Annotated in this window: 380 protein-coding genes, 5 tRNA genes, 3 rRNA genes, 1 other RNA gene, 4 pseudogenes and 2 riboswitches (1 of these 395 cut by a window edge); of the genes and pseudogenes, 199 read left to right on the forward strand and 194 right to left on the reverse strand. The window is 40.4% G+C overall.

The genetic code is table 11. The features are described 5' to 3' along the window. From MNY66_RS00500 to MNY66_RS00550, 11 genes are all read left to right on the forward strand, one after another. Window positions 1-1,676 carry the 3' portion of a fimbria/pilus outer membrane usher protein gene (locus tag MNY66_RS00500; protein WP_241501225.1) on the forward strand. 802 nt of this gene lie to the left of the window's left edge, so only the last 1,676 of its 2,478 coding nucleotides appear in the window; its start codon lies off the left edge, out of view; its stop codon occupies window positions 1,674-1,676. A gap of 14 nt (window positions 1,677-1,690) precedes the next feature. Beyond that, a complete protein-coding gene (locus MNY66_RS00505) occupies window positions 1,691-2,224 on the forward strand; it encodes a fimbrial protein (protein WP_047256542.1) in 534 nt (177 codons plus the stop codon). After that, window positions 2,217-2,732: a fimbrial protein gene (locus MNY66_RS00510; protein ID WP_047256541.1), complete on the forward strand. Its 516-nt coding sequence runs from the start codon at window positions 2,217-2,219 to the stop codon at window positions 2,730-2,732. Before MNY66_RS00505 ends, MNY66_RS00510 begins: the two co-directional genes overlap by 8 nt. After that, on the forward strand, window positions 2,725-3,375 hold the full coding sequence (locus tag MNY66_RS00515) for a fimbrial biogenesis chaperone (protein WP_047256540.1): 651 nt from the start codon (window positions 2,725-2,727) through the stop codon (window positions 3,373-3,375). Before MNY66_RS00510 ends, MNY66_RS00515 begins: the two co-directional genes overlap by 8 nt. A gap of 89 nt (window positions 3,376-3,464) precedes the next feature. After that, the gene (locus MNY66_RS00520) at window positions 3,465-4,538 is read left to right on the forward strand and encodes a type 1 fimbrial protein (protein WP_241501226.1); all 1,074 of its coding nucleotides are present in this window, start codon (window positions 3,465-3,467) and stop codon (window positions 4,536-4,538) included. Between the two features lie 948 nt (window positions 4,539-5,486). Beyond that, window positions 5,487-5,681, forward strand: a complete 195-nt coding sequence (locus tag MNY66_RS00525; protein ID WP_241501227.1) for a helix-turn-helix domain-containing protein — start codon at window positions 5,487-5,489, stop codon at window positions 5,679-5,681. Between the two features lie 212 nt (window positions 5,682-5,893). Further along, window positions 5,894-6,529, forward strand: a complete 636-nt coding sequence (ecpA, locus tag MNY66_RS00530; RefSeq protein WP_047255977.1) for a common pilus major fimbrillin subunit EcpA — start codon at window positions 5,894-5,896, stop codon at window positions 6,527-6,529. A 94-nt stretch (window positions 6,530-6,623) separates the two neighbouring features. Further along, window positions 6,624-7,307, forward strand: coding sequence for an EcpB family pilus assembly chaperone (locus MNY66_RS00535; protein ID WP_047255978.1), 684 nt, complete (start codon window positions 6,624-6,626; stop codon window positions 7,305-7,307). Window positions 7,308-7,326: 19 nt separating this feature from the next. Continuing rightward, on the forward strand, window positions 7,327-9,822 hold the full coding sequence (locus tag MNY66_RS00540) for a TcfC E-set like domain-containing protein (RefSeq protein WP_047255979.1): 2,496 nt from the start codon (window positions 7,327-7,329) through the stop codon (window positions 9,820-9,822). 13 nt (window positions 9,823-9,835) lie between these two features. Beyond that, window positions 9,836-11,443 (forward strand): hypothetical protein, encoded by a 1,608-nt coding sequence (locus tag MNY66_RS00545; protein ID WP_047255980.1) that lies wholly within the window; start codon window positions 9,836-9,838, stop codon window positions 11,441-11,443. 95 nt (window positions 11,444-11,538) lie between these two features. Further along, window positions 11,539-12,213 (forward strand): fimbrial protein, encoded by a 675-nt coding sequence (locus tag MNY66_RS00550; protein WP_241501229.1) that lies wholly within the window; start codon window positions 11,539-11,541, stop codon window positions 12,211-12,213. 159 nt (window positions 12,214-12,372) lie between these two features. Here the strand turns inward: MNY66_RS00550 and MNY66_RS00555 are convergent, their stop codons facing one another. The 7 genes from MNY66_RS00555 to MNY66_RS00585 all read right to left on the reverse strand — a co-directional run bounded on the left by MNY66_RS00555 (window position 12,373) and on the right by MNY66_RS00585 (window position 18,796). Then, complete coding sequence (locus MNY66_RS00555) at window positions 12,373-12,651, reverse strand: helix-turn-helix domain-containing protein (RefSeq protein WP_241501230.1); 279 nt, start codon at window positions 12,649-12,651, stop codon at window positions 12,373-12,375. A 67-nt stretch (window positions 12,652-12,718) separates the two neighbouring features. Beyond that, a complete protein-coding gene (locus MNY66_RS00560; RefSeq protein ID WP_241501231.1) occupies window positions 12,719-13,237 on the reverse strand; it encodes a fimbrial protein in 519 nt (172 codons plus the stop codon). Window positions 13,238-13,287: 50 nt separating this feature from the next. Continuing rightward, window positions 13,288-13,848 carry a fimbrial protein gene (locus MNY66_RS00565; RefSeq protein WP_241501232.1) on the reverse strand — a complete coding sequence of 187 codons (561 nt, stop codon included), beginning with the start codon at window positions 13,846-13,848 and terminating at the stop codon, window positions 13,288-13,290. A gap of 14 nt (window positions 13,849-13,862) precedes the next feature. Next, window positions 13,863-14,954 carry a fimbrial protein gene (locus MNY66_RS00570; RefSeq protein WP_241501233.1) on the reverse strand — a complete coding sequence of 364 codons (1,092 nt, stop codon included), beginning with the start codon at window positions 14,952-14,954 and terminating at the stop codon, window positions 13,863-13,865. Window positions 14,955-14,969: 15 nt separating this feature from the next. Further along, complete coding sequence (locus MNY66_RS00575) at window positions 14,970-17,516, reverse strand: fimbria/pilus outer membrane usher protein (RefSeq protein ID WP_241501234.1); 2,547 nt, start codon at window positions 17,514-17,516, stop codon at window positions 14,970-14,972. Window positions 17,517-17,523: 7 nt separating this feature from the next. Continuing rightward, window positions 17,524-18,210 (reverse strand): fimbrial biogenesis chaperone, encoded by a 687-nt coding sequence (locus tag MNY66_RS00580; protein ID WP_241501235.1) that lies wholly within the window; start codon window positions 18,208-18,210, stop codon window positions 17,524-17,526. Window positions 18,211-18,271: 61 nt separating this feature from the next. Then, on the reverse strand, window positions 18,272-18,796 hold the full coding sequence (locus MNY66_RS00585) for a fimbrial protein (protein ID WP_241501236.1): 525 nt from the start codon (window positions 18,794-18,796) through the stop codon (window positions 18,272-18,274). A 571-nt stretch (window positions 18,797-19,367) separates the two neighbouring features. Between MNY66_RS00585 and MNY66_RS00590 the strand changes: the two genes are divergently transcribed. The 7 genes from MNY66_RS00590 to MNY66_RS00620 all read left to right on the forward strand — a co-directional run bounded on the left by MNY66_RS00590 (window position 19,368) and on the right by MNY66_RS00620 (window position 29,992). Next, complete coding sequence (locus tag MNY66_RS00590) at window positions 19,368-21,380, forward strand: hypothetical protein (RefSeq protein ID WP_241501237.1); 2,013 nt, start codon at window positions 19,368-19,370, stop codon at window positions 21,378-21,380. 96 nt (window positions 21,381-21,476) lie between these two features. Continuing rightward, a complete protein-coding gene (locus MNY66_RS00595) occupies window positions 21,477-22,754 on the forward strand; it encodes a hypothetical protein (RefSeq protein WP_047257179.1) in 1,278 nt (425 codons plus the stop codon). Window positions 22,755-23,189: 435 nt separating this feature from the next. Then, window positions 23,190-23,453: a SemiSWEET family transporter gene (locus MNY66_RS00600; RefSeq protein ID WP_156171070.1), complete on the forward strand. Its 264-nt coding sequence runs from the start codon at window positions 23,190-23,192 to the stop codon at window positions 23,451-23,453. Window positions 23,454-24,274: 821 nt separating this feature from the next. Continuing rightward, complete coding sequence (gene gnd, locus MNY66_RS00605; RefSeq protein ID WP_047257181.1) at window positions 24,275-25,318, forward strand: phosphogluconate dehydrogenase (NAD(+)-dependent, decarboxylating); 1,044 nt, start codon at window positions 24,275-24,277, stop codon at window positions 25,316-25,318. Between the two features lie 2 nt (window positions 25,319-25,320). After that, window positions 25,321-26,748 carry a glucose-6-phosphate dehydrogenase gene (zwf, locus tag MNY66_RS00610; RefSeq protein ID WP_047257182.1) on the forward strand — a complete coding sequence of 476 codons (1,428 nt, stop codon included), beginning with the start codon at window positions 25,321-25,323 and terminating at the stop codon, window positions 26,746-26,748. 524 nt (window positions 26,749-27,272) lie between these two features. Then, a complete protein-coding gene (emrA, locus tag MNY66_RS00615) occupies window positions 27,273-28,445 on the forward strand; it encodes a multidrug efflux MFS transporter periplasmic adaptor subunit EmrA (protein WP_047257183.1) in 1,173 nt (390 codons plus the stop codon). 17 nt (window positions 28,446-28,462) lie between these two features. Further along, on the forward strand, window positions 28,463-29,992 hold the full coding sequence (locus MNY66_RS00620) for a DHA2 family efflux MFS transporter permease subunit (protein WP_047257184.1): 1,530 nt from the start codon (window positions 28,463-28,465) through the stop codon (window positions 29,990-29,992). Between the two features lie 84 nt (window positions 29,993-30,076). Here the strand turns inward: MNY66_RS00620 and MNY66_RS00625 are convergent, their stop codons facing one another. From MNY66_RS00625 to MNY66_RS00640, 4 genes are all read right to left on the reverse strand, one after another. Beyond that, a complete protein-coding gene (locus tag MNY66_RS00625) occupies window positions 30,077-31,144 on the reverse strand; it encodes a fimbrial protein (RefSeq protein ID WP_047257185.1) in 1,068 nt (355 codons plus the stop codon). Then, a complete protein-coding gene (locus MNY66_RS00630) occupies window positions 31,144-33,600 on the reverse strand; it encodes a fimbria/pilus outer membrane usher protein (RefSeq protein ID WP_241501238.1) in 2,457 nt (818 codons plus the stop codon). Before MNY66_RS00630 ends, MNY66_RS00625 begins: the two co-directional genes overlap by 1 nt. A gap of 17 nt (window positions 33,601-33,617) precedes the next feature. Then, window positions 33,618-34,319, reverse strand: a complete 702-nt coding sequence (locus MNY66_RS00635; RefSeq protein WP_241501239.1) for a fimbrial biogenesis chaperone — start codon at window positions 34,317-34,319, stop codon at window positions 33,618-33,620. A 72-nt stretch (window positions 34,320-34,391) separates the two neighbouring features. Beyond that, window positions 34,392-34,973, reverse strand: coding sequence for a fimbrial protein (locus MNY66_RS00640; protein ID WP_047257188.1), 582 nt, complete (start codon window positions 34,971-34,973; stop codon window positions 34,392-34,394). A gap of 1,506 nt (window positions 34,974-36,479) precedes the next feature. Between MNY66_RS00640 and alr the strand changes: the two genes are divergently transcribed. Next, window positions 36,480-37,703, forward strand: a complete 1,224-nt coding sequence (alr, locus tag MNY66_RS00645) for an alanine racemase (protein ID WP_241501240.1) — start codon at window positions 36,480-36,482, stop codon at window positions 37,701-37,703. 108 nt (window positions 37,704-37,811) lie between these two features. Here alr and phrB read toward each other — a convergent pair whose 3' ends face one another. Together phrB and proP are read right to left on the reverse strand one after the other, a co-directional pair. After that, a complete protein-coding gene (gene phrB, locus MNY66_RS00650) occupies window positions 37,812-39,266 on the reverse strand; it encodes a deoxyribodipyrimidine photo-lyase (RefSeq protein WP_241501241.1) in 1,455 nt (484 codons plus the stop codon). Between the two features lie 27 nt (window positions 39,267-39,293). Next, window positions 39,294-40,796 (reverse strand): glycine betaine/L-proline transporter ProP, encoded by a 1,503-nt coding sequence (proP, locus tag MNY66_RS00655; RefSeq protein ID WP_047255961.1) that lies wholly within the window; start codon window positions 40,794-40,796, stop codon window positions 39,294-39,296. A 1,090-nt stretch (window positions 40,797-41,886) separates the two neighbouring features. Here proP and MNY66_RS00660 point away from each other — a divergent pair. Further along, window positions 41,887-42,858 (forward strand): LysR substrate-binding domain-containing protein, encoded by a 972-nt coding sequence (locus MNY66_RS00660; RefSeq protein WP_047255962.1) that lies wholly within the window; start codon window positions 41,887-41,889, stop codon window positions 42,856-42,858. Window positions 42,859-42,932: 74 nt separating this feature from the next. Here the strand turns inward: MNY66_RS00660 and MNY66_RS00665 are convergent, their stop codons facing one another. The 3 genes from MNY66_RS00665 to MNY66_RS00675 are packed head-to-tail and all read right to left on the reverse strand — an operon-like array spanning window position 42,933 to window position 45,378. Continuing rightward, the gene (locus tag MNY66_RS00665; protein WP_047255963.1) at window positions 42,933-44,111 is read right to left on the reverse strand and encodes a M20 metallopeptidase family protein; all 1,179 of its coding nucleotides are present in this window, start codon (window positions 44,109-44,111) and stop codon (window positions 42,933-42,935) included. Further along, window positions 44,111-44,560: a hypothetical protein gene (locus MNY66_RS00670; protein ID WP_047255964.1), complete on the reverse strand. Its 450-nt coding sequence runs from the start codon at window positions 44,558-44,560 to the stop codon at window positions 44,111-44,113. Before MNY66_RS00670 ends, MNY66_RS00665 begins: the two co-directional genes overlap by 1 nt. Further along, window positions 44,557-45,378 carry a DUF3100 domain-containing protein gene (locus MNY66_RS00675; protein WP_047255965.1) on the reverse strand — a complete coding sequence of 274 codons (822 nt, stop codon included), beginning with the start codon at window positions 45,376-45,378 and terminating at the stop codon, window positions 44,557-44,559. Before MNY66_RS00675 ends, MNY66_RS00670 begins: the two co-directional genes overlap by 4 nt. A 618-nt stretch (window positions 45,379-45,996) precedes the next feature. Here MNY66_RS00675 and poxB point away from each other — a divergent pair. Next, window positions 45,997-47,721: a ubiquinone-dependent pyruvate dehydrogenase gene (poxB, locus tag MNY66_RS00680; RefSeq protein ID WP_047255966.1), complete on the forward strand. Its 1,725-nt coding sequence runs from the start codon at window positions 45,997-45,999 to the stop codon at window positions 47,719-47,721. Window positions 47,722-47,803: 82 nt separating this feature from the next. On the opposite strand, the gene catB is transcribed toward poxB, so the two are convergent. After that, complete coding sequence (gene catB / locus MNY66_RS00685; RefSeq protein WP_047255974.1) at window positions 47,804-48,436, reverse strand: type B chloramphenicol O-acetyltransferase; 633 nt, start codon at window positions 48,434-48,436, stop codon at window positions 47,804-47,806. A 218-nt stretch (window positions 48,437-48,654) separates the two neighbouring features. Here catB and MNY66_RS00690 point away from each other — a divergent pair, with 218 nt between their 5' ends. Next, complete coding sequence (locus MNY66_RS00690) at window positions 48,655-49,029, forward strand: DUF488 domain-containing protein (protein WP_047255975.1); 375 nt, start codon at window positions 48,655-48,657, stop codon at window positions 49,027-49,029. A gap of 142 nt (window positions 49,030-49,171) precedes the next feature. On the opposite strand, the gene glpD is transcribed toward MNY66_RS00690, so the two are convergent. The 6 genes from glpD to MNY66_RS00720 all read right to left on the reverse strand — a co-directional run bounded on the left by glpD (window position 49,172) and on the right by MNY66_RS00720 (window position 54,692). Then, on the reverse strand, window positions 49,172-50,677 hold the full coding sequence (gene glpD, locus MNY66_RS00695; protein WP_241501242.1) for a glycerol-3-phosphate dehydrogenase: 1,506 nt from the start codon (window positions 50,675-50,677) through the stop codon (window positions 49,172-49,174). A 312-nt stretch (window positions 50,678-50,989) separates the two neighbouring features. After that, window positions 50,990-51,748, reverse strand: a complete 759-nt coding sequence (locus MNY66_RS00700; RefSeq protein WP_047255968.1) for a DeoR/GlpR family transcriptional regulator — start codon at window positions 51,746-51,748, stop codon at window positions 50,990-50,992. A 29-nt stretch (window positions 51,749-51,777) separates the two neighbouring features. Next, the gene (glpG, locus tag MNY66_RS00705; protein ID WP_047255969.1) at window positions 51,778-52,623 is read right to left on the reverse strand and encodes a rhomboid family intramembrane serine protease GlpG; all 846 of its coding nucleotides are present in this window, start codon (window positions 52,621-52,623) and stop codon (window positions 51,778-51,780) included. A gap of 17 nt (window positions 52,624-52,640) precedes the next feature. After that, window positions 52,641-52,964: a thiosulfate sulfurtransferase GlpE gene (gene glpE / locus MNY66_RS00710; protein ID WP_047255970.1), complete on the reverse strand. Its 324-nt coding sequence runs from the start codon at window positions 52,962-52,964 to the stop codon at window positions 52,641-52,643. A 394-nt stretch (window positions 52,965-53,358) separates the two neighbouring features. Further along, window positions 53,359-53,937, reverse strand: a complete 579-nt coding sequence (gene nfuA / locus MNY66_RS00715; RefSeq protein ID WP_047255976.1) for a Fe-S biogenesis protein NfuA — start codon at window positions 53,935-53,937, stop codon at window positions 53,359-53,361. A gap of 71 nt (window positions 53,938-54,008) precedes the next feature. Further along, on the reverse strand, window positions 54,009-54,692 hold the full coding sequence (locus MNY66_RS00720; protein ID WP_241501243.1) for a DNA utilization protein GntX: 684 nt from the start codon (window positions 54,690-54,692) through the stop codon (window positions 54,009-54,011). Between the two features lie 34 nt (window positions 54,693-54,726). On the opposite strand from MNY66_RS00720, the gene bioH reads away from it, so the two are divergent. Then, a complete protein-coding gene (gene bioH / locus MNY66_RS00725; RefSeq protein WP_241501244.1) occupies window positions 54,727-55,530 on the forward strand; it encodes a pimeloyl-ACP methyl ester esterase BioH in 804 nt (267 codons plus the stop codon). 110 nt (window positions 55,531-55,640) lie between these two features. Here bioH and MNY66_RS00730 read toward each other — a convergent pair whose 3' ends face one another. The 3 genes and pseudogenes from MNY66_RS00730 to MNY66_RS00735 form a co-directional block, all read right to left on the reverse strand. Beyond that, window positions 55,641-57,920, reverse strand: coding sequence for a calcium-binding protein (locus MNY66_RS00730; RefSeq protein ID WP_241501245.1), 2,280 nt, complete (start codon window positions 57,918-57,920; stop codon window positions 55,641-55,643). A 189-nt stretch (window positions 57,921-58,109) separates the two neighbouring features. Further along, window positions 58,110-58,454, reverse strand: a pseudogene (locus MNY66_RS17985) (hypothetical protein); the annotation flags it as partial. Next, window positions 58,349-58,585, reverse strand: coding sequence for a hypothetical protein (locus MNY66_RS00735; RefSeq protein WP_241501896.1), 237 nt, complete (start codon window positions 58,583-58,585; stop codon window positions 58,349-58,351). The gene MNY66_RS00735 and the pseudogene MNY66_RS17985, both read right to left, overlap by 106 nt. Here MNY66_RS00735 and MNY66_RS00740 point away from each other — a divergent pair. Beyond that, window positions 58,550-59,247, forward strand: a protein-coding gene (locus MNY66_RS00740; RefSeq protein ID WP_104872948.1) for an IS1 family transposase whose coding sequence is annotated in 2 segments (ribosomal slippage) — window positions 58,550-58,799 and window positions 58,799-59,247 — 699 coding nt in all. Because the reading frame shifts where the segments join, the coding sequence is not laid out codon by codon here. The genes MNY66_RS00735 and MNY66_RS00740 overlap by 36 nt on opposite strands. Here the strand turns inward: MNY66_RS00740 and MNY66_RS00745 are convergent. The 5 genes from MNY66_RS00745 to MNY66_RS00765 all read right to left on the reverse strand — a co-directional run bounded on the left by MNY66_RS00745 (window position 59,219) and on the right by MNY66_RS00765 (window position 69,748). Next, window positions 59,219-63,811, reverse strand: a complete 4,593-nt coding sequence (locus MNY66_RS00745) for a hypothetical protein (RefSeq protein WP_241501246.1) — start codon at window positions 63,809-63,811, stop codon at window positions 59,219-59,221. The genes MNY66_RS00740 and MNY66_RS00745 overlap by 29 nt on opposite strands. A 297-nt stretch (window positions 63,812-64,108) precedes the next feature. Further along, the gene (locus tag MNY66_RS00750) at window positions 64,109-64,345 is read right to left on the reverse strand and encodes a FeoC-like transcriptional regulator (RefSeq protein ID WP_047254625.1); all 237 of its coding nucleotides are present in this window, start codon (window positions 64,343-64,345) and stop codon (window positions 64,109-64,111) included. Between the two features lie 9 nt (window positions 64,346-64,354). Then, a complete protein-coding gene (gene feoB, locus MNY66_RS00755) occupies window positions 64,355-66,679 on the reverse strand; it encodes a Fe(2+) transporter permease subunit FeoB (protein WP_047254626.1) in 2,325 nt (774 codons plus the stop codon). Window positions 66,680-66,750: 71 nt separating this feature from the next. After that, window positions 66,751-66,978: a ferrous iron transporter A gene (feoA, locus tag MNY66_RS00760; RefSeq protein WP_047254627.1), complete on the reverse strand. Its 228-nt coding sequence runs from the start codon at window positions 66,976-66,978 to the stop codon at window positions 66,751-66,753. Between the two features lie 400 nt (window positions 66,979-67,378). Next, entirely contained in the window at window positions 67,379-69,748 is a 2,370-nt protein-coding gene (locus MNY66_RS00765; protein WP_241501247.1) for a Tex family protein, read from the reverse strand. A 218-nt stretch (window positions 69,749-69,966) separates the two neighbouring features. Here MNY66_RS00765 and greB point away from each other — a divergent pair, with 218 nt between their 5' ends. From greB to hemN, 15 genes are all read left to right on the forward strand, one after another. Continuing rightward, on the forward strand, window positions 69,967-70,452 hold the full coding sequence (gene greB / locus MNY66_RS00770; protein WP_047254629.1) for a transcription elongation factor GreB: 486 nt from the start codon (window positions 69,967-69,969) through the stop codon (window positions 70,450-70,452). Between the two features lie 130 nt (window positions 70,453-70,582). Next, window positions 70,583-71,302: an osmolarity response regulator transcription factor OmpR gene (gene ompR, locus MNY66_RS00775; protein WP_036948456.1), complete on the forward strand. Its 720-nt coding sequence runs from the start codon at window positions 70,583-70,585 to the stop codon at window positions 71,300-71,302. Beyond that, window positions 71,299-72,630 carry a two-component system sensor histidine kinase EnvZ gene (envZ, locus tag MNY66_RS00780; RefSeq protein ID WP_047254630.1) on the forward strand — a complete coding sequence of 444 codons (1,332 nt, stop codon included), beginning with the start codon at window positions 71,299-71,301 and terminating at the stop codon, window positions 72,628-72,630. Before ompR ends, envZ begins: the two co-directional genes overlap by 4 nt. Before the next feature lie 309 nt (window positions 72,631-72,939). Further along, window positions 72,940-73,980, forward strand: a complete 1,041-nt coding sequence (gene pstS / locus MNY66_RS00785; RefSeq protein ID WP_047254631.1) for a phosphate ABC transporter substrate-binding protein PstS — start codon at window positions 72,940-72,942, stop codon at window positions 73,978-73,980. 126 nt (window positions 73,981-74,106) lie between these two features. Then, on the forward strand, window positions 74,107-75,063 hold the full coding sequence (gene pstC, locus MNY66_RS00790) for a phosphate ABC transporter permease PstC (RefSeq protein ID WP_047254632.1): 957 nt from the start codon (window positions 74,107-74,109) through the stop codon (window positions 75,061-75,063). Beyond that, window positions 75,050-75,946 (forward strand): phosphate ABC transporter permease PstA, encoded by an 897-nt coding sequence (gene pstA / locus MNY66_RS00795; RefSeq protein ID WP_134473603.1) that lies wholly within the window; start codon window positions 75,050-75,052, stop codon window positions 75,944-75,946. The genes pstC and pstA overlap by 14 nt, the downstream gene beginning before the upstream one ends. 121 nt (window positions 75,947-76,067) lie before the next feature. Continuing rightward, a complete protein-coding gene (gene pstB, locus MNY66_RS00800; RefSeq protein WP_047254634.1) occupies window positions 76,068-76,841 on the forward strand; it encodes a phosphate ABC transporter ATP-binding protein PstB in 774 nt (257 codons plus the stop codon). A 14-nt stretch (window positions 76,842-76,855) separates the two neighbouring features. Then, window positions 76,856-77,620 carry a phosphate signaling complex protein PhoU gene (phoU, locus tag MNY66_RS00805; RefSeq protein WP_047254635.1) on the forward strand — a complete coding sequence of 255 codons (765 nt, stop codon included), beginning with the start codon at window positions 76,856-76,858 and terminating at the stop codon, window positions 77,618-77,620. A gap of 208 nt (window positions 77,621-77,828) precedes the next feature. Beyond that, window positions 77,829-79,532 carry a kdo(2)-lipid A phosphoethanolamine 7''-transferase gene (gene eptB / locus MNY66_RS00810; RefSeq protein ID WP_047254636.1) on the forward strand — a complete coding sequence of 568 codons (1,704 nt, stop codon included), beginning with the start codon at window positions 77,829-77,831 and terminating at the stop codon, window positions 79,530-79,532. A gap of 191 nt (window positions 79,533-79,723) precedes the next feature. Further along, window positions 79,724-80,563 carry an ABC transporter substrate-binding protein gene (locus tag MNY66_RS00815; protein ID WP_047254637.1) on the forward strand — a complete coding sequence of 280 codons (840 nt, stop codon included), beginning with the start codon at window positions 79,724-79,726 and terminating at the stop codon, window positions 80,561-80,563. An 87-nt stretch (window positions 80,564-80,650) separates the two neighbouring features. Beyond that, the gene (locus tag MNY66_RS00820; RefSeq protein WP_241501248.1) at window positions 80,651-81,403 is read left to right on the forward strand and encodes an amino acid ABC transporter permease; all 753 of its coding nucleotides are present in this window, start codon (window positions 80,651-80,653) and stop codon (window positions 81,401-81,403) included. After that, window positions 81,404-82,156, forward strand: coding sequence for an amino acid ABC transporter permease (locus MNY66_RS00825; RefSeq protein ID WP_241501249.1), 753 nt, complete (start codon window positions 81,404-81,406; stop codon window positions 82,154-82,156). 278 nt (window positions 82,157-82,434) lie between these two features. After that, window positions 82,435-83,769: an NCS2 family permease gene (locus MNY66_RS00830; RefSeq protein ID WP_047254640.1), complete on the forward strand. Its 1,335-nt coding sequence runs from the start codon at window positions 82,435-82,437 to the stop codon at window positions 83,767-83,769. Between the two features lie 359 nt (window positions 83,770-84,128). Continuing rightward, window positions 84,129-84,626 carry a Der GTPase-activating protein YihI gene (gene yihI, locus MNY66_RS00835; RefSeq protein ID WP_047254641.1) on the forward strand — a complete coding sequence of 166 codons (498 nt, stop codon included), beginning with the start codon at window positions 84,129-84,131 and terminating at the stop codon, window positions 84,624-84,626. Between the two features lie 266 nt (window positions 84,627-84,892). After that, window positions 84,893-86,266 (forward strand): oxygen-independent coproporphyrinogen III oxidase, encoded by a 1,374-nt coding sequence (gene hemN / locus MNY66_RS00840; RefSeq protein WP_241501250.1) that lies wholly within the window; start codon window positions 84,893-84,895, stop codon window positions 86,264-86,266. A 140-nt stretch (window positions 86,267-86,406) separates the two neighbouring features. Here hemN and glnG read toward each other — a convergent pair whose 3' ends face one another. The 5 genes from glnG to MNY66_RS00865 form a co-directional block, all read right to left on the reverse strand. After that, a complete protein-coding gene (gene glnG, locus MNY66_RS00845) occupies window positions 86,407-87,852 on the reverse strand; it encodes a nitrogen regulation protein NR(I) (RefSeq protein WP_241501251.1) in 1,446 nt (481 codons plus the stop codon). Window positions 87,853-87,860: 8 nt separating this feature from the next. After that, a complete protein-coding gene (glnL, locus tag MNY66_RS00850; protein ID WP_047254644.1) occupies window positions 87,861-88,910 on the reverse strand; it encodes a nitrogen regulation protein NR(II) in 1,050 nt (349 codons plus the stop codon). Between the two features lie 199 nt (window positions 88,911-89,109). Next, window positions 89,110-90,519 (reverse strand): glutamate--ammonia ligase, encoded by a 1,410-nt coding sequence (gene glnA / locus MNY66_RS00855; RefSeq protein ID WP_047254645.1) that lies wholly within the window; start codon window positions 90,517-90,519, stop codon window positions 89,110-89,112. Window positions 90,520-91,036: 517 nt separating this feature from the next. Then, window positions 91,037-91,348: a DUF2798 domain-containing protein gene (locus MNY66_RS00860; protein WP_047254646.1), complete on the reverse strand. Its 312-nt coding sequence runs from the start codon at window positions 91,346-91,348 to the stop codon at window positions 91,037-91,039. A gap of 104 nt (window positions 91,349-91,452) precedes the next feature. After that, on the reverse strand, window positions 91,453-92,094 hold the full coding sequence (locus MNY66_RS00865) for a PadR family transcriptional regulator (RefSeq protein ID WP_231636991.1): 642 nt from the start codon (window positions 92,092-92,094) through the stop codon (window positions 91,453-91,455). Between the two features lie 427 nt (window positions 92,095-92,521). Between MNY66_RS00865 and typA the strand changes: the two genes are divergently transcribed. The 4 genes from typA to fabY all read left to right on the forward strand — a co-directional run bounded on the left by typA (window position 92,522) and on the right by fabY (window position 96,735). Then, entirely contained in the window at window positions 92,522-94,348 is a 1,827-nt protein-coding gene (gene typA, locus MNY66_RS00870; protein ID WP_047254647.1) for a ribosome-dependent GTPase TypA, read from the forward strand. Between the two features lie 296 nt (window positions 94,349-94,644). Further along, the gene (gene yihX / locus MNY66_RS00875) at window positions 94,645-95,259 is read left to right on the forward strand and encodes a glucose-1-phosphatase (RefSeq protein ID WP_047254648.1); all 615 of its coding nucleotides are present in this window, start codon (window positions 94,645-94,647) and stop codon (window positions 95,257-95,259) included. 94 nt (window positions 95,260-95,353) lie between these two features. Continuing rightward, window positions 95,354-95,791 carry a D-aminoacyl-tRNA deacylase gene (dtd, locus tag MNY66_RS00880; protein ID WP_047254649.1) on the forward strand — a complete coding sequence of 146 codons (438 nt, stop codon included), beginning with the start codon at window positions 95,354-95,356 and terminating at the stop codon, window positions 95,789-95,791. A gap of 26 nt (window positions 95,792-95,817) precedes the next feature. Further along, window positions 95,818-96,735 carry a fatty acid biosynthesis protein FabY gene (gene fabY / locus MNY66_RS00885; RefSeq protein ID WP_047254650.1) on the forward strand — a complete coding sequence of 306 codons (918 nt, stop codon included), beginning with the start codon at window positions 95,818-95,820 and terminating at the stop codon, window positions 96,733-96,735. Between the two features lie 120 nt (window positions 96,736-96,855). On the opposite strand, the gene MNY66_RS00890 is transcribed toward fabY, so the two are convergent. Next, window positions 96,856-98,661 carry an AsmA family protein gene (locus MNY66_RS00890; RefSeq protein ID WP_241501252.1) on the reverse strand — a complete coding sequence of 602 codons (1,806 nt, stop codon included), beginning with the start codon at window positions 98,659-98,661 and terminating at the stop codon, window positions 96,856-96,858. A gap of 316 nt (window positions 98,662-98,977) precedes the next feature. Beyond that, on the reverse strand, window positions 98,978-100,369 hold the full coding sequence (locus tag MNY66_RS00895) for a uracil-xanthine permease family protein (RefSeq protein ID WP_241501253.1): 1,392 nt from the start codon (window positions 100,367-100,369) through the stop codon (window positions 98,978-98,980). A gap of 359 nt (window positions 100,370-100,728) precedes the next feature. Between MNY66_RS00895 and gltS the strand changes: the two genes are divergently transcribed. Further along, window positions 100,729-101,943, forward strand: a complete 1,215-nt coding sequence (gene gltS / locus MNY66_RS00900) for a sodium/glutamate symporter (protein ID WP_047254652.1) — start codon at window positions 100,729-100,731, stop codon at window positions 101,941-101,943. A 1,218-nt stretch (window positions 101,944-103,161) separates the two neighbouring features. On the opposite strand, the gene recG is transcribed toward gltS, so the two are convergent. The 5 genes from recG to gmk all read right to left on the reverse strand — a co-directional run bounded on the left by recG (window position 103,162) and on the right by gmk (window position 109,218). Beyond that, a complete protein-coding gene (gene recG, locus MNY66_RS00905; protein WP_241501254.1) occupies window positions 103,162-105,243 on the reverse strand; it encodes an ATP-dependent DNA helicase RecG in 2,082 nt (693 codons plus the stop codon). 3 nt (window positions 105,244-105,246) lie between these two features. Beyond that, window positions 105,247-105,966 carry a tRNA (guanosine(18)-2'-O)-methyltransferase TrmH gene (gene trmH / locus MNY66_RS00910; protein ID WP_047254654.1) on the reverse strand — a complete coding sequence of 240 codons (720 nt, stop codon included), beginning with the start codon at window positions 105,964-105,966 and terminating at the stop codon, window positions 105,247-105,249. A 126-nt stretch (window positions 105,967-106,092) separates the two neighbouring features. Then, a complete protein-coding gene (spoT, locus tag MNY66_RS00915) occupies window positions 106,093-108,243 on the reverse strand; it encodes a bifunctional GTP diphosphokinase/guanosine-3',5'-bis pyrophosphate 3'-pyrophosphohydrolase (protein WP_047254655.1) in 2,151 nt (716 codons plus the stop codon). Window positions 108,244-108,262: 19 nt separating this feature from the next. Further along, the gene (gene rpoZ, locus MNY66_RS00920) at window positions 108,263-108,538 is read right to left on the reverse strand and encodes a DNA-directed RNA polymerase subunit omega (RefSeq protein ID WP_047254656.1); all 276 of its coding nucleotides are present in this window, start codon (window positions 108,536-108,538) and stop codon (window positions 108,263-108,265) included. Window positions 108,539-108,594: 56 nt separating this feature from the next. Continuing rightward, complete coding sequence (gene gmk, locus MNY66_RS00925) at window positions 108,595-109,218, reverse strand: guanylate kinase (RefSeq protein WP_047254657.1); 624 nt, start codon at window positions 109,216-109,218, stop codon at window positions 108,595-108,597. A gap of 431 nt (window positions 109,219-109,649) precedes the next feature. Here gmk and ligB point away from each other — a divergent pair, with 431 nt between their 5' ends. Beyond that, on the forward strand, window positions 109,650-111,479 hold the full coding sequence (gene ligB, locus MNY66_RS00930; protein ID WP_241501255.1) for an NAD-dependent DNA ligase LigB: 1,830 nt from the start codon (window positions 109,650-109,652) through the stop codon (window positions 111,477-111,479). Between the two features lie 53 nt (window positions 111,480-111,532). Here the strand turns inward: ligB and MNY66_RS00935 are convergent, their stop codons facing one another. Then, window positions 111,533-112,147, reverse strand: coding sequence for a trimeric intracellular cation channel family protein (locus tag MNY66_RS00935; RefSeq protein WP_047254658.1), 615 nt, complete (start codon window positions 112,145-112,147; stop codon window positions 111,533-111,535). 156 nt (window positions 112,148-112,303) lie between these two features. Here MNY66_RS00935 and MNY66_RS00940 point away from each other — a divergent pair, with 156 nt between their 5' ends. Then, window positions 112,304-113,626: a YidR family protein gene (locus MNY66_RS00940; RefSeq protein ID WP_241501256.1), complete on the forward strand. Its 1,323-nt coding sequence runs from the start codon at window positions 112,304-112,306 to the stop codon at window positions 113,624-113,626. A 186-nt stretch (window positions 113,627-113,812) separates the two neighbouring features. Then, window positions 113,813-114,058 carry a DUF5339 domain-containing protein gene (locus tag MNY66_RS00945; RefSeq protein ID WP_241501257.1) on the forward strand — a complete coding sequence of 82 codons (246 nt, stop codon included), beginning with the start codon at window positions 113,813-113,815 and terminating at the stop codon, window positions 114,056-114,058. A gap of 98 nt (window positions 114,059-114,156) precedes the next feature. On the opposite strand, the gene MNY66_RS00950 is transcribed toward MNY66_RS00945, so the two are convergent. Beyond that, window positions 114,157-114,474: a YceK/YidQ family lipoprotein gene (locus MNY66_RS00950; protein ID WP_047254661.1), complete on the reverse strand. Its 318-nt coding sequence runs from the start codon at window positions 114,472-114,474 to the stop codon at window positions 114,157-114,159. A 429-nt stretch (window positions 114,475-114,903) separates the two neighbouring features. Between MNY66_RS00950 and MNY66_RS00955 the strand changes: the two genes are divergently transcribed. Continuing rightward, window positions 114,904-116,562 carry a putative transporter gene (locus MNY66_RS00955; RefSeq protein WP_047254662.1) on the forward strand — a complete coding sequence of 553 codons (1,659 nt, stop codon included), beginning with the start codon at window positions 114,904-114,906 and terminating at the stop codon, window positions 116,560-116,562. Between the two features lie 314 nt (window positions 116,563-116,876). Here the strand turns inward: MNY66_RS00955 and MNY66_RS00960 are convergent, their stop codons facing one another. Together MNY66_RS00960 and MNY66_RS00965 are read right to left on the reverse strand one after the other, a co-directional pair. Then, entirely contained in the window at window positions 116,877-118,130 is a 1,254-nt protein-coding gene (locus tag MNY66_RS00960) for a valine--pyruvate transaminase (protein ID WP_047254663.1), read from the reverse strand. A gap of 276 nt (window positions 118,131-118,406) precedes the next feature. Continuing rightward, window positions 118,407-118,973, reverse strand: a complete 567-nt coding sequence (locus tag MNY66_RS00965; protein WP_241501258.1) for a DNA-3-methyladenine glycosylase I — start codon at window positions 118,971-118,973, stop codon at window positions 118,407-118,409. A 189-nt stretch (window positions 118,974-119,162) separates the two neighbouring features. Between MNY66_RS00965 and glyQ the strand changes: the two genes are divergently transcribed. The 11 genes from glyQ to MNY66_RS01020 all read left to right on the forward strand — a co-directional run bounded on the left by glyQ (window position 119,163) and on the right by MNY66_RS01020 (window position 133,548). After that, window positions 119,163-120,071, forward strand: a complete 909-nt coding sequence (gene glyQ / locus MNY66_RS00970) for a glycine--tRNA ligase subunit alpha (protein ID WP_047254665.1) — start codon at window positions 119,163-119,165, stop codon at window positions 120,069-120,071. Between the two features lie 9 nt (window positions 120,072-120,080). Next, the gene (gene glyS / locus MNY66_RS00975; protein WP_047254666.1) at window positions 120,081-122,150 is read left to right on the forward strand and encodes a glycine--tRNA ligase subunit beta; all 2,070 of its coding nucleotides are present in this window, start codon (window positions 120,081-120,083) and stop codon (window positions 122,148-122,150) included. 376 nt (window positions 122,151-122,526) lie between these two features. Next, window positions 122,527-122,603: transfer RNA gene (locus MNY66_RS00980), tRNA-Pro, on the forward strand. A gap of 433 nt (window positions 122,604-123,036) precedes the next feature. Next, entirely contained in the window at window positions 123,037-124,701 is a 1,665-nt protein-coding gene (locus tag MNY66_RS00985; RefSeq protein ID WP_047255355.1) for a ShlB/FhaC/HecB family hemolysin secretion/activation protein, read from the forward strand. Window positions 124,702-125,262: 561 nt separating this feature from the next. Next, window positions 125,263-126,873 (forward strand): dipeptide ABC transporter periplasmic-binding protein DppA, encoded by a 1,611-nt coding sequence (dppA, locus tag MNY66_RS00990; protein ID WP_047255354.1) that lies wholly within the window; start codon window positions 125,263-125,265, stop codon window positions 126,871-126,873. A 168-nt stretch (window positions 126,874-127,041) separates the two neighbouring features. Continuing rightward, entirely contained in the window at window positions 127,042-128,061 is a 1,020-nt protein-coding gene (gene dppB / locus MNY66_RS00995) for a dipeptide ABC transporter permease DppB (protein ID WP_047255353.1), read from the forward strand. Window positions 128,062-128,072: 11 nt separating this feature from the next. Continuing rightward, complete coding sequence (dppC, locus tag MNY66_RS01000) at window positions 128,073-128,975, forward strand: dipeptide ABC transporter permease DppC (RefSeq protein WP_053907394.1); 903 nt, start codon at window positions 128,073-128,075, stop codon at window positions 128,973-128,975. 12 nt (window positions 128,976-128,987) lie between these two features. Beyond that, window positions 128,988-129,968: a dipeptide ABC transporter ATP-binding protein gene (gene dppD / locus MNY66_RS01005; protein WP_047255351.1), complete on the forward strand. Its 981-nt coding sequence runs from the start codon at window positions 128,988-128,990 to the stop codon at window positions 129,966-129,968. Beyond that, window positions 129,965-130,975 (forward strand): dipeptide ABC transporter ATP-binding subunit DppF, encoded by a 1,011-nt coding sequence (dppF, locus tag MNY66_RS01010; protein ID WP_047255350.1) that lies wholly within the window; start codon window positions 129,965-129,967, stop codon window positions 130,973-130,975. Before dppD ends, dppF begins: the two co-directional genes overlap by 4 nt. Before the next feature lie 193 nt (window positions 130,976-131,168). Beyond that, a complete protein-coding gene (locus MNY66_RS01015; RefSeq protein WP_241501259.1) occupies window positions 131,169-131,882 on the forward strand; it encodes a HAMP domain-containing protein in 714 nt (237 codons plus the stop codon). Window positions 131,883-132,057: 175 nt separating this feature from the next. Further along, on the forward strand, window positions 132,058-133,548 hold the full coding sequence (locus MNY66_RS01020; protein ID WP_241501260.1) for a M16 family metallopeptidase: 1,491 nt from the start codon (window positions 132,058-132,060) through the stop codon (window positions 133,546-133,548). Window positions 133,549-133,660: 112 nt separating this feature from the next. Here the strand turns inward: MNY66_RS01020 and MNY66_RS01025 are convergent, their stop codons facing one another. The 4 genes from MNY66_RS01025 to MNY66_RS01040 all read right to left on the reverse strand — a co-directional run bounded on the left by MNY66_RS01025 (window position 133,661) and on the right by MNY66_RS01040 (window position 136,633). Beyond that, the gene (locus MNY66_RS01025; RefSeq protein WP_241501261.1) at window positions 133,661-134,668 is read right to left on the reverse strand and encodes a serine hydrolase domain-containing protein; all 1,008 of its coding nucleotides are present in this window, start codon (window positions 134,666-134,668) and stop codon (window positions 133,661-133,663) included. After that, window positions 134,665-134,877: a 2-hydroxymuconate tautomerase family protein gene (locus tag MNY66_RS01030; protein WP_047255347.1), complete on the reverse strand. Its 213-nt coding sequence runs from the start codon at window positions 134,875-134,877 to the stop codon at window positions 134,665-134,667. The genes MNY66_RS01025 and MNY66_RS01030 overlap by 4 nt, the downstream gene beginning before the upstream one ends. A gap of 102 nt (window positions 134,878-134,979) precedes the next feature. Beyond that, window positions 134,980-135,975: an inner membrane protein YhjD gene (yhjD, locus tag MNY66_RS01035; protein ID WP_047255346.1), complete on the reverse strand. Its 996-nt coding sequence runs from the start codon at window positions 135,973-135,975 to the stop codon at window positions 134,980-134,982. Between the two features lie 253 nt (window positions 135,976-136,228). Continuing rightward, complete coding sequence (locus MNY66_RS01040) at window positions 136,229-136,633, reverse strand: DUF1090 domain-containing protein (RefSeq protein WP_047255345.1); 405 nt, start codon at window positions 136,631-136,633, stop codon at window positions 136,229-136,231. A 475-nt stretch (window positions 136,634-137,108) separates the two neighbouring features. Between MNY66_RS01040 and MNY66_RS01045 the strand changes: the two genes are divergently transcribed. Further along, window positions 137,109-137,954 carry a 23S rRNA (adenine(2030)-N(6))-methyltransferase RlmJ gene (locus MNY66_RS01045; protein ID WP_047255344.1) on the forward strand — a complete coding sequence of 282 codons (846 nt, stop codon included), beginning with the start codon at window positions 137,109-137,111 and terminating at the stop codon, window positions 137,952-137,954. 166 nt (window positions 137,955-138,120) lie between these two features. Continuing rightward, window positions 138,121-139,473, forward strand: a complete 1,353-nt coding sequence (gorA, locus tag MNY66_RS01050; protein WP_241501262.1) for a glutathione-disulfide reductase — start codon at window positions 138,121-138,123, stop codon at window positions 139,471-139,473. A 153-nt stretch (window positions 139,474-139,626) separates the two neighbouring features. Here gorA and mobB read toward each other — a convergent pair whose 3' ends face one another. Both mobB and mobA read right to left on the reverse strand, forming a co-directional pair. Beyond that, a complete protein-coding gene (gene mobB / locus MNY66_RS01055; RefSeq protein WP_418298633.1) occupies window positions 139,627-140,178 on the reverse strand; it encodes a molybdopterin-guanine dinucleotide biosynthesis protein MobB in 552 nt (183 codons plus the stop codon). A 21-nt stretch (window positions 140,179-140,199) separates the two neighbouring features. Next, on the reverse strand, window positions 140,200-140,808 hold the full coding sequence (mobA, locus tag MNY66_RS01060) for a molybdenum cofactor guanylyltransferase MobA (protein WP_241501264.1): 609 nt from the start codon (window positions 140,806-140,808) through the stop codon (window positions 140,200-140,202). Window positions 140,809-141,115: 307 nt separating this feature from the next. On the opposite strand from mobA, the gene MNY66_RS01065 reads away from it, so the two are divergent. The 6 genes from MNY66_RS01065 to spfP all read left to right on the forward strand — a co-directional run bounded on the left by MNY66_RS01065 (window position 141,116) and on the right by spfP (window position 147,484). Further along, on the forward strand, window positions 141,116-141,385 hold the full coding sequence (locus MNY66_RS01065; protein WP_047255341.1) for a YihD family protein: 270 nt from the start codon (window positions 141,116-141,118) through the stop codon (window positions 141,383-141,385). A gap of 76 nt (window positions 141,386-141,461) precedes the next feature. After that, window positions 141,462-142,388 carry a serine/threonine protein kinase gene (locus MNY66_RS01070; RefSeq protein ID WP_241501851.1) on the forward strand — a complete coding sequence of 309 codons (927 nt, stop codon included), beginning with the start codon at window positions 141,462-141,464 and terminating at the stop codon, window positions 142,386-142,388. Between the two features lie 34 nt (window positions 142,389-142,422). Next, complete coding sequence (gene dsbA / locus MNY66_RS01075) at window positions 142,423-143,055, forward strand: thiol:disulfide interchange protein DsbA (RefSeq protein WP_241501265.1); 633 nt, start codon at window positions 142,423-142,425, stop codon at window positions 143,053-143,055. 342 nt (window positions 143,056-143,397) lie between these two features. Continuing rightward, window positions 143,398-146,205, forward strand: coding sequence for a DNA polymerase I (gene polA, locus MNY66_RS01080; RefSeq protein ID WP_241501266.1), 2,808 nt, complete (start codon window positions 143,398-143,400; stop codon window positions 146,203-146,205). Between the two features lie 256 nt (window positions 146,206-146,461). Then, window positions 146,462-146,815, forward strand: a complete 354-nt coding sequence (locus tag MNY66_RS01085; RefSeq protein ID WP_156170985.1) for a hypothetical protein — start codon at window positions 146,462-146,464, stop codon at window positions 146,813-146,815. 621 nt (window positions 146,816-147,436) lie between these two features. Further along, entirely contained in the window at window positions 147,437-147,484 is a 48-nt protein-coding gene (gene spfP, locus MNY66_RS18160; RefSeq protein ID WP_438361642.1) for a small protein SpfP, read from the forward strand. A 136-nt stretch (window positions 147,485-147,620) separates the two neighbouring features. Here spfP and yihA read toward each other — a convergent pair whose 3' ends face one another. Continuing rightward, a complete protein-coding gene (gene yihA, locus MNY66_RS01090) occupies window positions 147,621-148,235 on the reverse strand; it encodes a ribosome biogenesis GTP-binding protein YihA/YsxC (RefSeq protein ID WP_047255336.1) in 615 nt (204 codons plus the stop codon). A gap of 307 nt (window positions 148,236-148,542) precedes the next feature. Here yihA and ppiA point away from each other — a divergent pair, with 307 nt between their 5' ends. From ppiA to argD, 3 genes are all read left to right on the forward strand, one after another. Then, window positions 148,543-149,115, forward strand: coding sequence for a peptidylprolyl isomerase A (ppiA, locus tag MNY66_RS01095; RefSeq protein WP_047255335.1), 573 nt, complete (start codon window positions 148,543-148,545; stop codon window positions 149,113-149,115). A gap of 462 nt (window positions 149,116-149,577) precedes the next feature. Beyond that, on the forward strand, window positions 149,578-150,153 hold the full coding sequence (locus MNY66_RS01100; protein WP_047255334.1) for an aminodeoxychorismate synthase component II: 576 nt from the start codon (window positions 149,578-149,580) through the stop codon (window positions 150,151-150,153). A gap of 253 nt (window positions 150,154-150,406) precedes the next feature. Continuing rightward, complete coding sequence (gene argD / locus MNY66_RS01105; protein ID WP_047255333.1) at window positions 150,407-151,636, forward strand: bifunctional acetylornithine/succinyldiaminopimelate transaminase; 1,230 nt, start codon at window positions 150,407-150,409, stop codon at window positions 151,634-151,636. A gap of 109 nt (window positions 151,637-151,745) precedes the next feature. On the opposite strand, the gene MNY66_RS17925 is transcribed toward argD, so the two are convergent. Together MNY66_RS17925 and crp are read right to left on the reverse strand one after the other, a co-directional pair. Beyond that, window positions 151,746-151,874 (reverse strand): hypothetical protein, encoded by a 129-nt coding sequence (locus tag MNY66_RS17925; RefSeq protein WP_269430890.1) that lies wholly within the window; start codon window positions 151,872-151,874, stop codon window positions 151,746-151,748. A 9-nt stretch (window positions 151,875-151,883) separates the two neighbouring features. Then, window positions 151,884-152,516 carry a cAMP-activated global transcriptional regulator CRP gene (gene crp, locus MNY66_RS01110; RefSeq protein ID WP_047255332.1) on the reverse strand — a complete coding sequence of 211 codons (633 nt, stop codon included), beginning with the start codon at window positions 152,514-152,516 and terminating at the stop codon, window positions 151,884-151,886. A 316-nt stretch (window positions 152,517-152,832) separates the two neighbouring features. Here crp and MNY66_RS01115 point away from each other — a divergent pair, with 316 nt between their 5' ends. After that, window positions 152,833-153,240, forward strand: coding sequence for an OsmC family protein (locus tag MNY66_RS01115; protein WP_047255331.1), 408 nt, complete (start codon window positions 152,833-152,835; stop codon window positions 153,238-153,240). Window positions 153,241-153,337: 97 nt separating this feature from the next. Here MNY66_RS01115 and MNY66_RS01120 read toward each other — a convergent pair whose 3' ends face one another. The 3 genes from MNY66_RS01120 to MNY66_RS01130 form a co-directional block, all read right to left on the reverse strand. Further along, window positions 153,338-154,201, reverse strand: a complete 864-nt coding sequence (locus tag MNY66_RS01120; protein WP_047255330.1) for a phosphoribulokinase — start codon at window positions 154,199-154,201, stop codon at window positions 153,338-153,340. 83 nt (window positions 154,202-154,284) lie between these two features. Continuing rightward, window positions 154,285-154,503, reverse strand: a complete 219-nt coding sequence (locus tag MNY66_RS01125; protein ID WP_047255329.1) for a YheU family protein — start codon at window positions 154,501-154,503, stop codon at window positions 154,285-154,287. 2 nt (window positions 154,504-154,505) lie between these two features. Next, window positions 154,506-155,483, reverse strand: a complete 978-nt coding sequence (locus tag MNY66_RS01130) for a hydrolase (protein WP_047255328.1) — start codon at window positions 155,481-155,483, stop codon at window positions 154,506-154,508. Window positions 155,484-155,789: 306 nt separating this feature from the next. On the opposite strand from MNY66_RS01130, the gene MNY66_RS01135 reads away from it, so the two are divergent. After that, window positions 155,790-156,395 carry a LysE family translocator gene (locus tag MNY66_RS01135; protein WP_241501267.1) on the forward strand — a complete coding sequence of 202 codons (606 nt, stop codon included), beginning with the start codon at window positions 155,790-155,792 and terminating at the stop codon, window positions 156,393-156,395. A gap of 54 nt (window positions 156,396-156,449) precedes the next feature. Here the strand turns inward: MNY66_RS01135 and murP are convergent, their stop codons facing one another. Continuing rightward, on the reverse strand, window positions 156,450-157,916 hold the full coding sequence (murP, locus tag MNY66_RS01140) for a PTS N-acetylmuramic acid transporter subunit IIBC (RefSeq protein ID WP_241501268.1): 1,467 nt from the start codon (window positions 157,914-157,916) through the stop codon (window positions 156,450-156,452). A 31-nt stretch (window positions 157,917-157,947) separates the two neighbouring features. After that, window positions 157,948-158,856, reverse strand: a complete 909-nt coding sequence (gene murQ, locus MNY66_RS01145) for an N-acetylmuramic acid 6-phosphate etherase (RefSeq protein WP_047255324.1) — start codon at window positions 158,854-158,856, stop codon at window positions 157,948-157,950. 228 nt (window positions 158,857-159,084) lie between these two features. Here murQ and MNY66_RS01150 point away from each other — a divergent pair, with 228 nt between their 5' ends. Continuing rightward, window positions 159,085-159,945 carry a MurR/RpiR family transcriptional regulator gene (locus MNY66_RS01150; protein WP_047255323.1) on the forward strand — a complete coding sequence of 287 codons (861 nt, stop codon included), beginning with the start codon at window positions 159,085-159,087 and terminating at the stop codon, window positions 159,943-159,945. Between the two features lie 132 nt (window positions 159,946-160,077). Here MNY66_RS01150 and MNY66_RS01155 read toward each other — a convergent pair whose 3' ends face one another. Beyond that, entirely contained in the window at window positions 160,078-162,018 is a 1,941-nt protein-coding gene (locus tag MNY66_RS01155) for an ABC transporter ATP-binding protein (RefSeq protein ID WP_241501269.1), read from the reverse strand. Window positions 162,019-162,284: 266 nt separating this feature from the next. On the opposite strand from MNY66_RS01155, the gene kefG reads away from it, so the two are divergent. The 4 genes from kefG (at window position 162,285) to slyD (ending at window position 165,554) form a co-directional block, all read left to right on the forward strand. After that, window positions 162,285-162,839, forward strand: coding sequence for a glutathione-regulated potassium-efflux system ancillary protein KefG (gene kefG, locus MNY66_RS01160; RefSeq protein WP_047255321.1), 555 nt, complete (start codon window positions 162,285-162,287; stop codon window positions 162,837-162,839). Further along, a complete protein-coding gene (gene kefB, locus MNY66_RS01165; protein ID WP_047255320.1) occupies window positions 162,839-164,644 on the forward strand; it encodes a glutathione-regulated potassium-efflux system protein KefB in 1,806 nt (601 codons plus the stop codon). Before kefG ends, kefB begins: the two co-directional genes overlap by 1 nt. 14 nt (window positions 164,645-164,658) lie before the next feature. Beyond that, window positions 164,659-164,862: a YheV family putative zinc ribbon protein gene (locus tag MNY66_RS01170; protein WP_047255319.1), complete on the forward strand. Its 204-nt coding sequence runs from the start codon at window positions 164,659-164,661 to the stop codon at window positions 164,860-164,862. Window positions 164,863-164,951: 89 nt separating this feature from the next. Beyond that, window positions 164,952-165,554: a peptidylprolyl isomerase gene (slyD, locus tag MNY66_RS01175; RefSeq protein ID WP_047255318.1), complete on the forward strand. Its 603-nt coding sequence runs from the start codon at window positions 164,952-164,954 to the stop codon at window positions 165,552-165,554. A 204-nt stretch (window positions 165,555-165,758) separates the two neighbouring features. Here slyD and MNY66_RS01180 read toward each other — a convergent pair whose 3' ends face one another. Beyond that, window positions 165,759-165,977 (reverse strand): SlyX family protein, encoded by a 219-nt coding sequence (locus tag MNY66_RS01180; protein ID WP_047255317.1) that lies wholly within the window; start codon window positions 165,975-165,977, stop codon window positions 165,759-165,761. A 453-nt stretch (window positions 165,978-166,430) separates the two neighbouring features. On the opposite strand from MNY66_RS01180, the gene fkpA reads away from it, so the two are divergent. The 17 genes from fkpA to rpoC all read left to right on the forward strand — a co-directional run bounded on the left by fkpA (window position 166,431) and on the right by rpoC (window position 186,957). Beyond that, a complete protein-coding gene (gene fkpA / locus MNY66_RS01185) occupies window positions 166,431-167,183 on the forward strand; it encodes an FKBP-type peptidyl-prolyl cis-trans isomerase (RefSeq protein ID WP_047255316.1) in 753 nt (250 codons plus the stop codon). Between the two features lie 710 nt (window positions 167,184-167,893). Next, on the forward strand, window positions 167,894-168,598 hold the full coding sequence (locus tag MNY66_RS01190) for a helix-turn-helix transcriptional regulator (protein WP_047255315.1): 705 nt from the start codon (window positions 167,894-167,896) through the stop codon (window positions 168,596-168,598). Between the two features lie 14 nt (window positions 168,599-168,612). After that, the gene (gene tusD, locus MNY66_RS01195) at window positions 168,613-168,999 is read left to right on the forward strand and encodes a sulfurtransferase complex subunit TusD (protein ID WP_231637007.1); all 387 of its coding nucleotides are present in this window, start codon (window positions 168,613-168,615) and stop codon (window positions 168,997-168,999) included. An 8-nt stretch (window positions 169,000-169,007) separates the two neighbouring features. After that, complete coding sequence (gene tusC, locus MNY66_RS01200) at window positions 169,008-169,367, forward strand: sulfurtransferase complex subunit TusC (protein WP_047255313.1); 360 nt, start codon at window positions 169,008-169,010, stop codon at window positions 169,365-169,367. 25 nt (window positions 169,368-169,392) lie between these two features. Then, window positions 169,393-169,680, forward strand: coding sequence for a sulfurtransferase complex subunit TusB (gene tusB, locus MNY66_RS01205; protein ID WP_241501270.1), 288 nt, complete (start codon window positions 169,393-169,395; stop codon window positions 169,678-169,680). A gap of 136 nt (window positions 169,681-169,816) precedes the next feature. Beyond that, window positions 169,817-170,191 carry a 30S ribosomal protein S12 gene (rpsL, locus tag MNY66_RS01210; protein WP_047255311.1) on the forward strand — a complete coding sequence of 125 codons (375 nt, stop codon included), beginning with the start codon at window positions 169,817-169,819 and terminating at the stop codon, window positions 170,189-170,191. A 96-nt stretch (window positions 170,192-170,287) separates the two neighbouring features. Continuing rightward, window positions 170,288-170,758 (forward strand): 30S ribosomal protein S7, encoded by a 471-nt coding sequence (gene rpsG, locus MNY66_RS01215; protein ID WP_047255310.1) that lies wholly within the window; start codon window positions 170,288-170,290, stop codon window positions 170,756-170,758. Between the two features lie 78 nt (window positions 170,759-170,836). Further along, on the forward strand, window positions 170,837-172,954 hold the full coding sequence (fusA, locus tag MNY66_RS01220; RefSeq protein ID WP_047255309.1) for an elongation factor G: 2,118 nt from the start codon (window positions 170,837-170,839) through the stop codon (window positions 172,952-172,954). Between the two features lie 76 nt (window positions 172,955-173,030). Beyond that, complete coding sequence (gene tuf, locus MNY66_RS01225) at window positions 173,031-174,215, forward strand: elongation factor Tu (RefSeq protein ID WP_241501149.1); 1,185 nt, start codon at window positions 173,031-173,033, stop codon at window positions 174,213-174,215. 547 nt (window positions 174,216-174,762) lie between these two features. Then, complete coding sequence (gene secE, locus MNY66_RS01230; protein WP_047254792.1) at window positions 174,763-175,149, forward strand: preprotein translocase subunit SecE; 387 nt, start codon at window positions 174,763-174,765, stop codon at window positions 175,147-175,149. Between the two features lies 1 nt (window position 175,150). Continuing rightward, a complete protein-coding gene (gene nusG / locus MNY66_RS01235; protein ID WP_047254793.1) occupies window positions 175,151-175,696 on the forward strand; it encodes a transcription termination/antitermination protein NusG in 546 nt (181 codons plus the stop codon). A 152-nt stretch (window positions 175,697-175,848) separates the two neighbouring features. After that, entirely contained in the window at window positions 175,849-176,277 is a 429-nt protein-coding gene (gene rplK / locus MNY66_RS01240; protein ID WP_047254794.1) for a 50S ribosomal protein L11, read from the forward strand. A 3-nt stretch (window positions 176,278-176,280) separates the two neighbouring features. Next, entirely contained in the window at window positions 176,281-176,982 is a 702-nt protein-coding gene (gene rplA, locus MNY66_RS01245; RefSeq protein WP_047254795.1) for a 50S ribosomal protein L1, read from the forward strand. 331 nt (window positions 176,983-177,313) lie between these two features. Beyond that, window positions 177,314-177,811: a 50S ribosomal protein L10 gene (gene rplJ / locus MNY66_RS01250; RefSeq protein ID WP_047254796.1), complete on the forward strand. Its 498-nt coding sequence runs from the start codon at window positions 177,314-177,316 to the stop codon at window positions 177,809-177,811. A gap of 63 nt (window positions 177,812-177,874) precedes the next feature. After that, the gene (gene rplL / locus MNY66_RS01255; RefSeq protein ID WP_047254797.1) at window positions 177,875-178,240 is read left to right on the forward strand and encodes a 50S ribosomal protein L7/L12; all 366 of its coding nucleotides are present in this window, start codon (window positions 177,875-177,877) and stop codon (window positions 178,238-178,240) included. A gap of 344 nt (window positions 178,241-178,584) precedes the next feature. After that, a complete protein-coding gene (rpoB, locus tag MNY66_RS01260; protein WP_047254798.1) occupies window positions 178,585-182,613 on the forward strand; it encodes a DNA-directed RNA polymerase subunit beta in 4,029 nt (1,342 codons plus the stop codon). Between the two features lie 123 nt (window positions 182,614-182,736). Beyond that, entirely contained in the window at window positions 182,737-186,957 is a 4,221-nt protein-coding gene (gene rpoC, locus MNY66_RS01265; RefSeq protein WP_047254799.1) for a DNA-directed RNA polymerase subunit beta', read from the forward strand. A 164-nt stretch (window positions 186,958-187,121) separates the two neighbouring features. Here the strand turns inward: rpoC and MNY66_RS01270 are convergent, their stop codons facing one another. The 15 genes and pseudogenes from MNY66_RS01270 to MNY66_RS01340 all read right to left on the reverse strand — a co-directional run. Then, window positions 187,122-188,864, reverse strand: coding sequence for a nitrilase-related carbon-nitrogen hydrolase (locus MNY66_RS01270; RefSeq protein WP_241501271.1), 1,743 nt, complete (start codon window positions 188,862-188,864; stop codon window positions 187,122-187,124). Between the two features lie 277 nt (window positions 188,865-189,141). Continuing rightward, window positions 189,142-190,398 carry a formyl-CoA transferase gene (frc, locus tag MNY66_RS01275; protein WP_241501272.1) on the reverse strand — a complete coding sequence of 419 codons (1,257 nt, stop codon included), beginning with the start codon at window positions 190,396-190,398 and terminating at the stop codon, window positions 189,142-189,144. A gap of 132 nt (window positions 190,399-190,530) precedes the next feature. Then, window positions 190,531-191,481 (reverse strand): transporter YfdV, encoded by a 951-nt coding sequence (gene yfdV / locus MNY66_RS01280; protein ID WP_156170966.1) that lies wholly within the window; start codon window positions 191,479-191,481, stop codon window positions 190,531-190,533. A gap of 227 nt (window positions 191,482-191,708) precedes the next feature. Next, on the reverse strand, window positions 191,709-193,406 hold the full coding sequence (oxc, locus tag MNY66_RS01285) for an oxalyl-CoA decarboxylase (RefSeq protein WP_047254803.1): 1,698 nt from the start codon (window positions 193,404-193,406) through the stop codon (window positions 191,709-191,711). 122 nt (window positions 193,407-193,528) lie between these two features. Next, window positions 193,529-194,779: a formyl-CoA transferase gene (frc, locus tag MNY66_RS01290; RefSeq protein WP_047254804.1), complete on the reverse strand. Its 1,251-nt coding sequence runs from the start codon at window positions 194,777-194,779 to the stop codon at window positions 193,529-193,531. Window positions 194,780-195,321: 542 nt separating this feature from the next. Beyond that, window positions 195,322-196,968 (reverse strand): NAD-dependent malic enzyme, encoded by a 1,647-nt coding sequence (locus MNY66_RS01295; RefSeq protein WP_047254805.1) that lies wholly within the window; start codon window positions 196,966-196,968, stop codon window positions 195,322-195,324. Window positions 196,969-197,471: 503 nt separating this feature from the next. Then, the gene (locus MNY66_RS01300) at window positions 197,472-198,134 is read right to left on the reverse strand and encodes a hypothetical protein (protein WP_241501273.1); all 663 of its coding nucleotides are present in this window, start codon (window positions 198,132-198,134) and stop codon (window positions 197,472-197,474) included. Window positions 198,135-198,255: 121 nt separating this feature from the next. Continuing rightward, window positions 198,256-199,377, reverse strand: coding sequence for a 2-iminoacetate synthase ThiH (gene thiH / locus MNY66_RS01305; protein ID WP_047255414.1), 1,122 nt, complete (start codon window positions 199,375-199,377; stop codon window positions 198,256-198,258). Further along, entirely contained in the window at window positions 199,374-200,159 is a 786-nt protein-coding gene (locus MNY66_RS01310; protein ID WP_241501274.1) for a thiazole synthase, read from the reverse strand. The genes thiH and MNY66_RS01310 overlap by 4 nt, the downstream gene beginning before the upstream one ends. Window positions 200,160-200,161: 2 nt before the next feature. Further along, window positions 200,162-200,362: a sulfur carrier protein ThiS gene (gene thiS, locus MNY66_RS01315; protein WP_047255416.1), complete on the reverse strand. Its 201-nt coding sequence runs from the start codon at window positions 200,360-200,362 to the stop codon at window positions 200,162-200,164. Then, on the reverse strand, window positions 200,350-201,108 hold the full coding sequence (locus MNY66_RS01320) for a HesA/MoeB/ThiF family protein (RefSeq protein ID WP_241501275.1): 759 nt from the start codon (window positions 201,106-201,108) through the stop codon (window positions 200,350-200,352). Before MNY66_RS01320 ends, thiS begins: the two co-directional genes overlap by 13 nt. Further along, on the reverse strand, window positions 201,108-201,767 hold the full coding sequence (gene thiE, locus MNY66_RS01325) for a thiamine phosphate synthase (RefSeq protein ID WP_241501276.1): 660 nt from the start codon (window positions 201,765-201,767) through the stop codon (window positions 201,108-201,110). The genes MNY66_RS01320 and thiE overlap by 1 nt, the downstream gene beginning before the upstream one ends. Beyond that, complete coding sequence (thiC, locus tag MNY66_RS01330) at window positions 201,751-203,730, reverse strand: phosphomethylpyrimidine synthase ThiC (protein ID WP_241501277.1); 1,980 nt, start codon at window positions 203,728-203,730, stop codon at window positions 201,751-201,753. The genes thiE and thiC overlap by 17 nt, the downstream gene beginning before the upstream one ends. A 198-nt stretch (window positions 203,731-203,928) precedes the next feature. Next, window positions 203,929-204,042: riboswitch (TPP riboswitch) on the reverse strand. 100 nt (window positions 204,043-204,142) lie between these two features. Further along, a complete protein-coding gene (locus MNY66_RS01335) occupies window positions 204,143-204,805 on the reverse strand; it encodes an HAD family hydrolase (RefSeq protein ID WP_053907450.1) in 663 nt (220 codons plus the stop codon). Window positions 204,806-204,857: 52 nt separating this feature from the next. After that, window positions 204,858-205,493, reverse strand: a pseudogene (locus tag MNY66_RS01340) (ABC transporter ATP-binding protein); the annotation flags it as partial. Window positions 205,494-205,758: 265 nt separating this feature from the next. Between MNY66_RS01340 and nudC the strand changes: the two are divergent. From nudC to MNY66_RS01370, 6 genes are all read left to right on the forward strand, one after another. Next, window positions 205,759-206,535: an NAD(+) diphosphatase gene (gene nudC, locus MNY66_RS01345; RefSeq protein WP_047255421.1), complete on the forward strand. Its 777-nt coding sequence runs from the start codon at window positions 205,759-205,761 to the stop codon at window positions 206,533-206,535. Between the two features lie 131 nt (window positions 206,536-206,666). Beyond that, window positions 206,667-207,731, forward strand: a complete 1,065-nt coding sequence (gene hemE, locus MNY66_RS01350) for a uroporphyrinogen decarboxylase (protein WP_047255422.1) — start codon at window positions 206,667-206,669, stop codon at window positions 207,729-207,731. Window positions 207,732-208,576: 845 nt separating this feature from the next. Continuing rightward, window positions 208,577-209,248 carry a deoxyribonuclease V gene (gene nfi / locus MNY66_RS01355; protein ID WP_047255423.1) on the forward strand — a complete coding sequence of 224 codons (672 nt, stop codon included), beginning with the start codon at window positions 208,577-208,579 and terminating at the stop codon, window positions 209,246-209,248. Window positions 209,249-209,322: 74 nt separating this feature from the next. Continuing rightward, entirely contained in the window at window positions 209,323-209,910 is a 588-nt protein-coding gene (locus tag MNY66_RS01360; protein WP_047255424.1) for a YjaG family protein, read from the forward strand. 198 nt (window positions 209,911-210,108) lie between these two features. Continuing rightward, on the forward strand, window positions 210,109-210,387 hold the full coding sequence (locus MNY66_RS01365; protein WP_047255425.1) for an HU family DNA-binding protein: 279 nt from the start codon (window positions 210,109-210,111) through the stop codon (window positions 210,385-210,387). Window positions 210,388-210,422: 35 nt separating this feature from the next. After that, window positions 210,423-211,112, forward strand: a complete 690-nt coding sequence (locus tag MNY66_RS01370) for a DUF1481 domain-containing protein (protein ID WP_241501278.1) — start codon at window positions 210,423-210,425, stop codon at window positions 211,110-211,112. Between the two features lie 38 nt (window positions 211,113-211,150). Here MNY66_RS01370 and purD read toward each other — a convergent pair whose 3' ends face one another. Further along, window positions 211,151-212,434 carry a phosphoribosylamine--glycine ligase gene (gene purD, locus MNY66_RS01375; protein ID WP_241501279.1) on the reverse strand — a complete coding sequence of 428 codons (1,284 nt, stop codon included), beginning with the start codon at window positions 212,432-212,434 and terminating at the stop codon, window positions 211,151-211,153. Between the two features lie 18 nt (window positions 212,435-212,452). Continuing rightward, on the reverse strand, window positions 212,453-214,042 hold the full coding sequence (gene purH, locus MNY66_RS01380) for a bifunctional phosphoribosylaminoimidazolecarboxamide formyltransferase/IMP cyclohydrolase (protein WP_241501280.1): 1,590 nt from the start codon (window positions 214,040-214,042) through the stop codon (window positions 212,453-212,455). Between the two features lie 814 nt (window positions 214,043-214,856). On the opposite strand from purH, the gene MNY66_RS01385 reads away from it, so the two are divergent. The 10 genes from MNY66_RS01385 to MNY66_RS01430 all read left to right on the forward strand — a co-directional run bounded on the left by MNY66_RS01385 (window position 214,857) and on the right by MNY66_RS01430 (window position 229,729). Beyond that, window positions 214,857-216,399 (forward strand): 16S ribosomal RNA (locus MNY66_RS01385). Between the two features lie 72 nt (window positions 216,400-216,471). Continuing rightward, window positions 216,472-216,548 (forward strand) — tRNA-Ile (locus MNY66_RS01390). Window positions 216,549-216,675: 127 nt separating this feature from the next. Then, window positions 216,676-216,751 (forward strand) — tRNA-Ala (locus tag MNY66_RS01395). A gap of 199 nt (window positions 216,752-216,950) precedes the next feature. Next, window positions 216,951-219,858: ribosomal RNA gene (locus tag MNY66_RS01400) — 23S ribosomal RNA — on the forward strand. 174 nt (window positions 219,859-220,032) lie between these two features. Continuing rightward, window positions 220,033-220,148, forward strand: a 5S ribosomal RNA gene (rrf, locus tag MNY66_RS01405). Together the 16S, 23S and 5S rRNA genes with 2 tRNA genes alongside form the textbook arrangement of a ribosomal RNA operon. Before the next feature lie 2,028 nt (window positions 220,149-222,176). Beyond that, a complete protein-coding gene (gene metA / locus MNY66_RS01410; protein ID WP_047254748.1) occupies window positions 222,177-223,106 on the forward strand; it encodes a homoserine O-acetyltransferase MetA in 930 nt (309 codons plus the stop codon). Between the two features lie 355 nt (window positions 223,107-223,461). Beyond that, a complete protein-coding gene (gene aceB / locus MNY66_RS01415) occupies window positions 223,462-225,060 on the forward strand; it encodes a malate synthase A (RefSeq protein ID WP_241501281.1) in 1,599 nt (532 codons plus the stop codon). 54 nt (window positions 225,061-225,114) lie between these two features. Next, window positions 225,115-226,422, forward strand: a complete 1,308-nt coding sequence (gene aceA, locus MNY66_RS01420) for an isocitrate lyase (RefSeq protein ID WP_241501282.1) — start codon at window positions 225,115-225,117, stop codon at window positions 226,420-226,422. Between the two features lie 103 nt (window positions 226,423-226,525). Further along, window positions 226,526-228,253, forward strand: coding sequence for a bifunctional isocitrate dehydrogenase kinase/phosphatase (gene aceK / locus MNY66_RS01425; protein ID WP_241501283.1), 1,728 nt, complete (start codon window positions 226,526-226,528; stop codon window positions 228,251-228,253). Between the two features lie 367 nt (window positions 228,254-228,620). Continuing rightward, window positions 228,621-229,729, forward strand: a protein-coding gene (locus tag MNY66_RS01430) for an IS3 family transposase (RefSeq protein WP_420915494.1) whose coding sequence is annotated in 2 segments (ribosomal slippage) — window positions 228,621-228,873 and window positions 228,873-229,729 — 1,110 coding nt in all. Because the reading frame shifts where the segments join, the coding sequence is not laid out codon by codon here. A gap of 906 nt (window positions 229,730-230,635) precedes the next feature. Here the strand turns inward: MNY66_RS01430 and MNY66_RS01435 are convergent. The 15 genes from MNY66_RS01435 to MNY66_RS01505 form a co-directional block, all read right to left on the reverse strand. Further along, window positions 230,636-233,944 carry a DEAD/DEAH box helicase gene (locus MNY66_RS01435; RefSeq protein ID WP_241501285.1) on the reverse strand — a complete coding sequence of 1,103 codons (3,309 nt, stop codon included), beginning with the start codon at window positions 233,942-233,944 and terminating at the stop codon, window positions 230,636-230,638. A gap of 30 nt (window positions 233,945-233,974) precedes the next feature. Next, on the reverse strand, window positions 233,975-235,798 hold the full coding sequence (locus MNY66_RS01440) for a phospholipase D family protein (protein WP_241501286.1): 1,824 nt from the start codon (window positions 235,796-235,798) through the stop codon (window positions 233,975-233,977). After that, window positions 235,782-237,035: a DUF6361 family protein gene (locus MNY66_RS01445; RefSeq protein ID WP_241501287.1), complete on the reverse strand. Its 1,254-nt coding sequence runs from the start codon at window positions 237,033-237,035 to the stop codon at window positions 235,782-235,784. The genes MNY66_RS01440 and MNY66_RS01445 overlap by 17 nt, the downstream gene beginning before the upstream one ends. 341 nt (window positions 237,036-237,376) lie before the next feature. After that, complete coding sequence (locus MNY66_RS01450) at window positions 237,377-237,829, reverse strand: hypothetical protein (RefSeq protein ID WP_241501288.1); 453 nt, start codon at window positions 237,827-237,829, stop codon at window positions 237,377-237,379. Between the two features lie 754 nt (window positions 237,830-238,583). Next, the gene (locus MNY66_RS01455; protein ID WP_241501289.1) at window positions 238,584-239,072 is read right to left on the reverse strand and encodes a hypothetical protein; all 489 of its coding nucleotides are present in this window, start codon (window positions 239,070-239,072) and stop codon (window positions 238,584-238,586) included. A gap of 15 nt (window positions 239,073-239,087) precedes the next feature. Further along, the gene (locus tag MNY66_RS01460; protein WP_241501290.1) at window positions 239,088-239,780 is read right to left on the reverse strand and encodes a hypothetical protein; all 693 of its coding nucleotides are present in this window, start codon (window positions 239,778-239,780) and stop codon (window positions 239,088-239,090) included. An 11-nt stretch (window positions 239,781-239,791) separates the two neighbouring features. Beyond that, complete coding sequence (locus tag MNY66_RS01465) at window positions 239,792-241,345, reverse strand: formylglycine-generating enzyme family protein (RefSeq protein WP_241501291.1); 1,554 nt, start codon at window positions 241,343-241,345, stop codon at window positions 239,792-239,794. After that, a complete protein-coding gene (locus MNY66_RS01470) occupies window positions 241,335-242,564 on the reverse strand; it encodes an ABC transporter permease (protein WP_241501292.1) in 1,230 nt (409 codons plus the stop codon). The genes MNY66_RS01465 and MNY66_RS01470 overlap by 11 nt, the downstream gene beginning before the upstream one ends. Further along, window positions 242,545-243,240, reverse strand: a complete 696-nt coding sequence (locus tag MNY66_RS01475; RefSeq protein ID WP_241501293.1) for an ABC transporter ATP-binding protein — start codon at window positions 243,238-243,240, stop codon at window positions 242,545-242,547. The genes MNY66_RS01470 and MNY66_RS01475 overlap by 20 nt, the downstream gene beginning before the upstream one ends. Further along, a complete protein-coding gene (locus MNY66_RS01480) occupies window positions 243,241-245,262 on the reverse strand; it encodes a vWA domain-containing protein (RefSeq protein WP_241501294.1) in 2,022 nt (673 codons plus the stop codon). It lies immediately after the preceding gene. Between the two features lie 9 nt (window positions 245,263-245,271). Then, window positions 245,272-246,291, reverse strand: coding sequence for a hypothetical protein (locus tag MNY66_RS01485; RefSeq protein ID WP_241501295.1), 1,020 nt, complete (start codon window positions 246,289-246,291; stop codon window positions 245,272-245,274). Window positions 246,292-246,294: 3 nt separating this feature from the next. Further along, window positions 246,295-249,000 carry a putative virulence factor gene (locus MNY66_RS01490; RefSeq protein ID WP_241501296.1) on the reverse strand — a complete coding sequence of 902 codons (2,706 nt, stop codon included), beginning with the start codon at window positions 248,998-249,000 and terminating at the stop codon, window positions 246,295-246,297. A 5-nt stretch (window positions 249,001-249,005) separates the two neighbouring features. Beyond that, window positions 249,006-251,999 carry a virulence factor SrfB gene (locus tag MNY66_RS01495; protein WP_241501297.1) on the reverse strand — a complete coding sequence of 998 codons (2,994 nt, stop codon included), beginning with the start codon at window positions 251,997-251,999 and terminating at the stop codon, window positions 249,006-249,008. Between the two features lie 4 nt (window positions 252,000-252,003). Further along, window positions 252,004-253,455, reverse strand: coding sequence for an SrfA family protein (locus MNY66_RS01500; RefSeq protein WP_241501298.1), 1,452 nt, complete (start codon window positions 253,453-253,455; stop codon window positions 252,004-252,006). A 936-nt stretch (window positions 253,456-254,391) separates the two neighbouring features. Continuing rightward, complete coding sequence (locus MNY66_RS01505; RefSeq protein ID WP_241501299.1) at window positions 254,392-255,819, reverse strand: vWA domain-containing protein; 1,428 nt, start codon at window positions 255,817-255,819, stop codon at window positions 254,392-254,394. A gap of 457 nt (window positions 255,820-256,276) precedes the next feature. Between MNY66_RS01505 and kduD the strand changes: the two genes are divergently transcribed. Both kduD and MNY66_RS01515 read left to right on the forward strand, forming a co-directional pair. Beyond that, window positions 256,277-257,038: a 2-dehydro-3-deoxy-D-gluconate 5-dehydrogenase KduD gene (gene kduD / locus MNY66_RS01510; RefSeq protein ID WP_047254753.1), complete on the forward strand. Its 762-nt coding sequence runs from the start codon at window positions 256,277-256,279 to the stop codon at window positions 257,036-257,038. A gap of 80 nt (window positions 257,039-257,118) precedes the next feature. Further along, window positions 257,119-257,757 carry an RpiB/LacA/LacB family sugar-phosphate isomerase gene (locus tag MNY66_RS01515; RefSeq protein ID WP_047254754.1) on the forward strand — a complete coding sequence of 213 codons (639 nt, stop codon included), beginning with the start codon at window positions 257,119-257,121 and terminating at the stop codon, window positions 257,755-257,757. 321 nt (window positions 257,758-258,078) lie between these two features. Here MNY66_RS01515 and MNY66_RS01520 read toward each other — a convergent pair whose 3' ends face one another. The 11 genes and pseudogenes from MNY66_RS01520 to MNY66_RS01565 form a co-directional block, all read right to left on the reverse strand. Then, on the reverse strand, window positions 258,079-260,766 hold the full coding sequence (locus MNY66_RS01520) for an autotransporter domain-containing protein (RefSeq protein WP_241501300.1): 2,688 nt from the start codon (window positions 260,764-260,766) through the stop codon (window positions 258,079-258,081). 14 nt (window positions 260,767-260,780) lie between these two features. Then, on the reverse strand, window positions 260,781-263,177 hold the full coding sequence (locus MNY66_RS01525; RefSeq protein ID WP_241501301.1) for a polysaccharide lyase 8 family protein: 2,397 nt from the start codon (window positions 263,175-263,177) through the stop codon (window positions 260,781-260,783). Between the two features lie 13 nt (window positions 263,178-263,190). Next, a complete protein-coding gene (locus tag MNY66_RS01530; protein WP_047254757.1) occupies window positions 263,191-264,198 on the reverse strand; it encodes a hypothetical protein in 1,008 nt (335 codons plus the stop codon). A gap of 264 nt (window positions 264,199-264,462) precedes the next feature. After that, entirely contained in the window at window positions 264,463-265,512 is a 1,050-nt protein-coding gene (locus tag MNY66_RS01535; protein WP_047254758.1) for a glycoside hydrolase family 88 protein, read from the reverse strand. Between the two features lie 3 nt (window positions 265,513-265,515). After that, complete coding sequence (agaF, locus tag MNY66_RS01540; RefSeq protein ID WP_241501302.1) at window positions 265,516-265,950, reverse strand: PTS galactosamine/N-acetylgalactosamine transporter subunit IIA; 435 nt, start codon at window positions 265,948-265,950, stop codon at window positions 265,516-265,518. Window positions 265,951-265,960: 10 nt separating this feature from the next. Further along, window positions 265,961-266,830, reverse strand: a complete 870-nt coding sequence (locus MNY66_RS01545) for a PTS system mannose/fructose/sorbose family transporter subunit IID (protein WP_047254760.1) — start codon at window positions 266,828-266,830, stop codon at window positions 265,961-265,963. After that, complete coding sequence (gene agaW / locus MNY66_RS01550; protein ID WP_047254761.1) at window positions 266,820-267,584, reverse strand: PTS N-acetylgalactosamine transporter subunit IIC; 765 nt, start codon at window positions 267,582-267,584, stop codon at window positions 266,820-266,822. The genes MNY66_RS01545 and agaW overlap by 11 nt, the downstream gene beginning before the upstream one ends. Before the next feature lie 20 nt (window positions 267,585-267,604). Beyond that, complete coding sequence (locus tag MNY66_RS01555) at window positions 267,605-268,084, reverse strand: PTS sugar transporter subunit IIB (protein ID WP_197075979.1); 480 nt, start codon at window positions 268,082-268,084, stop codon at window positions 267,605-267,607. Between the two features lie 52 nt (window positions 268,085-268,136). After that, on the reverse strand, window positions 268,137-268,982 hold the full coding sequence (locus tag MNY66_RS01560; RefSeq protein WP_047254770.1) for a DeoR family transcriptional regulator: 846 nt from the start codon (window positions 268,980-268,982) through the stop codon (window positions 268,137-268,139). A 1,013-nt stretch (window positions 268,983-269,995) separates the two neighbouring features. After that, a pseudogene (locus MNY66_RS17990) lies at window positions 269,996-270,091 on the reverse strand (Tat proofreading chaperone DmsD); the annotation flags it as partial. 311 nt (window positions 270,092-270,402) lie between these two features. Beyond that, window positions 270,403-270,615 (reverse strand): SymE family type I addiction module toxin, encoded by a 213-nt coding sequence (locus MNY66_RS01565; protein ID WP_047254763.1) that lies wholly within the window; start codon window positions 270,613-270,615, stop codon window positions 270,403-270,405. A 428-nt stretch (window positions 270,616-271,043) separates the two neighbouring features. Here MNY66_RS01565 and MNY66_RS01570 point away from each other — a divergent pair, with 428 nt between their 5' ends. From MNY66_RS01570 to potD, 16 genes are all read left to right on the forward strand, one after another. Next, window positions 271,044-272,330 carry a nicotinamide mononucleotide deamidase-related protein YfaY gene (locus tag MNY66_RS01570; protein ID WP_047254764.1) on the forward strand — a complete coding sequence of 429 codons (1,287 nt, stop codon included), beginning with the start codon at window positions 271,044-271,046 and terminating at the stop codon, window positions 272,328-272,330. Window positions 272,331-273,014: 684 nt separating this feature from the next. After that, window positions 273,015-273,974, forward strand: coding sequence for a siderophore ABC transporter substrate-binding protein (locus MNY66_RS01575; RefSeq protein WP_241501303.1), 960 nt, complete (start codon window positions 273,015-273,017; stop codon window positions 273,972-273,974). Window positions 273,975-273,984: 10 nt separating this feature from the next. Further along, window positions 273,985-274,947 carry an ABC transporter permease gene (locus tag MNY66_RS01580; protein ID WP_241501304.1) on the forward strand — a complete coding sequence of 321 codons (963 nt, stop codon included), beginning with the start codon at window positions 273,985-273,987 and terminating at the stop codon, window positions 274,945-274,947. After that, window positions 274,934-275,917: an iron chelate uptake ABC transporter family permease subunit gene (locus MNY66_RS01585; RefSeq protein WP_047254767.1), complete on the forward strand. Its 984-nt coding sequence runs from the start codon at window positions 274,934-274,936 to the stop codon at window positions 275,915-275,917. The genes MNY66_RS01580 and MNY66_RS01585 overlap by 14 nt, the downstream gene beginning before the upstream one ends. A gap of 1 nt (window position 275,918) precedes the next feature. Beyond that, complete coding sequence (locus MNY66_RS01590; protein WP_047254768.1) at window positions 275,919-276,674, forward strand: iron ABC transporter ATP-binding protein; 756 nt, start codon at window positions 275,919-275,921, stop codon at window positions 276,672-276,674. Window positions 276,675-277,046: 372 nt separating this feature from the next. Then, the gene (locus MNY66_RS01595) at window positions 277,047-278,282 is read left to right on the forward strand and encodes an aromatic amino acid transport family protein (RefSeq protein ID WP_241501305.1); all 1,236 of its coding nucleotides are present in this window, start codon (window positions 277,047-277,049) and stop codon (window positions 278,280-278,282) included. 1,466 nt (window positions 278,283-279,748) lie between these two features. Next, window positions 279,749-280,021, forward strand: coding sequence for a helix-turn-helix domain-containing protein (locus MNY66_RS01600; RefSeq protein WP_241501306.1), 273 nt, complete (start codon window positions 279,749-279,751; stop codon window positions 280,019-280,021). Between the two features lie 123 nt (window positions 280,022-280,144). Further along, window positions 280,145-280,714: a fimbrial protein gene (locus MNY66_RS01605; RefSeq protein ID WP_241501307.1), complete on the forward strand. Its 570-nt coding sequence runs from the start codon at window positions 280,145-280,147 to the stop codon at window positions 280,712-280,714. Window positions 280,715-280,797: 83 nt separating this feature from the next. After that, window positions 280,798-283,293 carry a fimbria/pilus outer membrane usher protein gene (locus MNY66_RS01610; RefSeq protein ID WP_241501308.1) on the forward strand — a complete coding sequence of 832 codons (2,496 nt, stop codon included), beginning with the start codon at window positions 280,798-280,800 and terminating at the stop codon, window positions 283,291-283,293. Between the two features lie 11 nt (window positions 283,294-283,304). Beyond that, window positions 283,305-284,033 (forward strand): fimbrial biogenesis chaperone, encoded by a 729-nt coding sequence (locus MNY66_RS01615; protein WP_241501309.1) that lies wholly within the window; start codon window positions 283,305-283,307, stop codon window positions 284,031-284,033. Between the two features lie 11 nt (window positions 284,034-284,044). Continuing rightward, the gene (locus MNY66_RS01620; protein WP_231637024.1) at window positions 284,045-284,596 is read left to right on the forward strand and encodes a fimbrial protein; all 552 of its coding nucleotides are present in this window, start codon (window positions 284,045-284,047) and stop codon (window positions 284,594-284,596) included. 15 nt (window positions 284,597-284,611) lie between these two features. Then, window positions 284,612-285,577, forward strand: coding sequence for a fimbrial protein (locus MNY66_RS01625; protein ID WP_047255985.1), 966 nt, complete (start codon window positions 284,612-284,614; stop codon window positions 285,575-285,577). A gap of 723 nt (window positions 285,578-286,300) precedes the next feature. Then, window positions 286,301-287,410, forward strand: a complete 1,110-nt coding sequence (gene potA / locus MNY66_RS01630; RefSeq protein ID WP_241501310.1) for a spermidine/putrescine ABC transporter ATP-binding protein PotA — start codon at window positions 286,301-286,303, stop codon at window positions 287,408-287,410. Next, entirely contained in the window at window positions 287,400-288,260 is an 861-nt protein-coding gene (potB, locus tag MNY66_RS01635; RefSeq protein WP_241501311.1) for a spermidine/putrescine ABC transporter permease PotB, read from the forward strand. The genes potA and potB overlap by 11 nt, the downstream gene beginning before the upstream one ends. Next, entirely contained in the window at window positions 288,257-289,036 is a 780-nt protein-coding gene (gene potC, locus MNY66_RS01640; protein ID WP_047255988.1) for a spermidine/putrescine ABC transporter permease PotC, read from the forward strand. The genes potB and potC overlap by 4 nt, the downstream gene beginning before the upstream one ends. Before the next feature lie 132 nt (window positions 289,037-289,168). Beyond that, the gene (potD, locus tag MNY66_RS01645) at window positions 289,169-290,221 is read left to right on the forward strand and encodes a spermidine/putrescine ABC transporter substrate-binding protein PotD (protein ID WP_047255989.1); all 1,053 of its coding nucleotides are present in this window, start codon (window positions 289,169-289,171) and stop codon (window positions 290,219-290,221) included. A 164-nt stretch (window positions 290,222-290,385) separates the two neighbouring features. On the opposite strand, the gene MNY66_RS01650 is transcribed toward potD, so the two are convergent. From MNY66_RS01650 to MNY66_RS01725, 16 genes are all read right to left on the reverse strand, one after another. Next, the gene (locus MNY66_RS01650) at window positions 290,386-290,712 is read right to left on the reverse strand and encodes a DMT family transporter (RefSeq protein ID WP_047255990.1); all 327 of its coding nucleotides are present in this window, start codon (window positions 290,710-290,712) and stop codon (window positions 290,386-290,388) included. A gap of 16 nt (window positions 290,713-290,728) precedes the next feature. Further along, on the reverse strand, window positions 290,729-291,151 hold the full coding sequence (locus MNY66_RS01655) for a DMT family transporter (RefSeq protein WP_053907047.1): 423 nt from the start codon (window positions 291,149-291,151) through the stop codon (window positions 290,729-290,731). An 88-nt stretch (window positions 291,152-291,239) separates the two neighbouring features. After that, on the reverse strand, window positions 291,240-291,974 hold the full coding sequence (locus MNY66_RS01660; protein WP_241501312.1) for a hypothetical protein: 735 nt from the start codon (window positions 291,972-291,974) through the stop codon (window positions 291,240-291,242). 15 nt (window positions 291,975-291,989) lie between these two features. Next, entirely contained in the window at window positions 291,990-292,634 is a 645-nt protein-coding gene (locus MNY66_RS01665; RefSeq protein ID WP_241501313.1) for a phosphate propanoyltransferase, read from the reverse strand. Beyond that, window positions 292,631-293,086 carry a BMC domain-containing protein gene (locus MNY66_RS01670; RefSeq protein ID WP_241501314.1) on the reverse strand — a complete coding sequence of 152 codons (456 nt, stop codon included), beginning with the start codon at window positions 293,084-293,086 and terminating at the stop codon, window positions 292,631-292,633. The genes MNY66_RS01665 and MNY66_RS01670 overlap by 4 nt, the downstream gene beginning before the upstream one ends. Before the next feature lie 13 nt (window positions 293,087-293,099). After that, window positions 293,100-294,050, reverse strand: a complete 951-nt coding sequence (gene cutD / locus MNY66_RS01675) for a choline TMA-lyase-activating enzyme (RefSeq protein ID WP_241501315.1) — start codon at window positions 294,048-294,050, stop codon at window positions 293,100-293,102. Window positions 294,051-294,147: 97 nt separating this feature from the next. Continuing rightward, window positions 294,148-297,582, reverse strand: a complete 3,435-nt coding sequence (cutC, locus tag MNY66_RS01680) for a choline trimethylamine-lyase (protein WP_241501316.1) — start codon at window positions 297,580-297,582, stop codon at window positions 294,148-294,150. An 87-nt stretch (window positions 297,583-297,669) separates the two neighbouring features. After that, a complete protein-coding gene (locus MNY66_RS01685; RefSeq protein ID WP_241501317.1) occupies window positions 297,670-298,818 on the reverse strand; it encodes a 1-propanol dehydrogenase PduQ in 1,149 nt (382 codons plus the stop codon). Then, window positions 298,811-299,089, reverse strand: a complete 279-nt coding sequence (locus MNY66_RS01690; protein ID WP_047255998.1) for a EutN/CcmL family microcompartment protein — start codon at window positions 299,087-299,089, stop codon at window positions 298,811-298,813. The genes MNY66_RS01685 and MNY66_RS01690 overlap by 8 nt, the downstream gene beginning before the upstream one ends. 52 nt (window positions 299,090-299,141) lie before the next feature. After that, window positions 299,142-300,779, reverse strand: a complete 1,638-nt coding sequence (locus MNY66_RS01695) for an acetaldehyde dehydrogenase (acetylating) (protein ID WP_047255999.1) — start codon at window positions 300,777-300,779, stop codon at window positions 299,142-299,144. 86 nt (window positions 300,780-300,865) lie between these two features. Further along, window positions 300,866-301,144: a BMC domain-containing protein gene (locus tag MNY66_RS01700; RefSeq protein WP_047256000.1), complete on the reverse strand. Its 279-nt coding sequence runs from the start codon at window positions 301,142-301,144 to the stop codon at window positions 300,866-300,868. 13 nt (window positions 301,145-301,157) lie between these two features. After that, window positions 301,158-301,442, reverse strand: a complete 285-nt coding sequence (locus tag MNY66_RS01705) for a BMC domain-containing protein (RefSeq protein WP_047256001.1) — start codon at window positions 301,440-301,442, stop codon at window positions 301,158-301,160. 20 nt (window positions 301,443-301,462) lie between these two features. Next, the gene (locus tag MNY66_RS01710) at window positions 301,463-301,741 is read right to left on the reverse strand and encodes a BMC domain-containing protein (protein WP_004249182.1); all 279 of its coding nucleotides are present in this window, start codon (window positions 301,739-301,741) and stop codon (window positions 301,463-301,465) included. A gap of 693 nt (window positions 301,742-302,434) precedes the next feature. Beyond that, window positions 302,435-302,953, reverse strand: coding sequence for a FidL-like protein (locus tag MNY66_RS01715; RefSeq protein ID WP_047256002.1), 519 nt, complete (start codon window positions 302,951-302,953; stop codon window positions 302,435-302,437). Continuing rightward, window positions 302,950-303,816, reverse strand: coding sequence for a transcriptional regulator (locus tag MNY66_RS01720; RefSeq protein WP_241501318.1), 867 nt, complete (start codon window positions 303,814-303,816; stop codon window positions 302,950-302,952). Before MNY66_RS01720 ends, MNY66_RS01715 begins: the two co-directional genes overlap by 4 nt. A 549-nt stretch (window positions 303,817-304,365) precedes the next feature. Beyond that, the gene (locus tag MNY66_RS01725; RefSeq protein WP_047256004.1) at window positions 304,366-304,941 is read right to left on the reverse strand and encodes a 4Fe-4S dicluster domain-containing protein; all 576 of its coding nucleotides are present in this window, start codon (window positions 304,939-304,941) and stop codon (window positions 304,366-304,368) included. A 239-nt stretch (window positions 304,942-305,180) separates the two neighbouring features. On the opposite strand from MNY66_RS01725, the gene MNY66_RS01730 reads away from it, so the two are divergent. The 9 genes from MNY66_RS01730 (at window position 305,181) to MNY66_RS01770 (ending at window position 317,903) form a co-directional block, all read left to right on the forward strand. Beyond that, a complete protein-coding gene (locus tag MNY66_RS01730; RefSeq protein ID WP_047256005.1) occupies window positions 305,181-306,104 on the forward strand; it encodes a LysR family transcriptional regulator in 924 nt (307 codons plus the stop codon). Window positions 306,105-306,502: 398 nt separating this feature from the next. After that, complete coding sequence (locus tag MNY66_RS01735; RefSeq protein ID WP_047256006.1) at window positions 306,503-308,083, forward strand: L-lactate permease; 1,581 nt, start codon at window positions 306,503-306,505, stop codon at window positions 308,081-308,083. Window positions 308,084-308,171: 88 nt separating this feature from the next. After that, entirely contained in the window at window positions 308,172-309,314 is a 1,143-nt protein-coding gene (lldD, locus tag MNY66_RS01740; protein ID WP_047256007.1) for an FMN-dependent L-lactate dehydrogenase LldD, read from the forward strand. Window positions 309,315-310,037: 723 nt separating this feature from the next. Then, the gene (gene mdlC, locus MNY66_RS01745) at window positions 310,038-311,660 is read left to right on the forward strand and encodes a benzoylformate decarboxylase (protein WP_241501319.1); all 1,623 of its coding nucleotides are present in this window, start codon (window positions 310,038-310,040) and stop codon (window positions 311,658-311,660) included. Window positions 311,661-311,736: 76 nt separating this feature from the next. After that, on the forward strand, window positions 311,737-312,678 hold the full coding sequence (locus MNY66_RS01750; protein WP_047256290.1) for an AEC family transporter: 942 nt from the start codon (window positions 311,737-311,739) through the stop codon (window positions 312,676-312,678). Between the two features lie 530 nt (window positions 312,679-313,208). Beyond that, window positions 313,209-313,490 (forward strand): YtcA family lipoprotein, encoded by a 282-nt coding sequence (locus MNY66_RS01755; RefSeq protein ID WP_047256289.1) that lies wholly within the window; start codon window positions 313,209-313,211, stop codon window positions 313,488-313,490. A 3-nt stretch (window positions 313,491-313,493) separates the two neighbouring features. Further along, the gene (mdtN, locus tag MNY66_RS01760; RefSeq protein WP_047256288.1) at window positions 313,494-314,534 is read left to right on the forward strand and encodes a multidrug transporter subunit MdtN; all 1,041 of its coding nucleotides are present in this window, start codon (window positions 313,494-313,496) and stop codon (window positions 314,532-314,534) included. Then, window positions 314,521-316,410 carry an FUSC family protein gene (locus tag MNY66_RS01765; protein WP_047256287.1) on the forward strand — a complete coding sequence of 630 codons (1,890 nt, stop codon included), beginning with the start codon at window positions 314,521-314,523 and terminating at the stop codon, window positions 316,408-316,410. The genes mdtN and MNY66_RS01765 overlap by 14 nt, the downstream gene beginning before the upstream one ends. Then, window positions 316,407-317,903 (forward strand): TolC family protein, encoded by a 1,497-nt coding sequence (locus MNY66_RS01770; RefSeq protein WP_047256286.1) that lies wholly within the window; start codon window positions 316,407-316,409, stop codon window positions 317,901-317,903. The genes MNY66_RS01765 and MNY66_RS01770 overlap by 4 nt, the downstream gene beginning before the upstream one ends. A gap of 71 nt (window positions 317,904-317,974) precedes the next feature. Here the strand turns inward: MNY66_RS01770 and MNY66_RS01775 are convergent, their stop codons facing one another. Next, window positions 317,975-318,991 carry a linear amide C-N hydrolase gene (locus MNY66_RS01775; RefSeq protein WP_052956395.1) on the reverse strand — a complete coding sequence of 339 codons (1,017 nt, stop codon included), beginning with the start codon at window positions 318,989-318,991 and terminating at the stop codon, window positions 317,975-317,977. A gap of 752 nt (window positions 318,992-319,743) precedes the next feature. Here MNY66_RS01775 and MNY66_RS01780 point away from each other — a divergent pair. Further along, window positions 319,744-320,241 (forward strand): hypothetical protein, encoded by a 498-nt coding sequence (locus MNY66_RS01780; RefSeq protein ID WP_241501320.1) that lies wholly within the window; start codon window positions 319,744-319,746, stop codon window positions 320,239-320,241. Window positions 320,242-320,764: 523 nt separating this feature from the next. Here the strand turns inward: MNY66_RS01780 and MNY66_RS01785 are convergent. The 5 genes from MNY66_RS01785 to aspA form a co-directional block, all read right to left on the reverse strand. Then, window positions 320,765-320,840: transfer RNA gene (locus tag MNY66_RS01785), tRNA-Phe, on the reverse strand. A 125-nt stretch (window positions 320,841-320,965) separates the two neighbouring features. Continuing rightward, on the reverse strand, window positions 320,966-321,538 hold the full coding sequence (dicD, locus tag MNY66_RS01790; protein WP_420029596.1) for a division control transcriptional repressor DicD: 573 nt from the start codon (window positions 321,536-321,538) through the stop codon (window positions 320,966-320,968). Between the two features lie 2 nt (window positions 321,539-321,540). After that, window positions 321,541-323,280 carry a protein-disulfide reductase DsbD gene (locus tag MNY66_RS01795; protein ID WP_241501852.1) on the reverse strand — a complete coding sequence of 580 codons (1,740 nt, stop codon included), beginning with the start codon at window positions 323,278-323,280 and terminating at the stop codon, window positions 321,541-321,543. 369 nt (window positions 323,281-323,649) lie between these two features. Then, a complete protein-coding gene (locus tag MNY66_RS01800) occupies window positions 323,650-324,972 on the reverse strand; it encodes an anaerobic C4-dicarboxylate transporter (protein ID WP_047256283.1) in 1,323 nt (440 codons plus the stop codon). Window positions 324,973-325,114: 142 nt separating this feature from the next. Beyond that, complete coding sequence (aspA, locus tag MNY66_RS01805; protein ID WP_047256282.1) at window positions 325,115-326,539, reverse strand: aspartate ammonia-lyase; 1,425 nt, start codon at window positions 326,537-326,539, stop codon at window positions 325,115-325,117. 398 nt (window positions 326,540-326,937) lie between these two features. Here aspA and MNY66_RS01810 point away from each other — a divergent pair, with 398 nt between their 5' ends. The 4 genes from MNY66_RS01810 (at window position 326,938) to MNY66_RS01825 (ending at window position 330,516) form a co-directional block, all read left to right on the forward strand. Then, window positions 326,938-327,468, forward strand: coding sequence for an FxsA family protein (locus tag MNY66_RS01810; RefSeq protein WP_047256281.1), 531 nt, complete (start codon window positions 326,938-326,940; stop codon window positions 327,466-327,468). Window positions 327,469-327,628: 160 nt separating this feature from the next. Next, window positions 327,629-327,922: a co-chaperone GroES gene (locus MNY66_RS01815; RefSeq protein ID WP_047256280.1), complete on the forward strand. Its 294-nt coding sequence runs from the start codon at window positions 327,629-327,631 to the stop codon at window positions 327,920-327,922. A gap of 59 nt (window positions 327,923-327,981) precedes the next feature. Then, on the forward strand, window positions 327,982-329,625 hold the full coding sequence (gene groL, locus MNY66_RS01820; RefSeq protein ID WP_047256279.1) for a chaperonin GroEL: 1,644 nt from the start codon (window positions 327,982-327,984) through the stop codon (window positions 329,623-329,625). A 546-nt stretch (window positions 329,626-330,171) separates the two neighbouring features. Continuing rightward, window positions 330,172-330,516, forward strand: a complete 345-nt coding sequence (locus MNY66_RS01825) for a DUF4156 domain-containing protein (protein ID WP_047256278.1) — start codon at window positions 330,172-330,174, stop codon at window positions 330,514-330,516. A 51-nt stretch (window positions 330,517-330,567) separates the two neighbouring features. Here the strand turns inward: MNY66_RS01825 and epmB are convergent, their stop codons facing one another. Then, window positions 330,568-331,596 (reverse strand): EF-P beta-lysylation protein EpmB, encoded by a 1,029-nt coding sequence (gene epmB, locus MNY66_RS01830; RefSeq protein WP_047256277.1) that lies wholly within the window; start codon window positions 331,594-331,596, stop codon window positions 330,568-330,570. 42 nt (window positions 331,597-331,638) lie between these two features. Here epmB and efp point away from each other — a divergent pair, with 42 nt between their 5' ends. After that, window positions 331,639-332,205 carry an elongation factor P gene (gene efp / locus MNY66_RS01835; protein WP_047256276.1) on the forward strand — a complete coding sequence of 189 codons (567 nt, stop codon included), beginning with the start codon at window positions 331,639-331,641 and terminating at the stop codon, window positions 332,203-332,205. A 150-nt stretch (window positions 332,206-332,355) separates the two neighbouring features. On the opposite strand, the gene MNY66_RS01840 is transcribed toward efp, so the two are convergent. The 6 genes from MNY66_RS01840 to frdA form a co-directional block, all read right to left on the reverse strand. After that, complete coding sequence (locus MNY66_RS01840; RefSeq protein ID WP_047256275.1) at window positions 332,356-332,553, reverse strand: YbdD/YjiX family protein; 198 nt, start codon at window positions 332,551-332,553, stop codon at window positions 332,356-332,358. 200 nt (window positions 332,554-332,753) lie between these two features. Then, window positions 332,754-333,677, reverse strand: a complete 924-nt coding sequence (locus tag MNY66_RS01845; RefSeq protein ID WP_241501322.1) for an EamA family transporter — start codon at window positions 333,675-333,677, stop codon at window positions 332,754-332,756. Window positions 333,678-334,097: 420 nt separating this feature from the next. Next, the gene (gene frdD / locus MNY66_RS01850) at window positions 334,098-334,451 is read right to left on the reverse strand and encodes a fumarate reductase subunit FrdD (RefSeq protein ID WP_047256273.1); all 354 of its coding nucleotides are present in this window, start codon (window positions 334,449-334,451) and stop codon (window positions 334,098-334,100) included. A 15-nt stretch (window positions 334,452-334,466) separates the two neighbouring features. Beyond that, entirely contained in the window at window positions 334,467-334,859 is a 393-nt protein-coding gene (gene frdC / locus MNY66_RS01855) for a fumarate reductase subunit FrdC (RefSeq protein ID WP_047256272.1), read from the reverse strand. A gap of 14 nt (window positions 334,860-334,873) precedes the next feature. Further along, window positions 334,874-335,608: a succinate dehydrogenase/fumarate reductase iron-sulfur subunit gene (locus tag MNY66_RS01860; RefSeq protein ID WP_047256271.1), complete on the reverse strand. Its 735-nt coding sequence runs from the start codon at window positions 335,606-335,608 to the stop codon at window positions 334,874-334,876. After that, window positions 335,601-337,397, reverse strand: a complete 1,797-nt coding sequence (gene frdA, locus MNY66_RS01865) for a fumarate reductase (quinol) flavoprotein subunit (RefSeq protein WP_047256270.1) — start codon at window positions 337,395-337,397, stop codon at window positions 335,601-335,603. Before frdA ends, MNY66_RS01860 begins: the two co-directional genes overlap by 8 nt. A gap of 705 nt (window positions 337,398-338,102) precedes the next feature. Here frdA and epmA point away from each other — a divergent pair. Next, on the forward strand, window positions 338,103-339,080 hold the full coding sequence (gene epmA, locus MNY66_RS01870) for an elongation factor P--(R)-beta-lysine ligase (RefSeq protein WP_047256269.1): 978 nt from the start codon (window positions 338,103-338,105) through the stop codon (window positions 339,078-339,080). 103 nt (window positions 339,081-339,183) lie between these two features. On the opposite strand, the gene glpQ is transcribed toward epmA, so the two are convergent. Further along, window positions 339,184-340,251: a glycerophosphodiester phosphodiesterase gene (gene glpQ / locus MNY66_RS01875; protein ID WP_047256268.1), complete on the reverse strand. Its 1,068-nt coding sequence runs from the start codon at window positions 340,249-340,251 to the stop codon at window positions 339,184-339,186. Between the two features lie 167 nt (window positions 340,252-340,418). After that, the gene (glpT, locus tag MNY66_RS01880; protein WP_047256267.1) at window positions 340,419-341,768 is read right to left on the reverse strand and encodes a glycerol-3-phosphate transporter; all 1,350 of its coding nucleotides are present in this window, start codon (window positions 341,766-341,768) and stop codon (window positions 340,419-340,421) included. Window positions 341,769-342,173: 405 nt separating this feature from the next. Here glpT and glpA point away from each other — a divergent pair, with 405 nt between their 5' ends. From glpA to glpC, 3 genes are read left to right on the forward strand one after another with little or no spacing between them, the layout of a single operon-like run. Beyond that, window positions 342,174-343,832, forward strand: a complete 1,659-nt coding sequence (gene glpA, locus MNY66_RS01885) for an anaerobic glycerol-3-phosphate dehydrogenase subunit A (protein ID WP_241501323.1) — start codon at window positions 342,174-342,176, stop codon at window positions 343,830-343,832. Continuing rightward, entirely contained in the window at window positions 343,822-345,123 is a 1,302-nt protein-coding gene (glpB, locus tag MNY66_RS01890) for a glycerol-3-phosphate dehydrogenase subunit GlpB (RefSeq protein ID WP_047256265.1), read from the forward strand. Before glpA ends, glpB begins: the two co-directional genes overlap by 11 nt. Continuing rightward, on the forward strand, window positions 345,120-346,313 hold the full coding sequence (gene glpC / locus MNY66_RS01895; protein WP_047256264.1) for an anaerobic glycerol-3-phosphate dehydrogenase subunit GlpC: 1,194 nt from the start codon (window positions 345,120-345,122) through the stop codon (window positions 346,311-346,313). Before glpB ends, glpC begins: the two co-directional genes overlap by 4 nt. A 151-nt stretch (window positions 346,314-346,464) precedes the next feature. Here the strand turns inward: glpC and dhaL are convergent, their stop codons facing one another. From dhaL to MNY66_RS01910, 3 genes are all read right to left on the reverse strand, one after another. Beyond that, entirely contained in the window at window positions 346,465-347,118 is a 654-nt protein-coding gene (gene dhaL / locus MNY66_RS01900; RefSeq protein ID WP_241501324.1) for a dihydroxyacetone kinase subunit DhaL, read from the reverse strand. 96 nt (window positions 347,119-347,214) lie between these two features. Next, the gene (dhaK, locus tag MNY66_RS01905; protein WP_241501325.1) at window positions 347,215-348,285 is read right to left on the reverse strand and encodes a dihydroxyacetone kinase subunit DhaK; all 1,071 of its coding nucleotides are present in this window, start codon (window positions 348,283-348,285) and stop codon (window positions 347,215-347,217) included. A gap of 321 nt (window positions 348,286-348,606) precedes the next feature. Beyond that, the gene (locus tag MNY66_RS01910; RefSeq protein ID WP_047256261.1) at window positions 348,607-349,275 is read right to left on the reverse strand and encodes a 7-cyano-7-deazaguanine/7-aminomethyl-7-deazaguanine transporter; all 669 of its coding nucleotides are present in this window, start codon (window positions 349,273-349,275) and stop codon (window positions 348,607-348,609) included. Between the two features lie 246 nt (window positions 349,276-349,521). Here MNY66_RS01910 and tusA point away from each other — a divergent pair, with 246 nt between their 5' ends. Beyond that, complete coding sequence (tusA, locus tag MNY66_RS01915) at window positions 349,522-349,776, forward strand: sulfurtransferase TusA (protein WP_047256260.1); 255 nt, start codon at window positions 349,522-349,524, stop codon at window positions 349,774-349,776. A gap of 150 nt (window positions 349,777-349,926) precedes the next feature. On the opposite strand, the gene MNY66_RS01920 is transcribed toward tusA, so the two are convergent. Together MNY66_RS01920 and MNY66_RS01925 are read right to left on the reverse strand one after the other, a co-directional pair. Further along, window positions 349,927-352,278 (reverse strand): zinc/cadmium/mercury/lead-transporting ATPase, encoded by a 2,352-nt coding sequence (locus tag MNY66_RS01920; protein ID WP_047256259.1) that lies wholly within the window; start codon window positions 352,276-352,278, stop codon window positions 349,927-349,929. A gap of 156 nt (window positions 352,279-352,434) precedes the next feature. Continuing rightward, window positions 352,435-353,064 carry a lysoplasmalogenase gene (locus MNY66_RS01925; RefSeq protein ID WP_053907005.1) on the reverse strand — a complete coding sequence of 210 codons (630 nt, stop codon included), beginning with the start codon at window positions 353,062-353,064 and terminating at the stop codon, window positions 352,435-352,437. Between the two features lie 270 nt (window positions 353,065-353,334). Between MNY66_RS01925 and MNY66_RS01930 the strand changes: the two genes are divergently transcribed. Beyond that, on the forward strand, window positions 353,335-353,706 hold the full coding sequence (locus MNY66_RS01930; protein WP_047256257.1) for a DUF2500 domain-containing protein: 372 nt from the start codon (window positions 353,335-353,337) through the stop codon (window positions 353,704-353,706). A 33-nt stretch (window positions 353,707-353,739) separates the two neighbouring features. Here MNY66_RS01930 and MNY66_RS01935 read toward each other — a convergent pair whose 3' ends face one another. Together MNY66_RS01935 and rsmD are read right to left on the reverse strand one after the other, a co-directional pair. After that, entirely contained in the window at window positions 353,740-354,030 is a 291-nt protein-coding gene (locus tag MNY66_RS01935) for a DUF1145 family protein (RefSeq protein ID WP_047256256.1), read from the reverse strand. An 11-nt stretch (window positions 354,031-354,041) separates the two neighbouring features. Beyond that, a complete protein-coding gene (gene rsmD, locus MNY66_RS01940; RefSeq protein ID WP_047256255.1) occupies window positions 354,042-354,623 on the reverse strand; it encodes a 16S rRNA (guanine(966)-N(2))-methyltransferase in 582 nt (193 codons plus the stop codon). Window positions 354,624-356,509: 1,886 nt separating this feature from the next. On the opposite strand from rsmD, the gene ftsY reads away from it, so the two are divergent. The 4 genes from ftsY to rpoH all read left to right on the forward strand — a co-directional run bounded on the left by ftsY (window position 356,510) and on the right by rpoH (window position 361,116). After that, window positions 356,510-358,120: a signal recognition particle-docking protein FtsY gene (ftsY, locus tag MNY66_RS18165; RefSeq protein WP_479497717.1), complete on the forward strand. Its 1,611-nt coding sequence runs from the start codon at window positions 356,510-356,512 to the stop codon at window positions 358,118-358,120. A gap of 6 nt (window positions 358,121-358,126) precedes the next feature. Continuing rightward, on the forward strand, window positions 358,127-358,792 hold the full coding sequence (gene ftsE / locus MNY66_RS01950) for a cell division ATP-binding protein FtsE (protein WP_047255257.1): 666 nt from the start codon (window positions 358,127-358,129) through the stop codon (window positions 358,790-358,792). After that, on the forward strand, window positions 358,785-359,762 hold the full coding sequence (gene ftsX, locus MNY66_RS01955; protein WP_047255256.1) for a permease-like cell division protein FtsX: 978 nt from the start codon (window positions 358,785-358,787) through the stop codon (window positions 359,760-359,762). The genes ftsE and ftsX overlap by 8 nt, the downstream gene beginning before the upstream one ends. A gap of 487 nt (window positions 359,763-360,249) precedes the next feature. Next, a complete protein-coding gene (rpoH, locus tag MNY66_RS01960) occupies window positions 360,250-361,116 on the forward strand; it encodes an RNA polymerase sigma factor RpoH (RefSeq protein ID WP_047255255.1) in 867 nt (288 codons plus the stop codon). 110 nt (window positions 361,117-361,226) lie between these two features. On the opposite strand, the gene MNY66_RS01965 is transcribed toward rpoH, so the two are convergent. From MNY66_RS01965 to MNY66_RS01975, 3 genes and pseudogenes are all read right to left on the reverse strand, one after another. Continuing rightward, on the reverse strand, window positions 361,227-361,616 hold the full coding sequence (locus tag MNY66_RS01965; RefSeq protein ID WP_047255267.1) for a VOC family protein: 390 nt from the start codon (window positions 361,614-361,616) through the stop codon (window positions 361,227-361,229). Window positions 361,617-361,718: 102 nt separating this feature from the next. Continuing rightward, window positions 361,719-362,036 (reverse strand): annotated as a pseudogene (gene panM / locus MNY66_RS01970) (aspartate 1-decarboxylase autocleavage activator PanM); the annotation flags it as partial. A 176-nt stretch (window positions 362,037-362,212) separates the two neighbouring features. Next, window positions 362,213-362,908 carry a DUF3592 domain-containing protein gene (locus MNY66_RS01975; RefSeq protein WP_241501326.1) on the reverse strand — a complete coding sequence of 232 codons (696 nt, stop codon included), beginning with the start codon at window positions 362,906-362,908 and terminating at the stop codon, window positions 362,213-362,215. Between the two features lie 383 nt (window positions 362,909-363,291). Between MNY66_RS01975 and MNY66_RS01980 the strand changes: the two genes are divergently transcribed. Beyond that, on the forward strand, window positions 363,292-364,305 hold the full coding sequence (locus MNY66_RS01980; protein ID WP_047255253.1) for a DUF481 domain-containing protein: 1,014 nt from the start codon (window positions 363,292-363,294) through the stop codon (window positions 364,303-364,305). Window positions 364,306-364,473: 168 nt separating this feature from the next. Here MNY66_RS01980 and fis read toward each other — a convergent pair whose 3' ends face one another. From fis to acuI, 9 genes are all read right to left on the reverse strand, one after another. Beyond that, entirely contained in the window at window positions 364,474-364,770 is a 297-nt protein-coding gene (gene fis / locus MNY66_RS01985) for a DNA-binding transcriptional regulator Fis (protein WP_010847912.1), read from the reverse strand. Window positions 364,771-364,784: 14 nt separating this feature from the next. After that, a complete protein-coding gene (dusB, locus tag MNY66_RS01990; RefSeq protein WP_047255252.1) occupies window positions 364,785-365,762 on the reverse strand; it encodes a tRNA dihydrouridine synthase DusB in 978 nt (325 codons plus the stop codon). Window positions 365,763-366,080: 318 nt separating this feature from the next. Next, window positions 366,081-366,965: a 50S ribosomal protein L11 methyltransferase gene (prmA, locus tag MNY66_RS01995; protein ID WP_047255251.1), complete on the reverse strand. Its 885-nt coding sequence runs from the start codon at window positions 366,963-366,965 to the stop codon at window positions 366,081-366,083. Between the two features lie 11 nt (window positions 366,966-366,976). Further along, the gene (gene panF / locus MNY66_RS02000; RefSeq protein WP_241501327.1) at window positions 366,977-368,443 is read right to left on the reverse strand and encodes a sodium/pantothenate symporter; all 1,467 of its coding nucleotides are present in this window, start codon (window positions 368,441-368,443) and stop codon (window positions 366,977-366,979) included. Next, complete coding sequence (locus MNY66_RS02005) at window positions 368,433-368,675, reverse strand: YhdT family protein (RefSeq protein ID WP_047255249.1); 243 nt, start codon at window positions 368,673-368,675, stop codon at window positions 368,433-368,435. The genes panF and MNY66_RS02005 overlap by 11 nt, the downstream gene beginning before the upstream one ends. A gap of 213 nt (window positions 368,676-368,888) precedes the next feature. Then, window positions 368,889-370,235, reverse strand: a complete 1,347-nt coding sequence (gene accC / locus MNY66_RS02010) for an acetyl-CoA carboxylase biotin carboxylase subunit (RefSeq protein ID WP_047255248.1) — start codon at window positions 370,233-370,235, stop codon at window positions 368,889-368,891. A 12-nt stretch (window positions 370,236-370,247) separates the two neighbouring features. Next, window positions 370,248-370,721: an acetyl-CoA carboxylase biotin carboxyl carrier protein gene (gene accB, locus MNY66_RS02015; RefSeq protein WP_047255247.1), complete on the reverse strand. Its 474-nt coding sequence runs from the start codon at window positions 370,719-370,721 to the stop codon at window positions 370,248-370,250. An 18-nt stretch (window positions 370,722-370,739) separates the two neighbouring features. Further along, entirely contained in the window at window positions 370,740-371,204 is a 465-nt protein-coding gene (gene aroQ, locus MNY66_RS02020; RefSeq protein ID WP_047255246.1) for a type II 3-dehydroquinate dehydratase, read from the reverse strand. A gap of 229 nt (window positions 371,205-371,433) precedes the next feature. Further along, entirely contained in the window at window positions 371,434-372,414 is a 981-nt protein-coding gene (acuI, locus tag MNY66_RS02025; protein ID WP_241501328.1) for an acrylyl-CoA reductase (NADPH), read from the reverse strand. 661 nt (window positions 372,415-373,075) lie between these two features. Here acuI and mreB point away from each other — a divergent pair. The 10 genes from mreB to MNY66_RS02075 all read left to right on the forward strand — a co-directional run bounded on the left by mreB (window position 373,076) and on the right by MNY66_RS02075 (window position 385,091). Continuing rightward, window positions 373,076-374,119 (forward strand): rod shape-determining protein MreB, encoded by a 1,044-nt coding sequence (mreB, locus tag MNY66_RS02030; RefSeq protein WP_047255244.1) that lies wholly within the window; start codon window positions 373,076-373,078, stop codon window positions 374,117-374,119. Between the two features lie 107 nt (window positions 374,120-374,226). Beyond that, on the forward strand, window positions 374,227-375,195 hold the full coding sequence (gene mreC, locus MNY66_RS02035) for a rod shape-determining protein MreC (RefSeq protein ID WP_241501329.1): 969 nt from the start codon (window positions 374,227-374,229) through the stop codon (window positions 375,193-375,195). 53 nt (window positions 375,196-375,248) lie between these two features. Continuing rightward, window positions 375,249-375,737: a rod shape-determining protein MreD gene (mreD, locus tag MNY66_RS02040; protein ID WP_047255242.1), complete on the forward strand. Its 489-nt coding sequence runs from the start codon at window positions 375,249-375,251 to the stop codon at window positions 375,735-375,737. Window positions 375,738-375,799: 62 nt separating this feature from the next. Beyond that, window positions 375,800-376,384 carry a Maf family protein gene (locus MNY66_RS02045; protein WP_047255241.1) on the forward strand — a complete coding sequence of 195 codons (585 nt, stop codon included), beginning with the start codon at window positions 375,800-375,802 and terminating at the stop codon, window positions 376,382-376,384. Next, the gene (gene rng, locus MNY66_RS02050; protein ID WP_047255240.1) at window positions 376,384-377,853 is read left to right on the forward strand and encodes a ribonuclease G; all 1,470 of its coding nucleotides are present in this window, start codon (window positions 376,384-376,386) and stop codon (window positions 377,851-377,853) included. The genes MNY66_RS02045 and rng overlap by 1 nt, the downstream gene beginning before the upstream one ends. A gap of 186 nt (window positions 377,854-378,039) precedes the next feature. Beyond that, window positions 378,040-381,876 (forward strand): AsmA2 domain-containing protein YhdP, encoded by a 3,837-nt coding sequence (gene yhdP, locus MNY66_RS02055; RefSeq protein ID WP_241501330.1) that lies wholly within the window; start codon window positions 378,040-378,042, stop codon window positions 381,874-381,876. Then, window positions 381,876-382,733, forward strand: coding sequence for a deaminated glutathione amidase (nit1, locus tag MNY66_RS02060; protein ID WP_241501331.1), 858 nt, complete (start codon window positions 381,876-381,878; stop codon window positions 382,731-382,733). Before yhdP ends, nit1 begins: the two co-directional genes overlap by 1 nt. 5 nt (window positions 382,734-382,738) lie before the next feature. Continuing rightward, window positions 382,739-384,184, forward strand: a complete 1,446-nt coding sequence (gene tldD, locus MNY66_RS02065; RefSeq protein WP_241501332.1) for a metalloprotease TldD — start codon at window positions 382,739-382,741, stop codon at window positions 384,182-384,184. A 132-nt stretch (window positions 384,185-384,316) separates the two neighbouring features. Beyond that, on the forward strand, window positions 384,317-384,805 hold the full coding sequence (locus MNY66_RS02070) for a ribonuclease domain-containing protein (protein ID WP_047255237.1): 489 nt from the start codon (window positions 384,317-384,319) through the stop codon (window positions 384,803-384,805). Between the two features lie 7 nt (window positions 384,806-384,812). Continuing rightward, window positions 384,813-385,091, forward strand: a complete 279-nt coding sequence (locus MNY66_RS02075) for a barstar family protein (protein WP_241501333.1) — start codon at window positions 384,813-384,815, stop codon at window positions 385,089-385,091. A 170-nt stretch (window positions 385,092-385,261) separates the two neighbouring features. Here the strand turns inward: MNY66_RS02075 and yjgA are convergent, their stop codons facing one another. After that, window positions 385,262-385,804, reverse strand: coding sequence for a ribosome biogenesis factor YjgA (gene yjgA, locus MNY66_RS02080; RefSeq protein WP_241501334.1), 543 nt, complete (start codon window positions 385,802-385,804; stop codon window positions 385,262-385,264). Between the two features lie 428 nt (window positions 385,805-386,232). Between yjgA and pmbA the strand changes: the two genes are divergently transcribed. After that, window positions 386,233-387,573, forward strand: a complete 1,341-nt coding sequence (gene pmbA / locus MNY66_RS02085) for a metalloprotease PmbA (RefSeq protein WP_241501335.1) — start codon at window positions 386,233-386,235, stop codon at window positions 387,571-387,573. 81 nt (window positions 387,574-387,654) lie between these two features. Here the strand turns inward: pmbA and rnk are convergent, their stop codons facing one another. From rnk to kdsD, 11 genes are all read right to left on the reverse strand, one after another. Next, entirely contained in the window at window positions 387,655-388,065 is a 411-nt protein-coding gene (gene rnk / locus MNY66_RS02090; protein ID WP_047255233.1) for a nucleoside diphosphate kinase regulator, read from the reverse strand. Window positions 388,066-388,283: 218 nt separating this feature from the next. Further along, window positions 388,284-388,556 (reverse strand): PTS phosphocarrier protein NPr, encoded by a 273-nt coding sequence (gene npr, locus MNY66_RS02095; protein WP_241501336.1) that lies wholly within the window; start codon window positions 388,554-388,556, stop codon window positions 388,284-388,286. Continuing rightward, the gene (gene rapZ / locus MNY66_RS02100) at window positions 388,556-389,407 is read right to left on the reverse strand and encodes an RNase adapter RapZ (RefSeq protein ID WP_047255231.1); all 852 of its coding nucleotides are present in this window, start codon (window positions 389,405-389,407) and stop codon (window positions 388,556-388,558) included. The genes npr and rapZ overlap by 1 nt, the downstream gene beginning before the upstream one ends. Before the next feature lie 48 nt (window positions 389,408-389,455). Continuing rightward, on the reverse strand, window positions 389,456-389,923 hold the full coding sequence (ptsN, locus tag MNY66_RS02105) for a PTS IIA-like nitrogen regulatory protein PtsN (RefSeq protein WP_047255230.1): 468 nt from the start codon (window positions 389,921-389,923) through the stop codon (window positions 389,456-389,458). Window positions 389,924-390,026: 103 nt separating this feature from the next. Then, complete coding sequence (hpf, locus tag MNY66_RS02110; protein WP_241501337.1) at window positions 390,027-390,314, reverse strand: ribosome hibernation promoting factor; 288 nt, start codon at window positions 390,312-390,314, stop codon at window positions 390,027-390,029. Window positions 390,315-390,337: 23 nt separating this feature from the next. Further along, window positions 390,338-391,780 (reverse strand): RNA polymerase factor sigma-54, encoded by a 1,443-nt coding sequence (gene rpoN / locus MNY66_RS02115; RefSeq protein ID WP_241501338.1) that lies wholly within the window; start codon window positions 391,778-391,780, stop codon window positions 390,338-390,340. A 45-nt stretch (window positions 391,781-391,825) separates the two neighbouring features. Then, window positions 391,826-392,551 carry an LPS export ABC transporter ATP-binding protein gene (lptB, locus tag MNY66_RS02120; RefSeq protein ID WP_047255227.1) on the reverse strand — a complete coding sequence of 242 codons (726 nt, stop codon included), beginning with the start codon at window positions 392,549-392,551 and terminating at the stop codon, window positions 391,826-391,828. Window positions 392,552-392,557: 6 nt separating this feature from the next. Then, window positions 392,558-393,103 carry a lipopolysaccharide ABC transporter substrate-binding protein LptA gene (lptA, locus tag MNY66_RS02125; protein ID WP_047255226.1) on the reverse strand — a complete coding sequence of 182 codons (546 nt, stop codon included), beginning with the start codon at window positions 393,101-393,103 and terminating at the stop codon, window positions 392,558-392,560. A gap of 11 nt (window positions 393,104-393,114) precedes the next feature. After that, on the reverse strand, window positions 393,115-393,678 hold the full coding sequence (lptC, locus tag MNY66_RS02130; protein WP_047255225.1) for an LPS export ABC transporter periplasmic protein LptC: 564 nt from the start codon (window positions 393,676-393,678) through the stop codon (window positions 393,115-393,117). Window positions 393,679-393,694: 16 nt separating this feature from the next. Next, window positions 393,695-394,258 carry a 3-deoxy-manno-octulosonate-8-phosphatase KdsC gene (kdsC, locus tag MNY66_RS02135; RefSeq protein WP_047255224.1) on the reverse strand — a complete coding sequence of 188 codons (564 nt, stop codon included), beginning with the start codon at window positions 394,256-394,258 and terminating at the stop codon, window positions 393,695-393,697. Window positions 394,259-394,362: 104 nt separating this feature from the next. Then, a complete protein-coding gene (gene kdsD, locus MNY66_RS02140; protein WP_047255223.1) occupies window positions 394,363-395,331 on the reverse strand; it encodes an arabinose-5-phosphate isomerase KdsD in 969 nt (322 codons plus the stop codon). 537 nt (window positions 395,332-395,868) lie between these two features. On the opposite strand from kdsD, the gene mlaF reads away from it, so the two are divergent. From mlaF to murA, 7 genes are all read left to right on the forward strand, one after another. Continuing rightward, window positions 395,869-396,672: a phospholipid ABC transporter ATP-binding protein MlaF gene (gene mlaF / locus MNY66_RS02145; RefSeq protein WP_047255222.1), complete on the forward strand. Its 804-nt coding sequence runs from the start codon at window positions 395,869-395,871 to the stop codon at window positions 396,670-396,672. Between the two features lie 5 nt (window positions 396,673-396,677). Further along, window positions 396,678-397,460, forward strand: coding sequence for a lipid asymmetry maintenance ABC transporter permease subunit MlaE (gene mlaE / locus MNY66_RS02150; RefSeq protein ID WP_053906974.1), 783 nt, complete (start codon window positions 396,678-396,680; stop codon window positions 397,458-397,460). A gap of 3 nt (window positions 397,461-397,463) precedes the next feature. Beyond that, window positions 397,464-397,958, forward strand: a complete 495-nt coding sequence (gene mlaD, locus MNY66_RS02155; protein ID WP_047255220.1) for an outer membrane lipid asymmetry maintenance protein MlaD — start codon at window positions 397,464-397,466, stop codon at window positions 397,956-397,958. Window positions 397,959-398,044: 86 nt separating this feature from the next. Further along, on the forward strand, window positions 398,045-398,674 hold the full coding sequence (gene mlaC / locus MNY66_RS02160; protein ID WP_047255219.1) for a phospholipid-binding protein MlaC: 630 nt from the start codon (window positions 398,045-398,047) through the stop codon (window positions 398,672-398,674). 1 nt (window position 398,675) lies between these two features. Beyond that, window positions 398,676-398,978: a lipid asymmetry maintenance protein MlaB gene (gene mlaB / locus MNY66_RS02165; RefSeq protein ID WP_047255218.1), complete on the forward strand. Its 303-nt coding sequence runs from the start codon at window positions 398,676-398,678 to the stop codon at window positions 398,976-398,978. 344 nt (window positions 398,979-399,322) lie between these two features. Beyond that, window positions 399,323-399,577: a BolA family iron metabolism protein IbaG gene (ibaG, locus tag MNY66_RS02170; RefSeq protein WP_047255217.1), complete on the forward strand. Its 255-nt coding sequence runs from the start codon at window positions 399,323-399,325 to the stop codon at window positions 399,575-399,577. Between the two features lie 127 nt (window positions 399,578-399,704). Continuing rightward, the gene (gene murA, locus MNY66_RS02175) at window positions 399,705-400,970 is read left to right on the forward strand and encodes a UDP-N-acetylglucosamine 1-carboxyvinyltransferase (RefSeq protein ID WP_047255216.1); all 1,266 of its coding nucleotides are present in this window, start codon (window positions 399,705-399,707) and stop codon (window positions 400,968-400,970) included. A 111-nt stretch (window positions 400,971-401,081) separates the two neighbouring features. Here murA and degS read toward each other — a convergent pair whose 3' ends face one another. The 3 genes from degS to zapG all read right to left on the reverse strand — a co-directional run bounded on the left by degS (window position 401,082) and on the right by zapG (window position 404,323). Continuing rightward, entirely contained in the window at window positions 401,082-402,143 is a 1,062-nt protein-coding gene (gene degS, locus MNY66_RS02180) for an outer membrane-stress sensor serine endopeptidase DegS (protein WP_047255265.1), read from the reverse strand. A 122-nt stretch (window positions 402,144-402,265) separates the two neighbouring features. Next, window positions 402,266-403,648 (reverse strand): Do family serine endopeptidase, encoded by a 1,383-nt coding sequence (locus tag MNY66_RS02185; RefSeq protein ID WP_047255215.1) that lies wholly within the window; start codon window positions 403,646-403,648, stop codon window positions 402,266-402,268. 270 nt (window positions 403,649-403,918) lie between these two features. After that, window positions 403,919-404,323, reverse strand: coding sequence for a Z-ring associated protein ZapG (gene zapG / locus MNY66_RS02190; RefSeq protein ID WP_047255214.1), 405 nt, complete (start codon window positions 404,321-404,323; stop codon window positions 403,919-403,921). 431 nt (window positions 404,324-404,754) lie between these two features. Here zapG and zapE point away from each other — a divergent pair, with 431 nt between their 5' ends. The 5 genes from zapE (at window position 404,755) to sspB (ending at window position 408,659) form a co-directional block, all read left to right on the forward strand. Further along, complete coding sequence (gene zapE / locus MNY66_RS02195; RefSeq protein ID WP_241501339.1) at window positions 404,755-405,885, forward strand: cell division protein ZapE; 1,131 nt, start codon at window positions 404,755-404,757, stop codon at window positions 405,883-405,885. A 357-nt stretch (window positions 405,886-406,242) separates the two neighbouring features. Next, the gene (gene rplM, locus MNY66_RS02200) at window positions 406,243-406,671 is read left to right on the forward strand and encodes a 50S ribosomal protein L13 (RefSeq protein WP_047255212.1); all 429 of its coding nucleotides are present in this window, start codon (window positions 406,243-406,245) and stop codon (window positions 406,669-406,671) included. Window positions 406,672-406,686: 15 nt separating this feature from the next. Next, a complete protein-coding gene (gene rpsI, locus MNY66_RS02205) occupies window positions 406,687-407,079 on the forward strand; it encodes a 30S ribosomal protein S9 (protein ID WP_047255211.1) in 393 nt (130 codons plus the stop codon). A 400-nt stretch (window positions 407,080-407,479) separates the two neighbouring features. Further along, window positions 407,480-408,121 carry a stringent starvation protein SspA gene (gene sspA, locus MNY66_RS02210; RefSeq protein ID WP_047255210.1) on the forward strand — a complete coding sequence of 214 codons (642 nt, stop codon included), beginning with the start codon at window positions 407,480-407,482 and terminating at the stop codon, window positions 408,119-408,121. A 7-nt stretch (window positions 408,122-408,128) separates the two neighbouring features. Then, entirely contained in the window at window positions 408,129-408,659 is a 531-nt protein-coding gene (gene sspB / locus MNY66_RS02215) for a ClpXP protease specificity-enhancing factor (protein WP_241501854.1), read from the forward strand. A 150-nt stretch (window positions 408,660-408,809) separates the two neighbouring features. Here sspB and MNY66_RS02220 read toward each other — a convergent pair whose 3' ends face one another. Together MNY66_RS02220 and gltB are read right to left on the reverse strand one after the other, a co-directional pair. After that, window positions 408,810-410,228: an FAD-dependent oxidoreductase gene (locus MNY66_RS02220; protein WP_241501340.1), complete on the reverse strand. Its 1,419-nt coding sequence runs from the start codon at window positions 410,226-410,228 to the stop codon at window positions 408,810-408,812. A gap of 9 nt (window positions 410,229-410,237) precedes the next feature. Beyond that, window positions 410,238-414,695 (reverse strand): glutamate synthase large subunit, encoded by a 4,458-nt coding sequence (gltB, locus tag MNY66_RS02225; RefSeq protein ID WP_241501341.1) that lies wholly within the window; start codon window positions 414,693-414,695, stop codon window positions 410,238-410,240. A 767-nt stretch (window positions 414,696-415,462) separates the two neighbouring features. Here gltB and arcB point away from each other — a divergent pair. The 3 genes from arcB (at window position 415,463) to mtgA (ending at window position 419,405) form a co-directional block, all read left to right on the forward strand. Next, the gene (gene arcB, locus MNY66_RS02230; RefSeq protein ID WP_047255207.1) at window positions 415,463-417,808 is read left to right on the forward strand and encodes an aerobic respiration two-component sensor histidine kinase ArcB; all 2,346 of its coding nucleotides are present in this window, start codon (window positions 415,463-415,465) and stop codon (window positions 417,806-417,808) included. Window positions 417,809-418,027: 219 nt separating this feature from the next. Next, window positions 418,028-418,678 (forward strand): isoprenoid biosynthesis glyoxalase ElbB, encoded by a 651-nt coding sequence (elbB, locus tag MNY66_RS02235; protein ID WP_241501342.1) that lies wholly within the window; start codon window positions 418,028-418,030, stop codon window positions 418,676-418,678. A 10-nt stretch (window positions 418,679-418,688) separates the two neighbouring features. Then, on the forward strand, window positions 418,689-419,405 hold the full coding sequence (mtgA, locus tag MNY66_RS02240; protein ID WP_241501343.1) for a monofunctional biosynthetic peptidoglycan transglycosylase: 717 nt from the start codon (window positions 418,689-418,691) through the stop codon (window positions 419,403-419,405). Window positions 419,406-419,581: 176 nt separating this feature from the next. Here mtgA and dolP read toward each other — a convergent pair whose 3' ends face one another. From dolP to MNY66_RS02260, 4 genes are read right to left on the reverse strand one after another with little or no spacing between them, the layout of a single operon-like run. Beyond that, entirely contained in the window at window positions 419,582-420,157 is a 576-nt protein-coding gene (dolP, locus tag MNY66_RS02245) for a division/outer membrane stress-associated lipid-binding lipoprotein (RefSeq protein ID WP_047255204.1), read from the reverse strand. A gap of 11 nt (window positions 420,158-420,168) precedes the next feature. Then, window positions 420,169-420,759 (reverse strand): DnaA initiator-associating protein DiaA, encoded by a 591-nt coding sequence (gene diaA / locus MNY66_RS02250; RefSeq protein ID WP_047255203.1) that lies wholly within the window; start codon window positions 420,757-420,759, stop codon window positions 420,169-420,171. A 21-nt stretch (window positions 420,760-420,780) separates the two neighbouring features. Next, window positions 420,781-421,161, reverse strand: a complete 381-nt coding sequence (locus tag MNY66_RS02255) for a YraN family protein (protein WP_047255202.1) — start codon at window positions 421,159-421,161, stop codon at window positions 420,781-420,783. Between the two features lie 33 nt (window positions 421,162-421,194). Continuing rightward, window positions 421,195-422,955: a penicillin-binding protein activator gene (locus MNY66_RS02260; RefSeq protein WP_241501344.1), complete on the reverse strand. Its 1,761-nt coding sequence runs from the start codon at window positions 422,953-422,955 to the stop codon at window positions 421,195-421,197. A gap of 60 nt (window positions 422,956-423,015) precedes the next feature. On the opposite strand from MNY66_RS02260, the gene rsmI reads away from it, so the two are divergent. Together rsmI and rnpB are read left to right on the forward strand one after the other, a co-directional pair. Beyond that, on the forward strand, window positions 423,016-423,888 hold the full coding sequence (rsmI, locus tag MNY66_RS02265) for a 16S rRNA (cytidine(1402)-2'-O)-methyltransferase (protein WP_241501345.1): 873 nt from the start codon (window positions 423,016-423,018) through the stop codon (window positions 423,886-423,888). A gap of 68 nt (window positions 423,889-423,956) precedes the next feature. Next, window positions 423,957-424,329: RNase P RNA component class A (gene rnpB, locus MNY66_RS02270), an RNA gene on the forward strand. Between the two features lie 45 nt (window positions 424,330-424,374). Here rnpB and MNY66_RS02275 read toward each other — a convergent pair. Beyond that, entirely contained in the window at window positions 424,375-425,073 is a 699-nt protein-coding gene (locus MNY66_RS02275) for a pirin family protein (protein ID WP_047255199.1), read from the reverse strand. Between the two features lie 108 nt (window positions 425,074-425,181). Between MNY66_RS02275 and MNY66_RS02280 the strand changes: the two genes are divergently transcribed. Further along, window positions 425,182-426,078, forward strand: a complete 897-nt coding sequence (locus MNY66_RS02280) for a LysR family transcriptional regulator (RefSeq protein ID WP_047255198.1) — start codon at window positions 425,182-425,184, stop codon at window positions 426,076-426,078. 104 nt (window positions 426,079-426,182) lie between these two features. On the opposite strand, the gene MNY66_RS02285 is transcribed toward MNY66_RS02280, so the two are convergent. The 5 genes from MNY66_RS02285 to MNY66_RS02305 all read right to left on the reverse strand — a co-directional run bounded on the left by MNY66_RS02285 (window position 426,183) and on the right by MNY66_RS02305 (window position 428,990). After that, entirely contained in the window at window positions 426,183-426,578 is a 396-nt protein-coding gene (locus MNY66_RS02285) for a DoxX family protein (protein WP_241501346.1), read from the reverse strand. A 362-nt stretch (window positions 426,579-426,940) separates the two neighbouring features. Next, window positions 426,941-427,237: a YqjK-like family protein gene (locus MNY66_RS02290; RefSeq protein ID WP_047255196.1), complete on the reverse strand. Its 297-nt coding sequence runs from the start codon at window positions 427,235-427,237 to the stop codon at window positions 426,941-426,943. After that, window positions 427,227-427,640, reverse strand: coding sequence for a phage holin family protein (locus MNY66_RS02295; protein ID WP_047255195.1), 414 nt, complete (start codon window positions 427,638-427,640; stop codon window positions 427,227-427,229). The genes MNY66_RS02290 and MNY66_RS02295 overlap by 11 nt, the downstream gene beginning before the upstream one ends. Window positions 427,641-427,642: 2 nt before the next feature. Beyond that, window positions 427,643-427,948 (reverse strand): ElaB/YgaM/YqjD family protein, encoded by a 306-nt coding sequence (locus tag MNY66_RS02300; protein WP_047255194.1) that lies wholly within the window; start codon window positions 427,946-427,948, stop codon window positions 427,643-427,645. A gap of 373 nt (window positions 427,949-428,321) precedes the next feature. After that, window positions 428,322-428,990, reverse strand: a complete 669-nt coding sequence (locus MNY66_RS02305; protein WP_047255193.1) for a DedA family protein — start codon at window positions 428,988-428,990, stop codon at window positions 428,322-428,324. A 618-nt stretch (window positions 428,991-429,608) separates the two neighbouring features. Between MNY66_RS02305 and MNY66_RS02310 the strand changes: the two genes are divergently transcribed. Continuing rightward, window positions 429,609-430,565: a TerC family protein gene (locus MNY66_RS02310; RefSeq protein WP_241501347.1), complete on the forward strand. Its 957-nt coding sequence runs from the start codon at window positions 429,609-429,611 to the stop codon at window positions 430,563-430,565. Window positions 430,566-430,655: 90 nt separating this feature from the next. Here the strand turns inward: MNY66_RS02310 and MNY66_RS02315 are convergent, their stop codons facing one another. Continuing rightward, a complete protein-coding gene (locus MNY66_RS02315; RefSeq protein WP_241501348.1) occupies window positions 430,656-432,674 on the reverse strand; it encodes an NADPH-dependent 2,4-dienoyl-CoA reductase in 2,019 nt (672 codons plus the stop codon). Window positions 432,675-432,947: 273 nt separating this feature from the next. Here MNY66_RS02315 and MNY66_RS02320 point away from each other — a divergent pair, with 273 nt between their 5' ends. The 8 genes from MNY66_RS02320 (at window position 432,948) to MNY66_RS02355 (ending at window position 440,070) form a co-directional block, all read left to right on the forward strand. Continuing rightward, complete coding sequence (locus MNY66_RS02320) at window positions 432,948-433,544, forward strand: GNAT family N-acetyltransferase (protein WP_241501349.1); 597 nt, start codon at window positions 432,948-432,950, stop codon at window positions 433,542-433,544. 195 nt (window positions 433,545-433,739) lie between these two features. Beyond that, window positions 433,740-433,816 (forward strand) — tRNA-Ile (locus MNY66_RS02325). A gap of 515 nt (window positions 433,817-434,331) precedes the next feature. Next, a complete protein-coding gene (locus tag MNY66_RS02330) occupies window positions 434,332-435,030 on the forward strand; it encodes an N-acetylmannosamine-6-phosphate 2-epimerase (RefSeq protein ID WP_047255190.1) in 699 nt (232 codons plus the stop codon). Further along, window positions 435,027-435,893, forward strand: a complete 867-nt coding sequence (nanK, locus tag MNY66_RS02335) for an N-acetylmannosamine kinase (protein WP_241501350.1) — start codon at window positions 435,027-435,029, stop codon at window positions 435,891-435,893. The genes MNY66_RS02330 and nanK overlap by 4 nt, the downstream gene beginning before the upstream one ends. A gap of 53 nt (window positions 435,894-435,946) precedes the next feature. Further along, window positions 435,947-437,437 (forward strand): sodium:solute symporter family protein, encoded by a 1,491-nt coding sequence (locus tag MNY66_RS02340; RefSeq protein ID WP_047255188.1) that lies wholly within the window; start codon window positions 435,947-435,949, stop codon window positions 437,435-437,437. Between the two features lie 13 nt (window positions 437,438-437,450). Next, window positions 437,451-437,924 (forward strand): N-acetylneuraminate anomerase, encoded by a 474-nt coding sequence (gene nanQ / locus MNY66_RS02345; protein WP_047255187.1) that lies wholly within the window; start codon window positions 437,451-437,453, stop codon window positions 437,922-437,924. Between the two features lie 195 nt (window positions 437,925-438,119). Further along, window positions 438,120-439,007, forward strand: a complete 888-nt coding sequence (locus MNY66_RS02350) for a MurR/RpiR family transcriptional regulator (protein WP_241501351.1) — start codon at window positions 438,120-438,122, stop codon at window positions 439,005-439,007. 172 nt (window positions 439,008-439,179) lie between these two features. Beyond that, window positions 439,180-440,070, forward strand: coding sequence for a dihydrodipicolinate synthase family protein (locus tag MNY66_RS02355; protein ID WP_047255185.1), 891 nt, complete (start codon window positions 439,180-439,182; stop codon window positions 440,068-440,070). A gap of 321 nt (window positions 440,071-440,391) precedes the next feature. On the opposite strand, the gene rpoD is transcribed toward MNY66_RS02355, so the two are convergent. The 3 genes from rpoD to rpsU all read right to left on the reverse strand — a co-directional run bounded on the left by rpoD (window position 440,392) and on the right by rpsU (window position 444,511). Then, window positions 440,392-442,242 carry an RNA polymerase sigma factor RpoD gene (rpoD, locus tag MNY66_RS02360; protein ID WP_047255184.1) on the reverse strand — a complete coding sequence of 617 codons (1,851 nt, stop codon included), beginning with the start codon at window positions 442,240-442,242 and terminating at the stop codon, window positions 440,392-440,394. Between the two features lie 183 nt (window positions 442,243-442,425). Beyond that, a complete protein-coding gene (gene dnaG / locus MNY66_RS02365) occupies window positions 442,426-444,171 on the reverse strand; it encodes a DNA primase (RefSeq protein ID WP_047255183.1) in 1,746 nt (581 codons plus the stop codon). A 124-nt stretch (window positions 444,172-444,295) separates the two neighbouring features. Then, window positions 444,296-444,511, reverse strand: coding sequence for a 30S ribosomal protein S21 (gene rpsU / locus MNY66_RS02370; protein WP_047255182.1), 216 nt, complete (start codon window positions 444,509-444,511; stop codon window positions 444,296-444,298). A gap of 352 nt (window positions 444,512-444,863) precedes the next feature. On the opposite strand from rpsU, the gene tsaD reads away from it, so the two are divergent. Continuing rightward, the gene (gene tsaD / locus MNY66_RS02375) at window positions 444,864-445,904 is read left to right on the forward strand and encodes a tRNA (adenosine(37)-N6)-threonylcarbamoyltransferase complex transferase subunit TsaD (protein WP_241501855.1); all 1,041 of its coding nucleotides are present in this window, start codon (window positions 444,864-444,866) and stop codon (window positions 445,902-445,904) included. A 214-nt stretch (window positions 445,905-446,118) separates the two neighbouring features. Here tsaD and plsY read toward each other — a convergent pair whose 3' ends face one another. Next, complete coding sequence (plsY, locus tag MNY66_RS02380) at window positions 446,119-446,775, reverse strand: glycerol-3-phosphate 1-O-acyltransferase PlsY (protein ID WP_047255181.1); 657 nt, start codon at window positions 446,773-446,775, stop codon at window positions 446,119-446,121. Between the two features lie 104 nt (window positions 446,776-446,879). On the opposite strand from plsY, the gene folB reads away from it, so the two are divergent. Further along, a complete protein-coding gene (folB, locus tag MNY66_RS02385; RefSeq protein WP_072057323.1) occupies window positions 446,880-447,233 on the forward strand; it encodes a bifunctional dihydroneopterin aldolase/7,8-dihydroneopterin epimerase in 354 nt (117 codons plus the stop codon). Window positions 447,234-447,412: 179 nt separating this feature from the next. Here folB and MNY66_RS02390 read toward each other — a convergent pair whose 3' ends face one another. Beyond that, window positions 447,413-448,663 carry a multifunctional CCA addition/repair protein gene (locus MNY66_RS02390; RefSeq protein WP_241501352.1) on the reverse strand — a complete coding sequence of 417 codons (1,251 nt, stop codon included), beginning with the start codon at window positions 448,661-448,663 and terminating at the stop codon, window positions 447,413-447,415. A 7-nt stretch (window positions 448,664-448,670) separates the two neighbouring features. Further along, window positions 448,671-449,288 (reverse strand): TIGR04211 family SH3 domain-containing protein, encoded by a 618-nt coding sequence (locus MNY66_RS02395; RefSeq protein WP_047255178.1) that lies wholly within the window; start codon window positions 449,286-449,288, stop codon window positions 448,671-448,673. Between the two features lie 256 nt (window positions 449,289-449,544). Between MNY66_RS02395 and MNY66_RS02400 the strand changes: the two genes are divergently transcribed. The 3 genes from MNY66_RS02400 (at window position 449,545) to hldE (ending at window position 454,985) form a co-directional block, all read left to right on the forward strand. After that, complete coding sequence (locus tag MNY66_RS02400; protein WP_053906942.1) at window positions 449,545-450,498, forward strand: CYTH domain-containing protein; 954 nt, start codon at window positions 449,545-449,547, stop codon at window positions 450,496-450,498. Between the two features lie 34 nt (window positions 450,499-450,532). Beyond that, the gene (gene glnE / locus MNY66_RS02405; protein ID WP_241501353.1) at window positions 450,533-453,409 is read left to right on the forward strand and encodes a bifunctional [glutamate--ammonia ligase]-adenylyl-L-tyrosine phosphorylase/[glutamate--ammonia-ligase] adenylyltransferase; all 2,877 of its coding nucleotides are present in this window, start codon (window positions 450,533-450,535) and stop codon (window positions 453,407-453,409) included. A 148-nt stretch (window positions 453,410-453,557) separates the two neighbouring features. Then, window positions 453,558-454,985 carry a bifunctional D-glycero-beta-D-manno-heptose-7-phosphate kinase/D-glycero-beta-D-manno-heptose 1-phosphate adenylyltransferase HldE gene (gene hldE, locus MNY66_RS02410; RefSeq protein WP_053906940.1) on the forward strand — a complete coding sequence of 476 codons (1,428 nt, stop codon included), beginning with the start codon at window positions 453,558-453,560 and terminating at the stop codon, window positions 454,983-454,985. A 107-nt stretch (window positions 454,986-455,092) separates the two neighbouring features. On the opposite strand, the gene ubiK is transcribed toward hldE, so the two are convergent. Beyond that, window positions 455,093-455,380: a ubiquinone biosynthesis accessory factor UbiK gene (ubiK, locus tag MNY66_RS02415; protein WP_047255174.1), complete on the reverse strand. Its 288-nt coding sequence runs from the start codon at window positions 455,378-455,380 to the stop codon at window positions 455,093-455,095. Between the two features lie 221 nt (window positions 455,381-455,601). Beyond that, window positions 455,602-455,785: riboswitch (FMN riboswitch) on the forward strand. A gap of 159 nt (window positions 455,786-455,944) precedes the next feature. On the opposite strand from ubiK, the gene ribB reads away from it, so the two are divergent. Both ribB and ygiD read left to right on the forward strand, forming a co-directional pair. After that, window positions 455,945-456,598 (forward strand): 3,4-dihydroxy-2-butanone-4-phosphate synthase, encoded by a 654-nt coding sequence (ribB, locus tag MNY66_RS02420; RefSeq protein WP_047255173.1) that lies wholly within the window; start codon window positions 455,945-455,947, stop codon window positions 456,596-456,598. A gap of 196 nt (window positions 456,599-456,794) precedes the next feature. Then, window positions 456,795-457,595 carry a 4,5-DOPA-extradiol-dioxygenase gene (gene ygiD, locus MNY66_RS02425; RefSeq protein WP_231637002.1) on the forward strand — a complete coding sequence of 267 codons (801 nt, stop codon included), beginning with the start codon at window positions 456,795-456,797 and terminating at the stop codon, window positions 457,593-457,595. 94 nt (window positions 457,596-457,689) lie between these two features. Here the strand turns inward: ygiD and MNY66_RS02430 are convergent, their stop codons facing one another. The 3 genes from MNY66_RS02430 to rluF form a co-directional block, all read right to left on the reverse strand. Next, window positions 457,690-458,850: a glutathionylspermidine synthase family protein gene (locus MNY66_RS02430; RefSeq protein ID WP_047255172.1), complete on the reverse strand. Its 1,161-nt coding sequence runs from the start codon at window positions 458,848-458,850 to the stop codon at window positions 457,690-457,692. Between the two features lie 5 nt (window positions 458,851-458,855). After that, window positions 458,856-459,560, reverse strand: a complete 705-nt coding sequence (locus tag MNY66_RS02435; protein ID WP_053906937.1) for a DUF1190 family protein — start codon at window positions 459,558-459,560, stop codon at window positions 458,856-458,858. Window positions 459,561-460,297: 737 nt separating this feature from the next. Further along, the gene (gene rluF, locus MNY66_RS02440; protein WP_241501354.1) at window positions 460,298-461,179 is read right to left on the reverse strand and encodes a 23S rRNA pseudouridine(2604) synthase RluF; all 882 of its coding nucleotides are present in this window, start codon (window positions 461,177-461,179) and stop codon (window positions 460,298-460,300) included. Window positions 461,180-461,373: the final 194 nt, after the last annotated feature.

Below are 461,373 nucleotides of genomic sequence, written 5' to 3' on the forward strand. Positions count from 1 at the left end.
ATAGTGATAGAGGCTATAGTCCTTCAATTAAAGGAATAGCTGATTCAAAATCTAAGCTTACAATAAAACAAAATAATAATATTATTTATCAAACTTATATTAATCCGGGGCCTTATGATATTAATAATTTAAATTCAGTAGGTACTAGTGGTGATTATGAAGTAGAATTAACAACATCCGATGGTATAGTAAAAAAGTATATTGTACCTTATGCTTCATTACCTAATTTACTTAGAACAGGTAAATTCAATTATTCAATAACAGCAGGTAAATTGGATCTAAATGTAGCCAAAAATAAAAATTTTATTCAAAGTACAATTGCTATTGGTGTACCATTATTAGAATCAACTATTTTTACTGGTACACAACTTTCAGCTGACTATAAATCAGCCGCTTTAGGTATTGGTAAAGATTTAGGTTTATTGGGTGCTTTATCTGTGGATGCTACTCATGCTAAAGCTGAAATTAATAATAAAATACAATCTGGTGAATCTTATAGAATACTTTATTCTAAATCATTTAGCGATATAGGAACTAATGTCCAATTAACAGGGTATCGCTATTCAACATCAGATTACTATTCATTAAGTGAAGCTAGTTATAGAAATAATCTTATAAATAATGATTCAAATTATTTGTATCAAGGTCGTAGAAAAGATAGTTTCCAGATAAATCTTTCACAAAATTTAAATGATTATGGGCAAGTTTATATTTGGGGTAATCTAAATTCTTATTGGGGACAAAAAGAAAAATCTAAAAACATTCAAATTGGTTGGAATAAAACAATTAAACAATTAAATAACGTTATTGTTTCCGCTAGTTATAATAAAAATAATAGTCGAGGTATTAATGATGATGCGCTATATCTATCTTTAAGCTTACCAATATCTAATGGAATGAATAATAATTTAATGTATTTATCTAATAGTACTAGCTATAATAACTCTAGTTATAACAATTTAACAAGTCTATCAGGTAATTTATTAGATAATAAATTAGACTATAATGTCTATCAAGTAGTCAATAAAAATGAAAATAACACCAATATAAATTTAAATTATAAAGCTAATTTTATAAACTTAAATGCAGGAACTAATTACACATCAAACTCAAAACAAATTAACTACGGTGCAAGTGGTGGCATTCTATTTCACCAAGATGGTATTGTTTTTGCTAGAGAGGCTTATGATACAGCGATATTAGTTGAAGCTAAAGGTGCTACCGGTGCAAAAATAAATAAATCAGGAGGAGATATTATTATTAATAATAGTGGATATGCATTAATACCTTATGCGACGCCTTATCATTATAATGATGTTGAACTTGATCCCTCAACATTTGGAAATAACTATGATATTGAAAATAAAGTTTTAAAAATATCACCAACTCGAGGTGCTATTAGTAAAGTTATTTTTGATGTTAAAAAAGGATATAATTTTTTAGTAACAGTGAGACATAAAGATGAACTTATTAAATTTGGTTCATTAGTTAATAACAATGATGATAAAACTATATCTATCGCAAATGATGATGGCTCTGTTTATTTAACGGGCGTTAAAAATAAATCAAATTATAGTGTAAGTTGGGGGGATGGAATTACCTGTAATTTCTCAATTAACTATGATGAAAATGAAGCGTTAAATACCGTTAATAAAAGAGATGTTAATTGTTTATAAAATTTGGAATAATGATGAAAGTAACAAATAACTATATATTTTTAATTATTATTTTTTTTTGTATATCGGTAAATGCTGCAGATGTTCAAGTTCAAATTAATGGTGCGATTTTAGATCAAAGTTGCAATATCAAAAGTACGGATCTAACTAAGAATGTTGTCTTTGATGATTTAAATCCGAGCAATTTTCCTTCTTTAGGCTCAGTGAGTAATGTACAGGAAGTTAATATTGAATTGGAAAATTGCACAGGAAATATAGATAAAATGTATTATATATTTTCTGGTGATGAGGATTCATCGGATCCTAGCTTACTTAAAATTATAGGACAAGCAGGTTCTTCATCTGAAGATTTAGCAAGTGGTATTGCAATACAAATACTTGACACAAATAAGAAGGCTATAGCATTAAATAAAAATCAAAGTTTAAATCAAATAATAACAGATAAAATATATAGTTTTAAATTTTATTTACGCTATAAATCAACTAATTCAACAGTTACGCCAGGAGATGCATCATCATTACTTTATTTGGACTTCTACTATGAATAAAATTTTTTTGCTCTATATACTTTCATTATTATCATTTAACTTGTACGCTGATCAAGCGAAGATTAATATAACAGCAAAAGTACTGACGACGACTTGTTCTATTTCAAGCGGCTCTACTGATTTTATTGTGAATATGAAAAACTCTAATCTACGAGGGCAACCAGTAGGTGTTCCTTTTGGTAAAGCACCATTTTCTATTACTCTTGATAACTGTCCTGAAAGTATTAATCTTGCTCATATTACATTTAGAGGTGAATCAGACCCTGTTATGTCTAATCTGTTAAAAATCTCAGATGATGAAGATGCGAGTGCTACAGGAATTGCAATTGCTTTATATGATGATAAAGAAAATATTATTGATATTTCAAAAAATAATACAGATTTTATTATAAAACATGATATAGATAATTATATTTTTAATTTTTCAGCGGCATATATAAAAACAAGTGAAATGACATCTTCTGGTAAGGTTGTTGCTGTTGCCTATTTTGATATTAATTATGAATAAATATTTATTTTATTTACTTATATTGTTTTTTCTACCTGTATGTTCATTTGCAGGTCCATCGGTTATCGGTACTCGATTTTTTTTCTCTCCAGAAACTAGAGGTATAAATGTTAAAGTAATTAATGATGATGAGAGTGATTATCTTATTAAAACATCTGTAAATAATAATGATTTTATTATATCTCCTCCTTTATTTATATTACCTAAAAATACAAGTAATATTATCACGATCATTCCTGGTGACTCTCTTAAACAAAACAAAGATGAAATATATAAGTTGGTTATTACAGCAATACCAAAGTCAGAGAAGAACAGTATAAATAATATCGTATCTTTAGCTACAAGATCTCATTTTAATATTATTTATCAACACAAAAAACATGATAACGATGATTTCAATAAAATCATCCTGACTAAGAACTCCAATGGGAAATATCAATTAGAAAATAACTCTGATAATGTTTTTTATATTGAGCTATCAACTAATGAAGATTTTAAATCCAATAAAAGAAAATTATTATCCACCAATGACAATTTAGAAGTTAAAGAATGTAAATCTAATGAAAAGTGTCACGTATGGATTAAAGTTTTAGCTGGTAATGATGCTATTATAAAAAAAATATATTTATCTTCTGATAGATAAATATATTTTTAGTAAATGAAATCACATTAATACGTATCCTAACTTTAACACTAAAAGATCAAACCTGATTTCTGCTGAAGAGGCTATTTATGAAGTTGATTATAAAATATTGTATTCTTTTGATTACTCTTTTTTCCGATATTTCTACGGCATGGTCTATTCCCAATACGGAAGTAGTACATCGTTGGGGGAGTTCGGTCATAAAAGTTACCGGCCCTGCAGATGGTACTATGAACCAATATCGCAAAGTTTTTGCTGTAAATGGTGGTGGCGCACTTCGTGCATGTAATAATCGTTCTCTTAATTATAGTTTATCAAAAGTTTTATATGAACCAATAGCTATACCGGCAGGTGAGTTGATTTTTACTGGGGGGGGAGGAGAGCTTTTCGAAACTGGTGTTAAAGGATTAATTATGTTGATGCAGATGGGGGCTGCTTCAGGGATAACAGCGACTGGCATGAATGCCACACCGTTACCTTCAAAGTCATTAGTTGTATGGTCAGGATGGCAACCTAATTCAAGTCGACTTAATGGATTTACATGGTTACCTACCATCACCATGGTTAAAGGCAAAGATAGAATAGAACCAGGTACCGTTATACCACGTCAATCTTTATATACATTAACTTGTTTTGACCCGAATGGTGTAGCTAGAGAAATAAACACAATAGTATTGGAGGAAATTACGGTTGAATCAACGGTAACAACCTGTGCTCCTGACGCTAATATCAGAACTATTAATATGGAGGGGGTTCCAATCGCAAACATTGAAAATGCAAGCTCTTCAACTTTAATAGCGACGAAACAACAAACATTTGGCCTTAAATGTGACCCAAATATTCAATTAAAGTATTCAATCGTTGATTTAAATGATCCTACAAATAGGACAACAACATCCACGTTAACTGATGATTCGACGGCAAGTGGAGTTGGCTACACAATTACCGCAGCTAATGGTACAAGATTACCATTTGGCCCTGATGGCTCCGCCCAAGGTATTCCTGATCAAACTAAATATTCTATAGGTGTCGCAGGAAACGCAGAAGGCAAAAATAATCCAATGTCACTTACATTAGGCTTTAGTTATGTGCGCAAACCCGAAGAAATAATAAAAACAGGGGCAGCTAAATCATTAATTGGTATAACTTATTCATACCAATGAGCTATGTCGTGGCCAATAAAATTTGGCCACGGTTTTAGAGTTATTCCCGTATCATTCTTCTGATTTGGTTGTTCGTGCTTTAAAAATTTTCGTCAAAGAAAGCAATTACTTTATCTCTTGATAATCACTGGTGTGTGAAGTTGACAAGCAGTGATTTTTTGTTGCAAAGAAAAAGTAACAACGCTGGCTTTGATGCATTTGGTCGCCTCTATTCAAACGAATTATTGCGCATACTTTTGAACGTCAAAACAAGCATATTTTTTGTCAACTATTAGTATTGCTCAGACTGTTTAATATCGCTTTTAGTGCACTTATTAGTTGAATTCAAGATGTGTAGATTAATAGAAGATTTTTATTAATAGCGATAGGAATTAAATTTATTTTTATGATTAATCTAGATGTTTTCTATAATTGTAAGGTGAATGGTAATAATTTAATTGTGTTATTACGACTTTCTTATGTTTATATCAACACAGACCAAGAATTATTTTTAATATCAATAGCGAATGTTCTTAAAAGATAACTTTATAATATATTTTATTTGTTAATCTCAGTACTCATAATAAGGGTGTGGGTTGTTTTTTATAAAATATAGTCGATCGTAAATTGTAATAAAGTGTAATATTAAATGTATTTAATTTTATTTTAGAAATAGTTTGTTCATATTTATAAGATTATCCTAAGTTTTAATTAAATTATTTTAAATGCTTGTTTCTTTTATTTGTTTAATATATTTATCAAGCAGTTAATTATATATCGTTAAACGCGGTTACTCTTTTGGTGGGTTTTTTTGTTGAGCATAACGATCAATAGCCTTTGTTTAATAGCTTTAATCTATCAAATTAACTAAATTCGATCGATATAAACGTTTTTACTCTTATTTCAATATATCTATTATGAATACCAATTAAACGAACAACTAATTATTTTTATATTGGAGTGCAAATAATGAAATCTAATATAATTAGTAGTCGAGTAGGTGCTTTTTTACGAATAGCTCGTAAAGAAAAGAAAATGACAGGAAAACAATTAGCATTATTAATGAATATTAGCCAGCAACAAATCTCACGGTATGAAATAGGAATAACTTCAATTACATTGGATCAATTAGAAAAACTATTAATAGTTCTAGATAAGAAATAGAGTGATGTAATAAAATTTATTGAAGAAAGTATTATTTCAAAAGAAAAATAAATAATCACTTCTCACAATCTAATTTCCATTAAATAATTTAATGGAAATTAACAAATAATAGTTTGATTGTTTGTTGATTATGTTTTGTAAAAAACACATTTAAAGTGTTTTTTACATTATGTAATTAATTTTTAGTCATAGATATTAATAGAGAGAATAATATGTTAAATAAAAAAATGATTTCTGTTGTCTTGTCAACAATTATAGCGGCCTCTTTTGCTACAGTTGCTAATGCAGAAACGCGTACTGCTCAAGCAACAGCTACATGGCAAGCAACAGCAATTAAAGATACTACAAGTATGCTAGTTGTCACGCCATTAAAAAGCTTAACCTTTAATTATGCTGAAGGTCAAAAGAATTTTAACCAACAAAATGGTGCTTTTGATATTGCTATTCAAGGTCAATCAGGCGCAACTGATTTTAAATTAGCATCAAAAATTATTTCTAATACATTAGCAAGAACAACAGACGATTCTAAATTAACAGTTGGTGTTAAATGGAATGGTGAAGATTTAAATAAAAATACAGATACCGTATTAATTGATACATCAGCAGGCTTAACTTCTGGTTTAGATAATTTAGCGGCTGATGGTATCTATAATGGTACTGAGCGTGCAACTGATCGCGGCGAATTTACTTTTGTAATTGCAAGTGCAGAATTAGCTGGTTCACCAACAGATTTTAAAGCATTGCCTGATGGTGTATGGGATGGTGATGTTAAAGTTCAGTTCACTGCAACTTGGGACGGTGATTTTACCCCTGCTACTCCTGAAACTCCTGAAACTCCAGCAGCATAATTAATTATCCCTCTATTAGATAATTGAATATTACGATAAAGATACTATAGGGAAATAATATCTTTATCGTTATTTTATTTAGAGACTGATTACTATGAAAAAAATAATTTCAGCATTAATACTATTATCAATATTACCCATAAAAAGTAGTTTGGCTGTAAATGTTGGAAATATTACTGAGATAATATCTTCAGATAGAGATACATTAGCAAAAGAAATTGAAAATACTGTAAATACAGCAAGATTAGTTAATTTAACTATTGAGAAAATAGATTCACCTCTAGAGAATGGAAAGATTATCTCTGTTAATGATCCCAACGAAATATTATCTACACCGGCCAATTTAATTCTTCCTGGTAATGCAAAGGATGTATTTAAAATTATTTATCAAGGTCCAAAGGATGATAAAGAACGGTATTATCGTTTAAATTGGAGAGATGATCCTATTGGTGAAAATGGGGTTACACAAAGTGCGAAGTCAGCATCAGCAACAACTTCAGCAACAATTAGTACCATCCTTGTTGTAGCTCCAAGAATTGAAAAATTTAATTATAAATATATTAATTCTCAAGTGTCTAATGTTGGAAACAGTTCATTTCGTGTTGTAGCATCAGGTCCATGCTTACCTGAAAAAAAAGAATACGGTGTTGACGGTATTTGCCGTGAGCGTTATTACCTTATGCCTCATTTAGCCGTTAAATTACAATTTGTCGATATTACAAATAAAAAATCTAGCGTAGGTATTTGGCATAAAGGAGAGTTCATTATTGTCAAATAATTAAGAATGGACTTTAATCATGCGTAAGAGTGTTATTGCTTTATCAATATTAAGTATTATTTTTTCAAATACGATTAATGCCAATGAAATGAAAAGCATTAAAATTGGTGGATATGTTATTCCTCCTGCATTTGTAAATGCATTGGAAGAAGGCATGTCTATACCAGTTTTCTTACGATTAAGTGACGATGCTAAAAAAAATCAGAGTGAAGGCAAAATTGCTGATGCAGTTATTGTAATTGATCAAGATAAAATTAAGTTATCGAGTATTCACTTTATTGACAGTACACAGGGACCTAAATTAAAAGATTTAATAGTTGATAAACTAGAAAATACACAAAATGTATATTTTGATGAAAATAATAGTATCATTATTGATAGTGATGCATTACTTCAACTCAATATTTCATCATTTAATCTATCATTAGATGTAGATAAATCCGCTTTTGTGCCTAAAGAACATTCAAGACAATCTGTATTAGGTCGTTCTTCAGTTAATTCACTTTCAGCTGTAGCGAATTATGATTTAGGGGTGTTTCAAAGCAAAGTAAAAAATGCAAAAAACTCATCTAGTAGTTATTTTAATTTAGATACTTTATTTGCTATAGCAGAGAATCATTTTAATGTGAATGCTTCGGCATATAGTATTGGAAAATCCAATTCTAATGTTGAACTTTATCGGGCTATGTATGAGCGTGATTTTAATGGATTACGCTTTGTGGTTGGTTTGATGAGCACATGGAATTTACAGTCAATTGCTAGTTTAACCGCACTTAGTAGTAGCAAAATTTATGCAGCTTCAATTGGGAATAACTCTTCTAGTATTATTAATAATAAACAACAATCATTAACGCCAATTTATGCTTTTTTAAATAGCCCAGGTGAAGTTCGTATTTATCGCCAAGGAAAATTATTAAATATTCAAAATTTCCCAATGGGTAATTATGAAGTTGACACTAGTATTCTACCGTATGGTATTTACGAAGTAACGATTGAGACAGTTGTAGATGGTAAAATTGTCACAACTCAGAATCAAACTATTAATAAATCTTTTGGAGCCATAGCCGGTAACTTTGATAAATTAAATTGGGAAATTTATGGTGGCTATGTGGACTTCGATAAGAAGAATTATGTAAGAGGCGATAATTCACATGGTCGAACACCAGATAAAAGTTATTTAGCAGGAGCTTCTTTTGCTTATAATTTTCCTGTTTTATCTGGGATCCGGTTTCAAATGTCAAATTATGGATTTGATAAATTTCTTGTCCAAGAAACTAGTCTCAATGCATCTATTAATGATTATTTATCTGTTTCTTGGCAGGGCTTGTTGGAGAATCATGGTAGCTATCGTAATATCGGGACTATATCCATTAGTATTCCTGAAGGATATGGCTCACTGTGGGCATCAAGAGAAAAGACTGTTATTAAGGGTGATTTACCACTTTATGATGCGGATAGCTATTCTTATGGTGGAACGTTTAATTTAGATAAGATTATTGATCGCGCAGGTTCATTTACTATTAGTAATACGAAAGACCGTCGTATTGGTAGCGATTCAATTAACTATGAATATGCGAATACATTATTTTCCGGACGTTATGGTGTTGTTGGATTAAGAGCAGGTGTGCAGCGTTATCACTATGATAATCAAAATAGCACTAATGAAAAATATATTAACTTTGATTTCTCTTTACCACTTTCTACATGGTTAAGCTCAGGTATCTCTTCTACTAATGGAAACCTTAAAGCTAATATTTATGCCAATAAGAATTTTGAGAATTCAGCAATCACTAATGCAGGGCTTTCTGTTTCTAAATTAGTACATGATAAAGATAACGGAGAATCAGATTTTTCAACGCTGGGCTATGCTTCTTATGATATGAAATATAACTCAGGTACAGTGACAATTAATCGCCCGGATAATAATCGCCTTAATGGTAACTTAACATCACGAGGCTCTATTGCTTATAGCGACGGTATGATTACGCCAAGTGGGCAGCAAGGTAAATCGGGAGTTATTATTAATTCTGATATTAAAGGCAGCGGAAGCATGGTCGCTAAGGTTAATGGACAGAATTATTCAATTAGTGGAAAAAATACATTTATTCCATTACCACCATACTCAAATTATGAAATTCAATTAATGAATAGTGGTCAGTCGTCAGACAGTTTTGATATTGTCTCGGGTCGAAATAAATCTGTCGTATTGTACCCGGGAAATATTGCACTTTATCAACCAGAAGTTAGGCAGTTGGTAACTGTATTTGGCCGACTAAAATCACCAGAAGGTGAATATATAAAATATGCATCAATTAGAAATCATATTGGCCGTACAAAAACAGACCAAAATGGTGAGTTTTCGATGGATGTAGATGTCCGTTATCCAGTGATATCGTTATTACAAGACGATCAACGGACGATTTGTGAAGCAGATTTAAACCTTCAAGGTGCACGCGGTGCTTTATGGGTAGGCGAAGTAACATGTGAGCCTCAAGAAGCATTTGCAAAAAGATAATAGGGCTTATTTTATGAGAAGAATTTTACCTCTTACATTAACGATATGTGTCTTCATTAATTATTTTATTAGTTTTAGCGCTCAAGGAACAAATGTAACTAATAGCTACGTTTTTATTGAAAATAATGTAGATAACGAATTCTTCATTACACCAAGAACAACAGATCCTCGTTTTTCTGGATCAAATAAGTATACTCGGTATGCTAGTTCTTCACAGCTTAGTCTCGGCTATATGGGGTATGTTAATACATCAATTCAAGCTAATCAGAATATAGATATTTGGCTAGAAAATTCACAAATTGACAAACCATTTACAGGGAATCGGTGTATGAGAGGCTATTGTTTAGATAATAGTGGTTACTGGCCTGCTCAATATATTGGAAAAGATGGTGCTTATAAAATAAGACAAAGTAATATTAATGGCGAATCTTACTATGCACGAGGAATATTCAGTGATTCTGCATATCAATATTTTCTTCAATTACCCGTAGGAGTTTCAGAGACCTATAGCTATAGATCCTGTATGACTAATATTGATTATGATCCAAGTAAAGGTGAATCTTGTCGCAGTGTTGGTGGTAATATTATAGCCTCTCATGAATTTAATATAACAAAATCAGGACATATAAAGTTAACATCAACAGGTGCCTTACAAGAAATTTTTATTGATACTAATGGTAATCCAAATATAGGCTTAGGATCTCAATTTTGCCGTATCGGGATTATATCAAATCAAAATGGTATTATCTGCCAAGTTATTGACCATGAAACAAAAGGCGATATATTTGCTAACATTAGATTAGGATTAACAATAAATAGAACATTAATACCGTTTACTCCTGCAGCTAATACAATACTAATTGGCCCGGACGATGGTAGTAATAGTTGGTATAATTATAATACTACATATCCAGCAAATTATTATGTTAAAAGTACGAATAACCATGTTTCTATATTCTTATCAAATACATTTTTAAAACGATTAATTACATCAGGTGTTGACTTTACTAATAGTCAAGAATTTTTCACTTTTTCGTTTACAAATACTGCTGTGCCTCAATCTGGATATTATGAATTTACACCATCAAATACGCTCATAATAAAACCTCGAGATTATGGAATTAGTATTATTCCGGCCGATTTTAATCCCAATCAGTCTAAAACTGGAAAAGTCGGGAGTAATGAACCATCAATTGAGTTTAATTATATTGTGACGACAAGTGGACCTAGACAAGCAGATTCGATAACAGCTAAAGTTGATGGACCAATAGTAACTTTAAAAGGCCAACCTTTTTGTCTCTTTAGCTCAGATGATGACCAAATTAAAGTACCATTTTCCGCTTATCTTAGATTCACGAATAGCGATGGAACAAAAGGGTTACATAGAGCCAGTTGTGACGGTAATGAAATTTCCTTGAAAAATGCCTTATGGGAAGCAACTCCATGGGATAAGCCTAATGAAGATATGGGTACTTTTTATAGAATGAATTTAGATTTATCATTTCCGATGGATGACTCGTACTCATTGTTTAGCTTAGATGGTGTCGATTGGTTAGGTACTGTCTCTGCAAGTGGATTGGTGACCGTAAAAGCAATTTGGACGGGGCCTGATATTCAATAAGTTTAATCATAAGATGCTTAAGCTATTTGTTGATCTTCAAGTAGCTATATTTATTAAAATAATACTTTCTTAAACTTGATCTTGAAGATTTAAATATGAAATTAAAGCTATTAATTAAAGCTCTATCATTAATATCATTTTTTTTACTATATAATAATTCTTATGCATTATATATTAACTCCGATATTTCTTCAATGGAATCCACCCAGCAATTTTATTCTAAACCATATATTAATAATACAACGAAAACTAATTTATATAACTTTAACGTTTATAAAATTGATAGGCCTGGTAACAATGAGAGTGGAGAACCGGTTGAGAATGGTGAAATTATATTTACACCACTCAAGAAAATCTTATTGCCGGGTGAGCAAGAATTTTTTAAAATTTTCTATCGAGGAAAAGAAGATGATAAAGAGCGTTACTATAAAATAACTATTAGTGAAACACCACTTGAAATGCAACATGATGAAGCTAAAAAGAAGAAGTCATTATTTTATCCTACCGTTAGTCTAGAAACATATTTTGTCGTAAGGCCTAAAAATGCTAACTTCCAGTATGTTCTCAATGAAAAGGATGGAATACTAAAAAACACAGGGAATACTTATTTTAGGGTACTATTACATGAAAATTGTCAGGAAGATATTGATGTAGAGCCTTATGTACTGTATTTACTACCTAACCAAGTTTTTAAACACGAACGTTTAAAAAAGAAAAGTAATAAGTATATTGTAATTTTCGATAAATATTATTCAATAGGTAATTGTTGATAGTTTTATTATTTATCTTTAATTATATATAGGTAATTAAAAAAATATCAACCATGCTCTAAAAAATAAAGCTTTAGTATAAGAGTATGGTTGATAGATCTAACTATATTAATATTAGTTAAATTAATGGAATAATGATTTTTTAGTTAAATGGACGATTTACTTATTCATTGAATATATAATGAAATTATCGAGCTTATCGATATGTAAAAAAAAATCTTCTTCTAAAAAATGTGCGGCTGGAATATTAAAAATAACAGATAACTGTAATAAAAAGACTACTGTTATTTTTACCGTTCCAAGTTCGTACCTTGACATTTGTTGCTGACTTATTCCTATTTTAGCGGCTAGCTCATTCATTGACATATTGTTTTTTCTTCTTTCTCGTCGTATTGCTTGACCTATATAAACATTAATATTACTAGCGAAATCACACATTAATTTTTCTCCAAGATAAAATAGCCATAGCAGTGTTTTATAGATATTGTTCTATAGTATTAATGGCTTATTTATAGATAATATTGAAATCGGTAACTCCATTAGCATGACCAGATATAGGTACTTCAGTGGTATTTCTATAACGAGCTGAGAAATTTAATATATTTTGATGCTGTTTAACTTCTTGAGCAATGGTAAATTTTCCATTTAAGGAAATATGTTCACCGTTATAATCAAGTAGTTCAATTGCAACATTTTTAGCTGAGCCAGTTCCCATTAATGAAATGAGTTCAGGAGCATGGATATCACCTTCACCAGTAAATAATATTGCTAAAATAGGTGAAGATTCTATGGAACAATCCTCTAAAATAATTTGGAATGGTTTTGGTATTGACACCCCTCCATTAATTAATTTAGCAACAGCAATTTGACCTAAGTTTATTATTTGATTTTTGCTTTCTGTAGCAACAACACAAGGGCTATTGATGATATCACCATTAAAATAAACAGTTCCATCTTTTGCTTGTATTAATGTCGAGCAGCTAACAAATAAGCTAAATAAAAGAAAAAATATTTTATTTTTCATTACTGTTTTCCTTAACAATATATATAGTCAATAGACTAAACAAGTTGTGATTATGAAAACTCAAAATCTATTGTCATGGCAGCTTCTGCTAATCCTTGTTTAATCATATTTTCTTTTCTAATATAATAAGCGAAAAAATTTAAGATTAGAGTTAATTTGGGACCACTCCATTCAACAGAAGGTGAATCTGTCGTATAAATATTTTCCTCACCGGGTATTATTGGGCTGTGTGTATTTGGATTATCTGAAATTCCATTATAAATAACGAGCCCAAAGCCTTCAGTGTGTTCATCTCCTTTATTAAGAGAAAATATATTATTATCTGTAGGATATGCTTCACCATTAAAAATCAATGAAGTTTTAAATATTCCAATACAGTTAATTAGCTGTATTTGAAAATCAATAGGAGGTGAAGTACTATTAATTTCTGGAAACTCACTCGCTTTATAGTCACCAAGTTTTACAGTGCCACCTTCACCAATAAAATCTATTTCACATTCACCAGGAGTAATTCGTCCTATAAAATTAATATCGCCGCTAACATTAGCATATGTAACAGTGGCATATTGAATTAAGAATAGGCTAATAAAAAAATAAAGAATTCTTTTCATGATTAATAGTCCAATTAGTCAATAGTTAGTAATAAAGTGGCTGTGCCTGAATAATCGGCAGGTGATAAATTGTTACCTGATGTTCTTGTTGGATATGAACGTAAATTAATAGTAGTTTCATTTTGTTCGTTTAAATTAACTTTAATATTACTATTTTCATTTGAAGGTTCTAAAATATTATTATCTTCGTCAGTGATAACTATGCCTAAATTATTAATAGGCTTGTTAGTTTCATTATTAATAGTTGCAATTGAGTTAGGTTTATTAGCGTTTGTTTCTGCGGTCAATCTCATATTTATTTTAATATTTTCATTTATATTCTCACATTTTATATCAACAGGTATATTTACAGATTTCCAGTCTTCAGGCTGCTCTCCTATATTTTTAAACGCATTCGCAGGAACATCCCCCAGATCAATGGTTAAAGGCGTCTTTATTTCGCATGAGGTAGGTAATGATATCGTACCAGTAAGATTAATATCATAAACTTTATAATTTCTTGCATGAGCAGCAACACCAAAATAAACTTCTGCAACAAATTGATTAATCGTTATTTCACCAGTAGCTCCTGGTAATAAGTATAATTTAATTCGCATTTTAGATGTCGTTGCGGCTGGGACAAATATATTTTGTTCAGGCTGGGACTCTTGGCAAATTTTCATTGTTCCCGATGTTGGAATATCCATGCTCATTAAATTACCAGTTAAATAAGTGGTTGAAGAGCCTGGTGCGTTAGCATAACCCAGAGTTACTAATCCTGAAAAATTCACAAATGGGCTATTTGTTTGTAATAAAATTTCGCCTGACGATGCTTTTACTGGCGAATTTATCGCTGGTTGGCTGATTGGATGTATTTCTGTGTATATAGTTTTAAGATATCCATTAGAATTTTGATTTTCAACACAATTACAACGTACATTAATAACATTAGCCGCATTATTTACTTGCTCAATTTCTTGTTCCGGATTATTGATTGCGGCAAAGTCAAAAACCCAATTTGATGGGGTATAGGTTTCAGTACATTGATAATCAAGCAGATCATTATCTGCGAATGAATATGATGATATCAATACTGAAAATAAGACAGTTATTAAAGAAAATTTCATATTAATCCTATAAAGTTAAAGACATTCACCAGATAATTGAATGATTCCGCCAATACTATTCTTGCTAGTTTCTTTAAGGTCGTCAGCTGTTAAATTTTTGAATTTGGCAATACAAAAATCATTATCACCCCATTGAGCTTTAATGTTTTCTAATTTATCAATTCCATTTAAATAAACATCATTGTTATCACCGACCATAGATTCAACAATATTATTATTGTTAATATATACCGCCGATCCAAAAGGAATTTTTGATTTGTTATTTCTATCTAGTTTAATTAAAAATCGATATCCAATTGATGTGGCAAACTTGGCTTTTACTATCGCCCCCTTGGTTGGAATAACAGTTACAGCAGTCTCATCTAAATCTATATTATCGCCAAGGGTGGTAGCATCTAGCATAATTCTATTTTTTCTATATGGACTTGAATAGGGCAATAAAGCATACCCACGATAATCAGTCGATACACCGGTATTATTTTTAACTCGAGCATGTGCTGCACCAGGTGCAGAAACTAGTACAGAAGTCGTATAAAATGGTTGAGATAAAGTGAGTCCATCCTCATGAGCAATAATGGCACCTCTGATACCATAGCTTAAGGTATTATTATCTTTAGAATAGCTGTATCCAATATTTGATATATTATAAGTGCCTTTATAATTTAAGTTTGTACTACCACCTAGATTGCGACTATTATTATTATAATATTGCTGAATACGATAGGAGAGGTTATTATCCTCTAATAATGTTCCATTTACGCCAATATTTGTATTATAGCTATTATTACTACTGTTATTATAGCTAGCTGTCATCCACATTTTTTTATCTAACAAATCCAATGGAATTGAGGCGGTCAAGCTAATATTATTATCACTTTTTTTATTAGATAAACTTTTTTCATGTCCATAAGACATATTATATGAGATGCCTTTAATCGATGTGTTATAGCCGACTTGTATTCTTTGTGTCGATTCATTATTCCAAAAACTGCGATGAATATAGCTTGTATAGAATGAACCGTATTGATTTAAACTTTGAGAAACAGATAATTGAAATTGACTTTTTTTATGGTATCTATTTGAAAAAAGATATCCTTGTTCATCAGTTTGATTATTATTTGGATATATTGAATTATGTTCATTAAATGTATAGAAATTACTGGTGCTATAACGATATCCCATTAAGCTAAAATGAGTACCTACCTCAGAAAATGATTTAGAATATAAGAAGCGTAGCGATTGTCCTTGTTTTGATTTCTCATCATTAAATTTTGAATTTGATGATGTTATATCGATAGAAGCTCCACCAAATGATTTTAAATTTTTACCAATACCGAAACTAACAGCCTGATAATCACCAGATAATTGACTACCACCATATAATGTTAATCCATCGGATAAACCGTATAACAATGAAAATTGAGAGAAGTAGGGTTGTTCTTCTTGATTATTATTCTCATATTTTCCGACTACTGCCGTATAATTTAAACGTCCTTCACGTTGTAATAGAGGAACGGTTGCATAAGGTTGTATAAAACGTGTTTCAGTTCCATCTTCTTCTTTTATTGTTACAATTAAATCGCCACTTCCAGAGGATGAGTAGAGGTCATTTATAACGAATTCACCAGGTGTAACTGTCTTCTCATAAATAATATTATTATTCTGTCTTACAGTAATTAATGCATTCGTTTTTGCAAAACCTCGAATTGTGGGGGCGAATCCACGTTGGCTTTCAGGATACATTTCATCATCAGAAACCCATTTAATACCTCGGAAATTAACACTATCAAAAATACCATCAGAAACGTTAGTATCACCAATAAATATTCTTGATTTTATTGAGGATATACCACGTTCTACATAGTTAGATATATTATTCCATTGTTGATTACTATTATTATTTCTCCAAGTAGAATTATTTTTAAATCGCCATGGCCCTGCATTTATACCGGTTTGTAGATTCAAAAATTGATTATTATTATTATATTTTGAGTTAACCGATTTTTGTCCAGAAAATTGATAATTTAGTGTTAATGCATTGATACCATCATCCCAAAGCTCGGGAGATACAAATCCTCGTGCTTGGTTATTGAGTGATGATTGTGGAAAAGATAAAAATAGCTGTAATTTTTCGATAGAAAAATCGAAAGAAGCTCCAGGATATTCATCATGAAACAATATACATTGTGGATTATCGGCTAACTGTTCATTTTTATTTTTTTTGCTGGGTAGAATCCCTAATTCACTGAGTTGTTTTTGTGTAAAGCAGGGAAACAAAATATCTTTATTATTAATATTTATTTTTTTAAATTTAACATCTGTTGATTGCTCAGTTTTTTCTTTATTAAGATAAAGATCTACATTATAAACTCCTTCAGGTTGCAATTCATCATTATTATCAAATTGAGATAAACTAGAAATTATATTGTCATCTATACCTTCTAAAAAACTAGGGTTAATATTTGCATCAGAATATATGGAATGAGTAATTAATAACGTCAGAATTGATATTCTATTCAAATTTAATGTATGAGGTAATAGTTTCTTATTTATTGATGACATAATATTCTCATTTTATCGAGGTAGTTATTTGTTCACTTTTACTTCCAAGATCGTTAACTATTTTAAATGCTAAGTTGTCACCTGTTTTTATCTTTATTGATGTATTTTCTGATGAGAATGCAAGGATCATCGTTGAGAACGAGTTTTTATTATTGTTTATTAATAGGTTATCAATGGTTATATTATAAGGTGAATTATTTTCTATAGATAAAAATCCATTACTTTCTTTCCATATGATTTTTTTAGCACTTTCAAAAGGAGTTCCCGATAACCCCTTAGGACGATAAAAAAGTTTTAATTTTGTTTTTATGGCTATTTGTAAGCCATTCTGTAAACCATTTTTTGGAATTGGAGGTATAGCTTTCATATTTAACCAAAATACAGTTTCTCTATCCTGAGGTAATGCGGTTTTATTTATAATTCTCACCATGTTTTCTTTGTTAGCATTAAGTTTAAATAATGGTGGTGTTAATATAAAATCATCAACTTTTTTTCCAGCAACATCCTCAATCCAAGATTGAATTATATAATAATTTTCTATGCCTCTATTTGAGATCGAGATTGCAGCTTCTTTTTTATCAGCATTATAGATAATTCGTGTTGTACTAACAGCAATTCCGCCTTGGCTATTTGCATAGACCGAAAAAAATAATAATAATGATAAAAATGGCATACAAAAATATTTTAATTTCATAGTTATTGTTTCCAATGGAAATTTCTTACTGAGTGTTTTTTACTCAGTAAGAAATTAAATATTATTTATATGTTAGATTAAAATCAGCTGTACCATTAGCATGACCGATCTCAACATTTTCACCGATCTTTTTATATTGAGCAGCGAAATTTAGGATATTTTGATTAGCTACTAAATTTTCTTTTGTAAAAGTTTCTGTATTTAAAGCAATAGCTGAGCCCGTTTCATCTAGTAATTGAATACCGACTTTCTTAGCTGAACCAGCACCGCTGAGAGTAATTAATTCAGGCGCTTCTTCAGCTCCCTCTCCTGTGAAACCAACTTCAACAGATAGTCCTGCATCCGCGGTAATATCACATTCTTCAAGAATAATTTGGAATGGAACTGGAGTAGATACTGTATCCTTTAGTAATGATGCTCTTTTTACTTGTCCTAATCTTACTAATTGATCCTGACTTTCTGGATTCACAACGCATGGACTATCAACAATATCCCCAACAAAGCGGATAGTGCCATCTTTTGCAAATACATTTGTACAAAATAGTGTTGTTGTAATAATAGTTGCGGCAATAACAGTCTTTTTCATAAATTATCTCTATAAGTAAATTAAAATTAATTGGCGTACTTCTTCCTTTTGATAATAAATATCAATGAGCACTAAATTGAATCCATTCATTAATTGGTATGGCATTCTATTACCAAATATTAGTAAAAGAAAAATATTGTAACGTCGTTTACTCCCATTTAAGATAAATTAAGAGTGTTGAACCACATTATGCTTTTCAAGTAATATAAAAAACTAGGGTGTTTGTAAGGGAGGGTGAAAAAACTATTAATTTTTATTGCAAATAATGTTGCATTATTGTGATGATTCAGGCTGGAGATAAAACAGGAGGCTCAAAGAGGTAACTGATTGAAAATGGTTGTTTTAAAAAGATTACTATCAAATAGTATCAGTTTATATTATTAATAATTTTATATGTTGCTATTTAAATTAAAATATTAACTATCGTAAAGTAATATAATCTATTTTATTTTTTTATTTATTATTGAATCCTTAGTTAATTAAATAACATTTTATTTATTATTTAATTTGGTTTTTTTCTGTTTTTGCTCTAGAGTAAATAATTAATGAATAAAGTTAACAAGGAGGTTTAATGTATAATCATCAACAGGACCCATCCCCAGAAGTAACCTTTGATTTTGATTCATGTCAGCAAGTATTTAATATACAACGAGATGAATTAAATAATAATGTGGTTATATCTGCTGAGGTTATAATAAAAGGAATAATTTCTCATTCAGGTATACCTATAGAAGAACCTACCAATGTTATTAATATGACTGTAACTTTAGGAGGGGAGTTTGATATTGGTATAGAGCTTAAAAACTTTAATTTAGATATTCCAGAATCAGGTGATAGCTTAATTATTGAAAGTGTGGACTTTCCTAATAACCCATTGATAGCTGGATTTATTTGTGAAAGTGGTGAAAATAATTATGATCTTTATTTTAATGTGTTTATTAATGCAATGCCAACGTATTGTTATGTGGGAAAAATAAATTTCGATATAGTGAATGTTAATGTAATATCATTAGTTATTAAAGATGAAATAGCGATTGTTTGTTTGGAGTATTTTAATCCACTGTGTATGAAAGCTTTTTTATCAATTGGTGAAGATAAAAATAATTTAATTCCAATTGACATAAAATATATTGGGAAGGCAAGTGAGGATACTCCATTAGAATATTGGTATCGTTACTTAGGCAATGTAAATTTATCAATAGAAAATATTTGTGGTTATGATAAAACATTATCTATTATAATTGTATATAATGAAGATATTAATGGTTCATTAGTATGTAATCCATGGGAAGAAAAGGAATTTAAAAGTGAAGAGATTATTGAGGGGAATTGTTTATCCCCTGAATATGGAGATGAAGGACTATATAAATTAAATGAATTAGATAACCGACAGTATAATTGTAGTGCCATCCATACACATAAATCAGCTTATATTATCTCTTCTTCTTCAGTTTACATCTCAGGAAAACATCATGCTAATTTAAGTATGATTACGCCTAACGGTGCAATTATTACTGTATTCGAAATTCAAGATACCAATACAGGTGATCATTATGATATCGATTTAGTTGCATTACAGGTACCTGAAGACAATGATGATTTTGTTGCAGTCTGGTCCTCAGGGACAACTGCTGCAAGGAAAATTTTTGCTCAGCGTTTTCATCCTGTACTCAATAGTATTCAGCCTATTGGAATGCCTATTTTAATTTCAGGAAATGATGCAGTTTCAGTAGCCCCTCGAATATCTTTTAATAAAGAGACTAACAAAATTGCCATAATTTGGGTATCTGTTACAAATAAAAAAATCTGGTTAAAATTATTCACACCTATATTAAATGATGCAAGTGCTCCCTCTGAATTTATCGGACAATTTATAAATCAATATTTTTCATCTTCCTTATATATGCATGATGACAATAATCAAACAGGTTATGCATTAGATATTGTTATTATATCTGGAGATCAGGATGAATATAGTAAAGATAAGTTTTTTATTGCATTAAAATCAACAGATACATTAATAAAAATGTTTCTATTACAGTCTGTTAGAGAGTCAAGTATATTAAATTTATTAGATATAAAACCTTTTAATACATTCTTTGATTTTGAGGATAATAAAATTGCACATTTTGATATGGAATATGATGCTAAAAAAAATAAATTGATGTTTGTTTATGGAAAATATACCGATGATGATATTTATGGCGTAGAGATACCTATTTTTAGTCATAATCTACAAAAAGCGACGCCTCGAAAATTAAATATTGAAGCATATGATAGTTATCGCCCTAGAATATCAAGATCACCAAAATATCATTTAGGAAATGGAGAGTATGAATATCGTTATTTGGTTGCGTGGGAATCTCAATTATATGGTATTTATTATAATATATTTTCTGATCTATTTATTCCTCAAGGTGCGGAGGATGAAATACAGCATGATGATAATGATACAGATAAAGCACAACCAATAATAACTGATAATAAAATAGTTATTATTATGGAAGCACGTAAATTTAATGGTTCGGCAGTTCAAGGGACACGTTCAATTCTTTTTTCTATTAAGAATAGAATAATCCCTTAATATTTCATTAATATATAATGGGAGGTTAAAGCTTTTGATAATGGTAAGAATAAATAAAATATTTCATTCAATCTAATCTAAATAAAGGACTTATTTATGGCTATTAACACTAATTTTCCTGCTGGACTTAATATTTTATCAAATACAAATAATAGAGCAAGTAACTGTACATCAATAAAAACATTAGCTTCTGGTTTCTTAGTTAGCTCATTTACTGAATATGTAGGTGGAAAATATACAGCTAATTTAAAAGCTCTATCACCTTCGGGGGCAATTATTCCAAGTATTATTATTCCTGATATTCGTCCTGGTGATCACTTTGATATTGATTTAGCTGAAATTTCAGGTACAGATGACTTTATTGCTGTTTGGTCATCAGGAACTACCTCAACTCGTCGAATTATTGGTCAGCGGTATAATATATCACAAAGTGGGCTCTCAACAGTTGGTGGTCAAATTGATATTAGTGGTACTAGTGTTGTCTCTGTTGCTCCTCGTATTTGTTATAATATAACTACGAAAAAACTCTTAGTAATTTGGGTTTCTGTAACTAATAAAACCATTTGGCTGAAATTATTAAATGAAGACTTGTCCGATGCGAGTCAGCAGGTTGCTGCGACGGGTGAATTAATGAGCCAATATTTTAATCTATCGTTAAACATGCATGATAATAATGTTCATACTGGTTATGCAGTCGATATTGCATTAACTACAGGATATGATACTCCAGCATTACCTGGAATTAATAGCCGTGAACGTTTCTTTATTACACTCAAAGGATCTAGAACATTAGTAAGATTGTTTTATCTTAATTCATATAAATCTTCAACTAAAGATTCAAAATTAGAACTTAATGAAGTTATTTTACCCTTTGATTTTGAGGATAAAGAAGTCGAACATTTTGATATGGAATATGATGCAGTTAAAGATAAATTAATGATTGTTTATGGTAAATATAATGATGATGATATTTATGGATTAGAAATATTATTATTTAGCCAACCTAAAAGCGTATCATTGCTAACAGAGAATACATTAGAATTAAGAAATATTCCTAAAAAATTAAATATTGAAGCTTATGATAGCTATAGACCTCGTATTAAAAGAACTAATTCTGAAAATATTAATACAGGCTCTTATGAATATATCGTCGCATGGGAAACACAAAGATTCGGTATTTATTTTAATCGTTTCTCACATGAATTTATTCCACAAGGTGCTGAATTAGAAATCCAGCATGATGATAGTGATACCGATAAAGCACAAATTGTTATTTCAGATAATCAATTTGTCATTGTGATGGAGGCGCATAAATTTCATGGTTCACCAGTACAAAACACACGAGCTATTTTATTTAACACAACCAATTTTTAATCTTAGATTAATAATTTAAATTTTATTTTAATTTTCATCAAATATATATAATTTCTAATATATAGACGTTAAATCTGTAGGCTAAAAATTTTATTGTGGGTTTTTATACCCACAATAAAATAATCACATGTCCTCTAACAATAATTATTGATTGTTATAATTAACTTCGTTCTAAGTTATTTTTTACTAACTGATATTTAGTAGATATATAGCATTATTTAAAAATTAAGTAATAACAATTAGTCTATTTAATTAGATCTTAATGCTAACAATAAAAATTATTAAAAGCTAAAATTTGTTATGTCTGATAGACATTACATTAAAAATATTATACTTTCATTACTGATATTTTTTTGTACTGTAAGATAATGAGTTGGATTTTTAGTTTTCGATTGGATAACCAGTAATATTATAAATATTATCTTGGAGGATCAGGTGTCATCAACTAATGCACCGAAGTATGTAAGTTATATTGGCTGGATAGCAACATTTACTGCATTTTGTATGTATGTATCCTATATTCCTCAGATTATGGATAATCTTGATGGCAATAAAACCAATCCGTTACAGCCAGCAGCTGCGGCGATTAACTGTATATTGTGGGTATGGTATGGGCTCAAAGTAAAAGATTTGCCTGTTGCTGTAGCAAATGCGCCCGGTGTGATTTTTGGTATTATTGCCTGTTTAACCGCATTTTAATAATCATCATTTGAAATTAAAATCAGTGAAACAAGGCCCGTGGATTATTTGTTATTCTATATTATCTACTGGTTTTGTAAGCTGTTATTTGATTTATTTTTTGATTCTATTATTCAACAATGCAGTAAAATATTATTTACAATTATTGGATAATGATTAGCATGTAGAATCCAATCATAGTAACCCTTTTGCGATAGCTTCAATTCTATTTTTATTTTAACTTTTGTTTAGACTTCTTGCCAAGCAAATAAGAATAATTCTTAATTGTATCTGGCTATTTATTCTACTATTTAGGTTAGGCTTTATTGATTTTTTCGTTTATCTGAGTCTACTAAGACTGCATTTCATCTCCTCATTTCCAAAATTCTCATCGGACTAATGGAAGGCTATAGGCATATAGCTAAATATAAAAAATCAATCTAATGTCAAGACACAAATAGATAATCTTTTTAAGATTTTGTTACACTCAATGTAAATTAATTATTTGTTTTTAATATTAATGTAATAAATTTATAATGATTTCATACCTGAAGGTTTTAATTGAATTTATTCTTTGAGTAATTTTATTTCTTGGTATAAGTTTAATGTAGATATTAAATCCACCATCATAAAATGAGCAATTAAATAATTAATTTCATGGTGAGGATTATTTTAAATATTAAGTGCTCTAGATAAAAATAAGCTATGAGCTTAGCTAGAAAGATTGACTCTCATTATGCGGTGCTGTTTTTTATAATTCTAAATTCTGTTATTTCCAGCGCATTTTGGTGATCAATCTACCGATTCAACTTTGGGTAGTATCAGATTTTGGAAAATAATATATGAATCAATCATCAGTATGTCAGCAATTAGGTTTTATTGGCTTAGGGCGTATGGGCGCAGCAATGGTTCGACGTATTAATAATGCCGGTGTGGAATGTGTTGTCTACGATCATAATCCAGAGATTTGTCAGCAATTGCCGGATAGTGTTATTTTTAATAATTCGCTTCAAGAACTGGTAGATAATATGCCTACACCTCGACATATTTGGCTAATGTTACCCGCCGCCGTCGTCGATTCGGTCATTACTCAGTTATTGCCACTATTAAGTGCGGGTGATACGTTAATTGATGGTGGGAATTCACATTTTACTTTAGATATTCAACGTGCTAATCAATTGAGATCTAAGGGAATTGATTATATGGATGTCGGGGTCAGTGGTGGTGTTTGGGGTGAAGAGCGTGGATATTGTCAGATGATTGGTGGCCCTAAAAATCGTTATCAATATTTAGAGCCTGTTTTTCGTGCACTGGCACCGGGGATTGAAGCGGCGCCAAGAACCGAAGGAAATACCGGGGAAGCCTCTCCTGCCGAGCAAGGATATCTTTATTGCGGCCCTAATGGCGCAGGACATTTTGTAAAAATGGTGCATAACGGGATTGAATACGGGCTGATGGCTGCTTATGCCGAAGGGCTAAGTATTCTTAAACATGCTGATTTAGGTTTGCAAGCGGTAGATGCAGATGCGGAAACCGCACCACTTGAGCATCCAGAGCATTATCAATATCAATTACCGGTTAATGAAATCAGTGAGTTATGGCGTCGTGGTAGCGTTGTTGGATCATGGCTATTAGATTTAATTGCCACTGAAATGCATCATTCGCCAGATTTAGAAAATTATGCTGGCCGTGTCTCCGATTCAGGTGAAGGCCGTTGGACATCCACGGCTGCGATTGATTTGGGCGTTCCTGCTCCAGTATTAACGACTGCGCTATATTCACGTTTTGCTTCGCGTGATAATGATTTATTTGCTGATCGAGTTCAATCAGCCATGCGCCATGCTTTTGGTGGTCATCAAGAAAAATCCACGCAGTCGCAGGAGTAATTATGGCTAATTTATCTTTAATGATCTTAGGCGCTAGCGGCGATTTAACTAAACGCTTGCTGATGCCTTCGTTGTTTCGCTTGCACAAATTGGGCTTGATCCCAAAATTGAATATTATTGGATATTCCATTGATAAATGGGATAGAGATGCGTTTCTTAAACATATTCATGATGCGTTGCAGCAGTTTATTCCTGGATTTAATGAGGCTGATTGGGCATCTTTTAGTCCGCATCTTGATTTTATCAGCGGCGAGTTATCCGCTAAAGATTTGCAACAAGCCCAAGAAAAACTTTCGCCCTCGGCATTATTTTATTTAGCGCTACCGCCAACCCTATTTGGGCAAGCGGCTCAAGCGATTGGTGAAGCTGGGCTGGCTGAACAAACAGACGATAATTGGCGTCGTTTATTGATTGAGAAACCTTTTGGAACGGATTTAGCTTCTGCAGAAGTGCTACGTACACAAGTTCATACGCATTGGGATGAATCGCAGGTTTATCGTATTGATCACTTTTTAGGCAAAGAAGCGACCCAGAATTTAATGATTTTCCGTTTTGCAAACCGAGTGTTGGCACCAGTATGGAATGCAGAACATATTGAACAGGTTCAGATTAGTTACGCTGAAACATTGGGGGTAGAAAATCGTGCAGTATATTACGATCGCTCCGGTGCAATGCGCGATATGTTACAAAATCATTTGATGCAGTTGCTTACCTTAACCGCAATTGAACCGTTAGGACGTTGGGATGGTGAAATACTGCGTGATCATAAAGTCGAAGTGCTGAAATCGATTCGTCCAACGGAGAATATGCAGATCGATACTTGGGCTGTTCGTGGGCAATATTGTGCCGGCCAGATAGATGATAATTCAGTGGCTGATTATTGTAATGAGCCGGGGGTTCCGATTGATACCAATACTGAAACATTTGCGGCTCTGCGATTAGAGATAGATAACTGGCGTTGGAAAGGAGTGCCATTTTATTTACGCAGTGGCAAGCGGTTAGCTAATAATTATGCAGAAATTGCCGTGCAATTTCGAGCACCAGCAGGTGCGCTTCCTGGGGATATATCGGTCGAAAACAATTGGCTGGTATTCCGCCTTAGCCCAGAAATGGGAATGGATATGCATATGACGGCTAAGCTTCCCGGTATGAATTTACAAACTCATAATATTGTCCTTTCGGCACCATATACCCAGCCTGGGCAATATGAGGTTTCAGCTTATGAGCAATTATTAATTGATGCCCTTAATGGTGATCGAGCTCATTTCTTGCGTTTTGATGAAGTCGAGTGGGCATGGCGCATTATTGACCCGGCGTTAAAAGCTTGGGAACAGGGTATGCCAGATTTATATAAAGCGGGAAGTGAAGGGCCAGAGAGCCAGCATCGAATTATGCGCTCAGGACATCATTGGCGTTCGTTATTAGGATAAAAAACAATAATTCTACTGAGGTAGATGTTTGAATAACGTTAGGAGTCGGCATTTTTTGTCGACTTTAACGTTATATTATCTTTTAGGTATATTCAATAGTGGATTAAATAGCCATTATGGTCAAAAACTATTTGAATATACTAGATTGCATGTAGATGTAAAAATTCAATTAAAATAATGTTAATTACTGAACTGTTATTCCAAGTTTATATGAAAGGTAGATCTATTGTTATCTATATATATTTAAACAAGTAATATATTTATTTTATTAACGCTATATCATTACCGATATTTTATTAAAATCAGGTTATTTAATATTATATTGGTAAATTGAATTTATCCATCTTAATGTGAATGTGTTTTTTTGCTAATCAATAATAGATTGGTTTAATTTGTCTTTCTGTCTTTATATTATTTTTGATTCTAGATTAATATTTATAAATAAAATCGTTGTTGATTTATTGCATTTCCTCCGTGAAGATAGCCGTATAAATTTATAGGTGAAAATATTTTAAAGGGTCATTATGGATCTCAATACTAACTCGACCGCTGATAATCAAAATAAGAAAAATGAGAAACGTAGGAAGTTTTGGTTAGTACTTGCGTCAATCATTTTTATTTTATTATTTCTCGCCTATGGCGTTTATTGGTTTATGGTTTTACGTTTTCAAGAATATACCGATGATGCCTATGTTTCTGGCGTTCAAGTACCGATTATTGCACAGACTAATGGTAATGTGACGCAGATTAATTATGAAAATACCGATTTAGTAAAGGCGGGGGATGTTTTAGTTATTTTAGATAAGACTAATGCTCAATTATCGTATGAGCAGGCAAAACATGAGTTAGCCAATGCAGTGCGCCAAACGCAAGAGCGTTATATTAATAACGATGAATATAAAGCTGAAATCCGTAAAAATGAAATTTCATTATCTCAGGCACAAAAAGATTATCAGCGTCGTGCGACTTTGGGGCAAAAAGGAACAATTTCCAAAGAAGATTTACAGCATGCTAAAGAAGCCGTACAGCTTGCTCAGGCTGCATTAGATATTTCGATTCAACAATATAACGCGAATCAGGCATTGCTTCGTAATACCCCATTAAAAAATCAGCCTGCGATTCAACAGGCCGCAGATAACGTTCGTAATGCATGGATTGCTTTGCAGCGTACCGAAATCCGCAGCCCAATGAGTGGATTTGTTTCTCGACGCAATGTACAAATTGGCTCTGAAGTGAGTCCACAAAGCTCATTAATGGCAATTGTGCCAACTCAGCCAGTTTGGGTAGATGCTAATTTTAAAGAAACACAACTCGCCAATGTTAGAATTGGCCAGCCGGTGAGTATGACCAGTGATTTTTATGGTAGCGATGTGGTATATCACGGAACAGTTGTCGGTTTAGATATGGGAACCGGTAGCGCATTTTCTTTATTACCCGCCCAAAATGCGACGGGTAACTGGATAAAAGTGGTGCAGCGATTGCCTGTACGAGTGGAGCTAGACCCTGAACAAGTGGCTAAATATCCATTACGCATTGGTTTATCGATGAATGCCACTATTGATATAAAAAATCAAGAGGGTCCGGTATTAGCGCAAGTTCAGCGTACAACGCCAGTTTTTGAAAGTGATGTATTAATTCTGGATTTATCCCCAGTTAATAATGTTATCGATAATATTATTAATAACAACTCAAACTAACCTGAAAAGGAGCTAGTGTGGCTGCTATTCAAGCACTTAAGGGTGGCAAGTTGGTTTGGGCGACTATCGCTTTATCCTTGGCGACCTTCATGCAGGTACTGGATTCAACGATAGCTAACGTAGCAATACCAACCATTGCCGGCGATCTTGGTGTTTCTGTAACGCAGGGCACCTGGGTGATAACTTCCTTTGGCGTCTCTAATGCGATTTCGATTGCTATCAGTGGTTACTTGGCTAAGCGATTTGGCGAGGTTCGGGTATTTCTATGGGCAACGGCCTTATTTACCGTATTCTCTTTTACTTGTGGCGTTTCTGATAGCTTAGAAATGTTGATTATTTTCCGCGTGTTACAAGGCGCGGTTGCAGGGCCGGTGATCCCTCTTTCTCAAAGTTTAATTTTACGTTGCTATCCACCTAAAATGCAGAATATGGCATTAGCTCTATGGTCGATGACTATTATTCTGGCACCGGTTTTTGGTCCTATTTTTGGCGGCTATATTAGCGATAATTTCCATTGGGGATGGATCTTCTTTATGAATATCCCGCTTGGTATCTTTGTGGTACTGGTCGGCGGTTATATTTTAAAAGGTATGGAATCGACAGTTACTAAAGTACCATTTAATGTGATTGGATTAGCATTATTGTCGGTTGGTGTCGGTTGTTTACAGGTGCTGTTAGATAAAGGGAAAGAATTGGGTTGGCTGGCCTCAAATGAGATTATTATCTTAGCGATAATTTCAGTTATTGCCTTGGTTTTCTTGGTTATTTGGGAATTGACTGATAAAAATCCAATCGTTGACTTGGCGTTATTTAAATCGAGAAATTTCACCATTGGTACGATTTCCGTCAGTTTAGCCTATATGGCTTATTTCGGCGCAATAGTGTTATTGCCGCAGTTATTACAGGAAGTTTACGGTTATACCGCGACTTGGGCCGGTTTAGCGCTCGCGCCTATTGGGCTATTACCGGTATTACTTTCGGCGCCGGTAGCTAAAATTTCTGATTATGTTGATATCCGCTGGATTGTTACTTGTAGCTTCGTTTTTTATGCTATTTGTTTTTATTGGCGGGCATATACTTTTGAGCCAGATATGGGCTTTATGTCGGTTGTCTGGCCGCAATTAGTCCAAGGAATGGCGGTTGCATGCTTCTTTATGCCATTGACCACATTGACATTATCAGGTTTACCACCAGAGAAATTTGCGGCGGCATCCAGCTTATCTAATTTTTTCCGTACCTTAGCTGGCTCGATAGGAACGTCGATTACCACAACATTATGGAGCGATAGAGAATCACTACATCACAGTCAACTAACTGAATCTATTACTAATTATAACCCTGAGTCGATAGACATGTATCGAGAACTGGCTGCTAAGGGGATGAGCACGGAGCAATCCTCGACGTATATTGCACAACAGATAACGAGCCAGGGATTAATTATTGCAGCTAATGAGATTTTTTGGCTATGTGGTGGTGTATTTATTTTGCTAATTGTGACTGTTTGGTTTGCTAAGCCACCTTTTGGTAGTGCCGCAAATAAAAAATAGTCCTTTAATACAACCTAATTTTGTTATTAATACGAAGAAGGTCCGTCCAGTTAAAATTAACTGGGCGGATTTATGAATAATGAATTAAAAATAGTCTAAATTAACAATAGCTGTTGTATTTAACTGGCCCGCAGATAATTTATTTTTATTATAAACTTGATAATAAGCTTGTAGATTTAAAGAAAAATTATTTTCTAATTTATCGCCTTCTTTTTTATTCACTAATAGCGTGGCCTTTTCTTGCTGTCCTTGTTGTGAACTAAAAACTACAGCATTGTTTAAATAACTTAAACCAATCCCTACGCCTTTTGCTGCTTGATGACTAGGATCGATCATGATTTTTTTATCATTAGTTAAATGAGCGCTACTTAAATAGGCTTTAATCGGATTAGAAGTCTTATTGTTTAAGGTAAATGAACAGTTGAAATCTAACGAAAAAGGAGTAATTCCTGTTTTATTGTCACTCAATAATGTGGTGCGATTAATTTCGGGTAGAGTCACGGTTGTGCCTGCATTAGTAAATTTACATGTCGTTTCTTTATTGTTAAATTTAATTACTACGGACTGAGAGAAAAGATCGCCATTATGTATAGGCCATCTAAAGGTGGTAATAAAAACCCATAAATCTTTAAGAAATCGAGTGAATACTTTTATATCACTATCATCTGTTGCGATAATTAAATTATTAATTAGAGCCTGGTTGTTGCCATGCGCATCATATATATTTGATGGATTAACCCATCCATCATATGCACTAATTTTTATGATAAATTCTGTATTTAATTGGTTTGCATTGTATGTGTTAGCTTCTTTATTTAAAATTATTTCACGTTTTGAAATATCTAACACTTTAATTTCTAGTATGTTTTTATTATTTAATTTTAAATAAATATTTCGGTCTAAATATTTAGATTCTAACCCTGAAATATTAACAATCTTATTTTGCTTAAATAATCCTGCATAATCGCAATAAATAGAGCCGTTATATAGTGTTTGATAGGTTTCTGTGACTGAATTATTTAAATATAATTTATCGCTGACGTCGATAATTATTTGAGGCGCCTCGCTAAAAGTATTGTTGCAACTAGCTTGTACCAATAATGGACAACCAAGAGTGAAACATAAAGCAAGAAACAGATGTAAGGATTTCATTAATGTTGCTCTTCGAGGCAAATATTATGGGGATCATCCATAATTAATTCTGGATGACTAATCGTACATTTTGTTTGCGTTTCTTTATTGATACTAATAAACAGCTGTTCCGGAAGTTTATCGGCTTTAATGAATATGGTACTACCTTGGCCGACGTAGCCTAAAATTTGATTATTCTTATCGGTAACTTCCGTTCCAAAAGGCAGCGGCTTACCATTATCACGATAAGCTCTAAAAATATAATTATGACGTTTATCTGTTTTAAACTCGATATAAGTTATGGCTCCCGCATAGGGAACGACATCTTTAATATTTCCGATTAGTTCAGCAGAATCTTCCTCTAAATTAGAAGAGTCTAACATTACCGCATTTTTACGGTACGCTGATAAATAAGGGACTAATGCAATACCGTTATTATTGGTCGTCATAGTTTTATCGCCATTAATTGCTGCATTTTTAACCCCTGGTGCATCGATAATCGCAAAGGTTTCGCCTAATTGATTACTGGTTAGAATACCACCGCTAAAGGCAACTAAACTTCCACTAGCTCCTAGTCCCAATTGTTGATATTGGTCTGAATGGCTATAGCTTGAATTTAACGTCGCAATCTGTGTTTTATACGATAAACTACTATTTAATGTCGTATTTCCTGCATGTTGATGCGCAAAGTTTAGATTATAATTGAGTTGATGATGATCCCCTACAGTGCTACTTATACCAATATTACTATTATTATATTGACCATCATTAAAGCCCACGTTAGTCGTCATATAAGCTTGTTGCTCAAATAAAGAGAAGGGGAATGAGAGATTCAAATAATAGCGCTGTTCAGGTTTAGTGCTTTCTTGGGAATTATCGCTGTGACTAATTCGGCTAGCTGTAATTGAGTAATTTATCTTTTGCCAATTATTGTTATAGCCCAGTTGAAACTCTTGGCTATTATTGCTCTCTCCCCAGTAATCACGTACTGTACCGGAAACAAAAATAGAACCAAGATTTTGACCGAGATTTTGATTCATGTTGATATTAAAGGTATTTTTTTGATGAGAGTAATGACCAGCATAATTACCTTCTTGAACCCAATTATGCAAAGCAATACTATCACTCAGAGTTAAATAATCCTTAGTTGAATATCGATATGCTGCTAATGAAAAGTTAGTGCCACTCTGATTAAAGTATCGACTATAGGCTATTTTATAACTTTGACCTTTTTTATTTTTAATTTCTGAGAATCGGCTTTCTGCATGGGTTATATCAATCGATAAGGCTCCAACAGGTAAATTAAAGCCTCCACCGAGTAGCACTGAATAATAGTCTTTACTAACAATGGCTCCATTATAACCGGTCAGTAGATTATTAATTCCGTATTGATAACTTGCTTGAATAAAGTTAGGTCTATTTTTGCTATTATCTATTCTGGCTTCGCCAGCAGTAAATTCATATTTGCTCATTCCTTCTTTCAGCATATTGGGTACAGCTGAAAAGGGCACAATAAAGCGATTTATACTACCGTTAGCCTCTTTAACCTCAACATTTAAATCACCACCAGAACCTGTAGGTAGCAGATCTTTAATTGTAAAGGGACCCGGTGGTACACTAGTTTGAAAAATAAGAATATTATCCTGATAAATATCAATTACTGCATTTGACTGTGCAACGCCATGAACTGTCGGAGAAAACCCTTGATAGGCATCGGGATACATTCTTAAATCTGTTTTTAAGCTAATACCGCGGAAAAAAATAGAATCAAAGGATTCACTATTGGTATAACTATCGCCGGCACGTAATTCAGAATTTATTGAGGGAATACCTTTTTGTACATAACGATTATTGTTATGCCACTGACCAGCATTCTGATTATTATAGTTATATATTGATTGATCTCTGAACTGCCAACCGAATAAATTAATTCCACTATTTAAAGATATATAGGCGCTATCATTATTATTGCGTGAGCCGTTTTGTTTATTTTGGCTATGAAAGTAATTACTATTATAGGAAACAAAAGCTCCTGAGATACCTTGATCCCAATAATCAGGGGATATATAGCCGTTCATATGCTGTATTAGATAGGCTTGGGGAATATTAATATTTAACTTAAAACTGGCAACATCAAGCTGGTAACTCCCATCGTGTAAGAAAGATTTTAGTGGAAGATACTGCTCTTTATTAGCAATTTCGTTATCGACCTCAATCCCTAAATTTTCAATATCGTTTGAAGATATTAATACATTATGATTATTATCGACTAATTGAACGGGAATACGTCCTCTCCAATCGTTATTAACATAGATATCGAGTTCATATTTACCGTCTGCCATCAGGGTATTTTGTTCAAAACGAGACAAATCTGCTTTCGCCGATTCCCCAGAAAGGAAATCCATATTAAAGCTAGCGGCTAGAGCGGATGACTCTAAACAGAGAATAGCTAGAGGTAAATATGTGATTTTTTTCATTATTGTTTGAGTTAGAATTAATCGACAGATATATTGAGATCTTCAGTTGCACCGTAATCATTAACAATAGTTAATATGGCGATTTTATTCTGACTATTAAATGGTTTTTTTAATGATAAATTAAATTGAGAATAAGGCGCTATCATCGTTCCTTCTTCTAATAAATTAGGCGTATTTTTATTTTCTTTTAAGGCTAAAACATTTAAATAATAAGGTGTATTGTTATTAATTGTTGCTTGGTGGCTATTAAGTAACAATTTAGTATGCACTGCTAATTTTTCAATCGAAAAAGGTAGATTCTGTGGCCGATAAAAGAGTTTGATCCGCGAGCGAATAGCAATTTGCATCATGTTTTTATCCTGCACCGTTTCATCAATTGGCGGAATATCTAATATATTTAAATAAAAGAGAGATTCTTTATCTTTGGCCAAAGATTGACCGATAAATTTAATCCGTAATTGTTGCCCGCTATTAGCTTCAACTTTGACAACTGGCGGTGTCAGTATAAAAGGTACTTTTGCCGTTTCAGGTGTAGATTCAGGATTACCATCATCTAACCATGCCTGAACTAGCGCAGGTTGAGTCCCCGTATTCTGTAATTGTGCGGTAATTTCTTTACTTCCCTCAGGATAAATAATACGAGTCGAATGAATAATAATATTTGCCTGTGTATAGAATGAGAAAAGTGAGAATAGACATAATGCGAGGATTTTTTTCATGATGTTTTATGGCTTAGATGAAATAGATAAATTAGAGATCCGGGTAATAATAAATTACCCGGAAATAGGATATTACATATATGACAAGCTATAAGTTACCATGGTTGTAATTTTACCTGCATCTGCTGCTGCTGCGCTTGGTTTATAATATTGAGCATAAAAACGAACTGGAGTTACACCCTTAGTGCTTGCAGTAATATCACTAACTGCAAATGCTTTATGTAAATTTATTGGATTACTCTCACCTTGCTTAACAATTGCTATACCGATATTTTTGACGTTACCATTGGCATCTTTTTCATTGCTTTGCAGGAATTGACCTGTGCTATCAATTTTATTTGATGAAAAATTAATATTTAATGCTTTAGAGCCTGCATCTAGACTTTCGCTATTAGAGAAGCTGCAGTTAGAGAATTCTAATGAGAATGCCTCTTTACCATCTTCAATTAAACCTTGTGATTTTGCTTGTTCTACAGTAATTGGTGCTAATGCGATAGTTAAATCGTTTGAATTACCACCATTAATAGTACAAGTTGTATCAGTGATCATTCCTTGAAAGTTAATCACACCACCAGAGGCTTTATCTGCGGCTAATACGGGTGAAACAGCGAATATTAATGCAACAGTTGCAGATAAAACTAATTTATTATTCATTTTCTTCTCCGAGAAGATATATATTTATTACCGGTGTAAATATGCTGTCTGGTATTTACTTAATACATAAGTGAGTCTGTATTAATTAAATCCAGTTTAAGTTTATTAAGATTATTTGTTTTTTAGATGCTAATAATTAGAAAGTGTCTGTGTGAATTTTTATCTCGATTAAAGTTAGCTTTTGGGGTTCAAGATAGAAAGAAATAAATTCTTACTGGTTTGAGTGAGGTTTATTATACGCATAATAAACCTTTTAAATAGGGGGATATATTATTAAAAATTAAATATTGATCTAGATTAAGAAAACATATCACAGATAAAGTAAACTAGACTAAATATGTACCTTATAAACATTTTAATTTGTCATTGTGGGAATTTTAAGGTTTTAATATACAAATGTTCATTATTCTACGTGTTACAAGCTTGTAAACTCCAGTCAAACAAAATATGTTACAGACAATATATAATATAAATATCATATAGTTAAATATATTATACCTAATATGATAATCGGTGAATAAATTCGCACTAGTTAATGTTGATAATGATTATCACTATTAATTTGCCTCTTATTGAAATAAATAACCTTTAAGTTAATAAAAACCATTGTTTTATTTTAATTGTTAAAATTAGTTATTCAATTTAATTTATTATTTAGTAATAATTTATTAACAATTTTCTGAGTGGGGAATGAAAGATTGAATATATTTTAGAGTAAAAGATCGACAATAAATTATTTTACTTATTACAGTGATAGATATTTTCTATTTTTACTTAATCAGCAATAGCCACATTTAAATAATGGGTAATATTATAGTTAATTTAATTGTGTTGAATGTATTGATTATTAAGCAAGTATTGTACTTAATCATATTTTTAATCTTTAGATTTTAAAACTGATCATATTGGCTAAATCGAATATAATAATCAGATATATAGCCAATGAATTAAAAATTATCAGTGACTTTATTCTGACTAACAAATTTGGTTGTTTTTGTCTATCTTCAGCCCAAATTTTCCAAATAAATCCTGATTTATAATTGTTCGATTCAGTGAGATCGTACATTACAGTGGTTGTTTCTGCACCCATGGCCCTATATAAATAAAATCGACTTGCAGAATAACGTTCATTTTATAGCTCCAGTAATGTGAGATGAAAGAACAATAAAAATGACTTTAGTAATAGAAATTACAATAAGTAATTATCTAATATTATTCTGAAAAATATTTATCTTTGGTCGAATATATTGCCTTTTGGTTGTTTATATAGAGATTGATTTTACTTTTTTTATCTAAAATAAACGGATTAACTATATCAAATAGCGCAGGTTATTATTGAGGTTTAATAAAATACCGATATCACGTAGACTGGTGATCAGTTAGGTTTTTATCTTTGTTTATAATGCCTTACATATTGTGACATAGATTTGTTTATGCTGCATTCACCTGTTTAATCATAAAATAATTGATTAACGTATACCTCTCACGATTATTTAAGGAAATAAGATGGCTTCTCGTTTTCGCTATCTTGCATTATTGCCTTTATTAACCATTTCGGCTTGTCAACAGCCGGTTAATTATACTGTACCTGTAATTAAAGAAGCACAAATACAGCCTGCTGTAGTTAATAATTCATGGATTGAAATATCTCGCAGCGCTCTCGACTTTAATATTAAAAAAGTACAGTCACTATTAGCGAATAAGTCTTCGCTATGTGCGATCCTCAAAGGTGATGCTTATGGGCATGACCTTTCATTAGTGACACCAATGATGATTGAGAATAATGTCGAATGTATCGGTGTGACGAATAACCAAGAGTTTAAAACCGTTCGTGATTTAGGTTTCAAAGGTCGTTTAGTTCGTGTGCGTAATGCCACTGAATTAGAGATGAGCCAAGCGACAAATTATCAGGTTGAAGAACTGATTGGTAATTTGCAGATGGCACAGACGCTGGACGCCATTGCTGCACAGCAAAATAAAACCCTGCCTATTCATTTGGCGCTGAATTCAGGGGGGATGTCGCGTAATGGACTGGATGTGAGTGAGGCGACTGGTTTAAATGAAGCGCGAGCGATTTCACAGTTACCGCACTTAAAAATTGTCGGCATTATGTCGCATTATCCTGAAGAAGATCCTGATAATGTCAGAGTTTCTCTCGCACGCTTTAATCAACAATCGAAGCAAGTATTAGCCGTTACTGGGTTAGCCCGAAAAGATGTTACCTTGCATATTGCAAATACTTTTGCCACGCTGACAGTGCCTGAATCTTGGCTCGATATGGTTCGAGTTGGTGGAATATTTTACGGTGATACGATAGCCAGTGATGATTATCAGCGTGTGATGACGTTTAAATCTAATATTGCGGCGATTAATCATTACCCGCAGGGAAATACCGTCGGTTATGATCGCACTTATATACTGAAGCGAGATTCGGTATTAGCTAATATTCCACTGGGGTATGCGGATGGCTATCGCCGTGTATTTAGCAATACAGGGCATGCATTGATCAATGGGCAGCGGGTTCCGGTATTAGGAAAGACCTCGATGAATACAGTTATGGTTGATGTTACTGATTTAAAACAGGTTAATCCGGGCGATGAAGTAGTATTTTTCGGTAAGCAAGGTGATGCTGAAATTACGGCAACTGAGGTCGAGGATATCAGTGGAGCATTATTTACTGAGATGTCTATTCTGTGGGGGGCGACGAATAAACGCATCTTAGTTGATTAGCGATTAATAGTAAATGCGGGTTATTTTACAGAAAGTTAATAACTCGCATTATATAGTTAGCATAAAATACCAAGCTAAATTCTTACAAAAAATAGCATAAATGATAGATTAATTTTCATCATGAAATTGTTGATTTTTTGCTCGCTCAAAGGCTTCTAGGGTTATTTTACGCGCCTCACTATGATCGACGATAGGCTGCGGATAATCGAGAATAACCTTCTGGCTATCAGCCCATTCATGAGGAGTATGAATATATTTATCGGGCACACGCTGTAATTCGGGGATCCACTGGCGAATAAATTTACCTTGGGGATCAAATTTTTTTCCTTGCGTCGTCGGGTTAAAGATACGGAACCATGGCGATGCATCGGTACCTGTCGATGCTGACCACTGCCAGCCGCCATTATTGGCCGCAAAATTACCATCAATCAACTGACGCATAAAATATTCTTCGCCTTCTCGCCAATTAATTAATAAATCTTTGACCAAGAAACTAGCGCTGATCATGCGTAAACGATTATGCATCCAGCCTGTAGTATTCATTTGGCGCATAGCAGCATCGACAATCGGATAACCCGTTTTTCCCTGTTGCCAAGCGAGTAAATGCGTAGAGTCAGATGACCACGCCAGATTTTTTGTCCATGCAATGAAGGGCTTATTGCGGCATAAATCGGGAAAAGCGACGATTAAATGGTGGTAAAACTCCCGCCAAATAAGCTCATTTAGCCAACTAAAGGCATCACCGTCAGATGAATCAAAGGTATTTGGATTCTCGAGCAATAGACGATTAATGCATTGACGTGGAGACAGTACTCCAATAGCTAAGTAGGCGGATAAACGGCTAGTACCTTCGACGGAAGGAATATCGCGTTGTTGGGCATACTGCTTAACGTTTTGCTGACAAAAATGGCGTAATTTTTGTAATGCTGCTTTTTCGCCAGCTGGATAATTCGAGCCTAAATCAATATTCTGATGAGCAAATAAAGGTTTATCCGATTCAAGATTAAGGGGTTCACCGCGCGGTGTTGGGGCCGGATAGGATGAATATCCATGCTGCTGCAATTGAGGCAAAAATGCGCGCCTAAAGGGAGTATAAACCTGATACATTTCGCCTTTTTGATTACGCACAGCTCCCGGTGGTAATAACAGAAAATCATCAAATGCTTCAATAACTAATTGATGGTAATGCTGTTGCAACCATTGATCTCTGAGCTGTTCATTGAGTTCATATTGGCGATTAAAAAATAGAGTTGAGATATTTTGTTGCTGACAAAATTGCACCAGCCAATCAGTCGAAGCCTTAAAATCTGTGCTGGTATGACACACTAAAGGGATACCTAGCGTGGCTAATTTGTATCGCAGTGCAGATAAATTTTGATGGATAAAACTGATTTGTCGTTCGGCAAGATGATGTGCTTGCCATTGTGCCGGGGTGGCAATAAAAATGGCAAGCACTTCGGCGTCAGGATCAGTACAGGCAGCGGTCAGTGCCTTATTATCGGTCACTCGAAGATCGTGGCGGAACCACACCAGATGACGTTTTTTAGCGGTTGGTTCTGCCATTATCACTCCTATACTGTTATTACATGATTAATCCAGTTTTGGATGTTGATCAATCAATGTCTGACGTTTTTTCTCAAGTTCAGTGATTTGTTCATTAATATCTTCAACTTTCTGTTCGATATTATCAAAATGTTCACTCAATATCTCTTTGGCTTCAGCTCTATCTGATGCGGCTGGTGTTGCACCTTTGAGTGGTTTATTGGCTGTTTCAGGCATTTTAATCCCTGTCCATAGACCCACTAACGCGATGACCATCAGATAAAATGCTGGAGTGTATAGGTTTTGAGTTGATTCAACTAACCATGCAGCGACGGTTGGTGTTGCACCAGCAACCAATACTGAGATATTAAAAGCGATAGCTAATGCACTATAACGGATTTGGGTCGGGAAAATTGATGGCAAAATCGATGCCATAACCCCAGTAAAACAGTTTAGTAATACCGCTAAAATTAATAATCCAACAAAGATTAAGCCTACAGAGCCGCTATTAATCAGCATAAACGAAGGATAAGCTAAGAATAACAAGCCGATACTTCCTATCAGAACAAATGGACGACGTCCAATTTTATCACTTGCTAAACCGATTAGAGGCTGAACAAATAGCATCCCAAGCATAATAGCAATGATGATTAATACACCATGATCAGCTGAATAGTTCAGGTTATGTGACAAGTAACTTGGCATATAGGTTAGCAACATATAGTAAGTTACGTTAGTTGCGATAACCAAGCCGACACAGGTTAACAGACTTTTCCAGTGTTTGATGGCGACTTCACGGAACGAGATTTTTGGTGGATTCTGAATATTTTCTTTATCTTGTTTGGCTAAAGCTTCAACATGTTGTTGGAAGGCTGGTGTTTCTTCCAACGCATGACGCAGGTAAAGACCAATAACCCCCAAAGGCAATGCTAAGAAGAATGGAATTCTCCATCCCCATTCATGAAAGTTTTCTTCACCGACAATGCTTGAAATTAAAACGACGACGCCCGCACCAAGTACGAAGCCGGCAATCGAACCGAAGTCAAGCCAGCTTCCCATAAATCCACGTTTACGGTCTGGAGAATATTCAGCAACAAAGATAGCTGCCCCGGAGTATTCACCCCCGACAGAGAATCCTTGGGCTAATTTTGCCAGTAATAATAGAATAGGTGCCCAGATACCGATAGTGGCATAGCCGGGGATCAAACCAATACAGAAGGTACTGACAGACATAATTATAATGGTGACGGCCAATACTTTTTGGCGACCATATTTATCACCCAGTATCCCGAATACCACGCCACCTAATGGGCGGACTAAAAACGGAACAGAGAAGGTAGCTAATGCCGCAATCATCTGTATACCTGGTGATACGTCTGGGAAGAATACTTGGCCTAATACATAGGCAAGGAATCCGTAAACCCCGAAGTCAAACCATTCCATCGCATTACCTAATGCTGCGGCGGTAATGGCTTTTTTTAGTTTACTATCATCAATAATCGTAATGTCATTGATATTTAGCGGTTTATTTCTTTTTTTCCTGAGTCTCATAGAACCATCCTCTCAATTAATCCGGATATTTTTTTGTATGGATTAATAAATATTATCTGTGGGATATCCGTTATACGACAAAGCGTCTATTGATTGACTGACCTTAGCCATTCCACAACTGCAAATCTCAGTATTATTTATAATTTAACTATTTCTTAACTATTCTTTTTTTTTATAAACATGATTTATATGTTTATTGAAAAATTGAATAATTTTAGTTATTCCTCTGAGTTAGTTATCAAATTATGAACATTACTATATAACAACTATTAAATAGAATAGACAAGAAATTGTATTTTGCAGAATATTTTTGACATAAAAGCTATCTATTTTTTGTCATTTCATGATGTGAAATGTCTTAGAGCTAATAAATCTTAAATTAGGCGTTAGTACCTATTTGTCGATGAATAAACCAGTCATTTTATGCTGCGGCTAGCGCGTTGGGATATAGCAGGTGGGTATAACTGGCAAACAGAACAAGTTAATACGGCATGGTTAGATATAGGCTGTTTAGAAAACAAACGTGATTCCTCATTAATGTAAAACATATTACTAGCATATTATAATATCGGAAAAATGTAAAATTGGCGATTTTTTATAGGGGTAATTCCAAATTTCTTAGCGTTTTAATTTGGTAATTCGAAGTAACAATTAGATTAATATAGACAGTAATAAATTAATAAAATTCAGTATGTTAAAAAAAATGATAATTTATACTGGATGACTTTATTAGTCTCGCCGAGTCGTTAAAAAATTCATAGTGTGATGATGAAGATACTTTAAGTAAAAAAAGAAAAATTATTAAAATTGCTGCTAGCGTAATCAATGTTTCATGAGGCTATTTGTGCTATAAAATAGCGGATACAAATCAATCCCCTTAATACATCTGTTTCTCTGAGATATAGCTTATAACTAACTGGCTATTATTCGGTTATCTCGAATTATTTGATTGAAATATCTGCATTGATATTTTTAGTGGCAGATGGATTATTTAAGGGAGGTAAAATATGATTAGGAATATTATTAAAATATTGTTTTTATTGGTCTTTTTTAGTTTCCGACTATTTTAAAATCTGGGGCATCAACAGCAATGAATATTAATCAGCTTAAAAGCTTTGTTGAGGTCGTGAAGAATGACTTCAATATTACCAATACCGCAGAAAAACTTTACACATCTCAGCCGACCATTAGTAAACAATTAAAAATATTGGAAGATGAGCTTAATCTTTCATTATTTAATCGTAAAAATAATAATTTGATCTCGTTGAGCGAAAAAGGCGAGCAGGTACATAAAGTTGCCAGTGAAATTATCGCACAATTAGAAAAAATAAAAAGTATTGTGACTGAAGACGATGTAGGTCAAAAAATAAACTTAAATATTGCGACTACTCATACCCAGATCCGTTATAAACTGCCAGAAGTTATCGACAAGTTTAAAGCATTATATCCTAATGTATCATTGCATTTTCACCAAGGTGCTCCAGCGCAGATGGCTGAAATGGTTAAGAATGGAGATGTTGATTTTGCGATAGCGACCGAATCTATGCATCTGTATGAAGATTTAATTATTTTACCTTGTTATCGTTGGACGCGGAGTGTAGTGGTGCCTCATGAGCATCCATTAACGCAGCTAGAACATATCACGATTGAAGATTTAGCAGCTTATCCTTTAATTACTTATGTTTTTGGTTTCAATGGACGCTCAAAACTGGATAAAGTATTTTATCAGCACAATTTAACGCCGAATATTGCGCTAACCGCAACAGATACTGAGATTATTAAGTATTATGTGAAGCGCGGGATTGGTATTGGGGTAATTGCGACGGTCGCCTTTGATGAGAGTGATCAAGATACGCTAACCTGTATCAATATTGATCATTTAGTCCAGCCAAGTTATACCCATATTTGTTTAAATAAACATACCCATCTAAAAGATTATATGTACGAGTTTATTTCGTTGTATGCGCCACATATTGATAAAAATACCATTCAATTAAGTGAACAACTACAGCCAGTCAGTCATCCTGCAGAAACTTATCAGTCGTTGCCATTACTTAGTTAAGCTTATCAAGCTGATATAAAAAACCTCCGTGCAGTTTAAAACTGCCGGAGGTTTTTTTATGCACTGACAGTGTCTTATCGGGTGACCAAATTAACGAAAATCTGTGCACCTACCAGCAAGCAATCATCATCGACAAAATAAGGATTAGCATGCAGATAATTGTTAATTCCCTTACTTTTGTTTCCGCTGCCTAAGAAGAATAATCCACCAACACGATCTTTTGTGGCATTGATCATGTAGCTGAAGTCTTCACTGCCAGTCATCGGTTTACCTTGCGAATCAATGTTCTCTGCCGGTAAGAATTTACTGGCTGCCGCGAGGATTTCAGCATGGGCTTTTTGGTGATTTTCAATAGCGGGATAGCCAGCATATTCGAGGGTTGTTTTAAAGCCACCGGCTTCACTACGAGCGACAATTTCGTTAAAACTAGCTTTGAGAATCGCATCGGTATTTTCGTCCATCGCGCGGATAGTACCACGAGCTTGAACATAATCGGCGATAGCATTAGGAATAGTTCCGCCATTAATCATGCCACAGCCAAATACCGCTGGGCTGAAAGGGTCGGTTTTTTTGGCAACAATATAGTCCATGTAGTCGATTAATCGCGTCGTTTCCCGAATAGCATCTAAGCCTTTATGTGGAGTGGAGCCATGCGCAGAAACACCGCGGACGGTCAGAGTCCAAGCTGAGCCCCAAGAAGACATGACACCCGCATTAAAGCGAATGCAGCCAGTTTCTATCGCTCCATCGTTATGTAATGCGTAAACCTCATCGACGCCATCCATACATCCGAGTTCAACCATTTTATCCGCACCCGGAATGCGCATATCCTCTTCTGCCATTTGGAAAATAAAACGCACATTATGGCTCATTTCATGCTGATGCTCGGCCAGATATTTTGCCGCAGTCAGCGCAATGGTCATATGGGTATCGTGACCACAATTATGCGCGCAACCTTCATGGGTTGAACTGAACTCATTATTGGTCATATCCGGCATTTCTAAGCCGTCCATATCCGCACGAATTGCAATGAGTGGTTTGCTAGGGTCGATAATTAAATTGGCCGTAAATCCGGTAAAACCATCATAAGTGGTAATTTCATAGCCAAAACTAGACATCAGGTCACGGCAATATTTCGATGTTTTAAATTCTTCGCCTGATAGCTCAGGGATTTGATGTAAATCCTGTCGTGTTTTTTTACTGAAGCTATTTAATTTAAATAGCTCTTCACTGACGTTATATAAATTATTCACTAGATGACTCCCTGAAGACTAAATCCGATTTGAGCAACAATTGATGCGCCAAAGAAACAGCATGTGGAAACAATCATAAAAATTAAGATAACTTTCCATGACATTTTCTTCAACTCTTCTAATTGCCCACCAACAGATAACCCAGCAAAAGCTAATAATGGAACACAGCAAGATAAGAAAGAAACTTTACCAATGGAATCAATAAAGAATTCTCTTACCGGTGTTTCTGGTAAACAAATAAGAATGCCGATAATTGTCGCATAGGCAAATGCGGGTAATGAGGATGGCAAATAATGCTTAGCAACGAGTGATACAAATACCACCAAAGACATCGCAATAAAGCTATCCCACATATTATAAATAGCAATCCCTGATGTTAGCGTTTGAGTAAACATAGCCAGTACAATAGCTAGGAATACAAATTTCATATCTATTATTATATTTTTCATACGGTTTTCTCTTTATTGAAAATTTTATAAATCTTCTCTGAAAGAGGGAGACCCAGATATGTCAGTGAAAGAGCACCCAAAGCAGAAGATAATAAATTTGATGCTGCGGCCACACTTAATACTTGCTGTGCGAGAGTTTCATCTAACCCATTAATTAATGCACCTGATGCGGCACTAAGCATTGAACCAGAACCTACGCCAGATCCCGCAGCTAGTGCTAGAGGATGTAAACCCGTCAATGGTGCGATACTGCCTAATACGCTGAACCATAAAGTACCAATAACTGAACCACAGAGATAAATAGCGAGAACACCAATATATTCTTGTGAACCGGTACCAAATTTATTTTGAATAACAGCGATGGATGGCTCACGGCTAATCGAAGAACAAGCCCCTATTGCTCTGCGCCCAAAACCAAATTTAATTGCTAGTGGTACCGCGATCAATACAGGTAATAAATTACCGATTTCTTGCACAAATAATGGAATACCAACGCTGAGGATCATTTTAAGATTCGGGACAATCATCCCCGCATATTGAGTACCCAGAATTAATAAACTAAAGCCAACCATTTTCCCGCAGAAACTTTCTTCTTTATTTGTAAATAGTTTTCCCCAGATTTTAATTTTTTTGCGTAAGATACCTGCTGACATTACCATGCCGAGAATGACTGCAAATAACATTGGCAAAATAGGTATGACTGCAATGCCTATTTTAATTTCTTTTTTCCCAATAACATATTGTGAAATAAAAATTAAGAATAAGACTGACAGAACGCTGACGATGAATATCTTCATCGGGCTTCTATTATTCTCCATTCTTTTTCTCCAGTGATTTTATAATAATTAAATTTGTATGTACCCAAGAAACCATAATTCTAAATATAACAACGAGGTGAAAAATGACCTCTATATTGTAGGGGATATATTCCCTGTTATAGCGTGATGTAGGTCATACTTGTTCCATACCTGTTTTTCATGGTGGATGCGTTAATATTATTGATGAAAGTATAATCTAATTAATTTGAACGATAGATATTGATAAAGTATGAGCAACTTCGCTATTAATTGGGAAGATTTAAATAGTTGACAATTTATCAATAATGAGTAAAAAATAACCCTAGGTCATATTATAGAAATATGATACAAAAAATCTTACTTATCCTAATGTTAATCTCTTCTTTAGATAATTTCCGAGCATTATCTCGTTCTAGTCAATCAGCATCAGTTGCCAGTATAAACTGTCATTTTAATTGACTACTATATACATATGCTACTTCAAGCAGCTAGATGCTGTGTTATTGACTTTGGGTTATAGCGACGAAGTTATTGAAGTAAAAGATATAATTTGCAGGGCATTTCACTGCGGTGATATTTTATGTGGTGGTCTGTATCAATGCCCTAGTTTACTTTCTCCGATGGTAAAAAGAGTATGTTATGAAAAAACAGACAGTAGCATCTTATGTGGCCAAAATTCTTGATAATGCGGGCGTTAAACGCATTTGGGGCGTAACTGGTGATTCCCTTAATGGGCTCAGTGACAGTCTTCGCCGTTTGGGAACGATTGAATGGCTAGGAACGCGTCATGAAGAAGTGGCGGCATTTGCTGCCGGTGCAGAAGCACAATTAACCGGTGAACTTGCGGTGTGTGCGGGATCTTGTGGGCCGGGCAACATGCATTTAATCAACGGATTGTATGATTGCCATCGTAATCGTGTGCCGGTATTGGCGATTGCTGCTCATATTCCTTCCAGTGAAATTGGGACTAATTATTTTCAGGAAACCCATCCTCAAGAGCTATTTCGCGAATGTAGCCATTATTGTGAGATGGTTACTAATCCCGATCAAATTGCCCAAGTTCTGGGTATTGCGATGCGTAAAGCTATTTTAGAGCGCGGTGTTTCTGTGGTTGTTCTTCCTGGGGATATTGCTTTACAAGCTGCGCCAGAAGATGCTCATGAAGCTTGGTATCAGCCTCAAGCACCTATTATTATTCCTCAGAATAGTGAAATAGAAAAATTAGCGCAGTTATTGAATGATTCAAAAAATATCACCTTAATGTGCGGTAATGGCTGTGCGGGCGCGCATGCAGAAGTAATGGCGTTAGCAGAGACGTTAAAAGCACCGATTGTGCACGCCTTGCGTGGTAAAGAGCATATAGAGTGGGATAATCCATATAGCGTTGGTATGACAGGATTAATAGGATTTTCATCAGGTTATCAGGCTATGATGAACGCGGATACCTTAGTACTGTTAGGTACTCAGTTCCCTTATCGCGCCTTTTATCCAACCGATGCTAAAATTATTCAAATTGATATTAATGCTGGTAGCTTGGGCTCACATTGCCATCTTGATATGGGATTGATTGGCGATATCAAAACCACATTAACAGCATTACAACCGCAGCTAACCGCCAAGCAAGATACACACCATTTAGAAAAAGCGCTGAAACATTATACGGAAGCACGAGCAGATCTAGACTCTCTGGCAAAACCGGGAAATGAAGGATTGATCCATCCGCAGTTTGTCGCGAAAAAAATAAGTGAGCTAGCTAACGATGATGCGATCTTCACTTGTGACGTGGGAACACCGACAGTTTGGGCTGCACGTTATCTAAAAATGAATGGTAAACGCCGTTTATTAGGCTCGTTCAATCATGGCTCGATGGCAAATGCGATGCCTCAAGCTATTGGTGCGCAATCTGTCGATCGTGATCGCCAGGTGATTGCTATGAGTGGTGATGGCGGATTTACTATGCTGATGGGTGACTTTTTATCGTTAGCTCAAATGCAATTGCCGGTTAAAGTGGTTATTTTTAATAACAGCGTCTTAGGTTTCGTAGCGATGGAAATGAAAGCAGGCGGTTATTTGACGGATGGCACAGATTTGCATAATCCAGATTTTGCTGCAGTGGCAAATGCTGCGGGTATCAAAGGCATTCGAATTGAAAAGAGCGAAGATTTAGAGGCTGGATTGAAAGAAGCTTTTGCTCATGATGGCCCAGTAATTGTTGATGTGGTTACGGCAAAACAAGAGTTGTCAATGCCGCCAGAAATCAATTTCCAACAAGCTAAAGGATTTAGCCTGTACATGATGAAAGCGATCATCAATGGCCGTGGTGATGAAATTTTAGAACTAGCTAAAACAAATTGGCTACGTTAATAGTCTAAAATAGCAGTTATTTATTCAATACATCTAAGCCGTGGGTATTAACTACTCACGGCTTAATACATTGAATTTATTGTTATTTCTGCTTTGATTTCCATTCAGTGTACAGCGCTTCGATATTACCAGAAGTCAGGATTTTCATAACTTGCTTTAGTTCGTCGAGTGGCCATGACCACCATTTCATTTCGAGTAACATGGCAATTTTATCATCACTAAATCTTTTGCGGATCACTCGGGCAGGGTTACCGGCGACGACCGTGTAAGGTTCGACATTTTTGGTGATTAACGCGCGTGTTCCAATAATTGCGCCATCTCCAATAGTGATACCGGGTAAAATCATCGCTTCTGCACCAATCCAAACATCATTACCAATTACCGTGTCTCCGGCATTTTGATAGCCATTAATAGCATCATTAAAAGCAGGTTCTTCCTTCATATAATGGAAGGGGAAGGTTGAAATCCACTCCATTTGGTGACCTTGATTACCGGCCATGATAAATGCGGCACCACTGCCAATAGAACAAAAACTGCCGATAATTAATTTATCCACATCGATACGGTCAGGCATGAGATAGCGGGCACAATCATCGAAAGAGTGACCATGATAATAACCAGAATAATAACTAAATCGACCCACTTTAATGTTTGGGTTAGTTATTTGGTCAGCAATTATTGTTCCTCTAAACGGGCTTTCAAAGAAATTTTCCATCATTGATATTCTTATAATTAATTATTTTGACTGGCCATTAGGCCGCATATTTTATTGAATAGATAAGCGAGTTATATCCTATTAAGTTAAAGCAAAAACATTAAATTACCATCGAGGTATTAAATCGAGTGTACACTGAAAATCGATGCTAAACAGCAGACGTCATGCAGGAAGGTGATAAAGCCAGAGTTTTTTATCCATTTTTTAAGGGGCAGCTAATGATTACTACGAAGAGAGTTTATGAAAGTGTGTCAGCTACCGATGGATATCGAGTGTTGATTGACCGGCTATGGCCTCGAGGCGTTAAAAAAGCAGGTTTACCTTATGATGAATGGAATAAAAGTGTTGCGCCTTCAACTGAATTAAGAAAATGGTTTCATCAGCATAGTGATCAATTCGAACAATTTTCTCAGCGTTATATGGCAGAGTTACAACATTGCCCAGCGGCTTGGTGGCCGTTAGTCGAGAAAGCACAGCATGGTCATTTAACGCTATTGTATGCGGCGAAAGATATCAGACATAATCACGCCAAAGTATTAAAGTTATTCCTAGAGGAACAAATAAAGCAACAAACCGTACAGAAAATAGAATAGAGAGCGTCTATTTTGGGGATTATTTTACCGAGTTAATCTGTTAAGCGATTAACTGGCATAAATGATTGAGATTGGTTAGATAGAAAAAACCAGCTCATCAGGATGATAAGCTGGCTGATTGAGATCGCGCTAGAATTAACAATTATTCAGCAGATTTTTTAGCTGCGGTATGTTGCGCTAACCATTGGGCAATGGCGTGTTTTTCTTCATCATTCAGCCACATACCCAGTTTTGTTCTACGCCAGATTGCATCATCAAGTTCGACGACCCACTCATTTTCCACCAAATAACGTAATTCAGCTTCATAAACGTTGTGGCCAAAACTTTGGCCTAAATCGTTGAGTGAATTTGCGCCTTGTAAAATTAATGCACTGTTGCTGCCGTAGGTGCGTGCGTAGCGTAGCGCGATGCCTTCAGGTAGCCATGGGTGGCGCTGACGCAGTAAGCGTGAATAACCATCGCGATCACAACCTTCAATATCGCCGCCCGGTAGCTGCCCATTTTTGGTCCAAGGTTGACCCGCATGCGGATAATAGCTGACTAGTTTATCAATTGCATGCTCTGCGAGCTTACGGTAAGTGGTTAATTTACCGCCGAAAACAGAGAGCAAAGGTGCTTTGCCGTTATCATCATGAACATCTAACGTGTAGTCGCGAGTAATGGCTTGTGGTGAATCAGATTCATCGTCACACAGAGGGCGAACACCAGAATAAGTCCAAGCGATATCCTCTTTGCTCAACTGTTTTTTGAAATGATCATTATAAACTTTCAATAAATAGTTGATTTCATTGTCATCGATATGCACATCTTTTGGATCGCCGTTGTATTCTACATCGGTAGTACCGATGATAGAGAATTCGTCCATCCAAGGGATCACAAAGACAATACGATTATCTTCATTCTGTAAAATATAGGCTTGTGGTTCATCATGAGCACGTGGAACCACAATATGACTGCCTTTAATTAGACGGATACCGTAAGGTGATTTCAGTTTTAAGCCATCATCGAAGAACTCTTTTACCCAAGGCCCTGTGGCGTTAACTAAGCCTTTCGCTTTCCAGCTTTCTTTTTTGCCAGAGCGCAGGTCTTCGGCTTCAACTACCCACAGGCCATCTTCACGGTAAGCGCGAGTGACTTTAGTACGAGTGCGGACTTCACCGTTTTTTCTCACCACTTCTTGTGCGTTTAATACCACTAAACGCGCATCATCAACCCAACAGTCTGAGTATTCAAACCCTTTTTTCAGCTCAGGTTTTAAGACTGAATGTTCGCCAAATGATAGGCTTTTACTGCTAGGTAAGCTGACGCGTTTTCCTAAATGATCGTATAAGAATAAACCGATACGGATCATCCAAGCGGGGCGCAGATGAGGTTGATGTGGAAGCCGGAAGCGCATTGGAAATGCGATATGTGGCGCCAGTTTTAATAGCACTTCGCGTTCTGCCAGTGCTTCACTGACAAGACGAAATTCGTAATGTTCCAGATAGCGTAAGCCACCGTGGATAAGTTTTGAACTCGCGGATGAGGTTGCACTTGCTAAGTCTTGCGCTTCAAGCAGCAACACTGATAACCCACGGCCAGCAGCGTCTGCTGCAATACCAGCGCCGTTGATACCGCCGCCGATCACGATCAAGTCTTTAGTTTCCATGCATTCCCCTGAGATGTTCGGATTATTTCTATAATGTTCGATTTCGCTCATTAATTGTAATGAAAATTCATTAATAAGCCAACTATTAACCGATAAAAAATACAAACGCGTGATATAGATAACAATTTATTTTCATATCCCTACATAATGTAGGTTATTCGGCGGGCTTTTAGGGCATAAAAAGGTATAACGATGATTTTTGGTGACCATGATGAGCGTGATAAATGAAAAGAGAATAGGCTGAAAACTGGGAAAATAGAAGAGAAATGGCAGCATACTACTGCCATTAAACAGATAAATATTAAGCTGAAATTAGCATAGCTCCAGTTGCACGTTATGCTGTCCAATTACTTGTTGGATGCTATCAGGTGGCATTTTATCGGTAAATAAATAATCAATTAAATTCATATTACCGAGATTTACCATAGCGTTACGACCAAATTTTGAATGATCGGTAACTAACATAACGCAGCGAGAGTTTTCGATAATTGCGCGTTTAGTTCGAACCTCATGATAATCGAATTCGAGCAAAGAGCCGTCGGTATCGATACCGCTGATCCCTAGGATCCCATAATCAAGCCGAAATTGTGAGATGAAATCTAAGGTAGCTTCACCTACGATCCCGCCATCACGGGTACGGACTTCTCCGCCCGCTAAGATTAAACGAAAATCTTCTTTCGGACTAAGCAGAGTGGCAACATTGAGATTATTGGTCACGACTCGGAGATTCTTGTGATTAAACAAGGCATGAGCAACCGCTTCTGGCGTTGTTCCGATATCAATAAATAGCGTTGCGCCATCGGGAATTTGACTGGCGACGCGTTGGGCGATACGTGCCTTTTCATCTGACCACATAATTTTACGGTCATGATAGGCGGTATTTACCGAGCTAGACGGCAATGCAGCTCCACCGTGATGACGCTGAATTTTATTTTGTTCGGCGAGTTCGTTTAGGTCACGACGAATGGTTTGAGGACTGACCTCAAAATGTTCCACCAGTTCTTCAGTGCTGACATAGCCTTGAATACGGACAAGTTCGATAATCGCATCATGTCGCTGTGTTTGCTTCACAGTAGTTGACCTCTAATAATTTATTAACGTCACTGAGAGTGCTTAGAGCTAAATGTATGCCTATTATCCCATACTCCCATCAATAAGCCGATGATTAACCCCGAAGTATGTGCGGCATTAGCAATATGCATTCCTAAAATATCGAAATAGCCAAAGAACAGCCAGAGAATTGAGAATGCCATTAGCCCCCGAGGTATCCCGAGACCGCGTTCTGGTTGCCTCTCTCCCATTAACCAAACATAGCTTATTAGCGCGTAAACGACACCAGATAGCCCGCCAAAGTTAGGTCCACTGAACACCGATTGTCCCCAGTTGCTGAATAATGCGGCAACCAGTGTAATAGTTAATAGTTTACCGAAACCGAGTTGACGCTCAACTTGGCCGGCTAAATACCACCATAACGCTAAATTAAAGGCGATATGTGAAATTGAAAAATGTAGAAATGCGGGCGTAAACCAACGCCAAAGTTCCGCTTTTTGATGATCCATCGGCCAAGCTAAATAGCTCATAACATTGTGATTTGAGGTTATTTGCATCCATAGATAAACCACAATACACAAGCCAAGAACACCTATCGTCAATGGTCCAGATTGGCTTTTTAAATAACCAAACGTGAGATAATTCGGATATTGAAAATGGTTATTGGTATCTCCAGTTTGCCAACTAGCCGCTTGATAGCGAGCATCTAAAGGATTGTGTAAAAACTCGGTCAGCTGCTGTTGAACTTGATCTATATGCTGATTATCTAACAGCCATAATTCAACCTGATGGTTATTATTGGCTGGGCGCATTTCCAATTGAATATTCTGGGTGGCCATATAATCAACAAAAGCCTGAGCGATGCGTGGATTATCGAGAGATATTACATGGATCATCAGTATGGGTAACCTAATTAAAGTGATGTAACCGCGTGTGGATATTGCTTAAGCCAAGCTTCAAAACCGCCACTGATACTGTAGACCGTTTCAAAACCAAGATTAATTAAATATTGTGCAGCGCCTTGACTGCTGATGCCATGGTAACACATCACCATCACGGGTTTATCGTAGTCGGCATCTTTGGTAAATGCATTAATACTGTCGTTCGTCAGATGAAATGCTCCGTTGGCATGGCCGGCACGAAAACTTTGAGGGTCACGGATATCGACTAATAACGCAGTGCCTTCAGATAAAAACTGCTGGGCTTGTTCGGGTGATATTGTTTGAAAATAGTCCATAGGATCTCTAAATCTGTGTGTTAATTATCGGTCTTTAGGTGATGATATTGCGTTTATTTTTATTCCGTTACGACGTTGCCGGCGCAATATTTATGATTAAATGCTCATTACGTTTTATATTTATGCTCAGCTTTTTTATCCCGTCTATAGTGGGTTCAAATGCTGGGTTTATCATCGATATAGTGAATGTGAAGATAAAATATAAGCTTCTGCAATCGGATGCAATGTAAGTTATTTAGGAAGTGTTCGAATTGTTTGAATTATTCAGGGTATCTAAATGATATACCCTGAATTTATTTATTCATTTGGTGCCTTTGCAGGCTATCACCAGTATATCAGCTTGCCTATTAATAATGACGGCAATAGAGCCGTCATTATTATTACGTGTAGAGGATCAATAGTATGAGTGATCGCCACGCTGATGTTCGGTAAGGTCTCGAACGCCTTTTAACTCATCGGCAAACATATTCAATAACTCTTTTTCGATCCCTTCTTTTAAGGTGACATCAACCATTGAACAGCCGTTACAACCGCCACCAAATTGCAGAATTGCAAAGCCTTCATCGGTGATTTCCATCAACGAGACTTTACCGCCGTGGCTGGCGAGTTGTGGGTTAATTTGAGACTGCAAAACGTATTCAACGCGCTCAACTAATGGCGAGTCGTCAGACACTTTACGCATTTTCGCATTTGGTGCTTTTAAGGTCAGCTGTGAACCTAATTGGTCGGTGACAAAATCTATTTCTGCATCTTCTAAGAACGGTGCGCTGATTTCATCAACATACGCTGATAATTGCTCAAATTTTAATTCGGTATCTGTGGCTTCTACTGCATCAGGTGGGCAGTAAGAAACACCGCATTCCGCAGAAGGAGTACCTGGATTAATCACAAACACTCTAATTTGCGTTCCGGGTTCTTGATTTGCCAGCAGTTTGACAAAATGGGCCTGTGCCGCTTCTGTAATATTAATCATCATATTTTTGCTCGCTACTCAATAATAGTTGACTGCTTTAGTTGGTTATAATACGCCCATTCTACCCTGATCTACAAGGTGCGGCATATAGACCATGCCTGTACAGTGCTTGCACCCGCACAAATAAGCAATTCTGCCGCGCTATTCATGGTGGTACCGGTGGTAATAACGTCATCAAATAGGGCGATATGCCGTTCTTGTACCGAGCCATGTAAGGAGAATGCGTGTTGCAAATTGCGCTGTCGTTGGGTGCGATTCAGTGTTGTCTGCGTTAGTGTATCACGACTCCGAGTTAATAATTCGCTTGAATATTCTATGTTCAACCATTTAGCTATTAACTCACCGATTTGATTAACTTGGTCGAATCCTCGCTGCCAACGCCGTCGCCGATGCAGTGGTATTCCGATGATAATATTTGGTTTATTCCATTTTAATTGGCGATAGCCATGCAGCCAGTGCAACACAAATAGCCAGGCTAGTGTATGGGATAATTGGGGTTGAGGATGAAACTTATATTGCTGAATCAGATTGCGTAAAGGGGCAATATAAGGAGTTACTGCAATTAATTTTTGCCATGCTGGAGGAGTGACTAAACATTCGCCACAGGTTATTTTATTGTATTCAACAGATTGCGCGCAGCGAGAGCAGGCGAGGGGATAACTCGGTAATTGGCGATAGCAGAAAGAGCATATTCCCTGACAGGGTAATTTTAATCGTTGATGGCATAGCCAACAGTAGCCTTCGATTGCTAGCATAAGGGCTTCCCGGGAAGAAAAAGAGAGTGTAACAATGGCAGAGCTATACTGGCAGACAGTAGGAGAAGGTAAACAAGATATTGTATTGCTGCATGGTTGGGGGCTGAATGCGGAAGTATGGCGTTCTATTGCTTTGCGAGGCGCTGGGCAATATCGTTTTCATTTAGTTGACTTGCCGGGATATGGCCGTAGTCAGGAATTTCCAGCGATGTCACTGCAACATATGTCTGATCAGATTTGGCAGCATGCAACGCAAATACTGACTCAGCCAGCAATTTGGTTAGGTTGGTCATTAGGTGGGCTGGTCGCTAGTCGTATTGCCATTGATCATGCTGCGCAAATAACGGGATTAGTGACCGTGGCTTCATCGCCATGTTTTCATCAGCAAGATGACGGCTGGCCGGGAATTAAGCCCGAGATATTGAGTGGTTTTGAGCAGCAATTAGCTCATCATTTTCAGCGAACCGTTGAGCGCTTTTTAGCTTTACAGACGTTGGGTACTGCTAGCGCCCGTGAAGATGCGCGTTTGCTCAAATCTATTGTGCTTGAATTACCGATACCCAAGGTTGAAATTCTTAATGCGGGATTAGAAATTTTACGCACGGTAGATTTAAGGCAGTCGCTGAAAGGGATATCGATACCATTTTTACGGATTTATGGTTATTTGGATGGCTTAGTACCACGCCGAGTGGTGCCATTAATTGATGATTTATATCCTAGCTCATCGTCGGTGATAATGCGTAATTGTGCACATGCACCTTTTATCTCGCATCCAGAAGAATTTTTAGCGTTATTGGCTGATTTTACTGCTTCGATTGACGACACAAAAACAGTGTGAGTTAAGGTCAAAATAGTTGGTGGACTAGCGGAGCAATGCCTCGCTAGTCTAGTATAGATTTAATCAATAAATCATAGGGTTGTGCTTGAGAAAATTAAGTTATGTGGTGTTTAACTGGCTCGACGAATATAGCCTTCAAAAGCCATAGTAGGATCCCAAGGGGTATGCTGAGTACCCCCAGAAGCTAACTGGCTTTCTGTTGCGGTAAGATATTGGGTGGCTAACGCGCTGACTAAATAATCAATCCGTTGCTGCTGATTACTATCGACCAGCCCCGGCAGCTCTTTATGGTGATAAATTGACGGCGCTTGTTTTTTACTGTTTAGGCTGGTGGCTGAAATAGTGACTTTGCGGCCATGTTCCGATTCATAAATATATTCATTAGTGCCATCAATTGAATTTTGGCGTGTCGTCGGAGTAGTATTGAAGCCGATGAGATAAATACTGTCTTTTTTATGCGGATCGATAATAAATGATCTGCCAGCAGAATAGCCATCGATAACAAAAACAGTTTTCCCGCTGCCGCTGTACAAATTATCGTTATGACCGCTTGAAATCAATAAGTCATTATCTTTGCCTGCCGATAAATTATTGTTGCCTCCGCCCCCTGACAGTAGATTATTGCCTCCCGAGACAAATAAATTGTCATCGAGTGAGTTACCTTTAATCACTCGCCCATGTTCACTTTCATCATCGATACGGTGATAACCATAAGGCAAATCTATAACATTATAACGTTGAGATGTTTCACGGTTTAAATCTAGATTGATATTGTTGGTTCGCAGCTCAAGCGTGGGTTCTCTGCCTTGCAGTGTACTCGAGAATTCGTCCATAGGACGCCATGGATTGAAATTTGGGGATAACTTGGCTGATTTGGCTTGAACGGTTAAGTGATTGACGAAGTCATCTAAGTTAGCGCTATCAAGATTAGGCAGTATTTCTGTGAGTGACCCATAGTGATGTACTTGATTTTGTGCATTTTTATCGATGGTCGGTTGTTTAATATTAACCACGCGACCAGTTGCCGAGGTATAGCGGTGCAGTACAGTGCCATCCGTGGCCGTTTTGACACGGTAGGATGAATCAAAATTGACTAAGTGGATACGGTTATGACCCCAATCATCATCGATATAAACTGTGCTTTTATTTCCATTGCCGTCAATCAGATAGTGATCATTTCCTTGTTGCCCTTGCAGGGTATCATTACCTTGCAAAGAGAGCAGTAAATCACTTTTATTACCGCCTTGCAGATGATTATTTCCAGCGCCGCCATACAGCGCATTGTATCCTCCCGTCGCTGAGATAGAATCATCTTTATCGCCGCCGATAATCACATGGCCGGAGTTACTTAGATCAACCACAGGCAGAGAATTTTTGCTTTTACGTAAATCAATGAGCCCATTTTCGGCACTGTCGCCTTTGGCTATCACCTTGATATTATCTTTCTGTGTCGGCGTGAGTTGATTGATGGGAGTGATTTGACTATCGAAAGCATCTAATTGAATGTTGAAAAGATTATTATATTGATCTTGTATTAGCACGTTATTGGCGGTGAGTTGGTCAAAGTTTTGAAAACGAATAGCCAGTTTTTGTTGCCCCAATGGTCCCTTGAGATGCAAAGTATTATTTTCCATTTTCAACTGAAAACCATTTTCTGTCGGCAGGGTAATAATAACTTTATCCTGTTCTCCATACTGTGTAGTGCCGCCTAGATTAGACACTTGTGAGAAATCGAAAATAATTTCGTTTTGTTCGAAATGGTCAGGAGTAATTTGATAAATATCCTGTCCACGACTGACATTAATCAAACTATTGCGGTTGATGGCCGTAACTTGGTTATTTCTATCATCGCCGGTATAAACAAAATTTCTGGCCATTCCTATCGGGGTAAATATTCCCCATGCTGGTGTATTATATTTTCGGTCGTTATTAATCGTGATCATTTGCTGTGGCTGATCAAAATTAACACTATTAGTTGTGGATTTTTCTCGGTCTAAATCTTGTAAATAACTAATATTAAATATATTGGCATTAATCTCATTTGGGCTATTTAGAGTCAGATGCTTTAGTATCGAAGTTAATTGAAAACCATCACGGGTTTGAAGATGATATTGGTGATTAAGTTGTCGACCATTATCGGTGTGTCGATAAACATTTTTGAACACGAGTTCAATTTTACTTTTAAGATGAGCATAGCTTCGGCCTTCAAGGGTTCCGCCAGTAATACCCACTTTTATCTTTAAATCAGTGCCGGATACGGAGACGTGTTCAATCTCATCGAGAGAATAAGCTAAACTTACTTGGCTGTCAGAGGATGTATTTTCATTAATAATTACTGAATGGCTAAATATTTTTTCACCATAATAAGGTGAATATTTCGGATTAATCATGGTTTTTTGTGAGAGTGTTTTTTTATCTTCATCAAAAACATCTTTTATTTGATGAAAATCCTTAATTGTGTGTTCGACGGATAGGCGCTGAATATAGTAGCTATCATTACCTTCGCCGCCGATCGCCTCTCCTTCAGTTAATACCAGTTGATCGTCCCCGTCATCTCCAAATAAGGTATCTTTACCTGCGCCGCCATCTAATAAGTTATTATCGGCATTACCGCGTAAATTATCGTCAGTAGCTACTGGGGTTTTGACGATAATATTTTGGAAGTTTTTTAGTTCCCCTACATTGATAGTTTGTGTACCTTGCGCTTGTCGATAAATAATCTGCTGGCTAGATAAACTGATATCTGCATTATAACCATCAGGCAGAGCGCAAATTTCTAAAGTATCTTGTCCTTGTAGGGCATCGAAATATTTTTGTTTTAAGTTAACACCAGCAGATGAATAAATATTGGTGCTGGTGTCCCATAATTGGAATAAATCATTTTTGTCCCCACCGACAAAGTATTTCGCCCCTTGCTGGGCAATAAACCCATTTTCTTCTGTTTTTTTGCCAATAATAAGGTCATGTATTCAATCCGGTGATTAACCTGTAATATAGGGTAATTTATCGGAGAATATTCATGGCTAAAGTCGATGTAAGGTGCCCATTTTGTCAACAAACGCCCCCAGTGAAAAAACATGGATTAGGTAGCACTGGTCATCAACGTTATCGTTGCCAAGATTGCTGCCGAAGCTTCCAACTCGATTATAAATATCGTGCTTGCCAACCCGGAACTAAAGATAAAATTATCGACCTCACTATGAATAATGCCGGTATTCGTGATACTGCTAGGGCCCTTCATATCAGCATTAATGCGGTTGTTCGTACTTTAAAAAACTCTCGCCTAGACAGGTAACCTCTTTACCTCTTGATAATCTGCACATTGAACTCCTTTGCGAGGTCGATGAACAGTGGTCTTTTGTGACTAATAAGAAGCAACAACGCTGGCTTTGGTATGCGTGGGAGCCCCGCCTAAAACGGATTATTGCTCATACGTTTGGTCGTCGAAACAAAAGGACTCTTCGCCAGTTACTGGCTTTACTGTCTAGGTTTAATGTCGCTTTTTGGTGCACGGATAAGTTCAGTGCTTATGAGATATTGCCCAAGCAGAAACATGTAGCAAGTAAGTTTTATACGCAACGAATAGAAAGAGAGAATTTGAATCTGAGAAACCGCTTGAAGCGCCTTAACCGTAAGACGTTAGGTTACTCGAAGTCACCTGAAATGCATGACAAAATTATCGGGACATTCATTGAACGTGAACACTATCTATTATGATGATCTCTATATTGAATACACGACCAATAATAATATCGTTACCGTTAGCAGTATTAAAACTGGTACCGTTACGATAGGGAGCGAATAATAATTGCGCGATTCTAGCTTGGTCATTGACGATAGTTTCACTCAGTATTTTAATTGCTATATCATCATCCAGATCGGGATGATCCATAGAAGCATAATCTTTTTGTAAACTCAGTAAACGTAATTCTCTATCGGCTAATTTTGCCAACTGCTCGGCTAATGGCAAGGTTGCAACTTCATCTATTGGAATCGAAAAGCGCTGTTTGAACGCCTCTAAGGTAGGGTCATTATATTCTGAATTAAAGATTAGCTGTTCATTGGTGTCTTCGATACCGGTTTTTATCAGTTTAGGGGTGGGTGCTTCTCGCTTTGTATAGCCATTATTGCCTGGGATATTAACGGTCTCCATTTGACCATTCATTTCTAGGTCGTAATGTCGAATGATAAAATCGGCTTCTGCTGCGGTGAATGTCGGGGCATTTTGGCTAGAATAATAAACTTCACCGGTGCCATTGACGTTAGCGAATACGCTATAAGTGCCACCAAAAAAACTCCCATTCTTATATAAATAATACTTTTTTTCTGCTTGTAAAATCGGTTTACCGATCACTGTCAAATAATCTTCAAAGCCCGCAGGTAGCAACGATGAACGGAAGCGCTCGATCTCTTCTAGGCGACTTTGTTCTTTAAAAGCAGCAACATACTGCAGTTGATTGATTCGGATCAGTGTGTCTGTACTAGGCGCGAGGCCAATAGCCGCCCGAGCACCCTCAATAAATTTTTGTTCTAATGAAAGATCGACGTACGATTCAATGAGTTCAACGGCGCGAATACCCGAATAAATCATGCCTCCGACTAATAACGCACCGCCGATGACTAACCCAACCATTGGTACAACGCTAGAGCCGGCTAAAACACCGATTAATGTTATGCCGCTGAGAGTTATTCCCGAGATTGAAAGCCCTGCATTGACCATTAAATCTTGGCGCATTTCGGGATCGCTGGTGGTCTCTAATTGGGTGAATATTTTGTATGCCTGATAACTGTCGAGGCCTATGCCAATTAAATTAAATAGAATAGATATCTTTCCTGCCATCGAGGCACTAGAGAAAACGGAACTTGCTTTGGCATACGAGATATTTAATAAAATCGGTTGAAGAATAATATCGCCATAATTAAAAAAGGCAGAAGCACATGAAATATAAATAATTTCTTCTAGTTCAGACCGTTGTTCTTTGGTTAAATCTGGGTGGGATAACTGCGTAATCATGCTATGAAGTGAATTGATAGTCGCGATCATTCCAACGCCTGCCATCATTTGTCCTGCTCGGTTAATCACTTTGGCATAGCGAGGTTGTTTAAAGCCGAGCGTACGTAATTCATTAAGCGTTGAAGCACTCACTGGTGCGCCATCAGCATCGATTTGTTGCTGAATGATAGTAAGTTGTTTTGTCAGTATTGCATTGTCTGGAATATCAGCCCCAGAGGCGATAATATTTTGTATTCCGTTGTCATCTAATTGATTTTTTAGTATTTGTAGTAAATGGGTACTATTGGGGTTATCGCCTAAAATAGTTAATGCCGACAGCAATTTTTTGGCATCAAAACGGACATTAGTATACCAGTCTGTGCGCGAAAGATGGCTGGCATTTAGAGGGGTTCCATCAATAGTAACGCCCAAGTTTTTTAAGCTATTAAAGGCAATATCATGTTTACCAAAGTGAACATTGAAATTGTCACTGGGCTGCATTAATGGTGAGGTTAGAATATTATTCCATTGCCTAGTAAGTAAGTTCCCATCGTCTAAGACGGTCTGTTTAGTCTGCTTAAATGTCGCACTAAAATCATCGGGGGTAGAAAGATCAAAACCTGCTAATTGACCGCGTGATTGAGTCGTGCCATTTTCAAGCGTTATTTGCTGCTGCATATATTGGGTGACTATTTGGGTAAAATCGTTCTGAGCTTGATAAAAATCGGACTGATTAACGGTTAAAATTATGCCATTAGTATCAATAAAACGATAATTATGTTGGTCGCCGAGCTTCTGATAAAGCACAGTATATGGCGAGTTCTTTGCCTTTATTTGGTAAGCCTGACCAGCGATCCCGCTATTAATAAGGTGTTTAAATGATTGATTATTTTCCGTGCTGTTATCATTATTGACGGAAGATTGATAAAACTGCTGATACTGCGTTAATAGCTGGCTCTCTTCGACTGAAAGCATCCCTTGATGTTGCTTTTGCTGCAATTGGCTCATGTTTTCTAATGAACGATAGAACTCATGTTCTTTATCTTGAGCTAGAAAAAACGCATATTGTAGGCTGATTTGTGGATCGTTGGGGTCGATTGTCTCGGTATTTTGATAGCGTACAGGTTTGAATAATGTAACCTGCGCATCGGGAGATATCTCTTTTGCAGTAGCCGATAGTATTGCGTGCTCTGCCATTAGTCGAGTATCCCATCGAATACTGGTATCTAAGGCTTGTTTTAGGTTGAGATGACTTAAAGGCGCGTTATTCCCTTCAAAATTATCGTGATGTAGCCCAATAAAATTACTCAGCCGCTGCTGAAGTCTCGCTAGTTCCTCGGGTTGAATAATTGTGGTAAATAGAGTGGTGCGATCAAATTGACCATCCAATTTGGCGAATAATGGCTGGAGTTTATGAATTGAGGAGTCACTCAAATTTGTTAATATATTGGGATTTTCACCCAACGCTGTTAGTAAAGTTTGAACATCGACGGCTTGCTGTTGCAAGGATTGTGTTAAATCAAGATTAAAAATAGTCTGCCATTGATCACTTTGACCGGCTTTTAATGAGCCATCATGATTAAAATAGGAATTCACTTTCTGGCTGATTAAAGGATCATAAATCGCAGCTCTTACTTTATTAATATCTAATTTCCCATTAGATTTCATAAAATAATGACCAAAAGCAGGGTGTTTATCTAAAGTAATGTGGTCAAACTTAACCTCGGATAATCCTAATTTATTCAGTACTTTCCTAACTATCGATTTATTCTTTGATGACGTTATTATTGTTCCTTTTGGAGGGCCAAGAATATCTTTAATTTTGCTTATGTAGATATTTTTAATTTGGCTACTATTATCAATGGTGTAAATATTGCCATCTTCTTTACTGATAAATAATGGACTATTAAATTGTGTTAACTGCTTTTTATTGGCTAATATTTTTTGAGGTAGAGTGCGTAAATCTAAATTATCTGTGTAAATAACAGTAGTATTACCTTTTTGATTTAAAGTTATTTTTATTTGATGATTGGAATTATTTAAATTAGCAGGAATAAATTCATCGAGAGTTAGGTGACTTTTTTTAGACTTAATTAAACTAAATTGCTTTTTATTGGTTAATAGCTCATTAATTACACTGTGATGAATATCATCAATGTTAATTTTATTAACCCCTTTTATAACCTCATTATTGGCGGATTTTTTATATTCTCTGATTCTAAATTCAAAATCATTGTTTTCTAATTTTTTGAATTCATAGAATTTTCTATTATTTTTAATAAATTTAGTTAAATTCTCGCTAAAATCATCAACATTATTATAGGATTTAATCCCCGTATTGGGATCAAAGAATTTATAGTTAATCTGTTGAGTTTCAGTATCATTAATAACACTGATAGCCATTGCATGATTACCGCTGATAAAATGAAAATAACTGTCATCAGGCGTCGGGCCGAGAGTGCGTAACTGCTCGATAAAAGCTGATAATTTCTTCCGCGATGAATAATCGTAATTACCGCCATTTAATGTATTATTGGTAGCAATTAAGCCATACTTTTGTGTGATATCATCACTAGCAGCTAAAACTTGAGTAGTTAATTGATTTTCAGCCATCATTATAAAGCTTTTTATATCAATCGGTTTTAATTTTTCAATGAGGTCATTAGATCTATTTTCGTAGTTATTTTTTAATATTTTAAATGCCTGATGTTCTATTATTTCACTGCCTTCTGGCGTTTTGATATAATCGGGATCTGTTATTCCAAAATAATATTTTTTAAGCAGATCTAATTTTTTATTATTATAATCTTTAAAGTTTATTTGATCTTTTTTGGGATGATATTTATTATTATAATCATAAATACGTTCAATGTTAGTTAAGAAGGTTTCTCCTGCAATTAATTGGATATTATGAGAAAAATCATTATACTCTGATATATCAAGCGATAAATTTTTATTTTTTTGATATTCAGTGATATCAATAATAATATTTTCCAATAATTGTTCAGCTTGTTGCTTCTCTTTTTTATGATAGGCTCTTTCTAGTTTTGATTCAAAAACATTCTTTTTTGAATTAATGATGCTTTGTAATTTATTAATATAAGATAAATATTCTGAACCGTTATTATTTACCTCATGTTTTAAGAAGTTAGCACTTAGACCATAACAGACACCCTCTTTATATTCTTTGAGTTGTTTTTTATCACCGAATGCAAATAACTCATTGATGATTTTAGTGAAATTATGGCTACCTAGAATGTCTAATTGGTTGAATTTGGTTTTTTCCATGAATATATATACGTCCTTGTATATTTAAAAGGGATTCAATAAAGAAAGCATGCTAACTATATCGCATGATATTTAATTTTATTAAATCATTCGTATACAATTCTATTGAAAAAGCAATTATTATGTTTGTTATGTGATTTTAGGATAAACTTCAGGATGAACTATTATATTTATCAGATAGGTATTAAATATAGATAAATTATATTTTTAATCTTTTTTAATATGATTGAAATTTCATATAAAAAAGCCTAACTAATGTTAGGCTTTTCATTATTATCGAAGTATTGAATATGACATCTATTGATGTAATCGATATATATTGTGATTACAGCCTTGATTTTCAGGGCAGGCACGGCAACTGGTTCCGGTTAAACAGGCCGTAATATCGACCTTTTCCACTTTTCCCATTGCCGTGAGCTTCTCTAGCATTGCCTGCACTAAAGGCTCAGGCGCAGATAGCTGTTGGCTAATTAAGCGAGCATCCGCTTGGCCATAAATAGCCAATAAATCACGAACTTGCATCAATGTTGCCATTATTTATCCTTAGTGACAGCTTTTTTTGCTACAGTCACAACATTCATTGCTACGCGCTGATGGATTTTTTAAGCGTAATGTAACGCGACTTCGTGAGCGACGTAACAGCATAAAAATAATCAGATTGACCAAAATGACAATGCCGATGATCAAGGCGCTACTTTCGGGATGCTGGCTGAATGTAGCTATTTGATAAAACAGAGCCGATAGACTATAAGCGACATTTAATCCCCACAGAATTGCAAAAGTCATCCAGCCACGTGTGGTTTCACGGGCAATCGCCCCCATTACTGAGACACATGGCACATACAGTAAGACGAATATCAAATAACTGTAGGCCGAAATAGCCGAACCAAATTTAGCGGCCATTGTTCCCATCGAACCCCCGTCCATTTCACCATCGCCTTTACTGGCTTCGATAGGATTAGATAATGCGCTTAAGGTAAAGGTTCCTTTTAGGCTATCCCACGTTTCGGTGACGGCATCCTCAAGTTCTTCGAGAAGATTAAATGCATCAGCATCAAAAGGTTGAGTTGTAATACTTTCAGCGGTATATAGGGTATTTAACGTACCGACTACCACTTCTTTTGCCATCGCTCCAGTTATCAAGCCGACAGTTGCTTGCCAATTATCATTATGAATACCAATAGGTTGCAGTACAGGCGTGATAACTTTACTGACCGATGCGAGCGCAGAATCATTGATATTATCTACAGTTTTACCCGACAGAGAGAAGCTATTTAATGCGCCGATAAACATACTGGCGATAACGATAACTTTACCGGCACGCAGTACAAAACCTTTTAAACGTTGCCAAGTTTGAATCAATAAGGTTTTTAAATGCGGCACATGGTAGACCGGCATTTCCATAACGAAAGGAGAAGCCTCACCGCGCATAATAGTGTGTTTAAGTAATAGGCCAGTCAGGATAGCAACCACAATCCCCAGTAAATAGAGGGAAAATACAATGCTGGCACCGTTCTTACCAAAAAACGCGGCAGCAAATACGGCAAAAATAGCTAAACGTGCGCCGCAAGACATAAACGGAGCCATGAGCACAGTGATTAAACGTTCACGGGGTGCATCTAAAGTGCGCGCCCCCATGATGGACGGAACATTACAACCAAAGCCAACAATCAATGGAACAAAGGATTTTCCGGGCAATCCGAGTGCTTGCATTAACCGGTCCATGACAAACGCAGCACGCGCCATATAGCCAGAGTCCTCCAGCATCGATAAGAATAAATACATCATACCGATTTGCGGAACCAGTGGTAATACGGTGTTGATACCTCCACCGACCCCTTGAGCAAGAAACACGGTTAGCCATTCGGGGAAATTAAGAGAATAGCCTACCCATTGAATACCATGGATAAATATGGCTTCTGAACCGCCTTCAAACAGCGGCTGCAATGCTCCACCGATGTTGATGGCTAAGACAAACATCAAATACATCACGAATAGAAAGACTGGGACACCTAACCAGCGATTAAGCACTAAATTATCAATCGATTGAGTGAGCTTATTTGGCTCCGCTGCTTCATTATTGATCGACGTATCACAAATGCTGGCAATAGTTTGATAGCGAGCATCAGCAATGACTAATTCAGGCTCTTCCAGCTGTTTTTCGATGAGACGAGTACGCGAGGCTGCCAATAACTCCGGTGTGATCCCCCCTCGTTGCTGGCTAAAGATATCGCCTTCGAGCATTTGTAAGGCTAGCCAACGACGCTGCTGTTGGCTGAATTGATTATGTGAAATCGAGTTTGATAATTTATCGACTTCTGCTAATAAGCTAGAGGGATATTGAACTAACGCATTACTGGTGCTAGCAGGATAATTATCGATAATATTTTTCAGTTTATCGATACCGGTCGCACGAGTTGAAACTAACGGGATCACTGGGCAGCCAAGTTGCTGCTGTAATTCCTCTATATTGATTTCTATGTGTTGATTCTCGGCGATATCCAACATATTAAGAGCAATAATGCAGGGAACACCGAGTTCAAGCAGTTGTAGCGTGAGGTATAAATTACGCTCTAAATTTGAGGCATCAACCACGTTGATCAACATATCTGCTTCGCCACTAAGAATGAAATAGCAGGCAATTTGTTCATCTAATGAGGTTTGTTCAGAAATTGTCGTCAGCGAATAGGTACCCGGCAAGTCAACCAATTCAATTTGATGCTGCTGAGTATTAAATCGGCCAACTTTACGTTCAACAGTAACGCCAGCCCAGTTACCCACCCGTTGGCGGGAGCCGGTGAGTTGATTGAAAAGGGTCGTCTTACCTGCATTGGGATTGCCGATTAAGCCGATAGTCAGTGGTTTCATAAATAGTTGCCAATGAGTAAGAAAAATGACAGGAATGAGCCTTTAGATCTGGAAATATCGAGTGCAGAGTATTAAATCGTTGCATCATCCAGATTAAGCAGTTCTAAATCTTTTTTACGCACAATCAGGCTGACTCTGCGTGTTTCTATTTGAATCGGGTCACCTAAGGGGGCGAGACGAACAACTTTGAATATTGAGCCGGGTAACATGCCCAGGGATAATAATTTTTGACGGTATGCCGGGCTGATTTTGCTCGAAAAACCGACGATTTTATAGCTGTGATCAGGAAGAATAGCCATGGTGCCTTCCGAAGGTAGTTGGGAGTTATCATCCCGTTATGTCAGTTCACAGAGATACGCTATTCGACGTCTCCCCCGCTGATTTTGTTATTCATGGTATAACTGATTATAAAAAATAATACTATTTAATTAAATAGTAAACGAATTAAAAATGCGAATCATAATCAACAACCATTGGGGCTATTTAGCCTCGATTCAGCTTTAAATAGCTTGATTTGGATCAAAAATAATCAGATTTTGGTGGTTTTATATACCATAACCATGATAATTATTTGCGTGTGGGGGCATTGTTTACGCGGATGATTGTATTTAGATAGCACTAATTTAAGGGGCTATTAATAAACATTATTTATAAATAGCCCGCAGTATTATACTGCGGGCAGACTATTTTAGCGACGGGTTAACGTTTTTTGCCTAATGCGGCCGCAAGAGCATCACTCATTGCACTATTACTCGCTCCGGTATTGGTATGATTACCTCGGCGATTATGGTTATTATTGCTATGATTATTATTGCTACGATTAGTATTTTTGGCGGTACTTTCTGGCCGTGCAGGGGCTGTGGATGAACGCGATGCCGGTGCAGTTCTTTCGCCGGGTTGTTCATCTAATCGCATAGTTAATGCGATGCGTTTACGATTAATATCAACATCAATGACTTTAACTTTGACGATATCACCGGCTTTTACTACTGTGTGTGGATCTTCGACGAATTTGTCAGACAGCGATGAGATATGAACTAATCCATCTTGGTGTACACCGATATCGACAAATGCTCCGAAATTAGTCACGTTAGTAACTGAGCCTTCGAGGATCATTCCCGGTTGCAAGTCTTTCATTGTTTCGATGCCATCGGCAAAGGTAGCGGTTTTGAACTCAGGGCGTGGGTCACGTCCCGGCTTAGCTAATTCTTTTAGGATATCGGTAACTGTCGGGATACCAAATTTCTCAGTGGTGAAACTGTCGGCTTTTAAGTTTCTTAAAGCTTCTGCATTACCCATAATCTCTTTGAGTGGCTGTTTTACAGTCGCTAAGATTTTTTCGACAACAGGATAGGTTTCAGGGTGAACTGTCGAGGCATCTAACGGGTTATCTCCGTTAGAAATACGTAAAAATCCGGCACACTGTTCAAAGGCTTTTGGCCCTAAACGAGCCACTTTTAGCAATTGTTTACGGTTATTGAATTGGCCATTTTCATCGCGCCAATTAACAATATTTTGGGCTATAATTTTGCTTAGTCCCGCCACACGGTTTAATAAGGCCACAGAGGCCGTATTTAAATCGACGCCAACCGAGTTCACACAGTCCTCGACGACAGCATCCAGTTTGCGCGCTAATTGTGTTTGGCTAACATCATGTTGATATTGGCCTACTCCGATAGATTTAGGGTCAATTTTAACTAATTCAGCCAGCGGATCTTGTAAACGGCGTGCAATAGAGACCGCACCACGAATAGACACATCTAAATCAGGAAATTCTAATGCTGCCAGTTCAGACGCGGAATATACCGAGGCACCCGCTTCGCTCACAATGACTTTTTGTGCAGTTACCTCTGGGTATTGTCGCTGAACTTCGGCGAAAAAGCGTTCGGTCTCGCGTGAAGCCGTTCCATTACCAATCGCCACTAATTCAACCTGATGTTTTACGCATAGCGCTGCGACACTGGCGGCAGCTTTAGTCGCCTGCCCAGTATGCGGATAAATTGTATCGGTAGCGATCAGTTTACCGGTCGCATCGACGACCGCAACTTTTACACCAGTACGTAAGCCGGGATCCAGTCCCATCGTAGCTCGCATGCCTGCTGGCGCAGCCATTAATAAATCGTGCAGATTGCGAGCAAAGACGTTAATTGCTTCTTCTTCAGCTTTCTCACGTAGCGTGCTCATTATTTCTGTTTCTATATGCAACAGAACTTTAATTCGCCATGTCCAGCTAATAACGGCCTTGCGCCAGCGATCTGCAGGGGCATTATTGAGTCGGATATCAAGATGGTTGGTGATAATTTCTTCGCAATAGCTTTCTTTTGGGGGTTCATCAAATTGCGGATCTGGATTGAGAGAGAGTTGTAAAATTCCTTCGTTTCTTCCTCGGAACATTGCGAGGGCACGGTGCGAAGGTACGTTAGCTACGGCTTCATGGTGATCAAAATAATCACTAAATTTAGCTCCTTCTTGCTCTTTACCTTCAACAACTTTGGCAACAATCTCCGCATTTTTCCATAAATAATGACGTACTTTCGCCAATAAGGATGCATCTTCGGAGAAGCGCTCCATTAAAATATAACGTGCGCCATCGAGTGCCGCTTTGGTATCGGCGACACCTTTTGTGGCATCAACATAGCTTTCAGCACTGATTTCAGGATCTTGCTGTGGATTTTGCCATAAGCTATCCGCTAAAGGTTCTAATCCGGCTTCAATCGCAATTTGCCCACGAGTACGACGTTTAGGCTTGTACGGTAAATAGAGATCTTCGAGTTCTGTTTTATTTAGCGTGCTATTAATTGCATTATCCAGCTCTGGGGTTAATTTCCCTTGTTCGCTGATAGATTTCAATATGGTTTGTTTGCGGTCATTAAGTTCGCGTAAATAACTTAAACGGCTCTCAAGCTGGCGTAATTGCGTATCGTCGAGTCCACCGGTTACTTCTTTACGGTAGCGGGCAATAAAAGGAACGGTATTTCCTTCATCAAGCAGCGTGATCGCGGAAAGGACTTGTTGCGGTTGAGCTCGCAGCTCATCTGCTATAATTTGGCTTAGGGTAGCATTACTCATTGGGTTTCTTTTATACCTGCTTATAAGGAAGGTTAAAAATAATGGCACAGTTATACTTGGTGATGGGGGGAATTTCCAGTGAACCAAGATTATTTGCTGTCTTTCTGTCCCCCTTACTGCATGAATAATAATATTTAGGATATTATTGATATCATCTGATTCTTGTTTTTTTTATTTCATATATAGTTATTGAATGGAATATTCATCACTAAGAGATTATGGCAAAAAGTCACTATATTACACGTCAGGGCTGGGATGCTCTCGATAGAGAATTAAAGTATCTCTGGAAGGAAGAGAGACCTCGTGTCACGCAGGCTGTTTCAGAAGCTGCGGCAATGGGCGATCGTTCTGAAAATGCTGAATATATTTACGGAAAAAAACGCTTAAGAGAAATTGATCGCCGAGTGCGTTTTTTATCCAAACGATTAGAGCAACTTAAAATTGTTGAGCCGGACTCACGACAAGAAGGAAAAGTATTCTTTGGTGCTTGGGTTAAATTAGAAGCGGAAGATGAAACCATTAAAATTTATCGTTTAGTTGGGCCGGATGAATTCGAACCCGCTAAACAGTGGATTTCAATTGATTCGCCGGTTGCAAGGGCATTAATTGGTAAACAAGTTGATGATGAGGTCAGTGTAAGCACGCCTGGCGGGCTTGTTACTTATAGTATTTTAGCCATTAGCTATAAATCATTTGAAGAGTAATTAGCGGTTAATACGCTGATATAAAGCGTTTATATCGTATGATTAATTGATAGGATAACTACATACATTTGGTTTATTCTTATCTTAAATGTTAGATTACACACAATTAGTACATATTAAGGACTAAAAAATGCAAGAAAGTTATAAGGTTCTTGTCGTTGATGATGATATGCGTCTGCGGGCATTGCTTGAACGCTATTTAACTGAGCAAGGGTTTCAAGTTAGAAGTGCGGCCAATGCTGAGCAAATGGACCGGATCTTAACCCGAGAATCTATTCATTTAATCGTCCTCGATTTAATGTTGCCGGGTGAAGATGGTTTATCTATTTGTCGCCGACTGAGAAGTCAAAATAATCCGATTCCAATTATTATGGTAACAGCCAAAGGTGAAGAAGTTGATCGTATCGTTGGGCTAGAAATCGGTGCTGATGATTACATTCCAAAACCGTTTAATCCGCGTGAATTATTAGCCAGGATCCGTGCAGTATTGCGTCGTCAGGCGAATGAACTGCCGGGGGCGCCTTCTCAGGACGATGCGGTAATTACTTTTGGTAAATTTAAGCTTAATTTAGGTACGCGTGAGATGTTCCAAGGCGAAGAAAATATGCCATTAACCAGCGGTGAATTCGCTGTATTGAAGGTATTAGTTTCTTATCCGCGTGAGCCGTTATCTCGTGATAAATTAATGAGTCTTGCGCGCGGCCGTGAATACAGTGCAATGGAACGTTCGATTGACGTTCAAATTTCACGCTTACGTCGTATGATTGAAGAAGATCCTGCTCATCCTCGATATATCCAAACGGTTTGGGGCTTGGGGTATGTCTTTGTTCCGGATGGTAGTAAAGCATGAAGCGGTTGAGATTCTCACGTCGAAGTACCTTTTCTCGTTCACTATTTTTAATTGTGGCATTATTATTTGCTAGCCTTGCGACCAGCTATTTGGTGGTATTAAATTTTGTTGTTATGCCGAGCTTACAACAATTTAATAAGGTATTGGCTTATGAAGTACGCACGTTAATGGCCGAAAAAATGGTGCTGAAAGATGGCACAACGGTGAGAGTCTCCCCAGCTTTACGCAAGAAAATCTATAATGAATTAGGAATTACGTTTTATGCACACTCGGCTGCAATGGACGAAGGGCTGAATTGGGCTAAGCATTATGATTTTTTAAGTGATCAAATGACCCATTATCTGGGAGGACAAGCAGATGTTCGCCTTGAAATTGGGCGCGAATACCCGATTTTATGGTTAACCTCTTATTTGGCTCCAGATGTTTGGGTTAGAGTTCCGTTGACTGAAATTGGTCAAAATCAATTTTCACAGGTTTTTCGCTATACTATTGCTATATTTTTGACTATTTTTGCCGGTGTTTGGCTATATATTCGTTATCAAAATCGACCTTTATTGGCATTGGAATATCATGCTAATCAGATAGGTAAAGGGATTATGTTACCGACGATGAAGGAGGAGGGGGCTGTTGAAGTGCGAGCAGCTATCCGTTCGTTTAATCAAATGACAACTGGCATTAAGACTTTAGATAATGATCGAACCATTTTGATGGCAGGGGTGAGCCACGATTTACGCACACCGTTAACCCGTATTCGTCTAGCAACAGAAATGATGGGGCAAGAAGACGGTTATTTAGCCGAATCAATCAATAAAGATATTGAAGAGTGCGATGCCATTATTGGTCAATTTATGGATTATTTGCGTACTGGCCAAGAAATGAATATGGAATTCTGTGATATGAATGCCATTCTGATGGAAGCCATTGATTCTGAAAGCGGTGTCGCTGGTGGTATTGAAGCTGCATTGATGCCGGGAGTGATTACTGTTAACGCCAACCCATTAGCTATCCGACGTGCAGTGACTAATATGATAGTTAATGCGCATCGTTATGGTAACGGTTGGATCAAAGTCAGCAGTGGTAAAAATGATGAAATTGCGTGGTTCCAAGTCGATGATGATGGTGTGGGGATCAAAGAAGATGACATCCAGCGTCTCTTTCAGCCATTTGTGCAAGGCGAAAAAGCGCGTAGCAATAAAGGAACTGGCTTAGGTTTAGCCATTATTCGCCGTATTCTGGATGCGCATGAAGGGCATATTGAAATAGACAAAAGTGAGCGAGGTGGGTTATCAATTCGGGCAGTTTTACCGTTAACAGAGTCTGAAGATTAATTATTGCAGCGCCCAATAGGCTGATTTTGGTTATTTATGATATTTTTATGCGTTTTTATGACCGTATTTTTGTTTACTTTTATCCACCGAAAAGATATCCATTCCTATTTAATCTCCTTATAAATCAAAGTTTTTTTCTTGTTGATTAACTTTTTTTACAGTTATTTTATTTGAACTTCCTTCCATTGTCATAAAACTGTCATAAATAAGACATGTTGCTGTAACCAAATTGTCCTATTTTCCTTATGGTGACTTATCACTCAACAATTGATGATTAAATTGTTTATTTGCATTCCATCAGGAGCAATTATGAAAATGATGCGTACTACTCTAGCCAGCGTTATGGCAGCGACACTTTCTCTGACAGCGATGTCTTCTTTTGCCGCTACCAGCTTAACGGGTGCAGGCGCGACATTCCCAGCCCCGGTTTATGCAAAATGGGCTGATTCTTATCATAAAGAGACCGGTAATCAAGTTAACTATCAGGGGATTGGTTCTTCTGGTGGTGTTAAACAAATTAATGCAAAAACCGTTGATTTTGGTGCTACTGATGCCCCATTGAAAGATGAAAAACTAGCACAAGACGGTTTATTTCAATTTCCAACAATTATTGGCGGCGTAGTTTTAGCGGTAAATGTTAAAGGCATTCAATCCGGCGATTTGACGTTAGATGGCAAAACGCTCGGTGATATTTATCTGGGCAAAATCAAAAAATGGAATGACCCAGCGATTTCTAAGCTGAATCCAGGTGTGACTCTGCCCGCTCAGAATATTGCGGTTGTTCGTCGTGCTGATGGTTCAGGAACAACCTTTGTCTTTACTAGCTACTTAGCGAAAGTGAGCCCAGATTGGCAACAAAAAGTAGGCGCAGGTTCAACAGTTAACTGGCCACAAAGTGTCGCCGGTAAAGGTAATGATGGCGTTGCTGCTTTTGTTCAGCGTTTGCCGGGTTCGATAGGTTATGTTGAATACGCTTACGCTAAACAGAATAATTTAGCCTACACCAAATTAGTCTCTGCTGATGGTCATGTGGTTTCACCGACCGGTGAAAGCTTTAGTGCCGCAGCGAGAGAAGTCGATTGGTCGAAATCATTTGCACAAGACTTAACTAATCGTGCCGGTGAAAATGCGTGGCCAATTGCCTCGACAACCTTCATTTTAGTCCCGACTAAACAAGATAATGCGGAGAAAGGCAAAGCCGTTCTTGAGTTCTTTAATTGGGCTTACGAAAAAGGCGGAAAACAAGCCGAAGCATTAGATTATGCGACCTTGCCCCCCGAAGTAATTACAGCGGTTCGTGCAGCGTGGAACAGCAATATCAAAGATAGCCAAGGTAATCCGTTATTCTGAGCATAATTAACTGTTGTTAGGGTTGGAAGATGGGAGGCGAATGTTTAGGATGAAGATTATCCTCCTGTAAAGTTGTTGGGCTCTTTGTTAGTTGATGCACAGAGCCACTTAAATGAGAACGAATCAATGGCCGAAAAAACTCCGGCATTAAAAGCCCCAAGTAAAAGAGGTGATGTGATTTTCCATGCGCTAGTCCGGCTGGCTGCGCTGATCACTTTATTGATGCTAGGCGGCATCATTATTTCGCTAATTATTGCTTCATGGCCCAGTATTCAAAAGTTTGGTTTAGCTTTTTTATGGACTAAAGAGTGGGATGCTCCGGCGGAACAATTTGGCGCATTAGTCCCGATTTATGGCACCATCGTCACTTCGATTATTGCGTTAATTATTGCGGTTCCTGTCAGTTTTGGGATCGCCTTTTTTTTGACTGAGTTGGCCCCTAATTGGCTTAAAAGACCATTAGGTATAGCGATTGAGCTGCTCGCGGCTATCCCCAGTATTGTTTACGGTATGTGGGGGTTATTTGTTTTTGCGCCATTATTTGCGGAGTATTTTCAAGAGCCCGTAGGCGAGATTATGTCGAGTATTCCTATTGTGGGCGAGTTATTTTCAGGCCCTGCATTTGGTATCGGTATTCTGGCGGCTGGCGTTATCCTTGCGATAATGATTATTCCTTATATCGCCTCAGTTATGCGTGATGTTTTCGAACAAACCCCCGTGATGATGAAAGAGTCAGCGTATGGGATTGGCTGCACTACGTGGGAAGTGATTTGGAATATCGTGTTGCCATTTACCCGCAATGGAGTGATTGGCGGTGTGATGTTAGGTTTAGGCCGTGCCTTAGGCGAAACGATGGCGGTGACCTTTGTGATCGGAAACACTTATCAGCTAGATAGCGTGTCGTTATTTATGCCGGGGAACAGTATCACTTCGGCATTAGCCAATGAATTTGCTGAAGCAGAGAGCGGCTTACATACCTCTGCATTGATGGAATTAGGGCTAATTTTATTTGTGATAACCTTTATTGTCCTCGCACTCTCTAAATTGATGGTGATGCGTTTGGCTAAGAATGAGGGCCGCTGATATGTCACAGACACAACCGAGTCAGATTAATTATCAGGAACGTGCACGCCGTCAGGCATGGCGTCGACAAAAAAATCGCTTAGCGCTAGTGATTTCAATGTTAGCTATGGCGTTTGGATTATTTTGGTTAGTATGGATTTTATTTTCTACCGTTAGTAAAGGAATCGATGGCATGTCATTGAATTTATTCACTGAAATGACACCGCCACCCAATACTGAGGGCGGTGGCTTAGCAAATGCCATTATGGGTAGCGGGTTATTGATTTTTTGGTCTACCGTGTGCGGTACTCCGCTGGGTATTTTAGCTGGGATTTATCTCGCTGAATATGGCCGTAGTTCATGGTTAGCTTCTGTGACGCGCTTTATCAATGACATTTTGTTGTCTGCGCCATCGATTGTGGTGGGATTATTTGTTTATACTTTGGTGGTCGCACAAGTACAGCACTTCTCTGGCTGGGCTGGCGTGATGGCCTTAGCCTTACTGCAAATTCCAATCGTTATTCGTACCACAGAAAACATGCTAAAACTGGTGCCTGACAGTCTACGAGAAGCAGCATATGCGCTGGGAACCCCAAAATGGAAAATGATTTTATCCATTACGCTGAAAGCGTCGGTATCCGGGATTATTACCGGGATTTTGTTGGCGATTGCCCGTATCGCCGGGGAAACTGCTCCGCTACTGTTTACTTCACTGTCGAACCAGTTCTGGAGTACTGACATGAGTGAGCCGATTGCTAACCTGCCAGTAACTATCTTTAAATTTGCGATGAGTCCATTCTCCGAATGGCAGCAATTGGCTTGGGCTGGTGTCCTGCTAATCACCCTGTGTGTTCTATTAATCAATATTATCGCGCGTGTGCTATTTGCTAAAAGTAAGTATTAAGCGGTGAGAACTGCCAACTTATATTATTGAGATATAAGGTTAATTAAATCATAAATCTTACCGAGAATAGTGCGAATTGCCGGGCCCAAATTACGAATTTAGAGAGAGAGCAGTAATGATAATGACAGCCAACGAGAATACAGAAAGTAAAATTTTGGTACGTGACTTGAATTTTTATTATGGAAAATTCCATGCGCTGAAAAATATTTCGCTGGATATTGCCAAGAACAAAGTTACCGCATTTATCGGCCCTTCAGGGTGTGGTAAATCAACGTTGCTACGAACCTTCAATAAAATGTATGAATTATATGGTGAGCAGCGCGCTGAAGGTGAAATTTTACTCGATGGGCAGAATATCCTGACAGATAAACAAGATATTGCCTTATTGCGCGCTAAAGTCGGTATGGTATTCCAAAAACCCACGCCATTCCCGATGTCAATCTATGACAATATTGCGTTTGGCGTCCGTTTATTTGAAAAACTGTCGCGTGCCGATATGGATCAGCGTGTACAGTGGGCGTTGACCAAAGCGGCATTGTGGAACGAAACCAAAGATAAACTACACCAAAGTGGTTATAGTTTATCGGGAGGCCAGCAACAGCGCTTATGTATCGCACGTGGAATTGCTATCCGTCCTGACGTTTTATTGCTCGATGAACCTTGTTCAGCACTTGACCCTATCTCAACTGGGCGTATTGAAGAACTTATTAGCGAACTGAAATCTGAATATACCGTCGTAATTGTAACGCACAATATGCAGCAAGCGGCTCGCTGCTCGGACTATACCGCCTTCATGTATTTAGGCGAGCTGGTGGAGTTTAACGAAACTGATACCATGTTTACTACGCCAGCGATGAAGCAGACTGAAGATTATATTACTGGCCGTTATGGTTGATACGGAGCAATAGCATGGACACTTTGAATCATAATAAACATATTTCTGGTCAGTTTAACGCTGAGCTAGAACATATTCACACTGAGCTGATGGCAATGGGTGGATTGGTCGAAGAACAACTGACCAAAGCAATTACGGCGATGCATAATCAAGACGAAGCATTGGCACGCGAAGTTATCGCTAATGATCACCAAGTGAATATGATGGAAGTCGCCATTGATGAGGCTTGCGTTAAAATTATCGCCAAACGCCAGCCAACAGCCAGCGATCTGCGGCTAATTATGGCAATTTCCAAGACTATTTCCGAATTAGAACGAATTGGTGATGTTGCCGATAAAATTTGTAAAACGGCGTTAGAAAAATTTTCGCATCAACATCAATCTTTGCTGGTGAGCTTAGAGTCGCTCGGTCGTCATACTGTGCAGATGCTGCATGATGTACTTGATGCTTTTGCTCGTATGGATGTCGATGAAGCAGTACGAATTTATCGTGAAGATGAAAAAGTTGATCAAGAATATGACGGAATTGTTCGTCAATTAATGACTTATATGATGGAAGATCCGCGTACTATTCCGAGTGTATTAACCGCGCTATTTTGTGCTCGATCGATTGAACGAATCGGCGACCGTTGCCAGAATATTTGCGAATTTATCTTCTATTATGCAAAAGGTCAGGATTTCCGTCATATGGGCGGCGATACCGTAGAGAAAATGCTGACTAAAACTGTAGATAAATCTACCAGTCAAGGTATCGATAACCAATATCCTGAGAAAAAATAACTTGGCGAGGGAGGCTGTTTCTCCCTCGGCTATTTACCCCTTCTTAGCAGTGGCTTTATCGAAAAAGAGCGTATAAAACCTTACTGTTGGTTAAAAAAAGTTCTTTTTGCTATTTTTATCTTCCGCCAGATTAAATCACAGAATGAACCTAATAAAATTATAGATGTCTGTAATACATCATTGCTATCACTTATTCTGAATATAAAATATGCGCAGTTTTTTGTTACGTTATATCCCGAAAAACCAAACCACCCTTGCCGTTATCTTATCTATTTTCATAGGCATACTCCTCAATTTAGATGTTTATCAAGGTCGTTTTGACACTCAAATATCCCACGGTACAGGGGTTAGTTATTTCACATTGGCAGGCGAAGCGATTGTCAATGTGGCTTTTTCTTTTTTCTTTTTTAGATTGTTATCTCTTGGCGGTGCGATTTTCTTTAAAATTTGTGCTTCTATCGTAGTTATTGCTAGTGTGTGCGCCAGTTATTACATCACCTTTTTCGATGTGGTTATCGGTTATGGCATTCTTATTTCTGTATTAACCACAGATATCGATTTATCAAAAGAAGTTGTGGGTAATAGTTTTATTTATTGGGTGATTGGATTATCGGCTATCCCGCTGTTACTAATTTGGTGCTCACCGAATAACAATACTCTATTGTCTCAGCTAAAAAATAATCGAAAAGCCTGCTTAAAAAGTATTTTATTATTAGCGGTGATTGCTGTTAGCGTATATTCATATTTAAAACTCATGGATCAGCAACAGAAAAAACATGAAGCGCAAATGAATGTCGATTTATCAAGTTATAGCGGCAGCTTGAGTTACGCTTATTTACCGACGAACTGGATTATTCCGTTAGTTCAATACGCGATTACTCAGTACGATGATAAATTTAATGAAAATGAAATTTTTGATCCTAGCCAGAAATTTACTTATACCCCAGACGCTGACAACAACGATGCTTATGTCGTATTTATTATTGGGGAAACAGCAAGATGGGATCATATGGGGTTATTAGGGTATTCGAGACAAACTAACCCTTTATTATCCAAAGAAAAAAATCTAGTGGCGTTTAAAGGTCGTTCTTGCGATACCGCGACTAAATTATCCTTACGTTGCATGTTTGTGCGTGAAGGCGGGGTGGAAGATAATCCGCAGCGTACGATGAAAGAGAATAATATTTTTTCCGTAATGAAGAAATTAGGCTTCTCTTCCGAGTTATTTGCCATGCAAGGTGAAGTGTGGTTTTACAATAAATTAGATGTTGATAATTACTTGATTAGAGAAATGATTACCGCGAAGCATAGTACTTACGGCAAACCTATCGACGATACGTTGCTGATAGATGAGGTTCACTCATCAATCGAGAATAAGCCGCAGGGTAAACATTTAATTATTTTGCATACTAAAGGTTCTCATTACCTGTATTCAAAACGTTATCCAAAAGAATTTAAACAATATCAGCCTGAGTGTTTAAATGTTGATGATAATTGTTCTAAACAACAATTAATTAATGCCTATGATAACTCTATTCTGTATACCGATTATTTTATTGATGGCGTAATTGATCAGTTAAGAGATAAAAAAGCTATTGTGTTTTATACCTCAGATCATGGCGAATCGATCAATGAAGGGCATGGACTGCATGGGACTCCGCGAGAAATTGCGCCAGAGGAACAATTCCGGGTGCCGTTTGTGGTCTGGATGTCGGACAGCTATTTAGCTTCGCCAAATAATCAGCAACGTTTTGAGCAGTTAAAGAAATATAGCCAACAAGGTCGGCCTTTTTATCATCATCAAATTTATGATTCTATTTTAGGCTGCTTAGGGTATACCTCTGCTGATGGTGGAATGAATAATCGTAATAATTTATGTGGGCTATCTTCGGATACGCGTACCGATAAATAATCTGCCATTACTGAAGATAATTGTAGTTTTATTCTGCTTTATTGACTAATAGCCCACATAGGTGGGCTATTTTTTATCGCTTATATATTCTATTTTAATATAAATATATTACTTAATAGTCTTTTAAGTTCTAAATAATAATTGATAACTTGCAATGGTTGCTCGATTAAACTTACCGTTAGGGGTGTCCAATGAATGCTAAAATTTTAACAACCACGCTGCTGGCGGGGCTTGCTCTCGTAACTAGTATCGCTAAAGCCGATAAACTGGATGATATTAAACAAGCAGGAGTTATCCGTATTTCTGTTTTTGATAGCAATCCACCATTTGGATTTATTGATCCTCAAACTAAAAAATTAGCCGGTTATGATATCGATATCGCTCAAGCTGTTGCTGATGATCTGGGGGTAAAATTAGAATTACGCCCTACGAATCCTGCTAATCGTATTCCATTGCTAACTTCGGGAAAAGTTGACTTAATTGGTGCTAATTTCACGATTACCGATGAACGAGCAAAACAAGTTGATTTCACTATTCCTGATTTTGCCACCGGGCAGAAATTCATTGCTCGCAAAGGTGTGCTAAAAACGCCAGATGATATTGCTGCACTGCGTATTGGTGCCGATAAAGGCACAGTGCAAGAAGTAACATTGCGTGAGCGCTATCCAAATACTAAAGTCATTTCTTATGACGATACACCGTTAGCGTTTGCTGCATTACGTAACGGTAATGTACAAGCAATTACCCAGGATGATGCAAAATTAGTTGGATTATTAGGAAATTTACCGGAAAAAATTAAAGCTGATTATGAAATTTCACCATTTAGCTTAACGCGTGAATATCAAGCATTAGCCGGGCTCAAAGGTGAAACCCAATTGATTGAAGCGGTAAATAGCGCCTTATTGAAATTAGAACAAAACGGACAAGCTGAAGTTATTTATACCCGTTGGTTTGGTCCTGAAACTAAAGCGGCTCAACCGCGTGGTGATTTTAAATTTGCCCCGTTAGATAAACAACAGCCGCAATCTTAATCGCTAACGATACTTCTTGCTGGTTAGGCTTAATAAAGCCCCGCATATTTCTTGATGCGGGGTTTGCTGTTATAGAAGGCGCATACTATGTTTGAGTATTTTTTTAATGGCTCATTTTTATCCCAACATTTTTTGGCGCCGCAATATTTAGAGTGGTTTGGTTACGGTTTTTTGATCACTCTGTGGATTTCTATTTGCACTATTGTGGCATCGACGCTACTGGGTTTTGCAGTTGCGGCGGCAAAGGATAGCTCAATCGCGAGTTTACGTTGGGGCGTTTCGATATATACCTCAATTTTTCGTAATACACCGTTATTGATACAGCTCTTTTTTTGGTATTTTGCCTCCGGTGAAATTCTACCTTCCTCGGCGATGGAATGGTTAAATACGCCACATGAGATAGTGCTAGGACCGATAACTTTGGCATGGCCATCGTACGAATTTCTTGCCGGTTTCATTGGATTAACTCTGTATTCCGTGCCTTTTATTGCCGAAGAACTAAGAGCGGGGATCCGCGGGGTTCGCCGAGATCAAAAGTTTGCGGCCTTCGCATTGGGTTTGAGTGGCTGGCAAGCGATGCGGTATGTGGTTTTACCTCAAGCGGTAAAAATCGCCATGCCACCTTTGCTCGGCCAATATATGAATATTGTCAAAAACTCGTCATTAACCATGGCGATAGGTGTGGCTGAATTGTCTTATGTATCGCGCCAAGTGGAAAGTCAAACTTTGCAGACATTTACAGCTTTCGGGCTAGCAACGGTACTGTATATCGTAATTATTGCCTGTATGGAAGGCTGGGGCCAGTGGCGTCAGCAGCGTATGCTAAATAAGGGGATTTAGATGGATTTTTCAATTATTGAACAAAACTGGCGTTATCTCCTGTTTGGTACGTTCCCTGATGGCCCTTTAGAAGGTGCGGCGCTGACGTTAGTGATCAGTCTATTAGCGGGAGCCGCATCGATTATTCTCGGAACGTTAGCGGGAGTCGCATTGGCCATGTTACGTGGCTTCTGGATGAATTTGTTGGCTGCTATATTAGGTTTTTTCCGCGCTATTCCGGTTATTATGTTGATATTTTGGGCTTATTTTCTATTGCCTGTTATCTTGGGTAGCGAAATTCCAGGGATTGCAACTGTGGTTTGTGCGCTGGCATTAATTACCTCAGCCTATTTAGCTCATGCCGTAAAAGCCGGTATTCTGGCCATAGGTCAAGGGCAATGGCAGGCAGGTATGTCTCTTGGGTTTAATCGTTGGCAGGTTTTATGGCATATTGTGTTGCCTCAAGCGTTACGAATGATGATCCCCTCATTTATTAATCAGTGGATAGCGTTGATTAAAGATACTTCATTGGCGTATGTGGTTGGTGTTGCTGAACTTTCATTTTTGGCGACCCAAGTTAATAATCGAGAAATGGTCTATCCATTAGAGGTGTTTTTATTCGTCGCATTTATTTATTTTGTCATGTGTATGACGCTAGAAATACTGGCTTATTTATTGACGTCTCATTTAGCGCACAAAGAACGTATAGGGCAGAAGCGTAAAAGACAGTGTTTCTTGTTTTGGCGTCGACAAAAATTGCTGGCACTTTCGTAATTATTTGAATCATCCACTCAGGAAATGTCCTCAGTGGATTTGATTATGGATATTATTTACCATTCGATTCTTTGCTTTTGTCGCGAGTAATCGACCATGATTATCACTGTTCCAGTCTATTTTGTTTTTATCTATAATCTGGACCAATTATCAGTAAGTTAGCTTTTTTTGTTCATGTACTTACGCAAACGTTTCCTTTTTTTGGTTTTTAACGCTAACTTTTTCCAATTGTTTATTGTAGGATAGGGCGAAAAAAACTTTTTTTAGGCAAATACCACATGAGCAATTCACAATTTGATACTGCAAAAAAACAGTGTCTGCTTCAGCGTTTCTTCAAGCTACAAGAACACGGTACCACGGTTAGAACAGAACTAGTTGCCGGTTTTACCACCTTCTTAACGATGGTTTATATCGTTTTTGTTAACCCACAAATTTTATCCATGGCTGGCATGGATATTAAAGCCGTCTTTGTGACAACGTGTCTGATAGCTGCCCTGGGCAGTATCTTAATGGGTATTTTTGCTAATTTACCTGTGGCGGTTGCACCTGCAATGGGGCTGAATGCCTTTTTTGCTTTTGTCGTTGTCGGCGCGATGGGTTACTCTTGGCAAGTGGCGATGGGCGCAGTTTTTTGGGGCGCAGTTGGTCTATTTATTCTGACCTTATTCCGCATTCGTTATTGGATTATCGCCAATATTCCTTTAAGTCTACGAGTGGGTATTACCAGCGGTATTGGTTTATTCATCGCCATGATGGGGCTGAAAAACTCCGGTATTATTGTTCCGAACCCAGATACTTTAGTCGCGATTGGTAACTTTACACACCATAATGTATGGCTAGGTGCACTCGGCTTTTTTATTATCGCAATCCTTGCCGCGCGTAATATCCATGCCGCGGTATTGATTTCTATCGTTGTGACTACCTTGATTGGCCTTGCATTAGGCGATGTTACCTATAATGGAATTTTCTCCATGCCACCAAATATTACAACGGTGGTGGGGCAAGTTGATATTATGGGCTCCTTGGATTTAGCCCTATCCGGGATTATTTTCTCTTTCATGCTAGTTAATTTATTTGACTCCTCAGGAACATTAATTGGTGTAACCGATAAAATCGGACTGACCAATGAAAAAGGCACCTTCCCTAGAATGAAAGAAGCGCTGTATGTCGATAGTTTAAGCTCGGTTGCTGGCTCTGCGATCGGGACATCTTCGGTCACAGCATATATCGAAAGTACAGCGGGTGTCTCTGTAGGGGGGCGTACAGGCTTAACCGCAATCGTGATTGGAATTCTGTTCTTATTGACGATGTTTATTTCACCGTTAGCGGGTATGGTGCCGGCTTATGCCACTGCGGGGGCATTAGTGTATGTCGGTGTTTTGATGACCTCTAGCCTAACACGAGTTAAATGGGACGATTTAACGGAATCCGTACCTGCATTCATCACTGCGGTGATGATGCCATTTAGCTTCTCAATTACGGAAGGTATCGCACTAGGTTTTATCGCTTACTGTGCGATGAAACTTGGAACTGGCCGCTGGCGTGAACTGGGCCCTTGTGTCATTCTAGTTTCAATATTATTCCTATTAAAAATGGTCTTAGTTGACGCTTAATCATTAGTGTCATCAGGCATTGACAGCTCGGGTAAAATAACCGGCTGTCAATGCGGCTCATTTACTATCAAGTTGTATCATTTCAACGCATAAATATTTATACTCTGCATACTTCAAGTTGCAGGTTGGTTTACGATAAATATTGCGGCTTTTCTTCGCGAACCCGAATACTCCGTCACTTAACACCTGATCCCAGTAGGCATATCGCGATATCGTTGTTTGCCGCCTTGCTGCGCCTAGAATTATTTTGAGTAGAGATTAACGAGAAATTAATCAAAGACAGAAGATTGCTTTCGCTGTTGAAAACTTTCTGTTAGATTCCGCTCTAGAAAACCGATTTGATCAAAGGTATACAGGTTATGTATTCATCTAAGAAAAAGACAGCGGGAAAAAACCGTAAAACCCGTGCAGAGCTAAACGCTGAAGGGCGTGAGCGTAAACGTCTGAAGAAACATCGTGGGCACAGTGCTGGCAGTCGTTACCATGATAAAGACAGTAACGGTAAAAATGGACAGAAAGAGGCACTCGATCCACGTTTAGGTAGTAAAAAACCGGTGCCATTAATTATTGATCCAACAGCGAAAAAATCCACTCTGAAACCAGCGGTTGAAGCACCTAAAGTGGTCCTTTCACCAGAAGCTGAGCTGGCGATGCTGGAAAATGATGATCGCTTAGATGCATTATTAGAGCGCATAGAAGCGGGCGAGCGTGTGAATCGCGAAGATCAGCAATATATTGATACTAAACTTGATCGTATCAATGAGTTGATGACACAGCTAGGGATTGAATTCTCTGACGAAGAAGAAGACGAAGAAGAAAAACCAGACGATATTATGCGTTTATTGAAAGGGAATTAATTTTCTTATTTTAATTATCTTTGAGCCATTTGCTCACGCGTGACAGATTAAAAATGCCTTGGCTGAAATATTTTCGCCGGGGCATTTTTTATTTTAGGCGGTATTGATCTCTCTTCCCTATCGCTCACCCATTGATATGTATAATAAAGCAGCCATGTATAATAAAACACCTATGGTATCATGAGGTCTGTCTTCTTCAGTTGTAGGGTGTAGAACTTTTGTCACACCTTGCCGACGACCGGTTAAATTTAATAGTAGGAAAAGATATGTCAGAGCAAAGTATCGTTTGGGATCTGCCCCTTATTCAAAAATATAATTATTCCGGCCCGCGATATACCTCTTATCCGACCGCTTTAGAATTTAATCAACAATATGATGAGCAGGCATTTATTGCTGCAACTCAACGTTATCCTGAACGGGCGCTTTCTTTATATGTCCACATTCCGTTTTGCCATAAGCTGTGTTATTTCTGCGGATGTAATAAATTAGTTACTCGTCAGACCCATAAAGCAGATCAATATTTACAGGTTTTAGAGCAAGAAATTATTCAACGTGCGAGTTTATTAAAAAATAGAACTGTGACCCAAATGCACTGGGGCGGTGGCACACCGACATATCTCAATAAATCACAAATTAGCCATTTAGTGAATTTATTGAAAACACATTTTAATTTCGCTGATGAGGTTGAAATGTCGATTGAAGTCGATCCGCGAGAAATTGAACTCGACGTGATTGATCATTTGCGTTCTGAAGGATTTAATCGTCTTAGCATGGGCGTACAAGATTTTAATAAGCAAGTTCAGCAGCTGGTTAACCGCGAGCAAGATGAAGATTTTATTTTTGCGTTGATCCAACGGGCTCGTGAAACCGGCTTTAACTCAACGAGTATTGACTTGATTTATGGTTTACCAAAACAGACACCAGAAAGTTTTGCCTTTACTTTACAGCGTGTAATTGAACTTGCACCTGATCGCCTGAGTGTTTTTAATTATGCTCATTTACCAAACTTATTTGCGGCGCAGCGCAAAATTAAAGATGAAGATCTCCCTTCAGTAGAGCAAAAATTAGAGATTTTGCAGGAAACTATCAGTACGTTGACCGCTCAAGGATATCAATTTATTGGTATGGATCATTTTGCCCGACCACAAGATGAGTTGGCGGTCGCCCAGCGCGAAGGGATATTGCACCGTAATTTTCAGGGATATACCACGCAGGGTGAATGCGATTTATTGGGATTAGGCGTCTCGGCTATCAGCATGTTGGGTGATAATTATGCGCAAAATCAAAAAGATTTAAAAACCTATTATGCTCAGGTTGAACAACAGGGGCATGCTTTATGGCGTGGCTTAGTGCTGAGTGCCGATGATTGTTTACGCCGTGACGTGATTAAAACTCTGATTTGTAATTTCCAATTGAATTACGCCCAAATAGAACAGCAATATTCTATCGATTTTAGTACTTATTTTGCCGAAGATTTACAGTTATTAGCCCCGATGGCAGAAGATGGTCTAGTTGAAATTACACAAAGCGGTATTCAAGTAACAGCTCGAGGTCGTTTATTGATCCGCAATATTTGTATGTGTTTTGATGTTTATCTGCGCAATCAAATGCGCCAACGTCAATTTTCACGGGTGATTTAATCTGCCAAACATTTTGCATTGCCGCCGATATTATTTTTATTAAGGCGGCAATTCAAAAGTTATATATCAAAGGGCTATATAATAGATGGCAACCTGATTGATATTTTTCTTCTTTTTACTGCGGCTATCCACGCGGATTATTATTCTACGCCCAGTTCTTTGAGTTTACGGGTTAGTGTGTTACGCCCCCAACCTAATAAGCGTGCAGCTTCTTGCTTATGGCCTTGGGTATGTTCTAAGGCGCATAACAGCATGGTTCTCTCCAACAATGGCACGGCATCAGCCAATAAATTATCTTTTCCTTCCGCTAAAGCATGCGCTGTCCAATCGGCAAGTTGTTCGAACCATACGCTTTCAGATTGAGTTATATTTTCTGTTTTTGCCGTAGCTGTTGTTGATTTTCCTGAAACTTTATGCGGTTCAATTAAATCTTCTGGCAGATCTTGCGGTAAAATTTCTTGGCTTGCCGCCATTACGGTTAACCAACGACATACATTCTCTAGCTGTCTGACATTTCCTGACCATGGCAGCCGCTGTAGAATTTGCTCTGTTTCGGGATGCAATAGTTTGGTGTCTACTCCAAGTTCCTTCGCAGTATGCTGTAAAAAGTGGTGTGCTAACCGAGGAATATCTTCTGTTCTTTCTCGCAGAGGCGGCAGCTGTACGCGAATGACATTTAATCGATGGAATAAATCATCGCGGAACAGCCCTTCGGTGACCCGTTTTTCAAGGTTTTGATGGGTGGCAGCGACAATCCGTACATCGACTTTCACCGGTGTATAACCGCCGATACGGTAAAATTGACCTTCAGCTAATACACGCAGTAATCGAGTTTGAATATCGAGAGGCATATCACCGATTTCATCCAAAAATAAAGTTCCGCCATTGGCTTGTTCAAACCGCCCTTGACGTACTTGAGAGGCTCCGGTAAATGCGCCTTTTTCATGGCCAAACAGCTCTGACTCAATCAAATCTTTAGGAATAGCCGCCATATTGAGAGCAATAAATGGCTTATCGGCTCGTGGGCTATGTTGATGCAGGGCATGTGCGACCAGTTCTTTACCTGTACCGGATTCTCCATTAATTAGCACACTAATGGATGAGCGAGAAAGCCGACCAATAATGCGATAAACTTCTTGCATGGCTGGCGCTTCACCAATCATCGAAGAAACCGACGCAGGGCGCTGTTCTTTGGTACGTACAGTTTGGTTTTGTTCTTTATAATGATTCAGTGCACGTTCAATAAGAGCAACGGTTTCATCGATATCAAAGGGTTTTGGCAGATAATCAAAAGCGCCCAGCTGATACGCATTTACCGCCGCATCGAGATCTGAATGTGCGGTCATAATGATAATTGGCAGTAATGGATGGCTTTGCTTTAGTTGATTGAGTAACTCTAGCCCATCCATTCCTGGCATCCGAATATCAGAAAGTAACACTTCGGGCTGCGAATATTTTAAAGCCTCAAGTACTGCACTCGCGCTATCAAAGCAGGTACATTGCATCTTTACCGCCGCTAGTGCGCGTTCTAATACCCAACGGATGGAGCTGTCATCATCAACAATCCAAATTTTTCCCTGTGGCATCGTTACCTCTATTTTTTTATCGGTAAGTAGATTGAAAAAGCCGTGTGTCCAGGCCAGCTACTAAATTCAATTTTTCCGGCGTGCTGGTCAACTAAGCTACGTGCAATCGACAGCCCAAGCCCAGTCCCGTCTTCTCGCCCACTCACCATCGGATAAAACAACGTATCTTGAATGGCTAACGGAATACCCGGGCCATCATCTTCAATATCAATGCGGGCGGCTAATCGATAGCGCTCGCCTTGTAACGTGACTTGAAAAGCGGTGCGAGTCCGCACGGTGATAGTGCCGCCAGTGGCTGATAGTGCTTGTAACGCATTGCGAGTTATATTTAATAAGACTTGTTCTATCTGGTCTGGGTAATGTTCAATTTCGGGCAAACTAGGGTCATAATCGCGAATTAACGCTACATTTTCCGGTTTTTCTAGCAAAATTAATCGACACACGCTCTCAGCAACATGGTGGATACTTTGGCGAGTTTTTTTTCCGGGATATTGGGGGCCTAAAAGTCTATCAACTAATACCCGTAGGCGATCGGCTTGTTCAATGATCACTTGGGTGTATTCATGCAATGTTGGGTCGGGCAGTGCACGTTCTAAAAGTTGTGCTGCGCCTCTTAGCCCACCGAGGGGATTTTTAATTTCATGGGCTAATCCACGAATTAATTCTCGGGCTGCATATTGTTGGGCATTTTGTACTTGTTCTTGGCTTAGGCGGCGTTGGCTATCTAATTGTGCGAGCTCCAACAGAATAAATTGCTCGGAAATCGGCTGGGCGCTAAGCGACATAACATGAAAGTGATTATTGATGACCAAGGTGACTTCATTATCGGTAAAGCTGTGGCCATTTTTTAAATTATTGACCATTAGCTCAGCATCTAACGTGCAGTAGCTAAATAATACCGGCAATGGTGTTCCAAATAATTTACGTGGGCTTTGGGCTAACAGTTGCAGTGCGGAGTGATTAGCATAATGAATAATCAGTTGATTATCGAGGATCAGAACACTGTGAATTAGTGAATTTAAAATATGCTCGGAAGCGGGTAATTGGTCGGTTGTCATCGGGTCTGACTCCTGCACTATTTATACACTTTTAATTTTACCATTGATTGCACTTTTTTGGTGCATTATGGTTTGAGTGTAGGTCAAACAGCCACGATCCCAGAAAATATCAGAAAAGGTCTTCGAGAAGAAAAGGCCCCATCGTTGATGGGGCAAGCGTTTCACGGCAACAAAAAACTACCAGCGCGAACGGCGTAAGTTATACGCTGTAGTACATTTCAAATTCTAATGGGTGTGGTGTCATACGTACGCGCTGAATATCGCTGCGTAACAGTTCGATATAAGCATCGATAGAGTCATCAGTAAATACACCACCACGCGTCAGGAACTCGCGATCGTTATCTAGCTCAGCTAGAGCATCTTCTAATGAATTCGCCACAGTTGGGATTTCTTTGGCTTCTTCGGGGGGCAGATCATACAGATTTTTATCCATCGCATCGCCCGGATGGATTTTATTGATAATGCCATCAAGACCGGCCATTAGCTGCGCAGCAAAGGCTAAATATGGGTTAGCAGCAGGGTCTGGGAAACGAATTTCGATACGGCGTGCTTTAGTACTCGCAACCACAGGAATACGAATAGATGCGGAGCGGTTACGGGCAGAATAAGCTAACATAACAGGTGCTTCATAACCTGGAACCAAACGTTTATAGGAGTTAGTTGTCGGGTTAGTGAACGCATTCAGTGCACGTGCATGTTTGATAATACCGCCGATATAATACAGCGCCATTTCAGATAATCCGCCGTATTTATCACCGGCAAATAGGTTTACGCCGTCTTTAGCGATTGACATATGGCAGTGCATACCAGAACCATTATCACCAACTAATGGTTTTGGCATAAAGGTCGCAGTTTTACCATAAGCATGTGCCACATTGTGGACCACATATTTATAAATTTGGGTTTCATCCGCTTTTTTAGTCATAGTATTAAAGCGGGTAGCAATTTCATTCTGACCTGCAGTCGCAACTTCATGGTGATGGGCTTCAACCACTAATCCCATTTCTTCCATGGTGGTGCACATGGCTGAACGCATATCTTGAGAAGAATCGACCGGAGGTACAGGGAAGTAACCGCCTTTGACGCCCGGACGATGGCCTTTGTTTCCGCCTTCGTATTTAGTCCCGCTATTCCATGCCGCTTCGATATCATCGATATGATAGTAAGAGCCTGACATGGTGCTTCCAAAACGAATATCATCAAAAACGAAGAATTCAGGTTCTGGGCCGACTAACACGGTATCACCGATACCGCTAGAGCGCAGATAATCTTCTGCTCGTTTAGAGATAGAACGCGGGTCACGATCGTAGCCTTGCATAGTACCCGGCTCTAAAATATCGCAACGAATAATCAGGGTTGGATCGACAAAGAATGGGTCTAGCATAGCTGTCGATGGATCCGGCATGAGAACCATGTCAGATTCATTAATGCCTTTCCAGCCACCAATAGAGGAGCCATCGAACATTTTACCTTCTTCAAAGAAGTCTTCGTTGACCTGATGAGCAGGGATGGTGATGTGCTGTTCTTTACCTTTAGTATCAGTAAAACGCATATCAATAAATCTGATTTTATGCTCTTCGATTAGGGATAAAACATGTTCAGCTGACATACTCGGCTCTCCTAGTTGGGGTCGGTCAGGCAAATTTTGGGGCACTATTTTAGATCCCCGTTTTTTTGCTTTTTCAATTCACGTCTGATGTTGTTGCTATGTTGCTCTATTAATAGTTAACCATCTATTACTAATTCTTTATAGCTCTATATTAACTATAAGCGAAAATCATGCCAACTGTATCTAATAGTTTAATAATCAGGCACTAGCCACAAAAATGATGAAAATAAAGGATAAAGAGCTCTAGACAATGGACAGAATCGCACTCAAATGGTGCATATCTAATAAGGATTGCACCATTTTAATGCGAATTGTTTAATGTGGATTACAGGGGGAGCTACATTTTAGGGCGGGTTATAAGCAAAATTACCGCGCCACAAAACGGAGAATTAGAGTTAAAAATCAGAGCTAAGAATCAAAAATTTAGAACTTAAACTTAAACTTAAACTTAAACTCTATAGCTAAAAATTCAGATGGAACGGAGATAAATATTGTTTGCCCGAGTGAATGACAGCTTTTAGCTTATGTCGCCATTGCTCTCAGCCCGGACTTCTGCCTGAATAAATAACATCGCTGTCTTACGGGCGATAGGCAAGACAAGCAATACGGTAGGAAAAGCAATGAGCCAGGAAATCAGCCATGCAGAAAGCCAAGGTGAAATAACCTCGGGATGGAAGCCCAGTCCTTTAATCGTGGTCACTAGCGAGACAACTCCAGACATAATCAATGAAAGAAAGAGGGGAATTAACAAAAATAGCGCCCGAGGATGGAATTTAGGCAGCGTTAAACGCATTTTCTTCTGTTGAGAATGCTTATTTTGCGAATGCATGCAGGTGTTTCCTATTATTCGAATCAAACTAATGCGCTAATTTGAGCGATTTATTGGCAAAAACTAGCCACCAGGCGGCAGAAGCTGCACAGTGGCTAAAGATATTAATCATTATCGCTAGCAGTTAATAAGGTGTTGACCTGTTCAATTTGCTTAATTGCATCATTAATAATGGCTGCGATTTGTTGTGTTTGTTGTTCATTTAGCTGTTTTAATACCATTTTATGGCGTAACAGCGCTTTAAAACGATGAACGGCCATTTCGATATCTTCGGATAAATTACCACCTTGTTGCAAATCACGCGCTTTGGCTAATTTACGGAAAATAATTTGTTCAGTTTCACGATTTGCCTCAAGTTGTTGTTGGCCTTCGGCAGTCAGTCGGAAACTTTTACGATTGCGTTCCACAATCTCTGATTCGAGAAAACCTTGTTCTTCTAACAGCGTCAACGTGGGATAAATAACGCCGGGACTTGGGACATAAAGACCAGAAGATGCTTCTTCGATATGTTTGATAATTTCATAACCGTAGCTTGGTTTTTTAGCCACCAGAGACAGCACCATGATATGCAGATCACCGTGATCAAATAAACGACGCAGTCCTTTACCTCTTCCTCGACCTCTGCCGCGATGTTTGCCTTCACCTTGGCAACCCTGATGCTTTTCATGACTCTGGCCATGCCGACAATGTCCATGATCATCGTTATGTGGACAATTATAGTTGTGGCGGAATGAATGGATTTGCATAATAACTCCCCTTTAGGTAACATTTAGATATATCTAATATGTCACATACTATATTTAGATATATCTATTTAGTCAATTTAGATATATCTAAATTACATTTAAAAGTGAAAAATAGAGAGAAATTAAAATTTATTAAATAACTTATTCTGTTTTTCACGATTTTTTATGCTGATCCGTAGTATATTGTTCCGTGAAAATGTAAATTTTTTAAAGAATGGTGAGTATTTTTCTGTCTCAGCACTTTTAAATTTTATAACTTTATGTTTTTTAGCTAGAAACTGTTTTTTCAGTGATGAAATTCACATTTATTCCACTTGAACGGGATAACGTGTAAAATAACAGCATATTAACGCAGAAAGTATGTATTACGCAGTAAGCCTGTTAATGATACATAATTCCTTTCCAGTAAATTAAACGGTAAAAATCCTTGTCAATTCAAAATTTAAGAAACATCGCCATCATCGCTCACGTTGACCATGGCAAGACTACGCTGGTCGATAAGCTATTACAGCAGTCTGGTACTTTTGGTGAACGCGCTAATGTTGATGAGCGTGTTATGGACTCCAATGATTTGGAGAAAGAGCGTGGGATTACCATCCTCGCAAAAAACACCGCGATCAAATGGAATGATTATCGTATCAATATCGTTGATACCCCAGGACATGCCGATTTCGGTGGTGAAGTTGAACGTGTAATGTCAATGGTTGACAGCGTTCTGCTGCTGGTTGATGCGATGGACGGCCCAATGCCACAAACCCGTTTCGTAACGGAAAAAGCATTTGCTAACGGCTTAAAACCAATCGTTATTATCAACAAAGTTGACCGTCCGGGCGCACGTCCTGATTGGGTTGTTGATCAGGTTTTCGATCTGTTCGTTAACTTGGGCGCAACTGATGAGCAGCTTGATTTCCCTATCATTTATGCATCAGCATTAAATGGTGTTGCCGGTACTGATTACAATGATATGGCCGAAGATATGACCCCATTGTATGAAGCTATCGTTAAATATGTAGCTCCGCCAGCGGTTGATATCGATGGTACGTTCCAGATGCAAATCTCCCAATTAGACTATAACAACTATTTAGGTGTTATTGGTATTGGCCGCATCAAACGTGGTTGTGTTAAGCCTAATCAACAAGTTACTATCATTGATAGCGAAGGCAAAAAACGCAACGGTAAAGTCGGTAAAGTTCTGACCCATTTAGGTCTTGAGCGTATTGATTCTGAACTCGCTGAAGCGGGTGATATCATTGCATTGACCGGTCTGGGTGAATTAAATATTTCTGATACTGTTTGTGATGTCTCTGCTGTTGAAGCATTGCCACCATTAGCCGTTGATAAACCAACTATCAGCATGTTCTTCTGTGTTAATACCTCTCCATTCTGTGGTAAAGAAGGTAAATACGTGACTTCACGTCAAATCCTCGACCGTCTGAATAAAGAGTTGGTACATAACGTTGCGCTGCGTGTTGAAGAAACTGAAGATTCAGATGCATTCCGTGTTTCAGGTCGTGGTGAGTTGCACTTATCCGTTCTGATTGAAAACATGCGTCGTGAAGGCTACGAAATGGGCGTTTCTCGTCCTAAAGTTATCGTGCGTGAAATCGATGGCCGTAAACAAGAGCCTTTCGAGCAAGTCACTGTGGATATCGAAGAGCAACATCAGGGTAGCGTGATGGAAGCTTTAGGTATGCGTAAAGGTGAAGTTAAAGATATGGCGCCAGATGGTAAAGGTCGCGTACGTCTTGACTATATCATTCCTAGCCGTGGCTTAATTGGTTTCCGTACTGAATTCATGACCATGACTTCAGGCACCGGTTTATTGTATGCAACTTTCAGCCATTATGATGATGTTCGCCCAGGCGATATTGGTCGTCGTAATAACGGTGTTCTGATCTCTAATGGTCAAGGTAAAGCCGTTGCGTTCGCACTGTATAGCTTGCAAGACCGCGGTAAATTATTCTTAGGCCATGGTGCTGAAGTTTATGAAGGCCAAATCATCGGTATTCATACACGTTCTAACGATTTGACCGTTAACTGTCTGACCGGTAAAAAACTGACTAATATGCGTGCATCAGGTACTGATGAAGCGACAACTCTGTCACCAGCAATCAAAATGACACTTGAGCAAGCGCTTGAGTTTATTGATGATGATGAATTAGTTGAAGTCACTCCGTTGTCAGTTCGTCTGCGTAAACGTCATTTGACTGAAAATGATCGTAAACGTGCAAATCGTGGATCAGGTAAAGAGTAATCTCTTTATTAACGTCGATTTATGATGAAATCGGGGCGCTTAGCGCCCTGATCTTTTTTAGGTTGTTATTAACTTTTTACTGGTAATTAAGCTATTTTTTATCCTCTTCCCTTCTCAATTCCCTACTTTTTTGTTTTTCTTATTCCAGATTATCGTAGATAGGTTTATGGAATATCAGGCTAATCAGCCAATTTTTAGATAATTTCACTCGATAGTAACAGAAACTGAAATTAGTACTGTTCATGGGTAACAATAATGATTAAAGTAAATTCGGGCCTTAATTTTGGAGAGGATTTATGCTGTATATTTTCGATATGGGTAATGTCATTATTGATATCGACTTTAATCGGGTGTTTCAGAAGTGGAGTGATCTTAGCGGTACACCAGTCGAAGACATTGCCGAGAAATTTACTTTTGGTGAGACATTCAAATTACATGAATGCGGTAAAATTTCAGATATGGAATTTGCTGAGTATTTATGCGAAGAGATCGGCGTTTCATTAAGTTTTGAGCAATTTGCTCAGGGCTGGCATGCAATTTTTGTTTCTTTGCGCCCTGAAGTTATTGAGATTATGGACAAACTGCGTGAGCAGGGGAATCGGGTCATTGTCCTATCAAATACTAATCGTTTACATTTAGATTACTGGCCGCAACACTATCCCGAAATTGCCGCCGCAGCAGATTTCCTTTATTTATCTCAAGACTTAGGTATGCGTAAGCCAGATCCTGAGATTTTCAAATATGTTTTACAATCTGAAGAATTTGAGCCACAACAGGCTGTGTTTTTTGATGATGTAAAAGAGAACGTTGATGCTGCTAAAAAATTGGGTATCAATGCAGTGCATGTTGTTGATAAAGAAACCATTCCTGAATTTTTCAAACAGCACGATTTCAGCGCTTCAATTGAATAAATGAGAGTTTCATTACCCATGGTGACAGTTTTATATGTCACCATGCAGTAGTGCGAGCACTTATTATCCGTCATTTCAAGGTAGTAGGGTTTTTATGATTGCACTTATTCAGCGAGTTTCTCAAGCCGCCGTGGCAGTAGATGGATCAACGATCGGTGCGATTAATTCCGGGCTATTGGTTTTGTTGGGCGTCGAAAAAGATGATGATCAGCAAACAGCTAAAAGGTTATGTGAAAAAGTTATTGGTTATCGTATCTTTAGTGATCCACAAGGGAAAATGAATCTAAATGTTCAACAAGCGGGTGGTAGCCTGCTAGTGGTTTCCCAGTTTACTTTAGCCGCAGATACCAAAAAAGGTATGCGTCCAAGCTTTTCTGGCGGAGCGGAGCCTCAAGCTGCAGAGCAGCTGTATCAACATTTTGTGCAGCAATGTCGTGATCACGGAATAACGACGGAAACGGGTCAATTTGCTGCCGATATGCAAGTAAGTTTAGTCAATGATGGACCGGTGACTTTCTGGCTACAAGTGTAACTATTTCATTTTAAGGGGTTTGTGTTATGTATCATCTACGTATACCAACAACTGAAGCTGAGTTTAATGCTTATTACCAGTTCCGCTGGGAGATGCTACGCAAGCCTTTTAATCACCCCTTAGGCTCTGAAAAAGATGGATATGATTTAACTGCTCATCATCAGATGGTGGTGGACGAAAAAAATCAGATTCTGGCTGTTGGTCGTCTTTATATTAATGCTGATAATGAGGGGTCTATTCGTTTTCTCGCTGTGCATCCCCGTATGCAAGGTAAGGGGCTTGGCAAACTGATTGCTATGACCTTAGAGTCAGTCGCTCGCCAAGAGGGAGTGAAGCGTGTTGTAGCGAGTGTACGTGAAGAAGCCGTTCCTTTTTTTGCTCAGCTAGGGTTTAATAATCAAGGAACCATTAGCGGGCAGCTAAAAACACCTGTGCGTCATTTCTTAATGATTAAGCCGATTGAAACTCTTGATCAGATCCTCCATCGGCCAGATTGGTGTGGCGAATTACAACAAGCGTGGCATAAACAAATCCCATTAAGTGAAAAAATGGGGGTGCGTATTAGTCAATATACCGGTCAAAAATTTATTACCACCATGGCCGAAGCGAGTAATCAAAATCCGCATCATTCTATTTTCGCGGGTAGCCAATTTTCGTTGGCCACTTTAACCGGTTGGGGATTGATTTGGTTGCTATTACAGGAACGCCAACTGGGGGGCGATATTGTACTGGTTGATGGACATATTCGCTATAGCTCACCGGTGAATGGGCGTCCAACGGCGATTGCAAGTCTTTCGCGATTGAGTGGTGATCTAGATAGATTAGCGCGAGGCAGTAAAGCCCGAGTCATCTTAGACGTTAAAGTGAAAGGCGAAAATAACCAGACGGGGGCAATTTTTACCGGTGTTTATATGGTGCTACCGATTAAAACTCGCCAAGAATAATTAATCGTTATTCTGGCAAATTTTAATCGGGTTTATCATCGAATAGAGTAATTAGTTACCGAAGATTTATTAAAATTACACTCAAAAAGCTTTATTCAGCATTCCTATTGAGGCAGTCGTCTATCGAGACAGTATAGAAAGTAACTCCTCGACATTCGGACCAGACTCTTGCTTGACGGGAACCTTCTGCGAGTCTGATTCTTGATCATGTTCAGTTAAATTTGTCGGCGATTCAGGCGCTTCTATTTTAGCTGTCACTTTTCCGTTATCGACCAGACGATAGATTTTTTTCCCCTGCAAAGGGATCGCGACTAGCTCGCCATTTAATGTATTTTGAATGGATTTTGCTAATAAGTTGCCTTGTAGCGTCAGATCAAAATCGCCAATAACTTCGCGCGGTAATCCTTCCCAGCCCCATTGATTTAACAGTGATAAATCAATATTAGAACCTGAAGATCGTAATAAAAATAACACGTTACTCGGTTGTTGTTTTGCCAGTACGCCAAATTTTATTACACCTTGTCCGGTGCTTGCAGTCACCGTGGCTGCGACAGAAGCTTGTCCACTTTGACGGATCTCCATCGATGGGCGGCGTAGCATGGCTTGATTAAGTGTTCCACTGTCGGCGCTAAAGCTGGCTTTGCCCTGCCAAAAACCCCACTGTTGGTATTTAATGAAATCTACATCGGTCATTGATCCGCTCAGTCCTGTAAATTCAAAAGGAAAATCTGAGTTGATATTCATGAGGAGAGATTGAGATAGCGTAAATTGCTTGATCGAGAGGTTAGAGAGCCAATCTGGGGCAGGCGCAGCGAAAAATGAGAGCCAGTGCTCAGGCAAAGTATAAAGGAGCCCGCCTAATTCGACATTATCCAGAGTCAAACTTTTATTATCTCTTTGCCAATAGCCGCGCAGATTAAAGATCCCTTTTTCATAATAGCCGGATAATTTATTAATATTTAAACGATCATTTTTTGTTTCTAAGTTTGCAATTAGCTGCTCAATTTGTTGATTTTTAATTACTAATTGAGATGCATCTAACTCAAATTTACTGTGTGATGTATTCCAACTGCCATTAATCACCCCCAGTTTTTGTATTTCGGCATTCAATCCACTAATGGCCCAATCTTTACCTTGGAAGTTAGCATTAATTAAATCGATATTTTTGAGGAATATAGGATGCGGGTATGAAATCTCGGTGAGTAATTGATCAAAAGAGAGATTACTTTGCCAACCCATTCCACTCATCGCTAGTGAATCAATAGTAATACTGCCGTCCGTAGTACGTTTTCCGGAACCGATAAAAAAACCATGATTCAATTCGCCGCTGATTTCACTAATTTCTGTTAATGCAGCTTGATATTTCCCGCGTAGAGCAAATTTTTTGAATAGATTATCATCGACTTTAATGCTCGATGCGGTTAAACGAAAATCGCCATAACCAAGCCAAGAATCGGGGGTACTGTGCCATGGTGTAATCCCACCCGTGAGTCCCGTGGTCAATATTTGATGCTCGGGTGTTTGATAATGAATTCGTGAATTACTAAATTGCAGAATATTAGCCGAGAGATTAATAGGTTGCTCGGTGGATGTTAGCGCTAAATTACCTTGAGTGACCGTCAGTCGATAAATAGGCTGATTGGATAATAGCTTACGCCAGTTAAATTCAATTGTAATTTGTTTGGCATCCAGCATGAAATTAGTATTAGCTGATTTAATGGAGACATCTTGTAAAATCAACTCTTGAGGCGAAGATAAATCATGACCAACAATACCGACAGAGATTTGATAATCGGTAAGTTTACTAGCAAAAGCACTTATTTGTGCCGCCCCCCATCGACTCTGCATACCTGCATAAACAATGATGATAGCCAGTATCAACAGTAATAAAATAGTGATAGCGAATTTCGCTAATCCTCTCAACATAGTTTCCTCTACACCGTTACTCTTAAATATAGCGAGTAGTCACGTCAAATGTAATGATAATCAAATGATATTCAGTATGGTTGCGGCAAATCAATTTAACAATTGTTGTTAATTCAGTCTATAACGTTGCCGTCGTTTGAAGCGGCTTATAAGCTGTACAACAACTAACGATATAATTTGTTGCTGCGAATTATAGTGAGCATACACGACAAATTGTTTGAGGAAATAAGTGATTTGAGAGAAATATCGAGATTAGCGCCGAAATAAATTTTATTGGCGCTAATCTTTTGCGATCACGTTGGCAATAACGACTGAATTATTTGGTTTCGTGAGGAAAAATTAAATTCAGAATAATAGCGGTTAATCCACCGGCAGCAATACCGGAAGAAAATAAGGTTTTAATCCAATCTGGGGCAAATTGTAAAATTAATGGCTGTTGTGAAACGCCCATGCCGACTGCCAATGATAATGCTATTATCATGATAGCGCGGCGATTTAATGGCTCTCTAGAGACAATTCGAACCCCTGAAGCGGCAATGGTACCGAACATCACGATGGTCGCGCCACCGAGTACTGGCTCAGGAATTTGCTGAACAAAGTTGGCAACTGCGGGGAATAATCCGAGTAAAATCAGCATAAAAGCTACAACATATCCAACGTAACGGCTAGCGACTCCAGTTAATTGGATCACCCCATTATTTTGACCAAAACATGAATTCGGAAAGGTATTAAATACCGCAGAAACCATCGAGTTTAAGCCATTAGCTAAGACCCCACCTTTGATCCGCTTCATGTATAGCGGGCCTCGTACCGGTTGCTCTGAAACATCTGAGGTTGCAGTGATATCACCAATGGTTTCTAACGATGTCACCATGAAAATAAGTATCAGGGGCAGTAACAGATTCCAATCAAAAGATAATCCATAGTAAAACGGCTCAGGAATGGTAATAAAGGCTTCTTTAGGGGTATCTGTGGGCGTTGATGGCAGCATCTCCATCCACCATGCGGCTAAATAGCCAATAGCCATGGCAATAACTAAAGAGGCGATACGCAGATATGCATTGCGTTGACGATTCAAAATAATAATCACGGCGAGCACGATGCCGGCTAAAATGAGATTGTCGGGTGAACCAAAAGTATTATTTTTGATGGCATCATAGCCGCCGCCAATTGAGGTTAATCCCACCTGAATTAATGAAAGGCCGATAATCATTACTACGACGCCAGAAACTAATGGAGTAATCACACGACGAGCTAAATGTAATATTCGTGATAATGCTACTTCGGTTAATGCTGCGACTAACAGAGTACCAAATAATGCTGCCATCATAGTTGGGATATCTGCACCACCGTTTCTAAGTGCTAGGCCTCCCATAATTAACGGGGCGACAAAGTTAAAACTAGTCCCTTGTATCGAGAGCAATCCCGACCCGATAGGCCCCCAAGCACGAATTTGAATCAGAGACGCGAGACCAGAAGCGAATAATGACATGCTAATAATACGTTGTGTGTCGTGAGCTGGCAGCCCTAGTGCTTGGCAAATTAACATCGCAGGTGTGATGACAGCGACAAACATAGCGAGTAAGTGCTGGCCAGCAGCAAATAGGGTTTGGGGCAGGGGAGGTCTATCCTCTAGGCGATAAACTAATTCACTATTTCCCTGCGTTATCGTCTCTGTAGTCGATTGTTTTAGCGATGAATTATTCATAATATACCCGTCATGCTTCAGATAGCAGCTGCATTGGTTGTTCTTTGCTTTCCGACTCATGCAGAGTCCTATTTATCGGAATGCTTTCGGTTGCCGTACTATTACAACTCGAATAATTTTGCGCCTTAAGAGTTATCAACCAACAAAAAATGCATTTTAATGATGCCATTTCAAAAAGCAATCGTTTGCTTTAAATTTTTTTTGTCACTGTTGAACTTATTCCTCACATTTTTATATGTTTTAACTTGTGTTTAGTCTCATTTTTTCTTTTAATCGGTTAACCTGCTTCTTGGCGTTGAAAGGAATCTACTAACGTCTTATTGGTTTTAAATAATATTAATAACAAATGAGGTACGTAAATGTATCATCTAGATGTCTACGGTACGCTGGTTGCTGCCACACTTGTGCTCTTACTTGGGCGAAAACTTGTTAAGTCAGTTCCTTTTTTAGAAAAGTACACTATTCCCGAGCCTGTTGCTGGTGGATTATTAGTGGCATTGACACTACTTCTGCTTAAGCAGACCATGGATTGGAGTGTGTCTTTTGATTTATCATTGCAAGAGCCTATGATGTTGGCTTTTTTTGCGACTATCGGTCTGAATGCAAACTTGGCAAGTTTGAAAGCCGGTGGTAAGGCATTATTTATTTTTGTGTTTGTCGTTGTTGGTTTATTGGTTGTACAAAATACAGTGGGTATTGCTTTAGCCAAAATGTTGGGATTAGATCCATTGATGGGTCTGCTTGCTGGTTCAATTACTCTCTCTGGAGGGCATGGAACAGGCGGCGCTTGGGGTAAAATCTTTAGCGAATCCTATGGTTTCCAAAGTGCGACTGAAGTTGCAATGGCTTGCGCAACGTTCGGTTTAGTTCTTGGAGGATTGATTGGTGGTCCTGTTGCTCGTTTTCTTATTCGTAATGTCGCCATACCCGGCACAGCTGATGATGATAAAGATGTACCAACAGCATTTGAAAAACCGCAGTCAGGGCGTGTTATTACCTCAATGGTAATGATTGAAACGTTAGCGATGATCGCTATCTGTTTGTTAGCAGGGAAATATATTTCAGCGTGGCTCGCAGATACCCCGTATGCACTGCCAACGTTTGTGTGTGTGCTGTTTGTTGGGGTTATTTTAAGTAACAGCTTATCGATGCTCGGTTTCTACCGTGTATTTGATAGAGCGGTATCGGTGCTTGGTAACGTGAGTTTATCCTTGTTCTTAGCCATGGCGTTAATGAGCTTAAGATTATGGGAATTAGCTTCACTGGCAATCCCAATGCTGGTTATTTTGACCGTACAAGCTATCGTGATGGCATCTTATGCTATTTTTGTTACTTTCCGGGTGATGGGCAAAAATTATGATGCTGCCATTCTGGCTGCAGGACACTGTGGTTTTGGTCTAGGTGCAACACCGACAGCTATTGCGAATATGCAAGCAGTCACAGATCGCTTTGGTCCGTCACATTTGGCGTTCCTTGTGGTTCCGATGGTAGGTGCGTTCTTCATTGATATTGTGAATGCGATTATTATCAAACTTTATCTGTTGTTGCCATTATTCCCCACAATAACAGGTTAAATAGTCACTTTTATTCGATGATCTAATAAGTAAAGAACGCAGGAGATTGCCGTGAATTTATTCACGGCAATTTTATATCTAGCTAATACTGAATCAATAATCGCTTTTTATATACAGTTCAATGTGACGTTTATGATTATTTTTTTATTGAATGATATAGCGGGTTATTTTTTATCATCTTTAAAGTAAAGCAAGAGAATGATTTTTGGCATGGTTATTAACAAAATATTAATAATCATTATCAGGTGGGAATATTAAATTAATCAAAGAAAAAAGCCCTGACATTATTTGGCGTCAGGGCTTTTAGGGTACTGCATACTTAGTTTTTAACATTAATATACTACTAACTTAATACTACATCGGATACTGCTTTTTAAATGTACACGTTATAAAAATATGGTTACTAATAAATTAGTGACTTCTCTCCATATATTAATCGGTTTATACTAAAGGCTTGTCCAGTTATAACTTCAAATGGTTAAGCAGATAAACAAGTACATCCCCTTGCGACATATACTTTTGATGCGTTGCTTTACTCTCGTTGCGTTAAAATAGACTGACTAACACAACTTAATGCTTAACTACAGCATTATAAATCAAAGCCTTACATCGTCGCGGTAACACTTATTTTGCGATTGTGGATACTCTTTACATGGCCTTAAAACGTTATCATATTGACTATGATATCCCATACTAAATACATCGTGGCCTTTATCGCAATCCCCATTGAAACATAATTACTATTTTACTGTTATACTATATTTACTATATACTATATTTACTACTATAAAATATAAATAATCAGATACAACAATTTTGCGATTTTGAATACTCTTTACGTGGCCTTAAAACATGTTCATATAAAATACGAATTCCATATTACATATATCGTGGCCTTTATCGCAACCCCATTAAAATATAATTAATTTCATTTAAACTTTACTGCTATTAACGAAAAACAATTTATTGTTTTGCCGTTGCATATGAATCTACCAAGTTTTAAATTTATGTCAATACTGTTTTTAATAACAGTGTCGTTATGTGATCTATGGCAATAAAAGTAGCCAACAGATAATAGCAAAAAGTGATGGGGAGGTTAGATTATTAAGGTTTCTAGTTAGTTGATATAGCGTAAGAAATTAACTCAGTATGATAAATAATACCCCTATGGCTTTTGGCTGAGGCTAGTATTATAGCGTCAGCTAAGAGCCATAAAGATTAAGCGTAGCTATATTGCTCGCGTTCAGGTAACCAACGTTCTATCATCGCCTGTGCATTATCAGGATAATTTTGTTGGAGATAGCGCGCGATACGCTGGACATCAGGTAACATATGCTGATCTCTTAATAAATCAGCAACTTTGAATTCTGCATTCCCTGTTTGGCGGGTGCCAAGCAGTTCACCAGGCCCACGAATTTCTAAATCTTTCTGCGCAATCACAAATCCATCATTACTATCGCGTAAAACTTGTAAACGCTGCTTAGCGGTATGAGTTAATGGGGTTTTATATAATAAGACGCAATGAGAGGCGACAGCACCACGGCCGACACGACCTCTAAGCTGATGAAGCTGGGCAAGACCCAGCCTTTCTGGATTATCGATAATCATTAAACTGGCATTGGGAACATCAACGCCTACCTCAATCACTGTAGTAGCAACTAATAATTGCAGTTCATTGCGTTTAAAAGCATCCATTACCGTCTGTTTTTCTTTGGGTTTCATACGGCCATGAATCAGTCCAATATTCAATTCCGGTAGTGCTTGTGATAACTCCTCAAAAATAACTTCAGCCGCTTGAGCTTCTAATAATTCCGAATCTTCAATTAAAGTACATACCCAATAAGCCTGTCGACCTTCATCATGGCAAGCTTGTTTGACACGTTGAATAATTTCAATACGTCGACTGTCTGGGATAGCCACTGTGGTTACTGGAGTTCTGCCGGGAGGTAGCTCATCAATCACCGAGGTATCTAAATCAGCATATGCAGTCATTGCCAAGGTACGGGGAATCGGTGTGGCGGTCATAATCAATTGGTGAGGATGAAAGCCTTGCTGTTCACCTTTTTCGCGTAATGCGAGGCGTTGATGTACTCCAAAACGATGTTGCTCATCGATAATAATTAGGCCAAGTGATTTAAAAATCACCTGTTGCTGAAAAATAGCGTGCGTTCCGACAATAATATCAACATCACCTTGAGCGATAGCATCTTGCTGCTGTTGCCGTGCTTTGCCTTTTTGTTTGCCTGCTAACCAACCTACTCGAACACCTAAGGGCTCAAACCATTGACGAAAGGTATTTGCATGCTGCTCGGCTAACAGTTCTGTTGGTGCCATCAGCGCGATTTGCTTGCCATTTTCGACGGCATAAATAGCGGCTAATGCAGCGACTAATGTTTTTCCAGAGCCCACGTCGCCCTGAATCAAACGCATCATTGGCATACTTTTGCTTAAATCATGCGCGATTTCGGTGATGACTCGATTTTGTGCCTTAGTAGGCGAAAAGGGTAATTGTTGTAAAAATCTTTGGGTTAAATCGCCCTTTGCTGGCAAAGGCTCGGCATACAAGCGCTGTGCACCAGCTCTAATGGCCAACATACTTAAATGATGAGCTAATAATTCTTCGAGAATTAATCTTTTTTGGGCGGGATGGCGACCCGCGTCTAATTCGCTGAGTTCAATATCGGGTGGTGGGCTATGCAGTAATTTTATTGCTTCGGGTAAACTAATTAATCCCTGACGCAGTTCTTCGGGTAATAATTCGGCGATATTTTCTGTATCTATTAACGTTAAGGCTTGTTCAAGTAATTTTCTCAGCGTCGTTTGGCGCAGACCATCTGTTGTTGGATAAACCGGCGTTAACGTTTCTTGCAAGTGGATTAGATCATTTTCTTGCTTAACTTTATATTCGGGATGAATAATTTCAGCACCCAGATTGCCTCGGCGAATTTCACCGTAGGCGATAATTTTTCGCCCTTCAGCTAAACTGTTTTTCATTGCGGCAGTAAAGTTGAAAAAACGTAATGTAAGGTTTCCCGTTCCATCGGTGATTAGGCAAGTCATCATTTTCCGCCGACCAAAAACGACTTTTGTTTGCAGTATTTCGCCGCTAATGGTCGCAGTGCTGCCCGGCAAAAGATCGCTGATATGATATAAACGGGTATGATCTTCGTAACGTAGTGGAAAATGTAATAGCAGGTCTTGCACAGTATTAAGGCCAATTTTACTCAATTTTTCTGCCTGACTGGCGCCGACACCGTGCAGAGAAATCAGTGAAACGGTATCAAGCAGTCCATTTTTCATGGATTAAACTCCTTTTTGTCGCTGCTTTTTCCACTTTTCAGTGGTTTGCATTTCAGCCCACCAATCATCACTGGCTTCTATTTGGCCCTGTGGATTAACAAAGGGACGTGGCAATCCTTTACGGCGTGCGACTTCTGCTAGAACAGGGTATCCGCCTTCGAATAGCCACTCCTGTTGTTCATCGGTAGATAAAATACTTTTCTGTCTATCATACATACCGGCTAATTGCCGTTGCCGTTGTGCTTCATATAAAATCAGTGCGGAGGCGACTGATACATTGAGTGATTGCACCATACCGACCATCGGGACAATGATATCTTGATCGGCAAGTTCAACCGCACGTTGAGAAATACCCTTTTTCTCTTGTCCCATCAGAATACAGGTCGGGCGCGTATAATCAATTTCGCGAAAATCAACGGCGGTAGGGGATAAATTGGTCGCTAATACTTGCATATTTTGTGATTTAAAATAGCTAACGGCGTCATCTGTGGAATGATGTTGATGAACTTTTACCCAGCTATTACTGCCAGCGGCAGAAGAAATTAATATTTTTACTTTTTGATCTGGCCAGACAGCATGCACATTGTGAACCCCGACGGCATCCGCGCTGCGAATAATAGCAGAGACATTATGCGGTTTATGGACTTCTTCCAGGCAAATCGTCAGGTCCGGTTGACGCATTGCCATCATTTGGCAAATACGACGATAGCGGCGTTCATTCATAATTATTCCCGTCATACTTCAAGTTGCAGGTTAGTATCTTGCCTTTATGCCCGTTAATCTCTTCGTTTTCGCTAAGAATATTTCGAGCCTCTTGTGGGTTGCTACTTTCCTGCAACTCGGTGCATTTTAATTACGGTTACGGCTGACGCGTAGAACATCTGGCATGATACGAATTTTTCGCATCACATTTGCCAATTGAATACGATTTTTGGTTGTTAAGCGGATAAAGGCACAATATACGCGACCATCTTTTTCCTCAGTATTCATACTTTGAATACTGGAGTTTGCATCATTAATGGCAGCAGTTAAGTTGGCTAATGCCCCTTGATGATTAATCATATCCACTTTAATTTCTGCGATGAAATCATTATCGATACCACTATCCCATTCAACCGGCATAAATTTGTCGGCTTCTTTTTGATAACCGCGAATATTACGACAGGACTCGTGATGGATAACTAATCCTTTGCCTGGGCTAATATGGGCAATAATCGGATCGCCAGGAATTGGACGGCAGCATTTTGCAAACGTGATTAAAACGCCATCGGCACCTTTAATAGGTAATTTATTATGTGTATCAGCTGTTTGATTATCGCTATCGGCTATATTTTCAAGGCGTGTTTCTGGTAGATTTTCAATTTGCTCATGAGTTAATAAATTGCGAGCAACGACTACACTCATTGCATTCCCGAGCCCAATTTCAGCTAATAAATCATCGAGGCAGCCTAATTTCATCCGGCTCAGTTCATGCGAGATATCTTCTTGTGGAATATCGGTAATTTTTTTACCGTGACCGAGCGCATGGTTTAATAAGCGGCGACCCAGATTAATCGAATCTTCACGTTTTAAATTCTTCAGTAATTGACGTATTTTTGCTCTGGCTTTAGAGCTGACTACAAAATTTAACCATGCCGCATTAGGTCTAGCTCCCGGCGCAGTTATAATTTCAACAGTTTGCCCGCTACTGAGAGATTGAGAAAGTGGATAAGGTTGTCTATCTACCCGAGCACCAACACAGGCATGCCCGATATCGGTATGTACCGCATATGCGAAATCGACGGGAGTTGCGCCAGTTGGTAATTCGACAATTCGGCCTTCAGGTGTAAAGACATAAATCTCATCAGGGAACAGGTCAGATTTAACACTTTCGATAAATTCAAATGAGCTACCTGCACTTTGTTGCAATTCTAATAAGCTTTGCATCCAGCGCTGCGCCCGGACTTGTGCGGTGGTTCCTTGTTCGCCTTGTTCTTTATAAGCCCAATGCGCTGCCACCCCCATTTCTGCCATTTGATCCATATCCTCAGTGCGGATTTGAACTTCAACAGGTACGCCATGAGGACCGATCAATGAAGTATGAAGTGATTGATATCCATTGGCTTTGGGAATAGCGATATAATCTTTGATCCTGCCCGGGCGTGGCTTATACAGATTATGCATTTGCCCCAGAACGCGGTAACAGGTATCGACTTCCGTAACAATTACCCGAAAGGCGTAAATATCCATGATGGAATGAAAACGCTGTTCTTTGAGGTGCATTTTACGATAGATAGAGTATAAATGTTTTTCTCTGCCACTGACGCGACAGGAAATACCAGCTTCTGTTAGACGGCCGTCGATTTCAGAAAGGATTTTTTGGATCATTTCTTTACGATTGCCACGTGCCGCTTTAACAACTTCTTTGATCACCCGATAACGATTTGGATACAAGGCTTCAAAACCTAACTCTTCAAGTTCAGTTTTAATATGATGTATCCCTAAACGATGTGCTAAAGGGCTATAAATTTCTAAAGTTTCACGCGCAATACGTCGGCGTTTATCGGGTCGAAGAGAACCCAGTGTACGCATGTTATGTGTGCGGTCTGCCAATTTAATGAGAATGACGCGGATATCTTGCACCATCGCCATAATCATTTTACGAAAGTTTTCAGCCTGCGCTTCTTTTTTATCACGGAAATTAAGCTTGTCGAGCTTAGATACACCCTCGACAAGGCCGGCAACAGCGGTGCCGAATAGCTGCTCAATATCTTGAAATGTGGCGGGTGTATCTTCGATGACATCATGCAGCAAGGCTGCCATTAGCGTCTCATGATCGAGACGCATTTCAGCCAGAATACAGGCTACTGCAACAGGATGCGTGATGTAAGGCTCGCCACTAGAGCGAGTTTGACCTTCATGTGCATCCCGTGCGACGACATAAGCTTTTTTCAGTAACTCTATCTGCTCTGCGGGCAGATATTTCTGAATAATTTGATTCAGGCTTTCGAACAGATACAAGGCAGACCTACCTTAATTATTAACGACGACCTTCCGCGATTGCAGATACGGCCTGCATTTCAGCAGCCTCCTGCTCCTGTTGCTCTTGACGTTCACGAACATCAAGAATGTGGGCGTTAATTAAACCTTCTTCCACTTCACGTAGCGCAATGACAGTGACTTTATCATTTTCTTCTGGAACCAGTGCATCTTTGCCCCCAGATTGTAATTGACGTGCTCTACGAGCAGAGACCAATACTAGGTCAAAACGATTACCAATTTTCTCTACTGCGTCTTGAACAGTTACGCGTGCCATAAATGTGCTACTCCAAAAAGATATAAAAATGACTGGGCATGATACTGAATCTTAATTCAGTCTGCCAATAATTTGCTGATTAAAGCATCATGTCGTTGAACTTGACGCTCAAGGCGCAGACGCTCAGAACGAATAATAGATTGTAGATCGGCTAGTGCGGTATTGAAATCATCATTCACGATAACGTAATCATATTCATTAAAATGTTCAATTTCTGCAACTGCCTGAGCCATACGCTTTTTAATCACTTCATCGCTATCTTGACCTCGGCCCCGTAACCGACGATATAGCTCATCTTTTGACGGAGGTAAAATAAAAATACTGCGAGCTGAAGGCATGCGATCACGGATCTGCTGGGCACCTTGCCAATCGATATCTAAAAAGATATCAACACCACTGCGTAAAACGTCATCAATAACTTTACGAGAAGTACCGTAATAATTACCGAATACACAGGCATGTTCTAGAAATTCGTCATTTTCAATCATGTTCAGGAACTGTGCCTGATCCACGAAATAATAATGTTCACCATGAGCCTCGCCAGGACGCATTGAGCGAGTTGTATGAGACACAGCAACCTGAGTGTCATACAAAGGCTGTGTTTTAAGTAGAGCCTGAATGAGACTCGATTTTCCTGCACCGCTCGGCGCAGAAACAATATATAAAGTTCCTTGCATCATGATGGCTTCTTGATTGAACGAGGGTTAAACATAAATAGGGTGATATTCCCTAAATAATTCGAGTTGCAGGAAGGCGATAACAGATTATCTCCCTATCATATTACAGCTTAGTTTTTTCAATAACTAAGCGTCCAGATAACTGAGTTAAGCCAAATAAATTATATTAATTAGATCCGCAACCTGAAGTATAACGGGTGATAAATCCCTACATAGTATACACATAGTTGACCGAACATGCAGCGTTATCACAAAATCATAAACAAATATTTTTATATTCTATCTAGAGCCAAGTTTGCGACGTGCTTGGAGAGAAAATAAATGTTTTGCAGCATTTTAATTAATTCTGCGAAGCGTTTGGCAAATGCGAATGATGACCCTCGATTAAATCCTGTTTATTTTCATAATGAAAGAAAATCATGCAAGGACGCATTATGAGAATAAATATCGGATTTTTATTAAGTTGGTTGATGATTAAGCGACTTCATCCACAGAGTGTATTTCTCATCGCAGTGAGCGGTTTGTCTTTAATATTATATCTATTATTTCACACCGACTCCCTCGCTGAATCACCAAAAGAAGATAAAAATTGTCCAAACTGGTCAGTCGAAAAATTCAATACTGAAATTATCCATTTAAACCAGCAATTATCTGAATGGGATCATGCTTATTATCAACAAGGGCATGGAGTGGTTGATGATGAAGTTTATGATCAGTTAGCGTTAACCTTAGGACAATGGCAAAACTGTATCCATAAACCGCTACAACTAACGGGAGATTATTTATCTCATGCCACTAACAACATCATGGGAAACTTAGAAGATAGACCCCAAACTGTGACCAAGAATGATTTTAGGCATAAAGTATCACATCCAGTTATTCACAGTGGTTTAAAAAAGCTATCAACAGAACAAATAAAAGGATGGTTAGCATCACGAGAGCAGGTATGGCTACAGCCTAAGATTGATGGTGTTGCTGTGACTTTGGTGTATGAATATGGTGAGTTAACGGGATTAATCAGCCGTGGAGATGGAGTGAAAGGTGAAAATTGGCGATATAAAGCCGATTTTATCCCGGCTATCCCTAAAAGAATTCCATCGGCTTCTGCCTTTCTGGTACTGCAAGGTGAGTTATTTTGGCGCTTAGAACAGCATATCCAACAGGATGCTGGGGGATTAAATATGCGCAGTAAAATGGCAGGTTGGATGATGCGTAAAGGAAATCCAACTGCTACCGAAGAAAATATTGGATTATTTATTTGGGGCTGGCCTGATGGACCGGAAGATATGCCTACCCAGTTAAAGAAATTAGCCGAATTAGGATTTACGTTAAGCACTCAGCATACACATAGCCTCGATAATTATATTCATGCTGAAAACTTACGAAGCCATTATTATCAGCAACCTATGCCATTCGCGACCGATGGGGTGGTCTTAAAACAGTATCCTATTCCGGTGAGTCAGGCGTGGCAGGTGGGTAATAATAGCTGGTCTGTTGGATGGAAATATCCATTGCGTTTGCAATTGACAGAGATTAAATCGTTACGCTTGAGTATTGGTAGAACCGGGCGTTTAACAATTATTGCTCATGTTTATCCGGTGATTATTGATGGTAAAAAAGTTCAGCGAGTTAATCTAGGAACGTATCGTCATTGGTTAAATCAAGATGTGTTAGTGGGCGATAAGGTTCAAATAAGTTTAGCTGGGCACGGAATTCCTAAATTAGAACAGGTTGTGTGGCGCTTACAAAAACGTATATTGCCAGATTTTTTACCCGTACAGCATTATGATACATCGACTTGCTTTACCTATTCAGTTGATTGCCATCAGCAATTTATGGCTCGTTTAATCTGGTTAGGTAAACATTTAGGCATGAAAGGAATAAATATAAGGGCTTGGGAAAGCCTTATAGATGCGGGTAAATTACGTACACTAACGGATTGGCTTTTATTGCATAGGCAAGATATTAATCAGGTTACATCAATCGGTTTAGCAAAAGCAGAAATTATTAGCACTCAGTTTGAACAGGCAAAGCAAAAAGCATTCTATTTTTGGTTAAAAGGTTTATCGGTACCACTGCCTAACACAAAATTGCAGCAAATAACGTCATGGCATCAATTAAGTCATGGTGCTTTGATTTCCAGATTATCAGTTAAGCAAAAAACTCAGTTGAATAAATTTTTAGCAATCCCGGAGATAATCCAAATTGCAGAGCAGTTACAGAACAGTAATATTGAAGGATTCTCATTAAGAGATGTTAGATAAATATAAATCGCCCTTAATCAAAAAATGATCTTTGATTAAGAACGAGATAAATATTAATCAGGATTTTCATAGTTAAAAACAGGTAAACCTAATCGATAGCGAATAGCGAGTAATCGAGCGGTTAATCCAGCAATTAACGTAATGATCACTACCACATCTTGCGGCAGTGGTGTATGCAGTAAGCCAATGTAAAGCCAAGCAGCGGCAAAAGAGACGCCGGCATAGACTTCTTTTTGGAAGACTAGCGGTATGGTATTACACAACATATCGCGTAATACGCCACCAAAAACGCCGGTGATAACAGCGGCAATAGCTGCGATAATAGGGCTATAGTTCATATCTAGGGCTATTTGGGCACCGAGAATAGAGAAAACCATCAGTCCAATAGCATCAAGGATGAGAAATAGCCGGCGTAAATGCTTCATCATGGGGGCTATCCACATCGTAATGACTGCGGCACAGGCAACAGTAACTATATATTCAGGATGCTTAACCCATCCGAGAGGATAATGACCAAGCAAAACATCGCGGACCGAACCTCCGCCGATAGCGGTTGCAGAAGCAATAATAATGACGCCAAAGACATCCATTTTTCGCCGTCCTGCGGCTAAAGCACCGGTCATAGCTTCAGCCGTAATACCTATAATATAGAGAACACTGAGTAACATAATAATTTCAGTTAGCCACTAATTGGATGCTAAAGGGTAAAGAGGTTATAGAAAATTCTCGACTGAAATTTTCTAGTGACACTCAAGTTAAATTAGTTTTTTTAATCTGAACTGATGGTGATATCAGATGACAGATAACTATAGGCCAAATATAAAATGATATATAAAGAGCGCCAGATTACTTTTGACTTACGTAACCATCAGCTTAGCAATATTAACGTCTGGACACCAGATAGCCAATGGTTGGTTTATGACCTTCGTCCTGATGGAGGGTCATTCACCAGTAAAACGATAGAAAAAATTCATGTGAACACTCGTGAAGTTACGCAAATATATCAAGCAAATTCAGATGCGCACGTAGGGGTGGTGACGGTAAGTCCAAATAATCCCCCCCGTTATGCTTTTATTCACGGTCCTGAAAATCCAGATAAATCTTGGCAGTATGATTTTCATCATCGCCGTGGTGTGTATGTAAAGCAAGATGAATGGGGCTATTGTCACAATATTGATGCGCTGAGTTTAACGCCTCCGTTCGTGGCTGGCGCATTAAGAGGGGGAACGCATGTTCATATTTTTAGCCCTGATGGTCAATGGCTAAGCTTTACTTACAATGATCATATTATGCATGAGCTTAATGAAGCTTGGGATCAACGAAATGTTGCTGTCGCCGTACCCGTAGGTCCTGTGATTATTGATAATCGCAGCCATCCTAGGGAATATGATGGGGAATATTTTTGCTGTCAAATTACGACAACAACCGTTCGTCCTAGCGCGGGTAGCGATGATATTACTCGTGCGTATGAAGAAGGTTGGGTGGGAAAAAAAGGTTATCGACGTAAAGATGGTGGATGGCAACAACGAGCAATCGTGTTTATTGGTGATACGCTTGCTTTGTCACCAGATAATCAAGCAGGAAAAATTGTTCCGGAAATTTTTATTGTTGATTTACCGGACGATCCTCAAAAGATGAAGCAACAGGGTGAATATCCATTACAAGGAACTGAGCAACAGCTTCCTGCTCCTCCTTATGGCGTAAAACAACGGCGACTTACATTTACTCATCATCTAAATAATCCAGGATTAGCATTACAGCCCCGACATTGGTTGCGAACATCGCCCGATGGCAGCCAAATTGCGTGTTTACGTCAAGATGATCATAATGTGGTGCAGTTATGGCTAGTCTCAACTTGTGACGGGGAATTACGGCAGGTGACTCATGGCGATTCAGGGGTTCAATCTGCGTTTAGTTGGGATAATACAGGCGAGTATATTACGTTTATTTATCAAAATAGTGTAGCGCTGTGCCAAGTTAGTTCTGGTAAAATAACAAAAATTACAACTAGTTCGATACCAGCACCTTGTGCTGAGGCGGTAGTATTCTCTCCAGATAATAGTCAAATTGCGTTTATGCGCGATCTCGATGGATATCGGCAGATTTTTACGGTGGATACCAATTTATCGGCTCATTTATTTTTGTGATGTATCGAATAAATTTTTTGTAGATTAAAATTATATTAATAAATAATATCAGCATATCCTTATTAAGAGGGATAACGCAGATTATTTCTCTTAATTTGAGTAATAACTTATCTATATTTGCTTGATCATGAGTAAACAATAATGAAGAATCACTTTTTGACATCAATTTTTTTTATGATGCTTATAATGTCGTCAGCTTATTCAGAGACTTTACCGCAATCATGTAATGAATACTTTTCTCAGGTCGATGTTTTTTTTACCACAATAGAGAATGATCCTAATATTCAGCATGACATGATTGAGATACGGTCTAATTTTATTGAGAATAAAAAACAAATATTAGCGATGCAACCTGCCCAGCAAGAACAAGCGTGTATGGAAGGACTGGTGAATTTAAAAGAGCTGAAGAGGTTACTGCCAAAAGAAAAGTAACCTATATCGTAATCGTAAAGCTATACTACGACAACATACTACCAAATAACCGCCAAAAAACAATCACATTATGATTATAGTGATTTGATTTTACAGGCTTATTTGTTTATATCATTTTGTTGTTTTTCAAGAGACTCGATTCGTTTTTTGGGGGAGTCTTTTTGTGGGTCATTATCTGATCTCATATAATCATAAGGAAGCAATAGGGTATCCATTAGCGCTGAAAATGGTAGGTCAATTGCTAATAATGGCTTCATTACCCAGCCTGTATTTTCATCTTTTATCATTTCAATATTATTTTTAGCTCCAGAATAATAGCCTTGTGGTGGACCTGCATGGCTCATAATACTTGAACAGCCGCTAAGTATTAATGGGCTGACACATAAAATAATTTTGTTGATTAGTGATAAATTCATTTTATTCTTGTTTAAACCTGTATCAGTTGCTTAAAAAGATGAAATTTTAATATTTCTAACTAATTACATTCAGGATCAATATAAATCATTGCGACTTTAGTCTAATTATATTCTTCAATAGATCTATTTTACTATAGATAACGTTTTGCTTATAGAGAGAGCAAGCCACAAGATAGTCCTATCGACTGATCATAGATTATATTCTATTAAGTTGTCTGTTTATTTTGTTAACAAATTTAACTGATTTAATCGAAGATTTTAGTTATTTGTTATGGAGAATGAGCTCTATTTTATATTTAAACTCTAGATGCTCTGAACTGTGGTGTATTACACATATTACTTTGTTTTTATTTGGCACAATCGATTCAGTTAGTAGATTTAGGTTATTTATTTTTGTTAGCTAGGTTCGTCAAAAAAGGAACGCGGTCTATGAGTGAGTTAGCTCTTACTGTTAGTATGTTGGCGTTAGCTGCTGCATTAGGTTTATGGATAGGTAATTGGAAAGTCCGTAATGTTGGCTTAGGTATTGGTGGCGTTTTATTTGGCGGGATTATCGTCGGACATTTTGCCCAAATGTATGGCCTACAGCTTAATAGTCACATGCTGCATTTTATCCAAGAATTTGGTTTGATACTGTTTGTCTATACTATCGGTATTCAAGTAGGTCCTGGTTTTTTCTCTTCACTTCGGGTTTCTGGCTTAAAATTAAATGGTTTTGCTATTTTAATTATTTTATTGGGCGCAATTGTTACCGCCATAATATATAAGTTAGCCGATATTCCCCTGCCTATATTATTAGGTATCTTTTCAGGAGCGGTCACTAATACGCCATCTTTAGGTGCTGGCCAGCAGATTTTGACTGATCTAGGGTCTGATCCTGTTTTAATCGGGCAAATGGGGATGGGCTATGCAATGGCTTATCCGATGGGTATTTGTGGTATTTTGCTTGTTATGTGGCTGATCCGTCTACTGTTGAAAATTAAAGTTGATAAGGAAGCTAATAATTTTGATAAGCAGAATTTTCAGCAACGAGAAACATTGCAGACCATGAATATTGCCATCAGAAATCCGAATCTTGATGGTTTAATGATGCAAGATATACCGTTATTAAGTAGCGAGGAAATTGTCTGTTCACGATTAAAACGAAATGACATGTTAGTCGTTCCTCAGCCAACGACACTTATTCAGCTCGGTGATTTACTGCATGTGGTGGGTCAGAAAGACGATCTTAATAAAGTACGTTTAGTTCTCGGTGAAGAAGTCGAAGTATCGTTATCAACCTCAGGAACGGTGCTCCAATCGGTTAGAGTGGTAGTGACCAATGATTCTGTATTAAGTAAGCGTTTACGGGAATTGAATCTTAAACAGAAATACGATGTGGTAGTAACTCGCTTGAACCGTGCTGGGATTGAACTCGTGGCTAATAACAATTCAATTTTACAGTTTGGTGATATTTTAAATATCGTAGGGCGCCCAGAATCGATAGAGGCGGTGACCGCGTTACTTGGTAATGCTAAACAAAAACTCCACCAAGTACAGATGCTACCTGTTTTCATTGGTATCGGTTTAGGTGTGGTATTAGGTTCTATTCCGTTATTTATTCCTGGATTTCCTGCGGCGCTAAAATTAGGGCTAGCCGGTGGGCCGCTGGTGGTTGCATTAATTTTAGGACGTATCGGGACTATCGGGAAACTCTATTGGTTTATGCCGCCCAGTGCTAATTTGGCCCTAAGAGAATTAGGGATAGTGATGTTCTTAGCGGTAGTGGGATTAAATTCAGGTGGTGAGTTTATCGATACTTTATTTAAAGGCGATGGGCTTACATGGATAGGATATGGAATTTTAATTACGTTCCTTCCGCTGTTTATTGTCGGCTTAATCGCACGCATTTTCGGTAAGATGAATTACTTGAGCTTATGTGGTGTACTCGCTGGTTCAATGACTGATCCACCGGCATTAGCATTTGCTAATAATATTCATCCAACTAGTGGTGCTCCGGCATTATCTTATGCAACGGTATACCCTTTGGCTATGTTCTTACGCATTATCTCGCCACAATTACTGGCTATTTTGTTTTGGGCGATGTAGATAATTAGCTAAATAAAAATCTCTTGGCTAATTTTAGTCGGGAGATTTTTGACTTTATGCATCCGAGAATGATTATTATTGATGGGCGGTAAATAGGAATGAATAAGAGCCTATTCGGCAGATTGATATGGAATATTTTTGTTTTAATACTCTGGTGAAAAATCGTTGGTGATAAATATCATCGGCCCTATTGTTCTACCGTGCAGTCATATTATTAACTCTATCCTCGTTAATTTTCACCCCTTCAGCCTCAATGCTTAAGGGGTATTTTTTTATTTTATGATGATTTAAATTGTATCGATTATTATTTTGATTCAATCAGCATTTTTAAAGGCTAATTCAATTTCTTCAGCCAGAATTACGATGCCTTTTTCAATAATTTCAGGCTCCGGTGCATAATTCATACGCATACATTGGTGAGCATGCGGCCAATCTTGTTCAATACCCGGAAAGAAAAAATGGCCTGGAACCATCAGCACACCACGTTGTTTGAGTCGGCGATATAGCTCCTCGCTGCTAATTGGTAAGTCTTTAAACCATAACCATAAGAAAATGGCACCTTCAGGTTTGTGGATCAAACATTTATCTTCTGGCAAATAGCGACGAATAATATCGATCACTTGTTCTACACGTTGTTTATAGAATGGACCAATAACATTTTTGGATAATGACATTAAATCATTACGTCGCAGCATTTCGAGGGCTAATGCAGGGCCGACACCTCCAGGTGCAAGGCTGATAATGCCATTCATATTACTGACTGCTTCTATAATTTCTTCATTGGCGATGATGATACCGCAACGAGTACCTGGTAATCCGAGTTTAGATAAGCTCATGCACAGAATGACATTTTCATTCCAGAAAGGGGTTGCTTCAGTAAAGATAATTCCGGGGAATGGGATGCCATAAGCATTATCAATTAATAATGGAATATTATGCTGTTTTGCCAATTTATCCAGATGATGGACTTCTTCATCGGTAATTACATTACCCGTTGGATTGGTTGGCCGAGAGACACAAATAACACCAATATCATCAGTTACTTGTAGAGTATTAAAATCAACATGATATTTGAATTGACCGTCGGGTAACAGTTCAATTTGAGGTTTATTGGCTACAAATAGATCATCATCTAAGCCAGCATCGGCATAGCCGACATATTCTGGTGCCAGAGGAAATAGTACTTTGCGTTTAATTCCGTCATCAAAACGTCCAGCCAATAAATTGAATAGATAGAAAAAAGCACTTTGGCTGCCATTTGATAAGGCAATATTTTTAGCGCTGATATTCCAACCCAGCTGCGCCTTCAGGGTTTCGGCCAGCGCTTGCAGCATGGTATCTTTCCCTTGAGGCCCATCATAATTGCACAGTGTGTCTGTAAGCAGCCCATTTTGGCTCATCTCAGTCAGTAATGATTGAAAATAGTTATCCATTTCAGGAATATGTGCCGGGTTTCCGCCGCCAAGCATAATGGCCCCTGGAGTTCGAAGGCCTTCATTCAAGTCTTTCATTAATAATGAGATCCCTGAATGTTTAGCGAATTTGTTACCAAATTTAGAAAATATCATCTTGTTGATTCACATATAGTAAATAATTTATTAAATATTAATTATCCCAACATACTCCGCAAAAATTCAGAGTTCAACAGATAAACTTGGTATTGGTCAAATTTATTATCTGATAATTACCTCATTTATGGGGTTATAGTTTGCTTTTTGTTGTTATATTGGATTTTATCTCTGAGTGTGGATGTAGCGGCTAATAATAAATACTAATTTTACTGGGTGCTGCTTTATATTGATTTATTACATTGCTGAGCGGTTGATATTTCACATGTCTTTATTCTATTTTGCCGGACAGTTAATTAAATGGTCGTTTACCATACCTGTGGCTTGCATAAATGCGTAGCAGGTGGTGGTACCAATAAATTTAAAGCCGCGTTTTTTTAATGCATCAGCTAAAGCATCCGACTGAGGCGTCGAGGCAGGAACTGCGCTGAGTTCAGTCCAATGGTTATTGATAGGTTGATGGTTAACGAATTGCCAAATGAAAGTACTAAAATCTTCGCCTTGTTCACGCATACGCAGATAGGCTTGTGCATTAGATATAATCGCGGCTATTTTTCCACGATGGCGGATTATCCGCGGATCTTGTATTAAATTCTCAATATGCTGAGAATTCATAGCGGCTATTTTTTCAGGATCAAATTGGAAAAATAGTTCACGATAGTTTTCACGTTTTTTTAGTACAATATACCAAGAAAGCCCCGCTTGCTGCCCTTCAAGGCAGATCAGCTCAAACAGTTTCTGGTTATCATAAATTGCTTTTCCCCATTCATGATCGTGATAGCTCAAATAAAGAGGATCATCATTTACCCAATCACAGCGATGAGGCGTATTATCTATTTTCATTTTAACAGCCTGACTCTATATGTTGAAATTTTGTACTTACTTATACTGTATATAAAAACAGTTTAGAAGCAAATTAGTGAATTTTTTTATTATCATTACAAATAGACTGGGATTCGATGCTGTATATCTGGCGTTCAAAGGGTATACTTATCTACTTTAATAAATTCATGTATCGCGTGCGGACTTAACATGCAAAAGTTTGATACCAAAACCTTCCAGGGTCTGATCCTGACACTTCAGGATTACTGGGCGCGCCAAGGCTGTACCATTGTTCAACCATTGGATATGGAAGTCGGCGCAGGAACATCTCATCCAATGACATGCTTGAGAGCATTGGGACCAGAGCCTATAGCTGCGGCTTACGTTCAGCCATCACGTCGTCCGACGGATGGTCGTTATGGTGAAAACCCTAACCGTCTCCAGCATTACTATCAATTTCAGGTGATCATTAAGCCTTCGCCTGACAATATTCAAGAGCTGTATCTCGGTTCATTAAAAGAACTTGGTCTTGATCCAACCGTTCATGATATTCGCTTCGTCGAAGATAACTGGGAAAACCCAACATTGGGTGCTTGGGGTCTCGGTTGGGAAGTCTGGCTTAACGGCATGGAAGTCACTCAATTTACCTATTTCCAACAAGTGGGTGGTTTAGAGTGTAAACCGGTTACTGGCGAGATAACTTATGGCTTAGAACGTCTGGCAATGTATATTCAAGGCGTAGACAGCGTGTATGACTTAGTGTGGTGCGATGGCCCATTAGGCAAAACCACTTATGGTGATATTTATCATCAAAACGAAGTTGAGCAGTCTACCTATAACTTTGAATATGCAAATGTTGATTTCTTGTTCACTTGTTTTGAAGAGTACGAGAAAGAAGCGCAGTATTTACTGTCTCTGGAATCCCCACTGCCATTACCCGCTTATGAACGTATTTTAAAAGCTGCTCATACGTTTAACTTGCTAGATGCGCGTAAAGCAATCTCAGTGACTGAGCGCCAACGTTATATTTTGCGTATCCGTACCCTAACTAAAGCGGTTGCTGAAGCTTATTATGCATCCCGTGAAGCGTTAGGATTCCCTATGTGTCACAAGAACTAAGAGGCTGTTATGACTCAACAGACTTTCCTGGTGGAAATCGGCACCGAAGAGTTACCGCCGAAGGCTCTTCGTTCTCTTGCTGAATCATTTGCGGCGAACTTAACAGCTGAATTGGATAACGCTAACGTTGATCATGGCAAAGTAACGTGGTTTGCTGCGCCGCGTCGCTTAGCGATTAAAGTTGCCGATATGGCGCCATCTCAACCTGATTTAGTGGTTGAAAAACGCGGTCCTGCAATTTCTCAAGCATTTGATGCCGAGGGTAACCCGACCAAAGCTGCGGAAGGTTGGGCGCGAGGCTGCGGGATTACTGTAGATCAAGCTGAGCGTTTGACCACTGATAAAGGCGAATGGTTATTATACCGCGCGCAAGTAAAAGGCCAGCCAGTAACGCAGTTATTAATTGATATGGTTAGCCGTTCATTAGCGAAATTACCTATTCCTAAGCTAATGCGTTGGGGCGATAAAGAAACCCATTTTGTGCGTCCAGTTCATACGGTTACGTTGTTGTTAGGCAGCGATATCGTTGAGGGTGAAGTACTGGGTATTAAGAGTGATCGTGTGATCCGTGGGCATCGTTTCATGGGTGAAGCTGAATTTGCGCTTGAAAATGCTGATCAATATCCAGATATTTTACTGGAGCGTGGTAAAGTCGTTGCTGATTATGAGCAACGTAAAGCCACCATTAAAGCAGGGGCTGAAAAAGCGGCTCAAGAATTAGGCGGCGTGGCTGATTTAACTGAAAGCTTACTTGAAGAAGTCACTTCTTTAGTCGAATGGCCTGTTGTTTTGACGGCAAAATTTGAAGAAAAATTCCTTGAAGTGCCTTCAGAAGCATTAGTTTATACCATGAAAGGTGATCAGAAATATTTCCCAGTCTATGATAAAGAGGGCAAATTACTGCCGAATTTTATCTTTGTGACTAATATTGAATCTTCTGATCCGCAGCAAATTATTTCGGGTAATGAGAAGGTGGTAAGACCGCGTTTAGCTGATGCCGAATTCTTCTTTAAAACTGACCGTAAACAACGCCTTGAAGATAATTTACCTCGTTTAGAAACCGTACTATTCCAGAAACAACTGGGCACATTACGTGATAAAACTGAGCGTTTAGAAGCTTTATCCGGTTGGATTGCAGGAAAAATTGGTGCTGATGTTAACCATGCAACACGCGCAGGTTTACTGGCTAAATGTGACTTAATGACCAATATGGTATTCGAATTTACCGATACCCAAGGTGTTATGGGCATGCATTATGCTCGTCACGATGGTGAAGCTGAAGATGTCGCGTTGGCGCTTAAAGAGCAATATCAGCCGCGTTTCTCGGGCGATTCTCTGCCATCAACTGATGTTTCTGCTGCGTTAGCGTTAGCTGAAAAAATGGATACTCTGGCTGGGATCTTTGGTATTGGCCAATTCCCTAAAGGCGATAAAGACCCATTTGCTTTACGCCGCGCTGCATTAGGTGTGTTACGCATCATTGTGGAAAAAGGCTATCAGCTCGATTTAGTAGAAATGACACAAGAAGCCGCGCGTTTGTACGGTGATAAACTGACTAACCAGAATGTAGTTCAGGATGTTGTGGAATTTATGCTGGGACGTTTCCGTGCATGGTATCAAGAACTGGGTTATAGCATTGATACTATTCAAGCTGTTTTAGCGCGTCGTCCAACGCAGCCAGCTGACTTTGATGCTCGAGTGAAGGCGGTGACTTATTTCCGCACACTGGAAGAAGCAACAGCTTTGGCAGCAGCGAATAAACGTGTCTCTAATATTCTGAGTAAATCAGCAGAAAAACTGGATGGCAGTGTACAAGCTGCTGTTCTCAAAGCGCCAGAAGAAGTTAAATTAGCGACTCATTTGGTTGTTCTGCAAGAGAAATTAGCACCAATGTTCGCGGCCGGGCAATATAAAGAAGCGTTAGTCGAACTTGCCTCATTACGCGAAGTGGTTGACGGCTTCTTTGATAATGTAATGGTTATGGATGAAGATCATGCGGTGCGTATTAATCGCCTGACACTTTTAAACCAATTACGTGAGCTATTCTTAAAAGTAGCTGATATATCTGTTTTGCAGTAAATTGAACAGTATAGAGTAGCATTACGCGACTCTAGAGGATTGTGCTGGTATTACTGTGGCTAGTTATTGGGTTGATTATCGTATTATGTAATTAATATGATTAAAATTAACCGAATAGCTAGCTATTTTTTTGTGACGATAAAATGGCTATAAATATAGCTATCAATACGGTTATCAATATAGTTATGAATATAGCTATGAAACTAATAAATAAAAATATAAGCACTTTCGCGCGTAATTTTTGGGCCTAAATACTAGATATCTCGCTGACTTGGCTTATTCCATACTAAGTTGATGGTTTTATCAGCAATCAAACAGTTAGCGCTAAAAAGCAGTTGACGATAGATAATATCCGCAGTATTATGCACACCGATTTCGGCGAGTAGCGCAGCTTGGTAGCGCAACTGGTTTGGGACCAGTGGGTCGGAGGTTCGAATCCTCTCTCGCCGACCAAATTCCTAACCCCACCTGTTTCAGGTGGGGTTTTTTGTTTCCATGTTTTTAATTCTGAATTTTTTGATTTTCTATTTCTAATTCTCTATTTCTAATTCTCTATTTTTAATTTTGGTTTCATTATCTTTAGTTTTATCTATTTTTTCTCTATTTTATATTTATCTAACATATATTTTAACAAACTAATAGCTCTAAGCTAATACGTCTAAGCTAATATCTATAACTTATGTTATTAATATTATTTAATTGATATTAATTTCTTGTACGATTCTTTTATTGTAGATACATTAATTATTTTTCATAGGACGAAAAGTTTTAGGATAGGATATAATAAAAAAGGTTTATTTAAATAGATGCTGGTATTAAATTATTATGTGAATTAATCGCAATATTTGAATTAAGGAATAATTCAAGTAATTATTAAGGAAGATAAATGAAGCTAAAAACAGTAATATTTATTTTATTATTTATAACATACGCTAATGCCGAGGAATTGTTAAATAATGAAGTATTATATGAGCAAATAAAGGATTCTGAGCATATTATCGATCAACCTCGAGCCCAGTTGTTTGAGTTAGGCAAACAGAATCATTCTCCTATTCAGTTACCATATGAGTCATCATGTTTAACTATTCATCAGATTCATTTTAGCGGTAAAAAGCAATTTCCTTTACTGACTGAAAAAAAATTACAGCAATGGTCAGATATACTAATTGGTAAATGTTTGGGTAATGAAGGAATTGATATTTATCTCTCTTATATTGAACAACAATTATCTACTATAGGCTATGTGACATCTCAGGTATTGATCCCACAACAAAATTTATTATTTGGAATTTTAACCATCCAATTAGTACCTGGAATTATTTCCAAAATTATTTATTACGATACACAACAAGAACATTATTCATTAGATAATGCTTTTGTTTATGATAAAAAGAGTCCATTAAATTTACGGGTTTTGGAGCAGGGATTAGATAATTTACAGAATGCACCATTAACTGAGCCGACTATTCATGTTAATCAAGATCCAGATGCAGCTCAAAGTAGTATTATTGTTATTCAAAGGCATAAGCAACGTGGCCTATATGGACGAATTACCTTCGATGGTAGAAAATTACCCGGCAAGGCCGATTATTTAATAAATAATATTCTACTATTAAGTAACCCTCTATTATTAAATGATTCTCTATATTTATCTTTAGGTCGAGATGCGGATAATGATCACTCCAAAGGGCTAAAAAATGCTTATTTTTCTTATTCGATACCTTATAAATATGGGCTCTTTACAGCTATGGGGTCTTATCAGGATACCTATAATGATGCTGGTTTGACTTTTTCTGATGGCCGCTCAGTGCGTTATGCGCAGCGAAGTAAATATATTAGTATCGAAAGTAGTTATTTATTACATCGTGATTTTAATACTAAAACATCTTTGGTGATTGGGACTCAATTACATACGTTAAATACTTTTTTAGCTGGGATCCGCTTGGATAATACAGAAAAGCGATTGGCCAGTTATGCAGTTGTTGGTTTAAATCATCAGTGGTTTTTACCTCGAGGGCAGGCTGATTTTTCTGTACGCTATAAACAAGCCACAGCCTGGTTTGGTGCTGAGTTAATTCATGATTTAGAATTAAAGAAAGCTCAAATTTATCAATTTAGTGCAGATATCTCTCAATATTTATTCTTATTCTCTCAGCCATTTTTATATCATTCTGCGGTTGAAATTCAATTAGCTCATTCTTTATTAGACGGAAAGCTCGATAAGACGTCGCTAGCGGGTAGAAACGGATTAAAAGGTTTTACTTACGCAACCACTCGCTCAGGTTCACAGGCATTAGAAATCAAGCAACAATTGAGCTGGCTAGCGCCTTTCCCTAAAGGACAATTATATTGGGGGATTGATTACGGTGCGGTCTCAGAGGATAAAGGATATTTCTGGCGTGATAATCGCTTATTAGGTACTGAAATTGGTGTAAAAGGACAATTTAAGGCGATTAATTATCAAGCTTTTATTGGTGCACCTCTATGGAAACCGGCGCAGACACGAGCTGATCCCCTAATAACGGGTTTTATTATAGGTATCAGTTATTAATTTATAGGGCGAAATATCCCGGCTTAGTATCGATTAACTAAAATTGTTTAGACTGGAATATATTTTGAATGGATAATATCGTGGCGTTATTACCTATTATCTGTTCAATTTCTCATAGTGGTTTATATTGTTTTATTTAATGGGAAGTTAGTCTAATAAACAGTTTTAAAAGAATTTTACTTTCATCTGACCAGAATAATATTCGGCATTATTCCCAATCCTCCCCGACATTCGTTCAATAACTGACCGCTTAATCACAAATATAAAAATAAATCAGGCAGTGATAACTTTTTAGATATGGCTAATTTTGCAGTTTTATTGACTATACTATTAATTAGCAGGCTATATTTTACACTGAATTTGTAATGAAAATGTTTCACTTATGTTTTTTAAAACCACATAAGTAAAATGGAATAGGTGTTGACGTTAGTGGTTACAGTTGTTTTATTGTCCAAAGGATAACAGTAAATAAATTTAATAAATCCGAATTTTCTGGTGATATGACCGGAAAAATTTAGCGACATAACAATCAAAATTGCAAACATATACAGGAGCAAGTCGATGAAACGCTCTATGAAAAAGACAGGGGCATTAACCGTTGGTTTAACATTGGCGGCGTTAGCGGTATCTGCCTCTGTGCAGGCCAAAACATTGGTGTATTGTTCTGAAGGTTCCCCCGAAGGTTTTAATCCTCAATTATTTACTTCGGGCACTACCTATGATGCGAGTTCAGTGCCGCTGTATAATCGGTTAGTTGAATTCAAACAGGGTACTACTGAAATCGAACCGGGTCTGGCGGAAAGCTGGGATGTCAGCGCAGATGGCAAAGTTTATACTTTTCATTTACGCAAAGGTGTGAAATGGCATGCAAATAAAGCATTTAAGCCTACGCGTGAGTTTAATGCCGATGATGTCGTGTATTCATTTATGCGCCAGAAAGATCCTAATCATCCATATCACCAAGTATCTGGTGGAAGCTATGAGTATTTTAGTGGCATGGATATGGATAATATGATCGAGAAAATTGAAAAGGTTGATAATAATACCGTCCGTTTCACACTTTCTCGTCCTGAAGCCCCATTCTTGGCGGATATGGCAATGGATTTCGCCTCTATTCTGTCAGCGGAATATGCCGATAAAATGTTGGCGGCGGGTAAACCCGAGCAGGTTGACTTGAGCCCTATCGGAACTGGGCCTTTCCAGTTACAGCAATATCAAAAAGATTCTCGTATTCTGTTTAAAGCTAATAAAGATTACTGGGGAACGGTGCCAAAAATTGATCGACTGGTATTCTCTATTACTCCAGATGCCTCGGTACGTTACGCCAAATTACAAAAAAATGAATGCCAGATTATGCCGTATCCTAATCCGGCTGATTTAGCGCGTATGAAAGAAGACAAGAATATTGTTCTGCTTGAACAACCGGGCTTAAACGTCGGTTATCTCTCATTTAACGTCGAAAAGAAACCGCTAGATAATCAAAAAGTGCGTCAGGCACTGACGATGGCGGTTAATAAAGATGCGATTATTGATGCGGTATATCAAGGCGCAGGGCAAAAAGCCAAAAACCTGATCCCACCTACGATGTGGGGCTATAACGATACGCTTGTGGATTATCAATACGATCCAGAAAAAGCTAAACAGCTTTTAAAAGAAGCTGGATTCGCGGACGGTTTTACTATTGATTTATGGGCGATGCCTGTTCAGCGTCCGTATAACCCAAATGCTCGGCGCATGGCAGAAATGATCCAAGCCGACTGGGCTAAAGTTGGTGTTAAATCAAAAGTCGTGACTTACGAATGGGGTGAGTACTTGAAACGCGCGAAAGATGGCGAACATCAGACCGTGATGATGGGATGGACAGGGGATAATGGCGACCCGGATAACTTCTTTGCTACCTTATTTAGCTGCGCTGCTAAGGCTCAGGGCTCCAACTACTCAAAATGGTGCTACAAAGGTTTTGAAGATAAAATTCAGCCTGCACGTATCACCGCAAATCATGATGAGCGAGTTAGCTTCTATCAACAAGCACAGGCTGTTATGCATGAGCAAGCACCAGCATTGATTATTGCACATTCAACCGTGTTTGAACCGATCCGAAAAGAAGTGAAAGGCTACGTTGTTGATCCATTAGGCAAACATCACTTCGACCAAGTAGATATTGAAGAATAACCTTTTTTATTCTGTTATCGCCATTCTCTGTTAAGTCTTGCAGAGGGTGGCTTCATGGACTTCATGAAGCAGTGTATAGAGTCGTTATCTATGAGCCTAGAAGATATATTTTCTTCTGATTCAAACAGTCCTAGAGCTGTTAGTCGTATTTAAAAGGAAATTCGGGATATGTTGCAATTTATCCTCCGACGGCTGGGGCTGGTGATCCCCACGTTCATTGGTATCACACTCCTCACTTTTGCGTTTATTCATATGATCCCCGGCGATCCGGTGATGATAATGGCAGGGGAACGCGGAATATCACCGGAAAGACACGCTCAGTTGATGGCTCAATTAGGGCTTGATCAACCATATTGGCAACAATATCTGCATTACATTAATGGGATTTTACACGGTGATTTAGGCATTTCACTCAACAGTAGGATTTCTGTATGGGACGAATTCCTTCCTCGCTTTAAAGCCACGTTAGAGCTAGGTATTTGTGCCATGATCTTCGCTATCTCGGTCGGCATACCGGTTGGAGTATTGGCAGCGGTAAAACGAGGTTCTATTTTTGATCATACTGCGGTCAGTATTGCATTGACAGGCTACTCCATGCCGATTTTCTGGTGGGGGATTATGCTGATAATGTTGGTTTCCGTGCATTGGAATTTAACGCCAGTGTCAGGGCGAGTAGGCGATTCCTTATTTTTAGACGACACATATCCCCTGACGGGTTTTATGCTGATTGATACTTTGCTTTGGGGAGAGCCGGGCGATTTTATCGACGCGGTTGAGCATATCATTCTGCCCGCAATTGTTTTGGGCACCATTCCATTGGCAGTGATTGTCCGTATGACACGCTCTTCGATGCTAGAAGTGCTTGGTGAAGATTACATTCGTACTGCCAGAGCCAAAGGCGTCAGTAGAATGCGAGTAATATTAATTCATGCTCTACGCAATGCCATGCTTCCAGTAATAACCATTATCGGTTTACAGGTTGGAACATTATTGGGCGGCGCTATTTTGACGGAGACTATATTCTCATGGCCGGGCCTTGGCCGTTGGTTAATTGAAGGTTTACAGCGTCGTGACTACCCGGTAGTTCAAGGCGGCGTACTGTTAATCGCTACATTAATTATTGTCGTTAATCTGTTGGTTGATGTGCTCTATGGCATTGTTAACCCTCGTATTCGTCATAAAAAATAAGGAGCCTAAAGATGTCTCAATCTACTGAGCCTACGATTAGCAGTGCTCCTAAACCGATGAGCCCATTACACGAGTTTTGGCACTATTTTAAGCGCAACAAAGGGGCTGTAATTGGAATGGCATATATCATTCTGATGATTTTGATAGCCATTCTTGCTGGTGTATTAGCCCCTCATGCTCCTGACGAACAATTTCGCCAATATCTACTGACACCGCCAGTGTGGGAGCAAGGCGGTAGTTGGCAGTTTATTTTAGGCACCGATGATATTGGTCGAGATTTATTATCACGATTAATGTATGGCGCTCGACTCTCTTTATTTGTCGGCTGTTTAGTAGTGATATTATCGTTATTTTTTGGGGTTATTTTAGGATTAATAGCCGGATATTTTGGCGGCCTAGTTGATATGGCAATTATGCGTATTGTCGATATCATGCTGGCATTACCGAGCTTATTACTGGCGCTCGTTCTGGTAGCAATTTTTGGCCCTTCGATTGTCAATGCCTCTTTGGCATTAACTTGTGTAGCGGTACCCCACTATGTGCGATTGACCCGCGCGGCTGTCTTAGTCGAAGTTAACCGAGACTACGTGATTGCTTCCCGTGTTGCAGGGGCGGGATCGGCGCGTCAAATGTTTATCAATATCTTGCCTAACTGTTTGGCGCCATTAATTGTACAAGCCTCATTAGGCTTCTCTAATGCTATTTTGGATATGGCGGCTTTGGGCTTTTTAGGAATGGGCGCACAGCCACCGACCCCCGAATGGGGAACCATGCTATCAGATGTGTTGCAGTACGCACAAAGTGCGTGGTGGGTGGTTACATTCCCGGGGCTAGCTATCCTGTTTACGGTATTAGCATTTAACCTGATGGGTGACGGTCTGCGCGATGCGTTTGATCCGAAACTTAAGCAGTAACGAGGTAATCAAATGGCATTGTTAAATATAGATAAGTTATCGGTGCACTTCGGAGATGAAGGAGCGCCATTCCGCGCCGTTGATCGTATTAGCTATCAGGTTGAGAAAGGTCAAGTTGTTGGTATTGTGGGTGAATCAGGATCCGGTAAATCCGTAAGCTCATTGGCGATTATGGGATTAATTGATTATCCCGGAAAAGTGACTGCCGAGCATTTAGAGTTCAACGGTCGTGATTTATTGAAAATGTCGGAAAAAGAACGGCGTAATATTGTCGGCGCTGATGTAGCGATGATATTTCAAGATCCGATGACGAGTCTGAACCCTTGCTTTACCGTCGGATACCAGATAATGGAAGCTTTAAAAGTGCATTATGGTGGCAGTCGTAGCACTCGCAAGCAGCGCGCGATTGACTTATTAACCATGGTAGGAATTCCTGATCCTGCATCCCGCTTAGATGTTTATCCACATCAATTATCTGGTGGGATGAGTCAGCGAGTGATGATTGCAATGGCGATAGCTTGTCGACCTAAATTATTAATCGCTGATGAGCCGACGACAGCGCTCGATGTAACTATTCAGGCGCAGATTATTGAGCTACTGCTTGAACTGCAACAACAAGAAAATATGGCGCTGGTACTGATCACTCATGATTTGGCGTTAGTTGCTGAAGCGGCTCATCACATTATTGTAATGTATGCCGGACAGGTGGTTGAATCTGCACTGGCGAAAGATATTTTCAAAACACCTCGCCACCCTTATACACAAGCATTATTGCGCGCACTGCCCGAATTTGCGACAGATAAAGCGCGTTTGGCGTCATTACCCGGTGTTGTTCCCGGCAAATACGACCGCCCGGTGGGCTGCTTACTGAATCCGCGCTGCCCGTATGTTAGCGAGAAATGTAAACAGGAAGAGCCGGAACTACGTACGTTTGGGGAAAGGCAGGTTAAATGCCATATGCCGTTGGACGATTCAGGGAGACCGACAGTATGAGCCAGCAACAAAAACAGCATCAGCCGTTGCTAAAAGCAACGGATTTGACCAAGTATTACAGTGTAAAAGGTGGAATTTTTTCGGCAGAGAAAACCGTAAAGGCACTGGATGGTATCTCTTTTGAGCTGGAAAAAGGCAAAACATTAGCGGTTGTCGGTGAATCAGGTTGTGGCAAATCTACCTTGGGTCGCTTATTGACTATGATTGAGGTACCGACAGCGGGCGAGCTGTACTATCAAGGACAAGATTTATTAGTTAAAGATAAAAGCGCAGAAAAACTACGTCGTCAAAAAATTCAAATTGTTTTTCAAAATCCCTATGGGTCATTGAATCCTCGCAAGAAAGTAGGGCAAATTTTAGAAGAGCCGTTGTTAATTAATAGCTCACTGACTGCGGCTGAACGGAAAGAAAAAGTATTGGCGATGATGGCAAAAGTGGGATTAAAAACTGAGCACTATAGCCGTTATCCGCATATGTTTTCTGGGGGACAACGGCAGCGTATCGCGATTGCTCGTGGATTAATGTTAGATCCCGATGTGGTGATTGCGGATGAACCGGTTTCGGCACTCGATGTTTCGGTTAGAGCTCAAGTTCTGAATTTAATGATGGATTTACAGCAGGAATTTGGCTTGTCTTATGTCTTTATCTCACATGATCTTTCCGTCGTTGAGCATATAGCCGATGAAGTGATGGTGATGTATTTAGGTCGCTGTGTTGAAAAAGGTAGCCGTGAGGCAATTTTTAATCATCCTCGCCATCCTTATACTCAAGCCTTACTTTCTGCTACACCGCGTTTAGATCCCGCCTCAAGACGTGAGCGAATTAAGTTAACGGGGGAGTTACCTAGCCCAATGAATCCGCCCCCGGGATGTGCTTTTGCCGCGCGTTGTCGTCGTGCCTTCGGTGCCTGTACCCAGTTTCAGCCTACATTGAAAGATTACAATCATCAGTTAGTCGCTTGTTTAGCCGTCGATCAGGATGAAGAAGGCTCGCTCTTAGTCAGTTAGTACATATAAGTGACAGAAAATAGATTGTTTCTGTCACTTATTAACCCAACTTTAGCCATCTAATGGCAGCAATAAACCCGCTGATAGACTTAACTGTGACTAAGAATTAACCACACGTATTTTTTGAAAATCAAGTATACTAGCCAACCGTAATAATCTGTTAAAGATGATTTATTAGGATTACTTGAGTGAAATGAAAACGCGTGTTCAACGTTCATTAACATTAAAAAGCCTGCTGGTGTTCTTTTTGATCACCCTTTGTTCGTTCGCCATTTTTTTGAGTATTCAATTCACTTATTTATTAGAACAGCGCAAAAACGATTACCTCAGTCAACTGAGTAATGCGGCGCTGCAAATCCAAAAACCGCTGACTGATGCTTTACTTAGCTCAGATCTTAACGAAGCAAAATCTTTGCTTATCAGTTTAAAAACCTCAGGAATTATGGGGCAAGCTACCCTTATTCGGCATGAAAATGTGCGAGTCATGAGCCTAAATTTTGCGACACCAAAACCGATCCCCGGCTGGGCTAAGTTAATGTTTGATATTCCGGTAGAGGTGAGGCTCCCGTTATATGCTTACGGTAATGCAGCGCCAATGAGTAAACCGTTTGGCAATTTAATCTTGCAAGTTGACTCAAATCGGGTCTATCACTACGCATTGAATACGCTCGGGCTTATAATCACGACATATTTATTATTGACGTTGATTGTTACTGTGGCAGCAACATGGTTTATGAGTCGTTTTATTGTGCGACCTTTACGCCGTATTGCGCTTGATTTAAATGAAAATAAAATTGTAAATCAAGTGTTTGTTGATGAATATCATAATGACGATGAGTTAGGATTATTGGCTAAGGGATACAATAATCAAATTAATAAACAAATTAATAGTCAAAAGTTAGATTAGCCCATGAACCTAACATTAAGATTGATGGTCTAACGATTTTATAGTCCATGTACACTTATCAAAGTGATAGCTGTACAATAATACGATTTGACCCTACGAATTAGCGTTTCCCGTTAATTTAAAAGTAATAATTTTACGGTTAAATACAAGGATAGAAGAATACATAGGGGTTCACATGCAGGGTATGAAAGTTCGGTATTACATTAGTGGCTTATTATTGTCAGTAGCTGGGGTTGTCAGCGCTGAACCATTACAGCCTGATCCTGCATGGCAACAGGGCAAATTAGAGAATGGTTTTTCGTGGCAATTGCTACAAACACCTCAACGCCCAAACGATCGTGTTCAATTGAGATTAGCCATTAAAACAGGTTCATTAACTGAAGATGTGAGTGAAAAAGGCTATAGCTATTTGATCCCTAAAATGGCGCTTTATCAGCCAACGGAGTCATTACCTGCTGAAAAATTACAAAATTTGTGGCGTAATGCTATCGATCCAACGCTACCGATGCCGCCAGCGGTTGTCTCGTATGATTTCACGTTATATAGCCTAAGCTTGCCAAATAATAAGCCTGAACTATTAAAAGATGCGCTGAAATGGCTCGCTGAATCTGCGGCGGGTGGTCAGTTTACTCAGCAAGCGCTACAAACAGCATTAACCTCGTCGGATATCCCCGTCGCTACGTTACCCATGGATGTTAACGATCCCGTATGGCGCGTTCGTTTGAAGGGTTCTTCTATGGTAGGTTACGATCCTGGATTGAAACCTACCGATAGTGTAAATATTAATAGCTTGAATCAGTTTTATCAAAAATGGTATACGCCAGATATGATGACCTTATATATTGCCGGTCATGTTGATGGGCGTATGTTATCTGATGTTATTCAACAAAATTTTGCCTCGCTGGAAGGTAAACGTTCTGAGCCTGTTCCCGTGGCGAGTCTGTCACCATTGAAACCTCAAGCAGTCAATCTCTTAACTGATCGTGAAGTAACTGATTCTTTAGCACTTATTTGGGATATTGATTGGTTACCAATCAAAGATTCACGGGTATTAAAAAATTACTGGCAGCAAGATATTGCTAGAGAAGCCCTATATCGTTCTTTACAGCAAGTATTTGCTAAGAAATTTGCAGAGGAAGTTCGGCCAGAATTAGATTGTCGAGTGCAATATCAACGTGCTAGCTGCACATTAACTATTTTCGCTCCCGCGGATAAAATGGCGCAAGCCTCTGAATTATTAATGAATGAATTAGCATCTATTAATAAAAATGGCATTGCACCAGAGCTGTTTGATTCGATGATACAAGAAAAACAATCTCAGTTATCGCAGTTATTTGCTGCATATGCTCGTACCAGCACCGATGTTTTGATTAATCAGCGACTTACTTCACAGCAAAATAATGTGATAGATATTGCACCGGAGCAGTATCAGCGTTTCAGACAAGCCTTTTTGGCGATACAGAATTTAGAGCAAATGAATATGGAAGTGCGCCGCCTGTTGTCTCAAGAGCCCGCATTGGTATTAGTTCAGCCGAAAAGTAAACAGTTATTAGATGCTGAGCAATTGCGTCTACAATTTGAAAAAGTATTATGGCCTCAAGAGGTTGTGACACCGCAATCAACGACGAGTACTTTACCGCCTGTAAACGATGAAAATAAATCGTAATTTTTGCTGATTACTGGTGTGATTACTGGTGTGATTACTGGTGTGATTAATGAGATCCCTCTGCGGTATGATCCCCAGAGGGATTTTTATTAGTAAACTACTTTATTATTTATTACTCGACTATTAATTGTTCTATTAATTGAACAAGAGATGCCCGGTGTTCTCTTTGATCGACAAAGCCCGCGATACATAGCTGCTGTTCTGGTGAGTAATAAACCGCAGATCCCCAGAATCCCAAATGAGAATAAACAGTTATTCCATTGAAATTATTGGCGAATAAACCCAGTCGATAGTTTTCAGCTCCCTCATGTTGGCCTACCGATAGCATTTCGGTTAATGTTTGTCGGTTATCAAAAATATGGCCTTCAAAGAGAGATTGCATAAACAAGACGAGTTGCTGCGTTGTCATCACTAAACCTCCACCTCCAAATAAATCCATTGAAGGATGTAACGCAGAAACATCGTATTGACCGAGATACTGTTTTGCTCTGGTAAAGGCTTCTGCCGGTTGAGGTTCTAGTATTTCCCACCATGCAGTTTTTAGGCCGATCTCATTAAAATTGAGTAATGTTCTGATCGCTTTAGCAAGTGGCAATCCGCTAACTGTTTCAATAATGGAACCTAACAGTAGATAACCGGTATCTGAATAGATAAATTGTTGACCTGGTGCGATATAGGGGACTGTTTTCTGGATATATAATTGCAGTTGTTCTTCCCGGGTCCAAACATGCTGAGGCGCGGCTAAGCATTTAGCGATGAAGCGCTGATCGGCATGATCAAACATGCCACTGCTATGATTTAACAAATGCCGTAATGTTATTTGATCAGTACCATGATGCGAAGAGAGTAATTGATTAATATTTGGTGGGAGATATTGGCGTATCGAATGATCTAATTCTAGTTGCTGCATTTCCCATAAACGCAGAATCGCGGCCGCGGTAAATGTTTTGGTATTGCTGGCAATTCTAAAAGGCGTCAGTGGAGTAATCGGGTTATTACCCGTTAAATCCACGCCTTTATTGGTATAATTGATGTATTGGCCGGTGATTTTATTATGCAGAAATAGGGCGCTCCCGCCTGATAATCCCGCTAACCGTAGGCTAATATCATCGATTGTCATGGTTGATTTTTCTCGATGGCTCTTTGCATAGTGATAGTTTGCCCTCCAATGCCCCAATTATCGGTATCTACCTCATCAATGATAACGACGGTTGTAGCCGGATTTTTGCCCAGAACATCAACCAGTAATTGCGTCACACCGGCGATGAGTTGCTGTTTTTGCTTTGCGCTAACACCTTCTCGCGTAATCCTAATATTGACTAACGGCATAGAATGCTCCTGATATTGTGGGGTTAAAAAAGGCAAGTAATTAACTTGCCTTAGGGATTGGAAAGATTGAATAAGTTGCTATAAATTATGTATTTTGCTTATTCACGCTGGAACCTGCTGGGATTGCGATCCTTTAGGTTCATCAGTAGCAATCCACGCTGCACAAAATAGAGTTAACCGGGCAAAGAAATAGAAAAATGCCATCAACCCAATGACTGAACCGAAGGCCGCACCAGACGGAGATGAGGCAATATTGGGCAGCATCCATGTCATCACAGATTTGATAATTTCAAAGCCAATCGCCGCTAATAATGTACCTTTAAGTAACGATGAGCGACGATGCTGCATACGCGGTAGGATCCAAAAAATCCATAAAAATAGCAAAAAGTTAGCGGTAATCGCAATGGTTAGACCAATTAAGGTCCAGACAGGGCGTAGCCATTCAATCCCCTCTAAACCGATAGCTCTGACTATGGTCGCTTGTGCAGAACCTGCTACTGAGGTAAGTGTAATGGTAATTATCAGCGCAATTAATAAACCGATGAGCGCTAAAAAGTCTCGTAGATAACGAAAATAAATTTTTTCTTGTTCGTCTTCATTACGTTCCCAAACAGGACGAGATTGAGCCAAGATAGCTTGGCGAAGATTATTAACCCAATTAACGCCGGAGTAAACGGCCAACGCCAAACCGGTTAATCCCACGGTAGTTCTTTGTCGAATTGCGGTATCAATTGTGCGTTCTAAAGTACTCGCTAAAGTCGGATCACTGATACTGCCAGAAATTCCGCGAATTAATTTTTCCAGTAAATCTGGATTAGAGGCTAAAACAAAACCTGCCGCGGCAAAAGTAAACATCAAAACAGGGATTAAGGATAAAAAAGAGAAATAAGTAATCGCGGCGCCGAACTGATTTCCCATTCGGTCAGTAAATCGCTTCGCGGCACGAATAATATGTGCGATAAATGGAATTGCACAAATAAAATTGACGATCTTCATCGAGAAAGTCAGTGCTTTCTTGCCATTATCGACACTTTTATTGAAGGTCGATATCACTTTATTATCGTCGTTTTTATTATTTGTGTCGTGTATCTTCGACATCAGATCCCCTTTCATGACTGCATTTTTTCAAAGTATAGCCTACCCACGCCGGCTAGTTCCTGTGCGACTTAAAATATTTCGGGTATATCATACAACAGATTAAGTCTAGCGATAAAAGTGTAGACAGACCAGCGAGAACTGGTCTGAAGGGAAAGGTTAGCGACTAGAGGCCTATATTCAGTATGGCGAGAAATAAATCAACTGACGTTAATGTCGTTTATTTTTGGTGTAATGGCCCAGCGCTAATAACTGGCTATTTAATAAATTTCTTATTGGCAGCTAATTCGGTTTGTGCCTCGTGCAGCTCAGCTTTAGCTTCAGCTAATTTGCGTTCACGTTTGGCTATTTTTTCGATGTCACCCTTAGCTTTAGTTTCGACTAATTCGGCTTCTCGTTCTTTTACTTTTTGTTCCTTCTCGCTGACTTTTTGTTGACTCTCTTGGTACAGAGATTCTGGCGTACAGTAAGTTTCGACCTTGGAAAGAGCGGTCTCTAAACCTGCAATTTGATATTTATTATCATGTTTTTTAGCGTATTCAATCTGCTCGGTTAATTTCTGTTTTTTTATTTCACAGCCATTCAGAGAATTGGTAGCCAAAGCGGTCGAACTGCTGAATGTGAATACAGTAATAGCTGATAATAATAGTAATTTTTTCATGATTTCCACCTGAATAAAAATAACAATGACATCCAGCATAACTATTTAATTAAGTTAGATCATTAAGATTTGGCTTAAAGTAAACGCAAATCATCCTTTCTTAGATTAATATATCGTACAGTGTGAAATATATTTATTAAATATCGATAGTGTCTTTTCGGTAGTGATTTTATCGAGTAAAAAGATTATGCATCAATAACGAATTTATGGTGTCAGCAGCGGATTTATAATGTAGGGAGAGATAAGGTATCAGCCATTGGGTCTTTCTTCGGTTAATCTATTTTTGCACTCGAATGTGGGATAAGATGGCAATTCATGCCCATCATATTTTCGGTTACAGTTGTTTAGTTCTTGAAGACTTTTTTCGAACTCGCTGATTTAAACGTATTGAGCTAATTTAACATTAGCGTGATTTAAGGTCGTGATTTAGGGTATATAAAATTAATTTATTAAAACACCAAATGGTAATGAATTTATGTTGAGTTATCGCCACAGCTTCCACGCCGGTAATCATGCCGATGTATTGAAGCATACTGTACAAAGTTTGATTATTGAATCATTAAAAGAAAAAGAAAAACCTTTTTTATATTTAGATACCCACGCAGGAGCCGGGCGGTATCAATTAACCAGCGAACATGCTGAAAAGACGGGCGAATATTTAGAAGGTATTGCTCGAATTTGGGAACAAAGTGATATCCCCGCTGAATTGGCACCATATATTAATGTTATTAAAGGCATTAATGATAAAGGTAAATTACGTTTTTATCCGGGCTCACCATTTATTGCCAAACAGTTATTACGCGAGCAGGATAAATTAGTGCTCACTGAGCTACATAGCAGCGATTATCCGTTATTACGCGGTGAATTTTTACGCGACAAGCAGCGCGCATTGGTGCTGAGAGAAGATGGATATCAACAGTTAAAATCCAAACTTCCACCAGCAACACGCCGTGGATTTGCGTTAATTGATCCGCCTTATGAGATGAAATCTGATTATGAAGCGGTTGTCCGTGGCGTCCATGAAGGGCATAAACGCTTTGCTACCGGGACTTACGCCATTTGGTATCCGGTAGTATTAAGACAACAAATTAAACGTATGATCAGCCAGCTGCAAAGCACGGGTATTCGCAATATTCTGCAAATTGAATTAGCGGTTCGCCCTGATAGTGATCAACGTGGTATGACAGCTTCAGGGATGATAGTTATTAACCCACCGTGGAAACTTGAGCAACAAATGAACGCGGTATTGCCTTGGTTGCATAAAGCATTAGTGCCAGAAGGCACGGGGCATACGCTGGTTGATTGGATTGTGCCGGAATAAATTATTTTCAGCCTTAATACTCAGTTAATTTTTATGTTTGATGGAATTTCCAATCGTAGTGAGAGGTAATAGCTATCTGAAATTGGAATTTTCATCCCCATAATAGACATTAAGGTACGAAAATATTAGCCTGTTAATAAATTGATTAAATGGAAACGAGCCAACTATGAGCAAACATTACGATTATATCGCAATTGGTGGTGGCAGTGGCGGCATTGCATCGATGAACCGCGCGGCCATGTATGGACAGAAATGTGCCATCATTGAAGCAAAAGCCTTGGGCGGCACCTGTGTAAATGTCGGTTGTGTGCCTAAAAAAGTAATGTGGCATGCAGCGCAAATAGCCGAAGCTATTCATGCTTACGGCCCTGATTACGGATTTGATACGACAGTAAACCGTTTTGATTGGGATAAATTAATCGCTAGCCGTACTGCTTATATTGATCGTATCCATCAATCTTACGATCGTGTACTGGGTAATAATCATGTTGACGTGATCAGCGGGTTTGCACGTTTTGTGGATGCACATACTTTAGACGTTAATGGCGAAAAAATTACCGCGGATCATATTTTAATTGCCACCGGTGGTCGCCCAGTTATCCCTCAAATTCCTGGTGCAGAATACGGGATTACCTCTGATGGCTTTTTTGAGTTAGCAGCGTTGCCTAAGCGTGTTGCAGTCGTCGGTGCCGGCTATATTGCTGTTGAATTAGCGGGTGTACTGAACGGTTTAGGCAGTGAAACTCATCTTTTTGTTCGCAAACATGCGCCATTACGTTCATTTGATCCACTGCTAGTAGATACGCTGGTAGAAGTGATGAACACCGAAGGTCCTAAACTGCATACACAATCTATTCCTAAGGAAGTGATTAAAAATGCAGATGGTAGCCTGACACTGAAGCTTGAAAATGGCCATGAGCAAACGGTAGATACTTTAATTTGGGCAATTGGCCGAGAGCCAATGACCGATAATCTGAACATTGAAGCGGCGGGTGTTGAGCTAGATGAGAAAGGTTATATTAAGGTTGATAAATACCAGAATACTAATGTCGATGGAATTTATGCTGTTGGCGATAATACCGGTGCGGTGGAGTTAACGCCTGTCGCTGTTGCTGCGGGACGTCGTTTATCTGAACGTTTATTTAATAATAAGCCAGATGAGCATTTAGATTACAGCAATATTCCGACTGTGGTGTTTACTCATCCACCGATTGGTACCGTCGGTTTGACTGAACCTCAGGCGAAACAGCAGTATGGTGAAGATCAGGTCAAAGTTTACACCTCATCATTTACAGCCATGTATACTGCGGTAACATCGCATCGTCAGCCATGCCGTATGAAATTAATCTGTGTGGGCCGCGAAGAAAAAATCGTCGGTATTCATGGGATTGGCTTTGGTGTCGATGAAATGTTGCAAGGCTTTGCGGTAGCGTTAAAAATGGGCGCAACCAAAAAAGACTTTGATAATACTGTTGCTATCCACCCTACAGGGGCGGAAGAATTCGTTACTATGAGATAAACAGTAATTATGAGATAAAAAATAGGTTCGCTTAAGTGAGGCTATCAATATCCAACTAAGCCAGTGACTCGATTATATGATATGAGTTGCTGGCTTTTTATTTAGTTATGATCTGTTATGGGATTAATAGCGCGCTATAGGTAGGTCAATTATTTAGCTAATTGGATGAGTTTTCTTAATAGCATTAAAGCCACTTTTCTTCCACCAAGAAATAATATAATCCGCGACTTGTTGTGGATTATTAATATCTAATTGTGGTAATTCAGTCTCTAAAATCTGATCGCTGGCAACCGCGACAACATAGGGATCAATCAGTTGCTCAAGGGGTCTGGCGAGTGCTTGACGAAATAAAGCGATCTTTGGGATCGGCTCATGTTTAAAACCTTCAACTAAGATCAGATCAAGTGACTGATGGTCAAATCGACGGGCTAAATAATACAGATCTAATGGAGTATTTTCTGGCGTTTCAGTCATGAGTGCCCAACGCTGCTGGCTGGCGACTAAGGTTTGCAAAGCTCCGGCTTTACGTAATTCGTAGCTGTCTTTGCCAGGTTTATCAACATCCATATCATGATGAGTATGTTTTATCATACCAACACGCAGGTGCTGTTCTCTCAGTAGAGGGATCACTTTTTTTAATAATGTTGTTTTACCGGTACCGCTATAAGCAGTGATCCCAAGCAGGGGGTATATCGTGTTATTCATCATTTATTCTGCCGTTATTTTTTATAAGTTGGCATTGTTTTGCCAGTTAGCACAATCTTCTGGAGTATTCAGATTTGCAAATGCTCCTGTCTCTGAAGGGAAAACAATACACTTAGCAGACACTTTTTGCATGAATAACATCAATTTGCGATCGCCATTATTTAAATACTGTTTTAATTGCGGTTCAACGGAGCGATGTAATAGAGTAAATGTAGGGTGTTCACGATATGTATCACTGGCATAGCAGGCAATGGCATCGCCTTTTTCTTCCCACATTTTTTGCACTAAATTTTTCGGAAATGAGGGTACATCGCAGGGGACAAATATCACCCAATCTGTAGTTATCTCGGCTAGTACGGCCTGCATTCCCGCCAAGGGGCCAGAAAAATCGGGCGTTAGATCGGTGATTACTGGCAAATTGCTTTGACGATAAATATCAAGGTGTCGATTGGCGTTGATAACCAGACGGTTTACTTGTGGCTTTAATCTTTCCACAATATAAGCATATAGCGGTTGTCCATTTAGAGAAACTAAGCCTTTATCTTGCCCGCCCATGCGGGAACCGCGACCGCCAGCTAGAATAGCTCCGGTAATCAATGGAGCATCGATTATTAATTGATTTGCCACCATATTCAGTTTTCCTGTTTATCTTAACGAAAATATTTTAATTTACGGATTGGGTTATTTAATTATTATTGCTGATTGTGGTGGTGTCGTGTCAGCATATCAATATATGGATTATTTGAGATTAAATAACCACGATATTTTGCTATAAAATCAATCGGAGTCTCAATAAATAACCCATAACCTTTACTCATATTGACACCTCTTGGTTTCCTCTGGTGTATGATATATTCGTTATTGCTGCAAGTAGCGGTTATATTTGCGGCTGAGCTTCGTTGATCATTATGACTATCAATAGAATAAGGAATAAACCATGAAATGCCATCGCTTAAATGAAGTAATAGAGCTTATCCACCCGGTTTGGAAAGATAATTCCGATTTAAATTTGGTGCAATTATTACAAAAATTAGCTGATGAAGCTGGATTTCAAGGTGAGTTGGCCGATTTGACCGACGACGTGCTTATCTATCATTTGAAAATGAGAGGAACAGAGAGCAACGAAGTGATCCCCGGCCTGAAAAAAGATTATCAGGAAGATTTTAAAACCGCCATTCTGCGAGCCAGAGGCATTATTAAAGACTAAGCGATAGGTCAACGTGACTGAAAAAACACATTTCCATTTTGGCGATATATCGCCAGATTTAATCTTGGATGCTCTGATGGAAGCAGGGCTGTATTTAGATTCAGGATTAACTGAGTTAAATAGTTATGAGAATCGAGTTTATCAGTTCATGGATGAAAATCGCCGTCGCTATGTGGTTAAATTTTATCGACCTGAGCGATGGAGTCGTTCTCAAATCCAAGAAGAACATGATTTTATTCTTGAATTACAAGAATCTGGGCTTTCAGTTGTTGCACCATTGGCATTTGCAGGGCAGACCATTCTCGAATTTAGTGGCTTTTTATTTGCTATATTTCCGAGTATTGGCGGGCGTCAATATGAAACAGATAATCTGTTTCAGTTGGAAGATGTAGGGCGTGTGTTAGGCCGAGTTCATCAAATAGGAAAGAAGCAGTTATTTTCATTCCGACCGACGATTAGCATTGATGAATATTTAGTTAACCCGATGCAGATCTTAGCGAGCAGTTCATTGGTGGCAGCAAAGGCTCGTGATCCGCTCTTCGAGATCCTCGAAAAAGTGATAGCACTAGTTAAGCAACAATGGCCGGAAGATTACACTATGTTACGCCTGCATGGGGATTGCCATCCGGGGAATATTTTGTGGCGTGATGAAGCTTGGTTAGTTGATTTTGATGATTCCCGTAATGGACCCGCTATCCAAGATTTGTGGATGCTATTAAACGGTGATCGTCAAGAACAGCGTATTCAATTGGATACGCTGCTAGAGGCTTACAGTGAGTTTGGCGATTTTGATCTGCAAGAACTCAAACTGATTGAGCCGTTACGCGTTATGAGAATGGTCCATTATCTCGCGTGGATTGCCAAGCGTTGGCAGGATCCTGCTTTCCCTAAGGCTTTTCCATGGATGACAGATAGTGATTTTTGGCATCGACAGGTGAGTGAATTTACGCGGCAAATGACCGTATTACAGGAACCACCTTTGTCATTAACGCCATTTTATTAATTGGATTGACTTTATTTTCTGGAGAAAATTTAAGATGAAAAAAATTTGGTTAGCTTTGGTCGCCTTGACCATGGCATTTGGGGCGACAACCGCCTCTGCTGCGAATTATACCGAAGGTAAGCAGTATACTCAGTTAAAAGAAACCGTACAAAATTTACCCGAGGTTCTAGAGTTTTTCTCATTCTATTGCCCGCATTGTTACCAATTCGAAAGCGTGTATAAAATCCCACAGACAGTTGAGGGAAATTTACCTTCTGGGGTGAAAATGGAACGCTATCATGTTGATTTCTTAGGTCCTTTAGGTCCTGAATTAACTAAAGCTTGGGCTGTCGCTATTGTGCTGAATGCAGAAGCAAAAGTAACTCCAATTCTATTTGAAGGTATTCAGAAAACTCAATCTATCCGTACCACGGATGATATTCGTGATGCATTTGTCAAAGCAGGTATTTCAGCTGAAGAATATGATGCGGCACTAAATAGCTTTGTCGTTAAATCTTTGGTTGCAAAGCAGCAAGATGCGGCGAAGAATCTGAAATTAAGAGGTGTACCAGCAATTTATGTTGATGGTAAATATCAAATAAATAATGCCGGCATCAATGTTGATGATCCGAATAATTACGCTAAAGAGTTTTCTAACGTGATTAATTCATTAATTACACAAAAATAAAGTACTTTTTATGGCAATGGCTTTAATCTCAGCCATTGCCATCATCTCCTCTGCTTTTATTGATAACAATATCAATATCCACAAACCGATAAATAATAAGTTTTTGTTCTGGATCAATCTAATATTAGCTAACTCATTGATTTTATTTTCTTGTTTTTATACTTGATCTTTTCTTACTTATTGAATAAACACAGATACATACTTCTGTTCACAGAGTTATCCACAGCATATGCAAATATCCACAGCAGGAAAATCCGCTTTTCTTGCAGACAATATTCGTCTATATGCCCGCAATATGGCATTCTATTGCCATTCAATCCTCAAAATAGATGATGACAGATTATGGCTCAGATAGCTGAAAACCCTCTTATTCTGGTAGATGGCTCTTCCTACCTTTATCGCGCTTACCATGCATTTCCTCCGCTGACTAACAGTGCTGGGCAACCGACTGGTGCGATGTATGGTGTGCTAAATATGCTACGCAGTCTGATCCTGCAATACCGACCGAGCCATATTGCGGTAGTTTTTGATGCTAAAGGCAAAACATTCCGTGATGAACTGTTTGAAAGTTATAAATCTCATCGCCCACCGATGCCAGACGATTTACGTGAACAAATCGCGCCATTGCATGAAATGGTCGAAGCTATCGGATTACCTCTGCTGGTGGTACCGGGCGTAGAAGCGGATGATGTGATAGGTACATTAGCCAAACAAGCCAGCGCACAGGGTCGCCATGTATTAATTAGTACTGGTGATAAAGACATGGCGCAATTAGTTGAGCCTAATGTCACTTTAATTAATACCATGACCAATACGATTTTAGGGCCAGAAGAAGTGGTTACTAAATATGGCGTACCACCGGAGCTTATTATTGATTTTCTGGCGCTCATGGGGGACTCTTCGGATAATATTCCTGGCGTACCCGGCGTAGGTGAAAAGACCGCCTTGGCATTATTACAAGGTATCGGTAGCTTAGAAGAAATTTATAACCGTCTTGATGATATTGCCGGATTGGGCTTTCGCGGTTCTAAGACATTAGCACCTAAGATGGTCGATAACCGTGAACTGGCCTTTTTATCCTATCAGCTGGCAACGATCAAAACAGATGTTGAGCTAGACCGTGATTGTGAGCAACTAGAAGTACAAGCGCTCGATGCCGATAAATTACATCAATTATTTAGCCGTTATGAATTCAAACGTTGGCTGACTGAAGTGGAAAATGGCAGTTGGTTAGACAGTAAAGCAGCTAAACCTTCCGCGTCAGCCAAAGCTACCTCCGCGGCTGAAGTTAAAATTGAAACAGTGACTGCTGCGCCAGTGGTCCCACTATTAACGGCAGAAAATTACCAAACGATCCTTGAACCAGCAGATTTTGAGCGCTGGTTAGAAAAACTACGTACTGCCAAAATGTTTGCTTTTGATACTGAAACCAATAGTTTAGATACCCATGAAGCCCAGTTAGTAGGGATGTCTTTTGCAATTGAACCTGGTCATGCGGCATATTTGCCTTTGGCACACGATTATCTTGATGCCCCCCATCAGCTGCCATTAGATGATGTTTTAGCCGCGATGAAGCCAATTTTAGAAAATGAAAACATTATCAAAATTGGTCAAAATCTAAAATATGATCGTGGTGTTTTAGAAAATTATGCGATTGAGTTAAAAGGCATTGGTTTTGATACTATGCTGGAATCTTACGTTTTAAATAGTGTTGCAGGGATGGGGCGCCATGATATGGATAGCCTTGCTGAGCGACATCTTAGCCATAAAACTACCACCTTTGAAGAGCTTGCTGGAAAGGGCAAAAAGCAGCTGACATTTAATCAAATTGCCTTAGAACAAGCGGCTAATTATGCTGCAGAAGATGCCGATGTCACTTTGTTATTACATCAGGCACTATGGCCACAGATTGAAGCTGAAGCTAAATTAAAACATGTATTTACTGATATAGAAATGCCATTAGTGCCAGTATTATCTCGCATGGAACGCAAAGGTGTATTGATAGATGCAAAAGTTTTAGCTGAGCAATCAAAAGAGATAACTGCTCGTTTAGGCGAATTAGAAAAATTAGCTTATACGCTGGCTGGCGAAGAATTTAATTTAGCTTCTCCTAAGCAGTTACAGGTGATTTTATTTGAAAGATTACAGTTGCCTGTGGTTAAAAAAACGCCAAGTGGTGCGCCTTCCACGAATGAAGAAGTCCTTGAAGAATTAGCGATAGATCATGAGTTGCCAAAGCTGTTATTAGAACATCGAGGGCTGGCAAAACTAAAATCGACTTATACCGATAAATTACCGCTGATGATCAATCCAAAAACTCAGCGGGTACATACTTCATATCATCAGGCGGTAACTGCGACAGGGCGTTTATCTTCTCGCGATCCGAATCTGCAAAATATCCCGGTTAGAACTGCTGAAGGTCGCCGGATCCGCCAAGCTTTTATTGCTCGTGACGGGTATAAAGTTGTTGCTGCTGACTATTCACAAATTGAATTACGCATTATGGCGCATTTATCTCAGGATAAAGGCTTGCTGACCGCTTTTGCTGAAGGTAAAGATATTCACCGAGCAACGGCGGCTGAAGTTTTCGGGGTCTCACTGAATGAAGTCACAAATGATCAACGTCGCAGTGCAAAAGCCATTAACTTTGGTCTGATTTATGGCATGAGTGCTTTTGGTTTAGCGCGTCAATTGGGAATTTCTCGCAGTGAGGCGCAGCGCTATATGGATCTCTATTTTGAACGCTATCCGGGCGTTTTAGACTATATGGAGAGAACGCGTCAGCAAGCCGCAGAACAAGGTTATGTTGAAACACTCGAAGGCCGTCGTCTGTATTTACCAGAGATTAACTCGCGTAATGGTATGCGCCGTAAAGCCTCTGAGCGCGAAGCGATTAATGCGCCAATGCAAGGAACTGCGGCTGATATTATTAAAAAAGCGATGATTACCGTCGATCATTGGCTACAGACAGAGAAACCACATGCTGAAATGCTGATGCAAGTACACGATGAATTGGTTTTTGAAGTCAAAGAGTCCGAGTTAGAAAGTGTTAAGCAGAGAATTCAAAGTTTAATGGAAAATAGCATGTCGCTGGATGTGCCATTAAAAGTTGAAGTCGGTGTTGGTGATAATTGGGATGAAGCACATTAATTTAATTATTTGATTTTCAAATGTTTATTTAAGTTGGATTACATTAAATAATCAAAAAAGAGAGTTACTTTGTAGCTCTCTTTTTGTTAGTGAATCCAATATATAAAAATATTAGATTGGAACTGAGTGAGTCGCTAAAGAATTATCAAACACTGTTATCATTGATACTTTGTTATATTTAGTGGGTTATTATTAAGTTGGAGGTAATACATTGATATATTTTAATAAATTTATTTTGCTACTGATGATTAGCACGATGGCATTTCTTGCTAGCGGGTGTGACAAAATAGAGGAAAAAGTAGCGGATAGTGCACCTACACCTAGCAGAAATTATCCGATTCAGCTTGCTTTAGATTCAATGGGAGATTCATTTCAAGAAAGTGTTACTAATTTAAGCATAACTCAACATGTCAATAGTGGAGAATTGCCTGATAAAGCGGTGGTTACGATTGAAGAATCTGATTTACAGGATGATTCGGTTGCAGCAGAAAAAACAATTTTTACAATGAGTTATCAGGGAGATAAATGGCAAATAATTAATCGGGTTAAAACACAACGATGCTGGCCTGAGCGAGGAAATAAAGACTTCTCTGAGCAACCATGCAACTAGAAAACAGTGGATGCTGGTAATAGCATTTGCTTGCATGTTATGCATTTTATTATTTCTCTTGCGATTTCAGTATTTTATTGTATAGAATCAATTAGATAAATAATTTAATCATAGTAAAATATTAAGAGTTTAATCAGCATCTACGCTTCTATTATCTAACCAATATAAAACTTAATTATTCTCATTTTTGCTAAAGACGGTGTGGTTTCTTGGTGCCTTTAGAGGGACGAGTAAGGCGATAGCAAAAGACGCCCATACGGTTTAATTTTTTATTAGCTTAGCTACCAATATTTACATCTTCTGCATAAGCAGAGAGATTTTTTATCTTAAAAAACGACATTATTATATTGGTATTACTGTTATTACTATTACCGTGATTACTATGTTGGTACAACATTAATACTTACACCAGTTAGAAAACTAATTATTATTGTAATAATTTAATCTGTTACATATTAATGAGATCTACATCCCGTTAATATGTTGTAAAAGTACAATATATATCTTTTTTTTCGGTGAAATTTACGCTGAATCGAGTTAAGCAAAGAAAAAAAATTACAAAAAGACTTTTTTTCGACCAGAAAATACAGTACAGTATCTCTTGTAGGGTACAGAGGTAAGATGTTCTATCTTTCAGACCTTTTACTTCACGTAATCGGATTTAGCTGAATATTAGCTGCTCCAGTCAATTATTTGACTGGAGCATTTTTTTGTTTGAAATTCATAGGTTTGTCATGGATGCTTGAGGATAAGCACCGCTATACCTTGAATAGATACAGCGGCCAAATATCAGAGAGGAGGGAGATTATGCTGAATGTTCACTAAACCATTTATCTAGCTTGATAACTAGTTTATCGACTCCTATTTTTTTAAGTGATGAGAAGTTTTCTACTTCAATATCACCCTCAAGCTCTGCTAGAGCCTGTCTTACTCCCATCAATTGTTTCTTTTTAGCACCAGAGGCAAGTTTGTCTGCTTTGGTTAATAACACCAAAACGGGGACATTCATTGCGACTGCCCACTCGACCATCTGCATATCTAGGTCTTTCAGTGGATGGCGAATATCCATCAACACCACTAATCCTTTAAGACATTCTCTTTTTTGTAAATATTCCCCTAATGCTTGCTGCCATTTACGTTTCATGGCTTCGGGAACTTCTGCGTAACCATAGCCAGGTAAATCGACTAAACGAACACCTTCTTCAACTTCAAATAAGTTAATTAATTGGGTTCTTCCCGGAGTTTTACTGGTACGGGCCAAGCTTTTTTGTTGCGTCAGTGTATTAAGCGCACTGGATTTTCCTGCGTTCGAACGGCCAGCAAATGCCACCTCAATTCCTGTATCGTTAGGAAGGTGACGAATGTCGGGTGCACTAATGACAAATTTTGTCATATGATAATTATGGTTTTTAATGGCCATGATGATTCTCCCTGAGTTTGGCTCAAAAGGCTGGGCGATTATAACGATAGGCAAACAGACAAACAAAGATTGTTTTAGTTATTGTTGCACGTTTATCTGCTTGATAACTATTTTTTATCTATTACGCTGTTTTTCAGGCGATAAGTTATTTTTTTTTATGTCAAAATAGCCGAAGATTATTTATTGTCGTAATAATGGCTTTTTGGCGTAAATGGCGTAAATAAAGGTAAATCTTCGACAATATTTTTAGCCTCGCTCTAGAATTAGTTGATTAATAGATTATTGGGTAATAATAAAGGGATCTTTAATGTTAAAACGTATTTTTATGCCTTTACTGGCGGTCTGTGCTATTAGTGTTTCTTCTATGGCGGTTGCAGCAGGTGAGACTTATGTGAAGTTAGTTACGTCTGCGGGTGACATTGAATTAGAATTAAATGATAAAAAAGCGCCAGTGACTACTGATAATTTTATGCAATATGTCAATGAGGGGTATTATAACGGTACGACGTTTCATCGAGTGATCCCAGGGTTTATGATCCAAGGCGGTGGATTTAATAAAGAATTACAACAGAAACAAACCCGAGCTCCGATTAAAAATGAGGCCGATAATGGTTTGCGTAATTTGCGTGGAACCGTTGCTATGGCGCGAACTACCAGTAAAGATAGTGCTACCAGCCAATTTTTTATCAATATTGCGGATAATGCCTTCTTAGATCATGGCCAGCGCGACTTTGGCTATGCTGTATTTGGCAAAGTGGTTAAAGGTATGGATGTGGTTGATAAAATAGCTAAAGTGAAAACTGAAAATGTTGGTCCATATCAAAATGTTCCCGTTGAACCAATAACCATTATTTCTGCTCAAGTGGTTAAAAAACCTTAATTTTTATTAAATTATTTTAGTCAGCAGGTGAAGGTAATATCTCATCTGCTGTTGAATATTATTTTTGTCCATTTCTCTGTTTTTTCTTGCTTTTGTTATTCACCGTTTTATTTATTAACTTATTAATCTCATGTTTTCTCTATTTTTCGTTCATCTTGAAAATAGATTAAAGTTTATCGAACAATAACGGTTTGATTTGTTGAATTTTTTCTATGATCGGGGCCGTTATAGTCACGTTGTTATAATTTTGTAATATATAGCCATATGATTTACATGAAGTTTTTATTCAGTGAAAAATAGTATCATTGATTTAAATGGGCTATTTTCCTCGTCAGGCTGTGCTATGATAGCCGCCTTATAATAATTTCTGGCCATTTTTAGCCGGTCGCCTAATTGACAGAGCCGTTATTTCATGTCAGTGGCCACTAAAATAATGATAAAAAATCAGTCGGATAGGCTAATATGCTGTTACTTATTGATAATTACGATTCATTTACTTATAACCTATATCAGTATTTTTGTGAGCTAGATGTAGAAGTGGTTGTTAAGCGTAATGATGAAATTACTCTTGTAGATATTGAACAACTTGCACCTACACACATCGTTATTTCACCCGGTCCTTGCACGCCTAATGAGGCAGGAATTTCTCTGGAAGTGATTAAACACTTTGCTGGTGAAATCCCGATTCTTGGAATTTGCCTTGGTCATCAAGCGATTGGGCAAGCTTTTGGTGCATCGGTAGTTCAGGCACGTGAAGTTATGCACGGTAAGACATCGGCTATCCACCATAATCAACAGGGTGTATTTAAAGGACTTAACCGGCCATTAACGGTGACTCGTTACCATTCCTTGGTGGTTGCGGCGGAGACATTACCTGCTGCATTTGAGGTTACAGCTTGGTCGTTAAATAACGGTGATATCGATGAGATTATGGGCATTCGCCATAAAACCTTGCCTATCGAAGGCGTACAGTTTCACCCTGAAAGTATTTTAAGTGAACAGGGCCACCTATTATTAAGTAATTTTCTTAAATACTAATTAAATTTATCTTCATGCTAAGTAGTGCAGCCTATGGCTTTTAGTTCATTGGCTGCCCTTAATCAATGAACAATGGCAAAATTCTCTATTTGTTCTCTGTTGTTCACTTCCTATAAGCCCCCCTATGTTCAATTAAATCTTACTTTATTGATTTATTAGTTGCCCTTTATTGATTTTTTATTCATATTTAATGATTATATTTTCATTTGAGATAAACAATACAGTTTAGCTAAGGGCTATTTAGGTGAGCGCTATGACAGAATCAGTGGTAGGAACAGCAAATTTAGTAAATCGGCAAACCTATGATCAGGTTATGTTGCCTATCTATTCACCCGCTGAGTTTATTCCAGTTAAAGGGCAAGGTAGCCGAGTTTGGGATCAACAAGGTAAGCAATATATTGATTTTGCCGGTGGTATTGCTGTGCTAGCTTTAGGACATTGTCATCCAGCGCTGACCCAAGCTATTCAACGGCAGAGCGAAAAATTATGGCATGTTAGTAATATTTTTACTAACGAACCTGCGTTAACGTTGGCGCAAAAATTAATTTCTGCCACTTTTGCTGAAAAAGTATTTTTTGCCAACTCGGGCGCAGAAGCTAATGAAGCGGCTTTTAAGTTGGCACGCCATTATGCGATCACTAAACACAATCCGTATAAAACAAAAATTATTGCCTTTAAACAAGGGTTTCACGGGCGCACACTGTTTACAGTTTCCGTGGGTGGCCAGCCAAAATATGCTGATGGATTCGGCCCTAAACCTGCGGATATTGTTCATGTTCCGTTTAATGATTTAGCGGCATTAAAAGCGGTAATTGATGATCATACTTGTGCTGTAGTGTTAGAGCCAGTGCAAGGTGAGGGTGGGGTTATTGCTGCAACTACTGAGTTTATGCAGGGTGTTCGTAAGTTGTGCGATGAAAATCAAGCGCTATTAGTTTTTGATGAAGTTCAAAGTGGTATGGGACGGACAGGTAAATTGTTCTCTTATATGCATTATGGTATTACTCCAGATATTTTGACCACAGCTAAAGCGTTAGGTGGTGGCTTCCCGATTAGTGCTATGTTAACTACCGCAGAAATAGCACAAGCGATGGGGCCAGGAACTCACGGAACAACGTATGGTGGAAACCCATTGGCCTGCGCAGTAGGTAATGCGGCTTTTGATATTATTAATACGCCTGACGTTTTACAGGGCGTTGAAGTTCGCCGCCAGTTATTTATTAATTATCTACACGAGATTAATAGCAAATATGCCGTATTTGATGAGATCCGAGGCTTAGGTTTATTAATTGGCGCGGAATTAACTGGGCCATTGAAAAATAAATCGAAAGAGATATTACAAGCTTGCGCCCATGAAGGCGTAATGATGCTAAATGCCGGGCAAAACGTTCTACGTTTTACACCATCACTGATTATTCCTACTGAAGATATTACAGAAGGCATGAAAAAATTGGAGCTGGCAATTGCAGGTTTAATTGCATAAAAATGCAAATATTTGTTATTTGACAATAAACCAGTGCTATCGTGATGATAAGCACTGGTTTATCTCTGACACCGATTGATTTGCTATGGCGTAGATTGAACAATTAATTTTATACGCGCAGCTCAATGGCGATTTGTAACGTGATAAATCGTAATGTTTTATCACGCATATTTTGTACTACATTTTGTACTACAGTCTGTATTACAGAATGTTCTAATACACGGGTATTACTGGGCATTGAATATGTTTATCGTGTTCCGTAGACCACAATTGTTTTTCCATGCGCAGAAATCAGGTTTTGGTCTTCCAGCATTTTTAAAATGCGGCCGACGGTTTCACGGGAACATCCCACGATCTGGCCGATTTCCTGACGGGTAATTTTAATTTGCATACCATCAGGATGGGTCATAGCGTCAGGTTGTTTGGCTAAACTTAGTAGTGTCTGCGCAATACGGCCAGTTACGTCTAAGAAAGCTAAGTTACCTACTTTCTCTGACGTGGTTTGCAGACGGCTTGCCATTTGTGCTGATAAGCGCATCAAAATATCAGGATTAACCTGAATTAATTGACGGAACTTTTTATACGAAATTTCAGCAACTTCACAAGCACTTTTGGCACGTACCCATGCTGAGCGCTCCTGCCCTTCTTCAAATAACCCAAGCTCACCGATGAAATCTCCCTGATTTAAATAGGAGAGGATCATCTCTTTGCCTTCTTCATCTTTAATTAAAACAGCCACAGAACCTTTTACAATATAATAAAGTGTTTCTGCTTTCTCACCCTGATGGATCAGTGTGCTCTTGGATGGATATTTATGAATATGGCAGTGTGACAAAAACCATTCAAGAGTCGGGTCTGTTTGTGGCTTGCCGAGAATCATTCGCGTTATCCTCTGTATGTTATTGCAGCTAACTCGATAAATATAATTTTATTGAGTGGGTTAGCTTAAAGTCAGTAGCTTAACATATTAATAAGCCCAATGAGGCAAGTTAATATTAATCATATAATATATTTAACTATACTGTTCGGTATTGATCTTACCCCGTTTTAGCAGTTTATATTTTTAACATATTAATTACTGAAAGTCTTGGTTGTCTCGTTTCAGCTTAATAAATCTGTAATCAGATTGCCAGCGATTATATGAAAGGGTAGTCTTTTAGTTAATATAAAATCAATTTATATGGCGGAGTATTATCATGGAAGCAAGAGTTAAGTGGGTTGAAGGTCTTTCTTTTTTAGGTGAGTCAGCATCAGGCCATCAATTAATGATGGATGGTAATTCTGGAGATAAAGCACCTAGCCCAATGGAAATGGTTTTAATGGCGGTTGGCGGATGTAGCGCGATTGATGTGGTATCTATTTTAAAAAAGGGACGCAATGAAGTGACTGATTGTGAAGTTAAATTAACTTCTGAGCGTCGTGAAGAAATACCACGTTATTTTACTTATATTAATCTTCATTTTATTGTTTCCGGTAATGACTTAAACGATAAAATGGTTGAACGAGCAGTAAAACTTTCTGCTGATAAATATTGTTCTGTTTCTATGATGTTAGAAAAAGCGGTAAAAGTAACTCACAGTTTTGAAATTAGAAATCTAAAATAAATTTTATTTTTACTAAACTTTTTTAAAGTTTGATGCCCATCACAATAAATTATCAACAATAAACTGTTTTTAATAAAAGAGGGCATCAATTTAATTATTATTTCTTACCACTTATTAATTTTTCGACTAATGGCGTCATTATTAATTCCATTGCTAAGCTTAATTTACCGCCCGGAACAACAATAGTGTTCATTGCTGATATAAAAGATCCGTTGATCATCGATAATAAGTATGGAAAATCAATATGTGATAAGCCATTAAAGCGGATTACAATAAAACTTTCATCCTGTGAAGGAATGGCTTGGGCTTCAAATGGATTGGAGGTATCGACTGTCGGAACACGTTGAAAGTTGATATGAGTGCGAGAAAATTGGGGAGTAATGAAATTAATATAATCCCCCATTGAGCGCACCACTGAATCCATCACTGCTTCTCGAGAATGACCCCGTTCTGTCGTGTCACGAATTAATTTCTGAATCCATTCCAAGTTAACAATTGGTACGACCCCAACTAATAGATCAACGTGCTGTGCTACATTATGCTCCGGCGTTACAATACCGCCATGTAGGCCCTCATAAAAAAGAATATCCGTATTGTCGGGCAATGGTTCCCATGGCGTGAAAATTCCCGGCTGCAAGCCATAAGGGACGGCTTCATCGTAGGTATGTAGATATTTTCGACTGCGGCCAGTGCCCGTTTTAGCATAATCAACTAAGGTTTGTTCCAGTAACGAAAAATCATTAGCTTCAGGGCCAAAATAGCTGATATGGCGGCCTTGCTCACGGGCTTTGCGGATGGCCATATCCATTTCAGGTCGCGTATAATGGTGAAAACTATCACCTTCAATTGAAGCAGCGCTGATATTTAATTGATTGAATATTTTACGGAAAGCTACGCTAGTTGAGGTTGTACCAGCACCACTTGAACCAGTGACGGCAATAATTGGGTGTTTTTGCGACATTAATGGAGACTCCCTGTTACGCTTCCACAGGTTGCTCTATCGGTAAAATCGGTGATTAGACAGTGACAGAGTGCTGTGAATAATTACGGGCGAAATTGATCTTTCGGCATAAAATTAACCGATTCATGCAATTCTGACCAGACTAACACAATTTCTCCTGCGGCTAACTGCCGTTTTACATCATTCACTTTCTGTTCGAGCGATTTTTCTTGTGCACCATAATCAGTACCTTCGCGCAAAACAAAACTTTCTATCAAACTTTCTAGCGTATCAGCTGCGATATCTTGCCATGGAATAATCATAATTATTTTTTATCCAAATAAGGAGATAACCATTGTGGAATGCGCTGTTCTAACCACATTTCTGGGCGCTTGAATGTACCACTAACAAATCCCACATGCCCACCATGCTCAGTCATTTGATATTCAATGTTATCAGGTAATAACGCTAAATTAGGTACTACTTCTGGTGCCATAAAAGGATCGTCTTTAGCATGAATAATTAATGTTGGTTTGGTGATTTGTGGTAACCGAGGAAGGGCGCTACAACGGCGATAATAATCATCGGCATCGCAAAAACCATGAATTTTAGCGGTGATCACATCATCAAAATCTCTGATTTTCTTTAATTTCTTTAATTGAATTAAATTAAGCGGTAATGATCCCGGATAACGGACTAATTTGCGCGTTGCATTGCGTTTAAGCCCGTTTAATAAATAGCGTTGATAAAAGCGTGAAACGCCTTTTTCCATTCGCAGGGAACAGGCTTCCAGCATTAATGGTGCAGAAACAACGACGGCAGCATCTAATTCGGCTTGATTGCCTGCTTCCGCTAAATAGCACGCGAGCATATTACCACCGAGTGAATATCCGACAGCCGCAGTTGGCGCTTTACCAAAAGTTTTGGTTAGCCAATGTAAAAAATAGCGCGCATCGCTAGTTTCTCCAGAGTGGTAAATCCGTTGTTGGCGATTTGGCTCTCCACTGCAGCCACGAAAATGCATGATCACCCCCAGCCAGCCATGTTTTTGAGCTGTTTCTAGCATACCGTGTGCGTAAGGGCTGTTAAAACTGCCCTCAAGTCCATGGAAAATGACTAAGCGTGGTTTGTTAATCGCATCAACAGGCGGCTCACTCCATGCGAGATCGATAAAATCGCCATCCGGAAGTTCAAGGCGTTGCCAAACGGGTTTAATGTTTGGCGTCCGTCTAAAAATTCGGGGTAAAAGTGTCTGTAAATGTGGGTTTTTAGCCCAGTTTATCGGGCGAAAATTCTCTGGCATAACATTTTTAATTTAAATTATTAGCGCTCTTGTGAGGCGGATAACATACTGTTATTTTTAAATCATGCAAGCATTGTTTCCCATAGCGTACTTAAGAAAGGGGCAAACACTGTTGATGATATCCGGTTCGCTGATGTTTGATCCGGCCTATTTATTACGCATTTTGCAATGTCATTTATTGCTTTAATAATAGCGGACAGATGACCGCTCTTATCGCGCGCGGTGATGAGCCGCGAAGCTATAATAGCAAATATACCCACATCTTGAGGTATGTCCGGTATATGCACAATAGAATAAGGATTATACATGACTATCGGGCTAATTTTTTCTCTGCTTACGTTTTTATTTATTGCTGCAATTACACCGGGACCGAATAACGTGTTATTAACCTCATCCGCGGCTAATTATGGTTTTCGCCGAACCTTAATGTTACTCGTGGGTATTATGTTAGGAATGCAATCTATTCTGTATTTATCGGCTTTTGGCGTTGCGGCCTTATTATTGATTTATCCCGCGCTGCATTTATTGATGAAAATTGCAGGCAGTGTTTATTTACTGTGGTTAGCGTGGAAAACAGCCAGTGCAAATTATGCTCCAGTTAAAACAGAATCAAATCTATCGCGGCCTGTGACTTGGTATCAGGGCGGATTATTGCAGTTTTTGAATCCTAAAGCATGGTTGATGGGATTAGGCGCAGTGGGTAGTTATAGCTTAGCAGGCGATCAATTCTTTTCATCGATTGTGGTCATGAGCATTGCGATGATCAGTGTAAATTTGGTGGCAGGGTTAATTTGGATGGCAAGTGGTGCATTAATCGGCCGTTTTCTTCGAAGCCGCCAAGCATGGTTTGTTTTTAATATTATGATGGGATTATTTACTGCGCTGTGTGTACCATTAATTTGGCTAGAATAGTGTCGGTGATAGAGAAGGAACCTTATTTATTGTTCCTTCTCTGTTATCACGATATTAGGTTAAATCGGTATTTTTACTGCCAAAGAAATACGTGAAAATAAAGCCACATAAATACGCGATTAATAACCCGATGACATACACGCTCATTGCGGCAAAAACACCACTGGCTGAGGTCATCAATGGAATAGCAACTAAGCCTGATGGACCAAATACGGTATTTAGTCCCATCGGTAGCCCCATCCAAGCAACAAGGCCAATAAAGAATCCCCCTGCTGCACCGCCAAGACAAGCGGTAATAAACGGTTTAACACGCGGTAATGTGACGCCATAAATCAGTGGTTCAGCAATACCTAAGAAACCAGGAATAATTGCCCCGCGAATTTGGTTACGCAGCAACGAATTTTTTTTGGCTTTGACGTATAGAGCGATAGCCGCTCCGACTTGTCCACCGCCAGCCATGGCTAAAATTGGGAACAGTGAGTTAAAGCCTTGAGCATCAACTAAAGCCAGATATACCGGAATAAACCCTTGATGTACACCAAACATAACGGCAATTAAGAATAACCCAGCCAGTATCGCGGTGCCAAACGGGTTACTGTTGAGATGCATAAATAACCATGACATTCCACTGAATAACCAACTACCGATAGGCATAATTGCAACATAGGTTACTGCCCCGACAATCAATAGAGTGAGCGTGGAGGTTAAAATCATGTCGAGATTGCCCGGGATAATTTTTCTGACCTGTTTTTCTACCCATGCTCCGAAAATACAGGCAATTAAAATCCCGATAATATTGCCGCGAGGGTCTATCTCTAAACCAAAAAAGGTGCTCATGCCGGAGAATACGCCACTGGCGATTTCCGGGTTATAGCCCAGCATAAAGATTGAGGCAATAATGGCACCGTTAACGCCACTGCCACCAAAAGCTTTTTGTGCGTTGTAACCGATTAAAATTCCTAGGAAACTAAATAATCCTTTGGCAAAAATCGACATATAGAGGATCAAATGCACAAGATGGCCATGAGCCGCAGGATCGTCGGGTAATCCCTGAGGGTAAACACTTTGCTTGATAAGGGTGGCGATACCTAATAATAATCCTGCGGCAATAAAACCAGGGATCAGTGGTGTAAAAATAGTCGCAAATTTTGATAAGAAACGGTGAACTGCGGTGGTTTGTTTCTGTTTTAGTTGCTGTTTATTGGTTGAAGCTAAAGAGTTTAGATCCTGATTTTGTTCGGTTATTGGCGCATCATCTTGCGAAGCTGTTTCCAATAGTTGATTCATCATTTCAGCCGCGGTTTGAGCTTTTCCTGGGCCTAAGACAATTTGTAATTGTTGGTCGCTTTCAATCACGCCAAGCACGCCGTCAATTTGCTTAATCGCTGCTTTATCAACATATTGTTCATTTTGTAGCGTTAAGCGCAGGCGGGTCATACAGTTACCGCACTGCTTGACGTTATTTGCGCCGCCTATTGCTTGTAAGATCTGCAATAACATTTCATTAGTTATTTTCGCCATGATATTCCTCACCGCGGATGATTGTCGGATTTTACTGTTGGTCTGCGCTGAGCGCTGAGCGAATAAAACCGTGATTATCGGATAGTAAATGTTTCGCTTGTTGTGCATTTAGCCCGGTGAGGATCATGACAATCGCAGTTTTACAGTGGCGTTCACATTGTTGTAAGGCCTGTTCTGCGGTTTCACGATCGCACTCGGTTGCTTCCATAACAATGCGCGTTTGGCGTTCGATCAGCTTGGCATTGGTGGCTTCAACATCGACCATTAAATTACCGAACACTTTGCCCATTTTGATCATGGCACCCGTGGTTATCATATTGAGAACTAATTTTTGTCCGGTGCCTGCTTTCATGCGTGATGAGCCAGTAACAACTTCAGGTCCGACGATAATCGTGAGTGGAATATCGGCTTGTTGTGCCATTGGGCTATCTGGATTACAGCTGATAGCGGCAACGGTTGCCCCCACTGAGCGAGCATAGTCCATCGCGCCTAAAACATAAGGTGTGCGTCCACTTGCAGCGATACCAACTAAAATATCGCGTTGATTAAACCCAATCTTTTCTAAGTCAGCTTGACCCAGCTCGCGGTTATCTTCGGCATTTTCTACAGCACGTAAGATTGCTTGGTGGCCGCCTGCAATGAGACCAATAACTTGTTCATGTGGTGTACCGAAAGTTGGCGGGCATTCACTAGCGTCCAAAATTCCTAAGCGGCCAGATGTGCCTGCACCACTGTAGATTAGTCGTCCGCCTTGGTGAAAAGCCTCTGCAACTTTATCAACCAGTTGGGCGATGTTCGGCAGAATACACTCTACCGCGAGTGGCACTTTTTTATCTTCTTGATTAATCACTTTCAGCATATCCAGCGTTGAAAGTTGATCAATATTCTCACTGGCCGGATTACGACTTTCTGTCACCATTTTGCTCAGATCGATTGCCATTTGTTGCTCCTAATGCGTAATATTGCGGCGATAGTAAGGAATTATTTATTCTTTTAGTGTGACAGTAATCACAACCTTATCTATTCCTTATCGTAAATAATAAGGAATAATTGCACGATAATCATGTGCCAAATTTGAATTATTCTATTGATAAATAATATGTTTAATTAATTAATACCTATTTTAACTGTGGAATAATTTAGTATTTATTTTTAATTGAGGTTATTCATGTCAATTTTGACAGAAATTATTTGGCGCTTACCCCAGTTAGCCGATAATCAGCAAAAAATTGCTGAATATATTATTAACTGCCCTGAAAAAGTTATCGAATTGTCTTCGCTACAATTAGCTGAGCAGATGAATGTTAGCCAATCGGCGATTATTAAATTCAGCCAAAAGATGGGCCTAAAAGGTTTTCCGGCTTTAAAATTAGCGATTAGCGAAGAGCTTGGGCGTAAACAGGCGGTGTTTGATCATCCTCAGGGGGCGCTACATAACCATATTACTAGTGATGATTCGTTGATGGTGATGGCACAAAAGTTGGCGCAGGAAAAAAATTATTCGATTACCGAAACGACCCAGCGAATTTCTTTTAGTCTGTTTGAAAAGATTGTGAGTAAAATTAATGTGGCGCATCGAGTACAAATTGTTGGAATTGGTGGCTCTGGGCTAACAGCCAAAGATTTAGGTTATAAATTACAAAAAATTGGAATTACCACCTTGGTTGAGGCGGATCACCATGTGCAAATTGCAGCGGCTTTAACCCTGAATACGCAGGATGTACAAATTGTTATTTCATTTACTGGGCGTAGAAAAGATATGTGCGCTGCGGCATCGGTGGCCAAAAAACAGGGAGCGACCATTATTGCGATTACACAAAATAAGCAGTCACCTTTGGCGAAAATCGCTGATTACGTTCTAGAAAGTGTGGCTGAAGAAAATGAGTGGCGTAGCTCATCGATATCCTCGCGTACGGCACAAAATACGTTAACCGATTTATTGTTTATGGCGTTATTGCAGCGGCGAGAAGAACTGGCTAAGAATTTGGTAATGAATGCACGATTAACCATCAACAGCCTTGATGACTAGAGCATTGATGATGAATAACTAGCAAGAGATTAATTTAATTGGTATCGGTTAGGATGAATTTTCGATTAAAAATACCATCCCTAGATAAGCTCATAGGGATGGTTCGATTATGTGTAAAATGAACGTGGAATATTAAATTGACGTCTCGTTTAATTGATTAGTCATTGATTCCAGCTGTTCTTGAAGCTCCATCCATTCCATTTCAACGTCGTCTAGAGCAGATTTTATTTCTGTCTGCTGCTTCAAACACTCAGTTAACAAGGTTTTATTGCCGGCTTCATAAATTGAGCTATCGGCCAGTTTAGCCTCGCATTCTGCCAATTGCTGAGTATATTTTTCCATCTGCTTTTCCAGCGATGTCAGTTTTTTTCTGATAGGTTGAGTCTGCTGACGAAATTCAGCTTCGCGTCTTTTTTGCTCTTTTCTATCTTGAGCCGTAACGGTTGCCGTGGTGGCGACTTTATCTTTGTCTTGTTCATCACGGGCTTGTTGTTGTTCTAATTTATTCTGTTCGGCCAGCCATTGCTGGTAATCCTCCAGATCGCCATCAAACGGTTCTACCATGCCGCCATGCACTAGATACAGTTCATCCGTGGTTGAACGCAATAAATGTCTATCATGCGAGACCACCACTAACGCGCCATCAAAATCAATTAATGCCTCGGTTAATGCTTGGCGCATATCCAGATCAAGATGGTTAGTTGGCTCATCGAGCAATAATAAATTCGGGCGTTGCCAAACCAGTAAAGCTAAGACTAAACGAGCTTTCTCTCCGCCAGAAAAACGTCCACTGGCATCATTGATAAGATCGCCCTGAAAGCCAAATCCGCCAAGATAATCTCGTAATTTTTGCTCAGTTTCTTGGGGGGCAATCCGAGCCAAATGTTGCAGGGGCGATTCATCGGCCCGTAAAAATTCTAATTGATGCTGAGCGAAGTAACCGAGCTTAATTCCTTTAGCTAGCGAAATAACCCCATGAAGAGGTTGTAGATCGCCCGCCAGTAATTTAATTAAGGTAGATTTACCGGCACCATTTCGCCCCAGCAGTCCAATCCGTGAACCCGGCACTAAATTCAGTTTAATTGAATTAAGAATGGTTTTATCACCGTATCCTGCGCTGACTTTTTCCATTTTAAGTAAGGGATTTGGCAGGCTTTCGGGCTTACGGAATGAAAAATGGAACGGATTATCAACATGAGCTGGTGATACCATTTCCATTTTTTCTAACATTTTGATCCGGCTCTGCGCTTGCTTGGCCTTAGTCGCCTGTGCACGGAAGCGGTCAATATAATGTTGCAAATGTGCCGCTCGAACTTGTTGGCTCTCAAACAGCGCCTGTTGCTGGGCTAATTTGGTTGCTCGTTGACGCTCAAATGAGGAATAATTTCCGGTATATTCAAACATCGATTCTTGTTCAATATGCAGGACTTTATCGATAATTGGGTCTAAAAAGTCTCTATCATGCGAGATCAGGATCAGCGTTCCCGGGTAACTCTTCAGCCATTTTTCTAACCAAATAACCGCATCTAAATCTAAGTGGTTAGTTGGTTCGTCCAATAACAGTAAATCAGAGCGACATAATAAAGCTTGGGCGAGGTTAAGGCGCATACGCCAGCCTCCCGAGAATGCTTTTACCGGTTCTAATAATTGGTTTTGTGAAAAGCCTAGCCCATGCAATAAGCTCGAAGCACGGGAGCGAACCGTCCATGCATCAATAGCATCTAACTGTCCGTGTAGAACCGCGATAGCATGGCCATCATTGCGTTCATTGGCTTCACGTAAATTTTGTTCTAACTGACGATATTCTCTATCTCCATCAATAACATATTCAATGGCAGGAACATCTAATGCTGGCGTTTCTTGGTTAACCCAAGCTAGCGCCCATGAGCTAGGATAGCTGAATGTGCCTGCTTCAGCTTGAAGTTCACCCTTTAATAAGGCGAGCAGTGTTGATTTTCCACAACCATTTTTACCCACTAGTCCTACTTTTTGACCGGGGTTAATCGTGGCAGATGCATTATCCAGTAGGACACGCACACCACGGCGAATTTGTAATGAAGAGAAGACAATCATAGGAGCCGTTTATTTAGATATATGTTAAATTACATACTCATCATACTTCAAATTGCAGACGTATTGTAACCGTTGAAACCACTTTCTGATATCGATAATGACTAAGTTATTCAATAACTAACCTATAAATGAATTACGATATTTCGGTTTGTAGCTTTCCCGCACTTTGAACTATTCAAGGTATAGGGTTTAAAAATCACCCACCGTTTTGCTGGCAGCATGGTAACGGAAATTCGCCCGTCTGACACGCCTTTGAGGAAGCAAAAATGTCACAACCACCAAAAGTTTTAATATTATACGCCCATCCAGAGCCTTATCATTCGGTAGCTAACCGTACTTTATTAGCCGCAATTAGTGATCTTGAGCATGTCACTATTCATGATCTTTATGGCGCGTATCCAGATAATTTTATTGATGTGACTCGAGAGCAACAGCGGCTTTGTGAACATCAATTTATTGTTTTTCAGCACCCTTTGTACACCTATAGCTGCCCTTCATTATTAAAAGAGTGGTTTGACCGCGTTCTTACTCGGCGTTTTGCGGCAGATATTGGCGAACAAAGACTAAAGGGTAAATATTGGCGTTCGGTGATAACCACCGGTGAACCTAAGGAAGCTTATCAGCCCGATGGTTATAATCGCTTTGCTATCAATGAATTACTGCGTCCGTTTGAATTAACGGCAGCTATGTGTGAAATGCAGTGGCTAGAACCGATTGTTATTTATGCTGCGCGTCAACAATCAAAAGAGGGCTTTGATGGCTACTGCGATGCGTATCGGCGCTGGCTACAACACCCCCTCGATGCAGGAGGTGTGTCCTAATGGGAGAATTAAATTTAGTCGACTCAATTATTATTTTTTTATGTGCTGGGGTCATCATGGTTCCCATCGCCCAGAAAATTCGTCTGGGTGCTGTTCTTGGTTATTTATTGGCCGGGATTTTGATTGGTCCTTTTGTACTAGGTTTTATCCATAACGTTGACGATATTCTGCATTTTTCTGAGTTAGGTGTAGTTTTCTTGATGTTTTTGATTGGATTAGAACTCAAGCCAGCCAAGTTATGGGCTTTACGACATTCTATTTTTGGCGTTGGGGCTGGGCAGGTTATCATTACCGCCAGCATCATGAGCGGATTATTGATATTAGCGGATTTTTCTTGGCAGTCGGCAATTGTTGGTGGTTTAGGTATGGCAATGTCATCCACGGCGATGGCATTGCAATTGATGGATGAAAAAGGGATGTCCGATAAAGAAAGTGGGCAGCTCGGTTTCTCCGTTTTGTTATTTCAAGATATGGCGGTGATCCCTATCTTGGCTGTAATCCCGTTATTAGCCGGTGAAACAGGTTCTAGCGATTGGTATCGAATCGGGCTGAAAGTTGTCGCATTTGGTGGATTATGGTTTGTTGGGCGCTATTTATTACGCCCACTGTTTAGATTAGCGGCTAAATCTGGCGTGCATGAAATTTTTACCGCAGCTTCTCTGTTGGTCGTGTTGGGATCTGCAATGGTTATGGAAAGCCTTGGTTTTTCTATGGCGTTAGGTACCTTTATCGCAGGTGTGATGTTAGCGGATACCGAATTCCGTCATGAGTTAGAAATCACGATTGAACCGTTTAAAGGGCTGCTGCTCGGGTTATTTTTTATCTCAGTAGGGATGTCACTTAATTTAAGTGTATTGTGGCAGTATTTGCCACAAGTCTTACTGGGCGTAGTGATTTTAGTTGCGGTTAAGGCTCTGGTACTGTACGCCCTCGGCATGATGGCTCAATTACGCAGTGGAGCTCGTTTGCAGTTCTCTGGTGTGCTCAGCCAAGGGGGAGAATTTGCTTTCGTCGTATTTTCTGCCGCGTTTGGTAGCCAAGTAATTAGTGGTCAGCAAATGGATCTGTTGCTCGTGGTGGTGACTATTTCGATGATGACGACGCCACTTGTGATGCAGCTGATAGATGCGATTCTCAATCGCCGATATAATCGACAAAGCACATCAGATGAACAACCGTATGTTGAAGATAATAATCCGAATGTTATTTTAGTCGGTTTTGGCCGTATGGGGCAGGTTATCGGTCGCTTATTGATGGCGAATAAAGTCAAAATCACGGTATTGGAGCAGGATGTTTCTGCGATAACCACCATGCGTCGTTATGGCTATCGCGTCTATTATGGTGATGCACGGGATTTACAATTACTGCGTGCTGCGGGTGCTGAAAATGCTAAGTCTATCGTAATAACCAGTGATGTCCCTGAAGAAGTGATCGAAATTGTTGAGCTTTGTCAGGTACATTTCCCTCATCTGCATATTATTGCACGGGCTAAAGGCCGGGTTGAGGCACATGAATTATTGCAGCGTGGGGTGACTGATTTTAGCCGTGAAACATTTTCTAGCGCATTAGAGCTGGGCAGTAAAGCGTTAGTTAGTACGGGAATGCATCCACATCAAGCTTATCGTGCTAAGCAACATTTCCGCCGTTTGGACATGCAGGGACTGCGCGAAATTATTCCTGAAAGTGAAGGTGAAGTGAATCGTGTGTCACGGATTAAAGAGGCGCGAAGAGAGCTCAATGAATTGTTTGAGAAAGAGCTAAAAAGAGAACGCCGACAACCTCAGGGTTGGAATGAAGACAAATAAAAGGTCATGAATTGATGCCTACAATACGTAAACGGTTTATTGCCGGGGCCGTGTGCCCACAATGCAAATTACAAGATACCTTGATGATGTGGCGTGAAAATAAGGTTGATGTCGTTGAATGTGTTGAGTGTGGACATCAACAACGTCAAGCTGATGAAGCACAATCCGGAAAGATAAAAAAATCTGAGCAAATTATTGGATTGTTTACACCGGAATAATGCATATTTTTGTCAATTCTCAATACAGATGTTTTGTTTTCCGGTACAATCTTGGAAATTTTTCGCCCCACGGGTATGTAGGAGATGTCATGAAAGTAGCAAAAGACTTGGTAGTTAGCTTGGCTTATCAAGTAAGAACAGAAGACGGTGTGTTAGTTGATGAGTCGCCGGCAAATGCGCCACTCGACTATTTACATGGCCGTGGTTCTTTGATCTCAGGTTTAGAGAAAGCATTAGAAGGCCGTGAAGCGGGCGAACGTTTCGACGTTGAAGTTGCTTCTGATGATGCATATGGCCAGTATGATGACAATCTGGTTCAACGTGTACCTAAAGATGTATTCATGGGCGTTGAAGAACTTGAAGTCGGTATGCGCTTTTTAGCTGATACTGATATGGGCCCAGTTCCTGTTGAAATTACAGGCGTTGAAGGCGATGAAGTTATCGTTGATGGTAACCATATGCTGGCAGGCCAAAACTTAAAATTCAACGTTGAAATCATGGCTATCCGTGAAGCAACTGAAGAAGAATTGGCTCACGGTCATGCACACGGTGCAAACGGCCATGATCATGGTCACGACCATGACCACGAAGGTGGTTGCTGTGGCGGTGGTCATCACGAGCATGAAGAAAGCGGCTGCTGCGGCGGTGGCGAAGGTAAAGGCCAAGGCCACGGCGGTTGTGGTTGCCACTAATTTACCTGCCATAGCTAAGTTTTTGCTTTAAATTATTATGGCGAACGATTCATTTGTATCGTTATATGTTGATTTATAAGTAATAAGCTCAGTTATTAATTAAAGGCCTAAACATATGTTCAGGCCTTTAATTTATTTGCGCCAAGCAATAACTTTTATCAATTTGGCATCATATTATTTTCTGTTGCGATACCTTCCGGCAGATTAATAATGCGGAGGTGGGGTTTCTTCTTCTGGGCGTGCAAGGTTCGATGCTTGTGAGGCTTTCAGTCGTTCAGTCACTAAGCGTAAATGTTCTTGCATCCGGCCTAATGTTAACTGTTGTTCAGTCACTATCTGATTAAGCTCCTCAATCGTAATTTCTTGGAACGCAACTTTACTTTCGAGCTCTTCTAATCGTTGTTCATATTGCTGTAAATCCATTGTTTTCCCCTTTTAAAATACTTTCTGCATAATTTCCGCATAAATTTGTGGCTATTTTAACTAAACATTACAAATCAACAGATAAGTTTTATTTAAAAGCATAGGCGTTGAAACCTCTTTTTGTTACTGTTGTCCAATTGATGATTTTAACATTAGCTATTAACTCATTTATTCAAAGTGTAAATTGCACCGATAAAAGTGCAAACCGCACAGAGAGTTATTTTTTACTATGCTAGAGTATTGTGGCGAATATGCCTGTTATCAATTGAGTTACCGTAAAATGAGTAATATGTGATATTAGCAATACATGAGCCATTACATTATTTTGCACTCTTGGCATTGAGCCGCAGAATTGCTGGGTAAGCTTAGCAGAATGTAGTCGTTGGCTCTGCTGATTTATGGTATCTCGGATAATTAAGGGCATAGCAGACAATATAAATATTGGAGATTAGGATGAAATCACTGTTTAAAGCCACCCTGTTGGCAACAACCTTAGCAATGACACTGGGTGCTCCTCAGGTTATGGCTGCTGAAACTAAAGCAGATGCCCAAGGAACGGCTGTATTTAAAAATTCCGCAGAGCGTAACGCTTATGCATTGGGCGCATCATTAGGCCGCTACATGGAAAATTCGTTGAATGAACAACAATCCATTGGCATTAACCTGGATAAAGCACAATTGCTGGCGGGTGTTCAGGATGCTTTCAATAATAAAAGCAAAATGAGCGATGAAGAAGTCGAAAAAACATTGCGTGAATTTGAAGGCCAAGTAAAAGCAGCCGCTGAGAAGAAAATCAGTGAAGAATCTACTGCTAACGCTAAAAAAGGCGATGAATATCGTGCGAAATACGCCAAAGAGAAAGGCGTAGAAAAAACTAAAAGTGGTCTGCTGTATAAAATCGAAAAAGATGGCAATGGCGCTAAACCTACAGATAAAGATACCGTGGTTGTTCACTATAAAGGATCTTTGATTGACGGCACTGAGTTTGATAGCTCATACGCACGAAAAGAACCGCTAACTATTCCTTTAAATTCAGTAATTAAAGGCTGGACCGAAGGTATGCAGCATCTGAAAAAAGGTGGCAAAATGCAGTTAGTCATTCCACCTGAATTAGCTTATGGTGAAGCCGGTGTGCCTGGTATTCCCGCTAATTCAACGCTGATTTTTGATGTTGAATTATTAGATATTAAACCTGCCGGTAAATAATCAGTTGGTGGTTGAATCAGCGAGAGTTTAGTCAATTCTGTACTTACGCTGAGCACTGATTGAATAAGGTCTAGATTTAGATTGAATCGAGGCCACTAAAAATTAACCGAGCTTTTGAGCTCGGTTTTTTGTTATTTAGTCTAAATAGCCAGCCTAAGATAAACCGCTTTTACATTCGCGTTATTTTAAAATTAAGTTAGCACAAACATTAATCAAATTAATAGCATATTAACCATATATTAACCATATATTAACCACATAGTAATCAGGCTACTAACCTAGTTAGAAATAAATACCTTGCCAATATCTAGACTAATTAATTATTGATCAGGAATAATTATTCTTAAGTAAAAGACGAAAAATTTGTTATTTTATTTAAAGTTTGTGATAAAACAGACTCTCTTGCGAGCAACTGCTTGACGTCGGCGCAGGGGAGTTTTAACGTCACAGGTAACTATTTTTAGCGCTTATCATCACTCACGACTATTGTTCATGGTTAAATAGACGCCATCCCCAAGTCATTTAATGGTAGAAGTAAAAAGTGCCTAGCCGAAACTATCAGAATTTAAAATATGAGTTAATTCAGATAAATAAATATCGCTAACACCTTTGCCATTGGAAAAATAACGGGAAATAATGGCTTTAGAATAATTAAGCAACTCGATAATAGCCTTGATGATACTTTTTACACTTGAAGGATGGTGTATTGAATGTCAAATTCATTATTAAGCAGTGACCACCACGATATTAATTTACTTGATAATCAGCCTTTTACTGAGACTGACCGCGATATACTTAAATCTTATGAAGCGGCAGTTGATGGCTTAGCTATGCTAATTGGCGCGCACTGTGAAATTGTTCTTCACTCTTTAGAAGACCTCAATTATTCAGCTGTTCGTATTGCTAATGGACAGCATACGGGCCGCAAAATCGGTTCACCGATTACCGATCTGGCATTACGTACATTGCATGATATGGCCGATGATAAATCTAGCGTATCAAAAGCGTATTTCACCAAGGCTAAAAGTGGTGATTTAATGAAATCGATGACTATCGCTATTCGTAATCGTCAGCAGCGAGTTATTGGTTTGCTCTGTATTAATATGAACTTGGATGTGCCGTTCTCTGAGATTATTAAAACATTTATTCCTGAAGAGACACATGAAATAAATTCTGATGTGAACTTTGCTTCATCGGTGGATGATCTCGTTGCACAGACGTTAGAATATACAATTGAAGAAGTAAATCTCGATCGTTCTGTATCAAATAATGCCAAAAATAAACAAGTGGTATTAAATCTGTACGAAAAAGGTATTTTTGATATTAAAGATGCGATTAACCAAGTTGCAGATAGACTAAATATCTCCAAACATACGGTGTATTTGTATATTCGCCAATTCAAGAGTGACGAATGAGTAACCCAGCAATATTGAATTATTGTTTAATGGTAACAGGGCCGGCTTACGGCACTCAGCAGGCATCGAGCGCTTACCAATTTGCACAGGCATTGCTTGCTGAAGGCCATCAGTTAAAAACAATCTTTTTTTATCAAGATGGTGTCTATAATGCCAATAGATTGACATCGCCCGCCAGTGACGAATTTAATTTGGTCGCTGCATGGCAGCAACTTTCTGCCCTTTCGGGATGTGAATTACATATTTGTGTCGCTGCTGCTTTGCGTCGTGGGATCATTAATCATCAACAAGCCGCTGAATTAGGCGAATCCGCATATAATTTGGCCGATAAATTTATTATGAGCGGTTTAGGGACGTTAGCAGAAGCAATGTTAACATGTGACCGTGTTATTCGTTTTTGAGGTATAGGGTGAAAAAAATAGCTTTTGTTTTTACAACCATGCCTCATGGGCAATCGCATGGACGTGAAGGATTAGACGCACTGTTAGCGACATCTGCATTAACGGATAATATCGCTGTTTTCTTTCTTTCTGATGGTGTTTGCCAACTACTAAAACATCAGCAGCCCGCCCTGATACACAGCCGTGATTATATTTCGACTTTTAAGATATTGCCTTTGTACGATATTGAACAATGCTATATTTGCCATGAAGATTTGGTGGCGAGAGGCTTATCCTCAGAGAATGAATTAATTATTGATGCTGAAATTATATCTGCTGAGAAGATAGGTCAAAAATTAGCTCAGTTTGATATTGTGCTTAAATTTTGACCTGACTTGTAGTAGGATCACATTTATGCTTTATACAATCGCATCGTCACCTTTTAATTGTGATTTGGCAGCAATAGTTAGTTTGCTGACGCCTGAGGATGAAGTTTTATTGATTCAGGATGGTGTATTAGCGGCAACTAATGCAGGATATTATCTGGCAATGTTACAAAAAAAAGGCGTCAATATATTTGCATTAAAAGATGATGTAGAGGCTAGAGGGTTACAAACAGTACTATCTACCGACGTTCCTCAGCTCACATATCAACAGTTTGTTCTGCTTACGGTGAAACATTCTCAGCATTTTGCATGGTAATTGCAGCAAAAGCTGTATATTTCTTGACACCTGAGCCAGTCGGCAATAAAATTTCGCGTCCTCGTGTATTGTCATCTTGGCAAACGAGGCCAAAATCCGTGTTTACGAAGCAAAAAAACCAGGAGCTTTTTTAATAATGGCAACTATTAATCAGCTGGTTCGCAAATCCCGTAGTTCGAAAGTTGCAAAAAGCAACGTTCCAGCTCTGGAAGCGTGCCCGCAAAAACGTGGTGTATGTACTCGCGTATATACTACTACACCAAAAAAACCAAACTCAGCACTGCGTAAAGTATGTCGTGTTCGTTTAACTAATGGTTACGAAGTTTCTTCTTACATCGGTGGTGAAGGCCACAACTTGCAAGAGCACTCCGTAATTCTGATCCGTGGTGGTCGTGTTAAAGACTTACCAGGTGTGCGTTATCACACCGTTCGCGGCGCACTCGACTGTTCAGGTGTTAAAGACCGCAGACAAGGTCGTTCTAAATACGGCGCTAAAAGACCTAAGGCTTAATGGATTCCGTTAAGTAAGGCCAAACATTTTTAATTTCAATGTCATAATAAACTCGTAGAGTTTTGGACAAACCTGAATTAACAACGGAGTATTTCCATGCCACGTCGTCGTGTAATTGGTCAACGTAAAATTCTTCCAGATCCTAAGTTCGGATCAGAATTACTGGCTAAATTTGTAAATATCCTGATGGTAGACGGTAAAAAATCTACTGCAGAAGCTATCGTGTATAACGCGCTTGAGACCCTGGCTCAGCGTTCTGGTAAAACTGAACTTGATGCATTCGAACTCGCGCTTGATAACGTGCGTCCGACTGTAGAAGTTAAATCTCGCCGTGTAGGTGGGTCTACTTACCAAGTACCAGTTGAAGTTCGTCCGGTTCGTCGTAATGCTCTGGCAATGCGTTGGATCGTTGAAGCTGCTCGTAAACGCGGTGATAAGTCAATGGCTCTGCGCCTGGCAAACGAATTATCGGATGCGGCTGAAAACAAAGGCACTGCTGTTAAGAAACGTGAAGACGTTCACCGTATGGCAGAAGCTAACAAGGCGTTCGCACACTACCGTTGGTAATCCCTTCGATAGTTATATTTCTCAGGGTAGCAATTTGCTACCCTTCATAAGAATCGAACGTCCACGAGAGAGGAAAAAATGGCTCGTCAAACACCCATTTCACGTTACCGTAATATCGGTATCAGTGCACATATCGACGCCGGTAAAACCACTACTACAGAACGTATCCTGTTCTATACTGGTGTAAACCATAAAATCGGTGAGACTCACGAAGGTTCTGCAACTATGGACTGGATGGAGCAGGAGCAAGAACGTGGTATTACTATCACTTCAGCTGCAACTACTGCATTCTGGTCAGGTATGGCAAAACAGTTCGAGCCACATCGTGTAAACATCATCGACACCCCAGGACACGTTGACTTCACAATCGAAGTAGAACGTTCTATGCGTGTTCTTGATGGTGCGGTAATGGTTTACTGCGCGGTTGGTGGTGTTCAGCCACAGTCTGAAACCGTATGGCGTCAGGCTAACAAATATAAAGTACCACGTATCGCGTTCGTTAATAAAATGGACCGTATGGGTGCTAACTTCTTGAAAGTTGTTGAGCAGCTTAAAACTCGCTTAGCAGCTAACCCAGTTCCACTCCAATTAGCTATTGGCGCTGAAGAAGCATTCACAGGTGTTGTTGACCTGGTTAAAATGAAAGCTATTCAGTGGAGTGAAGAAGATCAGGGCGTTACCTTTGTCTACGAAGATATTCCTGCAGAACTGCAAGAATTAGCAGACAAATGGCACAGCAACTTGGTTGAATCTGCAGCAGAAGCATCAGAAGAACTGATGGAAAAATATCTGGGCGGTGAAGACCTGACTGAAGCTGAAATTAAAGAAGGCTTACGTCAACGCGTTCTGAACAACGAAATCATCCTGGTTACCTGTGGTTCTGCATTTAAGAACAAAGGTGTTCAGGCGATGCTGGATGCTGTTATTGAATATTTACCATCTCCAATCGAAGTACCTGCAATCAAAGGTATTTTAGATGACGGTAAAGATACTCCAGCAGAACGTCATCCTAGCGATGAAGAACCATTTGCATCACTTGCGTTTAAAATCGCAACTGACCCATTTGTTGGTAACTTAACATTCTTCCGTGTTTATTCTGGTGTGGTTAACTCCGGTGATACCGTATTCAACCCAGTTAAATCTAAGAAAGAACGTTTTGGTCGTATCGTTCAGATGCATGCTAACAAACGTGAAGAGATTAAAGAAGTTCGCGCTGGTGACATCGCGGCAGCTATCGGTCTGAAAGACGTAACTACAGGTGATACTCTTTGTGCTGTTGATGCACCAATCATCTTAGAACGTATGGAATTCCCAGAGCCAGTAATCTCTGTAGCAATTGAACCAAAAACTAAAGCTGACCAAGAAAAAATGGGTATCGCATTGGGCCGTTTGGCGCAAGAAGATCCATCTTTCCGTGTGTCAACTGACGAAGAAACTGGCCAAACTATCATCGCAGGTATGGGTGAACTTCACCTGGATGTATTGGTTGACCGTATGCGTCGTGAGTTTAAAGTTGAAGCTAACGTTGGTAAACCTCAGGTTGCATACCGTGAAGCTATCCGCGACATCGTTAAAGATGTTGAAGGTAAGCATGCGAAACAGTCTGGTGGTCGCGGTCAGTATGGTCATGTTATTATCGACATGTACCCACTGGAAGCTGGTACTAACGAGAAAGGCTACGAATTCGTTAACGAAATCAAAGGTGGTGTAATTCCTGGTGAATACATCCCTGCAGTTGACAAGGGTATCCAAGAGCAGCTTAAATCAGGCCCACTGGCTGGTTACCCAGTAGTAGACCTAGGTGTTCGTTTGCACTTCGGTTCTTACCATGATGTCGACTCCTCTGAGTTGGCGTTTAAATTGGCTGCATCACTTGCGTTCAAGGAAGGCTTCAAACGAGCTCGTCCAGTACTGCTTGAGCCAATCATGAAAGTTGAGGTGGAAACACCAGAAGACTACATGGGTGATGTAATTGGTGACTTGAACCGTCGTCGCGGCATGATTGAAGGTATGGATGATATCCCTACTGGTAAAATCGTTCGCGCACAAGTACCATTGTCTGAAATGTTTGGTTATGCAACTGACCTGCGTTCACAGACCCAAGGCCGTGCTTCTTACTCTATGGAGTTCTTGAAGTACAACGAAGCGCCAAACAACGTAGCTCAAGCTGTTATTGAAGCGCGTAATGCTAGATAATCGATTTTTATCGGTTTAACTATTTAATTTGGTTCCTTCTTCATAGTGAAGAGGGAACTCTATAAGGAATAGAGTCGTGTCTAAAGAAAAATTTGAACGTTCAAAACCGCACGTTAACGTTGGTACAATCGGCCACGTTGACCATGGTAAAACAACTCTGACTGCAGCTATCTCAACTGTATTAGCTAAAACCTACGGCGGTAACGCTCGTGCATTCGATCAAATCGATAACGCACCAGAAGAGAAAGCACGTGGTATCACCATCTCTACTTCTCACGTAGAATACGATACTCCGTCACGCCACTATGCACACGTAGACTGCCCAGGACACGCCGATTATGTTAAAAACATGATCACCGGTGCTGCTCAGATGGACGGTGCAATTCTGGTTGTTGCTGCGACTGATGGCCCTATGCCACAGACTCGTGAGCACATCCTGTTAGGTCGTCAGGTTGGCGTTCCATACATCATCGTTTTCCTGAACAAATGTGACATGGTAGACGACGAAGAGCTGTTAGAACTGGTTGAAATGGAAGTACGTGAGCTGCTGTCTCAGTACGATTTCCCAGGCGATGACACTCCAGTAATCCGTGGTTCAGCGCTGAAAGCACTGGAAGGCGAAGCTGAGTGGGAAGCTAAAATTGTTGAACTGGCAGAAGCACTGGATTCTTATATCCCAGAACCAGAGCGTGACATTGATAAGCCATTCCTGTTACCAATCGAAGACGTATTCTCAATCTCAGGCCGTGGTACAGTTGTTACTGGTCGTGTTGAGCGTGGTATCGTTAAAGTTGGTGAAGAAGTTGAAATCGTTGGTATCAAAGATACCGTGAAAACAACTTGTACTGGCGTTGAAATGTTCCGTAAACTGCTGGACGAAGGCCGTGCTGGTGAGAACGTTGGTGTTCTGCTGCGTGGTACTAAGCGTGATGATATCGAACGTGGTCAAGTCTTGGCTAAACCAGGTTCAATCACTCCACATACAACTTTCGAATCAGAAGTTTATATCCTGAGCAAAGATGAAGGTGGCCGTCATACTCCATTCTTCAAAGGTTACCGTCCACAGTTCTACTTCCGTACAACTGACGTAACCGGTACTATCGAACTGCCAGAAGGCGTTGAGATGGTAATGCCAGGTGATAACATCCAAATGATCGTTACCCTGATCCACCCAATCGCAATGGACGCAGGTCTGCGTTTTGCGATCCGTGAAGGTGGCCGTACTGTAGGTGCGGGTGTTGTTGCTAGCATCATCAAGTAATAGCATTTTAGTATAATAAAAAGGGCATCATATGATGCCCTTTTTATACGTTGTAAAATTAAGAACCTATCTCATCAATAGTTGGCTAATTATTGGTGAGATAGGCTCTGAAATAATAAAAAAACAGTGCATTTTTTATCCTTTAGGTGGAATTTTAATTTAATTAAAATGAGACAAAGGGACAATTAATGACTTTCCTGTATAAATACTTTATCCAGGATCATGAGATTTAATAAGGTTTTGCTCTTAATTTATGGTATATTTTATCGTTGCCAGCCATCAGGAATTATTTCTGATGCTAACGGTGAATAGATAACAGAGCATGCTGGAATTTGCCTGCGGAATTTGATAAGTGTCTGCTGTATTGCGGGCAGGCCAATAGTCTTATACCTCGCAGGACCTACCGAGTATCCATCTTTGGGTTTGCAGTAAACTCGGTCTCCCTAGTATCATAGAGAGAATATTGGCATATTCTATTGGTTCGGTTTGTTTTGCTTCAGTGAGACAAGCTGACTTTATACATACTTCATAGTGGCAGGTTGATTTTATGAGTGCGAATAGCGAAGCTCAAGGAAGTGGACGTGGCATTGACATCACAAAGTGGATTGTTGTTGCTGTCCTGTTAGTCGTTGCTATAGTGGGTAACTATTACTTCCGACAATATAATCTTGCTCTACGTGCGATAGCGGTCGTAGCCGTCGTAGCTGTTGCTGGCGCTATTGCATTGTGGACAACAAAAGGCAAAGCAACTTTAGCTTTCGCGCGTGAAGCACGTACAGAAATGCGTAAAGTTATTTGGCCAACTCGCCAGGAAGCCTTACAGACAACATTAATTGTTGCTGTAGTCACCGCAATAATGGCACTGATCCTATGGGGATTAGATGGTATTCTGGTGCGTTTAGTTTCATTCCTTACAAGCCTGAGGTTCTTCTAAGATGTCAGATTCACCTAAAAAGCGTTGGTATGTGATTCAGGCTTTCTCTGGTTTTGAAGGTCGTGTTGCTCAGTCACTGCGCGAACATATCAAATTACATAACATGGAAGAGTCATTTGGCGAAGTTATGGTTCCTACGGAAGAAGTGGTTGAAATTCGTAGCGGTCAACGTCGTAAAAGTGAACGTAAATTTTTCCCTGGTTATGTATTAGTTCAAATGGTGATGAATGATGAATCATGGCATTTGGTACGTAGCGTACCTCGCGTCATGGGCTTCATTGGTGGTACATCAGATCGCCCAGCACCAATTAGTGATAAAGAAGTTGATGCGATTATGAATCGCTTACAACAAGCTGGTGATAAACCACGTCCGAAAACATTGTTTGAACCAGGTGAAATGGTACGTGTTAGTGACGGTCCATTTGCCGACTTCAATGGGGTTGTTGAAGAAGTGGATTATGAGAAAAGCCGCTTGAAAGTTTCGGTTTCTATCTTTGGTCGCGCAACTCCAGTTGAATTAGATTTTAGTCAGGTCGAAAAAGGCTAATATAGCTCTTCCGATCACTGGCTTGCAAAAGGCGGGAAATTATACTACAATTTCGCGCCTTTTGTTTTTAGTGCTTTGTTCAAAAATGAACGAGGCGTATATTACGGGGAGCCTTTAATTAGGCGTTATCACCCATCTAGAGGAAATTTTTCATGGCTAAGAAAGTACAAGCCTACGTTAAGCTGCAAGTTGCAGCTGGTATGGCAAACCCAAGTCCACCGGTTGGTCCAGCACTGGGTCAGCAAGGTGTTAACATCATGGAATTCTGTAAAGCGTTCAACGCAAAAACAGAAAGCCTAGAGAAAGGTCTGCCAACTCCAGTTGTTATTACTGTATATTCAGACCGTTCTTTCACTTTCGTTACTAAAACCCCTCCTGCAGCCGTACTGCTGAAAAAAGCAGCTGGCGTTAAGTCTGGTTCAGGTAAGCCTAACAAAGACAAAGTAGGGAAAGTAACCAAAGCTCAGGTTCGCGAAATCGCAGAAACTAAAGCTGCGGACATGACGGGTGCTGACATTGACGCTATGATGCGTTCAATCGAAGGTACTGCTCGTTCCATGGGCCTGGTAGTGGAGGATTAATCAATGGCTAAACTGAATAAGCGCATGCGCAATATCCGTGAAAAAGTTGATGCAACTAAACTGTATGACATCAATGAAGCTATTACTCTGCTGAAAGAATTAGCGACTGCTAAATTCGTAGAAAGCGTTGATGTTGCTGTTAACCTTGGCATCGATGCTCGTAAATCAGATCAGAACGTTCGTGGTGCGACTGTACTGCCACACGGTACTGGCCGTTCAGTTCGCGTAGCTGTGTTCACACAGGGCGCAAACGCTGAAGCTGCTAAAGCTGCTGGCGCTGAACTGGTGGGTATGGAAGATCTGGCTGACGCAATCAAAAAAGGCGAAATGAATTTCGACGTTGTTATTGCTTCTCCTGATGCAATGCGCGTTGTTGGCCAATTAGGTCAAATTCTGGGCCCACGTGGCCTGATGCCAAACCCTAAAGTTGGTACTGTAACTCCTAACGTTGCTGAAGCAGTTCAAAATGCTAAAGCAGGTCAGATTCGTTACCGTAACGACAAAAATGGTATTATCCACACTACCATTGGTAAAGCTAACTTTGATGCAGACAAATTGAAAGAAAACCTGGAATCTCTGCTGGTTGCGCTGAAAAAAGCAAAACCTTCAACAGCGAAAGGTGTTTACATCAAGAAAGTTAGCCTGTCTACCACTATGGGAGCGGGTGTAGCAATCGACCAATCTGGTCTGTCTGCTGCAGTTTAATTCTATTTAAAGAATTAGACTTTACCTTTGCGTCAGATTTGTATAAAATCTGACGCCCAGTTTATGTGATTTATTTCAGATTCTATTTATTTTAGATTCGATTTATTTCAGATAAGCAACAGAATTTCCGGTTGGAGTCTGGCCTTTTCCAGACCCCGTCCAAGACCGCAGGTGTATCTAATTACTTAATCATCCTGCGTAGACGGTGACAGAGCCACCAAGAATTTTATTCTGGATTCTGCTCACCGTGTTTTAGCGCTCAGGCACAATTCCGTGTACTGAGTGATGTGAGTCCCCGGGTTTACCCGGTTAATCCAGGAGCAAGAAGCTAATGGCACTAAATCTTCAAGACAAACAAGCGATTGTTGCTGAAGTCAACGAAGTAGCCAAAGGCGCGCTTTCTGCAGTTGTCGCGGATTCTCGCGGTGTGACTGTAGGCAAAATGACTGAACTGCGTAAAGCAGGTCGCGAAGCTGGCGTTTATATTCGTGTTGTTCGTAACACGTTAATCCGTCGTGCTGTTGAAGGTACTGCTTATGAGTGCCTGAAAGACGTGTTTATCGGTCCAACCTTGATTGCTTTCTCTAACGAACATCCGGGCGCTGCTGCTCGTCTGTTCAAAGACTTCGCGAAAGCGAATCCAGCATTCGAGATTAAAGCTGCGGCCTTTGAAGGTGAATTTATCCAGGCTACCGATATCGATCGTCTGGCAACTTTACCAACTTACGAAGAAGCAATCGCACGCCTGATGGCAACCATGAAAGAAGCCTCTGCAGGCAAACTGGTTCGCACTATGGCTGCACTGCGCGATCAGAAAGAAGCTGCTTAATAGCCTATTTCCTTCGTTGCTTTTTAACGTATAAACTATTTCTGAATTTTAGGAACACTTGTTATGTCTATCACTAAAGAACAAATCCTTGATGCAGTTGCAGAAATGTCTGTAATGGACGTTGTAGAACTGATCACCATGATGGAAGAAAAATTCGGCGTTTCTGCTGCTGCAGCTGTAGCTGTTGCTGCGGGTCCTGCTGAAGCTGCTGAAGAAAAAACTGAATTCGATGTTATCCTGAGCTCAATCGGCGCTAACAAAGTAGCAGTTATCAAAGCAGTCCGTGGTGCGACCGGTCTTGGCCTGAAAGAAGCTAAAGACATGGTAGAATCTGCTCCAGCTACAATCAAAGAAGCAGCATCTAAAGACGAAGCAGAAACTCTGAAAAAATCTCTGGAAGAAGCTGGTGCTTCTGTTGAGATCAAGTAAGTTTTGCTTTGAGTTAGCAGCCTGACTATAATAGGCTGATGGCTGGTGATTTAATAGTCACCAGCCTTTTTGCGCTGTAATGCGTGATGGGTGTTAACAGCTTTTCACGCTATTTAGTTGTTAATTCGCCCTCCAATATTCCTTGCCATTGACGCCTTAATATACTGTGTTCTCAGCTACGACCCGCTCGGGTAGCTCGGTAGTTAAAGTAACACAATGAAATGATTTAAGAGTAATTGCAAAGAGTATTATGGAAATATTCTTTTCCATTCAAAAAATAGCGTTGATGAGCTGTCCTTTCGGACGGATAGAGTGGGTCACTGATCAGCGAGCTGAGGAACCCTATGGTTTACTCCTATACCGAGAAAAAACGTATTCGTAAGGATTTTGGTAAACGTCCACAAGTGCTGGATATTCCATATCTCCTATCTATTCAACTTGACTCGTTTCAGAAATTTATCGAGCAAGATCCAGATGGTCAGAACGGGCTAGAAGCAGCTTTCCGTTCTGTTTTTCCTATTCAGAGCTATAGCGGTAATGCAGAACTGCAATACGTCAGCTATCGTTTAGGCGAGCCAGTATTTGATGTTAAAGAATGTCAAATCCGAGGTATCACCTATTCTGCCCCTCTGCGCGTTAAACTTCGTTTAGTCGTGTATGAGCGTGAAGCTCCAGAAGGCACTGTTAAAGATATCAAAGAACAAGAAGTCTACATGGGTGAAATTCCACTCATGACTGACAACGGGACTTTTGTTATCAACGGTACTGAGCGCGTTATCGTATCTCAGTTACACCGTAGTCCTGGTGTGTTCTTCGACAGTGATAAAGGTAAAACACACTCATCTGGTAAGGTGCTATATAACGCACGTATTATCCCTTACCGTGGTTCATGGCTCGATTTCGAGTTTGATCCAAAAGATAACTTATTTGTACGTATTGACCGTCGTCGTAAATTACCTGCGACCATTATTCTGCGTGCGATGAGTTACAGCACCGAAGACATTCTGAATCTGTTCTTCGAAAAAACTGTTTTCAATATTCGTGATAACAAACTAATGATGACGCTAGTTCCTGAGCGTCTGCGTGGTGAAACCGCTTCCTTTGATATCGAAGCAAACGGCAAAGTATATATAGAAAAAGGCCGTCGTATCACTGCTCGTCATATCCGTTTATTGGAAAAAGAAGAAGTTACCAGTATCGAAGTTCCTGTCGAATATATCGCTGGGAAAGTGGTTGCTAGAGACTATATCGATGAAAGCACAGGTGAAGTTATTTGTGCGGCGAATATGGAACTCTCATTAGATGCGTTAGCGCGTCTGAGCCAATCAGGTCACAAAACAATTGAAACATTGTTTACTAATGACCTTGATCACGGTGCTTATATTTCTGAAACCATTCGTGTCGATCCAACTAACGACCGCTTAAGCGCTTTAGTTGAAATTTACCGTATGATGCGCCCTGGTGAGCCACCAACGCGCGAAGCAGCAGAAAACTTGTTTGAGAACTTGTTCTTCTCTGAAGATCGTTATGATCTATCTGCTGTTGGCCGTATGAAATTCAACCGTTCATTGGGCCGTACAGAAATCGAAGGCGCAGGCATCCTGAGTGAAGAAGATATCATTGAGGTAATGCGTAAGCTGATCGAGATCCGTAATGGTCGCGGTGAAGTGGATGATATCGATCACTTAGGTAACCGTCGTATCCGTTCAGTCGGTGAAATGGCTGAAAACCAGTTCCGTGTTGGCCTGGTTCGTGTGGAACGTGCTGTTAAAGAGCGTCTATCTTTAGGCGATCTTGATGCATTGATGCCACAGGATATGATTAATGCGAAACCAATTTCTGCCGCAGTCAAAGAGTTCTTTGGTTCCAGCCAGCTGTCACAGTTTATGGACCAAAATAACCCGCTGTCAGAAATCACGCATAAACGCCGTATTTCTGCATTAGGTCCTGGCGGTCTGACACGTGAACGTGCAGGCTTCGAAGTTCGAGATGTACACCCAACTCACTATGGTCGTGTGTGTCCAATCGAAACGCCAGAAGGTCCAAACATCGGTCTGATTAACTCACTGTCTGTGTACGCACAAACTAACGAATATGGTTTCCTAGAAACCCCGTATCGTTTAGTACGCGATGGTATTGTGACTGATGAGATTCATTACCTGTCTGCGATTGAAGAAGGTAACTTCATCATTGCACAGGCGAATACCGTATTAGATGACGAAGGTCATTTTGTTGACGAACTGGTTACTTGTCGTAACCGTGGTGAGTCAAGCTTATTCAGCCGTGAACAGGTTGAATATATGGACGTTTCCACACAACAGGTTGTTTCTGTTGGTGCATCTTTAATCCCATTCCTTGAACACGATGATGCTAACCGTGCATTGATGGGTGCGAACATGCAACGTCAGGCTGTTCCTACATTACGTGCTGATAAGCCGCTAGTGGGTACAGGTATGGAACGTGCAGTAGCTGTTGACTCCGGTGTAACCGCTGTCGCTAAACGTGGTGGTACTATCCAGTACGTCGATGCTTCACGTATCGTTATCAAAGTAAACGAAGATGAGATGTATCCGGGTGAAGCGGGCATCGATATCTATAGTTTGACTAAATATACTCGTTCTAACCAAAACACCTGTATTAATCAGATGCCTTGCGTATCTTTAGGTGAACCAATTGAACGTGGTGATGTGCTGGCTGACGGTCCATCAACTGACTTAGGCGAACTGGCTCTTGGTCAAAATATGCGCGTGGCATTTATGCCATGGAACGGTTATAACTTCGAAGACTCCATCCTCGTATCTGAGCGTGTTGTTCAAGAAGATCGTTTCACCACTATCCATATTCAAGAACTGGCTTGTGTGTCTCGTGACACTAAACTGGGGCCTGAAGAGATTACCGCTGACATCCCTAACGTGGGTGAAGCTGCACTGTCTAAACTGGATGAATCAGGTATCGTTTATATCGGTGCTGAAGTTAAAGGTGGCGACATTCTGGTTGGTAAAGTAACACCTAAAGGTGAAACTCAGCTGACTCCAGAAGAGAAACTGTTGCGTGCTATTTTCGGTGAAAAAGCCTCTGACGTTAAAGATTCTTCTCTGCGCGTTCCTAACGGTGTTTCCGGTACCATTATCGATGTACAGGTATTTACCCGTGATGGCGTTGAAAAAGACAAGCGTGCATTAGAAATTGAAGAAAGTCAGTTACGCGAAGCGAAAAAAGACTTAACCGAAGAACTGCGTATTTTTGAAGCAGGTCTGTTTGCACGTATTCGTTCAGTGCTGGTCAGCGGCGGTATCGAAGCTGAAAAACTGGATAAATTACCACGCGAACGCTGGTTAGAATTAGCCCTACCTGATGAAGAAAAACAAAATCAGTTAGAGCAACTTGCTGAGCAGTATGATGAACTGAAATCTGAGTTTGAGAAAAAACTCGATGCTAAACGTCGTAAAATCACTCAAGGCGACGATCTTGCACCTGGCGTGCTGAAGATTGTTAAGGTTTATCTGGCGGTTAAACGTCGGATCCAACCGGGTGATAAAATGGCGGGTCGTCATGGTAACAAAGGTGTTATCTCGAAAATTAATCCTATCGAAGATATGCCTTATGATGAAAACGGTAACCCGGTTGACATCGTACTGAACCCGCTGGGCGTACCATCACGTATGAACATCGGTCAGATTCTGGAAACTCACTTAGGTATGGCAGCTAAAGGTATTGGTGACAAAATCAATGCTATGCTTAAACAGCAGCAAGAAGTTGCTAAGCTGCGTGAATTTATCCAGAAAGCTTATGACTTGGGCGACGATCCACGTCAGAAAGTTGACTTGAACACCTTCACTGATGATGAAGTTATGCGTTTGGCTGAAAACCTCAAAAAAGGTATGCCGATTGCAACTCCAGTATTTGATGGTGCAAAAGAGAAAGAAATTAAAGAACTGCTGAAACTGGGCGGTCTGCCAACTTCTGGTCAGATTACTCTGTTTGATGGTCGTACTGGTGAGCAATTTGAGCGTCAGGTTACCGTCGGCTATATGTATATGTTGAAACTGAACCATTTGGTTGATGACAAAATGCATGCCCGTTCTACCGGTTCTTATAGCTTGGTTACTCAGCAACCGTTGGGTGGTAAAGCTCAGTTCGGTGGTCAGCGTTTCGGGGAGATGGAAGTGTGGGCACTGGAAGCATATGGTGCTGCCTATACTCTTCAAGAAATGCTTACTGTTAAATCAGATGATGTTAACGGTCGTACCAAGATGTATAAAAACATCGTTGATGGTAACCACCAGATGGAACCAGGTATGCCGGAATCCTTCAACGTATTGTTGAAAGAAATCCGCTCACTCGGTATCAACATCGAACTGGAAGACGAGTAATTCGTTTTATGCCGGCATCGTTAAATTGAGTTTGGCGATGTCCGGCCAGTGTATATACTGGGTTTTGGGGAGAGCGGCATGGGCCGCTCACCTGACAGGTCTAACTCCGACAGGAGCCATTTCGTGAAAGACTTATTAAAGTTTCTGAAAGCGCAAACTAAGACCGAAGAGTTTGATGCGATCAAAATTGCTCTGGCATCACCAGATATGATCCGTTCGTGGTCATTTGGTGAAGTGAAAAAGCCAGAAACCATTAACTACCGTACGTTCAAACCTGAGCGTGACGGCCTTTTCTGCGCCCGTATTTTCGGCCCAGTAAAAGATTACGAATGTTTGTGCGGTAAGTACAAACGTTTAAAACATCGTGGTGTTATCTGCGAAAAATGTGGCGTTGAAGTTACGCAGACTAAAGTCCGTCGTGAACGCATGGGCCACATTGAATTAGCGTCACCAACAGCACATATTTGGTTCCTGAAGTCACTGCCTTCCCGTATCGGCTTACTGCTTGATATGCCGCTGCGTGATATTGAACGTGTTCTGTATTTTGAATCTTATGTCGTTGTTGAAGGCGGTATGACTAGCCTAGAACGTCGTCAGATCCTGACAGAAGAACAATATCTGGATGCACTGGAAGAGTTCGGTGATGAGTTTGATGCAAAAATGGGTGCGGAAGCAATCCAAGGCCTGCTGAAAAACCTGGATCTGGAAAATGAATGTGAAACGTTGCGTGAAGAGTTGAATGAAACCAACTCAGAAACTAAACGTAAAAAACTGACTAAACGAATCAAACTGTTAGAAGCGTTTATTCAATCTGGAAATAAACCAGAATGGATGATTTTAAACGTTCTGCCAGTTCTGCCACCGGATTTACGTCCTTTAGTTCCATTGGATGGCGGTCGTTTTGCAACATCTGATCTGAATGACTTATATCGTCGTGTTATTAACCGTAATAACCGTCTGAAACGTCTTCTGGATCTGGCTGCGCCTGATATCATCGTACGTAACGAAAAACGTATGTTGCAGGAAGCGGTTGATGCCTTGTTAGATAATGGCCGTCGTGGCCGTGCTATTACGGGTTCTAACAAACGTCCTCTGAAATCTTTGGCTGATATGATCAAAGGTAAACAAGGTCGTTTCCGTCAGAACTTGCTGGGTAAACGTGTTGACTACTCTGGACGTTCGGTTATCACCGTGGGTCCATACCTGCGCCTGCATCAGTGCGGTCTGCCTAAAAAAATGGCACTTGAATTATTCAAACCATTTATCTACGGCAAATTAGAACTGCGCGGTTTAGCGACAACCATTAAAGCTGCGAAGAAAATGGTTGAGCGTGAAGAAGCCGTCGTTTGGGATATCCTAGACGAAGTCATCCGTGAGCATCCAGTGATGCTGAACCGTGCACCAACACTGCACCGTTTGGGTATCCAGGCATTTGAACCTATTCTTATCGAAGGTAAAGCAATCCAATTACACCCATTGGTTTGTGCGGCATACAACGCCGACTTCGATGGTGACCAAATGGCGGTTCACGTTCCTTTGACTTTGGAAGCACAGTTAGAAGCACGTGCGCTGATGATGTCAACGAACAACATTCTTTCGCCTGCAAGTGGTGAGCCAATTATCGTACCATCTCAGGACGTTGTCTTGGGCCTGTACTATATGACTCGCGACTGTGTAAATGCGAAAGGCGAAGGCATGGTTTTAGCGGGTCCTAAAGAAGCTGAACGTGTTTATCGCTCTGGTCATGCCTCTTTGCATGCCCGGGTTAAAGTTCGTATCACAGAAGAAGTTAAAGATGGTGAAGGCAACGTCACCATTAATACCGGTTTAGTTGACACGACTGTTGGTCGTGCCATTTTGTGGATGATCGTTCCACGCGGATTGCCTTACTCATTGGTTAACCAGCCATTAGGTAAGAAAGCAATCTCTAAAATGCTAAATACTTGCTACCGTATGTTAGGTTTAAAACCTACGGTTATCTTTGCTGACCAAATTATGTATACCGGTTTCGCTTATGCAGCTCGTTCAGGTGCATCAGTAGGTATCGATGATATGGTTATTCCAGAGAAAAAAGCCGGTATTATCGCTGAAGCTGAAGCAGAAGTTGCTGAAATTCAGGAGCAGTTCCAATCAGGTCTGGTAACTGCGGGCGAGCGTTATAACAAGGTTATCGATATCTGGGCTGCGGCAAACGAACGTGTTGCTAAAGCGATGATGGAAAACCTGTCGACTGAAACTGTGATCAACCGTGACGGCGAAGAAGAGCAACAAGTCTCCTTCAACAGCATCTTTATGATGGCTGACTCCGGTGCTCGTGGTTCTGCCGCTCAGATCCGTCAGCTTGCAGGTATGCGTGGTCTGATGGCTAAGCCAGATGGTTCAATCATCGAAACACCAATCACGGCAAACTTCCGTGAAGGTCTGAACGTTCTTCAGTACTTTATCTCAACGCATGGTGCTCGTAAGGGTCTTGCGGATACAGCATTGAAAACAGCTAACTCCGGTTATCTGACTCGTCGTTTAGTCGACGTTGCACAGGACTTGGTCGTTACAGAAGTCGACTGTGGTACACATGAAGGTATCTTGATGACTCCGGTTATCGAGGGTGGCGATGTTAAAGAACCACTGCGTGAACGTGTACTGGGTCGTGTAACAGCAGAAGATGTATTAGCTCCAGGAACAGCGGACATTTTAGTCCCACGTAATACACTATTGAACGAAAAATGGTGTGACCTGTTAGAAGAGCATTCTGTTGACAGCTTAAAAGTACGTTCAGTGGTTGGTTGTGAAACTGACTTCGGTGTCTGTGCTAAGTGTTACGGTCGTGATTTGGCGCGTGGTCATATCATCAATAGCGGTGAAGCTATCGGTGTTATTGCAGCACAGTCAATCGGTGAGCCGGGTACACAGCTTACGATGCGTACGTTCCACATTGGTGGTGCGGCATCTCGTGCGGCTGCTGAATCTAGCATCCAAGTTCGTAATACCGGTACACTTAAACTGTTCAATGCTAAATTCGTTAAGAACACAGAAGGCAAGTTAGTTATTACTTCTCGTAATACTGAATTGCGTCTGATTGATGAATTCGGTCGTACTAAAGAGAGCTATAAAGTTCCTTACGGTGCGCACCTGAGCAAAGGTGACGGTTCAGCAGTTACTGGTGGCGAGACCGTAGCTAACTGGGATCCGCATACAATGCCGGTTGTCAGTGAAGTTTCAGGTATTATTCGTTACTCTGATATGATTGATGGTCAGACGATTACTCGTCAGACTGATGAGCTGACAGGTCTGTCATCTCTGGTCGTATTAGATACTGCGGAACGTACTGGTGGTAGCAAAGATTTACGTCCAGCACTGCGCGTAGTCGATGCGAATGGTAAAGATGTGTTGATCCCTAACACTGATATGCCAGCACAATACTTCCTGCCGGGTAAAGCTATTGTTCAGTTAGACGATGGTATTGCTATTTCTGCCGGTGATACGTTAGCGCGTATTCCTCAAGAATCTGGCGGTACAAAAGATATTACCGGTGGTCTGCCACGTGTTGCTGACTTGTTCGAAGCACGTCGTCCGAAAGAGCCTGCAATTCTTGCTGAAATCAGCGGTATTGTTTCGTTCGGTAAAGAGACCAAAGGTAAACGTCGTCTGGTGATTACACCGATGGACGGCTCTGAAGCTTACGAAGAGATGATCCCTAAATGGCGTCAGCTTAACGTATTCGAAGGCGAAATGGTTGAACGTGGTGATGTGATCTCCGATGGTCCAGAATCTCCACATGATATCCTGCGTCTGCGTGGCGTTCACGCGGTAACGCGTTACATCACCAACGAAGTTCAGGAAGTTTACCGCCTGCAAGGCGTTAAGATAAACGATAAACACATTGAAGTTATCGTGCGTCAGATGCTGCGTAAAGTCACTATTGAGGATGCAGGAAGTTCTGACTTCCTCGAAGGTGAGCAGGTTGAGTATTCACGCGTTAAAGTCGCAAACCGTAAATTGGAACAAGAAGGCAAAGTCCCAGCGAAATATGCTCGTGACTTACTGGGTATTACGAAGGCATCTCTGGCAACAGAATCCTTTATCTCAGCGGCATCGTTCCAAGAAACAACACGCGTACTAACAGAAGCCGCAGTTGCGGGTAAACGTGATGAACTCCGTGGTCTGAAAGAGAACGTTATCGTGGGTCGTCTGATCCCAGCAGGTACTGGTTTTGCTTATCATCAGGATCGTATTCGTCGCCGTCATATGAATGACATCGTCGAATCACCACAAGTAAGTGCTGATGAAGCAACAGCTAACCTGGCTGAACTGTTAAATGCCGGTTTCAGCAGCAAAAAAGATTAATGTTTATTAATTATCGTTGATAATGCGCTCGATGATTCGAGCGCAAAGTTAACTTAGTTTTAAAGAGCATTAAATAAAAACGCGATGTAATTATTTACATCGCGTTTTTTTTATCAAAAATTAAAGAGGCTATATAAAATCATAGGGTTATAAAATTAGAGGTTTTATTGGACTAACGGTGTAAACCAAATCGCGGCTTGGCCATCAATTAGCCGCTGTTGATTAATCCAAGTATAAGGTGAGGGCAGTAAAGTACGATATTGCGCAGCGGTTGTATTGGCTTCAGCAATAATCGTTGGGGTTAAAACTACAGGCTCAGGTCCATAAATAGCTGCCGCAGTAAAATCGCCGAGCTGACGTCCGCCACAAACGACCCAAAGCTGGTTAAGGGTAGCTACAGCATACGGTATATAATCTGCCCGACCCGTTGGTGGGTTGGCAACGGAATACAATTTTTGGTCAATCTCGACTTTTAGTGAACTCGGTTCTCCTGCTGGCGCTGCAATAATATCCGCGCGCAGTGCACCGTACATTCCACCAACTTCCGGTATTTTTAATTCATGGGCGGCAGCTAATGCGATTCGGCCTATTGGAGTGGTGGTGACAGAAAATTGTTCCCCTGCAGTAGCCCAACCATGATCACGTTGGCTTAAATGAGTCACTCGATAACGAGCCAAAATTTCGCCTGCGGGACCTGCCAGTACGACAGTATGATAAATTTTATCTGTGTCTATCTCAGGATAACTGCCGACAATATAGCCTTTTCCCTGTTGTGCTGCGCTGATTAGTGTTTGTTCAAAACTGCCACCTTGAGGCTCAGCACTGGCAAGAATAACGGTTGCATCTGTAGTATATGGAATCGCTGAAAGCTCAGGTAGAACGACTAATTCATTTTCATTAACAGAGAGTGAAGCTAATAACGTTTGGTTTACGGGCCACTGTGCCGCGACTAGGTTAACTGAGGATTGCGTGGCGGTTGCATTAATATCTGTAGGGCTTCGATGTAACGCCAGCGTCGGTGAATAAAGCGCTGGACGTCGTTTAGCTAAACAGTAAGCTCTTTGTTTATCCGCTTCGACTAAAGAAATTTGAGCGCAATAAATGCCATTTAATCCGGGAGATAATTCTAATGGAGATACCACGGGGGACTGCGCTATTTTATGCCCAGTCGGCGACCAAATACTGGAACCGCCATTATAATACAGTTGTCCTTTGGTGATTGGATTAGTTTCAATACCGCTACGGGTGGCACAAATAACCCAGAGACCATTAAAGGCGCTCATATGCTGAACATGTGCGACAGTGGAGTGATCGCCTAACATTTCTGCGGCCGTTGCATTGGGCATCATGCGATCAGAAACTGAATGCCAACCAATAATTTGAGCCCCTTGTAATGCCGCAAGGCGTGCATATTGCCAATAGGTATCGTCATAACAAATTAAAAGAGCAATACGGCCTACAGGCGTCTCAAATGTATTTACTCCGCTATTGCCGCTAGCAAAAACTTTTTGATCTTGAGAATTCAAGCCAATTTTTCGATATTTACCGATGATCCCTTCGGGCCCAAGCAATACCGCTGAATTATAGGCTAGCCCAGTAAGACCGTCTTTTTCAGCGATCCCGACACTGATATATAGCCCAGTACGAGCCAGAATGGGTAAAATTGCCTCGGTTGTTTTCCCGGGGATAGTATCTAAATAAGGGGCTAATTCTGTCGAATCTGAAAACATATAGCCGCTGACAGCAGTTTCTGGGAATACCGCATATTGAATATCTTGTTTAGCCACTTCTTCGACTGCGTTAGCTAGGCGGTTAATATTTCCCTCGAGGTCTCCCCATGCAGGAATAAAATCGACAGCAGCAACTTTTATCATATTATTTTGTTGAGTATTTAGGGTCGGATTCATTATTTATATCCTTAATAATTAATTATTAGATGAATATTTATAAAAATTAAATATTAATTTAATATATAGCCACTATATTTAGTCTTATTAAGATTAAATATATATTTGGATTGTCTTAATTAAATGTTGTTTTTTGATAATATTTAAAATATCAGTTGGTATATAAATATTTCATATTTCATATTTCATATTTCATTGATTGAATATCGTGTGGCGATAATTAATCGACACACGAGTATTATTTTATGATTAATATTAATTAGCAGAATAATATTAATTAAATTACCTGATTCTTTTTCATCTCGGCGATTTGTTCTGGGCTATATCCTAGCGCCTGTAAAATTTCATTATTATGCTCGCCTAATAATGGCGCACTTTTAATTTCGGGAGTAAAGGCAGAGAATTTCATTGGGCAGCCGACGGTAAGATATTTTCCACGTAGAGGCTGATCAACTTCGACAATACTACCACTGGCTCTTAAAGAGGCATCATAGGCAAGCTCTTTCATGCTTAGAACTGGAGAGCACGGAACCCCGAATTTATCAAAATAATCCGTGATTTCATGTTTGTCTTTATCTTGTGCTAATTGTTCGATAGCTTCCCATACATCATCAAGATGAGAAATTCTGGCTTCAGTTGTGGCAAATGCTGGGTCGGTTTTCCATTCTGGACGCCCTAATGCATCACAGGTATTTGGCCAGTTGTGATCTTGATTAATAAAGTAAATATAGGCGTTAGGATCGTTCTCTGCACCTTTACATTTGAGCATATTACCCGGTTGCCCCCCGCCGCTAGAATTTCCACTGCGTGGAACGGCATCGCCAAAAGTACCGTTTGGATATTGTGGGTATTCTTCTAAATAACCTAGTTTTTCAAGACGTTGTTGATCGCGTAATTTTACTCGGCACATATTTAATACCGCATCTTGCATCGACATGGTCACGCGTTGGCCTACGCCAGTTTTTTCGCGTTGTAATAATGCCGCGAGTAAACCAATCAGCAAATGCATTCCTGTATTGCTATCGCCGAGAGCCGCAGAGCTTACAACAGGAGGACCATCGGGGAAGCCGGTGGTCGATGCCGCCCCGCCTGCTGCTTGAGCCACGTTTTCATAGGCTTTAACATCGACATAAGGAGAGCATTCATCAAAGCCTTTAATTGAGCCAAAAATTAAACGCGGATTAAGTTGCTGAATATGTTCCCAAGTGAACCCCATATGATCTATTGCACCGGGGTGAAAATTTTCTACCAGTACATCAGCTTCTTTGATTAATTTCTCCATGATTTCTTTGCCTTCCGGCGTCTTGGTATTCAGCTCTAATGAGCGTTTATTACTGTTGAGCATGGTGAAATACAGCGCATCAACATCTTTAATATCACGCAGTTGATGGCGGGTAACATCGCCGACACCGGGGCGTTCGATTTTAATTACATCGGCACCGAACCAAGCTAACATCTGGGTACAAGATGGACCGGATTGCACACCCGTAAAATCGAGAACTTTTATTCCTGTTAATGGCAGAGATTGAGTCATTATCCTTTCCCTATTTTCAGCAATATTTCTTGAATTGATCAGCGGAAATTACAAGTTATACGAAACAAAAGAGGTGCTAATAACACACCTCAATGTTGAAAAATAGTATTTAGTTAACCACGTTAAATGAGGTTAAGAAACTAAACGTGAAACATAAATCCAGAAAGGAGCGGCGATAATAAAGCCAAGAACACTGACGGCTAATGATGCGGTACCGGTTCTTGTATATAAATTAAAGCGGCTGGCAATAATGATCCCTGAGAATGCTGGTGGTAATGCCCCGGCGAGTACCATCATTTGTAATTGTACTGAACTCATATTAAAGAATAGGCCGACGAGTAAGAATAAACCTGGCATAAAGACCAGTTTTAAAATCGTGTTGTAGACAATCTCTTTATCAAATTCAAATTTATTCGCTGCTAAGGTTAAGCCCGCGGCAAATACTGCTACCCCGGAGTTTGCTTTCGCAATAAGATCAAAGGTAGGATCCCAAACATCAGGAATTTTAATACCGATAAGTACTAATACGGTAGCAAGTACTGGTGCCCAAACAACCGGTTCTTTTACTGCTGACATCAATGAGCTCATGCCGCTAGAGCCTTTTTTATTTTTATCGCCAGAATTGCCCGGGTTTAATAAAAATAGTCCAATTGGAATAGTAATCGCATTGACGATAATTGAAATAATTGCAACAACTAAGCCAGTAGAAACCGTGTCACCATAAATAGGGTCGAGTACGGCAAACCCGAGAAATCCAATGGTAGGAGAGCCGGCAATTAATGCACATACGGCAGCTTCGCCACGTGTATGTTTAAAAATATATTTACAGCTAAAGAAAGAAAAGAAGAAACAAAATAATAAAACGACAAAAGAAATTATGGTGAGTTTAGTATCAGCAAAAATCATTTCACGATTGGCGCGAACGATAGAAACAAACAGTGCCGCAGGTAAAGCATAATTTAAAACCAGTTTGTTAAATGCTCGCGCTTGATCGTTAGTAAAAACAGAGCGCTTGCCACTGAAATAACCTAATGCCATTATAAGAATAATGGGAAGTAGATCACTCATAAATATATTGAACATAAATCCAGTCATACTGGTCACCTATTATTAAATAAAAGTATTAATTATTAATTGATATTTAATTTTTCAGTTCGTTGGCAATTATTATTAATTCAATTGTCATATTTTGAATCTATTTTAATTGATGTTCGAACACGTATTCGGTAAATGAAGACTATAGATGACCCTCCTGATAATGGGATTGTCATCTAGATATCGTTACCTATTAGTCAAATACAGAAGATAAATTAGTCTTTTATAATCGACTGTGGATTTAAATTACCGATGTGACCACTTTCAGTTCCTACGGTAGGATCAATCGCAATATTAATTAGGGTTGGTTTACCTGATTCGATACCTGCTTTTAAGGCTTGTTGAATTTCGGCTTCGGTAGTCGCGTGATAACCTATCCCGCCAAAGGCCTCGATCATTTTGTCATAACGAGCGGCTTCCATTAATACGGTAGGGTTTGGATCTGCATCGCCATGTAAGTTAACGCCATCACCACGATAAATACCGCCATTATTAAACAGCAAAATAGTGACCGGTAATTTATAACGGCAGATAGTTTCTATTTCCATGCCGCTAAAGCCGAAGGCACTATCTCCCTCAATAGCGACAACGGGTAAGCCGCTACTGACGGCAGCACCAATCGCGTAGCCCATCCCGATACCCATTACACCCCATGTACCGCAATCTAATCGTTTACGGGGTTGATACATATCGATAATATTACGTGCATTATCGAGGGTGTTGGCACCTTCATTCACCACATAAACATCTTTATGATCGACCAGTACATCGCGGATGGCTCGCAGAGCATTAAAGTAATTTAATGGCGAGGTTTCAGTATTTAATTTGGCGGCCATTTTTTCGACATTTTTCGCCTTATGCTCATCAAGGCTAGCCGTCCAATCTTGTGGCGATTGGATTTTTATCGTTTCCAATCCCTTAACAAATGCCTCCATACTGGAGTAGATATCACCGACTACAGGCGCAGTAATTGGGCGGTTGCTATCAATTTCAGTTGCATCAATATCGAGTTGAATAAATTGGGTTTCTGGAGACCAATTTTTCCCTTTACCGTGGCCCAATAACCAATTTAGACGAGCACCCATCAGTACTACAACATCGGCATTGGATAAGGCAAATGAACGCGCAGATGCTGCCGATTGCGGATGAGTATCGGGTAATAGCCCTTTCGCCATCGACATGGGTAAATAGGGGATGCCCGTAGCTTCAATAAAGGATTTAATATTATCTTCAGCTCGCGAATAAGCCGCGCCTTTACCCAAAATAATTAAAGGACGCTTAGCATTTGCCAGTAAAGTGAGTGCTTTATCAACTGATGCCGGTGAAGGCAGCTGTTTAGGCGCAGGATCTTCCACCGTAAAAATAGTTTTATCGGCATCGGCTTTATTCATAACCGCGGCTAAAACTTCGGTGGTTAAATCAAGATAAACCCCACCCGGGCGACCCGAAACAGAGGCGCGGATCGCACGAGCTAAGGCAATACCGAGATCTTCCGGTTTATTAACTCGATAAGAGGCTTTAACAAAAGGCTTGGCGATATTCATTTGATCAAGCTCTTCATAATCACCTTGTTGCAAATCGATGATTGCTCTGTCGCTTGAACCACTAATTTGGATCATCGGAAAGCCGTTGGTTGTCGCATTGGCTAAGGCGACCATTCCGTTTAAAAATCCGGGCGCAGAAACGGTTAAACAAATACCCGGTTTTTGATTTATATAGCCACTAATAGCTGCTGCATTACCTGCGGATTGTTCATGTCGAAACCCGATATAGCGAATGCCTTCAGCTTGTGCATGGCGAGCTAAATCAGTGACTGGGATCCCTACTACGCCAAAAATAGTTTCAATACCATTCTTCTTCAGCGCATCAACAATAATGTGCATGCCATCAGTCAACGTTTGATCAGTGGACATATCGACCTCATATAAATTTAGCTATCCAGAATATTTCACGTTACAGGCACCGTGTTTCAGCGCCTGCAATATGAATGGATATATGCGGAGATAACGAGAAGCGTATCGGCTTCCCGCAATGATTAAATGACTTTATTGGTGCGCATTGAAGCGATTTGTTCTGCGCTATACCCTAATTCGGCCAGCACTTCGTCTGTATGTTCGCCTAATAAAGGGGCGCTTTTTATTTCAGGCGTGAATGATGAGAATTTCATCGGACAGCCGACAGTCAGATATTTACCGCGTTTAGGTTGCTCAACTTCGACAATGCTATTGCTTTCTCTCAGTGATTTATCCTCGGCAATTTCCTTCATGCTCAGAACTGGAGCACATGGAACACCGTATTTACTTAAATAAGCTACGGCTTCATGTTTGTCTTTATCGGCAAGGAATTTTTCAATATCTGCAAAAATATCAAAGATATGCGGTTGACGTGCTTTGGGGGTGCTATAAGCCGGATCGGTTGCCCATTCAGGTTTGCCTATCGCGATACAAGTTTGCTCCCAGTTTTGCTCTTGGATAGTAAAATAAATATACGCATTAGGATCGGTTTCCCAACCTTTACATTTTAATATCCAGCCTGGTTGCCCGCCTCCGCCAGCATTACCACCACGCGGAACAGCATCTCCGAAAGTTCCATTTGGATATTGTGGATACTCTTCAAGATAACCGACTTTTTCTAAACGTTGTTGGTCGCGTAATTTTACACGACACAGATTTAATACCGCATCTTGCATCGACATAGTTACGCGTTGGCCTACACCGGTTTTTTCACGTTGTAACAATGCAGCTAATAGCCCGATCAGCAGGTGCATACCGGTATTACTGTCGCCTAATGCAGCCGAGCTAACTAACGGTGGGCCATCCCAAAAACCAGTAGTTGAGGCTGCGCCACCCGCAGCTTGTGCCACGTTTTCATAAGCTTTTACATCAACATATGGAGAACATTCATTAAATCCTTTAATCGAGCCAAAAATCAAACGCGGATTAAGTTGCTGAATGTGTTCCCAAGTAAAGCCCATATGATCTATTGCACCGGGGTGGAAATTCTCAACCAGCACATCGGCTTGTTTGATTAATTTCTCCATCACTTCTTTGCCTTCCGGCGTTTTAGTATTTAGCTCGACCGAACGTTTATTGCTGTTTAGCATTGTAAAATACAGCGCATCAACATCGGGGATATCACGTAATTGATTTCGGGTCACATCGCCTACGCCCGGGCGCTCGATTTTAATAACGTCGGCTCCAAACCAAGCTAACATTTGGGTACAGGAAGGCCCGGATTGGACACCTGTGAAATCAAGCACTTTAATGCCATCTAAAGGAAGGGTCATAATAAAACCTCGTTTTCAGCTATGAGCGATTAATTTAATTAGCCAACATAAATTAATACTTCTTAAATAGAATAGGGAATATAAAAATATAAATTAGATAAGGTATGTTTAAGGTTATATCAAAGATTAATTATAAAGGACAGCTAGATGAGATTAGTCTTGATTATTAAGATTAATATTAAGTTACTGACCATGTTGATATTATTAATCTCATATAAAACATCATATTAATACTATTGGTAGTTGCATCAACTGGTTTAATCATAATTAGATGCTCTTTATCTGTTGAATTTTTGGCTATTATTAAAAACAAACAAAATATAATTGTGTTTCTATTCTTTAATGGCGTAAAGATATGTCATTAAATCTGTTTTAATTTATTTTCAATCAAATATTGATTATCTATAATAATGTTGTTTTTATGATTTATTAAAATAAAGCGATAATTTAAATTATTTTATTTTATGATTATTGAAAAACACCCCGAATTTATTTTTCAGGGTGTTAAATAGAGTATCTATTGGTTAAATATAAATAGATTATTATTTTAGTAAACTGTCATCATATTCAGGTTTATAGGCTTTACTATTAATAAATTCCTCAATATTTTGTGGTTTCTCCACATGGGCGAGGTTATTATCAAAGATATATTCTGCGACTTTAGTGGCAACTTTTAACGATACCGAAAGGATCTCTTTTTGTGGTGGATAAATTAGCCCCACATCGAGATAGGCATCGGTAATTTGCTCGGATAATGCTTGTGCCGCCACGATAAACATTTCATCGGTAACACGTTTTGCGGCAGTAGCATAAATAGCCATACCCATTGCCGGGAAGATATAGACGTTATTTCCCTGTCCCGGAATAAAGGTTTTTCCTTGATAATGAACCGGCGGGAAGGGACTTCCACTCGCAAATACGGCGCGCCCATCAGACCATTGATAGGCTTCTTCTGCGGTACATTCAGAGTGAACTGTTGGGTTAGAATAAGGGAAAATAATCGGGCGTTCATTTATTTCAGCCATCGCTTCAATCACTTGCTGATTAAAGGCTTTACCGACAGTTGATACACCGACGATAGCGGTAGGTTTTAGTTGACGAATCGCTTCGACAAAATTATCAATGGGTGCATGCTGATGAGCAAAAGGTTGTTGGAAGTCGGCTAAGTCAGTGCGTTGTGATTGAACTAGTCCATTGATATCAAATAGCCAGCAGTGCTGACGCGCTTCATCTTCACTGATACCCAGCATGGTGAGTGATTTAGCTATTAGATTAGCAATGCCCACGCCCGCGGTTCCAGCACCGAAAAACAGCACTCGTTGCTGCTCAAGTTTACCTTTAGTAATGCGTAGAGCGGTATTAATCCCTGCCAGTGCGACAGCAGCAGTACCTTGAATATCATCATTAAAGCAGCAAACTTGTTGACGATATTTGGCTAAGATAGGCGCGGCATGTGGGAAGGCAAAATCTTCAAATTGGATACACGCATGTGGAAAGACTTTTTGTACTGCTTTAATAAAGGCATCGATAAAATCATCGTAAGCTTGACCGGTGACTCGCGGCTGTTTTAAGCCTAAATATAGAGGATCATTTAATCGCTCTTGGTTGTTGGTTCCAACGTCCAGAGTAATCGGCAAGGTTACTTGTGGTGGTACGGCGGCACAGGCGGTGTATAGCGAGAGTTTTCCAATTGGGATCCCCATACCGCCAATACCTTGGTCTCCTAATCCGAGGATACGTTCTCCATCGGTGACGACAATAAAGCGTACGTCTTTTTCGACCCAGTTACCCAGCATTTCTTCTAATTCATTTTGGCGAGTTATCGGTAAATATAAGCCACGTGGACGACGTAAGATTTGATCAAATTTTTGGCAAGCTTCGCCGACGGTAGGTGTATATACTAGAGGGATAAATCGTGCAGGATCTGACATTAAGGTTTTAAAATACAGGGTTTCGTCGTTATCGTGTAATGACGACAGAAAAATATATTTTTCCAGATCGTTCGGCTTGGCATCGATTTGGCGTAATACGCGTTGTAATTGCTCATTTTCTGTTTCAACGCGCTCTGGCAATAATCCTAACAGCCCATATTTTTTACGCTGCTCAATAGTAAATGCGGTTGCCCGATTAAGTTTGGTATCATTTAATAATGCATCGCCTTTGGTTATTCTATTATTGATATCTACCATTATATTACCTATTCAATTTTTATAATTAAATTAATTATTTCTATACTTATCAAGAGGTAATGAATCTATAAGCTGCCTCTTATTTTTTAATATAACGTACATTGTCGATATGTTAGCTATAATGTTAAGCATAGATCGTTGTATAAATAGTAAAATATATCGTATTACATATTTTCTAAAGACAGTTTTAATAACTAAATACTGTATATGAGAATACTCCATTTATTTTATAAAAACATTAGTTATAAATTATAAAATAAATTTTTAATAAGCGCATAGAGTCACATGATCATATTTATAATGAATAAATTGATAGATGTCAAAAACAAACAATATTCAGTGATTTTTATTCTTATTGAGATTGATATAGTGTGATTAGTATAACTCACCTAGAGAATAGTAAAATAAAAGGATGAAATATAAAATAATATTATAAAAATAGAGTTAAGAATAAATTTCCAAAGGGAAAATAGCCCCCTTTGGAATAAATTATCATTTATTTATTAATTATTTCTTGGTCCATACAGACTGAATTTATCAGCTCTATAATTATAAATTACTGAAAATACACCATCGAAAGAATCGTTATAATTTTTATATCTGCCGATAATTCCCCGAGATACTGGCGAAGAGTGCAGTTTGAATGGATATTGCGAGCCATCTTTATAAATTAAGGTCACATTAAAATCGGTTAATGGTTGGCTATAAAGGACTAAGTCACTTTTGGTATCACTATCTTTGATCATATGTGGTACCGCATAGCGGATAGATTTTAGGGTGCCATGATAGGTATAAAAGAACCCTTGAATATTATCAGGATTAGGAATGGCATAGTGGTTAAAATCTGGCTCACTTCTCAGGCCGATTAATGCTAAAGACGTATCATAGCCGGCAATAATAAGTTCATTATCGGGGGCGAGAGCCACTATTTTAAATCCTTGAGTATTGGCATCGACGGCCTTATGTTTTAGAACCTCAACCGTATATTCGAGTGGGAAAGGCTTTCCATCAATATTTTCTGCCCCTTGGATTTGGCTTGCCATAGTTAAAATAATATCATCTGAAGGTGTAGGATGTTTCCAACGAACATTTGAGCAAGAGGTTAAGGTAAATAATAAGCTTAAGGTAAGAATAAATGTCAGAAATTTAGGGTTGTTATTATTCATTATTGTTTAAACCTCAGTTCTGCTATTGATAATAAATAACAATAATAAATAAAATAAGTCTACAGTGCAGTAGCAAAATAGGCGAAACGTAATTTTTTATTTAAATTACGTTTCGTGATGTTTAACGGCCTAAATAGCCATCCCAATCTTTCCATACTGGCTGTAGACCAGATTGAATAATTGCTTGAGCTACCTGCTGGGCACTGCGATTATCATGTGGTGTAAATTGCTCTAATTCAGCATGATCATCGGCATAGCCTCCCGGCTGCGTTTTGGAGCCGGCACTGACATTGTTAATTGCCAGCGGGATTACATGATCGCGAAAATAAGGTGATTCACGGGTTGAAAGCGACAGCTCAACATCAGGCGCCAGTAGCCTAAAAGCACAAATTAATTGGACTAACTCGGCTTCAGTCATTACGGATGCCGGCTCTATGCTGCCTGCACAGGGGCGTAGCCGTGGAAAAGAGATAGAATAACGACTTTGCCAATAATGTTTTTGTAAATAAATTAAATGCTCTGCTACCATATAGCAATCTGTGCGCCAACTCGCAGAAAGTCCCACTAGGGCGCCCAGTCCAATTTTATCAATCCCCGCCTGCCCAAGCCTATCTGGGGTGTTTAACCGCCAATGAAAATCTTGTTTTTTACCTTTGAGATGATGAAGTTGGTAACTTGGCTGATGGTAGGTTTCTTGATATACCATGACACCATCGAGTCCGAGTGTTTTTAATTCGGCGTATTCTTCGGTGCTCAACGGCTGGACTTCCATCATTAACGCACTGAAATACTGGCGAATTATCGGTAAATATTGGCGGAAATAATCCATGCCAACTTTATGTTGATGTTCTCCGGTAACAAGCAGCAGACTATCGAAGCCTAATTTGCGAATAGTCTGGCATTCGTTGATGATTTCTGTGTGATTTAATGTTTTGCGTTTAATCTTGTTACTCATTGAAAAACCACAATAAGTACAATCATTAGCGCACAAATTAGATAAATACAACGGCACATAGAAACCCACGGTATTACCAAAACGTTGGCGGGTTAAGCTTTGGGCTTTATGCGCCATCGGCTCTAAATAATCCCGTGCCGCCGGAGAAAGCAACGCCATAAAATCATCCAGGGTTAGTGTGTCGCAATTCAGGGCCCGCTCTACATCGGCGGCGGTTTTGGCATGAAGCCGCAAGGTAAGATCATCCCAATCTAATTGCTGCCAGTGCTGGCTAAAACAGTGACTCATTGCAGTACCTCAAGAAATTGGGTTAATGGACTTGAGGCTTCGGCATGATGACGAGATTTAGCCAGTCCGGCTTGGCGCGCTAGCTCGCCCGCTTGCAAGGCGATTTTAAATGCTTGCGCCATGCTTATTGGATCTTTTGCGACCGCGATCGCAGTATTAACTAATACTGCATCGGCGCCCAGTTCCATGGCTTCTAAGGCGTGACTTGGCGCGCCAATACCGGCATCAATGACTACCGGAACTTGAGATTGTTCAATAATAATTTGCAGCATCTCTTTGGTGACTAAGCCTTTATTTGAGCCAATTGGCGCACCTAATGGCATCACCGCCGCACAGCCAACGTGTTCTAAACGGCGGCATAATACTGGGTCTGCGCTACAATAGGGTAAAACTACAAATCCCTCTTTGACCAATTGCTCGGCGGCTTTTAAGGTTTCGATAGGATCTGGCAATAAATATTTTAAATCTGGATGGATTTCTAATTTAATCCAATGAGTCCCAAGGGCTTCGCGGGCGAGATGCGCCGCAAAAATCGCTTCTTGAGCATTTTTAGCCCCAGAAGTATTGGGCAGTAATTTAACGCCCAAATCTAATAATGGTTGCAGTATATTATCGCTATTACTTTTGGACTGATGGGAACGTAAATCAATCCGTTTCATTGCCATGGTGACGAGTTGGCTCCCAGAGGCCTCAATGGCTTGTTGCATTAAGCGCGGACTGGCAAATTTTCCGGTTCCGGTAAATAGACGCGATGAAAACGTAGTATCGGCAATTTTTAACATAGCTAACCTCCAGCAATAGCTTGAAACAACAGGATGTTATCTCCATCATTAATCTGATGAGTCTCCCATTGAGCGCGTGGAATTATAATTTGATTAATGGCCAGCGCGGTTCCAGCCTGAGAACGAGCTAGCAAAATTAACAGTTGGCTGACTGTTAACGGAGATTCAAATTCTTTAATTTGATTGTTGATTATGATACGCATACGGCTTCCTTACAGATGGGACAATCGGCCGAGCGGCTGAGTTGCAATGTATTCCAACTGTGTTGTTTACCGTCAAATAGGCGGAGTTTTCCGCTCAAAGGTGAGGGTAATCCGGCGAGCAATTTAATGGCTTCAAGCGCTTGTAGCGTACCAATCACACCAACGACCGGACCGAGAACACCTGCAGTTCGGCAATTACGTTGAGGCTCATGTTGATCAGGGTATAAACAGGCATAACAGCCTTGCAAATATGGGGGTTCGATAACCATGAGTTGTCCACCAAAGCCAACCGAACTGCCGCTGATCAGCGGTTTATTTTCTGCGATACAGGCCGCATTAACTGCATGGCGCGTTGCCATATTGTCACAGCAATCGAGAACCAAATCGACTTGTTTGACCAACGGGCGTAGCGCAGTGAAATCCAGTTTTTGCTGCACTATTTTAGTGGTTACCAAGGGGTTCAGCGCATTTAGTTGAGTCGCGGCTAAACGGACTTTAGCTTGAGATACGTCGTTCGTACGGTAAAGAACTTGCCGTTGTAAGTTCGAGATATGCAGCTCATCGTGATCTGCTAACCATAATTTCCCGACGCCAGCCGCGCTTAAATAGAGTGCTGCTGGCGAGCCTAGCCCGCCTAAACCAACAATTAATACTTGGCTATTTTTGATTTTTTCTTGCCCTGAAAGTCCAATGTCTTCAAGCAATATCTGACGGCTATAACGCATAAATTCATCATCATTTAACATTAGATAATCTCCTTTGATGCATTTGATCCTTCGACTAAATCGAGCAATTTAGTGGTAACCGCGTGCCAATTTTGGGCTTGAGTGATAGCGCTCACTAATGCCACGCCACCCACCCCAGTTGCGACAACCGCGGGGACCTTCTCCAGTGAAATTCCGCCAATTGCAACAGTAGAATAATCAGGTGTTTCAGCAACTTGCTGTTGTAATGCGGCGAGGCCTTGTGGGGAGGACGGCATATCTTTAGTCTGGGTAGGAAAAATATGACCCAAGGCGATATATGAAGGGCGCAATAGTTTCGCGCGTGCGAGTTCATCTTTATCGTGAGTCGATACACCAAGCCGTAATCCGGCTTGCTGAATTGCCGGTAAATCGGCAATATCCAGATCCTCTTGCCCCAGATGCACGCCATAAGCACCATGCTCTAGCGCTAATTGCCAATAATCGTTGATAAATACACGGGCATGATATTGCTGACCAAGCTGAATGGCTTGGCGGATAGGCGCTGCAACTGTATCTGCGTTGCTGTCTTTAATGCGTAATTGTAAGGTGGTGACACCCACATCAAGCAGGCGTCTGATCCATTCCACGGAATCCACGACCGGATACAGCCCTAAACGGGGTAGCGTCGGAGGAAAAGGGGCATCAGGCAATTTTTTCATCAGCCTCTACCTCCGTGTGTGTGGTCTCGGCATTAAGTCGCGCAGGATCATGATAAAGTTCATTACCATGGGCACGGAAGGCTTCAGACATTTGTGCCATTCCCGCATCTTGTGCCGCCGCATAATCTCGAACTTCTTGTGATATTTTCATCGAACAGAATTTAGGCCCGCACATGGAGCAAAAATGCGCGATTTTGCCCGAGGCTTGTGGCAAGGTTTCATCATGATATTTACGTGCAGTTTCGGGATCGAGCGCCAAATTAAACTGATCTTCCCAGCGAAATTCAAAGCGGGCTTTTGACATCGCATTATCCCGAATTTGCGCTCCGGGATGACCTTTGGCTAAATCAGCTGCATGGGCAGCAATTTTGTAAGTAATTAGCCCTTGTTTAACATCTTCTTTATTAGGCAATCCCAAATGCTCTTTGGGGGTGACATAGCACAGCATCGCGCAGCCAAACCAGCCGATCATTGCTGCTCCAATCCCTGAGGTAAAATGATCGTAGCCGGGGGCAATATCTGTCGTTAACGGCCCAAGAGTATAAAATGGGGCTTCGTGGCAATGTTCAAGCTCTTCCGTCATGTTACGGCGGATCATCTGCATCGGCACATGTCCCGGGCCTTCTATCATGACTTGGACATCGTATTCCCAAGCAATTTTGGTGAGCTCACCTAAAGTATGTAATTCGGCAAATTGTGCTTCATCGTTAGCATCTTGAATGGAACCTGGACGTAACCCATCACCTAAAGATAACGCGACATCGTAAGCGGCACACAGTTGGCAAATTTCCCGAAAATGTTGATACAGAAAGTTTTCTTGATGATGTGATAAACACCATTTTGCCATTATCGACCCTCCGCGAGAGACGATCCCCGTAAGGCGTTTGGCGGTCATCGGGACATAACGTAGCAATACACCGGCATGGATTGTGAAGTAGTCGACGCCTTGCTCTGCTTGTTCTAATAAGGTATCGCGGAACATTTCCCAGGTTAGGTGTTCAGCCACGCCGTTAACTTTTTCTAATGCTTGATAAATCGGTACGGTACCAATAGGCACAGGGCTATTGCGTAGGATCCATTCCCGAGTTTCATGTATATAACGCCCGGTGGATAAATCCATCACCGTATCTGCGCCCCAGCGGGTTGACCAAATGAGTTTTTCGACCTCTTCTTCGATAGAGGAAGTGACCGAGGAGTTACCGATATTGGCGTTTACTTTGACCAAAAAATTGCGCCCTATAATCATAGGTTCTGATTCGGGATGATTGATATTAGCAGGAATGATAGCTCTACCGGCTGCGACTTCTTGGCGTACAAATTCTGCGGTGATATTGTCGGTTAAATTAGCGCCAAAATTTTGCCCAGAATGTTGTTGGCGTAGGACGTCTGAGCGAATGCGTTCGCGGCCCATATTTTCACGGATCGCAATAAATTCCATTTCGGGGGTAATTATGCCCCGACGCGCATAGTGCAATTGCGTTACACAGTGGCCAGATTTAGCTTTTAGAGGATGAGGCCGTTGTGTAAAGCGGAGAGAGTCTAGCCCTTCATCGGCGAGACGCTGTTGGGTAAAATCAGAGCTTAAATTTTCGACCTGAGTGACATCATTGCGCTCTTGTATCCATGCGCTACGCAGTTTTTTTAATCCCTCATGTACATTCAATTTTGCATTGGGATCGCCATAAGCGCCCGAGGTATCATAAACAGGAACGGCTTCATTTTGTTCATATTGAGGCTGTTCTTTGGTGCCGCCGAGCAAGGTCGGCGTTAGTTGAATTTCACGCATTGGCACTTGAATATCGGCACGCGAGCCGGTCAAATAAATACGTTTAGAATTAGGGAATGAGACCCCTTGCAGAGTATTAATATAAGTTTCTGCGGCGTCGCGTTGTGCTTTACGGCGACGGGTAGGGCTTGGCGCTGGAGAAACATCATGGCTAGGGATTACAGTATTTTCGGACATAGCAATTTCCTGACAATGTTATTCCACTGGATGAATGGATAACGGGTTATAGTTAGAAAGTTGCTTGTCTGGAGCTTGGCGGGAGTATCGTTAAGGCAGCTAGATAAGGCAGATAAATCGATATGCTTGTTAGGTTATCGAGGATTAACCTAGCGGGTAATCAGCATAAACGCGTAGTCTGTAAATTATATTTCTAGCGGATTGATTACTCTTGTTCCCTTCGCGGGTATTAACCCGATCAGGTTCCGCGGATCCCGAATTAACGGTCTCAGCCTGTATACTTTCGTATTCTAGGCACTCCGACAAGATGCGAACCAGTATAAAAGGGATTATAAAAACTACAACCCCCTTAATTATTTATAAGTTAAATAATATTAAATCTAGATAATCGATAGGCTAAGCACTAAATCGATTAAATTTTCCACTGCAATTGAGTCCATTGCTGCTCCATCGCGATTTCTGCCAGTCGAGGGTCAGCATTGATGGTAATGACTTGATCTGCAAAATAACACATGGGCAAATCATTAGCCGAGTCGGTATAAAACACAATTTCCGCATCGCTGACTCGTTGCTGACTTAACCACTGGGTGAGGCGTTTTACTTTGCCAGCTTTAAAACTGGCAATCCCGTTTATTGTCCCTGAATAGCTATTATTAATCACCTGCATATCGATACCTATAGCAAAATCAGCATGCAGTTTTGCGGCAATTTTTTTGACAATAAAAGAGACCGTTGCAGAGATGATTATCACGGGAATATGACGCTGACGATAATCGTCGATACACTGGCGAGCTGCTGGATAAATGTTGGGCAGGATGATGGTATTAACAAAGTCATCGAGCCATATATCAACTTGCTCGGTTGGAATGCCCGCAAGTGCTTGCATACTAAAGGCTAGGTACGCGGGCATATCTAATATACCCGCATTATATTGTGCCATCATGCGGCTATCTTCGGCGATAAATTGGGGATCGTTGATGATCTGTTTATCCCATAGATAATGTGTCCATAATACACTGCTATCGCCTTGGATCAGTGTTTCGTCTAAATCAAACACCGCTATTTTTGTTGTCATTATTGTAACCTTGAGGCTGTGTTATTGGCTTATATATGATGTCTGTTAATTATTAAGCTAGCGAGCGAATTTCATTCTTATTAAACAATAATTCAAGCTGGCTACCGGGCTCAAATAAACGTTCTGAAGAACGATTGAGTAAGTCGACCGTCATTTCTCCTGCCGCGGTTTGGACTGTATAGCGAATAATATTGCCTAACAATTGATGTTCTACAATTGTGGCCGCCACAGGTGCAGAAATATGGTTACCGTAATGACGACCGGTTTCGCGGACATAGATAGATTCAGGACGAATAGCCAACATGCCTTGCTGATTAATCCCTAATAATTTATTGGCTTTTTCTGCCTCTATTAGATTGTAATGCCCCATAAAACGCGCCACAAATTGATTAGCAGGTTAAGTATAGATATTTTCTGCGCTGTCATTTTGAATAATTACCCCTTGATTCATTAAAAAGATCTTATCCGATAAGATCATCGCCTCATCTTGATCATGGGTGACAAATAATGTGGTTAAATTAAGTTCTCGTTATATACGGCGAATTTGTTGACGTAAATTTTTACGAATACGGGCATCTAATGCTGAAAGTGGCTCATCTAATAGCAAAATTTTAGGTTGCATAACTAGGGTGCGAGCTAGCGCAACACGTTGGCGCTGACCGCCAGATAATTGATGAGGATATTGCTGTATTTCTGACGATAAACGGAATCACGATTAATATTTCAGTTACTGAAACGTGTTCAGGGTAAGAATATTAGATGACAAACAATTGAAATATTGATGACACTTTTTAGACAAATCGCTGAGGACAATACAAAATGGATTACATCACTGAATATTTCTCTTACAAAAAGACTAGAAAGTAATGAATGATATTTCAGCAGAACAGAGTATCTTTATGTTATTGGAATATTATAATTTATAAATATCAACGTGATAGAAATATAAGCTTATGAAAAAAATAATATTAACGGGAACAGAAAGTGGCTGGTGGTTTGTTTGTTTTGCGGGGCGTTTATGGCTACCGAAAGGAGATGCTCCTTATGGCACGGCAGAAAAATGGTCACTGGTGGGTAAAACGGCAACTATTATTGGTGAATGGCAAGGTGAGTTAGTTTGGCTAATTGCAGAAAAAATGCCTATCGATATGGTCTCGCCAAGAATGGTCGCAGCACAAGATGAAGGTTTATTTCGTCTTGCTGGGCGCGGTGTACAGCTGGCGGAATTTTATCGCTCACATCGTTATTGTGGTTATTGTGGAACATTAATGCGCCACAGCCCAACCGAGTGGGCATGTTTATGTGACCACTGCCAAGAGCGCTATTATCCGCAAATTGCACCGTGCATTATTGTGGCTATCCGTCGTGATTCGCATATTTTATTGGCCCAACATCGTCGTCATAAACAAAATCCGGTCTTTACTGTTTTAGCGGGTTTCGTGGAGGTTGGAGAAACGTTAGAAGAAGCAGTGGCTCGCGAGGTGATGGAAGAGAGCCAAATTAAAATTAAAAATATTCGTTATGTTTCATCGCAGCCATGGCCATTCCCTCATTCGTTAATGATGGGATTTTTGGCAGACTATGACAGCGGAGAGATCGAAGTTGACCCACATGAGCTTATTCAGGCTGATTGGTATCATTATGATGAGTTGCCCAAAATCCCGAGTTCAGAAACGATAGCTCGCCGATTAATTGAAGATACTGTTGCATTATGTCGCAATCAAGAATAGTGATGATGAAAGTGCCTAGTAGACCTTAGGTTTTTAAGGGGCGCTAAACGGTTTTTAATCAATTAGCATGCTACAATAGTGCCCAATATTTGCAGCCATTTTCGGCGGCCACTTAATAAATGGAGTGAATGATGACTGAGTTGAAAAATGACCGCTACTTGCGTGCATTGCTTCGCCAACCTGTAGATGTAACACCGGTATGGATGATGCGACAAGCGGGGCGTTACTTGCCAGAATATAAAGCGACAAGAGCGCAAGCGGGAGATTTCCTCTCATTATGCAAAAATACAGAATTGGCTTGCGAAGTCACACTCCAGCCACTTAGACGCTTTCCATTAGATGCGGCAATTTTATTCTCAGATATTCTAACTATTCCAGATGCGATGGGATTAGGTCTCTATTTTGAAGCCGGAGAAGGCCCTCGATTTAAACATCCGATTACTTGTGCTGCTGATGTTAAAAAAATTCCTGTACAAGATCCCGAGCAAGAATTGGGTTATGTGATGAATGCGGTGAGAGCTATCCGTAAAGCCTTAAAAGGTGACGTGCCTTTAATCGGATTCTCCGGTAGCCCGTGGACGCTGGCAACTTATATGGTTGAAGGCGGCAGCAGTAAAGCGTTTACTAAAATAAAAAAAATGATGTATGCCGATCCACAATCATTGCATCTGTTGCTGGATAAACTGGCTGATAGCGTAATTTTATATCTTAATGCACAAATTAAGGCGGGCGCGCAATCAGTTATGATTTTTGATTCATGGGGAGGAGTATTAACACCGCGTGATTATCAATTATTCTCACTCAATTATATGCATAAGATTGTCGATGGCTTAATCCGTGAAAATGACGGACGCCGTGTACCAGTAACTTTGTTTACCAAAGGTGGTGGGCAATGGCTTGAGGCAATGGTTGCGACAGGTTGTGATGCATTAGGTCTTGATTGGACTATCGATATTGCCGAAGCGCGTCGCAGAGTTGGCGAAAAAGTCGCATTACAAGGGAATATGGATCCTTCGATGCTATATGCTTCTGCGCCTCGCATTGAAGACGAAGTAAAAACTATTTTGGCGGGTTTTGGTGAAGGTAATGGCCATGTATTTAACCTCGGCCACGGTATTCATCAGGATGTGCCACCAGAAAATGCCGGAACATTCGTCAATGCAGTTCATCAATTCTCTCGGGCGTATCATAAATAATCCAGAAGAGAAAATAGTGGGATAAAACGGTATTAATAACGGGGTATTTGATACAGAAAAATGTATTAAATACCCCGTTAGCATTTATAAAACAAAGCATTTATAAATAAGAGCATTATTGAACCACATATCTGGGAATATGTCGGTACCGTCTAATTCTTCCTGATGCCTGTATTTGAAAAACATATCTTGACGATTATCTTCAAAGCTATCACCTTCAAAGCTATCAAATGAGCGTACTGATTGTCCGCCTTGAATTTTGCGTTCTAGTTATAAAGCAATTGATCTGCTATCCCGAAAGAAGCAGCGTCCGGCGCACCATAGCCTTACTTGGTGGCTAATGCGAGGGTCTTTTGCTCTTGAACGACAGGCCGAGAAAGACATTGTAATTCAAAATATTGAAAAAAGTCATGGAAAAGGGTATTGCGTTGACAGGTTGAATCTACAAGTGCCTTTTTTGCGAAAGAGCTGCTATAAGGTATTGGTTCAAGAGTATAAAACGCAAAATTCAATTAAGCACTTATGCCGAGTTATAGTGATCAAGCTCAGCCGTTTAATGTTTTATATTTAGCGAAATCGGCTTATTAAATTGCTTGATGAATACAGGCTTTAATTGCATCCAAAAGCCATTGACCTCTTTAGATAAAGCCGATAAAGCTTTGGTTACCGTATGTTAGCGGCTCAATTACGCCAAGAAGGTTATGCTAATATTATCAAATGCTGTAGCTATCAAGAGTTAGTCATCGGCTTGATACAGAGAGGTTAGTATTATTTTAGCAAAATAACTTATTATTTCGGATAAGATTAAAATATATTGAAACACAAAGAGTTTTGCGGGGGAGACGATGGCAATAGATACTTCGGAATTACGCCAGCAGCAGTTAGAAAAATCTCGCCAAGTTGTGTTAACTGATGATTTCGCGACACCCAGATTAATTGCAGGTGCAGATGTTGGATTTGAACAGCAAGGCACAGTAACTCGTGCCGCTATTGCTATTATGACGTGGCCAGAACTTGAATTGATTGAGTACCAAATCGCCCGTATTCCTACCTTATTACCCTATATTCCCGGTTTATTATCTTTTCGTGAATGTCCGGCGTTATATGAAGCTTGGCAATTGCTTCAACATAAACCACAATTAGTTTTAGTTGACGGTCAGGGAATTGCACACCCTCGTTATTTCGGAGTGGCTTGTCATTTTGGTTTGCTGGTGGATATTCCAACTATTGGTGTTGCTAAAAGTCGATTATTTGGAACTCATTCGGAGATTGAGCAACAACCGGGAAGTTACCAACCGCTGATGGATAAAACTCAGCAGCTTGGTTGGGTGCTGCGCAGTAAAAAACGTTGTAATCCTTTGTATATTTCACCGGGACATAAAGTTAGTTTAGCGAGCTCCCTTTGGTGGGTAGAGCAGTGTTTAAAGGGCTATAGACTACCTGAACCGACGCGCATGGCGGATGGAATTGCTTCGAATCGAACAAAATTTAAGCGAATGATTAATAAATCACGCTAAATATCAGCAAAATATGTGGCATTATTAGATTTTCAGGTAAACTGCGACGTATTAATATTGATGAGCCCAGAGACATGATAAAAAATCCTATTCATTTGAGGTTGGAAAAATTAGAAAGCTGGCAGCATGTCACTTTTATGGCGTGTTTATGCGAAAGAATGTATCCCAACTATCAAATGTTCTGTCTGCAAACAGAGTTTAGTGATCCAAAAGTTTATCGGTCAATATTGGATCTGGTGTGGGAGACGCTTTCTGTTAAAGACAGTAAAGTGAATTTCGATAATCAATTAGAAAAATTAGAAGCTATCATCCCAAACTCGGATGATTATGATATGTATGGTGTGTATCCAGCTATCGATGCTTGTATTGCTTTAGGTGAGTTAGTTCACTCTAAATTGAGTGGCGAAACATTAGAGCATACTATTGCAGTCAGTGAGATTTCAATTCGCACTGTTGCTATGCTTGTTATGACTCATACTGGCAAAGAGATGTCAGATGATGAATTAAAGATTGTTCCTGAAATTGAAGAAGAATGGGACATTCAATGGGAAATATTTCGGTTATTAGCTGCTTGCGAAGAGCGTGATGTGGACCTGATTAAAGGATTAAGATCTGACCTCCGTGAAACGGGGATCAGCAATATTGGCATTGAATTGGCCTGATTTTTCGTATTTCGTCATGAAAACGTGACTCAGAGCGATAAATGCTGAGTTCTAAGGCTTCACATTTGCCCCTACTCTGGTCTACATTTAGGGGCGAGAAGAAGTGGCTATCGGGGCGTGTATCAGGGGCTGTCTATTTGGCATATCCGACGCACTCGATGCTTTGCAAACGATAAACACACTGTGTAAGGATAATTTATGAACAAGACCGAATTAGTTGATGCTATCGCAAAAAATGCTGACCTGACTAAAGTACAGGCTAAAGAAGCTCTGGAAGCAACACTGAAAGCTATTTCTGAAGCTCTGGTTAACGGCGAATCAGTACAGCTGGTTGGTTTCGGTACTTTTAAAGTCAATCATCGTGCGGAGCGTACTGGCCGTAACCCACAGACTGGTCAAGAAATCAAAATTGAAGCAGCGAATGTACCTGCTTTCGTTGCTGGTAAAGCACTGAAAGAAACGGTAAAAGCAAGCTAATTAAGTTGTATAAAAGAATTATCAGAGGGGGTACGATGCGTCCCCTTTTGCAAATTCGACAGTGGCTGCTGGTATTGGGGACTGCTTCAATACTCAGCGCCTGTTCTAGTCAGCCTACACTTCCCACATTTAGTGCAAGTGGATTTATTGCTGATGAAGGCGTAATACGTTTATGGCGCCTCAATGATCCACAAAATGAACCACAAGTCTTGATGGTGGTTTATAGTCCGTACCAAGATCAAAATACTTCAGTGACTTTCTTTGAATATCGTCATGGTCAATTATGGCAGGTACGTAGCCAGATATTGAATGCCGGAGAGCAACAAATTCAAGAACAGCTTCGCTTTAATCGAAATAACGATGTTATTTTTATGCAGCGCGAAACGGCCTCCCAAAAAACCCCATTATCTTCAGATGATATTACCCGCTGGCGTTTTGAAGCTAATCGTATTCTTGATATTAGTACCGCACTGGTTGTCGGTGATATCAAGCTTTATCAAGGCTATTGGCAACAAGGCAAAATTGAGACGTGTGATGGTGAAATTCGCAAAGTCAGTTTTGAACCCTATGCAGAAAATTGGTTAAAGCAACGAGAACGAGAAAGTCGAGGGCAGAAGCAGAATAAGTTGACCATTGCATGGCTGGAAGCGCCCGCAGGTAATCAGTTATTAATGGTTGCTAATGATAATTTCTGTAAATGGCAACCGACGGAAAAAAGCTTGTAATAACTTATCTCCGCCTGATTGCTTAAATCTATTTTTGATTACTTCAAACGTGCAATAGCACGATAACCAATATCATTGCGATAGAAGCTGCCTTCCCAATGAATATCTTTAGCGGCTTGATAGGCATTCTTCTGTGCTTGTTCAATATCATCACCTAGAGCGGTAACACACAAAACACGGCCTCCGGCAGTAATAACATCGCCATTTTTCATTGCGGTACCTGCATGGAACACTTTGGTTTCCATTGAGCTAGTTGGCTCAAGCCCTGAAATGATATCGCCTTGACGATAATCACCAGGATATCCTCCCGCCGCAATCACAATCCCTAAGGCTGGACGTGGATTCCATTGTGATTTTTTACCCCCTAGCTGCCCGTTAGCACCGGCAAGACACAGCTCGACTAAATCTGACTCCATGCGTAGCATTATCGGTTGTGTCTCAGGATCACCAAAGCGGCAATTAAATTCAATCACTTTTGGATTGCCTTGACTATCAATCATTAAACCTGCGTAAAGAAAGCCCTGATAGCGTAATCCTTCTGCTGCCATTCCCGCAACGGTAGGATAAATAACTTGTTCCATAACACGTTGATGGACTTGATCCGTAACCACAGGAGCTGGTGAATATGCTCCCATCCCCCCGGTATTTGGGCCGCTATCTCCATCACCGACACGTTTATGATCTTGGCTGGTTGCCATTGGAACTACATTTTCACCGTCAACCATAACAATAAAGCTGGCTTCTTCGCCGTCTAAAAACTCTTCAATAACAATACGATGACCCGCATCTCCGAACGCATTACCCGCTAACATATCATTGACAGCATCTTTAGCTTCTTGCAAAGTCATGGCGACAATCACTCCTTTGCCTGCAGCTAATCCGTCTGCTTTGATGACAATAGGTGCGCCCACTTTATCCAGATAGGCTAGCGCAGGTTTAATTTCAGTAAAATTCTGATAATTAGCACTAGGAATGTTATGGCGAGCTAAAAAATCTTTAGTGAATGCTTTTGAGCCTTCAAGCTGTGCTGCGCCTTGCGTCGGGCCAAAAATAGTTAACCCTTCAGCTTTAAATGCATCAACGATACCGATAACTAAAGGGGCCTCAGGGCCCACAATGGTTAAACCAATATCGTGCTGTTTAGCGAAATCAATCAAGGCTGGAATATCGGTCGCAGAAATATCAATATTTTCTAATGCAGGTTCTAACGCAGTTCCTGCATTTCCTGGTGCGACATACACTTTATCTGCTAAAGGGGATTGTGTTGCTTTCCATGCGAGGGCATGTTCACGACCGCCGCCGCCAATAATTAAAATATTCATAATTATTTATCCTATTTATTAGTGACGGAAATGACGCATACCAGTGAAAATCATTGCAATTCCATGCTCATTTGCTGCTTCTATAATTTCATTATCTCGGATTGAGCCGCCAGGTTGAATCACACAAGTGACTCCGACAGCAGCAGCAGCATCAATCCCATCACGGAATGGGAAAAAGGCATCGGAGGCCATTGCGCAGCCTGCAACTTCTAATCCTTCATCGGCAGCTTTTATTCCTGCAATTTTAGCAGAATAAACTCGACTCATTTGTCCTGCACCAATTCCCATAGTCATATCATTTTTGGCATATACGATGGCATTCGACTTAACAAATTTAGCCACTTTCCAGCAGAATAAAGCATCTTTCATTTCACGCTCAGTAGGTTGGCGTTTAGTGACAATTCGTAAATCATCTGGGCTCACCATGCCTAGATCTCTATCTTGAACTAATAATCCACCGTTCACTCGTTTAAAATCTAAACTTGCTATGGCTTCATTCCAATAACCACAACTCAACACACGAACATTTTGTTTGCTAGATAGAATAGCTTTGGCTTCTTCCGTAATAGCTGGAGCAATAATGACTTCAACAAATTGACGTTCAATAATTGCAGCCGCAGTGGTTTTATCGAGTTCGCGATTAAATGCAATAATTCCACCGAAAGCAGATGTCGGATCTGTTTTAAAGGCTCGTTCATAAGCGGTGAAAATATTATCACCAATTGCCACGCCACAAGGGTTTGCATGCTTGACGATGACACAAGCCGCTTCTGTAAATGATTTTACACATTCTAATGCAGCATCAGTATCCGCAATATTATTATAAGAAAGCGCTTTTCCTTGAATTTGAATTGCCGTTGCAACAGAAGCTTCCTGTGCTCCTTCTTCTATATAGAAGGCTGCGTCCTGATGACTATTTTCACCGTAGCGCATATCTTGCTTTTTAACGAAGTTAAGATTCAATGTTCGAGGAAAACGGCCAGAAGGTTGAGTAGTATCACCATAATAAGGGGCAACTAATTGGCCAAAATAATTGGCGATCATCCCGTCATAGGCTGCTGTATGCTCGAAAGCTTTAATTGCCAAATCAAAACGAGTCGATAAATTTAATTCATTTTGATGATTATCCATTTCTTCAATAATTTTATCGTAATCATTACTATTAACTACGATGGCCACATCTTTATGATTTTTGGCAGCAGAGCGCACCATGGTTGGTCCACCAATATCAATATTTTCAACCGCATCTTCTAATGAACAATCAGGCTTAGCGACCGTTTGAGCAAAAGGGTATAAATTGACGACGACCATATCAATAGGGGCAATATCATGTTGCTGCATAATTTCATCATCAATGCCTCTACGTCCGAGGATCCCACCATGAACTTTTGGATGCAATGTTTTAACTCGACCATCCATCATCTCAGGAAAACCAGTGTAATCGGAAACCTCAGTCACTGACAGTCCTGAATCGGCAAGTAACTTAGCAGTACCACCGGTTGAGAGTAGCTCAACGCCTCGGCTAGATAATGCTTTAGCGAATTCAACAATCCCTGTTTTATCAGAAACACTGAGGAGGGCACGACGAATAGGACGAAGCTGTTGCATGAGTTTGATCCCTTGGCTTATATCTAGGCTTATATAAAGCATAATAAAAAGTGCAATAAAATTGTGTTAGATAAATCAGCGATGGTAGGTGATATCCAATCGATACTTTAAATTACCCGACTATTTTGAATCCTGCTTATATATATAAACGATATCAGACGAATTTCCGAGCTGACTCGCATACTTCCGGCGTTGAATTCAGATTATCGCAAGTAAAATTGCCTACAATCTCCCACAATCTCAATGCAGATAAATAAAAGCGATGACTATTAATAGCTATAATTGTAACGCAAACGATTGCGTATTGCGCGTTAAATTTCAAGGATTTTAACGGTTGTGGATAACTCTGTAGACAAAAGCGTATAACCGATGCTTTTGCTGTGGATTGCAGCAGTTGAACTAAAAAAGTGAAAAAACACTTGTGTAATTTTCTCAGCTCCCTATAATTCGCTCCGTTGTCACGACAAACCGGCCGAGCGGTTGAGTTTGAAAGTTCCAAAGCGCAGTAAGCGCCTTGAAAAACAGCGGGATGATTGAGGTGATGGTCGAAGTAGTTCGGAAAGAAAGTTGAAAATAAATACTTGACTTCCTGAATGAAAAGAGTAATATACGCCACCTCGCAACAAGAACCTTAACGAGTTACCTTAAGCCTTGTTGCAACGCTCTTTAACAATTTATCAGACAATCTGTGTGGGCACTCACAAGACACTATCGAAATAAAAAATATTTTTGATTTTAAGTCTTAAAGAGTGACTAACACGTTAATTCATATATGAATAAATGAAGTCAGTTTAATTCTTTGAGCATCAAACTTTAATTGAAGAGTTTGATCATGGCTCAGATTGAACGCTGGCGGCAGGCCTAACACATGCAAGTCGAGCGGTAACAGGAAGAAGCTTGCTTCTTTGCTGACGAGCGGCGGACGGGTGAGTAATGTATGGGGATCTGCCTGACAGAGGGGGATAACTACTGGAAACGGTAGCTAATACCGCATAATCTCTAAGGAGCAAAGCAGGGGACCTTCGGGCCTTGCGCTGTCGGATGAACCCATATGGGATTAGCTAGTAGGTGAGGTAATGGCTCACCTAGGCGACGATCTCTAGCTGGTCTGAGAGGATGATCAGCCACACTGGGACTGAGACACGGCCCAGACTCCTACGGGAGGCAGCAGTGGGGAATATTGCACAATGGGCGCAAGCCTGATGCAGCCATGCCGCGTGTATGAAGAAGGCCTTAGGGTTGTAAAGTACTTTCAGTCGGGAGGAAGGCGTTGATATTAATACTATCAGCGATTGACGTTACCGACAGAAGAAGCACCGGCTAACTCCGTGCCAGCAGCCGCGGTAATACGGGGGGTGCAAGCGTTAATCGGAATTACTGGGCGTAAAGCGCACGCAGGCGGTTGATTAAGTTAGATGTGAAATCCCCGGGCTTAACCTGGGAATGGCATCTAAAACTGGTCAGCTAGAGTCTTGTAGAGGGGGGTAGAATTCCATGTGTAGCGGTGAAATGCGTAGAGATGTGGAGGAATACCGGTGGCGAAGGCGGCCCCCTGGACAAAGACTGACGCTCAGGTGCGAAAGCGTGGGGAGCAAACAGGATTAGATACCCTGGTAGTCCACGCTGTAAACGATGTCGATTTGGAGGTTGTTCCCTTGAGGAGTGGCTTCCGGAGCTAACGCGTTAAATCGACCGCCTGGGGAGTACGGCCGCAAGGTTAAAACTCAAATGAATTGACGGGGGCCCGCACAAGCGGTGGAGCATGTGGTTTAATTCGATGCAACGCGAAGAACCTTACCTACTCTTGACATCCAGAGAATTTAGCAGAGATGCTTTAGTGCCTTCGGGAACTCTGAGACAGGTGCTGCATGGCTGTCGTCAGCTCGTGTTGTGAAATGTTGGGTTAAGTCCCGCAACGAGCGCAACCCTTATCCTTTGTTGCCAGCACGTAATGGTGGGAACTCAAGGGAGACTGCCGGTGATAAACCGGAGGAAGGTGGGGATGACGTCAAGTCATCATGGCCCTTACGAGTAGGGCTACACACGTGCTACAATGGCGCATACAAAGAGAAGCGAACTCGCGAGAGCCAGCGGAACTCATAAAGTGCGTCGTAGTCCGGATTGGAGTCTGCAACTCGACTCCATGAAGTCGGAATCGCTAGTAATCGTAGATCAGAATGCTACGGTGAATACGTTCCCGGGCCTTGTACACACCGCCCGTCACACCATGGGAGTGGGTTGCAAAAGAAGTAGGTAGCTTAACCTTCGGGGGGGCGCTTACCACTTTGTGATTCATGACTGGGGTGAAGTCGTAACAAGGTAACCGTAGGGGAACCTGCGGTTGGATCACCTCCTTACCTAAATTCGAAGTTGAATGTGAAGTGCTCACACAGATTGTCTGATAGAAAAGTAGAGCAAATGGTATCAATAGGCTTGTAGCTCAGGTGGTTAGAGCGCACCCCTGATAAGGGTGAGGTCGGTGGTTCAAGTCCACTCAGGCCTACCAAAATCGAATAATGCGGTGTTGAGTTCGTTGGTTTACATTGTAAACACAATGAGGATTCGCTGACTGAGTTCGATTTAGCTTTTTATAACGATTAATAACCGTTATTAGGTACTGTTATACTTGTTATGGGGCTATAGCTCAGCTGGGAGAGCGCCTGCCTTGCACGCAGGAGGTCAGCGGTTCGATCCCGCTTAGCTCCACCATAACAATTGCTCGTTAAATAATGATTAAGCTGACTTATTGAGTCGGCTTAACAATTATGCTCTTTAATAATCTGGAACAAGCTGAAAATTGAAAACAACGGTATTCTTTGTCGAAAGAATACCAGAGTCTCTCAAAATACTCAGACCCCAAGGTTTTATCGCTGTGCTTGCAGTGATAAAAGACACCTTCGGGTTGTGAGGTTAAGCGAATAAGCGTACACGGTGGATGCCTAGGCAGTCAGAGGCGATGAAGGACGTGCTAATCTGCGAAAAGCGTCGGTGAGCTGATATGAAGCGTTATTAGCCGACGATGTCCGAATGGGGAAACCCGGTGCACTTTGGTGCATCATCATTTAGTGAATACATAGCTAAATGAAGCGAACCGAGGGAACTGAAACATCTCAGTACCTCGAGGAAAAGAAATCAACCGAGATTCCCCTAGTAGCGGCGAGCGAACGGGGAGCAGCCCAGAACCAACATCAACGCTAGCATTAAGAGAACAGTCTGGAAAGTCTGGCAGTAAAGGGTGATAGCCCCGTATCTGAAAATGTTAGTGTTGTGAGTTCGACGAGTAGGGCGGGACACGTGTTATCCTGTCTGAATATGGGGGGACCATCCTCCAAGGCTAAATACTCCTGACTGACCGATAGTGAACCAGTACCGTGAGGGAAAGGCGAAAAGAACCCCGGCGAGGGGAGTGAAATAGAACCTGAAACCGTGTACGTACAAGCAGTGGGAGCCTTGATTTATCAGGGTGACTGCGTACCTTTTGTATAATGGGTCAGCGACTTATATTCTGTAGCAAGGTTAACCGAATAGGGGAGCCGTAGGGAAACCGAGTCTTAACTGGGCGAATGAGTTGCAGGGTATAGACCCGAAACCCGGTGATCTAGCCATGGGCAGGTTGAAGGTTGGGTAACACTAACTGGAGGACCGAACCGACTAATGTTGAAAAATTAGCGGATGACTTGTGGCTGGGGGTGAAAGGCCAATCAAACCGGGAGATAGCTGGTTCTCCCCGAAAGCTATTTAGGTAGCGCCTCGTGAATTCATCTTCGGGGGTAGAGCACTGTTTCGACTAGGGGGTCATCCCGACTTACCAACTCGATGCAAACTACGAATACCGAAGAATGTTATCACGGGAGACACACGGCGGGTGCTAACGTTCGTCGTGAAGAGGGAAACAACCCAGACCGCCAGCTAAGGTCCCAAAGTCATAGTTAAGTGGGAAACGAAGTGGAAAGGCTCAGACAGCCAGGATGTTGGCTTAGAAGCAGCCATCATTTAAAGAAAGCGTAATAGCTCACTGGTCGAGTCGGTCTGCGCGGAAGATGTAACGGGGCTAAACTATGCACCGAAGCTGCGGCAGCGATATTTAAATATTGTTGGGTAGGGGAGCGTTCTGTAAGCCTGCGAAGGTGTGCTGTGAGGCATGCTGGAGGTATCAGAAGTGCGAATGCTGACATAAGTAACGATAATGCGGGTGAAAAACCCGCACGCCGGAAGACCAAGGGTTCCTGTCCAACGTTAATCGGGGCAGGGTGAGTCGACCCCTAAGGCGAGGCTGAAAAGCGTAGTCGATGGGCAACGGGTTAATATTCCCGTACTGGTGATAATTGCGATGGGGGGACGGAGAAGGCTAAGTTAGCTGGGCGACGGTTGTCCCGGTTTAAGGATGTAGGTGGGTGAATTAGGCAAATCCGGTTCACTATACACTGAGGTCTGATGACGAGTCACTACGGTGATGAAGTAACTGATGCCATGCTTCCAGGAAAAGCCTCTAAGCTCTAGATTATCATTAATCGTACCCCAAACCGACACAGGTGGTCAGGTAGAGAATACTAAGGCGCTTGAGAGAACTCGGGTGAAGGAACTAGGCAAAATGGTGCCGTAACTTCGGGAGAAGGCACGCTGGCGCTAGGTGAAGTGATTTACTCACGGAGCTGAAGCCAGTCGCAGATACCAGCTGGCTGCAACTGTTTATTAAAAACACAGCACTGTGCAAACACGAAAGTGGACGTATACGGTGTGACGCCTGCCCGGTGCTGGAAGGTTAATTGATGGGGTTAGCGTAAGCGAAGCTCTTGATCGAAGCCCCAGTAAACGGCGGCCGTAACTATAACGGTCCTAAGGTAGCGAAATTCCTTGTCGGGTAAGTTCCGACCTGCACGAATGGCGTAATGATGGCCAGGCTGTCTCCACCCGAGACTCAGTGAAATTGAACTCGCTGTGAAGATGCAGTGTACCCGCGGCAAGACGGAAAGACCCCGTGAACCTTTACTATAGCTTGACACTGAACATTGAGCCTTGATGTGTAGGATAGGTGGGAGGCTTTGAAGTGTGGACGCCAGTCTGCATGGAGCCAACCTTGAAATACCACCCTTTAATGTTTGATGTTCTAACGTAGACCCATTATCTGGGTTGCGGACAGTGTCTGGTGGGTAGTTTGACTGGGGCGGTCTCCTCCCAAAGAGTAACGGAGGAGCACGAAGGTTAGCTAATCACGGTCGGACATCGTGAGGTTAGTGCAATGGCATAAGCTAGCTTGACTGCGAGAGTGACGGCTCGAGCAGGTACGAAAGTAGGTCATAGTGATCCGGTGGTTCTGAATGGAAGGGCCATCGCTCAACGGATAAAAGGTACTCCGGGGATAACAGGCTGATACCGCCCAAGAGTTCATATCGACGGCGGTGTTTGGCACCTCGATGTCGGCTCATCACATCCTGGGGCTGAAGTAGGTCCCAAGGGTACGGCTGTTCGCCGTTTAAAGTGGTACGCGAGCTGGGTTTAGAACGTCGTGAGACAGTTCGGTCCCTATCTGCCGTGGGCGTTGGAAGATTGAAAGGGGCTGCTCCTAGTACGAGAGGACCGGAGTGGACGCACCACTGGTGTTCGGGTTGTCATGCCAATGGCATTGCCCGGTAGCTAAGTGCGGAAGAGATAACCGCTGAAAGCATCTAAGCGGGAAACTTGCCTTGAGATGAGTCTTCCCTGACTCCTTGAGAGTCCTGAAGGAACGTTTAAGACTAAGACGTTGATAGGCTGGGTGTGTAAGCGGTGCGAGCCGTTGAGCTAACCAGTACTAATGAACCGAGAGGCTTAACCTTACAACACCGAAGGTGTTTTAGAGAGACACTGAATGATTTAGCGATTTATTTTGGTGAATAATCAAATAATGAGATAAATCAGGAAAGAATATTGTTTAAAATGACAGCTTGTTCAAGATTAAAGTTAATGTGATGGAAGCCGTAAGGTGACATCATGTTGACAGACAGAATATGTCTGGCGGCGATAGCGCGGTGGTCCCACCTGACCCCATGCCGAACTCAGAAGTGAAACGCCGTAGCGCCGATGGTAGTGTGGGGTCTCCCCATGTGAGAGTAGGGAACTGCCAGACTTTAATAAAGACGAAGAAGCCACCCAATAGGGTGGCTTTTTTGCGTCGCTATAAAAAAATAAAAATAAACAACTAGTCAGAGGGTTAAAGTGTATTTTTATTTGCCTATTTGCCTATTTGCCTATTTGCCTATTTGTCTATTTGTCTATTTGTCTATTTGTCTATTTGTCTATTTGTCTATTTGTCTATTTGTCTATTTGTCTATTTGTCTATTTGTCTATTTGTCTATTTGTCTATTTGTCTATTTGTCTATTTGTCTATTTGTCTATTTGTCTATTTGTCTATTTGGCTATTTGCTTATTTGCTTATTTGCTTATTTCATTGAGTGCCTTATAATTTAATTATTAATAAGCCTCTATTGATAATCAAATAGCTATTGATTCATCAACTAAAAATTATCGTATATTTCAGATTACTCGGTTTACCAGTAAATGATCTATCTTTAATTTTTCATTCATGCATTCTGCAAGTAAATATTGATAACAGTCATAATCCATAGATGATTTAATATTGGAGCCTATATATTTGATAAACTTTTTAATATTCGCTAGAGCACTATTGCTACCCTTGAACGGTAGAATTATAGTGATACATTTTCAATGTGTTCAATAACACTTTCTTTATAACCTTTATTTTTATATTAAATAATAACGCACTATTTTTAAACAAGTTTTTAAATAAGTATTAGTAATTAAATTAAAATAGATATCATCTTCAGTTCTGTAGATGAATAATAAATAGGTAATATCGGCAATTCAAAATTGTTATGGCTAAAGAGGATAAAAGCTGATTTAACCAGCTTATATTGCAATAAAAATGATGATGATTGAATGTTGTTTAATAATATACTCGGCTAAAAAATGATATTCTTTCAATAATATAAATAACCAATTACGGCTAATAATAATTTATTATAGCTGCGATATGATTAAAATCCGTCATCGCTTTTTAATAAAATACATTAGGTCTTTATAATAAGTATTAAGTAATATAATTTATTGAAATTATAAATAAAAATAATTTTTCAATCGGATTATTTATGTCTTATTATTCTGCAATAATGATTATTTACTCTCATAATTAAATTAAACTGTTTGATATCCAGTTAAATTATTGCATCACTCTATTACGCTAAGAACTACCCTTTTTTAGAGATTTTTTCCATATTAAACTAATTTATTGAAATCATTGAATAAAAAATATCTACTAGTCAATTACTCATAGTTAATAAATCTATATCAATAAAATAGAACATTACTCTTCGTAATAAAAATATCCTTATACATCTAACTATAAGAAATTAAATGTTAATAGTTGATTTATCTAAGTTAATTCGTTGGTTTTTCGATTAGCTTCATAGGCTGATTTTAAGGATTTATCTGGTACTTAATATACTGCGAAGGGCTTCGCAAATTTTTAATGATTTATTTAAGATTTATAGTACTGAGTATTAGTTTGATCTATAATTTATTGAGTAAAAAATATCACGTAGTTATTTTAAGCGTTTACTAATAGGATAATAATTTGATATTAATAATATATTATTTATCACCATAACTATAGATAAGCTAACTCTATAGATAATATTTCCTAGTCAATTTCATATAAATTAAATAGTTATATAAAATTTAGTGAAGAATAATTATTTGTGATTTAAGATAAATTTTTTGTATTTGATTTGCAATATTTTAATATTAATAATGTATTATAATAAATATCGAAGTAATCAATTTATAGTTAATTATTTATTCATTTCTCTTAATTAGTCATTAAATATAATAAATATTATAAAGACCATTAACTCAGATAGAATTTAGTCTTAGTTCGTATTCAAGTATATATTAATCTCTAATCTCTATATTTACATAAAATGAGATTATTAACGTAGTGAAATTAATTTGTACTGGAATTTATATGATTGAATAAAATTCATATTGAGATGAATTACTCGACAAATCGAATTAGTTTGGCTAAATTATTTAGCATTCTAGAAGTCTATACGGTTAAAAGTGAAAAAGGGGTTTAGTGATGCCGATTCGTTTACCTGATGAATTACCTGCGGTTAATTTTTTGCTCGAAGAGAATGTTTTTGTTATGACATCAACAAGAGCACGATTTCAGGATATTCGACCATTGAAAGTGCTGATCCTAAATCTGATGCCTAAAAAAATTGAAACCGAAAATCAATTATTACGTTTATTGTCTAATACTCCTTTACAGATTGATATCCAATTATTACGGATAGATCAGCGGGAATCCAAAAATACTCCAGCAGAGCATTTAGATACTTTTTACTGTGATTTTGAAGATATTAAGCAGCAAAATTTTGATGGCTTGATCATTACAGGTGCACCATTAGGGTTGGTTGAATTTGATGATGTAGCTTATTGGCCACAAATTGAAGAGATCATTCATTGGGCTAAGGAGCATGTAACATCAACTTTATTCATTTGTTGGGCGGTACAAGCAGGATTAAATATTCTATATGGATTGCCTAAATTAACCCGAAAAGATAAATTATCGGGTGTATACAAGCATAATACTTTGCAGCCTCATGCATTATTGACTCGTGGCTTTGATGCGAGTTTTTTTGCACCTCAATCACGCTATGCTGATTTCCCTGAAGAATATATTCGTGAGAATACAGATCTTGATATTTTAGCATCATCAGAAGAAGCGGGAGTTTATCTCTGCGCAACGAAAGATAAAAGGATGGCATTTGTTACAGGTCACCCAGAGTACGACGCTGATACGTTAGCTCAAGAATTTTGGCGTGATGAAAAGGCCGACTTATCTCCGGTTATTCCGTGTAATTACTTTACTGATGATGATCCTAATAAAGATCCTTTATTAACTTGGCGCAGCCATGGGCATCTGTTGTTTTCAAATTGGTTAAATTATTTTGTGTATCAGATCACACCTTATGATCTTAGTGATATGAAACCAACATTTGATTGATTTTAGTATTTTAGCCTAAAAAATAATAATAAATTTTTATTAAATAAGATAACATTTTACTAATTAAACTATTTTTGGTGTTATATGCTAATATTTACTTAAGGGTGGCGGAATAGGTACTGCTATCCTAGTTGAATTTTATTAGTCCAGTTAAAATCAAGAAAGTATTAGTTAACATTTACTTAACACTAATATTTAATTTCTATATTTCTAACAGTTATTTTTCATAATTACATTTATTTATTTAATATCATTGGGTTAAACCAATTCAAATATTAAAATGGAAACCATTTTTGATTTTATTTGTTTTTAGGTTAGTCTTAATTTATCGCTCGGGATAAATAAGGATCAACCGATGAATGAACAGCTATTAACATCTCAATTATTTTTTACTAAAGCCCCCTCAAATCAAGATAAAGAAGTTTTAACTGCTGATCTAATTGAATTTATCACATTACTGTCTGAGCGTTTTTCAGCGCGTAGGAAGTTATTATTAGAAAAGCGCAAAGTTTATCAGCAGCGAATTGATAAAGGTATTCTTCCTGATTTTATTTCGGAAACAAATTCCATTAAAAAAGATGATTGGAAAATCAAAAATATACCTGTTGATTTAGAAGATCGTCGTGTTGAAATTACTGGTCCTGTTGATCGCAAAATGGTGATTAATGCGTTGAATTCACAAGCAAAAGTCTTTATGGCTGATTTTGAGGATTCTCTTTCTCCGGCATGGGAAAAGTTAATCGATGGTCAAATTAATCTGCGGGATGCAATTAATGGAACTATTTCTTTTCAAAATGAGCAGGGAAAAGTTTATCAATTAAAGTCAGATCCTGCGGTATTAATTGCCCGAGTACGCGGGCTACATCTTGATGAAAAACATGTTTTATTTGATGGCCAGCCAATTCCTGGCGGATTGTTTGATTTTGCGGTGTATTTCTTTCTCAATCATCAGGCTTTGTTGAAGAAAGGTAGTGGCCCTTATTTTTATCTTCCAAAATTAGAATCATGGCAGGAAGCACAATGGTGGAGTGATGTTTTTAGCTACGCTGAAGATCAATTCTCCCTTCCCCGCGGTACGATTAAAGCGACTGTTCTAATTGAAACATTACCCGCTGTTTTTCAAATGGATGAAATCCTTTATTACCTTCGCTATCACATAGTGGGGCTTAATTGCGGGCGTTGGGATTATATATTCAGTTATATCAAGACATTAAAAGAATATCCTGACCGCGTGTTACCCGATCGTCAAAGCGTTACGATGACCCAATCATTCTTGAATGCCTATTCTCGATTATTGATTAAAACCTGCCATAAACGAGGTGCTTTTGCTATGGGAGGAATGTCGGCATTTATTCCAAGTAAAGATGCCGCGCTCAATCAGCAGGTGCTGGCAAAAGTGACCGTTGATAAGCAACTGGAAGCTGATAATGGGCATGATGGTACATGGATTGCTCATCCAGGGCTGGCCAGTTGTGTATTAGCCATTTTTGATCAAGCTCTTGGAAAGCGTAAAAATCAGCTAGATATTATGCGCGAGGGAGATGCTCCGATAACGGCAGAACAACTGTTAGAGCCTTGCGAAGGTGAGAGAACTGAAGCGGGCATGCGCGCCAATATTCGTATTGCAGTGCAGTATATCGAGGCTTGGATCGGTGGTAATGGGTGTGTTCCTATTTATGGTTTGATGGAGGACGCGGCAACGGCCGAGATATCAAGGACATCTATTTGGCAATGGATCCGTCATGGTAAGACACTGTCTAACGGTCAAAAAATCACTAAATCGCTGTTTATTGAAATGTTGGATGAAGAACTACAAGTGATCCAACAAGAACTTGGCGATGTTCGTTTTCAAAGTGGGCGTTTTAAAGAGGCAGCAGAACTGATGCGGACAATCACGACGCAAGATGAGTTAATCGAATTTTTAACTGTTCCTGGTTATCAATTATTGGATTAGCCCTTTGATGATAGTTATTTGCTAAATCGTTATTTGCTAAAAAGGAACAGAACAATGACAACGTCAAGAGAACAACAAATTGCGCAATTAGAGAAAGATTGGCTGTCAGATCGTTGGGCAGGGATTAAACGTTCTTACAGTGCACAAGAGGTGATTAAGCTACGTGGCTCAGTTAATCCTGAACATACTTTCGCTCGCCATGGAGCTGAAAAGCTGTGGGCATTATTGAAGGGGGGAGCGAAGAAAGGTTATGTAAATGGATTGGGGGCATTGACAGGGGGACAAGCCTTACAGCAAGCCAAAGCAGGGATTGAGGCGATTTATTTATCGGGCTGGCAAGTCGCAGCAGATGCTAATACCGCTTCGAGTATGTATCCTGACCAATCGCTATATCCCGTAGATTCTGTCCCTGAAGTAATTAAACGTATTAATAATAGTTTTAGACGCGCAGATCAAATCCAGTGGTCTAATGGAATTGGCCCTGAAAACGAAAAATACATCGATTATTTTTTACCTATTGTTGCTGATGCTGAAGCCGGTTTTGGTGGAGTATTAAATGCGTTTGAATTGATGAAGGCCATGATTGAGGCAGGAGCGGCCGCAGTTCACTTTGAAGATCAGCTAGCAGCAGTAAAAAAATGTGGTCACATGGGGGGGAAAGTTTTAGTTTCGACACAAGAAGCGGTACAGAAATTAACGGCTGCTCGTTTAGCCGCTGATGTGTCAGGCATTCCTACTTTGCTGATTGCACGTACAGATGCTGATGCTGCAGATTTATTAACCTCAGATTGTGATCCGTACGATAAACCATTTATTACCGGCGAACGTACATCTGAAGGATTCTTCCGCGTAAAGGCGGGTATCGATCAAGCGATTAGCCGCGGTTTGGCATATGCCCCGTATGCGGATTTAGTCTGGTGTGAGACTTCGAAACCTGATCTGGATGCTGCACGTCGTTTTGCTGAGGCTATCCATGCTGAATATCCAGGGAAATTATTGGCATACAATTGTTCTCCGTCTTTTAACTGGAAGAAAAATCTGGACGATGCAACCATTGCTCGCTTTCAAGATGAGTTATCAGAAATGGGCTATCGCTTCCAATTTATTACTCTTGCTGGCATTCATAGCATGTGGTTTAACATGTTTGATTTGGCACATGCGTATGCTCGAGGCCAAGGCATGAAGCATTATGTTGAAAAAGTACAGGAACGAGAATTTGCCGCGCAGCAACAAGGCTATACTTTTGCGTCTCATCAGCAAGAAGTCGGTACCGGTTATTTTGATCAAGTGACCAATATTATTCAGGGAGGTAATTCGTCAGTGACGGCGTTAACCGGATCTACGGAAGAAGCTCAATTCTAGTTGACTCTTTAGAAAAGCGATTGCGCTCTGTTTATGTACAGAATAATCGATTCTTGATGATATCAGGCACTTACTTAGTGCCTATTTTCTGCTGGGGACGACGATGACATTATCGATACAGCAAATAATCGCACAAACTATTTTGCAAGGATTCGATGCGCAATATGGGCGTTTTCTAGAGATAACATCTAGCGCACAAAAGCGTTTTGAACTCGCAGACTGGCACAATGTACAGCATGCAATGAAGCAGCGTATTCAGCTTTATGATCATCATGTCGGTTTAGTCGTGGCGCAATTGCGTTGCATGGGCTTAATTGATGGATTAACGCCGCAGATTTTAGCTGAGATTAAACAGCTATATTGCCAATTATTGCCTGATTATCCACGATTTGAAATTGCAGAGAGTTTTTTTAATTCAGTGTATTGTCGTTTGTTCCAACACCGTGAGCTTACCCCCGATAATTTGTTTATTTTTACCTCTCAGCCAGCAGATAGATTTCGTGATATTCCTCGCCCTTTGGCGCGTGACTATCTGATAAAAGATGATATTTCAGCAGTATTAACTCAAATACTTTCTGGGCTCTCTTTACGTTTAGCGTGGCAAAATTTAGCCCGAGATGTTGAATATATTTACCAGCATTTAGTTCATCAATTTATTTTTCAACAGCGTTATCCTACCAAATTACAGATTGCTAATGAGCTGTTTTATCGAAATAAAGCGGCTTGGTTAGTCGGTAAAATTTCTATCGATCAGCAAATTTATCCTTTTTTGTTACCGATACATAGAGATGAACATGGGCAGATGTATATTGATAGTTGCTTAACTGATTTCGATGAAGTGAGCATTGTATTTGGTTTCGCGCGATCTTATTTTATGGTTTATGCCCCATTTCCTGCGGCTTTAGTCTTTTGGCTACGTGAAATTTTACCCTGCAAGTCAATCGCTGAACTGTATATGGCGATTGGCTGCCAGAAGCATGGGAAAACAGAATATTACCGTGAATATTTAGCATATATTAATTTTTCAAGAGAACAATTTTCGATTGCGCCCGGCGTTAAGGGAATGGTGATGCTTGTATTTACATCCCCATCATTTGATAGGGTTTTTAAGATTATAAAAGATAAATTTTCACCGCAAAAAGAAGTCACCAAAGAGCGGGTATTGGAGTGCTATCGTTTAGTCAAAGAGCATGATCGTGTTGGACGTATGGCGGATACGCAAGAGTTTGAAAATTTTGTGATCGAGAAAAAATTTATTAGCCCATTATTGTTCGATGAATTATTGAATGAAGCTCCCTCTCAGATAGAAGATCTAGGCGATCAAATACTGATTAAACATTTGTATATGGAACGTAAGATGATCCCTCTAAATATTTATATGGATCAGGCTGACGATCAGCAATTAAAAAATATTGTTCAGGAATATGGTCAAGCGATCAAACAGTTAGCTGCCGCAAATATTTTCCCTGGCGATATGCTATTTAAAAATTTTGGAGTGACACGGCATTCTCGGGTTATTTTCTATGATTATGATGAAATTAATTATATGACAGCAATGAATTTTCGCCGCATTCCAGAGGCATTATCACCGGAGCAAGAGTTAGCTTCGGAACCTTGGTACAGTGTTGCAGAGAATGATGTTTTTCCTGAAGAATTGGCACTATTTTTATGTTATGACTCGCAAATCCGCGATTATTTTACGCGTTGTCATAGTGAATTGTTTACGGTGTCTTATTGGCAAGCATTACAGCAAAGGATCCGTGATGGATATATTGAAGATGTATTTGCATATCCACTTGAACGTCGTTTTTGCCAGCAATTTTCAGGTTAAAATATAAATCTATGATAGCTGGTGGAAGAATAAAAAATAGATAAAAACGGGGAAAATGTATAAGAAAAATAATCGAAAGAAAAAGTAATAAAAGGAGAGGTAATGGTGTAGATACCAGAGCCAGTGAACTGAAACAGTGGATAGATAAAGTCGCGAGCGAGCAACTTATTTTAACTCCTGCATTCACGCCTTGTCGTGTATTGCTCTGGATGTTAGCAATGTCATTAACCTTGCGCATTGCTCCCATTTCCTGAGTTTTTCATGAAATTTCTCAAGATGGCGATAATTCTTACGTAGTTGTGTCCACTTCCCTTAAAATAAGACAGCTATAATTAGATTTTCTGCCCTAAAATTTGCAGAGGTCATGATGAAAAAAGCTCGTTTTACTGAAACTCAAATCGTTAATATTTTAAAACTCGCTGATTCTGGTATGAAAGTGGAAGATATTTGCCGCCAAAATGGGATCAGCAACGCCACTTATTATAATTGGAAATCAAAGTATGGTGGCATGGAAGCGAATGATGTTAAACGATTAAAAGAGCTTGAAGATGAAAATGCGAAACTGAAAAAGCTCTTTGCGGAAGTTAGCCTTGAAAACCACGCGATGAAGGAGCTTTTCGCAAAAAAGGGTTGGTAGTGGCTGAAAAGAGATCCTGTGCTCAATCATTAAAAGAGGCAGGCTTATCAGTCATTAAGGCTTGTAAGCTAACGTCGTTGTCACGAGCCACGTTTTACCATCAGCAAATAGATTGGCGTAAAAAAGACCAAGTAGTGATCGATGCCATACAATCTGTGTTAGCGAAATCACCACAATCGGGATTCTGGAAATGCTATTTCCGACTGAGATTTCAAGGCTATCCTTTTAATCATAAACGAGTTTATCGCGTTTATTGTCGATTAGGATTGAACCTGAAACGACGGGTTAAAAAAGTGCTTCCGAAGCGTGAAAAAAGACCATTAGTGATAGAAAAAGTCCCGAATATTCAATGGGCATTGGATTTTATGCACGACAGTTTATATTGCGGTAAGCGCTTCAGAACTCTCAACATTATTGATGAAGGAACGCGTGAATGCTTGGCGATTGAGGTTGATACGTCATTACCGGCTGAACGCGTCATCAGGGTGCTTGAACGTTTAAAAGCCGAAAGAGGGTTACCGAAACAGATCCGAGTCGATAATGGCCCTGAACTCATTTCAGTTAACTTATTGAATTATTGTGAAGATAACCAAATTTTACTGTGCCATATTCAACTGGGAAAACCGCAGCAAAATGGGTTTATCGAACGTTTTAATGGTTCGTTCCGTCGAGAGTTTTTAAATGCGTATTTATTTGAATCATTAAGCCAAGTGCGAGAATTAGCGTGGTTTTGGCTGCAAGATTATAACCAAAATCGAACCCATGAAAGTTTAAATCACCTCCCACCGGAGGCCTATCGTCAACAGTTAGAAAACTCTAATTTAACGTGTCTCAATTAAAGGGGAGTGGACAGTTGGTTGTCCGGCATTGGAGTGTTCTTCTCTAGCATAAATCGTGTATAAGCGTTGAAACAGCATTTTGTCATCCAGACTAACGGCGTTCATCACATTGATTTATATTCAAACTCAGGCTTAGTGCGATGTAATTAATCTGTTTGAGCTGATTAAGTTGATATTTATTAGAGCTATCAGCAGAAACTTAATATATATCGATAGTTATATTGCTCATGTTATACCTATATTTGATTAATATTACATGAGTACCTTACTAATTAGTTAATTTGCTATTTGTAGCTAGCAAACTAATGGCTAAATATTGAGCATTTGTGCAGAGTCAGATAGTACAAAATAATAGCCACCTACACATAGGAAAGCGTATGAACATTATATGGTAGTTCATTACCGCAGTTGTTAATAGAGTGTGGTATAACACAAATATGATAAAACGTTACGGATGTAAAATTAGTCAATAACGGTGATCTGTAAGCATATAATTTAACGATTAAAAATTATTATTTTCAATAAACTATATTTATTTTTGTCGTTTAATTCGTTGTAAAGTGATAGCAGTCTATTATCTCCTCAATTATGTTGAGGTCTTTTACCGCTCAATTGCAGTATTTCTTCTGGTGTTCTATCTTGTTCATTGGCCGACTCTCTCATAGGTTTATAGAGAGGTGTATCCGTTAAAAATATTAAGGAGAATAACCATGAGTCTTAAATTAGGCCCGGTTTTAGACTGGATAGATAATTAAAATAATCAGGGTCAGATAAATTGGATTATCTGGTCCTAAGCTGAAAATTTTAGTGGCTAAAAACAAGTTTTAATCTGAATAACGGGCTAATTTGACTATCTACATGACAACCATCTTTGTTGCGGCCTTAATTACTATCAATACACTCGACTTATGTTTGTAGTGGTTTGATTGCATTCAATGGGGCAAGATTAATCATTAATGAGTCCTTCACTTTAGTAAACTCGTCGTTTTCTATAGCGTAATTTTTGAAGCTTTCGATAAGCTCTTGTTGTCTTGGTTGGCCAAAAGCTAAACGATAAAGCACCAGTATCCTTTTTATATCTGAATATTTGGCAACTTCTTTACTCATTGGATAAGTTGGCACAATTCGTTCAATTTGAGCATGACCATGAGGTGTGAACCAGTATGGCTCTAAATCACTACATTTGTTGATATCATTGTGAGCAGCTTGTTCGAATAATTGCTGCCAAATATCAACATTTTTTTCATAGTCCGGGTGATAGCTTTCAGCGATACGTTGACGAACAACAAACGATTTATACCGATTCACTCTTCCTTCTCGCTGTTCAATATCGATCGGGTTATTGGGTAAATTCCAATGCACGACTCTTCGGCAATACCAATGGAAATCTAGGCCTTCTTGACCAATTGATGTTGAGCTCAATATAAATGGTCGAAATGGGGAATTAAAGGCATCTCGTACATTGGCAACACGTTGTCGTCCACTGTCATCGTTTAATTTTTGACTCCCTAGTGGGACTGCAAAATGGCAACGCATAGATGATGAGCATTTGTCTTTAGCTTTAGACCTGTTTTCCCAAAAATGTACTTGTTCGGATGAACTTCTAATCCCCATAGCCTGTTTTAGTTTATTTGAGGCTGCTTTTAGATCATAGCCAGAGGTTGCCAGCAAGTGACAGTATTCATCAAGCATGGATTGAAAATTACCATGTGCGCAATAAATTAAAACTTTATACCAGCCTGAAGATGAGCGACCAGAGGTTAGTGTGTGTTTGATGTTTCTTTTGATAATGGGAATTGCATATTCGTGGTTAAAAAGTCGAGATGCAAACTCAGCAAATTGAATAGAGTAACGCATCAAATCATCGGCAGAATTTTTATCTTTCCACAATGTTCGAATAGTCCTCATTGCACAGGTTGCAGGATTAGCTAAACTGGAATAAGCGAGTACTTCAGCGAGGTCATCGGGCATTTTTCCTAAAGATAGCGGTTGATTATCATCAAAGTACGGTTTAATTTTCAAGAAATGTTTTAGGCGCCCATCATTACTCTCAGGTGACTCATTTATTTTATTATTTACATTACGCTTGTTTATTTGTTCTCTTAACAGTGACTCGATGATTTGTAGCCAGCATTCAATATGTTCGCTATTACCCTCATGTCTATCGAGTAACATAGGGGCGAGCAGGTACCAATCATTATGGGGGCTTTCGTTACTTTCATATTGTCTTAACGCACACAATTTATTCTGAATTATTGTTGTTTGTTGTTTTAATATCGCATCAAAATTCTGTTCTGAATATGATATTTCGGCGAAAGATGCACAAGGATAAAGTAAATGCCAGATATTAAGAGTCGATTTACCCTCAAATCGGAGTAAAGGTAAGCTGCTTTCATTATTGTAATACTTTGGTCGTTTGCCCTTTCCTTGAAATACTCTGCGCTCCGCTTCATAAGACCAAAGACAGCTTAGAGACTTGGGTACAAAAGCCCAAGATGAAAATAAAAGTGTTTTAGTAAAATTTTCATTTCCTTTGAAGACGCCATCAAATGAGTAGTAAGGCTTACATGGCGGGGACCATAGTAAATTCTCAGGGGATTGTTCAAAGATAATCTTACTTAACGCTCTCATTTTGGCGTTTGGCGCACTTTTTTCAATATTTAACTGGTAGGTTTGAATATCATGTCGTGCCAACCATGCATGATATTGCTCGTTATGTTTTGATTTTTTTAGTAGTTTTTCTACATCATAATCATTTTTATTGCGATGATAAACATCTTTGAATTTATAACCATTTAAAAATGAAATCACCCAGGGAGCGGATTTGGCAAACTCTATTAAGGATACACCACCGCGGCTTTGTGGCAGTAAACCATTTAACGCCTCTAGTGCCCGATAGCTTTTTACCTCATCTACCCCAAAGTCAGCAGCACAGCAAAGATGATTGGAATAGATAAGTTTTTCAAAGTCTTTACTGATTTGACTGCGTTCAGTTCTAGCAATATAGTTGCGAAGTAGCTTTTCGACTGAGCGAGCATTGGTATCATTTATCGTGCTTAACTCGGTGCTGCCTGAGGATATTGCTAACATATCGTGGTGAAGTAAATCACGATTCTTTTCATATTGTGAAATAAAATCCACATTATTAAGAGATAAGAATTCTAATAAGTTATGCAGTTGCTGATGATGGCTGTTTTCATTATCTTCCTCATTGAGTGTAGTCATAGCTTTAAATGGTGTCGCGGATAATAACAGTATCTTAGGCTGTATCTGTTGATTTTTGTTTTGGTTACTGAATACCTGCTTAGCAATGAGAGACTCTTCGGAATTTGAGCTGTTATCCGTCAATGATTGAAAGCGTTGAAATTCATCTAAAATAAACAGATCTGCGTGTAAGTTTCCTGCACAGAGACCCGCCACAAGCCGACGGATTTCGATTCGGAAGCTGTGGAATAAATCACGAGTGTTGTCAGTTTCGCCTGAATTCGTCGTCCAGCAATCTATAAGATAAAGTGCGGCCTCTGCTCGAGATAAAAAGTGCTCATCTAGTAGTTTTGATTCACAAGGCTTATCTAAGTGACTTGCAAGTAGTGATAGTATTGCAAGATCAATATCAGAATGCTGCTCTAAATGCGCTAATTCCTCTTCCCATCGATTTTCTCGAGTGATCTGATGGGTTTTGAATAATTCTAAAATGGGCTTCTTAAATTTGTTTAATATATCTGTTTTAGACAATAAGGTGGCTAGAATAGCACGTTCACGGCAGCTGCCAGCACCCGCGGTAAGATTAAAAGATGTCGATGGGGTTAATGTACATATCTCAATAAAATGTTGGTCTGTTATCGCCGATTGTTTTGGTTCGATTGCCAATTCAACTAAACGATGAAATGTCGATGGCTTGACCCATCGTTGAGCATCTTGACCGCTAAATAACGCCAGCTTTTGGCAGTTCTCATCTGCGAGAGCCAGATTTGAACAGATATAAATCACTCGCATCGGTTTTGGGTTATTTGATGCAATATGCTCTTTCAATAGCTCGGCGATAATGCCTTTAGCAACGATGGTTTTCCCTAGACCAACTTCATCGGCGACCAATATTCTGTGGCTATGTTCTGTAACTTGGTACTTCATTATGGTCTGATCGACGGTAGCTTTTTGAAAATCTTTAAGACCGGATAATATGTCGTTCAGTTGTTCTACAATCGCTTGAGTCATTTGTTAGTTATCTTCTTATTTTTCTCTGAGCTATTTAGAGGGAACAAATGTGGAGAAAACACGCCAGAGTGTTTTAAATTCGTCAGGAATGATCTTTGCATCCACTTGGCTTTGTAAGCGCTCAATTCTTGCGAGTAATTCTGGGTTTATAGCAGCTGCTTTCATCAGCTTTTCGTAGATGACACTATTTTGGCTAAAGAACAGGCTACCTACCCCTGCGCCTATTTGTTGTGTTGTTAACGTCATTAAATCTTGTTTACTTGGCTCTATTTGTAATAGTAGTGATATGTAGCTCATGAACTGAGAGCTATTTTCAAGCAATTCATTAGTGATAGCTTTGCTGCGGTCTAAGGGGCAATTAAATGTTATTTTAGATTGTACAACTAAATTTTTTACTACATTACCATTATTTGAAATTTCTAAATGAAGCAAGGCACTAATTTGTGAGGGTTTAAGGTTTGCCCAGACTATTTCACCGACTAATTTTCGTGGTTGGGAAGCACTCAATATAGAAACGGTAACTTCAATGTTTTCAGGAAGATCTATAGGTACCTTATTCAAGGTTAGTTGGTATTCATCGTGATCACTCACATCAACCTGAAGTTGCCAAGCAGCCTGAATTAAGCAGAATTCTAGTCGTCGAAGCTCTCGTTCGGCACTTTCTTCGTCTTCCTGTTCTTGTTCACTGAATTCGTGCTTTACAAACAGCCCGGTTCCATTTTGATTGACCCATTGTTCGAATAATGAATGAACACCCAGATGAACTTTAGACCCTGTTAAACGTAACATGAACTCACTATTACGAGGCGGAATAGTGGCTGTCCCCATAGCGGCTTGAGTGGTATTTGCTGAACCTAGATGCCAACTGGATGTGGTGTTTGTTTCATCAACAACTAATAGTTTGGCATGTAAATTGAGATCATTTTCAACGAATGAAGACTGTTCCATCTCTTCATTTTCTTCTGCGTTAACTAAATGTTCGTTGAGTGCGTAACAATGCCAATTTCTCAGTGCTTGCTCTCCTGCCATATCAAGCTCTTCTTTACGACTAAATAAATAACGCTGTCCATCTGGCGCCAAAGTGCTTAGCCAATCTAAAGTATCGACTTTACTGCCTCCTCGAATAAAAGGGGAAACTGCTAGAATGGCTTGATTGTTAGCGGCTAAGTGAATAGGGCTTTGTCGCTGATTATGGTTATTAAATACGGTAGGAAGAAAATCTAGCCTCTCAATATTATTGGGCCGTTGCCAATGTATTTTTAGGAGTTCTTTTTCAGAGATAATATCATTGAAAGATTGCGTTGCTGAGTAGTTATAGAGTTCATTAAAGAAATCAAATAAAGGTTGATTAGCAGATTTTTGGTGTACTCTTGATTCTCCGTTAATCACGGCAGAGAGGTCCCAACTTCGATCAAAGGTTAGATTACGGGAAAGTACAATCAAACGAAATTTCACATATTTTGTTTTGTCTGGGCTTTCGAATCTAAGTAACCATAACTTTGGATGAAAAGAGGAAAAAACTGAGTTTGAGCTTCCTGAATCTGGCACGACAGGTATAAGGCTTTTTTCCAATAAACCGAATAGGGTGTTGTACTTATCTGGTAATTTTATGTTTCCTTGCTGATAGAAGACTGTCAGTTTATCGTCGAGGGTAGCTAGTGCTTCTAATAACCCAATGCGCATGTGTTCGACAGAGCCTTCTAATGTGTGACCAAAACACATCGCTATTGGTACAGTTAGTAAGGTGTTTAAATCTAAGCTATATGTCGTTGCTATCGCATGAGTCAGTTCATACCCTTCGGGAGCAATCAGCTGTTCCCCATAATCTAAGCGGTGTTTATCCGGAGCGAGCATTTAATCCTTCCTGAATGTCTTTTAAAATTATTCTAGCAGAAGGCCAGCGAAATTCTAATTTACGCATTCCAACCCAGCCTTGGTTTTCATTCAGTGCTTTTTTTAATAAACATCTGGCCCCTTTATTGGCTATTGCTTGTTGCCTCACACATGTATCCAATGTTTCTGTTGGTGCATTTTCACGAATCAAATTGCACCAGTTTTCTATAAATTTAAGGGTTCGATTATTTGATTTTTTGTGATGTCCAAATGCAGCCTGATACCAACTATCAATACTCTGTTGTTCAAAATTGTTTAATTGCTGATGAGCATGGTTTAGCCACAACTCAAATTGTTGGTTTAACCATTCGAGTTGCTTAATATTGTGCGCTCGTTGGGCGATGAGAACGTTATAACGAATATGTGCGCCTTCAAGTGCAAAGCTAAATTGTAGCGCTTTTTGAAAACAATTTTTGGTTTTGGCGGAAATCGACGAGTCTTTCAGGCTGTCATATAAGGCTTCAGCTTGCCATACGCCTTGGGTCAACATATCAGCCACTTGAAGAGCATTATCAACCAGATGATGTTTTATTAGCTGCGTAGGAACGCTATGTTCAATTTTTTTGGAGAGGAGGAATTTATTGTTTAGAAATTCAGCTTCATTAGGCGTGAGAGCGATTGATACTTGCTCTAACCAAGATTCATCATAACCCTCCGGTTTTGTCATCCATTGTGCTATATCAGAATACTGATTATCGTCATCGATATGCTGTTCACTCGGTCGGTTTGCTAATTCTTGATACTGAGTAATAAATTCCCTTAAAGACAGTTCTGTTTTAGCAATCGATAATTGACGTAATCCGTTCCAATAGACGGAGGAAGGTTTACGGGCAACGCCCTTTTCTAGGCTGTCTTTGCCTATGATCCCATAGGGAATGTCCTGTTTATGGTTTTCAACTAAGCATTTAGCCAGTTGATCTTCTTGTTGACTAATATAGTCATTAAGAGATGGTCTATTAGGACGTGCTAATCGACGGTAATCATGGAAAATATACGGTATAGTCACAAAGTACTTGGCTCTAGTTTGGATAGTCGAGATCCCCGGAAATAACTGATCGGCGAAAGCATCTCGTATTTGCCCGATACCCAGTTCATCCAGTGTTCCTTTCTCTTGTAGCATTGATAGTATTTGTGATACACGCTCCCGCTCTAGCGATGAGTAATCTATCCAACCGATCGAGCTTGTTTGTCCACCCATGGTTATCTCACATTAGCTTTAATAAATTATAGAACAGCAGTAAGTTAAGCTTTTTGTATATGGAATAGTGTTTGAGCAGTAGTCACTATTTCTCTTTTTTAATGTTATTTTTTATCCGCTATCGGCGATAGTTGATTATTGAAACTGTGTCTGAGTTTAACATTGTAAAAGATTTAGATATATTTGAAGATATACATTGGCGATAATTTGTCCTTGATTTTTAAGATGTACTAGTTTAATCAATACGACTAGGTTACAGGCTCTTGTTGACTGTTCATCAGCATATTTCGGTTAGTTATTGTGTCTAATCGAACGGTGTTTATCGCATCGGTGGTTATTGATTAATAGATATCGCGTTCAGGTAACTCAAAAATGTGTTGATACATATTATCGAGGACCGTATTAGGAACACATTTTATCTCGGTTAATAGTTTATTTTTTTTATAGACGTAAACCCCTGCTTGGTGTTGTGATCCGATATCGCTACTGTATATAGTATAAGTGTAATCACCATTTTTAAAATCAATTTCCATACCTGATGCATAGCCTGTATCAGTATCAGCCGCTTGAGTTTTAAAATAGAATTGGCTTAATTGGTTCGGAGTACGTGATATTCTAATATCTGGAGCTTGGTCTAATTTTCCAAATTGGTAGTCATATACTCTATTATTTAAGCTGACATTAACTTTACGGTTATTTTTATTCACGCATTGAAAAACGGTTATAGTATGAGAAAATGCAGTTGCAGTATATAAGAAAAGCAGGATGGCGATAGTATAACAATTAATTTTCATGAATTTTCTCATCTGAGGGTGATAAGCTAATAATACGGTCAAAAATAAAGTTAATTATAATATATTACACGGGAAATAGTGTGATTGATCATGGTGTTTTTATATAAAATAAAATAGTCATATCTGAATGCTCTAATTATGAACTATCGTCTTTCAATCTAAGGTGATGGGAGAGTTTTTTAATATAGAAATATAAATTTTATCTATTAACTTATTTATATTGTCTGTAATATTTGATATCTTTATCATCTATTATTGTACAGTATTGATCTAACTTCTTCAGTTGAAATTTTGCCATATTCTAATAATAAATTTTTATTTTTCATTATCCTCATCCTCAATCCTGCTTGATTTTTTAACTAAAAATAAAATTCCGAAAAAATTAATCTTTGAGATACTCCTTTCTCGTTGAGTCGGTTAACTAATTATTCTAATTATTAATTCTCAAATAACTGATTGAGGTATAGTGTTTAATTATGTACTTTCAATCTATTATCCAGAGATTAACAGTATTAATTAATGGGCTAACGTGATGATTATTATATATAGCGGGTAATCTACCATTATATTTCCATATCATTATTTCTATGGTCACAGTTGTACTGCCATAGTGGTGCTCCTTTAGGATAGGATTTTTAATGGTTATGTCGATTTTTGTATGCCAGTGATTATGCTCTGTACTGGTTGGCGATGGGATGCTGAAAAAATAGCGCTAATGTTTTCGATTAGCGCTATTGGTTGATTGTTTAGTCGGTTATTTCAGTCCTAAATCGCTTTGTAAATCGAAAACTTGTCCCCGTAAACTTTCTAATTCAAGCTGTTTTTCCATCACAGATTTACTCGGATTATTTTGGGTTTCTTGCATTTTATTTTCGATATTACTGATCTGTTTTTGAATATCGGCTCGTCCTTTGGTTTTTTGTTTTATTTGGCCTAAAAGGTTGTTAACGGAGTTGTTCAGCGATGTTTGGCTTTTTTGTTTGCTTTTTACGCTGGCGTTGGATTGGGCTTTTTCATGTTCAATAGCAGCATAAATGGCTTTAAATTCGCTATTGAGAGCTTTTTCATTATCAAATATAGCTTGCTTTTGTTCTATACGACTGTCATAAGTGCCTGAATAGTTACAGTTAAATTTAGTAAGGAGGCTGACATCGCCGGTTGTTGGGTCGCAATCTGCGGGGTTAGTTACGCATCCGGCGAGCAGTAATACCGAGGAGAGGATAAATATGGATAATAATTTCATGTTGTCCCTTATTAATTAGCTTAATTTAATCGCGGTACGCTGGCCGTACAGGCTGTCAAGTTCTTGTTCTAATGAACGGACTTGTTTGCTCATGTCGCTAATTTGTTTATCGAGCTGTGCGGTTTTAATCCCGTCTTGGCGACTCTGGGCTGAGATATCTTTCCAGTTTTTTTCATGTTTTTTCATATCGGCTAAGTTACTGCGCAGTGCGGCAATATTTGCATCAATGCCTTTTAATTCTTTTTCTGCAGCGGCTTTATTGAGGCGTTTGGCTTTCATGTCTTTATCGATTTGAGCTAACTTCACTTTATCGTCGGCAATGACGCTTTTAGCCGCTTTAGAGGCATTTTGAATATTGGCATTTTCTTTTTGCATATCTGCGGTCATAGCATTGAGTTGTAGCTCTTTGGTCGCGTATTTTTTACGGTTATTATCTAAGTAGGCATTGGTACCGATACCAATACCACAACCGGCAATTGCAGCGGCAGCAATGCATAGTGGTTTATTATTGGCATTCGCCACTAGGCAGGCTAATGCTCCGGTGGCGGCGCCAGCAGCACATGCGGTGATGCCGGATTTGCTAAAAAATTCGATACTTTCATTATTGGCAATCCGAGGGTCGACATCTTTGTTGTTGGATACATTCTGACAGCCAGCGAGTGTTAATATCATCCCTAAACCCAATACGATAAATAATTGTTTTTTCATAATAAGACCTGTTATTTATTTGAAATTTGTTTGCACGATTTGAGCCATTCATTTCGTGAAACTTTGCCATTTTTCCAATACCCTTGTAAGTTCTGCGTATATGTTGACAGATACGTATTTAGGTTAGATTTTCCTCTTGTTTCCATAAGTTGGCGGACCACAGTGACTTGGTGATTTACTTGGGTTTGATCATAAGTTGTACCCATGTCCACTAACGTATCGGCGTAGTAGCTGACGATAAAATCTAAGGTTTTTTTATGTTCGTCGAGCTGTTCTTTTCTTCTTTGACATGTTGAGTCTTGTTGTTCGTTTCCACAGTTTTTGTCATATAGGCCGTTGAGTCGGTCATAGAATTCACCGTCATCTTTTAATTTGGTGCATAAGAAGGCACCAAGTTGTAAGGAGGTGCGGATGGCTTGGTCGCGTTGTTCATCGCGTAATTGGGCGTTAGCTCTTAACTCATTTTTGAGTTCTGAAAGTTGTTTTTTGAGCGTTTCATCTTGTACTTTGGATGAGATGTTATTGATATTGTTGATAGAGCTGTCGGCGGTTTGGAGCTGGGTATTTTGGGTGCCGAGTTGTTGCCATTCTTTACCTATTTCTTTAATTCGTTCTCTTGAGGTCAGCGCCGGGGCTACCATGACTAAGCGAAAGCCGGTAAATTTGTTTTTATTTGGACCGGTATTGGTGTAGTAGGGTTCTTCTTGGCGCCATGAGCTGCGGATATCTGCTTCTGTGGTTAAATAATTGCCCCCGCGCACAATGTAGCCCCCGGCTTGGCCGTGTTGGCGGTCGAGTTTATTTAAGCGGAAGGGTTCAAACATCATTTCAGAGACATTTCCAAGCATGTCGTGTAGGCCAAGCGGATTAGGATTTAATAAACCGGTGAGTTGAAGATCGCCATTGGAGGACTGTGCTCCGGCGTACCAGACGTATTGATTTATCCCTTCAGGCATAGGGAAACGCATGTCACGAAATTCAGCAGTGGATACCGCTAGGCCACCGCGGGCGGCAAACTCCCATTCGGTTTCTGTGGGGAGGCGTAAAAAGCCTTTGGCACCATCTTCGGCAGGTAATGCTTCGGGATGGGTCTTGCGTAGCCATTGGTTATATTGGTCGGCGAACTGCATGGCGTCAGCCCAGCTGACGTTAACTTGAGGGCGGCGTAATTTATTGCTGGGTTTAGGGCATTCTTGGCCTGAGAGCGCATTTTGTAAGGCGCTATATTGCAGTTCGGTAACCGGATATTTGGCGATTAAATAGTATCGGCCTTTATCTTTGCCTGTGATTTTAAAACTGCCGGCAATATGCTCAGAGCGTGTTTGTTCTAAAAACCCCCATTCATCGCCTTCTTGGCCTAAAGTGATGGCGTAATCTTGGAGGGGTTTATTGAGCGGGATAGAGACTTGGCGAAACACCATGGATCCGTCGCAAGGGAAAGGGAGTATCAGGTCATCTTTTTGTGCTTTAGGGTTGACAAATTTATCGTCCCATTGGGCATAAGCTGGTATCGAACTGAGAATAACGCTAAATGATAACGTCAAAAGGGGCAGGTTAGATTTCACGTAAACTCTCCGCAGGTTGGATAGACATCGCTCTTATTGCGCCAATACCCGCGACAATCAGGGCGATAAATAGGGCGCAGATAAAAGCAATTAAGATGTCCAATGGGGTTAAATGGGCAATAAAACCTTGCTCGGGGAGGTGCTCACCCAGCAGCCAATTAAATAGTGCGCTGCCCATCATGTAGAGTGAGAACGCCAAAAGAAACGCGACGCTGGTGAGCAGCAGCGCTTGTAAAATGATATAGAGAGAGACGGCATGTTGGCGAAAACCGAGCAGTCGTAAGATAGCCATATCTTTGCGTTTGCGGTCGATATTCGCTAAAAAAGCACCAATTAATGAGGCGGCACAGCCGAGCAGAGAGACCCAAGCAATCACAGAGAAAATTACATTTAACACATAGCTAATAGCTTTTACTGATTCTATTTGGCTTTTTTGTGTCATCACTTCAACATGTTGGCTGCGAAACCAATCATCTAATGCGGGTATTGCATCGATGTTGTCAGCATAAAGTCGGGCTTTGGCAAAATGGCTGCGTGGGGTTGGTGCCGTACCATCATAAACATTTAATTCAGGCGCTCGGTAGCCGTCGCGGTAATCTTCCATGGCTATCAAAAGTGATAAAGGTACAAAGGCGGCAGGCCGCGAAAATTTATCGTCTTTGATAATACCAACCACGGTGAGTGTCTGTTTGGCGCGTTGGTTATTACCATCTAATTTACGACTGACAAATAGGCGTATTTTATCCCCGATAGTGACATTAAGTTTGGCTGCGGCGCTGGCGGATAACACCAGGTTTTGTGGGGTGTCGGGGACAGTAACGCCGTTGAGCAATGGATCGCCTTTGGCGGTGGGGATCACTTCGGCATTTGAGACAAAATGCTGCCCATCCGCCACTAAATCGGCTTGGGTGTTTAGGCTGCGGGTTAAGGGGATGGTAAAAGCTACGCCGGGGTGTTTTTCTAGGGCATCAAACCATGAGCTAGGATAGTTACCGTTGCCGATCATCCTGATCTCAAGATTGCGAGGATCATTTAATAAGCGTTGGTTGAGTTGCAGTACGATCCCACTTTTTAAACCAAAGAGTAACAGCAAGGGGGCAATCACTGAGACGAGTGAAAAAATAATGCACAGTGCTACTTTACGATCATGGATAAGGTCACGTAAAGCGAGGCTGATCAGCAAGCGTAAACGGGAGGGGTTAGCCGCGGATAAAAACACTTTCTGCTCCCTGTATTTGGGCGTGATAGCGCATTAGTTGAAATTGTTCGACCCGAGACCAATCGTGGCTCACGATCAGTGCCGCCATTTTGCCTTGTTTGACAATATCGACAATCAGGCTAAACAGTTGGTTGGCATTATATGGGTCAAGGGCTGCAGTGGGTTCATCGGCTAATAATAGGTCTGGTTCATGGGCAATTGCGCGAATAAAGGCGACGCGTTGTCGTTCACCGATAGATAATTGGTGTGGGTATTGGTGTAATAATGGTTGAATATTTAATCGCTTGATGGCGGTATCTAGCCATGTTGATTGCGCGCAGAGGTGCAATATTTGACGGGGTAATTGAATATTTTGCCACACGGTTAGAAAAGGCAGCAACCCTCCATTTTGTAGGACAAAACCGAGTTTTTTGGCGCGGATGCTTGCCAGATAGGCTTGGTTGTTGTTCAGAACGGTTTGGGTGATATTTTGTGGTTCGGCGCCGAGTGAAAAATACCGCAGGTGATCGGGTTTTAAAATAAGACCTATCATCTCAAGGAGTGTGCTTTTACCGCAGCCACTAATGCCGGTGAGGGCGGCAATTTCACCGGCGTTGAGTGTAAGCTCGGGCAGTGTGACTCGAAAGCCAGATTGTGCGTTGCCGCGTACAATCCCCATCTCTTGTATGTTTAGCATTTACGGCAGATTTTCCAAAGGTACAGGGTAGACGTGATCACGCGGATCGCTATCGGGGGCGAGGGAGATCCACCGGTCGACATCTTCATTATAGCGTTGGTAATATTGGAGTTTGGTATTGAGCCGACGAATAAATTTCTCTTGTCCGATACCATCCCAGCTTTTCCATGTTTCTTCATCTAGGCTGAGGACTTCACTTAAATATGGTAGGCTTTCAATGTATTCGCCGAGCAATCCCATTTCGCCTAATTTAGTGGCGTTTTTTTGTTTTATCTGGTTGGGGTCATTACCCATGGTGGCGGCAATGGAGCGTAAATTAGCAAACATATCATCCGGTGAGATCATGCCTTCATTCGCGGCAATGACAATTTTTTTCATGACATCGCTTAAGTCGCTTAATTCACTTTTTGTCAGTAATACTTGAACTTCGGTGGTGGGGACATTTTGTTTCACCAGATCACGGTCGCTGATCCAGGCTTTAAACACCGGAGGGGCTTGTGTGCCTTGTTTTTCACCGAGATAAGCCAGTCGCATGGCATAACCTAAATCATGGGCATCGTTCAAGAGTGCATCATTGGGTTGGTTTTTTGCGGGTGGCTGTTTGCCATAGTCTGCATTGGCACCTAATGCGCTACCGGCAGTGTTTTCACCACGATAAGCAGTTTGGATCTGGGTGGTAATCGCGGTGGCTAAGCTATCGACCATTTGACCAAAGCTGTTTAGGTCGCCTGAGTTGATGGGGTAATATAGCGGTTTGTGTAAAAACGGGTTCAGGGTCAGTTCTTGATATTGTGCTTGTGCCGTCGCATGATTTTTTTTGCCGGAAGGGGTTTTTAAATGCAATGCATAAATGGCAACCCCGCGGTATGCGGCTTCTTGGCGCAGTTGTTCGGCATCCAGTTTGGTTGATGAGAGTGGATCGTCGGCGGTTAATGCACCTGCATCGGTAATGAGTACAATGTAGCGAGCACCGAATTTGGTCCAATCGACATCATCAAGGGCTTGCATAACACCGGCGTAGGCATCTTCGTCAAATCGACTACTGGAGACCTTAGCTTGGCGTAATTCTTTGACTTTATTTAAAAAGTCTTTGCCATCTTTGACGTCATTCGGATTAACGAACATTTTGCTGTCGTATTCTAAGGCTGGGACGGCGGTGATATTGGAGCGAAAGGCGACTAAACCAAATTTGACTTTATCCAATAGGTGATCTTTTTCTATTTGAGAATAGACTTTTTCAATAGCCTCTTTGGTTCGATCAATGTAGGGATCCATTGAGATAGTCGAGTCGATAACAAAGACGACGGCAGCAGAGAATTCCTGCATCATATTATCTTGATCTTGGTTTGTTTTAGGCTCTTCATTTTGGGCGGTCGTTGCGGTTTTAGAGGTTTGTTGACCGGCAGGGGTAGATCGGCTCTCTTCAGAAACGGAGGCAATATTTAATATACGGACTTTGTAGCCGGCATCAGTAAAGATACTGTCGGATTCAAGGACCGGTAATAAATAGAAATTCTTTTTCTGATCTATCATTAATTCTGGCTCGCGGGCGAGCACATTGGGGTTTATTTTGTGGTTGGTGACATCGGCCAATAACGGAGCGTATTGTTTGGCTGGATTGTCATCTTCTAGGATAGCTTCAATGCCTTCTTTTTGTTTGAAGAACAGCATAGGGTTGCGTCCGGCAGGGTTTGAAAACGCTAGTGTTAATTGCATTTTCCACTCTGCGGTGCAATTGGCATTCATCCAACCACTAATATGACCAAAGCTATCAGGACCGACTTGTAACCATTCATCGGCACCTTGTTTTTGTCGTTGATAGACATAATAGCGGCTAAATGCCGGTTGCTCTTTGCCTTTAGCGCCGGCTTTATCGGTTAATTCGCATCCCGGATAAGTTAAAATGCGCTGATAAAGTGTCTGTTTACCGGCTTGTAATAACGGTTTTTTTTCTGCCGCGATCAGGGGGCTAGAAAACAGCAGACCGCACAGGGCGAGACTAAACCAATGGCCATATTTCATCATCTGTTCCTATTTTTTCAAGGCGTTTAAACGCGCACGAGCCTCTTTGTTTTGCGGATCGTTATTCGCGACGGTTTCATACCAATACATCGCGGTTTCTTTATCAGTAGCAAAACAACCCGCTTTATTCGCGGTTTCAGGATCGTATTCTCGGGCATATTGCATGGCGATAGTGTTATCACCGGATTGCGCTTTATAGGCATAAAGGCGTTGGGCAATATCGCATTGTTGGTTATCTTTTGCCGCGTTAATAACGGTGATGATCTCTGCGCCACTGGGTTGGCTGAGTAAACAGGTTTTCACAAAGTCAACCGCGCTGCCGCTGTGCATTTTTTCTACGCTGCATGCTCCGGGAATGGCAGTGTTTAATGATGGAGTAGCTGCCATCGGCGCTGACTCTACTGAGGTGTCTGTTGGTTTATCTTTAAATAACAAGAACCAAGCCAGTGCTCCCGCAATGATCAGCAGTAAGATGATGATCAGCGTGATAATGCCTGCCTTGGATTTGTTCCTGGAGGCAGGTGTTTCGCTGATAGTCGCCTCTATCTCGGGGTGTGGGATCACGGATTCAGCGATCACGGCTTCAGGGAGCACTGGCGTTTCAGGCTCCGGTGCGATAATGGGGGCTGCGGCGTGTGATGTTTGGAGATCTGCACTGGATTTTAGAGCTTCACTTTGCCCTTCTGCCAAAGAACTGAGAACGCCGGAATGAATAGATAATGCGCCGATATCTTGGGTACCATCTTGGTCTTTTAGCGTTAAACGGTAGGACATTTGTTGATGGCCGATGAGAGCATCGACAAAATTTTTGCCCAGCAGGATGTGGCAATCATCGCCGTTCTCTTCTAATGATAATTGGTGCTGAAAGGCATTACCTACCCATTCACCTTGCTCATTTAAGAAGCCGTTATCTTGGTTACGTTGGATACTGAGCGACACAGATTCAGTGTCGCCTTCCCAGTTACGGATAGTCAGTAGCGCATACCCCGGACGGGCGGTTGACTCGGGTTTAAGTTCTGCAATAAACACGTATTAAGACTCCACAGATGATGATTTCATCAATTGAATGATTTTTCCGAGCTGTTCGTTTTGCTCTGCGTCGATTTCTCGTCCCGCAGAGTGGCCGGCGTTATCTTTAATAATAGCTTCTAGCGCAATGAGCCAGTCATACACAAACAGATAGGTATAATTGACCGGTGTAGCTGGGAGTTGAACTAATCGGTCATCGTCTCCCCATGTCACTGAATTATGGTTTGGGCGTTCAAAGATTTTGTGACCTCGATTGATTTTACTTTCAGGGCATTTAGCCTCTTCAGGTTTAAAATTAAACCAAGTGATAAAATCACCGAGCACATTATAAACTCGTGAGACTTGACGCTCGACCATGGCATCACGGCGAACACCGACCAGTTCGGTATTGGCTAAAGAATCAATCATGCGTTGTTCTACATTCATGCGTGATGCCGCGGTGATCAGCTCATCAGCTAATAACACCATTACCTCTTGCTCCATGCCTAAATAGTCGAGCAATTCTTGATTGTCGGGCAAGCTGCGAAGGTGATTTATCCACAGCGCGATAACTTTTTGAGGGTAGACGATTTCATAGCCGTGGCTTTGAGGACGTTCAGGCTCGGGAACCTGCGATGGCGGTGCTGTCTCGCCGAACAAATCAAAGCCACTGTTGCCCATATCAAATACCGATGCCGATTTTTTGGTGGCTAGATGTGTTTCGGTGGTCTTTGGGTTGCTCGCGCTTTTATCTTGCATATAGAGCTCGTGTAGATCTTTGCGGGCGGGCAACAAGTGGGAGAGCAATGCACCTTGCAGATAAGGCCTGGATTGCATAAAACGCAGAATAGTTTCTGCATTTTTGCGTTTTGCGTTGAGTTCTTCATCTCCCCCGGCTTGATGCCATTTTTCTAAGCGACTGGCGACTAGATCCCGCTGGAGTTCATCCAGTTGTTCTGCGATGCGGGCGAGTTTGAGCTCTTTTAGTGTGACGGTTTCTAGGTATTGGGATAATGTAGCCATACCGCCATCGTTGAGATTCAGCATTGCGTCCCACGCATCGGCAGGCGCGTGAATATAACGTTGAACGGTTTCATCTTCGGTAAAGGTTTTTTTCATTAACCCAAGTTGTGAAGCATTCCCTTCATCCAATTCCACTTCTTGATCATTTTGCAAACGAATAAAAGGGGTTTGTATACGCGGTTTGCGCACTAAGAAGGTGTTATTAAACGGTTGATTGGGGAGCCACTCTTGCATCCATGAGTATTGGCCAAAACGTTCAAGCATTGCCATTTTGATCATGCCGCCTTTGCCCCAGGATTGGCGGAGCAGCGCTTCATCAAAGCTTAAGCTATTTTGAATGCGCATATCAAACATGGTTAGCGCCCAAATTAACCCGGATGGACGTTTTGCTCGGGTGGCGGGATCTTTACCTTGGGTATGGTGGATCCATTCGGTGAGCACGCCGCCGACTTCTCTGACATCCGATTGTTTGGTGGAAGCGGTACACACCACTAGTACGTTCATTTCATGGTTATCGGTATAGCGTTCAAACAGATAGGCTACTTTGCCTCGCAGAATAAGCTGGGCGAGAGGATTAGCATTATCGCTATTCACCGCGCGGCGAACGTCAGCCATGGACTCGACGCTTAATCGGCCACGATAGCCGGGGAAATCCAGCAACTCGACGGATTCAAATAGCGTTTTATGGGGTTTTTCTGCTAGTGGGATAATCAGCTCTACAGTCAGTGCCGTCAGTTCAGCCAGCGAGAGGGTGATGGGTGTATCAACGTGCTCTCCTTGTACTGGGCAGACCGCCACAAGAGTGTCGATATCTTGGTTTAATCGCTCCAGCATATCGACATTCATAATGCTGTCATTTTGTACCAGTATTCCGTCGACATCTTTGACCAATACCGATAATGGCGCTATAACAATGGATGAGTGGCCCAATTTTTCGAGGGTTGTACTGAAACGTAAATAAGCGTCTGTGAGCTCTGGGATCTCTCCCCACAGCGGTGAAAATAGTTTAGCGCGTTGGGTAATTGACAGAAAAGGCGCTATTTCTATTGCTTTAGGCCAATAAACTGCGGCTAATTTCTTCTGGCTATTTTCAGCATGGCGGAGCAAGTAATCCCATAAAGAAACCACATCATCACTGGTCACTCCTGTGATGGGCTGCGCTGATTTTTGTCTGTCGAGCGAATTAATCAGCTGAGTGATTTTCTCATCATTTAGTTCATAATCAAATTTTTCTTGATTAAAATCATAAAGATAGGCGTTTGTTAATATTTTAGCAATTTCAATTTCACTAAATAGTTGCAATTCAACCGGGTAATCTTGATTACCTTTGGTGCTGTGGCGAGTAAACCGTGTAACTAGCCCGGTGGCTTCTTTACCGCTGCCAGGTGGGTTAATGTGACGAATAAAATCCAGAGTTTGGCCGGACATTTCAGTCGTTAAACGGCCATTATTGCCGGCTGCCAATGAAGAAATTAAGTAGGATTTTCCAGCTTGGGATAAGCCGAAAAATCCGACAGTCATGGGCTTTTGCGTAGCTGTAATCAGATTTTTAGCCATATTGCGGCTGCGGCGTAATTTGTAAATTAAGTTATCTGCTTCGGTATTTAAGCGCGGGGCGTTGCCTCGGACGGAGTTTACCCATGTGATGGCCTCTGCTGCGCCATCAAATATAGCATTCCAGCGTGTAACCAGTTGTTTTTCATCCATTATAGTCATTTTCCTAATACACTCCCGCTGTCTAACCAATAGTGTGTTTCACCGATGCCACTGTCGCCTAATGTGTTGAGTTTGAAGCTGAGTTCATTCTTTTTAATGCTTGAGCCATCACTCATCGACGATTCTGCAATCGCGAAGCGTTCAGGGCTGCCTTGGGTTGCATCATGGCGTACATTGCCGCGTTCCATTGTCAGTTTGAGATGGATCACTCCGTTCTCAACACTGAGTTTGCGGGCTAAGTTTTTGCCTTTGACTCTTAAGGTATAGAGGGGGGATGCTGGCCAACGAGCATTATTTAATTGACGAAAACCTAGGCGTATCCCACCGCGGACGTCAAATTGAACCTTATCATCTAACTCAAAATCTTCTTTATCGAGGTCAATATCGCGGTAATAAACGTTCTCATCGGTAATGGTATTATTGCTATCAAGCATGCCAAGATAACGTACTGTTGAATACGGCCTAAAACTGCCCGTGGTGAAATAGAAATTCAGCAAGCGCGAGTTTTCTGCCAATAAACACAGCATGGCCCCAACCGCAGCGGTCGATTTAGGGTCGTCAATGCGGCCTTTTTTGTTAAATGGATACCAGCCACCGGTTTTGTAACCGTGCAGGGGCAGAATTCTCGATGGGGGAACGGGCTGTAACATTTCGAACAGCGCTTGAATGCCTGGTAAGCGAGAAGGACGACCAGTTAGCAATAAAACATCACAGGAATAGTAGTAAAGTACTTCGCATAATGCTTTGATACTTTGGGTAATATTCATATGTTCACCCGAGATAAACTCTCGGTGTAATTGTGCAAAGTTAATTTCTAGCGGGACATTTAAAATCGAGAATGCGTGACCACCGCCGAGCTCTTTGTTGACCGCATCGTTTACATAACTGAGGACTTTTTCTGTTGGCGGATCGGGCAGTAATTCGCCGAAGGTGGCGCTGATCCCGGCATTATTTTTGAGCGGGTCATATTCTTCATATTGGCCCAAAATATGTAAACCTAATGGGCTAAAAATTTGCAGGGTGAGCTGTTGGCGTAATACTTGCTGTCCGGCATCCAGCCCTTCGCTGCCTAATAGTGATGACATCAAGGCATCAGGATCGGTGACACCGGTATCAATTAGAGCAACTCGTAGCGCCGGAATAATACAAATTTGGATAATGTCTAATAAGATATCGTCGCCAGCAATTTTAAAACCTTCGCGAAACAGCTGTGTCGGGATGATTTTAACGTTACTGCCGGTGCCGTTATCCAGAGTGTAACGGGTGATCACTAAATCTGTGGTACCGCCGCCAATATCAATAGAGGCAATTTTTAATGCATTGCTGCCGGTTAATGCGCGGTTATCTTCACGGATTTGGCTGGCAAAAAAAGCTTCGGTACGTTCACCGAAGTTGTTTTGGGTTTCGTTATAGATATATACCAGTTGCCCACAGGTGGCTTCATCCCATTTGACATGTACGGTGGGAAGCGGGAATTTACATTGGGTATCTTTACCGTCAAATTTCAGTTCGCCGTCGATAGGATCCCATCCCATAGCTTTCCAAATTAACCCGAGTGCGTTCTCCATGCAGGTTTCAAAGATGGCACGCTCTGGTTTCGGCATCGCTGGTGGTATGGTCAATATAATGTTGCGTAGCTGACGAGGTGCACTGGCATGGCTCATTTTTAAGCGCTGCGCTGGGCTGTTTATTTGCATTAATGCTTGCGCTAATACTTCGGTTAGCATCATGGTCATCAATGAGCTGCGGCTGTAATTGGGGGAAAACACCGGCATTCTATAATCTTGGCTAAGGCGAAATAGCGGTTCACCTTGGTCGTTGAGCAAATAGGTCATTGGCGCCGCTGTTGCAAGAGGTTCTCGGTCAGTTTGGCCAAATGCTCGGCTAAAACGCCAGCCTGGGGAATAGCTGGTGTCATCCCATAAGTAGCGTTTAGGGCTTGAAATTCCAGTAGAGCCCTCGGTGCCTAAGCGTTGAGCTGCCATGCGATTAGCTTCTGGTCCAACACGGCCGATAGTCGGCCACATGAACGCATCATTACGGCCACTTTTAATGGAGAAATCTTGTTTGCCAAATTCTGCTTGAGCGAACTCAATACGGCTTTGGAACGGTTCGCTATATACTTGATAAGGAAGGCTTAAATCACGTAATGAAAGCTCATATAGTTGGGTTAGCCCTTTATTATCATTTTCATGATCTTCAATTAAGATGCCACAGGTGCGAGAGTTACCGACGTCTAAAATTAAATCAACATTAATTGCGGGTTCTTGTAATTTGACGGCATTGATTTTAATTTCAGGGATCTCAAGTTTATCACCCAAAATATTCAATAAGTTGAGGTAATGTGCTTGATGTTGAAACTCAGCTAATGCATCTTCTAATTGGTCGTGATAAAGCTTTTGCACCGCAATAGCTTGCTCGGAAAACACTTCCTTTAACCAATGGTCTATCCAAGGAAGTTCAAGAAAATCAGCGACTTCATGGCTTTTATGAGCTAAAGCGAAGCTCACGCCGGAGCGAATATCGTCTTCACAAGGGGCTAAATAGGCGGTGTTATCTCGATCTGGAGCGATCTTGGTGTCAAACGCCATGACAACTCGGTGGGTATTGCCCTCATCGTCGGGGGTGTCGAGCTGGTGGAACATGACTCGTACCCAGTTGGTCGGGCCGTCTGAAAATGTCCGTTTAGGCACAAAACGAAAGAAAGGTACCGGGAGCCAAACATTGTTGAGTAATTTTAGCGATTGTTCTAAAGAGAAGCTCAATTCTGAGTCACATTCAACCGCTTTGCTGTTTTCTGGCGCGGGATACAGGTAATTGTTATCGCGTTCGTTATAAATGAGGCGCATTAATGGCCCATTCTCACCCTTACAGATAAATTCCCCGAACTCTTTACGCCCGTTTAGTGCAAATCCAAAATCTAAAAATTGAATATTACTATCACGGATCAGCGTAATTTTATCTTTATAATCTGTTATTGGAGCCAACATAGGATTAATTATTCTCCCGCTTTATCGACATAGGAAATGTTTGATTATTTTCATAATGACCTTGGCAATCAGCGATACTTTTTGCCCCAGGTTGGCAAACAACGTTTGGCATTAGGTAACGAGAGCCGTCGCTGCACTGTGCTTGGCTTTGATTATTGATGTTCAATGCGCCGCGATTAAGCCCTGCACTGACAGGCGATTTGCAGGTGACGCCATCACCTCGGGTCATTACCACTTCGCCTTGACCGTCTTTTATTTGATAATTTAAGCTTAGTGGCTTGCCGGTATTTTTATCTTGAATCCCGGCACCTGCATGCCATTGTCCATTAAGAAATTTCGTGGAGTTAGTGGCCAACGCATCCGCTGGGATGGTTAAAGGTACGGTCTCTTGAAGGGAATGCGTTGAGCCGTTGGATACATTTGGTTCATCGGGGGGCAATATTGGCGAATTATTGGCCGCTAGCGGGGTGTTTTCTGGGATACTTTTTGGCGTGTTTGGCACATCTACCGGTGGAATGGGGTTATGCGCAGGGTCGAGAGCTTCGGTAGGCCGTATAGCGTCTGGCACTGCGGGATGATCACTAGCCGCAGTCTCTGTTGGGACGCTGATCACGGTATTATTATCCGAATGTGAAATATTTTCCGGCAAGGGCACACCGATGGTATTAATTTGAGGGGTTGGAATAGCCACGTTATTTTCGGTGGATATTCTTGGGAGATCTATCGGATTAAGCTCGACAGACGGTCGGGATATTTGAGGTAATGCCGGTGCAGTTACTGTGGGTAATGACGCACTCGGTAAGCAACTTCTTAGCAAGAAAAAAGCCAGTAACAGCAAAAGTAGAGGGAATAGCCACCATAAATAGAACCATCGGCTGCGGCGTTTAACCGTCCGCGGTTGGGGTGCGAATTTGGGTTCATGTTCAGAAAGCGGGGTGGGTATGGTAGGCGTCGTCGATACGGCAGGCGCAATCACCGGGGGTTTTAAACAGCTGACTGGGTCGGGGCGCGCTTGATTATTAGCGTTAACAAAGCCCCAAAAAGTGATCACCGGTTGACCGTTGACAATAAATATATGTTCTTTATCGGGGAATTGGATTGTTTTGCCCAGTAAAGCGCCAAATAATTGTTGCTCGGTATGGGGGCGCTGCTGCATATCCTGACTGAATTTTTGTAGCTCATCTTGATTTTGTTTTAGGATATGGTAAGCCTTTTGTTGTTCTTGTTCCGTCGCCGCAGACCAGGGGATCACTTGTCCATCAATCGGTGAATACCAGTCAATTCGGTCGCCAGTTTCATTGGGTTGAGGGATGCCGAGGCAATTAGCAATATTGGTTTTATTTCTTAAACGGAGTGTTTCTCGAAGTTGTAATGCGGAAACATAAACGGCTTGGCCATTTTCTCCCATGGGGAGATAGTTCTCTAATTTACCATTGCGTAAGAATACTTTAGTCACGATGATAATTCCATTTGCCCAAATAACCTTAGCGGGTTATTTTTGTTCGCTAATATGCCATCAGATCAAAAAAGAGAATCAACCCTTTTTATTAAATTAAGCAGAAATGTAGATTATATCTTCATTTTATCTGGGGGTAATTATCAATAAAATGGTAGAATTATTCACAGATTGATCTACGTTTATTTATAATTATATTTTATATGAAGATATATAGTGTGTCTATCGTCGAGCTGCCCGTTTTGCCTGAAGGCATTGTCTTGAATTTTATTATGGCTAATTAAATGTCATTAATTTTTTTGCTAAATTAAAATAATCATAAATTATTGATAATCTGTATTTGACTAAAAATAACACAATCAATCTCTTTTCTTCGGTATAAAAAATATAGAGATGAATTGAAAAATAAAAAATAAGTTTATTATCAATGGTATATGAATATATTGATGATATTTAAAATGAGTTGTTTCTATATTAATGAGGTTAGCTATACAGCATGGCGTAAGCATTGTGGTGTTGAGTCAATAATCATTCTGCTAAAAATAATATAATGATGAATAGCTGATAAAATCACTCAATAAATAGTTTATAATATTAATTAGGTCATTTAAATTTTGTTTTTTTAGTTTTAAATCGCTGTAAAGAGGAAGTATTAAAGCATATTTAACCTAACCAGTCGTAGAGTTAAAAATAGAAGATGATTGAATTTTAAGTGAGCTAGATCACAGATTAAATAATGGAATAATTAGCCGTGTCAGGATAATAATCTACACAAGATGTATTTCAGTTTATGATGTCATACAAATATTTATCTAAAATAAAATAGCATACTCGCAAAAATAACAGTGCACCGGATAAAACTTTATGACTGAAATTGGAAGATAGGCGCACTGTTATTTAATGGTAATATTTAATGACAATATTTAACTTTAAGCTTTAACGGCAATCTTTAGGGATATAATCTTCGATAGCCTTATTCATCATAACACTGACTTCCTTTGCATTTTTGGCGGTAAAGACCTTTCCGCCTGTTGAGGTGGCAATACAATTTCCTGCACCGACGCCCATAATATCAATCACATTGACTACCATGCGGGGATGAGCTTTTTTCAATTGTTTGGCGGTGGTGCAGGGGTCTTTATTACAGGACTCGAATCCATCAGAAATAAGGATCATAATGGTGTCTTTTTGATTATTTTTGATCAAACTGCCGGCTTTGACTAACGCCTCAGCCAGTGGTGTGCCAGCATCGGGTTGAATGCGATTAATATAATTGAGTAAGGTTGGGCGTTGTGTGAAATTATAATTTGGGGTGGTTTTTATTACGCCGCAATCAGATGCTACAACGGCGGATATCATCATGTCGGAGGGAATATTTTTGACAATTTTTGTTGCTGCATTACGGGCAACGCTGATCCGGCTAGGTTCTCGGTCATATCCGTTAAAAATAAGCCCTTGGGAGAGCATATCAAGTTCACGTTGGGTAATATTCATGGAGATAGACATAGATCCTGATGCATCAAAAATCAAAATAACTTGTGGTGCCGATTGCGGAGAGCGTTCTGCGGGACACAGATCTTTGGCTGGTTTTTGTAAACGGGAGGTACATATCGATTTAGCTTGAGGGTCTGAATGATCAGCGGTTAATTCCTGAATACACTGGTCTAAGGGGGTTAACTCGATAGTTTCAGATACGGGTACTGTCTCCGGTTCAGGTTTACTCACCAGCTCTGGGAGTTGTGCGATGGTCTCTACAGACGGCTTTTCAATCGTTGCTACAGGGGCTACGCGTGGGTCAAAACAGCCTTTTAGCCAAGAAATTAATAGCAAAATAAACAGCAGTAATAATAATGATAAAAGTATCCGTGGCCATAATCGACGGCTGATCGCGATAGCTGCTGTCGTAGGAATTGTGGTTGGGCTTAACGGCACGGCTGGTGCGATAGGTTCGGCCAATGGCGTGATCCGAGGCCACCATGTTATTACGGGCTGATCATTGATAATCAGTATGCTGTCGTCTTCTGGCAGTATGGCGGCTTTATTTAGCAATTGAAGTTCAGACTCGGTGATATTGCCGAGCTGTTTCTGTTGTAGTGCCAGCGTGGCGATATCATTTAAGCGTTCATTTAAATTTCGACGAATGCGTTGAGCTTCATCGGGTTCAAGTGACAGCAAGGGTGTTGGGTATCCGGATAATTCGGAATACCACTCGATGGCATTATTCTCCCCAATTTGAGGCACCGCAAAAAGAGAATGATATTTGGTCGGAAAAAAGCGCTTAAGCAGATGAGTTAATTCGACATGATGAGCTAATGCAAAGTTTGCGCGCTGTGTTTCTGTTGTGAGCCGTGATATTCGATTCATTATAATAGTAGCCTTAGATGCCAATAATGATTGGCCTATTATTAATATGAGATCTTTATAACACAGAGGTAAAAAGATTAAATTATCTTCTGCTAATTGTCGGAAATTTTAATTTTTTTGATTGATTTTTATTAACGACGATTTGCTATTCTAATTAGTTGAGTCATTAGTTATATAGCTCGCTGTTTTTTGTAGCGATATATTTTATTAATTTTTCGTTTTATCTATTGATCTTTCACCTTTTCGTCTTATGGCTAACTGCACTTTTCTGCGCTCATCTTTCTGCGCTCATCTTTCTACGTTCACCTTTCTGAGTTCACCTTTTTAAGTTCGCCTCATATATCTTTAGTTAAAATAAAACGGCGTTTTAATTTTGTTTGAAATCTAGTTGGAAATGGTATCTAATGATTAAAATGAAACGGCGTTTCAATTAATTAATCTTAATGAGGTAAAAATCATGATCCTTGATTCATTCAAATTAGACGGCAAAGTGGCGATTGTTACTGGATGTGATACCGGTTTAGGCCAAGGTATGGCGTTGGGATTAGCAAACGCGGGTTGTGACATCGTGGCAGTGAATATTACTGAACCAGTAGAGACAAAACAAAAAATCGAAAAATTAGGCCGTCGTTTTCTGGATATCCGCGCGAACTTAATGCGTCAGGAAGAAATCGCAGGAATTATTGAGCAAGCCGTTGCTGCCTTTGGTCAGGTTGATATTTTGGTCAACAATGCCGGGATTATCCGCCGTGAAGATGCGATTAATTTCACTGAGCAAGATTGGGATGATGTGATGAATATCAATCTGAAATCCGTTTTCTTCATGGCGCAAGCAGCAGTGAAACAGTTTATTAAACAAGGTAATGGCGGCAAGATTATTAATATTGCCTCGATGTTATCTTATCAAGGTGGGATCCGCGTTCCTTCTTACACTGCATCAAAAAGTGGGGTGATGGGGCTGACACGTTTAATGGCGAATGAGTGGGCGAAATATAATATTAATGCTAATGCTATCGCTCCGGGCTATATGGCCACCAACAATACCGCAGCGTTACGTGCAGATGAAAGCCGGAATAAAGAGATCGTTGAGCGTATTCCTGCGGGTCGTTGGGGAACACCGGATGATTTAGCCGGTCCTTGTGTGTTCTTAGCCTCGTCAGCGGCTGATTATATTAATGGTTATACCATTGCCGTAGATGGTGGTTGGTTAGCGAGATAATTATTTAGTTAAGCATTAAGGGTTAAGAATTTAGCATTAATTAATCCTTTTAATTTATTGATGTTGATAGGGAGTAAAGTATGAAAATCGCACTCATGATGGAAAACAGTCAGGCAGCTAAGAATCCAGTAATTCTTAATGAATTACAATCAGTTGCAACCCCATTAGGGCATGATGTGTTTAACGTCGGCATGAGTGATGAACATGATCATCATTTAACGTATATTCATTTAGGGATCATGGCGAGCCTATTACTCAACTCACGCGCGATTGATTTTGTGGTGGCAGGTTGTGGGACGGGGCAGGGTGCGTTGATGTCACTGAATATTCATCCCGGTGTGGTATGTGGTTATTGTTTAGAGCCTTCGGATGCTTTCTTATTTAATCAAATTAATAATGGTAATGCGTTATCACTAGCCTTTGCTAAAGGTTTTGGTTGGGGCGCTGAGCTGAATGTGCGTTATATTTTTGAGAAAGCTTTTAGCGGTGAGCGCGGCCAAGGGTATCCGATTGAACGTGCGGAGCCGCAAAAATGTAATGCGGCTATTTTGAATCAAGTGAAAGCCGCCATCGTAAAAGAAAATTATCTAGATACCTTGCGTGCGATGGATCAAAGTTTAGTTAAAACTGCTGTTTCAGGTGAACGCTTTCAAGCTTGCTTCTTTGAGCATTGCCAAGATGTTGAAATCGCTGAATATGTACGTTCATTATTGAATTAATCATAAGCTAGTCATTTTCATGCTCGCTGCATGTTTAGCCCGGATTTTAAAATCTGGGCTTTTTTATGGCAATTTACTGAGGGGATAGCGGATTAATCGCGTTTATGTTAACCCCCGATATGGTTTTTTGGGTATCGTTTCTAGCATTATTTTTAGTATGTTTATTTAGTATGGCTTTTTAGCGTGAGCTGATAACGATTTAAGTCTGAATTGTGTGATTAAAAATAGCTGCGGGGAGTTTTGGCAGCGATAAAAAAGCCATTCCTGGATAAGAGGAATGGCCTGTTTTTGTTATTTTTATGGCAGATTTACGGGTAGAGATCACCAGTTGAAATTTAAGCCTGCCGAGCTGTGCCAAACATTTTCTTGGTGGTCGTTAAAGGCATGTTGATAACCGGCCTTCACATAGTAGTTCCACGAATCGTTAAGTTTCACATTGACCCCTGCGCCAAGTACACCGGAGGTTTGTTGGTAGGTAGTGAGCAAGCTTTCCGTGTGATTGCTGCTGTTAATGCGGACTTGGTTACGATCGCGCGATGATAATTGATTGTTGAGTTCGATATCGATAAAAGGGGCATATTGTGTGCCTGATATCGACATGGTACGCCAATACATGCGGGCGCCGGCTTGTACGCTAATCTGTTCATCTGAATGATTATTGACGGCGAGATCACTAAATTGGTAATCGTCTAAATTTAGCGATTGGTAAGTAACCTGTAAGCGTGGCGCGAGGGAGAAGTACTCGTTGATAGCCATCGGGTATCCGGTTTCTAAAGCAACGAGATAACCATTAGCCGTTAAATCAGCGTGTTTTTGGCTACGATGGGCATTCACCTTGCCGCGATAATGGTTGTACTGGAAGGTGGTTTGGGTATACCACCCTTGATTAGCAACATAACGCCAATAGATCCCCGGGCTGAGGGTATCTAATTCGACCTTGCCCAGTTGGGTATTTTCCGCGTCCAGTGTTTTGCCATAAACATTGGCATTGCCTTTAACATAGCCAAGATAGACCCCAATTTTGGATGGGCTATTATCACTGCTTGGCCATAGATCACTGCCTATTTGGATCCCGCTGACGTGGCCTTTCCATTCTGGATTAGCTGCGCCATCTCCGCTATTTTGTTGTTTCGCATACAGTGTACGCACCCAAATTCCTTGTCCGGTTTGCACCATGCCATTTGGGGCTGTAATTAGTCGATCACTGTATTGAGGCAGCATTGCTAAGCTGGATTGACGCAGAATATCGGCAACGGCGGTACTCACCACCGCATCGGAGCGCATTGCCCCTGATTGTAGCAATTGTTCAAATTGGTAGCTTTGCCCTGCATAGACGCGATAGTCATAGAGTCCGCTGGTGAGGTCGGCATTATTGTCTGCGCTATTTTTGATCACCGCTTGGTCATCATTTCCGCTGATCGTCCCTACGGTGGTGGAATGACCATTCAGGTCTAAATAGCTTCCTGTACTGGTATCGTAAGTTTTAGCGAATTCAATATTGGTGGTGTGGTTCAGCGCATTATCATGATTTATGAGGATCCCCGCGTTACCTTCCAGTTTTAGCGTGGTGTCAGCGAGCGCATCCTGATGATTCAGGTTAATGGTCGCATCACCTTTAAAGCGCAAGCTACTGTTGTCATTATTAATACCGTTATGGGTATTAATATTAAGCACAGAATGGCCATCAAACAGGAGTGTTCCCCCTGAAATGCCTTGTTCGGCATTGACGTTTAAGGTGGCATCATCTTTGAAAGTGGTGGAGGCTCCGCCATTGATTGCGTACTGGCTATTGGCGTTCATGACGGACTGGTTACTGAATGTCTGACGGCTATTACCGGTGATCCCTCCGCTGCCGTTGGCATTAAATACACTGTTTTGACTAAAGTTTTGGGTTCCGCTGACCAGTGTATCGGTGCCACTGGCATTTAAGATGCTCGCGCCAGTAAAGTTTTGAGTGCCCCCGGTGATTACATTATTATTTGTGGTATTTAATGTCGCGTTATCTTGTAGCTTAATTAGTCCGCCTGAAATGGCATTATCCGCGTGGGTATTGAGCTGTGAAGAACCCGCCATAATCTGATAACCGCCAGCGATTCCTTGTTCGGCATTGACGTTGAGGATAGCGCTATTAAATGTTTGATTCCCGCCAGCTAATCCTGATGAGGCATTGATATTCAACTGGGTGCCAGATTGAAATATTTGTTTATTGCTGCCGTCGGTTGGGCCTGTGACACCATTTTGACTATTAATATTCATTTGTGATTTGCCACTAATCAGCAATATGCCACCATTGACACTGCCGCCCGCGTTAATATTTACGCTGCTTGAATCTTGAATATTTAATTGTCCGCCGCTCATGGCGTCTTTTTTGTTGATATTGACCGTAGAAGCGCCTTTAATGCTCGCCGCTTTGCCTGTTTGCAGTGAATCTGCGGTATACGCATCTTTGGCGTTTAAATTTACCTCGGCGTCCGTCACGGTAAGCGCTGAGTTGTTATGTAGTCCATTGCTTGCATTGATATTGAGGGTAGTACCTGCGTTTAGAGTTAATGCACTATGGCTAATGCCGTGGGTTTGATTGACATTAATTTCAGCTTGGCTGTTAGCGAGCGCCGTCAGTTTGGCATTCGTAAGCCCGTCTTTAGCCGTAATATTTAATTTGACTTGTGTCTGCCCAGAATTGCCTCGTAGGGTATAAGTCCCGCCATTAAGACCTTTTTCAGCATTAACATCTACCTGAGTATTCTCTCTAAATTCATATATGCCTGAGGCGTTATTAAAGGCATCAGATGCCGAGACGGTTAATCGACTGTCGCCGGCAAAATACACCGGTGTTTTATCGATATAACCGGCAGCATTGGCGTCAATAGTTTTATTGGTACAATAACTCGATCCACCACAATCTTGAGTTATCCCAGCGTGTACCGAGGCAGAGACTAGGGAGAGTGAAAACAGTGCTAATAGCATGGTTGGTTCACGTAATGAAGTATAAGTTATTTTATTTTTCATAGTATTAGCCCTGATTATTTTTGTAATTCGAAGAGGTAACTGCTGCCGCGTAATTGGCTAACATCGACGCTAATAATGCCGTTTTGTAAGGTAACGCGTGAATCTGGATCTGTTTTTAGTTGCAGTGTTTCAGGCAAGCGGAAAGAAACTCGGCTATCTCGTCTTGGTGAAGCCACGGCAATTCGATAATCATTGCCTACTGGCGTAATAATTAATGCTAAGGGAGTTAAGGCCTCGATAATACCCGCTTGTGAAGGGCGCCAGAAATTGGCCATCACGGTTTGGCTGGCGCTAAACTGTATGGCTTGTACCGATTTATCATTGGCTAATAGATTAAATGGCACGCTGTCAGCACCCGTCGGATAAATCGTGTAGGCGTAGCTTTCGTTATCCGATGAGGCATGTGAATTGAGCAAAGTTAAAAAAGGTGCACTGACAGGACCGGAAGAGGTACCAATCTCTGACCAATCGCCCTGTCGCAGGCTCCATTGTGCGGTCACTGGCTGGGCGCCATTGAGCTCCCAACGCATTTTTTTATCCCCATCAACTAGCTGAACCGTGTGTTTAACTGATACTTGTTCGCCAGAATGTAGTGGTTTTCCATCGACTTCAATTTGGCTAGTCGCGGTGATTTTACGATTGTCTAATGTAGTGACAACCGGCTGTTGCGCTGAAATATCAGTGCCTAACATCACCATAATATCGGGAGCCATAAACCATGATTTTTTAGCGGTTAATGACGATTGCGGCACTTTTAATTCTAGGCTGGCACTTGCCCATTGATCGAGTGTGACACCGCCAGCCCAAGTGATGTTGGCATGGCCTAATTGGGATAAACGGTATTGTTCGTCGCAACTGCCGAGTTCACCAGCGGAAGTCGTTCCGGGTAAATAGCGAGCATCGACGACCGGCCAATAGCCAGTATATTGATTATCATCGTGTTGATAAATATAGGTCATGCCGTCTGCGGTACGCTGGCCTTTCAGATTTTCACCATTGATGCACTCATAGCTGCCGGTACGATTTGAATGCATAGCAATCACTGACATATAGTGGTTACCGTGATACACAACGCGATCCATATCGGCATAAACGGTTCCCCCCAGCGGGATTTTAGCCTCGGGAAGATCTTGGTGGATCAGGCGATTGATCACTTTCCATGCGGCTAAATTATCAGGTAATTTTGCCTGATAATGCTGAATAACCGCAGGGCGCAGTTGAGATTTAAGTTGTTTCTCGAGGGCTATTTTTTGTTCAGTAGGAGCGCCATCTACAAACAGCGCAATGGCATTGATCATCGTTAATCCAACATCGAGATCTTGTCCATTATGACGTGAAATACTACGGCCATTTACAGCGTCAATCATTTTTCCTTGATATAATAGCGGGAGATAACTGCGATTAATTGTTTGATAAATCTTCAGATTATCAGCCGCTGAAAAATCCCATAGGGTATTAGTGACGGTACGCTTGATCAGCCCCAATCCATTCAGCAAGACTTGCCCGTAGGTGCCGTTATACGGTAAATCTTTATGCTGAATAAATGACCCATCGGCATAGAAACCGTCACCACTGGTAACTCTATCAAGTACTTCAGGCAGCGAATTAACCGCATTAGTGATCTCTTGGCTGTCATTGGCGAGCAAGCCACGAATAAATACTACTTGGGCGCTATCAATGCGATTACCGCCAGTAGAGGTAAAGGCATTTTTAGTGGTGGAGTAAGGCGCGCCGCTGCCTTCGGCCAAGTAACGCGGATCCTTGACAAAATGCCGGGTAGCTTGGTTATATGCGCTGATGAGCTCTGTGGGAATATCGTCGTAGAGGATGATTAAAATATTATTCAGCGTGCGTGAGATCCCGAGTTCCCAATGCCACCAATTTCCCCATTCTGGCGCATCTTGATGATAGTAATGCTGATTTAGCCAAGTTAAGGTATTAATCAGCGTGTGTTTTAATTGCGGGTTATGATAAAGATCGGTGCCCGGCGTGGCATACGCTTTAGTAAGCACAAACAATCGTTGGTAAAGGGTATTTAGCGTACTGCCTAAATTTAGCCGACCTGCAGATGAATGATCATCCAGTGCCATATCTGACCATAATGGCGCATCGTTGCCGTCTTTATTCATTTTTTGCCACAGATCATTGGCATTATGATTTAACTGAGCAATATATTGGCTCAGTAATTGCGGGTTGATATCTGCGGTTGGAATAAAATTATTACGCCAATTGATCCGCATAGCTTGGATCATTTTTTGATTATTAACGGCAGTCTCATTATTAGCCGATGCAGAGGATGCCGCTAAAGGTATCGTTGAAGGTACAGTGACAGACAATAAATCCTGATTGCTTTCAGCCTGAGCCGCCCAAGGAAGCAATGAGATTAATAGAGCGATATTTATTTTTTTCATTGTTTAACTCATATTAGAAGTTATATTGAGCGTTTAATTTAAAGAACCATTTACGACGTGACTGCATATCATCGCCTTTTTGATCTTGCATTTTTTCTTCTTGGAAATAGGTTTCCATTCCCGCAGACCATCGGCCATTAAAAGCATAACTGGCATAAACACCGTAACGGCTATAAGGTTGTTTTAAGGTAATATTGTTGGCGGGATCTTTTTCAGATTTCATTTTAATGCTGCGCGTCAGGGCAAGGCGAGTATAAGGACCTAGAGTGAGTTTCCCGAGTCGATATTGATAACCTAAAGTGGCTTGGACTAATTGGCTATCATAGTTATTAGTGACTTTATCGAATTCGGTGTGAATACCGAGCGTATAGGAATTAAAGTCATTAATATTATTTCTTAATCCGAAATCAAATTCATATCCCCAATCACGATATTTGTTCGAGCAAAAGCCATATTGATTGGCTTGCTGCTTAGTACATTCGCCTTGATTGAATTTGTCTGTTACGCGATCATTTTTGCGGCTGCCTTTAGAATCTGCCACATAGAAAAAACCGTTAACGAATAAACGCGAATCTTTAGTTAATAGATAATCGAATTGCGGTAAAATCCGTAATTGGTGTTCGTAGCGTTCACCGTAATAATTGTTTTCATCATAGGGGACAATGCGTACTCCAATTCCCGGGCGGAAAATAAAATTACCGCTACGGATATAATCGGTCGCATACAGTTCATATAAGCCCGATTGCCCGGTACTGGTTTTATTTTCGTATTTATCTTTGTGTGGATATTCTTTTAATAATAAGCGCCCGGAGAATGTCCAGTCTGAATCTTGGGGTTTATAACTGAAACGCAAATAAGGATTATAGGAAGTTTGACGGTAATAATTAATATTTTCTTTTTGTGGGTAATATTCGTATTCGCTACCGATTTGAATATATCCGCTAGCAACTGAGATAGCTGATGTGGTAATTAAACAGGCGGTAAGTAATGTTTTCAGGCAAGCAGAGTGTGTGTATTTCATATCATACCTATAATAATATATAAATAAAAATAGCCTGATGTACAGAGATAAGAATTTATCCTGACGTTTATCCTGATATTTATTTTATGGGGTGAAGCTGCGTATATTATTTTTATTACTGTAGGGTGTGTGGCTCCTGATTAATGAAATTAGTTTTTTATTTTTAACTTTTAATTTCTAGTATTGAAATTATATGGGTTATCTTCGCCAGATTTTAAGCTGGAGAGATAACAGGCTGATGGCCAGATCAGCCTGTGGATACGATTAGCTATTTTCGGCTAAGCGCAGTATTTCACTGCCTGCGAGTAATAACACCCCAGTGCCATAATCAATATTATGATCTTTTTGTACCCGGCGAGGGTTGTACGCTGGTAATTGAACGAAACCCAGTTTACCTGCTGAATTAACGCAATGGCTGAGGCCTTGCCAAGCTACATGTGCTGCTTTAGCAAATTTTTCATCCAGGATATTTTCATTCACGCCCCAAGCGAAGGCGTAGCAGAACAGTGCGCTGGCGCTACTTTCTGGCTCTGGGAATTGTGCAGGATCGAGCAGGCTAGTGCGCCATAAGCCATCTTGATGTTGAAATTCAATCACTTTTTCGGCTAATTCGCGGAACATACGCAGATATTTTTCTCGGCTTGGATGTTCGACGGGTAAATGTGCCAGTAACCGAGGGATAGCGGCTAATATCCAGCCAATCCCTCGCGCCCAGAACACTTTTTCACCATTTTTTTCGCGAACGTTTTCACCTTGAGGTGCTGGCATATAGCGTTTATCACGATAATAAAGCCCACTTTCGGCATCATAAAGATAGTCGACCGCATCCCACCAATATTTATCCATATATTCCCAATAAATCGGTTGTTGGGTTTCTGCGGCGAATGCGGCCATCGCGGGCGCAGCCATAAATAATGAATCCGCCCACCACCATAATTCACGGCCCGATTTTTCTGATTGGATCATGCTTTCAAGGGCTTTAGCACTGTATTGAATCGCGTCTGGACATTCGAGAGCTTTATAGATATCCAAATAAGCCTGAATGCATACTTGATCATCGGCAAAATTAGTCAATGGACCGGCGCGAAACCCGGTATTGAGGCTATAATCTGCTAGTCCTTCTAAATAACCCGGTTCATTGGTAGCACGCCATGCGGCCGCCACGCCAGACCAAAAAACGCCGCGTTCCCAGTCAGTGGCTTTTAAATAGCGACGTTTACCCGTGCTGCGGATCACCCAACGTGTTTGGTTTGCTTTTTGCCATTCATATGCTTTATGCATGAGTTGGCGTACTTGTGCGGTTTGAGTCGTCATGATTTAGAGTCCATCATCGATAAGGTCAGGCGTTTCTTCTTCTTCATCAACCTGTTGAACTTCGCTGATAGATTGATGACCCAAGCTAATGACAAATTCGACTAATTGTTCTAATGTCAATTCATCACGCTCTAAGCAAGCATTCGCTATCATCGGCAAGTTGCTGCCGGTGACCACTTTGATATTTGGTGTGTTGGCCAATAATGCTATCGCACGGTTACATGGGGTTCCGCCCATTACATCCGTCATCAGCAGAACACCTTGCCCTTGCTGGCATTCTGCCACCGCGTCCGCCATATGTTGTTGCAATTGTTCTGCGCTGGTGGAAGGTAAAAAATCAATAAACCGAATTTGGGGCTGTTCGCCAACAATCGCTTCTACTGCGGACTGTATACCGCTGGCAAAATTAATATGCCCAATAACTACGATACCTATCATGATGTTATCCTTAGAAAATACCGATAAGATGACCAGCAACACCGAGGAATAGGGTGCCAAAAATCAGCGCACTTGGGGATTTACCTTTTTGAACGAGGTAATACATAATCCACACCAAGGCCAGTGGTAACGCATTTGGCAATACTCGGTCTAATAAGTCGGCTTGGATATTAACTTGTGCCTCCCCAGCTTGCACCACAAGCGGCGTCGAGACTTTCACAAAGGCTGCGGTCATCGAGCCTAATACCCCTAACCCGATAATGTTGGCCGCACGACCTAATTTATCGGCTTGTTCCGATAAACGACTCAGTGCAGCAACCCCTGAACGGTAGCCAAAGAACAACAGCCAAAAATAGATAAAGAAATGGTAAAACTGATATAAAAAGAAGAAAACAAATGGCCCTGCAATACTGCCCTGTAATGAAATTGCTGCCCCGATACCCAGAGTTAATGGCATCATGGTCATATGATCAATTGCATCGCCGATACCGCCGGTTGGCCCCATAGTTGCGGCTTTAATTGCACTGATGGTTTCTGGCTTCTCTTTATTTTCTTCCATAGCAATCGCGAGACCAAGAGGAAAGGTAAAGAGTTTGGGATGCGCATTATAGAAAGCCATATTATTTTTCAATGCTAATGAAAAATCATGTGGGTCGGTATGTATTTTCTTTAATGCGGGAATAATACTGTAGCAAAAACCGCCAGCCTGCATTCTCTCATAGTTAAAGTTACCTTCCATAAATAGACCACGGAAACCTACTTTCCATAGATCTTTTTTAGTAATAACTGAACTTATACTTTTATCTTTATATTCGGTCCCTGTGGTTAGCGCAATAGTATTATCTTCACTGGCTATTTCATTTATTGTTTTAGAGTTCATCTTGAATATCCTCTAAGGTATTTTCATTATTATTATTGTTTCCTGATTTAAAGTAATCAAGAATAGCAATACACAGAAAGGCAATAGCGACGGCAATAATAGGTAATTTCAAATAAGTAGTTAATAAAAACCCTAAGAAGAAATAAGGTAATAATTTAACGTTAAACATGGTTCTTAATAACATAGCAAAACCAACCGCTGGCATCATTTTCCCAGCAATCGCCATACCATCAATTACATTTCCTGGTAAATATTTAATAATAAAGTCTGCGGCTTGAGTTCCAAAATAAACTGCTACAAAAGCAACAACCGCATATAATATAGCTCGGACGGCTAATCCCAAATACAACATATTATCTATGCCTTTGGAATTTCCTTGCTCTGCATATTTATCACATTTTTGCATAACTGGAGAAAATGAAGTAAACATGAAGATAACCAATGCCTGCATAGCTAATGCAAAGGGGATCGCCATCCCGATGGATGCATCAGGGCTAATGCCCAGAGTAATAGCAAAAGCGGTACCGACAATCGCTCCGATAGTCACATCTGGTGGCTGAGAACCGGCATTAGGTACTAAACCTAACCAGGCTAGCTCCATTGCTGCACCAGCAATTAATCCGGTTTCGAGGTCACCCATAATCAGCCCAACAACCGGGCCAGTAATAAGAGGTCGATGAATATTTAGCGCGACATCATATTTATCGATGCCGCAAAACGCTGCCCAGAGAGCAACTAAAAGTGCTTCATACATATTGCCACCTTAATATCAGGTTAAATATATTCGAAAATATTTTTCTTACTACTTTCAGGCATGTGCTGAATATAAGATTCAATACCGTTATTTTGGATAGATTTAAATGCTTCGATATCATTCGGGCTTAATGAAACATTTTTATCGACTTGTGTTCTTTCAGAATTATGATGCATATTCCCAACGTTAACTTCTTTAAATGTCACGCCGCCATTAACTAAACGAGCAACATCTGTTGGGTTTTTACATAAAATAAGAATGCGTCTGCGCTCATCAGCTTTATTAATACTATTAATTAGCTGATCTATGCTACGGAATAAAACAGTATATTCACCGCCAGCTGCTCCTTTAAAGGGTGCTTGTAATAAAGGGTTCGCAGCAATATCGTCATTAGCGACAATAATTGTATTTGCGCCAGAAAATTTACCCCAAGTAATTCTTATTTGGCCGTGCAGAAGACGTTCGTCTATGCGAACTAATACAATATTAGCCATGTGTATATTCCTTTTAAATTAGTGTTGTAAAATATAAAATATTTATTTGTTTAATTATTTATAGAGATAATAAATTATCTGGAAAATCAGTATCACCAATAAAGTGCATTGCGTGTGTGTCTTTGCGCTGTGGTGTTACAATAAAAATTAATTGTTTAGTTATTTTGCGTAATAATTTTAAAAAATTGACATTTTGTTGTGTATTGGAAAAAAATCCCTCCTGTGGTACAAAATTGTCGACTTCTATAATGGTACTTTCAACGCGATAATTAATTAATTGATGTTCAATACCGGTAACGTCTAATGCCATGGTGTCGATATTGACTTGACCCCCTGGAATAATAATTTTGGTATTTTCATCTCTCACGCTTAACAGTGAGGGGAGCAACAAATCATTAGTTACAATAAATTTAGAGCGCCAATCTTGGGTGCGTACCCATTGCCGTGTCTGGAGACCAGCGGCAATAAAAACGGATTGACCTATTTCACAAGGCGAATTATTGGCAACGGTTGCGGCGATATTTTGCGGCGCGGTTAATTCGGGCTGTGGTGGTGTTATTAATTGTTGTTCTATCCCCAGCGTTGCTAATAATTTTGTATCTGATAATGCTGTGTCTATTATCGGTGCAGAGACTAAAGGGGTCTCGGCTAAAGGTATTTCTGTTATTGTGTTATCCGGTTCTGTCTGGTCTTTTGGCTGTACAAATCGAGATATTGCGCCTTTATTTAACAGTACATAACCATTTGAGCGGACCACATACCCCATACTTTCTAAAAAACGTAGGTCTGTCCGTATGGTTGCTCCGGAAACACAAAAGTATTCAGACAGTTCATTGACACTAAACTTTCCTCTTACACCAACTAAGTTGGCGATTTCCATTCTACGTTCCACTGTAGTTTTCATTTTTAGATGCTGCCGTTTATTTTTATTGTCTTTCATCATCTTTCATTATGTAACGATTATAAATATAAAACGCCGTTTCATAAAACAAGTTACTCGTTGGATTGTGAGCAGCATCAAACAATTATTGGTTTTTTTGACCAATATGACGATTAGGTTCAGTTGGTAGGATGATCATTTTTTGTTAACTAGTTGACTTTATTTTGTTCTTTTAGTCTAAAAAATAATCCAACTTATTAATAATAAACAATTAATTTTTTTATAAGTTAGTGGGATTTATTATCACATAGGATTGGTTGATTTTTGAGCTTAATTTGAGAGTAAAAAAAAGTAGCCTCCATATTTGAGGGTTTACAGACCCAATAACGTGTTTTCGGTAATGAGAACACGTTATTTTAGACGTCATGGAGAGCGGGATTATGGCGAGCTAATTATAGTGTGCAATTATAGTGCACTAAAAACGGTGGTTTAATATTAGGCACGAACTAATATCATAGGCAGTTATTGCAGAGACTATTTATGCTGGGCTAATATGCAGGCGAATATCGCAGATCAGCCAGATTAGTAAGGGTGATAGTGGGTACGTTGATGGCAAAGTTATTCGGCATGAGTTTTCACTTATACTGAATAAGCGTTCGATTATCTCGTTCTATTAATTGCCATGGTCAGCGACATAGCTGGAATTACTGTGGCACAATCGATAATTATTGTTGCCAATGGTTGAGCCTCAGTTGAGCTAGTGCAGAGATCCCTTGATCAAACGAATTATTTGAATTTTGGATCCTCAACGTTAAATCGTATGTGCTCCAAGGCATTAAATAGGTAGCAATAAACCCATTTAATGCTTGCGGTCGTTGTTGAGCTGTTATCATCAACATTAAGACAAAATAGTTATTAAAATAAAACAGTTATTAAGACAAAATAGTTATTAAGACGGAATAGTTATTAAGACGGAATAACCTTCCGGCTGTTTTTTATTCGTTAAATTTTATATCCGTTGTTCTCGCATCGATTTGGCGCAGCACCAGCGTAGCATCGTTGAACAGTATATTTTCTTTATCTAAATAGACCGATCCCCAAGGAGGGAGTAGCGTATATGGTGTAACAAATAGGTGTAACAAATAGGTGCTTAATCATAAGCATTCGGCTAATCAGGCGCTAGCTTCTTAGAATTAACAGCCAACTTATAATGGTATCTAATTTTGGCGAATCGGGCTGATGCTATCTGGGCTAGTCTAAATAGAACTATTAATTGAGATAAACCATCCCTTTGTATAGAAAGCATAACTATATTCACTCATACCGTCAGTAACTATCTCTGATAGCAAAAAAATTAATCTACTAGTCATTTAACTTATTATTTGGGTATAAATATCTGGTAATTATTACTCTATAAAATAGAATCAGGATATTTATTTGATATTTACTCTGATTCAACTCGTTGAATAATTAATCGACCCATTTCTAAGCTTATCTTTATGGGGGTACCAATAGTAAAACCTAAGGTAGCTAACCATTTTCCACTTAAAATTAATTGAGGCTTTTTATTCGGTTCCCCTTGATTAGGTAGATAGCCTATTTTGTAGTGCCGTGGCTTGGATGAAAGTTCCTCTATGGTTAAATCTATTTTATTCATGGCGATGCTCTCTTATAAATAATGTGACTAAATGAATTTATATTGTTGTTTAATTCACGCTTATTAATTATATGTATTGTTAAATATATTTAATGGTTATATTAAGTTCATAATTATATGTTATTTTTGTTTTCCTATAATTACTTTCTACTATTAGTATATAACTAAAATAGTATTATAAATATTATTTTTGTTTTGTTCTTGCTTGTGTTCCAAAATAAAAAATCAGATGTATGTAACTGATTTTATTTTTGCGAGCATACTCACAATAGATACAATTATTTTATTTATTAAAGTGTAAAAATATTAATCTCACTATTGAAGAGGGAAAATAATAAATAAAAATCAATTACATTTTCATTTTAGAGAGCATAATAATAAGGTAGCTTATTATATGCCAGATAATATAAATTAATAGGAGTTAATCCATGCTCGTGGTTGAAATGTTAAGTACCGGAGATGAAGTGCTGCATGGGCAAATCATAGATACTAATGCCGCTTGGCTAGCAGACTGTTTTTTTCAGCAGGGGATCCCTTTAAGCAGTAGAACCACAGTAGGTGACAGTTTAGACAGCTTAGTCAGTGTATTGCTTGAGCGTAGTTGTCATGCGGATGTGTTAATTGTAAATGGTGGGCTCGGACCAACGAGTGATGATTTGAGCGCCTTAGCGGCGGCTACTGCTGCTGGCGTGCCTCTCATTGAACATCAAGAGTGGATTACGATAATGGAGGATTATTTCGCCTCTCGTGGGAGAGCTATGGCAGCAAGCAATCGTAAGCAGGCAATGCTGCCACAACATGCTGAATTAATTGATAATCCTGTAGGGACAGCCTGTGGTTTTTGTTTATTAATTAATGATTGCTGGTTATTTTTCACGCCTGGTGTTCCTTCTGAGTTTAAGGTGATGATCACAGAACAGATCATACCGCGTTTACGTCGGCGTTATATATTACCTGAGCCACCGGTATGTTTACGACTCACCAGTTTTGGACGCAGTGAAAGTAGCTTAGCGCAGCAATTTGATAGTCTAACTCTGCCAACAGACTGTGTTATGGGATATCGCTCCTCTGCACCTACCATTGAACTGAAACTCACTGGACCGGCAATACAACAACAAGAGATGCTAAAAGTTTGGCAGAAGATTAAAGCTGAGGTTGGTGATAACTGTGTATTTGAAGGTACAGAAGGATTAGCCTCGGTTATTGGTCGCATGCTTATAAGCCAGCAATTGCAGGTGGCGGTGAGTGAACACTTTAGCCAAGGTTTACTGAGTTGGACATTACAATCGGCAGAGGTACCTTTTAAAGGTGGGGTAGTTATTGGAGGTAATATCGCCTATCAAGATGGAGTTCATAACAATAGCGAGCAAAAAGCTTCTATGAATAGTGGCGTGATGATTGAGGATAAAAAATCTGGTCAAGAATCACAGTTATCAATGTTATTGGCTCGAGCTCGCGATATTGCTGTTAGCCATCATGCTGGTATTGGTTTAGTTATCGGGGATTATGCCCATGGATGTTTATCGTTGGCATTATATACTCCGGAAAAAGCATATGCCCAGCAAGTGCGTTATATGCCACAAAACCACAGCAAGAAAACTCAGCAAGATGTCAGCGTGATGTTGTTATTAGATATGTTATCTCGCTGGTTAACTCAGCGTGAGGTCTTTGGAAATTATGAATGGTTGATACCAACAGAGACATTGGTAGTTTAGGCCTGAGAAATCATATAATTATTCATTAAGCCTTATTATTGCGCTAATTATTACGCAAATCAGTGGGGCTAAGCATAGCGATTATACACAGGTGTACTTAGCCTACTGTGGAGCTATTAATATAGATATCAGTATAGACATGGGTAGCAAAGAGAGTAAAAAAGCCAGTGTAACTGGCTATCTATTATTATTTGAATTCCCCTATAGATTCAATGGGTTAATTTAACTCTATATTTTTTCTGTAATAAGGTTATTGCGGTATTAAAAGTCTTATTATTTAAATATTTGCAGATAAATATATGTTAAGTCGGTTAATTATCTTGATTATCGGTTGATGTAGTTGTTTATTTTTACCTCAATCGAATTGAATGCAAATGTAAATTAATATCATTTGTGATAACTAAAAGGTAATATGCGCTATGCATAGTTCAAATGACCGACAATGATTTCTAGATGACTGATGAGAATGGTTATAGAAATCCACTTACGGCTTACTGTTCATGGCTATTGAATATTAAGTACCGGATCTTTTTAAGTCATCGCATTGTGGTTTGGTCAACTGGACACTTGTTACTCAAGTGGCTTAGATAGATGCAGATAAAATATAAGTCACTCAGCTGTTTTAACCATGAAACCGTTGATAATTTTTATTATCGGTATGTCAAGATAGATTGAGGGAATCAGATGTTCGCCAAATCATTAGTTTCAGGTTTTATATTGCTATCAGCTTGGATGTTGACCGGTTGTGACGATCCTAAAAATACCACAGAAACTGCGCCTACGGCAGAGAAACAGGTAATCACTATTGAGCATGTACAGGGTAAAACAGAGATCCCTCGTCATCCTAAAAAAGTGATGGTGATGAATATGGAAACATTGGATATCATGGATGCTTTAGGTGCACCGGTGGCCGGAATTCCACAAACTAACGTACGACTGCCTCAATTTTTATCTCAATATACCACCAGTGATTATATTAATGCGGGTACATTGTTTGAGCCAGCATACGAAACATTGAGTAATGCACAGCCAGATTTAATTTTGGGAGGCGGTCGTTCGCGTGATGCATACCATAAATTAAGTGGTGTAGCGCCAACTATCTCCATGGATATCGATAATAAAAATTTCGTCAAGAGTTTGACTGAGCGTACGACACAGTTAGGCATGATTTTTGGTAAAGAAAAACAAGCAGAAGACGTTATAAATGCATTTAATGCAAAAATAAACACTATAAAACAAAAGACACCTAACGCAGGTAAAGCGATGGTGATTTTAGTCAGTGGTGGCAAAATTTCAGCTTATGGCCCGGGCTCACGCTTTGGATTTTTATTTGATGAACTAGAGTTCGAACCCGCGTATGTATTTGCTGAAACAGGAACGCATGGAAATATCGTGAATGCCGAGCTGTTACTAAAATTAAATCCAGATTGGTTATTTGTAATAGATCGTGACAGCGCAATAGGTCGATCAGAGGCTCAGCCTGCACAGCAAATTTTAGATAATGCATTAGTGAGAAAAACCTCTGCTTGGAAGAATGATCAAGTCGTTTATTTAGATCCAACGGCAGTTTATATTGCGGGAGGGGTACAGACCTATTCTCAATTGATGGATGATATTAATAACGCATTAGATCGAAATAAATAAAAATAAGCTTATGAAAACGTTTTATTTATTTTTCGGTATTATTGGCCTACTGATATTAGCGCTGATAAGTTTATTTATAGGAGCGGGTGATGTTTCACCCGTTGATCTATTCACTGATCCTGAAATGCAGGATATCTTTTTTATCAGCCGGATTCCTCGAACCGTGTCTTTGATCTTAGCCGGTAGCGCTATGAGTGTCGCCGGGTTGATCATGCAGCTATTAACCCAAAATAGGTTTGTTGAACCCTCTTTAGCCGGAACCACACAATCTGCCAGCTTGGGGTTATTATTGGTGATGGTGTTATTTCCTGCAGCCAGTATTATGACCAAGATGGTAGTGGCCAGTTTATTTGCTTTGATGGGCACTATGTTATTTATGCTGTTATTGCGTCGCGTTATTTTAAAATCAGCGTTAATTGTTCCGTTAGTGGGAATTATGTTAGGTGCGGTGATTAGTGCGTTGACGTTATTTACAGCTTTTTATTTTGATTTATTACAATCTCTCGGCGCTTGGATGAGCGGTGATTTTTCCAGTATTTTGCAAGGTCGATACGAATTATTATGGTTGGTTGGGTTGCTTACCTTAATCGCTTGTTGGATTGCGGATAGTTTTACTGTCGCGGGGATGGGGCGTGAATTCGCCATTAATGTAGGCCTGAATTACCGTAAGGTAATGACTATTGGATTATCGATTATAGCCTTAATTAGTGGTGTTGTGGTGGTAGTTGTTGGTGCTTTACCTTTCTTAGGCCTGATTGTTCCTAATCTAATTAGCTTAGTGATGGGCGATAATATACGTAAAACGTTGCCATGGATTTGTCTGGCGGGGGGAGGGCTAGTACTGCTATGCGATATTATTGGTCGTCTAGTTCGCTATCCATTTGAGATCCCAGCCAGTGTTATTCTTGGTGCTTTAGGTGCGGTTATTTTTCTCTTCTTATTATTAAAGCAACAACGTCATGCAAAAAGTTAATGTATTAGCTGTATTTCATAAAAAAAAGATTAGTCCAAAGCAGCGGATAGGCATCTTATTGATTTGTGCAATAGTGGCGATAATCCTTTTTATGACCATTAATCTGGGCAATAATTTAGCTTATATTTTACCACATCGTGGATATATTGTATTGACGATGATCCTGGTGGCTTTTGCTTCTGGAGTGTCGACAGTATTATTCCAGACTATAGCCAATAATAAAATATTAACCCCTTCTATTATGGGGTTAGAGGCTTTATTTGTTTTATTACAAACTATATTTGTTTTTTATACCGACAGTTTCCCGGCTTCATGGGCGCTGAATATCGGTAAGTTTATGCTCGAATCTTCATTATTAGTTTTGTTCTCCGTATTGTTATATCGCTGGTTATTTATTTCAGCAAAATTAAATATCAACATGGTACTAATGATAGGGATTATCCTCGGAACATTATTTCGTAGTACTGCAACGTTATTGCAGCGTTTGATGGATCCGAATGAGTTTTCAATTTTACAAGGCCGTATGTTTGCTACTTTTACGCGAGCAGCGCCTGAGCTTATTTTATTTACTTTAATCATTACCATTGTGGTGGGTATTTTATTGTGGCGGATGCGCTATTGCTTTGATGTCTTGGCATTGGGGCAGGCTAACGCAGTTAACTTAGGTATCAATTATCGGCAACAAATTACAGTTATCTTATTACTCATTTCTATTTTAGTTGCTATTTCTACCGCCTTGGTGGGGCCATTAACGTTTCTTGGCCTTATGGTTGCTAATTTAGCCTATTTTATTAGCGGCAGTAGTCAGCATCGATATCTTCTCCCTGTATCTTTTTTATTGGGCGTTATTGCGTTAATTGGCGGCCAGTTAATTCTTGAATATGGTCTACATATGGCAGGAACCTTATCGGTAGTTATTGAGTTTATCGGTGGGATATTCTTTATCTATATGGTATTAAAAAGGTTTTAGTATGATTGAAATTAATCAGATATCGAAGAGTTATCAGGATACTAAAGTCTTAGATAACATCACTACGACGATTAAAAAGGGAGGGATTACCTCCATTATTGGTCCGAATGGGGCGGGAAAATCAACGCTACTATCGATTATTGGCCGTTTATTAATGGCGGATACTGGCTTTGTTAAAGTTAATGACTTTGATGTGGTTACCACGGCCAGCGATAAATTGGCTACTTGCTTGTCGGTATTACGCCAAGAAAACCAATTTGCTAGTCGTTTAACGGTTGAAGAATTGGTTGGATTTGGTCGCTATCCGTATACTAAAGGCCGTTTAAATATTGAAGATAAACAAAAAATTGATGAATCATTGTCATTTTTGAATTTGACCGAACTACGATATCGTTATTTAGATGAGTTATCTGGTGGGCAGCGACAGCGCGCATATGTGGCTATGGTACTTTGTCAGAATACGCAATATGTTCTTTTAGATGAGCCACTTAACAATCTTGATATGAAGCATGCGGTGATAATGATGAAGTTATTACGCCGAGCAGCGGACGAACTAGGTAAGACAATTATTTTGGTTATCCATGATATTAATTTTGCTTCGGTGTATTCTGACCAAATTATCGCCATGAGATCAGGGGAATTATCTTACCACGGTACGCCACAACAAATAATGAAGTCTGAGATTATCGAAGATATCTTCGATACCCCCGTTGAGGTTAGAAAATTAGATAACAATTTGATTGCATTATATTACTAAATTTGGAATATCTAAAAATGATACCAATGTATAGGTATCATTTTTTTGTCGCTCATTTATCTGCTTATTAGTTTATCTTGGGTTAGAATCGGTATTTTATAAAAAATGTTAAAATAACAGTTTATATTGCTTATTATTAGAAATTAATTAATCAATTGATTTAACTTTTGGGTTAAATAATAGTGAGAAATTATAAACTATAAAAAATACAATCTATTACATTTTGTTCCAAAATATTTTTATTAATATATTTTTGAGAGCTAAGCCAGAAATCTACAATAAATATTCAGATTTATCTGTGCTATTGATTCGAATTGTTGCAGAATCGCCCAATCTTTTTTCGAACCTAAACTAACATTAATATAGAGCGATATGAAAACGACAAATAAGCCAGTAAAGAAGTGGACTTATCAGGATTTTACTTGGGTACTGTCTCTCTTTGGAACCGCCGTTGGTGCGGGGGTTCTTTTCTTACCGATTAAAGCGGGAGCGGGCGGTTTTTGGCCGCTAGTTATTTTGGCATTGCTAGCGACGCCTATGATTTGGTTGGCACATAAAGGGTTGGCTAGATTTGTATTATCAGCCAAAAATCCTAACGCAGATATTACTGATACCGTGGAAGAGCATTTTGGTAAGATTGGGGCAAACATTATCACGTTTGCTTATTTCTTTGCTATTTATCCTATAGTATTGATTTACGGTGTCGGTATTACTAATACTGTTGATTCATTTTTAGTAAACCAAGTTGGTTTAGATCCATTACCTCGCTGGTTATTATCTGGCGTGTTAATCTCAGCGATGACAGCAGGGGTTATTTTTGGTCGTGAGTTAATGCTAAAAGTTACTTCTATGATGGTTTATCCATTAGTCTTTATTCTATTAGCGTTATCTCTGTACCTCATTCCTGAATGGAATACTTCGATGGTGGAAGTGACACCAGATTGGAGCACATTACCTGTTATTGTCTGGATGGCTATTCCATTAATTGTATTCTCATTTAATCATAGTCCGATTATTAGCCAGTTTACTAAAGATCATCGTCAAATGTATGGTGACCAAGCAGTGATTAAAACCGATATGATCACCGGTGGTGCCGCGATGATGCTGACAGGCTTCGTGATGTTTTTTGTTTTCTCTGTGGTTTTATCATTAACACCTGAACAGTTGATTGCGGCAAAAGAACAGAATATCAGTGTTCTTTCTTATATTGCTAATGTGCATGCATCACCAATTGTTATTTATTTAGGCCCGATTATTGCTTTTGCTGCAATTGTTTCAAGTTATTTTGGACACTTCCTTGGTGCGCATGAAGGTTTAGTCGGACTAGTTAAATCTCATTCTTCAGCTTCAGTGAGTAAAATTCGAAAAGGTTCGATGATTTTCATCGTTCTGACAACTTGGATTGTGGCAATTAAAAACCCAAGTATTCTCGATATGATTGAGACTATGGGGGCACCGATGATTGCCGCAATTCTATTTATTTTACCAGTATTTGCTATGCGTAAAGTACCTGCAATGGCTAAATATAGAACCTCGACATTTGCTCAAATATTTACGGTGGTGTGTGGTTTAGCATCTATTACTTCTGTAATTTATGGTGCGCTATAACTGAGTATTTATCTTAGGTTGCTGCAATCAGCTCGGTTATTGGATTAATGTGATACGAAGATAAACATAATGAGCCTCTAAGCAGATTAGATTATTGTTTAGGGGCTTTTTAGTATTTTTTATCAGGTTTAGCCTAAGTTTAACTTAATAAGTTATCTTTATTTGATGAAATATTAAGATGGTTAATTCTGTCAAGGTTAACTTTACAGTTTTTATTTGATGCTCTGCTAGTTCCCCTCTTAATCAATACACTAAAAATTAACATAAAATGTTTAATTTAATCTATTTTTGTATACATAATTATTACTTTGGTTTTGATTGTTTAACATTGTAGGGTTTAATTGATTATTAAAAATCATTTATATTTTCATATGAACCTATCATGATTGTTTTATCTGAGGATTTTACTTGTTTAATTTATATTAAAAATAGTGTAAGAGATTGGTTTATTATAGCATGTAATTTATATAAGTTATTATTGCTTTATGTCATTATAACAAAATAGAAAATTGAATATTTATACTTTTTTTACTAAAAACTGATATTTTTTTATTTTTTCATTAAAGATAAATGGAAAAAATAATCATATATAGACCATCGAATTTACAATTTGTAATATTTTATTGGGAATAATAACATTTTTATCTGATTGAAATTAAAGATAAATTTAATTTTTTGGAATTATATTTATCGAGTTAATTTCTGTATTTAGTATAAGTAAGTTATTTTTTATGCATTCTAATAAGGGTTTCAATCTATGTATTACTCGTAATGCGTGTTTAAGCTAGTTATGTTGTGTTGTTTTTTGTTTTTTTTATCGGAAGTTATTGTTTGGTTTATCATAAATAATTCGTTATAAATTTTATATTAAATAAATAAAAGATTGTCATTTTATTTTAACTATTGTCAGTGGTAATTATAGTGAGGGATTAATAATAAGTTTTATTAAATATTATTAATTATATTTGAGTTTTTTTTACTATATAAATCAATTGGATAAATTATATTTACTTTAATTTGGTCCATTTATAAGTGGTTCTGCCATATAACCTGTTACATTTCTATTATCAATTGTCGACGCTCAATATTAAACTTTTAATTATCAAGTGGTTATATTTTTCTTAATATAAGCTATTTATTATTTGATGGGTATTTTCACTTATCGTAAGTGTTGTTTTTAGATATCTCCAATCGATGATCTGTTTTTGATAGCCTATACCTAACATTAGATAGTAAATCTATCGATATAAACAGTTTTACATTCAAAGATTAAAATCTATAATCGAATTAAATTGATTCAGACGGGTATTTTTAATATTAAATAAATTCTATGTTAATAAAATGAGTGAAATTATATATTCATATAAATAAAATTTTATTTTTTTTATAGGCTTCCTTTCGTAAATTATATTTTTATGGGTTGTTTTAATTTAATTTATAAATTTTTTAACTCAGGCTACGTAATTATGAAAAATATAAATAAATATGTGGGTAGGAAAATTAGATTGCGTAGAAAAGAGCTCGGATTTTCTGGAGTTCAGTTGGCTAACATTATTGGAATGAGTCAACAGCAAATCTCTCGCTATGAACGAGGAGAATGTTCTATTACCTTAGAAGGTTTATTTATTTTAGCAAAAGCATTAGATACAACCATAAATCAATTATTAAGTGAAGAGTTATCTTTAGATAAAGATAGTTTGTTGGAACAAAAGATAAATAACGAAATTTTTTTCATATGAATGTAATTTAATTGGTAATTATGTGGTTTATATTAAATTACTCTAAATTTATCTAATAACATTAGTAAGTTAGTTATTAGATATTAATCACGTTAGTCGTCTATTCTACAATAGGAAAATAATATGAAATTCTCTAAAATTGCTTTGGCTGCGATTATTGCATCTTCTTTCTCTACTATTGCTGCTAATGCTGCAACTGTTGACCAAGGGACTGGCGTAATTAACTTTACCGGTAAAGTTATTAATGCGCCTTGCTCATTACCTGGTGATGGCACTGTTAATGTTGACTTAGGACAAGTTGCAAATAAAGTATTAGAAACAGGCAATAAATATAGCCAAAGTGTTCAATATAATATTGCACTAGAAAATTGTGATTTAGCTGAAGTTCCAGGGGTTGGTGAAGGTGCTGATCCTTTATTCCCAGCAGTAAGCAAAGTTAAAGTTACTTTCTCTGGTACACCAGATGCAGATAAAACCGATCTATTAGTTAATACTGGTACTTCTCGTGGTGTAGGCGTTCGTTTAATTAATGCGGATGGTAATACTATGGCTGTTGGTGGAACAAGTATTGCAATTCCATTAGTTGATGGCCCAAATAAATTAGCATTTAGTGCTCGTGTTGAAGCTAATGGTAAAAAAGTTGAAACAGGTAGTATTATTGCTCAAGCAACTTATGCTCTGAACTATTTATAAGATTAGTAAGTAGAATAACAGGCAATATATATTGCCTGTTATTCCTTTATTTTGTTCCTGCATTTTATTTATCAGGACTTATTATGCTATTTATACATCGTGCTAAATTGATAAATACAGTTGTGGTTTTATCGGCATTGATGTTGGCATCTATGCCGATAAAAGCAGTTGAGTTTAATGTTAATATTATCGATGCCAAAGATAGAGATAATATCGATTTAACTCAATTTTCTAATCCTGATTATATTCCGGTGGGTGAATACCTTTCTGATATTACCCTTAATGGACGAAAACTTTCAGGCCAATATTTAATTCGCTTTATTGAAGATTCAAATGGTGAAACATCGCCTTGTATTACGCCTGAAATAGTTAAATTATTTGATCTTAAACCAGAGATAGAAAAAGAATTCCCACTTTGGAATGAGGGGCAGTGTGTAAATTTAACTGAGAAGGAAGGGATACAGGTTCGTTTCGATAAAGCTTTGCAGAGTATTCTTTTTTCTATACCTCAGGCATGGTTAGAATATGATGATCCTTATTGGGTTCCACCATCACAGTGGGATAATGGGATTACAGGCTTTATTCTCGATTACAATTTATTTGTTAATTATCTTGCGCCTAAAAATAGTAGCGAAACATTCAGTGCCAGCAGTAATGGGACTGCGGGGGTAAATTTAGGGGCTTGGCGTTTTCGAGCTGATTATCAGTATCAATATAATCGTTCTAATACGTTGACTAACCAACGGTTCGATTGGACTCAAATTTATGCTTTTAGAGCCTTGCCTAAAATTGGTTCTAAAATTTTACTGGGTGAATCCTATTTAAAAACGGATGTTTTTGAAAGTTTCCGTTTTCTGGGGGCTACATTATTTAGCGATAATCGAATGTTACCGCCTTCACTTCGTGGGTATGCGCCACAGGTGACCGGTATCGCTAAGACCAATGCGACCGTTATTATATCACAGCATGGTCGAATTATTAAACAAACTAAAGTCGCTCCCGGTCCGTTTTTGATACAGGATATCACTGACGCTGTTCAAGGGACGTTAGACGTTACTATTGAAGAAGAAGATGGTTCAAAAGTAAATTATCAAATTACAGCTGCTTCATTACCTTTTTTAACTCGACAAGGGCAGTTGTTGTATAAACTGACATTGGGAAAAACAGATCCTTTTGGCCGTTCGAATAAACATGATCCGCGATTTATGGCTGCGGAAGCTTCGTATGGGATATTAAGTAATACCTCATTATTTGGTGGATTGATTGCGACTATAGATAATGATAAATACCGTGCGATTAATTTAGGTATTGGTCAAAATATGAATAATTTTGGCGCAATGTCATTTGATATTACTCGGACGCAAGCCAAGTTTAGCCAATATGGAAATTATTCAGGTAACAGTTATCGATTAAACTATTCGAAGCGTTTTGAATCAACGCAATCGCAATTGACGTTTGCGGGATATAAATTCTCCGAGAAAGAATTTATTACCATGCCGCAATATATCGATGGGCTTAATGGTCAGTTAGATATGCGTCGAGATAAAAATGTTTATACGGCATCATTTAATCAATATATCGATCCACTGGATATTACGTTATATCTCAATGCATCTCATCACCAATATTGGGATAACGATTCCAGCACCAGCTTTGGTTTAAGCTTGAGTAAAATATTTAATTTAGGAAATATTCGTAATATATCAGCCACATTATCGGCTAACAGGATTAAATACCGAGAAACCGACGACAACCAGCTATATTTTTCTCTTTCTTTACCAATAGAAGGTGGCAGTTCGGTGAGTTACGATGCTCAATATTCTGATGGCGGTAAAACAGTCGGTCAGTCAGTCGCCTATTACAGTAAAAATATTGACAATAGTTATTGGAGTCTTCGTGCCGGTGGTGATAAGCGTGAATTAGGTCGAGGTGAACCGAATATTAGTGGTAATTATCAATATTCTTCTGCTTATGGGGTTCTGAATGTTAATGGCGCTGAGAATACTAATTCCTACCGCGCATTGGGGGGAAGTTGGTATGGTTCGATGACAATGACCAAATATGGCGCTGCATTACATCGAAATGCGACTAATAATGAGCCGCGTATAATGGTGGATAGTGATGGTGTTGGTGGTATATCGATTAATAATAATGAATCTGTAACTAATAGATTTGGTATCGGTGTCGCCACGAGTCTGAATAGTTTTACTAACTCAGATGTTTATATTGATATGAATACTCTACCTGACGATATTGATATTAGCGATAATATGATTGCAAAAACCTTAACGGAAGGAGCGATTGGTTATCAAAAAATTAATGCCAACCAAGGACGACGTATTCTGGCCGTTATTCGATTAGCCAATGGAAAGTATCCACCATTAGGAACTAGTGTTATTGAGCAAGAGTCAGGAAGAGAAGTAGGTATTATTGGCGAGAATGGCATTGTTTATTTAACCGGTATTAATCATGAAAATACTTATATTATTAAATGGAATAATCAACAGAATCAGTGTCAGCTAAATATGGCTGAATTAACCAATAATATGAATTCTAAATTATTAATCCCTTGTAACTAATGGAAAAAATTATGCATCATAAAAATATAGCTATGTTTTTGTTGTCATGTTTATTGTTGACTTCACAATATTCGACAGCAGCAATTAATATTGATCGCACAAGGATTATATTTCCGGGCAAGGATAAGTCTGTAAGTTTAGTGATTAATAATCAAAGTAAAACGTCACCTTATTTGGCGCAATCATGGATTGAAAATAGCCAAGGAGAAAAAATTTCCGAACCTTTTACCGTGTTACCGCCAATGCAGCGAGTTGAGCCTGGAGCTAAAAATCAGATTAAAATAATTAAAACAGAAGGAATTAATCAATTACCTCAAGATAGGGAATCTCTATTTTATTTAAATGTACGTGAGATCCCCCCTACCTCTGAAAAAGAAAATGTCGTGCAAATTGCTATTCAGAGCCGGTTAAAAATGTTTTATCGGCCGGCAACAATTATTAATAATAGTGATAAAGTCTGGGCTAAGGATTTAAATATTAGTCGTAATGGCAGTAAATTAACATTAGATAACCCATCTAAGTTTTATATTACACTCGGTTATTTAAGCAGTAATGAAAAAGGCAATTTTCCAGGATTTGAGAGTGTAATGATTTCTCCGTTATCTCAAGAAACAGTCACTGTTCCAACATCACCGTTTGCTAAATTATATCTTGGTTATATGGATGATTATGGTGGACTGAAAATGCTTACTTATAATTGTACTGCAGTTATGTGTCAGTTATCTGCAGAAAATAAATAGGATGTGTCAAAGTGAAAAAGTTACCTATTTCTTTATTTTTTATCATGCTTTTTTTTAGTCCCAAATATCTTTTTGCGGACAGCAGCATGTTAAAAGGAGATGTTAATTTTAGAGGGAGTATCGTTTCATTGCCCTGTAAAATAAGTTTATCTTCACTTGATCAAAATATTGATTTAGGGCCTATTTCACTTAATTTTTTTCAACAAATTGGCGATCGTAGTCCGGCTAAAAAAATACGATTAAAATTTGATGATTGTATTTTTCCATCATATTTACGCAATGATCGTGAACCTGTGGTGAGATTAATGTTTATTGCGGAGCCAACAAAAAGTACCGATCCCAATTTATTTGGTGGTCAGAGTTTACTAAACGGTTTTGGTATTCGATTACTGGATGAAAAAGGACATGAAATACCCAATGGCGAGTTTCGAAATTATCCAGTGAAATTTGATCATAATCAGCAAATTATTTTGTATTCCATGCTGGAAAGCTATCTTCCTAAAAATGAATTAATCCTGGGTAATATACGCAGTCAGATCAGACTAAATATTGATTATCTATAATTGGGATGGGGCATAATGATAAAATTACGCATTAATATAACAAGCATTCTTTCGGCCACATTATTGTTATTATGTAGTTTACCCGTAATGGCATTAGATTGCGTTGAAGCAGGAACCAATGTGGTTATTAAACCCCCTGTACCTGTTGGTCAATTAGCTATACCTTCCGATATGGAACAGGGGACGATAATCTGGGAATCAAACCCACTAACAGTAACTGTCTATTGTAATAATGTACAAACCAAGAAAGGCGATGTGGTTTATATGTATTTTAACCCGACCTCACAGTCTTTAGGTGAGGGGTTATTATTAGGGGCTCGCTATAATGGACAAGAGCTAGAAAAAAATGAACAGCGTGTGAGTACCGGCACTAATCCGATTTATCCTGGTCAAAGTGTTACCTTTACTATTACATTTGTTTTGTATGTTAAAGTGACAGGTAAAGTACCTCAATCGGGCTCTTATACTGGGGATGATAAATTTACCGTATTTCAATTTGACGGGAGCTTAGGGCTGAATAAAATCCCCGGAGCCAAGAATTTACGTTATTCTGTTTCGGGATTACGTGGGATCCGTTTTCTTAAATGTGGGGCGGATATTAAAGTCTATCCAGAGACTCAACAAATAGATTTTGGCCAATTGCTGGTGACAGATTTAGATCAGAATCAGGCGTTTAATAAGAGTTTTCAAATTCAAGCGGTAAAAAGAGGCTGTCTGGATAACTTTTCATTAAATGTTAACTTTGAAACTAATGATCCGTTAAATGGTAATTCAGCTATAAATTTAAAGAATGGGACTAATTTGACTATTCTAGATAGCGATAATAATAAAGTTAAGTTTAATTATTTTCAATTTTTCGGAAATTTACCCTCTGGTGCGACGGAAGTTACCCGTCAATACACCGCCTCAGTGAAGAGAGTCAGTAAAGTGACAACCGGGCCCTTTAGTGCTTCTACCGTGGTGAAAATTAATTATTATTAATTGATGATTGTATAGCGTATTAATTGAGAGCATTTTTGAAGGGCAGATAATTATCTGCCCTTTTTTATGTGTGTATTTTATGCAATCTAATTTTTTTATTGATAATAAATAATCGCCCCTAATGATCTTAATAGAGAGATATTATATTTTACGGGTATAAATGAAGCTAATAAAAAATATAATAGCTGCTTAGGCAGAATAAAATTATTATAAATTGATTTAAAACAAATAGATATGAAGTTTGTAATCAGGGTTATTTTATAGTCAAACGGTAATTATCTTCATTTGGCAGTTGTATAGGTCATCATTAGATGAATATCTAATTAATCTTTTGATTTAAAATAAAAAAATTAATTTTATTATTAGATTATTTAGGCTATAAACGGTGAGTCATCAATGATTATTAATCAATAGTAGAGGCCTCTCAATAAAAAAATGTTTTTTAGGCTATATTCTATAATTATCCAATTTAACTTAATGTTTTAGATGCGTTTATTGGTTAATAAATAATAAGTTAACCACATTAAAAAAATACAAATTTTCTGTGATCCAGCTTTCAATTTCATCAAACTGCGTTTATTATGCCCGCTTCGTAGTAATTCAATTGGCGCTACTGGTTTTGGGCTTCTCTGGAGAGGCGTTAATCACCTCCGAAGCTTATTACAGTCTTTTTCCTGTAGCGGTTCTATCTGCATTCTTGTAAGGGATAGAGTGATAGCATAAATGACTGAGAAAACCTCTCACACACCACTAGTTGAACTCAAAGCGGTTAGCAAAGGGTTCGATGGCAAAAATATCATTTCACAGCTCGACCTGAAAATTAATCATGGTGAATTCCTGACGATTTTAGGTCCCTCCGGTTGTGGTAAAACTACGGTTCTTCGCTTAATTGCCGGGCTCGAAGATGTTGATAGCGGTACGCTTATTCTGGATGGACAGGATATTACCGATATTCCGGCAGAGCAGCGTTGCGTGAATACCGTCTTTCAGAGTTACGCTCTATTTCCGCATATGACGGTGTATGAAAACGTTGCATTTGGTTTAAAAATGCAAAAATTACCGGCACATGAAATTGCACCTCGGGTTGAAGAAGCCTTACGTATGGTGCAGTTGGAAGCTTTTTCTCAGCGTAGGCCGAACCAATTATCCGGGGGACAACAACAGCGCGTGGCGATTGCTCGGGCGGTGGTTAATAAGCCCAAAGTGCTGCTGCTTGATGAATCGTTATCGGCACTGGATTATAAATTGCGTAAGCAGATGCAAAATGAGTTAAAAGCACTGCAACGTCAGCTCGATATTACCTTTATATTTGTTACACATGACCAAGAAGAAGCCTTGGCTATGTCTGATCGTATTTTGGTGATGCAAGCTGGGCATATTGAACAGGATGGCACACCGCGTGAAATTTATGAGGAGCCTAAAAACCTGTTTGTGGCACAATTTATCGGCGAAATTAATATTTTTGATACTACCGTTCTGTATCGTATTGATGATAAAAAGATCCGTGCACGGGTCGAAGGGCATGAATGCGATATCTACACTGAGCTGAATGTTACCCCAGGGCAATCGGTCAAAGTCCTGTTAAGACCGGAAGATTTACGAGTTGAAGAAATTCATGATAGCGAACATGTGCCAGGATTAATTGGATATGTGCGTGAACGCAACTATAAAGGCATGACGCTAGACTCTGTGGTTGAAATGGAGAATGGCAAAATGGTTATGGTCAGTGAATTTTTCAATGAAGATGATCCTGATGTTGATCATTCGTTGAATCAAAAAATTGCCGTGACTTGGGTAGACAGCTGGGAGGTGGTGTTGGCCGATGTTCAATAAACGTAAGTTATTACAGAACATAGTGATCATTGGTGTGGTCACTTGGTTATTGCTGTTTGTTTTTATGCCGAATCTCATGATTATCGGTACCAGCTTTTTGACCCGTGATGACGCCAATTTAGTGCAAATGATTTTCACTTGGGATAACTATACGCGATTGTTTGATCCTCTATATGGCAAGGTGATGTTGCATTCCTTGAATATGGCGGTAATTGCCACGCTGTGTTGTTTGCTAATTGGCTATCCTTTTGCGTTTATTTTGGCGCGTTTACCGAAAAAACTGCAACCCTTGATGCTGTTTTTGTTGATAGTCCCGTTCTGGACTAATTCACTGATCCGTATTTATGGCCTTAAAGTCTTCCTCAGTACCAAAGGCTATATGAATGAATTTCTGTTATGGATTGGACTGATCGACAAACCATTTCGCTTGATGTATACCTCGGAAGCCGTGGTGTTGGGCTTGGTGTATATTTTATTACCTTTCATGGTGATGCCGCTATATTCTAGCCTCGAAAAGTTAGATAAACCTTGCCTTGAAGCCGCAAGGGATTTAGGGGCTAATAAATTCCAAACCTTTATTCGTATCATTATTCCACTCACTATGCCGGGGATTATTGCCGGGTGTTTATTGGTGTTGCTGCCTGCGATGGGGCTGTTTTATGTCTCTGATTTAATGGGCGGATCAAAAAATCTGTTGATTGGTAATGTGATAAAAAGCCAGTTCCTAAATATTCGCGATTGGCCATTTGGTGCAGCGACTAGCATAGTACTGACACTGGCGATGGGGCTATTACTGTTCGTGTATTATCGCGCCAGTAAATTGCTGCACAAGAAAGGAGACTTGGGATGATAGGGCGTATTTTGCGTAGTGGCTTTATGACCATCGTCTATGCTTATTTGTATATTCCCATCATTCTGCTGGTGGTTAATTCATTCAATAAATCTCGCTTTGGTATTAATTGGCAAGGGTTCTCAACCCAGTGGTATGGCTTATTGATGAATAACGATAGCCTGCTGCAAGCTGCGGGGCATTCATTAACCATGGCGGTACTTTCCGCAACCTTCGCGACCGTTATCGGTTCGTTGACCGCAGTGGCTTTATATCGGTATCGTTTCAAAGGTAAGCCGTTTGTCAGCGGGATGTTATTTGTGGTGATGATGTCACCAGACATAGTCATGGCGATTTCGTTATTAGTACTGTTTATGTTATTGGGAATATCTTTGGGTTTTTGGTCATTATTATTTTCTCATATTACTTTTTGCCTGCCGTTTGTGGTAGTTACCGTTTATTCTCGCTTAAAAGATTTTGACGTGAAGATGTTAGAAGCGGCAAGAGATTTAGGGGCGGGGGAATGGACTATTTTGCGCAAAATAATTTTACCTTTAGCCTTACCCGCAGTGATTGCCGGCTGGTTATTAAGTTTTACATTGTCGATGGACGATGTGGTGGTTTCGTCATTTGTGACCGGACCAAGCTATGAAATTCTACCGTTAAAAATTTACTCGATGGTAAAAGTTGGGGTCTCGCCAGAGGTCAATGCATTAGCCACCATCTTGCTGTTATTGTCATTAGTATTAGTAATATTAAGCCAGTGGGTATTACGTGATCGGCTGAAAAGTCATTAATCGATAGGGCGTCTTGTTATCGTTTATCACATGGATTGATACCTATGAGGTATCAAAGGATATCAAGTCGCTATGGTGTGACTCTGTAGGCTAGAGCATGACGAGTCTATTAACCGTTGAAGGAAACGTTATATGAAAAAGTGGTCCTATCTTCTCGCTGCCGGCATCATGGCCGTCGGTATTGGTTCAGCGACTGCCGCTGATGATAACGCCAAGAATGTGCTGTATTTTTATAACTGGACTGAATACGTTCCGCCAGGCTTGCTTGAACAGTTTACTAAAGAGACAGGGATTAAAGTGATTTACTCCACTTATGAATCCAATGAAAGCATGTACACCAAGCTGAAAACCTATAAAGAGGGAGCCTACGATTTAGTGGTACCATCCACTTATTTTATTGCCAAAATGAGCAAAGAAGGGATGCTGCAAAAAATCGATAAAAGCAAACTCAGCAATTTTGATAATCTAGACCCGAGCTTGCTGCACAAAGATTTTGATCCACAAAATGATTATTCAGTTCCCTATATTTGGGGCGCGACGGCAATCGGTATAAATAACAGTGAAATAGACCCTGCCAGTATCACTTCATGGGCAGATTTATGGAAACCACAATATAAAGATAGCCTACTATTGACCGATGATGCGCGTGAAGTTTTTCAGATGGCGTTATTAAAACTGGGTTATTCAGGCAATACTAAAGATCCAAAACAGATCGAAGAAGCGTATCATGAATTACAAAAATTAATGCCAAACGTATTAGCTTTTAATTCCGATAACCCGGCCAATCCTTTTATGGAAGGTGAGATTGATGTGGGAATGTTGTGGAATGGTTCGGCATTTGTAGCTCGTGAGGCGGGCGCTAGTATCGAAACTATTTGGCCAAAAGAAGGCGGTATTTTCTGGATGGACAGTTTAGCCATTCCGGCGAATGCTAAAAATACCGAAGGTGCGCATAAATTGATTAACTTTTTACTGCGCCCTGAAATTGCAGCCCAAGTAGCTGAGTCTATCGGTTATCCGACCCCAAATAAAAAAGCCAAAGCGATGCTGCCGCAAGAATTACAGCAAGATCAATCGTTATATCCTGATCAATCAATTATAGAGCAGGGAGAGTGGCAGGATGATGTTGGCGATGCAAATATTTTATATGAAAATTATTTTCAGCAATTAAAAGCTTCACGCTAATTGAATTAAAATCAATTAATCTGAAAATAAAAATAGCGATATCTGACGAGGATATCGCTATTTGAAGTGTATTAATCTCTATCGATTAATCGATATTAATAAATATAAAGTTTATTATACAGAGAATTAACTTTATATATTATATCGTATATTATTAATTTTAATTATAGCGTAGAGAACGCATTCATAATAATTCCGCCGGTAATAATAAGTGCCATAGCAAATACAGCAGGAACATCGGGTTTTTGTTTATATAAAATCATCGATAAAATAGTTACCCCGACAATACCAAAACCACACCATAAAGAATAAGCCACGCCGACCGGAATATAATCCATTGCGCGAGTTAGGGCGAAATAACATAAGCAATAAGCAATAACCACCAGAATAGATGGTGCGAGTTTACTGAAACTATTGGTTTTTTTAATCATTGAGGTACCCGTAATTTCGGAACCAATAGAGAGTGCAAGCCATAAAAAACCGGTAAACATAAAATATTCCTTTTAATTAATGAATTGCTTTTTTATTTAACGCGGGGGTGACAGTAACATCATCGCTGACAGCGACAGGCTCTTCTTCTTCAGCACCCATTTTAGAAAATAGATTCATGATAACAATGCCACTAGCAATGATCGCCATACCGACGATAGCCGCGGTATCAGGGTGCTGACCATAGAATGCCATACCCAAGGTGGATACCACCAGAATACCGGTACCGGACCAAGTCGCATAGGCCAACCCCACAGGAATATTTTTTACTGCTTTTGATAATGAAAAATAACAGACTATATATAATAGAATAATTAATCCTAATAAAAATGTTTTGGTCATTCCTTCACTATTATCAAACATTTTTAATGTTGATGTTGCTGATGTTTCAGAAACAATAACTAATAGCATCCACAGCCAAGCTTTCTTTTTGGGTGACATTACATTTACTCCTGATTATTGAATTTTTCGTTATATTTAACGTGGCATATATATTATTTAACTTATGCCACCGTATTTATGCCGAGTATTAAGATTTACTTTTTAAATTCTTTAAATAATCTATCGCCGAGTCAGTGAGTTTTGAACGTGTTGAGTTATATTCTCCAGGGTTATTCATGACATCGTTTAATGTGATATAACGCTGTTCTGTTATTGGCGCTATTTCTGATTTTTGGTCAGGGTAGCCTGATTTATCAAAATAAGGTTTCTCAGAATAAGTCTGATGAGACGTTAATTTGTGTTCTGCATCAGGTAACGAACAAAAATCAATACCTGAGCCGATTAATTGCTCTATATTTTTCTGGATAAGTTGGTTATGGGCCGTATTTTTATTCATACCTAAGAGTGTATTTAATTCACTCGTAGGCGAGCAGTTATAGGCTAATGCGATGATGTTTATATTTTGCATTAAGGCGGCATGAATAAGTTGTGTTTCTTGCCGATTAAACAGCCCATTGGCTAAATCCCCCAGTGTGGAAAAATCCATAAAAGGAATAAATAAATGTTGGTACTGAGCAAGGCAGGTCGCCAGAGTAGCTTGCTCAGGATTAATGACCTCGCCTAACTGATCCCATTGCTCTAGGCTATGGATATGGCGGGCATTCTCGGCGATATACAGCGAAAAATGACAGCGATTGCATTGCTTCAGGCGTTGATAAATCTCATGTTGGTAACCGCTGGCGGCAGTCAGTACCAACAATACTTTGGGCTGAAAGCGCTGCATAATTTGATTAACCAGTTGTTCAAACAGTTGATTATCCACATCGCACCTCACTGATTAGCTAACAATAAAAACACTGTCGTTGTTGCTTAAACCGGCCGCATTTGCCTCATCGGTATCAATATGAAACTCTAAGGTAAAGTGTGGGCTGACACGGATAACGACTTGATCAAATACGAGACTGCGTAGCCCCTCACTTTTTACCTGCACGGTTTGACCGTCCGTGACATTAAGTGAACGTGCATCCAGTGTGCTCATATGAATATGACGCTGCGCGCAAATAACTTGCGAGGTGAGATGAGTATGCCCCGCAGGACCGACTAATAATGCATCGCCAGATCCCGCAAGATCGCCAGAGCCTCGTACCGGCGCTTTAACTCCGAGCGCGTAGCAATCTGCTTTTGAAATTTCTAATTGGCTTGTTGAACGCTCGGGCCCCAGCACTCGAACTTTGCTCAGAGAACCCTTCGAGCCCACGACTAAAACACACTCTTTTGCAGCATATTGTCCCGGTTGTTTTAGCTCTTTCAGCGGGGTTAATTGATAGCCTTGACCAAACAGAACATCAATATCTTGGCGTGAAAGATGCACATGTCGATTAGAGATCCCGACCGGAATGGCGATTTTCCCTTGCGCAATATTAACGTTATGTTGTAAAGGTAAACGCGCGTTAATTTTGCTCATTAGCAATTGATTAATCATTGTTTTTTACCTTTACGAACTTCAGCTTTGCCTCGCTGATCGGGTTTAATTAGTTCAGGCTCTATTGGCTTCACTTCAGCTATTTCTGCCGATTCAAATAATTCAGCGGGTGCTGGAGGCGTGGGATTTTTTTCAGTACTGAGCGTCGATTGAGACGCAGGCTGAGCAAAAAATTGATGCTGATTGGTCAGGTTAAGATGCTGGATCACGTGGCTTTCAGGGCGAGCGATAACTAAGCTACCGACCACTAATTCCGCCGGGTTAACCACGGCAATTCCGCTATCGATGGCGGTGCGTACTGCGCTGATTTCCCCTTGAAAACAGATGGAAACTAGCCCGGAACCTATTTTACGATAGCCTATAATTTCTACGCTGGCTGCTTTACACGCGGCATCTGCGGCATGGATGGCGGCGGTGAGTCCACGGGTTTCAATGACGCCCAAGCTATTCATTATTCACTCCTGTTTAGTGACGGATTAGACGGATATCGAAATCATAATTTTTGAAGAAATGTTCTAGTTGTTCTAATTCTTCATCGCTGTAGCTCAAGTCTTGTTTAATTGGATAAATCATATCGAGCTTTTCATATTTGGTGCGGCCAAGCTGATGATAAGGAAGCACTTCGATACGTTTAATATTGCCTTTTTCCGCCAGCTTAATGACATGCTCGAATGCCCCAGTGATGGCGTCATATGAGTCGTTATAACCGCGGATCAATGGCATACGGACGACAATATTTGCGCCGGCATTGACCAAATAGTCGAGATTTTTTAGAACGTTTTCATTGCCGATACCAAACAACTGTTTATGCTGTTGGCTATCGATGTGTTTGATGTCATATAAAAACAGATCGGTGACGGCGGCGAGTTTTTTATAATTTTCTGGATTTGTCGTCCCTTGGGTTTCAACCGCGGTATTGATCATCATGCTTTTACAGGCTTTAAATAATTCAACAGCGAAATCAGTCTGTAAGCTCATTTCTCCGCCACCGATAGTGACGCCACCCCCTGAAGAAATATAGAAATCATAATCTTGCATAATGACGTCCATCAGTTGGCTGACGGTCATATCTTTGCCCATGATGTCGAGTGCGCCAGAGATACACACCTCTTCGCATTTACGGCAGCCAATACAATCTACAGCGCGATCGATTTGGTGAATTTTTTCACCTTGGCCGTTAAGAGTGGTGTAGTGAACACCGGCGGGGCAGACATCGACACATTTGCCACAATTGACGCATTTGTCGTGCGAAAACATCACTTGGAAATCGCTGCTCAGGCCTTCAGGATTAGCACACCATGGGCAACGAATATTGCAGCCTTTTAAAAAAATCAGGGTGCGTATTCCATCTCCATCATAAATAGAATATTTCTGGATATTGAATATTCGGCCTTGGGTTTCCTGCGCTGCTTCCATTTTAGCTCTCCTTAATCGGTATCAGGCATCCTTGCCTGTACAACCTCGCGATAATAATGGCGAGAATAGGGGCGAATAGCTTGCCCCTTGTGGATGGTTAGAATTTTTCAATCACGGTACGGCTGATGATTTCATCCTGAACTTCTTTACATAATTCAACAAAGTAGGCGCTATAACCGGCAACTCGAACAATCAAGTCGCGGTATTTTTCTGGCTCTGCTTGAGCTTTTTTCAGCACTTCGTTATCGACATAGCTGAACTGCATTTGACCATTACCTAAGATTGATGCGGTTCTTAGCAGGGTAATTAATCCGTTGCGGCCTTCAGGCGTATCGAGTAACCCTTTGAGGAATTTGAAGTTATGCACCATGCCGATATTCATGGTTTCAACGTTCATTTTACTGACGGATTTAATCACTGCGGTTGGGCCTTGTTTATCCGCGCCTTGGGTTGGGCTGATACCATCAGACAGCGGCATCCAAGCCAGACGACCGTTCGGTGTTGCGGCGGTTAATTCACCAATCGGGGTATTGTTGGAGATAGACAAAGTTCCGTGGCTCAAGGTGGAATAGAGCATTTTGTATTTACGGCATTCTTTTTCTGTCCACTCGGTAATATCCAGAGCAAAATCATCGGCATAGTTATCATCGTTACCGAATTTCGGGGTGTTCAGGCAGTCTCTGCGTAGCTCTTCATAGCCTTCGAAGTTGGCTAATAGACCGTCGCGAATTTGCTCTAAAGTGTATTTTTTATCTTCGTAAACCAGTTTACGAATCGCCGCCATGGAATCGACATAGGTAGCCAAACCGGAGAAAATGAGCCCAGGGCCATGGTTAATCATTGCCCCGCCGGCAGCGACATCTTTACCTTGTTCCATACAGCCTTCAACCATCAGAGACATCAATGGCTTAGGCGCGACATCACGATGAACACGCTGGCTGATCACCGTTCCGATAGCCGAAAGACGAATAATATGAGCAATCTGTTGTTTGACCGCATTATCAAAGTCAGCAAAGGTTTTCAGAGAAGTTAAATCCCCGGTATCCAGCCCTTGATAGCTATCAAATAACACCATGCGACCTCGATTTAATACAAATTCAATAGCGATAGGCCATTGGGTATAACCAGTTGATGTCCATTGATAAATACGGCCTGATTTTTGCGGTTCAACACATCCCATCAAGCAATAGTCACGCGCATCTTCAAAATCAAAGCCTTTACGCAGCATCATTTTGATATGTGAATCATCAAAGTGACAGGCAGGAAAACCCATACCGGCTTTCACCACATCGACAATTTTTTCCATATATTTTTGTGGTGATTGGTTATGAATACGGCACGCCAAAGAAGGCTGATATACTTTGATAAAACGTACAGCGTCCATAATGAGGTAGGTCAAATCGTTACAAGCATCGCCGCCTGTCCGTTTTTGTCCACCGATAGTCAGGTTGATAAAGGGTTGATAACCTGCAAAATATTTTGCACCTAACTCACTGGACATCCACATTAATTCCGCACATTTCAGAATGAATGCTTGCATCATTTCTTGCGCTTGCTGTTCCGTGATGCGGCCTGAATCAATATCGGCGCGATACATCGGGTAGCAATATTGGTCGAGGCGACCAAGTGACAGCCCTGTTTGGTTTTCTTCAACTTCAAATAGAGATTCTACTGTCCAGACGCTTTGCAAAGCTTCTTGCAGTGTTTTTGGTGGGTTAGCCGGCACATTTTGGTTAACTTCGGCAATAGTTAATAATTCTGCGCGGCGAACTGGATCATTTTCTTTTGCGGCTAATTCACGGGCATGCGCTGCGATGCGATGGGCATAAGCCACTACGCCTTCACAGGTTTCAATCGCCGCTTTGTAGAAGTAGATACGGTCGATATCCTCAGGGTTTTCCATGCTGAGTTCAGATAATTTTTGATGGGCCTCGGCTTTAATGCCATTCATCCCTTTGGTGAATAACAACACGTCATAGCCCGGACACGTATCGCCGCCACCATTGATTTGGTGATAAGACAAGTCGCTGACAAAGGTTTCGCCGCTGAACGCCCATACGCCGGCTTCACGGTATTGCGCTTCACAGATTTCGTCCAGAGAACGACCTTCCCAGAACGGGACGATCTCTTCGCGGATCACTTTTTTATCTTCTTCTGAAATGATAAAAGGATCTTGTGGGCGGGTGCTCATGGTGTCTAATTCGTCTCGTACCCAGCGCCAGGCGATATCTGGCGAGAATGCGCCGGCACGTGCTTTACCACATGGATGACCGACAATTAGCTCTTCATCTTGAATTAAGATAGGTGCCGTTTCGCAGGCTTTACGGAAGGCTTTTGCGCGCAGCAAAATAGCCGGTAATCCTGGATTATCACGTACGACTTCGGTGAAGGTTATGGCGCGATAAATAGAAACACTTGGGCGCGCTTCTAAATAATTGTTACGCAGGCGCTGCATTCTTGGAGTTAGCCCTTCCATGACGTTGAAAGGTTGGCTATCGGGGGTCTGTGCGGGGGCAATATAAGGTGCGTTGGCGGTTGAATATTGAGGCTGAGCAGAAGCGTGTCCATTGTACAAGCGTACTTGCGGTAAGCCGGGGATTATCGCCAAATTTTGTTGGGCAGATAACAGCATTTCAGACAATGGATTGATGCAAACACGTGGATCATGCAGGTATGCGCCATGGAGCATGGCATCAAACATCGGATAGCCGTCGATCAGTTTAGTGGTACGCACTTCAGAAAGCTCTGCCAGTTTTAACCACAGATTTTCAATCCATTCATACGCTTGGGTGGGTGTTAAGTGGCCTGCATCGATATCACGTTGATAATAAGGATAAAGTGCCTTATCAAAGCCGACAGGATTGACCGCATAGCTGCCATTTTCGAGGTGTAGCATCAATTGGAACAGGTAAAAGGCTTGGCAGGCCTGTTTGAAGTTTTCTGCTGGGCCCGTGGCGATTTTAGCTAATACCACCGCACTATCGTGTAATTCTGCTTTGCGGTATGGATTGCTTTCTGCGTTAGCTTGATTTTCAGCTTGGCGTGCTAAAGATTGAGCAAAATAGCTGGCGGCATCGCAGGCATAAATTGCCGCGCGACCCAAATTAGCTTCGTCCATACTGCTACGATTCACTGCACTGCCAATATTGCGGACACGGTTTTCTAATTGATATTTAATCGCACCGTAGCCTTGGCTGATCACCGCCATATAGTCTGGCGACGGTGTGGCATTATCGCCCGCCAGGAAGTTAAAGATAGAAGGGCTTTTTAGCTCATCTTCGGTATGAAAAATAGCGGCACGAGGGGTGGATGACTGACTGCCGATAATCAATTCGTCTTGGGCAATAAAAGGCGGTAAATTTTTGATTAATTCATAAAAACGTTGTGCAGGTTTGATAGCCTGTGGAACACCGGCAATCTCGCCATTGAAGGCACTGAGAATGTTCGCACGTTCGGTACTGATTGAACTGTTACGTGAAACTAAACGTTCTGCCAGCATTTTCACGCGTGGCGTTAAAGAGTATTTGGCCATATTGGCTCTCCTGATATTCTTCTTTGACTGCCCCAAGGCAGTAGCCCGTTATTTTTAAGTTGTAGGTGCTATTAACCGCCGTGGGCATTAAGCGTGAGATACCCCGGAAAATGCCTGTCGATAAAGCGTTTCCAAGTCATGTGCGCTGACATGGCGTGGATTGGTGGGAGTACAGCTATCCCGTAACGCTTGATTGACCATTTCAGTCAGTCGTAAGTTAAAGTCGGTTTCGCTCACACCGCTATCCGCAATACTGGCCGGCATAGCCATTTCCTCTTTGAGCACATCGATGGCGACTATCAGGCTGTGCACGCCTTCGCGTGTTGTGTTGCAAGGTAAATCAAGCGATTTAGCTAATGCGGCATAGCGTTTAGCAATCGCGTTATCGCAGTTGCCGTGAAAATCAGCATTAAAAGCAATTACGTGGGTCATAAGTAGGGTATTGGCACGACCATGTGGGACTCTAAATACACCACCTAATGCGTGGGCTAAACTGTGAGTTATCCCTAGGGAGGCATTGGTAAATGCCATGCCCGCGATACATGAGGCGTTATGCATTTTTTCTCGAGCCAGTAAATTGTCGCCTTTGCGCCAGCAATCGTAGAGATGACTGAAAACTAATTTGACCGCTTTCTCGGCTAATCCATCGGTAAAATCGGTGGCTTGGCGTGAAACATAGGCTTCTAGTGCATGGCATAGCACATCCATTCCCGTATCTGCGGTGATACTTGGGGGGACCGATTTGACTAATGCCGGGTCAAGAATAGCGATATCGGGTAGCATAAATTCATCAACCAGCACCCATTTTTCAGATTTAGCTTTAATCACAGAAAAAGAGGTGACTTCAGATCCGGTTCCGCTGGTCGTCGGGATGGCAACAAAGCACGGTTTTTGACGCGATGGGTCATTACGGGTATGCCAAAGGGAGAACATGACGGCTTTAGCGGCATCAATGACTGAACCTCCCCCAAGGGCCACTACCGCATCTGGATAATGGCTATCCATAACTTTCATGCCATTGACGATGGCTGAAATATCAGGATCTGATGCGACATCAGCATAAACTTGATATTCGATACCCTTTTTTTCTAGCAAATTAAGTACTTGCTCGGCGAAGCCAAACTTCACCATCGCTTGATCCGTGACGACAAATGCGCGGCGGGCATTGAGTGTATTTAGGTTCTGCAATGCATCAGTGCCGAAATAAACTTTGGGTTTTATCAGAAATTCACTCATGGGTTTTTGATCCCTTAACATCCCGGTAAACTTTCTCAACAATGGCGACAATAGACATGGCCTTGTAACTCTCTTTATTGAGCGCCAAGTATTTTTCAGCCAGTACGATGTCATCTTGTCCGGCACCAACGCAGTCAACAGCCACATAGGTACGGTCTTTTAATGGAGTAAGATCGTCCCCCAGCGCGTTGAGGATCAGCAAGTTACTGCCTTTGAGTGCATCGCATTTTTGTGTTGCTATTACATGGCCGACCACTTTTGCCAAGATCATGGTTATGTCGCCTATGGTTTAAGAAATTGATAAACACGCTACGCAGTAAAAATTACTGAGTAAGACGCCCAAGGACTTCTTTAATGATGCGTTCGACATTCTCTTCTGTAATCTGACTTTGAGAAGCAGCGGGAGCCGTGGTGCTGGTGGCCGATGCTGCAAAACGGTTATCGCCCTGCGCGTACAGATCCGCAGCGGCATTTTCAGCATGAACTGGCGTGAGTGCATAATTATTGAAGCGAGTATCATCAAAGATGCTGGTTTGTGGCTGGTGAGTTTGATGTGCCTGACAAACCGGTACTTGTGCGGCTTGGTTAGGGTGTCTTAGCTCATCAATTGAACGTACGCCATAGCCGATTTTACGAATATTAAGTAAATTCATCGGGCCGACATTATCAGAACTTGAACCGCCACCCACAGCGCCACAACCTAAGGTTAGGGCAGGAGAAATATTAGTGGTTGCACCAATACCACCTAAGGCCGCAGGGGTATTAACTAACATACGGTTAACTGGTTTTTCTAGGGAAAACTCTCGGATAACATCTTGATTTTGTGTGTGAATAACTAATGTGTGACCAAGGCCTTCATTGGTCAGTAGTTCAACCACTCGCGCGCAAGCCGCTTGCCAATCTTCTTCGATATACATCCCTAAAATAGGGCACAGTTTTTCGCGCGAATAAGGGTTTTTATGCGATACCGTAGTTTGGATAGCGATTAATACGCGTGTGGTCGCCGGTACTGAAAATCCTGCAATTTGGCTAAGATGAACAGCGGTTTTACCGACCACTTCAGGATTAATCGTGCCGTTAGGGCGCAGCAGTAGTGCGGCGATTTTGGCGGCTTCTTCTTCATTCATGAAGTAAGCCCCTTGCGCCAGTAATTCGCGCTGGACTTCATCTTGAATGCAACGTTCGACAATGATTGATTGCTCTGAGGCGCAAATTACACCGTTATCAAACGTTTTACTGGTAATAATGTCATTTACCGCTTGAGGGATATTGGCGCTGCGTTCGATAAATGCCGGACCATTACCGGGGCCACCACTGATAGTCGGAGTTCCTGAAGCATAGGCGGCACGTACCATACCTTCGCCGCCGGTAGCTAGGATCAGCGAAACATCTTTGCTGTGCATCAATTCTTTAGTAGCGTCTAAGGTTAATAGTGTGACAGCATCAACGATCCCTGCTGGCGCACCGGCTTCTTCGGCGGCACGTTTAACGATTTCTAGCGCACGTTGACTGCATTTTCTAGCATTGGGGTGCGGTGAAAAAATAATCGCATTCCCGGCTTTCAACGCAATCAGCGTTTTATAAATAATGGTGGAGGTCGGATTCGTCGAAGGAACCAGTGCAGTAATTACGCCGAGTGGGACACCAACATCCATCACTTTGTTGATTTGGTCATCGCGGATAATACCGACAGTTTTAATATCTTTGATATGCTCATAAACACGCACTGAGGCAAAAATATTTTTGAGCACTTTATCTTGCCAGTTACCGAATCCCGTTTCTTGATTCGCTAATTTGGCTAATTCTTCTGCGTGCTTCGCTGACTCCATGGCAATGTGTTTAACCACACTGTCGATTTTCTGTTGTGAGAATTTGGCAAAGATAGCTTGTGCGGCTTTGGCATTACGTACCAAATCACGGGCAAGCTGTCTGGATTGCAAATCCTTATCTAATACAACCATGGTCTTCCTCCGGGCGGGAGTTAAAAGTTTTTAGCTGAATAACTTATTGTTTTTATTTATTTAACCTAAGTATTTAAGCCAAATATTTAGGCTTTGTGCTGCGCGGCGATTTTCTCAATATCATTATGAGGTCTGGCAATAACGCGCGAACTCACCACGGTGCCAATGCGCTGTGCAGCTTGAACGCCAGACTCTACGGCAGCATTGACAGCACCTACGTCGCCTTTGACCATGGCAGTAACCAAACCCGAGCCGACGTTTTCATAACCAATCAATTCAACATTGGCAGCTTTGCACATGGCATCAGCGGCTTCGATACAGGCAACGAGACCTTTAGTTTCGACTAGACCGAGTGCTTCTTTCATAGGTAATTCCTTATTAGTCAATGACTTTGTACTGAGCAATGATTTTTTGAATATCATTGTGAGGGCGAGGGATCACCAATGAAGTCACCACAGTACCGACACGTTGAGCTGATTCGATACCTGAATCAACCGCCGCTTTGACTGCGCCAACATCACCTTTCACCATAGCGGTGACTAAACCAGAACCCACATTTTCATAACCAATCAGTTCAACATTGGCGGCTTTACACATAGCATCAGCGGCTTCAATACAAGCCACTAAACCTTGAGTTTCAATCAATCCTAATGCATCACCCATCGTTGATTTCTCCAAAGCGATTACGCTTTATGTTTAATAACAATTTTGTTGATATCGTTATGAGGACGAGCAATCACCAGAGAAGTGACAACTTCACCAACGCGCTGAGCAGATTCAACACCGGAATCCACCGCTGCTTTTACTGCGCCAACATCGCCTTTCACCATAGCGGTGACTAAACCAGAGCCGACATTTTCATAGCCGATAAGCTCGACATTGGCGGCTTTACACATAGCATCGGCAGCTTCAATACAGGCCACCAAACCTTTGGTTTCTATCAGACCTAATGCATCACCCATTTTTATTTCCTCCGAGGAGTCGGTTTTCACAGTTGTTTTTATAGCTGTCTCTCTTTCTTTTTCTGCCTAATCACGGTTGGGTTGATTCATTTACGTGATGGCAGATTTACGTTCCATAGCCACTATAGTCCGGTGAAAATAAAACAAAATATAAATTCATGAATATTAATTATTTAGATAAAAAAACTTAAATTCATATCTTAAATTGATTGATTTTATTTGTTTGGTCTTATTTTGTGGTTTTTTTTATGGATTGATATTTTATTGAATAGCTGTTTTTACAGTTAAAATTAACGCCAGCAAATGTGTTAATAAGCTGCTAAAAATATGCAAACAGATAGGTTCAGGGAAGAGGACAGAGTGTGCGATGGCTCACTATTTTTGGTCTTTTTTAGTCAGGAATAAATGGCTTAAAAAATAAGAAAATTATCAATCATAAATTTTGAGAGGTAGATCACTTGTTGGTCAAGAAGAAATCAGCGCAATAATAGCTTATAAATAATGAGAGCTGAACGGTGGATCAGCTGCCTATAACCGTGAGGGCATATAATCGTCAGCGTCTTTGTGATCAATCTATATTGATAAGGTAAGGTTGAAAGGCTGATATTGAGAAGGAATATTATTAGGCTGGCAGATAGATAGCTCAAACAGCAATGAGTTTATTAACCATAATTAGAACTAGCTCTAGAGCGATTAATTAAATTTGCTGCCCGGTTTTAAAGTACAAATAAACAGCGGTGAGTTTAAGGAGCTTAATAGCAATGTTTTATCATTTAATAGCTGAGCATTAAGAAACAGCCCATCGTGGCTATCTGACATTTCTCGCATAAAATAATCAAAAATAACATTGGGCGATTCATCAATAGAGGAAGCGCTAGATTCCCATTGGCTAATATGATATTGGCGAATAGTCGGTGAAACACGGCGTGAGGTATAATTCAATTTTACATAGCGCTGCAGATATAACCAACCAGCAGCTGAATCTGTATAGCCTTCGACCACAATTGATCCTTGACCATTTTTGGCAAAACTAAAATGAATATTGCCATTTACATTCTCATTGTCCATATTTTCAAACCGCATAATCGCTTTAGTCGAGCAGTTCATAATACCGCCATCATTACGCTCTAATAATGCCATCACACAGGGGATTGCCACGATGATAAAAATAATTATGGATAGGACACAGAGTGTTTTGCCTGTTATTTTCATTGGTATTTCCAAGAGTAATAAAAATAGTTATCGCAATAACTAAAGGGATTATCCTCATGCTTGGCACAGTGAGCCAAGAAGACTCTACCTAACCCGTTAGTTTGTAATTTGTCACCATAGAAAAAAATAAAGCGCTCATCGGTTCCGCATTTAATCGCTAAATTATCTTTGACTGCATTAAAATTATTGGTGTAATTTTCTTTAACTACGGAGTTAATCATTTCTTCGGTAGATGACAATTCACAATTATTTTCTGTTAATGATAACAGTGGGATAGGTTTTATTTCTGGTTGAGAAAATACGACCAGTAGGGTTAATAAAGCGGCGCAGACCAGAAAGACAGCACTGGCTAGATACCAGCAAATATCAGGTTTTACCGATGATTTTACGGTGTTGGATGTGTCAGAAACATGCTCAATATCTGAGGGAATATCGGCGCTATTCTCGGCTACTTGTGCCAAATCTTTATGCAGTATTGGTTGGTTACTTTCTGGGTGTTTTGCTAATTCATTCGTGTTTGAGAGTAAAGTCGTCTCATTGATCAGCTCAAATTTAACTTCTGGGTTTAATTCCAATTTACCCTTAGGAATAGTAACAATAATATTATCAATACCGTAATGCCGAAATGTTTTACGTAATAAACTCAAATACTGATTAAGATTACTGTTTGATGAGACTAATCCATTATCATCCCAAACTTTCTTAAGTACTTCATCTCGAGTAATAATCCCAGGATGTTGGATAAAAAAATACAATAATGAATTTGCTGTGATGGTTAATTGTATCTCGGGCTGGCCATCATTTAATGTTAGCGAGCCATCAGCGGCATCATAATCAATCAAGGCATTTATTTTATATTTCATGATTGCCTCGTTAAACTAAGTAGGTTACAAATTAATGAATAATTATTCGCCAAATTATAAAAACAAACTTCAGTAAATATTCTGTGCTTATTAATATCTTTCAATATAAGCTTATAGCTAACAGCTTATAGATAACGCTATTAAGCAAGAATAATACGATTTACTCTCTGCCCCTTAATACATAGCATAAGGGATGAAAAACGCCGGGGTAACATAGAGGATATTTTTGCTTTTTGATGGGCTAATCATACCTATCAGACGGTGAGAGGCTTATTGATCAAAATCAACAGAAGTTATTCAATAAATGAGGCAATGTGTAATTTGTCTGGTAGCTCACATTATGAGTAAATATAGGTCTACATCATTTTTATAAAAATAAAAAATATTTTATAAATAGACTTAAGTTATATAAATGGCAATTAATGTAAATATTTACTAATAAAAATAGCCATTAATGATAATTAGCCAGTGGGTAATTAAAGTTATTCGAATGTTTAACGAGAGATGAAAATAATATATTGGTTAATTTTCGTCATCTAAACTAAATTTTTAATTAGTTAACCTAGGTATTCCCGGCTCAAGACTAATATAGCCGTGATAGCAGGCGGTTTTACATTGACCACAGCCATCACAATCTGTTTCATCTATAATGGGTTGATTGAGAGCATCAAATGTTAAGGCTGCAGGCGGACAGCTATAGCTACACATACGGCAGCTAGCATCGCGACGACCAAAGCAACTACTTGATATTATAGGATTAAAACTAGTATCTGCGACAATGTCAAAACTTAAGGCGCCGGTGGAACAAACCTCTGTACATTTTAGACAACTGCCCGTATCACAGGCACTAAAATCAATATTTAGTACGGGACGATTATTTTGTAGGGAAATAATGCCATAAGGACAGGCGGTGGCACAGTCGCCACATCCGCTACATAAATGCATGAATAGCGCTTCTGCGACAGCTTGAGGAGGGCGACCATCACTACGTTTTATCACACTCTCATCGATTTGTTGTTGGATTTTTTTGCCCGCACCAAATAATCCACGCAGTAAACCCCGACGGCTGACACTACGATGAGACAGTAAAGCTCGATAATAATTGGCGTCGCGTGAGTCTGACATAGCGGTTATTTATCCTATTTAATAGCGTGCAGCTAGTATAAATAACAATGTGCTCGCATGGGCTGAGATTGATCAAAAACCGGTGATTTTTGGCCGTAGATTATGTGTTTTTTATCAGAATATTTAACTCTTTCGCTGGATTTATTGTCACAAGGGTAACGATAATGCCTTTTGAATAGCTAAAGAGGTATAATTTTGATAGTTGACTGAAAATTGAATCAGTTTATTAGGGATTATTTATGATATCGACACATGACTATGCGAACGATCTAATTCTATTTTCGTTAATTGTTGATTGTGGATCTTTTAGTAAAGCAGCGGAAAGCGCGGGGATTAGCAGTTCCGTACTGAGCAAACGAATTGGTAAATTAGAGAAAGATTTAGGCGCGCGTTTACTGTATCGCACCACGCGCAGTTTATCAGTCACCGAAAATGGGCGTTTATTATATCGCCATGCCAAGTTAATTGGCGAACAAACTCAACAGGCATTGCAAGCGGTTAGTGAAACCAGTGACGAGCTAACCGGGCTTATTCATATGTCGGTTCCAACTATTTCAGGGGAGCTTATTTTAAGTGAAAGCGTGGCAGAATTTTGCCAAAAATATCCTAAAGTAAAAGTTGAGATGCGGTTAGAAAATAGATTTGTTGATCTGGTTAATGAAGGCATTGATTTAGCCATTAGAACTGGTTTAATGCATGATTCCAGTTTAATTGCTCGACATATTATCGATTCGCATTGGGTTATTATTAGCTCGCCAGCCTATTTAGCCACTCACTCAGAACCTAAAGTTCCTGACGATTTATTGCAACATAATTGTTTAACTTATACCTATCAGCAAGGTGGAACGGATAATTGGTTAATTAAACATCCTGACAGTGATGATGTGTATGAATTACAAGTTAATGGCAGTTTAGCGGTAAATAATGCTCGCGGTATACGCAAAGCTATTTTGAGTGGGCACGGCATCGCAATGGTACCACGTTGTATGGTGCATGAAGATTTAGAAGATGGCAGTTTAGTCGAAATACTCAAAGGATATGGGGGTAAAAAATTAGGTGTGTATGCGGTCTATCCTTATACTCGTAATTTACCGTTAAAAATACGCTTATTAATTGAGCACATTACGCAATCTTATCAAAATATAAAACCTTACTTTGGTTAACCGTAATACTGCTACCGTGATGTAGCAGTTTATCTATTTTCCAATTAATCAATTTATGTCACATAGAAAATAGCGAGCAAACTCTCTAGCTTGTTATTATCTTTTTTTTATTACCCCGTTTTTAGACATGATGTTTTGATTTTTATCGCTTAATTAATGTGACATCAGGCTTTTGTCATATAAATAAAATATTTAATCTATTGTTTTAAAACAGATTTATTTGTCTCCTCAGCCCCCGTGTTTAAGCTAAAGATGGTATTTTAACCCTACAATTCAAATGTTAAATAAATGAAGCATAGAATTAAGTATAGGGTTGTGATTAAAATAACCAAGTTAAAAAAACGTTACTTAAGCATTAACTCATATGACATAAAACTATAATAATGTCAGGGGAATCTATGTCTCTATTTCTAAGTGTCGCGCCTATTATCATGCTGATCTGGATGATGACTAAGCGTCGCAGTTTGCCATCTTATATTGCTTTACCTTTAACCGCGTTGGTGATTTATGGCATTCAATTAATCTGGTTTAAAAATGACTATGTATTATTAAATGCCAATATTATTACTGCGTTTATCTCTGTATTAACCCCTATTTCTATTATAGCTGGGGCGATATTACTTAATAAATTAATGCAAATTAGTGGCGCAGAAAATACGCTGCGAGCTTGGTTAGAAAATATCAGCCCAAATCCTGTGGCGCAGATAATGATTATCGGCTGGGCGTTTGCCTTTACTATTGAAGGTGCGAGTGGTTTTGGTACGCCTGCTGCTATCGCTGCCCCTATTTTAGTCGGTATTGGATTCCCGCCAATACGGGTGGCATTATTGACGTTAATAATGAACTCTGTACCGGTTTCATTTGGTGCGGTTGGTACTCCGACATGGTTTGGTTTTGCCATGTTAGGGTTAAGTGATGACAGCATTTTTGCGATTAGTCATTATACCGCGCTGATCCATTTTGTTGCCGGTTTTATTATTCCGCTAGTGGCATTACGTTTTATTGTTAGTACACAACAGATTAAACAGAATATTGTTTATATTTTGTTGAGCGTGGTGAGTTGCAGCTTACCTTATTTTTTACTGGCACAGATAAATTATGAATTCCCAGCCTTAGTCGGTGGTGCGATTGGTTTAATGTTGTCGGTATTAATCGCTCGAATGGGAATTGGGTTAAAAAAATGTGAACGTAAGCATCAGAAACAAGATATTCCTTTCGCTAAAATAATTAAAGCAATGACCCCAACATTGTTGCTAATTGTTATTTTGATAATTACTCGCATCCATCAATTAGGCATCAAAGATTTATTAAATAGCACCGCAGTGATGTGGCAGTTCAATTTAGGTTTCCTCGGCAATGTTACTATTAGTAAGGCGTTAATTTTTCAGCTGAGTAATGTATTTGATACTGGTGCTTCTGCTAATTATAAAACTTTATATGTGCCTGCTTTGTTGCCATTTTTCGTGGTGGTGTTCTTTTCAATCGGCTTATTTAGATTGAATAGACAGCAAGTCAGCGAGATGTTTAGCCAAACCGCTAATCAAATTAAAAAACCATTCATAGCCCTATTTGGTGCACTCATTATGGTCAACTTAATGATGCAGGGGGGAAATGCATCTCCGGTGATAATTATTGGTAGTTCTTTAGCCGGGGTTACCGGGCATAGCTGGTTATTGTTCTCTTCCTATTTAGGGGCGTTAGGGACCTTTTTCTCGGGTTCGAATACTGTATCGAATCTAACCTTTGGTGGTATTCAGCAATCTATTGCGCAGTCGTTAGGGTTGAATATCAATCTAACGCTGGCATTGCAATCGGTCGGTGGCGCGATGGGTAACATGGTGTGCCTGAATAATATTATCGCGGTTTGTACCATCTTGGGGATCACTAAATCTGAGGGTGATATCCTCAAAAAGACAGTCTTACCTATGATGCTTTATGGGGTGATTGCCGCAATTATGGCGCTGATACTGTCAGCTTAGTGTAAATAGATATCCCCGGCTTACATAATATATAGATATATAGGCAGCGAGCGCTGTGGTGAGCCGGGCATGTTATAGGATTTTTATTATGATTATTTCCGCATCAACTGATTATCGGGCCGCAGCACAAGCTAAATTACCGCCCTTTTTATTCCATTATATTGATGGCGGCGCTTATGCAGAGCATACCTTAAAGCGTAATACGGCAGATTTGGCGGATATTGCTTTGCGTCAACGTGTGTTACGTAATATGTCTGAGCTCAGCCTAGAAACCACATTATTTGGCGAAAAATTAGCGATGCCAATTGCATTAGCGCCAGTCGGATTAACGGGCATGTATGCTCGCCGTGGTGAAGTTCAAGCGGCGCGTGCGGCGGCTAAAAAAGGGATTCCTTTTACCTTATCCACAGTTTCTGTGTGCCCGATTGAAGAAGTGGTTCCGGCTATCGACAGACCTATGTGGTTTCAGTTATACGTGCTGAAAGATCGTGGTTTCATGAAAAATGCATTAGAACGCGCCAAAGCCGCGGGCGTAAAAACCTTAGTATTTACCGTGGATATGCCAACCCCCGGGGCCCGTTATCGTGATGCACATTCTGGCATGAGCGGCCCTAATGCCGCGATGCGCCGTATTCTACAAGCGGTAAGCCATCCACGTTGGGCATGGGATGTTGGTCTGTTTGGTCGCCCGCATGATTTAGGCAATATCTCAACCTATCGTGGCCAGCCAACCAAATTAGAAGATTATATTGGTTGGCTAGGCGCAAATTTCGATCCTTCGATTTCATGGAAAGATTTAGAATGGATCCGTGAATTCTGGGACGGCCCAATGGTGATTAAAGGAATTCTGGATGCAGAAGATGCTAAAGATGCGGTCAGATTTGGCGCAGATGGGATTGTGGTTTCTAACCATGGTGGTCGCCAGTTAGATGGAGTGTTATCTACCGCTCGAGCGTTGCCAGAAATTGCCGATGCAGTAAAAGGTGATTTAACCATTTTAGCTGATTCAGGGATCCGTAATGGCTTAGATGTGGTGCGTATGTTGGCGTTAGGTGCAGACAGTGTATTATTAGGCCGCGCATTTATTTATGCATTAGCCGCTGCCGGTGAAGCGGGCGTCGCGAATCTGCTGGACTTGTTTGATAAAGAAATGCGTGTGGCGATGACCTTAACTGGGGCCAAAACTATTGCCGATATTTCGCGTGATTCTTTAGTTAATTTACCGAAATAATCTGCGTATTAACGCGATATATTTCCCCTCACTAGTTCATCATTTTTTCTAATATTAGGCAGATAATTAAGACTGCCTAATATTTATTTCAATCATTTTTTATTTTCTCTGTGACCTAATCAGTTTGAGTTATTTAATGTATCTCATTGCTATCATTAGGCTATTACTAGGGGCGGAATTATCAAAAAAATGCTGTAAAATAAAATGAATTTTTTCTCAATAAATAAACTAAAAATAATGATCGATTTTACCGACTCATCTATTTTAGATTTTAAGATAGAAAGAGTCGATATTTTATATGATGTTATTTTTCCAGATGATTAATTATCAAAATAAGATTGTTTTTTTAATGTAATTATTAAAATTAATAAAATATTATTTATTTGGATTGACTGATTGTTTTTAGTGTAAATGATAACTAAACTACTTTAGTTAACTGGATGTTGTTTAGTTTTAATTGAATTCAAATAATTATCAGAAAGTTACCTTCAGAAAAAGCAGTATAATCTACCAAATATATTTAAGACTATTTCTAATGAGCTAATAAGCGATGATAATTCAAAATGAAATTTAGTTAGATTTTTACATTAGACTGATGATCAAATCTATGATTTAAATAAATTTATCTATTGATAACCAGATAATTGAATTCCGCTCATCTTATGAATAGTCGAATTTTTAATTGAGTCAGTCTATTTATTTTCAGCATAAGGAATTAGCTCCATGGCAGAGAAAACGATTAGAGACGTTACTTTTGAACTATTGCGTCAACTTGAATTAACTACATTATTTGGAAATCCAGGTTCGACAGAAGAAACATTTTTAAAAAACTTCCCGCAAGATTTTCGTTATATCCAAACGCTACATGAATCTTCTGCTGTTGGTGCCGCAGATGGCTATGCTCAATCTACAAGAAAACCGGCAATCGTTAATGTGCATACTTCCGCGGGTTTGAGTAACTCGATGAGTAATATTATGACGGCAGCACAAAACAAAACGCCGCTCATTATTACTGCGGGAAATCAAACTCGTGAAATGCTATTAATGGAGCCTTGGTTGACCAATGTATCTCCTACCGAACTTCCTAAACCATGGATTAAATGGAGTTATGAGCCCGTTAGAGCCGAGGATGTTCCTGCGGCGTTTATGCGAGCCTATGCGATGGCTGTACAACCTCCTGCGGGGCCAGTTTTTTTATCGATACCTTTAGATGATTGGGATAAACCGGCATTGAATGATGCAACCATTCGTAGTGTGTCATCTCAATTCGCCCCTGATCCTTGCCGTATAGCTTCGTTTGCTTATCAATTATCTAACGCACAAAATCCCGTATTAATATACGGCGCAGGAATTGCACGCGGGCAAGGGTGGGATATCGGAATTAAGTTGGCGGAAAAACTAAATTGTGATGTTTGGGCTGCTCCTGCGTCAGAAGTTACACCTTTTCCAGAGAACCATCCTCTCTATGCTGGTGCTTTACCTTTCGCCATTAAGCCATTGGCTGAAAAGTTAATCGGTTATGATGTCGCTATTGTGATTGGAGCCCCAGTATTTCGTTATTATCCCTATGTTGAGGGTGAATATATTCCTCAGGGATTACAGCTACTGCATATTACCGATGATGCGAGTGAAGCAGGAAGAGCACCGGTTGGTGATAGTTTATTATCCAGTCCAGTATTAGCATTAGAAGCATTATTTAATTTAGTGAAAGAACGATCAACGACGTCTTCTAAAGCATCAGATTACTCTCCACTGCGTCAATCTGAGTTTACTGTGCAGCCACAAGGAGAGACGCTTTCCGCCTTAGAATTATTTCAGGGGTTACGTAAGTTCACACCTGATAACACTATACTGGTCGAAGAGTCTCCGTCTAATTTAGGGGATTTACATAAAGCCTGGCCAATTGGAAGCCCTGATTCATTTTATACGTTTGCCAGTGGAAGTTTAGGTTGGAATTTACCTGCCAGTATAGGGATTGCATTAGCGGAACGAGATAGCGGTAGAAATAGACCGGTTCTTGTAGTTATAGGGGATGGCTCGCTACAATATTCAATTCAAGGCCTGTGGACAGCAGTACAACATAATTTACCTATTTTATTTGTTGTTCCATCCAATGGTGAATATGCAATATTAAAATCTTTTGCTGAATTAGAAAATACCCCAGGTGTTCCTGGACTGGATTTGCCGGGATTAGATATTGTGTCCTTAGCCAAAGGTTATGGCTGCATAGGCGTTAAGGTGAATACATTGGATGGAATTCGCCAAGAATGTGAAATTGCATTTTCTCGTTCAGTACCGACCGTGCTTGAGGTTCCTATTATTCCTTCTACACCGTCTTTACTGTAAACGATAATTAAAAGTATAGGATATAATTAAATATAGTTATGTCCTATACGTAATAAAACTCTTAAGAGAATATCTAATGCTAGAAACGATTATTACTGCATTATTACCCATTATAGTGACTCTTTTGCTTGGTTTTTTTGCTGGATATAGGCATGATTTTAATAAAGAACAAGCATCAATTTTAAATCGAATGGTAATGTTATATGCTTTACCGATGTTATTATTTTCAGGGATATTGAGCACCCCATTAAATGAGATAATAAAAAATATAAGCGTTTTTTTATGGATATTTATAGGTATGGCCGGAGGGTTTATTTTAGTTTTTATTATCTCCCGCGGTATATTTAAATCTAATTCACGTATAGCATCATTACGAGCCATTGCTATTGCAGGCCCTGCGGTTCCATTTATTGGAACGCCAGTTCTGGGGGTTCTCTTTCCTATTGAAGCTGATATTGCCATTGCTGTTGGTAGTCTGGTCTTAAATTTGATTCTAGTGCCGATAACGTTAATATTTTTAGTAAACAATAATAATGATACCACTAAAAAAAGTGCTTATTCTGTTGTCACTAATAGTTTAAAAAATTCATTAATACAGCCTGTCGTATGGGCACCTATATTGGCATTTATCTTATTACTCATTGGCCTTGATATGCCAAGATTTTTAAAAGGTTCTTTTATACTATTAGGTCAAGCTACAGGCGGAGTGGCATTATTTGCTGTTGGTACTATTTTATATGCTCAAAAGGTTAGTTTTTCACTCCCTGTTATTATAAACACAATTAGTAAGAATATCTTCCTACCCGCAATAATACTTTGCATTATGGCGATGTTATCGCTACCTCATGTCGAGAGAGGTCTGGTTTCTGTCACTTTAGCTATTCCAACAGCATCAATAGCTGTTATTTTTGCTGTAGAATATAAAACTGGCGAACAAGAAATGGCTTCAACTCTATTTTGGAGTACTATTTTATCAGTGATAACTATGGGAGGATTTATTTGGTTTACAGGAAGCTGAAAAATTTGATTTTACATTCTATCTATAAATGAAAGCCTGCTCTAATTAAAATAATTCGATATCAAAGACAAACACTGTCAGTATATATGACTGTCTAGGCGTTAGCTGGGATTAAAAGATACCACAGGCTATCATTTTTTCGGCTGTGGATCTTGATGGCTATAGATGATATAGCGGTAAGCATTGCTAGTTTACCGCTAGAGTAATCAGAGTCATATTTTCACAAAATATATTTATATTTAAGGCTAACCGTATATCACTAAAATAGGGATTTTTTATGTCCTATTGAAGGTGATTAGAATGTTAGGGTGATTAAATGCTTAACTTATTGGTGGATAGGTTTATTGATACTTTTTTTTAACATAGTTCCAGATGTATTTAATCCCATCGTAAACTGACGAGTGCACAGATCTTTTAGATTTTATGCTTATTAATAATCTTTCGATTTATCATTCGATAATTATGTAAAAAGCTTTATAGTAGCTATTAATTAATACATTAATTGTTCATAAAATGATAGGTACATTCCCTTGGACGTAATTAGACAGTATCGTCATATTATTAGTGTTAGCTTGCTATGTATATTCTTGACTGGATGTACGCAAGGGCATTCCCCTTTATTTCCCATGTTAGGGGCTTATTTTCCTTATTGGATGCTGTGTGTTTTAATTGGATTAGTGGGTGCAGTATTATTACGCGCTTTTCTGATTTATTTAGATATCGATGATAAGTTACCTCTCCCTCTGTTATTTTACTTTGGGGTCTTGTTATCAATCGCTATCACCCTCTCCTTAGTTTATTTTTCTCATTAAATTATGAATACAGAAAATAAAAAAAAGTTAGCTATCATTATTACTCTTGGTCTCTTTGTGATCTTAGTGCTATTGCTATGGAAAAGCCTACAATCTTCTAGTCTGAATCCATTAAGTGAAGAAGCTGTGATTGAGGCCAATAAAATTAATATTTCCTCGGTTGTACCCGGGCGAATTAGTCAATTTTATGTAAAAGAAAACATAGAAGTCAAAAAAGGGGATTTATTATTTACTATTGATCCAACTATGTATCAATTAAGAGTGAATCAAGCAAAAGCAGAATTAGCCGTTGCTGAAGCTACGTTAAATAATAAAAAGAGAGTCATTATCGCCGAAACCTCAAATTCTGAAGTAGCTGAAGAGCAAATAAAACGCGCGCAAGTTAATTTAGCTCTGGCGACGCAGTCGTTAAAACGCTTAGAGCCATTATTGGCCAAAGGCTTTGTTACAGCTCAACAAGTTGATGATGCGAGAACATTAAAACGCGATGCCGAAGTGAGCTTAAGGCAAGCTCAAAAACAAAATGTAGCTTCCGAAGCGTTAATTAATAATACCAAATCAGAGCAAGCTCTGGTTGAATCATTAAAAATGTCACTGGCAATGGCAGAATGGGAATTAAGTAACACCCAAATCAAAGCTCCAAGTAATGGTTATATTGTGGGTTTAAGTATGTCTGCTGGTGAATTTGTACTTTCAGGTCAGTCTATTTTTACCTTAATCGATACCGATACTTGGTTTGCATCAGCCTATTTTAAAGAAACTGAATTAAATAATATTAGAATGGGAAGTTGTGCGGTTGTTTACTCAATGATCAATAATCAGCAGCCGATTAAAGGAAAAGTGCAGGGTACAGGCTGGGGGGTAATGTCTACCGACTTACTTAATATTCCCAGAGACTTACCTTATGTTCCTAAATCATTAAATTGGGTACGGGTTGAGCAACGCTTTCCGGTCAGAATAATTTTAAATAATCCGCCGAAAGATCTAATGCGAGTCGGTGCTACTGCCACGGTTAATATTGTAGCTAAAGATGATGATTGCTAAAACTTCACTGGTTTTTCAACAAATAAAGCAAGATTTATTGCCATTCAAATTTCGTTTTGCCACCACATGGCGTATTGCTTTGTTGTGTGCATTAATGGCAGGTATTGCCATGCTTTATGAAATTCCTGAATCAGCGATTAGCTGTTATTTGATTATTTACTTGGTTAAAGCTGATGCAGTTGAAAATATTCTATTGTGCATCGGTGTTATGCTCTTATCCAGTATTGCGGTATGTGTAATTTTTATCTTATTTAATCTCACCCTTCAAGATGTAATGTTACGCTTTTTCTTTATGGCGCTATTTTCTGGCTTATTTATGTATTTATCTTCTGCCAGTAGCCTCGGTGATATTGGAAATTTAATTGCACTAGTTATCGCGTTTCTAATGACACTAATTGATGATATTCCTTTTAGCGATGCTGCGACTCGCGGGCTTTTATATGCGTTATTGATGGCGGTATCACCGATGCTATTAGTCATTATTTTTAATTACTTTTTTGGTATTAGTCCACGAAAGTTATTAATTAATAAATTGTCCGAGCGCTTTGTTAGTGCCCAGCAATTTTTTTTAGCGCGCGAGCCTTCGGCGATTAAAGTTACGCAGGCCTTAAGTACCCAAGCTGAATGCAAACGTTATTTAATGTTGATTAAACTTTTTTTCCTCAAAGGAAAAAAGGATATTCAGTGGCTAGATAGCATGATTGATAATTCTTATGAAATATTAATTATGTCTTTGAGTCTCCCTGATAATACGCCAACAGCTATTCGTGTGGCGCTCTCAGAAAAATGCCAATTTATTGCGCAATGCTTATCTGAAAATCAATGCTTATCTGAAGATCAAAAAAATAGGCTCGGCGTACTTAAAAATGAATCAATAAATTCGCCTGAATATCAGTCGTTGCTAACTGATTTTCACTCTATCTTATTTAAGCCTAAAGTGATTAGCGATCCTAAAATTAAAATGCCATTTTTTGTTGAAGATGCATTTACTAATCCGAATCATAAATATTTCGCTATAAAAACTACTTGTGCGGCACTGATATGTTATGTTTTTTATGATTATTTTGCATGGCAAGGAATTCATACGGCGATGATCACTTGTTATGTGGTGGCATTAACCTCGGTGGGGGAAACGGTTCATAAACTGACACTGCGGATTATAGGTTGTTTAATTGGTGCTTTTATTGGCATTATTTCGCTAATTTATATTATTCCGCACTTATCTGATGTGTTTAGTTTAATGGTATTAATTTTCTTTTGTATTTTACCTGCTGCTTGGGTAGCTGCAGGTAATGAGCGTATATCGTATGCCGGGGTTCAAGTGGGATTAGCATTCTTATTAACTGTTTTGCATGGCTTTAAACCTAGTTTTGATCTGGATGTCGCCTCTGATAGGATCCTCGGGATCTTATTAGGTAATATTGTGATGTATATTATGTTCACTAAAGTCTGGCCAGTTTCCATAATGACCGCGATTAATAAGCAAATAAAAAGTATTTTAGCTAGCTATACTGCACTTAAATTAAAATCTTACGATAATAATGTACAGGCGCTCAGTTTAGTTGCAGCAATAAATGAAGGCATTATTAAATCAAAAGATGATATTAATTTATTAATATTTGAAACACAGTTTAAAGATAAAAATGGTGCATTAATACGTTTCTTTAAGCAGCTTTTAGATCAAATCTCGGTGGACAGTTATCAAAATTACTCGGTTAATTTTAGCTCTTTTAACCATAAAGATACTTTAGATATTAATGCCGATTCTATATCCATCAGTGATTTTAAACGTGATGTATTAGATTCGGTACCGACGACATTATCAGCTCAAGAAAAAGAGCCCGTCATACAAGAACTAATTAGTGAGAAATCATGATGATGGCACCATTAATACCGCATGTAATACTTCATGAAAGAAAAAACTATTTACTCATCTCTTTATTGAGCCTATTGCTTGTCGGTTGTGTTGATACAAGCCGTCCCTTGATGCAAAACGTCCAGCAAACTCTGCCATATTCAAGCGAAAAATATATTTCTTCTACGGCCGAAAATTTATATACCGAACATAGTGAACCTCTCAAAGCGCAGTATAATTTGGCTGATCTGATTGATGTGGCACAAAAAAATAATCCGGAAACACGCATTGCTTGGGAGCTAGCCAAAAAGGCCGCGACGGATGTTGGTATGGTTGAGAGTACTTATTTGCCTGTGATTACGGCAACGGCATTAAGTGGTTACCAACGAGGCACGTTAAAGCTGCCACATAATGATTTAGTGGATAAAATCGATGTCTCTAATCATGTTTTTATCCCTGCGGTGACATTTCAATGGTTATTATTTGATTTTGGTAAACGGGCGTCTCTGGCTAATGCCGCAAAGCATGCTTCTTTCGCCTCGGATCTGAATTTTAATCTACTGCATCAGAAAGTGATCCATGACGTTACGATTGCATATTATACTTACGGCGCAGCACAGAAAAAAAAACAAATAGCGTATGAAGCATTAGTACGCAGTAAAAATGTTCTGTATGCGGTAGAGCAGAAGAGGGCGAGAGGGCTAGCGACGGTACTTGATGTTGCTTTAGCTAAGCAACAGGTGGCTCAATTAGAGCTGCAAAGTGTAGTCGCCAGCGGGAAAGAGAAAGATCAATATCAGCTATTATTATCATCAGTTGGTTTGTCGCCACTTCAATCAATCAATGTTCAATATAGTGACAAAAGTGTGCTTCCTGATGATATTACGCCCTTAACTCACGATAGAATAAGAGCGGCTCTAGCTCAACGTCCTGATGTATTAGCTAATTACGAGCTGATGCAAGCGGCGATGAAAACCACCCAATCGGTTGAGTCAGATTATTACCCTAAGGTCTATTTAGCCGGTGCTGTTGCTGGAGGAAATAGTAGCTTAGATGTACAGGGATTACCTGGTATTAACCAAAGTACCTCGTCTTCAAACATTTTACTTGGCGTGAGTATTCCTCTTTATGAAGGGGGGATCCGGCAAGCTCGAATGAGGAATGCGCAATCTGATATTCTGATTGCTCAAGAGAATTTACGCAAAAGCCAAGAATTAGCAATTCGAGAAATGAGTTTAACTGAAAATGGATTAAAATCAGCCCTTGAAGCCCATAAAGCCGCGAAAAATTTAGTTGAAACAACCCAATTAAGTTATACCGCCAGTATGGATTTTTACAAAAATGGTTTAGGTACTGTGACGGAAATTAATGCGGCGGAAATAGCCTTGTTTACGGCTGAATTGACTTATATCGATGCTTATACCAGTTCCATCATTGCTGCAGTTGATTTAGCTTTTGCATTAGGAGAGCTGGAAAAGGCGTTACCGAGTTATGAGGCGACTAAGATTAAATAGCCGCGTACTTGTATATAAAATTTTAATGGTAGAAGATACAACTTAGCTATCTTCTACCATTAGTCAGTATATTAATAAATATCCAGTGGCTGGAAAACAGGCTTACCCGCGGGTTTAAATTGGTCAATTGAATATTGGCTATAGTTCATTTCACCATATCCTCTCATATAAATGATGCCATTTGATAAATCAGATAAACTAGTCCACACGGTATATTCAGACAGTAAGATATCGCCTTTTCCTTCACCTTCGCCGATATTATCTACGGTAATATTTTTAGTTCGGTCAAAATTATTCATTATGTGAGCAAGCGTGTTTATGGCCTCGGCTGAGCTATTCACTTGTGGCGCATAAGTACTATAAAAAACCGCCCGCACAAAACGTCCTACTGAGGTATCTGAAGAAGGAAGATTTACTGTCGCAATCCCACTATCTGGCTGAGTTACCTGAATATTTCCCAACAGACTGGTTGATTTATCAATATTAGATAAGTGGCTATAATTATTTAAGTTTTTTAAATGCCATTCAAAATCAGGCCCATTAGTCATGACATGGGTAGGATTATCAAATACCTGTAATTTCCCGTTAACCGCTTCAACGGTAATACAACCACCTTGCTTATCATAAAAAATATAATGGAAAGGCGAAGTTAAATTTCTAAAATTAACTAAGGTTGGCGCCCAAAAAAAACCATTCTCTATCGCTTGTTTCACATCATCTACATTGGCGAAACAGGACAGTGCCCATTCTCCGATAGCCGTAACCGGTAGTGATTTAGCATAGGTATTTGGCTCAAGCGGCGTTAGTGTCGCCTCGGTGATCATATTCGTGCTAAACGTTAACCCTGCGCTATTAAGGCCTTGAAATATATTATGATTATTGCCATCAAAATAAACCTCAGTGGTGACAGCGAGAATATCAAATTTAGAGCTGTAACTCAGCCCTTTTTGACCGTCAGGCGCGGTTTTCTGGAATAAAGTATTTATTGGATAATAGGTTATCCAAGAAGGTAAGTTTTCGGTTAATTCTAATGTTCGTCCTTGGTAAACGTTATGCTCACTGTCTTTGATTGATAAGCTGGTGCACATTTTATTTATCTCTTAGTTTTATTAGTAATACCAATAATGTAGCAAAAATTTTGAACAAAAAGTGTAATCTTTCTCTCGAAGAGCGGTTATCTGTATAGTTATTTTTACGTATTCAGGCATAATTTGATAGCAGGAGCGATAATTACATCGGCTCTATTCAGTAAGTCAAATTAGTTAAATCCTGCCAGTAAAGTTACTGCCTTCGCTAAATGCGCGCCCGAGCTATTTTTTCCTTCACACACGTTTTCCGGTGGATGAGATGAGTTCAATTTCTTCTATATTTGTTTTTATGTGATTACTTCTGGTTACGTAATTACCTTGAGATTGACTTAGCAGTGAAATAGTACACGCTTTGCGAGTATTTCATTGATTTATAAGCGATAACTTATATTATTTTTTCTCTGGTGTTTACTATCTGATATTATTTAGAGACAAAATTATTGCCTAAATTTAATGCGTAATAAGAGTGATGACAGGTCTACTCACTATAGTAAGTGTGCATGGCATTAGTTTTTTGTTATTAGGATTAACTTCATTTCTAAGCGACTTTATCGCGATTCAAAATAATTTTCAGTTATTTTGGGAGTTATCGTCTGATGCTGATCGATTGAAGTCAGTCTTCGGGACATGCCTAATTACATGTCTCGCGAATCCGAAGTCTCCTTTGCTACGATGAACGATAAAGAGCTGAGTCAATATTGCAACAATGGTTAAGATTTTAGAAACAGCTTCAATTGCTGATGAGGTTTAAGATGAAACTTTGGGGATATGGGGTAATTATCATATTAGCTTTGGGAAGCGCTTTTTTATTGGGGGGAATGATGAATCAGCACCCCCGTTACCCTCTTCACCATCTTGTGGAGCAAAGTGTAAAAGATATTATGGAATACCCCGAAGCGACCAGTTATCGAAATATGTCCAGTTATTTTGCTGGATATACGCGTGATAACGGCAAAATTGTGTATGTGTGTGGGGAGGTTTTTCGGTTTAATGAAAATCTGCCAGATGAATTTAAACCATTCATCGTGAAGGCTTACATTAGTGCTGACGATGTTGTTACGTTGTCTATGCCTGTTATTGCATTTGGTCAGCGAATTTTTACTCAAGAACAAGTACAAAAGGTATGGGATTTACGGTGTCATTCACTCACCGACATGAATAACAGTATATTATCTATTAACGATGGTGTGTACACCAATGCTATTGATGATGGTCTGACAACAGAAGGGCAAGATATTAAAAAACGATAAAAAATTCAGATGAATTAGGAAGAGACATATTGGGCTTAAACCCCGATATGGGCCCTGATATCGATTCTGATATAGGTTCCGATATAGATACTGAAATTTAGTGGGATCGATTATAAGTAAATAATTGTACCTTATTTGATACCTATGCCCTCGGTACTGTTATATGACGGGATCTTCATGTGACCGACAATACAGCCCGATTGAATCATTGGCGCAGATGGATAAAGCGGGATTAAACAGTGGGTAGCTATCATGAGATGAACTGTTTAGAGCCGATGTATCAATGGGGTATTTATAAATTATATTTACTGATTATCGCTAAATATTAATATATGGGCGACTTTAGGCACTGAATTGGTTTTATTTGCTTAGAGGGTGAGTTTGTGCATTTAATCTTCTAAAGAACCTAATAAAATAGGCTGAAGCTAGTTGGATCCAGAGAGGGGGGAATTATAGCTGGGTATTGCTTTTTGTTGCAGCTTAACGCAAAAAGCCTCGCATTTCTGCGAGGCTTCAAAATTTGTGGTGCCCGGACTCGGAATCGAACCAAGGACACGGGGATTTTCAATCCCCTGCTCTACCGACTGAGCTATCCGGGCAACGGGGCGCATTAAACCGTATTCAGAGGGTGCCGTCAACGTGTTTTTGCAAAAAACCTTACTTTTCTATCTAATTGGTTTGTTTTTACTCAAATGCTGTTTAATAATTGCACGTTATTTGTTTTCTAGCTTAATGCGCCTTGATTGCGGCATAAGGCGATAGTCAGAATATCTTCGGCTAATTGTAAGGCGGTTTCCACATCTTCAATGTTGCGTTGGACTAAGAGTTTGCTTAAGCATCCTTCCAAGACGAGCTCTAGCTGTTTAGCCACGAGTTGGCTGTCTTCAATATCTAATTCATCCAGTAATGATTTGGTGAATTGGAACGAGTTGTGTTTTTGTAAGCTGCTCAATTGATGAATAGGGTGCTGGGCAGAAGGGTAGTGATTGCAGGCGGAGATAAATAAACAGCCCGGAAAACGGTTTTCAGTGACACGTTTATACAGCTGCTGGTAACGCGCTAATAATTTTTGTTGTGGGTTTAGGCTGTCATCTAATAGTACCTGCCGCTGCCAAATTTCAATTTGTTGGCTATGATAGCGCAAGCAATCATAAATTAGGGCTTCATCATCTGGCCAAAATTTACGGATAGTTTCCATATCTGGCGTGATTTCACGTAACAGGCTCTCTGTCGATGCAGATAAGCCAAGTTGCTCTAACTGGTTCAAAGCATGGCTAAGGATAGTTTCTCGCTGCACTGTCATTCTTCTGCCCTTATTTTTTGATGAATTAATTCCAGATGCTGATTAAATTTTTTCGCATCCATAAAACCATAAACCCGTGAATCTGGTACTTCGGTTCCTCGATAATAAAACAGGATCGTCGGTAAGCCGTATACGTTCAGTTTTTGCAGTAATGCTTGCTGCTCTAAATCATTATCTGTCACGTTAGCTTGTAATAACAACATATCGCTAAGAGCCGATTGTAATGATGGATCAGAAAAGGTGTATTTTTCGAACTCTTTACAGGCAATACACCATTCGGCATATAAATCTAACATGATTAGCTGATCTTGGTTGTTCTTGATGGTGGTGCGAATTTCTTGCCATGTATTTACCTGCTCAAAACGCAGGTTTTGTGGATAATCTTGGCTTTGTTGTTGGCTATCATTCCAAATCATTCGTTGTAACGGCGCAGCAGCCAGCACCATAAGAATGGCAAACATAACTTGTCCACAGCGTGCCCAACCAGATTGCCGACGTAATGATAAAGCCAATGCCCAAGCAAAAAAGGCCATTGCTAGCAGGCTACTGAGCCGCTCCCCCCACAGGTCACCGAAAATTCGTTCTAATAAAAATATCGGTAATATTAGGATTAAAAAACCAAAAGCTTCTTTAACATATTGCATCCACGGGCCACTGCGCGGCAGTAATTTATGACCAAATAATGCGACTGCAATTAAAGGCAATCCCATGCCTAATGCGTATAAATATAATGTCAGTCCACCGGTCACGATATTGTTGCTCTGAGCAATATATAACAGGATGGCGCTTAGCGGAGCCGTGGTACATGGCGAACAAATTAATCCGGCAAGTGCACCCATGATGAATACACCGCTACCTGAGCCGTGGGTTTGTTGATTGCTCCAGTGGGTTAATCGTGTTTGTAACGAGGAGGGCAACTGTAAGCTAAACAGACCGAACATCGACAGAGCCAGTAAGATAAATAGCCCGGACAGCGAGATTAGCACGATTGGATGCTGTAATGCGGCTTGAAATTGCATTCCCGCCGCAGCCACTATAATGCCTAATAGCGTATAAGTGATCGCCATGCCTTGGATATAACAAAAGGCTAACCAGAAAATACGTTTGAGCTGTTTAGGACGATTTTGTCCTAAGATTAAGCTGGAGATCAGCGGATACATCGGCAGTACACAGGGGGTAAAAGCCACACCAATACCGAAAAATAGCGCCCATAACGGTGAAAAGGGTTGATCAATATTGTCATCGTCACTGGCAGGCAGAGTAATCGCTAAGGGGTCAAGAGCTGGCGATATATTCGGCGTGATGATTTCCTCATGTAGTTTGGCGCTAACTGCCTCAAGAGGCACTACTTTAGTTTCTGGAGGATAACAATAGCCAGCTTCTGCGCAGCCTTGATAAGTGACCTGGATCAACGAGTTATGCGGTGCTGACAACAATGTGACAGGGACATTTAACGAGTCGAAATAAACCGAGGTATCGCCAAAATACTCATCGTAATGGGCGGTGCCATCAGGCCATGAAATAGGAGCAATATCAGCGCGTTCTGCAGTTATTTTAAATTGTTTTTGGTACAAATAATAGCCAGGTTGAATTTTCCACGAAAGTACAAGCTGATGGTCTTTTTGTTGAAAATCAAATGCAAATGCTTGCTCTGCAGGGAAAAATTGAGGGCTAGTAGATTGTCCAGGAAAGGCCGATGCTGGAGCCGTGATGAGCAGTAGGCTTAGCAGTAGCATGAATGTCAATGGTAGTCGTTTTAAGCTAGACAAAGGATCCCCTGGAAACAGTTCAAAATAGTTCAAAAAAACAGCCAAATATGATTAATAACTCTGCGGATTAGTCATCAATTTATTACAGTTTAACGCTAACTGAGCGCGGCTAAACTATAACTGATGTCGAACAGAAAGCGAAGTCATCAGCATCGGGTAAAATACCTATTTAATCAAAGAGGAAGAATTCCCATGATTGTTGCGGTGATTATTTTTGTTGGAGATAAACATAGGCAAAAATAGTTGGTGTTAGATCTCAAGAAATTAAAAAAAATGCCGTTCAAAGTGATTGAACGGCATTGATAGCAGTTTTATAGCCGATCCGCAGGGTTAAACCTAGAGGATCATTCCACCGAATAAGAATCCGAAGGCAACGGCTAAAACCACACCGATGGTGCCGGGGATAAAGAACGGATGGTTAAAGACAAAACGCCCGATCCGGGTTGTTCCGGTATCATCCATTTGTACTGCGGCAACTAAAGTTGGATATGTTGGCAGAATAAATAGACCAGAAACCGCAGAGAAAGACGCGATGGCGGTTAATGGGCTAACATGCAGCGCTAATGCCATTGGCATCAGTGCTTTTGCAGTTGCTGCTTGAGAGTACAGTAACGCAGAGCAGAAGAAGAAAATAACCGCTAACATCCATGAATGTTCGTGGATCAGATCGCCGGCAGTTTCTTTAATCCATTCTAGGTTGTGCTGAACAAAAGTATCACCCAGCCATGCTACACCAAGAATACAGATACAAGCACTCATACCTGCTTTAAAGGTGCTTGAGTTTAGGATGGCATCAGTTTTTACTTTACATAAAATAGTGATAAGTGTTGCCACACTCAGCATGATAATCAGGATGGCATTAGTGGTATTCATTAACGGTGTAGTGACTAAACCGACGCTTGGGCTATTAATAATTGCATAAGCAACTACTGCAACAACACCGAGTAAAAACAGCAATACTGACGATTTTGCCCCGGCTTGAATTTCTTTAACTTGGGTTCCACGTAACTCAACCAGGCCTTCTTCTAAGCGTTTAAGATACACAGGGTCATCAGAAAGTTTAGAGTTAAATGTCCAAGAAACAATGAACGACATCAGCATAATCGCGATAAAGGTAGAAGGCAGTAAAATAGACAGCAGAGTAATATAGCTGACGGTATTTTCAGCGCCGACCATCAATGGATTTTCCATTACCGATGCCATATACACCACCGCCGCAGAAATTGGCGAAGCGGTGATACCAATCTGCGCGGCAACTACCGCGGTAGATAATGGACGGCAAGGCTTAACACCTTGTTCTTTGGCAACTTCAGCGATAACAGGAAGCGTAGCAAGAGAAATATTACCGGTACCGGCGAACAGCGTGAGTAAGTAAGTGACTAGTGGGGCGAGAATAGTGATGTACTTTGGATTACGACGTAATAGTTTTTCAGTTTGATCAACTAGATAATCTAATCCACCTGCTATCTGCATAGCAGAAATAGCAGCAATAACAGCCATAATAATCGAGATAACGTCAAAAGGAATGGTGCCAGGTTTAACGCCGATAGCCGCTAACACTAAAACACCTAGACCACCGGCAAAACCAATGCCGATCCCTCCTAACCGAGCCCCGATAAAAATGGCCAGCAGAACAATAATAAATTCTACGGCTAACATGGTATATTTACTCCTTGAGATAATTAAAATTTTGCAACAATTCTGTTAATTAATTGTTTGAGTACAGAATTAAAAAAGCACGCTATTCACTGGGAAAAACGTGCTTTAATTATTAATACTTAGTAATTATTATTAGCATTAATTAGTCATCAAAACGTTTAGCTTTGTAAGCTGGGTGTTTGAGGTTTTCAACCGAGAAAATATCATCTAATTGTTCTTCGGTTAATAAACCGCGCTCTAGAACAACTTCGCGTACGCTCTTACCTGTTTCCGCACAAATTTTACCGACGATATCGCCGTTATGATGGCCGATGAATGGGTTCAAATAAGTCACGATACCGATAGAGTTGAACACGTAACCTTCGCAGATTTCTTTGTTCACGGTAATACCATTGACACATTTTTCAACCAAGTTACGGCAGGCATTGCTTAGTAGGTTGATTGATTCAAACATTGCTTGACCAATAGCAGGTTCCATCACGTTAAGTTGAAGCTGACCCGCTTCAGCTGCCATTGTGACACAGGTATCGTTACCGATCACTTTAAAACATGCTTGGTTAACAACTTCTGGGATCACCGGATTAACTTTGGCTGGCATAATAGAAGAACCTGCCTGTAATTCAGGAAGATTGATTTCTTTAATACCGGCACGTGGACCAGAAGAGAGTAAACGTAAGTCATTACAGATTTTAGACAGTTTCACCGCGAGGCGTTTTAATGCTGCGTGAACAGTGATGTAAGCACCACAGTCAGAGGTTGCTTCAATCAAATCTTCAGCCGGTAAGCAAGGTAACCCCGTCACTTCAGCCAGTTTTTCAACGGCCAGTTTTTGGTAACCCGGAGCAGCATTCAGGCCGGTACCAATAGCGGTCGCGCCTAAGTTAACTTCTAGCAGTAATTCAATGCTGCGTTGTAGATTTTTGCTTTCTTCTTTTAATAACGTAGCGAAAGCACGGAATTCTTGACCGACAGTCATAGGGACTGCATCTTGTAATTGGGTGCGGCCCATTTTAAGAATGTCTTGATATTCTTCAGATTTTCTTTCAAATCCAGCTTTCAGGTAATCAACAGATTCGATCAGTTTTAGAATAGAATTATAGACCGCGATACGGAAACCAGTAGGATACGCATCGTTGGTAGATTGGCTCTTATTCAAATGGTCATTTGGGTTTAGGTGCTCATACTCACCTTTTTGGTGACCCATCAATTCAAGACCAATATTTGCCAAAACTTCGTTGGTATTCATGTTCAGTGATGTGCCCGCACCACCTTGGAATACGTCAACAGGGAACTGATCCATGTGTTTGCCTGCTTCGAGAATAACATCACAAGCTTTAACGATAGTATCAGCTATCTCACGAGGTATAGTGTGAAGTTCTTTATTAGCCAGAGCTGCCGCTTTTTTTACCATAACCATTCCACGAATAAATTCTGGAACATCATTTATGGTACGGTCGCTGATATAAAAGTTTTCAATCGCACGCAGAGTATGAACACCATAGTAGGCATCAGCTGGAACTTCTCTTTTACCTAATAAGTCTTCTTCGATACGAGTTTTGTTTGACATGAGAACCTTCTTAAATTGAATTACAGTTGTTACTGCCAGATTATGCGCTTAAAAAATATCTGCCATGAAATTTGACTATCATGAAGCTAAATATAAAGGAATTAATGCTTAGCACTGACTCTTTGACATGATCATATGCTGCTAGCAGATAATTACCTTGAATCTAGATCACTATATAGTTTTATTTATGCAACAGATTGCAAAATATGTGATCATTCTCACGGATGAATCAGAATTATTAGAAAACTTCATCGGTTGAAAATCATTATAGTGCCCCCATTATTATGTCTATCTATTATTAAAAAGCGAATACAGTCAGTCGTCTCTTAGAGGCAGTTCACAAAGGTTTTCCAAGAGGCTAAATTTTACCCATATTATTGATATTTTAAGGAGAACATGTGCGCTGGATACCCCTTATACTGATATGTTTGCTTGTGTACATTGAATCAGTGATATTTGTCCACGTTGCATCAGAAATTGGTGTACTGATGACACTTGTCCTTGTTGTGTTAACCTCTTGCTTAGGTATTTCATTAGTTAAAAATCAAGGCACTAAAAATATTGGTTTAATCCAACAGAAAATTGCCGCGGGAGAAAGCCCCGCTGAAGAAATGATTAAAAGCGTAGCCTTGGTTCTGGCCGGAATTTTACTCATTATTCCTGGCTTTTTTACTGATTTTTTAGGTCTTTTATTGTTACTTCCTCCGGTACAAAAATTAATGGTTATGCGCCTGATGCCGCATATTAAGTTTTATCGGCCGGGACAGCCGGGGCAACAGAGTGGTTTCGGTAATTTTGTAAAACCGGATAATCACCAAGGCAATACGTTTGAAGGCGAGTTTCAGCATAAACAGGATGACCGTGCTTATACGGTTGAAGATCATCAAAAATCGTCGAATGATGAAAAAGATGATCATCCAAAACGCTAGTCAGTGCTGAAAATGGGGGATAGAAAAATAAAAATTTTTTCGTCTCCCCCTTGAACTCAATTCACTATGACCCCATTTGTTGAAACATGGTACTAGTTCATTTGTCATACTGGTATCGTTCCTTTTACCTGATATGGACCTTATTTTAGGAGAGCTATTAATGAAAATTCGTCCATTGCATGACCGCGTGATCGTCAAGCGTAAAGAAGTTGAATCTAAATCAGCTGGCGGCATTGTTCTGACCGGCACCGCAGCGGGTAAATCAACTCGAGGTGAAGTTCTGGCTGTTGGCCACGGCCGTATTCTTGAAAATGGCGAGATTAAAGCGCTGGACGTAAAAGTCGGTGACATCGTTATTTTTAATGATGGCTACGGTGTAAAAGTTGAAAAAATCGATAATGAAGAAGTATTGATTATGTCCGAAAGCGACATCCTGGCAATTGTTGAAGAATAATTTCTTGCTGAGATATTCTGACTTCTAACGAACGAAAAAGAATTTAAAGGAAAGAAACAATGGCAGCTAAAGACGTAAAATTTGGTAATGACGCTCGCGTAAAAATGTTACGTGGCGTAAACGTTCTAGCGGACGCAGTAAAAGTTACTTTAGGCCCTAAAGGTCGTAACGTAGTTCTGGATAAATCTTTTGGTTCTCCAGTAATTACTAAAGATGGTGTTTCTGTAGCGCGTGAGATAGAACTGGAAGATAAGTTCGAGAACATGGGTGCTCAGATGGTAAAAGAAGTGGCATCTAAAGCAAACGATGCTGCGGGCGACGGTACCACCACTGCGACTGTTTTGGCTCAATCTATTATTACTGAAGGTCTGAAAGCGGTTGCGGCGGGTATGAACCCGATGGATCTGAAACGTGGTATTGATAAAGCGGTTATTGCTGCGGTTGAAGAACTGAAAACATTATCCGTTCCTTGCTCTGACACTAAAGCGATTGCACAGGTAGGGACTATCTCTGCAAACTCTGACGAAACTGTCGGTAAGCTGATAGCAGAAGCCATGGAAAAAGTCGGTAAAGAAGGTGTTATTACCGTTGAAGAAGGTACTGGCTTAGAAGATGAGTTAGATGTAGTTGAAGGTATGCAGTTTGATCGTGGCTACCTGTCTCCATACTTCATCAATAAACCAGAAACTGGTGCGATTGAATTGGAAAATCCATTCATTCTGCTGGTAGATAAAAAAGTTTCTAACATTCGCGAACTGCTGCCTGTATTGGAAGGCGTTGCGAAAGCAAGCAAACCATTGCTGATTATCGCTGAAGATGTTGAAGGCGAAGCATTGGCTACGCTGGTGGTTAACACTATGCGCGGTATCGTGAAAGTTGCTGCAGTTAAAGCTCCTGGTTTCGGTGACCGTCGTAAAGCCATGTTGCAAGATATCGCTATTCTGACTAACGGTACTGTTATCTCTGAAGAGATCGGTATGGAGTTAGAAAAAGCTACTCTGGAAGATTTGGGTCAGGCAAAACGTGTTGTTATCAATAAAGACACGACTACTATCATTGATGGTGTCGGTGAACAAGATGCAATCGCAGCGCGTGTAAGCCAAATTCGTCAACAAATCGAAGAGTCTACTTCAGATTATGACCGTGAAAAACTGCAAGAACGTGTGGCTAAATTAGCTGGCGGTGTGGCAGTTATTAAAGTCGGTGCAGCTACTGAAGTTGAAATGAAAGAAAAACGTGCTCGTGTTGATGATGCTCTGCATGCAACTCGTGCAGCAGTCGAAGAAGGCGTTGTTGCTGGTGGTGGTACTGCTCTGGTACGTGTTGCCGCTAAACTGACCGAGCTGAAAGGCGATAACGAAGATCAAAACGTGGGTATCCGTGTTGCACTGCGTGCAATGGAATCTCCAATGCGTCAGATCGTTGAAAATGCGGGTGAAGAACCTTCAGTGGTTGTTAACAGCGTGAAAGCAGGTAACGGTAACTACGGTTATAACGCAGCAACTGGCGAATATGGCGATATGATCGACATGGGTATTTTGGATCCAACCAAAGTCACTCGTTCTGCTCTGCAATTTGCCGGTTCAATCGCAGGCCTGATGATCACCACTGAAGCGATGATCACTGATATGCCTAAAGAAGATAAAGCTGATTTAGGTGCCGGCGGTATGGGCGGCATGGGTGGAATGGGCGGCATGATGTAGCCAATAGGCGACATTGATACGCCGATTAAAATGTAATTAGCGTATCCGTCTAGATCTGCTATCCCCTTGATGTTTAGGAATTAACCTTCTTAGATATCAAGGGGATTTTTTTATGTACGACGAGAAGCATTTTTTGTGGGATTATCTGATTTGAGATATGTGCGATAATCAGGTTCGAGCGTTGTATAAAAATTATGATAAACTCAGCCAGCAGATGGTATTTTTTTGATCTATACCCAGTATATTTTAGCTATAATATTATTTTCGCCGGTTATTTGGTTTTATTGAAGCAGTTATAATCACTTAGCATATTTGGGCGCAAAAGTGTAAGCTCAACAAAAGCGTATCGCTGTGCTATAAGCCCTTTAGGGCATGTTATTGATAGAACTATTTTTATAGCAATTTATTGTGATCAATCGTATAGCGCCGAAAATTTCGCAGGCCGAGGCTGATAATAGATAATACGGGTATTGAGATAGACGTTTCACTCGGTCAGGTAAGACATGAAACTAGTTGCAAAACACTCAATGATAAACGAGGAAGAACATGCGAATTAAAGTATTGCTTGGTAGTGCTGCTTTGTTACTGTTGGCAGGCTGTACCACCACAAATAACCTGACGACGGCAGGCTCACAGGTTCGTTTTGTGGATAATCAACCTGGCAGTGATTGTCAATTATTAGGTCAGGTCACTGGTACGCAAAGCAACTGGCTAAGCGGCGTTAATAATGATTCTAGCTCGATGCGCGGAGCAGCCAATAGTCTGCGTAATAACGCGGCTGAAATGGGTGGTAATGTTATTTTTGGTGCGACTAGCCCAAGTGAAACTCTACTGTCTAGCTTTGTCCCAGTGGATAGTAAAATGATTGGACAGGTTTATAAATGTCCATAAGCAGATAATTGATGCCCGATAATATGTTTATATTCTCGGGCGTTTTTTTAATTATTGCTGCTTTAAATTCAGATTTAGCAGTGTCTTACTCGCTTCACCACCAATTTCTCTGGCCAGTTTCGGCACTAAATAGCCGGATACTTTGCCTAGTAGCTGATGCATAATTAATTGTGCTTCGCTGTCACTAACCAAAAAGTGATGTGCGCCCTGTACTTTATCCAGCACATGCAGATAGTAGGGTAAAATTCCGGCATCAAAGAGTCGATTACTTAATTCGGCTAAACATTCCGCATTATCATTAACACCGCGCAATAAAACGCTTTGATTGAGTAATGTCACTTTTGCCTGTTTTAATTGGCTCATGGCGTGACAAAAATCATCATCGATTTCGTTGGCATGGTTGATATGGGTGACTAAAATCGTTTGTAACGACGATTGTGCTAAGCGTTGGCAGAGTGCTTGAGTGACTCGTTTCGGGATAACTACAGGCAAGCGAGAGTGAATACGTAAGCGTTGAATATGTGGGATCGCTTCAAGCTGAGTGATCAACCAATCCAGCTCATGATCTTTCGCCATTAGCGGATCACCACCAGAAAAAATGATTTCATTGAGTTCAGTGTGGTTTTTTATATAATCCAGCGCGATCAACCAATTATTTTTATTCCCTTTATTGTCATCATAAGGGAAATGCCGGCGGAAGCAGTAGCGACAGTTCACCGCACAACCACCTTTCACTAGCATCAGTGCGCGATTGTGGTATTTATGCAGTAAACCGGGAATTTGGTTATCTTGTTCTTCCAAGGGATCAACGGAAAAACCGGGATAGAGTTCAAATTCCTCTTTCGCTGTGAGTACCTGCAAGAGTAATGGGTCTTTGGGATCAGCATATTTCATTCGAGAAATAAATGCTCGGGGAACACGCAATGGAAATAATTTGCGTGCGCCATGGCCATCTAGGAGTGCTTGATGATTTTCAAGTCCCAGCAATTGCAGTAATTCGTCAGGATTAGTGACTGCTTCGGAAAGTTGTTGTAGCCAGACTTCTCTGGCAGGGGTATTTGGGGTTATAATATCGACCATTTTTGGCTATGCCATTATTAGTGTAAAATTTAGAGGATCTCCATGGCTACTTATAGTACCAATGAATTCCGCTCAGGTCTTAAAATCATGTTAGATGGTGAGCCTTGTGCAATTCTTGAAAGTGAATTCGTTAAACCTGGTAAAGGTCAGGCGTTTGCTCGTGTTCGTCTCCGTAAATTGATTTCTAACAAACTGTTAGAAAAAACCTTCAAATCAACAGATTCTGTTGAAGGTGCTGATGTTATGGATATGAACTTGACTTACCTGTACAACGACGGTGAGTTTTGGCATTTCATGAATAACGAAACTTTCGAACAGTTAGCGGCAGATGCTAAAGCAGTTGGTGATAGCGAGAAATGGCTGATCGATCAAGCTGAATGTGTACTGACTTTATGGGATGGTCGTCCTATTGCTGTGACTCCACCTAACTTTGTTGAGCTGGAAATTGTTGAGACTGATCCAGGTCTGAAAGGTGATACGGCCGGAACTGGCGGTAAACCAGCGACCTTAAGCACAGGAGCAGTAGTTAAAGTTCCTCTGTTCGTACAGATTGGTGAAGTCATTAAAGTGGATACGCGTTCAGGCGAATATGTTTCTCGCGTAAAATAATTACTGCTGATTTCGCTGTATTGAAAAAGCCGCTGTCATTATATAAATGTTAGCGGCTTTCTTGTTATTATTATCGGTTATTTTTATTGGATGGTTATTTCTTTTTACCATTCTTCTTGCTCTTAATAGCACGAAGGGACTAGCGGTTAACTAGCAACATTTCGGCCCGCCGCTATTGCCATAGCGAGCTTCTTGTCGTTCTTTGAAAAATTCTTCGTAGGTCATCGGTGTTTGTTCCGGATGAGTGACCTTCATATGTGCGACATAGTTATCATAATCTGGCATACCAATCATCATTTTTGCTGCTTGACCAAGATATCTAGCCGCATTTCCTAGAGAACCAAACATAAAAAACTCCTGCAAATAAGCTCAGCGATAAAATTATCGATAGCGGTAATTCATTAATGATAGGCAGTGATTATATCCATATCTGACACCTTTTTAGAGGTGGGTATATGCCGTGAGGCATCTATCAAAAGTAGATTTGATTCTAGCGCGTATTACGGATTAATTATAGCCGCAGATCTGTAGATTAATCAGATAAATGACTATTTTTTGTTTTGCTTCCATTCTCGCCATGCTTGGCGCAGTCGCGGGGCAAATAATGTGACAATGAGCCCCAGCATAATGCAGCCTAGCCCCGTGAACTGGATTAAATTAATCGTCTCGTTAAGTAATATCGCGCTGCTGCTTAGTCCAAATAATGGTACTAACAAGGCGAAGGGGGCGACTTTCCAAGTTTCATAGCGGCCAAGTAAGGTCCCCCATAAACCATAACCAACAAATGTTGCCAAATAGGCAAGATAAATAATAGCGCCAAAAGTTTGTCCATCTAAGGAACTCAACCCTTGTTTTATGGCTTCTGGACCTTCAAAAAGCCATGAACTTAGCATAAAGGGAATAATCGGGATCAGCGCACCCCAACTAATTAGTGACATCATACTGCACGGTTCTTTATCGCTTTTTTGCATAATGGCACGGTTAACAATGTTTCCACAGGCCCAAGAAAGCCCAGCAACAAGGGTAAATATCATTCCGAGTAACGGGATATCGTGTGGGCTGCCGGAGGTCGCACCTTTGGCTAATATCACTAAACCAATAATGGCAATTAACATGCCGATAAAATGATTTTTTTGCAAAGGCTCGTGTAAAATTAACGTGCCTAAAAGTAGAGTGAAAAAGGCTTGTGATTGCAGTACTACGGAAGCAATACCCGCGGGCATTCCCACATTTATGGCACAAAATAGAAAGGCAAATTGGGCGAAGCTGATGGTTAAGCCGTAAATTAATAGCCCTTTAAATGCAATATTAGGCCGTTTGAAAATAAAGATAGCGGGGAATGCGACTAATAAAAAACGCAATGCGCCAAGTAATAATGGGAGCAGAGAGTGCACACCGACTTTGATTACCACAAAGTTAACGCCCCAAATAATGACCACACAGAGTGCAAGTAATGTATCTCGAAGGCTCATAATAGATTTCTCTGTTACGTGAAAAAGCTTTTTTGAGTTTCGACTCTACTGCTAAATCAAGGCGTGTGCGATATAAAACCGTAGTTAGTTTAAAAAAGGAGAGTAACTCTATTCATAACCTATCTATTTACTGCGGAATCACCGACTCAATAGACCACAAAAGCACCGAATAAAGCATGTGGAAATGTAGTAATTTAGCGTGAGGATTTTAGCCAGATTGTTGTAGCGCATAGCCTAGTGATGGGGCATGAATATAGGCATGGGCATAGGACAAGAGTATGAATTAAGGCTATGGATCAATAGGTAGGGGGCGCGGCAGAATAATGATTGGCTACAAATAAAAAACCGGAGGGCAGAATTCACTGCGCCCCGGTTTTATATCATAATTCTGTAATTACAATTTAATGCAATACAATGCGATTACAGAGTGAAGACACCAATCACCGCTATCACACTCAGGATGGCAGAAGCCCCGTAAAATACCCATTTAGAGGCAGGAACATGCACTTTGAAATCGTGCAGTGTATGGTGAATACGGTGCATACCACACCAGATTGGCAGTACAACCATCAGTAAGAGGAATATACGGCCAATAAAGCTTTGGCTAAAGCCAAGAATACGCTCATAGCTTAGGGCTTCTGGCGCCACTCCTAATGGAATTAAAAATGCCAGAATAACAATGATTGCAGGTGCAATAATTGCACTCCACATCCCACCAGCACCAAATAATCCCCAGAAAATCGGTTCATCGGAACGTTTAGGCGTTAGATTCATCAGATCCTCCTCGGATTATAATAATGCAATAGCTAAAATGATGATGTTAACCAGTATCGTCAGCGCCCAAAATCCTTTGACAATCGGCTCTTCTGACATCTTTTTATCTTTAACCACAATACACACGGCTTTAGGGGCTAGTTTGAACCAAGTCGAGGTATGTAGCAAAGTGGCTGCCAGAGCAACAATATTAATAATCAGCACGATAGGGTTATGCAGAAAACCGACGAAGCCGTCCCAGCTTTGCGGGCCATCTTTAAGGGCAAAAATACCGAATAACACTAAGATACTGAACCAAACTTGCAGCACAGAGGTACTTTCACGCATGATATAGAAGCGGTAAAAGCCCAGTTTCTGCCACCAATCGGGTTTCATTTCTCTGACATAGGGTTTACGTTTAGTCGTCATTACTTTTCCCCTCCTTATCGTGGCTTCAGCATGGCAATCACAAAGTCTTCCGCACTGGCGGCTTTACCTTGCTGAATAGCGGCTGCAGGGTCGACATGTTTCGGACAGACTTCAGAACAGTAGCCAACGAAAGTACAAGACCAGACACCGTTATCGCCATTTAATAATGGCATACGTTCTTTTTTACCGTGGTCACGGTTGTCTAGATTGTAACGCTCAGCTAAGGTAATTGCTGCCGGGCCAATAAATTCTTTGTTGAGACCAAATTGTGGGCATGCTGCGTAGCATAGGCCACAGTTGATACAACCAGAGAATTGATGGTATTTCGCCATTTGAGCCGGAGTCTGCTTATTTGGGCCTTCTGACACTTTACGATCGTTACCGATGATGTAAGGCTTAATCGCTTCCAAGCTTTCGATGAAATGTGTCATATCGACCACTAAGTCACGTTCAACGGGGAAATTGCCGAGGGCTTCAACGCGCATTCCATTGGGGTAATCACGCAGGAATGTTTTACATGCCAATTTAGGTACGCGGTCAACCATCATGCCGCAAGAACCGCAAATCGCCATACGGCAAGACCAACGATATGAAAGGTCTGGCGCTAAGTTATCTTTAACGTAGCCTAAAGCATCAAGCAGAGATGTCTGCGGATCGTAAGGGACGTCATAAGTCACAAAATGGGGTTCGCTATCCGTTTCAGGATTGTAGCGCATGATCTCCATTTTTAAGTGTTTCATTTCATCCATTAGCCTGCTCCTTATTCGCTTTATCTTGAGCTGCTGCTTCACCACCATAAACACGTTTAGCCGGTACAGATTTAGTGATTTTCACATCACCGTACTCAAGACGAGGTGCGCCTTCTGGGTTATGGAACGCCAGAGTATGTTTGAGGAAGTTAATATCATCGCGCTCGGTACAACCTTCATCAAGACGTTGATGAGCACCCCGAGATTCTTTACGGTTGAACGCAGAGTGCGCCATACATTCAGCGACATCTAAACCGAAACCTAACTCAATGGTATACAGCAGGTCAGTATTAAATACGCTGCTATGATCGCTGATTTCAACGTGTTTAAAGCGTTCTTTTAACTCAGCAATTTTATCAATGGTTTTTTGCATCAGTTCAGGCGTACGATAAATACCACAGCCTTCTTCCATTGTCATACCCAGTTCATCGCGGATTTTCGACCAGCTTTCTGTTCCTTTTTGGTTCTTCAGCTGCTCTAATTTTTCTTCGATTTCACGGGTACGCGCTTCGATAGCATTAGCATTGGCTGGCGTAGCTTCTGCGGCATGTTTTGCAGCTTGCTCACCGGCTAAACGACCAAATACGACTAGCTCAGCTAACGAGTTAGAACCTAAACGGTTAGCACCATGCAAGCCAACAGATGAACATTCGCCCACCGCAAATAAACCTTTAATTCGCGTTTCACAGTGATTATCGGTTTCGATACCGCCCATGGTGTAGTGCGCTGTTGGGCGAACTGGAATTGGGTCAGTCACAGGATCGACACCGACATAGGCTTTAGCCAGTTCACAAATGAACGGCAGACGCTCATGCAGTTTTTCGGCACCGAGATGGCGTAAATCCAGATAAACTACATCGCCACGCGGGGTACTGATTGTCCGGCCTGCACGCCACTCATGCCAGAAAGCTTGAGAAACTTTATCGCGCGGGCCTAATTCCATATATTTATTTTCTGGTTTGCCCAATGGGGTTTCTGGGCCCATACCGTAATCTTGCAGATAACGATAGCCATCTTTATTGACCAGAATACCGCCTTCACCACGGCAACCTTCAGTCATCAAGATACCAGAACCCGGTAAACCGGTTGGATGGTATTGAACAAATTCCATATCACGCAGTGGTACGCCATGGCGGAAGGCCATACCCATACCATCACCAGTCACAATACCGCCGTTAGTGTTATAACGATAAACACGGCCTGCACCACCGGTTGCCATAATCACAGCATTCGCCCGGATTTGAACTTTGGTGCCTTCCATCATGTTTAGCGCAACTAAACCACGAACTTGACCTTCATCGACGATGATATCGAGCACGAAATGCTCATCAAAACGTTGAATTTGAGGATATTTTAGTGAGGTTTGATACAGTGTATGCAGCATGTGGAAGCCAGTTTTATCAGCAGCAAACCATGTGCGTTCAATTTTCATTCCGCCGAAACGGCGAACGTTAACTGAACCATCTGGTTTACGGCTCCACGGGCATCCCCATTGTTCTAACTGAGTCATTTCTTGAGGGCAGTGCTCGACAAAATATTCGACAACATCTTGTTCACACAGCCAGTCACCGCCAGAAACGGTGTCATTGAAATGATAGTCATAGGAGTCATGAGCCTGAGTTACTGCGGCTGATCCCCCCTCTGCGGCCACGGTATGGCTACGCATAGGGTAAACTTTTGAGATCAGAGCAATCTTCATATTGGGATTTGCTTCCGCGGCAGCAATAGCTGCCCGTAAACCAGCGCCCCCGGCCCCGATAATAGCTAGATCGGCATTAAAGGTTTGCACTGCGCTTCTCCATTGTTCAAGTGTAAATTAATAAATTCTGTTAATTACTTTCTGAGGTTAGCTATCAAAACTCTGAATGCTTAAGCCCATTCATGTATAAGTGTCATTTTTATAAGTATTAATAATATGATAGCTAACTTCCATGAATCATTGTATGAATTATAGCGAAATGTCTGACAGATAAATTTGATATAGAGAGGGGTTTTTGCCGATTTTGCTGAGAAAGTGTGATCTAATGCAGGTTTTCATAAATTGTTTTTAACGGTTTTCATTTTTAGTTTGATCTAAAATATAAAAGAAATATCAATAAATTATACTAATTTTTCACCATAATATCGCAAATGACCAATAAAAACTCAGGCTTATGTTTTAGTTAGGGAAAAAACCGCGCTATTTATCGATATTAGCTAATCTGGTTAATTTGTATTTTATATATATAAATAATGACTATTATTATTTTTAATTTATCGATTCTGAGCGAAGTTAACTAAGTAGTAAATTGAATAATATTACCGAATCAAAACTTGATAACATAAATTTCACACCGTATAAGAAAATATAATCATTCCCACTCTCATTTGGCTGGTTTAAACTCTAGAGAGTGACGTGCCAAGGCGATTAATCGCGCTTTCAGCTGCGAATACGTTGTGTGTTTGCGGTGAGATGAGTAAACTGCACGCTTTGTTTTATTTTGGAGTCATTCGAATGAATGAAATAGCGAACTGGCAGCCTAGCGCACCCATCGCTAACCTGTTGCAGCGGGCGAAGATTATTGCTGAAATTAGACGTTTCTTTTCAGAGCGTTGTGTACTGGAAGTCGATACACCGGCGATGAGTCAGGCAACGGTGACGGATATTCATCTGGTGCCTTTTGAGACGCAATTTGTAGGGCCCGGAGCTGCCGACGGTATCAAACTCTATCTGATGACCAGCCCTGAATATCACATGAAGCGCTTACTTGCTGCGGGCAGTGGACCTATTTATCAAATGAGTCGCAGTTTCAGAAATGAAGAATCTGGGCGTTATCATAATCCAGAGTTTACAATGCTGGAATGGTATCGACCACATTATGATATGTACCGCTTGATCAATGAAGTTGATGATTTATTGCAACAAGTTCTGGATTGTGAAAGTGCGGAGTTGCTTTCATATCAGCAAGCATTTTTGCGGTATTTAAATATTGATCCATTATCGGCGGAAAAAAGCGAATTATGCAGTGTTGCTGCACGTTTAGATCTAAGTAATGTGGCTGATAACGAAGAAGATCGCGACATCTTATTACAGTTATTGTTCACGGAGGGAGTTGAGCCACATATTGGGAAAGAAAAACCGGCGGTGGTTTATCATTTTCCTGCCTCACAAGCATCATTAGCTGAAATTAGTACTGAAGATCACCGAGTGGCTGAACGCTTTGAAGTTTACTTCAAAGGGATTGAGCTGGCGAATGGCTTCCGTGAATTGACTGATGCTACAGAACAGCGTCAGCGATTTGAGCAGGATAATCGTCGCCGACAGGCATTAGGATTACCTATTCAGCCGATTGACGAGCACTTATTATCGGCATTAGAGCATGGATTACCTGAATGTTCTGGCGTGGCTTTAGGGGTTGACCGCATAATTATGTTGGCACTTAATGCGCAAAAAATTCAAGATGTGATGGCTTTCCCTGTGACTATCGCATAATCGCTGCTATCAGATAAATTACAGCTTCCAGCAATGTTATTTAATTGTGGAAGCTGTTTTTTTATCTAATATTTAGCGGTTGATGTTCTTGGCAATGTGAGATTTATTTTTGCTGTTTTAAGAACTCGACGCCTAAATCTGGGAAATCAGTAAATGCACCATCAACATTGGCAGTATTATAAATGATTTCATACAGTTGATTGCCATCTTTAGCGTATTTAGGCAATTTATCTACACGAATAGTATAAGGATGAACTGCCATTTTATTCGCGTGCGCATCCTGTACCATACCGGTTAACTGGATATTATTAGGGGTTGAATTTTCATTAAATAGCATATGATAATCTGGGCCAATACCATCGGCATATTTAGCTACTTCTTTCATGGAATCTGGCTCAAACATCCAATCATAGCTGTAATTTACCCAACTACCGTCCGGTTTCTGTTCTTGAGTTTCATTCCAGTCAGTATAAGCAATCAATTGAATTAATTTCAGATCCATGCCCAGTTTGGGTTGCAGGGTATTTTTAATTCGTTTTAATTCATTGGCATCGAAACATTGCAGATACACATTGGCATCTTTGGTGGTATATCCATAGTCTTTTAATACTTCAAGTGTGCGGGTTGAAATATCTTTGCCTTCTTGCTGGTGGAACCACGGCGATTTAATTTCAGGATAAATACCGATGTTTTTGCCTGTCGATTTATTCAGACCTTGGATAAACTCAATTTCTTCTTGGAAGGTATGCACGCGAAAATCAGACGTACCCATCGGGAAGCGGTTTGGATAGCTTTGGACTTTTTTACCGTCAACAATATCAAAACCTTCGGTAAATTTAAGTGATTTAATTTCATCTAACGTGAAATCAATCGCATAATAACGACCATCAGCGCGAGCGCGATCAGGAAAACGGTCAGCGACATCTGTTACGCGATCGAGATAATGATCATGCAAAACAACCAGCTGATTATCTTTGGTCATCACCAAATCTTGTTCTAAAAAATCAGCACCTTGAGCATAAGCCATAGCTTTTGCTGGTAACGTATGTTCCGGCAAATAACCACTTGCTCCCCGATGCGCGATAACTACTTTAGAATTTGTTTGTGCAATTGCTGATACAGACATAACTAACACCATACTTGCCATTAAGGTTTTTAAAGTGAATGTCATCAGTATATTCCTTTGCCAATATTTATACCCGTCATACTTCAAGTCACTGTATTATTGGTTTGAGTCACTCAAGATATAAAAGGGTAGATAAAAAAAGGGCTACAGTATTTAAAATATGTAGCCCAGAAGATTAATCATTAATTATGACTGATGAATGACAATCGTCATTATTGTTGATTAGCTAATTCGCGTTTATGTTTAATTTCGCTCAACATAACGATAAATAGTAACACTACAGCCAGGGCACTACCGCCTATCATGACGGCGAAACCACCATCCCAACCGAAGTAGTCAACGGTGTAACCGACAATCGCACTGGCGGCTACCGAGCCACCGAGATAACCGAACAGTCCGGTAAATCCAGCTGCGGTACCGGCTGCTTTTTTCGGTGCAAGTTCAAGAGCATGCAGGCCGATAAGCATCACCGGGCCGTAAATTAAGAAACCGATAATTAACATACAAGCCATATCGATACTTGGGTTACCCGGAGGGTTCATCCAGAATACGACAGTGGCGATAGTAACCAGAATCATGAAGAATACGCCAGTTGCACCACGGTTACCGCGGAACACTTTATCCGACATCCAACCACACAATAAGGTGCCAGGAATACCCGCATATTCATACATGAAATATGCCCATGAAGATTTATCCATGGTGAAATCTTTAACTTCACGCAGGTAGGTCGGAGACCAGTCAAGAACACCATAACGCAGCAGGTAAACAAAGACGTTAGCAATTGCAATCATCCATAACAGTTTGTTAGGGAAGACGTATTTCATGAAGATTTCTTTTGCTGTTAGTTCTTCTTCATCAGTTTCTTTATAGTCAGGTGGGTAGTCATTTTTGTACTCTTCGATAGGAGGTAAACCACAAGATTGTGGGGTATCTCTCATCAGAGCGAAGGCAATAATAGCGATTAAGATGGCACCGAAAGCTGGCATATACAGTGCTGCTTTCCAGTCATTAAACCATGCCATACCAAGAATGAATAACAGAGGCGGAATACCGCCACCAACGTTATGGGCACAGTTCCAAATGGAGACAATCCCACCACGTTCTTTCTGGGACCACCAGTGAACCATAGTTCGTCCGCAAGGCGGCCAACCCATACCTTGGAACCAGCCACAGAAGAATAGCAGAACGAACATTACCATAATGCTCGATGTCGCCCAGGGAACAAAGCCCATGATCAACATGACAAACGCGGCTAATATTAAACCAGCAGGTAGGAAGTAGCGTGGATTAGAACGGTCAGAGACCGAGCCCATTATGAATTTGGAAAATCCATAAGCGATAGAAATCCCTGAAAGAGCAAAACCGAGATCACCTTTAGAGAAACCTTGTTCTACAAGGTACGGCATGGCTAATGCAAAGTTTTTTCTGACCAAGTAATAAGCCGCATACCCGAAGAAAATCCCCAAGAAAATCTGCCAACGTAATTTACGATAGACGGGGTCTATCTTATCAGCAGACAGCCTCGGTTTATGAGCTGCCGGTTTAAACATACTTAACATATAAGCCTCCGATGGCATATAGATATTTTTTATTTATCATTATAAAAGCAACGAAAACGAAAATAATTTGAGAGTTTATGTGCGTATTGTTTTCTCTTACCGCGCTAAATAGTAGCCACAATCAAACAATTTATCTGTAATGCACTGCACAAATATAGATTTTCTATATAAGCCGGATAAGGTAATAGCTTTTATGAATATATTGAAATTGTTTTGTTAACAAACATGTGACATTCATCACACATTGGTGTTTTTCACACAAGAGATGATCAAATTCCTGTTCGTTTTTGTTCCTTATCAAACATCGCGCGCATTTTTTGTCTATAGTTAGTACTAAGCTAATAATTATAAAAAATTAGATTATCTTATTAATTAGATTCTCTTACTAATGTGAGGAAATTCGGCATGAATGATCCATCTGTTATAGAAACGGACGTCATTATTATCGGTGGCGGTGCTACTGGTGCAGGTATTGCGCGAGACTGTGCTCGCCGAGGACTCCGTTGTGTGCTACTTGAACGGCATGATATTGCGACCGGCGCGACGGGTCGTAATCATGGTCTATTACATAGTGGCGCACGTTATGCTGTGACAGATAGCGAATCTGCCCGCGAATGTATTGAAGAAAACAAAATACTAAAACGCATCGCCCATCATTGTGTTGAACGTACTGACGGCTTATTTATTACCCTGCCCGAAGATTCATTGGAATATCAGCAACAGTTTATTATCGCTTGCCGTGCAGCGGGGATTGATGCGGACGCCATTGATCCAAGTGAAGCTATTCGTTTGGAGCCTTCGGTTAATCCGTTATTAATAGGCGCGGTAAAAGTGCCAGATGGTACCGTCGATCCTTTCCGTTTAACTGCGGCCAATATGTTAGATGCTAGAGAGCATGGCGCCAAAGTGCTGACTTACCATGAAGTCGTGGGATTATTGCGTGATGGTGACAGAGTGAAAGGCGTCACCGTTTATGACCATAAAAATTCGCGTACTTATAATATACATGCTGAGATTGTAGTAAATGCCGGTGGTATTTGGGGACAGCGGATCGCTGAATATGCGGATTTAAAAATCAAAATGTTCCCGGCCAAAGGGGCATTATTAATTTTAGGTCATCGGCTAAATAATATGGTGATCAACCGTTGTCGTAAGCCGGCGGATGCCGATATTTTAGTGCCTGGCGACACGATTTCATTGATTGGCACTACTTCGACACATATCGATTACGATCAAATCGATAATATGCATGTGACTCCAGAAGAAGTGGATATTTTGATCCGCGAAGGTTCGATGTTATCTCCGGCACTCGCCACCACGCGAATTTTACGTGCTTATGCAGGGGTTCGGCCTTTAGTGGCCAGTGACGATGATCCTTCTGGGCGTAATGTAAGCCGGGGGATTGTGCTGTTAGACCATGCTAAACGTGATGGACTGGAAGGCTTTATAACAATTACCGGCGGTAAATTAATGACTTATCGCCTGATGGCTGAATGGGCGACTGATAAAGTGTGCGAAAAACTCGGACACAGCGCTAAATGTACGACCGCAGAAGCTCCGTTACCGGGATCACAGCACAGCGCCGAACAATCACTGCGTAATGCGATTTCGATACCTGCTCCAATCCGCGGATCGGCGGTTTATCGCCATGGCGATCGTGCTTCCTCGATTTTAACCACTAACCGACTGGATAAAAGTTTGGTGTGTGAGTGTGAGGCAGTAACTGCCGGAGAAGTGCGTTATGCGGTTGATTCTTTAGCGGTTAATAACTTACTCGATTTACGTCGTCGGACACGAGTCGGCATGGGAACGTGCCAAGGTGAATTATGTGCTTGCCGTGCTGCAGGCCTACTTAATCGCTTTAATGTCACGACTCCACATGAAACCGAACAGCAACTGGGACATTTTTTAAATGAACGTTGGAAGGGAGTTCGCCCGATAGCGTGGGGAAATGCTCTGCGTGAAAGTGAATTTACCAGCTGGGTGTATCATGGTTTATGTGGGATGAATCAACAAACTTTGCAGCAACAATCCGTCAATAAGGAGTCCGATAATGAAATTTGATGCAGTCATTATAGGCGGAGGTCTAGCCGGTTTAAGCTGCGGTATCCGTCTCACTGACGCAGGACTTTCTTGTGCGATAGTGAGTGCCGGACAAAATGCGCTGCATTTTTCTTCTGGCTCGTTAGATTTATTAACTCAGTTGCCTGATGGCCGCGGTGTTGAACATCCATTAGATGCGCTGGCAGAGTTAGCGATTCAATCACCCCAACATCCTTATAGTCGTATCGGTAAAGAAAAGGTGAGTGAGCTGGCATTACTGGCAGAGCAACAATTGCAGGCTGCAGGGGTTGAACTTTTTGGTTCAGCGCAACAGAATCACTATCGAATTACACCGCTAGGGCATAAACGCCTGACATGGTTGAGCCCAACACGGGTGCCCGTGGTTAAGTTCGAACAGCCGCTACCGACGGGTAAAATCGCGGTGATCGGCATTGAAGGTTTCTTAGATTTTCAGCCACAAATGGTCGCCGATGTATTGAAAGAACAGGGTGCTGAGGTTGTTTCTCACTATGTTCACTTACCGTTATTAGACCGCTTACGTGAAAATGCCAGTGAATTTCGCGCTATAAATATTGCTCGTTGGTTAGATAGACCTGAAAATATGGCTGAGATAGTCAGTGAACTTTCTCCATTAGTTCAACAGGTTGATAAAATTTTCTTACCCGCTTGCCTTGGTTTAGAGAGCGATCAGGTGATTAGTGATTTAGAAAGCCAATTAGGTAAAACGATTTATCTGCTACCTACCTTACCACCATCATTGTTGGGTATTCGTTTACATGATCATTTACTCAAACAATATCGCCGTCAGGGTGGGATTATCATGCCGGGTGATAAAGTCACCAAAGTTAACTTTGACGGGTCAAAAATCAGTCAACTACATACCCGTAATCATGGCGATATCCCATTAAAAGCGGGCCAATTTGTATTAGCTACTGGCAGTTTTTTTAATAATGGATTAGTGGCAACATTTGATCGTGTTTATGAGCCTTTGATGGAGTTAGATCTCGGTAATATCCCGCCGCGTTCTCAGTGGACTGACGAGCAATTTTTTGCCTCTCAGCCATATATGCGTTTTGGCGTTGAAACTGATATGCAATTACGCGCTAAAAAATATGGCGATGTGATAGACAATCTTTATGTGGCGGGCGCGGTATTAGGCGGTTTTGATCCACTGACAGAAGGATGCGGCGCCGGTGTTTCATTAATTAGTGGTTTATATGCTGCGGAGCAAATAATTTCGGCAATAAATAATGCTAACGCAGCCACAGAACACACAGAGGTAGCACAATGAGTATTCACGATCCTAGCTTTGAAAGCTGCATTAAGTGTACGGTTTGTACCACTTATTGCCCAGTAGCAAAAGTGAATCCACTCTATCCAGGCCCGAAACAAGCCGGCCCAGATGGCGAGCGTCTACGTCTTAAAGATCCGATGCTCTATGATGAAGCGCTAAAATATTGCACTAACTGCAAACGTTGTGAAGTAGCGTGCCCATCCGACGTAAAAATCGGCGATATTATTGCTCGCGCGCGCAATACCTACAGTACGCAAAAACCAAAATTACGCGATGCTATTTTAAGTCATACCGATCTGATGGGATCACTATCGACACCATTTGCTCCTGTGGTGAATACCATCACAGGGATGAAACCGGTTCGTCAGATCCTAGATAAAGCATTAAAAATTGATCATCGTCGTGAATTGCCTAAATATTCATTCGGTACCTTCCGTCGTTGGTATGCGAAACAAGCAGCAGAGCAGAAAAAATTCACCGAGCAAGTGGCGTATTTTCATGGTTGTTTTGTTAACTATAATCATCCTCAATTAGGCAAAGATTTAATTAAAGTTTTCAATGGAATGAATATTGGTGTTCAACTGCTGAAAAGAGAAAAATGCTGTGGCGTGGCATTGATTGCCAATGGTTTTATGAAACAAGCTAAACGCCAAGCCAACGTTAATCTTGAATCATTACAAAAAAGTATTCTTGAAAATCATGTACCTGTGGTAGCAACGTCATCAACCTGTACCTTTACGCTGCGTGATGAATATACTCACGTTTTAGATGTTGATACTTCAGCTATCCGTGATGAGATAGAACTGGCAACGCGTTATATTTATCGATTATTGGAGCAAGGGCGTGAGCTTAAACTCAAACATACGCCGATGAAAGTGGCTTACCACACGCCATGTCATATGGAAAAAATGGGCTGGACATCCTACACCTTAGAGTTGATTAAACGCATTCCCGGTGTTGAATTGATCGTTCTGGATTCTCAATGCTGTGGGATTGCAGGAACTTATGGCTTTAAAAAAGAAAACTATGAGGTTTCTCAAGGCATTGGCGCAGGTTTATTCCGTCAAATTGAAGAGAGCGGCGCTGATGTGGTGATCACCGATTGCGAAACGTGTAAATGGCAAATTGAGATGTCGACCAGTAAAAAATGTGAACACCCTATTACGTTATTAGCTAAAGCACTATAGGAGTGAACAGCCCTATAAAGTTAGATTGTTCTTAGGGCCGATTTTTACGCCGCATCTTATAAATGAAGGGAAATAAAGTTATCTTTATTTCCCTTTTTATTCTGACGATAGCCTATATTTAGGCTGCTAATAATTAACACCGCTACTTAATTCAATTAACCGACGAAGCCGATGATGCAGAGACAATTTGCTGTAGCGTATCCATCATTAGTAACACCGAGGTGGCGCCCGGATCTTGATGGCCAATACTGCGTTCGCCCAAATAGCTGGCTCGGCCTTTGCGGGCTTGCATCGGAACCGTGGCTTCAAGCGCGAGCCGTGCGGCAATGATTGCTTCTTTAATGGCTTGATCTAGTGGCAAATTTTGTGTGGCGGAGATACTCAATGACTCGCTAACAGGCCACCAAACATCGCACATGGTTTTATCGCCGGGTTCTGCTTTACCTCGCGCTGCCACCCCTTCAGTACCTGCGGTGATTATTTCTGCCAAATCAGCCAGTGTGAGATACGGTTTATTTGCGGCAGCTTGGGCGGCTTTGATAAAAAAAGTCCCAAACAGCGGTCCACTTGCTCCACCTACACTTGAGAGCAAGGTCATTCCGGTAGTTTTTAGAATGATAGCAATATTTTTATCGGCAACCGACGGCAGCTTTTCAGCTACTTTTTGAAAACCTCGATGCATATTTAGCCCATGGTCACCGTCACCAATGGCGCGGTCTAACTCGGTCAAATTATCTTGCTCACGGGCAAATATCTCAGCGCATTTGGTCAACCATTGAACTGTCTGTTGAGAGCTTAAATTCATAGAAGATACCTATTTTTATGGACCAGTTAGTTTTATGGACCCGTTAATTTTATGGGCCCGTTAGGATTTGAGAGCTAACGAAGAGTTTAGGACCCATTAAGATTTCCATCTTAGCGCCGGGGTATTTACTGGGCTGTCCCAGAGAGACAGAATGAGTTCATCGACAGTCAGTAAAGTGATTGAAAACCCTTGCATATCTAACGAGGTACAATAGGAACCCACCAAATTTCTTTCGATCGTTAGACCAAACGCGTCACAACATTGAACTAGGCGGCCATACACTGCATACAGTTCAGACAGCGGTGTTGCCCCCAGATTATTAACTAAAGCAATCACCCGATCCCCCGCTTTCAATGGTGATTTAGATTGCTGCTTCTCTACCCATTCGCCGTTAGAGTGATCCCAATGACGGATAACACGCTGATACGCGCTGTTTTCGATCAAAGTACTAAACATTTGATCGACGGTGTCGTTGAGATGCGTAAATGGACGACGCTCGATCCCCGGTTCACCATGAATTCCCACCCCGAACTCCATTTCATTATCCGCGAGGGTAAATGACGGTTTCCCAGCTGCAGGCACGGTACAGGCTTGCAGGGCAATACCTAAGCTATGGCCCTGATTATTCAGCTGGTGGCCTAAGTGCGCAAGTTGATCGAGTGATTTTCCTTGCTCTGCTGCGGCGCCAAGAATTTTTTCTATCAATACGGTATTTGCCACTCCGCGACGACCAGCGGTATATAAGCTGTCTTTTACCGCAACATCGTCATCAACCAGTACAGTAGCAACTTTGATGCCGGCGTCATGCAACAACTCGGTGGCGGTTTCAAAATTCAGCACATCTCCGGTATAGTTTTTTATGATCATCAATACGCCTTCGCCACTGTCGATGGCCATGGCACATTCCAGCATTTGATCGGGCGTTGGAGAGGTAAACATTTCGCCGGGGCAAGCGCCATCTAGCATACCCTGGCCGATATAACCACTGTGCATCGGCTCATGACCGCTACCACCGCCGGATAATAATGCGACTTTACCGCTAATAGGCGCCTCGCTGCGTACGATATACGTTGGGTCAATATTGAGGCGTAACTCGGGATGAGCAAGGAGTAAACCATGGTTAACTTCGGTAATAATATCTTCAACACGATTAATCAGTTTCTTCATATTTGCGGCTCCAGATGAGGCTTAAATCAGACGGACAATAGGTGATAGAACCTTTCATTTAACGCGCCCAGTGAAACAGCTGATTTAAAAACAGTGATTAAGTGAGATTGATTGATAAATTAACCTAAAAAAACGATTAATTAGACCATCAATAAAGGCGATAGAACCATATAAAATAAGGGCGTTGTTATGACACTACACTAACATGCCGGTAAATTTTATAATGAAAGCAAGCCAGAAAATGAGATATTGATCGAGATGTTTTTAGCGGGAATGTTAGCGATAAAAAAAGCCCTTGCACGGGATTGCAAGGGCGAAAAATTAGCGGAGTTCAGCGTAATTTTTTGGGCGATGATTGGCGAAAAAATATTTCATTAGCACGTTCAGTAGTACACCGTAAGCAGGCAAGAAAAATAGCATGCAGATGAACAACTTAAACGTATAATCGACCAATGAAATTTCAATCCAATTGGCGGCCATAAAGGCATCAGTACTACGATAAAAGGCAATAAAGAAGAAGGCGATGGTGTCGACTAAATTACCGAAGAACATCGCTGCCGCTGGGGCGACCCACCAACGACTATTTTGGCGCAGGCGATTAAATACACTGACATCTAGAATCTGGCCTAAAACGTAAGCCATAAAGCTTGCGGTCGCAATACGCGCGACAAACAGATTAAATTCACCAAGTGCATTTATCCCTTGCCATTCTCCTTGGAAGAACAGTGCTGAAATAACGTAAGAAATTAGCAGAGCAGGCAGCATGACCGAGGTTATTATCCTCCGCGCTAAAGGCGCGCCATAAATACGCACCGTCAAATCAGTCGCTAAGAAAATAAACGGAAAGGTAAATGCGCCCCAAGTGGTATGGAAGCCAAAAATACTCATTGGCAGCTGAACCAAATAGTTGCTAGAAGTAATGATTAAAATATGAAATAAAGATAGCCAAATTAGAGCAGTGGCTCGCTGCTGCGGTGTTAAATCAAACATATTGTACCTTTTTAGTTTTATGGGGTGAGGGAACCCATGACATCAACGTCAGTATCACTAACACTATAAATTATATCTTATATTGTACAGAATATAATCCACTAATAGCGACAGCAATAATCCACGCTGAGCCTCAGAGGGCGGGATGATACTCGTGTTGCGCAACAAAAGCAAAACAGTTCATCTCGTTTAGTGCCAATTTATTATATAATCGATAAATCGATTGAATTTAGAGTCTTTATATTTATGTCTACTATTTTTGAACACGCAACTAAAAGCTTAGATACCTTAGGGTTACGCTGCCCAGAGCCGGTGATGTTAGTGCGTAAAACCGTGCGCAACATGCAAGATGGTGACACCCTATTGATTATTGCTGATGATCCGGCAACTACCCGTGATATTCCCGGCTTTTGCCGTTTTATGGAGCATGAGTTACTGGCGGCTGAAACTGAAACTGCGCCTTATCGTTATCTGCTGCGTAAAAAAGCCAATGGATTGTAATGACTACCTTTAATCATCTGCAACAAAATCAGCCATAAACTAGCAATAAAAAAGAAGCACCTAACGATGCTTCTTTGGGTGATTTTCCGTTATTACTGTAGGTGTTTTTAAGGTGTTTTTAAGGTATAGCTCCCACACTTAGCGTTAGATTTATTTTTGCTGACGCTGAGGCAGCTTAACTCGCAACAACCTAATCGCATTGGCAGTGACTAACGCGGTAGCGCCGGAATCGGCTAATACCGCAACCCACAGCCCAGTGATCCCCAGTAAACTGGTAACTAAAAATACGGCTTTTAGCCCCAAGGCGATGGTGATATTTTCACGAATAATTTTGCGTGTCGCACGTGAGAGCGCAATAATTTCTGCCAACCCAGTGAGTCGATTATGGGTTAGCGCTGCATCCGCGGTTTCTAAAGCGACGTCTGTTCCGCTACCCATGGCTACGCCGATACTGGCGGCTTTCATCGCTGGTGCATCATTGATGCCATCACCCACCATCATAGTGCGATGCTGTATATTTAACTCAATTACAGCTTGGACTTTATCTTCTGGCAATAACCCAGCGCGAAAATCCATGCCTACTTGGCCTGCAATTGCGGCCGCAGCTCGCGGGTTATCACCGGTTAACATCACTGCATTAACATTCATACTTTTCAGCATGTTAATTGCATCGATAGCATCAGTACGCAAGGTATCTTGCAGCGCTATCACGCCAACCATTTGCCCGCCTACCAACGTGACTACCACGGTTTTACCTTCCGCTTCTAGGGTCTCTATTTGTTGCTGCCAGTGATTATCCAATGGCATATCGAGACGGCTAGGCGCGCTAACTAAAATATGCTGATTATTGAGATAGCCTTCAACACCTTTGCCGGCTAATGCTTTACGTTTTTCAGCTTCGATGACTGGCTGATTTAATACAGCGGCATAATCAATAATCGCTTTAGCTAAAGGATGATGAGAACCGACTTCAACCGCGGCAGTATATGCGATCAATTGCTGAGTGCTTACGCCGTCAATGGACAGCGCATCGGTCACTTGTGGCTTGCCTTGCGTTAGGGTACCGGTTTTATCTAGCGCGACGGTAGTTACTGTACCTAATTGTTCCAGCGCCGCGCCGCCTTTAATTAATGCGCCTCGACGCGTTGCCGTAGCCAATGCTGAAGTAATCGCTGCCGGTGTTGAGATAACCAAGGCACATGGACAACCAATTAATAGCAAAGTTAATCCACGATAAATCCAAGTATCCCATAGCGCGCCGAAAAACAGGGGCGGAACAACAATAACTAGCGCAGAGAACAGCATAATAATAGGCGTATAAATGCGGCTGAACTGGTCAATAAAGCGCTCAATCGGGGCGCGACGTTCTTCGGCCTCTTCTATTAATAGCAGAATACGATCAATCGCATTTTTACCTGGCTCAGAAACCACTTTCATTCGCACGGCACGGTCGACGGATAAACAGCCAGCCGCTACTTTTTCTCCCACATTGCGCTCAACAGGTACTGATTCTCCGGTTAACGCGCTTTCATCAAAACTGGCAAAGTCACTCATTAACTCAGCATCGGTAGGCAATCTTCCGCCAGGCGCAATTTCAATAATGTCGCCAGGACGTAATTGTGCTACAGCGATAGAGGTTTTTTGACCGTCTTTGATTAATACTGCATCTTCGGGGACGAGTGCCATCAGAGCACTTACTCCGCGTCGTGCGCGACCCGCCGAGTAAGACTCCAACATTTCTCCCAGCATAAACAGCAGAATAACCATCGCGGCTTCTTCGGTAGCTTGAATAAATAGCGCGCCAATCGCGGCCACCGACATTAATGTTTCTATGCTAAAAGGTGAGCCGGTACGAATTAAACGTAAAGATTTACGCGCTATGGGGAACACGCCAAATAGCGTAGTAGCAATAAAAGCATAGCGACCCATTGTAGGATTAACTAACTCAATGCCCCAGCTGAGCGCCATCAAAATCGCCAGTATAATGACAGGCTTGGCTTCGCGGATTAAACTGTGTCGCGGTGCTTGCGCGTGACTGGCACCCTCATCGGCTGGAAATAGCTCATAACCGGCTTGTTGGACTATATTGGCGACGTCACCACGAATATCGGTATCGGCATCAACCACTAATTTCTCGGTGGCAAACAACACTTTAGCTTGTTTTATCTGTGGTATTTGCGCCACAGCAGTTTCGATTTTCCGCGCGCAGCTTGGGCAATCCATTCCTCGAATAATCCAACTATATCGCTGTTCGCCACGTTGTGTCGGTGCCACTGTCTCTGCTATTTGTGGCTCAGTACTACAGCATGTGCCGTGTTGATGATTATGATTTGCGTGCTGATGTTGCTCTTCATCGCTATCTTCGCACTGAGATTGATGATTTTCTGAATGTGTATGTGAGCCATCACTTACTTTTTTAGGTGTATCAGAGCAAGTGCTGCTAGAGCAGCAAGTACTGGCATGTGTATGCGTAACTTGATTTTTTTCATTGTGTGAGTGCATAGACACCCCCTTTTTTATATAGACTGCTGAAGAATTAAGCCAAGTCTACACGTTGGAGTTAACTCTAGAGTCAAATAAAAACGGGGCCAGTTGATAAAAAATCTTATTTGCTAACATCATCATCAACTGGCTAAGGTACAATTTGTAGGTGTAGGATTACAGGTATAGGGAACGAATAATTAAAAATTGTCCGAGGAAATAGAGGGTTGCAACGATAGCTTTGGAGGCTTTGAACGGATATCTAAAGCGAGCAATTAGCCAAATACAATTAGACAAAAACAGTAAACAAGCGCCTACCATAATCGAGAAATTAACTTCGCGAGCTAGCCCAAAGTATTGATCTCCAGCTACCCAGACCATGATCATCGACATAATTAATAGCGCAAAAACCGGCGCTTGTAATGTTTCGAGTTTAGTCCAAATAATCAGCAACGTGACGAGTGTCAGCACAATGGGAACAGGAAGCCAAGGAAGATAAAGACTAAAATTCATTTGTAGCCCAAAACTAATGGCATACAGAAGATAACTGATAAATATTAAAGCAATAGATGCAAGTAAGCGCTCACCTGGTAGAATGCGTAGCATATCGCCAAGTAACGAAGCCAGCAGTCCAGCCAAGACTAAGTAACCAGAAATAGTGATAAATTCTGCATTCCATCCCCAAGCAAGTAGCAGCAGCAAAGTTACGGGCCTAAATAACCAGCGTTGCCAATCTGGGCCTCGGTACGCGGCATCGACATATAACCAACCAGAGAAAAGTACAGCAAGGAATGGCCAACTGATCATAAACAGGTCCTTATTATCTGTGGGTTTCAAGGTGATAAAGTATATCTGTCATGCCTTAATTGTAGATTTGGATTACATTTCTACAATACGAATTATTTAGGCTACAAATATTTCATTTTTAATAAATTAAGATAAATTATACCCTAAATCCATTGGACTAGGCTCAGACATTCTTATTTATTAGTTAATGTTGTTATATCAACCAATGAATTATTGCGATAGCTATAATTATCTGAGTTATAGAATAAAACGATTGAGAACAATTCTATTATGAACAAACCGTATTTATTAATTATCGTGCTGGTGGTAATTGGCCTATTGGCGACCAAACGATTTTTTGATCAGCGTCGGCAGAATGAAATCAATGATAATTCTACACAAATTAGCTATTTAGTTACGGTGGAAGATAAAAAAGATTATCCCTATCCAAACATGCGCTCACGCGAGCGTGATGTTGTTTCGCCAGAAACTTTCCGCTATGAAGTTTATTTTAAACCTTTGAATGCAGGGATAACGTCAGAAGATAAGCCATTGAAAATTATTCTCAAAGACGAACAAGCGTACCGTGCAATTAATAAAGGCAGCCGGGGCCGACTTTATTTGCAAGGAACTCGCTTTATTCGCTTTGAGCCTGAAAATTAATTAGATTAGTAAACACTTACTTTATAACATGGGTTATTCTATTTTTTTGGACTTAGCTGCCAGCTGTTGCTGCTGTTTCTTTTGAATAACCAGTAATTCAAATACGCCAAACAAAAAAATCCGTAATTGGAGCCAACCAGACAGTTTTTGTTGTTTGGATAAGGTGGATTTCATAAATAAAGTTTGCAAGGCGTGCATAAAAATCATAAATATCATGGCGATATCCATAAAATATTTAAGGGGTTTAGGAAACGGGTGGACTAAATTAAAGATCATAAATCCCCACACACACAGCATTAATATACGGCCGATATTAATTAACATACGGATCTCCGTTAGTTAGATTGACGAATAAATAGACGATAAGCCACTTGCCCAGCAATTTTTTCACGGTGCAATTGCCAGTTGATAGGAATATCCGTCAGCGCTGTGCCTACTTCAGATTCCACATAAACCCAGCATTCATCTGCTAACCATTGATTACTTTCTAATAACTGGATGGTATTTGCTAATAAGCCTTTATGAAAGGGGGGATCAAGAAACACAACATCAAAAGGAGTTCCGCTATTGGCTAAATAAGTTAAAGTATTGGCGTTAATCACTTGAGCATTGTGTATTTTTAATTGCGCTAAATTTTCGCTCAATTGGCGAGCATTATGCTTATCAAGCTCAATTAACGTTGCTGATGCTGCGTAACGAGATAGAGCCTCGATCCCTAATGCGCCACTGCCAGCAAAACAGTCTAGACAATTTGCATCGCGGATCACCGGCATCAGCCAGTTGAATAAGGTTTCTCTCACCCTATCTGTGGTTGGACGTAAGCCCTCACTATCACGAACAGGCAATTTACGCCCTCGCCATTGCCCGCCAATGATGCGGATTTGTCCCATTGATACCGGTTTAGGTTTTTTTGCCATAATAATACTTATTGATAAAAAGAAGTTGCTAGGAAAGATAATGCGACTGAAAGACGGTGTTTCGGCCAATTTTCTTGTTTTTAACCAAAAATCTGAGATTAAATTTACCGTAATTGCATCTCAGATATGTGTTGCATCGCGATGAAATGATAGACTGCATCTAATTTTATTGCGATTTAATATTTTATACTCAAAATAATGCAAGTTACAGCAAACCAGTCAGCGAGGATATGTCGATTATCATACACTTCAGTAAGTTGTATGGCTATGAATTCGGCAGATGATGACGTTAGTCGGGATGTAATTTGACAAGCTCAATGTTGATGAGCAAGTTGATGAGTGTAAGCGCCGTGTTTTTATTGTGAGGAGCGTAGTGCCAGATGGCTAAAGAAAAGAAAAAAGGTTTTTTTTCCTGGTTAGGGTTCGGTCGTAAAGACGAGAAGCAACAGCCAGAAGAAGAATTACAACCAGAACAGCAAGGCGCTGAGGAACAACAGGCCGCAGAAGAAGCAGCACAGCAAGCCGCCGAACAAAAAGCAGCGGCAGAACAAGCAGAACGCCAACGATTAGCCGCCGAAGCAGAAGCCGCTAAAAAACTGGCTGATGAGCAAGCGGCTGCCCAGAAATTGGCAGAGCAGCAAGCCGCCGAGCAAAAAGCGGCGGCAGAAAAGGCCGCGGCAGAAGAAGCAGAACGCCAACGATTAGCCGCCGAAGCAGAAGCCGCTCAAAAACGGGCTGATGAGCAAGCGGCTGCCCAGAAATTGGCAGAGCAGCAATTAGCAGAACAGCAAGCCGCCGAGCAAAAAGAGGCGGCAGAAAAGGCTGCAGCAGAAGAAGCAGAACGTCAACGATTAGCCGCCGAAGCAGAAGCCGCTCAAAAACGGGCTGATGAGCAAGCGGCTGCCCAGAAATTGGCAGAGCAGCAAGCCGCTGAGCAAAAAGCGGCGGCAGAAAAGGCCGCAGCAGAAGAAGCAGAACGTCAACGATTAGCCGCCGAAGCAGAAGCCGCCCAAAAACGGGCTGATGAGCAAGCGGCTGCCCAGAAATTGGCAGAGCAGCAAGCCGCCGAGCAAAAAGCGGCGGCAGAAAAGGCTGCAGCAGAAGAAGCAGAACGCCAACGATTAGCCGCCGAAGCTGAAGCCGCTCAAAAACGGGCTGATGAGCAAGCTGCTGCCCAGCAATTGGCAGAGCAGCAATTAGCAGAACAGCAAGCCGCCGAGCAAAAAGCGGCGGCAGAAAAGGCCGCGGCAGAACAAGCAGAACGTCAACGATTAGCCGCCGAAGCAGAAGCTGCTCAAAAACGGGCTGATGAGCAAGCGGCTGCCCAGAAATTGGCAGAGCAGCAAGCGGCCGAGCAAAAAGCGGCGGCAGAAAAGGCCGCGGCAGAAGAAGCAGAACGCCAACGATTAGCCGCCGAAGCAGAAGCCGCTCAAAAACGGGCTGATGAGCAAGCTGCTGCCCAGCAATTGGCAGAGCAGCAATTAGCAGAACAGCAAGCCGCCGAGCAAAAAGAGGCGGCAGAAAAGGCTGCAGCAGAAGAAGCAGAACGTCAACGATTAGCCGCCGAAGCAGAAGCCGCTCAAAAACGGGCTGATGAGCAAGCGGCTGCCCAGAAATTGGCAGAGCAGCAAGCCGCTGAGCAAAAAGCGGCGGCAGAAAAGGCCGCAGCAGAAGAAGCAGAACGTCAACGATTAGCCGCCGAAGCAGAAGCCGCCCAAAAACGGGCTGATGAGCAAGCGGCTGCCCAGAAATTGGCAGAGCAGCAAGCCGCCGAGCAAAAAGCGGCGGCAGAAAAGGCTGCAGCAGAAGAAGCAGAACGCCAACGATTAGCCGCCGAAGCTGAAGCCGCTCAAAAACGGGCTGATGAGCAAGCTGCTGCCCAGCAATTGGCAGAGCAGCAATTAGCAGAACAGCAAGCCGCCGAGCAAAAAGCGGCGGCAGAAAAGGCCGCGGCAGAACAAGCCGAACGTCAACGATTAGCTGCCGAAGCTGAAGCCGCTCAAAAACGGGCTGATGAGCAAGCTGCTGCCCAGAAATTGGCAGAGCAGCAAGCCGCCGAACAAAAAGCGGCGGCAGAAAAGGCTGCAGCAGAAGAAGCAGAACGTCAACGATTAGCGGCCGAAGCTGAAGCCGCTCAAAAACGGGCTGATGAGCAAGCGGCTGCCCAGAAATTGGCAGAACAGCAAGCCGCCGAGCAAAAAGCGGCGGCAGAAAAGGCCGCAGCAGAACAAGCAGAACGCCAACGATTAGCCGCCGAAGCAGAAGCCGCTCAAAAACTGGCTGATGAGCAAGCCGCTGCCCAGCAATTGGCAGAACAGCAATTAGCAGAACAGCAAGCTGCCGAACAAAAAGCGGCGGCAGAAAAGGCCGCAGCAGAACAAGCAGAACGTCAACGGTTAGCCGCCGAAGCAGAAGCCGCTCAAAAACGGGCTGATGAGCAAGCGGCTGCCCAGCAATTAGCAGAACAGCAAGCCGCCGAGCAAAAAGCGGCGGCAGAAGAAGAGCAACAGCGTTTAGCGTTAGCTCAAGCAGAAGCTGAAACTAAAACCAATAATACAGAGCAAGAAAAACCGAAAAAAGAAGGCTTTTTTGCTCGATTAAAGAAAGGATTATTAAAAACTCGACAAAATTTAGGGTCGGGCTTCTTTAGTTTATTCAAAGGTAAAAAAATAGATGATGATCTATTTGAAGAACTTGAAGAACAGTTGCTAATTGCCGATGTTGGTGTAGATACCACGCGAAAAATTATTAATAGCTTGGTGGCACATGCGAGCCGCAAAGAATTAAAAGATGCCGAAGCACTCTACAGTAAGCTGCGTGAGGAAATGTCTGATATTTTATCGACAGTTGATAAGCCTCTGGTTATTGAAGGGAAAAAACCCTATGTTATCCTGATGGTTGGCGTCAATGGTGTGGGTAAAACCACCACTATTGGGAAATTGGCGCGTCAATATCAGTCTGAAGGTAAATCGGTGATGTTAGCGGCAGGTGATACTTTCCGCGCAGCAGCGGTTGAACAGCTGCAAGTTTGGGGTGAACGGAATAATATACCCGTGGTGGCACAGCATACTGGCGCCGATCCAGCTTCGGTTATTTTTGATGCAATTCAGTCAGCCCAAGCAAAAGGTATCGATATCTTGATTGCGGATACCGCAGGCCGCTTACAAAATAAAGCCCATTTGATGGAAGAATTGAAAAAAATTGTGCGTGTAATGAGAAAGTTAGACGTCGAAGCTCCGCACGAAATTATGCTAACGTTGGATGCCAGTACCGGCCAAAATGCAGTTAATCAAGCAAAACTGTTCGATGAAGCTGTAGGTTTGACTGGGATTACATTGACCAAATTAGATGGCACCGCTAAAGGTGGGGTGATCTTCGCTATTGCCGACCAAATGAGTATTCCGATCCGTTATATTGGCGTCGGTGAAGGCATTGAAGATTTACGTCCATTTAAGTCAGAAGACTTTATCGAGGCGTTATTTGCCCGAGAGGATTAATAATAAATGATTCGCTTTGAACATGTCAGTAAAGCTTATCGAGGCGGCCGTCAGGCGTTGCAGGGCGTAGATTTTCATTTGCGCCCTGGTGAAATGTCTTTTTTGACGGGGCACTCGGGAGCCGGTAAAAGTACACTGCTAAAATTAATTTGTGGTATAGAACGCCCGAGCGATGGCCATATTTGGTTTGATGGCCATGATATTAGTCGACTAAAAAATAGTGAAGTGCCTTTTTTACGTCGACAAATAGGCATGATCTTTCAAGATCATCATTTATTATTTGATCGTTCGGTGTATGACAACGTCGCGATGCCATTAATTATTTCAGGCGCCAGTACCGAAGATATTCGTCGCCGTGTTTCTGCGGCGTTAGATAAAGTTGGCTTACTGGATAAAGCGAAAAATTTACCGATACAATTATCGGGCGGTGAACAACAGCGCGTAGGTATTGCCCGCGCAGTCGTTAATAAACCTACCGTATTATTAGCCGATGAACCGACCGGTAACTTAGATGGTGAGTTATCCGAAGGTATTATGCGTTTATTTGAAGAGTTTAATCGTGTTGGTGTCACCGTATTGATGGCAACTCATGACGTACAACTGATCGAACGCCGTAATTACCGTATTCTGACATTAGGTGGTGGAAGAATGGTTGGGGGGCAAAATGGCTAAAAATGTTCGCAAGGCAAGACCCGAGCGTAAAATTCAGTCGAAAAGTAAAGCACTGAAAGGTGGTTGGCGCGAACAGTGGCGTTATGCTTGGTTAAATACCTTGGCAGATATGATGCGCCAACCGCTAGCCAGTTTTTTAACTGTAATGGTTATCGCGATTTCACTGACGTTACCGAGTCTATGTTTTATTGTTTGGAAAAACGTTTCTCAAGCCGCAGATCAATGGTATCCGACACCACAGTTGACGGTTTATCTCGATAAATCTTTAGATGAACAAGGTGGCGAGAATGTCGTTCAGCAACTAAATGCATTAGAAGGTGTTGATAAGGTTAATTATTTATCCCGCGATCAGGCAATGAGCGAGTTCCGTAGTTGGTCTGGTTTTAGCACGGCATTAGATATGCTGGAAGAAAATCCATTACCTGCGGTTGCTATTATCACTCCTAAAATTGATTTTCAGAGTTCAGATGTGTTGCTAACCCTGAGAGACAGAGTTAGCCAAGTTGCTGGGATTGAAGAAGTTAAAATGGATGATAGTTGGTTTGCTCGATTAGCCGCATTGACTGGATTAGTCGGGCAGATAGCGGCAGTTATTGGTATTTTGATGGTAGTGGCATTATTTTTGGTAATAGGTAATAGCGTTCGCCTGAATATATTTGCTCGTCGCGATACCATTAATGTGATGAAATTAATTGGTGCGACGGACGGTTTTATTATGCGCCCATTTTTAAATGGTGGCATGTTACTGGGCTTAGTCGGCGCGTTGGTCTCTTTGCTACTTTCTACACTCTTAGTGTGGAAGTTATCCAGCGTGGTGATTGAAGTGGCTAGTATTTTCGGCACTCAGTTTCGTATCGAAGGGTTATCGTGGGATGAGTCGTTACTCATTTTGTTGATTTCAGCCATGATTGGTTGGATAGCGGCTTGGCTGGCTACTGTTCAGCATTTACGTCACTTTACTCCAGAATAATATAGGCTCTCTAGTATCGAATGAGTCAGGTAGAAAATTAAGATACTAGAGAGTTTGTCTTTATTTTGAACTTTTCGTTTAACAGTTTGTCTTAAAATTAACATGACACTCGATTTTTAGCTGATTCCGCACAGTAGTTTATATCATATTTGGTTTATATCACCCTCTTAGTCAATATCATGCGATAGTGCATAATTACTGTAGCGTGATAAAATGCGCGGACGCCAAAATATTAACGATAACTCCTTAGAAATAATTAATGTGATACCGCTAATATTTTGTAAGCTATTTTTTTAAAAAAAGGACGCTTGAAAATCGATGCGATAGAAAATGAGCATCATAAAAGAGCGTATAAAAAAATAGTACGTTAGAAAATTTCATAAACTACACGAGAGTGATAAACTCATTCCACTTATTAGGGATCCGTTAACACGGTTAGCGGCAGTCTAGTTAATCTCTTTATTATAAAACTCGTAAGAGGATCTGAATGACTAAAGATATGCAATCATTAGCATTAGTTCCGCAGGGAAGCATTGAGGCTTATGTGCGAGCAGCTAATGCTTATCCGATGCTAACGGCTGAGGAAGAAAAGGAACTGGCTGAACGGCTGCATTACCATGGTGATTTGGATGCGGCAAGACAGCTGATCTTATCTCATTTACGTTTTGTTATTCATATCGCGCGTAGCTATGCCGGTTATGGACTCCCGCAAGCGGATTTGATCCAGGAAGGCAATATTGGCTTGATGAAAGCAGTACGCCGTTTTAACCCTGAAGTTGGCGTTCGTTTAGTTTCATTTGCAGTGCATTGGATCAAAGCTGAAATCCATGAATATGTACTGCGTAACTGGCGTATTGTTAAAGTTGCTACTACTAAAGCCCAACGTAAGCTTTTCTTTAATTTAAGAAAAAATAAAAAGCGTTTGGGATGGTTCAATCAGGACGAAGTAGAGATGGTCGCCAAAGAACTCGGCGTAACCAGTAAAGATGTGCGTGAGATGGAATCACGTATGGCAGCCCAGGACATGGCGTTTGATATGTCTGACGATGATGATAGTGACAGTGGGCATGCGGTTGCTCCCGTATTATTTTTGCAGGATAAATCGTCTGATTTTGCTGATACTATCGAAGAAGACAACTGGGATAATCATGCGACTGATAAATTATCAGATGCTCTCGCATCATTAGATGAGCGTAGCCAAGATATTATCCGAGCTCGTTGGCTGGATGACGATAACAAAACCACATTACAAGAATTAGCCGATAAATATGGTGTTTCTGCTGAGCGTGTACGCCAGTTAGAGAAAAATGCGATGAAAAAATTGCGTACAGCCATGGAAGCGGATGACGAATAATATTTTGTAATTTTACTGAGTTTATCTTACTTGTGGAGAGATAAACTCAGTATTCTCATGCCATTCTTTTTACTTTTTACTCATTTCTAATTTTTATCTTCTTAATCTGGTTATTTTTTAGAATACAATTCAATTGGTAATCCGTCGGGATCAGCAAAAAAAGTAAAACGTTTCTGCGTATAAGGGTCGATACGCGCTGCTTCGCAAATAATATTTTGCTGAGCGAGATAGTCGATTGAATCATCGAGATTATCGACACTAAAAGCTAGGTGCCTTAAACCACTCGCCTCAGGATAACTGGGTCTGCTAGGGGGATTAGGGAAACTGAATAATTCAATTTGATAATTACCATTGATAGCGAGATCGGCTTTCCAAGAGTCATTGTGTTGCCGATAGTGCTCAGATAACAGAGTTAAGCCTAAAATATCACAATAGAATGATTTGCTTTTTTCATAATCAGAAGCGATTATGGCGACGTGATGTATAGCATTTAATTGAATTTTATCTCGATTTTCTGCGCTATTTCTAATATAACAAAGCGCTTTCTCTGTGGGCGTAAAGTTACTTGCGATAAGAAAATCACTCATGATATTGCGTTGATCTTCTGGTGTATTTTCGATGGAGAATGACCAGCGAGTTACCTCTGGATTTGAGCTGCATATCTGCTGCAGCAGATAGCTTCCTACGCCTCGACGGCGAGTTACCTCCCGGATATAAAAATCAGTGATATAACCTTTCCCATTTTCTCGGTTTACCTTCGCGGCTCCTAGCAAACGATCATTAAAGCGAGCGGCATAGAATAAAATATTTTGCTGTTGCTCAAGCTTCCATTGTATTGGGTTCTGATTTTTCCAAATTTTTTGTAGGTCTATTTGTTGTTGTTCAGTAAAATCAGCGAGTTTAACAATTGTTAGTTTCATGTTTTATTGTCTTTATCTTCTGGTTTATTGATAATAATCATTTAGTTATATTAAACTTTTAACCACAATATAGTATTGTCTTTTGATCGAAGTATCGCTAATAAATATCATTTTATGGAATAAATAAGTTATTTACTCCATTTGTAGGGGCAATTTTTTAGTTTGTTTTTTATGCTTTATTTACTTTTTTTGGGTAGAAAATCGATATCCATATAATATTTTTTCATATTATTTTTATCTGTAAATACAGTGACTGTATCTCTATCAATATAAGGTTCGGGATCGTAATAAATATTTACGCTATAAAACGTATGTAACAGGTTACTTTTTTTATCGTGCCAGCGTGCGATAATTCGATATGGTGAAACTCCATTGACTGAGATGGTATTATTTATTTCAATATGATCAATCGGTAATTCAATAGGCGTCCCAGAATGCTTAAGTTGCTGATGAAGCTTCATTTTTCTGCGTATTAATAACAGAGGGATTAAGCCAACAAGAAAAAATACACTTCCCATTACTCCAATGATAATGCTTTCAAGCCAGATAGATTTGAAATCATAAATGATGGCTTTGTGTGGCTGATCAGTCGAATATAGCAGATCAATTGAATGGCCTTGTTGGTAATCGGGAGAACTGCTGCCTATCGCTGATACTATAGTTACGTCTTCACCTTGTTTAGGGCTGAATTTAATAATCGGATAATAATAAGTAGCATTATCTTCACGTGAATAATGACTTTGATAATCAATTATTTCACCGCTAGCGATATTCCCGGTACGATTAAGTTGATAACTGTTCCATGCTAAATACCCTGAAAAACCAAGCAGCACTAAGCCCACCAGCAAAAATATAGAAAGTATTTTTTTCATTAACTCATCCTTTTAAACGTATTTCCTGTCGAGAAGCAAGTGTATTAACCTAGCAATAAAGACAGATTATTATCAATAGCTTTAATCTTAATACTGAAAAATATTTCTGCGTTGATTAAGTGATTATTCTGCTCAATAAAAAACAAAATTATCTACAGTAATTTTTATGAATAAAATAATAAGATTATTTTTAACCTGATTTTATTTGTAAGGTTACTTGAAGTACAAAATGCACGCTTTATACTTTTAGATAAATTCTGTTATTTAACAATAGATACGGTTATTAATGAGTAAAAATAATCGGCTAAGTAAAGAATAAATACAGAGTGATATATTAATTTCAGAATAAGAGTAATTAATTTAGAATACAGCAAAGGCATTCAATGAGACTCAAACAATCCTATCTTTTTTTATTAATCCCACTTTCATTTCACGCACTTGCTGATGATATCTATTTGAAGAATGGTAATATTATCTCTGGTACGGTCAATTTAGTTGACAGCAATAATGTGCTGGTGACTACTGATTATGCTGGGCAATTAAAAATAGATTTATCTAAAGTAAAATCATTTTCGATCGAACACTCGTCTTCAGTAAAAAAAGAATATTTTGCCCCTTGGGAAAGCGTTAATTCGGTTGAAAAATCTCAGGATGGAAATATTACGCTAGTGAAAGGCGATCAGAAAAAACAGATGGCGTTAAATAAAGATTTAGTAATCAATAAAAATAATTTAGCCACCGGCATCCCTGATAAATCAGTAAGTGGTAGTGTGAATGCAGGGGCGGCATATAATAAGGGATCTTCTAAGAATGAGCAGTATTCTTTAAATGGTAACTTAAAAATCACCGATGATTTTTGGCGTCATGGGTTAGGTGCTGCGCTGCAACGAAATAAAGATGACGGTAATGTCAGTACCTATTACTACAATACTAATTATGAATTAGACCGATTTTTTAATCCGGGATTTTTCTGGCGGGGAGATGTTAAATATCAACATGATTGGGTCGAGGATATTAAATCTAAAGCCAGTATCGGTACGGGACCTGGTTGGCAAGTTTGGAATGATGAGTTAGTGTCTTTATCATTAACCTCATTGATGAGCTACCAAAAATTAAAATATCGTAGTGGCAGCGATACCGATTATATACAAGGTGCGGTTGGTTGGGATTACAATCAATATATATTAGCTAAGCTGGTTAATTTCTATACCAAAGGTAGTATTGGCCGCAGCTTTAATGATGACGTAAGTTTAGATCTGAATGTGAAAGCAGGGCTAATGTACAATATTACGGATTCAATCAATCTGAATACCAATATTGTTAGAGAAAAAATCAACTCTGATAAAGGCGATTCTAATAATACCAACTACACCCTCGGTGTTGGCTATAAATGGTAAATTAAATGTTGATATTGGCTGAGCACTAAAAAGAGCGTGATGAAGGGTTTAGGGAGCAAATAGGCTGGTTCTCGCCGATAGTCTGGTTTTTGCTTATAGCATAAGAAAAAAGGCACAATGCTAAATAGCGATTGTGCCTTTTAAAAACAACATATGACTAGACTAGGATTAGTTCATGCCGTATTTTTTTAGTTTTTTACGCAGTGTGCCGCGGTTGATGCCCATCATCAGGGCAGCGCGGGTCTGGTTACCACGGGTATATTGCATAACCATGTCCAACAATGGCTGTTCTACTTCAGCCAATACCAGCTCATACAGATCATTAACATCTTGACCATTTAATTGAGCAAAATAGTTCTTCAGTGCCTGCTTAACTGAGTCACGTAGAGGTTTTTGAGTTACCTGGTCTTGTGAATTTACAGTAGCTACGGTTAGTACGTCAGAATTTACGCGTTGTTCGAACATAGTTCTGTCAGCTCTTATCTTTTATTTACGCAAAAATTTTCAAAAAATGCCTCCAACGCCTCCAGCTGTACGCTGGCTTCCTCTATGGCGTTGAATGTGCGCCGGAACTGGTCATCAGGTGCATGCTCCCGGAGATACCAAGAGACATGTTTGCGCGCAATACGGGCTCCTTTGCCTTGACCGTAAAAGTCGTGCAATTCCTGTACGTGCGATAGCATAATTCGCTGAACCTCTGCAATAGGCATTGGTGGCAGCAATTCACCTGTGTCCAGATAGTGCTGGATTTCCCGAAAGATCCAGGGTCTTCCCTGAGCAGCCCGACCAATCATCAAAGCATCAGCTCCGGTGTAGTCTAAAACCGCTCTGGCTTTTAGCGGGTCAGTAATGTCACCATTAGCGATAATCGGTATGGCAACAGTCTGCTTAACTGTCCGAATGTTGTCATATTCAGCTTCTCCATTAAATAAGCAGGTACGAGTCCTGCCATGGATAGTAAGAGCCTGAATACCACAATCTTCAGCCAATTTGGCAATTTCGATGCAGTTTCGTTCTTCGGGTGACCACCCTGTGCGAATCTTCAGTGTTACAGGAACATCAACCGCTTTTACTACCGCGGATAAAATAGATTTTACTAAATCCGGATAACGTAAAAGAGCCGAGCCTGCTAGCTTTCGATTCACTTTTTTGGCTGGACAACCCATGTTGATATCAATGACTTGAGCACCACTCTCAACATTAATTCGAGCGGCAGCGGCCATATCATCAGGGTCATTGCCAGCAATCTGTACAGAACGTATCCCCGGTTCATCGCTATGGACCATTCTGAGTCGTGATTTGTCGGTCTTCCAAACCTGAGGATTAGAAGAAAGCATTTCTGAGACTGTCATTCCTGCACCCATGCTGTAACACAGAGACCGAAACGGCCTATCTGTGATGCCTGCCATAGGGGCGGCAATAAGACAGTTTTCCAACTGATATTGTCCGATACGCATAACGAAAAGGGAGCCATACTGTGACTGCAAGGGCGCGTATATTACGCATTTTTTTCGAGATATGAAAGGACAAACTTTGACCAAACACTAAAATTTAACTAACTTTTTTATCTTGATTTTTTCAAAACATAAAAATTAATGTTTATTTACATGTAGTTACAGTATTTTTGCCCCAATTGGTAAAATTTACCAATATTCAGTGTAAATCTCGAAATGGAACAGATTATCATCATCTTCTGCATAAAAATTGAGCTATAAGATAATCCATTCCTTGGCGAATTTCAAAGAAATTATTAATTGATTTTTATCTGTATCGAGTTAAAAATGCTTGACACCGGTAATTCGGCACCATTCTTCTTTCTCGGCTACAGGGTCAATATCAAAGCGCTCAGTATAGGCTGATACCACATCAGCGGCCTGTGTTGCGAGCACGCCTGATAAGCCTAAATGAGCACCGGCTTTAGGCAATGCTCCAATAATTGGCGCCAATTCTTTTAATGGACCGGCCAAAATATTAGCAACGACAACGTCGGCACTGAGATCTTGCGGTGCATCTTTTGCCAGATACAGAGTGAGTTTATCGGATACATTATTGCGTTCTGCATTATCACGGCTAGCTAAGATAGCTTGAGGATCAATGTCGATCCCTATCGCTTGTGCAGCGCCTAATTTTAATGCGGCAATGGCTAAAATACCGGATCCGCAACCGAAGTCGATCACTGTTTTACCGACTAAATCTAAGCCATCTAGCCACTCTAAGCACAGTGAAGTGGTTGGATGCGTACCTGTTCCGAAAGCGAGGCCTGGGTCTAGCATGACATTGACTGCTGTAGGATCTGGGACTTCACGCCAGCTCGGGCAAATCCACAGGCGTTGACCAAAGCGCATCGGGTGGAAGTTGTCCATCCATTCTCTTTCCCAATCTTTATCTTCGATCTGCTCAATTTTATGAATAAAATTAGCGCCAAGCTGTGGACTATGTTCTAACTGGGCTATAACGGCTTTCATGTCCGCTTCAGCGTCATATAAGCCAATAACATCAGTATCACCCCATAAACGGGTTTCGCCCGGTAGAGGCTCAAATACGGGGGTATCATGGCTGTCTTGAAAAGTCACCGAAACCGCCCCCGTCTCAATGAGTTCATCACCCAAAGATTCGGCTTGTTGGCCGCTAGAATTAAGACGTAGTTGTATCCAAGGCATAAATATTCTCTTTATTGATCCCCAGTCGCGGGCTGAGTCGTTGTCACCGCTAAGGGTAGGGCGTTTTTACCAAACATATTACCGATTAAAAAAGCTAATAAGCTGAGTAATATAGATGGAACAATAGGATGAAAGTCCATAATTTTTATATCAAATGACGCAAGAAGTGCATAAATAACGCCTCCGATGATCATTCCGCATAAAGCACCTGTTCCATTGGCTTTTTCCCAATAGAGGCCGAGGACTAATGGCCACAGGAAAACAGCTTCTAATCCACCAAATGCTAATAGGTTAAGCCAGATGATCATCTGCGGTGGATCCCAAGCGGCAAGTAATAGTAAGCCGCCTAAAACCAAGGTTGAAAAGCTCGAAATTCGTGATAGTTTTTTCTCATTTTTAAGTTCTGATGGCACCATATTCAAGTAGAGATCTTTGACGATAGTCGCGGAAGATTGCAGTAGTTGGGCATTAATTGTCGACATAATTGCTGCCATCGGCGCGGCTAAGAATATCCCGGCAGCGAACGGCGGTAGCACTTGTACCATTAGCGTGGGGATAACTTGGTCTGGAATAGTGAGTTCTGGCAATATGGCTCGGCCCAATGCCCCAGCAAAGTGCATACCAAACATCAAAATACCCATAACGATGGTGCCAAGAATAATCCCTCGGTGTACCGCTTTGCTGTCTTTATACGAAATACACCGTACAGCCGTATGCGGTAAGCCAATCGTTCCAAAGCAAACTAATAGCCAAAATGAGGCCATGAACGGACCACTGAGAATATCTTCAGCGCCTTGTGGTGAGGTTAATTTAGGATCGATCGTATGCAACGTGTTGACTGCTTCAGATAAACCACCGGCTTTATAGATAATCGCAACTAACAGGATAGTGGTTCCCAGCAGCATCACTAAGCCTTGTAATGCGTCATTTAGTACGCTGGCTCTGAATCCACCAAATGCGGTATATAAGGCAATTGAGATACCAAAAATAAGCAGCCCATAGGTATAAGGTATCCCCGCCGCGGTTTCAAGCAACCGAGCCCCGCCAATAAACTGTACGGTCATTGCGCCGATAAAAGCGATGAGCAAGCTTAAGCTGGCAAACCATACTAATACTCGGCTTTGATAACGGGCGTATAGCATGTCGTTTAAGGTGACAGCATTATAACGTCGCGCCAGAATAGCAAATTTTTTGCCTAACACTCCCAAAGATAACCAGATGGCAGGCAGTTGGATCATCGCCAGCAATACCCAGCCTAAACCATATTTATAGGCTGCGCCGGGGCCGCCAATAAATGAACTGGCACTGACATAGGTCGCTGTGATGGTCATGGCGAGAACAAATCCCCCCATAGAACGGTTGCCTAGAAAATATTCATTGAGGAACTCGCCTTCTCTACGACGTCGATAAGCGTAGAAAGAGAGCAGAAAAACCAGCACCAGATAGCCGATAAGTGGCAGAAGAACTTCAGTCTGCATCGCTATCCTCCAAGGGCATATCTTTAAAAATAATTTTGACCATCATGATACATAGCACAATAAAAATAAGCGGTAAAAATAAGCATGACCATTCAAACCATAAGGGAAGGCCCGTTATCCCTTGGCTTGAGTCAGGTAGATAGGCAGTGATCAGCCAACCTATCAGATAGGCTAGGGTCAGCATCATTGCCCATCGAGCTTCTCGGTTTGATTGCAGAAAACGTTTATCCATCCGATGTTCCTGAGATTGCTATCAACAATAAGTCAGGGATTGTATACCTAAAAACTGAGGGTATAGGCAAATCTCTGTAATTAGTCTGAAAAAACAAAAAATAAAAGGGCACCTGAGTGCCCTTTATCAATTTGAATGGGTGCTAATCTAGTATAATTTAAGCTGTCATTTTATTTCCAGCAATCAAATTATTAATACAGATAAGACGCTAAATTAGTCTTGTAGCCCCAGTTTTTTCTCCAGATAATGGATATTTGTTCCACCTTTCTGGAAATGTTCATCATTCATAATTGCTTGGTGCAATTCGATGTTAGTTTTGATGCCATCAATAATCAATTCATCGAGTGCATTCTTCATTCGGGCAATCGCAATCTCACGCGTTTCACCGTAAGTAATCAGCTTACCAATCATTGAATCATAGTAAGGTGGTACGGTATAACCTGCGTAAATATGGGATTCCCAACGAACACCAAATCCACCCGGAGAATGGAAACGTGTAATTTTACCCGGGCTAGGAATAAATGTATTCGGGTCTTCCGCATTGATACGGCATTCTAATGCGTGGCCTTTAACATGAATATCTTCTTGTTTGATAGACAACGGCAAGCCAGCAGCAATACGCAGCTGTTCTTTAATTAAATCGACACCGGTTATCATCTCAGTGACAGGGTGTTCTACTTGAATACGAGTATTCATTTCAATAAAGTAGAATTCACCATTTTCATATAAGAACTCGAAAGTTCCTGCGCCGCGATATTCAATTTTTTGGCAAGCTTTGGCACAGCGTTCGCCGATATCGTGACGAATCTCTGGCGTAATGCCTGGAGCTGGTGCTTCTTCGACGACTTTTTGATGGCGGCGCTGCATTGAGCAGTCACGCTCAGCAAGGTAAACTGCATTACCTTTACCATCCGCAATTACCTGAATTTCAACATGACGTGGATTTTCTAGGTATTTCTCCATATAAACCATGTCATTACTGAAGGCTGCTTTAGCTTCCGCACGGGTCAGGTTGATCGATTTAGTCAAATCTTTGGCATGACGGACAACCCGCATTCCACGACCGCCGCCGCCGCCGGAGGCTTTGATAATCACTGGATAACCAATGCGTTCTGCAATCAGTCTATTGCGTTCATCATCATCATCCAATGGGCCGTCAGAACCTGGAACACAAGGAACACCGGCTTTTTTCATCGCTTCAATGGCCGAAACTTTGTCACCCATTAGGCGAATTGTTTCAGCTCTTGGGCCAATAAAAACAAAACCTGAACGTTCGACTTGTTCAGCAAAATCCGCATTTTCAGCTAAGAATCCATAACCTGGATGGATAGCTTGCGCGCCAGAAATCTCAGCGGCAGAAATAATGGCGGGGATATTTAGGTAGCTTTTTGCAGAAGCTGCTGGGCCGATACAAATTGTTTCATCCGCCAGCAATACGTGTTTTAAATCACTATCTGCAGTGGAGTGTACAGCTACGGTCTTAATGCCCAGTTCTTTACAGGCACGAAGAATGCGTAGGGCAATTTCTCCACGATTAGCAATGACAATTTTCTCAAGCATGTGAACGCCTCGTTATTCGATGACGACCAATGGCTCGTCAAATTCAACCGCATCACCGTTTTCTAACAGAATAGCCTTAACCACACCAGCTTTGTCTGCTTCAATCTGATTCATCATTTTCATCGCTTCAACGATACACAGAGGATCGCCAACGCTAACGGTCTGACCAATTTCAATAAATGATTTCGCTTCCGGGCTTGGTGCACGATAGAACGTACCAACCATTGGCGAACGTACAATATGACCAGAAATAGCGGCAGCGGAATCTGTTACAGTGACAATAGGTTCTTGTGCTGGAGCAACCGCATTAGCCAGTGCTGGTTGAACAGCTGGAGCCGTATAATATTGTTGAGGTGCCGACATCATTTGAGATGCAGCCGGCATACGACTGATGCGTACTGACTCTTCACCTTCAGAAATTTCTAATTCAGAAATACCTGATTCTTCAACCAGTTCGATCAGTTTTTTAATTTTACGAATATCCATGAGTGTGATTCCGTACTCTTATATTTTGATTTGATGAGTTTTTGACAAGCGATTGACCGCTGCCCGTAAAGCGAAACTATATCCATCCGCACCTAATCCACAGATAACCCCAACAGCTTGATCAGAGAGGTAAGAGTGGTGGCGAAAAGGTTCTCGGGCATGCACATTAGACAAATGTATCTCAATGAATGGGATAGCAACTGCTAATAGCGCATCACGCAACGCGACACTGGTATGCGTGAACGCCGCCGGATTGATAAGAATAAAATCTATTTCTCCGCGTGCTTGATGAATTGTGTTAATCAATTCATGCTCAGCATTGGACTGAAAATGACTCAATTTTACGGCTAACTGCTCCGCTTCCTGTTCAAGACGAGAGACAAGATCTGGCAGCGTTAAGCGACCATAAGTCTCAGGTTCACGTGTTCCCAGCAAGTTTAGATTGGGGCCGTTAAGAAGTAAAATGTGAATATCTTCTGCCATTATGCGGGTATCTCCGACGATACGTCAATAACCTGACAACATAACCTGATGTAAAGGCTTTGTCATCTATTTATCTTTAAAATAAATAAATTATTACGAATAAGGTTCGCCATTATAAAGACTTCATAGCATTTAGCAGCAAAATACTGGTCTTATCAGAGAAAATAACGGCAACTATTCTTTGAAGTGTGCAGCACCTCTGATTTTCAGGGTGCTGTTTTTTTTGATTTTAACTGCGAGTATCAACAAGAATACGCCCAGTAATTTGATTGTTGATTAATTTTTCAGCGTAATCGGCAGCTTGTGCAAGCGAAATCTCGCAAGCTACTTGCTGATAAAAGCTTTCCGGTAACAGTGAAGCTAGTCGCTGCCAAACTTCAGCGCGTTTCTCTGCGGGATAATGTACTGAATCAATACCTTGCAGACGGATGTTACGCAAAATAAACGGCATTACCGTGGTTGATAACTCAATCCCTCCTGCTAATCCACACGCAGCGACAGTCCCGTTATACTGAGTTTCTGCCAGTATCGCAGCCAAAATATGTCCTCCTACAGTATCCACTCCCCCTGCCCAACGCTGCTTATTTAAAGGACGTGGTTGTGCAGGAAAATCGTTACGGGACAAAATATTTTTAGCACCTAGTTGATATAGATAATCACTATTTTCGGCTCGGCCTGTGACTGCGGTGACTGAATAACCTAAGCGAGAGAGTAATTGAATTGCTGTGCTTCCGACACCGCCACTGGCACCGGTGACAATAATATCGCCATGCTCTGGCGTTATACCACTATCTTGCAGTGCCATCACACAGAGCATGGCAGTGAAACCGGCAGTACCGATGATCATCGCATGGCGCAAGGATAAATTATCCGGTACCGCGGTTAGATAATTTGCCGGAACGCGAGCTTGTGTCGCTAAACCACCCCAGTGATTTTCACCTACGCCCCAACCAGTGAGTAATACCTGTTGGCCGATTTTAAAACGTGCATCTGTTGAGTGATTAACTGTACCTGAAAAATCGATGCCGGGGATCATAGGAAATTGACGAACGATTTTGCCTTTACCGGTAATAGCTAATGCATCTTTATAATTTAGCGTAGACCAATGAATATCAACGATAACATCACCCGGTGGTAATTCATCAACCGCACAATTTTTGACTTGTACTACTTGTCCATCGGCATGTTGTTCGAGTAATAATGCCTTCATAATTACCTCATTAGTCTTGAATTTGTACGATGAATTATAACGTAAAGCACAGGGAGAGTAACGCCACTGACTCGAGGCGAATTTTTAAATCAATAATTAATTTGTAAATATGCGTTTTTTTTCTGGCTTATGTGTGCTTTTATCGTGCAGAATGTCTATCAATTAAGATAATCTTTGGTTTTTTCAGGACAAAAAACCAAAAGCTTAAGACATGTCGTTGTAATCTATAAAACATATATAAAATAATATGCTGATAAAGGGCATAATATTCCTATGTGTTAAACCCTGAAAAAAATAAAGTAAAATTTATTTGAACTTGAGCCTAGGATAATAGGTCACAAGAGGGGTAAATATCATGAATACGGCGCAGATAAAAAAAGAGTAAAGTATTTGGGCAATTAGCTTATTTTCTCATAGCATCTGTGTGAAAAATGCGTAAAGTAGACTACTTTTTTGAAGTTTTTATCTGCTTCGTCTTTATAAAAGCACGTACAATGGGCGTGTTTTTATGTGATTAATTATAGTGCGATTAATTATAGTGTGATTAATTTTAGCCATATAAATAGAAATAGCCTTGTTGTACGCCTTGAGGCTATTTTTGGTGGTTGGTAGAGTAGACGGATTTTCATTCGTCCCCGGCTTGCAGGATAATCCTTTCGTTATGTTTAAAAAATTTCGTGGCATGTTTTCTAATGACCTGTCCATTGATTTGGGTACTGCGAATACCCTTATTTATGTCAAAGGACAAGGAGTGAAGTTAAATGAACCCTCGGTGGTGGCTATTCGCCAAGACCGTGCAGGTTCACCAAAAAGTGTTGCAGCCGTAGGTGGTGAAGCAAAACAAATGCTGGGGCGTACACCGGGTAATATTTCCGCTATTCGTCCGATGAAAGATGGTGTTATCGCTGACTTCTTTCTGACTGAAAAAATGCTACAGCATTTTATCAAACAAGTGCATAGCAATAGTTTTATGCGTCCTAGCCCGCGTGTTTTGGTTTGTGTACCCGTTGGGGCGACACAGGTTGAGCGTAAAGCGATCCGCGAGTCTGCCTTGAGCGCTGGTGCGCGTGAAGTATTCTTAATTGAAGAACCGATGGCGGCAGCGATTGGTGCTGGTCTACCTGTATCTGAAGCAACCGGTTCTATGGTGGTTGATATCGGTGGCGGAACCACTGAAGTCGCAGTTATTTCATTGAATGGCGTGGTTTATTCTTCTTCTGTTCGCATTGGTGGTGACCGTTTTGATGAATCAATTATTAATTATGTTCGTCGTAATTATGGTTCATTAATTGGTGAAGCGACAGCCGAGCGTATTAAGCATGAAATTGGCTCTGCTTATCCAACAGATCAGTTATATGAAATTGAAGTACGTGGACGTAACTTAGCCGAAGGTGTTCCTCGTGGATTTACGTTGAATTCCAACGAGATCCTTGAGGCATTACAAGAGCCATTGATTGGTATCGTCAGCGCGGTCATGGTTGCATTAGAACAATGCCCTCCAGAATTAGCCTCCGATATTTCAGAGCGCGGCATGGTATTGACTGGCGGTGGTGCACTACTGCGTAATCTCGATCGCTTATTGATGGAAGAAACCGGTATTCCTGTTATTGTTGCCGAAGATCCATTAACCTGCGTAGCGCGTGGTGGTGGTAAAGCTTTAGAAATGATTGATATGCATGGCGGCGATTTATTTAGTGAAGATTAACGGCTGACCTGCAGGCGAGCAAGGAGGATCGAGCTGACCCTCCTTTCAACCCTATTTACGTTGTCTATTTATTTTGATTCTCTGATAATTGTGAAGCACTGTTATACATGAAGCCGATTTTTAGGCGTGGTCCTTCCCTACAATTGCGTATTTTTATTGCGGTTATTGTTGCGATAATGCTGGTGGCGGTTGATCATCGTTTTGAACCTTTCAATAAAATCCGTTCCTATCTGGATACGGCTGTCAGCCCGTTCTATTTTCTGGCTAATGGTCCTCGTCAGTTACTCGACAGCGTGTCTGATGGTTTTTCAACTCGCGAGCAATTAAGGTTTGAAAATCGAGCATTAAAGCAGGAATTACTGCTGAATAAAGCTGATAGCCTATTGTTAGAGCAATTAAAGCAAGAAAACTCCCGTCTCCGTGAATTACTCGGTTCGCCATTGCGTCAAGATGAGCATATGATGGTTACTCAGGTTATTTCTGGCGCTAATACACCGTATCGTGATCAAGTGGTTATTGACAAAGGTACGCATGATGGTGTCTATGAAGGTCAACCAGTTATCAGTGACAAAGGCGTAGTGGGACAAATTGTGGGCGTCAGCCAGTTTAATAGCCGTGTGTTATTGATTTGCGATACTACACATGCGTTACCGGTTCAGGTATTGCGTAATGATGTGCGAGTGATTGCGGTAGGAACGGGATGTAGTGACGACTTACAATTAGAGCCATTGCCAGAAAATACGGATATTCGTGTGGGTGATGTGTTAGTGACTTCTGGATTAGGCGGACGCTTTCCTGAGGGCTATCCTGTAGGAGTAGTCTCTAGTGTGAAACATGATACTCAACGAGCTTATACCATCATTAATGCCAAGCCGACAGCTGAACTACAGCGCCTAAGATATTTATTATTATTATGGGGTAGCGATAGCGATCCTGCACAGCCTTTGCCGCCTTCTGAAGTGTACCGAGCTGCGAATGAGCGTTTGATGAAAGTTCTCCCGCAAGTATTACCGACACCAAATGAGTTGCAAGGGCCGCCATTACCGGCGAATATCGATTCACCTTCAGGGCGTTAGCGTCTAATACAGGGCTATCATCAATGAATTTTGGGTATAAAGGATAAAAACTAATGAATGAATACCGCGGAAATGGTCGTGGGATCATTTGGTTATCTTTTTTTATTGCCATTATTTTGCAGATCATGCCTTGGCCTGAATTTTTGGCATATTATCGGCCGTCTTGGTTATTGCTAATTCTAATATATTGGGTGATGGCCTTACCCCATCGGGTCAGCGTGGGGACCAGCTTTTTCTTGGGGATCGTAGTCGATTTAATCCAAGGGGCAGCTTTAGGAGTAAATGCACTGGCTTACAGCATTATCTGCTATTTAGTGGCTTATAAACATCAATTACTGCGCAATATGGCACTATGGCAGCAATCACTGGTGATTATTGGTCTGACTATTATTTTAGATTTTACGGTTTTCTGGGCCGAGTTTGTTTCATCTCAAGTCTTGTTTCATCCTCAGGTATTTTGGAATAGCGTGGTCAATGGTATTCTGTGGCCATGGTTATTTTTATTACTGCGAAAAATCCGTCGTCAATTCTCCGTTTATTAACTTGATATATCGCATTAAAAATATAGCATTGAAAATATTTATAAAAGGGACTAAAAAATAATATGAGCTGTATTTATTTGGCATCTGGTTCACCAAGAAGGCGTGAGCTGATCGGATTATTAAATTATCAATGCGATATCTTACGTCCCTCGGTTATCGAAGAATGGATGTCCGGAGAAACCCCTCAGCAGTATGTTCAACGCTTAGCTGTCGAAAAATCACAGGCAGGAGTGGCTATAGCGCCTCATGATTACCCGGTGCTGGGGGCAGATACTATCGTCGTATTAAATCAAAATATTCTAGAAAAACCGAGAGATAAACAGCATGCGGCTGAGATCCTTGCGTTATTATCAGGGCAAACGCACCAAGTGATGACGGCCATCGCAGTTTCTAACTCAAAACAATTATTATCACAATTAATTGTGACTGATGTGACCTTCCGCGATTTATCAAAATTAGAAATACAGGATTATATCGCGAGCGGTGAACCGATGGATAAAGCGGGTGCTTATGGTATTCAAGGGCTCGGTGGGCGTTTCGTACGGAAAATTAATGGCAGCTATCATGCCGTTGTTGGCTTACCGCTAGTCGAAACAGAAGAATTAATTGAGCGATTTTTAGCGCTAATTGATGGTAAGGGAAAATAATGACCGCTGAATTGTTAGTAAATATCACACCATCTGAGACGCGAGTTGCCTATATTGACGGCGGGATACTGCAAGAGATCCATATTGAACGCGAAGCCAAAAGAGGAATTGTTGGCAATATTTACAAAGGCCGTGTGAGCCGGGTGCTTCCTGGAATGCAGGCGGCCTTTGTTGATATTGGCCTCGATAAAGCCGCTTTTTTACATGCTTCCGATATTATGCCGCATACTGAATGTATTGCTGGTGAAGAACAAAAAAACTTTCATGTTCGTGATATCGCTGAATTAGTCAAGCAGGGGCAAGATCTTATTGTTCAGGTGGTTAAAGATCCTTTAGGAACCAAAGGCGCGCGTTTAACTACCGATATTACCTTGCCCTCGCGTTATTTAGTCTTTATGCCGGGCGCTTCACATGTCGGGGTTTCTCAGCGTATTGACAGCGAATCTGAGCGTGAAAGATTAAAGCAAATAGTTGCCGAATATTGTGACGAAAATGGCGGATTTATTATTCGTACTGCGGCTGAAGGCGTCGGCGAAGAAGAATTACGCCAAGATGCTGCGTTCCTTAAACGCTTATGGACAAAAGTGATTGAGCGTAAAAAGCGTAATGTCACACGGACCAAAATTTACGGTGAGTTAGCTTTAGCTCATCGTATTATTCGTGATTTTGCTGGCGCTGCACTGGATAGAATTCGAGTCGATTCACGTTTAACTCACGAACAACTGCAAGAGTTTATTGCTGAGTATGTCCCTGAAATGACAGCTAAATTAGAGCTTTATCAGGGGAATCAGCCTATTTTTGATTTGTATGATGTTGAAAATGAAATTCAGCGAGCATTAGAACGTAAAGTTGAATTGAAGTCTGGCGGTTATCTAATTATTGACCAAACTGAAGCCATGACTACGATAGATATTAATACTGGTGCATTTGTTGGGCATCGTAATTTAGAAGAAACTATTTTTAATACCAATGTTGAAGCCACTCAGGCGATTGCACGGCAATTACGTCTGCGCAATTTGGGCGGTATTATTATTATTGATTTTATTGATATGATTGATGCAGAACATCGTCGTCGTGTACTGGCATCTTTAGAACAAGCGCTTAGCAAAGATAAAGTAAAAACTACCATCAATGGCTTTTCCCAATTGGGTTTGGTGGAAATGACTCGCAAGCGTACTAGAGAAAGCCTCGAACATGTTCTTTGTGATTGCTGCCCAAGTTGCCAAGGACGAGGTACGGTAAAATCGGTTGAAACCGTGTGCTATGAAATATTACGTGAAATTGTACGGGTTCATCGTTCTATTGACGCCGATCGTTTTCTGGTTTACGCCGCAAAATCAGTAGTTGATGTGCTGACGGGTGATGAATCCCATGCGTTAGCTGAAGTGGAAATTTTTGTCGGCAAACAAGTTAAAGTTCAAGTCGAACCGCTATACAGCCAAGAACGTTTTGATGTAGTAATGATGTAGTAATAATGTCGAAATCATATAAATCAACTGCATGTATTAATTAGCCTTGTTTTAGATTGCAGCCAGCGGGTTTTATTCCATTTATCTTGATAGCGAGAATAGGTTACGCTCTTGAGAAGATGGAATAATTTTATTATTGTCGCATTAATTATTTAGCTTACAGCGGCATTCATGAAGGAGAGGCTGGTGAAACGACTGCCCAAAATTATGTTGGTGACAGCCGCTTTGGTACTGATTATCTGTGCATTATTGCTCAGTGGACTGCGTTTTTTTCTGCCTTATATCAATGATTATCGTACACAAATTGCTGCAAGATTTGAGCAAACTTCAGGTATTCCGATTGAAATTGGTCATTTAGATGCTGCATGGCATTCATTTGGCCCCAGTTTAACCATTAATCAAGTGGTTATTCGTAGCGATATGCTGGATGCGGATGCAGAGAAAATTTCAATTGAGCTTGATGTTTGGCGCTCATTATTCTCGCTACGTTGGCGTTTTCGTGATCTAACCTTTTATCAATTGAACGTCGATTATAAAGTTCCTTTCGATAAAGACTCGCCACTCGATACCGATCAGCAGTTTGGCAGTTTTGATGATCTATTTTTACGTAAGTTTGATAATTTTACGCTCAAAAATAGTCAAATTTCGTTTCTTACTCCTTCAGAACAAAAAACTACCTTATTATTGCCTGAATTGTCTTGGCTAAATCAGCCTGGTCGTCATCGCGCTCAGGGATACGTTAGCCTTGAAACTATTAATAAACAGCATGGTTTTTTACAAGTTAAATTAGATTTAACTGACAAAAATGACATTTTGAGTGATGGCACCATCTATTTGCAGGCAGATAATATCGATATGCAGCCATGGCTTAGCCGTTGGTTGCGGGATAATAGTGGATTGCAGGATGCTAATTTTAGTCTGTCATCATGGGTAACGTTGAAAGATAGCCGTATTCAAAGTGGCTTATTACAGCTACGTCAAGGTGAGGCTAACTGGGAGATGGATCACGCAGCCCATAATCTTCAGGTTAATGATTTATTACTGCGAATGCGCCGTCAAGGCAATGGCTGGTTATTTGATATTCCTGAGCTAGATACGGTAAAAACTGACGAATATATTTGGCCAATGGGAAGCCTCTCGGTATTGTATTTACCAAGCTCAAGTAAATATAAACACCATGATCACTGGCGTATCCGGGCTAAAAATATTCAGCTCGAACGCTTAAGTGAGATATTACCTACCTTCTCATTTTTGACACCGGAGATGGTTCAAGATTGGCAACATCGTCAACCAATGGGGCTAATTAGCAGCTTTGCCGTCGATTTGATCCCTGATATGCCAGAGCATACCCAAATTGATATGGATTGGCATGATGTAAGTTGGAAAAAATGGAAGTCATTGCCATCAATGAATGGCTTTAGTGGTGTCTTAGTTGGTGATAAGCAGCGTGGAGTGGTTTCTTTTTCTGTGGCTGACGGAGAAATTGATTACCAACCTATGTCTGATAAACCTATGTCTGATAAACCTATGTTTGCCAAGCCATTGAATATAACTAAAGCGCGCGGGCATATTTTTTGGCGTGTACTTGAAGATAACTTTGAATTGTGGAGTGATAAACTCGATATTCAGGCCACTTCTTTGTGGGTTAATGGTCAATTTCGTTATCAGCAGCAAGGGCAACAAAAGCCAGATTTAAATATACTGGCAGGCATCCGCTTAGATGATGCCGGGCAAGCGTGGCGCTATTTTCCTCAGACATTGATGGGGCAAGATCTGACTGATTATCTAACTTCAGCCATTATTGCAGGTCGAGTGGATGAAGCCAGTTTATTATTTAGAGGCTCACCAGAAGATTTTCCGTTTTATCAAAATAATGGTCAATTTCAGGTCTTTGTGCCTTTACGCGATGCAACCTTTGAATATGATCCTCACTGGCCGGCAATTTTTAATTTAGATATCGATTTAAATTTCCAGCGCCAAGGCCTATTTATGTCAGCGCCAACATTGAAATTAGATAAAGCGATCGCCACCGATGTGCATGCTGATATCGCTGATTATGCCGATTCAATGCTGAAAATTAATGCAGATATCGCTGGAACTGGTCAGCAAATTCATGATTATTTTATGTTATCACCGATGAAAGAGTCGATTGGTGAAACCTTAGATATATTGCAAATTGACGGTAATGTGGCTGGCTCTCTTGCATTATCTATTCCTTTAGAACCGGAAAAGCAGGTGGTTGCCGAGGGAACCGTTAAATTAAATCATAATGATATTTATATTAAATCGATCGATAGTCAGCTAAAGCAAGTTTCAGGACAGTTTTCTTTTGTGAATGGTAATTTAACCAGTAACACACTGCAGGGTTCTTGGTTTGGCCAGCCGATCGATTTGAGTTTTACTACACACGAAAAAAAGAAACACTATCAAGTTGATATTCAATTGGCGGGTCATTGGCTAGCAGAAAAAATTAATGCTATTCCGGAAAATCTACGCCAAAAACTGCAAGGTAAAATTGATTGGCAAGGCACGGTAGGAATAACTATCCCTGAGCACGCGGGGACAAAAACAGCATTAGATATTCAGCTAAATAGCGATATCAGCCAGCTTAAGCACCAATTTTCTGATATCGATCCTCAGTTATTAAGTAAACTAAAAACGCTAAGCGCACAGGCTCAAGGTAGCACCGAACAGCTCGCTATTTATGGCGATATTGGCAAGCTGATAGGTTTTAATAGTGAATGGCAATTAGGTAACCAGCAAGTGAGTTTGCTGAAAGGGCAAATTTCACCTTGGAAAGATACCATTCCTCAACTGCCTAAATCGTCATTATTACAGATTGATTTACCTGAAATTAGCGATCCTAAGTGGTTAATGCTGCTCGGTCAGCTTGATATTGATACGCCAGCCAGTAAAGCAGGAGATATGCGTTTCGATTATCCACATACTATAAAGTTCACCACTCCTTCGATAACATTTGGCGGGCAGCAGTGGAAGCAACTTGCGTTAACGGTTGATCAAACAGCTTCCGGGTTTTCGTTACAGGCTAATAGCCCCGATATTCGTGCCAGCCTGAATATGCCACATGATAAATATTGGCAATTAGCGATTGATTACCTTTACTTTAATCCACTGAGCACATTAACTCCGACCTCGGATAAAACAGTAAATTCTGCCTCTCAAATCTACCATTTTGCCAGTTGGCCAACCCTTAATGTATTGTGCCGAGAGTGTTGGATTAGTGGTTATAAATTAGGTCAAATTACGGCTACGTTACAGCCTAAAGGTCATACTTTGCAGCTCACTGGCGGGACGTTAAATAACAGCGCAACTCAATTAACGCTAGATGCAATATGGCAAAGCGGATCTGAAAATAAAACCCAGCTGGCGGGAACGCTGCAAGGTGAACGTTTTGATGATACTGCCGCTTATTATGGGGTATTAGTGCCAATTATTGAATCGCCTTATGTTATTGAATTTGATGTTAATTGGCGAGATACACCGTGGTCACCTGATGTGTCCTCTCTTAATGGACTGTTAACTGCCAAATTAGGTAAAGGTGCGATTTCTGAAATGGGCGGCGGTAATGCAGGGCGATTATTGCGCTTAATGAGTTTTGATGCATTGTTACGCAAACTTCGCTTTGATTTTCGTGATACGTTTAGTAATGACTTCAATTTTGATTCGATCAAAGCAACAGCTAAACTAACGAAAGGTGTATTAAGTACTGAAAATACATTGATCGATGGTTTAATTGCGGATATTAAATTATCGGGTCAAATTAATCTGTTACAAAGAAAGATCAATATGGAAGTCGTTGTAACGCCTGAATTATCTGCGACTGTAGGTGTTGCCACTGCTTTCGCCGTAAATCCGATTGTCGGGGCGGCGGTTTTTGCAGCCAGCAAAGTCTTTGGGCCATTATGGAGTAAAATCTCCGTTATTCGCTATCATATTACCGGTAGCTTAGATGAGCCTAAGATTGATGAGGTGCTGCGACAGCTTAAGGAGAATGAGAAGTGATGAAAAATGTCAATGTTGCACTTTTACAATTATGCAGCGGTAGAAATACTCAGCATAATTTAGCGCAAATTGAGCAGCAAATCAAACAGTTACCCAGCTCAGTTAAGTTAGTCATGACGCCCGAGAATGCGCTGTTATTCGCCGATGCCGCAACCTATAAAAAGCGAGCCGAAATTGAAGGCCAAGGTCCATTACAAGCCGCCGTTAGTGAATTAGCCAAGCGTTATAATGTTTGGATTTTAATTGGTTCGATGCCGCTGGTCAGTCGTGAAAATGCGGAAAAAATCACCAGTAGTAGCTTACTATTTGATGAAAAAGGCAATATTAAAGCGCGTTACGATAAAATCCATATGTTCGATGTAAGTATTACAGATGAACAAGGTACATATAATGAATCATCTATTTATCAGCGTGGTGAACATATCACGGTAGTAGATACTCCAGTGGGACGCCTTGGCATGACAATCTGTTATGATCTGCGCTTCCCAGGCTTATTTCAGGCACTGCGTGAGCAAGGTGCTGAGATTATTTCTGTGCCAGCCGCATTTACGCGTCTAACTGGGAAAGCTCATTGGGAACCGTTACTGCGAGCCAGAGCCATAGAAAACCAATGTATTATTGTTGCTCCGGCGCAAGTGGGTGTACATGGTACTCGTAAAACTTGGGGGCATACTTTGGCAGTCGATGGCTGGGGTAAAGTATTAAAGAAAAATGTTGATGCGGTTTCAGCCTTAGAGCTCAATCTGCGTGTCGATAGTCTCGAAGTCATGCGTGAGCAGATTAAAGTGGTAAAACATAATCGTTTTCGTCCTCATCTGACATCACTGATAAACAAAGAATCAACTACTAAAGAGTAATAATTATGAGTTTAGCCTTTGTTAGCGAAAATTTGCTAACCGTGAACCACCTCGATCAACAAAAATTAGCTGATGTTTTAGGTCTATTATCTGAACGCCGTTTGGATTATGCCGATTTGTATTTTCAATCTAGCTATCACGAAGCGTGGATCTTAGAAGATCGTATTATTAAAGATGGTTCTTATAATATCGATCAAGGCGTTGGTGTCCGAGCGATTAGTGGTGAAAAAACCGGTTTCGCGTATGCGGATCAAATCAATTTACTTGCGTTACAACAAAGTGCACAAGCAGCACGCAGTATTGTTTCTGAGCGTGGCAATGGCAAGGCTCAGATCTTAGGTGAAGTGAATTATAAACCGTTATATCCATTACTTGATCCGCTGAATAGTTTATCCCGCGAAGAAAAAATAGGTTTATTACACCGAGTTGATCAAATAGCCCGAGCAGAAGATCCTCGCGTTATCGAAGTGAATGCTAGCTTAACTGGAATTTACGAACAAGTTCTTGTGGCAGCGACTGATGGTACATTGGCTGCCGATGTTCGCCCATTAGTTCGCTTATCGGTTAGCGTTTTAGTGGAAGATGATGGCAAAAGGGAACGCGGCGGCAGTGGCGGTGGCGCACGCTCGGGGTACGATTATTTTCTTGAAATACATGACGGACAAATTTTAGCCGAGCAATATGCTCGTGAAGCGGTACGTATGGCATTGCTCAATTTAACGGCTATCGCCGCACCAGCAGGAACGATGCCGGTAGTATTAGGTGCAGGTTGGCCGGGGGTTTTATTGCATGAAGCGGTAGGGCATGGTCTAGAAGGTGATTTTAATCGCCGTGGTAGCTCTGTTTTCAGTGGTCAAATCGGAGAGAAAGTTGCTTCTGAATTGTGTTCAATCGTTGATGATGGCACGCTCTTTGGGCGTCGAGGCTCATTAGCTATCGATGATGAAGGGGTACCGGGACAATGCAATCTATTGATTGAAAATGGTATTTTGAAAGGCTATATGCAGGATAAGCTGAATGCTAGACTGATGGGAACCGAGCCTACCGGTAACGCACGACGAGAATCTTATGCCCATCTACCTATGCCACGCATGACCAATACTTATATGTTAGCCGGAGAATCATCACCTGCTGATATTATTGCTAGTGTTGATAAAGGTATTTATGCGCCGAATTTTGCCGGTGGTCAGGTCGATATTACCTCGGGTAAGTTCGTATTTTCAACGTCAGAAGCTTATTTAATTGAAAATGGCAAAATAACTAAGCCAGTAAAAGGGGCGACACTTATCGGTGCCGGTCATGAAGCTATGCAGCAAATATCTATGGTGGGCAACGACTTAGCACTGGATAAAGGTGTGGGTGTTTGCGGTAAAGAAGGGCAAAGTTTACCGGTCGGTGTGGGGCAGCCAACACTGAAGTTAGATCAAATTACTGTCGGTGGTACAGCTTAATTGGTTTCTCTGTTGTTTAGTTTATGAATATTGACTGGTTTTATTGGTAGGTTTTAGGGATTGAGCCACCGCTATGCTGGCGGTGTGCTCGGCAACCTATGCTTACGGATTATTTAGGATAAAAAACATATTATGAAGTTTAATAAGCGGCTTATTTCTATGCTAATTATGGCAGTTTTAATCGCCGTGAGCTTGTATTTTAAAGGCAGTGATTTGCAAACAACCGAGCAATCATTGCGTCCGATATCCCCACCTGAGCAAGCGTTGAGAGATAATAAATCACAAAAGATTGATCAGCTAACGGCAGAAAAATCAGTGGTGAGCTATGTTGAGAAATATCAAAGATTGCCTGAGTTTTATATTACCAAGAAAGTCGCGCGTCAGAATGGCTGGGATCCTCGCGTGGGCAATCTGTGTGAAGTGATGCCGGGGAAAGCCATTGGGGGAGATAAATTTTTAAATCGGGAAAAACGTTTACCGATAGCCCCTCATCGACAATGGTATGAAGCCGATATTAATTATCGCTGTGGGCACCGAGGTGCCGATCGTTTACTTTATTCCTCTGACGGTATGATTTATCTCAGTAAAGACCATTATAAATCCTTTAATCAAGTTAAATGAGTTAGTTATGGATATCTGCCGAACTGAAGTTTTTGATTTTGACTATATAGAGAGTATCGCTGATTTTTATCAACAATTTCAGCAACGTTTTCAGTTACCTGAGTGGTTTGGACATAATTTGGATGCGCTGTGGGATATGCTTAATGGCGAAATTGAATTGCCGATATGTATTGTCTTTCGCCAGCTTGATCAGTCTCAATGGGTACTGTTTTCAGACATTATTGAATTGATGATTGACGCACAAGAAGAATTAAATGGGCAACTTATTTTTCATTGCAGTATATAAAATTATTATCTAGAAAATAGCCGTATAAAAAAACCGTATCATAAATAGAGTGTTAACCCACCATACAGATTAATATTGACTATTAGCGGCTATGGCTGCATAAAAAAGCCGGATCTGCTGTGTATTTAACACAGCATTATTCCGGTTTTTTATCGCACTTTTACTGTTCGTTAGGCGGTTTCAGATAACTCTTTTAAATACTGAAATAGCTGGCGGAATGATTTTGGTGGTTTAGCGGCGGCTTTTTCCTTTTTGGCATTACGCACCAGTGCACGTAATTGTTGGCGGTCAGTCATTGGGAATAATTCAACCACTTCCTCAATCACCTCATTGCCATTTTCTAATAATCTAATCCTCAGATCTTCCAATTTATGGAAGATAAGCGTTTGTTGGTTATGACGATTTTTAAGCCGATCCAGAGCTTCAGTGATAGGTTCAGGATCACGCGCGCGTAATAATTTACCAATCAACTGCAACTGACGACGACGGCCTTCGCGTCTAATTTTTTGTGCCAGCTCGATAGCGGCTAATAAGTCTTCATCCAGAGGGATGCGTTCTAACTCATTTTTACTCAGATCAACCAGCTCGGCGCCCAGCTTTTTCAAAGCTTCGGCATCACGTTTTATTTCGCTTTTACTGACCCAAATGATCTCGTCATCGTCTTCTTGTGGCGCGGGAGTCTCATCGAGCCAATCTTCAGGCTGTCTGGCCATAATGGTTTCCTTTATTTACAGAAAGCAACAGCGTAATTTGCATGACCTGCTGCGTTGTGGGTGTTAACATTCATTTATCCATCATGCTTCAAGTTGTACAGTTCCGGCTGTATAGCAATCGAATGTACAGTATCGATTGTATACTACCGAGTGAATAGTACCGATTGAATAGTACCGGTTGAATAGTACCGGTTGAATAGGCCAGTTTTATTGATAGTCCGTATAACGCACTGATTAACTCGCTGCTAGTGAATGGCAAAAGTTTACGGTTATTTGGAAAACACTATTTACTGGCTTTCTACCACTTGAAGTATTTAGGCTATATTATTATGTATTGTAACTGGGAAAATTGCCTAATGACTACTGTACTTTCCAATTGTTAGGGCATAAACCGGTGATTTTTCCTCTTTTTACTCGGATTTTAATCAATGAACCCCAATGAACAGGTAGCTCAGCAACGTAAAATACTGGAAGAGGCTGTTTCTCAGGCTCTTGAATTCGCTCAACAGCATTGTGATGCCGCAGAAGTCGCGGTTAATAAAAGTACAGGCATAGGTGTTAGTACGCGTCATGGTGAAGTCGAAAATGTCGAATTTAACAGTGACGGCGCATTAGGTATCACCGTTTATCATCGCCAGCGAAAAGGCAGTGCATCTTCGACAGATTTAACGCCTGAAGCCATTCAACGTACGGTTCAGGCGGCAATTGATATTGCGCAGTATACCTCAGAAGATGCCTTTGCAGGGCCTGCTGATAAAGATTTATTAGCTTTTGATGCACCCGATTTGCAATTATTTCAAGCCACACCCCTTGAGCCAGATGAAGCGATTAAATTAGCAGCAGCAGCAGAGAAAGCGGCACTAGATGCAGACCCCCGTATCGTAAATACCGAGGGCGGCAGTTTTAATGGCCATTATGGGATCCGTGTTTTTGGCAATTCACATGGCATGCTGCAAAGTTATTGTTCAAGCCGCTATTCAATGTCGAGCTGCGTTATTGCTGAACATAATGGTGATATGGAACGCGATTACGCTTATACCATTGGGCGCAGTATGGCTTCTTTGCAATCGCCTGAATGGGTAGGCCAAGAATGTGCTCGACGAACACTGGCTCGATTATCGCCGCGTAAGTTACCGACGATGAAAGCACCGGTAATTTTTGCCGCAGAAGTAGCAACCGGATTATTTGGGCATTTAGTCGGTGCGATTAGTGGCAGCAGTATTTATCGTAAATCTTCATTCTTGATGGACAGCTTAGGTCAGCAAATTCTGCCAGAATGGTTAACGATTACAGAACAACCTCACTTAATTGGCGGTTTAGCTTCAACGCCATTTGATAGCGAAGGCGTACGTACAAGTCAGCGTAATATTATTGATCAGGGAATGCTAACCACTTGGTTATTAACTTCTTATTCTGCACGTAAGTTAGGGCTAAAGAGCACCGGACATGCAGGCGGTATTCATAATTGGCATATTCCTGGCCAAGGAGATTCTTTTGATGGGTTACTCAAAAAAATGGGCACGGGATTAATTGTTACCGAACTGATGGGCCAAGGTGTGAGTGCCATGACGGGTGATTATTCTCGTGGGGCCGCAGGTTTTTGGGTTGAAAATGGCGAAATTCAATATCCCGTCAGTGAAATTACTATTGCTGGTAATTTAAAAGATATGTGGGCCAACATAGTCACTATTGGTGACGATATTGAAATGCGCAGCAATATTCAGTGCGGTTCAGTGCTGTTACCTGAAATGAGTATCGCTGGTCAGTAACGGATATTTAGACCTACATTAATTAAAATAAGCCCGACAGATAACGCTATCTGTCGGGCTTATTTTTTGGCATTTAATAAATTAACGGTGTAATTCACCTGCAGCTTCAGGCTGATAAATAATTTCTAGCACTTTAACGCGAGTTTTTACGCCATTAGGCAGTTCCCAACTAATTTCATCATTGACTCTTAATCCGAGCAATGCGGCGCCCATCGGTGCCATAACAGAAAGCTGTTCGGTACTATCTTTTAGCGAGGCAGGGTAAACCAGCGTTCGGGTGCGTTCTTCGTTACTGATCAGATCTTGAAAACGGATCGTGCTGTTCATAGTGACTACATCCGCGGGAATTTCCTGAGGAGTTACTATTTCGGCGCGGTCTAGCTCTTCATTCAGGGCATCAGCCACGGGGCTATCAGCATGAGCTGGTTGTTCTAATAGTCTATCCAGACGTTCAGCGTCTAAATCATTAATAATAATTGTTGGCTTTGTCATACCACACTCCAAATAGATTCAATACAAAGCAAACGCCCCCCACCCATAAGGCGGGGGGCGTCGCTGAAAATAAGTTTTTAATAAAATTTATAGTAGGCGCTTATGGTGACAAAAGAAAGAGATCACGATCACGATCTCTTTACGCTTTTATCCGAAACCAGTGGTTTGTGCTAAATTAATGAAGATTATTTTCTCTGACTGACGACTGGCTGGTGAGATTAATCTTCATCAAATCCGCAGTCGAATAATGCTACAATTGCGGATAACGCTAGTTTTTCATCGGGGCCTGTTACTTCAATATCTATTTTACTGCCTTGTTCTGAGTCTAACATTAGCATTGCAATAACGCTATCAGCCTCAGCTTCAATATGGTTATTATTGCGTAAAATAACCTTAGATTGATATTTTTGCACTAGTTCATACAGCATCATAGCGGGCCGGGCATGCATACCCAGCCGATTTTTAAGGATTATCGATGCATGTACGGTCATTATTTTCGTTTTTCCAGCGTACGATGGCGGGATTGAACGTTTTTCCCTCTCGAACGAAAATAATCCGCTAATTGTTCAGCTACATAGACTGAACGGTGCTTACCCCCGGTACAACCAATCGCTACAGTTAAATAACTGCGGTTATTAGTTTCGAGCATCGGTAACCATAACTCAAGATAGCTGCGCGTTTGGTAAATAAAATTATGTACTTCTGTGTGCCTATCTAAAAATGCCGCGACAGGACGATCTAAACCTGTCATAGGACGTAATTTAGGATCCCAATGGGGATTCGGTAGAAAACGCACATCAAAGACATAATCAGCGTCAATAGGAATACCGTGCTTAAAGCCAAACGACTCGAAGACCATAGTGAGTTCACGCTCACGTTTTCCTAATAAACGCGTTCTGAGCATTTCAGCCAGTTCATGCACTGACATTTCAGATGTATCAATAACCAAATCTGCTCTTGAACGTAGTGGCTCTAATAGATCATTTTCTTCATCAATGGCGCTTTCTAGCGATAAATTTTTGCTCGATAGCGGATGCAGACGACGTGTATCACTGTAACGGCGGATCAATGTATTGCGATCAGCATCTAAAAACAGTAGTTGAGGAGAGAAACTGCTCGGTAGCTTGGTTAATGCTTCTTCAAAAATTTCTGGGTTGTCTGGCATATTGCGCACGTCAATGCTTACCGCCGCAGAAATATTACGATCAGCGAGTGAAGTAGCCAGTTCTGGAAGCAAAACAACCGGCAGGTTATCCACACAATAGAAGCCCATATCTTCCAGCGCACGTAAGGCAACGGATTTCCCCGAACCGGAACGGCCGCTGACAATCATCAGCACCATGAGGTAACTCCCTTTTTAGTTCTTTTAATGGTATTTAAATACCATTATTTATTGAGTAATAATACTGTATAACTCTTCATCGCTGGTTGCTGATCTTAGTCGTCGACAAAGTGTTTTATCGGCAAGTTTTTTCGCAATCAGAGAGAGCGTATGCAAATGTGTCTTGCATTGATCTGATGGCACCAGTAAGGCAAACAGCAAATCAACAGGTTGATTATCAATGGCATCAAAGGCTATTGGCTCTTCAAGATGCAAGAATACACCGACAGCGTCTGAGGCGCATTCTTTGCTTAGCTTTCCGTGTGGAATAGCAATTCCACAGCCAATACCCGTCGTACCTACTTTTTCCCGTGTTAACAGCGCTTCAAAGACGACATTTTCAGGCAACTGTAATTGCACTGACGCCAACTCGCTAATAATTTCTAAGGCTCGTTTTTTACTTTTACAGACAATATTATTGCGCGTACAGGACAAATGCAAAACAGAGCTTAGCGGTATATCTATATCGTTATTCATTTATTTGTTCACTTAGGACTACAAAACCAGATGCGACCCTGCCATCTGGTTTTTTAACCGGTTTAAGCGTATGAAATATAATATTCATACGGTGATATCGGTATTAATGTTGTCTCAATTTTTCTTTATGTTTAGTTAACTGGCGTGACAATTTATCAACCAGCATATCAATTGCGGCATACATATCTGAACTTTCCGCTGAAGCATGGAGGTCAGCGGCATTAACTTGTACGGTTGCTTCTGCAATTTGATTCAATTTTTCGACTTTTAATGTCACTTGGATACCATTAATACGATCGAAGAGTTGCTCCAGTTTTTTGCATTTTTTCTCAACTGTTTCACGTAATGCACTGGTTATTTCAATATTTTGTCCAGTAATTTGAAATTCCATACTATCTTCCTTATATGTTTAATTTAAACCAGTTTTTTACGCTGGTTAGAGGGCGGGATAGATAAAGATTCTCGATACTTAGCGACAGTTCTTCGGGCAACCTGAATACCTTGCTCGGCAAGCATATTAGCCAATTTACTGTCACTGAGTGGCTTGGCTGAGTCTTCTGCGGCCACTAATTTTTTCACCAACGCACGGATTGCCGTTGAAGACGCTTCACCGCCAGTGTCGGTATTGACGTGACTGGAGAAAAAATACTTCAATTCAAAAATACCCTTTGGACTGTGAAGATATTTTTGAGTTGTTACTCGTGATATGGTGGATTCATGCATATCAACTTGATAAGCAATATCCGCAAGCACCATTGGTTTCATATGTTCTTCGCCGAATTCGAAAAATTCTTGTTGCTGCTCAACGATACAAGTTGCTACTTTTAGCAGTGTTTCATTTCGGCTTTCCAGACTTTTTATCAGCCACTTAGCATCCTGTAAATTATTACGAATGTATTGGCTATCATTTTCATTCTGTGGATTTTTAATCATTGCCGCATAATGCTGATTAATACTTAAGCGCGGAATACTGTCGTTATTAAGTTCAACCTGCCAATGGCCGCCGATTTTACTGACTAAAATATCAGGAATAACGTATTCGGATTCGCTAGTATTAATTGATTGTCCCGGCTTCGGATTTAACGACTGGATTAAATCGATGGCAATTTTTAGCTGATCTTCTTTGAGCCGAGTTAATTTAGTTAATTGCCGAAAATCTCTATTAGCTAATAGATCGAGATAATTTTTGATGATAATCCGAGCATCTTTTATTCCCAGAGTTTCATCAGGATACCAAGATAATTGGATTAATAAGCACTCTTTTAAATCACGAGCAGCCACCCCAATGGGGTCAAAATGCTGAATCCGCTTGAGCACTGCGATGACTTCGTCTAGGCCAATATCAGGATTATCAATGCCTTCATGAATTTCTTCTGCGCTCAGCGTTAAGTAGCCAGAGTCGTCAACAGAATCAATAATTGAGGTCGCAATAGCTCGGTCAATTTCACTAAAAGGCGTTAATTCAGCTTGCCACATAAGATAATCTTGCAATGATTGAGTCGTTTCGCCCTGATAAATAGGCAGTTCATCATCACTATAATCATTACGTGTTCCCGAAGGCGTACCGGCAGTATAAATCTCATCCCAGCTAGCATCTAGCGGTAGCTCGTCGGGCATGGCGGCTTTTTCAAGCGCGTCACCAGTATCTATAGCGCTGTCATCATCGTGGTTATAGTCGTCAAGTGACTCGATTTCATCATGGATATCTTCTTGTTCTAACAGGGGGTTAGTTTCTAGTGCCAGTTGAATTTCCTGCTGAAGCTCAAGCGTAGAAAGTTGCAACAAACGAATAGCTTGTTGTAGCTGTGGCGTCATTGCCAATTGCTGACTTAATCTTAGCTGTAAACTTTGCTTCATGAACGAGTGATAATCTCCTTTGATAAGATACAGATAACTTAATATTTACAGTCGGAACCCTTCGCCGAGATACACGCGTTGAACCTGTTCATTGGCTAGGATCTCTTGAGGAGAACCATGGGCGATAAGATGCCCCTGACTCACGATATAGGCTCTCTCACAAACATCAAGTGTTTCGCGAACATTATGATCGGTAATTAATACTCCCAGACCATAGTCTCTTAAATGCTGAATAATTTTTTTAATATCCAGTACCGAAATCGGGTCAACACCAGCAAAGGGCTCATCGAGTAAAATAAATTTAGGATTAGCGGCCAATGCCCGGGCAATTTCAACTCGGCGACGCTCCCCGCCAGATAACGATTGGCCTAAGCTATCACGTAAATGGGTAATACTAAATTCTTCCATCAGTTCATCGGCACGGTCTTTGCGTTGCTCCGAGGTTAAATCATGGCGAATTTCAAGTACCGCCATCAGGTTATCATAGACACTTAGACGACGAAAAATCGACGCTTCTTGCGGTAAATAACCGATACCTCTGCGCGCGCGTTCATGTAGTGGCAGCAGGCTGATATCTTCGTTGTCGATAGTAATGGTGCCTGCGTCGCGCTGAACAATACCGACCACCATATAGAAAGTGGTTGTTTTGCCTGCACCGTTAGGTCCCAATAAGCCTACAATTTCACCTGATTCAACCTTTAAGCTGACATCTTCAACAACTTTGCGCTTTTTATACGCCTTGGCTAAATTTTCTGCGATTAATATTGCCATTGTCTATTATTTACTCTTGCTATTAGCGTTGGGGCCTTTTTCTTGTAACTGAGAGGGCAATAATACGGTAGTAACCCGTTTACCTTTGTCGCTAAATGCTTCCATCTGTTGTGTTGGAACCAAATAAGTGATTTTATCCCCTTTAATGCTGCTATCAAGTTGTTCTAATTGCGCATTCCCAGTTAAAATAACTAGCTCTTTCCCCATCTCATAACGCATTTTTTCGCCGCGTCCTTTGATAGGTTTTCCATCATCTTGCAGTTGATAGAATGTCACTGGATTACCGAAAGCTTCAACCACAATTTGTTTTGCATCGCCGTTAGGACGGGTAACAATAACTTTGTTAGCTTTTATTTCGATTGAACCTTGTTTGATGACAACGTCATCTGTAAATATGGTGATATTTTTTTCTAAATCAAGGGATTGCTTAACAGAGTTAATCGTAATTGGCTGCTGCGTATCTGTTTTCAATGCCATTGCAGGTACACTGAGAGCAAAAATTGCACAAGCAATGGCCCCTTTAATTAAACATTTTTTACCGACTTGGTTCATTCTTTTGCTCTTCATTTTTGGATCTCGTAATGAGTATTAACATCATCAATTAATTCTGCTGTTCTGTTGCGCAGATTACCGCGCATTTTCATTCCGACTGATTTTAGCCCAAGGCCAATAATGGTAACTTTATCTTCGGAAGAAACATCTTGTGTCGTTAAATTAACAATGGCACTTTGTGTTGAAATTCGCTGTATTTGAGAGTCTTTGCTCAGGCTGTCGACTTCAACTTCACCATATAAATACAGCATTTTATCACTAGTCAGTTTGGCTTTCTGCGCCCTAACAGTCCAGGTTGGAATACCTGATTCATTATAAGTCGTCAATACAGGTTTACTGAACCAGGTTATTTTTTCGGCGGTATAATTATCAATTTTATCAGCCACTAATTTATAGGCTAAATCACCCATCGGATTATAGACAAAAGTCACCGACTCATCAGTTTGATAATTAGGCTGGCTATTATCCGCGGACACAGAAACTACCGGTGTTTCGTTGTCGGAAAGATTCCAGCCAATCAAACCAAGAGCAATAATTGCTAAGATAATTATTAACCAAGTTTTTGTTTTGCTCATTCTCGGGTCTGTTCAGTTAAATAGATAATCCTTTTGCTTCTTCTAATTTACCTTGCGCTAGAAGAATCAAATCACATAATTCGCGTACTGCGCCCTTACCGCCAGCAATTTTAGTGACGTAGTCGGCTTTGGGTAATAACAGCGGATGGGCATCAGCAACAGCGACGCCTAAGCCAACTTGTGACATTACTGGCCAGTCAATTAAGTCATCACCAATATAAGCAATTTCTTCAGGTTTAAGCTTCAGTGTATCTAACAGTTCGCGATACGCCAAAAGCTTATCGCTTTGTCCTTGGTAAAGATATGTAATACCGAGGGTTTGAGCGCGATCTTCCAGTAATTTAGCTTGGCGACCAGTAATAATAGCGACTTCAATACCGGAAGTGATTAAACATCGGATACCGTAGCCATCTCGAACATTGAACGCTTTTAGCTCTTCACCTTGATTGCCCATATAAATCAACCCATCGGACATCACGCCATCAACGTCACAAATCAATAACTTGATACGTTGTGCTTGGTGTAAAATATGTTTATCTATCGGGCCATAGCAAGTCGCTACATATTGTGGTTCAGTCATGCTATCTTCTCTGTTAACAAAACGGTTTTTAATTACTCGACGGTTATTTAATATTGGCAATACTATAATTAACAGACTTATTTGCCATCGACGTTAAAGCGACGTTAGATAACACCGGCTTGCAGTAAATCATGCATATGTAATACGCCAACTAATTTATTATCCTCGGCGACTAATACTGAAGTAATATGTTTTGATTGCATCAGGTTTAGCGCTTCAACGGCGAGAATATCCGGAGAAACGCGGATCCCACCAGCTGTCATGACGTCGGTGATTTTGGCATTATTTAAATCGATACCCATATCAAAAATACGGCGTAAATCACCATCAGTAAAAATACCGTTAATTTGCATATTATCATCACAGATAACACACATTCCTAGTTTTTTACGGGTTATTTCTAGCAGTGCTTGGCGTAATGTTGCTGCTTGGGTGACATGAGGAATATCATCACCTGTATTCATTAAATCACGAACTAGCAATAATAGTTTGCGTCCTAGTGCGCCGCCCGGATGAGAAAGGGCAAAATCTTCTGCTGTAAAGCCGCGAGCTTTTAATAGGGCAACCGCTAATGCGTCACCCATGACTAAGGTTGCGGTGGTACTGGTTGTAGGTGCCAATCCCAGAGGGCAAGCTTCTTGCGGTATTTTTATGCATAAATGGATATCAGAATATTTACCCATATTGCTATGTGGATTATTAGTCATGCAGATGAGAGAGACTTGCTGACGTTTTAAGACTGGAATAAGAGATAAAATTTCATTTGATTCCCCCGAATTAGAAATAGCTAACACGATATCGCTGCGGGTTATCATACCAAGATCGCCATGGCTGGCTTCTCCCGGATGAACAAAGAATGAAGGGGTGCCTGTGCTGGCTAGGGTAGCTGCAATTTTTCGCCCGATATGGCCTGATTTCCCCATGCCCATTACCACGACTTTGCCTTTACAGCTAATAATTCGTTCACAAGCACGATCAAAATCGTCATTAATATATTGTTCTAGGTTAGCCAGTCCTTCGCGTTCAATTTGTAGAACCTCTTTGCCTACCTGCTGAAAATTAATTTTTGACATTTTTTCCTACTCTCAGGGGGTTATTTTTATTTAGAAATTGAAAATAGTATCACTAATGTATCTCAGCCTTGTTCGAATAATTACACGGGCTTTTGAAGATTGCAGCATACCGTAAATCAGAAATATACGCTTTAGATTCACGAAAGATTATTATTTAACTATATTAATAACTATATTATCTAACAATACAGTGATTAGCTTAGCACCATAAACTAATCGATATGAGTTAAAAGTAACTATTATTGAATAGTTATTTTAGGTTTTGTTACTCAAAAATATCTTTTGTTAGTCTATTTTTTAATAGCCACACTAATTTCATGCGTTTTTCATGCTGTATTGGTCAGTTTTAATCATTATTAGTTGAGATAAATATTTATTTAACAACGCCCTAGGTGAAAATAAAACAGTTGTAACTTAGAGGGCGAAATAAAAACCAACATTCTGTAACATGCTATTTATAGATAATAAGATTATTATGGCGATAAAATAGACCAGCTCATAAATTCAATTGGATGATGTAAAAGAGTTAGCTGATAAATGAAAGCACAAATAGATAATTTAATTGAAGTGCGCAATATGTCCTTTACTCGCGGTAATCGGAAAATCTTTTCGGAGATCAATCTGACCGTACCGCGAGGAAAAGTTACCGCAATTATGGGGCCGTCTGGAATAGGAAAGACCACGCTGCTGCGTTTGATGGGGGGACAGCTTCGGCCGGAAGAGGGTGAAATTTGGTTTGATGGCGAGAATATTCCTGCGCTATCACGCTCCAAGCTATATCATGCGCGTAAAAAAATGAGCATGTTATTTCAGTCGGGTGCGCTGTTCACGGACATGAATGTCTATGATAACGTGGCTTTTCCCTTGCGTGAGCATACAAAGTTACCTGAATCCTTAATTCATACGACGGTGATGATGAAATTAGAGGCTGTCGGCCTACGCGGTGCGGCGAAATTAATGCCTTCAGAGCTTTCAGGGGGAATGGCTCGCCGTGCGGCGCTTGCTCGCGCGATAGCTCTTGACCCTGAGTTAATTATGTTTGATGAGCCATTTGTTGGTCAAGACCCGATCACGATGGGCGTTTTGGTTAAATTGATTGATGAATTAAATCAATCGCTTGGCGTGACTTGTGTGGTGGTCTCCCATGATGTGCCTGAAGTGCTGAGTATTGCAGATAAAGCGTATATTGTAGCTGAACAGCATGTTATCGCCCAAGGAACCGCTGACGAATTGCAATCAAATACTGATCCGCGAGTGAGACAGTTTATCGATGGTATTGCTGATGGCCCGGTGCCATTTCGTTTTCAGGCTGGGGATTATCTGACAGATTTATTAGGGTAAGTAATATGATAACAAAGGCAATCGCCGCTCTAGGGCGACGCTGGATTAATATAACCGCATCATTTGGACGCGCGGGTTATATGTTATTCAGAGCGCTAATAGGTAAACCAGAATTTGGTAAACAATGGCCTTTATTGGTTAAGCAGCTGTATCACGTAGGCGTTCAATCATTGTTAATCGTGGCCGTATCAGGTTTATTTATTGGTATGGTTTTAGGTTTACAGGGTTATTTAGTGCTGACCACATTTAGCGCCGAAGCCAGTTTGGGCATGATGGTGGCATTGTCACTACTGCGTGAGCTTGGCCCCGTTGTGACCGCGCTATTATTTGCAGGGCGAGCAGGCTCTGCTCTGACCGCTGAAATTGGTTTGATGAAAGCCACTGAGCAAATTTCTAGCTTGGAGATGATGGCTGTTGATCCCTTACGACGAGTTATTGCTCCTCGTTTCTGGGCCGGTTTTATTAGTATGCCATTATTGTCCCTGATTTTTGTTGCGGTGGGGATTTTAGGTGGTTCGATTGTTGGTGTTGATTGGAAAGGCATCGATGAAGGCTTTTTCTGGGCTTCTATGCAATCGGCGGTTGAATGGCGTCATGATTTAATCAACTGCTTTATTAAAAGTGTAGTTTTTGCCATAACAGTTACTTGGATTGCACTGTTCAATGGTTATGATGCGATCCCGACATCAGAAGGGATCAGTCGAGCGACGACGCGTACCGTGGTACATGCCTCGTTGGCGGTATTGGGTTTGGATTTTGTACTTACGGCAATGATGTTTGGGAATTAAGTCATGCAAAGCAAAAAAAGTGAAATTTGGGTTGGATGTTTTATGCTTATCGCATTAGCGGCAATTGTCTTTCTTTGCCTAAAAGTCGCGGATATTCAATCGATTGGTAATAAATCCACTTATCAGATCAATGCTGCTTTTAGCAATGTGGGTGGATTAAAACCGGGCTCTCCGGTACGGGTTGGAGGTGTAGTGGTGGGCCGAGTGGCTGATATTACACTGAATAAACAAACCTATGAGCCAGATGTCAAAATTGATATCTTGAGCGAATATGACAATATTCCAGATACTAGCTCATTATCTATTCGTACCTCGGGTTTATTAGGTGAGCAATATTTAGCCTTAAATATTGGCTTTTACGATGAAGATATGGGCACTGAAATATTAAAAAATGGTGGACGAATTCAAGATACTAAACCCGCTATGGTGCTAGAAGATCTTATAGGACAGTTCCTGTATAAAAGCGGTGACTCTGCAACTCAAGTTGAGAGTAAGTAATCAGTATTCTCCTGAGAATATTAGAGCACATTTTTATATTTTAAATTTTCAGTTGAAAAACTTTATTAAATATTAAGGAATTATGTATGTTTAAACGATTTCTTATGGTGGCATTGCTGGCGATAGCGCCTTTTGCAATGGCTATTGACCAAACGGATCCTTACAAATTAATGGATGAGGCAGCAACAAAGACCTTTACCCGTTTAAAACAAGATCAGCCCCAAATCCGTAAAAATCCAGACTATTTACGTCAAGTGGTACGTGAGGAATTACTGCCATATGTACAAATAAAATACGCGGGTGCGTTGGTGTTAGGAACTTATTATAAAGAGGCGACTCCTGCACAACGAGAAGCTTATTTTCGTGCTTTTGAAGCGTATTTAGAACAGGTTTATGGGCAAGCATTGGCGATGTATAATGGTCAAACATACCAGATAGCCCCTGCGCAGCCTTTAGGAAATAAAACTATTATTGCTATCCGAGTAACCATTGCTGATCCTAATGGACGTCCACCTGTACGTTTAGATTTTCAATGGCGTAAAAATAGCAAAACAGGTTATTGGCAAGCCTATGATATGATCGCCGAAGGTGTCAGTATGATCACGACTAAACAGAATGAATGGTCTGATATTCTGCGTAAAAAAGGTATTGATGGATTGACTGAAGAATTAGAAATTAGCGCTAAAGTGCCGATTACTCTTGATGAGAAGAAGTAATATGACTCAAACCCTTTCTTGGCAACGGCATGATAATATTCAAGGTCATGTTTTGCGTTTAGCCGGTGAACTGGATAGAGAGACTTTATTGGCTTTTTGGCAGCAACGTGAAGCTTTGCTGGTGGATATAGCCGCAATTGATGTTTCTGGGTTGACACGGGTTGATTCAACCGGGTTAGCCATGTTTGTGCGTTTACAAGGCGAATTAAGCGCCGCGGGCCATAAAGTACAGATTACAGGAATTAGCGATAATTTTAATACCTTAATTGAGCTCTATGGTTTAACTGCGCTGATTAACAATTAAGTCAATTTGTGTAAAAAATCACGCCTCTGACTGCTTTTCTGCCTCAGAGGCGTTTTCTTTGGTTTAAGAGTGACGATTAATCTATTAGGATAGTTGGTTATACCCGTTATATTTTATATTGTAGTTGCATTAGTTTGATGCTTATCATCCCAAGATTTAAGCTATCAATAAGTTATCAAAAATAACTTAAATGAATTTATTGGGCTGCCGTCATCTGACATTTTTGCAATTTTGATTATCGATATTGTTTGATCATGAATTGTTTGACCATGAATATTATATTTAGGGTAAATTTATAAAAATTTATACTGAACAATTATTAACCCTTTGGAAAATGAGTGATTATGGATACCAACGAAATTAAACAAGTACTGATGGATGCTCTGGGTCTGGATGAGGTCATCGTTAAAGGTGAGGGTAGCCATTTTCAGGTTATCGTTGTTGGTGCCATGTTTGACGGCATGAGCAGAGTAAAACAACAACAATCTGTTTACGCACCGTTGATGGAATATATCGCTGATAACCGCATTCATGCGCTGACAATTAAAGCCTATACGCCCGAGCAATGGGCGCGTGATAGCAAATTAGGCGGCTTCTGATAGCTAGTCAGCCTAATTTAGAGTGTAGTAATACGGTATCGGTATCAACCTGATACTGTTTGAAAATAATGATGATACGTTTGCCGAGGCGAACCGTCTATTGAATTTGATTGATGAGAATAACTGAATGGACAAGTTCCGAGTACAAGGTCCAACCCAATTATCGGGTGAGGTCAAAATATCTGGCGCAAAAAATGCCGCATTACCGATTATGTTCGCTGCGTTATTGGCCGAAGAACCCGTTGAAATCCAAAATGTACCTGAATTAAAAGATATTGATACGACCATCAAACTGTTAAATCGCCTCGGAACAAAAGTAGAACGTAATGGCTCTATTTTTGTTGATGCGAGTAACGTTAATCAATTTTGTGCGCCGTATGAGTTAGTAAAAACAATGCGCGCATCTATTTGGGCGCTTGGTCCATTAGTCGCTCGTTTTGGGCAAGGGCAAGTCTCTTTACCAGGTGGTTGTGCTATCGGTGCTCGTCCTGTTGATTTACATATTTCTGGATTAGAGCAATTAGGCGCGAAAATCGTACTGGAAGAAGGCTATGTTAAAGCGACAGTTGATGGTCGCTTGAAAGGCGCGGCTATTGTTATGGATAAAGTCAGTGTTGGTGCGACTGTTACCATTATGACTGCCGCCACGTTAGCAGAAGGTACGACCATCATTGAAAATGCTGCACGTGAGCCAGAAATTGAAGATACGGCAAATTTCTTAAATACGCTCGGCGCCAAAATTAGTGGTGCAGGCACTGATCGCATTGTTATTGAAGGTGTTGAGCGTCTGGGTGGCGGTACTTATCGTGTATTGCCTGATAGAATTGAAACCGGCACATTCTTAATTGCAGCGGCGGTTTCTCGTGGCAAAGTGATTTGCCGTAATGCTCGCCCAAATACCCTCGATGCCGTATTGGCTAAATTGCGTGAAGCCGGGGCGAAAATTGAGACTGGAGAAGATTGGATTAGCTTAGATATGGAAGGTCGGCGTCCAAAAGCGGTTACCTTGCGTACTGCTCCACATCCGGGATTCCCTACTGATATGCAAGCACAATTTAGCTTATTGAATTTGGTTGCTGAAGGTGTAGGTATAATCACAGAAACTATTTTTGAAAACCGTTTTATGCATATCCCTGAATTAATTCGTATGGGAGCTCATGCTGAAATTGAGAGTAACACGGTAGTATGTCATGGCGTAGAAAAACTGACTGCCGCGCAAGTGATGGCAACAGATTTACGCGCATCAGCTAGCTTGGTGCTTGCGGGCTGTATCGCGGAAGGGACGACTACGGTCGAGCGTATTTATCATATTGATCGCGGTTATGAGCATATTGAAGATAAATTACGCGGCTTAGGTGCCAACATTGAACGTATTAAATCAGATGAAGAATAATTGATTCTGAGATGATTGAATCTTCTTTGTATTGCCGAAAGGATTAAAATTAAATGGGGCGATGAGTTAATCTTAATTGCCCCATTTCGTGGTCAGGTTATTTTTAATCAATCAAGGTGTTTCATCGGTCACTTCTTCGATAATCACATCAATAGTCATCATTTCACCGTCACGTAAAATCTGTACGGGGACTTTACTGCCGGGACGAATTTCTGCCACTAAATCCATCGTTTCTGCTGCAGATATTGCGGGTTTTCCTTCGACAGCAAGAATGATATCACCTTGTTTAATTCCGGCTTTTTCTGCTGGGCCATCATGACTTACCTGAAAAACACGCAGCCCTTTAATTTGATTTATATTATTGTTATTTGAGCGGATTTGCGGCAACTCGCGCGAAGTAATTCCGATATAACCACGTACAACGCGACCATCACGGATCAATTTATCCATAATTTTGGTGGCAAGAGGTGCAGGGATCGCGAAACTTAACCCTTCAGTTGATAGCCCATTACCGGCATTAAACGATAATGTATTGATACCGACTAGCTCGCCTTCAGTATTAATCAGCGCGCCGCCAGAGTTACCTGAATTTATTGAGGCATCAGTCTGTAAGAAATTTTGTCGCCGAGTAGAGCTAAGGCCGACCCGTCCAGTAGCGCTGATAATTCCTTGAGTGACGGTTTGTCCCAAATTATACGGATTTCCTATCGCCAAGACGACATCGCCAACGCGAGTTGTGCGTTGGGGATTAATTGGAATAACCGGTAAATTTTCAGCATCAATTTTTAATACGGCTAAATCTGTCAGAGGATCTGAACCGACAAGCAGTGCATCGAAAATCGAACCATCTTGCAGAGCAACAAGTATTTGATCTGGGTTATCTACGACATGTTTATTGGTAATAATATAGCCATTGGCGTTCATAATAACACCAGAGCCTAATGAATTGAGTTCACGCCCAGATTGAGAAATACTGCCTTTTGCGCTGCTGTAGACATAAACGACGGAAGGTGCGGCGATCCGTACCGCTTTATTATAGCTAACTGGTTCATTATCCGATTTGCCATACAGCAAATTGGTAATCCCTTGAGGACGCAGAGTAGGCACCGCAATAATAATAATTGCGGCAGCAATAATGCCTAATAGCGCTGCACGGATTAACTTTTTAACCATAAGCTGAGTAACAATATTTATCAAAGAAGATAGGAATAGCAGGAGAATAGCATAAATAAAAACAGACACAGTAGATAACTGTGTCTGTTTTGCGCAAAAATAATAATTATTGCTAGCGTTGGTTATTTTCTGAACAGCAAATAGAGCGTCTCATCACCACGTAGAACTTTCATTGCCAATACGGGCGGTTTGCTATCAATAATTTTACGGAACTGCTCAATGGTCTCGACGCGAGCGTCATTTACACCAAAGATTAAGTCACCTTTCTCCAACCCGATCATTGCTGCCGGTGATTTGGCTGCAATGCTGTCAACTTTTACGCCACGAGTATTGCTGATGGTGGCATTAGATAAGGTTGCGCCCAACAGTGATTCAGTTAATTTTTCGGCTTTAGTGCTGTTACCTTCGCCATTTTCTAACACGACTTTTACGTCTATTGGTTTGCCATTACGCAGCAAGCCAATAGTAATTTCTTTACCGATTTCGCTGGTACCAATTTTGGCTCTTAATTCAGCAAAGCTATTGATGCGCTTACCATCGACAGATATCAGGATGTCACCGGATTTAATTCCAGCTTTAGCTGCGGAGGATTTAGGCATAACTTCACTGACAAAGGCTCCACGCTGAGCATCAATTTTGAACGCTTTAGCAATATCAGAACTCATTTCAGTGCCTTTAATACCCAGCAATCCACGTTTGACTTCACCGTGTTTAATTAATTGATCACTAAGGTTTTTAGCCATATTACTTGGAATAGCGAAGCCGATCCCAATATTACCGCCGCCCGGTGCTAGAATTGCGGTATTAATCCCAATTAATTCACCGTTTAGGTTTACTAGCGCACCACCAGAGTTACCACGGTTAATTGAGGCATCAGTCTGGATAAAGTTCTCTAAGCCTTCAAGATTTAATCCACTGCGGCCTAGCGCAGAAATAATTCCTGAGGTTGCTGTTTGGCCTAATCCAAATGGATTACCCACAGCGACAGCAAAATCACCGACGCGTAATTTATCGGAGTCTGCCATTTTAATTTGTGATAAATCTTTGATATCTTTGTTATTTATTATTTTTAATAGTGCGATGTCAGTTTGTCTATCTTGCCCTATTAGCTTAACATCGATTTCTCGACCATCATTTAGTTGAATTTGGATTTTATCCGCACCATCAATAACATGATTATTGGTTAATATATAACCTTGACTCGCATCAATAATAACCCCTGAACCTAGCCCTTCAAATGGACGTACATTTTGTTGCGGTGCAGGAAAATTAGGACCAAAAAATGGTTTTAACTCTTCTGGGATCTGTTGGCTTTGAACCCGTGTACCAGAAACATGTACGCTAACAACCGCAGGCAATACTTTTTCTAGCATGGGTGCAAGGCTTGGCAATTCTTGACTTTGCGATGTGGCAGGAATTGCAGCGCTACTGACGGCCGGAAGCGTGGCTAATGATAAACTAAGACTCATCGCTAATGCGGTCAGAAAGAAATTTTTTCTTTTCATAATTAGGTTAATTCTCTCAAGACTAAAGGATAATTAAGGGTTAAATTTATTCTGTTGGATAAAGTGCTTCGCTTGATTCAGTGACATACAGAATTAAGCTAAATCTAGCGAGATGACAGATATGGATATTATGACTGTAGATTATGGGGAAAAGTTCAATTAGCGGATAGCGGGATTGGTCTTTTTTACACGTATTTACATGCATTTAATTTGAATAAAGATAATTATGCACTGGCAAACAATAAGTTTGCCAGTTATGTATAAAGGTAATTATTTTTCTTTTTCGTCCATAGGGCGGAATAATCCAGAAGCACCTTCAGAATAATCTCTTGGCGGCATTTTTACTGGGGCTTGATCATTATCAGCTTCAGATTCGGTGAGGCGATAATTAAATGGATTGTCTTGCTCTGGCATATCAGACATTAGTTCCGATGAACTTTTAGCCATGTGCTGATAAAGCTGACGATAATCACGAGCCATATTATCGAGTAATTCCGCGCTGCGAGCAAAATGACCAACGAGCTCTTTACGGTATTCTTCGAGTTCCTCATTTTTCTTTTCTAGCTCAACCTGCATTGTTTTTTGCTGGCGAATTTTACTATTACCGTATCGCACGACTAGCGCGCCGATAATGAAACCAATAACTAATCCAATTAGTGCATATTCCCAAGTCATACAGGCTCCTTCGTTCACATCATTATTGTTCGCAGAATTTAAGCTTAGTTCCCATTACTATATACTATAAATAGTTCGAGTTGCAGCAAGATGGCAAACGAAGATCTCCAAATTAGCATATTTTATTACTGATTTGGATTACTGAGAACAGCCAGCATATCTGCATCTTGAAGTATGACGAGTATACCTGTTAATGTCGAAAGAGTGGAATACAAAGGCATATTGATAAACTTTATTTAACCTTTGATGCGACATTATATTACCTCGGCGGTGACTTTATCGGCTTATTTGTGCGTTAATTGAGAGTTAATCGACCCGAATATGAGAGCGGCGCTAGCAAAGTTAATTGAATCACAAACTTGGTTATATTTAGCGCAGTGTACAGCAAATAGCGGCTCTAATGCCGTGATAATTTAAGGATTATTCAGTTAATGTTGTCAACCACCCCTCTGACGCTTTATCAGCAATCGCTTGATGCAGGTGATTATCAGCCGGATGATGTCCAGCGTAAAACTGTCGAACGTTTGGATAAGATTTATCATCAGCTGATTGAACGAACTAAGAATAATCAGCCGGAGAAATCTTTGGGATTTAAACAGCGATTGGGAAAATTATTAAATAAAAAGACCCAATCAGCTATCCCTCCGGTGCAAGGATTATATCTATGGGGCGGAGTGGGGCGAGGTAAAACGTGGTTGATGGACATGTTTTATCAAAGCTTACCCATAGAACGAAAACTTCGTTTGCATTTTCATCGATTTATTCAGCGGGTACAACAAGAGCTGATTGCTCAGCAAGGGAAAGAAAATCCATTAGAAATCATTGCTGATGGCTTCAAAGCCCAAGCGGACGTGGTGTGCTTCGATGAATTTTTCGTATCCGATATTACCGATGCGATGATTTTAGGTACCTTATTTGAAGCATTATTTGCGCGTGGGATCACGTTAATCGCTACTTCAAATATCCCCCCGGATGAGCTGTACCGCAATGGATTACAGCGCGCCCGTTTTTTACCGGCGATAGAACAAATAAAAAAACATTGTGAAATTATGAATGTTGATGCCGGAATTGATTATCGATTAAGAACCTTAACTCAAGCACATTTGTATCTTACCCCGTTATCTGAGCAAAATCGTCAGCAACTAAATACGATGTTTGTGCGTTTAGCCGGCAAAAAAGCCGAGGCTAATCCAATTTTAGTAGTAAATCATCGCCAAATGCCCGCTCTTTATTCAGCAGATGGTGTATTAGCGATTACTTTTAACGTATTATGTGAAGATCCACGCAGTCAGAATGACTATATTTTTCTTTCCACCTGCTATCACACGGTGTTGCTCTACGATGTTCCTATGATGGGGTCATCGAATGAAAGCGCAGCGCGACGTTTTTTAGCATTGGTGGATGAATTTTATGAACGAAAAGTAAAATTGATTATCAATGCGCAGGTTGCCATGGAACAATTGTACCAAGGGCAATTATTGCAATTTGAATATCAACGTTGTCTTTCTCGTTTGCAGGAAATGCAGAGTGAGGACTATCTAAAAGTTCCGCATTTGGCATAATTTGGAATGGCGCGGATATTGTCATAAAACGATTTCTTTGTGCGATTGCTAATGCGATTTGCCTATAGAAGTCAGTTGAATTGACAAACTTTGTGTATATTTCATTCATCTTTTTTGAGATGATTTTGGTGAAATAGAAAAAAAATGCTTTTGGGGTCGATTTTTATGATTAACTTCTCTATAATCTTGCGACCCCACGTTACAGCGATGTTTTTTATTTCCCAAAAAATATCGCATTAGTGCCGGCATAGGCTGCTCGAAGGGGTAGGTTTGCTGGACAAGCGTCGTGTGAACCTCGAAAAAGTTTATGGACATGAGTGTTCACCAACATGTAACTTCAATATTGGGTAAGCTTTAATGAAAACTTTTACAGCTAAACCAGAGACGGTAAAACGTGACTGGTACGTTGTTGATGCAGATGGCAAAACATTAGGCCGTCTTGCAACTGAAATTGCTAGTCGTCTGCGCGGCAAGCACAAAGCGGAATATACTCCGCACGTTGATACTGGCGATTACATTATCGTTCTTAACGCAGAAAAAGTTGCTGTAACCGGCAAAAAGCGCGAAGACAAAATCTACTATCGCCATACTGGCCATGTAGGTGGTATCAAGCAAGCAACCTTCGAAGAGATGATTGCTCGTAGTCCTGAGCGTGTGATTGAAATCGCGGTTAAAGGCATGCTGCCAAAAGGTCCTCTGGGTCGTGCTATGTACCGTAAACTAAAAGTTTACGCAGGTAACGAGCACAACCACGCGGCGCAGCAACCGCAAGTTCTTGACATTTAATCGGGATTATAGGTAATGGCTGAAAATCAATACTACGGCACTGGTCGCCGCAAAAGCTCTTCCGCTCGCGTCTTTATTAAGCCTGGTAGCGGTACTATCACAATCAACCAACGCACTTTAGAACAATACTTTGGTCGCGAAACTGCGCGCATGGTCGTTCGTCAGCCGCTGGAATTGGTTGAGATGTTAGGTAAACTGGATCTGTACATCACTGTTAAAGGTGGTGGTATTTCAGGTCAGGCAGGCGCAATCCGTCACGGTATCACCCGTGCACTGATGGCTTATGATGAGACTCTACGTTCAGATCTGCGTAAAGCTGGTTTTGTTACCCGTGATGCGCGTTCTGTTGAGCGTAAGAAAGTGGGTCTACGCAAAGCACGTCGTCGTCCACAGTTCTCCAAACGTTAATTTATTGCCCTTGTGGCAGAGAATTAATGATAAAACCCGTCACTATGGCGGGTTTTTTATTTTTATTAGAAAAACTTTAGAGTTAAATTCAAGGATATAATCCTGAATATCACATCACAGTAGTTTTTATTAGCTGATAAAATCGAATATTTTGGTTATTTTCGATATTTAATCACGATTTTTCAACATCCACCCCCCTAAACTACGCAAAATCTGCTAAACTAGAGCTCTGCTTTTTGTTTTTTATTTCTCGCATCAACTTGGCGAGAGGGTTGTGCGAGCTTTCAATATGGAAAATTGAACTTTAGCACAGAGAACTTTAAAGCGGATGAACGGGTTGAAATAATAATTCTGTTATTTCAGCAAAGTTATTCTGCTTTTATAAAATTTGGAGGTTTTCATGGCTGTCGCTGCCAACAAACGTTCGGTAATGACATTATTTTCAGGCCCAACCGACATTTTTAGCCATCAGGTACGTATTGTGCTGGCAGAGAAAGGGGTGAGCGTAGAAATTGAACATGTAGAACATGATCATCTACCACAGGATCTTATTGATTTAAACCCGTACCAGAGCGTACCAACATTAGTTGATCGTGATCTGACTCTGTACGATCCGCGTATCATTATGGAATACCTCGATGAACGTTTTCCTCATCCGCCATTGATGCCTGTGTATCCAGTCGCGCGTGGTAACAGTCGTTTATTAATGCATCGCATTGAAAAAGACTGGTATTCATTGATGAATAAAATTGAAAAAGGTACGGCACAAGAAGCACAAGCTGCGCGTAAACAACTGGCTGAAGAATTGATTGCTATCTCTCCGGTATTCAATGAAATGCCTTTCTTTATGAGCGATGAGTTCAGTTTGGTTGATTGCTATTTGGCTCCGCTATTATGGCGTTTACCGGTTCTCGGTGTTGAGTTGCATTTAGCTAGCAGCAAACATTTACAAGTTTATATGCAGCGTGTCTTTGAACGTGATGCATTCTTGGCATCAATGACTGAAGCTGAGCGTGAAATGCGCCTTCCAGCAAGAGGTTAGTAATATGATGGATATGGCACCTATGTCACCACGTCGTCCTTATTTATTGCGCGCCCATTACGAATGGCTGCTGGATAATGAGTTAACTCCCCATTTAGTCGTGGATGTTGCTGCCCCTGGGGTAAATGTTCCTATGGAATATGCGCGTGATGGACAGATAGTGTTAAATATCGCCCCGCGAGCGGTGGGTAACTTAGATATCAGTAATGAGTCTGTCCAGTTTAATGCTCGTTTTGGTGGTGTTCCTCGTCAAGTATCTGTGCCTATGGCGGCCATTATTGCTGTTTATGCGCGTGAGAATGGGGCTGGTATGATGTTTGAACCTGAAGCAGCTTATGATGAGTCTGAATTAGTAGATCAACAGGATACTGAATCATCCAGTTCAACAGAGAAGACTGCACATCTTCGTGGTATCAAAGCGGTTGATAATTCAAGCGATGATAGTTTATCAGTCGAGCCACCCTCGGAGCCTTCTTCTCCTGATGATGAGCCACCTAAGCCACCGAAAGGTCGTCCAGCGCTACGGATCATTAAATAACGATATGATTAAATAACGGTATGATTAAATACTAATCCTCTAGCGTTCGGTATCAGACTGGGTTGCCACATTATTCATCATAATTAAACAGGGGGAGGCTATCCCCCTGTTATTTATTTTACTGTTTTGCGTTTATTCCCGCTTAAACTATCAAACATTCATATACATCATTATCCCTTCAGCAGCTTTGCGTCCTTCAGCAATCGCAGTAACCACTAAATCAGAGCCACGAACAATATCGCCTCCGGCAAAAATTTTGGGATTTGACGTTTGATACGGTCTGTCAGAAAATTCTGGTGCGACAATACGGCCTCGATTATCTAATTCAACATTATGTTGTGTTAACCAAGATAAATCATGTGGTTTAAAACCAAAGGCCATAATGACGGCATCAGCGGGAAGAATATGCTCCGAGCCAGCAATTAACTCGGCTTGTCTGCGTCCATTACGATCTGCGACGCCAAGCTGAGTACGGACGACTTTGACTCCGCAGGTTCGACCATGCTGATCGACTTCGATACTTATCGGTTGTAAATTGAATAAAAACTCGGCGCCTTCTTCGCGTGCATTTTTAACTTCGCGCGGTGATCCGGGCATATTTTCTTCATCCCGTCGATAAGCACAACTGACTTGAGTCGCGCCTTGGCGGATGGCAGTTCGCACACAATCCATTGCTGTATCACCGCCACCGAGTACGACAACGCGTTGACCTTTGAGGTCGATATAAGGTGATCCAGAGTTAGCGCTAAATCCCATCAGCTCGCGTGTATTGGCGATGAGGTAGGGCAATGCTTCATAGACACCCGTGGCATCTTCATTGGCGATATCGCCTTTTAATGAATGATAAGTGCCGGTACCGACGAATACTGCATCATATTGCTCAACTAAGTTGGCGAGTGCAATATCTTGGCCTATTTCGGTATTGAGTATGAATTCAATGCCCATTTGGCTAAAGATCTCTCGCCGACGGCTCATAATTGATTTTTCGAGCTTAAAGGCGGGGATCCCAAACGTCAGTAGTCCACCGATTTCAGGATGTTTATCATATACAGTGGCTTGTACGCCATTGCGAGCCAGTACATCGGCACAGGCTAAGCCCGCAGGACCGGCCCCGATAATCGCCACACGTTTACCGGTGGGTTTAACCTGTGAAAGATCAGGACGCCAGCCCATCTCGAAGGCTTTATCGTTGATATAGCGCTCAATATTACCTATGGTCACAGCACCAAAATCATCATTGAGAGTACATGCGCCTTCACATAAACGGTCTTGTGGGCATACGCGACCACAAACTTCTGGTAAGCTATTGGTTTGATGAGATAATTCAGCTGCTTCTATAATCCGCCCTTCATTGGCGAGTTTTAACCAATTGGGAATGTAGTTATGCACTGGGCATTTCCATTCACAATATGGATTCCCGCAGGACAAACAGCGGTCTGATTGTGTTTCTGCCTGCATGGCACTGAATGGCTCATAAATTTCGATAAACTCAATTTTTCTGATATTGAGCGGTTTCTTTGGCGGATCAATGCGTTGCAGGTCAATAAATTGATATACGTTATGGCTCATATCTTCCCCTTATTGTGCCTGAATACGCAATTCAGCGGCAGAGCGGCTACGGTGTCCTAACAATGCATTGACATCGCTAGATTTTGGTTTGACCAGTGAAAAATGGCTCAGCCAGTGTTGCCAGTTGGCGAGAATAGCTTCTGCACGTGCTGAGTGAGTTAATTGCGCATGTTCAGTCATCAAACCACGTAAATGTTCTTCATGTATCGGCAGATCGCCGACAGATAATACCTCGACCATCTCGCGGTTAACTCGTTGATTAAAGTCATTGAGTTCATCAAGCACGTAAGCAAATCCCCCGGTCATACCGGCACCAAAGTTGATACCTGTGCGGCCTAATACACACACTATACCGCCGGTCATATATTCACAGCCATTATCGCCTATCCCTTCAACTATCGCGATAGCCCCGGAATTTCGCACCGCAAAGCGTTCCCCAGCACGGCCTGCAGCGAACAGCTTGCCGCCAGTAGCGCCATACAGGCAGGTATTACCAATGATGGTGGCTTCATGGCTAGAAAAAGCTGAACCTACTGGAGGTGCAATCACAATACGCCCGCCTGCCATGCCCTTACCTACATAGTCATTAGCATCACCAATTAGGGTTAACTCCACGCCTCCGGCATTCCAAACGCCAAAACTTTGCCCGGCAGTCCCAGCAAAATGCAGTCGAATTGGATCGGCTGCGAGGCCTTGATCGCCATGACGACGAGCAATTTCGCCGCTGAGCAGCGCACCGACAGATCTGTCGGTATTGAGAATATCGTAATACAAAGTTTTGCTTTGTTGTTGCTCGATAAACGGCAGGGCATCTTGCAGTATCTGCTGATTTAGATTTCCTTTATCAAACGGCGGATTCGTCGCGGTGCAATAAACCGGTGTGCCTGATTGCGGTTGCGCTTGTTCCAGCAATTTTTCTATTTTCAATTTGCTCTGTTTTGCGGTAGTGCCTTCAATAATATCAAGTAAGTCAGTTCGTCCAATCAGGTCGGTTAACTGTTTAATCCCCAGAGCAGCCATAATTTCGCGAGTTTCTTGGGCGATAAATTTAAAGTAATTAATCACTCTTTCTGGCAATCCGTGATAATGGTGCTGGCGCAAAGTATCATCTTGGGTAGCAACGCCGGTTGCACAGTTATTAAGATGGCAAATTCGTAGATATTTACAGCCTAATGCCACCATAGGCCCTGTACCGAAACCAAAGCTCTCTGCTCCTAATATTGCGGCTTTGATAATATCTAATCCAGTTTTTAAGCCGCCGTCTATTTGTAGACGAATTTTATGGCGTAATCCATTGGCAACTAAAGCTTGTTGAGTTTCAACTAATCCTAATTCCCATGGACAGCCAGCATATTTGACTGACGATAATGGGCTGGCTCCGGTGCCGCCATCGTAGCCTGCAACAGTGATTAAATCGGCGTAGGCTTTTGCGACACCGGTCGCAATAGTCCCAACACCCGGCTCCGAAACTAATTTGACCGAAATTAGAGCTAGTGGATTAACTTGTTTTAAATCGAAAATTAGCTGCGCTAAATCTTCAATTGAATAAATGTCATGATGCGGTGGTGGCGAAATTAATGTAACGCCCGGTACAGAATAGCGCAGCTTTGCAATATAAGGGGTGACTTTATCTCCCGGTAGTTGTCCGCCTTCACCGGGTTTTGCTCCTTGCGCGACTTTAATTTGAATAACATCGGCGCTAACTAAATAGGACGGCGTGACCCCAAAGCGGCCTGAGGCAACTTGTTTGATTCTGGAGCGTTTTAGCGTGCCATAACGCACGGGATCTTCACCGCCTTCGCCTGAGTTAGAAAAGCCACCGAGAGTATTCATCGCGATAGCCAATGCTTCATGTGCTTCTGGGCTGAGGGCGCCAATTGACATAGCTGCGGTATCAAAGCGCTGATACAACGAGCTTGCGGGTTCAACGTCATCGATATCAATCGCATTATTACCAATTTTTAGCGACAGTAAATCGCGCAGGGTCGTGATAGGGCGATGAGATACCAGCGCGGAATATTTTAAATAATCACTGTATTCACCACTGTGAACGGCTTGTTGCAACGTTTTAATGATATCTGGATTATAGGCGTGATATTCCCCGGTATGGCTATATTTTAGATTTCCGCCTTGCTCCAGCGGTAAGCGTGGCAACCATGCTCGGCGGGAGAGATTAAATAGATCTTGCTCAAAATCGCCAAAATCGGCTCCCCCAATACGACTGATAACCCCGTCAAAACAGGCAGCTGTTAGCTCTTCACTTAGCCCAACGGCTTCAAATAATTTGGCACAACGATAAGATGCAACCGTTGAAATACCCATTTTTGACATGATTTTGTATAAGCCTTTATTGATCCCATTACGGTAATTCAATAATACATCGGTAAGCGATTTATCAAATAGTTGATTATCTTTCATCGCTGCCAGTGATTCATAGGCTAGATACGGGTAAATCGCTGTTGCCCCAAAGCCAAGCAATACGGCAAAGTGATGTGGGTCACGAGCGCTAGCCGTTTCAACGATAATATTGGCATCACAGCGTAAATGTTTTTCAATTAAACGTTGCTGTACCGCGCCGACAGCCATTGGGGCTGGGATAGGCAACCGTTGGGCTGAGATATTACGATCGGAGAGGATCAGCATAACTACGCCTTGGCGTACGAGTTTTTCGACTTGCTGGCACAGCTCGTCAATAGCTTGTTTTAGTGTTGATTCGCCTATTTGATAAGTAATATCAATTATTTCATGCTGATAATAGCGTTTATCTTGAGAGAGTAATTGCTGAAAATCGGAATACAGCAATATAGGCGATTTAAAACTTAATCGATGAGCCTGGCCTTCGGCCTCGCAAAAAACATTCATCTCACGGCCAATACAGGTCGCTAGAGACATGACATGTGCTTCTCTAAGCGGATCGATTGGGGGATTGGTGACTTGAGCAAATTGCTGCCGAAAATAGTCATAAATAATACGCGGGCGGCTAGATAATACTGCAAATGGCGTATCATCACCCATTGATCCCGTCGCTTCTTGGCCGTTTTCGCCGAGCACGCGGATAACTTGATCTAACTCTTCACTGCTGTAAGCAAATTGTTTTTGATAGCTGGCTAGCGTTTGATTATCCATTGCCCGCTGCCCTGAAAAGCTATCGACGAGATCTTCAAATGCGGTTAAACGAGTCACATTTTTTTCTAACCACTGTTTATAGGGGTGGCGGCTTTTCAGGTCATTATCGGTTTCTGCACTGTGCAGAATGCGGCCTTCTTGTGTATCAATCACCATTAATTCGCCCGGGCCTACACGGCCTTTCTCGACGACTTCATCGGGCTGATAATCCCAAATACCAATTTCGGAGGCGCAGGTAATTAGTTTATCTTTGGTTATCACATAACGCGCAGGGCGCAGGCCGTTTCTGTCCAAATTACAGGCGGCATAACGGCCATCAGACATTACGATACCGGCTGGGCCATCCCAAGGTTCCATGTGCATTGAGTTGAAATCAAAGAAGGCTTTAAGATCATCATCCATATCTGGATTATTTTGCCAAGCGGGTGGAACCAGTAAGCGCATCGCCCGCACTAAATCCATTCCGCCATTTAATAATAATTCCAGCATATTATCTAATGAGCTTGAATCAGAGCCTGTTTCATTGACGAATGGTGCGGCAGATTGTAAATCCGGGATTAAGGGGGTGCGAAATTTATACGAGCGTGCTCGCGCCCATTGGCGATTACCGGTAATAGTATTAATTTCGCCATTATGCGCTAAATAACGAAACGGCTGAGCAAGAGGCCAGCGCGGAGTAGTATTGGTTGAGAAACGCTGATGGAATAAGCAGATAGCAGATTCCATTCGGAGGTCAGCAAGGTCAGGATAAAAACGAGGTAAATCAACAGCCATACATAGGCCTTTATAAATATTGACCAAGTTTGATAGGCTGCAAATATAAAAATCGCTATCGGTAATACGTTTTTCTATCCGCCGGCGCGCCATAAACAGACGCCGTTCTAGATCTCTTGAACGCCATCCCGCGGGAGCATTGATATAAATTTGCTCTATTTTCGGTAGGCTAGAGAGCGCAATACTGCCTAGAATCTCTTTATTAATTGGAACGGTACGCCAACCGACGACGGCTAAGGTTTCATCGGCAATTTCTTCTTCAACAATCTGACGACATTGCTGGGCAATATCTTCATCTTGACTGAGAAATAACATGCCTACGGCGTAATTTTTGGCTAATCGCCAGCCTTTTTCTTCGGCGATAAGATGAAAAAAACGGTCGGGTTTTTGTAATAATAAACCGCAACCATCGCCTGTTTTACCATCGGATAATATTGCGCCTCGATGTTGCATTCTGGCGAGTGCATGGATTGCGGTTCTGACAACTTTATGGCTAGGTTCGCCTTCGATATGGGCGATAAGTCCAAAACCACAGTTATCACGCTCCTGTGACTGATTGTATAACATGATTGCCCCCAATATTCCCTTGCAGCTCTATGGTACTTTAATTTTACTCACGCTGGTTTATGAAGATTTAAGTTGTGGCGTCAGCAATTATCGCTAACTATCTGATTGATATAGCGATGAGATGATTATTGTGTGTGCCTGTTGCTGTATTATGAATATAGCTAAGTTTGCATAAATATGGTGTGCCTAATCGACTGAGTTGACAGTTGACGGCGAGAATTCAACTTAGCGACATTTATTAATGCGGTCAAATATTAGCTGTTGAGTAAGATTTTTAGCATTTTGTTGAGGTAATTTTTTGATTAAGAAAGGAAATATAGGATTAAATGGTTTTTGTGAGCTGGCTCATGTTCTATTTTGGGTGGATTTATAATCACTGTGTTTTATATGGTTTGCCTTGCATATATTCTGATTGTTTCTGGTTTTTAAAACTTTAATTTCCCTTTCTGTTTCATTTAAAGATGATTAAATTATTTTTAATATTTTTTCTTCAATAGTAATAAAAAGTAATGATTTATAATGTAATAAATATAACTGATATGAATTTTAATTCTCATTCAGTGATTTTTGATTCAATTTAATTACTGCATTTTTTGATTGAAAGAGGCATGTTAGTGATTATTATTTTAATTAATTAGCTAATTTTCAATTGGTTAAATTTATCGCCCTATCCAGATATACAGAGAGTTAATATTTTCTGATTATCCGTCACCGTTTTTATTTTATTTGATATATGATCCAGTAAGATTTTTATTTACGGGGTAATTATGAAAGTACTAAAAGGGCTTGCGCAATACTACGTCGACCTGATGATGAAGCTCGGGCTGGTGCGATTTTCACTATTATTAGCCTCTGCATTAGTGGTACTGGCCATTATTGTACAGATGGCAGTGACTATTTTATTGCAAGGACAAGTACAGAGCATCGATTTAGTTCGCTCGATCTTTTTTGGGCTGATTATTACGCCTTGGGCGGTTTATTTTCTTTCGGTGGTGGTGGAACAATTAGAAGAATCGCGCCAACGTCTTTCGCGGATGGTGGATAAACTGGAAGTGATGCGTACCCGAGATGCCGATTTAAATAGTCAACTGAAAGAGAATATTAGCCAGCTTAATCAAGAAATCGTCGAGCGAGAAAAGGCTGAGCAAGCCCATTTAGAGTTACTTAAAAAGCTTAAAAAAGAGATGGCACGACGAGAAGAAACTCAAATCGAATTAGAACAACAATCGGTTTTATTACGCTCCTTCTTAGATGCCTCTCCCGATTTAGTCTATTACCGTAATGAAGATAATGAGTTCTCAGGATGCAATCGAGCTACGGAGTTATTAACGGGTAAGAGTGAAAAACAGTTAGTCGGCTTAACGCCTAAAGATATTTATGATCCTGAAATTGCGGCTAAAGTTATTGAAACTGATGAAAAAGTATTCCGTCATAACGTTTCTTTGACCTATGAACAGTGGCTGGTTTATCCCGATGGGCGTAAAGCCTGTTTTGAATTACGTAAAGTCCCTTTTTACGATCGTATTGGTAAACGCCACGGCCTTATGGGCTTTGGGCGTGATATAACTGAACGTAAGCGCTATCAAGAGGCATTAGAGAATGCAAGTAGGGATAAGACCACTTTTATCTCAACTATAAGCCACGAGCTTCGTACGCCGCTTAATGGGATTGTTGGATTAAGTCGGATTTTGCTCGATACGGAGTTGACCGCCGAGCAAATGAAATATCTCAAAACGATACATGTCAGTGCAATTACGTTAGGTAATATTTTTAATGATGTGATTGAGATGAATAAAATTGAGCGGCGGAAAGTACAATTAGATAACCAGCCGATTAATTTAACTGAGTTTATTTCTGATCTTGAAAATCTGTCTGGACTGCTGGCTCAACCTAAAGGGCTTAAATTCACCTTAGAAACAGACGAAGAATTACCCGTAACAATCCTTTCTGATGGCACGCGATTACGGCAAATATTATGGAATTTGATAGGTAATGCCGTCAAATTTACTCAGAAAGGGGAAGTTAAGCTACGGATCTGGCGTGAAGCTGATGACAAATTGCTGTTTCAGGTACAAGACAGCGGTATCGGTATCCCGAAAGATGAACTCGATAAAATTTTTGCTATGTATTATCAGGTTACGGACAGCGCAGGTGGACGGCCTGCAACTGGGACAGGCATAGGTTTATCAGTATCGCGCCGTTTAGCGCAAAATATGGGGGGGGATATTCAGGTTGAAAGTTCGATTGGTAACGGTTCGACATTTACCTTATCAATTATTGCACCGGTCGTTGAAGAGGCTGCCGTGGATGAGCAAGAAGATGGTGACTATCCATTGCCAGCTCTGCATATTTTACTGGTTGAAGATATTGAGTTAAATGTGGTCGTAGCGCGTTCGGTACTAGAAAAATTGGGCAATACTGTTGATGTGGCGATGAACGGTGCCGAGGCTTTAGCCTTGTTCCAGCCGGAGGAATATGATTTGGTGCTATTGGATATTCAATTGCCAGATATGACCGGATTAGATATTGCGCGAAAACTGCACCAGGAATTCCAGAAAGATCAGTTACCGCCATTAATTGCTTTAACCGCTAATGTGCTAAAAGATAAAAAAGAATATTTAGATGCGGGTATGGATGATGTGCTGAGTAAACCGTTGTCTGTTGCTGCCCTTACTCAAATTATTGAGCATTATTGGGGAGCGAATGCGGAGATTAATACGCCAGCCTCTGTCGATGAAGTCGATATCAATCAATGTGATAAAATTCTTGATACCGAGATGCTGCAGCAATATATCGAGTTAGTTGGGCCACAACTGATCCATGATAGTTTGCAAGTATTTGAAAATATGTTGCCGGGCTATTTGGCGATACTGGATTCGAACATGGTGGCAAAAGATCAAAAAGGCATTGTCGATGAAGCGCATAAAATCAAAGGCGCCGCAGGCTCGGTTGGATTAAAACATTTACAACAAATAGCCCAACAGATCCAATCCCCGGAATTACCAGCATGGTGGGATAATGTTGATGAATGGGTAGATGAATTAAAACAAGATTGGAAAACGGATATAGAAACCTTGAGAAGCTGGGTTGCAGCTCAAGAAGCAAAAAAATAACCCCAACCTAAGTTGGGGTGCGCGAATATTGCGCCAACACCAGGGAAATCGTTAACTCGCCTTGCTAGCGAGTCATTTGAAATATCGTTAACTTAGAGATTAACATCAACATAGCAAAATTTAGCGTTTTTGTTACAAGATTCATTAAGATCTGTGATGAACGTTGGTGTTTATTCCCCTTAGTAGGTAACAGATAATTTACTACAAATGGAGTGAGATATGAAATCTATTGCGGTTATTTTAAGTGGTTGTGGTGTGTTCGATGGCAGTGAGATCCATGAATCAGTATTAACAATGCTAGCTTTGGATAAAAATAATGCCAGAGTGTCATTTTTTGCACCTAATGAATCTCAATCTACTGTAATTAATCATATTACTGGAAAAGAAAAAACAGAGATACGTAATCAAATGGAAGAATCTTCGCGTATATCAAGGGGGGAAATAGCGCCTTTGTCCTCTGCTGATGCCAATAAGCTAGATGCACTGATTATTCCCGGTGGTTTTGGTGCGGCTAAAAATTTATGTGATTTTGCTGTCAAAGGTAGTGAATGTGAAATCAATAAGGATTTATTAAGTTTAGTGCAATTAATGCATCAGCAAAAAAAACCGTTAGGACTGATGTGTATTGCCCCAGTTATGTTGCCAAAATTGTTAAATAAATCTGTTAAATTAACTATTGGTAACGATCCTGACACTATTGCTGAGATTGAAAAGATGGGTGGGACACATATTCAGTGCACAGTTGATAATATCGTAGTAGATGAAAATAACAGAGTTGTTACAACCCCTGCTTATATGCTTGCCCAATCAATTGCAGAGGCAGAAAAAGGGATAACTATGTTGGTAGAAAAAGTGCTAGAAATGGCTTAATGGCTAAATAATGATATTTGTTTCATTTTTAGGGCACTGGTTAAAGAAAATTACGATCTCTTTACTTCTTCTCTGGGGAGTCTCAGTGATTGTGTTTAAGTATTTTCCCGTGCCATTCTCTGCCGTGATGTTAGAAAAGCAAATTAGCGCTGCACTACACTTTAATTTTTCTTATGTATCTAAATCGCATTGGGTAGATACAGATCAAATTTCTCCTTATATGTATCTGGCAGTAATTGCGGCTGAAGATCAAAATTTTCCTAATCACTGGGGATTTGATATTGAGGCCATACAACGTGCTTATCAACATAATTTGAATAATAAATCATCGCTTCATGGTGCTTCTACGCTTTCACAGCAAACAGTAAAAAACCTATGGTTATGGAATGGAAGAAGCTGGATAAGGAAAGGGATAGAGACACTAATGACACCAGTAATGGAAGTTATGTGGTCTAAAAATAGAATTCTTACTGTTTATCTGAATATAGCTGAGTTCGGTGAGGGGGTATTTGGCATAGAAGAGGCCGCATTATTTTATTTCAAAAAGCATGCAAATCAACTAACTATGAATGAATCAGCTTTATTAGCGGCAGTATTACCTAATCCTATTAAGCTAAGTGTTAAAAAACCATCTAATTATGTATTGAAAAGGCAGTCGTGGATAGTTCATCAGATGCAACTTTTAGGCGGTAAGAATTTTCTGAAAAAACATAAAATTTATCCATAACGCTAAAAAAAGCCACAGAACAGATTCTGTGGCTGATATTTTGGTTATCAATCAACCGTAATCTTGCGGTGACTGATGATTATAATTTGAAGCGAGCCTGACGTTGTTAATATATTACCTAAATTTATTCGACTAGTTAGACGATATCATTAGTTTTATTAATTAAGTCAGTTTTCTTAATTAAGATAGGTAAAGGCGGTTGTCACTTTACGTACGCCATCAGTTTCGCTGGCGATTTTAGCTGCGGCATCACCTTCTTGTTTGGTTAATACGCCCAACAAAAAGACTTCGCCATTTTCAGTGATAACTTTAACGCTAGATGATTTTACCGTATCGCTTGCCAGTATTTTGGATTTTACTTTGGTAGTTATCCAGGTGTCTTTGGACGCGGTACCTAAATCAACCGGTTCACCTTGGCGAACTTCGTTATATACCATATTGGTGCCTTCGACGTCTGCCGCTAGCTGTTTCGCTCGATCAGCCCAAGACAAATCAGGACTTTGTCCGGTTAGTAACACATTACCTTGATAGGCAGTGGTAATAATTCGCGCTTTACCGGTAATGTTTTTATCTTGATTTAATGCCGCACTAACACGGGCTTCTAATGTACCGTCGTCAACTTGTTGGCCGACCGTCCGGGGGTCTGTAGCGCTTTTAGTCGCAACCGCCGCAGAGCCGACTACCGCAGCACTGATACATCCTTGTAGCATTAATCCACCGCATATAACGGCTAATAATGGGAATAATCGCATTGTAGCTCTCCTTAGTCATCCTGATGAGGGAAAAGGGTATTATCGATTAAATCACACAGACAATTAACTGTGAGAAGATGCACTTCTTGGATCCTAACACTGCGCTGTGAAGGTATCCGAATTTCAACGTCTTGAGGTCCTAATAAACCTGCTAGTTCACCGCCGTCATAGCCGGTTAAGGCAACGATAGTCATATCGCGAGTAACCGCAGCTTCAACGGCTTTAATTATCTCGTGGCTATCACCATGGGTAGAAATAGCTAATAGAACATCACCCGCTTGACCGAGAGCTCTGACTTGTTTGGCATAGATCTCTTCGGGTTGCTTACTGCCTGCAATCGCGGTGATCATGACATTGTCCGTCGTAAGCGCCAGAGCCGGTAAGCTCGGACGCTCTGTTTCAAAACGATGCACCATACTGGTGGCAAAACGTTGTGCGGTTGCTGCGGAAGCCCCGTTACCACAACATAAAATTTTATTGCCGTTCAGTAAGGAGTGAACCAGCATCATTGCCGCCCGAGAAATGGCGTCTGGTAATGCTTCAGCGGCAGCTATCTGTGTTTGAATGCTTTCTGTAAAACAGACTTTAATTCTATCCAGCACGTTGAATTTTTTCCTGTCAGATTAGTGTGTGAACTCATCATCATTGAATGCGTTCGGTACCCATTCGAATTGTTGCCCTGTTATAGCACAAATATCAAAACGGCAGAGAGTGGTATCAAAACTCTCATTTCTTTGGGCGAGCCATAATTTTGCGGTAGTTAAAATTTTTTTCCGTTTTTTTGGGGTGACGGAAACTAATGCACCACCATACCGGAGATTGCGGCGAAAACGAACTTCAACAAATACCCAATAGTGTTTATCTCGCATTAGCAAATCAATTTCACCGCCACGGTTACTGATATTGCGTTCAACAAAGGTCAACCCTTGTCGCTGCAAAAAATATTGAGCTTGGCGTTCATAATAATGGCCGAGGAGCCAAGTTACTGCTTTTAATGGTTGCATTATGACATCCTTGTCAGAATTTTAACCTGCTGATTAATTTACCGCTTTTATTTGCCCTTTACTGAACTCTAACCACGGCAGTTCACGATAAATAACACAGTTGTCAGTTACGTCTAATTTCCCTGACGCACCATTTATTTTGAATTGACTATTATTCTGTAATTGATTGTAATTATTGGATAATGACCATGCGTCAACCCCCATAGCATACAAACGAAGTAACGAATAATCCTGGGCTAATTTTTGTTGTGCTTGTTTCATCAAGTTAGCATTCGCACCAGCGAGTAGTGGTATTTCACTGAATTCAACACCTTCCATTTCAAAGCGGAAATCTGCACCGCTACCGGCTTGATTGCTACGCGAACTGGCATATAAATCAGGGCGGCTACGCGTACTGATTGCCATCTCTATCATCGGTTTGATCAACACAAGTTCATCACGAGTCGCTACAATATATACGGCATCAATACGGTCTGATGCTACATTGCTTGGCGATTCAGTCTCGAGCGCAGGGTAACCCTCGGCGTTCAATGGCTGAGGTGCCGGCGTGTTGATTATCACCGGTGTACCTGTCATTCGAATACCAGTACCGCGATTAATCGATTCTTTCAATGAAGCAACAGAACCAAAGGATTGTTTGAGTACGGTTGAGCCATTTTTGATTTGCCATTCATCAGCAAAAGCTTTGGCTATACGTTCTCCAAATGCATTGGCAGGCACCAATACCAGAGGGGCTGATTTTCCTTGCTGCGCAATGTGCTGCGCTGCATTACGAGCTTCATCTTCTGGTGATAAGGAAAAATAGCATAAATTTGGGCGCGGTTGTAATTGGTCTGCATCCAATTCATTTAATGCCAACACGCTAATAGGTGACCCCATTTGAGCGATTTTCTGCACATTGCTTTTCAATAATGGCCCCACCACTAAATTATAGCCATCTGCTTGCGCTTGTTGTAATAACTGCTCAATAGGCTGGCTAGTGGTATCGTAAACTTTAACACTTTGGCTATTTTGTGGAACGGGATCAATCTGTAAATTAGCTATTGTCGTGGCTGCTGAGGTATTGGTATCCTCTGGCGCAGTAACTTCGGCATAAATTTGGTCTAAAATATCATCTTGATCATTGGCGTTTTCAGCTGCTGTTGTTGATGATGTCGTTGGTAACGTAGCTACGTTATTGGTTGGAGCACTAGGTAAGCCTTTTTGTGCGTCTAAAAATCCTTGCATAATCGCTTCTGCAAACACCTTACCTTGACCACTTAATGGAAGTAATAGTGCTATTCGTGGCGTTGCTCCTACCGCGGGAAGGATTGCTTGCTGTAATTGTGTCGGTGGTGTTTTAGCGGCAGGATTTAGCGGATAACGCATTTTCCAGTCATCGTAGCCAGCTTTCAGGCTATCAGTATCATCGCGATTATTTTGATAAATATCGAGTAAATCAACCCAACCTTGCAAAATATTTTCATCTGCACCCACCCCTTGGATCTGTTCTGGGGACATCTGGGTCAGCATCTGCCATAATCCATCAATATTTTTTTGACGGGCAACTGGGTCTGATAATAAAGGTTCTTGGGCAATATAAGCACGTAAAACATCGATTGATGGCTTATTATTCGATTTATCAATAATAGATTGGTAATGGCTAATCGCATTATCGCCTTGTCCAGAAGTGGCGGAGCTAATAGGCGCTGAGCCTTGTTGCCCAGACAATTGACAACCTGCCAGTATCAGTGTTGATAACATGGCAGAGTAGATTAACCCTTGTTTGAAACGCAATAAAATTGAAGGACGCATACTGTATCCAGTGATGTATTTTCAGTTGCTTAATTTTAAACCGGCTATTCGGATGAAACAATGAATCAACCTAATCAAGCAGTGGTTATGGCATCCACACTGTATATTGTGCCTACTCCCATTGGTAATTTGAGAGATATCACGCAACGTGCGTTGGATGTACTTAAAAATGTTGACCTGATTGCGGCAGAAGACACTCGGCACTCAGGTATATTATTACAGCATTTTGCAATTAATGCGCGCATGTTCGCTTTGCATGATCATAATGAACAACAGAAAGCCGATCAATTAATTAGCAAACTCCAGCAAGGGCACAGTATCGCATTAGTTTCAGATGCAGGTACACCTCTAATTAATGATCCGGGTTATCATCTGGTTACTCGATGTCGTGAAGCTGGGATAACGGTGATCCCGTTACCGGGTCCATGTGCAGCAATTACGGCCTTATCTGCGGCTGGGCTACCTTCGGATAGATTCTGCTATGAAGGTTTTTTACCTGCCAAAAGCAAAGGCAGAAAAGATGTATTACGGGCATTAGAGCAAGAGACAAGAACGCTCATTTTTTATGAATCCACTCATCGCCTATTAGACAGTTTACAAGATATGGTTGAGGTGTGGGGAGAAAATCGTCATGTCGTATTAGCTCGCGAATTGACTAAAACCTGGGAATCGATAGAAGGTCGGCCTGTGGGGGATTTGCTTCGTTGGGTTAAAGAAGATGAAAATCGCCATCGTGGCGAAATGGTATTGATTGTTGAAGGCTATAAGAAATCTACAGAAGACGAGGCGATTACCCCTGAGGTTTTACGCACACTGGCATTATTACAAAAAGAACTGCCATTAAAAAAAGCTGCTGCGATTGCTGCTGAGATTTATGGCCTGAAGAAAAATGCGTTGTATAAGCTAATGTTGGAACAACAACAGACTGAATAATGAGCCTTTTTAGTTGTTATATTGAAAACACCTATACAACCGCGGACAAACTTCCTATAATCTGCGGCGGAGTTGGCTAGACAATCGCTGCTTTATCGTTGTCCTTCGGGAGACGGGTAAAGGGGAGGAAAGTCCGGGCTCCATAGGGCAGGGTGCCAGATAACGTCTGGGAGGGTAAAACCTACGACCAGTGCAACAGAGAGCAAACCGCCGATGGCCTGTTTACAGGCACAGGTAAGGGTGAAAGGGTGCGGTAAGAGCGCACCGCGCGACTGGCAACAGTTCGTGGCACGGTAAACTCCACCCGGAGCAAGGCCAAATAGGGGTTCACAAGGTACGGCCCGTACTGAACCCGGGTAGGCTGCTTGAGCCAGTGCGCAAGTGCTGGCCTAGATGAATGGTTGTCCACGACAGAACCCGGCTTATCGGCCGACTCCACAAATTAGGCCCCGAGCTAGTTATCTAGCTTGGGGCTTTTTTTATCCATTATTCTGCTAAATCAATAAGTAAACCTTGAAAGTCAGCCTTTGCAGTAAGAGATAAATAGGGCTCATGATGTAAAAATACGCCATCCCCACAATGGAGCTGTTGGCTAAGCGCTGATGTTGAAGTTAAGTTAATTGGTCCTTGAATCGACTGCAAATAACCATGCTTTCCGTTGAGAGATAACGCAATATGTTCTCCCGCAGCTAAATGAATATGGTGAATCCAAATATTCTGCCGAACAATTAAACTTCCTTGCTCACCTTGTGGTGAGGCAATTAATGACAATTTTTGCTTATCGAACGTAATTTTTTGGGGGGGATGGTAATCTTTTTGCGGGCAAGCATTTATCCATAGTTGTAAGCGAGTTAATTGATTAGTCCCACAATTATGTTCACTATAATGGATCCCTGGTTGAGGGGAAAAGCGTAAGCACTCGCCTTGTTCGGCATATGCCTTATGCCCTAAGCTATCGCGATATTCTGCACGACCCTGTAAAATAATATTTACAATATCGACATTCGGATAGGTTTTGGCTTGAAAAGAGTGCCCGGGAGCTAGCACTTCTTGATTTAACACCCGAAGCGTTTTAAAACCGAACAATTCGGGGTCAAAATAATGGCCAAAAGAAAAAGAATAACGGGCCTGAAGCCACCCGTAGTCAGCAGAGCCGCATTGATTGGCTTGTCTAATTTTTATCATGGCCGGAGCTCCTTTAAAGAAATATCCTTTCATAATAATTAGCTGGACGTTTAATTGTTAGCCAGTTAATCTGGTCACGATATTCAAATTTACTGAAAGAGATATTGAATGAATAAAGATCGGGCATTGACGTTGGAAGCATTACGAGTGATGGATGCGATAGATCGTCGTGGTAGCTTCGCAGCTGCCGCTGATGAACTAGGCCGCGTGCCCTCTGCGCTAAGCTACACTATGCAAAAATTAGAAGATGAGTTGGATGTAGTGTTGTTTGATCGCTCAGGGCATCGTACAAAATTTACTAATGTTGGACGTATGCTATTAGAGCGCGGGCGTACGTTACTCGAAGCCGCTGAGAAACTAACCGCAGATGCCGAAGCATTGGCAAAAGGCTGGGAAACTCAGTTGACAATTGTATGTGAAACGTTAGTTCCTGCTTCATCATTATTTCCATTGGTCGATAAACTGGCTAAAAAATCCAATACGCAGTTAGCGTTAATGACTGAAGTACTCGCCGGAGCATGGGAGCGTTTAGAGGCTGGGCGGGCGGATATTGTGATTGCTCCAGATTTGCATTTTCGTTCATCATCTGAGGTTAATTCAAAGGTTTTATATTCGATTAACCATGTGTATGTCGCCAGCCCTGATCATCCTATACATCAAGAGCCTGAGCCGCTTTCTGAGGTAACACGAGTTAAATATCGTGGTATAGCTGTGGCTGATACCGCGCGTGAACGTCCGGTATTAACCGTGCAACTATTAGATAAACAGCGACGATTGACAGTGAGTACGATTGAAGATAAACATCGTGCATTGTTAGCTGGCTTAGGCGTTGCAACTATGCCTTATCCGATGGTTGAACAGGATATTCGTGAAGGGCGTTTGCGAGTAATTAGTGCCGAATATAGCCATGAAACACAAATTATTATGGCGTGGCGTCGTGACAGCATGGGAGAAGCTAAATCTTGGTGTTTACGAGAAATCCCGAAGTTATTGGTACAAAAATAAGCCAAAAAAAACACCTCATCGAGTATATATTCCCGGTGAGGTGTAACCGTTGGATGGTTAAAATGGAGATAATAAAGGTGATAATGTTTAGTCAATAAAGTGTATTATCTTTTTTTAGTTAATAAATAATCAAGACTAAATTTACCTGGACCCATAACAGCTAAGAGTAGAAAACCACCGGCAATGGTCATGTTTTTCATGAACATCAATGAATTTGGCGCTACTGAGAAATCCGTATGGAATAACAGCGCGGTTAATAAAGTAAATCCGGCAGTAAAGATAGCCACTGTACGGGTGAAAAAGCCCAGTAATATAGCGATACCGCCCCCGAGTTCAAGCAGAATAGTTAATGGTAATAAAAATCCGGGTACACCCATTGAGCTCATATAGGCTTGCGTACCAGCATAGGCATCGCCTAATTTTCCGTATCCTGCAACAATAAATAAAATTGGCATTAAAATACGTGCAATTAATATGAGGCTATCGTCTAACTTTTTCATTTTATTCTCCAGAAACTATCTGATTTAATCGGATATTAAACCTGCTCTTTATTCATCAAAATCTATTTGATTGATGATCAATAGGTTCATTAAATTTGATGGAGTTATAATAATAAGAATGCTTCTTAGTAGATAGCTAAGCTTGTTAACTAAGTTATACAAAAAATTTGAATGCTCCATTTTAGGTGTTAATAGCTAGAAATTAAGGCTTGGGAAATAATATCAAGGCAGAATATTTAGAAAGGAACATTTAGAAAAATAGACTTTATTATAAGTAGTTAGAGGCAGATAGCTTAGGCTAGAAATGAAAAAACCAGAAAATAGATATCTTCTGGTTTAAATATATTGGAATAATATTGAAATTATGAGCGGTGAGTACTCACGCTATTACGTACTGTACGGACTATTCCCCATGCCCCCAACGCACGCTTGCCCCATGATAACAATTTTTTAGGGCGGCGTAGTGAGTAAAGAGATAATAAGCTAGCGCCAGCAATCAAGATAGGACGAAACGAAATCAGTGTTTGCCACGTACGATCATAAGGCTCAGTTATTTTCAGCCAATGCTGTGTGGTATCAGACAGAGAAGTGCGCTGTTGCTCGATTTGTTGCAACAGTTGCCGTTTCTTTTCAGCCAATATTTTCTGTTTATTCGCCATCAGATTGCCGAGTATCTCCGGTTAATGCTTGATGATCGCGTTTTAATTGCTCTCTCGTCGCGCCTAACAACGTAGATTGGCGTGATTTTTTTAGCGTCCAAATAGCACCAATAATAGCTAAAAGTATCAATATACCGGTAGTAATAGCGAGCGCTTGATAACGATAAACGGGATCAACAGACCAAAAAATGAGGCCCAATAAACACATTAATCCAAAGGCCGTGAATAGCAACGTAATCCCTGCCATAAGAATAAGCTGGATAAGCGTTGCTTTTTCTTCTTCTAACTCAACAGCGACCAGTTGGATACGGGTTTCTACCATGGTAACGGCGATAGTGACCATTCTTTGTAATGTATCCAGGACCCCTTTTGCGGGGCCCTGTGGGCGTTCATGTTGTTCCATAATTAACGTTTAGCCAGAAGCACACCCAGAACGACACCGACAGCGGCGCCGATACCAATACCTGTCCACGGATTTTCACGAACATAATTATCTGCTCGACCAGCCGCCTCTTTGGTTTGGGCAGTAATTTTCTCTCCGGCATAACTGAGTTTATTGCGAGAAGAGGCTAAGGCTTGCTGAGCTTTACTTTTTAGCCCTTCAATCTCTTCTTTAGATTTATTTCCACTATCGTTTAGGATAGCTTCTAATGAATCTGCTAATGATTTTAGTTCTGTGCGTAACTCTTCAGATGAATTATTCGTTGACATAACAATAAACTCCTTTAAGCAGAAAAAGTAACATAACTTTATTAACCATAGACTGTTTTAACTCAAGATTAAAGTCAAATAGTATTAAAGATAGGTAAAAATTTTTATGATCAGGTAAATGGTGTGTTTTTATTTAATAAAATAATACCAAATATCGGAATGTTATGATTTAGTGGTAAAGATTAAAAATAATGATTTATTGTAATAAAAAAGGTGGGTTTTATCGCCAGAATAAATTAATAGGGAAATAGCTATAAGGGAAATAGCTATAAAAGAAGCAACTAATACTATTTTTAGCAAAACTAGGCCGCACTATAAAGTAATTAAATAAAAAAGCGGAAAATGGATTTCCGCTGGATTAGATAGTTTTTAGTTAGCGGGCTTTTTTACCAGACATTTTTTTCTTAAATACCACAATAATGCTTCCTAGTAGACCAATAATCAGCAGCCCAACAGGGATTAACATTAAAACATTCATTATATGGTGTTCATATTTTAAGAAAATAGGGCTTTTACCAAAGCCATAGCCAATAGCGGTTAAAATAACGACCCATAAAAAACCGCTTAACCAATTAAATAGTTGAAAACGACTATTATTTAATCCGGCTAAACCAGCAATTGTCGGAAGTAAAGTTCTGACAAACGCGAGGAAACGGCCAATTAATAATGCCGCAAGCCCGTGACGGTGGAATAAACCATGAGCGCGCTGATGATAATGTTCTGGTAAATGGGAAAGCCATCCTTTGACTATTCTAGTGTTTCCTAGCCATTTACCTTGTATATATCCAAGCCAACAACCTAAGCTCGCACCGGCAGTTAATATCACAATAGTTAACGGATAATTCATTGTTCCTTTGGCGATTAATACTCCAACCAGAATAAGTAAACTATCGCCTGGTAAGAAAGCAGCTGGTAATACGCCATTTTCTAAAAAAAGGATCGCAAATAACATAAAGTATATTGCCCAAACCAATGAAGGATTAGACAGGGTGACATAATCTTGCTGCCATAAGGCTAAAAAAAGTTCTTTTACTAATTCCATCAATAATTCCTAAGCGCCAAACTCTCACAACAAGGTGTTGTGGATGTCGGGAGAAAATGGATGAACATCTACGCTACAGCTAAAATAACGGCGTTAAGCCAAAAACGTATCGCATAGTATAAAGCATGCACACTGTAACAAAACAAAAAATAACTAAACAGTAAATTCTATGGTTACAGTTAGCTTTTATTTAAATTTTGCAGAGAGTTAACATTTTTATCTCGGTGTGATTATCTATAAAAAATAGTTTATTTAGTCTATTTATTTCTGCTTTTGATATAAATATCAATTTATATAAACAGTATCGGCTAAAATTTATGACTCTGGCTATGCGTTTATCATATTGCTTTTTATATCGATTTGTCGTATTTTGCAGGTCATAGCAAAGGGGAGTAACTTCCTTGTCGGTTTATCGTCATTACGGTGCCATATGCACCCGGTAGCCGAGCATCACAAATTTTAGGCCCTCAGGTTAATTTGTGTTGTAAGTGAGACCTTGCCAGAAGGCGAGGTTTGCTCACTGTTTACAACCAAATATTGATTTGAGGTTAGAACATTAAGCGGCTGGCGTCTTCTGAGATGTCAGCCGTTTTTTTGTTTTTGAGGAGTAATAACATAATGAATTCTGTAGGAAATCCTGTTTTATGGGGCAGTTTTGCGGCGATTATCGCGGTGATGCTGCTGGTGGACTTATTATGGCAGGGTAAGCATAAAGATCAGCCTATGTCGGTAAAACAAGCCGCCAGTTGGAGCTTAGTATGGATAGCATTATCGATGTTATTTGCCTTAGGTCTGTGGTGGTATTTTCGTGAAACGGTCGATATACAATTTGCAAATAGCCAAACAATGGCATTTTTGACCGGTTATTTATTGGAAAAAGCGTTAGCAATAGATAACGTTTTTGTGTGGCTTATGCTGTTTGGATATTTCTCAATTCCAGCAAATTTACAGCGCCGCGTACTGGTATACGGTGTATTAGGTGCAATTGTTTTACGTACCATCATGATATTTGCAGGCAGTTGGTTAGTTTCTCAATTTAGCTGGATCCTATATATTTTTGGACTATTTTTATTGTTCACTGGCGCTAAGATGGCCTTTTCCAAAGAAGATGATTCTCCGGTGGGAGAAAAAAGCTTTGTGAAATGGATCCGCTCACATTTACGTATGACCGATGAACTGCATGGCGAACGATTCTTTATTAAACAGAATGGAATACTGTTTGCTACTCCATTGATTATGGTGCTGATATTGGTTGAGATCAGCGATATTATTTTTGCCGTAGACAGTATTCCTGCAATATTCGCTGTGACGACCGATCCTTTTATTGTGCTCACTTCTAACTTATTTGCCATTTTAGGCTTAAGAGCCATGTATTTCTTATTAGCAGGTGTTGCAGAGAAATTCAGTTTATTAAAATATGGTTTAGCGGTTATCCTTATTTTTATAGGGATAAAAATGTTACTGCTGGATATTTACCATATTCCAATGGCTATCTCATTAGGCACAATTGGCGGTATTTTGTTAGTCACGATGATAATTAATGTAATTATAAATAAACGCAATGAAGCTAAATAATCACTAAATTAATATCTGATTGATTAAAGAACGCTGTCCGTGTGTTTGGTTAAACTAACACACGGACAGAACAATCGATAAATTAGGTTATTACAGCTTATACGCCAGATCCATCCCCTGTTTAATGGCGCGTCTTGCATCTAATTCAGTGGCAATATCCGCTCCACCAATCAAAGAAACAGAGATTCCTCGCTGCTCTAATGATTTATATAGCGGGCAGTAGGGTTCTTGCCCTGCACAGAGGATTACATTATCGACCTCGAGGCAGTCTGTTTGACCATTGCGGCGGATGTGCAAACCTTGATCATCTATTTTGAGATATTCGACGGCATTTAACATTTCAATGCCGCGCCTATGTAAAGTTAAACGATGTATCCAACCGGTTGTTTTAGCTAGATTAGCACCATTTTTACTTGGTTTTCTTTGTAATAAATACAATTTACGCGCTTGCGGTAAAGGATATTTGGGGGGGGAAATAAGTCCGCCCGGTGTATTTAAACTGGTATCGATATTCCATTGTTTAGTGAATGAGTTAATATCTGAATCACCTTTAGTTTGATGGCTAAGAAATTCCGCTACATCAAAACCAATGCCACCAGAACCAATAATTGCTGCACTCTGGCCGATGTGGTGATGATATTTTAATACGTCGATATAATTCACTACTTTAGGATGATTAATTCCGCTCAATTGTATTTCACGTGGCTGTACACCCGTAGCTAAGACCACTTCGTCAAAGCCAAGTAAATCATCTACTTCTGCACGATGATTGCAGAATATTTTGATATTTTGTAATTCGAGTTGGCGGCGGAAAAAACGTAATGTTTCATAAAACTCTTCTTTACCTGGAATTTTTTTGGCTAAATTAAAGAGCCCACCAATATCCATATCTTGTTCAAATAAAGTGACTTTATGGCCTCGTTTAGCACTATTTATTGCGCAGGATAATCCGGCTGGTCCGGCTCCAACGACCGCAATATTTTTTATTTTTGTGGTTGCTTTCAATAAGTAATCAGATTCATGACAGGCGCGAGGATTGACTAAACAAGAGGCTATTTCTCCCGCAAATATTTGGTCTAAACATGCCTGATTACAGCCAATACAAGTATTAATTTCATCGGCTCTATCTTGTTGTGCTTTGGTAATAAATTGTTCATCAGCGAGAAATGGACGAGCCATCGACACCATATCGGCATGCTGTTCGGCTAACAATGCATTGGCAACATAAGGGTCATTAATCCGATTAGTTGTAATGAGTGGAATAGATACTTTACCCATTAATTTCTGAGTAACCCAACTGAAGCCTGCTCTAGGGACTTGGGTTGCAATCGTCGGGACTCTGGCCTCATGCCAGCCAATCCCGGTATTAATCATGCTGGCACCTGCGAGTTCTATTTCTTGTGCAAGCTGGACTATTTGTTGCCAATCGGAGCCTTCATCGACTAAGTCAAGCATAGATAAGCGGTAGATAATAATGAAGTTATTTCCAGTTTTTTGGCGAATAGCTCGCAGAATTTCTAGCGGGAACGCTATTCGATGAGCGAAACTGCCGCCCCATTTATCCTCGCGTTTATTAGTGCGTTGAGCGATAAATTGATTAATTAAATAGCCTTCAGAACCCATGATTTCGATGCCATCATAGCCGGCACGTTGAGATAATTGCGCTGTATGAGCAAAATCATCAATGATTTGCAGTATTTCGTGATGAGTGAGTGGGTGAGGAGTGAATGGATTGATATCGGCTTTAATTGCACTTGGTGCAACTAATTGAGGGTGAAAACTGTATCTACCAGCATGCAATATTTGCAGGGCTATTTTTCCTCCCGCTTGATGAACCGCATCGGTCACAATTTGGTGTTGCGCGATTTGTGAGCCCTGAGTAAAGCTGGCTCCATGAGGAGTTAATGTACCGGCAGGGTTAGGCGCAATTCCTCCGGTAATAATTAAGCTCACGCCATTTTCTGCTCGTTCACGATAAAACTGGGCTAAACGATGTGCCCCTTCTGGATGCTCCTCTAATCCAGTGTGCATTGATCCCATCAGGATCCTGTTTTTTAATACGGTATGGCCTAGATCCAGTGGTTGGAATAAATGTGAAAATTTGCTCATAGAATTGCCCCACAGAATTATTTTTATACAGAGGTCGGATGAGTTTGATTTAATTTAGCCTAAATAAATTATGAATGTTGATTATTGTTAATTTTTTGTGATTTTTATCATGACTTAGAATCGATATATTTTCTTGGCAGGTTTAAAACAATCATAATTTCACCTCGAAATAACACAAAATAACTTGATATGTTATTAATCTATTTCTTTTATTGTCATTAATCGTTATTAATAGGAGCGTAAATTAGGGCTACAGATAAAAGAGGAGTTATGATGATAACGATGACAACCCCTGTAGTTCTGGAAGGAAAAGGCGTATTACTTATACCGATTAGCCATCAGTATGATTTTATTTTAAGTGAAATTATTCGGCAGGGAAAGCTAGATCAATTGTGGTATACCTCGGTACCCGCTCCTGCAAATATAGCTGCCGAAATTGATCGCCGAATTAATTTGCAAGCGGTAGGTAAAATGTTGTCTTTCATTGTGATAAATAAAAATAATCAACAAATTGTTGGGCTAACCGCCTATAACACGATTGATAACCAAGTACGTCGGGTCGAAATTGGTGCCACATGGTATAGATTAGAAGCGCAGCGAACGCATATCAATACTGAGGCTAAATATCTGTTATTAAAATATGCTTTTGAACAACTTGATTGTGTTGCAGTTGAATTTCGTACACATATTCTTAATTTACAGAGTAGAAAAGCTATTGAACGCCTAGGGGCAAAACTGGACGGTATTTTACGTAGCCACAGTTATACCAAAACGGGGGAATTACGAGATAGTTGTGTTTACAGTATTATTGCTAGCGAATGGTCGGTGGTAAAACGTCATCTTGAATGGCAGTTAACTAAACCGCGCTAATTATTAGCGAGCAATTGGGTGACGAAAAATACCAAAGGTCCGGCCAAAGGTTAAAGTTGATGGTTTGAATCATCCATATATTTAATGTGTTATCAACATAGTAGACATTATTTTTTTAGGTTGGATAGAAAATCAGCATACAGTTTCTAAAGACTAGACCTAAAGGAAAACTGCACGTATAATCCTCCCCCATCAGGCCCCTTAGCTCAGTTGGTTAGAGCACTCGACTCATAATCGATTGGTCGCTGGTTCAAGTCCAGCAGGGGCCACCAAATTTATCAAGGGGTTGCGTTTATAACGCGACCCCTTTTTTATTTAAATTTTTCATCCCACTATCCATCCCACGATAAGTAAAGAGCTAACTTGATTTATCAAGGCGCCGTAAAACTCCGTACTTTAATGAACAGCTTAGCTTTATGGGATCAGTTCACTTTAAAGTGGGGGATAATGTCAAAAATAACTGCACTACAAGATAATCATTAAAAACAGCAGTACTTGATTGTTATATTTTGATGATTGGTTTCTACAATAAATTTTAGTCTTTCCAAGATATTAGTGTTCTCTGTATTTATCTATTCTACTTTAGTTTATCCCGCGAGCTCATCAAATTGAGTGGCTGCATTATACAGTCATGCCTATTCTTACTTATATTTTATCTATTTTATCAGTTAGTTATTTCTTGGTGGCTATTGTTTGATCTTCTTCACAGATTACTGTTTTTCTTGTTGAGAAATTAAACTCCGTAAAATACTATAATTTGGAGTTGTATTTCAAAAGAGAATATAAAATGACGCTAATTGAAAAGATGACCAAGGATATTCAACAAAAAGGTGGGCTGATAGTGTCTTGCCAGCCGGTTGATAATAGTCCGATGGATAAACCCGAAATTGTTGCTGCAATGGCTCAAGCTGCGGTAAATGCAGGTGCTATCGCGGTACGAATTGAAGGTATAGATAATTTAAGAGCCACCCGCCCCCTGATTGATATTCCCATTATCGGCATTGTTAAGCGTGATTTACCTGATAGCCCAGTGAGGATCACTCCGTGGTTAAGTGATGTTGATGCCTTGGCGGCAGAAGGTGCAGATATCATTGCTTTTGATGGCACTGACCGCGTACGTCCTATTTCTGTCGAGGCATTGCTTACTCAGATTCATCGCTTGGGTAAATTAGCGATGGCAGATTGTTCCACCTTCGATGAAGGTATGTATTGCCAAGCATTAGGGACAGAATTTATTGGTTCAACTATGTCCGGTTATACCGGTGGTGAAATACCAAATTTACCTGATTTTCAGCTGGTTACAGAGTTGGCCGCCCAAGGATGTCGAGTGATTGCTGAAGGGCGTTATAACACGCCAATAATGGCTGCAAAAGGCATGCAAGCAGGTGCTTGGGCCGTAACTGTTGGTTCTGCATTAACTCGTCTTGAGCATGTCTGTGATTGGTTTACTCAGGCTTTAAAGTCGCAGCGGGAGTTAGATAAATGAATACATTAGCCATTGATATTGGAGGAACAAAAATTTCGGCTGCGCTCATTAGCCGCGATAACCAATTAACACAGCATACTCAAATTACAACACCAGCAAGCGCATCACCGACACAACTTTATGAAGCATTAGTTGCAATCACCATGCCATTAAAAGCCGATGCAAACAGTATAGCAGTAGCATCAACCGGGATTATTTCTGATGGCGTATTAACAGCTCTGAATCCGGATAACTTAGGTGGATTAAAAGATTTCCCGTTAAAGGAAACGCTATCCAAGCTGACTGGCTTGCCATGTCAATTACTTAATGATGGTCAAGCTGCGGCATGGGCTGAATATGATTATCGCCGTGAAAGTATTGCAGATATGGCTTTTATCACGGTATCAACAGGCGTTGGTGGTGGGCTTATCCAACAAGGGCAATTACTGACAGGAAAACGTGGGATTGCCGGTCATTTAGGGCATACCTTAGCCGATCCTCATGGCCCTCTTTGTGGTTGCGGGCGTTATGGCTGTGTTGAAGCTATCGCTTCTGGTCGGGCTATTGCGGCTCAAGCGGTGGATGAACTGGCGGGAAAAGATGCGAAAGCCATTTTTACGGCTTTCTATCAAGGGAACGTACAAGCTAAAGCGATTATTGAGCGTTCAGCGAACACAATTGCAAATTTGGTGACAGATATTAAAGCAACAACCGATGTCGATTGTGTAGTTCTTGGCGGTAGTGTTGGGTTAGCGAAAGGGTATATCGAACTCGTTCAAGCTGCTATTACACCGCAACCGTTAGCATTACAAGTCCCCGTTTTATCGGCTTATTATCACCATAATGCCGGGCTTTGGGGAGCTACCCTCTGGGCTAGAGAGTAATTAAAAACTGTCGTACAACTTACCCGTTACCCTACATATGACAGGACTAGAAAATGCAATTACATGATTTCGGTTTCGTGAATTATGCGGTGTTGTTTGGTTATTTAGCCGCAATGTTATTGGTTGGTGTTTATTTCTCTAAACGTCAAAAAACAGCAGATGATTATTTTCGTGGCGGTGGTCGAGTCCCTGGTTGGGCGGCAGGGGTTTCTGTCTTTGCGACCACATTAAGTTCGATTACCTTTATGTCAATTCCAGCAAAAGCATATACTTCAGACTGGACTTTTATTATTGGGCAATATTTATCCATCGCTATTTTGCCATTAGTTTTCTATTTTTATATTCCTTTTTTTAGAAAATTAAAAATCACTTCGGCTTATGAATATCTAGAAGCACGTTTTGATGTACGAAGCCGTTTATTTGCTAGTCTCTCCTTTATGTTATTTCATATTGGCCGTGTCGCGATCATTATTTATTTAACGGTGCTTGCACTGCGACCATTTATTGGAATCGATCCTGTTGTATTAATCTCACTAATCAGCTTGTTATGTATTATTTATACATGGATGGGAGGTATCGAAGGGGTTATTTGGACTGACGTTATCCAAGGGTTATTACTTTCAGTTGGTGCCGTTTTAATTTTTATTATGATTTGCTTTAAAGTTGACGGTGGTATCAGCGAAATATACACCATGACAGCTCAAGCCGATAAATTCTTTCCCTCAACTCAATTTAGTTGGAGTTGGACTGAGAGTACTATTCCTGTATTGATGATTGGCTTTTTATTTGCCAATATTCAACAGTTTACCGCAAGCCAGGATGTTGTTCAGCGTTATATTGTGACTGATTCTATTGAAGAAACTAAACGTACTCTGATCACGAATGCTAAATTAGTCGCGATTGTTCCCCTTTTCTTTTTTGCTATCGGCTCTGCATTGTTTGTGTATTACAAACAAAATCCTAATTTATTGCCCGAAGGCTTTAATACTGGGGGAATTCTACCATTATTCGTAGTGACCGAAATGCCAGTAGGTATTGCCGGATTAATTATTGCTGCCATTTTTGCTGCGGCACAATCGAGTATATCGAGTAGCTTAAACAGTATTTCAAGTTGTTTTAACTCTGATATCTACATTCGATTGAGCAAAGTAGAGCGCCATGCTGAGCAAAAAATGAAAGTTGCTAGATTAGTGATCGTTTTTGCCGGCGTATTCAGCAGCTTAGCCGCAATTTGGTTAGTACTTTCTGATGAAGCTGAAATTTGGGATGCTTTTAATAGCTTGATTGGTTTAATGGGCGGCCCTATGACAGGTCTGTTTATGTTGGGTATTTTTGTTAAACGTGCCAATGCAGGCAGTGCGGTGGTTGGGATTGTAGTAAGCGTTATTGCGGTATTAGCCGCTCGTTATATCAGTGATCTTAATTTCTTCTTCTATGGTGTGATAGGTGCGATGTCTGTGGTTATTGCCGGGGCTATTACAGCACCACTGTTCTCATCAGCAAAACAAATTTCACTCAATGACGGTGAAACATCAGGGAATTAATAAGAGGTAAACTATGTTATTTGGTCATATATCAGATTTAAGCATAATGCCTGAGATGCATCCGGTATTACGCAAAGCAATTGAACAGGCGTTAGTTTTGGATCCTGCATCATTAGCACCGGGAAGTTATCCTATCGAGGGTGACAAGGTATTTATGAATGTGATGACCTTTGAAACTCAAGCCCGTGAACAAAAGCGTGCGGAATTACATCAACGCTATGTTGATATTCAAATATTGCTATCGGGTGAAGAAGTGATTGATTTTGGTGTACGAGGCTCGGCACAAGAGGCTACACCTTATAACGCAGATGATGATTATCAGCTTACTGATACGATAATCCACCCTCAAACATTATCACTGACACCAAATATGTTTGCTGTTTTTATGCCTTATGAACCACATAAACCGGGTATTGCGGCTGAACGGGGAGTAAATACGCTAAAAAAAGCTGTCATTAAGGTCGATGTAACCGCATTAGCTGATTAATTTGTTATTTATTGTAATTAAGCGCTTTATTTTTTTGATGTCTCCGTTGGTTTTATAATGGTGGCATTAGAAATAAAGCGTTTGGTTTTTGTTATATTATTATAACAGCAAGCCTTTTTTTAACTGATTGGAATTGGTACTCTTATCGGCAGAATTCTTTTCCCGTTTTATCTTCTGCAACCAAGGATAATTTCCATGACAGAACAGGCAACGACTCGACTCAAGCCGGGTAAAATACTTGATACGTTGGGAGCGATGAAAAATAGCTTAACGCCAGTATCACAGCGTATTGCAGACTATATCCTGTTCCATCCTTCAGAAGTCACTCAGCTTTCTATTGCTCAACTCTCTCAAGCCACCAAAGCGGGTGAAGCAACGGTCGTACGGTTTTGTCGCACTTTGGGGTATAAAGGTTTTCAAGATTTTAAAATGGATCTAGCCATTGAAATGGCAACGTCAGATAATGAAGAATCGCCGATCCTCGATGCTGAAGTGAGCCATCAAGATGATATCCATACTATTGGCCTAAAATTACAAGCGACCATTAATAACGTGTTATCAGAAACGCTAAATTTGCTGGATATGCAGCAGGTACAAGGCGCGGTAAATGCTTTATTGTCAGCTAACTATATTTGCATTTGTGGCGTGGGATCCTCGGGGATTACCGCCGAAGATCTCAAAAATAAGCTGATGCGTATTGGTCATCGAGTTGATGCCGTTACTAATAATCATTTTATGTATATGCAAGCCTCGTTATTAAAACCGGGAGATGTAGCGATGGGGATTAGCCATTCAGGTAACTCTCCTGAAACGGTGCATGCCTTAAAACTGGCTAAAGAGGCGGGGGCGAGTACCATCGCACTTACCCATAATCTAGGATCACAAATTATGGAATATGCGGATTACCATCTGATTAATGGTAATCGTCAGGGTAAATTGCAAGGTGACTCTATTGGTACTAAAACGGCTCAATTATTTGTGTTAGATCTGATTTATACGTTGCTGGTTCAAACTCAGCCAGAGAGAGTTAAAGAACAAAAACTACGTACACTGAATGCATTAAAAAGCAGCAATTCGGCATAGAGCTATTTCTTCCTTATTTAATTTTTAGTCAAAATTGGCGAAAGATCACACTTTCATTTTTCTCTCCCTTTAACACTCAATTGGTTATTGCGTTCTTAGGTATTGCTCTTTAATATAGAGTTAAGCTCCACAAATAAAAAATTAAAGAAATTAACCTCCAAAGGAAGCTATAATGAATAAACTCTCTGGACTGATTGCTGCTCCTCATACCCCTTTTGCGGCTGATGGTAGCGTTAATTATCCTGTCATTGATCAGATAGCAAAACATCTGATTATAAGTGGTGTTAAAGGTGCTTATGTATTAGGAACAACGGGCGAAGGTATTCATTGTTCTGTTGAGGAACGTAAGAAAGTTGCTGAACGTTGGGTGACGGCAAGCCAGGGGAAACTTGATTTAATTATCCATACTGGGGCGTTGAGTATCGCCGATACTTTAGAATTGGCTCGTCATGCTGAAACATTAGATATCAAAGCCACCTCTGTGATTGGGCCTTGTTTCTTTAAGCCAGGGAATGTGGATGATTTAGTAGAATATTGTCGTTTAGCGGCTGCGAGTGCACCTTCTAAAGGTTTTTATTATTATCACTCGACCATGTCAGGCTTAAGCATTGATATGGAGAAGTTTTTACAAGCGGCAGGCAAAGCCATTCCTAATTTATCTGGTATGAAGTTTAACTCCCCTGACATGTATGAATTCCAGCGTTGTTTACGTGTGGATGGCGGTAAATACGATATTCCATTTGGCGTTGATGAGTTTATGCCTGCGGGATTAGCTTGTGGGGCATTAAGTGCAGTAGGCAGCACTTATAACTACGCTGCACCGTTATATATTGAGATGATTGAAAAGTTTAACGCTGGCGATCATCAAGCAGTTGCCGCTTGTATGGATAAAGTGATTGCACTTATTCGCGTATTGGTTGAATACGGTGGCGTTGCCGCCGGTAAAGTGGCTATGCAATTACATGGAATTGATGTTGGTGATCCTCGCCGCCCATTGCGTCCAATGACAGCAGAACAAAAAGCGGATGCATTAGCCAAGTTTAAAGCAGCTAATTTCCTGTAATTATATTTATTCAGTATGAATGGATGGCTAACTGCTTCCCCTGTGAGTGATAGCCTGTTCGTATTGAGTGCTGCTAAATTAGTCGTGAATGAAGCCACTTTTAATCAAGTGGCTTTTTTTATCGGCTATTTGTTAGAAAAAATCAGTAAAATATACCCTAAAAATAATTCAATTATTTGTTGGTGATAAAGCAAAAGTTGCTCGAAAAATAAATTAATCGATAATTAAATAGAGAATGACTTTAGGATTTAGTTGCTGAATTTAAGTTAAAAAAATACCCGCATAGGCGGGTATTTTTGTGGCTAAGAATATTAGCGTAAATTATTCATCCAAGAAACTGCGCAGAACTTCTGAGCGGCTTGGGTGACGTAATTTACGTAATGCTTTAGCTTCAATCTGACGGATACGTTCACGGGTAACATCAAACTGTTTACCGACTTCTTCTAACGTATGGTCAGTGTTCATATCAATACCAAAACGCATACGAAGAACTTTCGCTTCACGCGCTGTAAGACCCGCCAAGACATCGTGGGTTGCAGAGCGCAGGCTCTCTGAGGTCGCCGAATCTAATGGCAGCTCCAGAGTGGTATCTTCGATAAAATCACCTAAATGCGAATCTTCATCATCACCAATTGGTGTTTCCATGGAGATAGGCTCTTTGGCAATTTTAAGTACTTTACGGATTTTATCTTCAGGCATCAGCATACGCTCTGCCAGTTCTTCAGGCGAGGGTTCACGGCCCATTTCCTGTAGCATCTGACGAGAAATACGATTCAGCTTGTTGATAGTTTCAATCATATGTACTGGAATACGAATGGTACGAGCCTGATCGGCGATTGAGCGAGTAATTGCCTGACGGATCCACCAAGTTGCATAAGTTGAGAACTTATAACCACGGCGGTATTCGAATTTATCAACTGCTTTCATCAGACCGATGTTACCTTCCTGAATTAAATCAAGGAACTGTAAACCACGGTTGGTGTATTTTTTCGCGATAGAAATAACCAGACGTAAGTTGGCTTCAACCATCTCTTTTTTCGCACGGCGGGCTTTCGCTTCACCGATTGACATGCGACGGTTAATATCTTTAACTTGCTCAATGGTCAGACCCGTTTCTTCTTCAATCTGACGTAATCTTTGCAGGCTACGATGCACTTCTTCTTCAACTTCAACCAGTTTTTCAGACCATGGTTTGTTCATTGCTTTAGCAGCAGTTAACCAAGTGTCGTTGGTTTCATTACTGGTAAACAAGGTAATGAAGTTTTTCTTTGGCATCTTGCACTGTTCAACACACAGTTTCATGATGGTACGTTCTTGCAAACGAACGCGATCCATCATTTCACGCATATTGTTAACGAGATAATCAAACTGTTTTGGTACTAAACGGAACTGTTTGAAAACTTCAGATAATTCTTCAATCGCTGCAACAGTTGCAGGATTACTCCGACCATGCTGCTTGATATGTTGACGCGTTTTTTCATACTGCTCTTGCAGTTCCATGAATTTCTGACGAGCCAGCTCTGGGTCGATGCTGTTATCATCATCTGCATCGCTATCATCTGATTCTTCGTCTTCATCTTCATCTTCGTCAGCATCTAATTCTTTTTGAGGAAGCTCGGACCCGACATGAGTAGCCGTTGGTGCGATTTCTTCTTCAGCATTAGGATCGACAAAGCCTGTAATCAGGTCGGAAAGGCGTGATTCTCCTGCCTCAACACGTGCGTATTGTTCTAGCAGATAGGTGATCGCTTCAGGGTATTCAGCAACTGAACATTGAACCTGATTGATGCCATCTTCAATGCGTTTTGCAATGTCGATTTCACCTTCGCGAGTCAGCAATTCAACTGTGCCCATTTCACGCATATACATACGTACTGGGTCAGTTGTTCGGCCTATTTCACTTTCAACACTCGACAGTACTTGTGCTGCAGCTTCGGCAGCATCGTCATCTGTATCGGAAGTCGTTTCAGCCAGCATCAGATCATCAGCATCAGGTGCTTCTTCCATAACCTGGATGCCCATGTCATTAATCATCTGGATGATGTCTTCGATTTGATCCGAATCGACGATATCTTCCGGCAGATGGTCATTGACCTCAGCATAGGTCAGATAGCCTTGCTCTTTACCTTTAGTAACGAGTAGCTTTAGCTGTGACTGCGGGTTTTGCTCCATAAGACGGTATCCACACTTCTGAGTATTTAGATTGGTGTCGGTCGGCGAACAAATCAGCCAACAATAACATTTAAGGGGATTTGTTAATTTTTATGCTACGCCCCTTCATTTCTCGTAGCAGATTACAGGCATTCGCCTTAGGTAAAGCGGCACTTAAGCCGTGTTGTTTTTTTACTGAATACTTTAGGTCTTCACTCTTGCTTGAGTGATCAGACGGACTTCTTCGCGCTCTTCTGGGGTTAGCCCAGCGGTTCGCTCTTTTGCAATTAAAAAGTCAAAACGTTCATCAAGAGCACTAATGAATAGATGACTTAAGGCATCTATAAATGTTTTTTCTGCTATTTCCTCTATCTCTATATCGTTCCATGTAGCCAGCTTTTCAAGTTGTCGGACAAATTTATTATCACGATACAGCTCAAGTAGTTGACCAGTATTCATTCCAGGATTAGAACGACATACATCGACTAGCTCTAAAAATAGAGGAAGTCCCGGTAGCTGTGAGTGGCTAATGCCATCCAACGGCGGAACTAAATCCGAAAAATTCGGATTTTGCACTAACAAAGCGATTAAAATTCGCATTGTGGTTGGTTTTAATTTGGGTGCCTGATAATTCTTTTTTTCACTAGTCTCTCTATCAATCATAGCAAGAACCTGTGAAATATCAGGGATACCGATAAAATTACCTAATTCTTGTGCTAAATATAGCCGCAGAGTTTCCCCAGGTATTTGTTTAATCAGGGGAATTGCAAGCTTATTAAATTTAGCTTTTCCTTCCTGTGTACTTAAATCGACCTGCGTTAGTAAAGTATCAAATAAGAATGTTGATAGCTGATGGGCTTCGCTCATTCTTTTTTCGAAATTAGCTTTGCCTTCTTTTCTGATTAATGAATCAGGATCCTCTCCATCGGGCAAAAACATAAATTTTAACTGGCGGCCGTCGTTCAGGTAGGGGAGTGCGGTTTCTAATGCTCGCCATGCGGCTTCGCGACCAGCACGGTCACCGTCATAACAACAAATAACAGTTTCAGTCGAACGATATAAAAGCTGAATGTGTTCGGAAGTCGTTGATGTTCCTAATGATGCTACAGCATAATCAACACCAAACTGAGCTAAAGCAACCACATCCATATAGCCTTCAACGACTAATAATTTTGCAGGCTCATGGTTATTTTGAGTCGCTTCATACAGACCGAATAATTGTCGACCTTTATGAAAAATATCGGTTTCTGGTGAGTTAAGATACTTCGGTACACCATCACCTAACACTCGACCACCAAAAGCAATAACCCGTCCACGTCTATCGCGGATAGGAAACATCACGCGTTCTCTAAAACGATCGTATGTGCGGCCCTTATCGTTGGTGACCAGCATTCCGGCTTCATCAAGCTGTTTTTTGGCTTCATGATTTGGGGCAAATCGTTTGAGCAGATTATCCCAACCGGGAGGCGCAAAACCAATGGAGAAGCGCTTAATAATTTCATCACTGAGTCCGCGTTGGGTTAAATACTCTTTAGCCACTTGTGCCGAAGAATTATTTAACGCACCACAGTAAAAGTGGTTAATTTTTTCCATTAACTGGTAAAGATTTTGTCGCTGATGCCGTTCTATCTGACTAGAACCCGTACCGGACTCATAAGGAACCTCTAGTCCATGCAGGGTGGCTAACTCTTCGATAGTTTCGACAAAATCTAACTTGTCGTAGTTCATCAAAAAGTCGATGGCATTGCCATTGGCTCCGCAACCAAAACAATAATAAAATTGTTTTTCACCATTAGCGGTGAATGATGGCGTTTTTTCGTTATGAAACGGACAACACGCGTGATAATTTTTACCTTGTTTTTTTAACGGCACACGGGCATCGATCAAGTCGATAATATCGGTTCTCGCTAATAAATCATTGATAAATGAACGCGGAATTCGTCCAGCCATAAGCCTTATATTCGCCTGTTGTTGAACGATAAGTTGAACGATAACAAGCCGCGCTTTCCTACGGAAAGCACGGCCTTTAACTGCTACTGCTATCTGTGTTGATTGCGGTCGTAACCGCACTCAATTAATACAGACGAGTACGACGTGCGTTTTCGCGAGCCAGTTTCTTAGCGTGACGCTTAACAGCAGATGCTTTAGCGCGTTTACGTTCAGTCGTTGGCTTTTCATAACATTCGCGACGACGAACTTCAGCTAAGATACCTGCTTTTTCGCAGGAACGTTTGAAACGACGTAATGCAACGTCGAATGGCTCGTTTTCACGTACTTTAATTACCGGCATGTGCCTCTCACCTCAATAGAAATCGGTTTTTCGCTGGCGCTGCTCAGCCAGCCGTCATTTTAAATGGTGCGGAATTTTACTTCAATGAGTACGGCTTTGTAAAGTGCCGTATAAAATTGAAACACACAAGATTACCTGTTTTGTCTCGGTAATTGCAATATTTTCTGCAAAAACAAACGACAGAACTGATGTAATAATGAATTTAGCCGCACAGAAAATTGATATAGGGTGCAGATTGTAAACTATGATGGATAAAAAGTCAGCCTTTATCCGGCATAAATTACACCTCACCCGCGAAATAATGATAAACTTGGCGCACTATATGAACAAGGGCAGTGTAATGAGTGGTGCAATGCGAGTTTTAGGTATCGAAACATCCTGCGATGAAACCGGGATCGCAATCTATGATGACAAAACCGGCCTGTTAGCTAATCAACTTTATAGCCAGATAAAACTGCATGCCGATTACGGTGGTGTCGTCCCTGAACTCGCATCACGGGATCATATTCGTAAAACCGTGCCATTGATTCAGGCGGCATTAGAACAAGCGGGTTTAGCCGGGAAAGATATTGATGCGGTTGCTTATACTGCCGGGCCCGGATTAGTTGGGGCATTAATGGTAGGCGCAACTATAGGGCGTGCGTTGGCGTATGCTTGGGGCGTACCCGCGGTACCTGCTCATCATATGGAAGGCCATCTTCTGGCGCCAATGTTAGAAGAAAAACGCCCTGAATTTCCCTTTGTCGCTTTACTGGTTTCTGGTGGGCATACACAGTTAATTAGTGTCACTGGCATTGGCGAGTATCAGCTATTAGGCGAATCAATTGATGATGCTGCGGGTGAGGCCTTTGATAAAACCGCTAAGCTGCTCGGTCTTGATTATCCTGGTGGTCCGGTATTATCGAAAATGGCCCAGCAAGGGACTGAAGGGCGTTTTGTCTTTCCTCGTCCAATGACTGATCGCCCGGGGCTTGATTTTAGTTTTTCTGGTTTGAAAACATTTGCCGCTAATACTATCCGCGCCAACGATGATGAGCCTCAGACGCGTGCTGATATTGCTCGTGCATTTGAAGATGCCGTGGTTGATACTTTAGCGATAAAATGCAAACGTGCATTAGAGCAGACTGGATTTAAACGATTAGTAATGGCTGGTGGTGTTAGTGCGAACCGTACATTGCGTGCCAAAATGGAAGCCGTGATGAGCAAATTAGGCGGCGAAGTTTTTTATGCGCGTCCTGAATTTTGTACCGATAATGGTGCGATGATCGCTCTTGCTGGAATGATCCGTTTACAGGGTGGAATGACGGGGGGATTAGAAGTGAGTGTAAAAGCACGTTGGCCATTGGCTGACTTACCGCCGCTGAAAACGCCTTCGCCATCGAAGACATCTTAAGTTAGCTTAAGGCTCTTTAGACGCCGTTATTAATCACAGTATTAGCTATTGTTGCCTATAATTGTGGTTTAAAACGACGGTTAATAATTGCGGCTAAACATAGTTATTAACAATTAGGATAGTATTGACTCGTATTTGAAGCACAAAAAAGGCTGAATAAAATTTCAGCCTTTTTTGTGCCTAATTTATGCTAGATAAATCAGGCGAATAACACTTAGTCATCTTGTTCCTGTTCGCGGGTATCTTGAGCAATTTCTTTGGCTGTTTTTTGTTGTTTATTTTTAAGCTTTTGCCAAATCCGGCTTTCTTGCCCACGCCATAAGCGTTGGATATTATCATGGTGACGGAATAAGACTAAACACGATAGCATTGCTACGGGAAAGGTAAATTCAGGTTTAAACCACCAAACATAAAACGGGGCTAACAACGCACTGACAATAGCGCCAAGTGAAGAATAGCCGCTGAGCAGCACCGTCAATAGCCATGTGCCGGCGATTAAACCCGATAAATCCCAGCCGATAGCCGCAATAGCCCCAAATGCTGTCGCGACTCCTTTTCCCCCTTTAAAATGGAAAAAAACTGGGTAAATGTGGCCAAGACAAGCTGCAATTGCAACAAAGCCAAGATAAAATGGCTGAACATTGAGATAGTAAGCCAACCAGACGGGAAGCATGCCCTTTAAAACGTCACAAATGAGTACAGCTATAGCAGCGGATTTTCCACCGGTACGCATTACATTGGTTGCCCCAGGATTACCTGAGCCATGTTGACGAGGATCAGGTAGCTTTGCTAAGCGGCAGATTAATATCGCACTGGATATTGAACCGCATAAATAAGCAAAGATAATCATGCCAAGCGCGATTGCACTCATAGCTAACTCCAAATGGTTGAGATCATTTTCACTTCATACTGCGATAATACGCAAAATTTATCTGAAGTGGTATCAAATATGCAGTAAATCAAGAGAAGGACGTGATGGATATCGTATTTATTGAGCAATTATCAATCATAACAACTATCGGTGTATATGATTGGGAGCAAACAATTGAACAAAAATTAGTGTTCGATATCGAAATGGGGTGGGATAACAAACGCGCATCTTCGAGCGATGATGTTGAATATTGTCTTGATTATTCAACGGTTAGCCGCGCAATTATTCAGCATGTGAGCCAACAGCGTTTCGCGTTGGTTGAGCGAGTAGCAGAGGAAGTTGCCCAGTTATTATTAACGCAGTTTCACTGTCCATGGGTCAGAATCAAAGTGGCGAAACCGGGCGCAGTGGCTCAGGCGGCACAAGTTGGCGTAATTATCGAACGTGGTAGCAAATAGTATTAAGTTTATAAAAGGTGTTTAGTGGCGCCGAGTATTTGCCACTAAACATCCTTTATCGCTATTGAACTGGCTGTTACTAACTTTAATATAAGCTTGTATATCGTGCTTGAAATGCATAATTTATCTCAGCATAGTTAGATTAAAGCAGCTAGATCAAAACAGTTATAGCCTAGCCGTTATAATGATTCAGGGAGAGACATCAGAGTTTGTTGTTGGCGCCAAATAGCTAGCGCTTGCTCCCGCTGTTCGGTTAATTTTTGACGGATATCAGGCCCTTTAAATCCTTGTTCGACAATCGGTTTAACACTTACTTGGCTCGCAATTTCAAATGCCTGGCGAAAAAAATCGCCTTGAGGATAAGCTTGTTGCTCTAATCCTTGACGTCCTCGAGCATCCGCCTCACTAATCAGCGCGAGTTGGATTATACGCTCTGGTTTACGCCAACCGTCTAATCCGTCAAATAATGAGACCAATTCAGCGGCGGATAAACGCGCAATAACATGAATTTGATCATGATATCGCGCGGCTAAACGTGCAAGGTCGCGAATATGATTCGGGATCCGAAAGCGCTGGCAAATTGCTTCGATTAATGGAACCCCTGCTTCTCCATGATTAGGGTGATGCGGCCACAGTTCTGATGGCGTTAAACCTTTGCCGAGATCGTGACATAAGGCTGCAAAACGACAATCAACCTCTTTTGTTAGCGAAGATATTTGGGTCAATACCATCAGCGTATGGATCCCAGTATCGATTTCTGGGTGCCATTTTGCCGGGGCAGGAACCCCAAACAAACGGTCAATTTCAGGAAATAAGACGGCCAATGCGCCGCACTGGCGTAAGATATCAAAATAGACTTGCGGTGAGCGGCTGTTGAGTGCTTTCTCTGTTTCTGTCCATACGCGCTCAGCGGTTAACTCGGTGAGTTCGCCTGATTCAGCGATTTGCTGCATCAGTTGCAGGGTTTCAGGAGCGACAGTAAACCCGAGCCAATGATAACGCGCAGCAAACCGTGCAACTCGCAATACTCTGAGCGGATCTTCCGTGAAGGCATCTGAAACGTGGCGCAAAATCCGCTGATTAAGATCATCCACGCCATGATATGGGTCAACCAGCGAGCCATCCTCCGCTTGTGCAATGGCATTAACGGTGAGATCGCGCCGTTGCAAATCTTGTTCAATCGTCACGTCAGGCGCGGCATAACAATCAAAGCCGGTATAGCCGGAACCGATTTTGCGCTCTGTACGAGCTAATGCATATTCTTCTTGCGTTTTAGGGTGTAAAAATACTGGAAAGTCTTTGCCAACTTGTTGATAACCTTGTTTTAGTAAGGTTTGAGGATCTGCGCCGACAATCACCCAATCGCGATCAGCAATGGCTAAATTAAGCAATTGATCGCGTACTGCACCACCGACTAAGTAAACTTTCATGGCTATTTTAGCTCATCCAACGGTCATTACGTTTTTTACGACGAGGAATAATATGTGGCAAAATGAGCCCTAAAATTAAACCGACCCCAGCAACACCTCCTCCGTACATAAACCATTGTAGGATCAGTTCGCGGCGACGGTCATCAAGGTTAACTTCAGCAATTTCTAACTTTTTACCGGCTTTAATTAATTCATTATTTAACTTAGTATTTTCAGCTTTCAACTGGGCAACAATATTGTCGCTATCAGCCACTTTATTTTGCATTTCTGCGGTACGTGCATTCCATGTATCATCAATATTTTGCAATTTAGTCCGTAATTGTTGATTTTCGGCTTCTAGTGCTGGAATTCGCGTTTTTAAGCTTGGTTGGCTGCTTAACTGATCTGAGGGCAGCCAAACCGTGCGGCCACGGCTATCTTTTACTTGAGCAAAGTCTTTATCCGTTGCAACTAATTCAACTTCATCACCAGAATTTAGTGTGCCGACGATACGGTATTGATTGCCAGGACCGGTATGGACGTAGGTCGATAGTTCATCAGAGATATAACGTTTCTCAGCAGCCTGAGAGGTCATCGATAGGCCGATACCTACCAGTGATAATACAAATAAAGGGAGTTTTCGCATGTTAGTTTACTGTGTCTGTTAAGGGTGAATTAATGACTTTAATTTCAATATTAAAGAGTTAAGTTTGCGTGTGCAAATACTAAACCAGAATGAGAACTATCCTAACTGTCTAAAAAGAGTGTTTAAATACTGTTTTTTCGGCATAAATTGCTATTAAAAATAGTTCGGGTAGCATTTTTGATTTGAATTTAATTCTTTTTCTCAGGAACATTAATTCAGAGTAATATGGAAACAGTCGATATAAGCAAGGATATGTATGAGTCAGGTTGAAATTGAATTGAAATTGGCGGTGCAAACGCCCGCAATAGAGACTGTTCGCCAATATTTGGCCACTTTACCGCATCAGCATACTGATGCTCAAAAGTTGATGAATATCTATTTTGATACCGCAGATAAGCAGTTACGTCGGTGGGACATGGGATTACGTATCCGTAGCTGTGAAGGTCATTATGAAATGACGATAAAAACCGCAGGGCAAGATATTGGGGGCTTATATCAACGGCCGGAATACAATATTGAGCTTGAAAATCCCGAGGTCGACCTTACTGCCTTCCCGGCACATATTTGGCCTGAAGGGACTGATATAACTCAGTTACAGTCGCAACTTGAAATTTTATTTAGTACTAATTTTAATCGTGAAAAATGGCTAGTTAATCAGGATGATAGTGAAGTTGAGGTAGTGCTTGATCTGGGAGAAGTGCATGCAGGCGAAAAGAGCGTACCAATTCAGGAATTTGAATTTGAATTAAAACGCGGAACGATTGCCGATGTACTTAATTTAACTAAAAAACTTGCTGATTTTGATGGGTTACGTTTAGCGGCTAAAAGTAAAGCCGCGCGCGGTTATGCTCTTACTGCGGCACAAAAGGCTGAAACGGTGGCTCCGTTATCCAGTTTTGATTATGAACAACAACCGATAGAACAGGCGTTAAGAGCATTATTGTCAGTTTGGCAGCAACATGAGGACTATTGGCTTGATGAGCACCCGCAAGCCCGCGCTGAATTGGTGTCATTTTTACATTTCGTGCAGGCCTTCTTAGTGCATTATCGTTATTCAGCACCGCAATTTATTCAAGATATTCCACTCGATAAATTACAACAGACCGTTTCTGATGAACAAAACAGTGCCGTTGAAGCGTGTTATAGCGCTTGTTGGCTCCGTTGTAAATTGGCATTTACTCAGTGGCTGATTGCATTAACGCTACCTTAGCAAATAACTGTGGGACATACTGTGGGACATTGATATGTATCCTTTTTCTGCTTTATTACAGCAACAAAATGAGCAAGTAAATCAGCAATTCTCTGAGCAGGCAGCGCGCTTATTGCCTCTGAGTGAAATGGAACAGCAATTTTTCAGTTTCAGTGAATTTGCCTGTAACCAAGTGCTTGCTCATCCTATTTTTTTAGCGTCATTACGTGCCTCTCCACCGAAGGCTGATGAATGGCAATATTATGATAGCTGGCTGCGAGAGAAAATGCAGGGTGTGAGCGACGAAAATCAATTAATGCACGTTTTACGTCATTTTCGTCAGCAAATACTGATCCGTATTGCGTGGATGCAGACGTTTCATCAATGTCCGACACAAACTAGTTTAAAGCAGCTGAGCGAACTTTCAGAAGTGCTGATTGTGGCAGCCAGAGATTGGCTGTATCTCGATTGCTGTAAAGCGTGGGGGCAACCTTGTGATCCTCAAGGGAACGCTCAACCGCTATTAGTTTTAGGTATGGGAAAATTGGGTGGCGGAGAGCTTAATTTTTCTTCTGATATCGATCTTATTTTTGTCTATCCAGAAAACGGCGTAACGCGTGGTGGGCGCCGTGAGCTGGATAATGCCCAGTTTTTTACCCGTTTAGGGCAAAAAATGATTCGAGTGCTTGATCAAATCACTATTGATGGGTTTGTTTATCGGGTCGATATGCGCTTACGTCCATTCGGTGATAGTGGTCCACTGGTGTTTAGCTTCGCAGCACTGGAAGATTATTATCAAGAGCAAGGCCGTGATTGGGAGCGTTACGCGATGGTGAAAGCGCGGATCATGGGGCCAGATAGTCGAGATTATACCGATGTATTGCGTAAACTATTACGTCCGTTTGTGTATCGTCGCTATATTGATTTCAGTGTGATCCAATCACTGCGTAATATGAAGATCATGATCGAGCGTGAAGTTCGACGCCGAGGATTAGTCGATAATATTAAATTGGGTGCAGGCGGAATACGTGAGATTGAATTTATAACGCAAGTTTTTCAATTAATTCGCGGCGGACGAGAGCCGAGCCTTCAGTCACAATCTTTATTACAGGCACTCGAGGTTATTGATAACCTTAAACTGCTTGAATCCGCACAAATCACTAATCTAAAAACGGCTTATTTTTTTCTGCGTCGCTGCGAAAATTTATTGCAGAGCATCAGCGATCAACAGACTCAACAATTGCCAGAAGATGAGCTGGATAAAGCCCGCTTAGCTTGGGGTATGGATTTTGTCGATTGGCCGGCGTTTTATCAACAGCTGACCCAGCATATGAGCGCGGTGCATCATATTTTTACTGAGTTAATTGGGCTGGATGAAGACGAAGACGCGGCGGATAATAATCATGAAATTTATACCAGCTTGTGGTTGGATGGAATTTCTAAAGAAGAATTGGCTGAACATTTAGTTAATCATAGCGAAGATGAAGCCCAGAAGATCATTCATGTTATTTTCATGTTTCGCCACGATTTAAATAAACGAACCATCGGGCCGCGTGGACGCGATGTTCTCGATCAATTAATGCCGCGATTATTGGCTAAATTGGGGAGTAGAGAAGACGGTGGAATGGTATTAGAGCGGATCACTCCTTTATTGCTCAGTATCGTCAGTCGAACCACTTATTTAGAGTTAATGCTAGAATTCGACGACGTTCTAATCCATGTTATCCGTTTATGCGCGGCCTCGCCGATGATTGCCGAGCAATTAGCTCGCCACCCGCTATTATTAGATGAATTGCTGGATCCTCAGTCATTGTATCAACCGTTACCATTAACCGCGTATCGTGATGAATTACGTCAATATTTACTTCGTGTGCCTGAATCTGATGAAGAACAACAACTCGAGGCATTAAGGCAATTCAAACAAGCCCAATTGTTACGTATTGCAGCAGAAGATATCACCGGCGTTTTACCCGTGATGAAAGTGAGCGATCATTTAACCTATTTGGCTGAAGCGATTATCGATGCTGTTGTGTGCCAAGCGTGGGATAAAATGGCTAAACGCTATGGTATCCCGACTAATGTGGCGCAAGATCCCACTGGAGCCCGAGGGTTTGCGGTATTAGGCTACGGAAAATTAGGGGGATGGGAGTTAGGCTATAGTTCCGATCTTGATGTGGTTTTTCTGTTTGATTGCCCTGAAGGTGTGATAACTGACGGTGAGCGCTCGATTGATGCTCGCCAATTTTATTTACGCCTAGCGCAGCGTATTATTCATTTATTTAGTACCCGTACTTCGTCAGGAATTTTGTACGAGGTTGATGCTCGTTTACGGCCATCCGGTGAAGCTGGAATGTTGGTAAGTACAATCCAAGCATTTGATGATTATCAAAAAAATGATGCATGGACTTGGGAGCATCAGGCATTGATTCGAGCCAGAATGGTGTTTGGTGACGAACAACTACAGCAGGGATTTGAGCATATTCGCCACCAAATATTATGCTTACCGCGTGACCCAAACACGCTACGCCAACAGGTTCGTGATATGCGATTAAAAATGCATCATCATTTAGGCAGCCATCAGGCTGAATATTTTGATTTAAAAGCAGATGCAGGGGGGATAACCGATATTGAATTTATCGCCCAGTATCTAGTATTGCGCTATGCTCCTGAAAATGAAGCATTAACCCGTTGGTCTGATAACGTGCGAATCTTTGAGTTAATGGCAGAATATGGCTTTATGCCCGCGCATGAGGCCGAAACCTTGACGGCAGCTTATGTCACCATGCGTAATGAATTACACCATTTAGCGCTGCAATCCTTACCGAGCCGTGTGAATAATCAGTTATTCATGGCGTTAAGAGAGCAAGTGCTACATAGCTGGAATAAATGGTTTGGTGCGCCAGATGGAGATGCTGAAGACAAGCAAATTTAACCAATATCATTGCTTTATGATAATATTTGGCGCAATTAACAGAATATAACCGCCGTATTTCTTATTATGTGCAGATTAACTTGATGAGTCTGCTCAATATAAAGATGAAATATTTGGCTATAGGTTCCCTTTTTAAATGGAGTTCGGGATGAAAGTGACGCTCCCTGAGTTTAAACACGCAGGCGTATTGGTGGTTGGCGATGTAATGTTAGATCGTTATTGGCATGGATCGGCAGATCGGATCTCTCCTGAAGCGCCAGTTCCTGTGGTTAAAGTCAATATGGTCGAAGAACGTCCCGGTGGTGCTGCTAACGTTGCTATGAATATTGCTTCTCTTGGCGCGAGTTCGCGTCTTGTAGGTTTGACCGGGATTGATGATGCGGCAAAAGCCTTAGCTGAAAAACTCAATGAAGTCAGCGTACGCTGTGACTTTGTGGCATTACCGACCCATCCAACAATAACTAAACTTCGAGTTTTATCGCGTAATCAGCAGTTGATCCGTTTGGACTTTGAAGAGGGATTTCAAAATATTGACGCGCAGCCACTGCTTGAGCGAATTGAACAAGCGCTACCGCATATCGGTGCCTTAGTCTTATCTGATTATGCCAAAGGAGCATTATCTCAAGTACAGAAAATGATTGCCCTGGCCAACAGTAAAGGAGTGCCGGTTCTTATTGATCCTAAAGGAAATGATTTTGAACGCTATCGTGGCGCGACGTTATTAACTCCAAATATGACGGAATTCGAAGCTATTGTTGGGCGTTGTAAAAACAATCAAGAGGTTGAAGAGAAAGGTATGCAGCTGGTGGAGTCATTAGACTTGACTGGATTATTAATTACTCGCTCGGAGCAAGGCATGAGCCTGCTCCAACGTGGACAACAGCCACTGCATTTACCTACCCAAGCACAAGAAGTGTATGACGTGACAGGTGCTGGCGATACCGTGATTGGGGTATTAGCGGCATCATTAGCCGCGGGCAAGCCGTTATATGAAGCTTGTGCTTTAGCTAATGTCGCTGCTGGTGTTGTAGTCGGTAAGTTAGGGACTTCAACGGTGTCACCTATCGAATTAGAAAACGCTATCCGCGGTCGCACTGAAACAGGCTTTGGTGTGATGAGCGAAGAAAAATTAAAACAGGCGGTTGAAAATGCACGCCAGCGTGGCGAACGTATTGTGATGACTAACGGTTGTTTCGATATTTTACATGCTGGGCACGTTAGCTATTTAGCCAACGCACGTAAATTGGGCGATCGCCTAATTGTAGCTGTAAACAGTGATGCTTCTACCCAACGATTAAAAGGTGAAACACGTCCAGTTAACCCATTAGAACAGAGAATGGCGGTATTAGGGGCATTAGGCGCAGTAGATTGGGTGGTGCCTTTTGAAGAGGATACTCCACAGCGTTTAATTGCTAATATTTTACCGGACGTTTTAGTCAAAGGTGGCGATTATCGCGCTGAAGATATTGCTGGCAGTAAAGAAGTTTGGGCGGCAGGTGGAGACGTTAAAGTGTTAAATTTTGAAGATGGAATTTCAACGTCGAACATCATTAAAACAATTATGAAAAAAAGCTAATTAGCGATTATTAGCCTTCTATTAATCTCATTCTATTAAAGGATTAATAGACAATAAAAAGCCATCCAGTGACTGAAAATTCACACTGCGATGGCTTTTTTTATGGCCTATTCTGCGTCAGTAGATGACGGAGTTTGGCTATTTTCTTGGGGATTATTTTCACGTTCTAAAGCACTAATTCGTTGTTCCATCAATGCTAATTTTTCACGCGTTCTCAGTAATACTTGGGTCTGAATATCAAACTCTTCTCGGCTAACTAAATCGAGCTTACTGAGCTGTGATTGTAATAATCCACGGATTTTTTTATCCACATCTTCACCCAGTTCGCGTACTCCCTTTGGCAGAGCGCCCTGGATTTGACGGGCAACCTGTTCAATTTTCTTTGGATCGAGCATTAGGAGTCCTTTTTGTTTATTCAAGTCAGTTCAAAATAAATTAGCTAATGGGTAAAATATTACACGGAAAAACCGCTTCTAACATCATTAAATTTGAACCTCATCGCCGAATAGTCAGGTTTGCTGATGATTTTAAGTGGCGCTAGGCAAAAAGTGTGAGTGTACAGTGAGTTTTGCTTTTGATTATTGCGATACCTAATAATTAGCGCTATATTAAAAACGCTTATCTCAGGGCGGGGTGTAAGTCCCCACCGGCGGTAACATCAGTCAATGATCTTGCTATCATTTGAGCTGGTGAAGCCCGCGAGCGCTTTATAGTGATGTTTAGACAACTCATTATAAAGGTCAGCAGATCCAGTGAAATCCTGGAGCCGACGGTTATAGTCCGGATGGGAGAGAATAACAGCATCACTGTCCACAGCGATAATAGCCAATAAATGGTGATGTTCTGCATGCCTTATAGGCGAAGTTTTGCATGGCGCAAAGTTTCGTTGCTTGCAATTTTACACTCCTAAGACTGCCCTGATTCTGGTAACTAAATAATTTAACCAAGAGGTTTTTACCATGAATCAGACGCTCCTTTCAGAATATGGCGATCCCATTGCTCGTGTTGAACTGGCATTAGACGCTTTGCGTAATGGCAAAGGTGTTATGGTGTTAGATGACGAAAGTCGAGAAAATGAAGGTGATATGATCTTTGCTGCCGAAACTATGACGGTAGAACAAATGGCGCTTACTATTCGCCATGGCAGCGGTATTGTGTGTTTGTGTATCACCGAAGAACGCCGTAAACAATTAGAATTACCTATGATGGTGGAGAATAACTCCAGCCATTATCAAACCGCATTTACGGTGACGATTGAGGCCGCTCAAGGTGTTACTACTGGAGTTTCAGCTTCAGATAGATTGACGACTATTCGTGCGGCAATTACCGATAATGCCAAACCTGCTGATATTAATAGACCGGGTCATGTTTTCCCATTACGCGCACGTGATGGTGGTGTATTAACTCGCCGTGGTCACACTGAAGCGACTATTGATTTAGTCACTTTAGCCGGGTTTAAATCTGCCGGTGTGTTGTGTGAATTAACTAATGATGATGGTTCGATGGCGCGTGCTCCAGAAGTTATTGCTTTTGCTAAACAGCATGATATGCCTGTCGTTACTATTGATGATTTAGTGGCGTATCGTCAGCAGCATGAACAGCAAGCGAGTTAATCGGCAGCGGTTTTTGATGTTATAAATTTTAAGCCTGAATTTTAAGCCTGAATTTTAAGCCAATGTAAGAATATCAACTTCTTATATTGGCTTTTTCAATTATTTTGACTATCTCTATCATCCATTACCTCCTGTCCTAGCGCTAAAATCAGCGTATGCTGAGCAATATCATATTATTGCTGTGGAGCTTCGCCTTATGTCTACTTATACAATGTCAGCACCATTGCCAGCGCTATTTATTGGTCACGGTACACCAATGAACGCACTAGAACATAATCGCTATACTGCGGCATGGTCGACGCTCGCGAAGACCTTACCGCGCCCTAAAGCCATATTGGTGATTTCGGCCCATTGGTATACGGAAGGGACGGCAGTTACCGCGATGAAACAACCTGCCACTATTCATGACTTTGCCGGCTTTCCTGAATCGCTTTTCGCCGTACAATATCCAGCACCCGGTTCGCCTGAGCTAGCGGCTCGTATTGGTGAATTATTAGCACCAATCGAGGTATATCAAGAGAGTGAGCAGTGGGGATTAGATCATGGTAGCTGGGAAATACTAGTTCAAATGTACCCTGATGCCGATATTCCGGTGGTTCAACTGAGTATTGATGCGGCAAAGCCGGCACAGTGGCATTATTCGTTAGGGCAAAAATTGGCAGCATTAAGAAAAGAAGGTGTCTTAATTTTGGGCAGTGGTAATGTAGTCCATAATTTATCGGCAATTCGTTGGCAAGCTGAAGGTTCTGACCCTTATCCTTGGGCCGTCTCTTTTGAGCAATATGTGGCTGCAAATATTGCCAGCCGACAGCAACCGCACCCTTTAACACAGGCGCTTGAGCGCCAAGAGGGTAAATTATCGAATCCCTCGGCAGAGCACTTTTTACCGTTATTATATATTTTGGGCACTTGGGATCAGAGTGAAAATATATCAATACCGATTCAAGGGATTGAATTAGCTTCATTAAGTATGATGTCAGTACTGATTGGTGGTTAAATGGAAGGGGAGATTTGATGCTTATTTTGAGATATATAAATAATTGATAAATATTGCCGCTCTGAAAGCAGAGCGACAATAATATTAATACTATTTAATCAATAATAACATGCGGATAGAATCGAGATAGATCCTGAGTGATCAGTTCTTTATCTTCACGAATGCAGATCCCTGCGGCTTGATCATTTACCAACCAGCTACCGACTAAAGTATAATTACCTTCAAATTTTGGCAGAGGATGGAATTGCTGAATAATCATGCCCTCTTCACCATAAGGACCATCAGCAGAGGCTATCTCTTTGCCATTGTCTACAATGCGAATATTCGCTCCTTCGCGTGAAAACAACGGTTTAACCACATAGCTGTCTAGCGGTGGTGGATTGTTATCAGCAAAATAAGCCGGCAGAAGATTAGGATGATCAGGGAACATTTGCCACAACATCGGCAACAGTGCTTTATTGGAGATAATGCTCTTCCATGCTGGTTCTAACCAACGGACACCCGCATCTTCGAGTTTGGTTGAAAAAATCTCACGTAGCATAAATTCCCAAGGATAAAGCTTGAACAAGTTACTGATCACTTGATCTTGTGTATCAGTAAATTCCCCTTTTTCTCCTAAACCGATTTCATCAACATACAGAAATTCTGTCGCGATACCGGCTTCGTTGGCGCAATCCTGCAAATATTGAACTGTACCGCGATCTTCTTCGGTATCACGACAGCAGGTCATATGCAGTAAACGAAAACCAAATTGATCTTTAAGCTGGGTAAAGCGCTCGATCAGTTGTTCTTGAATGCCGTTAAATTGATCGGCATTTTCTGGCAAATTACCGGCATTAATTTGATCTTCTAACCAAATCCACTGGAAAAAGGCAGATTCATACAGCGATGTCGGTGTATCCGCATTGTTTTCAAGCAGCTTAGCTGGGCCCACGCCATCATAAGCTAAATCTAAACGAGAATAGAGTGAAGGCTGATTAGTTTTCCATGAATCGCGGACAAAATCCCACGTGTGTCGAGGAATTTGAAATCGAGTCAGGAGCTCTTCGCTATTCACGACTTTTTCCACCACTTGTAAACACATTTGGTGCAGCTCTGCCGTGACTTCTTCTATCTCTTCAATTTGCGCTAGAGTAAATTGATAATAAGCATCTTCTGACCAGTAAGGCTCGTCATACATAGTATGAAAATTAAAGCCAAATTCAGAGGCTTTTTCACGCCAGTCTGGACGTTCAGTAATAGCAACGCGTTTCATCTGTCTTAGCCACCCATGGAACGAGATGAAGAGTTAGTTGACGCTTTTCTCTGCATTGTAGACTGTTTATTTACGGTCTGACCGAAACCGCCACGCGTCACGGTAGACGTTGTTGGTGGTTTTGGTGCCATGGCCGTTTTAGGGACGTTCATTGAACGTCCACCTGCGGTGGCAGAACCATAACTTTTACCGGATGCATCAACAAATTTACCGTTAGCAGGGCTGGATGGATTTTTAGAGCTAAATAAAGGTTGTGATGCTGCGCCGCCGCCCATCATTCGCCCCATCATATAGCCCATCATCAATGGCATCCAGGTACTGCCAAAACCGCTTTGTGCTTGCTGCTCACCGCCGGTACCTGTAGAGGTAGGGGTATCTGTACTCGCAAGTCCTGATTGAGCAGGTGCTTGGGTACACATAGACTCACCGAATTCTGCAACACAGTCTTCACGGCTAGCATATTTAGGTGCTGTTTTCGCCGCTTCTTGCAGCGCGTTATTATAAGCTAACGTACATTGTTCTGATTGGGATGGATTTGCTTGGCTACACTCTTCTGCATTAGTAAACAGCGAAACGGTTTCATCGCTTTCTTCACAGGCCGAAAGCATAAATACCGCACTAATAGCGATAGCAACAGGCGCCAGGCGATAATTACGCCAAGACTTACGGAATGCATCTGGATTGATATTCTTGGTACGCTTCATTGTCATGGTTATTTACCCGAATATAGAGATAATTGTTTGATGTCTAAATAATAGTTTAAGTTGTATACCGACGGCTAGAATGACGGAATATAGCCAACATATTGGCAACGCTTAAGTCTGGATTAATTAGATTAAGTACAGAGGTTATAAAAATTTACCCTAGAATAGGTGATATGCGCTGAAAATTAAAGCACTAAGGTTCAGTTATCTGCGTAAAAAAAGCTTTTTTTTATAATTTTCAGATTTAACTTGGGATTTTTTAAATGTTACTAGTTATGAGTATGATTAAAATCAACTAATTAGGCTGTTAAATTACGTTTTTTTAATTATTTAATGCACTTACTCATAATATGGATTAATGCGTAGATATTTTGTATGAGATCATAAGGTATTGGTATGCTGGGCTCGTGTATTAGTGTTGTATGAGGTTGGGAGGCGCTGATTTCATCCTATCAATGGGTATCTATTCATTATTGGTAACGGCATGGGAATAAACATATTGACTCTCACCTTCGAGTTATCATTATTGTGGGGATAACGCCGCGATTGACGCTAAATTTATGTGGAACAGGAGTTTTTTACAGTTTCATCGTTAGGCTTATCTGCCAATATATTTTTTGGATACTTATTGAACACCAAAATATGTCGTGCAACGTCAGCAATTAGTTAATCGATGAGAAAATTAATTAAAGGCAGACAGGCCTCCATAGGAGGAAGCCATAATAATATTGTGCGTTAGCCGATTAACGTTTTTTCTTTTTACGCCCCGGTTGTACGAACTTTTTACGTGAGTTGTTTTCTGGCGCAGCTTTACCGCCTGTCTTAGAAGCTACACCTGCTGGGCTTTTTTTGGCACCACCAGTGTTGGCCTTTGGTTTTGCCGATTTTGCTGGTTTAGCTTCAGAGGTTGATTTTTCTATCGAATCAAATAGTTTGATGAGCTCATCGTCGGTTAAATCACGCCATTCGCCCAAAGGTAAACCTGACAAGCTAACATTCATAATACGTACACGTTCAAGTTTGGTGACTTCATAGCCAAAATGTTCCGCCATACGGCGAATTTGGCGATTTAATCCTTGCACTAGCGTGATACGAAAGACAAAAGGCGCTTCTTTTTTGACTTTACATTTTTTGGTCATGGTGCCCAAAATAGGCACACCGGCACTCATTCCACGAATAAATTCGTCGGTGATTGGCTTATTGACGGTCACTAAATATTCTTTTTCGTGATCGTTACCCGCTCGTAATATTTTATTGACCAGATCACCATGATTTGTGAGGAAAATAATGCCTTGAGAATCTTTATCTAAACGGCCAATAGGAAATACGCGCGCGCTGTGATTGACAAAATCGACAATATTATCTTTTTCGCTATTTTCCGTGGTACTGACAATTCCTACCGGTTTATTTAGAGCTATGAGCACTAAATCTTCTTCATTGCGGGGTTCAATCAACCGCCCATTAACTTTAACTTCGTCACCAGCGACCACTTGATCGCCAATCGCGGCACGTTTGCCATTAATTAATACTAGACCTTGCTCGATATAGCGGTCGGCATCACGTCGTGAGCAAATGCCACTTTCACTGATATATTTGTTAAGACGGGTTGATGAATTAGTCAGCATGATTTCCTCCGTAAACGGCTAAATATACAGACGTTGAACCGGGATACCAACATTGATTTGTAGTTTTTAGATTCAAGGTGTTTTTAGCATTAATATTTAATATTTTCATAGTGATAATTTATTGGAAAAGATGAAGCTCAGTATCAGTTTTTACCAACTAGACAGTGAAAATGACATAAAAAATCCGAAACAAT

This window comes from Moellerella wisconsensis, from assembly GCF_022592395.1.
Classification (GTDB): Bacteria; Pseudomonadota; Gammaproteobacteria; order Enterobacterales; family Enterobacteriaceae; genus Moellerella; species Moellerella wisconsensis.

What these genes read in the sequence shown, in the direction of transcription:
- MNY66_RS00860 (WP_047254646.1), bottom strand. Translation starts at nt 91,348, where the DNA reads ATGCATTCGCAAAATAAGCATTCTCAACAGAAGAAAATGCGTTTAACG.
- dhaK (WP_241501325.1), bottom strand. Translation starts at nt 348,285, where the DNA reads ATGAAGAAACTGATTAATCGTGTTGAAGATATTATTACCGAAGTTAAC.
- gmk (WP_047254657.1), bottom strand. Translation starts at nt 109,218, where the DNA reads ATGATGCAAGGAACTTTATATATTGTTTCTGCGCCGAGCGGTGCAGGA.
- mlaF (WP_047255222.1), top strand. Translation starts at nt 395,869, where the DNA reads ATGAAAGCACAAATAGATAATTTAATTGAAGTGCGCAATATGTCCTTT.
- MNY66_RS01600 (WP_241501306.1), top strand. Translation starts at nt 279,749, where the DNA reads ATGAAAAATATAAATAAATATGTGGGTAGGAAAATTAGATTGCGTAGA.
- MNY66_RS01450 (WP_241501288.1), bottom strand. Translation starts at nt 237,829, where the DNA reads ATGAAAATTAATTGTTATACTATCGCCATCCTGCTTTTCTTATATACT.
- MNY66_RS00945 (WP_241501257.1), top strand. Translation starts at nt 113,813, where the DNA reads ATGTCGTCAGCTTATTCAGAGACTTTACCGCAATCATGTAATGAATAC.
- MNY66_RS00675 (WP_047255965.1), bottom strand. Translation starts at nt 45,378, where the DNA reads ATGGAGAATAATAGAAGCCCGATGAAGATATTCATCGTCAGCGTTCTG.
- MNY66_RS01490 (WP_241501296.1), bottom strand. Translation starts at nt 249,000, where the DNA reads ATGGATGAAAAACAACTGGTTACACGCTGGAATGCTATATTTGATGGC.
- tusB (WP_241501270.1), top strand. Translation starts at nt 169,393, where the DNA reads ATGCTTTATACAATCGCATCGTCACCTTTTAATTGTGATTTGGCAGCA.
- MNY66_RS01920 (WP_047256259.1), bottom strand. Translation starts at nt 352,278, where the DNA reads ATGCACTCACACAATGAAAAAAATCAAGTTACGCATACACATGCCAGT.
- MNY66_RS00750 (WP_047254625.1), bottom strand. Translation starts at nt 64,345, where the DNA reads ATGGCAACATTGATGCAAGTTCGTGATTTATTGGCTATTTATGGCCAA.
- MNY66_RS02305 (WP_047255193.1), bottom strand. Translation starts at nt 428,990, where the DNA reads ATGGAATTAGTAAAAGAACTTTTTTTAGCCTTATGGCAGCAAGATTAT.
- rapZ (WP_047255231.1), bottom strand. Translation starts at nt 389,407, where the DNA reads ATGGTGCTGATGATTGTCAGCGGCCGTTCCGGTTCGGGGAAATCCGTT.
- lptB (WP_047255227.1), bottom strand. Translation starts at nt 392,551, where the DNA reads ATGGCAATATTAATCGCAGAAAATTTAGCCAAGGCGTATAAAAAGCGC.
- ppiA (WP_047255335.1), top strand. Translation starts at nt 148,543, where the DNA reads ATGTTAAAACGTATTTTTATGCCTTTACTGGCGGTCTGTGCTATTAGT.
- acuI (WP_241501328.1), bottom strand. Translation starts at nt 372,414, where the DNA reads ATGAAGGCATTATTACTCGAACAACATGCCGATGGACAAGTAGTACAA.
- eptB (WP_047254636.1), top strand. Translation starts at nt 77,829, where the DNA reads ATGCGCAGTTTTTTGTTACGTTATATCCCGAAAAACCAAACCACCCTT.
- MNY66_RS01120 (WP_047255330.1), bottom strand. Translation starts at nt 154,201, where the DNA reads ATGTCGCAAAAACACCCAATTATTGCCGTCACTGGTTCAAGTGGTGCT.
- MNY66_RS00595 (WP_047257179.1), top strand. Translation starts at nt 21,477, where the DNA reads ATGGCTATTAACACTAATTTTCCTGCTGGACTTAATATTTTATCAAAT.
- rpsL (WP_047255311.1), top strand. Translation starts at nt 169,817, where the DNA reads ATGGCAACTATTAATCAGCTGGTTCGCAAATCCCGTAGTTCGAAAGTT.
- mreD (WP_047255242.1), top strand. Translation starts at nt 375,249, where the DNA reads ATGAATGAATACCGCGGAAATGGTCGTGGGATCATTTGGTTATCTTTT.
- MNY66_RS00505 (WP_047256542.1), top strand. Translation starts at nt 1,691, where the DNA reads ATGAAAGTAACAAATAACTATATATTTTTAATTATTATTTTTTTTTGT.
- mobA (WP_241501264.1), bottom strand. Translation starts at nt 140,808, where the DNA reads ATGGTGGCAAATCAATTAATAATCGATGCTCCATTGATTACCGGAGCT.
- MNY66_RS02295 (WP_047255195.1), bottom strand. Translation starts at nt 427,640, where the DNA reads ATGGAACAACATGAACGCCCACAGGGCCCCGCAAAAGGGGTCCTGGAT.
- MNY66_RS00580 (WP_241501235.1), bottom strand. Translation starts at nt 18,210, where the DNA reads ATGAAATTAAAATATTTTTGTATGCCATTTTTATCATTATTATTATTT.
- murA (WP_047255216.1), top strand. Translation starts at nt 399,705, where the DNA reads ATGGACAAGTTCCGAGTACAAGGTCCAACCCAATTATCGGGTGAGGTC.
- MNY66_RS00630 (WP_241501238.1), bottom strand. Translation starts at nt 33,600, where the DNA reads ATGAAAAAAATCACATATTTACCTCTAGCTATTCTCTGTTTAGAGTCA.
- folB (WP_072057323.1), top strand. Translation starts at nt 446,880, where the DNA reads ATGGATATCGTATTTATTGAGCAATTATCAATCATAACAACTATCGGT.
- tusA (WP_047256260.1), top strand. Translation starts at nt 349,522, where the DNA reads ATGTCTACTATTTTTGAACACGCAACTAAAAGCTTAGATACCTTAGGG.
- MNY66_RS01445 (WP_241501287.1), bottom strand. Translation starts at nt 237,035, where the DNA reads ATGGGTGGACAAACAAGCTCGATCGGTTGGATAGATTACTCATCGCTA.
- rluF (WP_241501354.1), bottom strand. Translation starts at nt 461,179, where the DNA reads ATGCTGACTAATTCATCAACCCGTCTTAACAAATATATCAGTGAAAGT.
- MNY66_RS01860 (WP_047256271.1), bottom strand. Translation starts at nt 335,608, where the DNA reads ATGGATGAAATGAAACACTTAAAAATGGAGATCATGCGCTACAATCCT.
- nusG (WP_047254793.1), top strand. Translation starts at nt 175,151, where the DNA reads ATGTCAGATTCACCTAAAAAGCGTTGGTATGTGATTCAGGCTTTCTCT.
- MNY66_RS01780 (WP_241501320.1), top strand. Translation starts at nt 319,744, where the DNA reads ATGAAACTTTGGGGATATGGGGTAATTATCATATTAGCTTTGGGAAGC.
- oxc (WP_047254803.1), bottom strand. Translation starts at nt 193,406, where the DNA reads ATGTCCACTGATCAAACGTTGACTGATGGCATGCACATTATTGTTGAT.
- MNY66_RS00960 (WP_047254663.1), bottom strand. Translation starts at nt 118,130, where the DNA reads ATGATATTTTCTAAATTTGGTAACAAATTCGCTAAACATTCAGGGATC.
- MNY66_RS01560 (WP_047254770.1), bottom strand. Translation starts at nt 268,982, where the DNA reads ATGAAAACTACAGTGGAACGTAGAATGGAAATCGCCAACTTAGTTGGT.
- MNY66_RS01130 (WP_047255328.1), bottom strand. Translation starts at nt 155,483, where the DNA reads ATGCCAGAGAATTTTCGCCCGATAAACTGGGCTAAAAACCCACATTTA.
- MNY66_RS02260 (WP_241501344.1), bottom strand. Translation starts at nt 422,955, where the DNA reads ATGCGTCCTTCAATTTTATTGCGTTTCAAACAAGGGTTAATCTACTCT.
- greB (WP_047254629.1), top strand. Translation starts at nt 69,967, where the DNA reads ATGGCAAAAAGTCACTATATTACACGTCAGGGCTGGGATGCTCTCGAT.
- lldD (WP_047256007.1), top strand. Translation starts at nt 308,172, where the DNA reads ATGATTATTTCCGCATCAACTGATTATCGGGCCGCAGCACAAGCTAAA.
- MNY66_RS02320 (WP_241501349.1), top strand. Translation starts at nt 432,948, where the DNA reads ATGATAACGATGACAACCCCTGTAGTTCTGGAAGGAAAAGGCGTATTA.
- dsbA (WP_241501265.1), top strand. Translation starts at nt 142,423, where the DNA reads ATGAAAAAAATTTGGTTAGCTTTGGTCGCCTTGACCATGGCATTTGGG.
- MNY66_RS01840 (WP_047256275.1), bottom strand. Translation starts at nt 332,553, where the DNA reads ATGTTTGGTTCTCTAGGAAATGCGGCTAGATATCTTGGTCAAGCAGCA.
- rpoD (WP_047255184.1), bottom strand. Translation starts at nt 442,242, where the DNA reads ATGGAGCAAAACCCGCAGTCACAGCTAAAGCTACTCGTTACTAAAGGT.
- dtd (WP_047254649.1), top strand. Translation starts at nt 95,354, where the DNA reads ATGATTGCACTTATTCAGCGAGTTTCTCAAGCCGCCGTGGCAGTAGAT.
- phrB (WP_241501241.1), bottom strand. Translation starts at nt 39,266, where the DNA reads ATGGCAGAACCAACCGCTAAAAAACGTCATCTGGTGTGGTTCCGCCAC.
- MNY66_RS00585 (WP_241501236.1), bottom strand. Translation starts at nt 18,796, where the DNA reads ATGAAAAAGACTGTTATTGCCGCAACTATTATTACAACAACACTATTT.
- MNY66_RS00965 (WP_241501258.1), bottom strand. Translation starts at nt 118,973, where the DNA reads ATGAAAATAGATAATACGCCTCATCGCTGTGATTGGGTAAATGATGAT.
- panF (WP_241501327.1), bottom strand. Translation starts at nt 368,443, where the DNA reads ATGCAGACTGAAGTTCTTCTGCCACTTATCGGCTATCTGGTGCTGGTT.
- MNY66_RS00525 (WP_241501227.1), top strand. Translation starts at nt 5,487, where the DNA reads ATGAAATCTAATATAATTAGTAGTCGAGTAGGTGCTTTTTTACGAATA.
- glpA (WP_241501323.1), top strand. Translation starts at nt 342,174, where the DNA reads ATGAATGATCCATCTGTTATAGAAACGGACGTCATTATTATCGGTGGC.
- poxB (WP_047255966.1), top strand. Translation starts at nt 45,997, where the DNA reads ATGAAAAAACAGACAGTAGCATCTTATGTGGCCAAAATTCTTGATAAT.
- MNY66_RS00730 (WP_241501245.1), bottom strand. Translation starts at nt 57,920, where the DNA reads ATGATTAATCCGAAATATTCACCTTATTATGGTGAAAAAATATTTAGC.
- mlaB (WP_047255218.1), top strand. Translation starts at nt 398,676, where the DNA reads ATGACTCAAACCCTTTCTTGGCAACGGCATGATAATATTCAAGGTCAT.
- MNY66_RS02220 (WP_241501340.1), bottom strand. Translation starts at nt 410,228, where the DNA reads ATGAGCCATAACGTATATCAATTTATTGACCTGCAACGCATTGATCCG.
- gltS (WP_047254652.1), top strand. Translation starts at nt 100,729, where the DNA reads ATGTATCATCTAGATGTCTACGGTACGCTGGTTGCTGCCACACTTGTG.
- MNY66_RS01815 (WP_047256280.1), top strand. Translation starts at nt 327,629, where the DNA reads ATGAAAATTCGTCCATTGCATGACCGCGTGATCGTCAAGCGTAAAGAA.
- ibaG (WP_047255217.1), top strand. Translation starts at nt 399,323, where the DNA reads ATGGATACCAACGAAATTAAACAAGTACTGATGGATGCTCTGGGTCTG.
- potA (WP_241501310.1), top strand. Translation starts at nt 286,301, where the DNA reads ATGACTGAGAAAACCTCTCACACACCACTAGTTGAACTCAAAGCGGTT.
- MNY66_RS00565 (WP_241501232.1), bottom strand. Translation starts at nt 13,848, where the DNA reads ATGAAAAGAATTCTTTATTTTTTTATTAGCCTATTCTTAATTCAATAT.
- MNY66_RS02400 (WP_053906942.1), top strand. Translation starts at nt 449,545, where the DNA reads ATGAGTCAGGTTGAAATTGAATTGAAATTGGCGGTGCAAACGCCCGCA.
- MNY66_RS00690 (WP_047255975.1), top strand. Translation starts at nt 48,655, where the DNA reads ATGATTACTACGAAGAGAGTTTATGAAAGTGTGTCAGCTACCGATGGA.
- dppF (WP_047255350.1), top strand. Translation starts at nt 129,965, where the DNA reads ATGAGCCAGCAACAAAAACAGCATCAGCCGTTGCTAAAAGCAACGGAT.
- MNY66_RS00955 (WP_047254662.1), top strand. Translation starts at nt 114,904, where the DNA reads ATGAGTGAGTTAGCTCTTACTGTTAGTATGTTGGCGTTAGCTGCTGCA.
- MNY66_RS01765 (WP_047256287.1), top strand. Translation starts at nt 314,521, where the DNA reads ATGATGATTGCTAAAACTTCACTGGTTTTTCAACAAATAAAGCAAGAT.
- frdC (WP_047256272.1), bottom strand. Translation starts at nt 334,859, where the DNA reads ATGACGACTAAACGTAAACCCTATGTCAGAGAAATGAAACCCGATTGG.
- murP (WP_241501268.1), bottom strand. Translation starts at nt 157,916, where the DNA reads ATGGCGAAAATAACTAATGAAATGTTATTGCAGATCTTACAAGCAATA.
- cutD (WP_241501315.1), bottom strand. Translation starts at nt 294,050, where the DNA reads ATGGAAGCAGCGCAGGAAACCCAAGGCCGAATATTCAATATCCAGAAA.
- proP (WP_047255961.1), bottom strand. Translation starts at nt 40,796, where the DNA reads ATGAGACTCAGGAAAAAAAGAAATAAACCGCTAAATATCAATGACATT.
- MNY66_RS00660 (WP_047255962.1), top strand. Translation starts at nt 41,887, where the DNA reads ATGAATATTAATCAGCTTAAAAGCTTTGTTGAGGTCGTGAAGAATGAC.
- MNY66_RS02280 (WP_047255198.1), top strand. Translation starts at nt 425,182, where the DNA reads ATGAATAAAGATCGGGCATTGACGTTGGAAGCATTACGAGTGATGGAT.
- MNY66_RS01695 (WP_047255999.1), bottom strand. Translation starts at nt 300,779, where the DNA reads ATGGTTGTATTAGATAAGGATTTGCAATCCAGACAGCTTGCCCGTGAT.
- MNY66_RS00520 (WP_241501226.1), top strand. Translation starts at nt 3,465, where the DNA reads ATGAAGTTGATTATAAAATATTGTATTCTTTTGATTACTCTTTTTTCC.
- cutC (WP_241501316.1), bottom strand. Translation starts at nt 297,582, where the DNA reads ATGGCCAAATACTCTTTAACGCCACGCGTGAAAATGCTGGCAGAACGT.
- rpoH (WP_047255255.1), top strand. Translation starts at nt 360,250, where the DNA reads ATGACTAAAGATATGCAATCATTAGCATTAGTTCCGCAGGGAAGCATT.
- envZ (WP_047254630.1), top strand. Translation starts at nt 71,299, where the DNA reads ATGAAGCGGTTGAGATTCTCACGTCGAAGTACCTTTTCTCGTTCACTA.
- glpB (WP_047256265.1), top strand. Translation starts at nt 343,822, where the DNA reads ATGAAATTTGATGCAGTCATTATAGGCGGAGGTCTAGCCGGTTTAAGC.
- MNY66_RS01615 (WP_241501309.1), top strand. Translation starts at nt 283,305, where the DNA reads ATGCATCATAAAAATATAGCTATGTTTTTGTTGTCATGTTTATTGTTG.
- MNY66_RS01735 (WP_047256006.1), top strand. Translation starts at nt 306,503, where the DNA reads ATGTCTCTATTTCTAAGTGTCGCGCCTATTATCATGCTGATCTGGATG.
- MNY66_RS00590 (WP_241501237.1), top strand. Translation starts at nt 19,368, where the DNA reads ATGTATAATCATCAACAGGACCCATCCCCAGAAGTAACCTTTGATTTT.
- MNY66_RS01795 (WP_241501852.1), bottom strand. Translation starts at nt 323,280, where the DNA reads ATGCTACTGCTAAGCCTACTGCTCATCACGGCTCCAGCATCGGCCTTT.
- yfdV (WP_156170966.1), bottom strand. Translation starts at nt 191,481, where the DNA reads ATGTTCAATATATTTATGAGTGATCTACTTCCCATTATTCTTATAATG.
- MNY66_RS01655 (WP_053907047.1), bottom strand. Translation starts at nt 291,151, where the DNA reads ATGTCACCCAAAAAGAAAGCTTGGCTGTGGATGCTATTAGTTATTGTT.
- MNY66_RS01115 (WP_047255331.1), top strand. Translation starts at nt 152,833, where the DNA reads ATGGAAGCAAGAGTTAAGTGGGTTGAAGGTCTTTCTTTTTTAGGTGAG.
- MNY66_RS01520 (WP_241501300.1), bottom strand. Translation starts at nt 260,766, where the DNA reads ATGAAAAATAAAATAACTTATACTTCATTACGTGAACCAACCATGCTA.
- MNY66_RS01150 (WP_047255323.1), top strand. Translation starts at nt 159,085, where the DNA reads ATGTCAATTTTGACAGAAATTATTTGGCGCTTACCCCAGTTAGCCGAT.
- MNY66_RS02005 (WP_047255249.1), bottom strand. Translation starts at nt 368,675, where the DNA reads ATGGATAAACGTTTTCTGCAATCAAACCGAGAAGCTCGATGGGCAATG.
- ftsX (WP_047255256.1), top strand. Translation starts at nt 358,785, where the DNA reads ATGGCTAAAAATGTTCGCAAGGCAAGACCCGAGCGTAAAATTCAGTCG.
- MNY66_RS01545 (WP_047254760.1), bottom strand. Translation starts at nt 266,830, where the DNA reads ATGAACTCTAAAACAATAAATGAAATAGCCAGTGAAGATAATACTATT.
- emrA (WP_047257183.1), top strand. Translation starts at nt 27,273, where the DNA reads ATGGATCTCAATACTAACTCGACCGCTGATAATCAAAATAAGAAAAAT.
- MNY66_RS17925 (WP_269430890.1), bottom strand. Translation starts at nt 151,874, where the DNA reads ATGCCCAGTAATACCCGTGTATTAGAACATTCTGTAATACAGACTGTA.
- MNY66_RS01710 (WP_004249182.1), bottom strand. Translation starts at nt 301,741, where the DNA reads ATGGGTGATGCATTAGGTCTGATAGAAACCAAAGGTTTGGTGGCCTGT.
- purD (WP_241501279.1), bottom strand. Translation starts at nt 212,434, where the DNA reads ATGAATATTTTAATTATTGGCGGCGGCGGTCGTGAACATGCCCTCGCA.
- MNY66_RS00575 (WP_241501234.1), bottom strand. Translation starts at nt 17,516, where the DNA reads ATGTCATCAATAAATAAGAAACTATTACCTCATACATTAAATTTGAAT.
- MNY66_RS01825 (WP_047256278.1), top strand. Translation starts at nt 330,172, where the DNA reads ATGCGAATTAAAGTATTGCTTGGTAGTGCTGCTTTGTTACTGTTGGCA.
- nanK (WP_241501350.1), top strand. Translation starts at nt 435,027, where the DNA reads ATGAATACATTAGCCATTGATATTGGAGGAACAAAAATTTCGGCTGCG.
- dusB (WP_047255252.1), bottom strand. Translation starts at nt 365,762, where the DNA reads ATGCGTATCGGACAATATCAGTTGGAAAACTGTCTTATTGCCGCCCCT.
- efp (WP_047256276.1), top strand. Translation starts at nt 331,639, where the DNA reads ATGGCTACTTATAGTACCAATGAATTCCGCTCAGGTCTTAAAATCATG.
- MNY66_RS01295 (WP_047254805.1), bottom strand. Translation starts at nt 196,968, where the DNA reads ATGGTAGATATCAATAATAGAATAACCAAAGGCGATGCATTATTAAAT.
- hemN (WP_241501250.1), top strand. Translation starts at nt 84,893, where the DNA reads ATGTCAGAGCAAAGTATCGTTTGGGATCTGCCCCTTATTCAAAAATAT.
- tldD (WP_241501332.1), top strand. Translation starts at nt 382,739, where the DNA reads ATGAGTTTAGCCTTTGTTAGCGAAAATTTGCTAACCGTGAACCACCTC.
- rpsU (WP_047255182.1), bottom strand. Translation starts at nt 444,511, where the DNA reads ATGCCGGTAATTAAAGTACGTGAAAACGAGCCATTCGACGTTGCATTA.
- mreB (WP_047255244.1), top strand. Translation starts at nt 373,076, where the DNA reads ATGTTTAAAAAATTTCGTGGCATGTTTTCTAATGACCTGTCCATTGAT.
- MNY66_RS02045 (WP_047255241.1), top strand. Translation starts at nt 375,800, where the DNA reads ATGAGCTGTATTTATTTGGCATCTGGTTCACCAAGAAGGCGTGAGCTG.
- yihA (WP_047255336.1), bottom strand. Translation starts at nt 148,235, where the DNA reads ATGGCCATTAAAAACCATAATTATCATATGACAAAATTTGTCATTAGT.
- yihX (WP_047254648.1), top strand. Translation starts at nt 94,645, where the DNA reads ATGCTGTATATTTTCGATATGGGTAATGTCATTATTGATATCGACTTT.
- MNY66_RS01505 (WP_241501299.1), bottom strand. Translation starts at nt 255,819, where the DNA reads ATGAATCGAATATCACGGCTCACAACAGAAACACAGCGCGCAAACTTT.
- MNY66_RS01100 (WP_047255334.1), top strand. Translation starts at nt 149,578, where the DNA reads ATGCTGTTACTTATTGATAATTACGATTCATTTACTTATAACCTATAT.
- MNY66_RS01435 (WP_241501285.1), bottom strand. Translation starts at nt 233,944, where the DNA reads ATGACTCAAGCGATTGTAGAACAACTGAACGACATATTATCCGGTCTT.
- recG (WP_241501254.1), bottom strand. Translation starts at nt 105,243, where the DNA reads ATGAAAAATGGACTGCTTGATACCGTTTCACTGATTTCTCTGCACGGT.
- MNY66_RS00825 (WP_241501249.1), top strand. Translation starts at nt 81,404, where the DNA reads ATGGATTTTTCAATTATTGAACAAAACTGGCGTTATCTCCTGTTTGGT.
- hemE (WP_047255422.1), top strand. Translation starts at nt 206,667, where the DNA reads ATGACTGAGTTGAAAAATGACCGCTACTTGCGTGCATTGCTTCGCCAA.
- yhjD (WP_047255346.1), bottom strand. Translation starts at nt 135,975, where the DNA reads ATGTCGAAGATACACGACACAAATAATAAAAACGACGATAATAAAGTG.
- MNY66_RS01585 (WP_047254767.1), top strand. Translation starts at nt 274,934, where the DNA reads ATGCAAAAAGTTAATGTATTAGCTGTATTTCATAAAAAAAAGATTAGT.
- MNY66_RS00745 (WP_241501246.1), bottom strand. Translation starts at nt 63,811, where the DNA reads ATGGAAAAAACCAAATTCAACCAATTAGACATTCTAGGTAGCCATAAT.
- rpsI (WP_047255211.1), top strand. Translation starts at nt 406,687, where the DNA reads ATGGCTGAAAATCAATACTACGGCACTGGTCGCCGCAAAAGCTCTTCC.
- aroQ (WP_047255246.1), bottom strand. Translation starts at nt 371,204, where the DNA reads ATGGCAGAAGATATTCACATTTTACTTCTTAACGGCCCCAATCTAAAC.
- rsmD (WP_047256255.1), bottom strand. Translation starts at nt 354,623, where the DNA reads ATGGCAAAAAAACCTAAACCGGTATCAATGGGACAAATCCGCATCATT.
- MNY66_RS01370 (WP_241501278.1), top strand. Translation starts at nt 210,423, where the DNA reads ATGCGTCCCCTTTTGCAAATTCGACAGTGGCTGCTGGTATTGGGGACT.
- rng (WP_047255240.1), top strand. Translation starts at nt 376,384, where the DNA reads ATGACCGCTGAATTGTTAGTAAATATCACACCATCTGAGACGCGAGTT.
- polA (WP_241501266.1), top strand. Translation starts at nt 143,398, where the DNA reads ATGGCTCAGATAGCTGAAAACCCTCTTATTCTGGTAGATGGCTCTTCC.
- catB (WP_047255974.1), bottom strand. Translation starts at nt 48,436, where the DNA reads ATGGAAAATTTCTTTGAAAGCCCGTTTAGAGGAACAATAATTGCTGAC.
- nanQ (WP_047255187.1), top strand. Translation starts at nt 437,451, where the DNA reads ATGTTATTTGGTCATATATCAGATTTAAGCATAATGCCTGAGATGCAT.
- MNY66_RS01320 (WP_241501275.1), bottom strand. Translation starts at nt 201,108, where the DNA reads ATGTTAAATGATGATGAATTTATGCGTTATAGCCGTCAGATATTGCTT.
- MNY66_RS00985 (WP_047255355.1), top strand. Translation starts at nt 123,037, where the DNA reads ATGAAGCTAAAAACAGTAATATTTATTTTATTATTTATAACATACGCT.
- glnA (WP_047254645.1), bottom strand. Translation starts at nt 90,519, where the DNA reads ATGTCAGCTGAACATGTTTTATCCCTAATCGAAGAGCATAAAATCAGA.
- rpoB (WP_047254798.1), top strand. Translation starts at nt 178,585, where the DNA reads ATGGTTTACTCCTATACCGAGAAAAAACGTATTCGTAAGGATTTTGGT.
- crp (WP_047255332.1), bottom strand. Translation starts at nt 152,516, where the DNA reads ATGATTCTCGGCAAGCCACAAACAGACCCGACTCTTGAATGGTTTTTG.
- MNY66_RS01665 (WP_241501313.1), bottom strand. Translation starts at nt 292,634, where the DNA reads ATGATTAATCAATTGCTAATGAGCAAAATTAACGCGCGTTTACCTTTA.
- epmB (WP_047256277.1), bottom strand. Translation starts at nt 331,596, where the DNA reads ATGGTCGATATTATAACCCCAAATACCCCTGCCAGAGAAGTCTGGCTA.
- MNY66_RS01610 (WP_241501308.1), top strand. Translation starts at nt 280,798, where the DNA reads ATGCTATTTATACATCGTGCTAAATTGATAAATACAGTTGTGGTTTTA.
- dppC (WP_053907394.1), top strand. Translation starts at nt 128,073, where the DNA reads ATGTCTCAATCTACTGAGCCTACGATTAGCAGTGCTCCTAAACCGATG.
- potB (WP_241501311.1), top strand. Translation starts at nt 287,400, where the DNA reads ATGTTCAATAAACGTAAGTTATTACAGAACATAGTGATCATTGGTGTG.
- pstA (WP_134473603.1), top strand. Translation starts at nt 75,050, where the DNA reads ATGAGGGCCGCTGATATGTCACAGACACAACCGAGTCAGATTAATTAT.
- pstC (WP_047254632.1), top strand. Translation starts at nt 74,107, where the DNA reads ATGGCCGAAAAAACTCCGGCATTAAAAGCCCCAAGTAAAAGAGGTGAT.
- MNY66_RS01605 (WP_241501307.1), top strand. Translation starts at nt 280,145, where the DNA reads ATGAAATTCTCTAAAATTGCTTTGGCTGCGATTATTGCATCTTCTTTC.
- glyQ (WP_047254665.1), top strand. Translation starts at nt 119,163, where the DNA reads ATGCAAAAGTTTGATACCAAAACCTTCCAGGGTCTGATCCTGACACTT.
- tsaD (WP_241501855.1), top strand. Translation starts at nt 444,864, where the DNA reads ATGCGAGTTTTAGGTATCGAAACATCCTGCGATGAAACCGGGATCGCA.
- MNY66_RS00640 (WP_047257188.1), bottom strand. Translation starts at nt 34,973, where the DNA reads ATGAATAATAAATTAGTTTTATCTGCAACTGTTGCATTAATATTCGCT.
- MNY66_RS00570 (WP_241501233.1), bottom strand. Translation starts at nt 14,954, where the DNA reads ATGAAATTTTCTTTAATAACTGTCTTATTTTCAGTATTGATATCATCA.
- MNY66_RS00550 (WP_241501229.1), top strand. Translation starts at nt 11,539, where the DNA reads ATGAAATTAAAGCTATTAATTAAAGCTCTATCATTAATATCATTTTTT.
- MNY66_RS01135 (WP_241501267.1), top strand. Translation starts at nt 155,790, where the DNA reads ATGACTATCGGGCTAATTTTTTCTCTGCTTACGTTTTTATTTATTGCT.
- MNY66_RS00635 (WP_241501239.1), bottom strand. Translation starts at nt 34,319, where the DNA reads ATGAAAAAAATCCTCGCATTATGTCTATTCTCACTTTTCTCATTCTAT.
- MNY66_RS01705 (WP_047256001.1), bottom strand. Translation starts at nt 301,442, where the DNA reads ATGGGTGATGCATTAGGATTGATTGAAACTCAAGGTTTAGTGGCTTGT.
- MNY66_RS01015 (WP_241501259.1), top strand. Translation starts at nt 131,169, where the DNA reads ATGAAAACGCGTGTTCAACGTTCATTAACATTAAAAAGCCTGCTGGTG.
- MNY66_RS02390 (WP_241501352.1), bottom strand. Translation starts at nt 448,663, where the DNA reads ATGAAAGTTTACTTAGTCGGTGGTGCAGTACGCGATCAATTGCTTAAT.
- MNY66_RS00510 (WP_047256541.1), top strand. Translation starts at nt 2,217, where the DNA reads ATGAATAAAATTTTTTTGCTCTATATACTTTCATTATTATCATTTAAC.
- fusA (WP_047255309.1), top strand. Translation starts at nt 170,837, where the DNA reads ATGGCTCGTCAAACACCCATTTCACGTTACCGTAATATCGGTATCAGT.
- MNY66_RS01930 (WP_047256257.1), top strand. Translation starts at nt 353,335, where the DNA reads ATGAACAAACCGTATTTATTAATTATCGTGCTGGTGGTAATTGGCCTA.
- glpD (WP_241501242.1), bottom strand. Translation starts at nt 50,677, where the DNA reads ATGGAAACTAAAGACTTGATCGTGATCGGCGGCGGTATCAACGGCGCT.
- MNY66_RS01335 (WP_053907450.1), bottom strand. Translation starts at nt 204,805, where the DNA reads ATGACAACAAAAATAGCGGTGTTTGATTTAGACGAAACACTGATCCAA.
- MNY66_RS01775 (WP_052956395.1), bottom strand. Translation starts at nt 318,991, where the DNA reads ATGTGCACCAGCTTATCAATCAAAGACAGTGAGCATAACGTTTACCAA.
- MNY66_RS01750 (WP_047256290.1), top strand. Translation starts at nt 311,737, where the DNA reads ATGCTAGAAACGATTATTACTGCATTATTACCCATTATAGTGACTCTT.
- MNY66_RS02395 (WP_047255178.1), bottom strand. Translation starts at nt 449,288, where the DNA reads ATGCGAAAACTCCCTTTATTTGTATTATCACTGGTAGGTATCGGCCTA.
- plsY (WP_047255181.1), bottom strand. Translation starts at nt 446,775, where the DNA reads ATGAGTGCAATCGCGCTTGGCATGATTATCTTTGCTTATTTATGCGGT.
- secE (WP_047254792.1), top strand. Translation starts at nt 174,763, where the DNA reads ATGAGTGCGAATAGCGAAGCTCAAGGAAGTGGACGTGGCATTGACATC.
- dolP (WP_047255204.1), bottom strand. Translation starts at nt 420,157, where the DNA reads ATGCGATTATTCCCATTATTAGCCGTTATATGCGGTGGATTAATGCTA.
- gorA (WP_241501262.1), top strand. Translation starts at nt 138,121, where the DNA reads ATGAGCAAACATTACGATTATATCGCAATTGGTGGTGGCAGTGGCGGC.
- thiH (WP_047255414.1), bottom strand. Translation starts at nt 199,377, where the DNA reads ATGAGTCACTGTTTTAGCCAGCACTGGCAGCAATTAGATTGGGATGAT.
- hpf (WP_241501337.1), bottom strand. Translation starts at nt 390,314, where the DNA reads ATGGAATTTCAAATTACTGGACAAAATATTGAAATAACCAGTGCATTA.
- MNY66_RS01700 (WP_047256000.1), bottom strand. Translation starts at nt 301,144, where the DNA reads ATGAAAGAAGCACTCGGTCTAGTCGAAACTAAAGGTCTCGTTGCCTGT.
- dnaG (WP_047255183.1), bottom strand. Translation starts at nt 444,171, where the DNA reads ATGGCTGGACGAATTCCGCGTTCATTTATCAATGATTTATTAGCGAGA.
- MNY66_RS01670 (WP_241501314.1), bottom strand. Translation starts at nt 293,086, where the DNA reads ATGAATAGCTTGGGCGTCATTGAAACCCGTGGACTCACCGCCGCCATC.
- MNY66_RS01590 (WP_047254768.1), top strand. Translation starts at nt 275,919, where the DNA reads ATGATTGAAATTAATCAGATATCGAAGAGTTATCAGGATACTAAAGTC.
- trmH (WP_047254654.1), bottom strand. Translation starts at nt 105,966, where the DNA reads ATGAATGAACGCCGCTATCGTCGTATTTGCCAAATGATGGCAATGCGT.
- fabY (WP_047254650.1), top strand. Translation starts at nt 95,818, where the DNA reads ATGTATCATCTACGTATACCAACAACTGAAGCTGAGTTTAATGCTTAT.
- MNY66_RS02185 (WP_047255215.1), bottom strand. Translation starts at nt 403,648, where the DNA reads ATGAAAAGAAAAAATTTCTTTCTGACCGCATTAGCGATGAGTCTTAGT.
- rplL (WP_047254797.1), top strand. Translation starts at nt 177,875, where the DNA reads ATGTCTATCACTAAAGAACAAATCCTTGATGCAGTTGCAGAAATGTCT.
- purH (WP_241501280.1), bottom strand. Translation starts at nt 214,042, where the DNA reads ATGCAACAGCTTCGTCCTATTCGTCGTGCCCTCCTCAGTGTTTCTGAT.
- glnL (WP_047254644.1), bottom strand. Translation starts at nt 88,910, where the DNA reads ATGACAACCGACCAATTACCCGCTTCCGAGCATATTTTAAATTCACTA.
- accB (WP_047255247.1), bottom strand. Translation starts at nt 370,721, where the DNA reads ATGGATATTCGTAAAATTAAAAAACTGATCGAACTGGTTGAAGAATCA.
- rplJ (WP_047254796.1), top strand. Translation starts at nt 177,314, where the DNA reads ATGGCACTAAATCTTCAAGACAAACAAGCGATTGTTGCTGAAGTCAAC.
- MNY66_RS02255 (WP_047255202.1), bottom strand. Translation starts at nt 421,161, where the DNA reads ATGCAACCATTAAAAGCAGTAACTTGGCTCCTCGGCCATTATTATGAA.
- MNY66_RS01515 (WP_047254754.1), top strand. Translation starts at nt 257,119, where the DNA reads ATGAAAATCGCACTCATGATGGAAAACAGTCAGGCAGCTAAGAATCCA.
- mobB (WP_418298633.1), bottom strand. Translation starts at nt 140,178, where the DNA reads ATGAATAACACGATATACCCCCTGCTTGGGATCACTGCTTATAGCGGT.
- mreC (WP_241501329.1), top strand. Translation starts at nt 374,227, where the DNA reads ATGAAGCCGATTTTTAGGCGTGGTCCTTCCCTACAATTGCGTATTTTT.
- glpQ (WP_047256268.1), bottom strand. Translation starts at nt 340,251, where the DNA reads ATGACATTCACTTTAAAAACCTTAATGGCAAGTATGGTGTTAGTTATG.
- MNY66_RS01455 (WP_241501289.1), bottom strand. Translation starts at nt 239,072, where the DNA reads ATGAAATTATTATCCATATTTATCCTCTCCTCGGTATTACTGCTCGCC.
- MNY66_RS00940 (WP_241501256.1), top strand. Translation starts at nt 112,304, where the DNA reads ATGATATATAAAGAGCGCCAGATTACTTTTGACTTACGTAACCATCAG.
- MNY66_RS01070 (WP_241501851.1), top strand. Translation starts at nt 141,462, where the DNA reads ATGGAAGCAGGGCTGTATTTAGATTCAGGATTAACTGAGTTAAATAGT.
- MNY66_RS02315 (WP_241501348.1), bottom strand. Translation starts at nt 432,674, where the DNA reads ATGAGCAAATTTTCACATTTATTCCAACCACTGGATCTAGGCCATACC.
- MNY66_RS01595 (WP_241501305.1), top strand. Translation starts at nt 277,047, where the DNA reads ATGAAAACGACAAATAAGCCAGTAAAGAAGTGGACTTATCAGGATTTT.
- MNY66_RS01480 (WP_241501294.1), bottom strand. Translation starts at nt 245,262, where the DNA reads ATGAAATATGGCCATTGGTTTAGTCTCGCCCTGTGCGGTCTGCTGTTT.
- glnG (WP_241501251.1), bottom strand. Translation starts at nt 87,852, where the DNA reads ATGCCACAGGGAAAAATTTGGATTGTTGATGATGACAGCTCCATCCGT.
- npr (WP_241501336.1), bottom strand. Translation starts at nt 388,556, where the DNA reads ATGACCGTACATGCATCGATAATCCTTAAAAATCGGCTGGGTATGCAT.
- frc (WP_241501272.1), bottom strand. Translation starts at nt 190,398, where the DNA reads ATGACTCAATCTCTGCCATTAACAGGAATAAAAGTTCTCGATTTTACG.
- MNY66_RS01300 (WP_241501273.1), bottom strand. Translation starts at nt 198,134, where the DNA reads ATGAATAATAACAACCCTAAATTTCTGACATTTATTCTTACCTTAAGC.
- glnE (WP_241501353.1), top strand. Translation starts at nt 450,533, where the DNA reads ATGTATCCTTTTTCTGCTTTATTACAGCAACAAAATGAGCAAGTAAAT.
- MNY66_RS00555 (WP_241501230.1), bottom strand. Translation starts at nt 12,651, where the DNA reads ATGTGTGATTTCGCTAGTAATATTAATGTTTATATAGGTCAAGCAATA.
- mtgA (WP_241501343.1), top strand. Translation starts at nt 418,689, where the DNA reads ATGATATTTGTTTCATTTTTAGGGCACTGGTTAAAGAAAATTACGATC.
- ligB (WP_241501255.1), top strand. Translation starts at nt 109,650, where the DNA reads ATGAGAATAAATATCGGATTTTTATTAAGTTGGTTGATGATTAAGCGA.
- dhaL (WP_241501324.1), bottom strand. Translation starts at nt 347,118, where the DNA reads ATGAATTTAAGCTCTCAACAGACAGTTCAATGGTTGACCAAATGCGCT.
- MNY66_RS01980 (WP_047255253.1), top strand. Translation starts at nt 363,292, where the DNA reads ATGAGACTCAAACAATCCTATCTTTTTTTATTAATCCCACTTTCATTT.
- kdsD (WP_047255223.1), bottom strand. Translation starts at nt 395,331, where the DNA reads ATGTCAAAAATTAATTTTCAGCAGGTAGGCAAAGAGGTTCTACAAATT.
- dppD (WP_047255351.1), top strand. Translation starts at nt 128,988, where the DNA reads ATGGCATTGTTAAATATAGATAAGTTATCGGTGCACTTCGGAGATGAA.
- MNY66_RS01770 (WP_047256286.1), top strand. Translation starts at nt 316,407, where the DNA reads ATGATGATGGCACCATTAATACCGCATGTAATACTTCATGAAAGAAAA.
- ompR (WP_036948456.1), top strand. Translation starts at nt 70,583, where the DNA reads ATGCAAGAAAGTTATAAGGTTCTTGTCGTTGATGATGATATGCGTCTG.
- zapE (WP_241501339.1), top strand. Translation starts at nt 404,755, where the DNA reads ATGTTGTCAACCACCCCTCTGACGCTTTATCAGCAATCGCTTGATGCA.
- MNY66_RS01030 (WP_047255347.1), bottom strand. Translation starts at nt 134,877, where the DNA reads ATGCCGTTAGTCAATATTAGGATTACGCGAGAAGGTGTTAGCGCAAAG.
- MNY66_RS00720 (WP_241501243.1), bottom strand. Translation starts at nt 54,692, where the DNA reads ATGCTAGCAATCGAAGGCTACTGTTGGCTATGCCATCAACGATTAAAA.
- MNY66_RS01910 (WP_047256261.1), bottom strand. Translation starts at nt 349,275, where the DNA reads ATGTTTGATTTAACACCGCAGCAGCGAGCCACTGCTCTAATTTGGCTA.
- ecpA (WP_047255977.1), top strand. Translation starts at nt 5,894, where the DNA reads ATGTTAAATAAAAAAATGATTTCTGTTGTCTTGTCAACAATTATAGCG.
- MNY66_RS00535 (WP_047255978.1), top strand. Translation starts at nt 6,624, where the DNA reads ATGAAAAAAATAATTTCAGCATTAATACTATTATCAATATTACCCATA.
- glyS (WP_047254666.1), top strand. Translation starts at nt 120,081, where the DNA reads ATGACTCAACAGACTTTCCTGGTGGAAATCGGCACCGAAGAGTTACCG.
- MNY66_RS01180 (WP_047255317.1), bottom strand. Translation starts at nt 165,977, where the DNA reads ATGGATTTACAGCAATATGAACAACGATTAGAAGAGCTCGAAAGTAAA.
- epmA (WP_047256269.1), top strand. Translation starts at nt 338,103, where the DNA reads ATGAATGAAATAGCGAACTGGCAGCCTAGCGCACCCATCGCTAACCTG.
- groL (WP_047256279.1), top strand. Translation starts at nt 327,982, where the DNA reads ATGGCAGCTAAAGACGTAAAATTTGGTAATGACGCTCGCGTAAAAATG.
- MNY66_RS01460 (WP_241501290.1), bottom strand. Translation starts at nt 239,780, where the DNA reads ATGAAAAAACAATTATTTATCGTATTGGGTTTAGGGATGATATTAACA.
- argD (WP_047255333.1), top strand. Translation starts at nt 150,407, where the DNA reads ATGACAGAATCAGTGGTAGGAACAGCAAATTTAGTAAATCGGCAAACC.
- MNY66_RS01685 (WP_241501317.1), bottom strand. Translation starts at nt 298,818, where the DNA reads ATGAGTGAATTTCTGATAAAACCCAAAGTTTATTTCGGCACTGATGCA.
- MNY66_RS00895 (WP_241501253.1), bottom strand. Translation starts at nt 100,369, where the DNA reads ATGAATAATTCATCGCTAAAACAATCGACTACAGAGACGATAACGCAG.
- MNY66_RS00765 (WP_241501247.1), bottom strand. Translation starts at nt 69,748, where the DNA reads ATGAGTAATGCTACCCTAAGCCAAATTATAGCAGATGAGCTGCGAGCT.
- rplM (WP_047255212.1), top strand. Translation starts at nt 406,243, where the DNA reads ATGAAAACTTTTACAGCTAAACCAGAGACGGTAAAACGTGACTGGTAC.
- MNY66_RS01025 (WP_241501261.1), bottom strand. Translation starts at nt 134,668, where the DNA reads ATGACAATCGATGATATTAGCCTACGGTTAGCGGGATTATCAGGCGGG.
- MNY66_RS01525 (WP_241501301.1), bottom strand. Translation starts at nt 263,177, where the DNA reads ATGAAAAAAATAAATATCGCTCTATTAATCTCATTGCTTCCTTGGGCG.
- phoU (WP_047254635.1), top strand. Translation starts at nt 76,856, where the DNA reads ATGGACACTTTGAATCATAATAAACATATTTCTGGTCAGTTTAACGCT.
- dppB (WP_047255353.1), top strand. Translation starts at nt 127,042, where the DNA reads ATGTTGCAATTTATCCTCCGACGGCTGGGGCTGGTGATCCCCACGTTC.
- gltB (WP_241501341.1), bottom strand. Translation starts at nt 414,695, where the DNA reads ATGTTATACAATCAGTCACAGGAGCGTGATAACTGTGGTTTTGGACTT.
- glpG (WP_047255969.1), bottom strand. Translation starts at nt 52,623, where the DNA reads ATGATCCATGTAATATCTCTCGATAATCCACGCATCGCTCAGGCTTTT.
- MNY66_RS01170 (WP_047255319.1), top strand. Translation starts at nt 164,659, where the DNA reads ATGCCTACAATACGTAAACGGTTTATTGCCGGGGCCGTGTGCCCACAA.
- arcB (WP_047255207.1), top strand. Translation starts at nt 415,463, where the DNA reads ATGAAAGTACTAAAAGGGCTTGCGCAATACTACGTCGACCTGATGATG.
- zapG (WP_047255214.1), bottom strand. Translation starts at nt 404,323, where the DNA reads ATGACTTGGGAATATGCACTAATTGGATTAGTTATTGGTTTCATTATC.
- mlaE (WP_053906974.1), top strand. Translation starts at nt 396,678, where the DNA reads ATGATAACAAAGGCAATCGCCGCTCTAGGGCGACGCTGGATTAATATA.
- MNY66_RS01065 (WP_047255341.1), top strand. Translation starts at nt 141,116, where the DNA reads ATGAAATGCCATCGCTTAAATGAAGTAATAGAGCTTATCCACCCGGTT.
- MNY66_RS02285 (WP_241501346.1), bottom strand. Translation starts at nt 426,578, where the DNA reads ATGAAAAAGTTAGACGATAGCCTCATATTAATTGCACGTATTTTAATG.
- MNY66_RS02275 (WP_047255199.1), bottom strand. Translation starts at nt 425,073, where the DNA reads ATGATAAAAATTAGACAAGCCAATCAATGCGGCTCTGCTGACTACGGG.
- nfuA (WP_047255976.1), bottom strand. Translation starts at nt 53,937, where the DNA reads ATGATTAATATTACAGAAGCGGCACAGGCCCATTTTGTCAAACTGCTG.
- nit1 (WP_241501331.1), top strand. Translation starts at nt 381,876, where the DNA reads ATGAAAAATGTCAATGTTGCACTTTTACAATTATGCAGCGGTAGAAAT.
- MNY66_RS01040 (WP_047255345.1), bottom strand. Translation starts at nt 136,633, where the DNA reads ATGAAAAAATTACTATTATTATCAGCTATTACTGTATTCACATTCAGC.
- lptC (WP_047255225.1), bottom strand. Translation starts at nt 393,678, where the DNA reads ATGAGCAAAACAAAAACTTGGTTAATAATTATCTTAGCAATTATTGCT.
- agaF (WP_241501302.1), bottom strand. Translation starts at nt 265,950, where the DNA reads ATGATAGGTATCGTAGTTATTGGGCATATTAATTTTGCCAGCGGTATA.
- MNY66_RS01650 (WP_047255990.1), bottom strand. Translation starts at nt 290,712, where the DNA reads ATGTTTACCGGTTTTTTATGGCTTGCACTCTCTATTGGTTCCGAAATT.
- MNY66_RS01310 (WP_241501274.1), bottom strand. Translation starts at nt 200,159, where the DNA reads ATGTTAAAAATTGCCGATACTACGTTTTCATCGCGTCTATTTACCGGA.
- metA (WP_047254748.1), top strand. Translation starts at nt 222,177, where the DNA reads ATGCCGATTCGTTTACCTGATGAATTACCTGCGGTTAATTTTTTGCTC.
- potC (WP_047255988.1), top strand. Translation starts at nt 288,257, where the DNA reads ATGATAGGGCGTATTTTGCGTAGTGGCTTTATGACCATCGTCTATGCT.
- nfi (WP_047255423.1), top strand. Translation starts at nt 208,577, where the DNA reads ATGGCAATAGATACTTCGGAATTACGCCAGCAGCAGTTAGAAAAATCT.
- MNY66_RS00935 (WP_047254658.1), bottom strand. Translation starts at nt 112,147, where the DNA reads ATGTTACTCAGTGTTCTCTATATTATAGGTATTACGGCTGAAGCTATG.
- MNY66_RS00950 (WP_047254661.1), bottom strand. Translation starts at nt 114,474, where the DNA reads ATGAATTTATCACTAATCAACAAAATTATTTTATGTGTCAGCCCATTA.
- rpoZ (WP_047254656.1), bottom strand. Translation starts at nt 108,538, where the DNA reads ATGGCACGCGTAACTGTTCAAGACGCAGTAGAGAAAATTGGTAATCGT.
- glpT (WP_047256267.1), bottom strand. Translation starts at nt 341,768, where the DNA reads ATGTTAAGTATGTTTAAACCGGCAGCTCATAAACCGAGGCTGTCTGCT.
- dppA (WP_047255354.1), top strand. Translation starts at nt 125,263, where the DNA reads ATGAAACGCTCTATGAAAAAGACAGGGGCATTAACCGTTGGTTTAACA.
- MNY66_RS01925 (WP_053907005.1), bottom strand. Translation starts at nt 353,064, where the DNA reads ATGATCAGTTGGCCATTCCTTGCTGTACTTTTCTCTGGTTGGTTATAT.
- MNY66_RS00540 (WP_047255979.1), top strand. Translation starts at nt 7,327, where the DNA reads ATGCGTAAGAGTGTTATTGCTTTATCAATATTAAGTATTATTTTTTCA.
- MNY66_RS01730 (WP_047256005.1), top strand. Translation starts at nt 305,181, where the DNA reads ATGATATCGACACATGACTATGCGAACGATCTAATTCTATTTTCGTTA.
- MNY66_RS01360 (WP_047255424.1), top strand. Translation starts at nt 209,323, where the DNA reads ATGATAAAAAATCCTATTCATTTGAGGTTGGAAAAATTAGAAAGCTGG.
- MNY66_RS02350 (WP_241501351.1), top strand. Translation starts at nt 438,120, where the DNA reads ATGACAGAACAGGCAACGACTCGACTCAAGCCGGGTAAAATACTTGAT.
- pstS (WP_047254631.1), top strand. Translation starts at nt 72,940, where the DNA reads ATGAAAATGATGCGTACTACTCTAGCCAGCGTTATGGCAGCGACACTT.
- ubiK (WP_047255174.1), bottom strand. Translation starts at nt 455,380, where the DNA reads ATGCTCGATCCAAAGAAAATTGAACAGGTTGCCCGTCAAATCCAGGGC.
- ptsN (WP_047255230.1), bottom strand. Translation starts at nt 389,923, where the DNA reads ATGAATAACGATATAGATATACCGCTAAGCTCTGTTTTGCATTTGTCC.
- aceK (WP_241501283.1), top strand. Translation starts at nt 226,526, where the DNA reads ATGACATTATCGATACAGCAAATAATCGCACAAACTATTTTGCAAGGA.
- sspB (WP_241501854.1), top strand. Translation starts at nt 408,129, where the DNA reads ATGGATATGGCACCTATGTCACCACGTCGTCCTTATTTATTGCGCGCC.
- MNY66_RS01800 (WP_047256283.1), bottom strand. Translation starts at nt 324,972, where the DNA reads ATGTTAGCCGTAGAATTTATTATTGTTCTGCTGGCCATTTTTATCGGG.
- MNY66_RS01565 (WP_047254763.1), bottom strand. Translation starts at nt 270,615, where the DNA reads ATGAATAAAATAGATTTAACCATAGAGGAACTTTCATCCAAGCCACGG.
- MNY66_RS02340 (WP_047255188.1), top strand. Translation starts at nt 435,947, where the DNA reads ATGCAATTACATGATTTCGGTTTCGTGAATTATGCGGTGTTGTTTGGT.
- MNY66_RS00865 (WP_231636991.1), bottom strand. Translation starts at nt 92,094, where the DNA reads ATGCAAATCCATTCATTCCGCCACAACTATAATTGTCCACATAACGAT.
- MNY66_RS01535 (WP_047254758.1), bottom strand. Translation starts at nt 265,512, where the DNA reads ATGACGACTCAAACCGCACAAGTACGCCAACTCATGCATAAAGCATAT.
- MNY66_RS01725 (WP_047256004.1), bottom strand. Translation starts at nt 304,941, where the DNA reads ATGTCAGACTCACGCGACGCCAATTATTATCGAGCTTTACTGTCTCAT.
- MNY66_RS02355 (WP_047255185.1), top strand. Translation starts at nt 439,180, where the DNA reads ATGAATAAACTCTCTGGACTGATTGCTGCTCCTCATACCCCTTTTGCG.
- degS (WP_047255265.1), bottom strand. Translation starts at nt 402,143, where the DNA reads ATGGTTAAAAAGTTAATCCGTGCAGCGCTATTAGGCATTATTGCTGCC.
- rpsG (WP_047255310.1), top strand. Translation starts at nt 170,288, where the DNA reads ATGCCACGTCGTCGTGTAATTGGTCAACGTAAAATTCTTCCAGATCCT.
- kefG (WP_047255321.1), top strand. Translation starts at nt 162,285, where the DNA reads ATGTCACAACCACCAAAAGTTTTAATATTATACGCCCATCCAGAGCCT.
- zwf (WP_047257182.1), top strand. Translation starts at nt 25,321, where the DNA reads ATGGCTAATTTATCTTTAATGATCTTAGGCGCTAGCGGCGATTTAACT.
- yihI (WP_047254641.1), top strand. Translation starts at nt 84,129, where the DNA reads ATGTATTCATCTAAGAAAAAGACAGCGGGAAAAAACCGTAAAACCCGT.
- rplA (WP_047254795.1), top strand. Translation starts at nt 176,281, where the DNA reads ATGGCTAAACTGAATAAGCGCATGCGCAATATCCGTGAAAAAGTTGAT.
- aspA (WP_047256282.1), bottom strand. Translation starts at nt 326,539, where the DNA reads ATGTCAAACAAAACTCGTATCGAAGAAGACTTATTAGGTAAAAGAGAA.
- MNY66_RS01720 (WP_241501318.1), bottom strand. Translation starts at nt 303,816, where the DNA reads ATGAAATATAAAATAAATGCCTTGATTGATTATGATGCCGCTGATGGC.
- hldE (WP_053906940.1), top strand. Translation starts at nt 453,558, where the DNA reads ATGAAAGTGACGCTCCCTGAGTTTAAACACGCAGGCGTATTGGTGGTT.
- fkpA (WP_047255316.1), top strand. Translation starts at nt 166,431, where the DNA reads ATGAAATCACTGTTTAAAGCCACCCTGTTGGCAACAACCTTAGCAATG.
- elbB (WP_241501342.1), top strand. Translation starts at nt 418,028, where the DNA reads ATGAAATCTATTGCGGTTATTTTAAGTGGTTGTGGTGTGTTCGATGGC.
- MNY66_RS01975 (WP_241501326.1), bottom strand. Translation starts at nt 362,908, where the DNA reads ATGAAAAAAATACTTTCTATATTTTTGCTGGTGGGCTTAGTGCTGCTT.
- MNY66_RS00830 (WP_047254640.1), top strand. Translation starts at nt 82,435, where the DNA reads ATGAGCAATTCACAATTTGATACTGCAAAAAAACAGTGTCTGCTTCAG.
- glpC (WP_047256264.1), top strand. Translation starts at nt 345,120, where the DNA reads ATGAGTATTCACGATCCTAGCTTTGAAAGCTGCATTAAGTGTACGGTT.
- frdD (WP_047256273.1), bottom strand. Translation starts at nt 334,451, where the DNA reads ATGAATCTAACGCCTAAACGTTCCGATGAACCGATTTTCTGGGGATTA.
- prmA (WP_047255251.1), bottom strand. Translation starts at nt 366,965, where the DNA reads ATGCCTTGGATACAACTACGTCTTAATTCTAGCGGCCAACAAGCCGAA.
- MNY66_RS01575 (WP_241501303.1), top strand. Translation starts at nt 273,015, where the DNA reads ATGTTCGCCAAATCATTAGTTTCAGGTTTTATATTGCTATCAGCTTGG.
- mdtN (WP_047256288.1), top strand. Translation starts at nt 313,494, where the DNA reads ATGAATACAGAAAATAAAAAAAAGTTAGCTATCATTATTACTCTTGGT.
- MNY66_RS02435 (WP_053906937.1), bottom strand. Translation starts at nt 459,560, where the DNA reads ATGACAATGAAGCGTACCAAGAATATCAATCCAGATGCATTCCGTAAG.
- yjgA (WP_241501334.1), bottom strand. Translation starts at nt 385,804, where the DNA reads ATGGCCAGACAGCCTGAAGATTGGCTCGATGAGACTCCCGCGCCACAA.
- MNY66_RS01440 (WP_241501286.1), bottom strand. Translation starts at nt 235,798, where the DNA reads ATGCTCGCTCCGGATAAACACCGCTTAGATTATGGGGAACAGCTGATT.
- MNY66_RS01155 (WP_241501269.1), bottom strand. Translation starts at nt 162,018, where the DNA reads ATGATTGTCTTCTCTTCATTACAAATTCGCCGTGGTGTGCGTGTCCTA.
- MNY66_RS01125 (WP_047255329.1), bottom strand. Translation starts at nt 154,503, where the DNA reads ATGATTATTCCATGGCAAGATATCGCAGCTGATACGCTAGAAAGTTTG.
- slyD (WP_047255318.1), top strand. Translation starts at nt 164,952, where the DNA reads ATGAAAGTAGCAAAAGACTTGGTAGTTAGCTTGGCTTATCAAGTAAGA.
- thiC (WP_241501277.1), bottom strand. Translation starts at nt 203,730, where the DNA reads ATGTCCGAAAATACTGTAATCCCTAGCCATGATGTTTCTCCAGCGCCA.
- MNY66_RS00890 (WP_241501252.1), bottom strand. Translation starts at nt 98,661, where the DNA reads ATGTTGAGAGGATTAGCGAAATTCGCTATCACTATTTTATTACTGTTG.
- potD (WP_047255989.1), top strand. Translation starts at nt 289,169, where the DNA reads ATGAAAAAGTGGTCCTATCTTCTCGCTGCCGGCATCATGGCCGTCGGT.
- accC (WP_047255248.1), bottom strand. Translation starts at nt 370,235, where the DNA reads ATGCTTGAGAAAATTGTCATTGCTAATCGTGGAGAAATTGCCCTACGC.
- MNY66_RS01365 (WP_047255425.1), top strand. Translation starts at nt 210,109, where the DNA reads ATGAACAAGACCGAATTAGTTGATGCTATCGCAAAAAATGCTGACCTG.
- MNY66_RS01715 (WP_047256002.1), bottom strand. Translation starts at nt 302,953, where the DNA reads ATGAAAATAACAGGCAAAACACTCTGTGTCCTATCCATAATTATTTTT.
- aceA (WP_241501282.1), top strand. Translation starts at nt 225,115, where the DNA reads ATGACAACGTCAAGAGAACAACAAATTGCGCAATTAGAGAAAGATTGG.
- mdlC (WP_241501319.1), top strand. Translation starts at nt 310,038, where the DNA reads ATGGCAGAGAAAACGATTAGAGACGTTACTTTTGAACTATTGCGTCAA.
- agaW (WP_047254761.1), bottom strand. Translation starts at nt 267,584, where the DNA reads ATGTATGAAGCACTTTTAGTTGCTCTCTGGGCAGCGTTTTGCGGCATC.
- MNY66_RS01690 (WP_047255998.1), bottom strand. Translation starts at nt 299,089, where the DNA reads ATGATCTTGGCAAAAGTGGTCGGCCATGTAATAGCAACACAAAAATGC.
- murQ (WP_047255324.1), bottom strand. Translation starts at nt 158,856, where the DNA reads ATGGCAATCGATCTGAGCAAAATGGTGACAGAAAGTCGTAATCCGGCC.
- MNY66_RS02300 (WP_047255194.1), bottom strand. Translation starts at nt 427,948, where the DNA reads ATGTCAACGAATAATTCATCTGAAGAGTTACGCACAGAACTAAAATCA.
- fis (WP_010847912.1), bottom strand. Translation starts at nt 364,770, where the DNA reads ATGTTCGAACAACGCGTAAATTCTGACGTACTAACCGTAGCTACTGTA.
- thiS (WP_047255416.1), bottom strand. Translation starts at nt 200,362, where the DNA reads ATGCGTATCATAATCAACAATCAAATTAAAGAATTTGAATCTCCGTTA.
- MNY66_RS02330 (WP_047255190.1), top strand. Translation starts at nt 434,332, where the DNA reads ATGACGCTAATTGAAAAGATGACCAAGGATATTCAACAAAAAGGTGGG.
- MNY66_RS02430 (WP_047255172.1), bottom strand. Translation starts at nt 458,850, where the DNA reads ATGAAACGCGTTGCTATTACTGAACGTCCAGACTGGCGTGAAAAAGCC.
- MNY66_RS01085 (WP_156170985.1), top strand. Translation starts at nt 146,462, where the DNA reads ATGGCATTTCTTGCTAGCGGGTGTGACAAAATAGAGGAAAAAGTAGCG.
- frc (WP_047254804.1), bottom strand. Translation starts at nt 194,779, where the DNA reads ATGACCCTTCCTTTAGATGGCATTAAAGTGCTTGATTTCACAGGTGTC.
- MNY66_RS00515 (WP_047256540.1), top strand. Translation starts at nt 2,725, where the DNA reads ATGAATAAATATTTATTTTATTTACTTATATTGTTTTTTCTACCTGTA.
- MNY66_RS00560 (WP_241501231.1), bottom strand. Translation starts at nt 13,237, where the DNA reads ATGAAAAATAAAATATTTTTTCTTTTATTTAGCTTATTTGTTAGCTGC.
- ftsE (WP_047255257.1), top strand. Translation starts at nt 358,127, where the DNA reads ATGATTCGCTTTGAACATGTCAGTAAAGCTTATCGAGGCGGCCGTCAG.
- kefB (WP_047255320.1), top strand. Translation starts at nt 162,839, where the DNA reads ATGGGAGAATTAAATTTAGTCGACTCAATTATTATTTTTTTATGTGCT.
- MNY66_RS01190 (WP_047255315.1), top strand. Translation starts at nt 167,894, where the DNA reads ATGTCAAATTCATTATTAAGCAGTGACCACCACGATATTAATTTACTT.
- MNY66_RS00545 (WP_047255980.1), top strand. Translation starts at nt 9,836, where the DNA reads ATGAGAAGAATTTTACCTCTTACATTAACGATATGTGTCTTCATTAAT.
- MNY66_RS01935 (WP_047256256.1), bottom strand. Translation starts at nt 354,030, where the DNA reads ATGTTAATTAATATCGGCCGTATATTAATGCTGTGTGTGTGGGGATTT.
- pstB (WP_047254634.1), top strand. Translation starts at nt 76,068, where the DNA reads ATGACAGCCAACGAGAATACAGAAAGTAAAATTTTGGTACGTGACTTG.
- MNY66_RS00820 (WP_241501248.1), top strand. Translation starts at nt 80,651, where the DNA reads ATGTTTGAGTATTTTTTTAATGGCTCATTTTTATCCCAACATTTTTTG.
- mlaD (WP_047255220.1), top strand. Translation starts at nt 397,464, where the DNA reads ATGCAAAGCAAAAAAAGTGAAATTTGGGTTGGATGTTTTATGCTTATC.
- MNY66_RS01530 (WP_047254757.1), bottom strand. Translation starts at nt 264,198, where the DNA reads ATGAAATACACACACTCTGCTTGCCTGAAAACATTACTTACCGCCTGT.
- sspA (WP_047255210.1), top strand. Translation starts at nt 407,480, where the DNA reads ATGGCTGTCGCTGCCAACAAACGTTCGGTAATGACATTATTTTCAGGC.
- feoB (WP_047254626.1), bottom strand. Translation starts at nt 66,679, where the DNA reads ATGAAACCACTGACTATCGGCTTAATCGGCAATCCCAATGCAGGTAAG.
- feoA (WP_047254627.1), bottom strand. Translation starts at nt 66,978, where the DNA reads ATGGCTATTCTTCCTGATCACAGCTATAAAATCGTCGGTTTTTCGAGC.
- kdsC (WP_047255224.1), bottom strand. Translation starts at nt 394,258, where the DNA reads ATGACTGAACCACAATATGTAGCGACTTGCTATGGCCCGATAGATAAA.
- mlaC (WP_047255219.1), top strand. Translation starts at nt 398,045, where the DNA reads ATGTTTAAACGATTTCTTATGGTGGCATTGCTGGCGATAGCGCCTTTT.
- rpoN (WP_241501338.1), bottom strand. Translation starts at nt 391,780, where the DNA reads ATGAAGCAAAGTTTACAGCTAAGATTAAGTCAGCAATTGGCAATGACG.
- MNY66_RS02070 (WP_047255237.1), top strand. Translation starts at nt 384,317, where the DNA reads ATGAAGTTTAATAAGCGGCTTATTTCTATGCTAATTATGGCAGTTTTA.
- rsmI (WP_241501345.1), top strand. Translation starts at nt 423,016, where the DNA reads ATGAATCAACCTAATCAAGCAGTGGTTATGGCATCCACACTGTATATT.
- MNY66_RS01845 (WP_241501322.1), bottom strand. Translation starts at nt 333,677, where the DNA reads ATGAGCCTTCGAGATACATTACTTGCACTCTGTGTGGTCATTATTTGG.
- MNY66_RS01270 (WP_241501271.1), bottom strand. Translation starts at nt 188,864, where the DNA reads ATGAATCCGACCCTAAATACTCAACAAAATAATATGATAAAAGTTGCT.
- ribB (WP_047255173.1), top strand. Translation starts at nt 455,945, where the DNA reads ATGAATCAGACGCTCCTTTCAGAATATGGCGATCCCATTGCTCGTGTT.
- pmbA (WP_241501335.1), top strand. Translation starts at nt 386,233, where the DNA reads ATGAACCCCAATGAACAGGTAGCTCAGCAACGTAAAATACTGGAAGAG.
- ygiD (WP_231637002.1), top strand. Translation starts at nt 456,795, where the DNA reads ATGTCTACTTATACAATGTCAGCACCATTGCCAGCGCTATTTATTGGT.
- alr (WP_241501240.1), top strand. Translation starts at nt 36,480, where the DNA reads ATGGCTTCTCGTTTTCGCTATCTTGCATTATTGCCTTTATTAACCATT.
- MNY66_RS01570 (WP_047254764.1), top strand. Translation starts at nt 271,044, where the DNA reads ATGCTCGTGGTTGAAATGTTAAGTACCGGAGATGAAGTGCTGCATGGG.
- MNY66_RS01045 (WP_047255344.1), top strand. Translation starts at nt 137,109, where the DNA reads ATGTTGAGTTATCGCCACAGCTTCCACGCCGGTAATCATGCCGATGTA.
- MNY66_RS01495 (WP_241501297.1), bottom strand. Translation starts at nt 251,999, where the DNA reads ATGTTGGCTCCAATAACAGATTATAAAGATAAAATTACGCTGATCCGT.
- MNY66_RS00815 (WP_047254637.1), top strand. Translation starts at nt 79,724, where the DNA reads ATGAATGCTAAAATTTTAACAACCACGCTGCTGGCGGGGCTTGCTCTC.
- MNY66_RS02310 (WP_241501347.1), top strand. Translation starts at nt 429,609, where the DNA reads ATGAATTCTGTAGGAAATCCTGTTTTATGGGGCAGTTTTGCGGCGATT.
- rnk (WP_047255233.1), bottom strand. Translation starts at nt 388,065, where the DNA reads ATGACAAAGCCAACAATTATTATTAATGATTTAGACGCTGAACGTCTG.
- MNY66_RS01625 (WP_047255985.1), top strand. Translation starts at nt 284,612, where the DNA reads ATGATAAAATTACGCATTAATATAACAAGCATTCTTTCGGCCACATTA.
- MNY66_RS00670 (WP_047255964.1), bottom strand. Translation starts at nt 44,560, where the DNA reads ATGAAAAATATAATAATAGATATGAAATTTGTATTCCTAGCTATTGTA.
- thiE (WP_241501276.1), bottom strand. Translation starts at nt 201,767, where the DNA reads ATGAAAAAATTGCCTGATGCCCCTTTTCCTCCGACGCTACCCCGTTTA.
- gnd (WP_047257181.1), top strand. Translation starts at nt 24,275, where the DNA reads ATGAATCAATCATCAGTATGTCAGCAATTAGGTTTTATTGGCTTAGGG.
- nudC (WP_047255421.1), top strand. Translation starts at nt 205,759, where the DNA reads ATGAAAAAAATAATATTAACGGGAACAGAAAGTGGCTGGTGGTTTGTT.
- MNY66_RS00625 (WP_047257185.1), bottom strand. Translation starts at nt 31,144, where the DNA reads ATGAAATCCTTACATCTGTTTCTTGCTTTATGTTTCACTCTTGGTTGT.
- MNY66_RS01475 (WP_241501293.1), bottom strand. Translation starts at nt 243,240, where the DNA reads ATGCTAAACATACAAGAGATGGGGATTGTACGCGGCAACGCACAATCT.
- aceB (WP_241501281.1), top strand. Translation starts at nt 223,462, where the DNA reads ATGAATGAACAGCTATTAACATCTCAATTATTTTTTACTAAAGCCCCC.
- kduD (WP_047254753.1), top strand. Translation starts at nt 256,277, where the DNA reads ATGATCCTTGATTCATTCAAATTAGACGGCAAAGTGGCGATTGTTACT.
- lptA (WP_047255226.1), bottom strand. Translation starts at nt 393,103, where the DNA reads ATGAACCAAGTCGGTAAAAAATGTTTAATTAAAGGGGCCATTGCTTGT.
- rplK (WP_047254794.1), top strand. Translation starts at nt 175,849, where the DNA reads ATGGCTAAGAAAGTACAAGCCTACGTTAAGCTGCAAGTTGCAGCTGGT.
- bioH (WP_241501244.1), top strand. Translation starts at nt 54,727, where the DNA reads ATGGCAGAGCTATACTGGCAGACAGTAGGAGAAGGTAAACAAGATATT.
- MNY66_RS02075 (WP_241501333.1), top strand. Translation starts at nt 384,813, where the DNA reads ATGGATATCTGCCGAACTGAAGTTTTTGATTTTGACTATATAGAGAGT.
- MNY66_RS01580 (WP_241501304.1), top strand. Translation starts at nt 273,985, where the DNA reads ATGAAAACGTTTTATTTATTTTTCGGTATTATTGGCCTACTGATATTA.
- glpE (WP_047255970.1), bottom strand. Translation starts at nt 52,964, where the DNA reads ATGGACTATTTTCAAACAATATCACCCGAACAAGCCCAGCAGTTTTTA.
- MNY66_RS02290 (WP_047255196.1), bottom strand. Translation starts at nt 427,237, where the DNA reads ATGGCGAATAAACAGAAAATATTGGCTGAAAAGAAACGGCAACTGTTG.
- MNY66_RS01020 (WP_241501260.1), top strand. Translation starts at nt 132,058, where the DNA reads ATGCAGGGTATGAAAGTTCGGTATTACATTAGTGGCTTATTATTGTCA.